Here is a 461373-nt window from a genome sequence, read left to right on the forward strand (position 1 = left end):
TAAGGCGAGGCCGAAAGGCGTAGCTGATGGACATCCGGTTAATATTCCGGAGCTCCCAACTCTCGTTTGACGATGGGGAGACGCAGAAGGATAAGCATGCCGTCCTATGGCTATGGCGGTCGATGCGCGTAAGCTGGTCTATCTAGGCAAATCCGGATAGGCAACAGTGAGGCGCAAAGTAAGCCCGTATGGGTGTAAGATGCTGATTCCACGCTGCCGAGAAAATCCTCTAAGGAGAGTAGTTGGGAACCGTACCCCAAACCGACACAGGTAGACGAGGAGAATATCCAAAGGCGCTCGAGTGAAAGCTTGTTAAGGAACTCGGCAAATTGGCTCCGTAACTTCGGGAGAAGGAGCGCCCATCGCAAGGTGGGCCGCAGTGAAGCGCGTACGGCGACTGTTTAACAAAAACACAGGTCTCTGCTAAGTCGAAAACGACGTATAGGGGCTGACGCCTGCCCGGTGCCGGAAGGTTAAAAGGAGAGGTTAGCCGCAAGGCGAAGCTTTGAATTGAAGCCCCGGTGAACGGCGGCCGTAACTATAACGGTCCTAAGGTAGCGAAATTCCTTGTCGGGTAAGTTCCGACCTGCACGAATGGCGTAACGATCGTACGACTGTCTTAACGAGTTGCTCGGCGAACTTGTAGTACCGGTGAAGATGCCGGTTACCCGCAGCTAGACGGAAAGACCCCGTGCACCTTTACTACACTTTAACTATGATTTATGGCTCTTGCTGCGCAGGATAGGTGGGAGGCTTTGATTCCAGGTTCTCGGACTTGGAGGAGCCAATGGTGAGATACCACCCTGCGAGTGCTGTGACTCTAACCTACTTCCATGATCTGGAAGAGGGACATAGTTAGACGGGTAGTTTGACTGGGGCGGTCGCCTCCCAAAATGTAACGGAGGCGCGCGAAGCTACACTCAGGCTGTTTGGAAATCAGCCGTCGAGTGCAAAGGCATAAGTGTGGTTAACTGCAAGACCAACAAGTCGAGCAGATGCGAAAGCAGGCCTTAGTGATCCGGTGGTTCTGTATGGAAGGGCCATCGCTCAACGGATAAAAGGTACGCCGGGGATAACAGGCTGATCATTGCCAAGAGTTCATATCGACGCAATGGTTTGGCACCTCGATGTCGGCTCATCGCATCCTGGAGCTGTAGAAGGTTCCAAGGGTTAGGCTGTTCGCCTATTAAAGCGGTACGTGAGCTGGGTTCAGAACGTCGCGAGACAGTTCGGTCCCTATCTGCTGTGGGCGTAGGAGATTTGAGGGGGGCTGTCCTTAGTACGAGAGGACCGGGATGGACGAACCTCTTGTGTTCCAGTTGTCTTGCCAAAGGCACGGCTGGGTAGCGAAGTTCGGTTGTGATAACCGCTGAATGCATATAAGCGGGAAGCACGCCCCAAGATGAGATCTCCCTGAAGGGCCCAGAAAGACCATCTGGTTGATAGGCTGGAGGTGGAAGCGCAGTAATGCGTGTAGCTTACCAGTACTAATCGCCCGTTCGGCTTGTCCATAGAATTAACTCTCCGCAGTGCGGCAGAGCTTGATTCTCTAGAGACTTCAAGCCTCGTAGTTACAATCTATTTCGTTTCGAATAAGTTTGTTTGACGCTAGATTTGCAGCTTCTACTAGGAAAAACTACCTAGAACAGGAAGCCGGCTGCAGGAAAAACATCCTGCCAGGCGTCGACCAAGTTTGCCGGTGACCATACCGTGAGGGTCACACCCGTTCCCATCCCGAACACGGAAGTTAAGCCTCACTGGGCCGATGGTACTGCACGAGAAATTGTGTGGGAGATTAGGCAATCGCCGGCATTAAATCTTAAGCAAAAGGCCAGCTCTTTACGAGCTGGCCTTTTGCTTTGCTGCTAAACCGGTCAGCTAAGATCCGGACAGCTTAACTCCGGGCAGCTGATAAATCGGCCAGCCGGTTACCGAGCTCGATGCTCACCCTTCCTTCCTGCATTCACCAGTATTTCCGACCTACTGCTAAACCGATCTGTTTTAGTCCTCCTCCGTGTTGTGACAAGGACCGATTCATCTAGGCGACGACAACATCGGCCGCTTATTCACTCCAAAGCTCCGCTGTTAACTAATCGACTCAGTGAGAGAAAGCTCACAACTGGAAGCTCCACGCTGCTTTTATAATCAAATTTGAAGTTGGCAACTATGACAGAAAAGATCGATCAGACAGAAGAGAATATTCGCGTTCGTATTGCTCCGTCGCCTACAGGCGACCCTCACGTTGGCACCGCCTACATTGGCCTTATCAATTTCCTCTATGCCCGCCAACGAAATGGAAAGTTCATTCTTCGTATTGAAGACACGGATCGCACCCGCTTTGTTCCTACCTCGGAGCAGATGATCTTCGAGGCTCTGAAGTGGCTTGGCCTCTCCTGGGACGAAGGTCCGGATGTCGGCGGTCCCTTTGGCCCTTATCGGCAATCCGAACGTACTGAGATCTATCATCAACATGCCAACCAGCTGATTGAGAACGGAACGGCATATCGTTGCTTCTGCACTCCGGAAGAACTGGAAGCTGCGCGTAAGCGGCAGATGGCTGCAAAGCTTCCTCCCCGCTATCCCGGAACCTGCCGGGAGCTTACACAAGCAGAAGTCGATGCCAATATCGCTGCCGGAAAGCCCTTCGTAATCCGCATGAAGGTGCCTTCGCACGGTTCCACTACTTTCAGGGATGAGTTGCGCGGCGAGATCACCTTCGATCACAACAATGTCGACGATCAGGTCCTTCTGAAATCGGATGGCTATCCGACCTATCATCTGGCCAACGTTGTTGACGATCATCTCATGCAGATCACCGATGTGATTCGTGCTGAGGAGTGGATCTCTTCAACTCCCAAACACGTTCTCCTCTACCAGAACTTTGGTTGGAAGCTTCCTCGTTTTTGGCACATGCCCCTATTGCGCAATATCGACAAAAGCAAGATCTCTAAGCGCAAAAATCCGGTATCCCTCATCTACTACCGCCAGGCGGGCTTCCTTCCTCAAGCAATTCTGAACTTCCTGGGACTTATGGGCGGTGGTATGCCGTCAGAGATTAACAACGCCAGCGAGAAGTTCAATCTGGATGAAATGATCCAGCACTTTGACGTAAAGAACATCCGACTTGGCGGCCCTGTATTCGACCTGACCAAACTCAGGTGGCTGAATGGCGAATATTTACGCTCGCTTTCGCTCGATGATTTCTATGCTGCACTGCGATCAACGGTTCTTGCAGATAGTTATCTCAAGGACATTGCAGCTCTCATTCAGACACGCATTGAGACCTTGGGTGAGTTCGGAAATCTGACACACTTCTTCATGGCGGATGACATTTTGCCGGCAGAGGAAGTCTTCCTGCCCAAGAAACGGACTTTGGAAGAGACCCTCGCCTTTGTAGGGGAGCAGCTTACCGTGCTCGAAGCGACCGATTGGACGATTGAGGCTTTGGAGTCGGCGTTGAAACAGCTTGGAGAATCGAAATCCTGGTCGGTTAAGGAAAACTTCATGCTCCTGCGTGCAATTGTTACGGGAAGCTTGATGAGTCCTCCCTTGATGGAGAGCCTGGTGACCTTTGGCAAGGCCCGAACTCTGGATCGTGTTCGCCGCTTCCTCGATGCACAGAAGAAACAGTCCGGGCATAAGAAACAGAAGTAGTTACAATAGGTACCACTGATCAAAAGCAGAGGTTGAGAAGATAGAACAGTCTGTCTCTCAAGCCTCTGTTTTTGTTTTGAACCGCAATCTTCGATCTGCACCTGAACCTAAAAATTCTTTGCCGTTATTCTTAGCTCGAAAATGCAGGCAAGGCCTTTATAATCTGCTACATGGCAAGTACAGAATCAGTCATCGCAGTTGCAGATAAAGAATCGACCCGGTGCAAGAACTGTGGCTCTCCTTTACACGGGCATTTCTGTGCCATGTGCGGTCAGCCTGATAAATCTCTGGATCCTACGCTGCATGACCTTCTGCACGAATTCATCCATGAGTTTGTCCATCTGGATGGCAAGATTGTCTCCACCCTCAAATTGCTTTTATTTAGTCCAGGGCGCCTGAGCATCGAATTTCTGGAAGGTAAAAGGGCAAGACATATAGGGACGATTCGCCTCTATTTGACCACTAGCCTTATCTTTTTCTTGCTTGCAGCTCATTCAGGTGCCAAGCCCAAAGTTCAGGTGATGGATAAGAAAGATATCGATGAGATTCATCAAGAGCTGAAATCTGAAGGTGAGCAGCCTACAACGCGTAAGCATTGGAAAGATCGTATCTTTCATGCGGTAGAGCATCCGGATGAATTCGAACACGTCTTCCTGTCGAACATATCCCGCGTCATGTTCCTTATTGTTCCGCTTTTTGCTTTGGGATTGAGAATTGCTTATCACAATCGCAAGTATCACTATCCCGGCTTTGTTTATTTCTCACTGCACTACCATTCTTTCCTCTTCCTTGCCCTGAGCCTATATCTCCTCGCAGGCTTTACGAAGTGGAGCTTTCTTGAAGTGCTTATCGGTTGGGCTGTAACAATCGCCGTGCCGCTATATCTGTTTTTTGCTCAGAGAAGAGTTTTCGGTGGCTCGAGGAGGAAGACTCTGCTGCGGATGGCTTGCCTGGCGATGGTTTATTTCCCCTGCTTGTTAGCTGGAGTAGTGCTTGCTGCTGCTGCTACTCTCCTGACCATGTCGAATTGAGATAATCCATTTCGGAAGCGCATCCTAGGTTCAGTGACTATATCGTGTTCCGCTCAAGATATTTCCTCATCGTCCGAAAAACGATGATAGGAGATCTTTGTGGCGAGAAAGCTGACTCGACCAACTTTGGGGTGGATTCTGGCAGGTTTGGTTGTCCTGGCTGGGTACTGGATCTACCAGAATCACCTTAGCAGTGATGTAAAGAGGATTTTGACTGCTGCTTGTGATGAATCAACGGTTTCGAGCAACGCAGGGCAATCACTCGAAACGGCCAGGTCTCTCGCGCGCACGAGAAAAGACAAAAAGGTTCTCAAGCAATTCGAGCACATTATCGAACTGCGTAAGGATGTGGTGGAATTCGATGCTCACATCTGGGACAGACTCGATGCTGATCTGCGGGATCTAGAGCCTGCTATTCCTACTCCTTTACATCACCTGCTTGCCATGCGAGCGGAATATCTCCAGAAGCATTCTCCGGTGCCGTCGTCGTTACAAGAACAAATTGATAGGGCAACTCAGGAGCAACAGGCGGAGACAGAGCGTCGTCATCGGCAGGAACAGATTGATAAGCAGCGAACAGATCAGGAGCGTCAAGAGATCCCGATTCTCTATAACGCAATTCGTGCAGAATTAGGGCTTTCGCCAGTAGCATCAAAGCCGTAACCGCTGTTACAAGCTTCCAGCAGCTGCAAATAAGGTTGGATGATGTGTGCGCAGCCAGAGTCCCAGCCTTACATAGAGAATGCCCAGTACAAAGCTATAAATTCCTATGCTCATAGAGATTGTCAGCATTTCCACGATTGGGGCCGCAAGAAAAACTACGCCAAAGAGGATCGATAGAATGCCGCTGAAGAGGAGCGTCGATTCCTGAAAGTAAAGTTGACGTAGTCCTGTCCAGTGGACAATGCGAACGATTCCGGAAAGGACTGCCCAAATTGCCACCAAAGCTAGAAGCACGGAGGTAGTACTCAGTGGCCAGAGGAAGGTGAAGGTTCCGGCGAGAATGCCCAGCAGGCCCTCCAGGACATGCCAGATTCGAAAATGATTAGCTCTGAAGAAGCTTGCAAGCAGATGCACGGCTCCATCGACCAACGCGTAAATCCCGAAAGCCAGGACCAGCAAGACAAGGGTTATGTGAGGTTCTACAAAGCTATAGATGCCAAAGAAAATACTGATAATGCCCCGAAGAAACCAAGCCCACCAGTTTCGAGAATATCGCAGCATTGGAGTATATCTCCCGTTATCCAGATAGATGCGGCGATAATGCCAATGGATTACGCGCATCAAGAGATCCGTAATGGGATGAAGTTTCTCTGAACATTCATTTCTTGGTTGTCCGGCTTATGATGTATCTCTTCAAGAAATGCTGCTGAATAGCAGGACACAGCTTGTTCCAGAGCAGAAAAAGAGGGCAAGCCATAGTTTGGCTTGCCCTAGCAGATTATTAAGGTTACTTCTTACCTGATGTTGAGCAATACAGCGCTTGTGGGCTGTACTGAGACAGTGTAGACACCATTGGAAGCTGAGATGGTCTCGCTATCGGGAGTACCAACGATTGTTCCGTCGATACTGCCATCGAAAGTTTGTCCACCGATCGAAACTCCGCTGGTCGATTGATAGGTGGGAGCCATCAACCTGATAGTCTGAGCATCGCCATGACCTGCAAGCGTTACCGCAACATTTCCGGCAAACGTCTTGTCTTTGTTCAGGATAGCGATGTGAACAACGTTGTTCTTGTCAACGGTAGCCCAAACTTTGATGTTGGCGTTGGTCGTCCCCAGAGTGACGGGAAGCATCTTGGCGTTATTTCCAGCAGCCATCTGGAAGAAGAGCATTCCATAGTACAGCGGACTAACTTCTTGCAGGGTGTAAATGCCGGTGTTTCCTACATTGGCCCTTCCGAAGGTAAAGGCACAGTATGTGCAGCCACTTGCTCCATGCCAGTTGACCCCATCAACACCGATCTTGACCAATTCGAACATGCTATCGACAGCCCACAAAGCGGAGCCAAAAGCATCGCTGATACCGGCGACTCCACCTGTGTCGATCGAGTTCATTTCACCAACGCGGAAGAGCTCCCCGTTCTGATGTGCGGTTGCGATATAGGGTCCGAACATGGTTGCTGCTGCCGTGGAGGAAGAGGGCTGCAGCAGGAAGTCACTGGCGAAGGTTGGATTGCCGTATTGATGGCCCGCGTAGAAGTGGTACGAGAAGATCGAGGTGCTCTGCCATTCCTTCTGCACAAAGGTCGGAATATTGATTACGGTCTTGGGCTCGGTCCAGGCGGTTCCCATGAGCTTTATGCCGCTGGGTAGTACCGGCAGGATGTTAGAGCGCCATGTTGCGTAGTCATTGTAGTAGTCGTTGACAGAATAAGTGCTGGCTCTCGCGCCGCTGTATTGATAGTCATCGGGTTCGTTCCCGATCTCGATGGCTGCTAGAGAACCCGTAGGCATCTGAGCGCTATATGCCGTAGCCTGGTCCACTGCAAGTTGGACATTGTTAGCGCCAAGGTTCACGCCCAGAGTGAAACGTGTACCCATGGCATTCGCAAGTTCTGCAAAGGCCGGAATAGTTTTGTCCGTAGGTTCTCCCGTGGCATCGGTACTTCCTCCGCCAATTCTGATGAGGAAGGGATAGGTGGCTCCATTCATCAGATTCTTCAAGAGCTGGCGATAGATGTTATTGGTGCCGATAGCTGTAAATCCGAGGATGTTCTGGGCATCTCCCCATTCATGCGAGAAGCCGAGGAAGTCCAGAGGAATCTGTTGGCCTGCCTGCGATCCTATTGTGACGGGCACTGTCGCGCCTGCGCCGACTGGAATGAGGAACGAGACGCTGGTGCTGGCGCCAGGATTAGGATTGGTTGCAACAACGGTTACTGAAGTAGCTCCGTTTGCTGGCGTGATTTGAACCTTAACGGTATCCGGAGCAACATAGGTCGTTGTTGCTGAGGTCCCATTTACCAGGATCGTGGTATTCGGTACAAAGCCGCTTCCGGAGATGGTGACAGTATTGGACTGGTTTGCGGCCAAATTAGCAGGGAAGCTGCCGCTGATAACCGGGACCGGGTTTAGCAGAGAGATCTGATAAGAGGTCGTTACCGCAGGATTGGTAATGAGCGCTGCCGTTACCGTTACATTGCTGCTAGCTGGCATCGTGTAAGGGGCCTGGTAGAGACCACTGCCGGAGATGGACCCCCCGCCTTGCACGGACCACGTCGCGTCTGTGCTCCCTGGTCCGTTTGTAATCATCAAATAGAATTGCGTTGTTAAGCCGAGGCGAGCGGTACCTGTGTCGACGCCCTCGGAGTTATAGGCATCGATCTGAATCGTCTTGAGCAAGAGCGGAAGCTGAACGGAGGCGCTGGTGCCACCACCGGGCGCGGGACTGACCGTTGTTACGGTGAGATTGCTGGTGGCGTTATCCGCCAGGGTAATTTGAGCTGTCAGCTGTGACCAGGAAACAAAGGTGGTCGGTACAGGGCTTCCGTTTACATAAACCTGCGTACCTGTTACGAAACCCGATCCCATGACTGCAACCGAGTTGGTCATCGCAGTCTTTACCTGTGTCGGGTAGGTGCTGGAAATCGATGGGACAGGGTTAATCAGTGAAAAGCTGTAGGAGGTTTTGATTGCTGGATTCGCGTTCAGGCTGCCTGTAACAACAACAGAAGAGGAGGCAGGCATTGTCGTCGGGGCGGTGTAATATCCGCTTGTGTCAACAGAGCCTGCACCAGAGGTTACGTTCCAGTTTATTGTCGTATCGATAGAACCGGTGACATTTGCTTGCAGATGAATTCTCGTTCCAAGACGTGCTGTACCGGTGTTTGTGCCGTCTCCGCTATATACGGTTAGCGTGATCGCAGGTGTGGCAATAGGAGCGGAATAGGCGTTGCTGGTTCCGCCGCCGGGAGCTGCATTCTGGGCAGTCAGATTAACCGAGCCTGTCGCAGTACCAGAGACTGGGACCTGCGCTGTTACGTTGGTGAAAGACTGGTATGTTGTCGATACAGCGGTTCCGTTGACAAGAATGACTGTTCCAGGAACGAATCCCGAACCTTTGACTGTAATCGAATTTGTTCCACCCACTGACAGCGGTGAATTCCAGAAGCCTGTGATGCTCGGAACAGGGTTGACGAGGGAGAAGGTGTACGAAGCCGTAATTGCTGAATTTACCGCCAAAGAAGCTGTTACTGTTACGGACGAACTTGAAGGCATTATGCTCGGTGCTGTGTAGTAGCCGCTGGAATCAACCGATCCCGCACCCGAGGTTACGCTCCAATTTACAGCAGTATTGATTGAACCTTTTACTGCGGGAACGATAGAAACCCGCGCTCCAAGCCTTGCTGTACCGGTATTTGTTCCGTCTCCATTATAGGCAGTCAAGGTAATCGTTGGTGCAGCTATCGTAGCTTGGTATGCGCCGCTGGTACCGCCACCGGGAGCCGCATTTTGGGCCGTCAGGCTGATGGATCCGGTAGCTGTTCCTGCGACCGGAACTTGAGCCGTCATGGTCGAGTAGGACTGGTAGGTTGCAGAAACAACTGCTCCATTCGCAAGGATGACTGTTCCTGGAACAAAGCCAGAACCGTTCACCGTAATCGAGTTTGTTCCACCGACAGAGAGGGGAGAGCTCGAAAATCCGGAGACAGCTGGAATCGGATTAATCAGGGTGAAGGTATAGGACGCAGAAACGGAAGTATTCTCAACCAAGGTAGCTGTAACAGTTACCGTTGAGTTGGCGGGCATGGTAGTCGGTGCCGTGTATTTGCCAGCGGTAGATAAACTTCCGGCACCTTGCAGAGTCCATGTCACAGCGGTGTTTGTTGCATTCCGCACAGTAGGAACAATGGAAATCCCTAGACCAAGGCGACCTGTTCCGGTATTAGCACCATCTGCGTTATACGCAGTCAGTAAGATAGTTTGTGTGGCGCTTGCCCCGAAGGCACCATACGCATGCGCGCTTTTCAGGCTAAAGACGGACAGCAGTATGAGGACCCAGGCAGATAAGAGCGTACCACGTGCAATGTTCGAATTTTGATGTCTCATGCCGACTCTCTTCGCTGTTTAGGCTTGAGGGGGCTCGAAAGAGCGTGCCGGTCGAACAAGGCAATGCTACTCGAGTGCCCACTAACATCTGGACACACGTAAGCCGAAGCTGCGTGCGATCAGATGTGCTGGCCAGGGGCACTATCCACGGACGTGCAGAGGCACGTGCTGCCTGCCAAAACATTAGCCAAATAGCAATTAGTTATGTTGTTGAGGGCTATTATGACAGAGCGTCATGCAAATGTAAGAGGAGCCAGGGGTACCTAAGGTAATTAAGTTTCCCTAATGATAATGCTGTGGTACTTACTTTAGCATTCAAAGATATGTTGGCGTTATCGGCATTCACGTAAACTCTTTTAACGCATCTTTCAAATGTTGGCTATCTAAATGGATCTAACACTTTCGGGGTATGGCGGGAATGATGAGTTTTGTAGTTGTTGAGGCTAATCACTTGTCCTGTTTATAGATAGGGATAGGTCAAGTAGCAGTAGGCATGTTACAAACGAGATTCCAATAACACCTTATTGCTATCCGAATACATCTTTTGCATAACCCCTTTCTTTTAAGCAAAGTTTGTTCAAGCATGGAAATAGTCGAGCTTGAGGATAAGGAGAGGGAATCCATTTGCAAGTTGCTCTCAGGTATAGCCTTATCCGTTATTAGTGGAATATTCCATTAGTGATGTACCACTTGTGGAATGAAAGTTAAGCTTTTGTGCGAGCCTCAGCCTTGAGCATTCTGTTTATTCGAAAAGAACGCCCACATATTTGTCTGCGCGGGGCAGCAAACGTGCGGGCGTTCCTGAATGGGAATTATCTAGACTACCAGCCGAGAATGTAGGCGAATACCAGAGGTGCAACGATAGTCGCGTCCGATTCGATGATGAACTTCGGAGTATCGACGTGTAGCTTGCCCCAGGTAATCTTTTCGTTCGGCACGGCTCCGGAGTAGGAACCATAGCTTGTCGTAGAGTCGCTGATCTGGCAGAAATATGCCCACAACGGCACATTTTTACGTTGCAGATCCTGGTGCAGCATCGGGACTACGCAGATCGGGAAGTCTCCGGAGATACCACCTGCGATCTGGAAGAAACCAAGAGGCGTCTTCTTTGTCGTCTCGGTGTACCACTCGGCGAGCTCCATCATGTACTCGATGCCAGTGCGCACGGTGTGGACATTCTTTACATCACCGCTGATGCAATGACCGGCATACATATTTCCAAGCGTGGAGTCTTCCCAGCCGGGGACGAAGATGGGCAGGTTCTTCTTGGCCGCAGCCAGAAGCCAGCTGTTCTTCGGATCGATCTGATACGACTTCTCAAGCTTTCCGGAGAGCAGGATCTTATACATGAACTGATGAGGGAAGAAGCGCTGACCAGCTTTGTCTGCCGCAACCCACTCTTCCAAAACTTCGTTCTCGATACGGCGCATAGCTTCCATTTCGGGGATGCAAGTATCGGTAACGCGGTTCATGTGACGATTCAAGAGACCTAGTTCTTCTGTCGGGGTCAGATCGCGATAGTGTGGGACACGTTCGTAGAAGTCATGAGCTACGAGATTGAAGACATCCTCTTCCAGATTTGCGCCGGTGCAGCAGATTCCATGAATCTTGTCCTGGCGAATCATCTCTGCGAGAGAAAGACCAAGCTCTGCAGTGCTCATCGCGCCGCCAATGGTGACAAACATTTTGCCGCCAGACGAAAGTAGCTTGTTATATCCTTCAGCCGCATCAATAAGGGCGGCGGCGTTGAAGTGACGATAGTGGTGCTTAATGAAAGATGTGATACTCGACATACAGCTCCTTACGTGTTGGGTGCAAACCTAAAGGATAACACAAATTTAACGATAATCCTTCAGGATCCAGACATTGCCAGCGAGAAACCGGATAGCAAACAAACTAGCGGTGAACTCGCCTCCTTAGTCAGGATAAGCAGATCATTCACTGCGATTATTGCAGATTGGTGAATCTCGATAGCTCTTCAGTAAAAGCTGATGAGAACCTTTGCGTGATCGGGACCGCGATCTGTGTTGTCTATCGGTAGTGTATTGAGATTGGAACGTCCGTCTTCTCTTTCGAAATCGTCGATTAGCGCAGAAACTGGATGCGATGGAAGGTGCGTCAATCGTGAATCACGGATTTCCGTCTGCAGTTTCTGCAAATCCAGCTCATTTCCTGCAACGAAAACAGCACTCGTATTCTCGATATCTTCAATCTTCATATCCGGCTTTCCTCTAACGAGCAGCAGGTCAGCAATCTTTCCTGTTTGAATGAGGCCCCGGTCGTCATCTTTTCCTGTAAGGCGAGCGCTGATGGCAGTCCCTGCTGTCAGCGCCTGCAAAGGAGTCAAGCCGGAGTAAACCAGCAATTCCAGCTCATGCAGAGTGGCCCATCCATGATAGGTTCCTGTGACTCCGGCATCGGTTCCAACTCCAATTGGAATGCCAGCAGCAGAGATGCGGCGTATATTCTCTTGTAAATAGCGCCATCGTTTCGTTTGCGGATCGTCGGCAGGGAGTTGCTTCGGGGCGGCCTGAAGGTCCTCAGAGTCTCTGTCGGCATAGGGAATGACCTCAAACAGCCGTGATGAGTCAGGTCTGAGCGCACGTGGCTCATAGGTGGCTAAGGTTGAGACGTATGCCGTTCCACTCTTCTTCATCAAAGAAATGAGCTCATCGTCAATCGGCGCGTCACCCACTCCGTGGGCAAGAACATCGACTCCGGCAAGTGCTGCAATCTTTGCTCCCTGCAAGGTGACGGTATGGGTGAACACCTTGATTCCAGCCTCATGCGCATCTTGAACAATGGCTGAAAGGGTTTCGACATTCATACTGGTCAGATTCTGTCCGCGCCCGTATCTCCATCCATCGGTGAAAACTTTGAGGACATCAGGCTTATAGGGAAGTATCTTTCTCATTGCGGCATGTGCTTCTGCCGGAGTGCTGACCATCTGAGTAAAGAAATCACCCCAGCCAAACTCAGTTCCGTGTCCGCCTGGAGTGCTGAAGCGGATAGCAAAATTCACCTTCGGTCCTGCGAGAATTCGTTCATGCAGAAGAGCGCGCAGTGGGGCAAGCATCTCGCCATAGGAGCTGAAGTCGTTGATGGTGGTAACTCCACACGCCAGATATGCCTTCAGATTCTTCCCGGTGTCGTCGACGCCATCGCCTGCAGAAGAGTTCACATGCGTGTGCAAATCAAAGAGTCCTGGCAATAGGGTCTGCCCCTCGGCCTGAATCACACGTGCGTCTGCAGGAATCCGCAGGTGATCGGATACGTCTGCGATATGTCCATCATGGATAAGAACGCTTTGAACTCTGGCTGGAGAGCCGGTTCCATCGATTACTCGCGCGCCAACAATAGCGATTGAGCCCATTTTTTGTCCTGCAGCAGAGAGGCCGAGAAAGAAGATCAGCAAATATGTGGCCGATTTAGGTGTCAATAAAGATCTAATGTGCATGTTTCAGGACTCGTCCAGCCAGGTTAGGTGTTAGAACTCCATTATCGATAGCGAGTTTGCCGTTCACGATGACATAGCGAATGCCGGCAGAGGGCAGTGTTGGAGCTTCGTAAGTAGCCCGGTCGGCAATTGTCTTGGGATCAAAGATGACGATATCGGCAAAGTATCCGCTCTTCAGAAGTCCACGATCTTGAAATCCTAAGGTTTCAGCCGGCAATTCAGTGCTGGAGTGTATGGCAAATTCCAGGCTGATGACATGTTTATCGTAGACATATCGACGAATCTTTCTTGAATACGTGCCGTATTTGCGTGGATGGCCCTCTACACCGTCGGAGCAGGTCATGACCCAGGGCTGGCGCATGAATGTTTCGATATCACTTTCCTGCATGTTGAAAGAGGCTACTCCTGCTCCGCCTTCCTTGATGATGGAGATTGCCGTTTCGATTGGTGTTTCCTGTCTTTCCTTCGCAATGGCTGCAAGGGTTTTCCCTTGTGTCGATTTATCTGGCGTAGAGGTGATGAGCAGTGAATCGGCGCCTCCTCGGCGTAGCATATTCTTCTCCATCTCTTTGTGCAGTCTTGGACGGATGGAGGGATCGTCGAAGCGCGCTAGCATCTCGTTACGGCCTCCTTCTTCTGCCCATCTCGGCACCAAAGAGGCGATCAGACTTGTTCCCGAAGCCGTGTAGGGATACTGACTTGCTGTAATGTTGAGTCCCTCTGCCCGTGCCCTTTCGATGTGCTCAATGACTTCCGGACTCGTTCCCCAGACCTCTGCACCCAGAGCCTTAATGTGCGAAATCATTACGGGAATATGAGCTTCTTTGCCTATAAGAATGGCTTCGTCGATGGCGGCAAGCAGCCCTATGGAGTATGTGCTTTCATCTCGAATATGAGTATCGTAAAGGCCGCCATTCGAGGCCGCTACTTTGGCAAGTGCGACTACCTCGTCTGTCTTTGCGAAGTTGCCAGGTGCATAGTAGAGGCCGGAGGAGAGCCCAATAGCACCCTGCTTCATTGCGCTCTCCACTAATTCCTTCATGCGAGAAATCTGATCGGGCGTCGCCTGTGCGTCAGACAGTCCCATTACTTCACGACGCACCTCCCCCTGGCCCACGAAGATGGCTGCATTCGTTCCGATTCCTTGCTTCTCCCACCTGGAGAGGATTTCACCTGTCCGAACCGGACCTTGACCATCGTTTCCGGTAACTACGGTTGTGACCCCCTGCGTTAAATATGCATCGTTGCGATTACGTCTGGGATCGAGGAGATCTGCGGTTGTATGTGTATGTGGATCAATGAATCCCGGAGAAACAACAAGGCCGTGGGCCTCGATTATGCGTCTGGCACTTCTGTTAGTGCTGGCTTCAAGGAAGACAATCCGATCACCAATGATCCCGATATCGGTCTGTCTCGCCAGAGATCCGGAGCCATCGATAACAGTTCCACCATGAATCAGAAGATCCAGCTTTTGTGCATGAAGATGCGTCTGGCCCAGAAGTAGAGACAAGCATCCCGTAAGCACAAAACGACAAAAAGATCGGTTGTGCAATCGCAGTCCTCCAGGGGAAGAGGTATCTCTTATTTTGCCTTTGCAACAGGAAGATTCATCAAATGCCGTTCGAAGAAATCTGCCTCTGCCTTATATGCGGTAACCCAGGAACGATGCAGCAGAAAACCATGTAGTTCATCGGGAAAGATGAGCTCTTCATATTCCACCCCATATTTTCTCAATAGGCTGGCGAGCAGTACTGTCTGGAAAAAGGGGACATTTCGATCGTCATCTCCATGGATTAACAATACAGGAGACTTCCAGGTGCTCATGGAGGAGACGGGGGAAGAATCCCATGCTGACTGGAGTGCCGCATCATTTGCACCAGGAATAGGCTTCGCTTTCCACCCTGAAGGCGGCATCCACTCATGAACTCCGTGCATGTCTACTCCGGCAGCAAAGATGTCGGAGGCACGTGCCAATGCCAAGGCCGTCATAAAACCTCCGTAGCTGCCGCCCCATGCGCCAATGCGGGCCGGATCTACATCCCTCCTGCTACGAAGATACGTACCTGCTCCCAGTACGTCGTTGTATTCACTGGCTCCGCCTCGTCCGTAATGTAAGGCTTCGCGGAAGTTCAGACCGTAGCCGGTACCGCTGCGGTAGTTTACCGAGAGCACGATGTAGCCACGGCTGGCCAAGTACTGGTTCATGGCGTACGCATTCGAGTAATAACGCATCGCATGAAAGCCCAACAACATTTGGCGTTGCGAGCCACCATGAAAGAAGACAAGAGCAGGATGCTGCTTGCCGTCGTTGGCCGTTGAAGGAAGAAAGAGTTGCCCATGGAGAGGTAAACCATCCTTCGCAGGGAAGAGAACCTGCTGAGGTGTTACGAACTTTGCTCCTGGATATGCTGCGGGAATTAATTCCGGTACAAAGTCCTGTAGCTTTCCATTGGCCTGGATCCATGCAGGGCGAAGAGGGGTGTGCTCGTCGGCCCGCAGCATCGCAATTGTTCCATTTGCTTCAACAGGTTGTACTTCAATTCCAGTACCGGGAGTCAGTTCTTCCGGATTGCCACCTGAAACGGAGACTTTCCAGATGTGGCGGCGATCGATATCTCCCTGGTTGGAGGAGTACAGGATCGTCTTGCCGTCGTTACGTAGAATCGGATCGTCAATCTCGAACTCGCCGGGAGTAAGTAGAGCGGGTGTTCCGCCCGCCACTGGAATGGAGTACAGATGACACCATCCATCGCCTTCCCAGGGAAAGACGAGGAGGTCATCTTTTGTCCAGAAGAGTTGAGTTCCTGAGATTTCGTAGTAGGCACTCCCGCGGCCCTGTTTTGCCTGCCAGACCATGCGTCCTTTACCGGTTGCGGAATCGGCGATGCGAAGTGACCAGGGACTGTCGGTCCTTCGATCTTCCATCCAGCCTCCGTTCGGGTGGGAAGGCGTCCGAATAAAAGCGATCTGGCGGCTATCCGAGGACCATGTTGGATAGGCATCCTCATCCGTGCTTGGATCGAGATACACAAGCTGACCTGCCTCAAAATCGAAGACGCCGATGAAGCTGTGGCTGGGACGCTCGCTGACGAAAGCCAGCGCATGTCCGTCGGGTGCCCAAACTAGAGACGATATCTCTCCTCGTGTGTGGAGTAGCTGTTTCGGCTGGCTCTGTGGATCACGCAGATCTACAACATAGATCTGTTCCTGAAGGAGAAAAGCTAGCTGATCTCCCTTGGGGGAGACAACCGGACTATATCCTTGGCTCAGCTTTCGGGGGGCTCCTTCTGCTGTGGAGATAAGCCAGATGCTCTGTTCGATTCCCTCTGGATTGAGGGTGGGATTTGGAACGGAGCTCGACGGATATTCTTCGTCTCCCCCACGAACGTAAACGAGCTGTTCTGCGTTGGGAGTCCACGCGATCTGATAAATATCCTGGCCGTCATCCTTGTCGTAGTGCGTGAGTTGGCGTGTTTTGAACCGGCCGCCTTCCTGGAGTTCTGACAGCCAGAGGTTCCGCTTGCCCTCCTGATTTTCTACCCATGCGAATCGATTCTTTGTACGGCTTGCCACCAGGGTTGAGGCATACGGTGCGCTCAGAGCCTGTTCGAGAGTGAATTCCTGTGCTTCGGCAGCTATACCGGCAGACAACAAGACGGCTAGCGCGCATATGAGAGAAATACGCATGGGTTCTTGTCCTTGCAATGAATCGTAGGATGCGTTCGTCTTCCTGCGTCCTCACATAAACCGCCGATAGGGCACCAGGAGGGAACAAATTACGACATGGGGAACAAATGTTCCTATTGGGTCGGATCATATCTTTCACGGTTTGGCGGGTCAATGAAGGAATACCGCGGAAGGATTGCTCTGCGTGAGTAGGGTGGAAGAGCGGTTAAAGGGACAAGCAGTAATCAATAAGGGAAGCGCTACCTCTCGGGATTTGGAATTATTCCGATACACAAGAACTACCTGTATCCTCAGTACTCATGCGGCTCAGCCTGGAGCAATAGGGTAAACCTGTTGACCTGACTTTTTGATTTTTCCGTCTTTAGAAAATGGATGTAAAGGGAAAAGGTCAACAGATTTCTCGTAGAGCGAATAGCTCTATACCGCTATATGACTGTCGATCAAGGACCTTTTCCCGTGGGGCGGCAGGCCGTCAGGGAGTCTCTCTGACGGTGCAGAGCTGGCGGATTCTTAGCGCTAAGCGCCCTTCGGTTGTGCGGAAAATCTTCTCGAATCGTCCCTTGGAATCCACAATCGCCACGATCTATGCGGTTCCCCATTGTATTAGTTGAGACATCCCCCTGATTTTTCGCACGATTTCCTGTGTTCGGGTTATAGTGTCGAGGTATTGTTTAACAGCAGTACCTTTTTCAACTAGGAGAAATTAAGTAATGGCAACAACATTCACCAAGACGCAGCTCGTAAAGCACTTTGCCGAGAAGCTGGAGCTGACCAACAAACAAACTGCAGCCGCCTTCGACTTGCTTGCCGAGACCGCGGTGAAAGAGACCAAGAAGAACGGTCTTTTTGTGATTCCTGGGATCGGACGTTTGGTGAAGGCGGAGCGTAAAGCCCGCATGGGCCGCAATCCCCAGACCGGCCAACAGATCAAGATCAAGGCCAAGACCGTCGTGAAGTTCCGCGTCGCCAAGGCTGTGAAGGATGTCATTGCTCCTTCCAAAAAGAAGTAGCTCAAGAGTTCGGGTAGGTCCTCAAAGCCTACCCACTCTCATCCTCAAGGTTTCTTCAGCTTGTTTGGCTGCCCGAAGGCCGTAGTGGGTCTATTGCCTTTTTAGCTATTCACGGCGCGGGGAGCGCCTAACTGATTCAGGCGTGTCATCCATTCTGCCTGGAGATAGTTCTCAAACCAATTTGCGCTATGGAATGCGACCTGCTCCAGCTTGCCAGGTTCAGGGAAAAGATGGCTTGCCTCTGGGATGACCTCGAATCTTTTAGGGACATGTAGCTGCGCATAGGCTACCCGATTGAGATAGAGAACCTGAACGTCGTCTCCGCCCACAATCAGCAGGGTAGGGGAAGAGACGCTTGATAATGCGTCCTCTGCCAAGTCCGGGCGTCCACCGCGAGAGACCACCGCCGCAATTTGTCCATGTTGTGCTGCGGCAACCAGCGTGGCTGCACTGCTGGTACTGGCTCCAAAGAAGCCAATAGGCATGGATACAACGTCCGGTTGATGTTCCACCCACTCCGCGGCTGAAAGTATCCGCTCCGCAAGAAGAGGAACATCGAAACGTAACTCAGCCTTCCGGCAATCGATTTTTTCGTCTTTTGTGAGTAGATCGATCAGCAGTGTTGCCATTCCCCTTTGCTGCAGAACCCCAGCGACATAACGGTTGCGATGGCTATAACGACTGCTGCCACTACCATGAGCAAAAATGACCACTCCAAATGCATTTGCAGGAATCACGAAATCACCGGGAAGAAACTCGCTGCCTGCAGGTATCTTCGCTGATCGGAATTTGAGATTCTGCATCTTCTATGCTCCTTCTCTTTACACTTGGAGAGATTTTATGGAGTGCATATTAGCTTCTTGCTATTTTTGCTTCTGATGATATAGAGAATAACGCTAACCATAGTAAGTGTGTTGTCTAAAAATATCCATGTTATAAATGCTGATAACCGAAATCTGATATCTTGCGGTCTAAATTACGAAGCCTGAAACTTGCCTGCCACGCTCCATGAAGAGTTGATGCATAAAATATGCGCGATATATCACTGCGATGCAACCTTTTTAAGGGGCGCCAAAGGTGGTAATGGATGTTGTAATCGCTGCTAACATCTCTATATTCAAGGAAAACGCTGCTGCTGTTACTTGCTCGGATACTTTAGGTGTTGTTTTACATCATGTAAGACACTATCTTTCCATGTATGTCATAGATGGAGGTCTTTATTGCCTCGGCCCAAGAAAGCTGCTCCTCACTGTCCACCGTATGCCGGTGACCCTATCTGGGCGTTCTTCTTGAAGAGTTGATAGCTACTGGCTATCTGTAGGAAATTGCAAGCATCGAAAAATGTAGAGCTTGCTAGTAGGAAGGCGGGCAATCGCTCAAGATTGCTGCAGAAAGGAGTGGATATGGACTCATACAAAAGAACCTGCGGTTTCCTGGCTGGCGCGGTAGTCGGCGCACGCCTCATGTATATGCTCGATCCCGACTCCGGTACACGACGGCGCCAGCACGTGCGGGACAAGGCCGGACACCTTCTGCGTGTTTGTGCCGATGCTGGAGGAAAATTCGTACGAGATCTAGGAAACCGGGCTCGTGGGGCAATCTCGAAGACTCTTTGTGCAATTACGGTAGAGCAGGTATCGGACGAGGTCTTGGTGGAGCGCGTACGAACCAGGTTAGGACGAATTGTGTCCAGTCCGAGTTCGATAGATGTTGTGGTAACGCACGGCAAGATTATGATTTCAGGAATTATTCCTGACCGAGAGATGGGGGGCTTGATTCCTCGTCTTTATTCTGTACGCGGAGTGAAGTCTATTGAGAACCGGTTGACTATCCAGAAAAACACTGCGGGGCCTTCATCGTTCCGCGGCCCGTTGCCGGAGTGGAGGCAGCAAAGATGGTCACCGACCGCGAGAGTTTTTGCTGGCGCGGCAGCAATCATGGCACTCCGCCAGGGATATAAGCAGGGGCCGAAGGGATTCCCTCTCGCAGTTGCCGGTGGCAGTGTTCTCTTGCGTGCAATAGCGAACCGCCCATTGCGGGGTGCCCTGGGGTTGACGGAAGACCGGCATGGAATCGAACTGGAAAAGACAATCGAGATTCATGCTCCAGTGGAGAGGGTATATCGACTCTGGTCGAACCCTGAGAGCTTCTCGAAGCTGATGTCGCATGTAAAAGAAGTTCGGAAGATGGCAGACGGAGTTTATCACTGGACGGTAAGTGGTCCTGCCGGCGTTTCAATTTCCTGGGACGCAATGATGACGGAGTGTGTGCCAAACAAGATTCTTGCCTGGGAAAGTATTCCAGGAGCGAAGATGCAAAACGCCGGAATTGTTCGCTTCAATCCGACTGCCAGCGAAGGTACTCGCGTACATCTTCGGATCTCCTATAACCCTATGGGCGGTGTCGTGACTCATACCTTGGCATCGCTCTTTGGTGTCGATCCGAAGCGTGTTTTGGATGAGGACCTTCTTCGGTTGAAGTCCTTCTGCGAAGAAGGGAAGACAACAGTTCACGGAAAGACGATAAGCAATCAGGAGATCCCCGTATAGCTCAAGTAAATCTGCAATTTACCAGTGGAGGGCCACCAGACCCTCCACGATAGCTGGCATGGCTACAATCGACAGATCAGCAGTTCGCGCTCGTAGATCATCTCCGGGGGAAGATTGTCATGCAGGGCTATAAAGAGCTCTTCGTGACCAATAACCTCGGACTTCCACAAAGCGCGGTCTATCCGCTGCAGTTGTTCGAACTTCTCCCGCGGAAATTCAAGCCCTTCCCACTGAATATCTTCATAGTAGGGAATCCATCCAATCGGAGTCTCTTTGCCATGGGCGCGGCCGTGAATCCTGTCGATAATCCACTTCAGCACACGCATGTTTTCGCTGAAGCCCGGCCAAAGGAATTTTCCGTTTTCGTCCTTGCGAAACCAATTGACGTGGAAGATGCGAGGAGTAGCCTCAAGAGACTTCTGCATCTTAAGCCAGTGGCGCCAGTAGTCTCCCATGTGGTATCCGCAGAATGGCAGCATTGCCATCGGGTCGCGGCGTACCCGTCCGACTTCGCCGTTGGCTGCAGCTGTGGTTTCCGAGCCCATTGTTGCTCCAACGTAGACGCCTGCACTCCAGTTGAAAGCCTGGTAGACCAGCGGCATCGTCTTCGAGCGTCTACCCCCAAAGATGAAGGCGCTGATAGGCACTCCTTCCGGAGACTCCCAGTCGGGATCGATGGTGGGACATTGTGAGGCAGGAGCGGTGAATCTCCCATTGGGATGTGCCGCAGTTGCTCCCGTCTGCTTGGCGATCTCCGGCGTCCATCGTTGACCTCGCCAGTCGATGCACTCAGCAGGAGGATCGTCCGTCATCCCCTCCCACCACACTCCACCCTCCGGAGTCAGGGCTACATTCGTAAAGATTGTGTTCTTGCGTAGCGTAGCCACGGCATTGGGGTTGGTCTTGGCGCTTGTCCCGGGAGCTACGCCGAAGAATCCGGCTTCAGGATTGATGGCTCTCAGCTGACCTTTTTCGTCGGGGCGAATCCATGCGATGTCGTCGCCTACCGTCCAGATCTTCCACCCTTCAAAGCCATTCGGTGGAATCATCATTGCGAAATTTGTCTTGCCACAGGCGGAGGGAAAAGCCGCTGCCACATAAGTCTTTTCGCCCTGAGGATTTTCCACTCCTACAATGAGCATGTGTTCCGCCATCCATCCCTCGTCGTGAGCAATGTTGGAAGCGATGCGTAGAGCGAAGCACTTTTTGCCGAGTAGTGCGTTTCCGCCGTATCCAGAACCGTATGACCAGATCTCGCGGGTTTCAGGAAAATGGACGATGTACTTCTCGTCATTGCAGGGCCACGGAACATCCTTTTGTCCTTGAGCCAGAGGAACTCCCACCGAGTGCATGCAGGGAACTACCCGTTTGATGTCCTTATCGATTTCGGCAAAGACAGGCATGCCGATACGGGTCATGATTCGCATGTTGACGACGGCGTAGGCAGAATCGGTTAGCTGGACACCGATCTGCGAGAAGGGAGATCCTACCGGTCCCATACAGTAGGCAAGCACGTACATGGTTCGACCCCGCATGCAGCCGCGAAAGAGCTGTTTAAGGCGGCGTCGCATGACGAAAGGTTCTTCCCAGTTGTTGGTTGGTCCGGCATCATCTTTGGATAGAGAGCAAATGAAGGTACGTTCTTCTACTCTGGCCACATCTCGAGGATCGGATCGGGCATAGAAGCAACCCGGCCACAGATCCTGATTGAGCCGCGTGAAAGTTCCATTGGCAACTAATAGATCACACAGGTAGGAGTATTCCTCATCCGAACCATCAATCCAATGAACATAGTCCGGCTGTGTGAGTTCGGCCATCTTCTCGACCCAACGAATGAGGTGTTTATTGGTAGTGAGAACTTTGGTCGAAAGGGAAGTATTTCGTGCCATCTAGTAGACCTCCGATCCGAAAGATAAATGAAGGGCTCGGTCACGCCGTGTGGCCCTCCGAAATCTGGGACCATTCCACTATGCGGTGCTGAAGGTGCTTCTGGCAACTGAGATGGTCCGAAGTGTCGCTCAATCCGAGAGGTCCTTGATTGGCATGTTCTGGCGACACTTATGGTTAGGAGGGGGAGAGAACGAGCGTTGCTCATTCTGCTTCAGCTAGAGCATTTGAGTTTCTGATATGGTCAGTATCGAAGTCCAAAAGCTCTAGCTGGGTAAAACTATTGGTTAGAAAAGACTTGGGCGACAAATTCTTTGTTTGGCTGGAAGATATTGCCGCAACGCCTGCAAAGGTAAGAAGATTCCCAAAGCCATCTATCCCGAGGCCATCGAGTCGAGTTGTATCTGAGATTCACGATGAGGCGCCAGGCGAGAAGAATGGGAGGAGCGATAAGGGTGAAAGTCATCATCAGAAATATGCCCAATCCCATCTGCCGCAAGCTAGGATCGGTAGCCATTAGAATCGGAGCGATAAATCCTGAAGAGGTCATAAAGAGGCCGATAGCATATCCCACAATATGTCGTTTGCGGGGTGGTGCCGCCAGTCTGGAAAGAGCTGTCTGCTGTCTGCCAAAAGTTTGTCGTGAACGCCATTGATAGACTCTCTACGTTTTCACTAAGGGACTTTGATCTGTATATATCGCGCCGTCGTTATCTTCCTCAATGTTGGTGAGGTTATAAAGTCACAATAGATACGCCTTTATATATCTTGTCTGGAGGGAGGTGTGTCATGCAAAAGAATATCCAAAGTGAGCATTTTTTTGCGTTTGTCAATCTTCAATGAATTCCAGCCTCACCCCCGATCCTTCCTTGCTCTTCTTCCCTTAGAGTGTTACAAAGACACACGAAAAATATCGTCCCTATCTCCAGTTGAATGAATGACAAGCTCCGGAGATAGACTCATCCACCACCATTCTGAAGTGTGCTGCGGCAGTTCTGCGCGGCATGTATTCCTGAAACTTTTCTACGGAGGTTATACGCGGTGAAGCTGCTCATGCCATTCTTCCGTCGTGCCTTCCAAGGCATCTTTGTTCTGGTCTTTCTCATTAGTCTTCCAGCCGTTGCCCAATCGGGTCTGGTGGTATCGCAGATATATGGAGGCGGAGGCAATTCCGGCGCGCCATACAAGTACGATTATCTGGAGCTTTATAATCCGACGGGCGCAGACATCAGTCTTGCGGGATATTCCGTTCAATATGCTTCCGCCAGCGGCACAAGTTGGAATGCGGTTGCGCTACCCTCGGTAATAGTCCCTTCTGGACGATACTTCCTGATTCAGGGCGCTGCAGGCTCTAACACCTCTGCCGCCGATCTGCCGGTCACTCCTGACTTTGTGATGACCACCTCGCTGAATCAGAGTTCGATTCCGAACTTCTCAGCGAGTACCGGCAAAATTGCTCTGGTTAGCAATACGACAGCTCTGACCGGGGCTTGTCCTACAGGAAGCCCCATCGCCGACTTTGTTGGATACGGAACAGCAAATTGCTATGAGGGTTCCGGCGATGCTCCCGCTCCCAGCAATACTACGGCCTCCATTCGCAAAGATCCCACCGTCGATACCAACAACAATAGTGTTGACTTCACAACCGGGACACCAAATCCACATAATTCGTTGCCAGCAGGAGCAATCAGCGCAACAGCTTCAGCCACTCCTGCGACGATCACACAGGGCGATAGCACCTTACTCACTGTCACCGTCACTCCGGGTAGCAATCCTGCCAGCAGTGGAATCCAGGTTTCAGCAGATCTTACAAGCATCGGAAGCGTCTCCGGCCAGCTTTTCTATGACGATGGCACACACGGCGATGTAACTGCCGGTGACAGCATCTTTTCTTTCAGCAGTACGGTTGGGAATACGGTTAGCGGTGCTTTTTCTCTTCCAGTATCTGTTTCGGATGGGCAGGGACGCACTGCGACGGCAAACATCGCACTGACTGTCAACATCCCGATTTCCTTTGTGCCTATTCATACGATTCAGGCTGCCGTACCTTCGGCTTACGTTGGGCAACAAATTAAGACCAGCGGTATCGTTACGGGTGTCGGTTCAGCTGGCTTCTTCCTCCAGTTGCGTGATGCCGATGCCGATTCTGATCCGGCTACTCCGGAAGGCATCTATGTCTATACGGGATCGGGAAAAGTTCCGGCCACAGCCGTCATTGGCAATGAGCTGGAAGTCACGGGAAAGATCAGCGAATATCCCACGGCCAGCCATACTCCGGCGACTGAGATAGGTTCTCCGCTAACCATCAATCTCCTCTCAACGGGAAATGCTCTACCAACGCCTGTAAAGATTACCGCGTCCATGTTGACTCCCACTGGAGGGCTTTACCAACTCACTCCTTACGAATCGATGCGTGTCATGGTGGACTCGCTGACTTCTATTTCTGGATCCGACGGAAATCTGACTGAAGCCTCCGAAACACAGAAGTCGAACGGTCAGTTCTTTGCCGTAATCACGGGAACGGCACGCCCCTTCCGCGAGCCGGGAATCGACGTGCGCGATACTCTTCCAAGTAATGCTCCAGCCAATGTTGCCCGGTTTGACGATAATCCTGAAAGATTGCTGGTAGATTCCACTTTCCTTGGTGGCAATGCCATCGATTTGACAACAAATACGCTCCTGAAGAACGCAACAGGCATTCTCGACTTAACTTACAGTTCGGATACCTACTACGATCCTGCACGCTTGATTCTCGACAAAGCCTACAACAGCACCGGCAACCTGAGCGGCGGGACAGTTGCGCAGCCGGTTTCCGCTCCTGCCTCAAGTGAGTTCACGGTCGCGGCTTTCAATGTTGAGCGGTTCTTCAACTCCAACTCCAATGACGATCTCTACTACGATCCAGTCTCGAAGAGCACAAAGAAAAGCAGTGCGGTCGATATCACGCCGGACGCCTATGCCCGGCGCTTGTCTAAGGTATCGCTCGCGATTCGTAATGTTCTGGGAATGCCGGATATCGTAAGCCTTGAGGAGATCGAAAATAAGTCTGTGGCGACCGATATCGCAGCTCAGATCAGCTCCGATGCTCAGGCTTCGGGACAACCAGACCCGCAGTATGTAGCCTATGCTGCCGATACTACCGACGATATTGGAGGGATCTCGGTTGGCTTCCTGGTGAAGTCGGGCCGGGTGAGTGTCAATAGTGTCGATCAACTCGGAAAAGACGAAGTCATGACCAACCCTGTATCGGGGAACACTTCGGCACTAAATGATCGCCCTCCGCTTGTTCTTCATGCCGGAATCAAACGTGCCGGAGCGACTGACTATCCTGTAACGGTGATCTCCAACCACCTTCGTTCACTTTCCGGAGAGAACGATGCAACCAGCGGTCCCTTCGTTCGTCTGAAGAAGGAGCTGCAAGCTGAATATCTGGCAAAGCTGATCCAGAGTTACCAGAGCAGCGGCGAGCATGTGATCTCAGTAGGAGACTATAACGTCTTTGAGTTTTCGGATGGCTATACCGATGTGATGGGAACAGTTACAGGCAACACTCTTCCTTCCGATCAGGTTGTGCAACCGGGAGCCGCCGGTTTGGTCAGTCCAACTTTGACCGACCTGGTGACTCTGCTGCCGAAGGAACAGCGCTGGTCATATGTAGAATTCGGGAATGCACAGGTGCTTGACCATGTTGTCGTTACATCGGATCTGGTCAGCAACGGAGCCCATGTGAGCTATGCTCATGTAAACGCCGATTTCCCCGTGATCTATTACAACGACGGCACAAGGCCAGAACGTGTTTCGGATCATGATCCGGCGGTTGGCTATTTCCTGATTCCTACGCCCAAGACATCAGCTACCCTGTCTCCTTCGCGAGTAGATTTTGGGTACACGACACTTCATACCAACTCGAATGGACAGATTCTCACGCTCTCGAATACCGGAGAAGTGAATCTTGCTATCAATCGTCTGTCAACGGTAGGCGACTATGCACAGACTAACAACTGCGGCCAGACGCTTGTCGTAGGTGGGACGTGCAATATCAACGTTGTCTTTCATCCCACCCGCTTGGGCAAACGCACTGGTTCTGTGGATGCCAAGCTAAGTGGCAAAAGCAATCTGAAGCTTTCTACAACCCTAAGCGGAACGGGAATACCGGATGGTCTCAGCCGGATTTGTGATGACAAGCAGTTTGGCTGGATCTGCTCCATCTTTGACAACCTGAACCTGAACTGGAATTTGGGATTCTACACAATGCCGAATTTCTTCGATCAATACTAGACAAGCAATGATGGCGAGGGGAGATAGGCACTCCTCCCTCCGTCAATTGCCTCGTGAATATAAAAAGTCCCACAGGTGTCGACCTATGCTAGTCAACACCTGTGGGACTTTCCAATTTGGTGCCAACCTATTCCCACTCCGCAGTCTCGATGTCTGTCTTTGCGGGAGCATCTGGTCCTGTGGTCTTTGTCCGTTTCTCCGTGACTTTATGAATGCGCTGCTTCAACCAGTGCAAGATCTTGGCAGCCCACGGGTTGTGCACTGCCAGCAATCCCAATCCGACCAGGAGCAATGGAATTCCGGGAATAATTGGAAGAATGCAGCCTGCAATTCCAGCAACGATGCATGTATATCCGGCTATATTGCGAAGTAGTCTTTTCGTATCAAGCTTACCGGTTTGCATAGTGATTAGATGTCGCTTGACAGTTTTCGATAGCAGCTCTTCAGCAAGCCAGATTCCTACCCAGTACCATTATGAGATCTTGGAAGACAAGTGTTTTCACATCCCACTTCTTCTTGAGGGATGTAAATACACGAAATCTCAAGCGCAAAATTCAGTTTGTGTTGTGAGGGTCTGGTTAACAGACTGGTGTGTGCTATCTCTCTGAGTCGGAGTCCCAAGTAGTAACCAAAGGAACAAGAAGAGGCTGAGGAGAAGGATACTAATCCAAATCAGAAGGCGTCCGGAAATGCTTTGAATCGTGTGCGCCATGGCAGAATTCCTCGACGGACGATCAGCAACTGATGTTGTTCCTTATAAAGCTCAGCAGTTCGATCCCGCTGACATCACCCTTTGGCGAGAAGCGAGTGATCAGCCTCGGAACTCGTGCCCGCTTCTTCAGCCATAGGGTTTCTCTTCGTGAGTAGGCTCACTCAGCTAGAAATTGGGATGGAGCTATTGCATCAGCGAGTTGTTTTGAGCTGCAATTTTTGTGAGCTGAAGTACCTACAGTTCATGAATGAGAGAGACAAAACTCACCGGCCCAAAATCTTTCGCCTCGTAACGATCCTGGCTAGAACGAATTACCCGGAGAAGCTTTTGCGCTCTGGCACCACCGACTGGAATAATTAGTCTACCTCCTGCTTTAAGCTGGCCAAGAAGAGCTGGAGGAATTCGATCCGAGGCTGCGGCAACAAGAATTGCGTCAAAAGGTGCCTCTTCCGGCCAGCCCTGAGCTCCATCACCCAAACATGTAAAAACGTTCATGTATCCAAGTTTCTGAAGCTTCTTCCGGCTTTGCTCGAATAGCGATTGTTGACGCTCAATAGTGAAGACTTTTTCTGCAATCCTGGCCGTGACGGCTGCGGCGTATCCTGAGCCGGTGCCAACGTCGAGCACTCGCGCTGTCGGTTGCAGGTTTGCGAGTTCAAGCATGAAGGCAACAATGAAGGGTTGTGAGATTGTTTGTCCTAAACCAATGGGAAGGGGAGTGTCCGCATACGCGCTTTCTTTCAGCTCGGAAGCAATAAACTCTTCTCGTGGAACATCTTCAAGCGCTTTAAGAATACGCTCATCCCGAATGTTCCTTCTCTTGATTTCGGCAATCATTTCGCCGCGTAGCTGTGGGAGATCGATGACCAGTCCAGAAGCCATGACGGAACTCCGGTTTTGCTCGATGGCCATCATACTCTTTCGGATGCGCACCTGACGTTGTGCGCCGTCCAACCTGTATCCCGATTAGGTACCCCCGAGTGGGTAGTGCCACCTATACGGCATGCGGATAGGTTTGCGGCATATCTCCCGCTTCCCAGTTTTGGCTTTTTTCCAGCGGCACCAGAGCTCGAGTGCGATCAAAATGAATGATGTAGTCGAATTGTTCAGCCAGACGGCACATGAAATAATGACTTACGCGTTCCGCTTCTGGTCGGTAAACGACTCCGATTGCCCGCTCCAATCGCGGCCGGGATAATGCCATCTTTACAGCGGGATCCTCTTTGAGACAAAGTAAGAAGTCCTGAATGCCTGTTTCGTGGAAGACTGCTTCGTAGCTGTGAGGTAGCGCTCGATTTACGACTTTCCGCTCAGCAGGCGCTCCCCAGTCTGAAGCAGCAGTTACCTCTCCGGAGTAGGTGGTAAAGCCGATCAGGCAGGAACTATCTCCATAGCGCTGCCGGACAAGTTGTCCGAGATTCACCTCTCCTCGTTTGGTCATTTCCGTGGCACGTGCATCTCCCAAATGTGAGTTATGTGCCCAGACTATGATCTTTGCATCAGCTCCCAGATGATTGAGAATCTCTTCGAGGGTCTCCGCCATGTGCTGATCACGAAGATTCCACGATTCCGTGCTGCCTGAGAACATTGAGCGGTAATACTCCTCAGCATTCTTGATCAATCTGGCATTCTGCTCGGCGGAGAAAAAGTCTGCACACGACGCTTGGCCATCATGGCCCGACAAGGCGGTGGAGTGCTGAAGCCTATCTACCAATTGATCGACCACAGCGTTTTGACAAACCTCTGTCATGCTAAAGCTGGCTGCATAATCGTCGGCTTGAGTATCTTCACCGAATTGATCGAAACATCCATAGCGATATCGTGCCCGCCGTGCCGCTTCAGGATCGGCTCTATCCAGATAATTAAGGACTGCTTGAATTGATGCATGGAGACTGTATAGATCGAGACCATAGAAACCAATCGGATGAGCAAGTTTAGGACTGTGCTTGTGCATCCATTCGAGAAAGGCAAGGATGTCCATATTCCGCCACATCCAGCCAGGGAAGTGTCGAAAATCGCCCAGTGCATCGAGTGCCGAACGGTCCGGACCTGTCCCGGAGATAAACCGGTTGATGCGATAGGCATCTGGCCAATCGGCTTCAACTGCAATAGCTGAAAACCCGTAGTCCTTAATTAAGCGCTTGGTAAGCCAGGCCCTCTCTCGATAAAACTCGTGTGTTCCATGGGTCGCCTCTCCCAACAGGACAATGCGAGCTTTTGCCGCTTCACGTAATAGAGAGGCGTATTCCTCTTCACGTGAGTAAAGGGGCTGTGCCGCTCGCGCAACAACTGAAACTGTCGGGATGTCGACCATGGGGTCCATCGAAATGCCTCCTTCCCTTGGCACGGCAAAAAGAAGCCATCTTGAATAGGATTCGGAATCTATTCTCTCTGTTAACCATGCAGCAAGAACTTTTACTCCATAAGTGGCTTGAACAAAAGTGTTATCAACAGCAAAGAAAACCGTCTTTCCCGGTCCCTCGAAAGAGGTTTGCATTACTGTTGTTATCTAATTGAAATTGCAAAAGTTGCACACCACGACTCTAGAAGCCAGGGGAAAGCATTCTGGAAACCTTTTTGATGAAATGAATGAAAACAGAATTACGTAATTACCCTCTGATCATTGGCTGCTTGCACTGCGAGCACTAGAACACGTCCGGCAAACGGATGTGAAACATCGTATTTCTCTGTACCAAGCCAGAGGGAAACACGATTTGAGCCACCTCTTCGCAGACAAAGGCCGAACACTGTGCAGCCTCTAAGCAATCATGCAAGGGAAAATAGAACGGAGATTGATATGGCTCTTTGGCCATGATCCGGGGCTTCCCGGGCACCTGGTAGCCCGATGGATCTTTTTGCGTGCTCTTGGTGCTATTTATTTCTCGGCCTTCTTTGCCTTGGCCTTTCAGATCAGAGGTCTCATTGGCCCGCAGGGAATTCTTGCGGTAGATCATTATTTACAGGCAATTGCACATGCTTTGGGCTGGCTGCGTTTCTGGTACGTTCCCAGCTTGTTGTGGCTTTCTTCCGGTTCTGTGATGCTGATGGCGCTCTGTTGGATCGGCATGCTCGCGTCACTGCTCCTAATAGCGAATTTATGGCCACGTCTTTCGCTCTTCCTGTGCCTTCTTTGCTTCCTGTCGTTTGTCTCAGCTGCACAGGATTTTTCTGCTTATCAATCCGATGGCATGTTGCTTGAAGCTGGCTTCCTCTCCCTTTTCTTTGCGCCCAAGGGAGTCTTTCCCGGATTAGGGGAAGAGGATGCACCATCGCGGGCTCCGTTCTTCCTGCTCTCCTGGGAGTGGTTTCGCATCTACTTCGAATCCGGACTGGTGAAACTGGCCAGCGGCGATCCGGAATGGCGCAATCTTTCCGCGATGTACGACTATTACCAGAACGCCCCTCTTCCGACATGGGTTGGCTGGTATATGCAGCACCTGCCGTATTGGTTTCACCTAACGACTGCTTTTGCAACGCTAATTATGGAGTTGGCCATTGTATGGATGTTCCTTTTACCTAGACGATGGAGAATCATTTGTTTCTTTATCGTTACTCCGTGGGAGATCGGAGTTATTCTGACCGCCAATTATGCCTTCCTGAATTACCTGGTCCTGGCTTTGGGTGTTCTGCTCCTTGACGATCGTTTCCTCTTCCGATTTCTGCCTGCGGCGATTGCGAATAATTGTGGTTTTGTCGACGCGAAAGCAAACGACAGTATTGAACCATCGGAACGGATTGCCTCCTTTATATGGTTACGCCTTGGCCTTTCCGGAATAATGCTGAGCTGGATCGCTTACGTCACGTGCGTAGAGATGCTTGGAATCCTGCATCCTGCTCCGATTCTTCCAACAGGTCCGGTCGCAGTATTGGAGCCCTTTCGAATTGCAAATCAGTATGGCCTCTTTGCAGTAATGACCAGAGGACGTTACGAAATAGAGTTTCAGGGCTCCAACGATGGACAAACCTGGATTGCTTATCGCTTTCGATATAAACCACAGGATCCGTCCTTACCGCCACGTATTTATGCCCCGTATCAGCCGAGGTTCGATTGGAATTTATGGTTTGCTTCTCTGGAGTCATGGGACGCGAATGGAATCGTTCCGAACACAGAAATTCAACTATTAAGAGGGAGCCCGGATGTTCTGGCATTATTTGCATCCAACCCCTTCTCCTCGCATCCTCCGGTATATGTGCGAGCAGTTCTTTGGCAGTATTGGTTTACAAGTCTTGAGGAGAAGAGAACCGAGGGTACATGGTGGAAACGAAAGCTGCTGGGTGTTTATGCTCCAACGCTAAAGCTCGATCCCGAGGGTGGCCCACGAATAGAGGCTTGGCCGGATCCCTTGCCGAGTCATCGGTAAGTTCGTCACTGATATAAAAAGGGCGGTTTTCCAGTACGTCTGGAAGAGGAGCTTTGGTGCAGAAAGATTTTGAGGTCGCAGGTCGAGTGCCCGGTTCGTTAAAGGCTGCTGTGATTGGTGCTGGTCCTAATGGACTCTCAGCTGCTATCGCACTGGCTCAAGCCGGGTGCAGTGTCGAGGTATTCGAGGCACAGGCACAGGCTGGCGGCGCTGTTCGCACCTTGGAGCTTACCCTGCCAGGGTTTTGTCACGACTTTGGGGCTGCGGTCTTTCCGATGACAGCGGGTTCTCCCTTCTTCCGTACCTTACCGCTCGAACGCTTCGGTCTTAACTGGATTCATTCTCCCGCAGCTCTGGCCCATCCTTTTGATGATGGAACTGCTATAACACTGGAGCGTGATTTCCGAGAGATGGAATCGGTGTTGGGGAAAGACGGAAGCCGTTGGCGTCGCCTCTTCGAACCTCTTTCGAGTAAGTGGGAGTCTTTATCTCTAGAGATCTTGAAGCCGGTCCTTCATTTACCGAAGCATCCTCTCCTGTTAGCCAGCTTTGGTTGGAGAGCCATGTTGCCGGCATCTCTGCTTGCTAAATTGGAATTTCGAGATATACGGACACAAGCATTATTTGCCGGGTTAGCAGCTCACTCCTTCCTTGACCTGAACAATGTGATGAGCGGCGCCTTTGCTCTTGTGCTTGGTGCCGCAGCGCATGCGGTCGGCTGGCCGATTGCGCAAAAAGGATCGCAGTCGATTACAAATGCTCTTTGTGGCTATCTGGAGACCTTAGGCGGAAGGGTGATTACCTCGAATCCGATAGAAACTCTCGACAGCTTGCAGGGATATGATCTGACTCTTTGCGATGTTACGCCCCGGCAGTTGCTGGGGATTGCCGGACGGCATTTCTCTGAAGGGTATAGAAGGGAACTGAAGAACTACCGCTATGGCCCTGGTGTCTTCAAGGTAGACTATGCTCTTTCAGAGCCGATTCCATGGAAAGCCAAAGAGTGTTTTCGAGCCGCCACCGTCCATCTTGGTGGATCACTGGAGGAGTTCGTTTCCTCAGAATTTGCGATGAGCCATGGAAAGCACGCGGAAAAGCCGGTTGTCCTATTGGCACAACCGACTTTATTCGACACCAGCCGTGCTCCGAAGGACAAGCATACTGCCTGGGCCTACTGCCACACCCCCAACGGTTCCGAATTCGATATGCTGCCTCGATTGGAATCGCAGATCGAACGTTTTGCTCCTGGGTTCCGTGATTGCATTCTGGCGCGACGGGTTTTCTTTCCTGCAGCACTGGAGATCATGGACGCCAACCTGGTGGGAGGCGATATTGGCGGCGGATCCGTGAGCATGAAGCAGTTTCTACTGCGTCCGACTATGAAGTATTACCGCACCTCGGCGGACAATATCTATATTTGCTCCTCGTCGACACCTCCCGGAGGTGGCGTACATGGGATGTGCGGTTATCACGCTGCTCAGTTAGCACTGAAATCAACTGGCTGACAATAGAGCCGCTAAGAGAAGTACCTTATTGTCAGCCAGTGTTTGCCGCAAAGATCTTGCCGTTACGCCCCTGCTTTACTCCAATCGAGGATTACCTTCCCGGTCTGGCCGGAGTTCATTGCAGCGAAGCCGTTTTCAAAATCCTCATAACCGAAGCGATGTGTAATGACCGGCGTGATATCGACACCCATCTCTACAAGCATGGCCATCTTGTACCAAGTCTCGTACATTTCGCGGCCATAGATGCCTTTAATCGTAAGCATATTAAAGATCACCTGAGACCAGTCCGTCGGAGACTCTTTTGCGGGGATGCCCAGGATAGCGATCTTGCCGCCATGACTCATATTGCGAATCATTTCCCGAAGAGCGGCCGGATTGCCGGACATCTCCAGTCCCACGTCAAAACCTTCCTGCATACCCAGCTCTTTCTGGACCGTTTCTAATGGCATCTCGACGGGATTGACGGCTAGTGTTGCTCCCATTTTTCGTGCCAGTTCCAGGCGGAAGGGATTCATGTCCGTAATCACAATATGACGTGCACCGGCGTGCTTTACTACCGGAATCGTCATAATTCCTATTGGTCCTGCTCCCGTAATCAGAACATCCTCTCCAAGTACGGGGAAGGACAGGGCAGTATGCACAGCATTGCCAAATGGATCGAAGATTGCGGCTACTTCATGTGGCATGTGGGGACTATGCCGCCAGATATTGCTCATGGGGAGAGCCACAAATTCCGCGAAGGCTCCGGGGCGATTTACGCCTACTCCCTGAGTATGTGCGCAAAGGTGACGCCTTCCGGCAAGGCAGTTTCTGCAACGTCCGCAGACTACATGACCTTCTCCGCTAACGAGGTCGCCAGGATGAAAATCATTTACGTTTGAGCCGACCTCAACAATTTCTCCGACAAATTCGTGTCCGATAACCATGGGAACGGGGATGGTCCTCTTTGCCCAGTCGTCCCAGTTATATATATGCATGTCTGTACCGCAAATACCGGTACAGAGCACACGGATAAGCACATCATTGATTCCAATGCTGGGGACGGGAACATCTTCCAGCCATAAGCCTCGTTCGCTCCGGCTCTTCACAAGTGCTTTCATTCAAACTCCAGTCTCAGGCGACCTCGATTTGGGGGCAGGTCGTAACCAAGAGGGGGGATCGAGTTAGTACAGCTTTACTCTACTGCATTCGATGGTCCTCAAGATGGGGGCTCCTATACTGCTTTGAGGACAAAACGGCGGGCTCAAGTATGCTCTGTAATCTGGAAACAAAGTGTCCCCGATAGGGACAGAATTTTTGATTTCGTTGTCATTCTGCCGATACCATAAGGGTACCGTTCAGGCCAATGCGCCAGCTCCGCCCAGCCGAACCGAAAGGGAAGTTTATCTGATGACCGGATTCCATGGCTTACAAAATCTGGCTTTCAGTCGGTGGAGAAGACCCGCGCTCTTCTTCCTTCCTCTTTTTCTGCTCTTGCCTGTGGCGGGGATGGCAGGTTCACCTTCGAAAGCTGCCGAAACAGCGAATCTTTCCGACGGCACTTCAAGAGTGACAAGCCGTGAAGGTGTTTCCGTGGTCCTTCCTTCTTCTACTGGAAGAGCTCCTCGGGTTTTCGTTCCGTTGCTTCCTGAGCCTCCAGCGCTCAAGGATTTTCTGGTTGAGTCGCCGCGGTCGGAGGTGGCTCGAAGGATGTTGCGGATCGATAACTTTGTCGAGCACTATCCTGAAGACGGCGACCCGGTCAGCGAGCCAACCGTCGCGTATCTGGGCTATACCCATGAACATCTCTATGTGGCGTTCCTCTGCAAGGACAGCGATACCTCGGGCATTCGTGCTCATCTGCTCAAACGCGATTCCTTGAGTGACGATGATTATGTCCAGATCATGTTGGACACCTTCCATGACAATCGCCGGGCCTTTATCTTTAAAGCGAATCCTTTCGGTGTCCAGGCAGATGCTCTCTATACCGAGCAGACAGGTTCCGATTACTCCTTCGACACGGTTTGGGACACCTGGGGAGCTAAGCTGCCCGACGGATATGTGGTCTTGATGCGTGTTCCGTTCGCGAGTTTACGTTTTGCTAATGTTCCTTCCGGAACGGCCAGGGTTTGGGGCATTCAGCTGCAGAGGGGAATTACCCGTAAGAACGAGTCTGCTTTCTGGCCGGAATTGAAATACGATGTTGCCGGACAGCTGACACAGGCAGCTGAGGCCGAGGGCTTTGAAGCCATCGAGAGAGGCAAGAATTGGCAGTTTCAGCCCTACGGCATTGCCCACAGCTATCGGGAACTGAATAGGGTCGACGACGTTAATCCCTTCTTTAGTGAAAAGCACCTGCAAGGATATTCGGGCCTCGACAGTAAATCTGTTCTGCATAACAGCCTGGTACTGGACATGACTTTCAACCCCGATTTCAGCCAGATTGGGGTTAATAACCCAGCACCTCCCAATCAACGCTTCCAGTACTACTATCCGGAGTTGCGGCCCTTCTTTATTGAAAATGCCAGTTACTTTAGCACTCCGCTGAGCCTGTATTACACGCCAAATATCGTAAGGCCGCAGTTCGGCCAACGGCTGACCGGCAAATTTGGAGGTCTGGCTCTTGGCATATTGAGTGTCGACGACCGGAATCCCGGACTTGATGTTCCCAAGCGCGATCCGCAGTATGGTTCACGGGCACATTTCTATGTTGCCCGAGCCAATCGCGACATTGGTACACAGTCGAATCTGGGCGTCATCTTCGCCGATCGTGAATACCGGAACTCCTATAGCAGAAATGGCGGTTTGGACTATCGAACCCGCTTACATGATCGATGGACACTTTCCGGTCAGGCGCTTACCGCTGCTTCCTTAAATACTGATAACGAATGGCAGAGCGGGCAGGCTTATCTCCATTCCGTCAGCTATTCCGACCGGCATCGCAGCTTCTGGTTCAATTATCAGGACACGGCGGCAGGATATTTGACGGAGACAGGTTTTTTCACGCGTCCCGATATTCGTGAACCGAATGGAGCCTTCAGCTATACCTTTCGTCCGGAACGAGGACCGCTGCTTTCGCATGGTTTCCATATCTATTCGGAGCGGATTTGGGATCATTCCGGACTGCCACTCGACTTCTATTTCGATCCAACTTATAACCTGAACTTTAAGCATCGCACCAATCTGTCCGTGTGGGCGGAATCAGGTCAGGAACGACTTCGTCCCAATGACTACTCGGAGTTGGCAGGGAATGTCGAGTATCACAATCATGCTGCTGGCGCTGACTTCTATACCTCACCGATTCCGGCATTGGCAATTGGACTAAATTCTTATGCTGGCGAGGAGATTAACTATAACCCGAAGTCAGGAGATGCTCCTTCGCCGGTAGGCGTTCAATCGGGACACGTCAATCTCGAAATCAAGCCGGTTCAGCAACTCGACTTACTTAGCACCTATCAATTCGACCGTTTCACTGACCCGCAAACAGGCCGAGTCGCCTACGACAATCATCAAGTTGTGGCTCGCTGGAATTTTCAGATGAACAAAATGTGGTCGCTGAATTTCATCGGCCAGTATCTTGCTACGCTGCCAAATGCGGAGTTCACAAGCCTGGAGCCGAACAAAGATATCTATAGCAACATCCTGCTAACTTATCTTCCGCATCCCGGAACTGCGTTTTACATCGGCTATACCAGCGATTATCTAAATCTGGATCCGAAGCTTTGTACCCGGCAGGAAGATGGATTCTGCGACGAGAAGCAGCCAATTCTTCCACGCACGCGGAATTCGCTGCTGAACGATCAGCGAAGCCTCTATGTGAAATTTAATTACTTATTCCGCTTCTAGATCTTTGCCAGGAATGCGACTTGGAATCACATCCCTGGCAATCACAGATGCACATTCTTCCGGCCTTGCATTGGCCGGAAGAATGGAAATATGTAGTTATTTCCCCGATGATATGGAATAAGGCCTTGCACTGTTTTCCCGGCCCCAGTCCTTGTTGGGTTTATTGCTCATCGTAAAGCGTAGCTCTCCACCTTCCATAATCTCTTCATGCCGAAGATAGGTACGTGTGAGAGGTTTTCCATTGAGAGTCACGCGGGAGACATACAGGTTCTTGTCATTGAGATTTTCTGCAATCACCCGGAAGAGCTTGCCGTTGGGCAGCTTCATCGTTGCATGCTCGACAAATGGACGGCCAAGAACATACTCGTTTGAAGCCGGAGTTACAGGATAAAAGCCCAGGGAAGTGAAGAGAAGCCATGCAGACATCTGCCCAAGGTCGTCATTGCCAACGAGGCCGTCCGGAGCATTCTTATATTGGCTGTCTACAATCTGCTTCAGCCGTTCCTGGCTGCGCCAGGGTTGACCGGCATAAGTGTAGAGATAAGCGAGGTGGTGACTGGGCTCATTGCCGTGAATGTACTGCCCGATGAGTCCTGCAATATCCTCGACATCGGCGTATTGTTTGGGATCGACTTTGGCGTTGAACATCGCATCCAGTTTCATGACAAGGTTGTCATCGCCACCCAAAAAATGACTCAAACCGGCTTCGTCTTGGGGCTCGTACCAGGAGTACTGCCAGGCATTACCTTCTGTGAAGCCGCTTCCTGCTCCGGCGCGAGCTGGATCAAAGGGCTCTCGATAGGAACCATCGGCGTTTCTGGGTCGTACAAAGCCGATCTTGGGATCAAAGACATTCCGCCAGTTCTGCGCACGTTTCTCGAAGCGCTCGGCTATCACAGTTCTTCCCATCTGGCGGGCCATGCGAGCAATGGTCCAATCGTCGTAGGCATATTCAACTGTTTTTGAGACTCCCTCGGCGTCTTTATCTGCAGGAACGAAGCCTAGCTTCATATAGTCTTCAAGGTGTCCGTACGGGCCATAAGTAGCACTGGCCACCATCGCATTGAGTGCCTGATCTGCATCGAAACCACGAATACCTTTCATATAGGCATCTGCGATTTCCGGTACGGCATGATAGCCGATCATGCACCAGGTCTCGATACCCTGGAATTGCCAGATGGGAAGAATTCCAAAGGGACTCTCTTTTTGAGATTCAAGGAGAGAGCGGACTACATCAACCGTTCTGCTCTCCGGTTGAATCAGCGTCATCAGAGGCTGCTCGGCACGATACGTATCCCAGAGGGAAAAGGTCGAGACAAACTGGAACCCGTTTGCACGATGCACCTGATTATCAGGGCCACGATAGCTTCCATCGACATCCATTGAGATGCTGGGAGCCATCAGCGTGTGATAAAGCGAGGTGTAGAACTGCACTTTCTGTGCAGGCAAAGCTTGAATATCGATGGCCGCAAGAGCCTGCTCCCAAGACTTGCGTGCTTCATTCCTAACCTTGTCGAAATCGAAGCCGGGAACTTCGGCCTGAAGATTTGCGATGGCATGGTCCTCACTTGTAGGAGAAAGTGCCAGCGTCACAACCAGAGGTTCGGAAAGTTGGCCAAAGTCAAAGACCGCGACAAGCCCGCGTCCCTCGATCGACTGCGTATCTTCCGGACTGGTTCCAGGAGTACGAAATCCCTTGTATTCAATGGGAAGGGCTTCACGATCATAAAGCTTATGCCCCGTTACGGGCCTGGAGAAGCGCATCGCAAAATAGAGTTGACGGCCGGGAGCCCATCCGCGGGTTTCTCTCATCCCTGTGATGGTTCCATCTTCGCGGACTCGAATCCTGGACCACAGGACCTTACCCGGATAGTTATAGATCGCAGAGCGAAGATCCATCAGAAGATGAGAGTTCTGATCGGTCGGAAAGGTGTACCGATGAACACCCACACGCGCTGTAGATGTCAATTCGGCACGAACTCTATAGTCTTCGAGTGTTACAGCATAATAACCGGGATGAGCTTCTTCCGTACTGTGCCGGAATTGAGAGCGATATCCCGAACCGGGCTTATCTATCTCTCCAGGTTCCAGCCGTACTTCTCCCGAAATCGGTTGAAGGAGAAAATCTCCCAGATCAGAGTGTCCGGCTCCTGAGAAATGCGTGTGAGAGAAGCCGAGAATTGTCGTGTCTTCATAGCGATAACCCGCAGACCACTTATAGCTTTGCTTGAAATGCCGGATCTGGGTATCAGGGCTGAGCTGGACCATGCCGAAAGGGACTGTTGCCCCGGGAAAGGTATGTCCATCTTCCCCTGTGCCAATGAAGGGATTTACGCTATCGAAGGCGGTAGGGGAGTTTGCCTGCGCAACAGAGGTTTTACAAAATGCTCCGAATAAAGTGGTTACGGTAAAAGCTCCCGCAAGTAAAGAACGTAATATCAGGCGGCTACAGCCAATCCTCATGAACCTCTCCCAATGGTATTCGTAATACAGCATTCACTTTATCTGATCTGGTGCCAGGAGGCGGGCAGGTATTGCATGTGTGGTCACGAATTTAGCCGAATTCAGATTTGTTGTGACGATTTCCGACACAATAAAAGAACGATTGAAACCCGAGGATCGTTCAACCATTTTCCGAAAAACACCGTAGAATTCTTGCATGACTCCGACGGAACTATCGCTGTTACAGGATGCCTTGGTTCTCGGGCAGATCTCCCCTCTGGAGGTCGCCACTGGCATTCTCAAGCGGGCAAATAGCAACGCCGGAAAAAATGTCTACTTGTGGCAGGACAGAGAAGACATATGTCTGAAGGCCGGGTTATTACCCTCCTATTACCCGGATATTACCGAACGTCCACCACTCTACGGCATTCCTGTCTCCATAAAGGATTGTTTCGATGTAGCCGGGACACCAACCACCTGCGGGACGCGCTTTTACGAAAGTAAGAACGGAATCGGCCAAAATGACTCCTGGGTCGCCCGAAAGCTGCGACAAGCCGGTGCTGTAATCATTGGAAAGACCCACCTACATCCGTTGGCCTATGGCATCACCGGGGAGAATCCGGAGTTTGGCGACTGCGTCCAACCTCGCAACTCCAGCTGGCTTACTGGGGGGTCATCTTCCGGAGCAGCAGCCAGTGTCCAGGAAGGGTCCGCCTTGGCGGCCATCGGAACGGATACAGGCGGATCCATACGAGTTCCTGCAGCGCTCTGCGGTCTCGCTGGATATCGTTCTTCTTTGGGGACGGGATCGTGGCAAGGAGCTGCACATTTAGCTCATTCCTTTGACACCATTGGTTGGCTATATCGGGATCTGGAGGACGGTCCACTGCTTGCCAGTGCCTTGTTTGATCTTCCTGTGTCAGAGCAGGTGCTTTCCGTTCCTCGGATCGGTGTCGTTTCTCAATCATTCTTGTCGGACTGTGAAGATTCCGTTCTCGCCAACATGGCTGATTTTCAGGATGAGTTACGGAGGTCCGGAGCCCAATTAACAGAGATCGATGTTTCGTGGTGGACCGATCTGATTGAGATCTTCGCCGGTATTCAGGCTCATGAAGCTGCCCAAATCCATGCCGGTAATTTCGATGCTTTTGAGAGCTCGATCCGTGACCGTCTGATGTGGGGATCTTCGCTTTCGATGGAAGCGGTCGACGCTCTTCGTGAGAAGCATGTGGCATTTCGCGCTCGCATGGATAATCTGCTTGCCGAATATGATTTTGTTCTTATGCCCGCAACTCCGGTATGCATACTGGCTGCTGGTGCCGACCATAGTAAAACTCGCCAGCGTCTTTTGCGCTATACCGTTCCGGCAAGCTTGTCGGGGCAGCCCGTTGTGACCGTACCAATGCCGGAAGGTGGCATGCAGCTTATTTCAGCCCGTAATCGGGATCAGGATCTGTTGGCATTTACAGGATTACTTGGTGAACGGCGGAAGAATAAGCAGCAGGGAAGCACGCAGGTAAAACTGAAAACCGCTTGAGTTCCAGAGTCGTTACAGCTCTTGTGAATCCCGGCATATTTCTTCTTGCTGTTATTCCTCACCAATATCTTCGTTCCAAACTTCAGGATATCTTCGGATATATTCAGATAGCATTGAAGCGCATTCCTGTGAATCCAAGTCTATTATCTTTACGCCCGCCTGCCGGAGCCAGTCGATTCCTCCCTGAAAATTACGGCTCTCTCCTACTACGACTGTACCGATACGAAATTGCCGGATTAGTCCGCTACAGTACCAGCAGGGAGCAAGCGTTGTGACCATAATTAAACTGCGATAAGAGCGTTGACGGCCTGCACGACGGAAGGCATCGGTCTCTCCATGGATGGAGGGATCGTTTTCTTGAATGCGACGGTTATGACCTGAGCTTAACAGCTGGCCATCTTGACGGAAAATTGCAGCGCCAATGGGAATACCTCCTTCGGCAAGACCTTTACGTGCTTCTTCAATGGCGGTCTTGAGGAGGTCGAAATAAAAAGTATGCTCTTCTATGCTTGTCATTGTCGTTCGCGTCATCATAATAGAAGTGTTCTGAATAGCAAATTCTATTTGTTTCGCGCTGAGCAGGATGGTTATATAGAGAGAAATTAGGTAGGTTTCATTTCGGAACTTAAGAACAGAGATTAAAGTTTTACCCGCAAGATGAAATGAAGTTAGCTGCAGGCTGGCTAAATTGCTTTACCTGCAGGATTGTAGAGAAACAGCCGATTTGATGCGGCCGAGTGGGGTAAATCTTTGGAACTGCTCATATTGCTATCTTTCCCGGATTTCATGCCTCATGGTTACTGCTATCAGTGGAACCCGTCTGTCTTGTGGCTCCATGTTATCTCCGATAGCTTGATTACACTCGCTTACTACTGTATTCCAATTCTCCTGATATATATCGTTCGGAAACGACGGGATCTCCCCTTCCATTGGCCGTTTGTGATGTTTGGAGCCTTCATTCTTGGATGCGGCACTACACACTTAATGGAAGTGTGGACAGTCTGGCATCCGGATTATGTTACTTCTGGAGTGATCAAGGGAATTACCGCCATTTTGTCGGTGTCCACAGCCATTGCTCTGGTTCCTCTAGTGCCGAAAATCCTTGCTGTTCCGACTCCCACTAAACTCCAGGAAATGAATACAGCACTGGAGAACGAGATTAAGGATCGGAAATATGCCGAAACGAAATTTCGTGGACTCCTGGAATCGGCTCCGGATTCAGTTGTAGTTGTAGACCAGACAGGGAAGATCGTTCTGGCAAACGCACAAACGGAGAGGGTTTTTGGATATAGAAAAGACGAATTGGTCGGTCAGGGCGTCGACTTCCTCATCCCGGATCGTTATAGAAGCAGCCATGGTGGACATATGGCACGTTTCTTCAACCATCCTCAGGCCCGGCCAATGGGTGCAGGATTGGAACTCTATGGTCTTCGCAAGAATGGGGAGGAATTTCCTGTAGAGATTAGCTTGAGCCCACTCAATACGGAAGAGGGGATTCTGGTATCAAGTGCGATCCGCGACATAACAGAGCGCAAAAAGGCTCAAGACGAAATTCGAAAGCTGAATCAAGAAATGGTGCTTCGTAATATCGAACTCATCTCCGCGAACAAAGAGCTTGAGACCTTTAGCTACTCCGTTTCTCATGATCTGCGTTCGCCTCTGCGGTCGATCAATGGCTTTTGCGTCGCATTGCAGGAAGATTACACCGACAATCTCGACGAAACTGGAAAGTCGTATTTGAAGCGTATTCGAGATGCTTCGGAAAGAATGGATCGGCTTATCGACGATCTGCTGACTCTTGCCAGAACAGCAAGAGCTCAGATAATTCGGGAACAGGTAGACCTGAGTGCTTTGGCCGAAGAGATTCTCTCCCAATTGAAAGCTGCAGAGCCGGGGCGCAAGACGACCTGGACGATTACTCCCAATCTGGTAGTCGAGGGCGACAGGACACTCTTACGTTCAGCTCTCGATAATCTGTTGGGTAATGCCTGGAAGTTCACCTCGAAGAGGGCCGATGGACACATCGAATTCGGAGCGCGGCAAGACAGCGCCGGACAGATCTTCTTTGTTCGAGATAACGGAGCGGGATTCGATATGCAATATGCTAATAAGCTCTTTGAGATCTTTCAACGACTACATGACCGAAAAGAGTTTCCAGGAACCGGAGTTGGACTGGCAATCGTTCAACGGATCATTCAAAGGCATGCTGGACGCATCTGGGCTGATGGTGTCCCAGGAGGTGGTGCAACATTCTATTTCGTTCTTAATCAGCCGAAATCCAATCCAACCGATGGCGAAGATCAGACCTCGCAACAGAGTGAGTACATCTCTTAGGAAGGACAGCTCACTCGCATCTATGAAAGAATATTGCCTTCACCATCTTGAGCACTTAAGATGCTATCCCGGAAATGTATGCTTCCAGGTGACGAATCGTTTCTCTCTGCTCTGAAATCACCCAATTGACAAGATCTCCTATCGAGATCATTCCAACGATCTTATTCCCATCTAGAACCGGAAGATGACGAATGCGGTTTTCCGAGATGATCTGCATGCAGTCTGCGATTGTGTAGTCGGGCGAAACAAAGATCGCAGGGGTACTCATGATCTCTTGGACGGCTGTTTCTTTCGATGAGCGTCCCTGGAGGATGACCTTGCGTGCATAGTCCCGTTCAGAGAGGATACCGACAAGCCTTCCGTGCTCGTCCAGGACAACAAGTGCGCCCACCTGTCTTTCGGCCATGATCTCTAACGCCTCAAAGACACAGGCTGTAGGTGCCGTTGACCATACGGGACCTGTTTTCTTGTTGAGGATACAACTGATTTGGGAAGTGAATTCTGACATTTTGACCTCGGGCATCGAATATTACTGCGCTGAAAACAGCAGCGTCAATGAATAATCTAGGTCGGCAAAACTTGGGGGGCTGATAAACCGACGGTGATTTCCAATTCCGATGTAACTGGTTCCGTTGGAGTTGTCTTCTGGTTCCAGATTTTCCGCCGAAAATTCCAATGCGGGAGAAACCTCGTCACAAGGTATTCGTTCCCCGCGTGATGAGATTGTTTCATCATCGAACTGATGTTTTAAGAGTTGTGAAAATTGCTTGACAGTGCTTCCTCAGGCTCATTACTATCCCCCGACGATCAACTCAAAATTTTGATCTGAGCAGAAGCGAATGATCGATTAACAACATGTTTTCGGCAAAGCCGGAAACTTTTGGAGAGCCAATGACAATGCATAGTTCCGGTCAAACAAAATAGTGCCACTCAGCATGCTCCCATCACATGTCCTTTCGCGATGAGAATAGGATTCCGATCATTTTGTTCGAAGTTCCTATTAACCATGCAATACAAGGTTTTTGAGCTTCCTGGTTCACAAGCATGTAGATCTTGGAGGATGTTTGAATGTTTCGATACGGGGATAGATTTCAGAATAACGTTGCTGGGTGGATCTTTACGTCACTCCTATTATTCACCCTTGCTCTGACGGTGCCACAGGCCCAGGCGCAAACAAGTTTTGGGCAAATATCGGGAACCATTACGGATCAATCCGGTGCATCGATTGCCGGTGCCACCATTACGATTACCGAAAGCAATACTAAAGTCACTCGCACCTTTATTTCCGATTCCAACGGCAACTATATCGCTACCAATCTACCTATAGGGGTTTATTCGATTTCTGTTGCACAAAAGGATTTCCGTACTTCACAGCAGGAGAATGTGAGTATATCCGCCGATTCGAAGGTTACTTCAAATTTCGTTCTTCAACTCGGTCAGGCGACAGAAGTTGTGAGAGTAGAAAGCGGCGCTATTGAAACCCTCAATACGACTTCGGGAGAAGTTGCTCGCGTTATCGATACAAAACAGGTCAACAATCTCGCTCTTAATGGACGGAACTATACACAACTGCTGACCTTGGTACCTGGAGCGGTCGTTACAAATCCCGACATCTTCTCTGTAACAACCTCACTTGCATCGAACAATCAAACCATCAATGGCAATCGTAGCGATACGAATAACCTCACGGTAGATGGCGCCTACAATCAAGTCGCAGGCTCCAATGGTTCCTTGATGAATAACGTAGGACCCGACTTTATTGCCGAGGTCAAGGTCGACACCTCCAATGCCTCTGCTGAATATGGACGTACCTCCGGACCTACCTTCAATATCGTTACCAAAAGCGGTACCAATCAGTTTCATGGCGGCGCCTTTGAGTTCATGCGCAACAATTACCTTGACGCAACGAACTACATTGCCAAAAAGAAAACACAGCTGATCTATAACGATTTCGGCTTCTTTGTCGGCGGTCCCGTCCTACATGACAGATTGTTCTTCTTCCTGGGCGAAGAGTGGCGTCGGCTTCGCCAGCAGGCGCTGGCTACTCAATTTACCGTGCCGACAACGGCCATGCTGAATGGTGATTTCTCCGCACTGCTGAGCGGTTCCAAGCCTGTACAGCTCTATTATCCAGGTACCTCGACGCCCATTCCTAACAACAACATTGCGCCGCTCATAACCGCCGACGGACGCGCTATTGCAAATGTCTATAAGACTGTTACTGCAGGTGGACTTAGTTTCAGAGACGGAGGTGTACCCAGTAACAATCTCACTCTGGCGCCATCAAATCCCCTTAATTTCCATCAAGATCTGATTCGATTTGATTATGTTATCAACTCTGCTCATTCACTTTTTGGGCGTTGGATTCATGATCAAAACAGGCTCATCGATCCTTATGGAACTTTTTCAAATACTGGGGTCTTGAACACCACGCCGACGACTCGCAATCGTCCTGGTCAAAGCTACCTGGTTTCGGAAACTTGGATCATTCGTTCAAACCTGATTAACCAGACCACAGCCAATGCCAGTTGGGCAGCTCAGCGCATTCCTCCTTATGGCAATAACTGGAAGCGTGAAACCTATGGATTCCAATATACAAAGCTTTACCCAACCGCGGGCAGGTATCCAAATGGAATCCCCATCGTCAACGTAACAGGTTATGCGCCATTTCAGGGACCGAACTTCTCGCTCCTATCTCCATCAACGGATATTCAAGTAGCGGACAATATTACCTGGATCAAGGGAAACCATAACTTCAAATTCGGTGGAGCTTACATTCGTGATCGTGTAGATCAGAATGCCCGTTCCAACTACACCGGGACTGCAGCATTTAACGCAACTCCAACATCCAGCATCTGCGGCACTACAACCAGCAATACAACATGCTATGCGTTAGCTGACGCTTTCCTGGGGAATTTCCAGACGTATCAGGAAGCCAGTGCCGATCCGGTTGGGCACTTCCGCTTTAATCAGATAGAAGCCTTTGCGCAGGACAGCTGGAAAGCGCTAAGGAAGCTGAGTTTGGAATACGGTGCGCGTTGGCAGTGGATCTCACCCTTCTATACCCAAGGCAACAACATTTCTAATTTCAACCCTTCGGTCTATAACCCTGCAAATGCGGTTACCGTTCTTCCGAATGGAAAGATAAATCCATCTTCAGGAAATCCCTACAACGGCTTGGTGCGGGCTGGTAGCGGCGTGCCTTCCGATCAGCTTATTCGAGTCCCAAACATCAATACCGCTCTCTTTCCACTCATTCCCGCCGGTGCTCCTCGTGGCTTGTACAAGATGGATGGTGCCTTCGGACCCCGCTTTGGTTTTGCCTTTGCACCAAACGCAAATACAGCTATTCGTGGTGGAGTTGGCCTCTTCTTCTATAGGCCTCAAGGTAATTTGATTTTCAGCCAGCTGAGCATTCCACCATTTTTGCAGAACATCCAATTCGATACCGGGAATCTAGCTACTCTCGCAACAAGCAGCGCAAGCAGCGCCGGTCTGCAAGCAAACATCAGCGGCATCGATCCCACAAGTCGGAATCCTTATACCTGGCAATATAGTCTTGGCGTGCAACACCAGTTGCCAAAGTCTGTGTTGATTGAGGTTAATTATGTTGGTAACGTAGCACATCGCCAACCGCGGCAACCGAATGTGAACTTCCCGGATCTTGCTCCTGTTGTCGCAAATGCAAATCAGAAAAATCCGCCGATCTCTTCCGTGAATTACTTTAACCCCTACAAGGGATTCACCAATATCAATCAGAATCGTTTTGACTCCAATTACAATTACAACGCATTCCAGGTATTTGCCGCCAAGCGGGCAGGGTTGCTAACTTTCACACTGGCCTATACTTTTTCGAAAGCGCTTGGCGACTCCAATGGGAACAATACAAGCCAAGAAAATTGGAAGAATCTGCAATACAACTATGGGCGTCTTTCGAATGATCGCACTCATGCCTTTATTGCCACTTTTGTCGCTCAAGGACCGGTGTTTCATGGTCAGAACATTATCGTTCGTCAGGTCGCCGGAGGGTGGCAGCTTAGTGGTGTAGCGCGTCTCCAGAGCGGTGCTTACTACAACATACAGGCCACTTCTAGTTTAGGTCTGGGCAATGTACGTCCAGATCGTGTTTCCAATGTGCCTCTATATACAAGTGGACACGCTGGCCATAATGGCTATGTGAACAAAGGCGCTTTTCTTGCAACTCCAAAAACTGAAGCACGCTTTGGAAACGCTGGATATGCGCCGGTAGAAGGCCCTGGGTTGGCGCAAACGGACGTGACACTTTCTAAGTTCATTTCGCTCAGAGAACCACTTCGATTGAAGTTTCAAGGTGACTTTTTCAACGTCTTTAACCGTACAAACTTTTCAGGTCTAAATCTGAATGTCAGCAATTCTAACTTTGGTACTGTCTCCGGGGCTTACCCACCGAGGCAGGTTCAACTAGGCCTGAAAGTACTCTTTTAGTACTTGTTGATAACGGCGTATCCGAGACTGACAGCTTCGGATACGCCTATCTTTGAAATGTTCAGAGAGCGTGATCGGCAGGCAAATCTTCGCCAGCCCAAATCTTACGTGAAGTCCAATTTTGCGCAGGCTCTGCCCAAAAGGGATCGGAAGGTAACAGACCGAGAGGCAGGAAGACGGCTGCACAAAGATAAAGGCTTCCTGTTGAGATATAAACCTCGCCGAGGTGTGGCTGGTGGCCTCGAAATCCTATTTGCAACCAGCCATTTTTATCGTAGGTTCCATCCACTTCCAGAAGCTGTTGAATAACGTGTGTTAACGCGGAACGTATTTGCCCCGGTGATACGCCTTCGGGCAATTCCTTTCTCAGCGCCATTGCTGAAAGCAGATGAAAGACTCCAGTACGGTAGGTAATCGATCTCCCGATTACGGGAAATGTTCCTTCCGGAGAGATCATTCGTTCCTGTATCGCGGCATAACGCTTTGCATGACTTACGGCATCGGGAAGAAATCGTTCCCAGTCCTTGGTATACCTGTTCATCGTCGCGAGAACGTCCAGCATCATCGGCTGAATCACGAAGCTGTTGTAGTAATCCCAGTGAAATTGTGGACCATCACCGTAGGTCCCGTCTCCTAGATACCACTCAAAGTGCTTTCGGATTGCGTAGTCAATCCGCGTACCGTCCCACCGGCTCCCCATCATTGCAAGACCAGCCTCTATAGAGGCGCTAAAAAGCAGCCAGTTGTTATACGGAGGAGTGATCTTGCGGGAAGATTCCAGTGCTTGGACAAGATTTCGCTTCGTAGCTGCATCCAGCTTCTCCCATAAGGATTTCGGAGCTCGCATGAGAGCGAGAGCAAGAAAGCCGCAATCCACTAAGGGCTGTTTGCCCTGATCGAAATTGAGAAAATCGGGAGAGGAGGGATTACTCGCAGAGCGTAATGCTTCGCGTGCAAGCTCTGCATAGCGTAGCTGCAATTCTCGTTCCGCCCCCGCTTCCAGATCGGCATCCAGCCATGGTGCTATACCGCAAAGGAGGCGGGCAAATGCCTCAAGATAAGTGAATTGTCGACGATCCTGTTCCGTCCCCGGTTGGCATTCGACAGGCATTGTTTTTTTTAGCGTGCCAGCAGCCAGATGCGAAAGGACCGGTTCGGCGACCTTCTTCATCTGCTGCAGCCAATAGGTCCTGCCACTGTCGTTGATTGGCGAGGCCGTTGCCGGTACTGCCCTAGCCAAAGCCATTCCCGCTGAGAGTTGAAAGAAATCCCGTCTGTTCATCATTGCGAAAGTGAATTCTATAACAGACGGAATAAAAAGAGCTTGACGGGGCAACAGTCAAAAGAGAAGGGGAACGTGATCCCAGCACATGCCACAAAGGCAGATGCTGGGATCGAACTATTCGGACTAGATCGATGGATCAGGAATTGTTGAAGGTGGATCGCTGGTTGGAAAGCTATTAGCAATGGTTTCGTCGAGCCCTCGCTCCCGGGCTGAAATGACTCCTTCATTCACCGCCATTGGCCGCTCTCGGATGTCCCTGTTGGCTTTTTCGGGAAAGGGCGTGACGATGGCTCTAGATTTAGCTGCCGAAGTAGTTCTCCGAATCGAAATTATTGCTGCAGATACTAACGCACCAAGGCCCAGGAGTGTTGGCATGCCAAATGTAGAGCGATTTCCTTTTTCCCATCCTCCACTCACCTTATGCTTATCTCTCATAGGGTGAAAGAGATTTCCATTTGTTGGGGCTGCAAACAGCTCTTCTCGTTGATGCTGCTTTTGCACTGTCTTGGCCAGCTGCTTATGCGTCTGCCATGGCATGCCGCTCTCCATGGTATTCATGACTTTGGCTGATGTCCCGACAAAGACCTCATCCTGAGGCGTTTCAATGAGATCTACGATGGTATCTGCAACATCACTTGCAGGGTAGACCGGAGGCATAGCCTTAATCGGATGCCCCATATGATTGCCTGCATGCTGGAAGAGTGGAGTATCGATTACTGCTGGCATAACGGTACAAACGTGAATGTTCTGTTTTCCTTCAAGCCAGAGTTCCTGGCGCAGGCTTAAGCCGAGTCCACAGATGGCATGCTTCGACGCGGTATAGGCAGCAGAATAAGGTTCGGCAAGCTTTCCAGCGATGGAAGCAACATTGATTAGAGTTCCTGTGTCAGTCTTCACAAAGTGCCGGATCGCCTGTTTGGCCCCATAGAGATAGCCAAGAACATTCGTTTCAATGACTCGGCGGTCCTCTTCCACAGGTACGTCCTGGAATCGCCCAATGGTCGTAACCCCGGCATTATTAATCCAGATGTCGAAGGTTCCAAACTCCTGCAAAGCACGCATGGCGAGCGTTTTCACGGCAGTTTCCTCTGTAACTTCCGTTTGTACTGCAAGGATCTGTATTCCCGATCGTCTGCATTCCTTGGCTACATCATCGAGCATACTTTTTCTACGAGCTGCGAGCACAAGATTGACGCCGTGCTCGCTAAGTTTCAGGGCGGTAGCACGCCCAATTCCACTGGACGCTCCGGTCACAACCGCAACCATACCAGATAACCTTTTAGTCATTGGGGGCTCCTTCATTTCGAAATGAAATCCTCGTGGGCTTCCCTCGCTTCGGAGGCACCTGCGCGGGATTCACTCTTTGGGATGCGTAAGGAAGGATGGTGTAACAAGACATTACAGAATTGGTGTGATCGGCCTCCTTGCGGGAGGCCTTTTTGATTTAGAGATCACAAGAGGAAATTGCCGATCTCTTATGCAGTCTGACTAGCGGCCTTCCTCAATCTATAGTGAATGGACGTTTCGAAGGCTTAAGGAATGGAGCTATGTCCAGCTCCTTGAACTTTGCACGGATGAAGTGTGCTTTCAAAGGAAAGGGAACGGTACAATCGAAAATCGTCTTGCATGAAGTGCCATTCACAACCAGCTGTGGATTGAACTCAGGCGTTTGAGAAGGGTCCAGCGGATGCCCGATTACTCCCGGCAAGAAGATGGTGCTTCGATCACCCTGATAGCGGGTAGTCATAGCCCAGAGGACATCATTTGTGTCGAAGATATCGACATCTTCATCGACGAGGATCACATTCTTGAGCTCATGATAGGCGGCCAGAGCAATGAGCGCTGCTTGTCTGGCTCGTCCTTCATCGCTGGGAGCAGATTTCTTAATCTGCATAACAACCAGATATTTACCGCCGCCAGAAGAATGAGCATAGCAGTTTAAGACGCGTCCAGGCATGGCCGCATTCGTTGCCTTAAGAATACTGGCTTCGGTAGGAATGCCGGCGAGGTTCACATGCTCTTCTCCTGGCCCAACGATGGTCTGCATAATCGGATTACGGCGATGCGTAATAGCTTTAATCCGTATTACCGGGAGTGACGGATTAGCAGGCCCGTTATACCCGGGAAACTCGGGCATGGCATGACCGGTATTCGTGTTAATGTCCTCGCGAATTCTTTCGTTGGGAAGAATCTCTCCTTCCAGAACAATCTCAGCATCAGCGATTCCATATTCATTCACAGTCAAACATTTTGAGAGCTCGACCGGACGTCCACGCAGCCCTCCTGCAATGTCAAGCTCGTCAAATCCCAGAGGCGTTGTAGGCGCTTCAAAGCTCACTGCCAGATAGATAGCAGGATCAAGGCCTATGCTTATTGAAATGGGAAGCGGAATTCCTTTCGCCTCCGCTTTCTGTCGAAAGACATCTATGTGGCGGCTGGGAGCAAAGAAGATGCTCAGCTTGTCTGGGCCCTGGACACACATACGGTGAATGGTAATGTCATGCTCGCCCGTTTCTGGATCGGTAGCCCGAACGATTCCGAGTGTAAAGAATGGACCCGCATCTTCGGGAGTATTTGTTGGAGCGGGAAGAACTTTCAGAATCTCTACAGGATCGCGATGAACAACCTGCTGGCAAGGTGGTTGCTGTCCTTGAAAAATAATCGGTGGAACGGGATTCTCGATAGCGTCGAGCATGCGGAATCCGAGGTTTTCAGGCGTGGTATTGAGTAGCAAAGCTGAGCGCTCGCGGCTCGCGAGGACACCTGCGACAACACGCATGCCAGGGTATCCCTTGATGTTTTCGAAGAGCATCGCCGGACCAACCTTCGTTGGCCTTTCAACCGTACCTCCAGCCCCAACGTAACGATAGACTCCGGCCAGTTCGGCATTAGGATCGACAGGAGTTTCTGTTCTTAGCAATTGTCCTGGGGTCTTTTCAAGAAGCTGGAGTGCCGATCGAAGATCGTGAATGGAAGACGCGAGCGATTTTGCTCTTGGAGATTCTGCTGCTGCGATTGTCATAACTAGATTTTACGTTCAGCTGTACTGTGATCGGCAGCAATTCTGCTTTATTCGAAATGTCTTTTGTGTCTTATGCCTTCATCCGAAAGACCAGATCTTGAAAGTGCGTACGCTGTGTCTGCTGCGGAGATAGCTCAAGTGCATAGGTAGGATGGAATTCAGCTCCCCAGAAGTCTTTATACCGCTCTCCACCACGAAGAAGATCGACAGCCGACGCACCTTCAGCCTTTGCAGCTTCATAAGCGGCTGCAAATAGAAGTGTTCCCGGACTTAAGAAGCGGAAGCCCGGATGAAAGCCACTGAGATAGTAATAGAACCTGCGATCGTTGAGGCCTGGACGATCGGCCAACACGTAGAGAACTCCGATAATTTCTGAATTCAACGTTAAGGCATAGAGACGCAAAACATTCTTGCGCTGAAGAAGAGGAATCGCTTCACGGTGATGTTGCAATACGTGCTCATCGGCGAGCACTCCGAGTTGCCCTTCGAGGCTCCAGCGTTGTTGATGTAAGGAGACGAGCGACTCAAAATAGAGAAGTGCTGTTTCCTCATCGTTGGCTAGCTTGAATTCGAGTTCTCCCTCTTTTTGTGCACGCCGGCGATAGTAGTTGATATTTCGCAGTAATTTTGCGGGAAGCGTTTTGGCCTCGTTGAGTGTTAACAAGGAACAGGAATCGGTCTGGTAACAACGGCTGTTTCCCGGGAAGAAGTCGGCAATCTGTAATAGTGGCGAACCGCCTCGCAGTTGTGCCAGATGAGCTCTATCCCATCGATAGCTATGTTGACTCAAGCAATCGGCAATGACTGAAAGTACATTCTGGCTCTGCTGTGAACTTGCTTGCCCTGTACGAAAGAGGCCATCCAGATAATCGCTTGTTCCTGCACCAAGGAGGAGGAGTTGCCGTTCATTTCTGTCCACATCCCGGTATATGTAGAAGGGAACTAGAGCTGACAATAGATTGTTTTCATATATTGCAAGAATGAAGAGGTCTCCTGATTGGAAGCTTCTCCACCATGGCAGCAACCATTGAGGAGATTGAAAGGGAGTAGAGATAGAACTATCGGTCCATAACCGCTCCCACGCCTTTTCAAGAGCCTGTAATCCCTCTGTATCTTGAACTAAATCTAGCCGGACGCCATCAGACAACAGCATGGTGGAGGTCTCCCGAGGCGAGTCGAGATAACAGCATTTGCTTATATAAGGAAAGATACTGATCGATCATCCGTTGTCTGGAAAAGCGTCGCATTGCCGCTTTTCTGCACATTGCAGGCGAGATGAAGGAAGCACATCGAATCGCTTCTGCCATCTCTGAGGCTGTATTCACAAGAAAGCCAGTAACCCCATCTTCGATAATTTCAACAAGTGCTCCGGAGGGGAAAGTGATTACCGGAGTACCGGCTGCAAGGGCCTCCATTGCGACAAGAGAGCTTGTTTCCGGTGCACGGGTTGGAACAAGCAAGCAACGAGCTCCTTGCAGGAGACGTCGTTTGCGTGACGGCGACAACGGACCTAAAAAGCGATTCCTGCCCCTCAAGCGAGGTTCAATCTCATCGCGGAAGTACTGAAGGTGTTCGGCATATGGAAACACCTGTCCTCCGATGAGTACAGGAATTCCTGCTTGCATGCTAGCATCCAGCGCGGTATGGATATTCTTCTCAGGACAGATGCGTCCTAGAACCAGTGCATATCCATGTTTACCGTGCCTTCCTTGAGCTTCTAGGTCTACTCCATTCTCAATGACAGGTAAATCAGCGAAGAGGTTAGGACAAGCACTTCTCTGCGATTGCGATACACATTGCATCTGGATATGAGAGAAGGTGGAAGACCATACCTGTGGCGGATACCATGATGGCGGCAGGTGCAACGTGGCAAGAATTGGAATATGTTTGGGCAGAATATAAGAAGTGAAATCAATCCCGTGGAGATGGATTAGGTCCACCTCGTGCGACTGTAGTGCGCGGTCTATATTTCCTTGGTGGAGCCGTCTTGCCCAATCTTGCACTTGGTCGGAGAGCTGTCCGGAGGGCACCGCGGTGGAATAGAGCACGCCTTTTGTTCTGGAACCTTCTTGCGCCACTACTATCGAACGGTTCCCGGTTTTAACAATAGCCTGATCGAGCGCAGACAAAATCTCCTCAGCTCCTCCTACAGCTCCCTCTCTTACTGGAGCAAAAGGGTAGGCTACGCTCAGGACTGTTAATTGCATACTGTGGCCTCCGGAAGGCAGAAGGTCTGGACGATTTTTCGGAATTTCTCCCCGGTCATACCCCATGGAAATTTTTCATAGAAGAGCATCCCGTCATGCGGAGGGCGGCTGAAATCATAAGGGGGAGCAATACGGTATCGTTCGATGTCAGTGGAGAAATAACTGAGGGTCTCCTTCTGTGTGGAAAAGCATGCCAGGAACTCCTTCTTTCGTCTGCTTTCCCTCTCAGTGAGTATTCGAGTCACGCTGTATCGTCCAGTGGGTTCCGGAAGAAAGCAGCCGGTTTGGATCCCTTTCGGTCCCAGGTGATAAAAGGTGGCTTCTGCAATAACTGGACGCAGCTCCTCTTCGAGAGCCTGTACCGCCCGCTGAACGATCACGGCACAAGCATCGTGATCTGGATGACCCCCTTCGTATGGGTGAGTCAGGATCAATTCTGGAGCGTATTCCCGCAGCAAAAGGACTAAGCGCAAAATGAGGCTGCCTAGATCGAATATCGTCCGCTGATCCGAAACCTCAAGATTGAGTCTTTCCGCATGTGGAATTCCGGCATGAATAAAGGCGTTTTTGAGCTCATTCCTGCGCGCCTGCCGATATGCAGCAAGTGTCGGGAAACCATGCGTAGCGGAGTCAGCTTCGTCCAAGGGTGCGCCATCGGTCACATGCACAAAGAGACTCTGCTTGTGCCGGGCCAATCTGCCTCCAAGGGCTAGAACTTCATCGTCAGGATGGGCGACGAAGATCAAGGTACGAGGAACGGAGCGAGGGTCCGTATCTGAGGCTGTAGCTAGCTCCAATAGCTCCGCTGGATGGGTAAAGGTTAACAACCTCTCTGCACCTCCTACTTTCTACGAAGAGAGCAGGAGGGCAGAAGATGCCCTATCTAAAGGAACTCCGCATTAGCTATTCGGAGCATCTCTATTCTTGCGGATCGATAACCGTTTTTGGCGTCGTTCGCAGAAGAAGGAGACTTCCTATTAAGGCAGAAGTTGCAGAAGCCAATAGGATTCCGACCCTGGCAATCGAATAATTTGCAGAATTCCCGAAGGCCAGGTTCGCAATAAAGATGGAGATCGTAAAACCAATGCCGCCCAACCAGCTCACGGCATGCAACTGTTGCCAGCTTACGTCATAGGGAAGATGTGCCAACCGCAGTCGCACCGCCAGCCACGAAAAGAGTGAAATGCCTATCGGTTTTCCGAAGAGAAGACCAAAATAGATGCCCAGGAAGGCGGGGTGCATGAGATCGGAAAGGTGTACTCCCTGAATGCTGATTCCTGCATTCACAAAAGCAAACAGCGGGACAATGCAGAAGCTTACCCAGGGATGGATACGGTGCTCCAGGCGATCGAGTGGTGATTCTACCAACTCCAGTCCCGCTTTGAGGCGATGGAGAGACTCTCGCGCAGCAGGTCCTCCTCCATTTTGCTTTTCCAGTGCAGCGTGCTCAAACTCTGATAGCCGAACCCGGCCGCGGGCCAGAAAAGTACGGGGGTCAATAAAGGTCCGTACGGGAATCGAAAGTGCTACTACCAACCCTGCTAAAGTGGCGTGAACACCGGATTTAAGAAGCGCCAGCCAGAGGAGAAATCCAATTGCGAGATAGACCCTGAGCCGGATGACTCCTGTGATATTGGCAACAATACAGGCACCAAAGCACAACGCCGCAAGTACCAGCATTCCAATTCTCAAAGTGCTTGTATAGACAGTTGCAATTACGAGCACACCTGCAATGTCATCGGCGATAGCGAATGCCGTAAGAAAGATCTTGAGTCCTATTGGAATCCGTTTGCCGAAAAGAGCCAGGATAGCCAGAGAGAAGGCGATGTCCGTTGCCATCGGTATTCCCCAGCCTCTGCTCGTCTCGTGCGCGTGATTGAATGCTGCATAAATCAGAGCTGGAACAATCACACCACCGGTTGCTGCTAATAAAGGGAAGAGTGCCCGGCGAACGGTGGAGAGTTCACCGAGGATCATCTCTCGTTTGATCTCAAGGCCAACCAGGAGGAAGAAGAAGGCCATGCAGCCATCGTTGATCCAGAAATGAAGAGATTCGTCTAGCTGTTGCGCCCCCGCTCCAATCACGAGGGGAAACTGCAACAGGTCTGCATACCATCTTCCCCATCTGGAATTTGCCACCATAAGTGCAGCTACTGTGGCAATGAGCAGCAGCAAGCCACCTGCAGCCTCCATTGCGGCGAAGCGATGGAAGGGCTGCAAAAGCCGCGAAATCGGCCTCGGCTGGATTGGGGGTAGTGTGCGTTCCACCATACTCATATATGCTACCGAACTTCAGAGTTGCACATAAGTAATTCGTGGCGATCACATTGTGAACAGTAGAATCGGATAGGACAAATGCAAAGATAGGACGCGCAGGAGCAATACGCAACGCACTCCTGCGCACCATCTCTCAACGACACTCACTCTGGGTAATCTACAGCTCGGGATTTTCCCCGGGTAGAGGTCTCATATGGTTTGCTTAGGACGCCTTCCTTGCAATGACCTGAGCAATCGCCTGTTCTGCCAGCTTTTGCATGATGGCATATCCCGCTGGAGTGGGATGAACACCGTCACGGCTCAAGCCTTCGCGCATACCGTGCCGGGTGTCCTGCAGTGCAGAGTAATAATCCAAATAAATCAGATGATGCTGCTCCGCATAGCTCTTCATCCAGATATTGAGATCACCGATCTTTTCGACCGGCTGCAGGCCTGGACGCCATGGATAATCGAGAGCGGGAAGCACAGAACAGAGCACGACCTGAATCTTGTTCTCCCTGGCCAACTCAGCCATTGATGTGAGGTTGTCTTCGATGGCCTGCAAGGTCGTAGGTCCGGTATTTCCAGCAATGTCGTTTGTCCCGGCCAAAATCAGAACAGCCGCTGGCTTTAGCGCGATCACATCGGGGCGGAATCGAATCAGCATTTGCGGAGTCGTTTGCCCGGAGATGCCCCGATTCACATAGGGCTTTCCTGGAAAATATTCTGCAAGGTTCCATCCGTCGGTAATGGAATCGCCCAGGAAGACAATGCGATTTTCTCCGGGAGCCGGAGTTGCTAATTGCTGGTCTGCGTCATGATAACGGGCAAGATTGGGCCAATCCATTAGTATCTTCTGTTCTCGAGTCAAGGTGGGCGGAGTGGTCGGTTGTGAAGCAGTAGGTGCTGGGGCAATTTGTCCTGAGACCGGCAGGGCAATAGAGCAGCTTAGAGCTGCAATACAAGCAAACAGCAAGGACGTTTTCATGCACTTCCTTCGTTGTCAAATCTCTATGAAGGAATCCTAGAATGTTTTCACGATTTGTGCAGCAGGCGGCAGCAGCTGACGATGGAATCGCTGCTGCCGGAGGCGGGAATTGTTACCAGGGAAGAGGTTCACCCAGATGAAAATATCCACCTGTCGGACCGTCGTCAGGCAGAAGCGCCAGCTGAACGCTGGTTTTGCTGCCATCGCTTACTTCCATCGGAGCCTGTGATCCGCCCATGTCGGTTTTTACCCAGCCCGGATGTGCCGAGTTCACCTTGATTTTGGTATCGCGAAGCTCGTGTGCAAGATGGACGGTGAAGGCATTCAGCGCTGTTTTCGAAGAGTTGTAGCCGAAAACCTTTGCACCATAGATCGGAGAGTCAGGATCGGAATGTAGTTTTAGAGAGCCCAGAATGCTGGAGAGATTCACGATTCGTCCAGCTGGAGCCTTCTTTATAAGAGGAAGAAGAACCTGAGTTAAAGCTACCGGGCCAAAAAAATTGGTCTCAAAAGTTTCATGTAACACTTGAGGGCTGACGGAAGTGACGGTGTTTACAAGGAAATTGTCTGAATCTACGGTCTCCTTCGAAACGCCGGCATTATTGATCAGAATATCCAGCTTGCCATAATTCTTGTCGAAATAGTTGTAAGCGTTCTGATAGTCAGCAGACTTTGTGATATCGAAACGCAAAACCTCTGCCTTGATTCCTTCAGAACGGAGTTGCCCAGCGACGGCTTGCCCCTTCTCCTGATCACGTACGCCGAGCACTACAGCAACCTTTTCTTTGCCCAGCCCCCTTGCCGTTTCAAGTCCGATACCGCGATTTGCTCCAGTAATAAATGCAACTTTTTCTGTATTGCTCATGTGATCTCCTGAAGTAATGTCAACTCTGGAAATTATAGGTGGCAGGGAACTCCTCCCTACTGGATCGGCTGACACCGTCGAATGCGGGTCAACCGAGCATCCAGAAGATCTGATTCACAATCCGCAGTGCCAGACTCACTTTTCGAAGATCTTGGACATTGAGGGCGAATCAGCAGAGATTCAACGGCAGAGTCGGACAACTTCTTGAGCTATGTGTCCAAGGGGCAGGACACGATCGACCCCTCCAAGCTTGATAGCTTCTGCCGGCATACCGAAAACCACGCAGCTCTCCTCGTTTTGGGCTATGTTGAAAGCGCCTCCCTCCTTCATCTCCAACATGCCTTTTGCTCCATCGTCGCCCATGCCCGTCATGATTACACCGACGGCATTTCTGCCAGCGTATCGTGCCGCAGAGCGGAAGAGGACATCGACAGAAGGCCGGTGTCGGCTGACAAGGGGGCCATCTTTAACCTCAACGTAATAACGGGCTCCGCTTCTCTTCAGAAGAAGATGTTTGTTGCCCGGAGCGATTAGTACTTGTCCGCGAATAACGGAATCGTTATTTGCAGCTTCCTTTACCGAAACGCGACATAGGGTATTAAGCCTTTCGGCGAAGCGTGCAGTAAACTTCTCAGGCATATGCTGAACGATTACAATTCCGGGTGCATCTGACGGAAGGGATTCCAGCAATTCTCGTAGCGCTTCGGTTCCACCTGTTGAGGCGCCAATGACCACAACCTTCTCGGTGGTTTGAATCATCGCTTGAGAATTTGGTTTGGCAATTACGACATCCGCGGTCAACTTGGGCTTTACTTCTATAGTAGGTGCGGGTGCCTTCTGCTTCCGGACTCCAGCGCAAGCGGCAGCCTTAACCACATCACAGATTCGGACGCAGGATTCTTGTAAGAACTCCTTTGTTCCTAATTTTGGTTTGGTAATGATGTCGATAGCGCCCCGCTCCAGGGCGACGAAAGCCGATTCCGAGCCTTGTTCTGTCAGCGTAGAGCAGATCACGACCGGGATCGGATGCTGCGTCATGATCTTCTGCAGAAAGGTGAGTCCGTCCATTCTCGGCATTTCGATGTCGAGGGTGATGACATCCGGAACTTCCTTCTTGATCCGCTCGACCGCAACGAAAGGGTCGGAGGCGGTTGCCATCACTTCAATCTGCGGATCTGACTCCAAAATCTCTTTCATTGTCTGACGCACAGAGGCAGAATCGTCGACTACTAGTACTCGGATTTTCTTTTGACCCGGCATGAATCTTGAACCTTACCTGGAAGCTAGTAAACCTTTCGGAAGACCGACGAGGAGACCTGCGCTACTGGGATCTCCAGTGTGGCGATAGATTCTGAATGTCCTACAAAAAGAAAACCTCCCTGCTTCAAATTTCTGCAGAGCTTATTTACTACTGCCTCCTGTGTAGGTTTGTCAAAATAGATCATCACATTTCGGAAGAAGATAGCATCGAACATGGTTCTTATGCCGTAATCTCTATCCATAAAATTCAACCGGTGAAAGCTGATTTTGTTGCGCAGTTCGGGGATAACACGAATCTTTTTGTCGTTATGATCTCTACTACGAAGCAGGAATGCCCGGCGCATTTCATGAGGCACCGGTTCGACCAGCTCTTCCGCATAGATACCTGCTTTGGCCTTTTCCAGCATACGTGTCGAGATGTCTGTTGCCAGGATGGCATAGTGGAAGCCTGCATGTAGCTTTGCATACGACTCGAGGATCATCGCCTCGGTATAGGCTTCCTCTCCGGAAGAGCACCCCGCACACCACAAAGTGAAGCGTTGAGAAGCTCCGTATTCCTCCCAAAATTGAGAAAGTACTGTATTCCGGAGATAGTCGAAGTGCTGAGGCTCACGAAAGAAGTCTGTCTTATTCGTAGTTACAGCATCGATGAAGTGAACTCGCTCTTCCTCTGCATGAATGGAGTCGAAAAGATAAGTCTGATATTCGTCGAGAGATTGGATCTGCAGAAGCCGTAAGCGCCGCATGAGCCGGCCCTTGAGCATCGTAACTTTCTCTTGCGACATCTTGATTCCCAGCTCTCGGGTGATGAACTGGGAAAAACGGGCAAAGCTCTCTGGCGATAGAGCCAATCCAGAGCTGTCCGTGTCATCTAGAAATAGATTATCTTGTCCTTTGATTGGCAATGTCGATTCCATGATCTATACATTTCGACGCCTGTAATCGGCGTTCTCACATTTAAAACCTTTTGCAATAGAGGGATTGGTAGAAGGTTCTCTGCCATCCCTCTGGCAACGACAGATCCCTTAATAACGAGTGAACCCTGTATCCTGCGAATCACTACTCCCAGTGTTGAGATCCAAGTCAATAGAGGTTCCATTAGAAGCGCTTGTATGAGCCGTAGCAACTTGTGCATGTCCATTATGGAACTTGGAAGTACGTTGCTTATTAAACGATGAAGCATGAGCAGGCTTTGTCGTAGTTACAAGAGCTTTCTTCTTGTTTCCTGTATCGAACTTGAAGAAGGCTATGGTTGACTGCAGCACTTCAGCCTGGCTCGATAGCTCCTCTGAAGTGGCTGCCATCTCCTCCGATGAAGCTGCGTTCTGCTGAATGACCTGATCGAGTTGTTGAATGGCCAGATTTACCTGTGCGGTTCCCGTATTCTGTTCCTTGCTGGCCGCTGCAATCTCCTGTACCAGGGCCGCAGTCTTGCGAATGTCGGGAACAAGTTTATTAAGCAATTCTCCTGCACTCTCGGCCAATCCAACTCCATTTATGGTGAGGCGGCTAATTTCGGCAGCGGCTATTTGGCTCCTTTCGGCAAGCTTACGGACCTCAGAGGCAACAACGGCAAAACCCCTGCCGTGTTCTCCGGCACGTGCAGCTTCAACAGCAGCGTTGAGTGCCAGCAGATCGGTCTTTCTAGCGATCTCTTCGATGATGCTGATCTTGTCTGCAATCTCACGCATTGCTGTTACCGTCTGCATGACGGCTTCGCCCCCGGAACGGGCATTTTCGGCAGCTGCCGAAGCAATCTTGTCCGTCTGACTGGAATTATCTGCATTCTGCAGGATACTGGCAGCCATCTCTTCCATTGCCGAAGTAGATTCTTCTGCGGAGGCCGATTGCTCCGCAGCACCCTGTGAAAGAGATTGCGCTGTAGCACTTAACTGCTGGCTTCCGGAAGCAACATTGTCGGCTGCTGAAGAGATGTCCGTTACTGTCTCGCGCAATTTTGCCAACATGTGCACAAAGGCATTGCCTAAGGCATCGCGATCGGAGAGGGCCCGGGCTTCGATAGTAAGATCTCCTTCCGAGATCTTGTTGGCAACATAAGCCGATTTCTGCAGATTCTCAACCATGTTCTGCATAGCATTGCCTAAAGCGTCGCGTTCGGAGTGAACCCTAACCTTCACATTGAGGTCTCCTTCGGCAATCTTTGCGGCAATACCGGCTGAATGTTGCAGATTTTCGATCATCAGTTTCATCGCTTTTCCGAGAGTGTCTTTTTCTCCGAGAACTTTTGCTTCGACACCGAGGTCTCCCTCGGCGATCTTGGATGCTATCTGTGCCGACTGGCGGAGATTTCCGACCATACCATTTATCGCACCGATCATCCTTCCAATTTCATCCTCGGAGGTCACGGAAAGTGTTTCGCTAACATCCCCCTGAGATACCTTTTCGATTAATCCCAGCGCTTCCAACAATGGACGGGTAATACTGCGAGTGATTGTTACGGCAATTCCCAATGCGGCAATCACTGCAACCAATATGCTGATCTCTACCATCAGCTCCGAGCTATCGATAGCAGACTGGATTGCCTTGCCTGCCTCATCCCCGTTTTCCTTATTAAAGGAAACCTCGGCCATGGTTGTTTCTTCATACTTCTTTTGTACTGGCTTAAGCTGCTGGTTGACCATATCCAGCGCTTCTTTATTCTTGAGTGCGGAACTGAGTTTTAGAACCTCTTCGATAGTAGACCAGTATGCATTCCGGTTCGATTTAACAGCATCGAAGAGCTCCCGATCTTTCTCTGTGGTGATCGTCTTTTCGTAACCGGCTTGTAACTCAAGGCTGGCAACCCGGAACTCCTCAATCTGACTCCCCAGCCTTGACATTTCAGCGTTATCTGTAGAAATAACATGGAGCAACAAGAGATTCATGGTGCGATCCACGTTGGTCTGAATTTGCCCGGTCATATAGACACCGGGCAGACTGTCGGTAGTGATACGTGTGGCTCGTTTCTCAATTGCCTTGAGCTGTATATAAGAGAATGTACCGAGAGCAACAGCGATCAGGATAACAACAGCAAAACCAGCAGTAATTCGCTTTCCTATATTCCAATTCTTCATTGTGATTTTGTTCCTTATCGTTGTCAGGATGAACTCGTGCTAGGGCTCAACCGATCGTCGTTGTCTCTTCCCGTGTTGTACTGGCTTCCTGAACAAGAGCCTGTTCCTCAGAGGTAAAGACGGCATTGATGTCAAGAATGATGATGAAATCATCACCGCGGCGTCCCATTCCTTGAATCAGTTCGGTGCGCCAACGCATAGCAATACGCGGCGCAGGATTGATCTGACTGGGATCGAGCTCAATTACTTCATGTACGCTATCGGCAACTCCTCCGATCACCGTACTCTCACCATCAAGTTCAAGTTCCATTACGACGATACGAGTGTGTACTGTTTCCTCTCCGCGCGGCAGACCAAACTTACGTCGAAGGTCTACTACAGGGATCGATCTTCCGCGAACATTAACTACACCCCGCATATATTCCGGAGCAGTAGGGACTTTGGTGATTTGCGAGAGTTCCAGTACCTCCCGCACTTGGGAGACATTGATCGCGAAGAGCTCGTCTCCCAGTTTGAAAGTCATATATTGAGCGGTTTCGGTAATTGCGTTACTCATGTCTGTTCTGCCGTTGTCCTTAGTAATTCGTAAACTCCAGATCGTGTACGTCGCTCGTACCGTTATTACTGCTCAACTCAATTGCAGCGCCAGCGGGATCTGAGAAACGGGGTGAAGCTGCAACTGTCACTTTTGTTTTGCCCGCGCCGTTCGATTGAGGAGTTGTCCGCCCAGCAACAACCCGTGTTTGCACCTTTGTCTGCGCTCTGCGTCTCTGCCCATTGCTGTCTACCTTGAAGAAAGTCAATGAGGTTTGCAGGATCTCTGCCTGACTGGAAAGTTCTTCTGCCGTTGCCGACATCTGCTCGGAAGCTGCAGCATTTTGCTGAATTACCTGATCCAGCTGCTGGATTGCCTGGTTAACCTGGGAGACTCCGGAGCTCTGTTCCTTGCTAGCCGCTGCAATTTCCTGAACGAGAGAGGCTGTCTTGCGAATATCAGGAACAAGTTTGCTCAGCAGTTCGCCTGCGCCCTCGGCAACATTGACGCCATTAATTGTGAGATGGCTGATCTCCGCTGCTGCTACCTGACTACGTTCAGCAAGTTTACGAACTTCAGATGCCACAACCGCGAATCCCTTGCCATGCTCCCCAGCACGAGCAGCTTCAACAGCTGCGTTTAGAGCCAGAAGGTCAGTCTTACGGGCAATCTCTTCGATAATGCTGATTTTCTCGGCAATTTCCCTCATCGCAGTCACAGTTTTGATTACTGCTTCGCCGCCCGAACGCGCATCTTCTGCTGCGGCGGAGGCTATCTTGTCTGTCTGGCCGGAGTTGTCAGCATTCTGAAGGATGCTGGCTGCCATCTCTTCCATGGCCGAAGTACTTTCTTCGGCAGAAGCAGATTGCTCTGTTGCACCTTGCGAAAGCTGCTGCGAGGTTGCCGCCATCTCCTGGCTTCCGGAGGCGACGTTGTCCGCTGCTGCTGAAATTTCAGCGACGGTACTTCTCAGACTTTCTACCATGCTATTGAGGGCCTCCATCATCTGGCCCAACTCATCACGGGAGTTCACTTCAACGGTATCGCGGAGATCCCCGTGTGCAACTTGACCGACCAGCTTGACTACTGCTTCAAGAGGTCCAGTGATACTGCGGGATATAACAACAGCAATTGAAATAGCGACAACTAAAACAATACCGAGACAGACCAGTACGCCGATTCTTGCACTATCAATGGAAGACTGGGCTGTTTTTACAGCCTGCTCACCCGCTGTCTTATTAAAGGCCACTTCAGCATCGGTTGCTTCAGCATACTTCTTATAAAGAGGCTTAAGTTCTGAATTGACGACATCCATGGCTTCTTTATTTCTAGCCTGACGACTCAGCTTCAGAACATCTTCAAATCCAGACCAATACGCGGTTCGCGCATTCATTATCTGGTCGAAAAGCGCGCGTTCTTTATCGCTGCTTATGAGCTTTTCGTAATTGGTGAAAATGCTGGCGTTAGCATTCCGGAGAGCCTGGATATCTAGCTCCAGCGCAGCCATCTCGTCTTTATCCGATGAGAAGACATGCTGCATCAGGAGAACCATGGACCTATGTACGTTATTCTGAACTTGACCGATCAGGTAGACACTCGGAAGGCTATCCTCCCCGACCTTGGTCGTATTCTTATTCACAGCTCCAAATTCAGTGTACGCGAATCCACCAAGAATAAGTGTGATAACAATGATGGCGCTAAACCCAGTAATAATCCGCGTGCCAATTTTCCAATTCTTCATATTCTTCTCTCTGTAGATTCCGATATGCTTGCAGAAATGTGATGCTGGTCCAAGTTAACTGACTCTTTCATAGCTCCATCAACGAACTCAACTAAGCCAGCGATGTCTAAGATCAATGCCACACGTCCGTCTCCCATGATGGTGGCACCTGAGATAAGAGAAATATCCTGATAGAACTTGCCTAAGGATTGAATTACTGTTTGATGGCTGCCGAGTACCCGGTCAACCACAATTCCTACATGTGCATTTTCCTGCCGCACGATAACAATCTTTTCGATCTCAGGCTCGTCGCCCTTGATGAAGAAGATCTCGCGCAGTCGGATGTAGGGAATAAGCTCACCCCGAACAGCAATAACATTTCGTTTATTCTTCTGGAAACGTTCTGAACGGTGCAACTCAACATTCTCTGTGACCACTGACATCGGAATGATGAATTGATCTCCTCCGATTTCGACCAAAAGTCCGTCTATAATCGCCAAGGTCAGCGGTAAGGTAAGGGAAATGGTCGTGCCTTGTCCGGCTTTGCTTGAGATGCTTACACTGCCTCTTAGAGCATCGATCTGACGCTTAACTACGTCCATCCCTACACCACGACCTGACACCTTAGTGACTTCTCTTGCCGTCGAGAATCCAGGCATGAAGATCAAATGTGAGATCTCCTTTTCGGAGAGAACAGCGTCTTGGGAGATCAAATGACGTTCATGCGCTTTCGCCAGGATTGCGTTTGTATCGAGTCCGCGACCATCATCCTGAATAGTTACTGCGACATTGGAACCGGTATGCGTAGCGGATAGGCGAATAGTTCCACGACGATGTTTGCCCAGTTTTTCTCTTTGGTCTGCAGGTTCGATTCCGTGGTCGATGCTGTTGCGAATAAGATGCACCAGCGGATCTCCGAGCTTGTCCAATACTGTTTTGTCGAGTTCGGTCTCTGCTCCCTCGGTTATCAGTGCAATTTCTTTTCCCAACTCCGCTGACAAGTCGTGCACTAGCCTCTTGAATCTATTGAAAGTAGCGCCTATTGGCATCATTCGGATGCCGAGGACGCTATCCCTCAATTCGGATATGAGCCTTTCGATCTCTTCTACCGGTCCTGCAAGATCTGGAGCATCGAATCTTGAAGCTGCCTGCATTAGCCTCGATTGATTCATGACCAGTTCGCCTACCAGATTCACAAGACGGTCAAGCTTCTCCGAGGGAACTCGGACTCCCGGATCTGGTGTATTCGTTTTGCGAACGACACTCTCATTTGTTTCTTTCGTATTATGGCGTTCGTTTTCATGAACGCCAGCACCTACACCGGACGCTTCTTTTGAGGGAGAATCGGTGATTGATGCCGCGGAGTTCGAGGTAGTCGATGAGCTTAACTCTTCGATTCGGATTTCGCTGCCATCTTCAACAAAAATAAACAGGTCCCTGACTGCATCGATATCGGCGTTTGATTTAAGGACGATGTCCCACCACAGGTAACAATCTTCCGGTTGAATGGAATCGAGTGCCGGAATCTCTTCCGAATGTCCAACGATCGTAGCCTCTCCGAGCTCTCGAATTTCGCGAAGCAGACATATCGGATTGGTTCCGCACTGCATGATTGAAGAGTTAGGACGGAACAGAATCTTCCATGTTTTGCCTTCAAGAACACGCTCGTTTGCGGAATTCAAATTGACGGAAGATGCTGTTTCTCCTGAGTCATGTGAGGCTTGATCCGGTTTATCCCCAGAAAGGGCTGCCAGGGCACGAACGATCTCTGCTCCTGCATCTGGCGCCGGAGACTCACCGTTGCGTGCGGCATCCAACAATGTTTTTATCTGATCCTTTGCGGCAAGAATCAATTCCAGAAGCTCTTTGGTCACCGAAAGAGTTCCACTTCGTGCTTTATCGAGTGCCGTTTCCAGGTGATGAGTAAAGTCGGCAATAGCATCGAAGCCGAACATGGCTCCAGAGCCCTTGATTGTGTGGAAGGCACGAAATAGTTGATTGATGGCTTCGTCATCAGGCTCTTTGTCTTCAAGATCGAGTACTACTTCTTCGATCCGGATAAGAAGATCTTCAGCCTCAACGAGAAAGGTATGGGATGGGTTTGGTTGCGACATCTCTTTCCCCTACTCCGCTTTGAGTTGCTCAGCGGATAAACCTAACATTGCAAAAGTCCCTACGATTGCAGGGGACATGTCTACTACAGAGAAGTGTTTCTCAACCTTTTGTGCGCTCTTTAGTGCTGCCAAAAGAAGTTGTGCAGTGGATACATCACATGATTCCACTTCAGATAAATCGAGCAAGATCTCCGCTCGACTTTCGATGAATCGTTGAAGCGTGTCTCGAAGGAGAAAAGCGTCATATATATCGATTGCTCCTGCAATTTTGAGCGGAGCAGGCTCGTTGTCTTCAGTCAAATGGAATGCCATGGAGGTAGTCCTCTAACGCAAATGTCGCCGCAGGAGTCTATGTAGTGACTCCTGTCGCTTTTGCTTCTTCTATCTCTTTCAACTTGCATAGACTTACGGCCAACACTTCTTTCCAGGGAATTCCTGTCTACGCTGCCTTTAGTGCTTGCAGTGGGCAGAAGATACCCTAATGAAGAGTCGCAGTTACATCAGTGTCGCTGGCCGTAATTTATCTGAAATGGATAGTAATCCATACGGAGAGTACCTTCGGTGATTTCCAACGTCTGTTATTTTGCACCGTTCCCTTTATAGGAGAAGGTTTGTACCTTTCTCACATTGCATCGTCGAATATTTCCCGAATCGAAAAGAAACCTATAGGAAGAGGAGTGTCCGGTCGAAGGAAACAGCTGAATAGCTGAACGAGAGATAAGTGCCCAAATTTTAAAGATAGATCGCTAAATCATTTAGAAATAATATCTTTATTTGCTCTGTGGCCTAAGAGAGGGCACAGAGAACCTATGCTGTCTCCTTCTCTTATGCGGAGCTTCGATGGAATCAGCAAAATCATAACCTGATTCAAATGCCGAGCCATAATCTTGTAAGTGGTCCATTTGCACCAGATACCGGATCGGATGCCGGGAAGGGAAGTTGAGACATTCGACGAATAGCTTCCGTATCAGGAGCTGAACGACATATATCCCAATGCTGACCAGGAGGATATGCTCCTATGACGAGAAAATCGGAACTGGCCTGCAACCGGCAATGCCCTGTGCCAGAGGGGAGTACCGCCACATCGCCTGCATGTATAACAATCGTTTTACCATTCTCTCCTCCCAGCATTAGCCGGCCCTCTCCTCCTGCAAAGCCGAGAACCTCATGAGCTGTTGAGTGGTAGTGATGGAAGTCGTAAACGCCATCACGCCATTGGGGTGGCCAACCGTTTCGCTCGAAGAGCTCTTCGAACTGCGAAGCCGCTTCCTTGCCATGTGCGATCAGAACTTTGCGATAGAGCAGTACTGGTAGATGCTCATTGTTAGGCATCCATCCATTGCGAGAAAGATGAAGGACCTCGGGTCGACTTGTGCTTGTTTCAGAATTTCCTGCGCTTCCAGATACAAGACCTACGGCTGCAAGCATGGTATTGAATTTGCGTCGATCCATTTTACTCATCGATTCTCCATCGGCTAAGCCAAACATTCTCTTTCTTTTGATGTTGCGAATGCCTTGTGCAGATGCGGCGGCTTTGGCTAGAGGTCACATCTTATGCAATTTTTCAACGACGCAATTTCATTGGAGCAGGGACCTTCGCTTATTCTCATTTCGAGTGAATCGATAGTTGACTGTGGCAATTAATACATGTGACTATAGCAAACATCTGGAGGACGACGTGGCAGAAGAGAGCAGCTCTGCAGCGAAGAGCCTTGTCGATCGCGTTCGCGCATTTAATCGTTTCTACACTCGCGAGATTGGAACATTGGAGGAGGGGCTCCTCCGCACGCAGTACTCTCTGACCGAAGGCCGCGTGCTCTACGAATTGGCGCATCGTGACCGCCCGCTGGCGAGTACCTTAGCCAAAGATTTGCGACTGGATCCGGGATACCTTAGTCGTCTTCTGCAAGGATTTGAGAAGAAAAAGCTGATTGTCCGTAAAGCAGGCGACAGCGACGCACGACAGAGTGTTATTGCGCTAACCAAAGCCGGACAAAGAGAGGCCGCACAGCTTGATAGGGCGTCCTCACATGAAGTTGCAGCCCAACTGGCGACCCTTTCGGACGAGCAACAGAGACAGTTAGTCTCTGCAATGCAATGCATTCAGGCGCTCTTGTGTAAGGACAGCAATTCGGAGGCTCCCTATATCCTTCGGCCACACAGGCCCGGTGACATGGGGTGGGTTGTGAATCGGCAAGCGCTTCTGTATGCACGAGAGTATGGCTGGGACGAGAGGTTTGAAGCGTTAGTTGCCAGAATCGTAGCGGACTTTGTCGATCATTACGACCCGCGAAGAGAACGTTGTTGGATTGCGGAGCGTAGAGGGGATTCTGTAGGTTCGATTTTTCTGATAAAGAATCCCGACAACCCGGAGGAGGTCGCACAACTCCGCCTCCTGTTTGTAGAAGCCAGTGCCAGAGGGCTGGGAATTGGCAGGCACCTGGTTCATGAATGTAGCCAGTTTGCGCAAAGTGTCGGATATAAAAGAATCATGCTCTGGACGAATAAGGGGCTTGATGCTGCTCGTCATCTCTATGAACAAGAGGGATACAAGCTAAAGAGAGAAGAACCTCATCGCAGTTTTGGAAGGAGTTTGGTTGGCCAATTTTGGGAGCTGGATTTATGACATCTCTGCATATTCGCCTGGCAACTACAGAGGACATTCCGGTTTTGCATATGCTCATCGAGTTATCTGTTCGAGGCTTGCAGGCTAACGACTATTCTCCAGTGCAAATCGAAGGAGCCCTGGGAACAGTGCTTGGTCTCGATACGCAGCTGATCAGGGATCGAACCTATTTTGTAGCAACTACAAATGAGGAACCGATTGTTGCTTGTGGTGGCTGGAGCAAACGCAAAACGCTGTTCGGCAGTGATCACGGTCCCAATCGGCAGTCTGCTTTTCTTGACCCTGACAAAGAACCAGCCAAGATTCGGGCCATCTTTGTTCATCCATCATGGGCCCGTCGAGGAATTGGCAGCAGAATTCTTGAGACCTGCGAACAAGCAGCTATTGCGGAAGGTTTTCACCGGTTCGAGATGGGATCGACCTTGACCGGAGTCCCACTCTATCGACTGAAAGGTTACAGTGAAATTGAGCGCCTCGACGTCCCTCTGCAAAATGGAGCTGCGCTGCCTGTAATTCGCATGACGAAATCCGTTGACATACGTAAGGCCGGTTAACAATCGACCATTTTTGACATTCGTTTTTCTCCAGGAAAACCGTATCTATATAGGAACTTTGTTGCATATGGGCGCGACCTCACGCGTTTCGCCACAATAGTGCTGAGGAGACTAGCTTGAAGATTAAGATATCCACGGTAGGAGAACAGGTATTACGACAGCGGGCGCGCGAACTCTCCATCGAAGAGATCCGGAGTAACGCCACACAACAGCTGATCGAATACATGAGGGAAACGATGCGCGATGCTCCAGGAGTAGGTCTTGCGGCTCCGCAGGTTGGGGTGTCTTTACAGCTGGCGGTTATAGAGGATCGTGCAGAATATCATAAGGCAATTTCCATAGCTGAGATGCAGGAGCGGGAACGCGAACCTGTTCCTTTTCATGTTCTGATCAATCCAAAGATTGAGCTGCTCTCCGAAGCCGATACGGAGTTCTTTGAAGGGTGCTTGAGTCTTCCCGGTTTTACTGCCCTTGTACCGCGAGCGCGACAGGTGAAAGTGGAATGTCTTAATCAGGAAGGGGAACCCGTCACGATTCATGCTACAGGATGGTATGCCCGCATTCTGCAACATGAGATAGATCATCTGCACGGAACGCTGTATATAGACCGTATGCGCAGCAGAAGCTTTTCTTCGTTGGAAAGCTATACGCGCTATTGGAAAGAGAAGCCCCTAAAGGAGGTTCGAGAACTCTTGAGATCGGACGCTGCTTCTAAGTGAAAAAGAGCCCCCATCTACGACAGAGATGGGGGTTGGAGAAGTGACCTCTATTTTGATTTCACTGCGATAACTTCGATTTCAACCAAAGCCCAAGGTGCCGCCAGTGCCGCTACCTGGAATGCGGCACGAGCGGGCTTATTGGGTTGCTCTTTGGTTCCGAAGAACCGCGTATAAGACGCCTGTAGACCTGGAAAGTCTAATTTGCCCCCATTGGCAGGATCACCCGCAAGATAGACATGCATCATGACAACATCACCCATCCCAAGTCCTTGTGACTTTAGAATGTTCTCAATTTTTGTCAGAATGCTAAAGGTTTGAGCTTTGGTATCGCCATAAGCTGCAGGAGTTCCTTTGGATTTGTCTTCAGGTGTAACTGGCGAAGCGAGTTGTCCGCTTACGTAAAGAGTATCGCCAGCCCAGACTGCGGATGCTATAGGAGATTTGTCATCCTGAATATGCTTTACAGGAGTTTGTGCCTGGAGAGATACGGAAATAGTGGCTGCGGAAATAACCATTGCAGCCAAAGCCCTTTTCTTAATCAACGTATTTCGCCTCCTTAAAACTCTGTTGAATCTGGGACATTCATTGCAAAACGAATGTTCCTCAAAAGCTAGCTCCGCCTTACTGCAATCTAGGAGAATTGATTGCTATTACCTGCGGACAAGCAGTATGCGGCCCCATTATCTTGTACAGAAGCTCGCATCCTTTCACGGCTGAAGCTAGACCGCAACCGGCCGCTGCCGGACCGGTCTGGTAGTTCTGGCAGCCTGGACTTGCTCTCCAATTAACTTCATTGCCCGTAAGGAGGATAAAGCCGCACCCTCCTGCCAGCCGACAATATGGCTACAGTGGTCTCCAACAAAAAAGAATGGGCCATCGGGCTGGATCAATTCTCTGTAAGGGCCATTATAGTAGTCGCTACCATCATCACTTTCTCTGCGTCTCGCATAGCTTGGCCCTCGGCCAATCCAGGAGCCAAGATTATAAGGAATCTCACCCCAGTTGATGTACACAGGCTTCTGTAACTGCTTGGAATAACCTGGATGCAATTTTTCTACCGCAGCACGGGAGGCATCAAATTTCGCCTGCAGGTTCGGCAATTTGCAGAGGTCTGTATAGCTCTCGACGGAATAACCGGCGACGATTACTCCGGTATCGCTGAAAAGCTTAGCACTGGGATACCAGACCAGTCCTACAGGGCCATTGAATACCCAGGAAATTCCACCATAGATATTAAAATCGGTCTCCCAGAAGCGCTTGGATTCCCAGGCAATTTTAAAGGCGTCGTCATAGCCGGTACTCGCAATTGCTTGCTTAATGCGAGGTGAGAAGTCATTAGGAATTTTCTGCAGAATAGAAAGAGGAAGTGCGCAGATGCAGTAATCAGCTTCAATCGCCTTAGGCTCTCCCTTTTGAGTATAGAGAACACGGACACCTTTCTCCGTACGCCGGATCTCATTCACCGGGGAATTGTATTGAACCGTATCCCCAAGGACCTTTGCAAAGGCAAAGGGAATTTGGTCCATTCCGCCGACGGGCTGCATCATAGTCGCCTGCATATCGAGCATTTCTTCGAAGAGCAGGCCATTCCAGAAGTCCGCATCGAGCAGTGTATGCATGTCGAGAGGAGGATTGAACTCTTCAGTTACGTTTCCGGCTCCAGGAAGCCGAAGATCACCGGAGCGTCCTGAGCCCTTATAACTCAGGTCATCTTTCAGATCACCGTAGATGCGTAAAAACTGGATCATACGATCACGATCTTCTGTTGTAAGCTCTTGATCCAGCCCATGCTGCCTGATGCTCTTGGCTAAGAGTTCCGACACATGTCCGCGAGTGTCATTAATGGCGCGACGTTGTTCGACAGCCTTTCCACCGAAGACCTTGTCATTAACTAAAAGGCTGCTGCGAGAAGTATTGACCTCAACCTCCAAAGGGATACCTAGCTTTCTGCAGTATCCGAGGATGTTCTTATGGATGGAGGGAAGTCTTGCCGGTCCGGCATTGAAGTAGCTATCGGAATTCCAGTCGGCAGTCTGCTTGGTTCCGTCGGTAAACTCAATCGTAGTCCCACTGCGTATTGTCCAGTTGCGCCCTCCGGGGCGTTGACGGGCCTCGAGCACCGTACATCGATATCCAGCTTGGCGCATCTCATAGGCCGCGACAAGACCGGCAATGCCGCCGCCCAGGATAACAACATTGACTCCTTTGCCAGCATCAGGGGAAGTATTCCACTCAACCGCTTCTGCTTCGGACATAGGCATGAGTCCCAGTCCTTGCATTGTTGCGAATGCAGCACTGTATCCTCCTGCTTGTCCAACACGCATAATGAAATCACGCCGCGTCATGGCCATGGCTGTCGTTCCTTTCTGGAGAAGAACTTTGATAGTAATCGTACTGCTTTGTGCTCAACTGCAAACTTGCTTTCCAGCTTTGTCTGGAGACAAAGGGGTCTGATTCGTAAAAGCTTTATCTAGTATTTGCGCAAGTCGTCTTTGTTTCCAGAGTGAGGAGCTGTGTTGGCGAGAATCATTCGGCACTTCAGTATCCTCCGTACAGAAAGAGAAGGGCTAAATGTCGGCGAGATGATGAACATCCCGGATCCTGATAAAAGTGTCCTTACATCCTGGTAACTTCGACCTGTATAAGACCGCAAATAGGCACCCGGTGCGAGCTGTGGCAATAATGTAGCGCATGCCATCGTTGCCCCGGGATAACGGCAGGCAATAAATAGTGTGAGGCCGTTTCGACACCAAATTCTGGGGTGCGAAATATATAGCTTTTCTTGCCAACGCGTACGGTAGCCGTACGTACAGCTTTACTGAACCAAATCTAAAGCTTTGAGTCTTTCTAGTTCACACTACGGTGTGCCAAACTGGTAGTAGGAATCATCATACTGTAATACACACGCTCCCCGTCAATAGTTTTTCCTGCCTGCTAGGCAGCTCAGTTGTCATGACTGGATAGATAAGCGTTTATGTGAATCGTCGCTCATCGGCTGTTTCAAGGAGGATTACTAATTCATGTTGACAATCCGTCAAATCGAATGCAATATCGAACCACCGGCGGTAGCGGACTGGCCTCCAATCATTTCAATAGCCCTGAATTTAAAGGAAAACGGCTCTGAACCCTGGAGTGGTGCATACGTGTTTTGACTTAACTGGGAGGTATGTTTGAATTCTTGCACCAGGTAGTTGCAGTACTGTCCGCCTGCACTTATGCATTTGCTGTGGCATGGTAGGGCAGGGAGGCGAATAATACAAAAGCAAATGCAGACTCTCCGTCAACTCATTCTGAACAACAACCAGAATTTCTACACACGGAGTTCTCCGGACAAATGTAATCTGCTCCAGAGGCTTCAAGTGGGATATCAGGATACGGCGCGTAAAGAGAGCAGTCGGGAAAAATCGACATCCGTATAGCCATTTTCTAGATCAGCGGTAAGGATCCTAATTTTAGAAATGCCAAGTTCCGTCGTCAGGTGTGAAATTACTTTCTGGAAGAGCGGATCGTTGTAAGGGACCCCATCCTCAATGTCCGGAGACTCAAAATAGAAGATACTTGCTGCACCTGGTGTTTCATCATATCGGCGTACTTTGAACATCCGGTTTTGCTCCAGATATGTATAGATTGTTCCTGAGTAATACCAGTCGCGAGTTTCATCGGTATGTTGATCGTCGGCATCTTCAAAGTGTTCTACCTGAACTTCCATTACTGAAACCCTCTCTTCCTTCTGAGCGTACCTGTCAAATTTCAAGCCCCGTATTTTTGCAGTAATAATATGACGCGCAACTCCTCTAATTGTTGCAATCGAATCTGCATTCTGGCCGAGATCCGGCCATTCAGATCAAGGTAACTGGAGAAAGAATCCGTTGTCCACCGGCTACCTCAATATTCCGAAAGGAACTCAGAGCAAGATTGGCTAGGAGAAGCTAAAGCACGTCAGGTGAGGGACCTGTAGCGCTACCCGAAAACGAGAGTATCACATAGCATCTCTCAAAAATGGCTAGAAAATCCCCCTACCTGGGCATTAGAGGCAGGCAACCTCATTCCGGATTAGGCAAAATGCATCCTTGTCTTTCTTTATATTGCGTGAAGTTTGAGCCTCAACATTGCCGGAATAAAAGGTTTCAATTTCACGTGAAGCACTCCGGTCGTGCTCATCTGAATAGACCACCTTCCATGACTCAGATAAATTTCCCTATATCTGTCGGTACCCCAATTGCTCTCAAGTGTTATGACGAGACACCTCTCCGAGATTACAGCCTATTAGTAGAAGCCGACACGGATATCAGATCAGTGATATTCCATATGTCACTTAACGGACACCAGGCTTATCTGTAGGAAGACGGGTTGAAGATTAGTACCCCGCAAGGTTTCTACAAAATGGACATATAACAGCCTCATTCAGCAGCAGATCTTCTGCAATCCCAATTTGACAACGTTGGACATCTGGAGCAGTCTTATTTAGACATTGTGATAGCAGTTACAATGGAATTCTAGTTCACGAGCGATCCTGGCAGTGTCTTTCAGGTAATTCGTGAAGAAATGAAGGAGACGGGGAGATCGTGAGGCCCTGGGTGAGTGTTTCTTTTCTGTTTGCTTGGTTAATGTTACTGTCGTGCTGCTCTGCCATCGGACAGACAGCGAGCATCAAGGGAATTGTCTATGATCCCGCCGAATCGGTTGTTGCCGAAGCGGAGGTGAAGCTGGAGCAACAAGGGAAGGGGAACCCTTATCTGCTGACAACAGATGACTCGGGAACTTTCGAAGCAAATAACCTTCTTCCAGGAAGCTATTCAATAGAGGTACGAAAAAATGGTTTTGCGGTTTATCGCAAGGAACGGCTAAATCTTAATACTGGACGACAGGCGAACCTCAGAGTGGTTCTGTCTCTACCTCTGTATCAAGAGAACGTCAACGTGGGGAATACTGAAGATGCAAAAGGGACAACTCTTCAAGAAAGTTATCTCTCAGAAGATTCAGTACGACACATGTCCGATAATCCCGATACTTTCAGAGAAGAACTATCGGCTATGGTCGGCGGAGACGCAGTTTATCGAGTAAATGGCCTTGAGATAGACATTCACAATTTACCATCAAAGGATTTAATTCGAGGAATACGGATCGCGACCGGAACCTTTTCTGCTGAATACGCAAAGCAGTGGCGTTTCATGGTAGATATCTTCACCGATCCCTCTCAAATAAAGTTTGGCGGTTCTCTTACCAGCCGTGGTACTACGACAGCCTTGGCCGCGCAAGACCGTTTTGCGCCAGAAAAGGTTCCTCACGATGAGGTGACTGGAAGTGCTTCCTTACATGGACATCTAGGGAAGAGATTATCGTACGGGTGGAGCCTGGGAAAGTCCTACAGCAACACGGGCAAGGTGATTAACGCGCAAATACTCGACACGTCTCTTAATCAGGTGAATCGAAGAGATGCGGTCTCGGCGGGCGAGCATGAGACCTTTTTGGAGCTTACTCCTTCTCTCCTGCTGGGAGAGCGAGATAACGCGACAGCATATTTCAGGTTCAGGAAAAACAGTGAGGACGGCCAAGGAGTAGGAGATCTTAGCCTGCCTGAACATGCATTTATCCAAAGAGAATCATCGTATGCCAACAGGTTACTCTACAATCACAGCTTTGCTCAGAGCCTAAACAATGAATTCAGCTTCGCATACGACTCGGACCTACTCCGGCAGAATCCCATATCTGCCAAGCCTGAGATCCTGGTTACAGGAGCATTTACGGGTGGTGGCAGTGGCGTAGGGAATACCCGTTCGAACACCCGCTCCTACACAATCAAGGACGTCTTGCGAGTAAAGCTGACCAAACAAGTCTTTGCTATAGGTGTAGAGGCAAATGGTCATAGTAATGACAGCAGATTGGGCAATAACTTTAACGGAACATTCACATTTGCATCGTTAAAGGCTTATCAGCTCACGCTGCAGGGCCTTGCTGCGGGGTTGAGTATGAACAAAATCCGGGCACTTGGAGGAGGTGCAAGCCAATTTCAAATAACAACTGGAGCGAACAACGTATCGTCCTCCGAACCCGATATTGCCGGGTTTATTCAACATGATCTCGATCTGAGAAGCAATGTCGGGATAAGCTATGGACTTCGCCTGGAGGCCCAAAAGTCATTGCAAGCAGTAAATGTGGCTCCTCGATTTTCTTTGTCCTGGGGAATTGATGGTGGACCCAAAAAGCCGGCGAAAATTTCCCTGCAGGTAAGCTTGGGAATCTTTTACAATCGATTTCCACTTTCTTCTGTGACCGCCGTAAGACGGTATCAAATGTACCGAACCGCGCAATATACCTACCTGAATCCAGATTTCTTTCCTGATATTCCCGAAGATCTGCAAGGCGAATCAAGTGCTACGCCCTCGTCCTACGGTCTTAGCTCTCATCTACATGCGTCTTATATGACCAGAGAGAACGTCAGTCTCTCCAGAAAGATCGGGAAAGAAGGCCGTCTGAATCTGATGTTTTTCCATTCTCTCGGGCAGCGTCAATATGACCAGAGAAATATAAACGCACCTCTTCCCGGGACCTACGATATCACTGACCCCACCAGCGGCATACGACCTAACGGAAGACTGGAGAATGTTTTTATATATGAATCTGAAGGAATGAATAAAGGGTCGGAATTCATGATCTATTACTGGGGCAAGTTGGCAAAACACGTTTCGTTCGGCGGCGGGATGGGCGCTAACTTTGCAAAAGGAGATGTATTTGGAACGCCTTCAAATCCCTACTCATTAAAAGATGACTATGGGCGGTCCACCCCGAAGCAGCCTTACGCTAATTTCTGGAATTCCATCGAGATTCCCAGGTTTGCGACGATTTCAACATGGTTCCGCCTGTCACCGGGAGAGCCCCTGAATATCACGCTCGGTCGCGATCTGAATGGCGATACGAGTTATAGCGACAGACCGGCATTCGCAACAAATTTGTCCAGTCCAACGGCTGTGAAGACGAAGTATGGATACTTCGAGACAAATCCAGGTTCCACGCAGAAGCGAATTCCTGTAAATATCGCAAATGGACCAGTATTCGTGGGCCTGGGGCTGGCAATTTCCCGTGACGTTCCGCTACATTTTCTGGAACATGCTGGTACTAAGTGGAAGCCATCTCTAAGTCTTTCCGCAGATGGAGATAACATTCTCAACCACCCTGTTCTGAGTACACCCCAGGGAAGTCTCAGTTCTCCATTGTTCGGAAAGTCAACTGCCACGCAATCCGGACCAAGAAGATTCGGCTTTAATACATCGATGAGATTTTAGAGGATGGTATGACCTCTAAGAGCTCAGTTGCCTCAGCACGCTGCTCGAATCGAAACTCCCAAAGAAGGGAAGCTAGTCGAAAAGTAGACGGTCATTACTTCGGGTGAGTTCTTGTCCGGGATAATCAGGCTTTCGCAGGCACACATCGAAGGAATGTTCACCTTACAGATTTGAGGCAACAAACGTTTCAGCCTTCCAGCTGTGATGTTTGTAATCTCTTGGGCGGCGTCGAAACATTCTTCCAACTCGACCTCGTCTGGTTCCTTCCCGATAAATGCGGCAGCCGTACTCTTCGCCAATGCACGCGACATGCGGATCTCTACTTCTCCCCGCCATGCGCCAAAGATTTCGATACGGCCCGAAACGCCATCCGGCTGCAGTACTCCCGTTGGAGCTTGAGTGGCAGGATTAAGTTCTATGGAAATCATGGAACTCCATATTTCCTGGCTGATACTGACGATAGCTTCCCTGGTAATTCCAAATCCTGACATGATTAACTCCTCAGCCGGTAATATGCTGTTCTTCCGAAGGGTACTCTCTCGAAATTGTCATCGAGGTTCAAAGTGGTCTCTGCTGCCCCGAGGAACATATAACCCTTGGGATGAAGTACTTTACGAGCCTTTTCCAAAATCGCTCTCTTAGTGTCAACATCGAAATAGATGAGGACATTTCTCAAAAAGATCACATCCACGATAGGCATCAGAGGCCAGGATGAGATCAAATTCATAGAGCGGAAATCGACCATATTGCGAATTTCGAGTTTAAGCTTCCATTGCAGCTCGTCCTGGACGAAGTACTTGGTGAGAAGAGGCGTAGGCAAGCCGCGGCTTACTTCCATCTGACTATAAGATCCGACCTTTGCCCTTTGCAAAATATGATCGGCGAGATCTGTCGCCACAATGGAATAGTTCCAGCCTGGCAAGGCGAAGTTCTCACGCAAACTCATCGCGATACTATAGGGTTCCTGTCCGCTTGAGCAGGCAGCGCTCCAGAAAGTAATCTTTTTTGTACCCGCGTTTCGAGTGAGAAGCTCAGGAATAATCTGCTGTTTTAAGGCGTCATAAGGCTGATAGTCGCGGAAAAACCACGTCTCATTGTTTGTCATTGCATCGACCACTTTGCGATGCAAGACTCCAAATGTCTGTCTCTCTAGAGACTGGATTAGTGCCTCAATCGAATTGAACCCTTCGTGTTCTGCGACTGGGCCAAGGCGACTTTCGGCTAAATAGTCCTTGTCCGCATCGATCACGATAGCAGAATGTTGGCGGACAATCTTCCGCAAATAATCGAATTGTGGTGTTGCGATACCCATAATACTTACTCTTTGCTAATGCCGATTTACTATCTGTAGAAAAGTCTTGAGTCACGAACGGTTGAAACTATCGCTTCGGCTACTTGATTAATCGGCAGTATCTTCTCTGCCAAACCAGCTTGTGCAACGAAACCCGGCATTCCCCATACGACTGATGTCGCTTGATCCTGTGCAAAGACTCGTGAACCACGCTGTATCAAATCCTTAGATCCAAGAAGCCCGTCTTGTCCCATTCCTGTAAGAACTACCGCAAGAGCTGAGTTCCCATACACAGCAGCAACTGAGCGAAACATTACATCGACTGATGGCCTGCAGGAATTTTCTGGGGGTTCCTGATTGAGCTCTGTAACAATATCTGCCTTTTGTCTTTTTACCGTCAGGTGAAAGTCACCCGGAGCGATCCAGACATCTCCTGCCCTTATAGGCTCTCCGCCTGCTGCCTCACGTACCTGAAGAGGAGAACAACCATTAATTCTGTCTGCCAAATGCTTAGTAAACATTGGCGGCATATGTTGCGTAATAACTACTGGAACAGGGAGGTCTCCCGGCAATTTCGATATCACCTCAACCAAAGCATTAGGCCCTCCAGTCGAACTGCCGATAGCCAGTACTTCGATCTTGGATCTCCGTTCAATAGCCTTCGGAATGACAGGGCTTGGTCCCTCCTGATTGACTGTAGATCCACTCTCAGTCGAGGGGGGGCACAAGGCTTTGATTTTGGGAACAAGCTGCTTTCGTATCCAGTCTTCTGCGTCGGCCAGCCCCTTAGAACCGGCAGGCTTCGTGACATAGTCGCTAGCCCCACGCATCAAAGATTCGATCGTTGCATCTGCACCCTTTTCCGTGTAGGTACTGAACATGATGACGGGAAGATGCAGATCAAATTTTCGAATCTCAACCAGGGTTTCCAGGCCATCCATCTCCGGCATTTCAATGTCCAGGATAACCAGGTCTGGAGGGCTGCTCTTGATTGCACCAAGAGCAATCCTGCCGTTTTGTGCCTGCCCCTGTACGGCCAGGGATGGTTCCGCAGAGATAACCTCCCGCAGCAAGCGGCGCATCACTATGGAATCATCTACAATCAGGATATTTGCTTTAGCCATTGCGAGTCCTAGAAACCGAGCATTTGCAGCTTATCTGTAACGATTTCCTTCGTAAGCGGCTTCATCATGTATTCATTCGCTCCAGCATCGAGAGCTAGAGAGATTTGAGAGAGATCATTCTCTGCGGTAACCATTACGATGACCATGCCATCGTAATGTGTATCCGAACGGATCTTTGAAAGCAGCTCATAGCCGTCCATTTCCGGCATATGCCAATCGATGAGAGCAAGGTCAGGGCGTTCTGTAGAGTCTTCTAGGAAGCTGAGCCCCTCTTGTCCATTCTTGGCCTGACTTATTTCAAACCCCATCGGTACCAGGATGGAACGAAGATAAGCTCGCATAGAGGAGGAGTCGTCAACAATCAATGCATGCATGATAGATATCGCGTTTCTACCGGTGTAATTACGGTCACGTGTAAATTTTGAGAGGTAGTGGATTCTACCAACACCTCTCTTGGGAAAATCTAGGGCCGTCCCGCAAGTACGGCCCAATGGACTAGAAGTTGAACTTGGTTACGAGTTGCTTCAGTTCTGCTGCCATGTCTTCGAGGCTACGGGCAGACTTCTGAGTATCCAATGCACCCTTGGTTGTTGCTTGTGCAGCTTCCGCAACCCCAGAGATGGTCCCTGAAATCTCGTTGCTTCCCTTTGCCGCTTCGGCAAGATTTCGGCTGATTTCGTTTGTCGTGGCACTTTGCTCTTCAACCGCGCTTGCGATCGTGGTTTGGATATCGTTGATCTGAGCAATGACAGATCCGATTTGGCCAATCGCTGAAACAGCACCTTGCGTATCGGTCTGGATGGCATCGATCTTTCTTCCGATATCTTCAGTAGCCTTAGCTGTTTCCTTCGCCAGTTCCTTTACTTCATTGGCGACAACCGCAAACCCCTTACCTGCTTCACCTGCGCGGGCTGCTTCGATGGTTGCATTTAGAGCCAGGAGATTAGTCTGTTGCGCAATTGAGGTAATAACCTTAACAACCTCGCCGATCTCTGTGCTGCTTTGCCCAAGTTTCGTGATTGTCTGGTTGGTCTGCTGGGCAGATTTGACCGCGACTGTTGCAACCCGAGTTGCTTCCGTCGTGTTCTTTGCAATCTCCTTGATACTGGCTTCCATTTCGTCGGCACCGGCCGCAACCGTCTGCACGTTACTCGTAACCTGAGTCGAAGAGTTACTCACGACCTGGGCCTGACGAGCCGTCTCGTCGGCACTTGCTGCCATTGTCTGGCTGACACTATTCAGTTCCTCGGCAGCATGTACCAGCGACGTGACGTTCTTCCCGATCTGTTGCATCGCGTGGCGGACCTGTGTAGCCAAGGTATTGATTGCATTGGAAACTTTGAGGAATTCACCCTTGAACTCTTCATCGACCATGGCTGTCAGATCACCGCTGGCAAGTTTTGCAAGCACTACGGAGAAGACGTTCAATGGCTCTGCGATGGTGTCCAGCGTACGGTTCACACCGTCGATGATCATTCTGAACTCACCACCATGCCTGGTTGCATCTGCACGAGTGGCAAGCTGACCTTCCACTGCGGCGTTAACCAGCATGGAAGCATCGTGGGTAAGGGCCTGAATAGCTCGAATCAGCTGCTCCATGCTCTTGTTGATTTCGCCAAACTGGGTCTTAACTTCCTTGGTGTAGTCATCGCCATCGGCAAGCTTCAGATCGACATTGAGTTCGCCCTTCGCGATTTGAACCAGATTCGATGCCAGGCGTGCTACTTCCTTATGCGTGTATTCCTTCACGCGGATGATCGAAGTGAGATCTTGTACGACTTCAACCCAGCCGACATGCTCTCCCTTGTGGTTCATAATCTTGGAGGTATCCTGCTTGCAATCGGTTCCGTGCCAATCGAAGTAGCTCTCCGGGATACCCTTCTTCATCAGCTGGCGGATACCGCAGCCTTCCGTATTACAGATATTGGCTTTAGCTGTAGAGCAAGGCATACCTACCGCGTCGGCGCGCGTACGAATGTACTTCTGGTCAACCATGAGCTTTTCAAAAGCTTTATTCAGGTAGACCCAGTTCATATCCATGTCGATGACGTGGATCGGGAATGGAACCGCATCGAGAATCGCCTTGAACCAATCAACCTTATCGGAGGCGGCCTCAACGATCTGAGCCAGACCTTCGGCGATGTTCAAATTCAATCCGGAAAGATTCCTCAGATCCGGTTTTACATCGAAGAATCCTTCTTGTGCACGCTTTGCAATCTTGTCAGTTTCAATCGCAAGATACTCGGCAGGGCGGCTGACACTCTCCATATACTTCTGGACCTCGTAAAGCAGATCCTGGTCTGCAGCAGACAAGCCACTGCCATCTGGAATGTCTTCCCAACGGCCCTCTTTCCAGCTCTTGAGCATTTCCTTTAGCTCGGCCTGAATGGTGACCGTTTTACGTGCGCGCTTCCGGCTATCGGATGCGGGTGTAGCTGCTGCGGGTGCCGGCTCCACCACTGGAGCCTTCTTTCCCTTTGCCTTTGAGGTCTCAATCTTTACTAATTCCTGTTGTGACATGACGTCTCCTAATTCTTCCTGTTGCCTGTGGCTCCAAATTCTGCTGCTTTGTTTACTCCCAGATTAGCGACCCGATTCACATCTAGAACAAGCAACAGGTGCTCCGGAAGCTTATACACACCGCGAACCATTTCGCTGGCGATACCTTGCAAGGTGCAAGGCGGAGATTCAAAAACTTCCTGGTCGACTTCAACGACCTCTCCAATTTCGTCAACGAGAAGACTTTCAACTCCGCCATCAGAACGAACCAGAACATTCATGGGAAGAGCACCTTCAGGACGGCTCTCAAAACCCAGACGTTGGCGGAGATCGATGGCGATCACAATCTGACCGCGAAGGCTTAGTAATCCACCGATCGTCTTTGACGACAGAGGGACCTTGGTCATTTCCTGATAGCGAATAATTTCTTGAACACGCTCAACTTCAATGCCGAAGAATTGGTCCCCGACGAAGAAGGTGCAGTATTTTGCCTTAGCGGCAGTCATGCCGATACCTCCTCTTCAGCACGCTCGGTTATTACAGAAGGCTCGATGATTTGACCAACATCCAGTAGATCCGTTACACGGTCCTGGATGACTGCACATCCAGCAATGCCTAGTTGTGCATGCTTTTCTTCGAGCAGAGAATGGCCTTGAACAATATCCAGAATCTCGTCCACGATGAGACCGATGCTCTGGCCCGCATAGGAATAGACAATGACCTGAAAGATATCGGGATCTGCGGGCGCAAACTCGCGGCCTAAGAATTCCGCAATTCTCACCAATTGCATGATATGGCCACGATACTGGACTACTTCCTGGCCTGCGGATTGTTCAACCTTATGCAGAGGCAATTTCTCCAGCCGGGAAACATCGGAGAGAGGCAATGCCATCCGTCCTTGCTTGCCAACCCGGAACAGGAGCCAGCTGTCTCCGCTCTCGACAGAACTACGTTTCTCCGCAGTAGATGCCACTCGAGCAAGATCTTGAGACTCTGCTGTAAACCCAACTTTCTTTGCCAATCCCCAAACATCCAGGATCAACGCAACATGTCCGTCACCAAGAATAGTTGCGCCTGAGAAACAATGGATTCCTTTGATCTGGTTACTCAACGGCTTAACAACGATCTCTTCCGTGTCATAGATCAGGTCGACGACCAAACCAAACTGACGTCCATCTGTCTGCAACACTATGATCGAAGCTGAACCATCTGCGGATTCAGACTCCAGCTCAAGCTCCCGATTGAGTTCAATCAGGGGCAGAATGTTTCCACGCAAACGGTAAACCGGATACCCGTGAATTCGTTCGATTGAATGCTTAGCGGCATCTTCCTCGAGGCGTACAAGCTCAAGAAGGCTGACCTGGGGAATTGCAAACTTCTCTCCACCACTGGCGATAATTAAAGCCGGAATGATTGCCAGTGTTAGGGGAATTTTGACGGTGAGCGTGGTCCCTTTGCCTTGTTCGCTACGGATGTCGATTGTTCCGCCAATATTCTCGATGTTCGTTTTGACAATATCCATCCCGACGCCACGGCCGGATATGTTGGTTACCTGTTTGGCGGTGGAAAGTCCAGGATGGAAGATAAGGTTAACTGCTTCCTGATCAGACATCCGCACGGCCTGTGCTGCCGTGATGACTCCACTCTGCAGAGCCTTTTGCTTAACGCGTTCGACAGCGATGCCGTGGCCATCATCCGTGATCTCGATATTTACCTGACCACCCTCATGGTATGCGCGCAGAGTGATGATTCCGGTCTCCGCCTTTCCGAGACTGATGCGAGTTTCCGGCGGCTCAATTCCATGATCAATAGCGTTACGAATGATGTGAAGCAACGGGTCGTTGATTGCTTCGAGGATCGTTTTATCCAGTTCGGTTTCCGATCCCTCCATGTCAACCTTAACCTTCTTATGACAGCTGGTTGCCACGTCGCGAACCAATCGAGGTAACTTCTTCCATATCGTCTCAATCGGTTGCATACGAGTTTTCGTAATGCCTTCTTGCAGTTCACTGGTCAAGATCTTCAAACGTTGAGCAAGGCGAATAAACGGGGTGTCGTTCACTGTCGAGGTGAACTGTAGGATCTGGTTCCGAGCGAGAACCAGTTCGCCTACAAGGTCCATCAGCTTATCCAGCAGATGAACATCGACACGGATTGTCGACGCAGAAATCTGGAGACCTCGTGTGCCTTCTGTATCAGATGTAGCTACAACATTCGCCTGGGGATCCGGAACTTCGCTTTCTGTCGCGATTGTCAATGGAATTTCTGCTTGCGTTTCCACCGGCGGTGGAGCAGGCAATTCCACCTTCACTGGTGCTGGCGGAGTAGCCGGTGCCGCTTTGGAAGGATCGAGGAAGACAGCCAGTGAATCGAGTATCTTCTTAGGATCTGTTTGCCCTTCCTGTTCAGAGGCCTCGATCACCTTTAGAACCTGACGGATAAAGTCCGTCATAGAAAGAAGAGCGGTAGCCATTTCTGCATCGAGGTGCAGTTTTCCGTCACGGAGCAAGGAGAGCAAATTCTCTCCACTATGGCTAATCCGTTCGAGATTGGGGAAGCCAAGTGTACCGCTTGTTCCTTTAATAGTATGGATCGCCCGAAAGACTCGCGACAGCAATTCCTTTGAACTGGGGGTCTTTTCCAGTTCTACGAGATCGCGATCCATTTGGTCGATGAGTTCGTTGCTTTCGATAAGGAACTCTTTGACGATTTCGTCCATTGGACACACCTACCCGAACGATAACTTTGACTGTTTGCTAGAAGCATCATCGGCAGAGGTGCCTCGGCAAATAGGCAGAGATAACTATTTTTCTCGCACAAAGTAACTTCTTGGCGATAGTACTTTTGTGGGGTTTTTGAATTTGTAGCTGCAACAGTATCGTGTAGCGATACGACCACGAGAACAGAAGACCAATAAATATGCACACTTAAGCGTCATGCTGGCGCATAGATAACACGAAAGTGCTAAGCCTAACCTATTCGAGGTATGACAGATTAGCTGCCAAGAAGAGTCGCGCAAGGCGACCTTATGAAGACCACATACGCCTAAATTGGCTGAAGCCTTCTATGTAAATGTTTTCTACATACTTGCGACCATCCTTGATGGCAGATAATAAAGAAGATAGCGATTGCAGAACCGACGCAAACGATAACAATAATCAAAGTTCTCCTACATCTCTGGGGCTTGGCTCTGCAAAACATGATCCAGCCGAGCATGCAGACGCTTGCTAAAGTCGACTGGAAGTTCAATAACACGATCATCCATCATTAAGACGATTACGTTGCGTACCGAATCCAGGACGGCAGAACAAATCTCACAGTGAGCCAAATGTCTCTCGACATCGGCACGTATCGCAGGGTCAATGCTGCCATCTATATATTCGGAGATGTGGTCCCACACATGCCGGCAGTTCAAAACCATGGGAGCCTCCCCCAATTGCCCGTTTTGCTTTGCGGCTTAGCTATTTGTTTGAGTTGCGGCGCGAGCTTCTTCTGTAACATCATGTGAGCTCGATGTAGCCGTACCTTCACGAGTGAAATGGAAATCGACAGAAGCTCTGCCGTATCTTGCACGCTGATCTCTTCCAGATCCCGCAAGATCACGACCTGGCGATACGATTCCGGAAGATCCGCAATAGCTTCTTGAAGCAGGGAACGCAGTTCCATCCGTTCAAGAGCTTCCAGCGGAATCTCTCGCCAGTCGGTTAGGATGGCTGGAGTGTAATCGCCTGCGTCACAATCCTGATCGTCGAGCGAATCCAGAACAACGCGCTTTCGGCTTCGGAGCCGCAAGCGAGCTTCGTTAAGAGTTATAGCCGTGATCCAGGTACTGAATTTCGCCTCGCCACGAAAACTGGCCAACTTCCGATAAGCTTTAATAACGGCTTCTTGTACAACGTCTTCCGATTCCGATTCTTCTTTAAGAAGAGCAAATGCCGTCAGGTAGAGCTGCCGCTCATAGGGACGAATCAGGTCATGGAACTTTTCTCTTGCCCCAGAAAGGATAGAGGCAATCAGAAGTCGTTCCTTGGACTCCTCTGTCTCACGTTTTGGGGGATCTTCGATCATTGGCTCCCTTTTTGAGAACGAGAGAGCAGGGCATCCAGAGAAATTGCCCCGGCACCGAGGACTAGTACTATCACAGCTGCAAAGAGAAAAGTGAAGGGATCGGCGTTATAGAATTTTCCCGGGTCACTGAAAATTGAAGACAATGCTTCTCGATCAGCGGTAATGTAGGCCGTAAACATGTTTACGGCAAGGAGTAATCCAATAAGCCGTGTTCCTAAACCTAAAATCAGAAGAAGCCCGCCAACGAACTCCAGTGTCGCAATGCTGGGTGCCATGATCCCTGGAGCCGGAATGCCAAGACTCTCAAAAAATTCCCGTACGTGACCTAGATTGTGCAGCTTACCCCAACCTGTCTGAGTAAACTGCCATCCCCAGTAGAGCCTTACGAGTAATAAGAAAGGAGAGGTCAGGTAACGAGACACTACTTGTCCCGATTGATCATAAAGGCTTACTAATCTATTTGCCGTACCTTTATTATGGGTTGCAAGCGTCGATGCAAAACTCATAGTGATCTCCTTCCGTCAGCGGAAAACCATCCAAGCATCGACCAAGTGGCAAAAGCGGATTCCAGCATTTGATGGAACGCCTCTTCCGTCATGGCCGTTTCGTTCATGGCGTTTTCTATTGCAGAGCCTAAGGCCTGGCCGCTCAGGAGAAGCTCCAACAGACGAAATTCTTCGCGCAATAATCTCTTGTAATAAACCGAGTTCTGTTGACGATGAACTGCTAGATAAACCTGCTCCGGGGCTGCGTTCTTGATTCGAAATGCTGATTTATTCTCCGGAGCCTTAGCTGCGTTGTTTGTCGCCACGTTTTGACTGCCTGAGTTTGTACGAGCCGCGATCAGAAGATCGTCAACCGGATAGCTGAGAGCCAATATTCTCAAATACGGTTGCAACCGAAGACGAGTATCTTCATTGATGCCTGCCAACTCTTCAGCGGTCAGCGCGGAGTCATCAGCCGCATCGAAGGCTTCTATATGTGCCCATTCCAGGCGCGCCATGGACAAAGCGAGATCTCGATCAGGCTCTATCCACTTTGGGTTCAGAATTAACCACGCTTCGAGTCTTGAGCCTAGATTCCGTAGCGTAAACGAAGCCGATGGATTATCCACCAGATAGGCACGCATGAGCTTTTCGAATTTGCTGCTACCTAAAATCGCTTTCAAGCCTGGGAAGTCTTCTTCAAAACTCGAATACAACCGGAACCAATACTGACGGTTATAGATCTCCAGCCGTTCAAATGCCGTCAGTCGGTCATTCGGCTTAATCATGAGATCGGCTTCCACCCGGTTTGAGACTCCATCACTGCGACGAAGGCGCATCGTCTCGTCTTTTGTAAGGGGATGCATGATTGCGGAAGCCACACGACGCTGCAGTTCATGGAGTTCACTCATTGGCTTACTCCTTCTGTCTCAGATTCGTGATCTTCAGACCGCTCCAGCGCCTGGAGGTATCGATTCGCCTTTAGCGCTTCGCTATGAACATCTTCGAAAGAAGGAATGTTGTCGTCCCACTCCAATAAGGTTGCCGTTGGTCCTGTCCGTTGAAGCACACGCTCGTAAAGTTTCCAGACTGGATCGAGAACGGGATGATCGTGAGTATCCAGAAGATATTTTTCGAACTTGGAGTGTCCGGCTATGTGAATCTGGGCGATGCGGTCTGCAGGAACTGCATTTACATAGGTGAATGGATCGAAGTTGTGATTCTGGGAGGAGACATAGATATTGTTCACGTCCAGCAGGATGCCGCAGTCTGCCCGTTCAACAACTTCATTGAGGAACTCCCATTCCGTCATCTCCGAGAGGTGAAACTCTGCATAGCTGCTGACGTTTTCTACAACAATCGGAACCTCGAGAAAATCCTGGGCCTGACGAATTTTTGCAGCAGTTACCTCAACCGCCTCCCAGGTATATGGCATGGGTAATAAATCGTGCGTATAGCGACCATCCACACTGCCCCAGCAAAGGTGGTCGCTCAGCCATGGAGTCTTCGTCCTTCGGACTAATAGCTTCAGCCTCTGCAAATGGTCTCGATTGAGCGGATCAGTTGAACCGAAATACATAGAGACACCATGCTGGACTACCTTGTATTGCTCTAGGATTTGATCGAGAACAGCCAGGGGACGCCCTCCGTCGATCATGTAGTTTTCCGAAATAATCTCGAACCAATCGACGACAGGACGCTTCTCTAGGATGTGCTGATAATGCGGGATTCGCAGACCAATCCCAATGCCGTATTCAGTAAAACCATTAAACCGATTTGCAGGCACAATAGGCTCCGGAAATTCATCTAGGACATTGGAAGGAGAGAAAGGCCGCGATCGTTCGGCTTAGCTTCGAAACGCGGCCTTATACAGAGACGCTAGGCCACCTTAGGCTTCGATCCGTCGGTTGCGCAACCACCCTTCCCCTTGCAGGAGTTTTTCCCCTTACATCCGTTATCCCCGCTCTTGCAACCGCCCTTGCCCTTACAGTCATTCTTCCCCTTACAAGAATGCTTATCCTTTTGAGCATCAAAGGATGACTGCGCAAAGGAGGCCTTGCCCATCTTGGCCACGGTTGTAGTCGTCGAGGAAGGTGTTGTCGTTGCTTGCATCGTTGCAGCACCGCTCAGCAGTCCGGAGACGGCTGCAGCTACCATCAAACTTTTCATCGAATTCTTCATCTTGTATTCCTCCGTATATTTGCAGGCCTTGAGTTTTCACACGTATTGCTTTCGGGGAAGCCTGCCAACGCATAGGAGTCCAGGAACACTGAAAAGTTACAGCGCCGAGGAGGAATTTTTCGGGACGAAGAGATAGATGTTCCTGGGGAGCAACCTGTCAGGTGATCGTCCCGGAAAGAATCATTCTCTTTATATATAGGAGGCAAGAGAAGGAATCCGACCGCTTACGGAAGCTGAAAACGAAACACCGAAGGGACTGGGTGCGATATGATTCCTAGTCGCTTATTTTCGATTTGATAATCATTTGTAGCTCAATAGTGGTGAGAAAAGTTGCAAACAAAAGAAAAAGGTAGTAAAAGAAATGGCAGAGAAAGTCAAAATGGTAAATGCTAACAGCGGCAGTGACATGCTCATCGACGAACGGCGCCAACATGTCTTGTCGCTCATCCAGAGGGACGGACGGGTTCTGGTAGCAGAACTCTCTGATGCCCTTGGTATATCCCGCATCACCATCCGCAAAGATCTTGACTATCTTGAATCTAAAGGGCTTGTTCAACGCACCCATGGTGGAGCATTAGCCCCAAGGGGAGGCGCACTCTTTGATCCCTCCCTGAAAGAGAAAGAAAAGCAGCATAGCGAAGAAAAGAAACGTATTGCGGAAGCCGCCGTCAAGCTCGTCCAGGAGGGGCAGTGTGTACTTCTCGATTCCGGCACGACGACCACGGCAATTGCAACCCGTTTGCGCAGCTTCTCCCGGCTGACGGTCATTACAAATGCCATCAATATTGCGGCCGAACTCTCGGGAACCGAACTGGAAGTCCTGCTTACCGGAGGAACCCTACGAAAGAACTCCTCCTCCCTTGTCGGGCCCTTGGCCGAAGACATGCTGAAAGAGATTCATGCGGACATCCTCTTTCTCGGCGTCGACGGCTTCGATCCGGAGATTGGTCTGACGACTCCCAACGTTTTGGAAGCACGCGTCAATCGGGCGATGGTTCATGCCGCTAAGCGCGTGGTTGCTGTCTGCGATTCAACGAAATTCAATCAACGTAGTATGGCCTTGATTGTTCCGCCATCGGCCATCGACATGATCATCACGGATAGCGGAGTCTCCAAGGAAGTTCAAGAAGCATTGAAAGCTGCCGAGATCGAAATGATGGTGGTATAAAGCTCGTCCTCGTCACGACTCGGGAACAAAAGCAAACTGAGAGAAACTATGACGACAAAAGTTGTGACGCTGGATGAAATCAACAATCAACCCCGAGTTTGGCAAACCGTATTTGAATCTCTAGCTGAGAACAAACTGCTAACTCAATTAACGCCATTGCAGCCGTTGAAGCTTCAGTGGCTCTTTATCGGATGTGGAACCAGCTTTTATTTGGCGAATGCCGCTGCCTCCAGCTTTCGATCCATTCTCGGTGTCCAGGCTCAGGCTGTTCCAGCCTCTGAGTTTTTGATCTTTCCCGAGAGCGTGCTTCTAAATTCCGATAAGCAGATATTTCCGGTACTCATTTCCCGATCAGGGATGACCTCGGAGGTCGTCCGCGTTGCGCGCGATCTGCAATCGCGTAAAATTCCGTTTCTTGGCATCACCTGTGACGGAGAGGAACTGGAGAAGCTCTCGCCCTATACCTTACGCCTTCCTGTAACCGAGCACAGTACGGTCATGACGGCTTCCTTTACATCGATGTTGCTTGCTCTGCAGTATTTGGCGGCAACCTTTGCCGGCAAGCCTGACCTGCTCTCGGCTTTCTCAAAACTTCCTGCGGCGCTTGAGGGCTTTATCGCGAGATATGAAGAACCAATAAAGAGCTTGGCGAATAAGAGCTTCGAAAACTATGTCTTTCTGGGGCAGGGAAGCCTCTTCGGAGTTGCGCAGGAATGCGCTCTAAAGGTGACCGAATCCTCCTGCAGCTACACGCAGAGCTACCACACACTGGAATTTCGGCATGGACCCAAGTCGATTATTGCGCCTCAGGTTCTTGCGGGATTTTTGATTTCGGAACAGGGATATAAGGAAGAGCTCGAAGTAGTACGAGAGATGAAGGAACTGGGTGCAACAACACTGGTAATCGCAAATAATCTCACGGCAGAACTCCAGGCTGTTGCAGATTATGCTTTCGAATTATCCCTCGATGTTCCGGAGATCCTACGTACTGCGTCTTATGTCGTAGCAGGTCAGCTTCTTGGAAGTTATGTTGGAATCCGAAAGGGATTAAATCCCGACTCTCCCAAAAATCTGACACGCGTCGTCATGCTTGAAGTCTAGAGCAATTTCAGCGTAGCTGTAGCTAGGAACCCACGAAAGCTTGTGCCGTTTTCCGCTTGTATTGCAAGCCTCAAAACAGGGATCGGCAGTCCCATCCCTGTGTAGCAAAGTGGAAGTCTGTTTCAATCGGTGAGGATAGAAACGATGGGAAATCCGCAAAATGATGTTAGGCAGGATCAGGATAAGTTTGTCTCCATGGTGAGCGCTGTAGCCGAGGTTGATCTGCCGCTAAGCCAGTTTGAGCCCAGGACGATGCTGGTAATGCCGGAGCACATGATTGGGACGCCAAAGTTTCCTGTCATTGACTATCACAACCATCTGGATTCCCAAAGCCCGGAAAGCGTCCTCAAGATCATGGACAGCTGCGGTGTCGAACGAATTGTGAATATTACGATGAAGACAGGAGAAGAAGCTCTTTCCATGATTCATCGTTTTCACAATGTCGCACCGGATCGCTTCTCTACAATCGGGTGGATGGATTGGTCGGGAATTGAGCGTCCCGATTTTCCAATGCTTGCCTGTGATCGCCTGGAACAACTCGTAGAGCACGGAGCTTGTGGTATTAAGTTTTGGAAAGATCTTGGTCTCCAAATTCGGGATGGAAACGGCACGCTTCTGAAGGTGGATGATGAAAGACTGGCTCCGATCTTTGATAAAGCCGCCGAACTAGGAATTCCAGTCATGTTTCATACAGCAGATCCTGCTGCTTTCTTCCTGCCTATCGATCGCTATAACGAGCGATATGAGGAGCTTGCGGCACACCCGGATTGGGGCTTCTACGGATCGGCTTATTCGAAGAGGGAATTACTCGAACAGCGAAACAGAGTCTTTGAGCGCCATCCCAAAACGACTTTTGTGGGAGCTCATGTGGCTGAAAGTGGGGAAGACCTGGACTTTGTCAGCGCAACGCTGGAACACTGTCCCAATGTCTATATCGATATAAGTGCCAGAACTCCGGAATTAGGCCGTCAGCCTTATCGTGCACGTGAGTTCTTCCTGAAGTTCCAAGACAGAATCCTCTTTGGCACCGATCTGCTCCCGGACATTTCCATGTACCGACTTTATTACCGTTTTCTGGAGACAGCCGACGAGTATTTCGACTATCCTTCCCATGCTTCGAGGCAAGGACGGTGGAAGATCTACGGAGTCTTTCTGCCTGATGAGGTTCTTAGGAAGTTGTATAGTGAGAATGCACTGCGACTACTTCCCAAAATTCGCTGACAGCTAGCAACCACAACTCGTTACTGAGGTGATGCTATGGATCGAGCTCTTTGTACTGGACTGATCGCAACACTTCAACATGCACTTCCACCATTGGAGGCGCGACGCGACGTGGATCCTTTTGCGAACGACGTGTTCGAGGCAACAAGCTACTGGCAAAATCTCGCGAGAGAAATGCTCAAAAACAATACAAAAGTAGACTATCCAACACGCGCTACAGAAGAACAAAACCTGTTATCTGTCTTTCTGAAGCGGGTAGCTCGCATACCAAAGACCGAACAAGAGATCTATACCGGTCTTTTGCACGATGCGGGGCAGCTGCTGGAACAGCTTGCCACTGTTCCTGTTTGCGAGGAAGGACATCTTGGAACAATAACCGCAATCAAAAAAGAATTCAGCTTTCTAGAGACGAGCTATAACTTCAGAGTTAAAGAGGTACAGCCCACCAGCGTGACCTATACCTCAGGAGAGGTTTATCTTCATCTAGAATACGCAAAACAGCCATTCCTCTCATGCGTATTTGGATCTGAAGAAAACCAAGAGGTCTCGTTTTGGATTGACGATCTCCTCTTCCTTTATGGGGATCAACGATATACATCAATGCAAATTGAAAATACGCTTCAAACCCCGGAACAGGTACAGGAATGGTTCAGCTTTATTGCGAGCATCTGGAAACAATGGGGAGATGAAGTGCTCTCCAACCGAGCCGGAATCTTCAGTCGTCTAGCGAAAGCTCAAGAAGAACGCGACACACTCTTGGCCCAAATCGAGGACGAATAATGAATAATGATCATTATTGTAGAGAGGGAAGCGTGCGACCAGCAGTCCAACGCATTTCGCTATTGGCAGGTGTAAAGCCTAGCCTTTCATAGACAGGCCGTCCCATCTTGCTGGCATGCAAAGTGACAAATGTGATTTTTCTCCGTACCGCATCCTTCATGAGCTCACGCATCAATTGCTTGGCAATGCCTTGGCCGCGGTATTCCGGTACTGTGTACACATTGAGGACATAGCCACGCAGGGGCTCTTCATGAAAAGGATGGGGCGGCCAGTCGAGAGTAACCATGCCGACTCCGGCAACAACCCTGTCGCCATCGGCAGCCAACCACCCGGAATATAGCCCTGATTGGAGGCGCGTCTGAATCCAGGGGCGAAAAGCGTCGATAACCTTATGCAAATGGTCGTCGTCAGGAATACCATCATCTACGAACATACGGTAACGCTGTGCCGTAATCGTCTCAACATCATCTATGGTCGCGAGGCGAATCGAAATCTCGGGCTTGCTCATCTTCTAAACATATTGTGAAGATCGAACAGTTGCAATGGTTTACGCCAATATTCCTGAACTCGAATTACAGTTGTAAGCAGCAGATATTCTTACTGAAAGATCCTAGACCTTCCGAACCGGAGGTGCCGTCTCGTTGAGAATGAGCCAATACAAACCAAGCTGCCGAACAGCCTCCATGAAGTGCGAAAAATCGACGGGCTTGCGGATATAGCTGTTCGCGCCTAGACCATAGCCGTTAATCAGATCCTGTTCTTCATTCGAGGAGGTTAGAATCACGACAGGCAGCAGCCGGGTACGCTCATCGTTGCGCATTCGACGTAGGACTTCCAGACCGTCGATTTTAGGGAGCTTAAGATCCAGCAGGACAACTTGCGGCATTTCGGTCAGATCTCGTCCTTCATACTCACCTGTTCCGAAAAGGTAGTCCAAAGCGGCAGCACCATCACGCGCTACAACAACTTCGTTCTTTATATTGTTTTTCTTTAGCGCGCGCAGGGTTAGCGCTTCGTCGTCCCGATTGTCTTCAATGAGAAGGATCATCTTCTCCTCCATATGGCCCTGAGCCCTTTCTCGGAAAAAAACGGCAATCAGTCTAGAAATGAAAAGACTTAGCTTTAATCTTCTTCCATAGAACTGATTACAGTTGATTTACCAATAATCATCCCTTTCGGATATCTCCCCCCTGCTATGCGCTGCAAGTCTTTGCCGATGATATCGATGGCTATCTTTTCTTTATTCTTTGTAGTACCTTCCACGTTACTACATATCTAGTTATTTGAGCTGAAATTTCGTTTCCATTCCCGTAAAAGTGTAGAAATTGACCATATGAAAAAAGGCTCTTCAGAAGGTCTAGGGTTGCCGTATTGGGAATTGAAGCACTTCGTACTTGCCTTGGAGAATGGCTAGGGGGTATTTCCTCATCCCGGGATGAATTCCCCCCAACAGCGATTCACATCCGGGAGAAGATGCTTAGGCCTATCGACAGGGATACCGATGAACCGTCCTTCACTTCGTCCTAAGTGAATCCTAGTATTGTAATAAGTATCAGTATCTATTGCTTTATTCTGAATTCGAAGAGAATGCAGCATCAGACGCAAATGAAAGATTTGTGGTCGAAAATTGCAACATAGGTCATGTGTCCTAGACACGCACCCGACGGTGGACTGATGACAGCGCCTTGTAATCATAATTAAATCCTCATCAATCCCCTGTGAAGTATCTGTTACTTTTCACAGGCCGACCACTGCAGCGCAATAGTGCCAGAAGTCCAAACGGGCTGGTTATAGAACCACCTTTGAATAGCTGTATTCCTTTTTGACCGAGCAATATTTACAGCGTTCTCGCATTGACCGAAGACAATCAAGCACCTCCTGATGTTGGCATTTCCCCCTGGAAGAGTCACTCGATCAGCTGTTGCTTTCGTCATTCTTCAATTCGGAATCGCCCTAGGGAGGATAGGCGTGAGAAGACTTCTTTTATGTAGTGCGGTGCTGTTTGTGTTTGTGACAGCATCCTTGGCGCAAGTTGCCAATAATACTTCGCTAGTAGGAGATGTACTGGATCCCAGTGGACACCCAGTATCAGGAGCAAAAGTTACCGCAGTAAATCAGGAGACCAAGGTCGTATACTCCGATAGAACCAACGATTCCGGATACTACTCGATTCCTTTCGTCGCTGTCGGCACCTATGACATCACCGTCGAGCAGAGCGGATTTAAAAGAATCACAACCGTGGGAGTTCCGGTAGCGATTAATCAGGCGATACGAACAAACTTCAATCTGGAGCTCGGCTCCGAAAATACTTCGGTCACAGTAACAGCAAGTACTCCTCCGTTGGCGACCGACGATGCCACGCTGGGTGAAACGCTCAGCGAAAACATGGTAACCAATCTTCCTATGAATGGCCGCCACGCTATGGATCTTGCGGCTACAGCCTCCAACATTATCATCGGTACCAAATCGTCCTTCACAGGCATCCCTCCCGGCGAAGATTTTATCGGAGCTGGACAGCGTGAAATCACCAATAGTCTTACGCTGGATGGCATTTCGATCATGAATAACCTGATTACGGTCTCGTCAGTTTCTCCTAACCCGGATGCTCTTCAGGAAGTTCAAACACAGAATGGAAACTATACAGCTCAATACGGCGGCTACATGGGTGTCCATATCAACATGGTCACCAAGAGTGGCACAAATTCTCTCCATGGCACCGCTTACGATTACATCCAAAACACTGCTCTTAACGCTAAAAACTATCTGAGCAGAAGTACAGCAAAGACGCCGATGCACTACAACCAGTTTGGTTTTGTGCTAGGTGGTCCCGTTTACCTTCCCAAGCTCTACAACGGGCACGACAAGACCTTTTTCATGGCTTCTTACGAGGGGCTTCGTCAGAACCAGTTGCTCACAACCGTTGGATCGGTATTAACGCCGGAGATGAAAAGAGGCGATTTTTCAGCTGTTTCTACTCCCCTCTATAACCCTTATACTGGACAGCCTTTTCTGAATAATCAGATCCCATCGACGATGCTCTCCTCAATCAGTCAAAAGATCGAGAGATACATGACGGAGCCGAATGTCGCAGGCATCAATAAGGGAACACAGAATAATTTCAATGGTGGGGTTCCAAACCAGCTCACCATCAATCAAACGCTTGACCGAGTTGACGAGAATATCGGTGACAGTATCCGTCTTTTTGGTCGTTACGATTGGCAGAATCTCTCCTTTGTCAGCGGGTCGATCAATCCGGTTTCCAATCAATACTCACCGACAAACAGCCGAAACATCGCCTTCGGATATACCCACATCATTACGCCCAATCTGATTAACGACTTCCGCTTTGGACGTAACCTTCTTACCTCAAACAATCTGAATAGCAACGCTCAAAATGGGCCGAAGGATGCAGGTACACAACTGGGAATTCCCGGATTTACCGCGGACACATCGAGTAATAATCCTGGACTTCCGGATTTCCATATTACAAATTTCTATGGTCTCGATGCTGCCGGAACAAACTGGTACCAAGATGATCGCACTTTACATGGTTACGACCAGATCAGCTATACCCATGGAAAGCACAACTTCATGGCGGGCGTTGAACTGAGAAAGCTTACGCTGGGGCGTGCAGCACAGAATAGCCCTCGTGGAGTCTTTACCTTTGATAGCACACTCACTGCTTGTGTAGCTGCTACTGCTCCGAATAATGTTTGCCCCAGCAATAGCGGATATGCTGCAGCCGATTTCGTATTGGGACTTCCGCATATAGTCGTAACGCCGATCACTGAGCTCAAAGGATCGGTAGGGGAGTGGCGTGATGGATTCTTTTTCCTGGATAACTGGCAGGTCACTTCAAAGCTGACGCTAAATTATGGTCTCCGTTATGAGCTACCTACCGTTCCATATAGTCTGAATGGCTATGCCAGAATCCTGAATGCGAGCCAGACGGCCCTCATCCCGGCCTCGAACGCTACGAACGGAGCGACATTCACTCCTACTCCAGGCTTCAAGTTTATCAACCCCAATCACGATAATTGGGCACCAAGGCTTGGATTTGCTTATCGTGTAACCCAGAAAAATACCATCCGTGGTGGTGCCGGTATTTTTTATAATCCTAATCAGCTAAACAGCTTTACGCTTGCATCGGGAAATTATCCTTTGGCTGCTTCTGTGCAATACAGTACTACAGCTGGTAATCCCACCCTAACCCTTGCTTCTCCAACCGCCGGATCAGGATCCGCTTCGCCGGTCGCAGGTGTAGCCGGAACCTACGTCAACGTTTTCAACGATAGCCCGGATCTTCGAACTCCGCGGTTATATCAATGGAATCTCGATGCCAGCACTCAACTATGGACAAATGCAGGCTTCGAAATGCAATATCTCGGATCGCATGCCTTGCATCTGGACCGCAGCTATTATCCTAATCAGCCAAGGCCCGGAGCGGGTGCTGTCAATCCACGTCGCCCCAATCAACTCTTTGGAAACATCCGTCAAATTCAAAATGATGAATGGTCAAACTATCATGGCCTTACGGTGATCTTGCGTCAGCGGATGACCCATGGTCTTGAGGCGATGGGGAGCTACACCTGGTCTCACACTCTGGATGTTTCCAGTGATTCAAACGGCGGTGGCACGCCCATGATTTTCTACAATCCCGCAGCCGATTATGGGAACTCGAACTGGGATATCCGCCATCGCTTTGTTGGTACTCTCAGCTATGACCTCCCAACATTGCCTGGCGCCAATGCCTTCACACGTCAGATTGTTGGTGGCTGGCACCTAAACAGCATCGTGACTTTGCAATCTGGCACACCCTTCAACGTAAGTATCGGATCCGACAGGGTTAACATCGGTGGAATCGGAACACAACGTCCGCAGTGGGTACATGCACCCTCAGCTCATTGCGGCCGTGACACTGTTATTAAGGGAACTTCCTGTATCGACTCCACGGCCTATGCACTTCCTGCCATGTATACCTTTGGGAATGTGGCCAGGAATGCCCTCTACGGGCCAGGATTTGTGAATGCAAATATATCCATCTTTAAGGAATTTCCTCTCTGGGAGAATGTGAAGTTCCAATTCCGTTCGGAGTTCTTTAATGCCTTCAATCACGGCAACTTCGGAAACCCTGTACCTGCTGGAAGCACCAGTGCAGTTTTTCAATCCAGCAGTTTTGGAACAATCACAACCATGAATACCGGATACACACCACGCATCATCCAGGTAGCCGGAAAGATCAACTTCTAGCACCGTGTATTTAGCCTCACACAGCCGTCGGATACTACGGCGGCTGTGCTTTTTCACCGCGGCGAAAAGATTTTAGTAAGCGGAGGAGAGAAGATTGTAGCCGAGCAATTACAAGAAGTTGCTGTCGCAAGTAATTACGAGCTAATAGAAGTCCGCAACGACGTTGTTGAAGCAGGAGTAATTTCTATTCATCCTCTTCCATGAAGCAATTGTCATTTAACGTTCATCTATTCATAGTATTGTCCTGATAACAATAGTCATAGGCCCCTGTGGCTATTTTATGAAGGTGAACGCTCACGCCATTTCTTGATCTCCTCTTTCGGCTACCCCTTGCCTGTGAATCGGGATCATCGTCGATTCGCAAGGATTCTTCTTGTCCCAATAGCATTTTGCAAAGGAGCTTTCGCGATGACGCTTCGCCATATTCCCCGTGGATATAAGTTAATCACTTTATCGTTCTTGACACTTGTCCTCTCACCGCTTGCTTTCTCTGCAGACAGTGCAACAATTAGCATCCCGCAAGGAACACCGCTTCCGGTACAAGCCGAACAGCATTATCCCATGAAGGCCGGAACAAAGATTGAAGCGCGCCTCCTATATCCCGTCTATGCAGAGAACCACGTGGTAATCCCTTCTGGAACACTGCTCCGCGGATCAGTTGTTCAACTCGATCGCGATCAACATCGCCGTAATCGCTCCAGACTAGACGGAGACTTTACCCCATTCCATATCCCGGTGGTGCGTTTCGACCAACTGCTTCTCCCTGATGGATCTGCGCAGCCGATTACGAGTTCTACCTCGGGCAACGGAGCTCCGATTCTGCGTCTCGCAGCTCCGGGAGCAAACGCCAAGAATAGCTCACTCATCTCCAGAGAACTTTCACAGGCGAAACAGCAAGCAAAAGATAGCATTGCTATGCTGACTGCACCCGATAAGGGAGACAGAATTCTTCAACTCATGTACCACCAGCTGCCATACCATCCTGAGCGCATTGAAAAGGGAACTGCCTGGACGGTTGAACTTACTGAGCCGTTAACTCTCAAGAAGGATGCATTTCCAGAACAGAGAGCAGATAGGGAAAAGGCTATCGAGGGATCACAGCATCCAGAAACCAGTGGCGCTGCCCCAGAAGTGCAGAATGGACGTAATGAATGGCTGCTGGATGCTTATCTTAAGCAGACGCTCAGCTCTGCTACGGCCAAGCAGGGACAAGAAGTGCAAGCTGTAGTTGCAAAACCGATCCTGAATCCGGATCATTCTATCGCCATCCCGCAGGGAGCTACACTCATCGGCACGGTGACGAGAGCACAATCTGCTCGCTCACTCGCTCGTCCGGGTAAACTACGCTTCGATTTTCGGGAGATAAAATTGCCGGATGGCTCGGCCCAACACGTTGAAGGATTATTGGCTGCTGCGGCCTCCGATACCAGATCCAATTTGCAGATGAATGCTGAAGGTGAGGTCCAGCCAAAACAGCAAGACAGGATCATCATGCCTCTAGCACTGTCTCTTCTGGCTACTCGCGCCTTTGACAGCGACGGAAATGCAGCGGCGAATGGAGCTGCATCGTCAAATGGATTTGGGCTAATTGGCCGAGCGTTGGGAACGGCCGCAGGCTCCAGAAATTTCGCCGCGGGAATCGGATTCTACGGAGCCGCGCTCTCTGTTTACGACCGGTGGCTTACTCACGGAAAAGAAGTTGTCTTTGCAAAAGACACTCGGGTTGAAATTTTGACCACACCGATCAAAAGCAGCGTCCTCAGTACCACAAAGGAGAGTCACTAGAACGGAATCAGGGTTACTGTGTGAGATCCGGCAGGGCTAAGTGCAGCCTTTCTTGACGGAAAAGCTGCGCAGTCCTCTGTGGCTTGCCAATACATCTACCCTAATTCCGTTGTAGCACCTTTCAAATCTGGTGAGGTGTGTGGCCATTTCTCGGATGGAGTGGTCACACACATATCAATTCTTTCCTAAATACATCTCCAGAAAGACATCCGCTCGAGCATAAGGAGATGGAGTTAGCTCCGTCTCTGGAACTTCATTGAAGCCGAGAGCCTTATAGAGATGAATTGCGGGCGCCAATTTGCTATTCGTCTCCAGATATAGACGGCGTATGCCTGTTTCGCGAGCGTAGTCTACTGCTGCCTGCAAAACCCTTCGTCCGATTCCTTGGCCCCGCTCCTCTTCTGCTACGGCCATCTTCGATACTTCAAAACTCCCATCCTCCATGCGGATAAGTGCACAACAGCCAAGTGCCTTTTCTCCTCGAAAAGCAAAGAAGATCTCCCCTCCGGGCTTGAGGATGATCTCAGCGGGATTATCGAGAATCTCCCGGTCCTTCTTCTCGATCTTGAAATAAGCTGAGATCCAGGCTTCGTTGAGAACACAGAAAGCGAGCTCATCTCCTGGCTGAAAGGTACGGACGACTATAGTTCCGGGGAGAAGAGACTTTCGCATAAAGATCGTCGCTTGCGGATTGCTGTTATAGCGCGCACAGCGCTGATATCCCTGCTCTTCATAAAAATGGATGGCGGCCTTAAGGTCGTCTTTCGTATCCAGGTAAAGCCAGTTCATTCCAAGAGCTTTGGCATCTTCCTCTAGGGATTGCATCAAGACTCGAGCGATCCCTCGACCGCGGAAATTCGGGCGCACATAGAGTCGTTTGACTTCGCCGGTTCGTGGAATTCCGGGAAGCGGACGAAGCATGACGCACCCTGCTGGAGTAGATCCTATATACGCAGTCCATATTCCGCACATTGGATTTTCGAGAGTGTGCAAGAGTGCCTCTCGGTCATCGCGCAAAACTACGTCGATTGCATCGTAATACTCTTCGATCAGGCAGAGAGCATCCTCGATATCTGCATGTGAGGACTTTCGTACAGTCAGCGAAGCTTCAGGCATGAACTCCCTCGAAGATGAATGTGAAGCCGTCAATGTGGACATTGTGCCCTCCTCTTGATTGTTACACTAGACAATTTCGATTAAGACGTCCAATATCTTGTTTATCTTGAACAGGACGAAATTGATATGAATGGTTTACCTGAGGTTCGTCAGCTGCGTTATTTCCTGGCTGTTGCAGAGGAGCTGCATTTCGGACGCGCTGCCAAACGTCTTCATATGGCACAACCGCCTCTATCGCAACAGATTCGACGCTTGGAAGAAATCGTGGGCTATCCGCTCTTCCAGCGCACTTCCCGGGCTGTCAGACTGACTTCCTCTGGAGAGCTTCTCCTGGTACGCACACGACAAATCCTCAGCAAGATAAACAACGATATGGAATCGGTGCGTGCTGTTGCCCGTGGCGAGACTGGCACTCTAAACCTTGGATTTGTCGGTTCCGCCATGCTGACCCAACTGCCTTCTATTCTTGGTCGTTATCGAAAGCTCTATCCAAAGGTCGATTTGAAGTTGAAGGAGTACTACACGGCAAGGCTAATTGAGGCCTTGCTCAACGGAGAGCTCGATGTAGTCTTGCTTCGTGATGGAGATACTCACGAGGAACTGAGAATGGAAACAGTTCTCACTGAACCGTTCCTTTGCATATTGCCGAAGAAGCATCCTCTGGCAGCACTAAGGACAATTCCTGTCAAACGCCTCAAGGATGAGCCTTTCGTGCTCTTTTCCCCAATTGCAGGCAGGGAAGCATGGAAAAGGACCTTGCGCATCTGTGAAGCCCAGGGCTTTCAACCCAGAATCGTCCAAGAGGGGCCGCAATGGCCTACGATCCTCCGCTTGGTTGGCGCGGGACTTGGCGTCACGATTGTGCCGGAATGCGTAAAGAGGTTTGCCGACTCCGAGGTCGTATGGAGGAGACTGTCACCAAGCAATACATTCTCAACGATCGACCTTGCATATCGGAAGGATTCTTTTCGCCCCAATGCAGAGGCCTTTTGTTCTCTGGTACGAAAAACATTCTCGTCGAAAGTGAAGGCGGCAAAACCCACGGGGCAGGAGTTGATTGGATAAGCAGTATATGAGAATGTGGAACTACGATGCATGAGGCAATCTTTTCAGTCCTGCAGGCGTTACGGCTATCCGAACGTCTGAAGTTTGAGCTGAGGCATAGCTGGCTCTCCAACGGAAGACAAGAGAGTGTAGCCGAGCATTGTTGGCAGATGGCCTTTATGGCGATCCTCATTCACCCCTTCCTGAAGCAGAAACCTGATCTTGAGCGCGCTCTCAAGATGATCGTGATCCACGATCTGGTTGAGGCTCTGGTTGGTGACGTCCCTTTCTTCGAAACGGGTCCTCGAAAAGAGATGAAAGCGGCAAGAGAAGAAAAGGCAATTGCCGAACTTCGGGCTCAGCTTCCTCATCCCTGCGGAGATGAAGTTGCGGAACTCTGGCACGAGTTCGAAGAGCGCAAGACTCCAGAAGCCTTACTGGTTAAGGCTCTAGATTCATTAGAAGTTCAAATGCAACATAATCTGGCAAACATTGATACTTGGCTCACCATTGAGCATGAATTGGTCTATACCAAGCTCGACGCTCATTGTCAGCATGATCCTTTCCTGCGGGAGCTTTGCCAGGCAATCAAGGGTGAGGCTGAAGAGAAGCTGGTTGCCGCCGGCGTCGATGTGGATTCAATTAAGTCCAAACTCACCGATCAGCCAAATTGAATTTCATTTTCAACACTTTAGAATCTCGCAGATTCTAAAGTTCAATGTTCCGCTGTCTCTGTCTAGTGTTGTCACAAATATCGTGATACGATATTTACGTGTCTGAGATTCAAAAGCAGCCCCTTGACGGTAGTACTCTGCTTCCGTTACTTGCGGAGTTTCGTTATCAGCTTCGCCGTTTCCTGCAATTCAGTGAACAAGCTGCACATCAGGCTAATCTTCAACCGCAGCAACACCAGCTTTTGCTGCAAGTAGCAGGTGCTCCGGAAGGAACGCCAATCACAATTGCCTATGCTGCAGAGCGCTTGGGACTTCGCCATAACAGCGTAGTCGAGTTAGTAAATCGCTCAGTGGGTGAAGGTTTGCTGGCTCGACACAGAGATGCCGTGGATGCACGGTGTGTTCTGTTGGAGCTAACGGCAAAGGGACGTAGAGTCCTTGGCTCTTTATCCGAATATCATGCTCGTGAGTTAAATGAACTGGCTCCGCAGCTGATGCGTGCCCTTCGTCACGTACAACAGATGGATTTCTCAAGAGACAAACCGAAGCGGGGTATCGCATGAAGTCTCACTCTTCAGTGCTTCGGGATTTCACTGTAGATGCCCGGGTCTTTCTTCTTTCTGCTGTAGCTCTTCTGATCGGTATTGGTTCAGCATGCCTGGCAGTAATTTTGCTACGAGGCATCGCTTTGGCTACAAACCTCTTCTACTATCATCGCTTTAGTATGGCAGGTGTCTCTCCTGCAGGAAGTGACTTCGGGCCACTGATTTTTCTGGTTCCTGTTCTAGGCGGACTGATTGTCGGTATCATGGCGCGTTACGGATCAGACAAGATACGTGGACACGGAATTCCCGAGGCAATTGAAGCTATTCTTCTGCGAGGAGCCAGAGTAGAACCGCGCGTAGCACTATTGAAGCCAGTCTCGGCTGCAATCGCTATTGGCTCAGGCGGGCCCTTTGGAGCAGAGGGGCCAATTATTATGACGGGCGGTGCCTTTGGCTCGCTCATCGCTCAATGGCTCAAGCTCTCTGATGCAGAACGTACAACACTGCTGGTTGCCGGAGCAGCGGGAGGCATGTCGGCAACATTTGCTGCCCCTCTCGCAGCAATTCTCCTGGCGGTAGAACTTCTTCTCTTTGAATGGAGACCTCGCAGTCTTGTTCCGGTAATGGTGGCAAGTGTAACCGCCGCTGTTCTTCGTATCCAGTGGCTGGGAGCAGGTCCCTTATTTCCCATGCCGGCAATCGATCCGCACAAAAGTCTCCTGATGGTTGGGTTAGCTCTGCTGCTAGGCATATTCACTGGCCTGGTGGCAACACTTATGAGCCGCATGATGTACAGCTTTGAAGATATGTTCAGCTTTCTACCTGTGCATTGGATGTGGTGGCCGGCAATCGGTGGACTGGGCGTCGGGCTCGGAGGACTATTCTTTCCTCGCGGGCTAGGCGTAGGCTACGACAATATCGCTGAGCTTCTTCGCGGAAATGCATCCATTACCCTGATCTGCGGGATTCTAGTCGGCAAGTCCTTGATGTGGGCCTTCTCCTTAGGCTCGGGGACCTCGGGTGGAGTCCTCGCTCCCTTGTTGATGATCGGTGGAGCAGTGGGTGCGATTCTTGCGCACTTCGCACACGTCCCTCTTCAGGATCAGGCGCTCTGGGCTTTGGTGGGCATGGGCGCCATGCTTTCCGGATCGTTAGGAGCGCCTTTAACCGCAATCGTCTTCAGTCTAGAACTGACACATTGTCTTCCGGCAATGCTTTTCCTGCTGCCCGCATGTATTGCAGCGCATGCGGTAACTTCACTCATCATGCCCCGTTCTATTCTTACGGAAAAGCTCAGCCGTCGCGGATACCATCTGACCAGAGAGTATGGAATCGATCCACTGGAGATGGTTAGCGTAATAGAGGTGATGTCTGAAGCTGGCGCTCAGGCCCCGCCTAGCGGACCGCAACCATTACCTGAGGTTTATACCTTTGCCGATGAAACTTGCCGTTCCGCCGCAGAACAAATGGCAACCTCCGGCCATCTGGTTCTGCCGGTAGTTGATCGCGAAACCAAGACCGTCGTGGGTACCGTAGATGCCAAGAATCTTTTGCTAGGCCGCAAAAGATCCGTACAAAGAGAGCGAGAAAGAATACGAGTCTTTAGTAAAGTTTTGAAATCCTCCCAATACTAAAGTGCATTTTCGTATGCGGGTAAATGGTTGGCGCCTGCCAGGTGCATGCCCGAGCTTTCTATCTCTATTCCTGAGACACACTAAGTCGTGTCCTTTCCTCGAATCTGGTGGCATTATGGAAGGGAACAAAGCTGAGGCATCCAAGCCCTTTCTCTGAGGTCTTACGATGATCTTTTCGATTCGGGAAGCCACCCCTCAAGACGCCAGTGCAATCGCTCAGGTGCAGGTTGCCAGCTGGCGAAGCACCTATTCAGGACTGCTCTCCAATCACTATCTGGATTCTCTCGATGCGTCCGAAAGAGCGGAACAGTGGCAGCTGAGACTCATGCAACGGAGTGGAATCTTCCTGATTGTCGAGGATAGCTCTGGGCTTTTCGGGTTCGCGGCAGGCGGTCCCCTTCGCTCAGGAATTGTAGGATACGACGCGGAACTTTACGCCATCTATCTGCTAAGAGAAAAGCAGGGGATTGGTGCCGGACGATCCCTTGTTTGCGCTTTTGCCCAGCAACTTGCAGCTGAAAGTTACCAAACCATGGTCGTATGGAGCCTATCGGCTAATCCTTCGCGTGGCTTCTATGAGCGACTGGGAGGTTTACTGATTGCAGAGGATCACATCGAAATTGGAGGCGAGCTACTACCGGAAGTAGCCTACGGTTGGGCTTCGCTAGGAGACTTGATCGATAGGAATAGTTCTTCTCCCTTCTGGCCAACAAGAACGGGAAGAAGGGAGAAAGACTAAATCCATGCCAAGTTCACATCCAGGAATCAAAATCCCCTTGACGAATGTTTGTAGCCAGACTCTCGATATCCGGCGAGAGCGTTCTATCCTCTGACAGGCGAGGCACTGTCTTACGAATCAGGTTGCGTGCTGCTTCCACCTTGGCTGCAGCTTTCAGTGGCAATCGATACTCCAATCCCTGTGCTGCAGTTAACAATTCAATGGCCAATACCCGTTCCGCGTTCTCGACAATTTGCCGCAGCTTAAGTGCTCCGGTCATTCCCATCGAGACATGATCCTCTTTGCCTCCCGAGGTAGGAACACTATCAACACTCGATGGATGAGAAAGGACTTTAGCCTCGTTCAACAGCGCTGCAGCAGCTACGTGGGCAATCATGAAGCCCGATGACACTCCCGGCTGATCAGAAAGAAATGCAGGCAACTTCTCATTGATATCTGGATTAATCAGTCGGTCGATCCGTCGCTCGCTGATGCTCATTAGATCGGTCATGGCAATAGCCGCATAATCCAAAGCTAATGCCAACGGTGCTCCATGGAAATTTCCGCCCGAAATGATGTCGCCTTCTGGAAAGATCAGAGGGTTATCGGTAGCCGAACCTGTTTCAATTTCGATGACATCGGCGACATGATCGAGAGCGCCCAAAGCTGCTCCATGAACTTGCGGCATACAACGCAGACAGTAAGCATCCTGTACACGAGGATCATTCAGACGATGTGACTCACGAATCTCGCTCGACTCAAGCAAGTCTCTCAGGTGCTCGGCAGTACGCAACTGCCCGGAATGAGGACGCGCCCGGTGAATGCGTGCATCGAAGGCGACTGGTGTTCCTTCCAGAGCTTCCAGCGACATTGCTCCGGCTAAGTCAAAGAGACGTGCAACCCGCTTTGCTCGGGCAAGCGCTAATCCGCCAACCGAGGTCATCGCCTGTGTTCCATTCAGAAGTGCAAGTCCCTCTTTAGCCTTCAGCGCAAGTGGTTCCAGTTTGCATTCTGCTAAAGCTGCCTTCGCAGGTACTCTGCGGCCTTGGAAGAAGACTTCGCCTTCGCCAATCAGGCCAAGGGCTAAATGCGCCAGGGGTGCAAGGTCTCCGCTGGCCCCCACAGAGCCCCGTGCAGGAATGACAGGATGGATCTTGTGCTTCAAAAAGGAGACCAGTGTTTCTACAACTACCGGGCGGATACCGCTGAGTCCTTTGGCGAGAACATTGGCACGCAAAAGCAGCATGACGCGAACTTCCGGCTCTGAGAGCGGATCGCCTAGACCGCAAGCATGGCTGCGAACGAGATTGATCTGGAGCGTAGCCAATTCGGAATTCTGAATACGGACATCGGCGAGCTTTCCGAAGCCTGTATTAATGCCATAGGCAGTTTCCTGTCGCCTTATCAGATCCTCTACGACAGCCCGGGATCTTAACATCTGATCGAAAGCCTTCGGCGCAATGCGAACCTCACGCAGGCCGAAAGCCACCTCTGAAATCTCATTCAGTTGCAGTGTCTGTCCTGAGAGCTCAAGCACTGCGGTTTCTATTTCCGTTGCCATAAAAAAATGCTAGAAGCCATAGAGGGCAACGTACAGGGCAGATCCCTTGAGAAAATGTCATAATCAGATTGTTTCCTCCAGGAACAAGGACTGCCTCAATGGATTCAACGGAAGAACTGGATATTTACGACAGGAAACTGCTGAAAGAACTACAAGACAATGCTCGTTTGTCCTACGCGGACCTGGGTCGTCGCATCGGACTCTCTCCTTCCGCGACAGCAGAAAGGCTTCGCCGCCTGGAAGAATCGGGAGTAATTCAGGGGTATACCGTCAATATCAATCGCGAAGCCTTGGGGCTTCCAATCCTGGCTTACGTGCGGATGACCTGCGACGGCGGAAGATACCAGTCCTTTTTGAAGTTCATCAAGACCCTGGAAGCCGTGCGGGAGTGTCATCACGTCACAGGAGGGGACGCGTTCTTTCTTGAAGTCACAGTAAAGTCAATTCAAGAGTTGGAACGCACGATTGAACGGCTGCTGCCTTATGGAGCTCCCACGACCAGTATCGTTTTCTCCTCGCCGGTTGTGCGTAGGGCCTTCTCCGTACTCTAGAGAATCTCCTTGAGTGCACGCAGGAAGCAGGCATTCTGTTCTTCCAGCCCAACCGAGATACGAAGCCAGTCGGACAAGCCATAGTTCTGGACTGGCCTTACGATAATGCCTCTTTGTAACAGCTCACGATTAATGCGGGCTGCATCGCCAACATGCAGTAACACGAAGTTCGCACGTGAGGGAAGATACAGAAGGCCAAGGTTCTGGAATCCCTTATAAAGTTGTGTCTTGCCAGTTCTATTCAGTGTTGCGACCTCGGCAATAAAGGCCGAATCTTTCACCGAAGCAGTAGCGGCAGCTTGAGAGACGGTGCTGACGTTGAATACAGGGCGAATCCTATTGAGATAATTCGTCAGGGAAGGTTGTCCAATGGAGTACCCCACACGTAGCCCGGCCAGTCCGTATGCCTTTGAGAAGGTTCTCGCAACCAGAAGATTGGGAAACTCCTGGGTCCAGGCAATTGAGTCGTAGCGTTCTTCCGCTGAGAGATACTCGGTATAGGCCTCATCAAGTACGACTACTATGTTTGAGGGAACTCTTAACAGAAACTCGTAAAGCTCGGCTCCCGACAGGAAAGTCCCGGTTGGATTGTTGGGGTTAGCGATAAAAATTAGCTTAGTATCTATCTTGATGCCATCAAGTATTGCTTCAAGATCATGACCGAAGTCTTTGGCAGGAATGCAGATACCTCGTGCACCTACTGCCTGGGATACCAGCTTGTAAGACGCGAAAGAATACTCGGAGAAGATTATGGAATCTCCGCGCTCGACAAAAGCGCGGGCAGCAAGTTCCAGGATCTCGCTACTTCCGTTCCCAATCGTAAGCCACTCAGGCGAAATCCCATAGTAATCGGCTAGAGTCGTCTTCAGGAGTGCAGCATCAGGATCGGGGTACAGGTTCAGATCACTCTCGACTGCTTCACGAACCGCTGCTCTCGCCAGGGGAGACATTCCTAGCGGATTTTCATTTGAAGCCAGCTTAATGATTTTGTCTTCTGCCAGTCCAAACTCCTGCGCTACGGTAGCGATCGATTTACCCGGAATATAGGATTTCAGCCGCTCGACATACTCCGGTACGCGAGGCTGCTCGCTAACGGCATGCCCCAAGTAATCTGGATGAACGCAAACTGACATGAATCCCCTCCGGCCTGAACTTTCTCTTTCAATGCAATTCTATGAAGGTTGGGATGGCATGCGATTGCAAATATTCCCATATTAAGGCTTGATACGAAATAAAATTGCTCAATGTAGCTATTACTAGGGTTATTATTGCGAAACGGGATGAGCTAAGGAGCTACGGCATGGAATTGGACGAGATCGATAAGAAGATTCTGCAGATTCTGAGTCAATCTGCTGACATTCCGAACAATGCTTTGGCTGACCAGGTGGGACTAACTCCCGGGCCATGCCTGCGAAGAGTTCAGCGACTTCGGGAAGAGGGAATTATCCGCCGCTACACCGTAGCTCTCGACTCGGCAGCTTTGGGATACTCGGTTTCAGCTTTTGTTGAGATCTCGCTAGAGCGGCACAGCGGGGATATCTCCCGGACCTTTCTTAAGGCCATTAAGGCTATGCCCCAAGTGCTCTCGTGCTTTATGGTTGCCGGAGACTGCGACTATATCCTGCGTGTCTCTGTGAAAAGCCTGGCCGAATACCAGCAGCTGATCTGGAACGACCTGCATGCAATTCCGGGCATTCGCACGCTTCGCTCCATCATTGTGCTGGACACCTTAAAAGAGGAGTTCAGTCCCGTACCGTAAAATCCAGTTGAATTACTCCCATTCTTAATCGATGCAGATGAAAACTTCGCTGCGAATCGAAGAAGTCAAGCCCTTCAGTGTCATTCTGAGAATGTCCCGAATATGGAAGAAGTAGAGCATTGATACTGCGCTATCTGACAGATCTCACTAAAGTTCCGCTCTAAGCTGGATGCAGCGACGAGCAAACCGAACATGCCAGAACAAATCAAGACTTCTCAACCTTCCGAATCGATTGATTTACTGCAGCAGAGCCAGCAATTTCAGAATGAGGGCAATCTTCTTGAGGCGGCCCAGTGCCTCCAAACCCTTCTTGAAAGGGAACCCCAGAATATTGAGGCCTTGCTCCTGCTGAGTCTTGTAGGAAGACAGTCGCAACAATTTACGTTGTCCTTGCAGCTCGCGCAGGAAGTGGTACGGCTCAAACCGGACGACCCGCGAAATCTCTTCAACCTGGCTCAATGCTATCGAAGTGTTGGAGCACAGCAGGAAGCAGCCGCCTGTTGTGAAGAAGCTCTAAAACTTGATTCGCTGTTTGTTGCGGCCCATTGTGTACTTGGAGAGGTCCTTTATGCACAAGGGAAGAAGGACGAGGCTCGTCATCATCTTCAGGAGTCTATCCGCAAGAATCCCAACTACGAGCATGGCTACTGCTGTTTAGGAAATCTCGAAGCTCAAGAGGGAGATTTTCATGAGGCGGCCAAGTGCTATGCGCAGGCGGTCCAGGTAGCTCCGGATTGGGCGGAGGGTTATTTTGCTCTGGGTTACGCTTTGCATGAATTGCGTGATCGGGATCGTGCGATCGGGGCTTTAAAGTGCGCACTACAGCTGCGCCCCTTCTTTCCGGAGGCACTGCTCAATTTAGGAAATCTCTTTTACGACTACAAGGAAATGGAACAGGCAGCCAAAGTCTTTCGCATCCTGGTTCGCATGAATCCCACGAATGCCAAAGCCTTCTGCAGTCTGGGCAATGCACTTACGGAGATGAACCGCTTTGACGAAGCGGCCGAATGTTATCAGGCATCACTGGCACTCGATCCTGACTCTACCTTCACGACACACAAGTTCGGAAATCTTCTATGTTTCCAGCGTGATTGGAGTGCTGCTGAAAAATGCTTCCGCAAGGTGCTCGAAAAAGATACCCAAAATGCTGAAGCCTATAACGACTTCGGGAACATCTTCTTTCACCAAAGAAAGTTAAGTGAAGCAGCGGAGTGCTATCGTAAGGCGCTTGAAATAAAGCCAAACCTGGCAATAGCCCATAGCAATCTGGGTAATGTTCTTCAAGACCAGGGCGATTTTCTTGGGGCTATCGTTCATTACGAAAAGAGTGTCGAGCTGGATCCCACTAGCCCCGGAGCGCACTACAACCTTGCGCTTACTCAACTCTGCGAAGGAGACTATCGCCAAGGATGGAAGGGATATGAGTGGCGCTGGGATTTCAATGCCTTGATGTCGCCCCGCCGCCCCTTTACGCAGCCGATGTGGCAGGGCGAATTGCTTTACGGAAAACGGATACTCCTGCATGCCGAGCAAGGACTGGGAGATACGCTGCAGTTTATCCGCTATATCCCGATGGTTGCGGCCCGCGGGGGGAGAGTAATTCTTGAAGTCGCTCCTACTCTGGTCAAGCTACTGGCAAACTTCCCCGGAGTTCAAGAGATCGTCGGTCGTGGTAATCCGTTACCACATTTTGACTATCAATGCCCGTTGATGAGTCTTCCGCTCGCGTTTGATACAACCATTGATACGATTCCGGGAGAATTTCCATACATAGAGGTATCACAAGCCGAAGCTGCGCAGGCCAAAACTGCTTGTCCTGGAGAAGGATTCCGGGTGGGAATCACCTGGTCAGGGAATCCGAAAAATAAGAGGGACGATCTGCGCTCATTATCACTGAAAGAGCTTCTGCCCCTAGCCAATATTCCCGGAGTATCGTTCTTTGCTTTACAGCAGGGACCTGCAATTACTCAGATTGCGGAGTTGTGTTCGGTCTTCCCAATCAATAACACCTGCTCGTCTTTTGGTAACTTCCGTGAGACCGCAGCCCTCGTCGAAACTCTCGATCTGGTAATCAGTGTAGATACAGCTGTAGCGCATCTTGCCGGAGCAATGAATAAACCTGTCTGGTTGCTCTTACCTTTCATTCCCGATTGGCGCTGGATGCGTAATCGGGGGGACAGCCCCTGGTATCCTACTGCTCGGCTCTTCCGTCAAACGGACCCCGGAGACTGGGCAGGTGTGGTGGCACAGATAACGGAAGCCTTGTCCGTCTTGGCAGAAGAGAATAAGCAGAGAATGCCATCGCATATGACCGGTGCTTGTTCCTGGCCTGCGAAAGGCAGCTCCGTCAGTCTCGCAACGCTCTAGAGGTTTACCGTAGGGCGGAAGACGAAGCCGCTAAAACTACACAGCTTTGCGTCAAAGCATGTATCCTTGGCAATCCATTTCTGGCCGGAAATGTCCGATATATGGCCGCATATGAAGAAGTATATGCGGCTATATTGAATAGCAGCGGCAATACATAGAATTGTCCGATTGCCGATTGTGACCGGGAAAGGATGTGCCTGAGGATATGATCCGCAATCGCAGAGTGATCTTCGTTCTCTTTGATGGGATTGAACTCCTGGATATAACAGGGCCAATACAGGCTTTCCACGATGCAAACATCCTCGGAGCTTCGTACCAACTAGAACATTGTGGTCCTGCATCTATGGCGCGCTCATCGCAGGGCCTGACCTTCTGCGACTTGTCCCCGCTTCCAACAACGGGCGCAGATGACCTCATCATTGTTCCCGGATTTCCCGTTCTCCTATCCAAAGCTCCTCGCCCTGTTGTCTCCTGGCTGAAATCTGCTTATGCAAACAAAGCTCAAATCTGCTCCGTATGTACAGGGGCTTTTGTTCTCGCGGAAGCCGGGCTGCTGAACGGAAGGCAGTGCACCACGCACTGGAAGCGCGTGGCCGAGTTGCAGCGGAGATACCCTCAAGCCAAGGTATTGGGAGACCGGCTGTATGTGGAAGATGGGGGAGTTGTTACAAGTGCCGGGATTGCTTCAGGTATCGATATGACCTTGGCCTTGATCGAGCAAGATTATGGACCTCAGCTGGCAGTAAAGGTCGCAAGAGACATGGTAGTTTATCTTCGCCGGGATTCGAGTCATTCCCAGCAAAGCGCATACCTCGATTACCGTACGCATCTGCATCCAGGCATTCATGCGCTTCAGGATTGGCTGACTAGCCATTTGGCGGATAAAGCCGACCTATCTGAGCTAGCCTGCATAGCCGGAATGAGCACTCGCAATTTGACGCGCGTCTTTCGTGAAGCAACTGGAATCTCTATTCAAGAGTATCGTCAGAGGCTGCGGCTGGAATATGCGCGTACACTTCTGCATGATCCATCCTTAACGCTTGATGCCGTTGCCTCCCAGGCAGGGTTGGGTGGGGAAAGGCAACTTCGCCGTGCCTGGCGAACAGCTTTCGGACATCCTCCGACACAAGAACGGAGAGCCTCCCTGAACTAGAGGCGTAAAGAAGTCGTCCGAAGTATCGTGCGTCCATGGTGGCTGATTATGCGATGATGCCAGTATGGAAATTCTTGTGACAACTCGGTCTCTTCCAAGAAAGAAGACCTTCTTCAGAACAGGACTGATTGCAGCTGCGTGTTCCCTCGTGTTGAGTACCGCCGGGTTCGCTGCTGGTAAAGAAAAGGCTCAAACTCCCGCCGCTCCTATGGAGCTACAGGTGGATTTGACCGATGCTCCTCGTCATTTGATACATGCTCGACTGTCGATCCCCGTTCAACCTGGACCGTTGACCTTGGAATATCCCAAATGGATTCCGGGAAACCACCGTCCCACAGGAGCAATCGATAATGTTGCCGGGCTGTTTATCCGTGCAAACGGACAAGAGCTTCCATGGAGACGCGATGACGTCGATATGTATGGAATTCACGTCAATGTGCCATCTGGAGTAAGCAAGCTTGATGTAACTTTCGACTTCCTGGCTGTTCCCGGAGAAACAGGATCGAGCGACAGCGGTGCGACGAGCACGAATATGACGGTGCTGGAGTGGGACTGTGTTGTTATGTATCCGGCGCAGATTCCGGTAGCGCAAATTCAAGTTATCCCTTCATTGCTTCTGCCTGAGAGCTGGAAGTCAGGTTCGGCACTGACCGTTACAAAGCAGGAGGGCACAGCCACATCGTTTGCCCCTGTTTCCGTTGAGCAGTTGGTAGATTCACCTGTCATTGCGGGAAGATATTTCAAAGAGATTCCGCTGGCTCCTGAAGTGGAACCGAAGCACTTCCTAGATGTCGCAGGAGAAGCACCCGAAGACGTTGAACTGAAACCTGCATTCCTGAACTCTATATCCAAGCTGGTTCGCGAGACGGGGCCACTGTATGCCTCACGCCATTATGAAACCTATCATTTCCTCTTAAGTCTGAGTGACTATGTGCGCGGACAGGGACTTGAGCATCATCAATCCAGCGACAACGGAGTAGAAGAGCACGGCTTCTCCGACGAGAATATGGCACTACTCAATGCCGATTTATTGCCTCATGAATTTACTCACTCCTGGAATGGCAAGTATCGCCGCCCCGCAGGATTGGCCACTCCCGATTTTGCAGCCCCGATGAAAGGCGACCTATTGTGGGTCTATGAGGGAATGACGCAGTATTGGGGTGCCGTACTTACTGTCCGTTCCGGACTCTGGACAGCTGAGCAATACAGAGAAGTTCTGGCTCTGACCGCAGCGGAACTGGACATGAAGCCTGGACGGCGGTGGCGCAACCTGGAGGATACGGCAATCGCCGCACAGATTCTGCGTGGTCGAAGCTCTGCATGGCGCAACTGGAAGCGTGGCCAGGACTACTATCCCGAAGGAGAACTGCTCTGGCTCGATGCCGATACGACTATTCGTAAACTGACCCAGAATCAGAAATCCCTCGATAACTTCTGCCAGAAGTTCCTCGGCTTTGGCGGAAACACTCCAGCCAAAGTGGCTCCATACACCTTTGAAGAAGTCGTGGCCGATCTGAATGCCATCGCTCCTTATGACTGGCGCACTTTTCTGACAGAGCGAATCACAGCTCATAAGCAAAATGCGCCACTCGGTGGAATTGAACAGGGTGGTTATCGTCTCATCTATAAGGACCAACCAAATGCCTTTGAAAAAGCTTCTCTCTTACGGCAGGGAACAGTAGATGCATGGTTTTCTGCGGGAATAAGAGTAGCCAAGGATGGCACCATCAACGATGTCAGGATGGGGTCTCCGGCTTTTCAGGCAGGCCTCGGTCCGAATATGAAGATCGTCGCCGTAAATAGGATTGGATTTTCGGGTGATCAACTAAAGGGCGCAATCAGTAAAGCAAAGGGATCTAAAGAGCCAATCGAATTTATCGTCTCGAACAATAATGAGTTTCGGATTATCCAGCTTGATTATCATGAGGGGGAAAAGTATCCGGCGCTAGAGAGGGTAGAAGGAACTCCGGCTTTACTGGATGACATCATCAAGCCTCTTACAAAGTAGAAACAGCAATGGACCTCAGCAATGGGGTCCATCCTTTTTGTCCTAGGCGGAGAAGGGAATTGGGCCCACGGACCTAGAGTTGGAAGAATCGCAGCCTATTTCGATCCGGTTTCGTCCATTGCCTTTTGCCAGATAAAGCGCCTGGTCTGCTCGTTCAATCAGAGACTTGACATCATCCTTTTCCGGAAGATACCAGACCACACCAAAAGAGGCAGTTACTCGTAATTCATTCCCATTGCAAAGAAAGGGCTCAGCAAACGCCCGTTGATGCATGGCTGTCACTCTATGTTCAAGGTCTTCGGCGGGTATCCCGGGAAGGAGAACCAGAAACTCCTCTCCTCCATAACGACCAACGGCATCGTAAGGCCTGATCACGGAATGAAGCCGCTGTGCATACTCACGAAGCGCACAATCTCCTGTGACATGTCCGTAGGTATCGTTGATTTCCTTGAAATAGTCTAGATCTGCAAGCACAACCGCCAGCGGCTTCTTCTCCCGAGCGGCCCTCTCCATCTCCAAAGTCAGTTGATAAAAGATAGCCGAGCGATTCAGCAGTCCGGTGAGCGGATCATGAGAGACCTGCTCTTCCAGCGCAGCTCGAATCTTGAGCAGTTCGGCCTTCTCCTTCTCCAACTCAGCCGTACGTTGGCTAATGATCTTTTCCAGCCGGCTATTCTGCAGCATTAAGGTGTGTACGCTCCAGCGCCATATTGCCACCGGAATTAATAACACCAATCCTGCCTCCACAAGCAGAACCTCTCGGCTATGCCACCAAGGAGGAGTAATGTGACAGACTGTCTCAATGTTTTCGAGCCCACTTGTCTTTGCTGAGGCGTAAAATGCATATTGCTCTGCCTGTCGCATCCAGCAGCCCACTAGTAAGACGCCCACGAGAATGGCGGATAATCTCCCCATACCTGACTAAGCGTTATATCTTCCCTCAAGGCACGACTAAATAGTAAGAAAAATATAATAATTAGTGTCATCCATCTGGGTACGAATGTAACTCGCTTTCGTGCCTGTCCCTGGATCGGGCATTTCTCCCGTGCACAAATTAACGGCCAAGCCAATTGGACGGCTTGGGTGTTCTCCCGTGAGAGAATTTCCGCAGCTCCTACTCGCAAAAACGAGGTTAAGTACGAAGAATTACCTGTACGTTCGAAGGAGTGTCTTCCCGCCCAGATATGTTCTTATGACTTACAGGCTATAACTGAACTTGAAAGCTGTAACCATGGCGTTCAAAGCCTAGAGACTCGTAGAACCGATGAGCATCCTCTCTCCGCAAATTACTGGAGAGGACAAATTTGTAACACTCTGCTTTACGGCATTCTTCTTTCGCATGGTTCATCATTGCTCTACCAACGCCATGTCCTTGCCATGCCGGAGAGACAGCAACATCTTCAATAACTCCGGATCTGCGGCCACGTTTGGCCAGATTATCCATAATTAAGAGCGCATAGGTTCCTGCCGGAAGACCATCTGCAAGCGCAATGAAGATACGGTAATTCGGGTAACGTTGGAAGATTTGGAAGTGTGCCTTTGCCTCTTCGAGCGTAAAAGCAGAGTCTGCAGTAATACCTGTCGAGGAATACAGCTCCAGAATGGCCTCAATATCTTTCTGCGTTGCTTCTCGGATTTCGATCTTCATCTCTGTTGACGCTCCTCGCGAAGGTCACCCCAATTCCGCCGTTCAATTGCGCGAAGCTGGCTAAAGCTGCCTCGCTCTTCCCAAACGTTCGAAGCTACCGCATCAGCGATTCCAGCTCTTGTTGCAGGAATTCGGTAATCTCTTCCGCACTCAGCCCATGTGGCAAGGGAATCGGCTTACCGACACGAACACGAAGCTTTCCGGAACGGAACCAGCCTTTTCCCACCTGCTTTAGCTCTCCAAGCCCAAGGAGCGCTACGGGCAACACTTCGGTCCTCGCCTGTTGAGCCAGAATCCCGATGCCTCCACGGAATCGGCGAAGCTTACCATCAGTCGAGCGTCCCCCCTCAGGGAAAACAATCACATGGTAACCTCGGTCGAGCGCTTCTCCAGCATGAGCGAAACTTCTTTGAAAGCCTGCTGAGCGGGGAAGCGGAAACACATTGAAGAGAGCTGTCAGTAACCAATAAGTCGCCGGACCCAGCAGGTTTTGCCACCATGCCGGTTGGTTCCGCCCATGCCTCCAATCGTCGAGCATCTCTCCTGCCATAGCAGCCGCGACATGATCCCTCATCTGTCGCGGAAGTGCATACAAGAGCAATGGAACATCGAACGCTGTTACATGATTCGCGATGATCAGCATTGGCCGCGCAGGATGCAGTTCTTCGCAGACTTCCACTTTCGGATCCGCCAGAACAGAGACGAGCAAACGCATAACAACTTCCGTAAATGCCATCCGCAGCATACGGAAGGGCCAAGACCATGGCCAATAGGGATAGACGAACTCACGAACAGGACGTCTGATACTGGTCGATTCGAAAGAAATCTTCTGGACTGTCTGGTGTAGTTCACTGCCAACAGATGCCGTTTCAGTCTTCTCTAACCCCAGCCAATTGCGGAGTTCGCCTAAGGTTGCGATCTGCTGAAATTGCTCATCGCTACCGGTAACACCAAGTTCTTCTTCCAATGCTGCCGCCAACTGAACACGACTTAAGCTATCGAGATGAAGATCCTCTTCAAGGCGGGCATCGTCATCGGAGTGGGCAGATTCTTCGCCTGTGAGGCTCTGAATAAGAGTAAGCAACCAGTCCTTTTCGGCAACAGCAACGCCGCCAACCGCGTTGGCATGACCATGTTCGTGTAGCCATGCTGAAACACGACGACGTTGTACCTTTCCCGTAGAAGTTCGAGGGAGATCCGGCTCTGGCCATAAAGTCCAGCGGCGAATCCGTTGATATTCCGGGAGGCTCTCATTTGCGCGTTGTACCGCACTCGCCGCCTCTTCACGGCTTCCACGAAAGACAAAGACCGCAAAAGGCTCATGCCCGTTAGGCGTCTCTATTCCAACAACCGAAGTAGCTTGTACACCCACCTGTTCTTGTAGCGCTGCTTCCAGATCTTCCGGATGGATATTCATTCCGGAGCCAGTCACGATCACTTCACTCTTTCGGCCAAGAAAGCGTAGCTCTCCGGAGGGAAGCTTTTCTGCAAGGTCTCCGGTAGCCAGCCAGGAGTCTTCACGATGACGAAGTGCTCCTTTGTGCCACGTTGCCTGCGAGATCATGTCTCCACGAACCAGAACCTCACCGTCGGGTCCCAGCTTGACCTCTCGGCCAGGAAGCGGCTTTCCGATAGAACCACGGCTGACATGAAAGGGGTGATTCAAAGTGATTAGAGCTGTCGTCTCCGTCATGCCATAGCCCTGAATCAGGACAAAGCCAAGAGCACCCCAAAATTGCTCCAGATCGGCAGGGAGCGAAGCACCACCGCAGACAATAGCCCAGAACTTGAAACCGAAGGTCTTGTGAATTTTACGGAAGTACCACCAGCGTTTCCATGCACGAAATTTCTTTGCTGCAACTATCTTTGAGGCAAGGGCCGGATCTTCCGTTTCCAGGTGCGTTTTCATCAGTGCAAGCACCCGGGGAACCGCAGCTAGAACAGAAATTTTTTCACGGCGAATCGTTTCGATCAGCCGCGGGGCTACCAGTCTCGATTCCAGGTGAACCTCTGCAGCAAGCAAAGGCGGAACCCATATTCCCATGAATTGGCCGAAGACATGGCTCAGAGGCAAAGTATGGAGAAAACGCAAGGGATGAAAGATGCGTTCATAACGCAGATACTTTTGCATCTCCCGCTCAATCGGACCAAGGCTGGCCAGAATATTGCGATGAGTGTGAACCACTCCCTTCGGCTCACCGGTTGTGCCGGAGGTAAAGAGAATTTGTAACGGTGTATCTGCCGAAAGAGAAGGAGCCTCAGCAGCTTCCTCTTCGGAAAGAGCTGTCTCAAAGTCTTCAAAGAGCAGGCGGTCCAGTTCCAAGGGGAGTGTAGCAAGGAGGGAAGAATCTCCCACGACGAGAGCCGGACGAACATCAGCCGCAACTCTCCGCGCAAACTCGGCAGAGCCGCTCGCATCTAGAGGAACAACCAGGACACCACGGAGAATGCAACCGAAAAAGGCACCCAGCCATTCGGCGCTGTTCTCACCCCAGAGCAACACCCGGTCACCGGCAACAATGCGGCGCTTAATCAGCTCCGCTGCAAATCTTCCAGCGTAGCGAGCTAATTCTGCATAACTGGTACGAATACGTCGATTGCCGATAAAGCGCACAACTGCTGTCTGATCGCCATGACGGCGGAAATCGTTGATCAGCGTAGCCAGAGTGGATCGCACAGTTTGCACCCTTTAGTGAATTTGAGTCTTTGGGAACACTAGATTTGTTGCGTTTTCCATCGCCCTCGACGAAAGAGAATCATACTTGTCCCCGCAATCAACCCCTCCGATATTACGACGGAAAGAAACGCTCCTTCAGCACGCAACATGGTGTGTGTCGCAAGCCACCAGGCCAGAGGCAATTGGATAATCCAAAATCCAAAGAAATTGACGATAGTTGGAGTAACAGTGTCGCCAGCGCCATTAAAGGCCTGAAGCATCACCATGCCATATGCATAACAAACATTTCCGCAACTGAGTATACGCAACGCACCTGCGGCGATAGGAACCACCATGGGATCGTTGGTAAAGAGCCTCACAACGGGAGTTGCAAAGATGATAAAGACAACTCCGATGCTTCCTAGAAAGATCATGTTATAGAAACCTGTCCGCCAAACAGCCTTTTCTGCACGGTCGGGACGGTGTGCACCGAGGTTCTGTCCTACCAACGTTGCTGCTGCATTGCTCAAGCCCCATGAAGGAAGAATGAAAAAGATCACAATGCGGATTGCTACCGTATAACCGGCAACGGCAGATGCTCCGAAGATGGAAGTAATACGAACGAGCCCCATCCAACTGGCACTGGCTATCGTGAATTGGAGAATGCCGGTGAATGACACACGGAGCAATCTCCAAAGAACCCGAACGTTGATATGCAGATGCCGAGCCAGAATTTTGATACGCTCGGTTCCTTTCATCAGCCGGTAGAACTGATAAAGAACTCCGATGCTGCGTCCGGTAAGAGTCGCAAGCGCCGCCCCCGTGACTCCCATACGCGGGAAAGGGCCAAGCCCGAAGATAAGACAAGGATCGAGAACGAGATTAATGATGTTGCTGACCCAGAGCAGCCTCATAGCGATGGCTGCATCTCCGGCTCCACGGAAGATAGCGTTGTTCAGAAAGAGCAGAATGATAGCGCCACATCCGCCAAGCGCAATACGGGCATAGGAAGATCCAACTGCAACAATAGCTGGCGAGGCTCCCATCAGAGCCAACAGCTGAGGAGCATAAATCCCGGCAGGAATTCCTATAACGAGAGAAGTCAGCAATCCCAGAGCAATCGCCTGCACGGCCGATATCGATGCATCTTCAAAATCTTTTTCTCCAATTCGTCTTGCCACCATCGCCGTGGTCGATAAAGCCAGTCCCGAACCTACTGCAAAGATCAGGGATAGCATGGATTCCGTCAGTCCAACTGTAGCGACGGCATCGGCTCCCAGGTGTCCTACCCAGAAGACATCGACAATGGAGAATAGCGACTCAAGAACCATCTCCAGAACCATAGGAACGGCCAGAAGGAAAATGGAGCGATTGAGGCTCCCGACCGTATAGTCCTGGTGTGTTCCTCGAAGAGCATCCTGGATGGAGTTCCACAAACTCTTTCGCGGAGAAAAATCGGCGACTTGTGTCGATTCAGACATAACAAAAGCTTGTAGCGAGTTTACAAGCTTTTGAACTTATCGGCATGTACTGCAGGGCACGAGTGCAAACGGGACTCGTGTATTGAGGAGGGATATGAATGGAAGATAAAGAGGCTGGCTTTCAGCCAACCTCTTCTTGATTTGTCTTTTAAGGAATTGCAGATCCTAAGCGATACAGGGCTCTAGAAGAGGAGCAGCCGCAACTTCCTTTTTGTTGAGCACCGTGCGGATCACATCTTCTACCGTATAACTGCTCTGTCCGGGACTCAGGAACTGAGTGATGAAAGAAACATCGTCGCCCATCGTGACCAATCCGCCCTCGAGATACTTTCCATTGCGGATTTGGGGCTGACCGATATTGGACATCAACCCATTACAGACGCACTTTCTGCCAACAGTCTCTTCCAGAGTTCCGCCTTTGCTCAAATAGACGGTGACAGGCTCGGCAGCACAACGATAGCCAATCGAGCCATCTTCCATCCGATACGCCTCACGCAAATAGCCGAGATCGCAGATCCGATGGCGTGCCGCATAATTTTCAGCCTCGGAATTTGTCCCTTCCAGACAAGCTACCTTGAATGGAAAGCCCGTAGGAGAAGCAAGAGGATCGGTAAAGACACGAGCTTCGCCTTTGAGTGCCTTCTCGATCAATTGCTTTTTGAATTCCGGAGCTAAGCCGGATTCCTCGGTACAGGAAAAGGCTGTGCCGATCTGCACGCCAGTAGCTCCAGCATCAAGGGCTTCCTGCACTTTTGAGGGAGAGCCAAAGCCTCCCGCCAGCCAAAAGGGAACTCCGAGTTTGCGGATTCCGGCAAGATCCACCTGATCTCGCTCACCATAGATCGGCTCTCCTTTTTCGCTCAAGGTCAACTTTCCGCGTGGCGGAGCATTATGGCCTCCCGCAGTTGCACCTTCGATAATGAACCCATCTACTTTGCCATTTGCTCTCTTGAGCATGGTGAGAGCCAGTGTGTTTGAGGAGATGATCGCAAGGAAGACAGGCCGCTTCAGTGGAGGCAGCTCCTGTTCCATGTAATCCTTGGGATCAAATCTCATAAGGGTATCGTCAGCTTCTGTAGCTCCGGCCACTACCAGCGGATATGTGGCTGGCTGATGGTCCACAAACTTATCGAGTATTCCGGGAATTTTGAGTGGTATTCCCGCTCCCATCAGGATGTAGCTGACACCGGCCAGCATGGCTCCATAGATAGAAGGGAGGTGGGGCATCTGAATCTTTTCGAGGAAATTGATTCCGACAGGATTGTTATGTCCTTCACGAGCAAGGAAGACCTCGACAAAATTTCCGAGGATGCACAGTTCAACTAGCTCACGAGGATCGTCCTTGCAATGTGCCGGCAATCGACGATAGGCAGCTTCGCTCGGTTTTCCGCCCGGGATGTAATAAGAAGTCCAAACCTTTTCGGCAATGGAACGAAAGGGAAACGCATCCAGTGCGCGCCGAACATGTCCGCCTGGATCCCCGTCTTGCAATCGCCGAACGAGAATCTCATCCAGCGCAACACCTGAAACAACACCAAGTTGTCCGAGACGCGAAACGGCTTGCGCGAGCCTCCAGTTGGAGACGCCTGCTCCCATTCCGCCTTGAATAACCAATGGATAACCACTCATACTCCAATAATTTCATTGGATTGAAATAGAGATTGTCGAAGTTTTGTAATAGCAGCCGACATCGTTATAGAGGAGGTTCAAAGCGGAAAAACAAGCATGCAGGAAAGCGAACAAACAGCGAAGACGAGACGTCTCGAATAGACCACTATCTGAAACGGAACCACTGTCGCCAGAAAGCATCCTGCATACGGAGCTAAAGGTTTCTATCTCTATATATCAACGAGTAACTTTTCGTATGCGCAATTTTGCGCAGAGAGGAACCTTCCATGAAAAAGTCACTTCGCGTATTTGTGCTGATCCTTACTGTTTCCGTTTTCACACTTCCTTCAGCTCTAGCTGGACCAGGCACAGGCAATCCCAGCCCCATAAGGGGAAATGCTTATTCTGCAGCAGTTTCAGTAATTCTCTCTCTTCTCGGTATATAAATCAGGCAAAATAGAACCGCAGAGACGGCATGGATTTAACCTTTCTTGATAGATTTTTGTGGGCGGCGTCATTCATAGGAAACGTCGCCCTACTTCTGGTTCTTCTCGTACGGGGTCGCTGGAGGCATTTCCCGGTAATCACCGGATACATGGCATTTGAACTCGTTTCTACAATTGTCCTGTATTCGATTTACCGCTATGGATCCTTCCGGGCTTACAACTGGGCATATTGGTGCTTTGCCTTCCTTGATTTTGTGCTTCAGCTCGGGCTCATGTTTGAGATCACCCGTGTCGTCCTGAAACCGACAGGGACATGGGTGAGCGACGCCAAGGGTATTTTTACGATTCTTGGCATCATCGCTGTCTCTTTGGCGACAGGTGTTGCCTTAATGGTGAGGCCCGCTCTTTCCACAGGTCTGCAGTGCTGGGCCGTAAGAGGGGAGCTATTTACCAGCATGATCATCTGCGAGGTCTTTTTGATGGTCATGATTGTCTCCAGTCACCTGGGACTTTTCTGGAGAAACCATGTTATGGGCTTTGGCCAGGGGTTATCCATATGGGCCCTGGTAGCGCTGCTGGTAGACACAGCACATAGCTTCTTGTCGATGCATTATTACACGACTTTGGAACATGTTAGAATCTTTTCTTATCTAGCTGCGTTGGTTTACTGGATCATTACTTTTTGGAGAGAAGAGCCGGAGAGAAGAGAGCTCACACCGGAGATGCAGGCATATTTGGCAGGACTACATCAAACGGTTCAAGACGAATTATCCAAAGTAGTGATTCCCCAACATCGTGAATAGGGCCGGCAGAAAATGATTGCAATCACCGCAGTTGTGGCAAGTACAATTTCGGCAATCGTTGTCAGTACTGTTCAGTACCAGTTGCACATTCAGCGTCTTCGCTCTGCAACCTGGGATGAACTTGTCGCCAAGTTACAAGAGGTGCCGCGGAAAGGCCTGGAAACAGTCGCGCTAGACAGTCTTCAACCGAAAGTAAACCAGCTACGATTAGAGCCTCCTGACATGTGGCAGCTTTTGGGAGGAATCAAAGGCCTACAGCGCATGAAAGAGAATGCGCAGATTTTGATTGCTCTGGCGGCCTACGTACAGCGTTGGAATTATACCGAAGCTGTAATCGTAGCCGAACGGATGCGAATGGATGCCGTCCATCTGAAGCGCGCTGTCTTCCATATTCAGGTGGAGATGTTCCTCCATAGCCGATGGCTGCGGATGCCTTTTTATGTTCATGAAGCTGCTGCCTCTTATTACCTCATGACACAGCGGCTCTTGGCCTTGTACGAATCGAGCCATGTAGGACTGCTCCCTCGGTTGAAGGAAGCCGTCTAGCTTTATCAAGCAATCTGAAAGTAAAGGCTTATGGGTTTGTATGAGGACACGGTTTTCACGCCATGTCCTCATAAGCCTGGAGTTTGCTATTCCTTACTGCTTCGCTTTAGGGAGGCAGTCGAGTTCGTTATATGCAGGCTGGTAGTCAATACCTCTTCCGTGCCTGGCTGAGCTCCGCCAATTGAAATCTCATACTCACCGGGAACAACAGAGCGCACGCCTTCCGGCGAAACAGTGCTCAGCTGTTGAGGATCTATGGTGACAGAGATTGGTATCGTCTCGGATTTGTTCAGATGCACCCTCTTAAATCCGACAAGCTGACGTAGAGGAGCTCCGGCGATATTCTTTGGAGTTAAGTAAACCTCCACCACCTCGTCTCCGTCGCGATCACTTACATTGCGCAGATTCGCTCGTACCGTGAGCGGTTGACTTGATCCGATTGCATTGTCGGAGAGTTCCAGATTCGAATACTGGAAACGCGCATAGCTCAATCCATACCCAAAAGGATAAAGAGGTTTGCCGCCGAAGTATCGATAGGTTCGATGCTGCATCGAGTAATCGGCGAAGGATGGTAGTTGCTCTGTTCCAGCATAGAAAGTAATTGGAAGCCTTCCAGCTGGATTGTTCTCTCCGAATAATGTCTCCGCAATTGCAATGCCGCCATTCTGGCCTGGATACCAAGCCTCAAGAATAGCGGACGCCTTTTGCTCCGCACCCTTCATGGCAATAGCACTGCCATTCATTAATACAAAGACCATAGGCTTTCCCGACTCGGATAAGGCGTCCACCAACTTTGCCTGAGCTTCAGGCAGTTCGATGGTCGTGCGATCGCCGCCCTCGAAGCCCTGAACATGCACAGGCATCTCCTCGCCTTCCACCTCCGGACTCAGTCCCAAAAACACAATAATTGCATCTACATTTTGAGCTATCGAGACCGCTTCCTTACGCAGAGCTTCTACTGGAGGCTTCCAATTGAATGTGAGTCCTGCACCAAAGTGGGGAGCATCGTGTGCATATTCGATCCGTATCGGATGCGGTCGGGTATCGTCAAAACGGAGCTCGAAGGGAGTTGTCGGGGCTCTCCTACCATGTGTACGAGCATGTTTGAAGTCATAGACCAATTTGTCGTCAAGCCAGACCTTAATTGCCTCCTCATCCTCACAAGTACTGCAGTGAGCCATAGAGAAATTGAAACCGTAGGTCCCGGGGGAGGGGACTGAAATGGTTCCGGACCAGCGTACCCCGAAGTTCTCTGCAGGAACCTGAGGAACCGGAGAGGAACCATTCCAGTCAAAATCGATGTGTGAGTCAACTCGCTTCAAAACCGGACCGCCTTCGAAGTGTCCGTTTGAATAGTATTCGGCGGTCAATCCGTGTTTATCGGCTTGTCCTTCCGGAGAAAAAGCTGTCTCGGGAATAGGAACCGGAATTCCTTCTACATACGGAGAGCCCTGGGCATACAACACATGGCCAGGCATGCGCTCCTGCAAAGCTTTGAGGGGAGTAACCGGATGCGAAGCGATTGCATTGTAATTGCCTTCCAGTGCGGGGAGGGCTGCGGCATTGGGTCCAATCACTGCTAGCGTCTTGATTTTTGAAGAAAGCGGCAGAATAGACTGATCATTTTTCAGCAAGACCATGGATGCCCGAGCTGCTTCCAAAGAAATTGCGCTATGTGCTTCGGAATTGTTTGCAGAGAAGGGGATGGAGTTATACGGAGTCGCATTGGGCGGATCGAACATTCCCAGGCGGAAGCGCGCCGTAAAGAGTCGCTTCACCGAGGCGTCAATCTCCGATTCTGAAATCAGACCTCTGGCAACCGCCCCGGCTAATGCGGTGTATTCTTCGCCACAACTCAAATCTGTTCCCGCCTTCACAGAAACAGCTGCCGCAGCTTCCATATCCGGTGCAAACTTGTGACCTTGAGCAACATCTGTAATTGCCGCACAGTCGGAAACTACAAAGCCGTTGAAATGCCAGTCTCTCTTTAGCTTCTGTTGGAGTAGAAAATCATTTGCGCAAGCTGGAGCACCACCAACGGAGTTATAGGCACACATCACACTAGCGGCATGTGCTTCCTGTACGAGTTGTCGAAATGCTGGAAGGTAGGTGTCTTCCAAATCGCGGTTTGACGCCACTGCGTCGAATGTATGGCGATCCGATTCCGGCCCGCTATGGACTGCGAAGTGTTTTGGTGTCGCAATCGTCTTGAAGTACTTTGGATCATTCCCCTGAAGCCCCCGCACAAAAGCGCTGCCGATTTGTCCGGTTAGAAAGGGATCTTCTCCATAGGTCTCCTGACCTCTACCCCACCTGGGATCACGAACGATATTGATATTGGGTGACCAGATGGTCAGGCCATAGTAGATGCTGTAATTCTTTTCCTTCTGAGCATGGTTGTACTTTGCTCTTGCTTCCGTCGATATGACGTCGGCAATGTTCTCGACCATCTTGACATCCCATGTAGCCGCCAACCCAATCGCTTGTGGAAAGACCGTTGCATATCCGGATCGTGCAACTCCATGCAGCCCTTCGTTCCACCAATCGTATGGAGGAATATGAAGGCGGGGGATGCCAGGTGCAGCATTCTTCATCTGAGAAATCTTCTCTTGCAAAGTCATTCTTCCAACAAGATCGCTCACCCGCTGCTCTATTGGCAGAGATTGATCTAGATACGCCTCCCGATTCTTTGCAGTCTGAGCCGAAAGAGAAACGGAGATAAAGGCAAGAACGACAAAGACGCCAAGACTAGAGTGCCAGGACGATCTCTGAACTTTTCTGGATTGAGAGTTGGCGGTAAACATAATCTATTCCTTGTTGTCAGAACTCGAGATGATCGACACTCTCAACCGTGCGATCGGTAATTCTGGAACTGCCAAAGCTACGAAAATCCCTCACATCCCTAAGGGCATAGGCTGGTGTATGTCGAGCGATCTTCAAGCGGAAGCTATCAAACCCCTCTACATCCTGAAGCCAGAAAGACGGACGCATATCTGCCTGCTCAACTGCAATCTCCACATTCGAGAGCTCCAGATTCCGCGCATGCCGGATGAAGAATCCTCGTGAAGGAAGCACTCCAAACATAGAAGCTTCGGGATAGGCATTCTCCTTTTCGGGAGGAAGCAAGGAGGCCCACTCCTGGGTTCCTCCGCCTAGCTGATGAAGATAGAGATTGCTCAGCTGGATATCTTCAATTGGGTTTCCCGGGACACCGCTGATAATTGAGGGATATTCCGCAACAGCTCCATAGCTCACAATGTTGGAAAGGAGGACTCTGCGCAACACTCCAGGGGCAACTCCCTGAGGACCACGCATGCGCTTTCCCAAACGCAAAAAAATGGGGGAATGAACCACGCCTCGCATCGTGATATTTGTTACGGTGATGTCCTCAATTTGTGCCCCATCAACACTCTCCAGGGCAAAACCTCGACACCCCTCGAAGATGCAATTCGTGATGGTGATATTTTTGAAACCACCATTCGACTCGGTACCGCACTTTATGCGGCCTACGGCCTTCCGCTCCTGAGAGTAGGTTGCACGCTTATAGACTCCACTCAGCATGGAGCCGTATTCATAAGCGCCTGTCACATAACAATTTGAAATTGTGACATTCTCGGTTGCTCGTGCATATCCGAGGGCAAAGGAACTCTTCGGGCAGATTGCATCGTCCCAGGGAGAATTGACAGCACAATTCGAAACCCTGACATTCTTACAGCAGTCGATATCAATTCCATCTCGATTGGTATCTATCTTCAAATTATCGATTGTTACGTTGTCGACACCGGTCAGCAAAATGGCAAAATGGCCGCCCATCAAAATCGAAAAGTCTCGAAGAATGACGTTATGACAATTCTTCAGGGCAATGGCCTTGTTTCCGACTCCTGGGCTTTCTGCGCGAGGGAACTCATCTGCCTCACCGCGACTGAGGCCCTTACCCCAGACCAGGCCAGGACCATAGATGGAGATGTCTTCCAATCCGTCTCCCCATATCAAACTGTTCGGCCAGTGATTGTGACCAAAGTCCTGATACTTCTCCCACAACTGAGGAGGACCTGCGGGATCATAGCCACCTGCTGTTGTTCCCTCCCTGGATACCTCTGCAGCAATGATTGTCGCTCCTGCATCGAGATAGAGAGAAATGTGACTCTTCAGACGAATGCTGTAGCAAAGGTAGTTTCCAGCAGGAACGAATATCGTCCCGCCACCCGAAGCTGCAACCGTAGTGATCGCCTCGTTGAAAGCTTGCGTATCGATAGTCTTTCCGTCGCCTGTCGCTCCGAAAGATCGCACATTGAAAAAGCGTGTGTCCGATGGTGCTGGAGCCTTGGAACTCTGCCTCTGGGCCAGGAGTGAAGGGCCGGGAATGGCCGCTGCCAAAATTCCTGTAGAACTATTCTTCAGAAAATCTCTTCGAAACATCATTTCTCCTGAACCAGAGCACTGCAAAGATTCGTTGAAATACGAAGCAGCTAAAGACAAAGCTGGCTCATGCGATTCAAGGAACCACCAAAAATCGTCACTATCTTTTACTAATTAGTGGGGAGTTTTCTATCGAGGATACGATGCCGTTCGCGACCTGCACCGTATCCTCAAGCATCTGCGTAGATCTAGAACATGATCTTTAGCGAGAGCTGACCAATGCGGGGATCTCCATTGGTTGACGTGATACGGCCAAAGGCCGAGTTCGTCACCGACTGGGTTGGATCACCGAAATTGGTGTGATTCAGAACATTGAAGTATTCAGCACGGAACTGGAACTGCAAACCTTCATTAACAGGGAAGTAGCGCATAACGCTGACATCCCAGTTTGCATATTGCGGTCCCACGAAACTGCCCTTCGCAATGTTCCCATACGATAGCGCCAGGTTCGACGTGTATTTGGGATTCGTCGAGAAGTTTGCAGTATTCAGATAAGATTTGCATGCAGTTGTTACGCTGCCGCATGCATTTCCGCCATAAGGATTCTGCCCATTCCATACACCGCGTTCACGTCCCAGGTTGGTACCGCTATTGCCAGCACCAGTGATGGTGACGGGATTACCGCTACGGAAGGTAAAGATGCCGTTTGTCTGCCAATGATTAACTATGTAGCGCGTAACCGGACTACCACCAGTAAAGTGCGGCAGAGTCCATACATAGGAAATAGTAAGGACATTTCGGTGATCGTAGTCTGAAGGACCATAGTCCAAGCGCTTGAAGTTCGGCTCATAGATCGGAAGCACATAGCCGGAGCCGGGAACAACAGCAGTTGCAGAAGCTCCAAAGGGGAAGTTATCCAGAGCCTTAGACCAGGTGTAATTGATGAAGGCAGTCAGGCTTGAGCTGACCTTCTTCTGCAAAGATGCCTGCATCGAGTGGTAGGTGGCATTACCGCCTGCATCGACCAGAGCAATTGGATTCGTATAGTTCTGTACCGCATTTGCCGAATAATAGACACGCTTTCCGGCATTGGCGCCTTGGTTATAGGTCGGATTGATATCCGATGGTACATATTGATGAACGCTATGGGATGCTACATAGGCGAGCCGTGTCGACATGGTGCTGGTTACCTGCCGTTCAAGAGCAAGATTCCAGGAAAATGTTGATGGAAGACGATAGGTATCGGGATTGAAGGTCGAGTAGCTCTGTGCCCGATAGTTTGCCTGGCTGAAATAGCTGGCCGATGGCGGTTGCGGTGCAGGGAAGATATTCCCCCCGGGGATGCTCGCGTACGGGTTTGAGAAATCCGCCAGATTGGTAGCTGTAAACGCTACATTCACAGAAGCTACATAGGGAACAGCGTTAGCGAAAATATTATCAAAGACTCCAGGCAAACGGGTGTCATAGAATTGACCGGCGCCGCCGCGAAGACTGGTTGTTCCATCTCCGAAGACATCCCAGGCAAAGCCGACTCTTGGCATAAAGTGTGTATAAACCGGACGCACCATATCCTTTACGAATCCCTGGTCGCCAGGAAAGAGTAAGCCCGCCAACGCAGTTGGATGTGTGGTGGAAACTTGACCGGCGGCACGTGCTGACGGACTGAACATACCCTGCCGATTCAGCTTCTCATGTTGAGGGTAAAAGGGCTCATAGCGAACGCCATAGTTCAGAACCAGGCGACGACCGATCTTCCAGCTGTCCTGCGCATAGTAGCCGGTCACCTTATAACGATTGTTGAAGTACTGACCGGAAGCCTGTTGGAAGGTGGTTAAACCTCCAAGCAGGAAATCTGCCAGAGGATTCACAATCGAGGCATTGCTTGCAAACTGGAAAATTCCGGGCTGCTGATATTGATTATTAACGTCAACTTTGGCTAACTCTCCGTGAAAACCAAAACCAAATGTATGGTTGCCACGCACCCAATGAAGATCATCGCCAAGGGTGTAGTTGTTACGACGGAAGGTAGCTGTTGGGTTGTCACCTATCGTGAAGAATCCGGATACCTGAATCTGATTGATCTGCTTGAAAGCAGGCTGCCAGATATTTACGCCAAGGTCGTTGACATTAGGCGCTCCCGCTACCGGTCCACGACCGGCATTCTCAATTTGATAGCTCAAAGTAAAGTTGTTCAGCAAGCGATCGCTGAAGGTATGTGTTTCAGCAAGAAGGATGTTGTGATATCGGATATTGGCTTGATCCGTGTAGGTGAGGAGGTTCTTGGTATCCAGAACTCCGGCATTATCGAAGCTGTCATAGAAGTAACGGAACATCAGCCGGTCATTCGGACCGAGATTATGGCTTCCGTTCCCGGTGTACTCAATGAAATTTTGCCGTACCGGCTTTATATATTGATATGTTCCATCCGTACCGCTGATGGAGGGTAAATACTTCAGCAAAGCAAGGGAAGAGGCATTGTAGTCGTTGGGGTCAATCTGACAGGTAAAGGTCGTCCCTGTGGGTGTGCATGGATAAGCCACAAGGGTCTTAGGATTAAGAATAGGGCTTGAAAGTCCGGTAAAGGTTCCTGCCAGTTGGGCTGGAGTAGGAAGAAAAGCTGTACCGGCGACACCGCTCGTGCGCAGCCTTGTTGCCTGTACACCGAAGAAGAAGAAACTCTTGTCCCGGCCATTGTAGAGCCCCGGAATGGTGATCGGTCCCCCAATGGTGCCGCCGAATTGATTGCGCTTGAGCGGATCTACAGTCTTCTTGTTTTTGACATAGCTGAAGTAGTTCGCCGCGTTGAACTCCCGATTGCGAACAAACTCGAAGCCGCTGCCATGGAAACTATTGGTGCCACTGCGGGTAATAATGTTGACCACACCGCCTGCATTCTGGCCGTATTCGGCGTTGTAGTTGCTCGTTTGAACGCTGAATTCCTGTACAGCATCCGGCATGGGGAAAGGGGCGTTTACGTTCGTGTATTCATCGACATTGTTGCCGCCATCCAGCATGTAGTTCACCTGGTTGGCGCGAGTGCCGTTAATTGTTACCGCAGCAACGACGGGGAAGGTCTTTGTCTGTCCCTGATCGATATTCGTAGACGGAGCAACGACGACACCGGGGACCAGTGTAGTAAGAGCTGCGGCGTTCCGCCCGTTGAGTGGCAGGTCCGTAACGCGCTTCTCATCGATAACCTGCGCCAGGGTGCCAGTGCTCAAATCCACCTGAGGAGGAGCGGAACTGACGTTTACAGTTTCACCGCTGCTCCCAACCTTCATAACAATCTGAATTGTGATCGCCTGATCCGCTTGCAGCGTTATGTTCTCCTGCTGATAATTTGCAAAGCCACTTGCGGTAACACCAATCGTGTAGTTGGCAGGAGGAAGTGCGGCGAAAACATATTCGCCCTCTCCATTCGATATAGCTGTGGTCCTGTCACCTGTTGCAACACGTGTCGCGACGATCGTCGCACCTGGGATGGCTGCCCCGGAGGGATCTGCTACTGATCCTGTGATTCTGCCGTAGCCCTGGGCAAACAAAACACCAGGGATACAGAGGAACATGAAGCAGGCACCAAGGAGACTACCAATTAACCTACGAAGATTGCCCATACTGCCTCCATAACTTTCTTGCCTAACTGCCAGAAGATCGCGTGGCTCAATTTTTCCCGCGACTCAAAACCGAACTTCTAGAACCGGGCTGATTTGTACAGAGCTGGATTATGAGGTGAGTAGACAGATACTGTCCCTGACGGTCAGGTTTTTCGTTTCTTCTTTATTTTGTTTAACTTACTGTCGAACCGATGCGCGAGCAGAAAGCATGGAGGAAGGCGAAATCTATTCAACGGAAACGGCTAGGACCTTTGGTGGCCCTGGAGTTTGGTCGGTGACAGTCGTCCCCAACACAATCTGCAGATTCTGGTAGTGCCCGTTGAGTTTGGTCGTTTTGGCAACGGCCTTCATTAACTCCGGATCGGAGAGGAATTCCCCGGCAGCTTGAGTTCCATATGTATACAAACCGCCGATCACTACAACCGCATGTCCGGTTTCCGAATTCCGAATCCTGGAAATCAATGCATAGTCATGTTGAACAGGACTGCGAGATCCGGCAATGGGATCTTTGGGCTGATTCGTCGCCCAGCTCCAACTTCGAGAAGAAGGGTTCTGGGAATCCTTTATATATATAAGATGTTTTTCCGGATCCAAGGCCAGACTGAAACGTAACTGCCGGGTGAGGCGAAGACTCCACTCGTTATTAAATGCTCCTATCAGTACGACCGGACCCTCTCTCAAGTCAGAGAAGGAACTGGCCGTTTCCCGACGGATGATGACCTTCTTTCCCCGTGCTTCAAGTTCACCAACTACTTGAGCAATCGTAACTGCATCTGCAAAAGGCACTGACCGGGAGGAATCGTGACCAGGAACAGGCGTGGAAGAATCATCCTGATCCGGCGTCGGAGGGCCATTAGGAACATCGCCTACCGCAAGACGAACGGGCCCGGAAGTATCTAAAACTGGTTTCCAAAAGAGATCCTGGGGAGTAGAAGTGCCCCAAATTCCGTATCCCAGAGAAACAGCCAACAAAACGACAGCAGCAAGACCTGCTATCCAATATCCCCGTACATTGCTGTGCTTCTCTCTGGTCTCGACAGTTTCCTTTTCTTCAACAGGAGAAGGAGTGGTCTCAGGAACTGAAGAATGTGCTGTTGAGGAAACAATGACTGGTTCTGATACAGTTGCTGACTCTGATGCTGCAGCCACCGGGGGCAATGGCAGCGTAAGTCTAGGGATATATGACCCGGGTACAAGCCCCATGCGAAGCTCGCCCTTGTGTTTTTCGTCTCCGTAATAAATCGCAAGTCGTTTCCGAAGCTCGGTAGCAGCGGTACGTACAACATGGTCAAGATTTGTGTCGTAAGAGGGATCTCTTCCAAAGACCTCAATCCCAATTGTCCGCTCCTTAATCTGGTCTGCTGAACCGGCCAGAGTCTGTTCAACCACGTAAGTCAGGAACGCCACCGACCTCTTGCTGGATCGAAAGACCTCATCACGTACCAATAAATCCAGTTGTGAGCGGACCAGACCCTCGCTCACCTTAACTCTTGCTCCGTCTTCGACTTCGACTTCGATCATGTAAGTTTTAGCGAATGCAATTTTACCATCCGGATCACAACACGGTGGTCATGCTACATGGATCGGCACCAGCCTCTTACGCGAAAATTCTTTCGAACGGATTCGTGAGCCCGTACGTCTGGTAGTGAAAAGAGAGGATGCCTCGTAACGGAATGAGATACTTAAGAGCTGCCCTTATCTTCCTCGCAGGAAGTACTGCCGGATGGGTTCTGGGATTTCATCTTGGAAGACCGGCGACACCAGTTTATGCGCAAGGGGCCAATATGATTGAGTCAGGTTGTACCAGCTTTATTCCGGAATCATGGGGATCCTTCCGAGGAACGTCCACACATGGTTTTGTCTTTGAGGACAGTCACGGAACGATTCGCGCCATACAGCATCCGCCTTGCGGAAGCAGCGGTGGAAGCCCGAGACTCGACATGATTATTATTCGAAGATAGAGCTGTTAGGTAAATCCTGGAGGCTCAGACCCGGGGCTCACACTACTGTGCCATGTTGTTTTCGCTGATTTCTAACGCGGCGCTCTTATCGTAACTCCAACGAGACTTGGAGCCTACCGTAACATAGAGCACTATAGCGACCAGAACAATAAGCGGAACAATCAGTAAGCTTCCCTCGGGTCCTGTCGCTCCACCACTCATCCAGATCTTGCCTACGGGATGTGTCGAAATCAGATGCCCGGGTAAAACTGTACCGCTGTTCGGCGTACCGTAAAAGAAGCTTTCGCCCCAATCCCAGGTGGTATGGAAACCGATCGCCCACCAGAGGGACCCGGTATACCAGATACTCAAGCAGAAGACCAATCCAATGGCACCTGCCGAAAATAGTCCTATTGGAGACTCCCCGGGATTATTTCTGTGTAGCAGTCCGAAAGAGAGAGACAGAAGAAGAGCTGCCCACCAGAAACCCATTCCCCGGGCCAAGGTCCACTGAAGATAACCGCGGAGGAGAGTTTCTTCGAAGAGACCGACGACAAACATTCCAATCAGGCTGATAAGACCATTCCTCAACGCCAGCCCCAGGGAAAGAGCCGTACCGTCGAAGCCTAAATTATGAGTTAGGTACAACGCACCGATCAGAAGAGTCAGGAATAGAAACCCCCAGAAAGCTCCGATAAGGGCATATGCTGTTTTGCGCTCTCCAGACAGGCCATAGCCGGTCAGAGGTCGGTCCTCGATACGGGCCATAATCGCCGTTGTACCTAAACAAAAACCGAGAGCAATAAGCTCTCCGAGGCTACGGCTCAGAGAGATCGTATTCGAACTCCCGTGCCCACTTTGCTGTCCGTGAAACAGAGTGTGGACAAGCAGACTAGTACAAATCATTCCCCCAACAAAGATGGCGATAAAAACCAGAGCACTCCATCCTGCGCGCAACCCTCTAGGCCCGAAAAAGATCCGGGAGAAAGGATGAAGATGATCCGGGTTTTCTACCTTAGCTTCCGAGTTCGTTTGCAGCACTACGCCTCCTGAGTCTGGGAAAGATACGCGGCCAAGCGAATATTTGTTTCAGACCAGAACTTCAGTTTACCGGAATACTAAATTATCTTTATTTTTACTCGGAGCGCAATGCGCGCACGGGCTCAATTGAAGCTGCGCGTCTGGCGGGCAGCAATCCGGCAACAATTCCGCAGAAAGTTAGAACGGCAATGGGAAAAAGTAGAATCAACGGATTTGTATATTTCACCCCATAGAGCTGGCTCTGCATTGCTTTTCCACTCAGTAACACAAATGGAAGTCCTATCACGAGTCCAATCCATATTTGCGTCATGGCGCTACGAAGCACCATTCCTATCACTATCTGACGATTCGCTCCGAGAGCCATCCGTATACCGATCTCACTTGTACGACGAGCAACATTGTATGAAGTCACGCCATAGAGACCAACGGAAGCCAGCAACAAGGCCAGGAGACTAAAGGAGCCAGTCAATCTGGCAGTAAGCCTCTCCTGATGAAATTGTGAAGCAATCTGCTCATCGAAGGTCCTCATATTAATAACGGTCAAATTGGGATCAATGGAAGCCAACTCATTCCTTATGGAGGACTCGATGCTTTGCGGAGATCCGGCAATGTGAAACTCAATCGCACGGATGTAGTGGGAATCAACCTCCATCCTTTGCATATGAGGCTGATTGAAATTAAGTGTTTGACTGAGAGGCAAGAAGAACATCGGATTCTGTACCTCCAGAAGTGGGTGCAGGTAGAGCGTATTTCTCACCACTCCAACAATGGTGAAGTCGCGATTATGTCCGGGAACATCCGAGCCGAAGTGTCGTCCAATAGAATCCTGGCCCGGGAAATACTTCTTCGCGAAAGCTTGGTCCACCACCGCAACCTTTTCAGAAGTCTCGGTATCGCTGTCGGTGATTGCTCTTCCTTCAAGCAGGGGAGTGCCGATTGTTTCAAAGTAATGAGAACTGATACGTAACCACATGGCTTGTGGGCGATTGCTTTCAACTTGAGGAGGTTGACCTTCAACGGCAACCGTATCATTCCAGCTATCACCATCTTGTGGGCTGTAGACGGAAAGGCTCATGCTTCGCACACCGGGAATCGAACCTAACCGATCCTGCAAACGCCGGTACAAAGCTGAAAGTTGTTCTGGTTTGTATCCGGCCAGCAACGGATTTACAGAAACGAGCAAACGGCTCTCGGTCTGAAATCCGTAATTGCCTTTCTCCATATGATTAAAGCTCTCAGTTACCCAACCGGCAGCAGCCAGCAGGACCAGAGAAAATGCAGCCTGAAAGATAATGAGCGCTTTTTGAGGAAGAGCCGAAGTATCTTTGGTAGCACGATTGGCACCACGTAAGGCCTCTGCGGGATTGGTCTTTGACGCGATCCAGGCAGGGGCGATTCCAAACAAGACTCCCGTGACCACAGAAAGAGCAAAAGAGAATCCCAGAACTGGAAGTGACGGGCTGGCATCAATTGGAATGTAGCTCGAACCTCCGAAAGCCACTAACAGAATTCCACGCGTTCCCTCATAAGCAATAATCAGACCTGTAGCACCGCCCAGTAATGAAAGCAGCAGACTTTCGATCAGCATTCCTCTGATAAGCCGGTTTCGAGGTGCGCCCAGTGCAAGTTGTAATGCAGCCCGTTGACGCCGGGCCGTACTGCGGGCGAGAAGAAGATTTGCCAAATTGGCGCAGGCAATCAGCAGAACAAGCGCGGATGCGATTATCAAAAGATAGAGGCCCTTTTGAAAGGACGTCCTCATCGGTGTTATTCCCGCGCCTCCGGGGCCAAGTGTGATGTGTTGACGTGGCAGCTCTTCAGCTCTTCCGTTCAGTAGATTTACATGCGCCGGAATCCAGTGCTGAAGTTCAGATGTCATCTGTGCACTAACTTGAGACGGAGAGTAGCCTGGCTTGAGACGACCAATTGAATACAGCCAATAAGTATCCGGAAAGTGCAACATCGGACTCTGGGCTGCGAGATTTGGTTCTTGATTCAGAGGTAAGAAGAAATCCGGAGGATCTTCCCGCAGGCGGTCTCCATAAAAGCCAGGCGGAGTAGCACCCACAATGGTGACGGGCTTTCCATCGAATTGTAGAACCGAGCCAATGATTGTGGGATCGAGCCCGAACTTCTGCTGCCAAGTGTGATAGCTGATCACTGCAACTGGCGAGGCGTTTGGAAGATCGTCCGATTCGCCCAGAGTTCTGCCTGCAAAAGCATTTAGTCCAAAGGTGGCAAAGTAATTCCCGGAGACAAACTCTCCACGCAAAGGTATTGCAGCAGTCGATGTATCTGTACGGCGGACGCTAATTTCCGGTTCATTCGCCTGGAATGCGGCAAGTTGCTCAAAGGCAGGGGTATTGGCGCGCAAATGCTGATAAAGAGGATATGAAAATAGATCCCAATCATCTTGAAGGCCGCCCCATACACAGCACTTCGTGCCATTTCCTACTTGATAAAGACGGCCGGGCTCAGCGACGGGTAAAGACTTCAGCATGACCGCATGAACGAGAGTAAAAATCGCAGTGTTGGCGCCGATACCAAGAGCCAGTGTCAAAACAGCCGTTAAGGTAAAGCCGGGGGATTTAATGAGCTGGCGAAATGTATAGCGGATCTCATTCCAAATAGGATGCACTGATAGCGACCTCACAAATTCTGCGAAAGTGTAGGCAGCACGTCCTTTGCCAAAGGAGAAAACAGCTAAGCAACTGACACAGCTAGGAGTACGGTGTCTATATTTTTCTTATATCTCTAGAGCATGTCCACTCTTGCTCTAAGGTGTCCGCAAGCGGACACGCATTCTTGTATAGGAACCAAAGCATTTCTCGCACACTGTACCCCGAAGTACAAAGGCTTCGGTAGCCTTCCACCCCAGCAAACCTCTTCATTGGTTTGCTGTGATGGAAAGAAAGTTGCGCTTCACCACTCTTGGCGAGTTATGCCTATGCGCGAAAGGCTCTGGACATCGGGCCCGTTTGATAGAGGCCTTGTCTTCCGAGCAATCTCGCTCACAGTACGAATGGTGATCTTGCGAAAGAATCCCTCTGAAAGATCTATCGCCTTCAGCCTTTCCAGGTTTTGTAACCACAATTCGCCAGCCATTTCTATCAGGCCTTTCCCAAGCGTCTCCTGCACAGCTCCAAGAAAAGCTTGAAGCTCTCTTGCTGCTACATCCGATGTCTCCAGCACATTGGTACCAGACATACTTGCCCCACTAATCCATTTCCAAGTAATCCCTCAGGTTAGAGGGATTACTTGGTTCAAAGTCAACCCACTTTAGGGTAGGTACTCTCTGAATTAATCAATCCTTAAGCAATGCCCAATACTTCGTTCAGGAAGCCGACCATATATTTCCATACCAGGTAATAGATAATCAGGCCACAGCAGAAGCCTAGAGCAACCAACACATAGGGCAGGAAAACCAGCTGTAGGTAAAAGAACCCCTGTGGAGCCAATTGCACCAACCCTAGACTCTTGCCGACTAGCAAAGCCAAAGGCCCAAGAACGAAGGGCAATATTGCACCATGAAGTCCGATTGTTGCGGGATGATGATGAATCTTCCGGCTAACATAAAGAACGTTCCAGATGCCCCAAAGATTGGGAACAAAGGCTATGGGAAATACCATCCCTCGCTCGATCGGAATTGCAATTTGAAATCCATAGCGGAGTAAAACAAATCCAGCTATAACGATGAGCATAAAGGCCGTTGGAATTACCGATCCCGCCATATACGCGCGCAAATAAGGATGTGTGTTCATCGTTTCCTCCTAAAGTTGATACAGAAGCATCGGAATCACATCTGGTATGGCGATAAGCAGCAATACCACCAACCCAAACAAAGCCCAATCCCACCATAGAACCCTCCGCAAGGGAGACTCATTCATGCAATCGATCATCTTCGGCCAGAGGTCGTGACTCAATGTCCCCTGGGCAGGAGGAAGGTGCTGTTTTAGAAACTCGCCCAATCTTTTGTCTTCGTTATCTCTCATGGCTCAATTCCTGCCTGCTTCAGTCTTTTCCTCAAAATTCGCGTTGCACGAAAAACGCGCAACTTCACGGCACTCTCAGATATGCCTAATGCATCGGCTATCTCCCGATACGGCTGCTCTTCGATGAGCGCAAGCCTTGCTACAAGCTGTAGCTTTGCAGACAGGCTTCGGAAGATGCGCTCTACAATCTGTCGCGTCTCCTGCTGAATGGAGCTATCCGCTGTGGCAGGGCCTGGATGGTCATCAGGAAGCACCTCCTCAGCCGGGAGACGCTTCAAGTAATCTAAGGCCGCGTTTGTAGCAATTTTTCGCGCCCATGCACCGAAACTGCGCGACGGGTCAAAACGCGCTCTAGCACGATAGATACGCCAAAAGGCCTCAATCGTTACGTCTTCCGCTGCCGCCCCATCCCGTACGATTCGCAGCACCCAGCCATATACTTCCTGCTGGTATTGACGAAACAGTTCCTCAAAGGCTTCCAAATCGCCAAGTGTGAACCTTTCGTACTGCTCCGTACTTTGTATCTGGGTCTGCATTTCCTTCTCTACCTACACTTACTTCCATAGAGGCTAGGAGGTTACATCTTTTTTATAGTTTTTGGGGATTTTCCTGGATAACGCAAAAGACACACTGGACCCGGAGAAATATCGGATGCGGATATCGATATTCAGCCAGGATGAAAAGACATCCTTCGTTCCTACGGGGCTAAAATCCAGCTCCTGAGAATTTGCCGGCAATCAATGCTCTTACGCAGATGCAGCACAAGCTCATGAAATACGATTTCCTACTCACTCAGAGGAAACTTCTTAATCGGTTCCCTAACGAATACTTGGCCACCTTGTAACCTAGATCACTTCTCGATAATCCAAGTTTCCTTGCAGCCTCAGCCTGTACGCCCTTGGACGCCACCAAAGCTCTCGTGATCAGTGCACTTTCGATTTGAAGCAGGCAGTCTCGCAAACTGAGATCATCAGGAAGCTGCTTCACCAGTGCCTCGATTCCATCTGAATCCTTTGACTGAGCAGACACACTATCCTCCAGTTGAAGAGGGAAGTCCTCTGCCTGAAGTTCAGGTTCTTGGGCCAGGATGTGGGCCCTCTCAAGGAGATTACGAAGCTCTCTGATATTTCCAGGGAAGGAGTATTGACACAATTTTGTAACCGCAGACTGGCTTAATGGATGCGGCTGCACCTTCATTTCTCGGGCAATCTTGTTTGAAAGTACCTGGCAGAGACCGGGAATATCCTGCTTCCGCTCGCGCAGAGGAGGAAGCTGAATAGGAACAACCGCCAAGCGATAATAGAGATCTTCGCGAAACAGCCCTTGCTGCACACGCTCCAGGAGATTTCGGTGAGTGGCCACTAACACTCGTACATCAACTTTACGCGTTCGACTTGAACCTACCCTCTGGATTTCACCATCAGCGAGAACGCGAAGGAGCTTTGCCTGAGCTCCTGGAGACATCTCCCCGGCCTCGTCCAGGAAAAGAGTACCTTCATGCGCAGCCTCAAAGAGGCCAGCTCGAACTCGATCGGCTCCCGTAAAAGCTCCTTTTTCGTGTCCGAATAACTCACTTTCCAATAGCGATTCCGTAACAGCAGCACAGTTGATTGCGATAAACGGCTTATGCGCACGGAGGCTGTTTCTGTGAATCGCTCGTGCCACTAACTCCTTGCCGGTTCCAGTTTCCCCTGTGATCAACACAGTCATGTTTGTCGCAGCGACACGTGCAATTGTCTTGCGAACAGCCTCTATGCACTGGCTCTCTCCGTAAATGTCTTCGGCGCCTTCCAACTTTGGAACCGATCTCTTCAGAAGCGCATTCTCTCGCAAGAGCGCGGTACGTTCACAGGCTCTGCGAATTGCTGCTCTCACTACATCCGGAACAAACGGTTTTGCCAAAAAATCAAATGCACCCTGCCGCATGCTGTCTACAGCCAACTCCAAGGTGCCAACGGCTGTCAGAAAGATTACCGAAATCGTGGGATCCGACTCCTGCACTACTTGCAGAACCTCAAGACCGCTGCCATCCGGCATCTTTTGATCCGTCAGGACAACATCGAAATCCTCTCGTACAAGTAGCGCTTTTGCTTCCGGCGCTCCCGATGCTTCAACCAAAACATGAGCATCCAAACGCAGATTTGCAGCAAGAATCCGCCGCATATTTGGCTCGTCATCGACGATCAGTACCTTACCCATTTATCACCCCGCCTTTAACTCCGTACCCGAGCAGGTAGGAAGAACCAGTGTAAAGACAACAGAACCTTCTTCATTTTTGCTGACGTACAGGTCTCCGTTGTGGGCCTGGACAATGCTCCGGGCTATCGCTAATCCTAACCCCGTCCCATGGGGCTTTGTCGTAAAGAAAGGTTCGAATATCCGTATCAAGCTCGCCTCCGGAATTGCCGGACCTGAGTTCTCGACGTGTATAGAAATCGAACCATTCATGCTTTGCGATGTTATGGTTACTATGCCTGATACAGATACCGCATCAATTGCATTCAGCACCAGATTCAGTAGAACCCCTTGAATCTGAGCACTGTCTACATGGACAGCAATCTCTTCTACCGGATTTAGCCTGACGGCTATCGACTTGGTTTTTGCATAAGCCTTCGTACTATCGGCTGATAGCGTCAAGAGATCATTAATCAGAACGGTAGACCGCTGAGGCTTCGCGGGTCGTGCATAATCGAGAAACTCTGTTGTCAATTGGCTGAGTCGCTGTGCCTCCCTCGCCGCAATAGCAAACATCTCTTCTCGTTCTGTATCCTCGATGTCGGGACTCGTTGCGGTGGCAAGGGAGCTAGAAATCATCGCCACAGGATTGCGAATTTCGTGTGCGATTCCACTAGACAATCTGCCTATTGCAGACAGTTTCTCTTCCTGAATTAATTGTTCCCGCGTAGTTTCCAGCTCAATCATGTTTGCATAAAAACGAGATTGGTGAAGCTTGAGCTGGCGAACAAGAAACCAGACGAGTGAACCCATCAGGATGTAAAGAATGGAGATCATTCCGACCTCTAGATATTCGCTGGATTGCGGGGGAGGATGAATTTGAAAGAAATGCCTCATCCAGAAAAACATCATCGAATCGGCGGTCGCAATGGTCAATAAAGTAGCAATAAAGCCTAGCTGGTACGCAGCCTGCAAAATAGGAATAGCGAGAAGTACAAAGTAAGGAGTGTCATCCCGGTTTGTGAGGTAGGCAAGAAAACCAGACAGAACAAATATTAAAATAATAGAAACGCAGGCTTCGACCCTGGAAACATGCTTACTAATGCCCTCAGTTCGTCTCTGCAACCAAATCGCCTCTGCGATTTTGAAGAGAGAACTCACCCCTAGAACGGTTAGCAAGAGCATCGAGGGATTCCCAAGAACCGAGGAGAACAGGGTATGCAAAACCAACAGCATGACAAGTACAGATAATGTCAGGACAGAAAAAGCAATCTGCTGCTTCCGAAGCGACTCTGACTCGATCTTCTGAATCCATGACAACGAACTTTGCATAGACTCCTCGAAGGCAACGACTCCTCGCAAAATCCACTCCAGGTTACGCTGTTCCTGGAACCAAGAAATACATTTCAGAATTCTTTCTATCGATAGAAAAATTTGTCGTCAAATGTATTACGACCTTCCTCCATCTAGAGAGGATGATCAAAATTATCTGCACGCGATCCCTTTATCACCAGGATCGCATTATTGTTCAAAATCTCTGACAGAGACGTCAAAACTTTTGGACGGCAGCATTGCCTCTGAATGCAATTTTCCTTCCAAGTCGTTGAAAATAAACGGCATATTCGAGGTCAAATTTGGTAACGAATCTGCATTCTATTAGGTAGAGGAAATTTGCCTTTCGCAGCACATGCAGAAGGGAGTGACAAGAAGACGACTCACTCTCATGGCAGTTGCTTCGTCTAATAAAGAAATTCTACGCAGTGAAAATAGGCGGCGGTGTTTCACCGTCGTATGACTCATTCTGAAAAACATAAGAATGTTTAGGCGCAATCGGTGAGGCTCATTGATTAGAAGAAAAACAAATGGCCCATCGAATAAAAATCTTCCCCTCACAAGGTTTGTTGAATTTGACCGCAAAGGAGATGATCCATGCGATGTGCCAACCCGCAATGTTCCGCCGAACTAGTCTATTTACGAGATGGGTCGCTCCAGCTACTTCAATATGAACCCGACTCAAAACAAGCTACAGAGCATGAGGATGGAGCTTTCCCGATGCGTCCTTTCCCAAGTCGCTTCTTTTGGCTCTGTGCTGAATGTTCTCGTGTTTATGTCATGAAAAGTTGGACGTCCTTGGGAGTGGTACTCTCGCTCCGCCATCCACTACCTGTAATGCGCACAGACCCCAGGCCTCTGAATCAGAAAAGACCTCAAGCCGCCTGATCCCTGTAAACATCGCTGCCGCGGCACGAACCGGCAGCGATGTTTAGAGACGCGAAGCCAATCCTGACCATCCGCCAGTGTGCCCCCTTCTGAATTATTCTCGAAAATTGCTCCGAACAGGTGTATATTCGCTCGTTTCCTGTAGGAGGCGTCCGATGCTAAAGCCCATTACAAAGAATCTGGAGTTCAAGAACCATGCGGTCTTCGAAATTCTTCTTTTAGCATCAGTCCTCGTTGGAGTCACTTTTCTCTGGTATGTGCGCTTCATCATCCTGTTGGTCATCGCCGGCGGAATCGGAGCTCTCGTCTTGGCCTCCCTGACTGATTACGTAAGCAATATCGTAAAACTCAGAAGGGGAATTTCTTTCGCAATCGTACTGACGCTTTTGCTTATATGCCTCTCCCTTGCAGCCTGGTTACGTGGCCCTCAGACAATCAGAGACATCTCAGATCTTCAAGCAAGCATTCCGAATACCATTCACCGTTTGGACATGAGGGTCCAGGAGTCTAGTTGGGGGCATTGGATTCTGAATGAACACACAGGCGGAACAGCAACTCCGGGCCTTGCCACAAACGCACTGGAATTATTTCGAAAAATGCTCACGAACACGGTCTCGGCTTTTGTAGGCCTTTTTGTAGTAGCCGTAGTGGCCATCTATGTTGCGGTCGAACCCAATTATTACGCAGCTGCCTTACATCGCCTTACGCCTAAACAATACGGGTTGAGGATGGACCTCGGTATAGAAGGTGCGCTACAAATGCTACGATCCTGGCTTTTGGCAAAGTTCGTCTCGATGTTCGCCATCGGATTGTTTATTGCAAGTGGTCTTTGGGCGCTTGGAGTTCCCATGGCCGGAACATTAGGCATTATTGCAGCAGTGTTGACCTTTATTCCGAATATTGGAGCCGTGCTCTCGTTCCTTCCGGCAACGCTGCTTGCCTTCAGCATCAGCCCAGAAAAAGGCTATCTTACAATCCTTCTTTTCTGCCTGGCACATATCCTGGAAGGGAATCTGATCACACCTCTAGCAGACAAAACCCTCGTCCGACTTTCTCCTGCTTTAACCCTAGTTGTTCAGCTCTTGATGTTTTCGATTGGAGGTATTCTCGGTGTTATTGTCGCGGCGCCTCTCCTTGCGGCAACGATAGGAGTACTTAATGTTCTGTTGCCCTCTGAAGAAATACTTGTCAGCGAAGAGAGGAAATTAGCAATCACGCTATAGCAAAGAGAGGAACAATACGAAGCATACCGGGAACAATAGACCTAAGGAGTAGTCCTCTTGCTTGTGGCGTTATCCATCTGATTTCCTAAAATCTGGATGACATGAGAGATGCGTTACCGAACGTCCATAGCTAGCTGACTGGCTGCCTGAATCGTCACCTTTCGGAAAAACTTCTCGTTATCGATGGATATTCCGTCAGAATCCTCCAGAGCCTTCAGCCAGAATTCGCTTGCCCTTTGTGTTCTATCGCTACCAAACATCTCGGATACGGCATGGAGGAACGCCTGCAGTTCTTTTTGCGCAGCATTGGATACATTTGCACTCATACTCTGCACCTATCATTTTGGTAGGTATACGTTTATAATGTGAGCAATTACTCATGTCCGCAACTCGCGTTTCTAGAAAGAAAAAAGCAGATCCACTAAAGCCAAGAAAGACCCCGGCACAAGAACGCTCTCAGGGAACGGTGGAGATCATTCTGGAAGCAGCAGCTCACATTTTGGAAAAGAAGGGGCTGACAGGCTTCAATACGAATCGAATTGCCGAGCGTGCAGGAGTCAGCATCGGCTCGATCTATCAGTACTTTCCCAATAAAGATGCTTTGATGGTGGCCTTGATCGAGAAGTTTGAAGGCAGAGTATTGTCTTCGCTGAAAACAGCAATCCAAATAGCGGAAAACAAACCATTGGACGAAGCATTGCGCATTCTCTTAAGAGCAGTAGTGGCAATGCATGCCGATAGACCAGATCTCAACCGTATTCTCGAATTTGAGGATCGTCGCTTGCTGAGAAATTCCGACCATTCGGAAACCATTCAACAGATACACTCCTTGGTAATTCAGTTCCTGAAACAACATCCCCAGGTACCCGATTCTCTGGACGCAGAGGAGACCGGCAAGGATCTACTCCTTATGGCTCGCGCCTTTACCGATTCTGCTCTTGAGAATGCTGATCCGGATTTCAATCGTCTAGAAGAACGCCTTTTTCGTGCCGTCAGGGGTTATCTGCAGTTAAGCATCGAACCCCGTCCATAACAAGAAGCAGTCACAACTCCTAAATTATTAGTTGACAAGGAAATCATCGAGGCGCTAATCTCCTATGAAATTAGGAGTACTGATGGTTGGTAGGAAAAAAGGTTCTCAATCCCTCACTCCGTTAGAGCTGCAGATCATGCAAGCGCTCTGGCAACATGGCCCCGGAAATGTACAAGAAGTGCAGGAGCATCTTGAAACCGAATCCAAACTGGCATATACCACCGTCCAAACGATGCTCAACATTCTCCATAGGAAGGGGAAAGTTAAGCGGACGCTCGATGGACGCGCATATATCTACAAGGCCGTTGTCAGCAGGGAAAAGGCACTCAGTCAAGCCCTTCATGATTTAGTGGATCGCATGTTCGGAGGCTCTCCCGAAGAACTGGTCATGAGTTTAATCAAGACCCATCAGATTAAACCTGAGCGGCTTGCAGAGCTATCCGAAATCGTCGAGAGGGAAGCCGGCCATGATCGCAATAAATGAAATAGGTCTCCTGGTCGCCGGGTACTGTATCAACGCCTTATGGCAAGTACCTCTATTGATCTTTGCCGCTTGGCTGGCAACAAAGCTATTGGAGAGGTTGGGCCCTGTTGTACAGCATGCAATCTGGGTGATTGTTCTTTTCATCTCTGTGCTTGTACCTGCATCTAGCATCTCCTTACGCCTGACAGAAAATCCACAAAGAGCCGGAGACGCAAAGGTAACATTCTCACAGCAGCAGACAAACATATACAAAAGCTCTAGTCCTTGGGGTCGAACCCTTTTCTTTAAGCCAGAGGTATATTTTGCTTTGGCCGCAGGGTACATGTTCCTCACAGCTTATTGGCTCGGCCGCTTTTCCTGGTCTCTTGCAAAGACACGGGAACTGCGCCATCAAGCAAAACAGCTCTTTCTTGAATATGATTTGGCTGAGCTTTGGAGTCGAAGCTGTAAAGCCTTTTCACTCAGAACGACTAGAATTCTCTCGTCAAGCTCACTGAGCGGACCAATCACGGTAGGATGGCGGAATCCGGCACTAATCATTCCTCCCGGCTTTCTCTCCGACTGTTCTTCAGAGGAATTAATCTCGGCTTTTGCGCATGAATGTGCTCACATTCGGCGCCATGATTTTCTGCTGAACTTGATTTACGAGGCCGCTACTCTTCCGATTGCATTTCATCCCTGCACATGGATTTTGAAAACAAAAATTGCTGAAACACGCGAACTCATTTGTGACGCAAGTGCTGCAGAAAAACTGGGGGACGCGTCAGGCTATGCCCGTTCTTTATTGCGTCTGGCAACAACAATCTATTCAAAACCTGTGCTTCCAACGCCTCACGGCATCGGAATGTTCGATGCAAACGTTCTGGAGAAACGTGTTATGAATCTTGTGCAGAAAAAACCGACTCTTGGCACGATGAAAAGAGCTGCAATACTGCTACCGAGTAGCTTGATTCTCCTGCTTGGCTGCACGGCAGCATACGCTCTTGCTTTCGATATTGAGAAACAGGGAAGCGGAACAGACCAGACACTGAAACAGGAACAAACAGCCACCGGACGAATTTATCAAATAGGTGAGGATGGCGTAACAGCTCCTCAACTAGTTTACGCAGTTGATCCGGAATATCCTTTGAGCGAACGAAAGAAAAAGCTTAACGGAACCTGCCTGATAGGTTTAGTCGTTGACTCAAACGGGATACCTCAACAGCCACATGTTATTCGCTCTTTATCCCCCAATTTCGATAAAGAATCGCTCTCTGCAGTTGCAAAATATCGTTTTAACCCCGCTATGCTCGAAGGGAAACCAGTTCCGGTGCGGATCAGTGTAGAAGTGAATTTTCGGATATATTGAGATACCTCCATGTCGGGATTATTTACTGCCCGACATGGAGTCCTCTGCTCTTATGAGTGTTCGTTCTTCCGTGCCTCCTGACTCCTGCGCTTCAGTTCATCCATCGGCACATCTTCAACATGAGTAGCAATCCACCAGGAATTACCGCAGGGGTCTTCCACTGCGCCGCTTCTATCCCCATAAAACTGGTTCGTGATTTCTTGGATCGACTTCCCGCCTGCTGCAATTGCTTTTTCGTAGACGGCATCCACATCCTCGACATAGACGTAAAGAGTACATTTCGTAGAACTATGCTCGTCACGGGCACGTCCAAGCATAATCATTGACGTGCCTACCTTCATCTCCGCATGTCTGGGCATGCCGCTCTCATCGTTCATACTGAACAATTCCGTGGCATTAAAGGCTTTCTTCAAAAAGTCCATCAATGCGCGTGTATTGTCGACTACAAGATAGGAAGTAAGGGTTTGATAGCCGTCGGGAATTGGCTTAACGCGAATTTGCGCTGCTTGAGTTGCCATAGGACCTCCTTGGCTCACCGAAAGAATTCGGTCGTTCGCTTTGATTGTCTTGCAACACTGCTAGGCCCGTATTGTAAAAATTTGACCGAGGGGATCAATCCTCTTCAAGGGGAACATGATTCAAGTTCAGCTTACACTTCTTGTGATAAGTCACTGGATTAATGCCGGAAAAGGAACGAAAGTCCTTGATAAAGTGGGCTTGATCAAAATAGCCACAATCGAGCGCGATCTGTAACCAGTCAGGTTCCAGCGGAGAAGAGATTATTTTTCGCAGCGTCTGCTGAAACCTCATAATCCTTGCGTAACGTTTAGGGGTGAGCCCCACCTGATGATCGAATAATTCGATGAAGTGTCTCTGGCTCATGCCCAATGAGTTGGTAATATCTCCAACACGCGAATCTGGTTTGCGTAGTTCTCGTAAAGCAAAGCTTATGGCTGGATGTCCGGTTTTACCTTGAAGTAGCTTCCTCCAGAGCAATCGTTCCAGCACATCAAACTTCTCGACAATAGTTGGTGCGGAGAGAATGTCTTCTCTTATTTCTTTCGCCAATCGCCCCCAAAGATCGCTTGCATTTATGTGCAGGTTCTTCAACTCATATGCGGGAACACCGAGAAACGGCCAGGCGCCTCCGGGCTTGAAATGTACACCGATCACATGTTGTTGAACGTCCGTGTCGATTACGAAATAGTCGGTGTGGACCCCACTGAAAATGATGCCTTCAAGCTCACAAGAGTTGAGCTGCTGATCGTAAGTGCGTGTGTGATCTTCCTTCAGATTGATGATGAGCTCTGTGGTTCCCGTCGGAAGCAAACGTTCTTTGGTATGTGGCACCACCTGGCCCTCGTAATACCAGATCATGGCTACGAAGTCAGCAAGGGGAGGCTGGGGAATTCGCCTCGGAAGCGTCATAGCTCTGGAGTCTAGACGAAGGTTTCCCTATATGCAAATGCCTTCCCAGCCGAGCAGTGCTTCTCACTCAATGCGATGTAAGCGATTGAAAGGATATTAGTTAAGCACAAAGAAGCGCCCGACAGATTTCGTCCTTCTTGAAAGAACTGCCCAAGGTCACCGCTCAAGCTTTCGCTTGACCACACCGAACGACGATAATATTATTAACACTGTTAAGTATTCGAAATGGTGTTACGAAGACATGGGAAGCAAAGAGCGACGGGAACGGGAACGGGACGAAACTCGCAAAAAGATTCTGGATGCGGCGCGTGATTTATTCGCCACCTATGGATACGAAGGCGTATCCATGCGGAAGATCGCCGACAAAATTGAGTACTCAGCCACGACAATCTACCAACACTTCAAGGATAAGGAAGCGTTGATAGGAGAGCTCTGCCAGACCGATTTTCGAAGTCTTGCAGAGACTATGAGCGGACTGCTCAAGCTGAAAGATCCCATTGACCGCATAAGGAAATGCGGCAACGCTTATGTCCAGTTCGCCATTGCCCATCCCAATCATTACCGCTTGATGTTCATGACTCCGTATCCCAGTCACATGACAGCGGAGGCTCTTACACCAGAAGTTCAGGAAATAAAAGGGAATCCGGAATTCGACGCCTACGCACTATTAAGAAAGCTCGTCGACGATGTAATTACTGCCGGCTTGGTCCGTAATCCCAAACCTGACCCGGAACTTATCACTCAAACTCTTTGGGCTGGTTTTCACGGACTGGTTGCACTCGAGATCACCTTGGGTTGTGACGACTGGACTCCCTGGCGCCCACTCAAAGAACGTACCGATTCGATGATGGATGCAATGATGTACGGGATTTTTGCGGAGAAGAAGTCATGCCGCCGTTAGCTCGCCGCAACCTCTTTCACGACAAGATCCGGTTTGCTGTGACACTTACTGGCATCGCATTTTCCGTAGTGCTGATCGTCGTGGAATTGGGGCTATTTCTCGGCTTTTCGACTTCTACTTCAAACATCATCGATCACTCCGGAGCTGATATTTGGATTGCTGCGAAAAACACTCCTTATATTGACCAGGCAATTGAATTCAATGAACGCAAGTTCTATCAGGTTCTGGCAACACCAGGGGTAGCAGAGGCTCAAAAATACATCGTACGTTGGACCTCGTGGAAAGAGCCCAATGGACACAGCGAATCTGTCGAGGTCATCGGCTGCAATCCAGACTCGACGTTAGGCAGCCCATGGAATCTGGTTGCAGGTGATGTTCTACAACTCAAGCAGCCAAACGCAGTTATCGTCGACGAAATATACAAGAAAAAGTTAGCGGCAAATCAGCTTGGCGAACACTTCGAAGTTAACGGATATCGAGCCAAAATTGTCGGTTTTACGAATGGCATACGTGCTTTTACAACCTCGCCCTATGTGTTCACAACCTTCAAGAATGCTCAAGACTACACGCGGATGAGGGAAGACCAAACCAACTTTGTTCTGGTTAAGGCCGCACCGGGAATAAGTATCCAATCACTAAAGGCCGAGCTCAAGCGCCGATTACCGGATAACGATGTATATGAGACGGCGGAGTTCAGTACGATGACACGTCACTACTGGATGTTCACAACGGGCGCGGGCGTAGCTGTGCTATTGGCCGCTGTCCTGGGATTGGTTGTAGGTGTCGTTGTTGTTGCGCAAACGATCTATGCGACCACGATGGATCATATTCGCGAATACGGAACGCTAAAGGCCATGGGCGCCCCTAATCGATATGTCTTCGGTGTGATCATGTCGCAAGCTGCAATTGCGGCCGTAATCGGCTATGGGATAGGCATCGTTGTAAGCATCTTTGTCGCAAGCGGTGGAAGCAAGAGCGGAGCGGCCATCGTCATGAACTGGCAAATGGCCGTCCTGATGTTCTTCGTAACCTTGACTATGTGCATCAGTGCAGCTGTCGTATCCGTAAATAAGATCATGAAGCTTGATCCAGCAATGGTGTTTAAGGCTTAGGTCTTCGGAAAAGAGAAGAGAGGATTCTTTGAATTCAGCAATTTCCGTCCATAATCTCACGAAGAACTATAAGGACGGCTCGACAGGAACGCCTGCGCTGGAAGGCGTAAATCTGACGGTCAAACGCGGAGAATTCGTTTTTCTCATGGGACCTTCGGGAAGCGGGAAAACCACTTTACTTTCGATCATGGGATGCATTCTCCGTCCGACATCGGGCGACGTCTTTCTCGGAGAGAAAAACGTGACCGAGTTAGATGAAAGCTCGCTTCCAGCAATAAGGTTGCAACACATCGGTTTTGTTTTTCAGGGATTCAATCTCTTCCCCACGCTGACTGCTGGAGAAAACATAGAGTTAGCTCTAAAGCTCAAGGGATTTCGTGGACGCGAAATCAAAAGCGAAGCGCGCCAGCTCTTAGACCTAGTAGAGCTCAATGAAAAATACGACGCATTTCCAGCAGATCTAAGCGGCGGTCAAAAACAAAGAGTCGCTATTGCACGCGCGATTGCAGGCTCGCCCGAGATTCTGCTTGCAGACGAACCAACAGCAGCCCTCGACTCTCATGTTGGAAAAACAGTTGTAGAAATGATGTCAGCATTGGCGCACAAACAAAATAAAGCAGTCGTGGTAGTAACACACGATAGCCGAATTGTCGAGTATGCAGACCGTATTGTTCGCATTGAAGACGGACGAGTGGCATAAGTCAGCCTCAAAGAAACAAACGAATCATCGGTATCCACAAAATATTTTGATCTTTTCTCCGTCTACATACGTAGAAAAGAGAAGTGCAGAGGAAAAGGGTAGCATTCAATGGGCAACAGCAAAAATACCTCCCGGACACGGATTCTCATTTTGCTTGCAGCGGTGACGACACTCACTGTAAGTGGAATTGCACTTGCTTCTCTTGGAACCAAGAAGACACAAACAAGCGCTCTGCCCCAGACGGCACCTATCACAAAATCCATCGTCGCCGGCCCCGGCCGTGTTGAGCCAGACTCGGAAGAAGTCAAAGTCGGTTCCGAGCTTGCCGGAAAGCTGAAAGAAGTACTAGTTGAAGAAGGCGCACAGGTAAAGAAAGGACAAGTCCTTGCAGTCCTGGTCAACAACGACTACCAAGCTGCCGTTGATGCAAGTCTCGCCCAGGTGAAAGAGAAGGACGCAGAGTATCGCAAGGTACTCAACGGCTCCCGCATCCAGGAACGTAAAGAGTCTTTCGCCGCGCTCAAGGAAGCTGAATCCGTCGAGGAGAATACAAAGAGTGAATGGACAAGACGGCAACAACTCTGGAAAGCCGGTGTTATCTCCAAAGAAGAGATGGAAAAGTATGAGCGCGAATACAACGTAGCGGAAGCAAAGCTCAATGCTGCGCAGCAACACTTCCATCTGATCGATGACCGTTCTCGTGAAGAGGATATCGCGAGAGCAAAAGCGGAACTTGATTTGGCAAAGGCACAATTAGCTCAGAATCAAGCCGTCTATGAAAAGACCTTCCTGCGCGCGCCCTTTGACGGCACGGTTCTCCGCAAGCATCATCGCACGGGAGAGAGTATCACTAACTCCAGCGTCACATCCGATCCAGTTTTCACGATGGGCGATGTGAGTGGACTTCGTGTCCGGATCGATGTCGACGAAACCGATGTAAGCAGACTCGCAGAAGGACAGAAGGTTTATGTAACAGCCCAGGCCTATGGCACTAGAAAGTTTTTAGGACACGTGATTCGTGTTGGTGGGCAACTTGGACGCAAGAACGTTAACACAGATGAACCCAAAGAAAAGGTAGATACAAAAATACTTGAAACGCTTGTTCAGCTCGACCCCGGAGTGAGTTTACCCGTAGGGTTACGAGTCGACGCATTCATACAGACGGATTAAGCATTTCCCGTAGCAGCACAAATGCAATAGGAAAAGAGATGACGACTTCCATGTCTTCTGTAATCAAGGTGTCCAATGCCGCTCAGAGGGAGCTACAGGCATTCCTCCATGCCGTGTCCGAAATGTTCGGAAGTGACAGAACACAAAAGGCAGGCGAATTCTGGTTAAGGGCACTGGAAAACGCGGATGGAATATTAGTCGACAATGAGAGGTTCTTTCGGAAGATTACGATTCAGGCAGCCAGCCAATTGGCTAAAGAAGCGCTGTAATAACTTCTAGAATCCGATCAATTCAGAGCAGCAACAAAATATTAAAGAGCGGCTTTTTACGGAAAAGCCGCTCTTTATATTTTTCTGAAGCAGACTGTCTCGGGTGCTCTCAGGCGGAAATCTGCTTCATTCTACTGCTCGCAGAAACCGCATGTTGAGGAGCCGAGTGTCCACCGAAAGAAGGCTGTATTACCTGTTCGTCCAAACGGAACTGGGCAACCAACCCCTGTAATCTTTGTGCCAGGCTGGAAAGATCACCGCAGGCTTCAGCAGAATGTTGTGCACCTGCAGCAGACTCCTTCACCAATTCGGCAATCTGATCGACATTATTGTTCACCTGTAGAGCCGTGACAGCTTGCTCATTGGCTGCGGCAGCGATCTGCGTAATCATATTTCCCACATGATCGGCCATCTTGATGATCTGTTGAAGCTGCTCCAGTGCCTTTTCTGTCGTCTGGCTGCCTTTCTCGACATCATTTGTATTGTGGCTCATTGCTTCTACAGCTAGATGTGTCTCCTGTTGAATCGCATTGACCATACGAGCGATCTCTCCGGTAGCGCTTGTAGTACGCTCGGCAAGACGCCTGACCTCTCCTGCAACCACTGCAAAGCCGCGACCTTGTTCTCCCGCTCTCGCGGCTTCGATGGCTGCGTTTAGCGCGAGCAAGTTGGTTTGCGTTGCGATGTCGTTGATCACAGCCGTAATCCGGCCAATTTCCTTCGAATGACGCCCCAAGGATTCGATCTGTTGCGCCGTCTTCTCAACAGAACTAATTAACAGCTTCATGTTCGCAACGCTCTCTGTCACGACACTACCGCCTTCATGAGCGGTTTCCACTGCCTGGCGTGCTGCTTCAGCTGCCTTACTGGAGCTCTGAGAGATGTTCTCCACCGTAGACGACATCTCTTGCATGGCCATCACCACCTGATTTGCCTGCGTCGATTGCTTGTCTGCCGATCCGGCCTGGGACTGCGCTGTGCTTGAAAGATCTCCGGAGGCACTCGCCAGTTGCTGTGAAACCTTGGCAACTTCAAGCAACACTTGCCGTACTCTGGAAACAAACTGATCGAAAGATCTTGCCAAAGTGCCGATTTCATCCATGCGGTCTTCGCGCAAAACTGTGTTAAGGTCCGCATTCTCCATCTGATCGATCAAAACTTGGACCGGACGCAGTACCAGACGCGTCAGAATCGCGTATAGCACCCCCACGACCAGCAACGACATCACCACGGTGCAAATGATGATCAATGCCTGCATGCTGTGGACCTTACTGGTCACATCCGATTGAGGATATGCTGCAACCAGCGTGTAGTGCCAACTATCATAGGAGCTGGAAGAGACGGCCCAATCCGAATTGTTGCGATTCGCAATCTGCTTCTGGACTTCCTCGACCGAGAGATGCTGGGGCTTAAAAATAATGCTGTTATCGCCACGCAGCAATACCAGGAATCCGTGTTCGAGAATATTGGCTTTTTCGATCTGATTCCGTAACCCGCCCAGAGCCGACAATGGGTATCCAACGTACCAGGCACCAATGGTTTCTCCGGAACTATTTCGGATAGGCTCGTAGCCCGTCATGTAAGGGCTTCCCAGAATATCCACCACTCCATAGAACGCCTGATTGCTACTGAGTGCCGCCCAGGCCTTTCCTTTTGGATCAAGCAAAGTTCCTTCAGCACGGGAGCCGTCGGACTTCATTACATTCGTGGAAACACGAACGAAGTCATTGCCACGACGGACGAAGAGGGTAGCGGTTCCCCCCATCAGCGATTTCACCCGGTCTACTAACTCATGGGAATCGGTAAGGGAAGTCTTTCCAAACTTCAATTCAGGCACGCTTTGCCCGGCCACAGTGACAGAGTCGCCTACCTGCGGCGCACCCATCTGCGCGCCCTCTCTCATCAGAATCTTCATTGCCGAACGAACGCTCTCCGAACTGAGAGCATCTACCGTGCTAAGGGTATCGAGAACCCTTTCCGTCTGTTCCGACACCTGTTCGGCCGCACGTTCGCGGATCTCTGACTCCAGCATGCGTGCCGCGATCCAGCCGAAGAGCAACATCATTACAAAAACGATGGCTATTACCGGACCCAACAACCTGGCTGTCAGCCCCTTCTGTACATTTTTCATGGCCCTATATCCCTTTCTGTTTGCCAGTGGGGGGGTTCTAAACCTATGGAAATATTGGAGGAGTTCTTCAAAGAATATCGGCAATTGCATAGCAACAGTGAGAAGAGAGACTAAAGTTGGAACGCAGAATGCAACAGATCCCACAATGGTAAGAGGGGTCGGAAACTAAATAGGGATAGCAGTTAGGCATCAACCGGAAAATTAGAAATCACCAATATTAAGCTACTCAAGTATCGATAACATTGTTTTGCCCAGGCGCTATTTTGATAATCGGCAACAATAGAATTTCAAGGTGTAATACGGCTGAATAAAAAGAACTCACTCTTCAATAGAGGGTCTTTCTGGGAATAGGATCTTGCGCTGTGGAGTCCCGGGTAGGATTGCTGGAATCTGGTGGTCGGACGATCACCACTCCTTTGGGTACTATTGGGGTCGAAAAAATCTGCATTAGGCGACTTAGGTTATAGCGGTTTTATTGGGGGCATCTATATGGGATCAGGCTTTGCACCAGGACAATCTCCCTATAACCCAGATGTATCAGGGGCTGAGATACTCTTGCTACCCAGCCCTGGAGCTCCGATTTATTTCGAGCAAATCGAGGAGCATTCCCACACGGTGAATGATGGCAGCGTTGCACTTGATTATGTGATAACAGGTACGAATTATCGCGATTCTGGCGGAAGAGTACTGAGTATATCGGAGCGAAAGGATAGTCCGGGAAGCTTCTTTCCTCATCAGTCATTCTTACTGACCCTATAAATGGTTGGCAGATTGTTCTGCTTCCATCGAAGATGATTGCGGCGAAGATGCAAATTCCTGTTTCAACCGAAGTTAAGTTCTCTTACGCTTCCATTCTCGATCCTTCCTACAAATGGAGATCTCGAACTGAAGAGCTTGGGAAACAGACCATCCTCGGCGTGGAATTCCAAGGCTCATTCAAACCGTGGAAGGCATCCCCTCGATGGTGAAAACAACGGAACGTTGGTATAGCGACAGCAAAAGGATGATCGGTGCGGTTTCTGTTTTATCCCCGCAGGAAGCGTATAGCATTAAGATTCAGAATTTACAGGAAGGGGAGCCAAACTCTGGAGTGTTTGATATTCCCGAAGGGTACACCGTGATCGAATTACAAGCGCCTTAAGTTGGTATTATCCGCCTCTGATAAGGCCGCGGCGGATTCATTCTCCCACCTGCGCATTTCGTCCTTCTACCACATAGTGGCTACGTCAATACCGTTACTACAATTTCAATGTGGCCGTACAACCGTTACACTCGGTGACATGACAACACTGATTTTGTACGAAAGGCATTCCCTCTTGCATACAAAATCATTCTCATCACACGATGTGCACGAGCGACTCAAAAATAATATTCCAATGATTTTTTCGAGATAATGCTGATTACGAAAGGGGACTAAAGCAGGCTGGCGGAGAGACAGGGATTCGAACCCTGGATACCCTTTCGAGTATACACGCTTTCCAAGCGTGCGCCTTCAGCCACTCGGCCATCTCTCCAACTTCCGACTTCTTGAATTTATCACAAAACTCGATCTTGGGAAGTCTGTGGGAAAACATGGTCTCTTTTCTATCAACCCTTTAGAGTGAAAAGGATGGGAATCAAGGCACAAGAGTGGAAGAGAGAACTGCGCTCCATGCTGGCGCTGGCTGTGCCCGTGGTCCTCTCCGAATTGGGCTGGGTAGCCATGTCCATTGTGGATACGATCATGGTCGGGAAGCTGGGACCGGCAGCAATCGGCGCTGTGGCGTTGGGAAATGCTGTCTACTATGCCCCCTCGCTATTCGGGATAGGCCTCGTCCTGGGCCTTGATACTCTCGTTTCGCAGGCGTACGGGCGCCGGGATTTCGATGATTGCCATCGCTGGCTGGCTCAGGGAGTCTACCTGGTAGCTCTCGTCTCCCCGTTTTCCATGCTCATGGTCCATTGGGCGGCAAACCACTTCTCGCTCGCCGGGGTCAATCCGGCTGTTGGGAACCCTGCAGGAGAATACCTGCGGCTCCTGAACTGGGGAACTCTGCCCTTGCTGATTTACGCAGCTTCCCGCCGGTACCTGCAGGGAGTGGAAGAAGTAAAGCCAATTATGGCTACTTTCGTAGGGGCAAACCTAATCAACTGGGGAGGGAATTACGTCTTAATTTATGGGAAGCTTGGTTTTCCGGCATTAGGCGTTAGAGGGTCGGCACTATCGACCGTGTGCGCACGCATTCTGATGGCGGCCAGCCTGATGGGCTTCGCCTGGTTGCACGAAAGGCGAAGAGGACATCCCCTCTTTCAACATTGGCCAGGACTCCAGATCGAACGCTTGCGCCATCTGTTAAAGCTAGGAATCCCCGCAGGCGGACAAATTGTCATGGAGGTCGGCGCCTTTGGAGCCGCGACGGTTCTGGCTGGCCGATTGACACCTGAAGCTCTTGCCGCGCATCAGGTCGCACTTAACTGCGCCAGCCTGACCTACATGGTGCCACTCGGGGTGGCCGCTGCCGCCGCCGTTAAGGTCGGACACGGCATCGGTGCGGATGATTGGCGCAAAGCACGACGAGCCGGATGGATGGCATTAGGATTGGCGACCTCTTTCATGTTCTGTGCAGCTATTACGTTCTTACTGATACCGAAACAGATACTTGAAGTCTATTCACAGAATACTGAAGTCCTGAGGATCGGAATCCCGCTGCTGGCCATGGCTGCGGCCTTTCAGATCTTCGACGGAATCCAGACAGTCTCCACTGGCGCACTTCGTGGTCTTGGCGAAACACGCACTCCAATGCTAGCCAACCTTATTGGATATTGGATCGTCGGATTACCTTGTGGGTATCTGCTTTGCTTCCATACAAAATTAGGAATCATGGGTTTATGGAGTGGCTTGACGATTGCGCTCATCTTCATCGCTCTATGGCTAATGGAGCGGTGGAGAAGGGAATCGCGAGTGATTCGTTCGTAAACTCTTTTCTTTCGTTGCCGTCTAAGGTGAGCAAGCAGACTGTACGAAGAGCGTTCTGTAAAAGGAGCCTATCAGTCGTTGTCACCGATCCACACCTCTGCACATTATTTGTTAGTAGAGGCAATTCTGGCCGGGCTAACGCTTCTTGCTCTTTATTCGAAGGCCTGGCAGAACCTTGCGGCAAAAGCCGGATATTATTTTGCCCTACTAAGCAAACGACCAGTTGCGTGCTTCAGCGTCCTTGTTCTAGCTGGCATCCTGATAAGGACTTCACTTCTCTTTATAGAACCGGTTCCCAACCCGGTTATTCATGACGAATTCAGTTACCTTTTATCCGGTGACACTTTTGCAATTGGAAGAATCACGAATCCCCAACCGCCTGTTCCTGCGGCGTTTGAGTCTTTTCATGTCAACTTGTGGCCCACTTACCAATCGATGTATATGCCGGGCGTCGGATTCTTCCTGGCCGTGGGCTTTCTCTTGGGCAATCCGTGGTTCGGGGTTTTGTTCGCAACTTCACTGTTCTGTGGATTTGTCTACTGGGCAGTAGCGGGATGGCTTCCAGGAAAATATGCATTGTCAGCAGGCATTATTGCTCTCTCTGTCTGCTTTAATTGGAACTGGTGGTTTGATAATTATTTCTGCATCGCTGCGCAGGGCATCGGCGGCGCATTGGTCCTGGGAAGCATGCCTAGAATCTTGCGTCGAAAGACATGGCTTGCAACAATGCCATTCGGATTCGGCTGTGCTCTACTCCTTTTAACACGACCATATGAAGGCGGTCTCATCGCAATACCATGCACGTTGGCGCTGCTGTGGCAGTTGAGAAAGATCGGGGTCCAACAGATCCTGGCTCTTGCTTTTATCCCTGTTGTATTGGGCGCGGCAACATTGGGCTGGCTCTCCTATTACAACTGGAGAGGAACAGGGAACCCTCTTCTTCTTCCCTATAAGGTCAACTACCTCCAATATCACATCACCGGCCCATTTCTCTTTTCTCCAATACGCAAGATCCCCGCATACCACCACGACTTGATGCAGAATGGCTATCTCCACTGGGAGATGAAAAGTTACCACCTTCTAAAAAGGGCCCCCTTCCGCTTCGCCAATCTTAAGGCAAAGGTCTACTATCAGACCTTCTTCCGTGGATTTGGACTCATACTCCTCTTGGGATTATGGACACTATGGAGGAAGAGAAGTGGCATCCGATGGATCCCTCTTTTCGTCCTCCTAATCTTTAGTTTAGGAACAATTGTTGTAGCCTGGTTTCCATTTCCTCAGTATGGCGCCCCAGCTTCTGCACTCTTCTTCCTCTTGATTGCTTATGGGCTCTTCTATTTACATCACATACAGATTGGGAAATTGAGTGGCGTACATATTCTTCGCGGATTTCTCTTCGCTCAACTCATCTTTGCATCCTGTATTTTCTATCAACATTTTCAAAACCGCTCTTGTCCCTCGGGGATGTGGTACGCCGATGTTGAACGTCCACGAATCGAAAAGATTTTGACGCAAAAGCCGGGAAAACACCTCGTCCTTGTCCGCTATACAAAGGACCATCCCTACGTAGAAGAATGGGTCTACAACGAAGCCGATTTGCAAAAGGCCAGGATTATTTGGGCTCGCAGCACGGATTTCGATGATGATCGCGAGCTGGTACAAGCTTTTCCCGGGCGCCAGGTTTGGGTTTTGGAACCGGATAAACCGGAAAAGAACCTCGGCTCATATCACTTACCGGAAGCTGACTTTGCTCTTGAACGAAATCCTTTCAGGGATCGCCGCAGTTCGAAAACTAATGGGGGAATGGCTGCTTTACCAAAGAATTGAATAAGATGAGAGCTTTTTCCTCCAAACGACGCAATCTCCTTTGAAAACCTAGACTGTTTCTCTATTCAGAGCAGAACGACCTTTTCATTCGTTAGTTGCCGGTCTACAATCATGGCCGCGCAAAAAATGCCGCTCTGCTTTGCTCTTCTGTAGCAGCTGGAATAGCAGAACCACTCTAGAATCTCGGGTTTGAAAACAACAAGAGCAAGGAAATTGAACGAGGTTTCCTTTGGAAGGAGAAATCTAATGGCTTTCTGCCCAAAATGCGGAGCATCCTTAGAGAATGGTACTAATTTTTGTACTTCCTGCGGTGTCGGGACCGCAGCAGTCGCTACCCCAGTGAACACAGGTATTTCATCCAATGTGGCCGGGCTACTGTGCTACATCTTCGGATTCATTACCGGTATTGTATTTCTGGTTATCGAACCATATAAGCGGGACCGCTTTGTCCGTTTCCATGCTTTCCAATCGATCTTTTTCAATGTTGCTTCCATAGTCTTTTGGATAGTATGGAACATCCTTCAGACTGTTCTATCGTTAGCAACACATGGCATTCTCGCGATGGTCCTTATTCCAGTCGATCTATTGCTGGGTTTGGCATTTTTCGCCGGCTGGTTGTTCCTGATGTTCAAGGCCTATAACCACCAACAATACATGCTCCCCATCATAGGCCCGTTAGCACAAAAACAAGCTGAAACAGGAATCTAGAAAATTTAGGTTCGGCATAGACAAGGACAGGTATCTAGGGCATTTCCCGCATAGGTAGCGTAGAGAAGAGAAGAGAAGAGAAGAATAGCTCTTCTTTGCGGAAGATGCTCTAGGGCCGAATGACCACACCCGTGTAGGTGCTAGGTCAGCTCCCACAGCCGCAGAAGGTCCGCTGTTGCAGCCGCCATTTCTACAGCATGTGTAACAGCAGAGATTACAGCAGCCCCTTTCACATGCGCGGCAATACACCTTGGCAATGTTTGTGTATTGATTCCACCAATACACATCACCGGAGTTCTTACTGCGCCTGTTACTCGAAGCAATTCCTTCTCGCCCATAGGAGGAGTTGCATCCGCCTTACTCTTTGTGGAAAAGATCGGGCCGACTCCAAGGTAATCCGCACCAATGCGATCCATCAAAAGCGCTTCTTCATAGCTTGTTGCTGAAACGCCAAAGATCATTCCGGCAGGCAACATGTCCATAATCTGCAACGCGTCACCATCGTTCCTTCCAACATGAACTCCATCGGCTCTAATTGCGATTGCAATTTCCACCCGGTCATTCACGATCAACGGCACACCAGCAGGCCTCGTCAAGCGAAGAAGATGGCTGGCGGTTTCTGCGAAAGCAGCATCATCCATCTTCTTGTCTCGAAACTGAATCATCGTTGCTCCGCCGTGTATCGCGGCCAACGTAACGTCTTCATGAGAACGCCCCATTTCCGGAATGGACTCCGTAAGAACACAAAGACGTAGATCAAGCTCTTTCATAAATTCACTTCTTCAATACGCATCCCTTGCCGTAGCTGCTCTTCTTTCATATTTGCAACCGCATCGAAGAACTCTACCTGAAAGCTCCCTGGTCCATGAGCTTTTGCTGCAGCAAGCTCACCAGCAAGGCCATAGCCCGACAACGCTGCCGAAGCAGCAAACACATAATCTTTCTCAACTGCGGTGCAGGCACCAACTACTGCGGTAGACATGCATCCTGTCCCCGTCACGTTGGCCATCATTGGATGACCATTGGCAATACGAAGTAGTCGGCGTCCATCGGTAACTACATCAATTGCGCCTGTGACAGCAACTACACAGTTAAACTTCCTCGCACAAGCTCCGGCAATCGAGGCAGCATCCCCCCCTACATTGATCGATTCAACACCACTGATTTCAGCCTTTATTCCAGAGAGTGTAGCAACCTCTGCGAGGTTACCCCGTACCACATCGATCTTTGTTTCCCGCAACAGTGTCAAAGCACTTTCAGTACGAAACTTTGTAGCCCCAGCGCCAACGGGATCCAGAATGACAGGGATGCCCAGTTGATTGGCTCGTCGAGCTGCAAGGCGCATTGCCTTTACCTGTTCAGCCCACAGTGTGCCGATGTTCAATACGAGTGCACTCGCGGCACTTACCATCTCTTCGACTTCTTCCAGAGCATTCGCCATAACGGGTAATGCCCCGACACAAAGAGTGATATTCGCTGAAGTATTCATCACAACTGCGTTCGTGATCTGGTGAACCAGCGGTCGTTTTTGGCGAACGCGGGTAAAGATAGCTGCTGCTTGCGTTACGTTCATCTCCACACTCTCTAAAGGATCCGATGTATCGATTGAGGTTACGACGAGTACACCACAAACAACGGCCTGCGTGTCAACCCCACGCTATCGAGTGAAGACCTACAGGCAAGGGGGAAGAACAGCTTGCATTTGCGTATTCCTCCAACACTGCTATATTCTGTTGGCTGAAACAGGGGTGCCCACGAAAGTGAGCTGAGAAATACCCTTCGGACCTGATCCGGTTAGAACCGGTGTGGGGAGTTTTGAATGCTCGTGTCCATGCATTCGGCATGATCGCTTCTGTTTCGATACTTGAATTTGCGAGGCGATATGCATACAAAAGACGGACATTCTGACCGCAACCGCTTTCCCACCTATTCCTCAGCATCGCTTCGACAATACATTCAGGGCAGTCGAGCTGATCTGCGCGTTCCTTACCGTGTAATCAATCAATCGCCAACGCCCATGCAGGGAAGGACCGATGTGAATCCTCCGATTCCTGTCTATGACTGCTCCGGAGCTTATACGGATCCGGATTGTTCCATCGACTTGAGCGAAGGACTTCCTCAAGTGCGCAAGGCATGGATTCGGGAGCGGGACAACACCGTAGAGTCAGAGAATCAGGCAGCTACTATCAGGCCGTCTCTACCTTTTCGACGGGAGGTACTTCGTGCTCGTACGGGCTGCAATGTTACGCAGATGCACGCAGCACGAAAGGGAATCATCACACCTGAAATGGAGTTTGTTGCATTGCGAGAATCCATGCGTCTCGACGAGCTACGCAGCGATCCAGCCTATGCAAAACTACTCCGTCAACATCAAGGGCAATCTTTTGGCGCAACTCTTCCAGAAAGAATTACGCCGGAATTTGTACGCTCCGAAGTAGCAGCGGGACGAGCCATCATTCCGGCCAATATCAATCACGCAGAATTGGAGCCCATGATCATTGGCCGGAATTTCAAGGTCAAGATCAATGGCAACATCGGAAATTCCGCTGTCCTGTCCTCCATCGAAGACGAAGTAGAAAAAATGCTCTGGGCAATTCACTGGGGCTCCGACACAATCATGGATCTCTCTACGGGCAAAGATATCCATGAAACTCGCGAGTGGATTTTGCGTAATTCGCCTGTTCCCATCGGCACCGTGCCGATTTATCAAGCACTGGAGAAGGTTGGAGGGCAAGCAGAGGATTTAACGTGGGAGCTGATGCGTGACACGCTGATCGAGCAGGCAGAGCAAGGAGTCGACTACTTTACTCTCCATGCCGGAGTACGTCTGGCTTATATTCCGCTGACGGCAGAACGCCTGACAGGAATCGTCTCGCGCGGCGGTTCTATCATGGCGAAATGGTGTCTGGCACATCATCGCGAGAACTTCCTCTATACCCACTTTGAGGAGATCTGCGAAATCATGAAGAGCTACGACGTCTCCTTCAGCCTTGGAGATGGATTACGCCCCGGCTCAGTCTATGATGCAAACGATGAGGCACAATTCGCCGAATTAAAAACACTGGGAGAACTGACTGCTCAAGCCTGGAAGCATGACGTCCAGGTGATGATTGAGGGCCCAGGACACGTCCCGATGCAGCGAATTGAAGCGAACATGACCGAGGAGTTGCGCCATTGCTTCGAAGCTCCGTTCTATACACTCGGCCCCCTAGTCACGGACGTTGCGCCGGGATACGACCATATCACCAGCGCAATTGGAGCAGCACAAATCGGATGGTACGGCACAGCAATGCTTTGCTACGTCACACCGAAGGAACACCTCGGATTACCGGACAAGGAAGATGTGCGCACTGGCATAGTCACGTATCGCTTAGCTGCACATGCGGCAGATCTGGCCAAAGGCTGGCCGGGAGCGCAACTGCGAGACAATGCGCTCTCCAAAGCTCGTTTCGAATTCCGATGGGAAGACCAGTTCAATTTGAGCCTCGATCCCCAAAGAGCACGTTCCTATCACGATGAGACACTGCCTCACGAAAATGCAAAGACAGTGCACTTCTGCTCTATGTGCGGACCGAAGTTCTGCTCTATGAAGATTTCGCAGGAGATTCGTGATCAATATTCGTCCGAAGCAGAGAAGGGCATGGAGGAGAAATCTCGAGAATTCGTTCAGCTAGGATCTGAAGTCTATCGATAGTTCAGGAAAGTACTAGTTTCAAGATTTATCTGTTCTCTGAATCCTCAATAACTTCAGATCCCATTTCTTGCGAAGCAAGGATGAGGTCTGAAGTTTGTACATTATGGAGACGAAAGTATCTCTTCAGGAATTCAGTCATGAAGAAAATTTGCAAGGCTTAAAGATCAAGACGTTCTGCATCTACCGAGTCTCTAGAACGGTGGGATTCGGCAGCAGTTTCGTTAATACAACTCCATTCCGTCCACGCTCGTCCCGGAAGTAGCGGACTTCATTCACACATAAGGACATCAGGTATAACCCGAATCCCGACTCCTGCGTACCGTCGAGCACCGGTGAAGGCACTATTGTAGGGTCGAAGGTTTCTCCCAGGTGATAAAGCATAATAGAGACCTTATCGGGATATGCCTGCCCTTCGAGATCGATTCTCTGATCGGTCCGCCCATGATAGGCATGCTCCATAATGTTGGAAGCAGCTTCATGCACTGCCAGTTCCAGCGCATCGATATCGTCGTTATGCATCATTTCAACGGGCAAGCTGGAACAGAAGGTACGCACGAATTCCCGCACTTCAGACAGCAGCCGAAGATCGCTCTGAATTTCTTTCTCTGCGTGAGCAATGGGGATTTCCATCTCCTCAATCCTGATACACACACTGGTCAAATCATCATCGATGCGTCCAGTGCCTGAGAAGTCTAATACCGCCTTGCGAATAACTTCAACGATTTCCGAAGAGTCCAGATGAGCATTTGCGCTTACGAGCTCTTCCAGCCGTTCCATTCCAAAGGGTTCGTCGTTCTGATCCCGTGCCTCAGTAATGCCATCCGAAAAGAGGAGCAAAAGATCGCCTGGTGCAAAAGATACAGAAATCTGCTCGTGGATCTCGCTCTCGCGTACACCGAGAGGCAAATTGCTGCCGTGAAGCATTTTCGCGCATTTCGTTCTTGCCTGGAACTGAAGAACTCCCGTGTGCCCGCAATCGACAATTTGAAGCTCCTGCCTCTCCACGTTTATGCGGGCATAGCAGAGAGTAACAAAGCTTTCCAGATCAATCAGCTGGCGTACGATCTGGGCATGGGCAAGCATAACAACTTCTCGTGGCTCAGGAAGACCGTTTTCCCTCGGCAAGGCCATCAGATGGCTGAGTGCCTTTAGAAAGTGAGCTTTAGTCGCTGCACCCAATAATGCGGCGGGGGTCCCTTTACCCATTACATCGCCAACGATTACATCCAGATCTCCCTGATGGTGCTTGATAAAGATATAAAAATCTCCATCAATCCGTTCCGTAGGAATGGACAAGGCAGCGATACGGAGTCCTGGGACATCCATCGGAGGCGGGTCAAGCAATAGAGTTTGCTGAATTCGATTACCGATAGCTGCTTCTCGCTCTCGTGCCTCTGCCAGCTCGGCAGTTCGAGCGATAACACGTTTCTCCAGATCCGCATTCAACGCTCGGACTTCTGCCTCCGCTTTTGCGCGCTCGGCTCGCGTGCGCAGCGTAGTGATGCCGAAAGAGAGATCGTTAGCTAATTCCGTCAACAACTGAAGTTCTTCTGCATCGAAAGCATCCGGCTCCGCGGCATAGATATTTAGAGCTCCAAAGATTTCAGTATCCGAATCCACCCCGATAAAAAGGGGAATTGCAATGCTCGAGGCATAACCGCGCTCCAGAGCTGCATCACGCCATTGGAATACGCGAGAGTCCGTTGCCATGGATTTGATAATGGATGTCTTACCAGTACGGATACAGGTGCCGGTGGGACCGCGTCCGCGTTCGCTATCCTCCCAGGAAAGAACTAATCCGTCCAGATAGCCAGCCTCGCGTCCTGCCTGCGCAATCACTTTGACCGATTTGAAATCATCGTGTTCGGCACGTCCAACCCAGCACAGCAGGTAGCCGGCCTCCTGCACTACGATTTCGCATATCTGCTGTAATAGCGAGGTTTGATCCGTAGCCCGAATCAAGGCCTGGTTGCACCGGCTCAGAGCACGATTTGCCCGATAGCTTTGAAGCAACATCTCCCGTGCGTCTTTCAGCTCAGTCATATCGCGGACAAAGCTCTGCCAGCGGCCATCGGGAAGGATTCTAGAGCTGACTTCTACAGGCAAATAAGTACCGTCTCTGCGACGTAAAGACCACTCTGTGATCTGGGTCTTTCCCTCCAGCATTTGAGCTGCAGCCTGCTGCAGGCGGGGAACATCGGAAAGCGCGATGAGCTCGAAGATAGATTTTCCCTGTACGTCGCTGCAGGAATATCCCAGCATACGGCAGCCGGCTTGATTCACCGATGTAATCCGGCCGCTCGTATCGGCAACAAAAATGCCGTCGGAAGCTTGCTCAAAAAGACGGGATAGTTGCTCTTTAGTCTCACGAGCCTTTGATCCAGCAATGCGAGCAGCGGATAAGGCCACTTTGGCTTCGCGATTCGCACGCCGCAAACGCTCTTGAATCAGAGAGAGCAAGACGCCCATGCTCACATACATGAAAGCCGAAACCAAATAACGGAGATCTTTGCCCAATTGGTGTTCCAGCGAAATAAACTTCCACCAGACAAGCAGAGCCCCGATAAACGTTGAGACAATTCCCGGCCAGAGACCTCCAATCCACGAGCTGACAAAAACTGCAGGATAGAAAAAGAACCAGGAAAAGGGTCGAATCTGGGGCCAGAACCAATATTGCAGCAACGCAAAAAGAAAGGTCACAAGGTAAGCAGAGCTAAAGCGCAATGCCTTGCGAAGGGAGAGTATGCTTCGCGTACTACGTGCAGAAGATTTCACATCTACCTTGGCATTCTTTTGGGACTGGCTGAATGAGAGAATCTTCCGACAATCCGCCAGAAGCGTCTTCAGAAATCGAGCACTGCTTCGGGAAGGAGTCTCATCCTTTTGAGACTGACGTTCCAATTCCATCCCTTCCTCCATCGCACCTTATGAAGGTACGATGCTGCATCGCATAAGTTTAGCTCTGGATTATCTTTTCATGCGTGGAAATCGAGGCAAAACACCTCACACCAGTTATAGCCCGCTACATCTCGATACAATAAACGAACGTGTTCCAGAAGAACTGGGCATATGAACGGAGCATCAATGGGATCAGGGCGAGTAATGGGACTGGACGTGGGAAAAGTGCGCGTAGGAGTAGCACTCTCTGACCCGCTGGGATATACGGCACAGCCATTGCTGACGCTATGGCGTAAAAGCCCGGGAGAAGACCTGCGTAGTCTGTTGCGCTTAATCCGGAAGCACGAAGTAAAAGAAATAGTAGTCGGTAATCCTCTTTATCTTTCTGGAGAAGTGAGTCCTTGGGCTGCTAAAGTGCAGAGATTTGCGGAAGAGTTGCATCAGCGTTCCAATCTCCCTGTACATTTGTGGGATGAGCGATTGACCTCAGTTGAAGCTGAAGAGATTCTGGATGAGGCAGGATATGACCGGCGCAACCGGAAAGATGTCATCGATCAAGTAGCAGCTGTTGTGATTCTGCGGGGATGGATGGAAGCAAGGGAACGCTCGGTGGGCTCCTGAAGCAGTTTAGGAGTAGATCTCTTCGCGATAACCAGTCTTTCCAGCAGGAAAACCTCTCCTGCTGAAAAGACCGACATTACTTCATCCGTATGTGTGTCTGATAGCTTACTTCTTGATCTTCCGATAATGGCGAATCAGGTTATTGGTAGAGCTATCGTGCCCGAGAGATGGTTCCCCCTGGCTTTCGAGTTCAGGGATAATGCGCTGAGCCAATGCCTTACCCAACTCCACACCCCACTGGTCGAAAGAGTTGATCTGCCAAATGACTCCCTGGGTAAAGACACTGTGCTCGTAAAGAGCAACCAGCTTACCTAGAATCTCCGGTGTCAAATCCTCGGCAAGAATCGTATTCGACGGACGATTGCCTTCGAAGGTCCGATGGGGAACAAGCCAATCGGCTGTACCTTCGGCCTTGACCTGCTCAGGAGTCTTTCCGAAGGCCAACGCTTCGCTCTGTGCGAAGACGTTCGCCATCAGCATGTCATGATGACGGCCCAGAGGATTGAGCGACTTAGCAAAAGCCACAAAATCGCAAGGAATCAGGTGCGTTCCTTGATGGATCAGCTGGTAGAAGGAGTGCTGACCGTTTGTTCCAGGTTCGCCCCAATAGATTGGTCCAGTCGGATAGGAAACCTTCTCGCCATTCAAGGTGATGTATTTACCGTTGCTTTCCATCGTCAGCTGTTGCAGGTAAGCAGGGAACCGCTTCAGATACTGATCGTAGGGAAGAACAGCAATGGTTGAGGCACCGAAGAAGTCGGCGTACCAGATGCCCAACAAGCCCAGAAGGACAGGAAGATTCTGTTCAAACGGAGCAGTCCGGAAGTGCTCGTCCATTTCATGGAAGCCCTTCAAGAGTGCACGGAAATTCTCCGGTCCGATAGCCAGCATGGTCGACAAGCCGATGGCAGAATCCATCGAATAACGTCCGCCAACCCAATCCCAAAAGCCGAACATGTTAGCTGTGTCGATGCCGAACTTCGAAACTTCCTTAGCATTTGTCGAGACTGCAACGAAATGCTTGCCGACTGACTTTTCATCGCCTCCCAAGCCCTTCACCGACCACGCCCTAGCCGTATGAGCGTTGGTCATCGTCTCGAGAGTTGTGAAGGTCTTTGAAGAAACGATAAAGAGCGTCTCTGCAGGATCAAGATCCTGAACAGCTTCTGCAAAATCGGTTCCATCAATATTGGAGACAAAACGGAAGGTCAGGCCGCGATCAGTGTAGTGCTTAAGCGCTTCGTAGGCCATTACCGGGCCAAGGTCCGATCCACCAATGCCGATGTTGACAATGTTCCGAATGCGCTTGCCTGTATGCCCCTTCCACTCACCGCTGCGAACGCGATTGGCGAAGCCCGTCATGCTGTCAAGAACGGCATGTACATGAGGCACAACATCCTCACCGTCGACCAAGATCTTCGTCCCTTTGGGAGCACGCAGCGCAACATGCAGAACGGCGCGATTTTCAGTGATGTTGATCTTCTCACCGCGGAACATAGCGTCGATTCGAGCCCGAAGTCCCGATTCTTCGGCAAGGTCGACCAGAAGCTTGAGGGTCTCCTCCGTAATCCGATTTTTCGAATAATCCAGGAAGAGGCCGGCAGCTTCGAGAGTCATCGTTTCACCGCGCTTTGGCTCTTTCTCAAACAGATCCCGCAGATGAAGGTTCTTCACCTTTTCGTAGTGGGATTGGAGAGCCTGCCAGGCCTTCCGTTTTGGCAGCGGTTCTACACTCGAAACATTTTTGAGTGTCTCTACATTTGTCGCCATTTCTCTATTCCTTCCGTGTTGAGCAATTTGGGAATCTATGGTTCAGGAAGCAAGTCGGGCGTATGCTCGTACTTCTCCCAAAGACGAAACCCTCCCAGAAAGGCGTTGGCATTGTCGCCAACACGACATCCCTGAGGCAGTTCTTTAAGCTTTTTGACATTGCCCCCACCCAGAACAACGTCTTCCGGTAACAGGGCGGCTGTCAGATGTCCGACAATCTCTTTTACGTGACGCTCCCATTTCTTTTTGCCACGCTTCTCTATGCCGCGCAGTCCAACATAGTCTTCGTATATGCCCTTCTTATAGGGGAGGTGTCCCAGTTCCAGAGGAACAACGGTGCCGTCGATCACCATGGCCGAGCCGAGTCCTGTGCCGAAGCCGAGGAAAAGCATCTTTCCTCCTCTGTAACTGCCAAGCGCTTGCATGGCTGCGTCGTTTATTAACTTCGAGGGACGGTCAAAGACCTTATCGAAATCGATCTCCATCCATCCCGGGGCCAAGTTCGAAGGATCCATCAAAGGACGCCCATGCTGAACTGGTCCCGGGTACCCAATCGTCACGACATCGTACTTCCAGTCCTGTGCGAGTTCTTTAGCCCCTGCGATGATCTGTTCCGGAGGCATCTTGGGTCCGGAAGGGAACTTCCGCGGTGCATCCTCGCCGCTTGCAAGAATCTTGATGTGGGTCCCGCCAATGTCTACGACAAGTACTCTCAGAGGATTGCTTCGAGACTTCTTTCCCTCTCCCTGAGATTTACGAATGATTTTTCCGGAAACGGTAACTCTGGCCCTCATCAGGCTGTACTCTCCTTGAGCTCAAACGTCACTGCAATTCACCCTGCGTTATTTCAACACCTGACGCCGGGTATAAATTGACTACAGGACAGTTTATATAAGCATCGAGAATCGTACCTGCCGCTTTGATCCAGAGTGGTTACTGCATAGAACAGGAGTGGATCGGCTATGCATATTTCTCTGCTATATTTCCCGGGGTTTACCTGCATCCAGATGACTTGTGTCGTTCCATAGACGAAGCACAGGCTGATTCAGATTATGTTCATAGCCCACTTTGCTAAGGCTGGCTGTACCGAGCACCAAATTTCTTCCGGCAGCAGGCTCAAACCCTAGCCAACGAGCACCAAGAACTCTTAAAAAATGTCCACTGGAGAAGAGAATCGCCGGTTCCGGCCTCTCCCTGAGACGTTTTATGACGTTGTCGGCCCGAGTTGCCACTTGTTCACTGTTCTCGCCACCTGGGCAACCATCCCGAAAGAGCTCCCAACCCGGTCTCTTGGCCAGAATTTCGTCACTGCGAAGCCCCTCATACTCCCCGTAATTCCATTCACGCAGGTCTGGGTCTACTTCTGCTGCAGAACCAAAGCCGGCCAATTCACAGGTTCGCGAGGCACGACGCAAGGGGCTGGTAAAAACACGGGGGAAAAACAGGCCGCCCAAACGCTCACCAAGACAACGGGCATTTTGTTCGCCTCGCTCTGTCAGAGGCAGATCGGTCAGCCCGGTATGCTGTCCGCTGAGGGACCATGCTGTTTCGCCATGTCGGACCAGATAAATAAGGGGAAGTTCATCGCTCATATACGTTCAGATGGAGAATTCTGGTTATCGGTTCCACAGGAATAATTTCAACATTCTGAAGAGAGAAAGAAGAAAGAGAGCATTCGGAGGGTATTGTCTGTTGAGAATATAGCCTTCCAATGCGAGCATATTGTCATGCAGAAATACCTCTCGATAGGAACTGTGTTTTTGCTCGCAGGTTTCATCCTGGCGGGCAACGCAAGTGCACAGCAGACGCCCTCGGCTACTCCAAAGGCTTCAACAGCTGCAAAGCCCCGGCCTAAAGCTGCAACGACGGCCAAGACAACTACTTCTAAGACTTCCAAGACAACGAAGACAGAAACGAAACCTCTAGTGTTAACGACTCAAAAAGACAAGCAAAGCTACGCCATCGGATTAAATATCGGTAAAGGACTGCACCGTGACTCTGTGGATATCGATCCACAGATCTTTCTGCAGGGAATGCAGGATGCCTTGGCTGATCGCAAGTCACTGTTAACAGATGACGAAATCAGATCGACCATGATCGCCCTCCAGACCGAGGTTCAGAAGAAGATGGACCAGCAGCGTCAGGAGCTGGCAGATAAGAATAAGAAAGACGGTCAAGCATTTCTTGCCGCAAACAAGGCCAAGGAAGGCGTAGTCACCCTACCCAGCGGACTGCAATACAAGATCTTAAAAGAGGGAACTGGGGCTAAACCGAAGGCATCCGATACGGTGGTCTGCAACTACCGCGGCACCCTCCTAGACAACACGGAATTTGATAGTTCGTATAAGAGAGGTCAACCTGCGACCTTTGGCGTCGGTCAGGTTATCAAGGGATGGACTGAAGCGCTTCAGCTTATGCCTGTCGGCTCTAAATGGCAGCTATTCATTCCTTCGGAGCTGGCCTACGGAGATCGCGGACAAGGTCCCATTGGTCCCGGTTCTACGCTTATTTTTGAAGTTGAACTGGTATCTATCCAAGATGATAAGCCTGCACAACCAGCTGGACAGCCTGCGGCTCAGCCCTCCAGCCAACCCCAATCAACCAACAAGTAGGACGAAACTCCTTTTTGAACTAATCGGCGAGGAGTCAACACAAGTTGACTCCTCGCCAGGGGTTCAGCTCTCTCTCGAAAGTGGAGCGAAAACACACTCTATGCATCGAATAGAGAATGAATTCCCCGGATCTTTCCCTGATCGATTCCTCCTCGCCCAATGCTGGTAACAACCCTATTTCTCTCAGCTTCGAAAACACCTATGCCCGGCTGCCTGAGCGTTTCTACGCAAGAGTCGCCCCAGTTCCGGTGAGTTCCCCACGATTGATCAAAATCAACGAAACGCTGGCCGAAGCCCTGGGCCTGGATCCAAAGTTTTTAGCGAGCAGGGAAGGCGTCGAGATCCTGTCCGGGAACCGTGTAGCCGAAGGTTCTGAGCCACTGGCAATCGCATATGCCGGACACCAGTTTGGGCAATTCGTATCCTCCCTTGGCGATGGTCGTGCCAATCTGCTGGGCGAGGTGGTAGGTCTGAATGGAAATCGCTATGACATCCAACTGAAAGGATCCGGTCCTACGCCCTTTTCCCGACGGGGTGATGGCCGTGCTGCACTCGGCCCCGTCTTGCGCGAATACATAGTCAGTGAGGCAATGGCGGCGATGGGAGTTCCGACTACCAGGACTCTCGCCGCAGTTCTCACCGGAGAATCGGTTCTGAGAGAAACAGTTCTTCCCGGAGCCATTCTGACCAGAGTCGCATCGAGTCATTTGCGGGTTGGAACCTTCGAGTACTTTGCGGCTCGCGAAGATGTCGACGGAACACGGATTCTTGCGGACTATACGATCTCCCGGCATTATCCAGAGGCGGCAAAGGAACAGCATCCTTATCGTGCATTGCTGGACAAAGTAATCGCCAAACAAGCGCAGTTGATTGCTCACTGGATGCTGCTCGGCTTCATCCACGGCGTGATGAATACCGATAACACCGCCATCTCGGGCGAAACTATCGATTACGGTCCCTGCGCATTTATGGAAGCGTACAATCCGGCAACAGTTTTCAGCTTCATCGATAGATTTGGAAGATATGCATACGGCAACCAGCCCGGAATTGCACTTTGGAACCTGGCGAGGTTTGCGGAAACATTGCTGCCACTCATGGAGCAGGAGGAGGGAAATGCAGAAGCAGCATTGGAATCGGCCAAGCAAGCGCTCTCGGCCTTTGATCCTCAATTTGAAGCAGCTTATCTTGCAGGCTTGCGGCGAAAGCTTGGCTTGTTGACTGAGAAGGAAAGCGATTCATCCTTAGCCCAAGATCTACTGCAACGGATGGCCGCCAACGAAGCCGATTTTACCTTGACCTTCCGCCGCCTGTGCTATGCCGCCATCGATCCCAAAAACGATGCCGAAGTTCGAAAACTCTTCTCAGATCCCGCCGCTTATGATCGTTGGGCACTCGGTTGGCGTCAACGTCTCGAAGAAGAAGCAACCCACAATGATGCAAGAATCGCTGTAATGAAGCAGGCCAATCCGGCGTTCATACCACGCAACCATATCGTTGAAGCAGCGTTGAAGTCAGCAATCGAACAAGGAGATTTTCAACCATTTGAAGAGCTGCTTGAGGTTGTGACACGTCCATTTGAAGACAGGCCAGGACTAGAAAAATACGCAATTCCTGCACAACCGGAACAACGTGTCGTACACACCTTCTGTGGAACTTAACTCTCATCCGGGATACTCGGTGGAAACAGCTCAAATCTTTCACATTCGGGTCTCATGCCGCCGATGACATTTGTAATCACTGGGGAGACTACACTGCCGACGGCGACCAGAGAAGACGAGGGTGATAAGCATTTCTGCTTTAAATTTCTCCAGAAAAGAGCGAGCCGCTGAAGGTTTGCGGGGTATAATCGGCCTGTCGTGAGCGTTCTCCCCAAAACGCCACCGGTTTATCGGCCGATCTCGCCGCAGGCCGTAGCGCCACCGGTATACAGACCACAGCAGCCAGGACAGGCAGGTGTGCAGTTAAAGCCAGCGGCTAAAACCGCGCCAATCCGTTCAGCTCCTCCTATTTACAATCCTCAAGAAAAGCGTATCCTCACAAATCCACCCCTGACGCCACGAATGGCAAACCCAAGCTCCATTCAACCTCAAGCACAATATGAGTTGAGCCGTCCTGTCTGGGGCAGCGGGCGGCAGCAGATTCAGGTAAAAGTAAAAGGCTCACCGCTACCAGTAGGCTCTGTCGAAATTCATTATCCGCAGGCAGGTAAGGCATTCATCTCTGACCTTGAGGTGGCTCAGTCGCATCGCCGTCATGGAGTAGCCACAATGTTGATGAAAGCGGCTACAGAAAGCGCTTATCGGATGGGTAGCCGCCTAACGGAGTTGGAGGTGCGGCCTGGAACAGGAAGTATCTCCAATCAGGCACTAGTCGGGATGTATCAAAAACTTGGCTTCAAAACAGCAGGAGCCTCCGAACGCGGAAATTCTTTAATGGTGCGGCAATCGAATCCACCGACATTGCAGCGCATGGTTGCCAATCTTCGTGGAAGTCAAATCATCCAGCGATCACAGAACCAAAGAGACATCAGAGCGGCCAAAATCTACAGCGGACAGCATGGCGGGATGTGGTATCCGTCTGGATCTTCGAGCTTGTCTGATAAGGCGTGGCAGGAACACGGCATTACTGCCCATGAGCTAGTAAGCGGTCCGCGTAGCGATATGCCAAGGACCAAAGAAAATATTGAAGCATATTGGGCCGACCATCCCAAGATCACCCGGTCTCAACTTGCCGCACGCTTTGAAATGACCACAGCGGACCTCGATCTCCTCGGCGTACGTATGAGTCTCTAGCAGAACACCTAATGTCTGATAACAGATATTCTGTATATCTAGCAAGTCGTTTAATCCCAACACATAGCTCCGTAAGTGCTGCGTTCTGCCGCTACCTGTATCATTCCCCACCGTCTTTTTTTTAGTTGCCCGATCCCCCAAATACTTGCTCTACCCTCCCGCGGAATAAGCAGGACTCGGAAGTGTTTTTTCGTAGGGAGTTCCCATGTCTGACATTGAACGCTACATATTGAACAGCTACGCCAACCAATGGTTAGCAAAAGTGAAAATGGCATCTGCACGTGAGAATGCAGATGCAGTTGCAACTCTACGTGATCAGATTCTGACGGAGGTCAACGACTGTCTGCGGCAATGGAATTCGCCAGTGAAAGTTCGCCGTGGAGCGCTTGAGTGGGAGTGCCATGTGTTCTGCGCGGGAGTGTCACGTGGAGACTACCCCTATTTAGTAGGACATGCAGCCTCCGATCACTTTGCGGGACAAAATCCAGCCCGTGCCCTTCTGCACTGGGCCGCAGGATCAAAACCCCTCGCGCAGCTAAATTCTCATTTGGCGACTATGGCCATCATCATCTTTTTCGCCGAAGTGGCCCGTGGCTACAGCTCCGAAGTAAAAGAATTCGAGAATTGGCTCCGTGAAACATTGCAAAGCGCCGCTAGCAGAAGAGCACTTCCTCTTTGGCAAGAGATCTTTGAGCGCTTTACCTTTCCTCTTACGTCTATACAGGATGAGTTGCAGTCCGATTGGACTTAAAGTGGGTTTTCAATAAATGTCTCGGGACATCCTTTACACACTTCTATAAAGAACGTCCCGAGCATATTAGTTTTATTGGTAGGCACCAATGCTTGGAGGATTGGTCCTCGCAGCACCTACAATGTCCGTTGTTTCCCCGGTAATCGAAACTCCTGCACCCTTCGCCGGACTGCCCGAAGTGAGCTTGAAGTCGAAATTATCCAGTGTCGATTCGCTGGAGATCTTGGCCGGTTCGTTCTCGAACTTAGGATCTCCGCAAAGCTCATTGGAATATCCCGTTGAAGGACACCCGCTGTTTCTCTCGTTGTAGATCAGATTGTGATCCCTCTGAGTAAAGTTCAATCCAGATGAGAGGTAGGCGAAGGCCGGTGGCTGCCCTCCGTTGTAATTCGGATCGGCATAGCCGAGCATAAGGTTGTTACGGTAGATCAGCTGGCTCGAACTGCAGCTGTTGCTCCCGCACTGCATATCGAGGGTCACATTCGAATACCCTACGATACTGTTATTTTCGAAATGCAGGGTACCTCCATCTTGAATCGCCATCGTGATTCCATCACCGTTTGCGCGGCAATAATCGGAAAGCGAAGCATTAAATTGAGGCGAAATATCCCCAATTGGCGCTGACAATCGATTGCAGTTCGTTACCGCTACATTGTTCTGGAACACGATATTGGTCATCGGGCCCAGCTTGTACTGTTGCCCCATGTTTCCGTAAGACGACGAGTTGGTAACTGAAATCTTCGAGCCTGTTACATGTAAAAGATCCAGTCCATCCTGCGTGTTATAGCGGAAGAGGCAGTGATCACAAGTGAAGTTGAGTGCCGTATCCGGTGTTCCAACTCCGTCTCCATAGCCGCCAGAGTTGTCATCCTGGCATGCTGTTGCCGGATAGTTGTGCGCAATTGGATACTCTTCCGTGCATCCGTTCCATTCGACAGTCAGATGGCTGGCGTTGACACCAGCGCTACTCGACGATTGTCCACTGCCATCGTCAAACTCCCAACCTGCCAATGGATTCGTCGCAATGCGTACATTGTTGACAGTGACAGTTCCTCCGATCATTCCCTGGATTCCGTTATTAGCGAAACCATGGATGTTCAAATCCTGGAGCCAGATGTTCTTTGTAGTGATGTCGGTCATGATGCCATTTCTGGCGTAGTCATCCGAACCATAGATGCAGTTTTGGCACTGAGAATGATCAGTCAATTCAAAGCACTGAACATCCACATATTGCGTGCCAATCATATAGAGATCGGCATAAACGCCCCATCCACCGAACAGCTGAGTCTTGGGACTGGTGCTGCAGCTACCGTAGTTTTCACCCAGAATCCGGGTGTGACGGCTGGAGGTTCCGGACGGGATCGGAGGATTGTAGGCGAGATAGGAATCTCCGAGATTGCTACCGAAATCACCGCCATTGGCATCTTGCCCGATACGCCATGGGCCGCCACGAACAATGACCGTATCGCCTCCGGCAATTACCCAGGCCTTAGCCTTGCCGTCGGTATAGAGATAACGGAAATCGTCAAAGGCACAATTCTGGTTTGTACCGCTGCCAGGATATGCCTTATCTGCTTTTCCATTGCACTGTCCATTCGTCTTGTTTGCCGAATAGCGCGTGCCACCATCGGGGCGAACATACCAGGTAGTACCGCCTGATTGCGAATTAATCTGCAAAGTGAGGCTTGCAGAAGCATCTTGTTTTGTCGAAGAGGAGTCGGTCACCAAAACTCCAAAGTTGAACGAACCACTCTTTGTTGGTGTTCCCGAAAGAGTTCCACTAGAACTTAAGCTCAGACCCGAAGGTAAGGAACCGGAGGTCACACTCCACTTATAGGGAGTTTGCCCGCCACCTGCGCTCAAAGTAGCACTGTATGCGGTTCCCGCTGTTCCACTCGACAAACCTGTGGTTCTGATAGCAAGGGATGCCGATGAACTCTGGATACCCAAGGAGAATGTTGTTCGCGTCCTCTGCGGCGTTGTCCCATCATAGAGCAAGACCGTAATGCTGAAGTTGCCACTCTGCGTCGGTGTTCCCGAAAGCACACCGCCCTTACTAAGGGTTATTCCTGCGGGCAATGTTCCAGCTGCCAGGTACCACCTGTAAGGTTGGTGGCCATTCTTGGCACTAAACTCCGCATAGTACGGCGTTCCAATCTTGCCTACAGGCAAACTCGTTGTGGCAATAGCTAGCGGTAGCGCACTCTGAATACTTAAGGTCAGAGACCTCCTTACAGTACGTGGATATTTTGCAGAATCTGTAACCGCCACGGATATGGGGAAATTTCCGCTTGTCAAGGGAATCCCGGAAAGGACTCCCGCTGTAGTTAAGCTGATTCCTGTAGGCAAAGAACCAGACGCTATGCTCCACTTCAGTGGTGCATAACCACTCGCTGCCTGAAGAACCGCCTTATACACTCCCCCAAATTGGCCGGAGGGAAGACTTGTGGTGGAAATTGTAGGAGAAGTGTAGCTCGCCGAAACAGTAGCTGCTTCAGCTCGATCTGCCACGAGAAATATCGCAGCAAATATTAACCAAATAGTAATCCACCTACGCGTAAACATACCAGTACCTCGTCCGAAATATTGACTTTCAAGTTCGGCAGAAGTCATCCCTTGTCAGTGGCTTTCGCGCGGACAAGCGTGATTAGAAAGAATAAAATTGATCTATTTAGGACGGTTGGCGAGCGTCAGCGGATAACAACTCTACATCCAACTCTGTGCGGGATTTTTCTCGAAGAGTCCCTGTCGTTATTGTTACTAGTTAATCAACCATACCACAAAGAATCCTGCGACCGTCAATTCTGCGTCGACTCTCGATAGTGCTGGCGTGTTGACTCCCAGTGTAGATGCGAACGACATCGGATATAGTTCTCTACCCTGTAGCAAAATCTTTTTATCAGCGGGTGAGGCCATTCCATTCGGTATAGTGTTTGGCCACAAATGAGCGCACAACCGGAACAGGAAAAGCAGGAGACGTACAATTAAGAAGTGATTTCAACTGAGGAGAAGAACTTGTTGTTTGGGAAACTAATGCCCACTCTGACCTTGGGAGTCTTGCTGTTTGGTACAGGAACTTTAACTTATAGCCAATCGTCTCCAGCAGCGAATCCAATTCCGGTTATCGATGGAAACGCCGGCCCATGCTCTGTGGAATTTCGCGTAACAAATACTAAAGGAGCACCTGTATATAACGCCAAGGTCGCTGTACGAGTTGCTTATGGCTTTACAGGAATGCGCAAGTTGGATTTAGAAGTAGGAACAAACAGCGACGGACGGGCCCGCTTTACTGGACTCCCGAACAAAGTAAAAGCCGGGACACTCCTCTTTCGAGCGACTCAGGGAAACCTGTCTGGAACAACTTACTACAATCCGACCACGAATTGTAACGCGCACCAGGACATAGTTGTTTCAACAGAGAGTGAATAACCGATTGGCAAGTCTGTTTCCCAGGCAGGAAATATTCTAGGACGTACGACTTTATCAGGCGAAGGTACTTCCCTTCCTCCGCCTGATAAAAATTTTTGTTCAGAGAATCATTTACAACCTAGGGATGGTACTCATAGGCTCCGATGCTCGGAGGATTCGGCCTCGTCATTCCGGTGTAGTCAACGGTCAACCCGGTAATTGGTGTTCCTGTGTTTCTTGCAGGACTTCCTGAAGTTAGATTGAAGTTGAAATTATCGAGCGTCGTCTCATCGGTCAAAGTTGATGGTTCGCCAACCAACTTAGGATCGGAACAAAGCTCACCGGCATAAGATCCACAATCGTTGGCACCATTCTTAAGCTGGTTATAGATCAAGTTGTGATCCCGCTCGGTGAAGTTCAAACCGGATGAGAAATAGTAAAACGCCGGCAACTGCCCATTGTTATATTTCGGATCGGAATATCCAACCAGCAGATTATTACGGAAGATCAACTGGCTGGAGCTACAGGTATTGCTGTCGCACTGAAAGTCCAGCGTAACGTTTGAGTAGCCAACAATGCTGTTGTTCTCGAAGCGAAGAGTTCCGCCGTTGATTAAAGCCATTTGAATACCGTCTCCGTTAGCACGGCAATAATCTACGAGCTTACTGTTGAAACCAGCAGCAATATCCCCGATCGGTTGAGATAATCGGTTGCAATTCGTTACAGCCAGATTATTTTGGAAGAGGATATTTTGCATCGGCCCCGTCTTAAACTGCTGCCCCATATTGCCGTAGGAGGCAGAATTCGTAATCGTGATATTCGAGCCCGAAACGTGATATAGATCAAGCCCGTCCTGTGTGTTGTAGCGGAAGAGGCACTGATCGCAGGTGAAGTTCAAAGGAGTATCGGGCGTTCCAACCCCATCTCCATACCCGCCCGAATTGTCGTCTGCACAGGAGTTTGCCGGATAGTTGCGGGTTATCGGATACTCCTCGTTGCAGCCGCTCCATTCCACGGTCAGGCGACTCGCATTCACCGCAGCACTCGTGGAGCTCTGTTTGCTCCCATCGTCGAACTCCCAACCTGCTAAAGGATTCCCGGCAATTCGCACATTGTTCACATTCACCGTTCCACCGATCATCCCCTTAATTCCATTCTCGGAGAGTCCGTGGATATCAAGATCCTGCAACCAGATGTTCTGCGTGGTGATATCCGTCATAATGCCATTTTTTGCAAAATCATCCTTTGAAGCATTGCAGTTTAAGCATTGTGAATGATCGGTGAGTTCGAAGCATTGGACATCGACATACTGCGATCCTATTAGATATAGATCTGCGTAAACGCCCCACCCTCCAAACAACTGAGTCTTCGGACTGGTACTGCAACTCGCGTAATTCTCTCCCAGAATCCGGGTATGTTGATCCGCTGTTCCGGAAGGAATTGGTGGATTGTATGCCAGGTAGTAGTAGCCCAGGTTATCGCCGAAATCTCCTACAGGGTTAGAGTTCACTCCAACACGCCAGGGGCCACCACGAACGATCACGGTGTCACCGCCGGAGATTACCCATGCTTTGGTAGTCCCGTCCGTATAGAGATAGCGGAAGTCGTTGAAAGCGCAGTTCTGATTCTTTCCGCTTCCCGGGTAAGCTGCATCAGCCTTGCCATTACATTGTCCCGAGGTCTTACTGGAGGAATAGCGAGTCCCGCCATCGGGCCGCACATACCATGTTGTTGTACTGACGGCATTGATTTGCAGCGTCAGGCTAGTTGTCGCCTTCTGCTGGGTAGTACTCGAATCGGTTACCACGACAGCAAAGCTGAAGATCCCGCTCTGTGTTGGAGTCCCCGAAAGCACTCCCGCAGAGCTAAGAGTAATCCCACTTGGTAAGGAACCAGACCCAAGGCTCCAGGTATAAGGTACCTGCCCCCCAGTTGCGGCCAATGCGCTGGAATACGCTGTGCCTTCCCTGCCAGCCGGCAGAGAGGTAGTCGTAATCGTCAATCCCTGAGTTGTAGAACTTTGAATCGACAAAGTGAATGCTTTGCTCGCGGTCTGCGGAGTCGCCGATGAATCTGTGACGGTTACAGTAAAGGTGGAGCTGAGGCTCTGTGTGGGCATACCTGACAGAACGCCAGCAGCACTCAAGGTAAGACCGGATGGCAATGTCCCACTAGTCACACTCCACGTATACGGAGTCTGCCCCCCAGTTGCGGCCAATGCCAGAGAATAGGAGGTACCAACAGTACCGGAGGCCAGGCTCGAGGTTGTGATCGTCAAGGGAGAAGACGCAGCTGATTGAACCACTAAGGTAAATATCTTTGCCGCGGTCAGTGGCGTACTTGAAGAGTCCGTAACCGATATCGTGAAGGTATAGCTGCCGCTCTGCGTAGGAATTCCGGAAAGGACTCCTGCAGTACTCAAGGTAAGTCCGGCCGGTAACGCGCCGCTGGTTACTGTCCACGAGTATGGAGTCTGCCCTCCGGTTGCCGCTAATGTTGCCGAATAGCTCGTGCCAACAATTCCAGCCGCTAACGAAGATGTTGTTATAGCGAGAGAAGAAGTTGTCGCGGGCTGGATCACCAATGTAAGAGATTGACTGGTCGTCTGCTTGGACGTAGAAGAATCGGCTACAGAGACGGTGAAAGTGTAGCTACCGCTTTGGGTCGGCGTTCCGGATAGTACACCTGTGGAGCTGAGACTGAATCCCGTCGGTAACGTGCCATTGGCAATCGTCCATGTATACGGAACCTGACCTCCAACTGCCGTCAGAGCCGTGGCGTATGCGGTACCTACAGCACCGCCAGGCAAGCTAGTAGTTGTAATTGTTAACGGAGTCTGGGTAGGGGTATGAGCAGTAGTGTTATCACCACAACCAAACGTCTGGAGAGAGGGGATCAATAAAAGGAGTGCAATCAGTATTTTTCTTAGCGGCATAAGGGCGCCCTAGATTCCTGCCTATGGCATGCTGCCATTTTTAGAGCAGTGCTGTCATGAAGATTAAAGGTTAACTGCATTCGTGCGGTTGTGAGGTATCTGAAGGGACAATAAAAGGTTAACCACAGTCATAATAGATCCTTTTTATTGATTATGCGATAGTTCCGGATATGCGCATACGTTTGCACATTATATGCAATATATTTCACATATAAGTCGGAGACGTCTTGAATATATAAGTGTGGACTTATGCATTCATCGCGGTAGCCAGATGAATTGCGGCCGAGAATTCGCTTAGGTCAAGTTCCCTACTTGTCTACGAATCACCTGTTCGAAAGCTCGTAGAGCAGCTACACGCGGAAATCCAGGGCGGCTTACCAAGCGAATAGTCCTCGATACTTTTCCAGCCACAGGACGTAGCACCACTCCACGCTGACTTACGACACCAGCCGATAAGCCTGGGACCAAAGTCGTACCATACCCCGAAGCGACCAGATTTACGAGAGTCTCAAGATTTGCAGCTTGAAATCCACTCGATTGACGATTTCGTCTTCCGCAGGCCTGTAATGTTTGTGCCGCCAGGCAGTGGCCGTCCGCAAGCACCAATAACTCAGAGGCCAATAGATGCTCTTCGACAACTTCCCTTCCCACTAAGGCATGGTTGGGAGGCAAAGCCGCCAGTAGTGGTTCTACAAAAAGGTCCAGAGAGGTCAGATTCCCTGCCGTAACTTCCGTAGCAACCAATGCAGCATCGAGACGTCGCGAACGCACCATCTCTAGAAGAATGTGAGTCAGATCTTCCCACAGCTCAATAGGCATTCGCGGATAATCTTTCCTCAATGGCGCCAGAATGAGGGGCATCAGATACGGAGCCAGGGTCGGAATCACGCCCAACCGGAATGGACCCGAAAAGGGGTCGCGCGACGCCTGGGCAACCTGTTCCATCTGCCGGACCTCATCCAAAGCCCGACGGGCATGCTCCAGGATGCGCTCTCCTGCTTCGGTAGGAGCCACAGATTTGTTGGTCCGCTCGAAAACGGGTATTCCCAGTTCCTCTTCCAGTTTTCTCACCTGGCTGCTGAGGGTCGGTTGACTCACATGGCAGGAGTCCGCCGCCTTGCCAAAATGCCTGTACTCGTCAACCGCCAGAATGTAGCGAAGATCTTGGAGATTCACGATAGCTATTATCTATCGATATAGAAGAAACAATCAATTTTACCTTTCGTCCTGGCAGCCATAGTCTGAGCATGTTGACAGCAAAGTTGCTGGATATAAAGGAGCGAACATACTATGACCGACCGCCTGACCACCACGGCAGGAGCACCGATTGCAGACAATCAAAACAGCTTGACGGCTGGAAGCCGTGGCCCTGTCTTGCTCCAGGATTATCAGCTGATCGAAAAATTAGCTCACCAGAACCGCGAACGGATTCCGGAGCGAGTGGTGCATGCCAAAGGTTGGGGAGCTTTTGGAACCCTCACCATCACGGACGATATCACCAGATATACCCGCGCTAAGGTCTTTGAAGTAGGCAAGAAAACCGATCTCCTGATTCGCTTTTCCACTGTCGCCGGAGAGCAAGGAGCCGCCGATGCAGAGCGCGATGTCCGCGGTTTTGCAATCAAGTTTTACACCGAAGAAGGAAACTGGGATGTAGTAGGAAACAATACTCCTACCTTCTTTATCCGTGACGGCATCAAGTTTCCTGACTTCATCCGGACGCAGAAGCGGCATCCTCAGACCAACATGCGAAGCACCACTGCCATGTGGGATTTCTGGTCGTTAAGTCCGGAGAGTCTGCACCAGGTTACGATTCTCATGTCAGATCGCGGCATTCCGACGAGCCCCCGGTTTATGAACGGCTATGGATCGCATACCTTTAGCCTATGGAACAACCAGGGAGAACGTTACTGGGTTAAATTCCATTTCAAGACCCAGCAAGGTCACCGTTTTTATACCAACGAAGAAGCAGCCCAGGTGATAGGACGTTCGCGCGAAAGCTATCAGGAAGATCTCTTCTATTCGATCGAACGCGCTGATTTTCCCCGTTGGACGATGTATGTCCAGATCATGCCGGAGCTGGATGCAGAAAATACCTCCTACAACCCTTTTGATCTCACAAGGGTCTGGCCGCATGCAGATTATCCATTGATTCGAGTAGGAGAGCTCGAGCTGAACCGCAATCCGCAGAACTACTTTGCCGAAATTGAGCAGGCTGCCTTCAGCCCCTCGAATATCGTTCCTGGAATTGGATTCAGTCCAGACAAGATGCTCCAGGCCCGCATCTTCGCCTATGCCGATGCTCATCGCTATCGTTTGGGTACCCACTATGAAGCACTGCCCGTGAATGCACCCAAATGCCCGGTTCATCATTATCACAAGGACGGAGCTATGCGCTTCTTTCAGAATGACAACGGCAATCCCAATGCTTATTACGAGCCCAATAGCTTCGGCGGACCAACGCAATCTAAAGATGTAGCGGAGCCTCCACTGCGGATTAGCGGGGATGCCGATCGTTACGATCATAGGGAAGGCAATGATGACTTTAGTCAACCGAGAGCACTTTTCCGGCTGTTCGATTCCGGACAGAAGGAGAGGCTTTTCAATAATATTGCCGATGCGATGCAAGGTGTTCCCGAGTTCATCGTGAATCGCCAACTAGAGCTTTTCGACAGAGTCGATCCGAAATACGGCACCGGGGTTCGAGAGGCTTTAGCAGCAAAAGGAAGTGTTCCAGTCCTGGAGAAATAAAAAAGCCCTTTCAGAATGCAAAGCCTCTATAAACAGCCATCCACAAACGGATGGCTGTTTTGTTTTGCTGGGAAAAACCTCAACTTAAACGTTTGATCTTGTCGTTTCCGAATTCACGCTCTATAGTTGTATCGCTTTAGTTAAGAGATTTTTGTTGCGAGGATGTTTATGTCGTTTCGACGCCCTTTCTGGATTGCACTTGTTGCAATTTTGCTTTGCCCTGGACTTTTTGCAGAAGAAAACATTCCCGCAGCCGCCTGGCGAATTCCCATTGGACAGGCTCCTACAAATCCCGGAGGACGCAAGCCTGAGTTAGCTATTACCGATGATGGATTCTGGCAGGGTGCTCCTGTCGGAGGCTTGGGAGCCGGAACCTTTTCTCGCAGCTATCGCGGTAATTTTGAACGTTGGCATTTGAAGAGTGGAATCCACAAATATCAGAACGTCCCGGGAAATCAATTCGCCGTCTACGCACAACAGCCGGGAGAAAAACCGGTTTCTATGGTTCTTTCAACCGGCAAGCCTGACGATGGCTCGCTCTCTGCGTGGAATTGGAGTTACCCAGCCGGAGATGGTGAATACGCTTCTCTTTATCCCAAGTCCTGGTTTGCCTACAAAACCCGCGAATTACCCATCCTCCTTACGCTGGAACAGTTCTCTCCTGTCCTGCCCAATAACTATAAGGAGTCGAGCTATCCGGTCGCGATCTATGACTGGTGGGCACAGAATCCGACAGACAAGCCTGTAACTGTTTCTGTTATGTTTTCCTGGACCAACATGATCGGGTGGTTCCGTGATCAGACCAGTGGCTTCAGCGGCGCATTGAATACCTTAAATAGCAATAGCTTCCACTCTGAAAAACTCAACAATGGAACCTCCATGCAAGGAATCCTCTTCGACCGCTTAAGAAACGGGAAAGTACATGAGGAGTGGGATGGCCAATTTGCAATTGCTACCCTCGCGGATCCAAGTGTCGAAGTGAGCTACATAACGGATTTTGAACCCAGCACACCGGCAGCAGAAGTATGGATGCCCTTTTCAAAGGATGGACGGCTCCCTGATTTCGATCCTAAAATCGCCAGCAGCAGTGAACGGATGGCCGGAGCAATTGCTGTACGCTTCACCCTCGCTCCCGGCGAAAAGAAGCTGATTCCCATGGCTCTTTCCTGGGATCTACCAGTTGTTGAGTACGGTTCCGGACGGGAATGGGTTCGCCATTACACACAGTTTTTCGATGATTCCGGAACAAATGCCTGGGCCATTGCGAGGACAGCTCTTCAAAATCAACAGGACTGGAGCCATCAAATCGATGAATGGCAGAAACCCTATATCACCGACGAAAGCAAGCCGGCATGGTATCGGGGAGAGTTATTCAACGAACTCTACTATCTGGCCGATGGCGGCACGATGTGGGGCCATGAACTGAATGGTCCATCGAATCCCAATCATCCGGCTTCACAGAAAACCGATAGCTTCAGTTATCTTGAATGCTTCGATTATCCCTACTATGGGACTCTCGATGTGCGCTTCAACGGCTCCTGGGCACTGCTAAAATTCTGGCCGGAAATTGAAAAGCAAGAGATGCGGCAATACGCCGATACCATTCCCGAAGTAAACAATCAGCGCTCTGTCTGGGGCTGGATGCAGACTTCGCAGCAGAAGTTTCAGACCATCCAACGGAAGGCGGCCGGAGCCGCTCCCCACGACCTCGGAAATCCGATGGAGAATCCGTTCGTCAACATCAATCAGTACAATTTTCAGGATGTATCGAACTGGCGTGATCTTAATAGCAAATATGTGCTAATGGTTTGGCGCGACTACGTCATAACGGGGAGCAAAGACATTGACTTTCTCCGCTACAGCTACGCAGCCGTTCGCCAGGCAACGGATCATCTCAAACAGTACGACACAGACGGAGATGGACTGATTGAAAACGGCGGCTTTCCAGACCAGACCTATGACAATTGGCCTGCACGAGGAGAAAGCACCTATTGCGGCAGCCTCTATCTGGCAGCTCTGCGTGCAACGGCAGAGATAGCCCGGGTTCTCGGCGACAACGCTGCTGCAGAGAACTACGATGCCCTCTTCAAAAAGGCACAAACTGCATACATCAAGAAGCTCTGGAACGGGAATTACTTTAATTATGACGTCTCCAGCCCATACAAATCTGCAGTTATGGCGGAGCAGCTTGCAGGTCAGTGGTACGCCAATCTCACAGGACTTGGCGACTTGGTTCCCAAAGAGATGAGAATTAAGGCGTTGAAGACCGTCTATGCCGAAAATGTAATGAAGTTTCATGACGGCAAGATGGGAGCGGTCAATGGTATTGAGGCAGATGGAACCCCTTTACATGGAAACGAGCAGGTAGGAGAAGTCTGGACTGGCACGACTTTCAGCGTTGCTTCAGAGATGATCTCGGAAGGCCTTACAACTGAGGCATACAACACAGCCAAGGGTGTATACAACGTCGTCTGGGATCCGAAAGATGGACGTGGGTATTGGTTCCGCACCCCGGAGGCTTACGACGGACGAGGACTCTTCCGTGCATCCATGTACATGCGACCGGCTGCTATCTGGTCAATGGAAATGATCCCCCAACAACAGAAGGCGGAGAAAACGACAGGTGGATCGCCTATCGCAACGGCAAGACACTAAAACAATTCCATTTCAGGTGTAGACCGAATCCTGATATCTGCGGCTTTCCTAGCGAATATCAGGATTCACTTCAGCTCACTTCCAAACGAATGCAAAAAGAACAGCTGGCGTTTTATGAGTGAAACGCCAGCTATTTTTTGCTCTCGGACACCAATCGAGGTACCGAAATCTCGGCAGCTCTTTCCCCTCGATAGCCCAATATTCTCTATTGAAAAATTTTCATAACCAGTGAAAAGAAATTTTCATCAAGGGTTGTATAGAATCTGGCCTCTCCTAAGCAGCACAGAGCGCCTTTGAAGAATCCAATTGCCTACGGAGCAGCCACGACCTGATTCCACTCGCACCCTTTTTACTCCAAAGGCGGCTATGATTACGACTGTCCAGCAGCATATTCTTCAGGAACAACAGCAGGTTTCTGAAGCTACCGGAGCCTTTTCCTGGCTTCTTTCCGGCATTACACTGGCCACCAAAATGATCGAATCCAAGATCCGAAGCGCCGGTCTATCCGACGTTATCGGCTCTGTGGGCGAAACAAATATCCAGGGAGAGGTCCAGCAAAAACTGGATGTCTACGCCAACCGTGCACTTCTGCATTGCCTCGGATTGCGAGACAGCGTAGTAGCTCTCGTTTCGGAAGAAGACGAACAACCGGTCATCTTTGATAGAAATGGAGATACAGGCAAGTACATTATCGTATTTGACCCACTCGACGGCTCTTCCAACATCGACGTCAATGTTAATGTCGGAACGATCTTCTCCATTTATCGTCGGCCTCCCGGTCCAGTCACCAATCTGAAAACCACGCTGCTGCAGCCAGGATCTAAGCAGGTTGCCGCTGGATATGTGGTTTATGGGCCATCGACCATTTTGGTCTACACCACCGGACGCGGCGTTTATGGCTTTACGCTCGATCCCACAATCGGAGCCTTCGTCCTGAGCCACGAAAAGATGCGAATGCCTGCTCAAGGAAGTTACTACTCCGTGAACGAGGCCAATATAGAAGCCTTCCCTACCCCGTATCAGGAATATCTTTCGAGCCTGCGCCAGGGAGAACTGGGAAAAACCTACAGTTCTCGATATATCGGATCGCTGGTCGCTGATTTCCACCGTACATTGCTAAAGGGTGGTGTCTTTCTTTATCCGCCCACCAATACACATCCGCAGGGCAAACTTCGCCTCTTATACGAAGCCAATCCCCTTGCCTTCATCGCAGAACAGGCGGGCGGAATGGCGCTTGCCAGCGGCGAACAGAGAGTGCTCGATATTCACCCTGAGGGAATACATCAGCGCACTCCTCTCATGGTTGGAAGCTGCGTAGAAATAGAAGCCCTGCAGCGCACTCTTCAATCAGCCCGGCCTGAATTACGGACTGCATAGATCTTCTTCTGTTTGCGATAACTCACTGCCCTCCCGGGTCACATCTAGTAGTGTGACCCATTTTCTTGCCGCTTTCCCGAAGAACCGGGAAGAACGGACCTCTCAATAAAGCATGCCGTTGGCGGATATCTCCAGATGGCTGTATTCTCATCCATGAAACATGGCACGACCGAAGAGTCCGGAAAAGCGCACGGCAATCCTTCTAGCGGCGGTACAGGAAATCTCTGAGACAGGCCTCAGCGCATCGACGGCCAATATCGCTAAACGCGCAGGAATTGCTGCTGGTACGCTGTTTACCTATTTCGCAAACAAAGAAGAGCTTCTCAACGAGCTATATCGAGAATTGAAGCAGGAAGTCTATGCAAGAATTAATGCTGATTTCCCCGATAAAGCCAGTCTTGAAATGCGAACACGGCATATCTGGATGACTTCTCTGAACTGGTCCTTGCAATTTCCTGAAAAGCGCAAGGTCTCTATGCAATTAAGCGTCTCCGACGCAATCTCCTCTGAGACCCGTGCAAAAGCAGCGGCCGGACGTAATACTGTCAATATCACGCTCGGCGAACTCAACAACCGCAATGCTCTGAACGGACTACCCTCAGGATTTGCTGCAGCCATAATGGCGTCAATGCAGGAAGCGACAATGGATTTCCTTGCCAAGCATCCAAAACAGCGGAAAGAAATCATCGAGCGTGCCTTCCAGATCTTCTGGCGTGCAGTCCGTTAAAATTCCTGTTTCATTTACCTAATAAATGAGCAACCAGTCAGTCATTCATGAATCTCATCTTCAGGAGAGAGCTTGTATGGCAAAAGTTTGGTTGATTACAGGAAGCGGCAATGGTCTGGGGCGACAGATCGCAGAGGCGGCACTATCGACAGGAGACAGTATTGTAGCAGGAGCTCGTCGCATCGAGGAGCTAACGCCATTAATAGAGCAATATGGCGACCGGATAAAACCAGTTTTTCTGGAGGTCCGGGATGAAACCGCAGCGAAAAATGCAGTACAGTCGGCCATCGACAATTTTGGACGTCTGGACGTGCTGGTTAACAACGCCGGATACGGACAGTTTGCCCCCTTCGAACAGATGAGCTCCGAGGATTTCAAGGCGGTTTTCGACACCTGTTTCTATGGTGTCGTGTACACAACCCGCGCTGCGGTTCCCGTCATGCGTAAGCAAAAGAGCGGGCACATCTTCCAAGTCTCTTCCATCGGGGGACGCATAGCTATCGCGGGGAATTCTCCCTATCACGCAGCCAAGTGGGCTGTCGGAGGTTTCAGCGATTCCCTGGCGATGGAAGTAGCTCCATTCGGAGTAAAGGTTTGCACCTTGGAGCCAGGTGGTATCCGCACCAATTGGGCTCGCCGTGCAAGACCGAATGGGCTGGAGTTAATGCCAGAGTATGAAGCTTCAGTAGGACCAATATTAAAGCTCTTACAGAGCATAGAGGGACATCAGGAAGGAGATCCAGCAAAGATCGCCAATCTGATCGTCAAGCTTGCCGATAGCGAGGAAGTTCCCCATCGCTTGATCCTCGGTGTCGACGCCGAAAAAAGAGTGCAATATGCGGAGAAGAATCGAGCAGAGGAAGCGGAGAAATGGAGAGAACTGACGTTATCGACGGTTTTCGAAGATGCGCCATCCATTCCAGAATTACTGAACCACTAATTTTAAGTGGCGATCTCTACTACCCGAATTAGTCAGGTAGGCTCGCTGGTCAAGAGTGAAGCTGGTATAAGAATGTGCCCATGTCCTAACACTGGGGCATGGGCACATTCCCTCATTCGCTGCGTCCTTAATCTTCTTGGATTAGTTATGCACAGCCCCAAATGCCCCAATAGGAATAGGTAGTTCATCCGTTGTACTCCCATACTATTTTCACCATGTTGGAAACCCAGGATCGGAGCTATCTTCGTTCAAGAGTAATTATAGAAAAGTTACTTTTGACCGAAGAACAAATAAGCGGGAACCTTTCCTGCAGGACCACAAGAAATGAAGATAAGGAAATATGTTCTTGGGTTAGTTGCGCTGATCATGATGATGCCTCTGCCTATCTGGGCCCAGAACAGCCGTAGTTCAAACTCATCCACGCATGATGGGCCTTTCGGATTTTATCGCGGCATGACTCAGGAGCAAGTCTTAGCTCTGCTAGGAAATGCTGCTGTCGTTAAGCGTACTCCAGACAGAATGAGCGTCAGTACCGCACCTAAGCCTCACAGTGATTTTGAGCTATATTCGTTGCTTTTTTCACCCAAAGAAGGTCTTCTGAAGATTGTCGCTTATGGAAGAACCATCCCGAATGATCCTTCGGGTTATGGAATGAGGGAACAATTCGACAAAGTCAAAACCGCACTGAGAGGAACCTACGGAGTATCTAAGGATTACGACTACTTGCACGCCGGAGCTCTCTGGAAAGAACCGGAAGAGTTCATGATGGCGATCCATAAGGAGGAACGTGTGCTTTCATCTTATTGGAACCTAAAAGGAAACACGAATCGTATTTTTCTGATAAATCTCGAGGGAGCCGGACTTAATAGGACAGACGGTTATTTGATTTTAACCTATGAGTTCGAAGGGTGGAACCAGTACGTGGACGAGAGAGACGCAAAGCAAAACTCTGTCTTCTAAATTTTTCTGCCGGGAGTGAGAGGATTCCTCTCACTCCTCAGTGCAATCTGAATACCTTACATTTTGTAGCGACCAAGATCTTCGTCGTTCAGATTCTCAAGCCACTTTCTCAACTCCTCAGCACTGGCGCTATCGGTCGCATTCGGAGCCAGCTTGGCCAGTTCCATTACCTGCTCACTGACGAAGATAGGGCAATCCACACGAAGAGCTAACGCCAAAGCGTCGGAGGGACGTGCATCGATGCACAAACGCTCTCCATCCTGCTCGATCCAGACCACGGCATAGAAGGTATCGTCCTTCAACTCAGTCACCACTATGCGTTCCACCCGTCCATTCATGCCCTGGACCATGTTCTTCAGCAAGTCGTGAGTGGTAGGCCGGGTAGTGCTCACCTTCTCGACTTCCAACGCAATAGCATTAGCTTCGTAGAAGCCCACCCAGATCGGCAGAATGGTGTCGCTATGAATATCCTTCAAGACCACGATGGGCATGTTCGTTGACGGATCAGCCATCAATCCCCGGATTTTTACTTCAATCTCCATCGTGTTCCCCCTTCTAGACGACAGCCTCTCCTACAAGACTATTCGGAAAAGTCTTCGTAATCTTGACATGCAAATAGCTTCCCGGAGCAGGAAGAATTGGCTGGGTTGTCATAAAGTTAACAGTTTTGTTCTGGGAACTCCGACCAACCACCTGTCCGCGTGCCTGGTTGTGTCCCTCAACCATCACTTCCATTATCTCGCCCAAGTGCTTGCCATAATTAGCCCTTTGGATTTCACGTTGACGATCCAGCAAGGCTTGAAGACGCGCCGACTTCTGTTCCTCTGGGATGCTGTCAATCATCGTAAGGGCTGGGGTATTTGGACGAGGTGAATATTTGAATCCGAAAACCGCGTCGTACTGAACTTCTTGCAGAAGCGAAATCGTCTCCTCAAAATCTTCAACGGTTTCCCCAGGAAAGCCAGTGATGATGTCTGTAGTCATGCTGACCCTACGCTTGGCACTCTTGATCCAGGAGATGCACTCAAGATATTTCTCCCGGGTGTACTCACGTTGCATCATCCGCAACACGCGGCTTGAACCTGACTGCACCGGAAGATGCACATGATCGCAAAGCGCCGGTACAGCGTCGATAGCTTCTACGATGTCCTTTGTGAAATCCCTGGGATGGGAAGTCATAAAACGAACGCGACGAATACCTGGGATTTCACCCACGGCCGCCAGTAATTCGGCAAAGGAGCGCTTCCCTTCCGGATCTTTATAGCTATTAACGTTCTGTCCCAAAAGCTGGATTTCAGAGTAGCCCAAATCCACCATGCGTCTGGCCTCGGCAAGAACGGAGGTTGCGGTGCGGCTGCGTTCTTTGCCCCGGGTATATGGAACTACGCAATAGGCGCAAAACTTGTCGCACCCCTCGATAATAGTGATGTAGCCACGATAGGGATTCGAGCGCGCAGTAAACTCTGTTTCAAAAGTCTCTTCGGTCTGCCGGTCATCCAGACCGGTAATGTGGGATTCCCCGGCCTCCAGGCGGTCCAACATCTCCGGCAGCTTGCGATAGGAAGCTGAGCCGGAAACGAGAGACACATAGGGAGCCCGTTCAAAAATCTTCTCGCCTTCTTGTTGGGCAACACAGCCTAAAACACCAAAGCGTTTTCCCTTACGATGGAGTGCTTTGTAGTCATTTAGACGATTGAAGACCTTCTGCTCTGCTTTATCCCGGATGGAGCACGTGTTATAGAGGATCAGATCAGCTGCGTCTTCCGTATCGACCTGGCTATAACCCTGCTGCAGCAATGTGCCAATGACCTTCTCAGAATCATGGACATTCATCTGGCAGCCGAAGGTCTCAAGGTAAAAGGTCTTTTTCGACGCCATATCAAAGCTGAGTATACCGTGACTGGCCTCCAGAAGGTACAGCTGGAATAGAGCTCGATCAGTTCCGGAGTTGCTGCATTCCACGAGCCACGAAACCCGAAGCCTCTTGCCGCTAAAGTAAGCAGCACCTAGCACGGTCTTTGCTCAGACATCTAACGCCGGAATTACTATAGACACCCGCCCTCGGGTTACGTAGAAAAGAGAGGTGAATTCGGAACTGGAAAATCAATCGACTCCAGCGGTAACCGCCATCGAAAAAACCGGGGAAAGCGAACCTATGCGAAAGCGTTTGGCTCACAGCGCGCAAAATAAATGCTTTGGTTGTGGCGCGGCTAACGAGGAGGGCCTTCAGCTGGAGTTCACGGCAGAAGAAGACGGAACGATCTATTGCGATGTCACCATCTCTCCGCGATTTCAAGGTCCAGCTCATCACGTTCATGGCGGAATCATTGCCACGCTTCTCGATGAAATCATGAGTAAGGGCAATCGCGTTCTTGGGGTTACAGCCATGACGCGACATATGGAAGTTGAATACCTGCGGCCAGTTCCGCTCGATGTTCCTATCGTACTCAAAGGGCGCAATGTGCGTTTTGAAGGCCGGAAATACTGGTGTGAAGGTGAGATTCAAGACTCGGATGGGAAAGTGTTGGCAAGAAGCAAGGCTCTCTTTATCGCAGTAAAGCACCAGAACTAGCCTCCGGAGAGAAACTCAGCGGAGCACGGCCAAGATGGGGCCAAACTCTCAGCCGCAAGAGCCACGACATCCGGACATAGAGGCTGGAGCGTGTTTTGCGGAAACAACTGCTTTGGAGCCATAGCCACAAACACCGGTTTCCGGACTACTTCCAGCCAATACCGGCATCCGACTCATTCTGCCGAAAACACTGTTAAACTAAAGTTTCGGACGAAATCCCGCATCAATTTTACCTGGACCGTGCCGAGCGAAACTATTGCTTACGGCACGGCGAACGAGGAGGCACGAAATGGCAGATCTGCAGACAAATGGAAATGGCAACAACCCGGGAACAGCCCTCCGGCTGAAGATTGGCTTGGCCGAAATGCTGAAGGGTGGGGTCATTATGGACGTGACCGATGCCAAACAAGCAGAGATCGCCGAGAAAGCCGGTGCCGTTGCTGTTATGGCTTTGGAGCGTGTTCCGGCGCAAATTCGCGCTGAAGGCGGCGTGGCCCGCATGGCCAGCCCCAAGAAGATCAAAGAGATTATGGCTGCAACCTCAATTCCAGTCATGGCAAAAGCTCGTATTGGCCACTTTGCCGAAGCGCAGGTATTGCAGGAATTGGGTGTCGATTTCATCGATGAGAGCGAAGTACTTACCCCGGCTGACGAGACTCACCACATCGACAAGCACGCCTTCAAAACTCCCTTTGTTTGCGGTGCTCGCAACCTGGGTGAGGCGCTGCGCCGCATCGCAGAAGGCGCAGCCATGATTCGTACCAAGGGTGAGGCTGGAACCGGAGACGTGGTTCACGCTGTCAAGCACATGCGCCAGATCGTAAAGGAAATGAAGGCGCTGACTGTTCTCGGCGAAGAAGAGCTCTATGCGGCAGCAAAAGAACTTGCTGCTCCTTACGAATTGGTTCGCATGGTTGCGAAGGCAGGAAAGCTTCCTGTTCCAAACTTCTCTGCCGGCGGTATCGCTACTCCTGCAGATGCAGCTCTTGTCCGCCAATTGGGTGCCGAGGCGGTATTCGTCGGTTCTGGCATCTTCATGAGCGATTCGACCAACTTCGCTCCTCCAGAAGAGGCTGCTATTCGTGCTCGTGCCATCGTTCGCGCCACGACTCACTTCGACGATCCCAAAATCCTGGCTGAGACCAGCGAAGAGTGCACAGGAGCAATGAAGGGATTGGCAATAGCCGCCCTCGACGAAGCTCACCTGTTACAGACGCGGGGATGGTAGCGAAAGGTGACCAGTTCGAATGAAATAACAGAACAGTTACCACGCATCGGAGTATTAGCAATTCAAGGAGACTATGAGGCTCATGCGACTGCCCTTCGTGAGGCAGGCGCAGAGCCTGTGCTCGTCAGAAAGCCGGAAGAGCTCGCCTCGATTGACGGGCTTATTGTTCCAGGCGGCGAATCGACCACGATGTTGAAGTTCCTCGAGAGAGATGATTTCTTCGAGAAGCTGGCCGTCTTTGTTCAATCCAGACCGACTTTCGGGACCTGTGCAGGATGCATTCTGCTGGCTCAAGAAGTATTGCACCCCAAGCAGAAGAGCCTTGCGGTTCTGGATGCCACGGTAGAGCGCAATGCCTACGGACGGCAGATTGACAGCTCCATAGAGCAGGCAGAAACCCAATTCGGCCCTATGGAAATGGTCTACATCCGCGCGCCACGAATAGTGAAGGTGGGCAAGCAAGTAGAAGTCCTGGCCGCACGAGAAGGCTTCCCGGTTCTTGTACGTCAAGGCCATCTGCTAGCGGCAACATTCCATCCGGAGCTTTCTAGCGATCGTAGGATTCATCGGCTCTTTATCGAGCAGGTAAAAGCACATAGAAACGGCAAAGCCAGCTCTTGACCTCCGGTTATTCATTCCCGGAGGAAGTCAGTTCAAAGGTGAAAAGGACGCTCCACTCTTCCGATAAAGAAGGAAGGTGGAGTATCCAAACTATGATTTCTTGAGCACTCTCGATGGCAGGACTACGAGAACTGTATATATTCTGCCTGTACCCTTCTTTCTAGAAGGATGGAACATCGAAATTCCGAGCTAGTGAAATAGTCAAAGCAGCCGTATTTTTCGCACGTGGCTTTGTATCCTAAAGGTTGTACTCGCTGAATCTGGAAAGTACCTTTTATTAATCCAGTTTTTATACGGCTTCTTGGGCCAAAGCTGGAGACTCTACTACGGAAAGGCACTCATGCTGGGGAATGCGGCCATGAAAGACTTCTTCTCTTTTGCCGCATCTGTACCGTGGATGCCACCCAATGGCGCTCTGCACGGCTGGGCTGTCGATCGATTAATGTATATCGATTTGGCTGCCCTGACAGTGTGTTTTCTACTCGCTCACGCTCTGTTGCTCTATGCCGTTTTTAAGAGGCGCCGTAGTGCCCTGCCAAATCCGTGGATGGTGGAAGCGGGACCTCTCGTCTTGCTAATCGGCCTTTACATCTGGATGGCGGTCACGGCGGAAAATCTCTGGGCCGGGAATCGCTTTCAAGGACCGTCTCCGGAGGCATTGCAGGTTGAGGTCGTTGGAGTGCAATTCCAGTGGTACTTTCGCTATCCTGGCATGGATTCAGCTTTTGGGGTGACTAAGCCGGAATTAGTCAACGCAGCGATAGGCAATCCCCTGGGCATTGACCCTCTCGATCCACACGGCGAAGACGATCTGGTGTCCAGCGAAATGGTGCTGCCGGTGGGCAGAGAAATTGACCTCCGCCTAAGATCTCATGATGTTATCCATGGCTTCTTCATTCCTGGGATGCGCTTGAAACAGAATGCTGTTCCCGGAGAAGTATTGCATGTACACTTCACACCCTCTGAAGTTGGGAACTATCCGATCCTATGCACCCAAGTTTGTGGACTTGGACATGGACGGATGCAAGCTCGTCTGCGTGTTGTAACGGCAGAAGAGTTTGCACATTGGCAAGAGGAACGTGAAGCAAAACTACGCAGGAGGCAGGCTCAGTGAACGAGAATCAAGAGATGCTATCTGCGGTCGTGTCACACGATGGCCACGGATGGATACGGCGATGGATCTTTACAACTCATCATCGTGCAATCGGGGTAGGTTATCTGTTTCTTTCGCTTGCTGCCGTTCTGGTAGGCAGCTGTTTGGCCATCTTGATGAGGATTCACCTGGCTTGGCCACAATTTGTCATCCCTCTGTGGGGAGCAATCAAGCCGGAAGACTATCTCGCCCTGGTAACCATGCACGGAACCCTCATGGTTTTCTTTGTACTTACCACAGCCCCGGTGAGCGGATTCGCCAATCTGGTTATGCCTGAGCAGTTGGGATCGTCGCGCATGGCGATGCCAGCCCTAAATGCAATCAGCTTCTGGTTAACTGTCATCTCTTTCCTTGTTCTACTCGGCGCCTTCTTCGTTCCAGGCGGCAGTCCGATTTCCGGATGGTCCAGCTATGCCCCCTTCAGCGCTATCGCCGCTGCAGGACCGGGACAAGGAGCTGGAATGGATATCTGGCTCATCAGTATCGGAATCTTCTGCATTGCTTCCTCATTGGGAGCGGTAAATCTGCTCGCCACGATCACCAATGAACGCTGCCCAGGCATGACGACATGGAGAATGCCTCTGACAGTCTGGTCCTGGCTGGTTGCTTCTTTATTGACGTTACTGGTATTTAGCGTTCTTTTTGTTGCCGCTTTACTTCTGTATTGTGACCGTCACTTCGGAACCGCGTTCTTCATTCCGGCAGGAGAGGTCATCAACGGCATTCCACTTAGGAACAGCGGCGACGGTTCTCCACTACTTTGGCTACATCTTTTCTGGTTTTTTGGCCATCCGGAGGTGTACATTGCCATACTGCCAGGAATGGGAATCACCTCTTCCCTTCTGGCCAACTTCAGCCGCAGGCCTGTACTGGGGTATCGGCTGATGGCCACTACAACAGTTCTGATCGGACTGCTGGGATTCCTGGTGTGGGGGCACCACATGTTCGTTAGTGGCATGAATCCTTATGCAGGTACGGCCTTCGCACTGGTTACGATGGCGATCGCCATTCCAAGCTCTGCCAAGGTTCTTAGCTGGTTGGGAACGATCTTGGGTGGAGGCTTGGAATTTAGGACACCCATGCTCTTTGCCCTGGGCTTTGTTTCGCTCTTCATAACAGGCGGACTCTCCGGACCTCTACTCGCGCTCCCCATTCTGGATCAATATCTGCACAACACCTTTTTCGTAGTAGCGCATTTCCACCTGATCATGGCGATGGCCGGAGTTTTCTCTATCTTTGCCGGAATTTATTACTGGTTTCCACTCCTGACCGGTCGCCTCCTGCATGAAGGACTAGGGAGGCTGCATTTCACACTGACTTTTCTCTGCGCTTACTCTACCTTCTTACCAATGCACTTCACCGGATTAGCCGGAGAACCACGACATTATTCAGATCTCACCGTGACATCGCTCGCGTGGCTGCAGCCTTTACAGCGGCACATTACGGTTTCTGCACTTCTTCTGGTAACGGCGCAGTTCATCTTTCTGATTAATCTGTTTTGGAGCATGAAATATGGAAAGTTTGCGGAAGCCAACCCTTGGCGCTCCACTACACTCGAATGGGCCAAGGTCCATGAAATGCCCGTAGTCTCCTGTGGTCCTTACGAATATCGCATTCGTTCGAATGGTATGGATTTTCTTCCCCAAAACGAATCAGAAACCGGCGCATCGTAATCTTTGAGGAACGGAGTTACACCATGCCCGCCATCTTTACTCCACATAAGACCACAGAGATCGAGAAGAAGAACCCTGGAACAGGGGGCAAACCACCTGTCGACCGGCGTCCTACCGGAGGTGGCGGTGACGGAGAGAATTGGGACAATCGGCCCAATGGTCGGCGCGGGCCACGCGAACTCATCACCCGATATCGGATGATGGTGCTCTTCGCTATGGCCGGTGACTTGATGTTCTTTGTAGCCTTGATCAGCGCATTCTTTGTACGGCAGGGCTCAGGACATATCGACCCGCGAAGCAATAACTACATTGCCGACTGGCATGCGATCAGCATTCCCTCTATCCTCTGGCTCAATACAGCAGTTCTTCTTCTAAGTACCTTCACTATGGAGATAGCCCGACGCCAGCTCTTTCGAGAGGTAGATGTAATGGATGAGTGGCTCGGTCTCGGTCGCCCTGTTACCAGACGAGCTGCTCCCTGGCTAGCCGCCACCCTTATACTCGGGTGCGCTTTCCTTGGAGGACAGTGGATTGCCTGGAACCAACTATGGAATGAGGGATATCACTTTTCTGCAACGCCAGCCGGATACTTCTTCTACCTCATTACCGGGGCGCACGGCTTACATCTGATTGTGGGGCTTATAGCTCTACTTACGGCAGTCATCGCCCTTTACAGGCTGAAGAAGCTGGAATACCGACAGATTGTTGTCGATTGTTCCGCCTGGTATTGGCACTTCATGGGGATCTTCTGGGGATTCCTGATGATCCTTCTGGTATTTGGACAATGAGGATCCTCCGTACGGGCCTGATCATCTTTCTCGTCCTCATACCTGCTGCCATGGCTTTAGGACAGGGTTGCAGTCTATGTCGGGACGCAACAGCCGGAAGCGCTCCAAGGGCACGTAAAAGCCTGCGACTGGCCATTCCGATCCTGGCAATTCCCGCCGCAGGCCTATTCACGACAATTCTTTACGTATCAGTCACCAACAAGACAAAGTCTAAAGAAGAACACTAGATTCAAGGCTTATCTTCTTCGGCTTCTGATAACTACAAAGAAAATATCGAGTAAATTCTGAGATTTACCTGATATTTCCTTATGTCAAAACAACTTCATTGTCCACAAATGCATTTCGAGTTATTCGCAATGCGTGGTTTTGAATATCCGCAGGCCAATCGCGAATCAGGATATCGAAATCGTCACGCTTCCCTGCATATAGGGCACGAAGCGCCTCTTCATATCCTGGAAGATTCCCCGCCATAACGGAAAGAAAGCGGCTCGCCGCATCTCTGGTTATATTGGCGCGCTGTTTTTCGATATCCCGGCTTCTGGCTTCGTCTACCAGCCTGCGAAGTGCGGCCGATGCGCCATTGGGCTGCTTCTCAAGCCAGCTCCAGTGACGTGGCAATAAAGAGATTTCGCGAGAGACCACACCCAATTTAGGGCGTCCTGGACGTGGTTGTGGTTCAGGAGGTAGTACGCGCTTCAGAACCTCCTCTACTGTTCCACGAAGATCGAAATCGACCTGTCCACCAGTCTCGTCTTCAAAAATCAGAAGCGGTGCGCCGGTGTTCTCGTCAAATCTGGCCTTTACCTGCGGAAGGACCGTCTTCAAAGGGCCAAAGGCAACAAGTTCTTGACCCGAAAAAGCTGTATACGTCTGTTCTTCTTGCATAATTTTATATTACCCGGGTAAATACGATAAGTCAATTTACACCCGGGTCAAACTGTTTAATTAAAAGGCACCACCACCAACAAAATGAACAATCTCCAGCTTATCCCCTTCGGAGAGGCTGCAGGTGTTCCAATCAGCACGAGGGACGATGTCGCCATTATGTTCGACGGCGACGCGATCCCCAGTCAGCTTCAGATGATCAATCAAAGCGGTCAGAGACGCCGCGGAGTCTAGTTTCGGAAAGCTCTGTTCCTTGCCATTGATCAGGAGTTTCATAACTTCTTCAGACTACCATTGTCTTTGCTTTTCTTGTGTATGGCACTTAGCCAATGAACCTTCGATAAACAATACTCCATGTGTGACTTAGTAGATTCCAGACCGCTACAAAGGACTAGAGATGGTGACCGCGCTCACAGCCGCTCTATAGTGCTTTTCTGTACATAAGAGAAGGCACATTCGGTGGAGGAGGAAGCCGAAATGGAGACGATGGAGCGAGGAGGGGGCGTCCTGCTAAGGGAAGGACGTGATTCCGCTTTCTTCATCCCTTCCGAAATGAAACTCTTCTCACTGGATGCAGACCCCAAAATCCCTCTCGAAGACCTATTTTCTTTAGCCTCCCAGAAATATCCGCTCTCGAATCAGCATTCGTCCGAAGCAGACACCGAGGAAAAGCGAGAGGCATTTTTTCCCATCTTGCAGGACGGAGAAACGGAGTCGCCTGTCAGGCGCAGAGCAAGGCTTGGCAGACTCACACTGATTATTAGCAGAGTCTGCAATCTTTCCTGCAGTTATTGCTACGTTGGAAATAGAAATCCGAGTTCGGAAGGATTGATGTCTCCGGACATGATCCGCGAGATTCTGCGTAAGCTGGTTCACCTGTACCCGGAAATCGAAGTTGTTCACTTCTTCGGTGGCGAACCGCTTATGAATCTGCCGGCCATCGAAGCTGCTACGGAGTTTCTGTCCGCCGCCGTCGACGAAGGTTATCTGAACCAGCTTCCACGCTTTGCAGTCACAACGAATGGAACGTGGTCCAATCCTCAGGTACTCGAGTTGCTCACCCGCTGGAATATGACCGTTACGGTAAGTTGGGACGGTACCCGTAATGTGCAAGATTCCTGTCGCCCATTGCGTTCGGGAGCTTCCAGCTATGAGCTACTGGCAAGCACCCTGGACCGCTTGAACAAAGCAGGGATTGAATTCGACATCGAGTGCACCTACAACGGCCATCATCGCAAGATGGGGATCGCAATTACTGACCTGATGAATTTCTTCTACGAGAAGACAGGCCAGCGTACGATTCACATCGCTCCGGTATTCCTACCGAAACCAGGTAGTTACGAGATGAGCCGAAGCTCCGACTATATCGATTTTGAGACTCTTGCCGAAGACTACAGAGAGGCAGCAAAGCTGTCTGTCGCAAATCTGGTCAAGGGTGAAGGGCCGGTTCTCGAATTTGCTCAACGTGTCATTGAACATCTCGCAGCAAGGATTCCGGCAAAAACATACTGCCCAGCTTTCTTCAGCCAGCTATCGATTGCCATGGATAGCTCGGTATTTCCCTGCTTCATGCTGGTGGGCCATAACGAATACCGTATGGGAAACCTTCTGCAGGAAACATTTCCGGGCAGCGCTTCCAAGGCGGTGCTGGAACGCTATTTCGAGGAATTTAGCGGCACCAATGAAGCTTGGTATTCATGTCTTTCGGAAGGCTGCATCGCTGGTGAATATCTGGTTACCGGCAATATGCGGGAACGAATCATGGCTCCTATGCAAAAGGCGATAGCTGAAGAATGTGTGCTGGGACTGGCACGGCAGCTGGGAGTCTCAAAACAAGTTCAATCCGACGATATAGGTCGAGAATTAGCAAGTGTAGAAACAGTGAAGGAGAAATAGAGCAATGCTTATCCAGGAAGAAGTAAAAGTCGTCGAGGTAGAACCATCCACGCTAAGGAAGCTGGTTAGCGGTACTAGCCGTCGCACCTCCGAAGCCAAGGGAGATGCCTGTGGTGGCAGCTGTGGACGTGGAGCCAACTGCAGCCCCCGTTCCGCTGAGATGGAAGCCATGCTCTGCGGCGCTGACTAAAGATTTCTCCTGTTCGGGGTTCTTTGGGATAACCAGCCATGCTGCTCTCCTAAAGAACCCCTTGAATTGAGAATTTGGCAACGTGCCAGCTTCCTCTTCATTTTCAGAAGGGAGAACAGCGGTTCAGGCTCATGGATTCGACTGAGTCAGTTTTCTGTATTGAAGCAAAAGCTTCGAAGGCAATCACGTCCTCAGTTGCAGAAGCTTCGATCTGTCCTCATGGGCATCAGTTCTGCCTTAGCTGTGGTGATTGCAAGGGGAATGACACCCCGGAATGCACTGAGGACAGAAAAACACCTGGCACTCCAAATTCGTAACAAAAATTATTATTTTGGATTCCCGTCCAGGATTTACGCCTCCCCGGTCAGACAGTTTTCTCACATCTTGCTCACAATGTGGGAACCATCCCTTTCTGATGAGCGAATAGCCCTACCTTAGTACCGCATGTACCTTCTTGAGCGCTTGACGCACGAAGGGCTTAAACCTAATCTCAGATAAGGAGATGACATCGTGATCTAGTTCACAACGGTGTCAACTTACTCCAAGCGTGAGCGATTTTAGGATGACTGCCCCCTATTACTGGAATTATCTGCCGTTGATGCTCCAAATCCTTGCTGCTACAGGGCTTGGACTGGGTATTATCTTGGCCTCGTGGTTTGTCGGACGGCATCGTTATTCAAAGGCAAAGCAGGCCACCTACGAATGCGGAATTGAAGCTGTAGGCGACGCCCGTGGGCGTTTTTCCGTTCGTTTTTATCTTGTGGCTATGCTTTTCATCCTCTTCGACGTGGAAGCAGTCTTCATGATGCCCTGGGCTGTGATCTATCGTCAGCTCCCGAGAATAACGGGATTGCCTATGTTTGGTTTCTGGGAGATGCTGGTTTACCTGGGCTTTGTCCTCGTTGGCTTCTTCTACATCGTCAAAAAAGGCGTACTCGACTGGGCTACGGACAAAGCAGACCTCTAAGCTGAATCATTCTTTGAGGTTTATGCTTGATAGGCACAGAAATGGGTGCATAGAAAATTTCCCGATCATGTTAGAAGGAGCATTGCTCTAAACGCCATGATTTCCCCTGCGTTGGACAAAGACAAGGTTCTTGCTGAGATGTCATCGCATCCAGCTGTAGCAGCAATCGGTACATGGAGGCCAGAAGCTCTTGCAGATGCAAGATTTGATCGTGAGGAACTAACACTCACGATCACACGCGACGATATTCGCGAGGCCTGCCGCACCGTCCAGAGTGCCGGATACAACTTTCTCGAAGATGTGACCTGCGTAGACTGGTACCCGAGTGAGCCACGTTTCCAGGTGACCTATCACATTCTGTCGCACAGGCTCAAGGAACGCCTTCGTCTCTGCGTCATGCTTGAGTCGCTGGACCCCAGTGTAGACAGCATTATTCCAGTGTGGCCATCAGCCAATTTTTACGAAAGAGAAGTCTTCGACCTCTTCGGTGTTCGTTTTCACGGGCATCCCAACCTACGGCGGATCATGATGCCTGACGAATGGGAAGGCCATCCTTTGCGCAAGGACTACCCTGTGGAGGGATATCGGTAATGGCTGAATATATAGCTCCTCCTGTGATGGAAGTCCACCAGCCGGAAGGTTCCGGCGATCAGACCATGATTCTGAACATGGGCCCACAGCATCCGTCAACTCACGGAGTATTACGACTGGTGCTGGAGATCGACGGCGAAATAGTCGTCAATCTTCATCCGGAGATTGGTTATCTCCATACCGGCATTGAGAAGACCTGCGAGGCCAAGTTCTATCAGCAGGTCGTGCCTTTAACGGATCGCATCGATTATCTGAGTCCCATGTCCAACAACCTGTGCTATTGCCTGGCTGTTGAGAAGCTCTTGGACCTTGAAATTCCTGAACGGGCCCAGTGGATGCGAGTTCTGCTCAATGAACTGACACGCTTGAATTCACATCTGGTATGGCTGGGCACCCATGCGATGGATATTGGTGCCTTGACGGTCTTCCTTTATACCTTCCGCGAGCGTGAAGAGATTCTGAAGATCTTCGAGCACGTAGCCGGACAACGGATGATGACCTCCTACTTCCGGATTGGCGGACTCGCTATGGAGCCGCCGCTCGATTTCTTCGAACGGGTACAGAAGCTTATTCGCATCATGCCGGAGAAGATCGATGAGTACCAGAATCTTTTAACTGGTAACCCGATCTGGGTGAACCGTCTGAAGGGCGTCGGACATCTCTCAACTGAAGATGCGATAGCCCTGGGAGTAACGGGACCTCCGTTACGGGCCTCCGGTGTGGACTGGGACCTGCGGCGCGATATGCCGTACTCAGGCTATGAGAAGTTCCAGTTCAAAGTTCCGGTCTCCAACGATGGAGACGTCTGGGCGCGTTACGTCCTTCGGCTGGAAGAGATGCGTGAGTCCGTAAAGATCTGCCAGCAGGCCCTCGATGGCATGCCGGGAGGTCCGATCAAGGCCGATGCTCCTAAAATCATCCTTCCCGATCGGGAAAAGATGAAGACGGAGATGGAAGCACTCATTCATCACTTCAAGATCGTTACTGAAGGATTTGCGGTACCGGCAGGACAGATCTATCAGGCTATCGAATCGCCACGCGGTGAAATGGGCTACTTCGTGGTCAGCGATGGCACGGCTAAGCCTTATCGCGTACACATGCGTAATCCATCCTTCGCAACGTTGCAAGCACTTCATGCAATGTGTGTGGGTAAGATGCTAGCTGATGTGGTTGCAGTGATTGGTTCGATTGATATCGTCCTGGGAGAGATTGACCGTTGAGCCCGGCAATCTCTGACAATACAGTCGATCGCGTTTTTCCTGAGCTTTGGGTTTCTTTTGCTTCTCTGCTGAAGTCCTATACTGCCGCGCACGGCTTGAATAGTGGAACAGAGGCAGAAGTCGAAAGCGATTCAGAGGCTATTGCGGTACGGGTACCGACTCGAGACCGCTATCTTCGGCTGGAGCTCCGCGGGGCCAACGGCATCTGGAAACGGGAAGACGGTTCGGAAGGCAGGTTGACCCTGCTATTAAACGGCAACATGGTAGTCGAAACGGGTACGGAAGAAGAAATGGATACGATTGCGGAACGATTAGCACGGGAGATCATGCGATGAGCACACAACAAGGCACTCTCTTTTCGCCGGAGTTGGCGGCTCGCTTCGACAAATTGGTGACTCTCTACCCACTACGTCGTTCGGCACTGATTCCCATGCTGCTCTATGCCCAGGACGAGAAGGGTTATCTTTCGGACGAGGTGATCGAGGAGATCGCCCAGCGAATCGGCATTACGGTATTGGACGTCCGTAATGTTATCTCGTACTACTCACTGTTGAGGACTAAACCTGTCGGCAAGTATCACGTGCAAGTTTGTACCAACATCTGTTGCAAATTGCGCGGTGCCGATCAGCTCTTCCAGCATTGCAAGGAAAAGCTGGGTGTCGAGAACAAAGAAACGACCGCCGATGGAGTCTTCTCACTGGAAGAAGTCGAATGTATTGGAGCCTGCAGTTGGGGACCGGCCGTACAGATCAACTACGACTACTACGAGAATCTAACTCCGGAAGAACTGGATAAGGTACTGGAGCAGTACCGCAAGAAGGAGCAGAGCTAAGCGATGCCAATTCTGGTCTCCCATCCCGATGAAGTAAGAGTGGTTTCGCTGCGCTTTGGCCAGGGAGCGACCAACATTGATAAGTACATCGAGCTTGGAGGATATGAGAGTGCACGCAAGGCTCTCGCGCTAGGCCCCGATGGAATTATCAATGAGATGAAGGCCTCGAACCTGCGCGGCAGAGGCGGCGCTGGCTTCCCTACCGGCATGAAGTGGTCCTTTGTCCCCAAGCAGAGCGAGAAGCCGAAGTACGTCCTGGTCAATGGCGACGAAAGCGAACCGGGTACATGTAAAGACCGGCTGATCTTTGAGCACGATCCTCACTCCGTGATTGAGGGTGTCATCATCGCGGGTCTGGCGATCAATGCAAAGATGGGCTTCATCTATCTGCGTGGTGAATATCGCTATTTGCTGAAGATCATGGAAAAGGCTATCGAAGATGCCTATGCCAAGGGCTTCCTGGGCAAGAACATCTTTGGTTCCGGCATCGATTTCGATGTTATCTCGCATACTGGCGCCGGTGCCTATGAAGTCGGTGAAGAATCGGCACTAATGGAATCTCTCGAAGGAAAGCGCGGCGTGCCACGTATCCGCCCGCCTTTTCCTGCAGTCGTTGGTCTCTACGGTGGGCCGACTGTTATCAACAACGCAGAAACCATTGCTACGGTACCTCATGTGTTCCGGCTCGGAGGAGCGGAATACGCCAAGATTGGCACGGAGCGAAATGGCGGTACACGTCTCTTCTCTGTCAGCGGACATGTTGAGAGGCCCGGGGTGTACGAACTGCCGATGGGCTACAACCTCAAGAAACTGATCTATGAGGTTGCCGGTGGTGTTCGTGGAGGGAAAAAGCTAAAAGCCGTAGTACCTGGTGGATCGTCAACACCTGTATTGCTTCCCGAAGAGATCGACATAGGCCTCGACTTCGATCAAGTAGCCAAGGCCGGTTCCATGCTTGGTTCAGGTGGAGTCGTTGTCATCGATGAAAGCGTCTGCATGGTGGAGTTCGCTCTTCGCACAATCAAGTTCTATCAGCATGAGAGCTGCGGCTGGTGTATTCCCTGTCGTGAAGGCACTGATTGGCTAAAGAAAACTCTGACCCGTTTCCATGCAGGTGCTGGAGTCAATAAGGACATCGACAACATCCAATACTTGGCGCAGAACATGCTAGGACGCACCTTCTGCCCGCTTGGCGACGCAGCAGCGATGCCTACTATTGGTTTCATTAAGAAATTCCGTAAGGAATTCGAGGACCACTTGGACGGTAAGCCCTGTCCCTACGCTCACCACACCGAACCGGTGCTGGTGTAAGGAACGACGCAAAATGGCTGACGTAACTTTCACTGTTGACGGCAAGAAACTCACGGCACCCGCAGGCACTCTACTTATCGACGCCTGCCGTAAGGCCGGAATCGAAATCCCCTCGTTCTGCTACTATCCGGGGCTTTCCCTGCAGGCTGCTTGCCGCATGTGCGTTGTGCGCTTGGAGAAGGTCCCCAAGCTGCAGACGGCATGCACTACTCCTGTAGCCGAAGGCATGGTGGTCACTACCGAAAGCGAAGAGATCGTTCAGGCTCGCAAAGCTACTATCGAATTGTTGCTGGGTAACCACCCGTTGGACTGTCCTGTCTGCGACGCTGGTGGTGAATGCGAACTGCAGGACATGACCTTCAAATACGGTGCTCCGGAATCGAAATATGTCGAGATCAAGCAGCACCGCGAAGAACAGCAATGGTCTCCTGTCGTTTTCTATGATCGTCCCCGTTGCATCCTCTGCTATCGCTGTATTCGCGTCTGTGGCGAAGGTATGGACGTGTGGGCCTTAGGAATCCAGAATCGCGGCTCCTCTGCTGTAATTGCACCGAACGAAAAAGACCATCTGGCCTGCGAAGAATGCGGCATGTGCATCGATATCTGCCCGGTCGGCGCATTGACCAGTGGGTCGTACCGTTACAAGACCCGTCCATGGGAGATGAATCACGTTGCCACGGTCTGTACGCATTGCGGCGATGGATGCAAAACCACCCTTGGAGTACGCAGCTCTGCTGACGGCACAGAGATCATCCGCGGAGACAATCGCGACAAGAGCGGAATCAATAACGATTTCCTTTGTATCAAAGGCCGTTACGCATTCGATTTTGCCAATCGTGAAGATCGCTTAACCAAGCCTTTGATCCGGCAAGCAGACGGGAAGTTCGCCCCTGCTACATGGGAACAGGCTCTAGACTTTGCAGGCAAGAGGCTACGCGAGATCCATGATGCCAAGGGTGGTGAGGCAATTGGTGTTATCGGCTCCAACCGAACTACCAACGAAGAGAACTATCTTTTGCAGAAGTTTGCCCGGACGGTGTTAGGGACAAATAACATCGATCATCACCGCACGGCAGATTATGCGACCTTTGCTTATGCGCTGGCGGGCCAGGGAAACAGGATTGCCTCCCTGCGAGATACCGGGACAGCACCGGCGATTCTGCTGATTGGGAACAATCCGACCGAACAGCATCCAATGTTGGCCTGGAACCTGCGCACAAATGTTCGTTTGAATCGTGCACGACTCTACGTAGCAAACCACGAGAATATCAAGCTTCGCCGCCAGGCTAAGGCGACAATCGATATTCCGCAGGATGGCTATGCTGCGCTTGTCGGCTATTTAGCGGGTAATGATTCCGCACTGCAAGGCAAGAACGGCATTGCAGCTTTTCGCGATGCAATCCGCAATGAGCCTAACCTGCTGATTGTCTTTGGTTCTGAGTATCGGGGCAAGGATATCGAAAGTCTGGTCAAATTTGGATTGGGTCTTCCCGATACGAAGTTCGTATGTTTGGGAGATTATGCCAACTCACGTGGTGCTGCCGACATGGGGCTCTTCCCTGACCTCTTGCCCGGTTACGCTCCCGTGACCACTCCCGGAGTCTTTGCCAGCGAATATCCTAGTCTCCCAGGCAAGCCGGGACTGAATCTCGTCCAGATGATGGATGCAGCTGGACGCGGAGAATTGGCGGCCTTGTATGTCGTAGGTTCAAATCCGGTTGGACGATACGGTATTGATCCGGAATCACTCAAGAATACCTTCCTGATTGTTCAGGATATGTTCATGACTGAAACGGCAGCGCTAGCTGACGTTATACTTCCGGCGACAAATCTCTACGAGAAAACAGGAACAGTCACAAATACATTTGGCGACCTGCAATTGGTAAAGAAAGCCGCCGATCAGGCGGGAGTACGTCCCGACTTCGAACTGATCGTGCGTCTCGCTGATCGCTTTGGCGGCAACATTCGTCAGTTGGTTCCATTTGGACAAAAGAGCAGCGTCCAGGCCGACTTAGGACAATCCCGTGGGGCCCAGTCCGGAGAGGCGGATCGTCATGCCGTCTGGCTCGCTGCAAATGGGCTGGAACCTAAATTGAGCCCCTTCGATCCTCTGGCCATCTTGGATGAAATCGAACGTCTGGTACCGGGATATCATCTGGACCGGCTTAACCTGTTGGCTGGAAATGACGTTCATGTTGAACCTGTAGTATCCGAAGTTACAGCACTGCCTGCACGTAAGGATTTGGTCCTTCCCGCAGAAGATTCGCTCTTCAGCTCGGGAACACTAGGCCGTTACAGCAAGATCCTGCACCAGGTAATGGAATCACATGCGGATAAGGCAGCAGAAACCGCTGTTGACTAGAGCATTCTTTAAGGTTTTGGTAGAGTCTCTTTCCGGCATGACCAAGGTCATAGCCGATAGGTCAAAGGCTCTCAAACGGAATTGAAGCTGTACACGATATTAGGCTGAAGTTTATTCATGATTTTCGAGCCAAGAATCTATTGGAAGAAAGTGTAGCGAGGCGTGAACCCATTTCTTCTCTTCGTACTGCTGAGCGTGTTGAAAGTAGCGGTGGTGACGGTCGTCTTGTTGACGGGCGTTGCCTATACCGTCCTGCTTGAGAGAAAACTCGTAGGCCGTATCCAGAACCGTTGGGGACCCAGCCGCGTAGGTCCCTTCGGACTCTTCCAGCCATTGGCAGATGGAATCAAACTCTTTCTGAAAGAGGATTTGATTCCGTCCAATGTCTACAAGCCCCTCTACATCCTGGCACCGTTAATTGCCTTGGGCTGCTCCCTGATGTCCATAGCCGTTGTTCCTTTCGGACGACCGCTATATTACAAGGACTCGGGCGTGAATTTTTTCCAGATTTCCGATGTAAATATCGGATTACTGGTGATGTTGGGAATCACTTCCGTTGGCGTCTATGGCATCGCCCTTTCCGGTTGGAGTTCGAACAACAAATATTCATTGCTGGGTTCACTCCGTGCCAGCGCGCAGGTCATCAGTTACGAATTGGCATTAGGGCTTTCTCTAGTTGGAGTGGTTCTACGTGCTGGATCTTTGAAGCTGAGCGTAATCGTCTCCAGCCAGTCGGCACACGGGTTACTCTCCTGGAACTTCTTCGGAGGCTTTCAATTTGTCGCCTTCTTCGTCTATCTGATGGCTGCTTATGCCGAAACTAACCGCGCCCCATTCGACCTCCCAGAGGCCGAGAGCGAATTGACGGCTGGTTATCATACCGAGTACAGCTCCATGAAGTTTGCCATGTTCTTCATGGCCGAATATGCCAACATGATCATGGTTGGTTGTGTAGCGACACTTCTCTTCCTCGGTGGCTGGAATAGCCCCTTCGGCAACCTGATCCCGGAATTCGGAGGACCAATAGTTCAGGCTCTTCTGCCTACTTTCTGGTTCGTCTTCAAGGTGTTTACCTTCCTGTTTCTCTACATCTGGGTACGTGGAACGCTTCCGCGTTTCCGCTATGACCAGCTGATGAGTTTCGGATGGAAGTTCCTGCTGCCGTTGGCCATAGCCAACATCATAGCGACCAGTCTTTGGCTGGCATGGAAATGAGTTACAATGCTGGATTTGAGACAGCATCTGTTACCTCTTTGTATAAACGGCGTTCGGGCCTTTTCACTTTGCGTTTTCTACTTGTGAGCGACTGACGACCATGCATCTCGTTCTTTTTTTGATCTTCGGTGGATTATGTGTAGCAGGCGCGTTGAACCTGCTATTTCAACCCCACCCAATTAACAGTGCGCTGTCGCTCATCGTAGTGATGACGTCGCTGGCTGTTCTATATCTGCTATTGGGTGCTGAGTTCCTGGCAGCTGCACAGGTTATTGTCTACTCCGGCGCCATCATGGTGCTCTTTACCTTTGTCATCATGTTGTTGAATGCCGGCAAGGAAGAACGCACCAGTGGCAGCCGCGCAGCGTACTTAATCGGCATTCCAGGATTAGCAGCTCTCTTCTGTCTACTGAGCTTTGTCTTTCTCTCGGAGCGGAGTCACCTTGCTAGCGCTCGCCTCGGAGACTACATCGTTACTACCGAGCAGCTTAGCGAGGTTCTCTTCACCAGCATGCTGCTGCCCTTCGAAGTAACTTCAATTTTGATTTTGATTGCCATCCTGGGAGCCGTAGCTCTGGCAAGAAAGGAGCACTAAGAGAATGGTTCCTATCTCCTATTACCTGGTGTTGGGTGCAATCCTCTTTTCGATTGGTGCCGGTGCTTTTCTTATCAAGCGCAACCTTATTACCGTCTTCATGTCCATCGAGTTGATGTTGAACGCGGTGAACCTGACCTTTGTGGCCTTCGCCCACCAATGGCACCTGCTCAAAGGACAGATCTTTGTTTTCTTCGTGATGGTGGTAGCTGCAGCAGAGGCTGCGGTTGGTCTCGCGATTATCATCGCCATCTTCCGTTCACGGAACACGCTTAACGTCGACAGCGTCGACCTGATGAAACTATGAACGATTCCCAGCATCTTTGGCTGATTCCCCTGCTGCCTTTCGCAGGATTCGTGGTAAACGGACTCCTGGGCCGCAAGCTCCCCCGCCTGCTGGTCTCGGCCGTTGCCTTGTTCGCCACGCTGATTCCCTTCTGCGTGGTGCTCGATATTGCATTGCACTTCCGGTCGCTGACATTACCCTATGTCGAACGACTCTCGATCCCATGGATTCAGGCAGGCAGCTTCCGTGCTGACTTTGCCTTGTCGCTCGACCATTTGACGTTGGTGATGTTGCTGGTTGTAACCGGAGTAGGATTCCTGATCCACATCTACTCGGTCGGCTACATGGCAGAAGAAGATGGTTATTGGAGATTCTTCTCTTATCTGAACCTCTTCATGTTCTTCATGTCGGTGCTGGTGCTTTCGGAAAACTTCTTGCTGATGTTCGTCGGCTGGGAGGGCGTTGGACTCGCATCGTATCTGTTGATCGGCTTCTACTATTTACGAAACTCTGCAGCCGATGCAGGCAAAAAGGCGTTCGTGGTCAACCGTATCGGCGACTTCGGATTCCTGCTTGCCATGTTCCTGCTTATTGCACACTTCGGCACGCTGAGCTTTAGCACCATAAGTACACAGATTGCCGCACATCCCGAGTGGCAGGGCGGTTTCCTGACAGCAGTTGCAATCTTCCTGGTTCTGGGCGCCACCGGTAAATCGGCGCAAATTCCACTCTATGTCTGGTTGCCGGACGCCATGGAAGGCCCGACTCCAGTTTCAGCCTTAATCCACGCTGCAACCATGGTCACGGCTGGCATCTACATGGTGGTCCGTACGCATGCAATCTTTGATCGCTCGCCGTTGGCGCTAGGTATCGTTGCGGTCATTGGAGCAGCAACGGCATTTTTCGCTGCCAGCATCGGACTGGTACAAACGGACATTAAACGCGTACTCGCCTATTCCACTGTTTCGCAGTTGGGATACATGTTCCTGGGCTGTGGAGTCGCGGCCTACTCGGCAGCAATCTTTCACCTGGTCACACATGCCTTCTTCAAGGCACTGCTCTTCCTTGCAGCCGGATCGGTAATCCATGCCCTAGGTGGAGAACAGGATCTCCGGGTAATGGGCGGCCTTCGAAAGAAGATTCCTGTCACCTTCTGGACTATGACGGCAGCGGTCTTTGCTATTGCAGGATTCTGGCCCCTCGCCGGTTTCTTTTCGAAAGATGCAATTCTCTTCGCTGCCTATCAATCCGGACGCGGTGGTGTTTGGCTGTGGGCGGTAGGGATCATTACAGCTCTGATGACCTCTTTCTATATGTTCCGACTCTGGTATCTGGCTTTCTTCGGCGAGAGCCGCACTCCAGAGGCGCATGTCGATTCCGAACATGGAGGAGGACAGCTTACACATGGGCATGCCCACGGCGTTCACGAGAGCCCCTGGATCATGCTTGCTCCACTCGTGATTCTTGCCATTCTTTCTATCTGTGGAGGATGGATTGGCAATGAACGATTTGGAGAGTTCCTGAACCCTGCTATTTATGGCACGGACCACTTGGGCACGACACCACAGACTTCAGGGATTTCCATGGAGTTGGTATTCAGTATCTTTGCTGTCGCTGTTGCGGCCTTGGGCTGGTTCTTTGCCTACATGTTTTATCGTCGCAATCCCGAGTTGCCCAAGAAGCTGTCTAGTAGCTTCAAAGGCATTTACAACATGCTCTGCGGTAAGTACTGGGTAGACGAGATCTACAGAGCCCTTATTGTTGCGCCCCTGCTCTTCGCTTCTCGCTATTTTCTTGGAGCAGTGGACTGGGGAATCTCCGGTTCGGCTCAATTTCTGGCAATCACGGCGCAGGGTGGAGGTTCGGTTCTGCGTAGGATTCAGTCCGGCAATCTGCGTTCCTATGCAGGTTGGTTAGCAGCCGGAGCAGCCGTTGTGCTCTTGCTGGCTTATTTCGGACACGGCACGTACTTGAAGATTCGATAGAGAGTAAGGAAGATATTCGTGCTGAACGAACACATATTGACGCTTGCAACGTTTGTGCCCACTGCCGGCGCGGTAGTAGTGACGCTGCTTCCCAGGCGTGGCCGCATCATTCAGGGCTTTACCCTGTTGGTCACGCTGCTTACTTTCGCGCTTACGCTGCATTTGCCTGGCCACTTCAATTACGAGCAGACAGGCTTTCAGTTTGAAGAAAATTCCCCATGGATAGCCAATCCAGCCATCCGCTATCACCTTGGTGTCGATGGCCTGTCGATGTGGCTGATGGTACTAACCGGATTCCTGGCGCCTTTAGGAGTTCTGGCCTCGTGGAAGGTTATCGAAGGCAGAACGAAGGAGTTCTACTTCCTCTTTCTGTTACAGCAAACCGCAATGTTAGGCGTCTTTGCCGCTCTTGATCTCTTGCTCTATTACGGCTTCTGGGAGCTTTCCTTGATCCCTATGGCCATTCTTATCTCGCTCTTCGGACGAGATAAAGGAACAAAGGCGGCGATCAAGTTCTTCGTCTATACCTTTATTCCCTCTGCCCCGTTGCTGGTAGCAATCCTCTACCTGTACGCGAAGACTGAGACCTTTGATTTCGTTCAGCTAAAGCAATTGCTCGTGACCGGAAGTTTCTCCAATTGCTCCTTATTTTGGATGGCTCTCGCCTTCCTCTTCGCTTTCGCTGTAAAGGTGCCAGTTTTTCCTTTGCATGGATGGCTCGCGGATACCTTCAGCGAAGCTCCAACTGCTATGGCAATGGTGGTCGCAGGCAAACTTGGCCTTTACTCAATTCTGCGCTTCAACCTCGGTCTCTTCCCTGAACAAGCACGTGTGTTTGCTCCCTGGATGATTGCACTGGCAGTGATAGGCATTCTCTACGGAGCGCTTCTGGCCCTGGTCCAAACAGACATGAAGCGGCTCTTTGCCTATTCCACGGTAAGCCACCTGAGTTTCTGCACTCTGGGAATCTTCTGTTTCTCGACCTCCACGCTGGATGGTGCCGTCTACCAGATCCTCAATCACGGTGTTTCCGCTGGCGCTCTTTTCATTCTGCTGGGCATTATTTATGAGCGTTATGGAACCTACGACATGGGAGTCTTCGGGGGGCTGGCATCGCGTCTTCCTCACCTTGCAACATTGTTCGTCATCACGACGCTCTCGCTGATCGGACTACCATTACTGAATGGGTTCGTTGGTGAGTTTTTGATTCTTTCCGGAAGCTTTGGAGTTCACTCCCGTTGGGCTGCTGCAGCAACTATCGGGGTTATCCTCAGTGCCGGATACATGCTCTGGATGGTGCAGCGGATTTTCTATGGCCCGCAATCTCCACTCGTGCACGGACACGATACGCATGACATGGTAGTACGCGAGCATTTGGCTCTCTGGCCGATGGCTATTGTCATGCTGATTATGGGGGTGGCTTCCCCCTACTGGATGAGAGCTATTGACGGCGCTATGAACCCTCACTCTAGTCCGCAAAAACAGATCATCATGGTGCAGAACGCCGGAGGAGCACGATGAACACCTTACCCGATATTCTGCGCATTCTGCCCGAAGTAGTCCTCACCGTTACTGGCGTCCTTATGATGCTGATCGATGCATCCATGCCAAAGGCAATCTGCCGCAAGAGTATGGGATGGCTGGCAGCCGCAGGAACACTCGGTGCCCTCTGGGCCAGCCTGTGGCTAATGCATCAGCCAGCTGGAACAGCCTATTACGGAACCGTTCAAACAGATGCTTTTAGCGGATTCTTCCACGTCCTTATTTGCGGTATTGTGCTTGCAGCAATTCTCGTATCACTCGATTCCGTTCCATCGACGACGCATCACCTTGGTGAATACTTCACGTTAATCGTCTTCGGGGCAACAGGAATGTTGCTGATGTCGAGCGCAATGGAGCTGCTCGTCGTCTTCATCGGCCTCGAGATATCGTCGATCTCAACCTATATTCTTGCCGGATATCGTAAGGAAACCGCAAAGAGCCCTGAATCTTCGATCAAGTACTTTCTGCTCGGATCCTTTGCTACAGCTTTCTTCCTTTACGGTGTGGCTTTAACCTTCGGCACCACCGGTACGACAGAAATCGATAAGATTGCTGCGGCACTACCGAACTCCACAACTCCGACCTTTGCTTTTCTGGCTTTGGGCCTCATGATCATCGGACTGGCCTTTAAAGTTTCGGCAGCTCCTTTCCATGTCTGGACCCCAGACGTCTATGAGGGAGCACCTTCGCCTGTTGTCGGATTGATGTCCACGGCCCCTAAAGCAGCGGCTTTCGCAGTTCTGTTACGCATTACTTATCAGGCATTCCCTTTGTTGCACGAGCACTGGTCGTCACTGCTCTGGTTGATCGCAGCAATCTCAATGACGTTGGGTAATCTCGCGGCACTTCGTCAGCAAAGCGTTAAGCGTATGCTGGCCTACTCCTCGATTGCTCACGCCGGATATCTGCTGGCCGCCTTTACCTCTTTTGGTCCCGACGGAATCGCAGCCGCGACCTTCTATGCTGCTTCCTATGCAGCAATGAATGTCGGAATTTTCGCCGTGGTCAGCCATGTCGGAGAATATGACGATCGGCTAACGCTGATCTCCGATTTTCAAGGCTTGGCCTACCGTTCCCCCTTGCTCTGCGGAGCTATGGGCTTTTTCCTGATCTCTCTCATCGGAATTCCCTTCACTGGCGGGTTCTTCGGCAAGCTCTATGTCTTTACAGCAGTATTGAAATCGGGTGCCGTGTGGCTGGCAATCATTGGATTACTGAATAGCGGTGTTGCAGCTTATTACTATCTGAGGCTGCTGGTAACGTCGTTCTCCAAACCTGCCGAAGAGCTTCCATTACGCGAGATGCCACGTCCTGGCTTTGCCCTGCTTCTCGCTTTAGTCCTAACCGTAGCGACAACCGTCATTCTCGGTATCGTTCCTGGCAAAGTTCTACAAGCTGCGAGGGCTGCTGCTGGAACCTACCCGGCGAGTTCCGGAACTATAGCTCCCCCGCCTCCGGTCTTAAGTCAAAAGTAATTCTGTCTCTTGTTCCTTGCCCTACAGATCCCAAGCTTGCATGTTGGTGAATCCGTAGGGCAAATGAATTTCTGCATAGCCCCAACTGCTAAGTTCAGCATTCATATGCGCTTCCAAGCCGCACTATACGTCTATCGCAGAACTATTCCGACGTGAGATTTAGATCACGACGAGAAAAAAGTATCCAACTCAGTCCAAAGAGAAGCACCATTTCCCCGATGGCGATTCCGATATCCTGGGCTTGAATTATGCCGAGCTTAATCTTTTCGGATGCAGGCATCGAGGCAACAGCAGTTACTAGTTGTGAGGGAGAGATACCCACCCAGAATAGAGCACCAAGCAGCAACAGACTCCCTGCGGAAGCTAACAACGAAGGAAGGAATACAGAGAAAAGCAATGCGGCACAGGCCACCCAGATTCCTAATTCGAAGATTATTGCAGCAAGGAGATAGACTCCATCCATCGGAAGATTAGCGGAATCGGTCAAAAGAAAGCCACTAAAGATAAACCCGCCCAGGTAAAGGACCAAAGGAAGCATCGTCGCCAACAACAATGCAAAGAGGTACTCTCCTCGACTCACAGAACAAGCCAAAATTTGAATAATACGGCGTGATCGCTGTTCATTTCGAAGCAGAGACCCTGCTTGAAATGCGGCAAGAGCTACGCCATAGATGGCTTCTTGTTGCAGAAGTGCCTGAATATCTCCTGTCTCCACTCTTCCCTTTGGAATAAGCAGAATTGCGCTAATAGCACAGGGCCATAACCCGAGCAATATAAGCAACCATCGATTCTGCCTAAGCACCTGGAGTGCAATACGCCAGATATTCATGCTGCGTGCCCCTTTACACTCCAGTCCAGAAAGAGCTCTTCAAGAGAGCGACGAAGCGGAGCGGCAGAAACTAGCTCCCCGCCGGCGGCCCAGGCCGCTTCAATCAAAGGCCGTTCCTGTATCTTCCCCACTATCCAGCGGACTGTTCCTGCAGCTTGATTCTCGGACAATGCACCGATAAATGGACGAAGAGGCTCAATGTTTGGATCAACCTTACAAAAAACTACTTCCGTCTGTGTGAGATCTTGCGTCAACTCATCGAGACGACCATGCCTGAGAATTGCTCCATTCTGGAGAAAGGCCACACGATCGCAGACCTGCACCACCTCTGAGAGTTGGTGGGAACTGAAGAAGATGCTCTTCCCTGCATTCCGCGCTGTCCTCAGGACATCTCGCACCTCGATCACCCCGCCAGGGTCTAGAGCCGATGTAGGTTCGTCGAGTATGAGCAGATCGGGATCGTGAATCAATGCCTGAACCAAACCTAAGCGTTGCTGCATGCCGCGAGATAGCTTGCGTGCATCTTTGTTTGCCGGCAATTGGAATCGCTTCAAAAGCTCTTTCACCTCTGAGCGAAGATCCGGATCGCGAATGCCCTGTAACTTTGCCGTCATGGTAACCGCCGCACGTGCTGAATGAGCAAAAAAAGCAGGAGCATCGGGCAAAAAACCCACCCTTCTACGAGCGCGAGGGACGTGAAAGGGAATCCCATATATCGCTCCATCGCCGGAAGTTGGACGAAGAAAACCCATAGCGATGTGAATTGTCGTAGTCTTGCCCGCTCCGTTGGGTCCGATAAAGCCAAGCACCTCACCAGGCTCCACCGATAACGAAAGACGATTCAGTGCTATCTGCTCCCCAAAATGCTTGGAGACGGAGACAAATTCCAAAGGGATGCGAGAGGTCACGGCAAACATTGTCTCACGTGTAGAAAGCTTCCAGCTTCAGAGCAACTTTGCATAGATAGAACCCGAAAGCCAGGAAAGGTTACGTAGCTTTCAGCTAAAGGGAAAACTATTCAGAAATGCTGTAAGCCTCTTCACTCTCTGAAGCAATTATCACAGTTGAGAAAGATGATGCAGCTAAAAGAGAGAAGACTACTGACTGCCCCTCTCTATCTTTTACCAATAAGCGGCAAGCCGCCATCATAAGCTGAATTTTATCGCCACGCATAAATGCAGAAAGGTCCTCGTTAGCGAGGACCTTTCTGCATATTTTCTCGCTCAAACTAGCGATAGCTGATCTGCCAGTAGGTAAACCCGAATAGATCCTTCTGCGGAGTTAATTCAAAAGGCGAAAAGCTAATGGTGTGATCCCTTTTGCCGACCGCCAGAATGGCCGGTTGTGCACGATGCCCGTTAACCTCCACAGCAAGCAGAGTGATATTCCCGCGCTTTGATCTGGAATAAAGGATCTTATGACTCTGAATAACGCCATAGTCTCCCGAAGGCCCCCAATCCTCTAAAAACCGGCTGTAGGAATAAGCGTCCGCAGCATACTTGCTCGGGTGTTGCCACCATCCGGGATCATTATTCCAAATGCCAAACGCCCGCTGAAAGTTTTGAGATTCAAGCGCAGCAAAAAAGTTGTTGACGCGATTCTCAGCAGGACGATCCGAGAAGAAAAAGAGAAGTCCGGTAACAACAAGCCAGACGAGAAAGGTACCAGTTAGCAGGAAATGGTAGAGGCGAGAACGTGTTGCATTCTGAGAAGATGAGTTGAACAGTGTCATGCCTATCGGCTCCCTTTTCCGCAAACTCTATTGGCGGCCTTTAGCCCCATACTTTTTTAGACACCTCCCAGGAATGGTAGGTTCCCTGGAAAAATAAACCGATACATCAACTACGGAAGAAAAAGCCTCGTCTTTAGGGCAACCATTTCGAAGCTTTGCATGCAGGCCCTTGCGAGCCTTCGTTTCTACACCTCGGAAACATAGTCAAAGATTTCGCGCAGACGACCTTTCGTCATAATCTGCGAATGACTAAAGTAGTACGCTTTTTACTCCGTAGTAATGCGATTTTTCTGTAGTGTCACAGTAGATTGTGCATATATGAGCCAACTACTACTCTTCCGTATTCCTTGGTATAGACTCAATTTATCGATAAATATTGAGAAAGGGATTTTAGGTAGCTGCAATAGGCGCCTAGTCTGTTTGCGGGAAGTTCATCAACTCCTGAGCATTCTTCGCATATTGAGGCTACGAACAATCCTCAGAACACATCGAGATATTCCCCATCTGATACTGCCACAGAAGAATTACGGCTGAAATACTCGCTTTAGGATGTCAATGAGCAAACAACATGTGGCCATTGCTGCAATTTCCGGGCTGGCCCTCCTGCATGTCCTGATCCTTGAATTAGCTCCTCATCCCTTGCTGTTTTCCAACCTAATTCAGCTTCTGACACCACTGATGGCAGTCACACTTTGCCTGGTACGAGCTCGTCAAACCCCAGCCCGCTACCTTCGCATGCTCTGGTACGAGCTCCTTTTTGCATTTTCAATTTGGACAGCCGGTCAAGGTTACTTTGTGTTGCATTTGATAATTCGCAAAGTACCTCCAATGTTTCCAAGCCTCTCCGATTTTCTCTTCCTCCTCTATTCCCTGCCAATGCTCTTGGTTGCCTCCCGGGCGCAGAATCAATCCAGAAAAAATTGGACTGGACTATTCGATCTTATTCAAGCCTGTATTGCAGTCTGCTCAGTTCATGCAATTCTTTTTACGGCACCGATCAAGAATATCGACTTCCTGGTTTACAGCATTCAGGGCATTGCGCTCCTCTTTGCCTGCGCCATTCGCTACTCCACAGCGACAACCAAGATGGAACGGATCTTCTTTCAAAACCTCACCATCTATGTTGTTTCTTTTGACGTATTGGGATTGATTGCAAGAATTGCTCAGGGCTATGGATGGGCAGACGGAACAGCCACCGACCTGGCGTGGAGCTTTCCCTCTCTTATCTTCTGTATCGCAGTGATTTGGCCGCGAAAACATCTGGTATGGTCCTTCAAACGAGGCGCAGTGCAGAGCATCCTGCCGGTTCATATCCATGGGCTCAGTTCACTGGGGCTGGCACTCACTTCGATGTTGTCAGGTGTTCTGCTTACTTTTTACGCTCCTCAGGCAGGCATCCCATTCTTGCTGATCTCTGGTATCGTTTTTACACTTCGCGCAACCACTCGCGAATTGCAACTGACAGAGGCACATATCAAGCTGGAACACGATAATCAGCATGATCATCTGACAGGACTAGGGAATCGGAATCTCCTGATTCGGACTTTGGAGCAATCCAATCTACCTGGAACCCCACAGAAATCTTTGCTCTTTATCGACCTTGATCGCTTCAAAAGTATCAACGATAACTTTGGACATGTGTTCGGGGATCGACTTCTGATCCATGTAGCTAATATTCTGCGCACAACCGCGCGTCCGCAGGATACCGTCATCCGGCTGAGTGGAGATGAGTTTTTGATTCTCTTCAATGGAGATTGTGATGGAATAACAGCCGAACTTCTTTCGGAACGGATTTTGTATGACCTGCGCGCGCCTATTCTGCTTGATGGCCAACTCGTTTCTATTACCGCGAGCATCGGTATCGTCGCAATCCAGGAACAGCAAGCTACTACACACCTTCTCCGCAATGCCGATACAGCCATGTACATTGCAAAATCTTTGGGAAAGAACTGTATCCACCGTTTAGACCCATCGATTTTGGATCGAACGATTGGCGAGCTCAAAGTAGAAGCCGATTTGCGCCGCTCAATGGAAGAGAGTGAAGTTCTTGTAGCTTACCAACCGATCTATTCTCTCTCCTCCAAAAGCATCTGTGGATTTGAAGCACTAGCTCGATGGGCCCACCCGCAGCGCGGATTAATTCAACCAATGGAATTCATTCCCTTGGCGGAAGAAACTGGTTTGATCGTCCGTTTGGGGAAACAGGTGCTCAAAATGGCATGCCTCCAAACTGCACTTTGGAACAAAGAGCTGCAAACAAAATTATCTGTCAGTGTGAATGTCTCAGTCCGCCAGCTTAGTGATCCAGAATTCCTCGAATACGTAAAGGAAGTACTAGAGGAAACGCAGCTTGATCCCGTGCTCCTCAAACTGGAGATCACGGAGTCAGTGCTCTTGCACGATAGAATCGGAGCTCAGCAGGTACTCAGCAGCGCGCGTGAGATGGGCATAGAAATCTGCCTGGATGATTTTGGTACTGGATATTCTTCTTTAAGTTATCTGCTCGACTTCCCGTTTGACACAATTAAGATTGATAAAAGCTTCTTTCGAGATGTCGATCGCAATCCCCGCTGTGCAGAGATGCTACGCACCATCGCTCAACTCGCAAAGAATCTGCATAAGAAGGTCATAGCCGAAGGAATAGAAACTACAACTCAGCTGGAGACGCTAAGCGCTCTTCCCTGTGATTACGTTCAAGGCTTCCTCTTTTCGGAACCGCTCATGCCAGGCGAAATGACCGCCGTTCTGGAATCGACAATGGTGAAATCCGATGTCTAGCATTTCATAGACACTGTGTCCCCAATAGAACCGCGCCGATCATCTCCGCCATTTGAATCTCAGTAATATCTCTTTGCATCTTACTTCTGGAGCGTGACGATGCCTGTCATTCGTACCTGTAGTCATTGCGGTCAGAAAAATAGAATCCCAGCCAAACACCTCTCCAACACTGGACGTTGTGGAGCCTGTAAGTCCTCGCTGTCACCGTCGTCGGAAACTATCGCCAGTGACGAGGCACTGTTTGATGAAGTTATTCAGAACTCACCAGTTCCGGTGCTCGTGGACTTCTGGGCAGAGTGGTGCGGACCATGTCGCGCAGCGGCTCCGGAAGTTGCGCATGCTGCAGCCGAGATGGCTGGTAAAGCTATTGTTCTTAAAGTCGATACGGAGAGGTATCCATCTCTAGCCGCACGCTACAGGGTACAAAGTATTCCAAACTTTGCGGTCTTCTCTGGTGGCCGGCTGGTAATGCAACAAGCAGGGCTGGTAGGACATAGGCAGATGGAAGAGTGGCTCAAGGCTGCCGCACCAGTTCCCGCCTAAGAAGTTACGGAACCAAATGCACCGGAAGGCCCGTTACCTTTTGCCCCGGAGTTCCGGTCTGCGATAAAGACACAGTTTCAAAAGAGTTGGACGTAACAGGATGGCGGAGCGAGCGATAGGCAGTTTTCAGCAGCTCCGCATCTGCGGTGTCGTTGCTCAACTCCCATATCATCAGGCCCCCAAGATGCTGACGGGCAGCATAACTAGCCTTATAACGCACAGAAACAGGGTCTTCGTACGTCCAGAACGTCTGCCCATCGAAAAGCCACGGAGCTTGCGAACGCTCATCCCGATAACTCGTGAAAGACTTAGTTAATGTGCGAATGTAACGATAGGGATGATCTCCTCCAACTCCCTGTCCGCTTTGAAAGAGACCATTGTTCGTGTTCCTGACTCCCGTCCAGCTATATCCGTAGAACGGTATTCCCATCAGCAACTTCTCTTCCGGAATCCCTTCCGCCCTGTAATTTGCAATGCTGCGTTCGATGCTGTTGGAACGCCGAGGATCAGGCGTTTCAGTAAAAAGAGGAGCCAAAAATCCGGTGACATGATTCCACGGTCCCGTGTAGTCGTAGTTCATGATTCCAATCTCATCGACTAAGGGAACAATTGCAGAAAAATCGGTTCCCGGAAGCATTTGCGGAGCGTGGCCCACAGCTATCGTCAGCAGCAAGCCAGAATGCAATGCATTCATCTGATTCCGAAATTCTTCTAGCAAAGCGCGAAAGTTTTCAGCATCGTTTTCATTCGGAGACTCCCAATCGACATCGAATCCATCGAACACCCCGGGTTCACTGATGCCCGGCGCAAAGTGGCCACGCAGGAAAGTGTAAACGCAAGATGTCACGAAGGCTCGACGATTCTCCGGCTTAGCATCTTCCGCAAAATCGGAAGCTTTACCTTCCAACGAAATCAGCACTTTGAGATGCGGATATCGCTGTTTCAACTCTTTTAGCTGATGAAAATACCCACGAAAAGAAGATGTAGGACTGTCGTCCTGACCATTCACACTGTTCTGCTTGGTATATGCAGCATTGAGGTCCGCTTTGGGATCAGCTAACGAACAATGTCCTGCGGAGACAAAGCCTTGTGCATAGTTAATCTGGTCAAGACGTGCCGCTGCTCCATTGCGAACTAAATCCTTTATTAGAAACGGCTGCTCATAGTAGAAGCCCCACTGAGGGAAATAACCTACCAGCCGAGGGTGGGGTGGATGCTTTCGACCATGAGCTCGTAAATTAACTGCACTAGCTGTGGCAGGGCAAAAGACGGCAACTACCAGAAAGCACGTCGCCAAGAAACGCAAAGAGAAAGGAAAGAAATACTGAGGCATCGCTCTTATTCGTTGAGACGGGTGAAATCCGCATTAGGTTAAAGAAATTCCAGGGACAATCATCTGGAAAGAGGTCGCGACTAAGCAGACTTAACAAGAAAAACCCGCTGTGCACACCTGTTAGCAGAATCTTTCTCTAGACAATCGTTCTACCTAAATGGCGCACTTTGCATATCTAGAGCCAGGATCTAGTCAGGTGCGCACTCGATTTCAGAGGATATTCGTTATATTCCGTTGGGGATTTGCAATGATCTACAACTTCAGATTTCGCCTCCAGTAACTTCAAAAGAAACCATTTGGTAACTCCCTAAATCCTAAGAAATTCTTAACTTTGGCCGATAGAGCACATATGAGCACTGTTGATGGAGATGAGAGTACAGATTCCTCCAGAGCTCGTGATGTGAAGATGTACCTCACCAAACAAAATCTGATCCTCGCAATAATCCTGGCTCTGGCGATCCTGCACATCCTGGTCATAAGTTTTTTGGCACATCCGCTCCTTGCCTCAAACCTTATTCAGCTTGCAGCTCCATCGCTGGCCATAACACTTTGCGTGAAGCAAGCCAGAAGTTCCGTCGATACCTATTTCCGCCGTCTGTGGTACAAGTTATCTCTTGCCTTTGTCATATGGGCAATCGCGCAAGCTGTTTATCTCTGGCATGTTGTCGAAGCCAAAGCTCCTCCACTTTTTCCAAGTACTACGGATTTTCTTTGGTTGCTCTTCTCTTTTCCTATCCTGCTAGTCGCCGCACGCGCGAAAGATAGAACAGCAAATGATTGGACCGGGGCCTTGGATATCGCACAGGCCTGTTTCTCCGTCTGCCTACTCTATGCGGTTGTCTTCATGGTGCCCAAGGGGTATTCCGACAGTCTCGTCTACGACATCCAGAGCATTGCCTTACTCTTCGCATGCGCGATCCGCTATTCGACGGCAACCACCGTCGCAGAGAGGGCCTTCTTCCGAAATCTGACGCTTTACGTAATATGCTATGCCGTCATCACGGCAGCAGGAGTATTGGCACAGGACTATGGCTCTCCGACACCAGGCGCTACAGATCTGGCGTGGAGTTTCCCTATACTCATTTTCTGCGCAATTGCCGTTGGCCTACCCGAAAAGATTTTTCGGTCGTTGCAAAACCCTGAGAGAAGACAATTCAGCACTATCCTGCCGGCACACATTCATGGAATAGGATCTCTGGGATTGGCTCTGACCTCGATGGCCGCTGGAGTGGTGATGATGTTCCAGAAGCCCAGCCTGGGCCTTCCAGCACTGGCCATCTCCTGCAGCCTCTTTGCCCTGCGAACAGCACTCCGCGAATCGCAGCTGAAGAGAGCCCACGTGCAGTTGGAATATGACAGCCTCCATGATCATCTAACGGGATTAGCCAATCGAGCTCTGTTGATCCGGGAACTCGAGCAGTCTATCGCTACGTCCCTGCCCAAAAAGCATTTGCTCTTTCTTGACCTGGACCGCTTCAAGATCATCAACGACAGCCTTGGACATACCTTCGGAGATCGCCTACTTCTGCACGTGGCAAACATCTTACGATCCTCGGTGCGCTCCGGGGATATTGTGGCACGCCTCGGAGGCGATGAATTTGTGATTTTGATGAGCGAAGGACACGATGGCATCGCAGCTGAAGTAATTGCTGAACGCATCCTTCATAATCTTCGCGCTCCAGCTCTACTCGATGGACGGGTAATTCACATTACCGGCAGTATCGGGATAGTTCCAGTCCGTCCAGGGGATACCACAGCACACCTGCTTCGAGACGCAGATGCAGCAATGTATAGCGCCAAATCGACTGGTAAGAATCGAGCTCATATCTTTACGGAAACCATCTCCAGAAAGAGAGCACGCGAGCTGGACATGGAAGCAGACCTCCGCCATGCATTGAAAGATGGATCTATTCTCGTCAACTATCAGCCCATCTATGCGCTGTCGACAAGGACGATAGAGGGCTTTGAGGCATTAGTAAAATGGACACATCCCAATTATGGAGACGTCACTTCAAGCGAATTCATCTCGTTGGCTGAAGATACGGGGCTGATAATCGAACTCGGCAAGCAGGTATTAAGAAAAGCATGCTACCAGCTGGCTGCATGGAACAAACACTTTCAAACAAAGTTCACCATCAGCGTAAATGTCTTCGAACAACAACTTCTAGATCAAACATTCCTTTCTTACGCAAAATCTGTCTTGTACGACACGGAGTTGAAACCATCTCTATTGATCCTTGAAGCGAAAGAACAGGTGACAGCACGGGAGCGGGAGATAGTAACAGCAGTGCTCCGCTCGACCCGATCGTTAGGCATCAAAGTTTGCCTCGACAGTTTTGGAACGGGTTGCTCCTCGTTGAACACACTGCTGGAATTTCCTTTCGACATCCTTAAATTGGATGGAGTTCTACTTCAAGAGATCGACAGCAGCATTTCACGAAGAGAGATGCTTGGCACAATCAGTCACCTAGCCAAGAATCTCAGAAAGAAGCTCGTTGCCGATGGCATTGAGTCTCAGCAGCAACTAGATTTCCTCGCAACGCTCCAGTGCGATTCAGTACAAGGCTCTTCGCTTGCCGCGCCGCACACACCGGAAGCCATAGCAGAGCTTTTGGCAACGAAGACGGAAGGAGCCACTCATTCCTCTCTTCGCGAGGAAAATCCGTCACTGCAGCTCTCCCTGAATAGCCAGATTGATTCGCCGAAGATCAACATCTCTCGACCGAATTAAGCTCCTCATTACACTGCTATGCCGCAGATCGATCGCCATGGTGCCAATGTTCTCCTGGCTTAGCTGTCAGCATAACCGCAGGAGACATTCTCTCCTCCTTCTCCTCTAGACCCAAGATAGAACCCTTCTGGATGTGACGGCTGCTCACTTCCATCTGGCAGAAATACATTCCCAGGATTCTTCTCCTCTTGATTTTTGTGATCTCCACAGCATTGTGGCGCTGCTCCACTTTGTTTACCGCACGGCAGAGAGCTCCTTCGAGGGTATCTTTCTCATCCAGAGCCCAAGACCATCCACTTGACCGCTGTGGCACAAAAAAGAGATGCCATTCTGCTTCCCGAACGCGCTCACTCAGCGCGTCAACATCTTCATCAAGTAGAAGCCATGCAGGAGTCAACGAGGTACCATGCAAGCTCAACCGTTCGGGAAGAATCGCTTTTGTTCGCACCAGCATCTGCCCTTCATGAATACTCTGCATACCTCGCCCCCTTTCTCAACTTACGACTTAGTGCTTATTATCGGCATATTGCGCATTTGTTGAAGATGAAAAACATCCAGTTTTGTTTACTGTTGAATTTCATTTCTAACCATCAGGTTATCGTCAACGCAGATTACTCCATAAAGATCCCCAATTCTCGAAACCAGAACTTCTTTCTCCTTCTCATTTGCTACAGTTCCCCGTAGGGTCACGATGCCATCCTTCAGATTCATCTGTATTGGAGAGCGCTGAGTAGCTGAGTCGGCACTCGGCACCTGGTAAATAGTTTTATTCATCTCTTGGACCTCGACATTCGGGAATGTGATGCCTAGCACAGAGGCTGTCGTCAGTTCGATATCGCTTTCTACCCTTCTAACTCCAGGCAATTCCCGAATAGCTGACTCGGCATTCAGCTTGTCAGAGTAATGGTCAACAACTCCTGAGCGAGTCACCACTCCATGGGAAACTGATACCTGCACCAAGGCAAGCGCAGGATTGCGCTCCAAAGCCTTATGAGCAACATCTTGCAATTGTCTATTGGAATCTTCTCCTACAAGTCTACTGCTCGCTTGAACGCCTGCGGCCCGGTAACAGGTCAATAGACATAGGCCAAGAATCATCAGGATTGATAGGCCTTCTTTCCACCATCTCCTCATGTCCACGCTCCATTTCCATGGCAGAGAATTAGGGAAAATCTGTATCTCAACCTACTTCACATACATCCAGCCACTTGATGCCGTGCCGATACGATCATTGCTTCACCCTGTTTATGGGCTATCTCCTCTGTTCATGCCAATAGACGCAGGAGGAAGGAAATGGTTACTGGTGCGCACAACGACAGAATCAAAACACACCCATCCCTCACCATCACCCGCAAGTGGTGCATTGGTAATGAGTTACACACACTCCCGCGGATCGTTGCAGAATACAAGCCATTCGAGATACAGATCGCAAGCTAGACGATGCTGTCTGCCGTGACAGAATTCAGTAGCTGCAAATGCCACTCAAGCTCAAAGATGTTGATTGGAAGGAAATCGAAGCGGTCACACGGATCAGGTGATTGGCAAACTAAAGACATACCGGCCATACGATCAAGAGCCATAGTAACCATCTGGATATGGGGTCTTCAGTTCTGCAGTGAACTCGGCAGGTCGCTCTTATCTGACACTTCCTCCCCGCTTGTACTGCTTTGGTAACCTCCTTTTTTCGGCATACACACGGCATACACATGAAGAAGTGAAAAACGTCACATTCAAATCCCCAAACTATTGCAATCATTAGAAAAACTAGGTTCTGTCATCTCTGAATACCTAAAACGCAATAGAAGGGATCTCCTGTCAGATTACCCGGCGTGAATACATTCTTGTCGGCATCAAGCTGCTTCATACGACAGTCTGGGCAGTGATGGCTGGTGCAATCCTGGTACTTCCGATAATGGCAATGCTGAGCCGTTTTGACTGGGTATTGGTTCTGACAGTTCTCATTTTGATGGAATGCAGCGTTTTAATTCTTAACGGATGGGAGTGCCCATTAACCACGTTAGCGTCGCATTTTTCTGCCGACCGATCAGATAACTTCGATATTTATCTCCCTCGTTGGCTGGCACATTGGAATAAAACGATCTTCGGATCCCTTTTTTTGATAGGCGAATTGATCGCTCTTTTGTGCCGCTTTCGCTGAGGACAAAATGGAATGGCAGAAGTTACAGAAATAGCAATCCCAGTACAAACGAGCAGAAATCTGGCTCGAACAATCCGGATATTCTCCCAAGGACTCGTTTTTGCCGTGCTATGGTGCGCAGCGCTCTTCCTTTTTGCGGGAGACATTGCATGGCTACGTGGCTGGATTGCATCCCTGCTCTATTTTGTCGCTATGGCCACAACCGGAGTGCTTGTAAGAAGAGGAAATCCAGGTTTACTTGAGCGGCGCTCAAAGTGGATCAAAACTGATACAAAGTCCTTTGACAGGATATTTCTGAGGCTCATCTTCCCTCTTTCTCTCCTGCAACCAGCTATTGCCGGCCTTGATGTGGTCAGATTTGGCTGGTCCGGCATGCAGGATTGGACAATCTATCCTGGAATTCTGCTTTTTGTCCTGGCTTCGGGGCTGATTGACTGGGTAATGCTAACGAACCCTCATGCCGAAACCAGCGTCCGCATTCAGTTTCGACAAACTCCGATCACTTCAGGCCCCTACCGACTGGTAAGACATCCGATGTATGCCGGATCGATCCTGATGTATGCGGCAAAAGCGCTGATTCTAGGCTCAGCGTGGGCTCTGGCTGTTGCCCTGCTAATCACGATTCTCTTTGTATGGCGTACATCCCGGGAAGACAGGACGCTCTCCAGTGAATTACCCGGATATGAGGAGTACACCGGAATCACACGCCATCGGCTGATACCCGGCATCTGGTAACAAGAATGAATCCGAAAGAAGCTGGAACTAATGCAAACAAGAAGCCCCTCCACTTGGGAGGGGCTTCTTGTTCTAATATCGAGGGCCTCTAGAGCTTCTCGTAGAAGTCGCATGCCGAGCAGGAAATATAGATTCCACCCGGAATGCCCCGCTCACGGTCTTTCACGCGCTTCACGATGCGGGTTGGCTTGCTGCACTTCGGACAATCCGTCGACTTCGACGTGTCCATTACCTTCTTACGGTCTGCTGTCTTGGCAATCTTGGCCATAGGATCTGTAATTCTCCTTGAAATTGTCTTTGCTCACGCGCAGACATGGGAAATCTACGCGGCTACGACGTCGCGGCCGGACCTCACTGGTTTTTCGTGCGGGGACGATACAGTAGAATGCCAGACTCGCTCTGCTTACTTTACACTAAATTGCCTTTCCGGATAAAGCAGTCAGGGGAGGTCAAATCCTGTTTCCCTCCCCTCCGCCTTGAGTCTGCATCAGTTTGGATCTGCGGTCGTTGTATCCGGCTTTTTGTCGTCCGTATCTGTAGGAAATTGAACAGGTTGCATCGTAGTGGGGCTGCTTTTCTTGTTATCGGACGGGAGCTGTTCACCGGGCTTCCTCAGGCTGGGTGGAGCCTTAGGAACACTCGTAGTGGCGTCCGCTGCCTGAGTATCCCCCATCTTAACCGTCCTGGTGGGGCGGGCAGGAGGAGCAACACTTCCACCTGTTTCATCTGCAGTACGAATGACGGGTGTTTCACCCACCTTGGCGATCTCAACCTGGGTGACTCTGTCAGCAACAACACGGATGAATTCGACATCCTTTGGTGCCTCGCCGTAGATCCACTCTTCAAAGGGAGGCTTAGCCTCGATTTCGCGGACCTTCGAGGTGGGCTCGCCCTTGGCGGAAATAACCATCCGGGTAGTCATCCCAACAAGAACACGATGTTCCTTAATAGCATCCCGCAGAACGTCGGGTAAGGTATCGGCAAAGGCTTGAGCGGGGCTCTTCAGACCAAAATCCAGAATGGGAGCCAATAATGCCTTGGCTTGGGTTCCTGTCATGGCCGGAACACCGCCTTTGAAGACTAAAGTAATACGGCTGCCTGTGGGCGTCTGGCCATCATCTGCCACTACCGGATTTGTGTAATTTGGATTAGCCCCTATCGAGACATGCCTCAGGAAACGATGTTTATGGTCAGGCCCGCCATTCAGGTCGATGACTATGTGGTCGTCCTCGATTTTTATCTCGCTGATAATGATCCGATCTCCGGGATTTACAGACACCCCTTGAGAACTGATCATATCCAGATATTCCTGCCCTGCCGGTTCTAACGGACCGTTTGCCCGCAGAGTAAGGCCTTTATGGCCTCTAGGCAGAGGGCGCATAGCAAAGCCCTGCTCCGATTGAAGAATGCGGATTAACTCCTGGCGATTTTTCTTCGTTAGCTTATTCGACGAAAGCGGTACCTCGGTGGGAGTTATCTGACTGTACTGCCTATCGATGTGCTCACTCTCTACCGTAAACACCTGCGCAGAGATAGATGCAGGCGTTCCCAAAACAAACAACGCAGTAAGGAGCGACCAACTGCTAAACCTGTGGCGTGAAAGGAAAAGACCTGTCATGTCGTTAGCCTCCCTGCTCGTGGGTTTTTAGGATGGCTCTTCCGCTTCCAGATAGCAAGTGGGAGTGTTGTAAATATATTCCGGGTTTCCAGCTCTAGTGAATCTTTTTCGTTCTGGCCAGTCAGCCGAGGTGTTTTCTCTATAACGTTACAAAAGCTCTATATCCTCTCTATGAGGAAAGAGTCGATTACCATCTATATGTACAGACAATAATGGTTTAACTTTCTAAAGAGGCTCAGAGACAGGCGTCGCATGGAAAACCCTCAATGGCTGAAGTGGGCACAGAGGCTGCAAGCTATTGCCCAAACAGGACTAACTTATGCAAAAGATCCTTTCGATATAGAGAGATACGAAAGCATAAGAGAGATTGCCGCAGAAATCCTGGCCTCCGGTTCCGAGGCAAAAGAGATCTCGCCGATCCTCGACCTCTTCAAGCAGTACAAAGGATACGCCACACCGAAAATTGAGGTGCGAGCTGTCGTGATCTCTGACGACCGGATCTTATTAGTCAGAGAAAAGGAAGACGGCCTGTGGACTTTGCCCGGAGGGTGGGCCGACGTCGGGGACTCACCGAGTACCGCCGTAATTCATGAGGTCAAGCAGGAATCGGGCTACGATGTCGAAGTTAAAAAGCTCATCGCTCTATACGACCGCAATCTGCACGAACATCCGCCATACCCATTTCATTCCTATAAGGCATTCTTTCTGTGTGAGTTGTTGGGTGGAACGCCGATTGGGCCCAATAACGAAACGCTAGAAGCATGCTTCTTTCCGGAAGAAGAGGTTCCGCCTCTCTCGACAATACGGGTCACGCCAAAGCAGCTCGCTTATATGTGGGAGCATTCTCGACATCCCGAATGGCCAACAGTTTTTGATTGAGGAAACTAAAAAACTAGCTAGGAGAAAAGGCTGAGGATCGCCTCAACTGGAAGATCGGTTGCAGCACCTGAGCTTCGCCCCATTCCTCGTCACGCCTGAGGCGGTCCTAAGAATGGGGCACCAGGATGCTGAAGTGCTTGCGGCTTCACAGCTGTAATACTAGGCAGCAGGTTCAGTGGATCGCCTGAAGCTAGACCAATGCTCCCAGCTTATCCACCCGGACATAAATATAAAAATTAAGTCTTCGATGATAGCTTTAGGGCCAACAGATCTGTGAACGCCCACAAAGCACCCACAATCAATGTGCAAACCTCGCCACCAAGCGATGGCAATAGCAATCGTGAAAACAATAAACATCAGAGTTGCCAGAATGCTCGCCCAACGAACCTGGAGAGAGACAACAAGCAAGGCTCCAACAGCAAGTTCTGCGAGGATAACCAGGAATGACGCCGCCGGAGCCAAAGAGTCCGGTATGGCCTGATAGGCCTGAAAAGATTGCAGAAAATCTTGTGCGGTTAGGGCCTTCGAAATTCCAGACCCCATCAGCATGAGCCCAACAAGGAGCTGAACGACGAAAACGATGCGTTGGCGAGTGATCTTCATGCTCTTCCCCCCTGAAGACTTTCCTCTCCTGAGGCAATCTGCATAGGATCTCCACCCTGGAGAAATGTCTCTAGAACCAGTTTCATCTTCTCCGGACCCAACTCTCCCTGTTGGAAATACCGAATCGTCCCCGCTTCATCCAGTAAGAAAAGATCGGGTACGGCTTGAATGCCTACAGCACGCGCAAGTGGTTCGGCATTCAGATACATGCTTTCAGACATACCTGTAGAAGCGACAAACTGAGTTGTCTCCTGAACAGGACTGATGGATGCCACCACTACAGAAGCACGGCCCTTCAGGTTAGGAAGATAGGTACTAAGCCACGCACACTCCTTAATGCAGTGCGGACAGGTGGCCTTCACGATCAGGAAAATGGTCTTGTGCCCCTCGAGATCTTTGTTCGTGTAAACCCTACCTGCGAGCATCGATTGACCAAAGGGCATGAGAGTAAAGGGCGGAAGCTTCTGTCCCGTTGTAGGTGGTTCAAGAGCTTTCTGGACCGACTCCTGCGGTTTCTGTTCCGGTGGCCAGAACAACGAACGAGCCGCCATCCCTCCGAAAAGACAAACGACTATCAAAACAAAATAGATTCGCCAACCAGAGCTGGAGGAGCGAACCGATTCCGTTTTCTTCTGACCTGTGCGGGCTGAGCTAGCGCCCATTTCAGTCTCCTTCTTACTTACAGTGACTACCAGGAATAGACCACAATTCTTCTGACTTTAGGCTTTCAGGCATTATGAGAGCTCTGAAGCTCCAGGTCAAAAATAGAATGCTGCTCCAGATCCTTTCCAGCACGCAATCAATTTTGCAACTTGCGGTTCAGACAGTCCACTCCTGTGACAGAGAACACCATTTCGAATAAAGAAGTAACAACGAGGACTTGATCTCCATCGCGTGAGATCAAGTCATATTGTGGGTCTAGGATCAGTCTGTTAGGCAGATAGGAGCAGCTATGGATTAGGTTCCCGCCGACTCGGAGGATTTTGGCTCTTGAACCTCAGTTGTAACACTCGCGCTCTCAGTGGAAGGAACAGAGACGACTTCTGTAGGTGCTTGTTGGATCTGAATCAAACTAGAAACAGGATTCGAAACAACGGCAATTCCTGAGGGCTGATGTCCTGGAGCAGCTATGTCTATAGGGATACCAGCAGCAACAATTACCGGCTGAGCATACTTATAGGCATATTCCCGAGTAATACGATAAAGGATCACTAAGCTAGCCAGCAGCACGATTGCCGCAAGCAAACTACCTTCCGGACCATAACTTCCACCGGTCAACCATAAAGGACCCATCGCATCGCTAATGACTACGGGAGAAAAATTACCTACTCCACTGACAGGTAAGCCGAATAACAGCCCCATGGCTGCATTCCAGGAGAGATGGATTCCCCACCCCATCCAGAGTGCTCTGGTACGCAAATATGCAACAGCAAAGAGCAATCCACTCAGAAAGGTGACGAATAAACTCATCCGGGAGGACGCAGGGTTATAAGAATGAACTCCGGCAAAAAAGAACGCCATCAGAATCGACGCCATGGTTGGCCCCATGGCATCCACTAACCGCTGGAAAGGATAACCGCGGAAGCCGATCTCTTCCACCAAAGCAGCCAGCCCCAGGATGATCAGGTCAGCAAGCAGCAATCCCCATGAAGACAGGTCGCGAGAAAAGCTGACAGCCAAACCACCAAAGAGCGCAATGGGCAGCACACAAGCCACGATCATTGCCCATCCGAAGGCTAGGCCTAAGCCGAACTCCCGCCAGGCACCCGGCCTGCGAACCAGTCCCATAGACACGAGCGGTTGCGGCTGCTGCTGAAAAGCGTACCCCATGCCGGCGTAGCCAATCAGCAACAAAAACAAGCAGATTACATGCTTGAGGATCGACTGGTCGCCGCCTCCGCCTAAGCCTCGGGCTGCAATTTCCGCAACCAGGCGAGCGAAATAGAAATATATCGCCGCGACCACGAAGTAAACCGATGCACGAAAACGGTCAAACGCTCTGGCCGCGCTCACTTTCGCCTCCAGGGGAATACAGCGAGATGAAACGTTGAGAAAGATATCATTATCCGGCTACAAAGAACTGTGCAGCATTACGGAACTTTTCCTGCCGTTGCTTCAACAAAGTATCCGTCGACATCGATTTCAACTCGCTCAAGTGCCAACGAAGCTTCTCAGCCAGGAGTTCCGCTGCCTTTGCAGCATCTGTATGAGCTCCGCCTTCAGGTTCGGAAACAATATCATCAACACAGCCGAGTCGCTTCACATCCTCGGCAGTAATCTTCAAAGCTTCAGCAGCCTCTGCCCGTTTAGAAGCGTCACGCCACATGATCGATCCACAGGCTTCCGGCGAAATAACCGAATAGACGGCATTCTCCAGGATCAACACTCTATCCGTGACAGCTAAAGCCAAGGCTCCGCCAGAACCGCCTTCGCCGGTGATGGTCGCAATCGTGGGAACGCGTAGACGGGACATCTCCAAAATGTTCCGAGCAATGGCTTCCCCCTGTCCGCGCTCCTCGGCACCAATACCACAAGCAGCTCCGGTCAGATCAATTAAGGTGAAGATCGGGCGGCCGAACTTCTCGGCGATCTTCATAATCCGCAGAGCCTTACGGTAACCTTCAGGATTTGGCATACCGAAATTTCGGCGTACCTTCTCCTTCATATCCCGGCCCTTTCGGTTGGCGATGACCATTACTTCCTCGCCGTCAAAGCGTGCCATTCCGCACACCATTGCGGCGTCGTCACCAAAGGCCCGGTCACCGTGAATCTCACTGAAATCCGTAAAGATGTGTTCGATGAAATCCATCGGATATGGACGCTGGGAATGTCGCGCCAGCTCTGTCTTTCTCCATGCTGTCGGCACTACGGCTGCCGAGGTTTGCGCTTCGCTCAGGATCTCTGTCTGCTGCTCAGTCATTCTGTTTGCCAGGATACGCTCTTGCGTTTGCTTATTCGATTTTCGTGAACGTCAGAGGAAACAATTCCCACCTGACGCTCAATCCAGGGGACATCTTGTGGCCTTTCGAACAGAAAATCTGATCGAGTAATCCACATTTGTCGATTGTATGAGCGACCGGCTTTGGAGACAAATTCAGTCCCAAATTCCAGCTCCGGCCACTCCGCTTTACAGCCCGGATCCTAGTCCAGCACCTGGACCATACCCTTCCCCAGCAAATCCTCTACACGGTCGATGAAGCCACGATCCGCGGCAATGGCCAAGGCCTCGGGCTCCAAGAGCACCGCGAATTCTCCCTTCTGTTCCAAAGAAAACATCACTCGCCCCGGCCCTGGAGCAGCATCCATCATGTCTTTCAGATTCACCAGTGTTGTATCGCTAATCCGCTCAAGGGGAACCCGGATACGGATACTTCCCGGCAGTTTAATCTTGACGTCTTCAAGTGGTTGAATCGACGAAACACAGAGCTTAGGAGCCGCATCCTCTTCCGCACGAAGCTGCCCCTTAACCAGAACCGGAACTTCCAGTTTCAGCCCCTCAGCAAGCCGCTGGTAGTCTTTTGGGAAGCAGATAAGGTCGATCTTGCCGACCGTATCTTCCAAAGTACCCTGGGCATATAGTTCACCCGAGCGTTTCGACTTTCCAACTTTCACCCCGACCAGCACTCCCGGGATAGAGATATCGTTCTCGGGAGCAGACTGACCCCGGCGTGGTGGAGGAGAAGGCTTCATCTCCTGAGCCGTAGCCGTGTCGACAACATGCAGATTCCGAAGCTTCTCCGCATATTTGTCCATGGGATGACCGGACACAAAGAACCCAAGGACCTCTTTCTCAGACTGAAGTCTGAGATTCTCATCCCAGTCGGGAACGTTTGGCAGATCATCCTGGCTAGAAGCCCCAGGAGCCTCATCGAAGATTCCAAAGAGACCTACCTGCCCTTGAGCCGCATCGCGCTGTGCCTTCTGAGCGCGTTCAATAGCCTTATCGAGCACGGTCATGAGTTGCGCACGACGGCCTAACGAGTCCATGGCACCAGCCTTAATGAGGGACTCGAGAACCCGTTTATTCATTAAGCGAAGATCGACCTTCTCGCAGAACTCCCAGATTGTCGAGAATCGCTTCCCTTCTGCTTCCAATTCGCGGCGGACCGCAAGAATGGACTCAATAGCGTTGCCACCCACGTTTTTGATAGCCGTCAACCCGAAGCGAATTGCATCCTTGGTCGGAGTAAAGTGAGCGTCGGAAAGCTGAACATCCGGAGGATCGACCTTGATGTTCATGTCCCGGCACTCTTTGATGTACTTCACCACGTTTTCCGGCTTCGAAATTTCCGAGGTCAGCAGAGCTGCCATGAACTCCACGGGATAATGAGTCTTAAGAAATGCGGTCCGATAGGCCAGCAAAGCATAGGCGGCAGAGTGGGACTTATTGAAGCCATACCCTGCAAACTGTTCCATCAATTCGAAGATGTGAACAATCTTGTCCTTAGGAAAGCCCTTTTCCAACGCACCGCTAACAAAGCGGTCACGCTGTTTCGCCATTTCCTCGGGATTCTTTTTACCCATTGCGCGGCGCAACAAGTCGGCTTCACCGAGGGAATAGCCCGCCAAGACGTTGGCGATCTGCATAACCTGTTCCTGATAGACGATGACGCCCAACGTCTCCTTCAGGATGCGTTCAAGCTCAGGAAATTCATATTCGACCTTACGACGTCCCCACTTACGCTCAATGAAGTCGTCGATCATACCGCCTTGAATTGGACCAGGCCGATAGAGCGCATTCAGAGCGGTAAGATCCTCAATCGACTGCGGACGATAACGCCGGAGCACGTCACGCATACCACCAGATTCAAACTGGAAAACGCCCGACGTATAGGCTTGATGGAAGACCTTTGTATAGGTCTCTTCATCGTCGAGAGGAATCGTGTCCAGATTCAGCTCTACGCCATGATTCTTCTCAATCATCTTCAGACAGTCGGCAATGATTGTCAGCGTGGTGAGCCCGAGGAAGTCCATCTTCAACAGGCCCATCTTTTCGACTGCCTTCATGTCATAGGCAGTAACGATATCGTTGTTTTTATTGCGGCAGACAGGAACAAGGTCCGTTAACGGACGCGGCGCGATCACAACTCCGGCGGCGTGAACACCAGCACCGCGAGCCAAGCCTTCAAGCCTCTTGGCCGTGTCGATCAGACCGCGAATCTGCGTATCGTTTTCATAGACCTCTTGCAGCTGTGGAACTTCCTGCAGAGCCTGATCGATGGTCATGCCTATGGTTGCCGGAATCATCTTGGCGATACGATCAACTTCGCCGTAAGGCATCTCCAGAGCGCGGCCCACATCCTTAATAGCAGCCTTTGCCGCCATCGTATTAAAGGTGATGATCTGCGCAACCTGATCGCGGCCGTACTTCCGTGTAACGTAATCGATCACGTCTCCACGGCCCGTCATGCAGAAGTCAATATCGATATCAGGCATCGAGACGCGTTCCGGATTCAGGAAGCGTTCGAAGAGAAGAACGTTCTGGAGAGGATCGACATTCGTGATCTCCATAACGTAAGCAACCAGCGAGCCAGCAGCCGATCCACGGCCCGGCCCAGTCGGCACACCATGTTCGCGAGCATACCGGATGAAGTCCCATACGATAAGGAAGTATCCGGAAAACTTCATCTGCTTGATGATGCCGATCTCACGATCGAGTCTCTGTTCGTATTCAGCGATCGTGCTCCGCAGCAGCCCCTTCTCTTGCAGATGTCGAATCGCAGTCTCTAGACGCTTCTTGTATCCCTGACGGCAAATCTCTTCAAAATAACTGTCAATCGTATGCCCTTCCGGAACAGCGAATTCCGGGAAGGGATTATCCACCTTGCTCAGCTTGAGATTGCAGCGCTCGGCGAATTGCATCGTGCGCTGCACAACCTCAGGAGCATGAGAAAAGAGCCGCTCCATCTCGTCGGCACTCTTTACATAGAACTGATCGGAGTCGAATCTGAAGCGCTTCGGATCGTTAATGGATGAGGCCGTCTGTACGCAAAGCAGCACTTCATGAGCGTGGCTGTCATCATCGCAAAGATAGTGAGAATCATTCGTAGCAACGAGTGGAATCCCCAGTTCCTTTTCCAATCGGAACAAATCGTCATGGATCCTTTTCTCGTCAGCCAATCCCTGGTCCTGAATCTCCAGGAAGAAATTGTTCTTGCCAAAAATATCCTGAAACTGCCCCGCTGTCGCTTTGGCATCTTCATACTTCCCGGCCATCAGATTCTGGCAGAGTTCGCCTCCCAGACATCCCGAAAATCCAATCAGCCCGCTGGCATGCTCAGCGAGATACTTTTTACTAATACGCGGCTTGCGGTAAAAGCCGTGGAGCGAGGCTTCGGAGGTAATCCGAACCAGATTGCGATAGCCTTCTTCATTCTCAGCCAGGACAAGAAAATGATGATAATCGTCCCCCTGAGGATCGGCCCGATGATCCTCATTCTGGCAAATGTAAAGCTCACAACCCAGAATCGGCTTGATGCCCTTCTTCTTGGCAGCCTCAAAGAAGTGGACAGCCCCATAGATATTGCCATGATCCGTGATGGCGACAGCTTTTTGCCCAATCGAGTGGACACGATCAACCAATTTATGGACGTCGCAAGCTCCGTCCAGAAGTGAATAGTCCGTATGGATGTGGAGATGTGTGAATTCAGCCATTGTCTCGGTAAGGTTCAATTTCAATTCTAGTGCTGAATTGCCTTTTGAACGAACAGCAGGAAAGGTCTAGGCGAGCAGCCCTGAGGAAAACTCCGCCCAAACGTTTGAAACTCGAAACAGAGTCATGTCAAAGGCGCTATCGTTTCCGGATTTGCCCGTGAGAAAAGATGCCCGCCAGGGCTGATTGCACTGAAGTCGTTGGAACTGCCTGTCGAACTTGAGCGGGGTTCACAGAGATCTTTTGATCTAGAGATCAAGGCTCTATACAGTTTTCAATAATTTTCAAATCCATGATTCGGTAAGACACGCTAACACATCTTAGCGGATTCCTTAACTGCAACACAAATTCATAAGATGGGAAACAGACCTTCATCCAAGGGCAATCCGTTATCGTGTGCCGATTTCTTCTTTGTGAGTTATTTCCAGGTCTTCTATCCAGATCTTATCGGCTAGAGAGCTGATTTCATAAGTCGATATCGCAATATCCGGTATATTTTTCATAATTACATATTAATTTTTAAAATTATTGACTATACACCGAATTCAATCAAAAATTACTGTCGGGAGAATTGTTTGTAGATCCCACAAAAATAAACACCTATATGCATTGCACTGTCAGAACAGGCTGTACTTCTGGCAGGCAAATGCATCAGCAAATCGCGACTCATGCTTTAAACCACAAGGAAAGTTGCGGAAAGCTGCTTGGTAAGGAGAACAATGCATTACAAGAGCATGCTGTTTAGAGGCCTGCCAATAGTGTTTCTACTGCTATTCGTGACAGCTTCAGCTATCGCTCAAGAAGATCGTGGAAGGATTAGCGGTCTAGTTACCGATCCTTCTGGAGCCATCATTCCAAACGCGTCAATTAGTTTGATGAACGAAGAAACTGACGTCGTCCAATCAAAGGATTCAAATGAAGCCGGGATGTACGCCTTCGAATTCGTTATTCCCGGTCTTTATACAATGAGCGCCAACGCGCCAGGCTTTAAGGAAACAGTCGTCGAACATATCCGTGTCGAAGTTGCTTCACGCGTGGGTGTTCCCTTCAAGCTCGAAGTGGGAGCGGCAGCCGAAACCGTAACGGTCGAAGAGCATGGCGTCTCGCTCCATACGGAAGATTCGACACTTGGTTCTGTTGTGGAATCCAAGTCCATGCAAGATCTTCCTATCCTTTATGGAAATCCTTACGAATTGCAGCTCCTGCTTTCAGGCGTAGCCAGCACATCTTTAAGTACAGGTGCTCATACCTATGAGGGTGGTGCAGAGAGCGCCAAAGTAAATGGAGCGCAATCAGGACAGACCGAATTCACTCTAGACGGCGCTCCGAATACGAGAAATGCTGGATCGGTTACTGCAGCCTACACGCCGTCCCGCGACTTCGTTCAAGAATTTAAGTTCATTACCTCACCTTACGATGCTTCAATCGCGCATAGTTCGGGAGCCTCGCTCGATAGCAGTATTAAATCCGGCACCAGCAAATTTCACGGAAGCGCTTCGTGGTTTTATCAAAACTCCGATGTAAACGCGAAAAACTATAACTTCGGAAGCACAACCTCTGCTGAAACCCGCTATAACCGTGAGAGCGTCGGAGTCGACGGTCCTATTCTCTCCAAGAAGCTCTTTTTCTTCGCAGGTTACGAACGCCAGTACAGCTCACTTGGAAACAGCACAGTAGCCACCGTCCCTACTCCGGAAGAGAAGAAGGGAGATTTCTCTAAGTTATTGGGATTGCAAACTACTCCCGCAGAAACTGTCTGCACAGGCGTAACCAATCCTGCTCATGATGCCTATGCTGTTGCCAACCCTTTTACAACGCAGGCCGACACACGTTGCCCTGGGCATTTCGTTAGACAATTAGTCACTCAAAACAACGTCGCATCTCTAGTTAATCCTGTTGCACAAAAGATTCTTAACTATTACCCCGATCCAACAGGTTCTACACAGCAGACCGCCGATGGACAGAACAACTATGTATGGAGTGGTTCAACCGTCGATCATTACTGGAATGTTGTCACACGCCTTGACTACACATTGAGCGGTAGCCAGAAACTCTTTGGGCACTTCATCATCAGTGATAGAGATCAACCCAAAAAGAATGCTTATTTCCCCAATGCCAGTGGACTGGATACAGTTCTGAAGAACAAGGGACTCGTACTCGATTACGTCAACACTCTTGGTCCCGTCACCGTTCTCAATGCTCGTTACTCTTTCACGCGGTTTACCACCATATCGACTCTTTCGGCCAAAGCCACGGTGGCCGATCTCGGACTACCCGCCAGCATCCTTGCAGGTTCAAACAAGCTTGCTCAAGGATTTCCGCAGATAAAAATCAGCGGATATGCAACCCTGGGCAACTCCGATCCTTCGTTTGAAGCAGATAACATTCACGCCGGGCAGATCTCGATATCGCGCTCTCAACATACCCACCAACTGCACGTTGGTGTTGAATGGCGTCAATATCAAGCCAACCAAGCAAACTTTACAGGTGAGCATGCTGTTCTGAACTCTACCGGAAGCTACACCCGTGGACCGGGAGATAATGCAACGGTTGCTCCTATCGGACAGGCGCTGGCGTCATTCCTAATGGGCATTCCGGAAAATTCCAGCATGACTCTTAACACCGCAACAGCCAACAACACTGATTACTACACGGCATTCATCCAAGATGACTGGAAGGTTATGCCCCGTCTGATGTTGAACCTTGGCCTTCGCTACGAATATGGCACGCCTCTCTGGGAGCGCCACAACAAGAGCATTGCAGGTTTCGCCTTCAATAGCCCAAATCCGATTGCCGACCAGGCAAAGAAGAATTACGCAACAAATCCCAATGCGCTCCTTCCGGTTTCACAATTTGCTGTGAATGGAGGACTCCTCTATGCCGGAACAACCTCCAATCCAGCGCATGGACTCTGGCAGGCACAAACAGCAAACTTCTCTCCCCGCTTTGGATTTGCCTACTCCGCAACTAGGAAGCTGGCTGTTCGTGGTGGTTTTGGAATCTTCTACAGCCATCTTGCACAGAACATCCAATACGGCAATCCGATCGGTTATAGTCAACAAACTCCAGCCACAGTCACTATCGATAACGGGCAGCACTTTATTGCTGACATTTCCAATCCCTTCCCATATGGCATTAGCCAACCGGCGGGAAATACGTATGGAATGATGCAGGGATTGGGAACGAGCATATCCTTCTTCCCTCAACGTCCCAAGACCCCCTATAACGAGCGTTGGTCTCTAGGCTTTCAATACTCCTTGCCAGCGGAGATCGTCCTCGATGCAAATTACGTAGGCAACAACAACCTTCATATCAAGATCACACGTGACTACAATCCTCTGCCTAATGCCTATCTGAGCAAAGATCAGGAACTGACTCAGGCACAAAAGGACAATTACAGCACGTTGACAAAGAACACAGCTAACCCGTTCTATGGAATCTCCGTTCCTGGATCGCCGGGTTTGTTCACCAGTCAACAGACAACTCTGAACCAGCTGTACAAGCCTTATCCGGAATACACCGGTATCACGGCTCCGGATACCTCTGGTTACAGCACCTATCACGCATTGCAGCTATCGTTGACCAAGCGTTTCTCGCACGGCTACAACATGATGGTTGCCTACACCCAATCCAAGTCCTTGGACGCAATTACCTTCCTGAATGCGGGAGACGCGAAGCCCTGGTATGGAATCTCCAATGGAGACTACCCTCGTAACCTCTCGATTACAGGAATCTATGAGCTTCCTTTCGGCAAGGGCAAAACATTCGCGTCAAATGCCAGTGGCATAGCGAACAAAGTCATCAGTGGTTGGCAGCTTCAAGGCATATATCGTGTTCAAAGTGGTCAACCGATCACCTTCAGCACGAGCAATATGGTCTTGAATACCGGAAAATCCTACAAAGATATCTCCAAGGTGAGCAATCGGAATATCGGCCAGTGGTTTAGCACCTCTGTCTTCGATACCGTTTCCGGAGATCAGCTAAAGAGCAATCTCAGAATCATGCCATTGCGCTTTAACAATGTCCGACAGGACTTCCAAAACCTGCTGAACCTAGGCGTGACCAAGCAGTTCAAGGTTACCGAGCAGATATCGACGGATTTCCGTTTTGAGGCCATCAACGCCCTTAACCATCCCGTCTTCTCTGCTCCGAATACCTCGCCTACATCGAGCTCATTCGGCAAAATCACTGGCGTGGGTAACTCTCCACGCTTCCTACAATTCGCAGTACAAGGACACTTCTAGACTCTGACGAATATCCCAGATCTAGAAGATCTCGAAACACCACACAACAGGCTCACTCTCGAGGAATCGAGGATGAGCCTGTTGTTTCGAATAGCAAAACCCGATATCGCTTCTAGAAGTACATCCCAGACAAACTGTAATTCCTGCGCATATCCGGCAAAATCCAGACCTAAATTGGTAACAATATACGTTCGCCGGGAAGCTTCCCGGCAAAATAGGCTGCGAAACAAAGTACTCGATCTCAGCTCCCCCAAACGGCTCAAACCGCTCCACACTCTTCAGATGACTCCTTGAACCCTAAATATCGTTCTGGCAAAGGGAGGCGGCACAATTTCTGCTATGCTGGCAAAGCCCCCTTATTTTGGAAAGATATGCAGCTTTTAGCCTGGAGGATGTTCCCTTCTTCTCCCGATCTCTTTTATTAGCTGCTAATAAGGTGCTTTTATGTGGAATGGATGTTGCGGAAATCTGATTCGCCGTGCAAACAGGAATTCATTAATTGTAATCGTCTGCATTGCATTACTCGGCATACTCTTCCTAACGTATCAACGTCAATATCTGACTCAATTCTTTCGTGGCGCCAGCTCTGTAGATGCAGCTCAGATCATCCAACATCCCATAGACGATCAATTCGTCCGTATTCATATCGATCGTGCACTTAATACCGGCATTCATCACACCACAACGCGACGGGGTGGATCGAAATATGTCGATAGCCAGTATTTTGTGATGTTAGCGGACGAAAAACTACTGGTTCTCCGTCTCCCTGGCGGAAGCCATCCGGACGAAATTCGCGACATGAGCTTTGAAGGTAGAGTAAGGCCCATCTCTGCTGAACTGGCAAAGCATCTCGAGAATTCGCTCTCTTCCGAAGCTCCGCCGACCTTTACGTATTACATTGATGGCGAAGATTATCGAGAGACTGGAATCATCTCGCTAATAATTGGCATTCCTGCTCTTCTGTTCTGGGCATGGATGATCTGGAGGTATTTGCAGGCTACCGGAGACTTTGCACGCCACCCCTTTGCCAAACAGATCGCAAAATACGGCCAACTGGAAATGCTCGTGCAGGAAATAGATGCCGAAATGATAGGAGCTCACTCAACGTATCCATGGCGGTCGAATAAAGTTGAAGTAACCCAGAATTGGCTCCTGACAAGTTCGCCTTTCAGTGCAAATGCAATTCGGCTAAATCACCTGGTTTGGACACATGAATATTTGCTTAAGCGTAAGCTCTACTACTTCATCACCATTAGCAAAACCTATTTCGTGCATGCTTATGACGACCAGGGAAAGAAAGCACAGATTCAGCTGTCAAAGGATAAAGTAGACGCGGCGATCCGGGACCTCTCCGCACGGGTTCCTAACGCGATCTTCGGATATAACGATTCCTTGAAGAAGCTTTGGAAAAATTCAAAGAACGATCCCAATCGCTTCTTGATGGAAGGACGATCTCTAGTCAGCCAAACTGAATAATTAAAATGTTTGGCCAACCTACTTTACGGCTAAATAAAGCAACGGCCTAAGAGGAATTCTCCTAGGCCGTTTGTGTAAATTCAGATCGCACCTATTTCATTCAATCCACAACCGGACCGATCACACTAACAAGTGTATCCATCTCAGCCAGAAAGCCATCGTGTCCGTGATGCGAGATCATTTCGCGATATTCACAAGGCGCACCCGCGGCGGTGATCTCCTCGGCCATAGACATTACATCACCAGGAGGGATGAGCCAGTCGGTCGAGAGGCCGATTAACAAGAGATTGGCTTTTATACGTGAGTATGCCTCGCGGGCAGAGTTATAGCCGCGAGTAGGATCAAAGGTATCCATCGTTCTCAGAATGGAAAGATAGCAATTTGCATCGAAGCGCTTATTGAATATCTGGCCTTGATAATCGAGATACCCCCCAATATCAAAGCGTCCTCCGATCAAGCTATTCTGATCTCCGGAACAATAGGGATCTTCACCATTGCGATTCGGCTTACGGCCAAAGCGAACGTCGAATAGCTCCTGCGTCTTGTAGCTAATCATTGCTATCTGGCGTGCCAGCGACAGTCCTCCACGAGGAGGATTCTCCGGCGAATACCATCCACCATTCCAGCATTGATCGTTTTGAATAGCCTGCCGCTGCATGTGATTCAGGGCCAGACCAAGTGCATTTAGCGGTGCGGAGCCCATTGCTACTGCGCGACGGATACGATCCGGATAGTTGATTACCCACTCCAATACCTGCATTCCACCTATTGAAGGACCGAGGGTTAACAGTACCTTTTCAATGCCGAGATGGTCGAGAAGGAGTGCCTCTGCCCGAACTATGTCACGAACAGAAATCAGTGGGAAGGTGGGACCGTAGAGCTTTCCGGTAGCGGGATTAATAGACAGGGGAGAAGTTGAACCATAACAAGAACCAAAGATGTTGGCACAAACGATACAGTACTTCTCCAAATCAAAAAGACCTGTCGGTCCGAACATCAATGGCCACCACTCCGCTACCCGCGAAGATCCGGAAAGGGCATGGCAGACGAGAATGACGTTATCGCGGGCTTCATTCAGCTTTCCGTAAAGCGTGTAACGAAGCGTTGGACTGGTCAGCGATCCGCCTTCTTCGAGAGCGAAATGTTCATCAAGAGCGAAATCGCCCTCAAAAGTTGGTTGGACTATAGAAGCAACGGTTTTCAATGTCGTCATTGTTTGGCCAGTTCCGACTGGCTATCGGTAGTGGCCACCGTACAGGCAGCATTGATGGCTTGGTCGAGATCGGCGATGATGTCGCGAGCATCTTCAATACCGATCGACAGGCGAACCAACTCCGGAGTGACTCCACTCGATAGCTGTTCTTCGACCGTCAACTGTTGGTGCGTAGTAGAAGCTGGATGTATCACCAGCGATTTTGCGTCGCCAATGTTCGCTACCAGAGAAAACAACTTAAGCGAGTTAATGAGCCTTTTCCCTGCCTCATATCCCCCGCGAATACCAAAAGTAAGAAGACCGCCCTGGCCCTCAGGAAGATACTTCTTGGCCCGCTCGTAATATTTGCTGGAAGCAAGTCCGGGATAATTTACCCATTCCACACCGGAATGCTGCTCCAGAAACTTTGCCACGGCTAGAGCATTTTGAGAATGACGCTCTACTCTTAAGTGCAAAGTCTCAATTCCCTGCAACAACAAGAAAGAACTGAAAGGAGAGAGTGCTGCACCAGTATCCCGCAAACCCTGCACTCGAGCCTTGAGAATAAAGGCCAGAGGACCAAAGGTTTCGACAAAGGAAAGTCCATGATACGAAGGATCGGGATTCACAAATTCTGGGAAACGCCCAGATGCTTTCCAATCGAATTTGCCGGAATCGACGATGACACCGCCAATCGTATTTCCGTGTCCGCCTAAGAACTTAGTTGCAGAATTGAGGACAATATCTGCTCCCCATTCGATAGGACGAAGAAGAGACGCAGAAGCGCAGGTATTGTCGATCACCAGAGGCAGACCGTTCTCATGGGCAATCTTGGCTAATACTTCAATATCCAGAACATCCAGCTTGGGATTACCAAGTGTTTCCGCATAGATAGCTTTGGTCTTTGAGGTAATAGCTGCCCGAATGCCCTCAAAATCATCCGCATCTACGAACTTCACCTTGATCCCCAGGCGGGCCAGCGTGTAGTGGAACAAAGTGTACGTCCCGCCATACAGAGAGGTTGTAGAAACAACCTCGTCTCCGGCGCCAGCCAAAGTCGTAATGGTCAGCGTTTCCGCAGCCTGCCCGGAGGCCGTAGCAAGCCCGGCGGCGCCCCCCTCCAATGCGGCTACGCGTTTTTCGAAGACATCCGTTGTCGGATTCATGATCCGCGTATAGATATTCCCGGCTTCCTGCAGAGCGAAAAGCCGTGCGCCATGATCGGCGTCGTTAAAAACGTAAGAGGTGGTCTGGTAAATCGGCACAACACGCGCACCAGTAGCCGGATCGGGTTCTTGCCCAGCATGGACGGCCAGGGTAGCCAAATGGTGTTTCGTCTGCGGTGAATCGGACATCTCTGCTTCTGCTCCTCCGTTTTATCTTGCTGGCGATACAGTTCTGAAACCGCTTGGAAAAATGAGCGGCCCGGCATCCTTTCTTAGGACCCGGGCCGCTCTGGACTTAGTTTTTGCTGGAGTTTAGCGTCTCAGCCTGTCCTTTTTCGCAGCCACGGGTCCGCAAAGCATCTGCATTTGCATGCACATGGCCATGGCCTCAAAATGGGTGCGAAATGACATATTAAAAGCAGTATGACCGGGCTAAAACCGGAAGTCAAACGAATTACGCAGATTACGCCGAGAAGAAGAGGCGGATCTTCCCTTTTTCTTCTTGTGGCACCGGGAGAAATAGGACTACGCTTAAGGAGAAACGGTCTCCAGCGTTCTCATCTACGGCTCGTCCAAACGAAAGCTTTCAGGAAATTGCCAGCAGGGAAAAGCCCGGAAACGGGTAGCAGACTCAACCCGTTTTCAAGGCCGACAAAGGCAGCAACTTCCAGGGGCCTGGAGGTTCTACAGGACTCCATTTGAGGGCCAAATTGGCATAAATCCGACATCGTCGCACTAATTCTTGAGTTTGGGACGGCTTATCCACAAGATGTTGGGGTAACCGTGTTGATTCTGCTCCCGTACGAACGCTACAGTTTGAGATTGAAGATGTCATCCCTGCGCCTTCCAAGAAGGATAGGGAGACGATTTTTGACCGCTCTGCCTCAGCGAAAGGAGTATCGATGCTGAAACTGAAAAAGATCCAGATCCTGGGCTTCAAGTCGTTCTGCGACAAGACCGAGGTCGCGTTGCCCGGACACGGGATCGCCGCAGTCGTTGGACCAAACGGCTGCGGAAAATCGAACATCCTGGACGGAGTCACCTGGGTATTGGGTGAACAAAGCGCCAAGACGCTTCGTGGCGGGCACATGCAGGACGTCATCTTCGCCGGTTCCCGTGATCGTAAGGCGCTGGGTATGGCAGAAGTCACTCTGACGATGGTTGATCCCGAAGCCTATGGCGGACCGTTGTTGGAAGAACCGGAAGTGGTTATAGATCCCAATTTCGATCCTGATTGGGATGAGGAGAAGGTCCGGGAGCAAAAGGCAGCCGAAGTCGAAGAGATCATCTCAGACTCCCAGCCTGGACAATCGACAGAGGAAGAGGCGCCGGCTCCTAAGGACGGAGCTGCAGCCGGCACAACAATGCCGGATGGCGGCGTTGTGCTTAAGATTCGCCGCCGCAAGTTCCAGAAGACTCCGCAGCAAGGTGAAATCATCATTACCCGTCGTCTCTTCCGGACAGGCGAAAGCGAATACCTGTTGAATGGCAAGCTTTGCCGTTTGCGTGATATTCAGGACATTTTCATGGGCACCGGTCTCGGACCGGAAAGCTATGCCATCATCGGCCAGGAACGTATCGGCCAGTTGCTTAGCTCAAAGCCCCATGATCGCCGCTCCATTATCGAAGAAGCAGCAGGAATTACCCGCTTTAAGACGAAGAAGCGACTGGCAGAGCTCCGGCTGGAATCAGCGAAGCAGAACCTCGCCCGCGTAAATGACATTTTCGAGGAAGTTACCCGCCAAATGGGCTCCCTCAAAAGACAGGCTGCAAAGGCTGAGCGCTACGGAGCTATCCGCGATGAACTGCGTGCGAAATTGCGCGTCGTCTTGGCCAGCCGTATTCGCCAGATGGATGCGGAGCAATCCAAACTGACCAAAGAGATCACCGCTCTCGGAACACAGATTGACGAGCATGCAGCCAAGGTCGAGGGTCTTGAGGGCGAACACCAAAAGGCTACTTCTCGTGGATACGAACTCGACAATGAGGCAAAGGAAACACAGAAACTAGCCAACGACTCGGCAATCGAGTTGGAACGTGCCGCTTCCCGCCAGCGGTCGAATACGGAACGCATCGCTGAGCTGGAAGCACGCACCGCAGCATCTACGGCTGAACAGGAGCAGACCCGGCAGCAGATCGATTCCGTTACCCAGGAGCGCATCGCCAATAAACAGTTCCTGGAAACCGCAGCACAGGAAGCTGCAGCATTCCGCGAACAGGCACAGGCAAAGCAGCAAGCTGCCAGATTCACAGCGCAACAGCTAGGAGATGCCGAGCAACGACTGGAAGCTGGACGGCGTCAATCCATGAACCTGCTCACCCAGGCTGGAATCGCCCGAAACCAGACAGCCCAGGCTGAAGAGGCTCTTGCATCACTGGAGCGTGAAGCTGAGTCCCTAGCCAGCGAAATGTCCGCAGCGAATCAGGAGCTGGAAAATCTGGGTGCGGAACGCAGCCAGGTCTCCATGCGTTATCAGAACGCGACGGAAGCGTTAAAACGCCTGGAACAGGAAATTGCGGAACTTCGTGGTCAGATCAACACCAAGCGCGAAGAAGAGTCACAGGCCAAACGCCGTGGCGATCAGTTACGTTCTGAGCACGCCACCCTGCTCGGGCGCAGAAACTCTCTCGATGCGCTGATCCGTGAACACAGTTACTCCACCGACACAGTCAAGAAACTCTTCCGCTCTAAAACAATGGACGGAGGATTGGCCCCTGTCGGGACCCTGGCCGATTTCCTCGAAGTTAACGGCGCTTACGAAAATGTTGTCGACGAGTTCCTCCGCGAGGAGCTGAACTACATCGTCGTCAAGAGCTGGGATGCTGCCGACGAGGGCATGCGCCTGCTGAAGACTGACGTAGACGGACGCGCAACCTTCCTGGTCCATCCGGAAGATTCACAGGCCAAATTCTCCTTTGCCAGCGACAACTCCAAGCCGAGCTACAGTGACCAAACCGGCATTGTTCGACTGAAGGACTGCATTCGAGTCCTCGATGGATTCGGATCCTCACTGGAAGTCATTTTGCCCAAGCTGCGTGAGGGATACGTTACCCCCGATACGGATACGGCACGTTCACTTGCACTGGAAAATCCGCACGCCTTCTTCCTGGCACCTTCAGGGGAATGCTTCCACAACGTCACTGTAACGGGAGGCAAACCCCGCGCAGAAGGACCTCTTGCGCTGAAGCGTGAACTGCGTGCCGCACAGGAAAAGTTGGATCAGGTAGAGGCTGAGTTGAAGGAGGCAGAGACTCAAGCTGCTGCCCTTTCTCAATCTCTGGTCGAATTGAACGGCCTGATTGAATCTAAAAGCGACGAACGTAGAAATGCCGAGCGTGAAAGTGCCAATCAAGGCGCAGCATTGCGGCAACTCGAGACTGAGGTACAACGTTTGCAGCGTCGCTTGCAGGAGCGTGAACAGCAGGTCGAGCGCAATAACAGCACCCGTCAGCAGAGGCAAGCTCTGATCGCACAGAAGCGTGAAGAGGCAATGCGGCTGGAGTCACAGCACGCTGAATCTGAAGCCAAGCTCCAGGAGCTACAAAAGACGGTTGAAGATCTGCGTCAGGCGCGGGAGACAGCACAACAGGAAGCCGCTCAAGTCTCTGCCGAACTGGCCGGACTCGAAGAACGCCGTCGTGGTGCAGAAGCTACCTTCGCTCGTATTGATCGTCTGTATGCCGATCTTGAGCGCCGGGCTACGCAGCTTGAGCAACAACTTGCTGCTGCGGCAGCGGAGCGCGAACAGCGGATCCAGGAGAACGAAGCTCTTGCCGGCCAGCATCAGGAGCTGGCGGAAAAACGCGAACAGGCTCTCCGCCAGGTCAGTCAGTTTACCGAGGAAGCCAAGGCGCTCCGTTCGGCAATCGCCGAGATCGAACAGCAATTGAAGGTACTCCGTACGGAAACGGATGCTTTGCGCGAAGCCCGCAGCGAACGTAGCGCACGTGCAGCCAAGCTCAAAGCGGACCTCGAACACATCGAAGCCACCTGCGTCAGCGATCTTGGAATCGAAGCCACAGCACTCCGTGAAGAGGAAATCACTCCTCTTGAAGACGAGGCTTTGGTTGCAGAAGACGAAACCTGCAGAGGCCTGAAGCACAAACTTGAATCGATGGGGCCTGTGAACATGATGGCCCTGGAAGAGTACAAGGAAACCTCCGAAAGGCACACATTCCTCGAAACGCAGCGTAAGGATCTGCTCGATTCAATCGAGAACACGCAGGCGACGATCAAGGAAATCGATGAGATCTCCAAGACGAAATTCGATGAAGCCTTTGCTCGCATTAACGAGAACTTCGCCACGACTTTCACGAAGCTGTTCAACGGCGGACAGGCCTTTATGAAACTCACCGACGAAGAGAACTCAGCCGAGAGTGGCATCGATATCGTAGCTTCACCGCCGGGCAAAAAGCTGCAGAACGTGCTATTGCTCTCCGGTGGAGAAAAGGCGTTGACCGCTCTTTCCCTGCTGGTCGGAATCTTCCAGTATCAGCCGAGTCCCTTCTGCGTACTGGACGAAGTCGATGCACCTCTCGACGAAACCAACGTGGGCAGACTTGCAGATCTGTTGCGGAGCATGAGTCATAACACGCAATTTGTTATGGTCACCCACTCCAAGCGCATGATGACTGCTGCAGATCTGATCTACGGGGTTACTATGCAGGAACCCGGTGTTTCAAAGCTTGTCAGTGTTCGACTGGGAAGCACAGATCGCGCACCGGAACCAGCACGGGCAACGGCATAACAAATTCCCTTTTGATACGAAAAGAACCGCCCCATTCAGGGGCGGTTTTCTTTTACGCGATGTTTCTAATGTGAAATCGTAACAGACCTGCCCTGGCAAATTCGGTGTGGCTGTATTCACGAGAGTGAAGCTGATTTCCGCCAGAGAAGGCAGCACCTAACCGATCTTTGATCGGCATCGTATTGCCGGAATTGCTCTAGCTGTGTCCGCGAGCGGACAGCAACCGAGAACCTGCGTTTGATTTTTTTATGGAAGATGGGAATGGGAGACTTCTGTTTGCAATCCAACTTGTTCTTGCTATTATCTGAGAGCAAAAAAATTGGCCCCCGGCAGTGTTGCTGTCCCGGGGGCACTAGCGTGACGCAAGAAACGACAGGTGAACCAGTAGCTGGTGCCGGAGGTCGGTAGCTTCCAGCTACTGGATGCTCCTGTAATCAACGAAGAGAGTTCTGGCTTCCCCTTTCCAAAACTTTCTTCTGTCGTGTTGTTCGTGCGGTTTACTAAAACCCTTATCGACCCGCTCGACCAACTTGACAATTCGAGTTTCTCCCAATATCCTTCCTGCCTCCGTGACCGCTGTCACAGGGTCAAGTGCGCGATGAACATTGACCCAGAAACGATTCTGTACTTCCAAAACCGGCACTTAAACCCTCGGCCCGAACCCTATACCTGAGCAATAACAGTGAAAGCACTTCACTGTTATTGCTCAACTCGCTTTGGATGAGTTGATTCAAATTGTGGACCTTTCTACACATTGACAAACCGAGCGGCGTGAACAGAGAATCGAAAGGCAGTTGCTTCCTTAGAAAGGCCCCATCCCTTTGATAGTGATTCTCGAAACCGTATTTTCTGATCTGAAACCTCTTGCGCGCGGCAAGGTACGGGATCTGTATTCCGTAGGAGATTTCCTGCTTTTGGTCGCAACTGACCGCATCTCAGCCTTTGACCATGTCCTGGGCTCAGGAATTCCCGGAAAGGGCAAGATTCTTACCCAGATGTCGCTATTCTGGTTTGAGCTACTTTCAGACATTACACAGAATCATCTGATCACTGCGAAGGTTGAAGAGTATCCGGCTATTTTGCAGCCGCACGTAGAGGATCTGCGCGGCCGCTCCATGCTGGTACATAAAGCAGAGATGTTTCCTGTGGAGTGCGTCGTTCGGGGGTATTTGTCGGGATCGGGATGGAAGGATTATCAGGCGACAGGCTCACTGTGCGGTATTCCGCTTCCTTCAGGATTGCGTGAAAGTGATCGCTTGCCGGAACCCATCTTCACTCCGGCATCGAAGAGCCAAGGTGGAGAACACGACGAAAACATCAGTTTCGACGAAATGAAGTCTCGCATTGGAGTCAAAGACGCTGAGACACTGCGCGAACTGAGTTTGAAGATTTATGCGAAGGCGGCACAACACGCAGAGAGTCGTGGATTGATTTTGGCGGACACAAAGTTTGAGTTTGGACGCACATCAGCAGGTATCATCCTTGCCGATGAGGTGCTCACGCCTGATTCTTCTCGTTTCTGGCCGAAGGAAAGTTATCGTCCCGGTGGACCTCAGCCCTCCTTCGATAAGCAATTTGTGCGAGACTATCTGGAAAGCATTCGCTGGAACAAGCAAGCACCAGCGCCCGCTCTTCCCAAGGAAGTTGTCGAACGCACCCAGCAGAAATACCTGGAAGCGTACCGCTTGCTGACAGGAAAAGACCTAGCGCTTTAGAGAGAGTCGCACGATGGCTCCAGCTGATTGGGCAATCCTGATTATTCTTGCATTGTCCGTTTTCTCGGGCCTGCGACGTGGATTTTTTGTAGTCATATGCTCCTTGATTGGAGTGATCGGTGGTTTGTGGTTCGCCGCCAGGCAATATCCTGTCGCGGCAGAATGGGTCCAGAGACTCGGAGCAAACGAACCGATCAGCGATGCATTAGGGTTTATTGTGATTGCGGTTGCCATAATGGTAGTCGCAGGATTATTGGGAAAGTTGTTACGCTCAACCTTTGCTCTATTTGGTTTAGGGTGGGCGGATCGGCTGGCTGGTGGTTTTTTAGGTCTGCTGCAGGGTGGACTGGTAGTGACACTGATAGTAATGGCTGTCGCTGCTTTTCTCCCTCACTGGAGTGTGTTGGAAGAATCGCGATTTGCTAATTTTTTCTTATCAACCGCTCACGGCAGTACAGTAATTACACCAGAAGCCTTGGGTGAAAAGATTCGCGCAGGAATCAAGGCAATTGAGGATGCGCAGCCTGCATGGATACGTCCACAGGCATAGAACGATTTCAGTCTGAAGGGCTATAGCTCTTTGCGGACCGGACGAAATACTAATTGTGGACTCCCGTAATAGCTCCGGGAGAGAAAGAGGTTTGTGTGAAACGGGAATTGGAAGCCCTTGTGACGCAGATGCATTCGAGTGGGATCACCTACGAAGAAGCAGTACGCGAATTTAAGAAGCGCTTTATCCTGGAAGTGCTGGCAAATCACAAGGGGAACCAGTGCAAGGCCGCCCGCGAATTGGGAATGCATCGCAACACGCTCAGCCGTACTATCGCTGAGTTGAACATCGATCCGGTCCAAATTCGAATTGGCCTCAAGCGCCCGCCCCGCAGTGAGCGTCAAGTATTTGACACCACAAAGCAGGCAATCCTTTCTTAAGAAAAGGTGCCTGCCAGCAATACGGTCCAGAGAAAGGAACTGTACAAGCGGTGAGTCAGGCACCAGGCAACGGCCACTCGAATTCCGACCAGGCCAAAGTCTATATCCGTGAAGGCTTCCAATGGGACAAGCAGGAAGCCTATCTCTTTGACATCGACGGTACTCTTCTGCGAAGCCAGGATCGGATTCATTACGATTCCTTTACCGATGGCATTCTGCAGATTTACGGCCAACCTGTGACCATGGACGGCGTCATGTTTCATGGCAGCACCGACCCGGCCATTCTGCGCGACGCCTTTCGCAACGCCGGCATCGCAGATGAGATCTTTCGTCCTCTTCTTCCCGACATCTGTCAGGTTATGTGCGATACCGTAGCCAATCGTCGCAGTGAAATGAAATTAACCATGATGCCTGGGGTAAAAGAGGTGTTGCACTATCTCGACGGGAAGGGAGCGGTCCTTGGCGTCGGAACAGGCAATCTGGAAAAAATTGGCTGGCTGAAAATCGAAAATATCGGATTGAGACATTGGTTCCGCTTTGGGGGTTTCAGCGATCATTTCGACATTCGCTCGGAGATGATTGCTCATGCCGCAGAGAAGGCTCGCAAGATCGCAGGCCGTGATGCAACCGTTTGTGTCGTCGGCGATACACCCGCAGATATTGAAGCCGCACGCGTCAATTCCCTGCCGACTATCGCGGTCGCAACCGGGCACTTTACCGTGGACGATCTCATGAAGCACGATCCAGAGGTCTGCTGTACAAATCTGGCGGTTCTCTTGGAGAAGACGGTCGGCAAACGTGAACCACATTCCTAAACAACTTCTTTCCGCTGCCCTGCTTCTCCTGGGACCAATCTCCCTGGCGCAGTCCGCAGATGCGAAACAGCAAAAATCTCCGACTGCCGAACAAAAAGCACCGAAGGCGCCTACGGCAAAAGACCGCAAGAAAGCGTCAGAGCTATACTCGGCTGGAGCGCGCGCTCTCGACCAAAACGATCCGCGCACCGCAGAAAAAGACTTTCTGCGTGCATCCGAACTCGATCCCGAAAATAGCGATTATGCGGGGGCCCTTGCCGTTGCTCGCGCCCACGTTGTAACACTCTTGGTACAGGAAGCTGAGAAGGCTCGGCTGGCGAGCAATCTTGCTGTCGCGCGAGAAAAATTGGCAGAAGCTCTCTCACGAGATCCTCAAAATGGCATCGTCACACAGCACATTTACGATCTGAGGGAAATCTCTGACGAGAAAAATGACGCAGGCAGCGCGGAAGCAACCATCGCAGGCCCACCAGTCGAAATTGTTCCTAATCAGGGAAAACAAAGCATCCACCTGCGCTCCATGAGCCGCGACCTTCTACGCCGGGTGCTTTCGATGTATGGAATCGAAGCAACAATTGATGACAGCGTACGTTCCCAGATGATCAGAATGGACGTGGACGATGTCACCTTTGAGCAGGCATCCCACATCGTCTCTCTGCTGACGAAAACTTTCATGACCCCGCTCGATCCCAAGCGCGTCTTGATAGCAGCAGACAATAAAGAGAACCGGCAAAAGTTTCAGCGCCAGGTTCTTGAAACCGTCTATCTTCCCGGGCTAAACAGTACCGAGATGAGCGATATGGGAAATGTTGCGCGCCAGGTATTCGAAGCGCAACAAGTTGCAGTAGAGCCGCAAAAAGGAACAATCACCTTAAGAGTTGCAGATCACACGCTACAGGCCTTCAATTCCACGGTAGCCGACCTGATGGAAGGACGCAGTCAGGTCATTCTCGACGTCAGGATGATCGAAGTAGCCAAGACAAAAAGCCGCGATATTGGCGTCCAACTACCACAGCAAAGCACAGCCTTCAATCTCCTGACTGAAGCCAACAACATCATCAATCAGAACCAAAGCCTTGTAAATCAGATCATCTCCAGTGGATTGGCAAAAGCCGGAGATTGGCAAGCAATCGCTGCTATCCTCATTGCCTCGGGAGCGATAAGCAACTCAATTCTCTCTCAGCCCTTCGCCATTTTTGGCGGGGGCATTAGCGCGACAGGTCTTACTCTCGGCACTACAACAGTACATCTGGCTCTTAATTCCTCCGACTCGCGTACGCTCGATGATGTCCGCCTCCGAGTTGGGGATCAGGAAGCAGCTACCATGCGAAGCGGTCTTCGCTACCCTATCACCACTTCTACGTACTCCAGCCTAACTACAAGTAGTTTGGGAATCTCAGGCCTATCGAGTGCAGGACTCTCCAGCAGTCTACTTTCAAGCCTCGGCGTCAACCTTTCTGGAGTCGGGACCACAGCAACCATCCCTCAGGTTCAATATCAGGATCTTGGCTTAACGTTAAAAGCCACGCCGCACATCCTCAAAACTGGCGGAATCGCTCTGGCAGTTCAGATGAAGATTGATGCGTTATCCGGTGGATCGATTAATAATGTCCCGATATTAAACAGCAGAAGCTTTGAAGGAACAATTACTGTTCCCAATGAAAAGAGTGCGTTGCTCGTCAGCAATCTCACACGTCAGGAATCGAAGGCGGTCAGCGGCGTACCCGGACTAGGGGAACTCCCCGGGTTTTCTTCTGCTGTTTCGGAAAAAACTGCCGAACAGGACGTCTCAAGATTGGTAATCGTGATTACGCCGCATATCGTCCGATTCCGCACAGATGAGCTGAAAAGCCCCGTCGTTATGCTGCCACGGAATTAGCATACGTGGCCACTCCTTTGCAGAATGGCCACGCTACATAATCTTTGATGTGTACTGGATCCAGCGTTCTTTACAGCGTCCGTTTAAATAAAGTTGTCGCAATCAACAATGTGGCACATCCAAAAAGACTCAGGAAAATCAGATCTCCACGAATTGCGACAAACCCTCCGTCCTTAAGCAAGATCGCCTTGAATCCATGTACAGCATAAGTAAAGGGATCAACGATAGTAATAGCCCGCAACCACTTAGGGAAAGCATGGACAGGATAGATCGAACCGCTGGGGAAAAAGAGTAACGTATTGAGAATCCCAAACATTGCCCTGGGCACCAATGGATCTTCGATACGCACCATCATCAAAAACATCATGCCGTTAAAGGCAATCGAGGTAAATGCAATCAATAAAAGTAACTGAAGCAGTATCTCCGGACGAAAGATCACTCCCAAGCCTGCCAGCAAAGAACCGATAACCGTAATACAAAAACCTGCAAGAATAGCCTTGATTGCTCCGGCAAGATTAAGCCCCAAGACAAGTTCCAGTTTCGTGATGGGGGTAACCAGATATCCTTCGTGAACACCTCGAGCTTTATCATCGATATACAACATCCCCCCGCCAATCATTACCGAAACAAACATGGCAAGGGCAACAGATCCGGGAAGGAGATACTTCATGTACTCGATATACGGATACAGCTCGACAATTTGCAGAGCTATCTTTTGAGAGATCTCTGGCTGGATTGTGGGATTGTTCAGAGCATCCACCAGTGACTGCATCTCCGCTTCGAGAGAATTGCTCATGAACTGATCGGAATTATCGACCACTAGTCCGACTTTCGGTGCATCTTTTGCCAGAACACGTCTCGAATATTGCGCTGGAATGATGACAGCGCAATCGATCTTGCCTGTACGCACATCCTCTCTCGCCGTTCTTTCATCGTCGTAAGTTACGGTGGTAAATGTACGAATATTTGCGGCTACTGAATCAAAGGCTTCATGAATCTTAAGTGCCTGCGATCCATGATCGTAATCCACTATGCCCATACGTGCGTCGTGAATCTTTCCCCCAAAGGCATTCCCAAGAATAATGAGCTGGACCAGAGGGAAAATCATGGAAGTCAACATCAAGGCAGGAGAGCGGAAGAACTTCCTCAACTCACGCTCCACAATTGCCATTGTTCTCATCATGGTCTCACCCCAGGTCTTGGCGGAGCGACATATCCAAAAGCTTTAACCTGCTCATCCCGTAATTGCCGCCCCGTGTAATGAACAAATACATCATCAAGTGTTGTGTTCTGAACATTCAGCGATTTAATTGTTTCCCCTGTAGCGCTCACCATGGCCACCAATTGAGTAGTTGTTTGCGAACCATTGGAAGTAAGCACACGGTACATTCCTCCGCTCTGAGACTCCACTGCCGTAACCCCAACAAGTTGCCTCAAGCGGGAATGCCACTGGTCAGATTCATGAGCAAACTGCACTTCCACCACGTTGTCCCCGGGCACACTTGCCTTTAATGCCATGGGAGTGTCGAGCGCAACCAAGGTGCCATGATCGACAATCGCGATACGGTCACATAAACGATCTGCCTCATCCATGTAGTGGGTGGTAATCAACATCGTCAGATGTCGATCTTGCTTCAGTTTATTCAGCATCTCCCATACAGCTACACGAGAAACAGGATCAAGACCTGTTGTCGGCTCGTCAAGGAAGAAGATCCGTGGATTATGGACAAGACCGCGGGCAATCTCGAGACGTCTTCTCATACCTCCCGAAAGCGTCTTGGTCTGTGCATCCCTCCACTTCGATAAATCCACAGCTTCGAGAAGAGCTGTAATATTTCGCTCCCGTTCCTGCCTGGGAACACCATAGAGTTTTGCGTAAATCGAAAGATTCTCTTCTACGGTTAAATCGATATCGCTGGTTAAGGCTTGCGGGATAACTCCAATCGCTCGTCTGGCAGAATTCGGATCCCGACTTACGTCATGACCTGCAATATAGGCTTTCCCTCCAGTAAGGGGCAGAAGCGTGGTCATCATCCGAATCAATGTACTTTTACCTGCCCCGTTTGGCCCGAGTAATCCAAAGATTTCTCCGTCGGCAACCTCGAAGCTAATACCCTTTACTGCCTCAAAATCTCCATAACGCTTAACGATATTCTCAACGGCAATCGCAGCGCCATGGTTCCCATCCTGTTCCTGTGCTTTGCTCATCGCGACACCAATTTGCCCTTAGGGATGTAGACTTCTGCTGTCATCCCCGGAACATATTTCATGCCTGGATTGTCGATCAATAATTTGAGACGAATAGTTTTGATATCGCGTTTGCGGCGGCTCACATCGCGTTGCGTGGCGAAATCGCCCTCCGCAGATTTGGCGATAACCTTACCTTGGATCGTAGCCCCGCTTGGCATCACTACACGGAGATTGTCACCTATCTGCACCGAATCGGATTGTGTCTCAGGAATAGGCGCATAGATCCAGGTCTGAGTCAGATCGGTAATTGTCACAATAGCCGTTCCAATCGAAACGACCTCTCCCTGCCGGGCAGCCCGCACATTCACCTTCCCACTGATAGGCGCATATATATGGGAATAGTCGAGATTAACACTTGCCTGTTTTACTAGAGCCTCGGCATTTTGCAATGAGCCCTTCGCTGCTGCTACCGTTTGAGCCGCAACTTTGACTTGCAACGCATGTGCCCGAGCTTGTTTTAAGGAAGCTTCGGCAGCCGCAACATTTTCGCGCGCAGCATCAACGGCAGCCTTGTAGGCTTGTAGCGATGTCGCAGATTGGTCCCGTTGCTGCAACGACATCACCCCTTCATGTGCAAGAGCAACCGTACGCCGGGTGTCGGCTTCCTGATGCTCATATTGCGCTTGAGCTTGAGCCAGCGAAGCTTTTGCAGCTTGAAGTTGTGCTTCAGCATTTCTTACCTGACTGGAGGTTTCTCCAGCCGTTTGTTGTTCCGTCGCACGAGATTCCAGAACCTTAAAGTGCTCGCTCTGCGCCGTAGCGTCTGCAGCACTTCTGGCAGCCTGCAAATCATCACTTTCGATAGTGGCAAGCAGTTGCCCAGCCTTTACTTCCTGGCCTTCATCTACGGCAAGCATCTGAATCCGTCCGGAGATTCTGGAGCTGACAATTACCTCATTGGCGTCGACACTTCCAATTAGCTGGAGATCCGAGGAGTGATTTACGGTAAAGAAATACCAAACTAGCGAAAAGACAAACAGCAATCCAATCAATATAAAGACAACCGAACGGGGTTTCATGAACTCTTTCTCCGCGTGCGAGATTTGGCTCCCCACTTCGGCATGGGAGTTTCAGATAGTACTTGCCGAGCAAGGGCCTGACCGTAGGTGCGGTCTGCAAATATTGCTTGACCGAGAAATGCTATGGTGGACTCCCTGCGGCGTTTCAACACCGAAGGGGATAAGGGATCGAAGGAAACTAACGCGCGCATAATCGGGACGCTCATGAAATAAAAGACATTCTGCCCAAGAATGGCATAGCTCAGTTGCGTAGGATCGACATCACACAACTCACCCGACTGTATTCCCTGCTTCGCCAAGGAGATAACCTTCCTGTACAAAGGAAGAAAGAAGTTTTTTGCGATGAAGGTCAGCGTATCGCTCTTACCCTCTCTGGCTCGAATCATCTCCTGCTGAAAAAACTTTTGATAATTGCGATGAACAATTATCCGATCATCGAAATGTTGGAGCGCCCAGCGCAGGAGCCGCTTACCTTCCGTTCCGGGACAATCAAGGGCCGCGATCTCCTGTTCAGCAACTCCCTCAAAGATGTTGATCACGACCTGTTGATATAAGCCCTCTTTGTCTTTGAAGTAGTAATGAAGTAAAGCCTTGTTTACTCCGGCAGTTTCAGCGATAGCCTCTGTTCGAGCTCCCGAGAAACCCTTCTCTCCAAATTCCTTAACCGCAGCATCCAGAATCTTTTTCCGAGTCTGCTCTGAACGGGCGCGAGTTGTCTTTTGTTGTCTCACAATAATTAATTAACCGGTTAGTTAATTTTTCCACGAAACGCCGAGAGATGCAATCATTTCTAAGATCAATAAAAACAGTAAATTAGGATATTTTCCCTCAGCTAAAGACTCCGCAGACGGGTTCTGGCAAACCCAATTCCGATTTGTTGCGTGGGAGAAACTGTATACCTGTATTCCCTAAAAGGTCCTACAAAATATTGGAAGTGATTCCACCCTTTAAGGACACTGCTTCTTCATCGTTGAGGAACACTTTCTTTCATAAATTCAATCGCGCCCAGAGGTCATCCGGTACAATTCCCTATGCCCGACTGGACTTGCGTCTTTCTCCAATGGCATTCCATCCTTCCAATGATGAAGACGAGCAAAGTACCCGAATATTGTAGAAATAAGGAAATTTTTCGAGACTTCGTTCAGACCTTGGACTGCAGGAAAACGCGAAAAGCAGTTGCGTCCTATGTCGCCTTTGTGGCTGCCTGTATGGCAATCTGCAACTACAGCCCACCAGCAAGGGCGCAATCCTCTCCACATCAAACCGCAAAAGAATATCAGTTCAGCAGCTACCCTTCGCTCGTTCTCGTCCCGGCCCTGGTCCGCACAAAGACCCATGATCTCGTCTTCACGCTTAAAGCTGAAGACTTTGTGCTTACCGATAATGGTGTGCAGCAAAAAGTGACTTTGGAACAAGATTCAGCAGAGGCACCTCTGGCACTTGTCGTACTCGTTGAAATCGGTGGCGCAGATGCTCGAGCGTTCCAGAATTACAGAACCATCGCACCGCCATTAGCGCCGATGCTGGAGTCCATTATTGGCAGTATTCCCCACAAAGTAGCGGTTGTTACTTTTGACAGTCGGCCCATGCTGCTCCAAGCTTTTACTTCAGATACCGACACAGCCGCAGCCGCGCTCCGCAGCTTAGCTCCCGGATGCACACGTCAGCACCATCTCGATAACTGCGTGGCACGGGGAGCCGCCCATAATCTCCCACTAGGAGACAATGGCGCTGCAATTCTTGATAGTCTGGAATTCTCAGTAAATCTCTTACGCCTGCAACCGGCGAGCTACCGGCGAGCGATCTTGTTGATCAGCGAAACACTGGACCGGGGCAGCCACATCAAGCTCGAAGACGCAGTACACATCGTTAGCGATACCAATACGACTATCTACAGCATAGGTTTTCCAACAGGGAGATCGGAAGCAGCACATTACGCTGCAAGAGAGTTGCCTACAGAACCTCCGGGAAAACCGAAAGGCAACATCTCTCTAGAAAACCATCACCCTAACCCACCCAGCGGATGTATGGGAAAAGATCCAACCGCCGATCCCGATGCAACCCACAACAAATGGATCCAGGCATATGATTGCCTGACACAACTCGCCCCGCCCCTCGCGTTCGCTAAGATGGCTGCAATTCTGGCGGTAGACTCATTACGCCGTAATGTTCCCGAAACTGTCGCGCACCTTACCGGTGGCGAATACTTCAAACTCACCGACGGGAAAAGCTTAGAGAGTAGTTTATCTGCTATCTCGAATCACCTTCCTAATCGCTATATTCTTAGTTTTCAACCACAATCACCGGCCCAAGGGTTACACACTCTAGAGCTGAAACTGCGCGATTACCGGGACCTCAATATAATCGCCAGGCATAGCTATTGGGTTGATTTCAAAACTACTGAAGATGATCGTAGCGTAGCGGCCCCTAACTGATATTTAAGGAAGGTTATACGTCGAGTTCTTTCAATTCCCCTATGCATATAAAAAGGAGGGAGATGCATTGCATTTCCCTCCTTCGTACTGTAAATGCTACTTGCGTGAGGGTGACGGACGGAATCCAAAAACCGAGGAGGCAACGGTCAACCGTCGCCTCCTCGGTTTCTAGCTGTTTAATTTAAAGATCTAAAAGACCATCCTTAGTCCCTGTTGAATCTGCCGAGGGCCATTCGCCTGGGAACCGATTGTCCCAAAGGTCTTTGATGTCGGCGTCACAATAGGGGCACCGAATGACACATGATTGAGGGCGTTGAAGGCTTCAAAGCGATACTGCAACTTGAATCTTTCTCCGAGGTGGAAATCCTTCAACACAGACAGGTCAAAGTTATTAGTACTATCCTGACGACCGAAGTACAGTGGGAAGGTTCTGTGGTTCCAGCTATTAGGCTGGTCATTGGAAGCGGTGTCAAACAGCGTCGTGTCAAATGCGGCTTGGTTCTGGTATCTCCTTGGGTGTATTTTCAACTTGGAATCGAAGGAAGTTCCGTTGGCAAAGACCGGCATACCACTTCCCGTGCTTCCCCATTGGATCGGAGTACCCGAAAGATATTGATAAATACCGTTTACGGTAAAACCGCCAACAAACAAATCCATAGTGCGATTTGCGTTATGGAAAAGGAGAGCGCCTCTGCCAATTGGTAATTTATAGCTGCTCGTAACAGAGACGTGCGTTGGAAAGTCCGATGTAGATCCTCCGTAAACCAACGGGCCACCTTGATCGAGTTGTCCAGTTGAGAGGATGTGTGACCATTCGTAATTAACGTTAAAAGTCAGTCCATGAGACATGCGCTTCTGGAAACGCACCAGCAATTCATTAAAGAGGCTAGACCCTCCAGGAATCAGTGCCTGCGTTACACCGGTATATTCCGGATAAGCCTGCAGCAGAGCTGAGGTGGGGATTTTGGCTGTGCCAATTGTGCTTCCTGGCAACAAGCCGTTAAAAGGATTGGTGACAGAAGCAGACATGGCATTCGTCAGATTGATATCCCGCTTGGCTGCGCTAGTCATGAAGGGCAACCAGGGAACGGCGCTCACATTGTTGGAGTAGGACATGTGAACAGAATGACTTCCGATATATCCGATATCGAACATCATGTTGTTGGAGATCTGCTGTTGAATGTCGAGGTTCCAGCGGATTGTGTAGGGAACCTGCAAATTCGGATTTACAAACTGGATGCCCTGTCCGAGATAGGTATTAACTCCTAGGCTGGAGCCAACAGGCGTCTGAATCGGATTGGAAGAAGGAAATGGATCCGAGAGAGTTGTCGCTGCCGTCTGATAGTTATCGTTCGAAACAATCATGTTGCTCGTAGCCGAATAACCATATGTCTGGCTGGTGTTGTAGTCATTGAACGGGTTTACAAAGACACCTACACCGCCGCGGATAACCATCTGATCCCGGAGGATTGCAGGATTATAAGAGAAGCCGATACGCGGGCTGATGTAAAGAGAAGGGGTATTATAAGCGTTTCTGTGATCGGAGGTTGCAAAAGACACTCCTCCGTAAGGCTTGAAGGACGCCGCGGGTAATTGAGAAACCGGGCTCGCGGTATATGCAGCAATTGCTTTTGCTGTTACGGAGTTGGTTACAATGGGATCAAACGACACTACAGCCTTATCATGGCTCTCCACAATCGGGGTTTCATGTTCCAATCTCATACCGATGTTTAGAGTCAAACGGCGGGTAATCTTCCAGTCGTCGCCGACAAAACCGCCGAAATACCAGTTATTGCTGGTTGTGGCTGTATTCACTGCGTAAGTACCGCTAGTTGGCAAGCCGAATAAGAATGAGGCCATGGATCCACCATAGGTCGGATTTGATTTTCCGGAACCTGCGGAGACAAAACTGTTGCCCGTTCCGGTTGCGCCAAAGCCGAAACTTCCAGAAGAAGCTCCGGGACTGAGCTTCGCAAGTCTGTTCAAACGGACATCCGGTCCTACCTTGATTGTATGGTTCCCAACCAATTTGGTTAGAGCGGAATAAAGCTGGACGCTGTAAAAAGCCTGGAGAGTTCCGGGAGTCGTGCTCAACCCGGCAAAAGGAGTTCCGGGTTCGCTAAACGTGAGACGTGGCATGTTGCGGCTCGTCGAATGGGTATTCATATACGACGGAAGACCGACTGTGGTGGAATCGAAGCCCTGGCTGTTCAGTGCGGCATTAGTGAGGGTTCTCGTCAAACCAAGACGAGTATCCATGGTCATGGTCGAGGAGAACGTATGCACATCGTCAACTGTGGCGCCCCACGTGTTGGTGAGACTGCGGGTACCGGTCGCTATGTTTTGGAAAATATTGCTGGCAGAATTGATGTTATTACTGCGATGAACTTCGGCAAAGAGCTGATCGTTGGCACCCAGGGTGTAATCTAAACGGCCCTGATGAGAATTGTAATCGTAGGTGGTCGGTATATTAGCGACGTAGTTCCTTTCCCCGTCGGCCGTACCGGTTTGATTGGGTTCAGGATAGTATTGCAGAAATTTCAGTGCTACTGGATTTAGCTGACTGCTGGGGATAATGTTGCCGCTAAGTTTCGACCTGGTTATTTGTTTGTTGGCTAGCACGCCGGATGCCGGATCGTAGAGCTGATAGTCACTTCCTAAGGCCAGCAGAGCAGAAAAGTCGCCCTTCCGTTCGGCTGCTGTAGGCACAGTAGTTGTAGTTACAGTTGGCTCAGATCCCTTGAATCCTTCATAAGCATAGAAGAAAAATAGCTTATTCCTGCCGTTATATACCTTTGGCAGCAGAACCGGACCGCCAATAGCAATGCCGTATTGGTTCTGCCGAGTCACAGGCGTTGAGGGTGCCGCAAACCATCTGTTCGGAGCGTTAAGACCAGAATACTGGTTAAATTCCGAAGCCGCTCCATGGAAGTGGTTTGTTCCCGCCTTGGTTACCAGGTTTACCGTTCCGCCATTTGTATCTCCATAAGAGGCATCGGACTCAAAGACATCGACACGGATCTCGTCCACTGCATCCTGTAAGGGGCTGAAGGCCGCTACGCGACCGCTGTCCTGCATATTTGGCACGCCATTCAGCAATACTTCATTCGATTGAGCATTGCCGCCGCCAATTGAGATATCACTGGCGCCTGCGTTGTCAAAAGGACGAGTTTGGGTAACAGAGTGCTTCTGTTTAGCATTGACTCCGTACTCGGTACGCGCCAGGCCCATCGGAGAACGGCCACTGTTCGGAAGATTCTCGACCTCCTCGGTAGTCAAAACCTGGCCAGCTGTCGCTGTTGCTGTCTGAATAAGAGGAGCTGCTGCGGAAACTCGAATTTCTTCGGAGACGGAGCCCACCTCTAGTCCGATATTGATCTCAAGCTTGTCGCCCGTCTGCAGAGTAATGCCTTCACGAATGTATTTCTGAAAGCCTTGAGCTTCCGCAGTAATCGAATAAGATCCTGGCACCAAAGAGGGGATGATATAGATCCCTTGTTCATTGGATTGTGTTGTTAAGTTAGTTCCTTTGTTTATATCAAGAATGGTGATTTTCGCTTTTGGGACAACTGCTCCCGCGGGATCCAGAACACGTCCTGAAATTGTCCCGCGAAACTCCTGTGCTAAGGCTGCCGTACTGGCCAACAGCAGAAATAACATTAAGCATACAAGCCGTTTCATACCCTCACTCCATCTCTCTTTCTACTTTCGTGCTGACTGAGAGCTCTCCTGGACCACAAGTATCTGTACCGGATGCAGTAGCAAATCACTGCGGCCGTTCCATCTCCCCCTGTACTTCTACGAGCGAGCTTGTGATCTATTGGATCTATTCGAGGAGCAATCTAATACCTGGCAAATTACGCCTGTCAATGAAAATAAAAGTTAATCGATATTTTGAAAGCAAATGATCGTTGCTGCTAATTAGCATCAAAAACGAGGATCCCTGGCGGTACGAAATCCCCTTTATTCATCGAGGGATTTCTATATTTGCAAAGAAAAATTCGAAAGCTTGCTGAGAAGCATTTTGAGCCCAAACACGAGGTACCTCAGTAACGACTGAGAGCATGCTTTTCGGCTAAGCGATCATGGGCAGGAGGAAGAGAGGAGAGGCAGCAGGCCCGAGGAGTTTGAAATCTCGGGCTGCTGAAAGGTGAGGCAAGACGAAAAATCTATCGGGCAGTTTTGGTGTCAAAGCCTTCGCCGGTTTCCAGCAAATGCTGATAGCGGCGCTGGTACTCGGCTTTGTAATCGGCTACGGCTTTGTCATAGCTAAAGTTTGGAGTGTCCGGTTTCACTGCCCATTGAATTCGAATTTCCTTACTCTCCAATGGAATGTTGATGGAATCTCCAGATACGGAGAGCGTTGTTCCATCTGCGGTAATCTTGTTGACCTGCATGAACCATGGAAGATGGAGTACAAGAGCTCGCGGCCGTTGCTCAAAAGAATTTCGCAAATGAAGAATGGCTTCGGAAGAGGACGGCATCTCCAGATCAAATGCAGTATTTCCGAAGTAGGTAGGAGCATGATCCACATGGATCGTCTTGCCTGTTCCTATCCACTCTGGAGAAATTACAGACAGCAGATGCAGCGTGTCTTCCTGCTCTCTGACCATCATGGACCGCAACAGATTCCGATACTCTGCGGAGAACCATCCATGCGGAGACAGGTTTCCTTGAAAGTCTCGCATTCCCCAGGGGCGAATCGCGAATTCGAAACCGGCGTGGGTCGAACTGGTGTGCATCAGTTCCGAATAGAACTCCTTGAGAGCCTGTTCCTGCTCCCCGCGAATAACCTCTGTGAGAGTGTTCTTGATCGTCAGATAGTGATGCAAATAGATTCCCTGCTCCGGCTGACGATAAGTAATCAATCCCTCTTCGTACTTCGACTGCGACTCCCGTAGGGTTGCCGTAACCCGAGGATCTTTTGGATCAAGCACGATTTCCGGAGTAACGGAGAGGAGATTTCCCCAATCGGTCCCTTCCGCATTTCCATCCACGTCGGGTGGAATGTATCCACCCGTTTTCGCTGTAATTTTCTCGAGAAGAGCCAGGAAGGTCGAACGGTAACTGTCGTACTCCTTTTGGAAACGAGCCGCGTCCTCCTTGTGTCCCAGATCTTTGGCGATCAAGATGGCTGCACGTAAGCCATCAAGGGCAAGAAAGTTGTACCCCGTCAGGTGGCCGGGAACGTATTCGTTGTCCTTCACATCGGTAGCGGGTATGATGTGCAACGGATCGTTTGCCCGTGCCTTCTCAAGCCATGCAACAGCGCGTACGATCCGGGGATATACCTCCGCGGCAAATGCCTTGTCGTGGGTCATGCGATAGTGTTCGCCGTAGCTCCACAGTGCTTGGCCCCACCCGTCGTATTGACCAGGCTGTGACAGAAAATTGCCATCCTCTTGCTGCTTGGTCCCGAAAAACTTCAGAACCTGACCAGCTATTTCCGGATATCCGGAGATGTCGTACATACGGACAATGTCAGAGGAATCCCGCAGGTAGAACGAATGATAGTGGAGCTGGTTAACGGTCTGAATATAATCGTCGCCTATTTTGTTGCGGGCCATCAGGTCATAAATCAGATTTGTCTTGAACGTCTGATTTACCTTTTCTTCCGGCACTTCGATCTTGAGCCCGTGATCGACAATTTCCGTCCAGAAATGTGCAACCCGAGCACGATATTCGTCGAATTGGGCTTGCTGCATCTGATTAAAGGACTCATCGCCCGGCTGCATAGGCAGAAGCGGCATCTTAAAATCCAGTGATTTCTCGTTACCGGGAGGCAATACGACTTTGTATTCTGCCGCACAGGTTGGAGACGTCGGCGTAACCGGAAGGGTCGACGCCTTCAACTCCGAGACATGGTTGTAGTGGTCGAAGAGTGTGAGATTCAACCGCGGAGCCGGCTGTCCGGAAAACGAATAGAGAACGCGTCCATCGCGCAAACAAGCGTTGTGGTCAAAGGAATAGACCCATTTGGAGTTGAATGGCTCTCCAGGCTGCTGATAGTCGCCGGGCTGGCTCGGAGCCACGGGACGTTCAAAGCGGTTTTCTCCACTTGGAAAATCGCTCAGTTGCTCCCCTTGATAGCGAAGTGCTGTGGACACGAAAGCCGTCTTCTGGCTCGTAGTGGGATTGCTTACTGAAATACGGACGAAATTTACCACCGGGCCCTTTGGCTGTTCTCCGAGAGAAGCTGCAAACAGGGTAAAGCGATAACGAAGACCATCCCGCAAAACATTGTAGGAGACGATGGGAAGGAAACCATCCTGGAGAGTGCGGATTCTCGCCGAAACGGGAGTCTTCTCCGGTCCGGTGAAAAACATCAATTCTCCAAAGCCCGTATAGAGATAGCCTTCAGGTGTAATCTCAGCTGCAGACGGTGCATCCATCACTCCAATCTCGTCTGTAGGCTTGCTGAAATAAGAAAAGGGTTGCCCTTCCTTGTCGATTGAAGGCAACACCATTTGTCCCGCTGCATAAGGAAGTAACCCTCCAAAGAAGAGAATGAGGCAAAAAGGCTTCTTGGAAGAGAACAAGAGAGTCCGAAGAAAACGCATATCCCTCCGTATTTATTGCTTGAGAGAAGAGAAACAGGAAGCCCCTGCTCCAATCTCAGCCAAAGGCAAATACTACAGTTTGAAAGCGCCTTTCACTATGAGAGAAAATTATGCCACTTCTGAACTGACAACGTCATCACGGAAGAGAAATCAATTGAATATGAACAATTGGAACAACAATGGTTCCTTATATACCCAGGCAGTTTATGAAGGAAGACTCATTGATGATCCTGCCATCGGGAGAGGTCGTTCGCTGTATCGATGTCAATTTCTCCTTCAGGGAGAGGAACCAGCAATGGTGGATACGCTGCGTCACGCAATAGAGAACGTGCTCCTTTATCACCGTGAAGAGCGAGCAACTGAGGAAAGCGCTCGGCAGGAAAAAGGGCAGGAGTACCGGCCACTCCAGCATAGAACGACGCAACCGTTGTTAAGCTGCCGTTCTCACTTTGTGCGTGCTCTAGCAGAGCATCTAGATGATCAACCGTAATTGCAGGCTGATCGCAGACCAGTAGCAATACTCCCGTCGCTTCCGGATTCCTTTGCAAAACGGATTTCATTCCTACGCGAATGGAACTAGCGACGCCTTCCTCCCAAAGAGTATTCTCGGCCAGCACTACAGCAGGAGGGAAAATAAGGTTTCTCATACTCGCTATATGGGCACCAAGCACTACGACGATAGGACCTGCTCCAGCCTCGGCGACAATCCGCGCTGAGCGCTCCAACAAAGTCTCATCGCCGATGCGAACCAATTGCTTGGGAGCTCCCAAGCGGGAAGATTGTCCCGCCGCCAGAATTATGGCGGGAATATGCAGATCTGCAACTGTCATGCGCTCTGCAGCCGCTTCACGGAAGAAGGCGCTACACTTTCACTCTTCACGGCTCGTAAGGCCATGCCAGAGGATTGATGCAATGCCGCTTGAATCTCCGCAAGGATCGACAGTGCAATTGTTGACGGACTTGAAGCTCCTAAGTCAAGACCCATAGGAGAATGCAGTCGCGCAAGAAACTCCTCTTTGCTGCCACCCAACTCATCGACTATACGATCCAGGATGTCGTGTGTTCGATGACGAGGTCCCAAAATCCCCAAATAGCCAAGAGGCGTATGTAAAAGCTTCGTTAGCAGAGAGAAATCCTGTTCATAGCTATGCGTCATTAACACCACGGCATCCGATTCTCTCAAATCAGGAATCTCCTTGCCCTTTACTACGGCGACTTCATCGGCTTCTCGAAAGCGCTCGCGGGTAGCTAAATGAGAACGGCCGTCAAGTACGGCTATATACCAATCCAACGTACGTGCTTGGACAACCAAAGGACGTACGTCGTCTCCGGCACCAAAGATGAAGAGTCCTATTCGAGCGGGAACATATTCTCCGAAGACAACCATGGGATCATGTCTATCCGATACCGGAATACAACCGAGGCAGTGACGTTCTTCAAGCGCACGGATCGCCAGTTCCTGAAGTTCGCTCGTCAAATCAGCAGAGAGGGATTGCTCAACATCCATCGGCTTCGAAGCTAGGACGTGTGTACCCGCAGCCGTCCCTTCAATTATGGTGGAGATGCCCAGCGGTATCCGCTGATCGAAGGAAGCAGCAAGAGCCTGTAACAGCGGCTGAGCCGTCTGCCGTCTCTCAAGAAGAAGATGAACAACACCGCCGCACCCCATTCCATAAGGAGGCGCATCGTCATCCACATCGAAAGAAGTGGAATAGCGCTTTACGATGGGACCGTTTTCCGTATACCACCATGCCTTGGTACTAACTTCAGCCTCAAGGCAGCCACCACTGATGGTTCCGGCACGCCGTCCACTCTTAGTAATAAGCATGCGCGCACCGGGTTTTCGGTATGAAGATCCCTCAACAGCAACGACAGTAGCCAGCACATAATCCTCACCGGCACGGCTTGCTTCCTGCCAAAGAGCAAGGACGATTCCTAAATCCGACACGTGTTTCTCTCCTCGACAGCAGTTATGGAAACTTTGCAGCTTAGCGTTGTACACGGTTCAGCTACTGCTGTCCCGTTTCTGTGCCCGACTAAATCCGTCCTTACCTGGAGGCGAATATGAACGCTCTCTGGTTACGACGAAAATTGCATTGCCTACCGCAAGGATGGGAGCGTAATGCTGGCTTGCCCAGCCCCATCAGTAGATCCATTGAATTTACAAACTGAATTTCACTTGGAGGAACATTCCGCATACGAGTCATCGGATGCTGGATACCGCTTTATTGAGATAGCCGTCCCGATTTAGTTTAATCTGCTGCGCGATCATCTATCCAATCCGTCAATGCCTATCGCCACCCCGCGCAAGGTGCCTCGAGAGTCGCCAATCTGACTTCTCCCCACCGCGAGCATGGATTTTCCCCAATCAACGCCCCTACTCCAAAGAGGTAAGCTATTTAATATAAATGAGATAGATAGAATTTCCGGGAACTGCCCTTCCAAAGGCTGCTACCGAACGGCGGAGATGCCTGCTCCCGACCTGCCAGCGCTACCATCCGCCTCCAGGATCTTCTACAGAGACCCGGGATTGGCCTTTCCGTTATCCAGACTGCTCGATCCATCATTCTCCACGGATTGGATTGCACTCTTCTCTCCTAGCGGCTATCGTCCTATCCGGGAAAGAATATAGGGCTCCTTTCACACTGAATTTTCGAAGTATCCTATTGTCCATATTCAGATCTCAACCGATTAGGGTAGGATTGGTATCTGAACGGTAGAGAACGTTCCCATACGTGCTCTCTACTGTCTACGTTGGCTCTACAGGAAGCAAATTGTGTGGATGAATAGATACGTTCTCAAGAGTACGGTGGTTGGCGCTCTGGGCGGCTTGCTCTTCGGCTTCGACACCGCTGTTATCTCAGGTACAACGCATGCCCTTACAGAGGTCTTCTCTCTCTCTCGTTTCGGACTGGGCGTCACCGTCTCGATTGCCCTGCTAGGCACCGTAATTGGAGCGATGTTTTCCGGTGAACTGGGTCAAAAATATGGCGGCAGAGAGATGCTTCGCGTCATGGCGCTTTTGTATCTGCTCTCATCCCTAGGATGTGCCTTCGCCTGGAACTGGCATGTTCTGCTTGCGGCCCGGTTTCTGGGTGGATTAGGAATCGGCGGTTCCTCGGTTCTTGCTCCTGTCTATATTGCCGAATTGGCTCCTGCCCGACTACGTGGCCGTCTCGTAGGCACTTTCCAGATCAACGTTGTAATCGGTATTCTGCTGGCGTATCTCTCCAATTACCTGCTATCCATTGCTGGATTAGGAGCAGCGGAATGGCGCTGGAAATTTGGAGTGGCCATCTTCCCGACCTTAGCATTTATGCTATTACTCTTCGGGATACCCAGAAGCTCCCGCTGGCTGGTCACCCAGGGACGGATCGATGAGGCCCTTTCCGTATTGGCCATGATGGGGTCACCAAACTCCGAAGCTGAGTTGCAGGAGATTCGGGATTCTGTGGCACTGTCGAACACAGAACATCAGGAACCACTCTTTCAATGGAAGTACCGGCTTCCGATCTTTCTGGCAATAACGATAGGGATGTTTAACCAGCTCTCCGGCATTAACGCCATTCTTTACTATCAAAACGACATCTTTGCCGCTGCCGGATTCAGCAATGTTTCAGGAAATCTACAGGTAGTGGCCGTCGGTGCAATGAATTTATTGGCGACCTTCCTCGGCATGTCGCTTATCGACAAAATGGGTCGCAAGACGTTGCTTCTCATCGGTTCTGTAGGAACAATGCTCTGCCTGGCAGGAGTTGCCTATATTTTCCTGGTACACAAGCACTTCTCTCTCCTACTCGCGCTGCTGGTCGCCTACATCGCCTTTTTCGCAGTTTCTCAAGGCGCGGTCATCTGGGTTTATATCAGTGAAGTCTTTCCTACCCGAGTACGCTCCAAAGGACAAAGTTTGGGCAGCAGTTCGCACTGGATTATGAATGCCCTTATATCTCTGGTCTTCCCACTGATGGCAAAATCGTCGGGAGCCTATCCCTTCCTCTTCTTTAGCATCATGATGGGACTGCAATTCATCATCGTCCTGAAGTACTATCCCGAGACAAAGGGCATCTCGCTCGAGGAACTGCAACACCGTCTTGGAATTGCCGAAGCAAAGGTCTCTCGCTAACCGTTTCACTTTCCTTAACTCATACAAAGGGTGCTCCCAAAGGGCACCCTTTCGTTTTGCATCGGTGATGCAATTTAAAACACTTTAAACATTGGCGTGCTTGGGCCAAAATCAGCAATGTATGGCCGTTCTTTCGAAATGAGGGACGGAGCCTATTGTTCGCATGAAAAGAAAGATGAGGGTTTCCACAGAATTTTCCCGATTTGGCCTTCAAAACTGTTCTATTCGCGGACATTACGATGGAGTTATTTGTCTGTTATTTCTTCACTCATAGCTGTTGAGGCTGCATTCAAAGTTCATTCAAAGTCTCTAGCGTGAAATGCATATAGAGATTCCACCGTCTATGCTTGACGATTCTATCCTTCGGCATATCGGCCCCTGTAAAGAACACATAAGAGATGATTTGCATAGAGAAGAAGTTCTGCTCCCCCTCTTCTTATCTTCTAATTTTGCCGATGACTCCCCTAGCGCGATCATGTCCTCAAGAGAGAGGGGATTTGGCGGATCTCAAATTTTGATTTCGCTTGCACATAATCGTGAAGAGAACAAGGACCAGTTGCGGAGGACATCTGTGGAATGAACCTGTTCAAAAAAACCAAGCCGACTGCCCCACGAACGTCAGACTTATCCATCATCGTTGCACGTCTGAATGGGGATAGCGATGGTTCGGCAACAAAGCTCCTATGCAAGCTGCTTGAAAAACAACCGGAGCTCAAGGTTCAGTTAACAGATAGTTGTCTTTTCTACTACGGGCAAAACCGATCGGAGCTCAACGCACAGATCCATTCCGCCCTTCAGGGCACTAAGGCAGAAGCCTTGCTTTGGGGCAGTATTGTGGAAAGCGAAGCTAAGACTGTCTTTCATCTGTACTGGACACCACAAGAGATTCTGTTCACCAATCATCCAAGCGGAAGATTTCAACCGGGCACAGAAATCGTGCTGCCACCTCTGGAGCAAAATGATCTGGCCACGGTAGTGCCGCTCCTGATTGAAATTCGAAAAGTCGAGTCTCAAAGGGCAAAGAGCACGGTCAAACTCTTCCAAGCAATCGATGAATTCCGCATTCTCTCAATGAAACCCGACGCCACATGGAATGGTGACGGGCTGGGACGACTAGGATTCCTACTTGGCTACTCATTGCTAACTGCCGGATGGACAAGCAAGAATCCGCTCTTCTTGAACGAAGCAGCACTAATGTTTCAGGAGCTCTCGCAACAGTACACCAGAGAAAGCGATGCTGCGACCTGGTCTGTTATCCAGAACAAACTTGGGTTTTCCCTCTTAGCGTTGGGAATATGTACCAGCGGCAAGGAGTACCTCGAAGCCTCTCTTGAAGCTTTCCAAAACGCGCTATGGGAAAGCGACCGAGAGAAAAAGCCCCTGCACTGGGCGGCCGCCTTACATAGTTATGGATATGCACTGACGGTATTGGCCGATACCGAAGAACCGCAGCCCTCAATTTCCTATCTGGAAGAGGCTGTGGACGCATTTCAGGAATGTCTTGGCGTCTATTCGCAGGTAAGCTCACCTCGCGAATGGGCAATGGTCCAGACAAATTTAGGAAATGCACAATTACGACTCGGAGAAAAGAAGTTTTCGAACGAGTTCCTTCATGCATCGGTAATGTCATTTCGAGACGCCCTGATACAACTCCAATCCAGACGGGAGACGAAAGAATTAGTAATGGTACAGCTTTCCGTCGGGATAGCGTTATTGGAACTCGGTGAGATCGAAGGCCGGGAGGAATACTTCCACGAAGCACAAGAGGCATTTCATGAGGCATCCCTTGTGTGTGCAGAGGAGAAAGAGCCTATTGTATGGGACAAGATTCCTGACACGGTACGTGCCATGTGCGCACAATACATCGCGCAGCCTGATACCGACAAAGTGGAAGATTATCTATCGGCATTGCAGAAGCGACTGCAGATGTACATACAGCCAAGTACATTTTTGACCGAGTAATGGCAGCACCTTATTTCCAAGGCATTTTCGCTTTTGGTATGGTCGCGCAGAACTCAGTACAGTGTGGCCAGCCTTTCCACCCCAACACACCAAATGCCCGCGTGTTGGGGACCCTGGTTCTTTGAAGGAACGGCCACGCGGTCATTTATTCTTGGTCTACAGTGAAAGCGAAAATGCTCCAGGTCCTCCTGCGAAGGTCAGCAGGAGGGCTTAAACGATCTAGAAGCTATTTTTCCGAAGGCTGATTCGGCTGAGCCTGTTGGCCTTGCCCGGGCTGCTCTTCAGGAGTAGCAGGAACATTACTGGCCATCCATAAATCACGGCAGAAAGGCACAGACAGCACCTTCAAATCCTCGACCTTGGTCGTTGTCAGAGTCGGATAGGTCTTGCACAACTGCCCGGTTACTGTATCAAGTGCGAACATAGGGTTCCCACTGACCGGGAGAAAACGCTGATAATTACCTCCCGCTACTGCAGGCTCCACCTTTTTCGACTGTTTTTCAGAAACCGGATCCCTCTTGGGGATAGAGAATGGCTGATTACAGCTCTGTAATAGAAAAGTCAATAAAAACATGCCAAGTATCTTCATGCGTCTCCTATCTTTCTCAGCTCTATCTGAGGAGTTTCCTGGCATTCGTGCCTACTCACTAACACACACACCAGATCTATAACGCTTTCACTTTACTGCCACCTCACCTAGCAGGTTTACATCCACTGCAATGAGATCCTTTTAAAACAGCAACAACACGTCTCTTGGGGGACGGAGATTTTTATCATTCCTGGTGTGCATAGTCAAAGACTAAATCTTCCTCTCTTATCGAAAGGAGCAATGGTTTACTGAAATACAAATAGAGTCCCCATCAATACTTCGGCCGGACGCTCAACATTGACGGCAAAATAGATTCGCCGGAAAGGTGGAATTGAACCTATTAATGCCTCAATTCATATTGGCTAATTTGTGTATACTTTTCCCGCAATGCAGGATAAGCAAACCTTTGTTCCCCAGGGGTTACGTACTGCTTATTCTTACGCAGCCAGTTCGTCCGTCACTTACTCCAGACACAATTGCAACAGAGAACTACATCCCCACTTCGAGATCAATCCCAAAAGGCAGATATCTACCCCAACCACCGAGGACTATGTGCCGTGCCGTCAAAATGATTGGAGGTCTTATAAAGTTCGAACCTTCCAGCCTGAGCGACGGCGGCTGTCTTCGCAAGAAGAGAAGCAAGCTGTGCATCAGATAGCCTTTTGTAACTTCTGGCGACACTTAATCCTTGTTGCAGAATCGGCATCGATTCGCATCCAGTGATCACGACACTGATTGGAAGACTTAGAGCATATTGGAGACACTCCTCTGCAGTCACGGTTTTGCTCTGCAAGATGACGGAGTCTCCCATAGGTTTCATCCCCAGAATGGCAATTCCCTGCTTCTGAGCGACTGGGATCACTTTCTTCTCGAAGCTGTCGAAGTGTGCGTCCATCACATTCAAGGGCATTTGAACTGTATCGAAATGGAAGCCATGTTTCAGCGACGTCTCGATCATGTGCAGATGAATTTCCGGGCTCTTGTGTCCCGTAAACCCGATATAACGAATCTTCCCATCCTGCTTTGCCTTTAGGAGCACCTCCATCGTTCCACCGGAAGCAAATACTCTTTCCGGATCATTCATACGGATGACTTCGTGAATCTGTAAAAGATCGATGTGGTCTGTCTGCAAACGCCGAAGCGAATCCTCAAGTTGCTGCTGTGCTGAAGATGCGGTTCTGCCATCAAGCTTTGTCATCAGGAAGGCTTTTTGGCGGTATCCATCCTTCAAGGCCAGCCCCATACGCTGCTCACTCACTCCTTTGTTGTAGTCCCAACAGTTATCCAGGAAATTGATTCCCTGGTCGAGAGCAGTTCGGATGAGACGTATCCCCTCTTGTTCGCTCACCTGTGGTCGACCAATATGGTGACCGCCGAGACCCAGACAGGACACCGATTCGCCTGTTCGACCGAGAACACGCCTGGGAATACCTTCCCCTGCTTGTCCATATGGAACCGTGGAGGCAACGACTGTTACAGCTGCATTTTTCAGGAACTGACGACGTCTCATGCGCGCCTCTCGAAAATATCTTTCGCTTGACTATTTCTTTTCGATGCGCCGGTGATCGGCAAAGGAGTCGTGAGACCCGACAACGGAGCATGCCTAACACGCCAATTTTTCCCACTTTTTTACACCATCTGGTAAGGTGGTCAACCACTCGGCGGCTTTTCCCGAGTCAAATTCTCTCTTCGGCTCAAAAATCCTTTATGACAACGTAGGAACTTATATTTAAATTGTTTAAAGGGAACGTTCCCAAAGTGCCATGTTCTCTCTTAAAATGCTCTTCGAACAAGAATGTGGAGGCGCTGCGTCCTGAACTGCTTCTCTTCCAGGGAATGCAAGCCGTCTGCCCTAAACAGTCGTACCTTTTGAGGTGATGAAAAGAACCCAATGAACTCTCGAAGGAAGATAAGACATCGCAGTGCTCTCTCGGCAGTGTGCGCCTTGGCCGCCATTATGGCCCCTCCCCTCTTTGCAGGAGGACCAGCCCACGATGTAACAGCCCAAGCTCAGGCTTCGCAGTCTGCCAGCACAGACAATCGACTGGGGACCAGCGCAGAACCAACCCTCTTTGTCGTGCCCTATGCTCACCTGGACACGCAGTGGCGCTGGGACTACGCACAAACGATCGGCGAGTTTCTGCCGAAGACGATGAGGGACAATTTCTACCTCTTCGAAAAATATCCCCATTATGTCTTCAACTTCAGCGGCGCAAACCGCTACCGCTTGATGAAGGAGTACTATCCGAAGGATTACAAGCGGATTCAGCAGTATGTAGCCGAAGGCAGATGGTTTCCCTCCGGCTCATCCATGGAAGAAGGGGATGTTAACTCACCCTCGGCAGAATCGCTGATACGTCAGCTTCTCTATGGTAGAGAGTATTTCCGCCGGGAGTTCGGCAAAACCAGCGCTGAGTACATGTTGCCCGACTGCTTCGGCTTTCCGGCTTCCCTTCCCAGCATCCTGGCACATGCAGGAATCAAGGGTTTCTCGACACAGAAACTCTCCTGGCACTCAGGAGCTCGCACTGGCGGTCCTGATTCTCCGCAAAAGACACCGGTCGGAATTCCTTTCAACGTCGGTTTCTGGCAAGGACTGGATGGTAAGGGAGTCATTGCGGCACTTAACGCTACCTCCTATGGCAGCGACGTTACCGAAGACCTCACCACCAGCAAAGGCTGGATGGAACGTGTTCAGAACAACGGTGCCTCCAGCGGACTCTTCTTTGACTATCGCTATTACGGTACCGGTGACACCGGCGGCTCGCCATCGGAGACCTCTGTCGCCCGCATGGAAGCAATCCTGACCAAAGGCAGCGTCTCGCTCTCTCCGGAAAACCCCAGAGAGGAACACCGTCCGACACTCCGCCCTGGTGCTCCGGTAAAGGTGGGAGATGGCCCATTACATATCGTTCAAAGCGAAGCCGACGATATGTTCCTAAGGATTACTCCAGAACAAGCTTCCCGTTTGCCCCACTATACGGGCGATTTGGAGTTAACCGAACACTCTGCCGGCTCACTTACCTCTCAGGCATATCTGAAACGGTGGAACCGCAGGAATGAAATGCTGGCCGATGCAGCAGAACGTGCTTCCATCGCAGCCGAGTGGCTTGGAGGTCGTCCTTATCCCCTTGATCGTCTGAATCGTGCGTGGACGCTGGTCATGGGAGGACAATTCCACGATATCCTTCCCGGAACATCGACTCCGAAATCCTATGAGTATTCATGGAATGACGAAGTACTGGCCATGAATCAATTTGCGGATGTTCTGACGGATGCAACAGAATCCATCGCATCCGGACTGGATACCGAAGCTAAGGGCGTTCCCCTTGTTGTCTACAACCCACTCGATATTGCACGAGAGGACGTTGTGGAGGCGAAGATTCCCTTCTCAGCCAACACGCCTAAGGCGGTACGTGTTGTTGCTCCTGATGGCAAAGAAGTACCCAGCCAGATCGTAGCAGGAGAAAATGGCAAAGCTCGTGTTCTCTTCCTGGCCAAAACCCCATCTGTTGGCTACTCCGTCTATGACGTTCAGCCTAGTGAGGTACCATCCAAATCTGTTTCAGCGTTGAAGGTAAGCGAATCCTCGTTGGAAAACGAACGCTATACGGTGAAACTGGACGCGAACGGAGATGTTTCCAGCATCTTTGACAAACATCTAAAGAAAGAGCTGCTGTCAGCGCCCATTCGCCTTGCCATCAGTTCCGATAAACCCGCAGAATGGCCTGCCTGGAATATGGATTGGGCCGATCAGTCGCGTGCGCCGCGCGCCTATGCAGGCTCACCCAAGGTTCGTGTCGTAGAAAACGGACCAGTCCGCGTCGCAGTCGAAATCCAGAGAGAGGCTGAGGGCTCAACCTTCGTAGAGCAAGTCCGCCTGTCAGCCGGAGATGCAGGCAACAGAGTCGAATTCGCCAATGTCATCGACTGGAAGACAAAAGAAGCGAACCTCAAAGCTGTATTTCCTCTCACGGCTTCGAATCCCAAGGCCACATATAACTGGGATATCGGAACAATCGAACGCACCAACAATGACGAGAAGAAGTATGAGGTCCCGTCGCATCAGTGGTTTGATCTGACCAATAACGACAGCTCCTTTGGCGTGACAATCCTTTCCGATGCCAAGAACGGATCGGACAAGCCAACCGACAATACACTTCGGCTCACGCTGTTACGGACGCCCGGAATCAGCCAACACTGGGAGGGATATAGCGACCAATCTACTCAGGATTGGGGACATCATGAGTTCGTCTATGGACTCACCTCGCATTTGGGAGATTGGCGTAAGGAGAAAACCGATTGGCAGGCGTGGCGTCTGAATCAGCCCTTGGTCGCCTTCTCTAGCGACAAGCACAAGGGGAGTCTCGGAAAGAACTTCTCCCTGCTGAACATCAACAACAACCGTGTTCGCGTCTTGGCAATCAAGAAAGCAGAACAGAGTAATGAAGTCATCCTTCGACTTGTAGAGTTGGATGGCGCAGCGCAAAAGGACGTCCGCGTGACCTTCCCGGCAGGGATTGCTGCCGCACGCGAAGTCAATGGCAGTGAAGAGCCCGTGGGTCCGGCCACGGTTGATAAGGGCAGCCTGGTCACAGAGTTCAGCGCCTATCAACCGAGGACCTTTGCCCTCAAGCTCAGCGCTCCATCGTCCCAGGTACAAGCACCATATGGACAAACCATCCCGCTAGAGTACGATCGTGCAATTGCGACAAATGATGCCAACCCGTCCTCAGGAAGCTTCGACAATAACGGCCGCGCTTGGGATGCTGCCGGTTTGCCAACAGAAATTCCCTACAACGGTATCAAATTCCATTTAGCTCCAGCAGGAACCGGAAGACCGAATGCGCTTACGGCAGAAGGTCAAACCCTCACGTTACCGGAAGGCTCCTTCAACAGGGTCTATATCCTTGCAGCCTCTGCGGAGGGAGATCCCACAGCCTCATTCAAAGTTGGAGATCAAACCACGTCCCTGACCATCGAGCACTGGACAGGAAAGATCGGACAGTGGGATGACAGAAGGTGGAAAGAGGTCGAAAAACCTGCTCCCCCAGAACCCGCCGCTGGCGATAACAGTCCTGAAGCGCAGTATGCACGTAGCATTCGGGAGTTTATTAAACAGCATGGTCCATTAATGGTCCAGGAATACGAGGGCTTGAATCCAGGCTTCATCAAGCCAAGTCCAGTAGCCTGGTACCTTTCACACCTGCACGGTTCGGATGGAAGCAATCAACCCTACGAATATGCGTATCTATTTGCATATCCGCTAGAGGTACCAGCAGGAGCAAAAACAATCACCCTCCCTTATGACAAACGTGTCCGTATCCTCGCTGCCACGGCAGTGAGCGAAAACGGCCGCGTACAACCGGTTCAGACGCTCACTGACAATCTGCCGGATCCGACAAAACGCACTGAGAAGTAGATAATCAACTTCTCAAAGGCAGGCAAGGTCCTCGATAACTGAGGGCCTTGCCTTTTTTAGACCATTACTTCTGCCCGGCAAGAGAGCTAGTAGCTGAATCATTCGGCGAGACTGTAGCTAATGCGAAGATCGCTCATATAAAGAATAGGCTGCAAGGAACACTCGGACTGCCTCTCGTACTCGATCCCTAATCTCCCTTTGCGGACAGGAACAGGTCAAAAAGAGCTGCAACTTCGAATAAATATGACCGCCACAAATCGAACAGAACATTTCGGCGGCCTGTTCCGCCTCTTTTTTGCTCATCTTAAGATTTGCAGAAAGATAATCGGCTAGCATCTTCTGAGCCCTTTGGGGGCCCAAATCCCAAAATTTGGCAGATACTTCAGGAAAATCGGCAGCCGCCACAATCACAACGCGAGACAAAGCACGAAAATTCGGCAGAATAATTGTATCCATCAGATTGCGGCCAAAATTTTCCAGCACCTGCTCAATACCATAGGACGATACCAGCACTCTCGAGAATTGCTCCTGCATAGAGTCCATCTGTCGAGCCATAACGGCGACAAAAAGATCGGCCTTGGTTGGATATCGAGCGTAAAAGGTCTGCTTTGACGCACCCGCCCTGCGAGCAATTTCATCCATACTGGTCGCTGCATAACCCAGTTCCAGAAACACTTCTGTGGCAATATCCAGCAGACGCTCAAAACGTCCTGGAGCTTCTTTTGCGCTGGGCCTTCCGATGGCAGAGTGCATTCTCTTCCGTCCGGCAGGGACCGGCAGACTGCTTCTTTTGCCTGAGGTTTTGCTTCGCATAACGAAATAGACAGCAAAAAGATCTGCCCGGCATAGTACCACAGAGATTCCTGCTATTGACTCCAAAGAGGGATGAGGAGCAAAATCATAATCGAACTGGTTGGTACTATTAAGTCGGGAGAGCGGATTCTCCCTGTCCCGGCTTAACCATTTTGTTTTGGTATCCGGTAATATCAGATCGGATTCGATGTTACACGGCTACCTCTCGCCTCTTCCTAACATCGAGATATTTATCTCTGTAGGACTCTAGATAACATCTTCTTGTGACTTACCTCACCCTCCTAACAGCAATCAGTCAAATCTATTACGTGTTGCCAGTGGAATACATAGTCAAAAAATCAATATTTTTGAAACGGATGCGACTCCTGCGCATCAAAAGTCAGTAACCACTCAGAGAAGTTAAAAAGTTATATAGAAAATGGAAGGTCGAACTCTGAGGTCATTATCTGAGCTAGTAGCCGCAGAGCTCCTATTTCTCAGTCGGATTAATTCATTTCTCTTCCCCAGAATTGCCCCAGGAGGCAGCTCGGGTAGATGAGCGTTTTATCACAAAAGGCGAAGGCACAACCCGTTCACGGGCATTATCGCTTACCTAAAGAACGTACTTTCTCTTTCGAAGCAAAAAACAATGTCACGATTCTTTTTGGAGGTCTTACCTGGAAGCATGAGCGATTAATCCAGGGACTTTTAGAAGCCGAAGGCTATCTCTGTGAACGCATACCGGAGACAGATCGAGCCGCCCATGAATTAGGAAAAGAGTTCTGTGCAAATGGCCTCTGCAACCCTGTTTACTTCACTGTTGGCAGTTTGCTGAAGAAGCTTCGCGCTCTTCAGGAAGCGGGGCTTTCCAATCAAGAGATCGTCGATCATTATGTATTCTTCACTGCCGCGTGCGGCGGACCTTGCCGCTTTGGATTGTATGAAGCAGAATTTCGTACCGCTTTACGAGCCGCGGGATTCGACGGCTTCCGCATTTTATCGTTCTCACAAGATCACGGGATCAATGCCAGTACAGGCCACTCCGGCCTCAGATTTTCAGTAGACTTCGGCTTTAATGCACTACACACATTCGTTTTGGGAGATCTGCTGAACGACCTTCAGCATCGCTTGCGTGCCTTTGAGGTTCATCCGGGAAGTACAGATCGTGCAATTGCTGCAATCGCCGACGACATATCGGAATTCTTTCATCACAGTGCATTCGATCTCGACCAGTGCATACCCAGTGCATTGATGAAAATCATAGAAGCCAGAAGATCAAGTCCTTGGTATCGCACCCCGAACACACTAGGAAAGATCTGCTCCCACCTTCTGGGCAATCGGCTTCCTAAACAGCTGGAAACCAGCAAGAAGCGCGTTCATAAACTGGAGGTAGATTGGCTTCGAGTCAAACCTGTAGTTAAAGTCATCGGTGAGTTTTGGGCGCAGATGACCGAGAGCGACGGCAACTTCCGCATGCTGGAGTTCCTGGAGCAAGAAGGTGCGGAGGTCGCTGTGGAACCGATCAGCACCTGGGTCATGTATATGCTTCACCAGCGGAAAGCCCGCGCTGAAGCCAAACATACTCGCGACAAGTACATCCAGTCATGGAAACACCCATTCCATATTGTCGGCTCATGGTTGCGTTATACCGGCAAACAGACCTCCTTTGCTCTGGGAGAAAAGATCTATCGTCGCCACTACCGCCGGTTATCCAACGCCCTCGGCGGACTCAATCATGGATTGGTTTCGCAAGAAGAGTTGGCTGAGTTAGCAGCCCCTCACTTCAATACCTTCCTACGAGGTGGCGAGGGACATCTAGAGATAGGGAAAAATTTGTACTATACGCTTCATCGTGCAAGCCACATGGTGCTGGCATTGAAGCCCTTTGGATGCTTGCCCTCAACGCAATCCGATGGGGTCCAAGCTGCTCTTGTCGAACGATACCCGGAGATGAACTTCATCTCAGTAGAAACTGCTGCGGAGGGTTCGATTCACGCTTACAGCAGAGTGCAGATGGCCCTGGCAGAAGCCAAAGTAAAAGCCCGCGAAGAATTTCGAACCGCGCTACAGTCTACCGGGGAGTCCCTGGATATCATTCGGGAGTTTGTCCGCGAGCATCCTGAATTACGTCATCCCTTTTATCCCATTCCGCGACGTCCGGGGATTGTTTCGACGGCCGCAAATTTTCTTCTGCATGTCAATGACCTCATGAATCGGCACAACGGCCGAAATCCGCGGTCGAGATCGCAGGAAAAATCTGTCTTTAGAGGCTCTGCAGTGAATGCAATAAATTCCACTCAGGAGGTAGGTAATGTCTGATTTACCCAGTCCAGTAGCGCAAGATGCCGCTTCCTATCGACTGGACAGCTCTTTAAACGCGACCTTAATGCAGGGTCAACGATCTCAGGTTCCACCCGCGCCGGGAGGCATTCTCCAGACGTTGCCAGAACCGGTCTTTCCGCAGAAACCTGAACTCTTTCTCGCAGACGATGAGCAATTCATGCCCAAGCCCGGAGAGAAACGGCATTGGACAATGCCGCAGATCTACCACGCCATGCAGGGCTGGATGTTCCCCTTTTTCAAGTCGCGTTTACTTCCGGGTGAATTTCACCCCATCATTACCTACCTGTTTAATGAGTGGAAATGTAATCTTGACTGTCACTATTGCTGGGCCTACGACAATCATGCCCAAGGCATGACTGAAGACATCGCCAAAAGATCGATCGACTGGTTGCACTCGACAACTTGCCGCATTCTCGCTCTTATGGGTGGAGAAGTACTCTTACGCCCCGAGCTCACACATAAGATTGTCTATTACGCGGCCAAGAAAGGATTCTGGATTTATCTCCCCACCAACGGAAGGTTGATGAAGCCTGAAGTAATCGACCGCATGGCCGATGCAGGAGTTTCTACCTTCAATTTAGCCGTCGATGCCTGGGATCTGAAACCTGGATTACCGAAGGCAATGGCACCCATCAGAAGCTATTTCGATCACCTCGTTCGCAAACAATATAAATATGGATACTCGGTCTTCCTCAATATCAACATCTGCCGGAACAATCTGGACGATGTAAGAATGTTGACTGAGCTTGCCCATGATAACGGCATTGCCACCGACTATCACATTTGCGAATCACCAATGATGGAGCATGATAACTTCCGCCACTTCGAAGACAATCCAGTCTTTATCCGTGAAGAAGATCATGCTGCAATTGGAGAATTGATCGATTGGCTGATTGAAAAGCAGAATTCCGGCTGGCAAATGGTCAATTCCGTTCAACGACTTGGTGAGATGAAGAAATTCATCAATAAAGAACTGGAAAGCTGGAACTGCCGTGCAGGATTCAACAGCATTATCATACGGACGGATGGAACGCTTGCTCCCTGCTTCCCGATGTATTCAGCACAGTATGATTGGGGAACCATTGAGCAACCAAGGCTGAGCCCCGAGCAGCTCAAAACTATGAAGCAAACCTGCGAGAAGAATTGCTTCTCCACTTTGAATCACATCCTGGCCTTCTGCTACAACGACACTCGCGTAATCCGCTGGTTGTGTAAACAAGCTTTACATGGCTTCCAAGGCGTTCGCGGAAATATGGAATAACTTCAGGAGAATTGGACACAGCACGTGCATTACTTGATTGGTCTTGATATCGGCTCGACAACAGTAAAGGTTGTTGTTCGCAGCCAACCCGGATTAAAGATACTGGCCCAGATCTACCGTCGCCACGAGAGCAGACAGGCAGAATGCGTATTAGCATGCCTCAGCGAAGTGGAACGCGATCTTGGTCTACATTCCGGTAATGCACGTCTGTTTATCACAGGCAGTGGAGGATCGACTCTCTCTGAAGTAATTGGCGGCAGATTCGTTCAGGAGGTTACAGCCGTTAGCCTCGCTGTTGAAGCACTGCATCCCGAAGCCCGGTCGGTGATCGAACTCGGAGGCCAAGATGCCAAGATGATCGTCTTTCAGGACTCGGAGGTAGAAGGAAGACGCAAGAAGATCGCCTCAATGAACGATAAGTGTGCGGGAGGCACAGGCGCGGTCATCGAGAAGATCTCTTCAAAACTACATATTGATTTCGACGAATTACAAGGCCAAACCTATGCCGATCTGCCGATTCACCCTATAGCGGGTAAATGCGGCGTCTTTGCGGAAACCGATATCACAGGACTGCAAAAGCAGGGTGTTCCCTCCGATCAATTAATGGCTTCCCTGTTTCATGCCATTGTGCTGCAGAATCTTTCTGTCCTCACTCGCGGCCATACACTCCATCCAGTTGTTCTTTTGTTGGGAGGTCCGAATACCTTCTTCCCCGGGCTACAGGAGGCATGGCGACAACGAATGCTTGCCATGTGGCACCGAAAGAATATCAACATCCCTGCCGGAGTTCCGATAGAAGAACTCGTCACTGTTCCCGCACTCTCGCAGTATTTTGGAGCTCTAGGAGCCATTGAATTCGGTCTCACGGAAGAAGAGTCGGTAGGTGAGTACCTGGGAGTTTCCGCGCTTCGCGATTTCCTGAAAAAGGATGGACTGAAGAACCATCTGAATTCCGGAGCCGATGCTCTCTATCACAGTGAAGAAGAACTGAACCAGTTCCGCAAACTCTATGCCGTACCTGGCATCGCTGGACAAGTTCTATCGGATACAGACCCTTCTAAACCGAGAACAGTCAGCGGCTTTGTTGGAATTGATGGAGGATCCACTTCTACGAAAGCTGTATTTCTGTCGGAAGATGGGGAGGTCCTGGCATCCTCCTATCGAATCTCGAAGGCGGACCCGATCTCCGATGCGATTGCCGTACTCTGCAAGTTGCGAGAGCAATTTACGAAGCAAGGAATCGAGCCCCAGGTACTGGGTATGGCTACGACTGGCTACTCCAAAGATCTGCTCCAGAAGGTTTTCTCAGCTGACCTTTCCATTGTAGAAACAGTTGCCCATGCAAGCTCCGCAATTCGCGTCTGCCCCGATGCGGATGCCATCATCGATGTCGGAGGCCAGGATATTAAGATCATCACCCTCCGGGACGGTGTGGTGAAAGATTTTAGGCTGAACACACAATGCTCTGCTGGAAATGGATATTTCCTGCACGCAGCAGCGGAATCGCTGGGAATTGCAATCGAGAATTTTGCTGACGAAGCATTCCGTGCCCGCCAGATGCCGCTCTTCAGCTACGGCTGCGCGGTTTTTCTGCAAACCGATATCGTCAACTTTCAACGCCAGGGATGGAAGCCGGAAGAGATTCTTGCCGGATTAGCGGCAGTCCTGCCTAAAAATGTCTTTCTTTATGTTGCCGGAGTTTCTAATGTTTCGGTGTTGGGAAAGAATTTCATTCTTCAGGGCGGCACGCAACGTAATCTGGCTGTAGTCAAGGCAGAAGTCGACTTTATCCGATCTCACTACCACGCCGACGGTCAACCCAGTGTTCAGGTACACCCCAATTGCAGTGAAGCAGGTGCCATCGGAGCAGCTCTACATGCAATTGACCATTACCAGGCGGGACACGTCACCGTTTTCCCCGGTCTACAAGGCATTGAATCGATTCGATACAAGATCACACGCGACGATAGTACCCGTTGTAGTTTTTGTACCAACCAATGCCAGCGAACCTTCATTGATTTCACCAGCGACAAGGTAGAAAACGCGGAGGACCATCGCGTTATTCTCGCCAATTGCGAACGCGGAGAAGCTCAAGATATCTCGGAAGTAAAAGGAATCAATGCGCAGCTCAAGGCCGTTAAGGATGCAAATCCCGACTACGTGCAGATTGCGGGTAAGCAGGTTTGGCAGACAACGCACGCACCGGTAATCAGTGCTTCAGGTGGGCTCACAAAATGGTTCCACCGAACTACGCGTCCGGGCGACGAGCTTAAGTCAAGAGAAACGATTCGCATTGGTATCCCTCGGGCTCTCAGCTTATACACTTATGCTCCACTCTTCTCTGCTTATTTTGAAAGCCTGGGAGTACGGCCAGATCATCTTGTTTACTCCGGCTATACAAGTGCCCAGATGTATCAGAGGGCGGCAGGCTTCCTGGCGATAGATCCTTGCTATCCGTCAAAGGTAGGGGTTGCTCACGTCTACGATCTGCTGCAGCAGTCCCAAGAGAATCAGCCGCTGGACGTCATCTTCTTCCCTCTCTTCGATACCTTGACGACATCCCTCGATGGCTGTGTCTCATCGAGCGCCTGTCCAACAGCCAGCGCAACACCGGAAGCCGTGAAGGCCGCTTTCTCCCGCAAGACGAATTGGTTTAATGAAGCCGGGGTTCTCTACCTCGATCCCATTCTCGACCTTGAAAATCCCAACAACTTTCAACATCAGATGTTCCTCTGTTGGAAAAATATTCTCGGTCTGAGCTGGGAAGAAAATAACAAAGCTATTGAAATCGGATTTGCAGCCCTGCATCAATTCGAGCAGCAACTGCAAACGAGAGCACGCAAAACGCTGGATCAATTGGAAGAAGAAAGACGCATCGGCCTGGTTTTGTTAGGCCGTCCCTACCATCATGATCCTGGTTTTAATCAAGGGATTCTGGAGGAGTTCCAGAAACTCGGGTATCCGATCTTTTCGCAAAGCCTGCTTCCACACGACGAAGATCTGCTGGACCGACTCTTTGGCGAAGAAGTCAAAGCCGGATGGATTCAATCTCCACTAGACATCTCCGACGTCTGGAAGAATTCTTTCTCGGCCAACACAAACCACAAGCTGTGGGCCGCAAAGTTTGTTGCCCGGCATCCGAACCTGATCTCCCTTGAGCTCTCAAATTTCAAGTGCGGACATGATGCCTTTGTCACTCGCACAATTGAGGAAATTATCGAAGCATCCGGCAAACCGCACTTCGCCTTCAGGGATCTCGATGAGAACAAGCCCTTGGCCTCAATTCGCATCCGAGTAGAAACCATGCACCACTTCTTGCAGAACTACCGGAAGAAATTGGCTGCGTCCCAGCTGTGTACCAGCGCCTTTTAGGGTTTTAGTTTGGCCACTCAAAAAGCCGCACCATAATTCTTTCCTCCGGCTACACCGTTTGTGAAAACGGTGTAGCCGACACACGGAATTGATAGCATTCTCGATATTGCAAATGATAGGAATAATAGGGACAGCTCTGTCTCCAGCAAGGAGGGCGCCGCGATGAACTCATGTAAGGAAGTACAGCCTATTACGTTTCAAGCTATCGGCCTGATCCACACCCCTTTTCAGCATTCCAGTGGAACTCCGATTCAAAGTGCCTTCTTCAAAGGAGAGGAAGCCGTTATCGAGATCTTCCCTGCCTTCCGAAAAGGACTCCAGGACCTCGAAGGCTTTGAGCGAATTTGGCTCCTCTACTATCTGGACCGTGCCAAAGAGCCCGAGATGCTTGTACGTCCATATCTGGATAACGAGTCTGAGCATGGAATCTTTGCAACACGCAGCCCAGCACGACCTAATCCCATAGGAATCGCAGCGGTACGTCTTTTGGAGGTTCATTCCGACAGGCTGGTGATTGCAGATATTGATATGCTTGACAACACACCTTTATTGGATATCAAGCCCTACGTGCCAACCTTTGATAGTTTTCAAGCAGAACGGGTGGGGTGGTATAGCGGTCGTCTCACATCCGAGGTAAAGGCAGACGATCGTTTTGAACGTCCATCAACACCCATTACCGGCGATTAAAGTATCTCTGTAAATGTCTCCGGCAAAGCCGTGGTCGGCTCGGGGATCGCTCCAGGCTTACAACGGTTCCTTGGGCGTGCCTTCCTCGCTGGCAACGATCTCAGAGACACCTGTTTCACACAAGCCGGATTCTGTCAAATCATCTTCCCTTCTCGTCAAAGCGATCCGGGGGCTACATTTCCTCACCTTCTCCGATTACCATGAACATGGATTATTCATGACAGATCGTAAAAATCTCTCTACAGAAATTCTGACTCATATTGCCCAAACGCTGAACGTGCCGTTGCATGGGGTCGTCTCCGTAATCGAATTGCTCGATGACGGTGGAACCGTTCCCTTTATTGCCCGCTACCGTAAGGAGGCAACCGGCAATCTTGATGAAGTTCAAATTCGAGATATTGAAGAGAAGCTGACCTACTTCCGCGAACTTGAAGCACGTAGAGAAACGATTCTCTCGTCGATTGCGGAGCAAGGCAAGCTGACGGACGAGCTGAAGGCCCGCATCGAAGCCACTCTGGAAAAGAGTGAACTAGAAGACCTCTACCTGCCATACAAGCCCAAGCGCCGCACAAAGGCTACCATTGCGCGCGAAAAAGGCTTGGAACCTCTGGCCCTCTACATCTGGGGACAGGAACCCTCCGCCGAGCCCTTGGAAACCTTTGCCGCTAGCTTCATCAGCGAAGAAAAGGGTGTTGCCAGCATAGAAGAAGCCCTCGAAGGGGCTCGTCATATTGTCGCTGAGATGATCAGTGAAGATGCCGATTTGCGCAAGGCTCTGCGCCAATTGATGTTCGATGAAGGCATGATTGTCAGCCGCAAGATGCTCGACGCTGTCGATGAGCAGGAAAAGTTCAAGATGTACTACGACTTCCGCGAGCTGGTAAAGACGATTCCCTCCCATCGAATGCTCGCCATCCGTCGAGGAGAAAGCGAGAACATCCTTTACTTCCTGATTGAGATGGAAACAGAACGCGCGATCTATATTCTTCGTTCAAAGATCCTGCGTAATACCGGAGATTGGACCCCGCAACTGGAACTGGCAATTGACGATGCCTGGCAGCGGCTGCTGAATTCCTCCATTCAAGGAGAGATTCGTCTGGAGCTGAAACAGCGTTCCGATACAGAGGCCATCAATGTCTTCAGGGAAAACCTCCAGCATCTTCTGCTCGCTCCGCCTGCGGGAGAGCTCTCTGTTCTAGGACTTGACCCGGGCCTTCGTACAGGTTGCAAGGTAGCCGTCGTCGACCAGACAGGAAAGTTCCTTGCGCATGATGTGATCTATCCACATGCACCAAAGCACGATACTGCCGGTGCCATGAGAACCATTGCGCGGCTCATTAAAGAACATAACGTTCGGGCTATTGCAATCGGTAACGGCACAGCATCACGGGAAACAGATGCATTTGTTCGGGATTTTCTGAAGGAACACAAACTGGAAGACGTATTCTCCGTAACCGTTAGCGAATCTGGAGCCAGCGTCTATTCAGCTTCCGAAATCGCCCGCCAGGAGTTTCCGGATCTAGATCTGACGGTCCGCGGCGCCATTTCCATTGCACGCCGTCTCCAGGATCCCCTCTCCGAACTGGTCAAAGTCGATCCCAAATCCATTGGAGTCGGCCAGTATCAACACGATGTCGATCAGCGCCAACTGCAGCAATCCCTTGAAACCGTCATTGAGAGCTGTGTAAACCGCGTGGGTGTCGACCTAAATACCTCTTCCTGGACGCTGTTGCGCTATGTTGCAGGCGTTACAGAGCGGGTTGCGCTAAACATCGTCACGTATCGCAATGAGAATGGAGCTTTCCGTTCCCGCATCCAGCTGAAGGAAGTAAGCGGTGTCGGCCCCAAAACATTCGAACAGGCTGCAGGCTTCTTGCGTATCCGCAACGGTGACAATCCCCTGGACATGACCGCAGTTCACCCGGAATCGTATCCGATTGTGGAACAGATCTCCGAATCGCTCGGCGTTCCGATTGAGGACTTGATCAAGAAACCGGAATTGCTGGAAAAGGTAGATCGTAGCCGCCTTTCCGCCGGAAAGTACACACTGGACGACATCCTGGAGGAGTTGCACAAACCCGGTCGAGATCCGCGCGACAAGTTCGTAGCTCCCAGTTTCAAGGAAGGCGTTCATGAAATTTCAGATGTGCAACCCGGCATGATTCTGGAGGGTGTTGTCACGAATGTGACGAAATTCGGTGCTTTCGTCGATATCGGAGTACATCAAGACGGATTGGTACACATCAGTGAGCTCTCGAATCGCTACATCAAGGATCCTGCCGAAGTTGTGAAGGCCAGCCAGATAGTCAAGGTGAAGGTGCTCAGTGCCGACCCAAAGACCAAGCGTATCGCTCTTTCGATAAAGGCGCTGCAAGAGCCTGCTGGAAAACCACAAGCAAAGGCTAAACCAAAGCAGCAAGCCCAACCTTCGATGGAAGATAAACTCGCTGCCTTAGCCACGAAATGGAAGGTTCGCTAGCTAGCGAACAGCAATATCGACAACCCAAGGGATGGGATAGCAGAGATGAAGGATGCGGTAGCTGCAGAATAGGCCGAAAATAGGTCACAGAAACCGCACTGTAAAGCTTTCGCTATCCCCGTTCTTTCGGTCAATTAAGGTAGTAAGAAGCAAAAGTGTATTCATTTTGCATAGCAATTCTTGGTTCCTTATACGCAAAATGAAAATGCTTTAATCGGGCTTTTCCAACTAGAACATTCAAACAGCCTGAAACGCTGGAAACCTACATTTCCTCTTCAGCCCAAGGATCTGGAACCAGCTTGGGACCGGCATCTGTCTGAACAAGAAACTTCGCAGGCTGGCGAAGATAATCCATGAGAGCCAATTCGCCCTGGGGCGTCTCCAAGTGAATGTTGACATGAACCTCGGCCGAACTGGCAACCTCCAAAAACTCCTTTGCCTGCTCGAGAGAGAGCCTATGCGCAGCACGGATGACGATATCTAGATCGCTTTCGGCACTCGCCAGGGGCAACTCTGTGGCAAGCTCAAAGCCAATAATCCCGATAGGCCCCCAGGTAATAGCAGAAGATGCCCAGGTCGAAGTAAACCTCTCCAGCGAACAGCATGCCAAGATTTGATCGCGGCGAGGATGAGAACGCCAAACACGCTGCTCCACCAGATATTCGGGGCTGATGCTTTTCGTAACTGCAGCAGGAGCAACAAACCCAGCACAACGTTGCGAAACTTCCAAGCCTCGCACACCGACCGGAACCAGATGGCCAGGTCGCGGACCGCGACGAACAATAACAGCTAAGGTCGCTCTTAATGCCTCATCGACCCAGGGTTGTGGCGTAACGCTGCTGATAAAGGCTTCTTCATCTCGAAGAAGGAGAATATCGTGAACAGCAAAATGCTTGGAGGTACTTTCCTTTTCGTTCATCCCTCATATGCTTCCTGATACGAAGACGTCTTTACCAAGAACGGAACTGCAATTTCAAAAAATATCGGGAGCCCTTCCCTCGAAGATATTCTCAACGAGAAGGAAGAAGAAAACAGACGGATAGGATGAACATCAAAGAACTGTCGTTGAATCCACACACGTCCTCGTATCACTAAAAGGCAATAGCTCTCACCTCAATCAAATTAATCACAATTGAAGTGAACCTCTACCGAAGAATAGCGGAAACAACGGCTTCACAACCAAAGGGAAAAAATGGTGCCAAAAACAAGAATCATCATAGTAAACGGATTCCCGAAATTTATACCTGGATGTTCTCATTTCTAAAAAAAGCTTTATAAACTTCTTACTCACGAATTCCCAATACCACTTGACCTGTCTAGAACTAGAGGGTTGAACCTGAAGATGTTGATGCTGACTGTTTCCCAATTCGCCAAACACTGTGGAGTAAGCCGTACCACGATTCTTTACTACGAATCGGCGGGCTTACTCAAGCCATGTCTACGTAGTCAGGCAGGTTACCGTTTGTATGGAGAACGGGAGATGGAGACGCTCAAAGCAGTGCGTCTCTATAGGTCAGTCGGACTCTCTCTTCGGGATATTCGCATGCTGATTGGCAAGCCCAGTGCAGGCGGACCTGCCATTTTGGTACGACGACTCTCGGATATTGCGTCCGAAATCGAGGCACTTCGCGAACATCAACTCGCCATCCTCAAATTACTTCGCAGTAAAGATTTCACAATGAGGGTAAAGCATATGACGAAAGACAAGTGGGTTTCTATTATGAAAAATGCAGGATTCTCGGAAGTCGACATGCGCCGTTGGCATCATGAATTTGAAAAGACCGCGCCCGAGGATCATCAGGAGTTTCTGAACTATCTGCACATCCCCGCGGAAGAAATTCGTTCCATTAGAAACTGGAGCAAAAATCTCTCCTAGCGAGGCTCATTGACAATCGCATCGATGCGTCAGTAGATGCCTTCCCATATCGCCTGCACATGGGAAGGCATCTCTAGATGTATTTCACAAGGATGTCGACCAAAAACACAAAGGTAGAGGCAGCTTTCCACAAGCATCCGTGTCACCGGTAAGCCTGCCTTGAATCAGCAAATGATCTAGAAGCTACGCCTATAGATCGCAACTACCTCTTCGGGACGCAAAGATCTCTTCCTGCGGAGAGACAAGCTCCGAATCAGCGGAAGCATAGAGGAGGCCTCTGCCCGGGTGCAGGATACACCTCGCAAACGAAGAAGATGGGCGACTCCAGCTGAACCAGAATGGTGCCCAATTACGAACTCTGGTTCTTCCCGGCCAATCTCTCTGGCAGAAAATGCCTGAAACGAAGTGGAGTTTAAAAGTTGAGCACTGGCATGGATCCCAGACTCATGCAAAAAGGCTCCCTCCCCCACAATTGGTTGCTGAACAGGAATCATCCGCTGAGAGGCTTTTGCAACTAATTTACAAAGTGGCGCCAATCCCAGTGTAGCTATCCCACAACTGCGCCCCAAGGCATGCTCAACAGCCATCACAACCTGTTCGAAAGCGGCATTACCGGCCCGTTCTCCAACACCATTGACCGTCACACTTACCGCATCGGCATCAGCCAGCAAAGCGGTGATGGTATTGGCTGTCGCCATGCCCAGGTCATTATGGCCGTGAAACTCCAAATTCATATCGGAGACGCATGCCCGTAGACGCCGAAAACACTGCTCGACGTGATAAGGAGCCCATATTCCTACCGTATCGGCAACACGTAGACGGTGGGCTCCAGAGCTGGAGGCCAGCCGTGCAAAGGTATCTAGGAAATCTGAAGAGGTCCGGGAGGCATCCTGAGCACCAACCGAAACATACTCAAATAACTTTCGAGCATATCGAAGCAATTCCGGAAGCTGCTTCAATATCCACGCTTCATTTATCCCCACTGATCGCTGTTGTACCTGCGATAAGGGAAAGGCCATATGCACAGAACGAAGGCCACAAGCAAAAGCCTGATCCAGATCTTCACGCTTTGCTCGACACCAGCCCGTTAATCGCACTGGTAATCGCAGTTGAAGGAGAGCGCGGATGTCATCGCACATGCGCTCTCCCATTGCGGGAATGCCACATTCCAGCTCTGGAACACCAAGGGCGCTGAGTTGGCGAGCAATCTCCAGCTTCTCATCCCTAGAGAAAACCACACCGGCAGCCTGCTCGCCGTCCCGCAACGTACTATCGATGATCCAGATCTTTTTCGGCTCCATAAGCCCACTTATCCGTTGTTCGCCAACTAACAGAGAAGATATTCCGAAACTGGCAAGCCATCTTCAAGACCATCGAGAATCTCGTCAATCTTGCCCTCAGTCACTTCTCCATACCAGTAATTCTCAGGGTAGATCACCATCACCGGGCCCTTTTCACAGCGATTAAGACATCCGGTGCTCGAAAGCATTATGTCGTCCATGCCACGATCGGATAGTTCGTTTTCCAGATATGCAAGCAATTGACCAGACTCCTTGCGATGACAAATACCTTTGCTCTCACCGCCTGCACGAAAGCTTCCGCAGACAAATATGTGGTGATTCGGCTTCTCCATAGAACAACCGCCCTTTCTTTGATTAGGAACAACCCATTCCATTTCCCTGACAACCACTGCCACAAGCACGGAACAGCTTGGTCATCGACAGAGGAATCTCACCTTTCGAATGCAAGCAAAGTAATCCATCGCTGATCAAACCAGACATTTCGATGACCTGTAGCCCTTCCTTCTCCAGAACCCATCGTGGAGCACGACCGACACCTCCTGTCAGGAGAGCGCTGCAGTCATGAAGAACAGCAGCCAGATCGCGCCAACGCTGATTTCCTTCACCGGGTAACGGCGCGCTACGCATATCGACGACCTCACCGCTTTCCGGATCAAAGATCCAGACACTCGTGGCTTCCCCCAGATGCTGATTCACCAGCAATCCTTCCATGCTGGTGATCGCGACGTATCTTCGCTGCGGATCTTTGTCCAGTCGCCCCGCCGCGCAGTCCTGAAGAATTTCCACTAATTCTGCGGATTGCGCTTCACCCAGTAGTCCTACGGCATCTGCCCTGCAACGCGTGCAATGCTCCATTTGCGGAAGCAATTCCCTCAGGTCTTTGCGAAGGCTATGCATTACTTCAGGCTGCGGTTCATCAAGAGATTCGAAGGGCGTATCGGCTACGGGATAGAGTGGAATGCAATTCATAATGTCCACTTTTAATTCCCGCATCTTGTTAGCTACGTCCAGCACATGGTTTTCATTAATTCCTGGAACAACAATCGTATTTATCTTGACCGTAACTCCCGCAGCTTTGAGAGCCATGACTGAGCCTATTTGACGTTCAATCAATAGCCTCCCTGCAGCTTCTCCTCGATAGATTGCCCGTCCGTCTCTAGCCCAGGAATAGATCCGTGCTCCAATGGCGGGATCGACAGCATTTATTGTTACGGTGACATGACTAACCTGAAGTTTCGCCAGTTCAGCAACATGCGGCTGGAGATTCAATCCGTTAGATGAAACGCAGAGCAACATCTCCGGATATTGACCTCGTACCAGACGTAACGTCTCCAAGGTCTCCTCTGGCGTGGCAAAGGGATCTCCAGGGCCCGCGATGCCTACCACCCGCAACCGTGGATTCTTCTCTAGTGCCCGGCCTAAATAGTTCAATGCAGCTTTGGGATTGAGAACGACACTTGTTACGCCGGGACGACTCTCATTCATGCAATCGAATTTGCGATTGCAATAGTTACATTGGATATTGCAGCGCGGTGCAACTGGCAGATGGATACGTCCGGTATTATGACGGACCTCAGCATTGAAACAAGGATGTTGTGTTAAGTCCAGTGGCATGATCGTCCTCTTTTACATATAGCTGTAACCAACAGGAGAGTTTTCTTGCTTGTATTCAATGAGGGCATTCACGATGCGATCAAAGAGCTGCTGTGCGCCACGATATCCAAGATGCAGAATTCGTTGTCCTCCAATGCGATCATGAATCGGGAATCCGACTCGTACTAAAGGAACGCCGCAATCGCGAGCCATTCTCTGCCCTTTACTATTGCCCAGGATCAGATCTGGCTTTAATTCCCTCGCCTGCTCCGCAATGGTCTGGAAATCCGTGTCTTCCTGAATAATGAGCGGAGGTTCTATATCCGGAGCTACCTCCCGGATCGCTGCAGCCAATTTACCGCTCGCACCTCCAGAAGCACAGAGCACGGGAATAACACCTATTTCGGCCAGCAATGCAACCAGACCAACGACCATATCTTCTTCACCATAGACAATTGCTCTCTTTCCAAAAACATATTTGTGAGCATCTACATAGGAATCCAGCAGACGACCTCTCTCATCACCATGCTTTACAGGCATAGATAAGCCGGAGATTTCTTCCAGTCCGGAGAAGAAGATATCCGTCTCCTGCAATCCAATAGGTAAGCCAATACGCCGAGTCCTTACCGCGAATCTCTCTTCAAGTAAAGCGGCTGCGGTATGCTTCCCGACTAACGTTCGTCCAAATTCGATAGAAACCTCAGCCGAGCCCGCTGCTCGTAGTTGCTCTATAGGTGTACCTCCGACCGGAATCTTCTGATACTTTGCAACGGCAGGCCCATCGAGTGTTTGCGAATAATCGGGAAGAATGGAAGCAGATAAAGCAAAATCCTCCATAATCTCTTTGAGATATCGAATATCTGCAGGAGAAACCAGCCCCGGAAAGATGTTGACCTTCTGCACAGGACTTTGGGCCGGATAAGCGAGAGCTTCGACGGCAGCTCGCACAGCATCGTGGAATCCATCAATGTGCGTTCCGCAATAACTCGGAGTCGAAACATTGACGAGCAAAGGAGAATCCTGCTCTTGAGGACCCTTTGAAAAATTGTGGACAACTAAAGTTACATCCTCTCCAATGGTCTCCGTCAAACATGTGGTCGCAATACCAATCAACTTTGGATGATATTGAGTAATGACGTTTTGCAAGCCACGCTGTAGATTCTCTTCTCCGCCAAAGATTGCACTCGCCTCGCTGAATCCGGAAGCAGCCACATCCATCGGCTCTCGAAAATGGCTGATGATATACCGCCGCATATAGGTCGCACATCCCTGCGATCCATGAAGAAAGGGCAATGCACCCTCCAGGCCCCGGAAGGCCAGAGTCGCCCCAAGCGGTGTACACAATTTGCAGGCATTACGGGTACTCACATATTTCGGTGGTGGAACTTTGCTCACGGTAGAGCTCTTCATTTACGCACCTCCCGAGTACGAGACTGCCAACGCGGAGTCAGCTTCCAGACAGGACTCATAATGGAGGCATGAACTTCCTTAGCGAAATTCAACATACCGGCGAATCCTGCCAGGGCTTCTTTGCGCTCGTGGTTGTGATCGCAAAAGCCTACGCCTAATTTGAAGGCAATCGGTCTTTCTTTTACTCCGCCAATAAAAATGTCAACTTCTTTCTCTTCCAGGAAGCTGGCCAGTTCCAACGGATTAGAATCGTCGGCAATGATGGTGCCTTCATCGCACAACTCCCGGAGCAGTTCGTAATCCTCTTTGTTCCCTGTTTGCGATCCAACCATCACAGTGCCGATCCCCAGATGACGCAATGCACGCACAAGAGAAAATGCTTTAAAGGCACCACCTACATAGATGGCGGCCTTCTTCCCCTCAAGATCTTTCCTGTAACGCTGCAAGGTTGGTAATACTTTTTCCAATTCCTCACGGACTAGATCCTGTGCCCGCTGCATAATCTCAGGAGATTTGAAGAACCGTGCAACGTCATAGAGGGCCTTAGACATATCTTCGATCCCGAAATAAGAAACCTGAAGAAAGGGAGTTCCCCACTTCTCTTTCAATTTCTTTGCTAGATGCGTCATGGATCCCGAGCACTGAACAACATTCAGAGCAGCTCCGTGGGCACGTCCGATCTCTTCGACACGTCCATCTCCCGTCATACAGGCGACAACTTGGACCCCCATGCGATGGTAGTAATCCTTAATCATCCAGGTTTCGCCTGCGAGATTAAAATCACCCAGAATATTGATGCTTATCGGTTCCACCTGCTTTGTAGACTGAGTTCCAACGATGTTGAATAACGCATCGCAAGCCGCTCGATAGCCATCCTTCTTCGTCCCTTTGAAACCTTCGGAATGAACAGGAAGAACCTGAATACCTTTTTCCTGAGAAACTTGTTTACAAACGGCTTCGACGTCATCACCTATCAAACCGACAATACAGGTTGCATAGACAAAAGCTGCCTTCGGCTGATAGGTATCGATCAATTCACAGAGTGCGGAGTATAGCTTCTTCTCCCCGCCATGGATAACATCCAGTTCGCGCAAATCGGTTGAAAAGCTAAGCCGATGCAACTGTGGACCGGAAGAGAGCGCACCGCGAATGTCCCAAGTGTACGCGGCGCAACCAATTGGTCCATGAACCAGATGGAGAGCATCGGCTATCGGATACAGTACGACTCGCGACCCGCAGAAAACACAAGCTCGTTGGCTGACCGAACCTGCCGCGCTCTGCTTCTCGCATTCAATCGAAAAGGAGCCTTCCCCTTTCCGATATACCTGCCGCTCGCGTTCTCGCAAAATATCAGCCATATACTCTCCCCCGGAGTTCCTGCTTTCGCTTATGTCCTACATAACAAGTTCGAAGCGCTCCTCTGGAGACTCCTGGTCTTGTCGATCCATTAGCAAGCCGAGAATCTTTTCGACAATTCGTAAACCTCCCTGATAACCAACCCAGGGAAAGTACGAATGACCAACACGGTCGAGAATGGGGAAACCAAATCGTAAGAAAGGAATATTCTCGTCTCGGGCGATATATTTTCCATAGGTGTTGCCAATTAAAAGATCTACGGGTTCCTGCTTAATCCATTGGTGCAGCAGATATGTATCGGCCTGTGCTCCTTTCCGGATCTTTACTTCGGGCACAGAATCCTTCATAACTGCCTGCATACGCTTTTCAAAGCGTGGAGAAGGCGTCCCCGTCACAACATATACGGGCTTCATCCCTAAACAGAGCAAGAACTCCGTCATGGAAACCAACTGATCGGGATCGCCAAAAAGTGCGACACGCTTGCCATTAAAGTACTGCTGCATGTCTGTGATTACGTCGATCAGACGGCCACGTTCATCGGTAATATCGTCTGGAACTTTGACGCCTGCCATAATGCGCATCCGATCGACAAACCTATCTGTCGCTTCCAGTCCGATTGGGAGTTCCAAAACCTCGCGTGGAACTTCGCACTTCTCCTCAAGAGCATCCGCTCCGAGCATGGAAGCAGTGGGTCCTAGACCTAAGGTTCCAATGCTTGCTCCCGCGGTATGAATATCCTCAATCCTCGCGCCTCCCTTCGGATAAAGCTCATACCGGCTCTTCTGGGGTGTATCCATAACATTGGAGGTATCGGGGAACATAACGATATTCACACCCATGCGATGAGCGAGGCTTTTGATTTCCCGCATGTCGGAAGGCTCCACCCATCCGGGAAGAATGTTGATCTGTTTTTTCTCTTCCTGAGAGGGCTCGGCAAAATGCTTGACGATAGCCTTTGTCATGTTGGCAAAGCCAGTTACATGAGAACCGACATAGCTAGGTGTATTTGCATGAAAAACGTACTTGCCTTCCGGAATCTTTCCCTCTTGCCGGGCTTTAGCAATAATCTGGACAAGATCGTCACCGATAGTTTCCGACAAGCAGGTAGTATGAACGGCAATGATCTTTGGGTTATAAACGGTAAAGATTGTTTGAATTGCCTGCAGCAGGTTTGCCTGTCCGCCAAAGACCGAAGCACCTTCCGTAAAGGAGCTGGTCGCCGCCATTACCGGCTCCTTGAAATGGCGGGTAAGTGTGCTGCGATGATAGGAACAGCATCCCTGCGATCCATGACTGTGCGGCAAACAACCGTGTAAACCTAATGCCGCATACATAGCACCTATCGGCTGGCAGGTCTTTGATGGATTGATCGTGAGCGCAGACCGCTCCATGACCTCACTCGAGGTATGTCTTAAAAGCATGAACTTTTCTCCTTAAAGGGACGTCTCGTGAGTTCTCTGTTTGTATCCGAGGACTACTCAGTCTGCTGCTACGGGAATCGTAGGTTCAGGGCTTTCGGTCTCCCATGGGGCTTTTGCCAAAGACCAGATACGCATATTTACCATTCGGTCGATGTCACGATAGAAGTTGATAGCTCCGGAAAATCCGGCATAAGGACCACCGTAGTCATAGCTATGAAGCTGTTTACAGGGAATTCCCATTTTCTCGACAACAAACTTCTCCTTGATACCGGCACAGAAGATAGAGGGCTTATAAATCTCCAACAGCCGCTCTGTTTCGTAGTGACTGATATCGTCAATAACCAGACGTCCGGCTTCCATCTCGGGCATCATGCCGAGATAATCTTCAAACTCCATCTCTGGAGCTGCGGCTAGAGCAGCCAGCTCTTCTTCGCTTCTGCGCGGACGATAGCGGGTCTCATCCGGCTGCACATTCAGTTCCTCAATATTCTTCGTATCCGCATCCATCTTGATTGTCGGCAGAACGCGACGTCCTTCATAGTCATCGCGATGTCCGAACTCATAGCCCGCAGCTACTGTAACCATTCCGATTTCTGTAAAGAGAGCCTGATAATGGTGAGCACGAGAACCGCCAACAAAGAGCATCGCCGTCTTCCCTACACATCGCGGCAGGATTTCGCGCCGGACAGCTTCAACTGCCGGCATCTCCTCAGCGATTACCTCTTCCACCTTGGCCGCCAGTTCAGGATCGTCAAAATAACGGGCGATCTTACGCAAAGACTTTGCCGTTGAGTCCGCCCCAATGAAGTTGACCTTCATCCAGGGAATGCCAAACTTTTTCTCCATCATCTCTGCCGCATAATTAATCGAACGGTGGCACATGATGATATTGAGGTCTGCGGTGTGAGAATTTGCCAAAGCATCATAGTTGGAGTTCCCACTAAATGTGGAGACCAGCTTGATTCCACAGCGGCGCAGCAGGTCTTCAATTACGAAGCCATCACCCCCGATGTTGTATTCCCCAAGAAGATTCAACTTGAACTTCTCTTCATGTTGAGTCTCATTGATCCCGATCACATTACTGAATAATCCGTTATTGGCAATATGATGGCCAGCCGACTGGCTAACTCCGCGATAGCCTTCACAACTAAAGGCAAAGACATTGATTCCCAACTCTTCCTTCATCGCGCGGGCTACAGAGTGAACATCATCCCCAATCAGTCCGACAGGGCAAGTAGAGAAGATGGCAATGGCCTTCGGTTGAAAGAGCTTGAAGGCCTCACGTACAGCCTCCTTAAGTTTCTTCTCACCACCAAAGACAATCTGTTCTTCCTGCATATCGGTGGAAAGACAATAATTGATAAAGTTTGGATCTTTTTCGCTGGGCGGACGAGTCTGATTTCGGCGAGTAAGCCAACTGTAGAAAGCACAGCCTATCGGGCCATGAGTAATACTCAGAATATCGCGGCTTGGACCGATAACAACACCTTTGCATCCCGCATAGGTACACCCGCGTTGACTAATAATTCCCGGAGTAGTCCGCACGTTGGCCCTAATCTCAGGAACAGATCCGTCTTCTCCGCGCTCGTTAACGACAATCTGCTCAGCACGCTTACGTGCCACTTTCTTGGGATAAATCTGAATGAGTTCTTCTTTAATAATTCGAGGATCGAGCGTCATATATCACCTGTCCAAAAAGAATGAAGGCCTCTGTGAGCGCAACACTGCTCCTGCAGCATACGCAAGCATCTACTCTCGGGATATGCATGCACGGCGCTTCGTATCACGCCGTGCAACTTTTGTCTTTGGACCTTAACCTAGACGGCCTCGGCCATGGGTTCGTCTTCTGCGAGGCCAAAATCGATTAATAGCTTCTCCAGGTCGGAGATTGCCAGTGGCTTAGGAATAATAAACATATCATTACCATCGATCGCCTGAGCCAGCTTCCGATATTCATCGGCCTGGGGGCAGGTCGGTCTCCAGTCAATCACCGTCTTCCGGTTGATCTCGGCACGCTGCACATCATTGTCTCTGGGAACAAAGTGAATCATCTGCGTACCAAGCTGGCGAGCCAGCTCTTCAATCATCTCTCGTTCGTTATCAACTTTACGGCTATTGCAGATAAGCCCGCCCAAACGCACACCGCCCGCCTGAGCAAACTTCACAATGCCTTTGCAGATGTTATTGGCAGCGTACATTGCCATCATCTCGCCGGAACAGACGATATAGATCTCCTCGGCCTTTCCTTCACGGATAGGCATAGCGAATCCGCCACACACAACGTCACCGAGAACGTCATAGAAAACATAATCCAGACCAACATCTTCCTTATAAGCTCCCAGCTGCTCGAGAAGATTGATCGAAGTGATGATGCCACGTCCGGCGCAACCAACACCCGGCTCCGGACCGCCAGATTCGGTGCAATAGATATCTGCAAAACCTCTGCGACGGATGTCTTCAAGATCGACTTCCTCGCCCTCTTCGCGGAGAGTATCTAAAACGGTGCGCTGTGCGAGACCACCTAACAAGAGTCTGGTGGAGTCAGCTTTCGGATCACAGCCTACCACCATGACTTTCTTACCTATTTCCGCGAGTGCTGCCACCGTATTCTGGGTGGTTGTAGATTTGCCGATACCGCCTTTTCCATAAATAGCAACTTTTCTCATTGGAAGCTCCTTCCGCGAAACAGAGTTCTAGTCAGGCCTGGCTCGATAGATACGCACGGGACAAGAGAACACTCCCAGCGCGCTTGAACACAGGTCAACGATAGCTTTTTGGCAATCAGCGAACACGTCCGCGAAGTGATAAACACAGCACGCGCGCGGTTCACAGGCCCAGCAGTAAAGATTTAAAAGTAGGGGCGCTCAAACAGGGAGCTGGAGGGGGAACAAACCTCTGTCGGTAGTTCCTAATCTCGGAGAAGCTACGCAGACAACCAGAGTCAGCGTTTTTAAATAAAGGGTAAATCTCCCCCGGATGGTCATACTATAGGGCCATAACTTGTGGAAGTCCAGAAGTTTTTTGGATCTTTCTCAATGCAAATTTTCTTTTCGAAATCGAAGAGTAATTTCAAGATCGATGATGCGAGCACGGTGCTTCACCTGTAGCACGTCTAGAAAATACCCGTCTTCCCGATGTAATCAACACCAGACAGCAGTGCTTACGGCACCAAGAGTACACGCGTCAGCGTGTTGAATGAGGTTCATCTTTTGGCAAAAGATCCCATATCGTGATTTTCTCGTTAACTTTTCTGTTAGCAAAACAAGAAAACTGCGCTAACGTAAGACCATTCCCCACCGTACATCCACCGCTGCCCGCGGTTTGCAGCAATCTATATTCGACGCAAGAGAAGTGAATTCAAACAGGGTCCTGGTCATCGCCAGTCATTCCGAATCTTGTTGAAGGTGCGCATGCCACTAGGGGAACGCAGAAATCATTCATTTTTGGCCAAAACGACGCAGACGAACCGAAACCACTCTAGAGAGACGATGAAACAAGAAAACCACGGCAGTACCGACTCTCATTTATCAATACTTCATCGCACAAGTCGCATTGTGAGCTCAGGCCGTGGTATCGACGAGATGCTTCAGGAGCTGGTTGCAATCACGGAAGAGGTAACAGGTTGCGATGCCTGCATGGTCTACCTGCCTGATCACGATACCGGAGATGTAGTCTTACGTGCTTCCCTTCTCCCGCACACAGCGGAGATAGGCCACGTCCGCTTAAAGATGGGTGAAGGAGTTGCCGGATGGGTGGCGGAACATAAATCCGTAGTTGCACTATCCTGCAATGCTTTCTCCGATGCCAGATTCAAAGCCTTCTCTACGCTGATTGAAGATACCTATGAAGCTCTCATTTCGGTTCCACTTATCAGTGGAGGCGAAGTCATAGGGGTTCTAAATGTTCATCACAGAGAACCTCATGTCCACGCGCCAGGAGAGATTTCTCTGCTTAGCTTTTTGGGCGAGCAAATGGGAGGCGCAATTGCCTACTCACAAATTGCCAAGGAGAACATCAAACTTCAGGAAGAGGCTCTGCAAATCAAACAGCAGCTCGAGGATCGCAAGTTGGTAGAAAGAGCAAAAGGGATACTGCAAAACCTATACGGACTATCTGAACAGGATGCCTATTACAGGCTGCGCGAAGGTAGTCGCAGGCACCGGAAACCTGTACGAGAGATCGCTCAGGCCGTCATTCTGGTAGAAGAGCTCGGTTTATAGCGCAATCCCCCTGAAGAAGATTGCCAAACAAGAGGGCCTGTCTTCCGCGGAACGGGTCTTCTCCCATCCGATTCTCACGCTGACCTACATACATTTCCAGCCCCTCTCAATGAATTCCCATTCATCCCTAAATATTCCTGGTTGATACCTCCGTATAAATCCGCAGCAACATGGAACTTAGTAGAAGAAAAGAAAATTAAACAGAAAAGAAGCTCTGGTGATTGACTCCGCAATCCTCTCTAGGCGAGTGTACCCGCGGCCCTGAATTTTCAGGCTTCACTAAGAGCACAGACATCGTTGTATCTACTTCCCTCTTCTGCGTCATGTTTTTAAAACGAGCCAAAGCTAGAACTTTGCCAGCCAGGATGCCCCATCGAAGGTCGAGTGGCCATTCGAAAAGCCGACTATTCTCTATCACGTCGACAAGTGCACCCGTGCGATAAAAAGCCCTAGTCTTTTGAGCCATATCGTCCAGGAGGAAAACCATGAGAGAGCACGCCTTTCGTAAAGAGCTGATCTTTTCTTTGTCGCTAGTGTTTTTGAGCACGTCTATATACGCTCAAGACTTCAAGAAGCAGGTAATCTATCAAGTCATCACTGACCGCTTTTTCGATGGAGACACCTCGAATAACAATCCTTCACAAAGTGCCGGCCTATATGATTCGACTCAGACGCACTGGCGTGCTTATTGGGGTGGAGATCTTGCCGGAATTCAGCAGAAGATGACCTATCTAAAGAATCTTGGGGTTACGTCCATTTGGATCTCCCCTCCAGTAGACAACGACAACCTGAATACCTATGGAACCAGCAGCGACCCTCAAGGCGGATATCATGGCTACTGGGCTCGCGACTTTCAACGAATCGAAGAACACTTTGGTGCTGCAAGTAATACATGGACAGCCTTTGACAACTTGATTTCAGCCGCACATCAAAGTGGAATTAAGGTCATCGTAGACTTTGCACCGAACCATACCAGCCCTGACAACGCCGGGGAGTATGGATCCTTATATAACAATGGGGTCTTCATGGCGGCAGCCAACAACGACCCCAATGGCTACTTTCATCACAACGCGGGGATCAGTGACTACAACGATCGCTATCAGATTCAGTACTATACGCTGGAAGATCTGACAGACCTCAATCAAGAAAACTCAACTATCGATAGCTATCTGAAGACGGCCGTGACACAGCTGCAAAATCATGGTGCTGATGCCTTTCGCATCGATGCTGTAAAGCATGCAACCTGGGGTTGGGAGTACTCCATGGCCAATACCGCTTTCACCAATGCTCCGAGCTTCTTCTTTGGCGAATGGGCCATGAGCAACACCTCTGATGCGCTTTACCATGACGCATATAAGTTTGCGAATAAGAGTAATATCAGTCTGCTTGACTTCCCTCTCAATACAGCGATTCGCGACGTCTTCGGCAGCAACAACAATTTCTCCGAAATAGACAATACGATCAACACAGAAAACAGCACATTCACTTGGCCTAACGATCTGGTGACCTTTATCGATAGCCACGATCTTTCAAGACTGCTTTCAGTTAACAACAATACCAATCGGCTGAATCAGGCGATGGCATTCCTCCTAACCTGCAGGGGAATTCCTTCGATCTATTACGGGGATGAACAATACCTGCACAATGACACGAGCGGGGGAGGCGACCCCTATAACCGTCCCCAGATGGCATCATTTTCGACCTCAACTACGGCGTATCAAATGACCAGCAAGCTTTCCGCGCTTCGTCAGTCCAATGATGCCATCGCTTATGGAACATTCAAACAACGCTGGATCAATAGTGACGTCTATATCTATGAACGGCAATTCTTCAATGATGTTGTTCTCGTTGCTATCAACAAAAACACCTCCAGCAGTTACGCAATATCGGGATTGAACACAGCCCTTCCAGCCGGAACATACACCGACTATTTAGGAGGAATGATAAACGGAGTGGGGATAACGGTCTCAGCTGGAAGTGGAGGAAACAACCCGGCAGCAAACTTCACCTTACCTGCAAATTCTGTCGCTGTGTGGCAGGTTGTCCAGACACAGCCGGGCACTGTTGTTGGCTCAATCGGCCCAACCTCGGCGCAACCCGGAGTCAAGGTAACCATAGCTGGCGAGAACTTCGGAACCAACACCGGAAGCGTGACGATTAACGGAGTAGCCGCGACGATTCAATCCTGGACTGCGAATTCCGTCACCTTCACAGTACCCTCGGTTGCCAATGGCACTTACCAAGTTCAACTGAAAGATGCCAACGGAAATGCTGCAAATACTATCCAGTTCACGGTACTCGCAGCCAAGCTGATTCCCGTTACCTTCACCGTGAACAATGCAGTCTCCACCAATATAGGGGATTACATCTTTCTAGCCGGAAGCACTGTTGAGCTAGGGAATTGGGGAACCACCTTCGATACAGCAGTAGGCCCAATGCTCGCCCCCAATTACCCCAACTGGTTTCTGAACGTCTCTCTGCCTGCTGGACAAACGATCCAATTCAAATTTCTCAAGATCGCAGCAAATGGTGCGATTACATGGGAAGGTGGAAGCAACCATAGCTACACAGTGCCTAGCAGCGGAGTTGGCAGTGTGAATGTAACCTGGCAAAACTAGAGCAAAGCCAGCGAAGGTGTATCCCGAACCACAACTCCCTACGCAGGTCTTTCGTCAAGAAAACCTGCACATCGTCAGTAACGCTGGTTTTGTTCCAATATCCGCGTTCCCTCTCTGTGACCTCGAAGAGAAAACCCAAGGGTCACAGAGAGGTGTTTATTGGAAGTACTTTTCGGAAAGCATCCACCAGTTTCTGATTTTCGTGACGATTCCGAACAACCACACGCAAGAACCGATCATCAAGTGAATCGAAATTCCCACAGTTACGAACTACAATTTGCTGCTCCAAGATCAAACGACGCCATACTTCAACACCGTCGCAATCTTTCGGAAGACGTAAAAGGAGAAAGTTTGCTCGTCCCGGATATACAGTCAAACCAAGGGATATGAGCTGTTCAAACAGCAATTGATTTTCAGTTCTATTTCTCTGTAAAGTGTCATGGCAAAAACCCCGATCCTGTAATGCCACACTTGCAGCAACAGCGGCCAATGCCGTTACAGGCCACTCTGGAATCCGAGCCTCGATGCGAGATGAAAGATCCGTATTCGCGACGGCAAAGGCTACGCGCATACCGGCAAGTCCAAAGAACTTTGTTACCGATCGGAATACAACCACACGGGATGTCGATGTAGCCCAAGCAGTCAGGCTTTCTTCAGGAAGGTAGTCTATAAAGGCCTCGTCCAGAAAGATCTGTATGCCTGCGGCAATCAGCTCCTCAAGGAAGGGCTTCATCTTCTCTCCGCTTAGGGCCTCTCCTGATGGATTCTGAGGATTTGATAACAACAGAGCATCACAGGAATGATGCCGAATCGCTTCGAGCATCAAGTCAAGCTTCATCACAAAATTCTCTTCCGGGGCAAGAGAATATGAGACTGCTTCAACTTCACAGTTTTCGAGTGCTTTCCGATATTCTCCAAAGGAAGGTATTGGAAGCAAACATCTCCTCACCTTTGTGGTTCGAAGTGCAGATTCCAGCAATGGAATAACTCCATTGGCGATGGCAATATTCTTTTCCGATACTTTGACATAATCTGCAAAAGCTCTTCTGAGCTCGCAGTAATTAGCATCCGGATACTCGCGTATCAATCCTCGACGATGCAGAGCATCCTGCAGGACGTCGATAACCCTCGCAGGAGGGCCATTAGGGTTAAGATTTGCACTAAAATCCAGAAGCTCTTCAGGAGGAATTCCAAATTGAACAGAAAGACTTCCAAGCTGTCCCCCATGGCTGGGCGCCGTTGATTGCTCAGCAAGTGAAATCATCGATTCTTTCTCCAGAGATAAAACAAAGCTACGGCAGAACCAAGGATTGAAACTACAGCTATCAATTTGACTGCTGTTTTTGCTTGCGGAATCGATGGTGGAGAAAATTCCTGCCCCATCACAGGATTACAGATCTCCTCACCGTCATAGTAATTTGTCCCCCCAAGCCTGACCTCCAAAGCACCAGAGAAAGAGCTCTCAGGTTGACCTGAATTTGGACTCTTGTGCTTCCCGCCATCGCGGAGCCATGTCTGCCACGCACTCTTTGCGCTCGTTTGAGCCAGAAAACCAGCAGTCACACAGGTCAATAACGCGCTGATCCGTGAAGGGAGAAAATTCGCAATGTCATCCAATCGTGCAGCAGCTCGACCGAAATAAAGATATCTCTCATCCTTATGGCCGATCATTGAGTCCATTGTGCTGATCGCCTTAAAGGCTAGTCCGGCAGGAACTCCCCCAAGTGACAAATAGAACAGTGGAGCAATGATTCCATCGGAAAGACTTTCAGCTAACGTCTCAATCACAGCCCTGCAGATCTCTGACTCATCGAGCGAAGCGGTATCGCGACCCACGATTCTAGCCAGGCGTAAGCGTGCAGCCACAAGATTTCCAGCTTCCAGCGCGGCAATAACCTCGTTGGCTTCGTCGAGAAGATTGCGTGTAGCAAGACAGGTTGCCGCAAAAAAGATCTCCAGTGCTATAGCAAGCTGCCGTTGCTGCTTCGAGAGTCCTTTAATTCCCCACCAGCTAATCAGCGCAACCGTAAAGGGTAAACCAACCGCAAGAATCGAACCTGCCACGAGTTCACGTTTCGGGGAATCCCCTGAATGGCGCAGCCATTTCTCTGCCTGGACGATACCGGAGCCAAAAACGCGAACAGGATGTGGACAGTCTTGCGGATCACCGATCAGCCAATCAAGACAATAGGCTACTGCTAAGATATTGAAACGCACGACGACTCCTAAACGGAATGACTAGGCAGGCTAAGCCAAGAAGAGATTGTTTCCAGATCGAGAGCCTGCTCAACCGTCGCCGCGAGTCGATCCCACTGCTTCTGGCGTTCCTCTCTCCAACTGCTCCAGTTTGCTGATGGAGCAAGGCCTAGAGCTGCACGTGCGGCCTGAAGAAACTCGTGCCGGAAGGAATCATCGTCGAAGAGACCATGTAAATACGTGCCAAACACTCGCCGATCTGCACTGACACAGCCATCTGCGAACACTGTTTGCGGATCGGTAGCTCTCCGAATCCGCGCAAAGGGTTCTGCTCTTGGAAGGTATGTAGTCTCACCGACATGAATCTCGTAGCCTCGCACCGTACTCAAATTTGTAGGTTGTCCAAAGAGGTGAGGATGAAAAATTTCTCCCGTAGCAGTAACAGTTACTTTGTCCGCCAAGAGAGTCGTTTTCAAGGGGAGAATACCAAGCCCCTCCTCTTTCTTTCCTGCTTCTATTCCTTGCGGATCGGAAATTTCCCAACCAAGCATCTGCATACCACCACAGATACCTACAAGCAGTTTTCCCAATGCAATATGCCGATGAACCGCATCGTCAATTCCAGTGCTTCTCAACCAACGAAGATCTTCGACCGTCTGCTTACTCCCTGGGAGAACAATGACATCTGCATGCTGCAAATCCTCAGCAACTCGGCAGTAGGCCACACTTGCAGAAGACTCTGCTCCAAGAGCATCGAAGTCTGTAAAGTTGGAGAGCGAAGGAAGACACACCACCGCAATTCTGAGTGCTCTTGCGCGATCGCTGTCAACGTTCCATTGTGCTGACGGTCGTTCCTCCAGACCTACGCTGTCCTCTTCTTCCAACTTCAAATCAGGGAGGTACGGAACAACACCCAAACACTTAAGGCCTAGCCGCTCCTCAATCATTTGAATGCCCGGAAGCAAGAGATTTATATCCCCACGAAATTTGTTGATCACAAAGCCACGAATACGGCACCGTTCTTCCGGTTCCAACAACTCAAGGGTCCCTAACAGCGAAGCAAAAACCCCTCCGCGATCGATATCTCCGACCAAAATGCAGGCAGCATCCGACATCGCGGCCATTCGCATATTAGCGATATCGTTAGCTTTCAGATTGATCTCGGCGGGAGAACCGGCGCCTTCAAGAATTACAAGGTCGTTTGCTGCGGCCAGCACCTCGAAGCTTTCTTGAACTATAGGTAGAAGCTCAATAACTCGATGCTGATGGTAGTCAGACGCGGAGAGCTTTCCCCAGATCTTTCCACGAACAATGATCTGCGATGAAGCATCTCCGGTCGGTTTTATTAATACGGGGTTCATGTGAACCGAAGGTGGAATTCGCGCAGCCTCTGCCTGCAGGGCCTGTGCGCGTCCAATTTCCAAGCCTTCTATCGTCGCTGCAGAATTTAGCGACATATTTTGAGATTTAAACGGAGCTACTTTATATCCCCGGCTCGAGTAGATACGACAGAGAGCAGCGGTCAGTAGAGATTTACCAACATGAGAACTTGTTCCCAAGACCATTAGCGCACGAGCAGACACTGCCGGAACTCCTCTCCCCCCAATAGACTCAATTACCACGCACGCGACCATCTTGAGCCTTGATGCTCTTCATCCCTCAAGCGAGAATCAACGCCTGCCTCCAGTTCAATCACACGGCCAAAGAGCCACACTAGATCTGAAAGCCGGTTCAGATAAGCAAGAATATTAGCGTCGACTTCAACTCCACTCTCCATAAGACGAATAACGGTTCGCTCTGCCCGGCGGCAAACGGTGCGTGTCATTTCATAAGCAGCAGCTTCCGTATGCGCTCCCGGTATCGACCAATCGGAGAGAATGCCTTCCCTGGCTTCAAGCTGGTAAACCAAGAGGGTAAGCATCTCAACATCCTCCGACAGGATCTTGGGAGCCTTCTTTGCTCCTTCCGGAGGCGTAGCCAAAGCGGAGCCTAATCGAAAGAGTGTTCGCTGAATCTCTTCTGTCCACACGGCAATCTCTTTTTGCCTACAGATGCTACGGGCAAAGCCCAATACGGAATTTAATTCGTCGACAGTGCCATAAGCCTCTACTCTCAAATCTGCCTTTGAGACACGTGTACCACCGGCAAGACTCGTTTGGCCTCCGTCGCCACGTTTAGTAGCAATACTCATCTTTCACCTCGTTGCAGTATCTCTTTCGGGCTCTTTTCATACGACTCACACAAAGTAAGGCGAATAACTTTCTCCCAGGCTGGTCGGTCATATTCCAATACCAGCCTTTTGTTTTGAAAGTCGAGCAACTTTGGCGGATGTGCCGAAAATAACGTCTCTTCCGAGAAAAACCAGGGTTGTGCCGCCCCCAACACCTCTAGCGTTTCGGCCTCTATCACTACTGCAGGCACAGCAAAAATTCCACGCTTCAGGAATCTATAGGCGCGATGGTATCCATCGCGCAGAAACCATCTTCCCCGATAACAGGCCACTTCCATATAAGGACTACCATACGACAGGCTCCAAGCACACCCGTTATCTCGCTCAAACGAAGCGCTAAACTCAATCCTAAAATTCGGATTGGCAGATCGAAATTCAACCTCTGTCTCCGAAAGCCTCCGAACTTGTGGAGGACAATAGTGCAACATCTTCGGAAGCGCCAAGTCAAAGATCTCCACCCAATCTCTCTCTTCAACTTTCCGAGTAAAGACTTTCGGCAAAACAGAGTCAAAGCAAAGACGACGCTGAAAGGCAAGAAGTTTGCGCAGATCAACGATTGCCAGTCGCCATTTCAGCCCATCAAACTCGTCACTCTGTTGAATGGAGTGAAGGCGTCCCTTCAGCTCAATTCCGGCAGAAGCAGTTTCATCCTCAAGAATTGGATTACAAGAACAATGGTAGTCAGACGCAACAATCTCTTCTTGTGCCCGCCGGATCATGGAATTGACGCCATAGATCTGAGGCCTGTCCGGGTTTTCATCCAAACCCCAACCAATTAATTCTCGAACCGCAACTTTAGGCATACGCAACTTCCGCGGATGTGTAGACAACCCTTCCCCGCGTAGAGAGGACGACTATTGAGCCATAATCCTTGGTCCATAACGAGGCCTCCTGCTCGCTAACTCTACTCCTCAGACTAAGAATCGTGCGTATTACGCCCGCATGTGTCACAGCTGCAACACGAGAATGCCTTGCCTGATCAAAGAGGAACTCAGCCTCCGCCTGGACACGCGCAGAAAAGCTTTTGTAATCTTCTCCGCCGGGAATCGCCCGCTGAGGATACTGTTCAATCCATAGCTTGGCCTCGTTTTGGTCCCGAGTCTCAATCTCCCGCCAGGTAAGTCCTTCCCACTCTCCAAAGAAGATCTCTCTTAAACCGCTTCGAAGTCCAATCTCCATCGAAGGCTTTTGAACAATAGCTTTGGCTGTTTGACGAGCACGAAGCAGATCGCTTGAATACAAGGAATCATATTCCCATCTCGCCAATCTGCTGCCCAGACCGGGTAACTGATTTATCCCTTGAGTATTCAACGGGGGATCGGAGTGGCCGCAAAAGCGTCCGGCAAATGCTGTCTCAGCATGACGAATCAGTACAATTTCCCCACTCATCGCCACACTCCAGTCGCGTAAACGGCAATTTCCGTCAACTGTATAGTTGCTCCGAAGCAGTCTCCGGTAATGCCACCTATCCGCCGGTGGTAGTAGAGACCCGAACCTAGAGTTATGACAGAAGCAAGTAATCCAGGTACCCAAAACCAAGTATGTAGAAAAAAGAAAAGTATCATCAGACTAAAAAGTGACCCTATAGCAACAGAACTCCCAGAAATCCCCTTGGCAACACGAGCACCTTGTCCATCCGCTCGCGCAGAAGTTAAGAAAAATCCCAAAGGCAATATCGTCCAGCGTGAAATAACCTGAGCGCACAAAACCATAGACAAGAAACGATCCGCAGACAATGAAGACAACAGAAAGAGCCTCGATACAAGTGAAAGAACTAACGCGATGGCTCCATAGCTACCGATACGGCTGTCCTTAAGAATCTTGAGGATCTGCTCCCGATTCCACCCGCCGCCGAATCCATCTGCTACATCTGCAAAAGCATCTTCATGCAAACCGCCCGTCAATAAAATTGTCGCGAGCAAAACAGCAACCGCAACAAGAGGCGCTGGCAAATGCTGATAAAACAGACGGTATACCAGGTATGCCAATCCTCCTACAACGCACCCCACCAAGGGAAAGTACTTGGCAGACCGGGCCAGAGCCCCTTCCTCATACGCCACAGCAGGAAGAGGGAGCCTGGTAAGGAATTGAAAGGCAACCAGCACATCCTTCAATAAGCGTTTCATTTAGTTGCTGTACTCACTCCTGCCGAATCAAAGGTAGCCATCTCGCTATAGAGCCGGACAGCAGATTCGATAACCGGCATTGCCATTACAGCTCCCGTTCCCTCTCCTAGCCGCATGCGAAGCGAAAGCAGCGGTTCAACTCCGATGTAGTTCAACAACACCTGATGGCCTGGCTCCTCGGAGCAATGCCCCGCAAAAAGATAATCTTTGACTTTAGGTTCTAGAGCATAGGCAATTGCAACTGCTGAAGTTGAAATAAAGCCATCCATCACGATTGCAATCCGATGACTTGCCGCACCGAGAACCAGTCCGGTAATTGCTGCAATTTCCAGACCGCCCACGCATCGCAGAACCTCCATTGGGTCAAGCTGGCGATCAAGGTTGCCGAAATGCCTGGCCAGCGCACCCTCAATGACTGAAATCTTCTTCTCGGTAGCTGGAGAATCAAGTCCCGCGCCTTTCCCGGTTACCTTTGCAACAGGTTGTTTGGTCAACGCAGCGGTGATTGCACTAGCAGGTGTAGTATTACCGATCCCCATTTCACCAACGGAAATCAGTTTTTGCCCTTTCTCTTTGGCTAGACCAGCCATCTCCAATCCCACGCCGAGGGCGGCCTCGAGCTCCTCTGGTGAAAGAGCAGCTTCCTGTGCCATGTTTCTGGAACCACGACAAACCTTGCGGTGGACTAAACCTGGAGCATTGGCAAAATCTGCATCCACTCCAACATCAACTACGGTCAACTCCACACTATGCGTGCGTGAAAGAACATTAATTGCGGCACCTCCACCGAGGAAGTTGATGACCATCTGCGCGGTAACATCTTTCGGATATGCACTCACACCTTCAGCAGTTACCCCATGATCGGCAGCGAAAACATAAGCACCTTTCTTCAGGGGAAGATTAAGTGTGCCGGAATGAATGGCCATCATCTGCGCAGCCACACCTTCCAAACGTCCCAAGCTCCCGACTGGCTTTGTAAGGTGATCCAGGTGATCCTGTGATTCTGCCAGGCAGTGTGGATCTAGAGGCGTAATAGCACTCATCGCCTCCTTTATTGAGGGAAATAGAAGATTTGTCATTGAGCCCTCCCTTGGGCAAGAAGAATGGGGTGTTGTTCTGGTGGACAGCGAAAAGCCTTCTCCAACAGGACTGGTTGAAGGATTTCGTCTGGATTTCCCTGTCTTAATCCATCCTCCGGGCTGAGAAGAAGAACAGAAGAAAAGGTTCCTTGAATTAGCTGCAGATCATGCATGGCAGCAAAGATCGTGATACCGCTGCGTTGAAGATTACGGATCAAATCCAATAATTCAACCTGGCGGCCTATATCGAGATTCTGTGTAGGCTCGTCCAGTAGGAGAAGGTTCGGCTCCTGGGCCAAACCTAATGCGATCTTCACTCGCTGGCGTTCTCCTCCGCTGAGCTCGTTGAATACGCGATAGCGGAGAGAATCGAGATCGGTAAGCTCAATGGCTCTCTCAATCGCTAACCGATCCTGCTTCCCGAATCCCCCGAAAAATCTCAAATACGGAGTTCTTCCTTGCTCGACAATCTGTTCAACGGTGAACTCAAAGGGCACATCCAAATGCTGAGGAACCAATGCTATCTTGCGCGCAAGATGTTTGCGCTGATAACCGGAGATCGGCTTTTCTTCAAATCGTACCTCTCCTGCTGAGGCTGAAAGCATTCCAGCGGCAATGCGTAACAGAGTTGTTTTTCCCGCCCCATTGGGACCAATCAGTGCAGCACACTCGCCCGTCATCACCCTAAAATCAATATCGCGGAAGATTTCTCGTTCGGCAAAGGAGAATGACACTCGTTGAAACTGGAGTAAGGGCGTCATAATGAGTACTCCCGTTTTGTCCGGCGCAACAGATAGAGAAAGAACGGACCACCGACAAAAGCCATGAGCACGCCCACGGGAATCTCCGAAGGAGCCAACAAGGTACGAGCTAGGGTATCAGTAACAACCAAAAACAATGCTCCGGTCAATGCCGCTGCAGGAAGCAAGCGTGTATGGTCAGGACCAAGGACCAAACGAACCAGGTGTGGAACAATCAAGCCAACGAAGCTAATCAAGCCGCCCAATGCAACGGCAGCAGCCGTCAGCAATGCTCCCACTACGATAATCAACATCCTGGTCAACTCAACAGGAATCCCCAGCTGCTCTGCATACTCGTCTCCGAGAGCAAGCGTATTCAAACGACGCATCAGGGGATAAGAAACCGCGATTCCAATAAGCAGCATAACCACAATTACTGCCAGCTGGTTCCACTGAGGAATGCCAATCACACCATGAAGCCAGGATGCCAGCACACGTCCCATCCCATAATCCCGGTCTAAAACATCAACGAAATAGGAAGAGTAGCTCAACATAGTACTGACGGCGAATCCTGCCAGGAGTAACGGAACCACCGGAGTTTTTCCACCTACCCTGGCCAACCAATAAACAAGTCCGATGGTTCCAACAGATCCGGCAAAGGCAAGAACTGCGGTAGCACTGAAACCCCACAAGCTGAACTGTGAGAGGAGAAACATTCCAACCGAAGCACCAAGAACAGCGCCTCCCGACGACCCGATGACATAAGGATCGGCAAGGGGATTTCGAAAGAGCCCTTGAAAAAGAACTCCTGCTATGGAGAGCGCTGCTCCCACACAGCCCGCAGCCAGGATACGTGGGAGACGAATTTGTAAGAGAATTTCCCGCTCTTCGGAAGTGAGCGGTGCCCTGCCGAAAATTGCGTTAAGAATGTCATGAGCTGGGACGCGAATTGCGCCCCAGCTCATGGAATAGACGATCGCAACTACAAGCAACACGGAAAGCAAGCACAATGTTATATGGAAGCGAGCTTGTCCGTGAGCACCATAGGTGCTTGTTCTTTTTTCGAGAGTGGACAGCCTGGTTACTTCAGCTTCCAAGACTCTCCTCCCAAGGTTATCTTGACCCCTGACCTGAAGGTAAATGGCAGAGCAGGATACCCAAAAGCCTCATCGTAGTGCTGGCTCAAGAGATTCTGCATGCTTGAGGTCAGGGACACAAAGCGATTCACACGATAATCTCCCACAAAATCAAGCCTCTGATAAGAACTCAACAGATTCCGGTTGGGAAGCAGCAAACTCGCTCCGTAGTTGCTGTCATACAAAAAGTCACTGTCGTCACGACGGCTAACCAGCGTTCCATTCAGGGAGGCATTCCAGCGCGATTGGCTATAGCTCAGACCGAAATAGCCGGAATGAGGAGCACGCCGGAATGGCCTAGCCCCAACCAAGGGAGAAAACCAGCCGATGGTAATGCCGGGAAAGTTAGGATTCACCGCGGGAGAGAGTGCATTGCTGGAAAAGGAGCGCTGAACGACGCCATCCAGATAGGTATACCCGCCGCGGGCAAAAAGATGAGAGCTGACTCGATACTCAATCTCGGCCTCTGCGCCTAACGTTCGGAAAGCCTGGGAGTTAACTGCGGCTCCAAACAGAAACTGATTGGCAACATTCCGAGGAATACCAAGGTTACCGATCAGAGCCTGCTGCGGAACAAATTCGATCACATTCGTGAATTGATTGTGGAAGTAGGTGATTCCAATTTTGCCCCGTCCAGAAAGAAACTCCTGATCCACACCCCCATCAAAACTGCGAGAACGCTCAGCGCCAATCGGCTGAATCGTGCCCGTTTCTGCCGAAGCCTTCCGCAGCACATCGTAAAGCGAGTTGAGCTGATAGTAGATGCTTGGCTCTTTAATTCCCTTCCCAAAGCTGAAGCGAAGCTTGGTTCCGCCCCAAAAGGTAGAAGAGCCAGGGCGAATCAGGTAATAAGCAAAGGATGCCCTGGGAGTAGCTTCCACTCCGAAAATAGCGTTTTTCTCAATTCCGCTACCGATTGTGTAGTGAAGGCGGTTACGATAATCCCCCTTAACCTCCATCGTGTAGGTGTAATTGTCTCTATCGGTCGAACTTTGAGAAGCACCGGTACTCTGTGTATAGCCACGCTCCTTCTCATATCGGAAGGCGCCCAAACCAACTATATGCGGAGAAAATTTATAGTCGGATTGTCCATACACGAAGTCCTTGCTGGTGTGTGACACATATAGGTTTGGATAGGTCTCAACATATTGAAAGATAGCCTGCCCACTTGCAGAATACCCGTTTGCACCTTTAATCGTCACGGGCTTCCCCAAGTAAGCTGAAACCCCTCCCGAAGAATCCATCAATGGAATTCCATCCGGTGCAAAGTCTGTGTATTGGCCATTCATCCGGAAGACGCCGTAACGAAGGAGATTATGCCAGCGCTCAGTTGCCCTGTTGTCAAGGGTCCCGGAGATTATCGAGTCCTGCCATTTCTGTACAGCATCATTCGGAATTGCATACAGCTGAATTGCATTGGGAGCTCCATAGGAAGTAGCCAGGTAGCGAACGGTTGCTCTCGCCTCTGTATTCGGAAGAGGCCGCCAGCCATAGTTTCCAACAAAAGTTCCATTATGAAATTGGCTATGAGGAATACTATTTGCTGTGTCAAAGCGAGAATAGTCGGAAAGATAATCGAATTGTTTGTGAGAACCGGCTAATGAACCATCCTGGTGATAGGTTCCAAAGTTACCGCCTTCCCCGAAATAGCTCAATTGGGGTAAAGAAGTTTTTCCCTGGACTGTAAACAGATGAACAACTCCCGCCATGGCATCAGAACCGTATAAAGCACTGTTAGGACCACGTAACACCTCTGCCCGGGCAATGCCAACGGAGGCTAGGCTACTGAAATCCACCTCTCCACCGATGTCACTAACAGATACTCCGTCTATCAGGACTTTATTTGCGTCTTTATTGCCGCCTCGAATGTAAAGGCTCGATTCCCCTCCGGCCTGCCCGGTCTGCATAACCTGCAACCCCGGAACAAAACTGAGGCTCTCCTGAATATCTCGCTTCAGCTGGAACTGGCTTTCAGAAAGTGTAGTAATTGCAGAACCAATTTGTGCCTGGGGTGTTGGAGTTCCATTTGCTGAAATCGTTATTTGCTGAATCAGCTTTCCAGCGCTCAGGATCGCATTCACCTGCAGGACCTGAGAGTTAGCTAGGTAGGTAGGCTCACTTACATAAGGCGCAAATGAAGACGCAGCAGCGCGTATTTGATAACGACCCTCTGCAGAAACATCCAACGCAAATTTCCCTTCAACGTCGGATTGGGTTGTCGCTACCACCTTGTCCTTCTGCAACAATTCGATTTTGGCATGCGGAATAGCAGCACCTAGAGAATCAGTAACAGTTCCACGAATCTGTGCGGCATCGGCACGCTGAAAGAGCAGTAAAAATAGCAGGCAAAGATAAGTTAACTTCCATCGAAACATATTGTGTCCCCTCGGAACTCTTTCACAGGACCGGTCTCCTGACTTCGCGCCTCATCGGGTTCAACCGCCTTCCCGGAATGCATCTTCCAGTGGCATGATGGATGAACTCTAAGCGCTTACAGTTACTGGGGTAGTGGCGGATTCGCACCGCTCTTCCCGAACATCCTGATGGTTAGTTGTTAATGGTTATAGATTGCAAACTTCTTACAATCCAGGATGAAACTGTTTTGCTAAATCCTCCAATGCGTCAAACGCAATCGGACTGGGAAGGTCGATGCGTTCATCTATCCAATAAATCTTTCCTTCACGAATTGCACGTAAAGTCCTCCAGCCTGGATGGTTGGTCAATTGCTGGACTGACATTTTCCCGCTACGGACAAGAAGTAATGCATCCGGATTACGGGCAATCACGGCTTCCAGGCTGATATGAGGCCAAGGCAGAGCAACGTCATCTGTCACGGACTTGGCCCCTGCTATTTCAATCATCCCGGTAATATAATCATCTCTTCCGATCGTAACTATCGGATCATGCCAGATAGGCATAAACACGCGAATCTTTGGCTTACCTGATACGCGTGCACGAATTGCCTTTTCTCTCGCCTTCAATCTCGCAATGAGACTTGCAGCCTCACCTTCGCGATGAATTGCTTTTCCGACATCGCTTATTGAAAGATAGATCCCATCCAGGCTGCGAGGATTCACCATAAAGATGGGAATGCCATACTGCTCAATAGGCCGGAGATGTTCCAGCTGATTAATCTCGCCCACAGCCAGAATCAGGTCTGGATGTAAAGAGATGATTTTCTCAATCGAAGGACTGAGCGGAGAACCAACGCTTGGTCGCTTGGCTGCTTCAGCAGGATATTTGGTGTAGTCACTTACAGCTACCACATCGCCACCCGCTCCAAGCTCGAAAACATCGTCTACAACACTCGGCGCCAGGCAGATAAGCCGGTGAGGGTGATCTGGAACAACGACTGTCCGGCCAAGTTCGTCGGTCAACTTACGAGAAGCCACCGCTGGCAGTACTGCGCCAAGCAATAGAAACGCTATCAGAGCTCTTATCAATTGCACTCTCATGCAAACCGCCTTGCATGCTCGACAAAGCTCTCTGCAATCGACGGATTCGACAGGAAATGAAGGTGAAGGTAGCTACCAAGCACACCGCTATTCCGATAGCCTTCACTCTCCTGCTTACCGGAAAGCGTATAGCTAACACGATAGACGGAGGAAACCTCTTTCGTTGCTGAACACCGTGAATAATGGAAACTATGCCCTCTGGTAATAGTTCCCTTTCGTCCCAGGATGCAATCTTCAGTTAATTCCAATTGCGCGTAACCAAAACGCATGAGACGATCCGTCATCTCAACCTGTAGAGGCAACACCCCTGCCAGCCGGAAGCACTTGCCATCAAGTGTTTTCAAACTTTCGGCCAAATACATCATTCCGCCACACTCGCCATAAATGGGATAACCCTCTGCAGCAAAGTACCTGAAAGCGGAAAGCATGGAAGAATTGTTGGCCAAAGCTTCTGCATAAAGCTCGGGATACCCTCCGCCGAGGTACAACGCACTCAGGTTGGGAGGTAAATTAGAGTCCGTCAGAGGGCTAAACGGTACAATTTCCGCGCCCATCTCGCGCAAACAATCTAAATTGTCCTGATAATAAAAAGAGAAGGACTGGTCCTGAGCAACGCCGATGCGAACCACTTTCGGTTTGCTAATACGGACAGATCTGTTTTCCGGAAGCTTTGGCCTTGAACAAGAGGCCGATCTTGCCAGTAAGTCAAGATTGATATGCTTCAACGCAAAGCCAGCCAGCTCTTCGCGCCTTTGCTGCCAGCCGTCAAACTCTTCCGCAGTATGCAATCCAAGATGTCTCTCCGGAATGCATATCGAAGGCTCTTTGGGTAACCAACCTAAAATAGGTACATCACACGTGGCACGAATTGCCGTCTCTAGCAACCGAAAATGATTCTCACCCGCAACCTGATTCAGAATTACTCCAGCAAAACGGAGCGAAGGATCAAAGGTCAGAAAGCCTTTTACTACAGCGGCAATGCTTCTTCCACTTCTCGATGCATCCACAACCAAAACGATGGGAATATTCAGAAGCTTTGCTATTTCTGCGGCACTTCCTTGTTCTGAACCGCCACTTACGCCATCGAAGAGTCCCATTACGCCTTCGACAATTGCCACATCAGCGTCGCAAACGGCTTTAGCATAGAGCTCTCGATTCGTATCGTGTGAGAGCATCCAGCTATCGAGATTTCGCGAATGGCGATTGCAGATCCTGGAGTGATGCCCCGTGTCGAGAAAATCAGGACCACACTTGAACGCCTGAACAACTAATTTCTTCTGATAAAAAGCGGACATTAATGAAAGAGCGACAGTCGTCTTCCCCACTCCGCTTGCGGCGCCGGCAACAAGAAAGGCAATCACGCCTCCACCTTCCCCTTCAGCACCAGAGGAAGACCGGCCACCATTAGCACAACATTGTCAGCCAGGGCAGCAATACGCTGATTGATCTCTCCAAGGAGATCGCGATATCTACGTCCCGAGGGATACTCTGGAACAACACCACTGCCCACCTCATTTGAAACCAGAACAATGGTTGACCTGCTGGCAGAAATGGCTTTACAGAAAGCATCTGCACGGCTTTGCAGATTATCGCCATTGGCTTCCGCATCCAAAAGATTTGCCGCAAAAATCGTCAGGCAATCGATGAGCACCAGCCCATACTCTCCATCGATCTGATTAAGAACCGAATCAAGCTTTACCGGCTCCTCGATTGTTTGCCAGGATGCAGGGCGTTCCTGCCTGTGGCGCGCGATCTTCGCATTCATCTCGTCATCGGTGTATTGCGCTGTAGCAATAAAGGCAACGGAGTCTGCACGCGTCGCCAAATGCTGCGCGAAGCGGCTCTTTCCGCTACGAACACCACCAAGCACGAGAGTTACCGATTTTCGGTACGTCTCTTGCATATTTCCTCTGCGGTGAGCATTAGAGCCCAATGCCGCGGGATCATCAAATAGCAGGCGCTTCGAGTACGGTATTGACCGACAAGAACGCTTTCCAACTCTCCCATCGAAGCTGGATCAAGCCTGGATTGGCATCTGGCCGGTCTCCTGACTTACGCTTCCTCAAACAACGAACACCTTCCCAGGATCGCTCCCAGTGGCTGCATCTCTGCCTGTTCGTGTTCTCCGCGCTCACAGTTACGGGGTAGTGGCGGATTTGCACCGCGCTTCCCTGAACACCAGATAATTCTTTATAACCAATCGGCAGGGCCGGGTCAACCGATTCATTTTCGGCAAACCGTTGGCCTTTCATGCGTTGTTGCCATTCCTTGCGGTAGACTCATCTGGCACACAATGCGATCCAGTGGTCAAAGGTCGATTGAGGCAATGAGGAGATGAATCAGATGAGCGTCTATGAAGTTCCCCTAAAACGCATCGATGGCACGGATGCTTCGTTGAACGAATACAAAGGAAAGGTTTTGCTGGTTGTTAATGTCGCGTCAAAATGCGGGTTGACTCCTCAATACGATGGCCTTGAGAAGCTCTACCAAAACTATCGCGACCGGGGTTTAGTGGTTATTGGATTTCCTGCAAACAACTTCAAAGAGCAAGAACCGGGAAGCAACGAGGAGATTCAAACCTTCTGCCGAATGAACTACAGCATAGACTTCCCTCTCTTTGAAAAAATCTCTGTAGTTGGAGAATCAAAGCATCCGCTCTACCGGCTGCTTACAACAATGCAGCCAAAGGCAATCAGCACCTCGGGTGATGCCTTTAAAGAAAAGCTAAAAGGACACGGGATCGATCCGAACCCGGAGCCTGAAGTCCTTTGGAATTTCGAGAAATTTATTGTGAATCGCGGTGGCGATGTTGTGGCACGTTTCAGCCCCGACACAAAGCCGGACGATCCAGCTCTTATTCGGCTCATTGAAGACGAACTGGAAAAACAATAGCTGCTCTCAATGCAACGGCCCTGATATGCTCCGAGACTCAGGGCCGAACATTGACTCCGCTTCTCTGAGAAAACAGCAAACCCCTTGTAACACCGATATTCGGCTCTATATTTCACAATTCCACACAAACACAACAGAAAATCGCGAGCCGATGGAACCTGCTTACGATACCCAGCATCTTTACAATTGAAGACATTCTTGTTTTCGCATCTCCTTGCTGGGAACAGGCTTATGATGTGGTACATTCAATCTAGAGCTGAGCGCGGAGGCGATGTTCTTGCACCTTGCAGAACATTTGAAGGCGCATATACAAATTGAAACACTTTCCCCTTTTTCATAGCTCTGGCTTCAGGGTGCACGCGTGTAACTGAGAGCCAACAATTTATCGATTCTTAAGTACTTAGCCAAAGCTCCACTAGAGGAGCGCCGACAACTAACACCCAAAACAATTCAGATCGCAAAGGGCTTGGGACAAAGCGCCTCGTGGATGAAATGTTGTCTATTGCCGTTATTCGAAAACAATAGACATCTCTTCTCGCCTCTACGGGCATCTAAAAACGCCTTTTGGGACTGTGCTGTTCTTAGCTGATGAACTATTCGAACAAGCAGACCGTCAGGCTACTGCTTCGGATTAAAGACCATCCCAACGTTGGTGTAACTGGATTGGATAAGTGACTGATAGAGTGCAAAATCATAGATTTTTGCGGCACACTCTGCTTGTGCTGTCAGGTCTTGGCCTGTGTCAAAAACAGGTCTTCGCCCAGTCGCCTAATACCAACATCTTTTCCCCCGCCTCTACACCGGCAAGCTTGATCCACGGCTTGGGATTATTTGTCCTGGCTATCACGACCGGAATATTTCTTGTTGTTGCAACTCTGCTCGTTACGGCAATTATTCGCTTCCGTGCACGCAAGGATGAGGCACTCGAACCACCTCAAGTGTTTGGCAGCACGCAAATTGAGCTTTCCTGGACAATCATTCCCATCCTCATCATCGTTGTGTTGTTTCTGACTACAGCAAGAATGATCTTTGCAATTCAGGATGCGCCCAAGCCCGCCTCTGCCCTTGACGTAATCGTTATTGGACACCAATTTTGGTGGGAGTTTCGTTACCCAGCGCTCGGTATCGTTACAGCCAACGAATTACATGTCCCCTTAAGCAGCACTTCATCGCCAAAACCAACTTTCTTCAAATTGACATCAGCGGACGTAATTCATAGCTTCTGGATTCCAAATCTGGCAGGGAAAATCGATCTTATTCCTAACAGAGTCAATGAATTATGGATCGATCCTCAACGTGTTGGTTTATACAAGGGCCAATGCGCTCAGTTTTGCGGTCCTGAGCATGCTCTGATGTTGTTGCGGGTTTATGTAGATACACCTGAGCAGTTTCAGGCCTGGGTGCAGAGTCAGAAGAAATCCGCCGTCGAAGATACAGCTGCTGCTGAAGGACGAAAAGTTTTCGAGACGCAATCGTGCATCAACTGCCATGCGGTATCCGGAACCGTTGCAAATGGACGCTATGGACCGGACCTGACGCATCTGATGAGCCGGGACACCCTAGCTTCCGGAGCCGTCGATAATACGCCCCAAAATCTGAAGAAGTGGATCGCGGATCCAAACATCTTTAAGCCGGGCTGCTTAATGCCTGCGATGCAACTGTCGGATAAGCAGCTCGATGAAATTACCGCATATTTGGCAACACTAAAGTAACGCAACTGCACAGAGATAATGAGGTCGAAGATGGCAGATTCCAGCCTCCCGATACAAGGCGGAATGGGTGGGGCAATCGATGTCACCAAACCCCATGGTTTTGGCGGGACAGCGCTTGAAATCGTTCACGACTGGATTGTTACGGTCGATCATAAGAAGATCGGTATTCTCTATATCGCCTACTCTTTGATCTTCCTCCTGGTTGCAGGACTGGAAGCCATCTTTATCCGCATCCAACTTTTTGTTCCACACAATCACTTCGTTTCGCCGATGACCTTTAATCGGCTATTCACCATGCATGGAACGACGATGGTCTTTCTCGTGGGAATGCCGATCTTATTTGGATTTGGAAACTACCTGATCCCGCTCATGATCGGCGCACGAGATATGGCCTTTCCACGCCTGAATGCCTTTAGCTTTTGGCTGAGCGCCTTTTCGGGCATTCTTCTCTATTACAGTTTTATCGGCGGCGTTGGACTTTCAGGAACAGGAAGTGCTCCTGATGTCGGATGGTTTGCTTACGCTCCACTTACGGAACGCGCCTTTTCTCCCGGGCATACGGTCGATTATTGGACCATCTCTGTCCTCTTGAATGGTTTCGGAAGTATCGGAACAGCGATCAATATCATCGCCACGGTATTCTCAATGCGATGCAAAGGAATGACCTTAGCACGCATGCCGCTTCTTGCCTGGCTTTATCTAACCGTCTCATCACTCGTACTGGTCACCATAAGTCCGCTAACTGCCGCACAGATCATGCTCCTGATTGACAGGTATCTAGGTGGACACTTTTTCGACACTCAGGCTGGAGGATCCGCAATTATCTGGGTCCACTTCTTCTGGATCTTTGGTCATCCCGAAGTTTATGTTCTAGTCTTGCCGGCCTTCGCTTTTGCAAACGAGATTATTCCTGTCTTCTCCCGAAAAGCTATCTTTGGATATTCTGCGATGGCAACAGCCTCCGTGGGCATCGCTTTCATCAGTCTCGGCGTATGGGCGCACCACATGTTCACGGTGGGAATGACATCGGTCTCAAATGCTTTCTTCACCCTGTCGACGATGTTAGTTTCGATTCCAACCGGAATTAAGATTTTCAACTGGCTGGCAACAATGTGGGGTGGGAAGATCCGCTTTGCTTCCCCAATGTTGTTTTCAGCTGCATTCCTACTGCAGTTTCTTATTGCGGGATTGACAGGAATTATCCTTGCCGTCTCACCCTTCGACTGGCAACTGCACAATTCATACTTTCTTGTTGCCCACTTCCACTACGTTCTCGTCGGAGCAATTGTCTTCATGATCTTTGCTGCCATGTACTATTGGTACCCAAAGATGACTGGACGCATGCTGGACGAACGCCTGGCTAAGTGGCACTTCTGGCTATTTCTGATCGGATTCCATATCACCTTTGACGTTATGCATATTCCAGGAATCCTGGGAATGCCAAGACAGATATTCACCTACGAAGCAGATCGTGGATGGACACTTTTAAACCAGATCATCTCCTTCGGAGCAGTCTTTCAGGCCGCAGGCGTGCTGGTACTCGTCTTTAACCTGGTCAACTCTTATTTCCGGAGAAAAGAGGCAGGACCGGATCCATGGGATGCGTGGACATTGGAATGGTCTACCAGCTCGCCTCCGCCTGCCTACAACTTCGCTACCGACCCCGTGGTGGCAAGCAGAAGACCGCTTTGGGATATAAAGCATCCCGAAGACAAAGATGCCGACTTTGAATAAAGCACAAGGCTAATTTTCGATGAGCACTATCCCCCAGCACCAGAGTTATCAGGCACAACATTGGGAGCCACCCTCGCGCGGTAAAGTTGCGATGTACTCGCTGATCGTTGCCGAGACAGCAATCTTTACCATCTTTGTGGTCGCCTATATCTACAACATCGGGAAGAGCACCTTTGGGCCGACACCTAGAGAGGTTCTTGAGGTCCCGATCTTCTATACAATCTGTTTACTCTCAAGCAGCTTCTTTATCTGGCTAGCAGAGCATGCGTTTGCACACAAGAAGTTGCGCTCTTTCACTCTGTGGTGGGCAGTCACTTTCCTGCTGGGAACCATCTTTCTGGTCGGTACCGGAATCGAGTGGCACAAGCTCATTTACGAAGATGGACTCTCAATTAATACAAACCTATTCGGAACAACTTACTACTCGCTGGTAGGACTGCATGCCACCCACGTGGTCATTGGCTTGATCATGATTTTTATTGTCCTGGCCTTTGCAATGACCGGACATTTGAGTCCTAAGCATTCGGAACGAATAGAAATTCTCAGCCTTTATTGGCACTTTGTCGATGCCGTTTGGGTTGTGGTCTTTACCGTGGTTTACATAATCGGCCGCTAAGCTGGAAGGTGAAAAGAGATATGGCAGGCGAACACGAAAGCACGGAGACGACGAAGGGCACAATACACCTGCCGGCGCCCACAGCATGGCCTATCCTCTTGGCCGCCGGCATTGTTCTGTTCTTCGCTGCACTGGTAACCAATACCGGGATCGGCATTTTGGGAGCCATCCTCACCGTCGTCTCGTGCATTGGATGGTTCCGGCAGGTGCTGCCTCATGAGCATCACGAATTACTCGATGTGGAACTACAGCCCATCGAAATCGCGACTACGCGAACTGGTGTAGCGAGAATTCAAGTCGATGAAACCCATCGGGCTCAACTGCCTCTTGAGACCTACCCTATTTCATCGGGCATTAAGGGAGGTATTGCCGGTGGTATCGCAATGATCATCCCGGCTGAGATCTACGGGCTTCTAGAATTCCATAGCCTCTGGTACAGCATTAACCTGTTAGGTGGAGCCGGCGTTGCCGGATGGCTAAATCCATCAGACCAGGAGATCGCCGCATTTCATCTAAGCGCATTGGTAACAGCTACAGTTATCCATACCATTACCTCCCTCCTGGTGGGATTGCTTTATGGAGCGATGCTGCCCATTTGGCCAAAGCGTCCGATCTTGCTTGGTGGCATTATTGCCCCAATCATTTGGACCGGGCTCCTGCACAACATCCTGGGGATCGTAAATCCTTTCCTGGACCAGAAAATCTCGTGGTGGTGGTTTGCAGCTTCACAGGCATTCTTTGGACTGGTTGCAGGCATTACTGTTGCGAAGCTCGGAAAGATCAAGCGCTTTCGGCAGGCACCACTCTCCGTTCGTCTGGGCCTGGAAACTCCAGGACTCCATCCCGAGGAGCGAGAACAAAGCAGGAAGGACGATAGGCAATGAAAGTTCGCTTGCTTCTTGGCTTTGCTCCAATCATCCTTGGCATTGCAACCGGTTGCAATCACCTCCCCGGACGTCCCGGATCGGAGGTAGAAGTTCCCCGCCCCGAATCTATTACATCTTTTGAAACGCTCTATCAGCAGAACTGCGCAGGATGCCACGGCGCAAAAGGACAGATGGGAGCGGCAACAAATCTGGCGAATCCTGTTTACCAGGCACTCATAGACGACACATCCTTACGAAGCATTATTGACAAAGGACAGCCAGGGACATTGATGCCTGGTTTTGGCAAGAGGGCAGGCGGATTCCTGACTGAGCAGCAGATCGATCTGTTAGTACGAGGAATGAGAACAAATTGGACAAAGGGAAATGCACCGCAAGGGATAACAACGCCACCTTATAAATCTGATAAGCCCGGCAATCCGGAACACGGCCAGAAGGTCTATCTGAGCGTATGTGCACAATGCCATGGAGTACAGCAAAAGCCTGGTAAAGCGGGGCCTGTACTTGACGGGAGCTTTTTAGCCCTGATATCGGACCAAACCATTCGCACGACAGTAATTGCAGGAAGGCCAGATCTGGGCATGCCGGATTGGCGCTCGTTGGTCAAGGGACAGCCTTTAACCAGCGAGGAAATAGACGACGTAGTCGCCTGGGTCATTGACCAGAGACCAAAGCGTCCAGGACAGCCATACCCGCAGCAACCGGGTGAGAGTGCAGCTGGAAAGACAGGAGAACGATAATGGACGAAAAACTGCCAGCCCCAAGCCCTGAGCAGCAGCAAACACAGCTGCACGAGGAGCATGTGACTCGTCGCACTTTTCTGATGAGGGTGGGCTTTGCTCTAAATGGATTTGTGGCCGTGCTTATTGCCACACCGGTTGTACGCTACTTGGTCGGCCCGTTACGGAAGAAAGATGCATATCACTCCTGGGTTCAACTCGGCGATGCCAGCAGCTTTCGAGAAGGCGAAACTGCGTTAATTACATATCGCAATCCCTTCTCCAACTCCTGGGACGGAGAAACAGCCAATGTGGCAGCTTACGTCCGTAAGGAAGGCGGAGATAAATTCACCGTCTTCGCAATCAACTGCGCTCATTTGGGATGCCCAGTCCGCTGGTTTTCCGAATCGCAGCTCTTTATGTGCCCGTGTCATGGAGGAGTTTACTACGCTGACGGTTCGCGCGCATCTGGTCCACCGGAGCGCGGACTCTTTACCTATGACACCAAGATTGAAGGCGGCAAACTGATGATTAATGCTGGCCAACTTCCAACCCTTTCGAATCGAGCACAACTGATCCAAGAGATCTCCCCATGCGCTGGTACAAACAAATCTACGATTGGCTAGAACGCCGCGTTCAGCTTGAAGGCCCCATTAAAGAGGCCGCCCTGCACCCCGTGCCGAAGAGCACAGCTAGCTGGTGGTACGTCTTTGGAAGCGCCAGCTTCGTCCTGCTGCTATTACAGATTGTCACTGGCATCCTGCTAGCTATCGTTTACGTACCTTCAGGAAGCGAGGCATGGAACAGTCTTCAGGTACTCAATCAGCAATTGCCCTTGGGCTGGTTCCTGAGAGCGATGCATGGCTGGGGCTCCAACTTCATGGTTGCCGTAGTGCTGATTCACATGGCACAGGTGTTCTTGTTCGGAGCCTATAAGTTCCCGCGCGAACTAACATGGATTGTCGGCGTCTTTCTCCTGTTCCTGACACTAGGGATGGCTTTCTCCGGACAGGTTCTGCGCTTCGATCAAGACGCCTATTGGGGCCTTGGAATTGGAGCTTCGATCATGGGGCGCGTACCGGTAATCGGAGGACAGCTTGTACACCTCCTGCTCGGTGGTCCTATCATTGCAGGATCTACGCTCTCCCGCTTCTTTGCGCTACATGTATTTGTTCTTCCAGGAACGTTGTTGCTTCTGGCGATGCTACATGTCTGGATGGTTTTAAAGCTTGGCGTAAATGAATGGCCAATGCCCGGACGCATTGTTCGTCGCGAAACCTACATAAAGGAATACAACGAACTCTCGCATACACATGGAATACCTTTTGTTCCAGGAGCCTTTTGGAAAGATCTGTTCTTCTCCGCCGGTATTCTTTTTGCGGTAGCGTTCTGCGCAGCTGTTTTCGGACCTTATGGCCCCACCGGAGTTCCGGATCCTACGATTATCCAGACCGTACCGAAACCCGATTTCTTCTTTCTATGGATTTATACGCTGCTCTCCTTCCTTCCCCCGGAGATGGAGACACCCTTCTTGCTCGTTGCTCCAGTTATCGCCGTTGCGATCCTGATTGGCTTGCCTTTCGTAGCGGGAGTCGGAGAAAAGAGCTGGCATCGTCGTCCTGTGGCAGTATTTACTATCATGTTTGTAGCAATCACCTGGGCCGTACTCACGCATCTGGCTACCTACACCCCATGGAGTCCCAAGATGGATGCCTGGAGTGGAGCACCTGTTCCTGAAAACTTCATCCGTAATTCCACACCTCTAATTCGGCAGGGAGCCAACGTATTTCAGGCCAAGCAGTGCCGTAATTGCCATGCACTCGGAGGAGTTGGAGGAGAACGCGGGCCAGCATTGGATGATGTGGCTACCCGGCTTACGGAAGATCAGATGATCCGGCAGGTGATTCTGGGAGGCGGCAATATGCCTGCATATGGGAAAAACCTCTCTCCGCCGGAGGTGACCGCGTTAGTGAAATTCTTGAGAACGCTTCATCCTCTGCATCAGCCTGCAGCCAATGATCCATCCCGCAGTCTTGCTGAGACAGGAACGGACTCAAACACCACCTCAGCAGAGCACGGAAAGAAAGAATAATGACTGCAGAAGTTCCAATTGACGACATCGCTACAGCTTGGTCGTGCCCTCCCTGGCCACTCGCAGCAATGCTTCTTACAGGAGGGCTGTACCTGCGAGGATGGTTGCGCATCCGGCATCGTCGTTCACAGGAGCTTCCTGGCTGGCGGGCAATAGCATTCTTCGGCGGATTGGCAGTTCTATGGCTGGCAATTGCTTCGCCTATCGACGAGTTGGATGATGTCCTGCTCGTCGCACATATGACGCAGCACCTAATACTGATGTCTGTTGCACCGCCGTTGTTGGTGCTCGGAGCCCCAACCGTACCGATACTGCATGGATTGCCACGGATTCTGATCCGTCGAGGATTAAGTCATCTGCTGAAGCGTCGCTGGTTCCATGGCTTTACCAGATTCCTGAGCCATCCGGCATTTGGTTGGCTCAGTATGAATATCGCCTATCTTGGGTGGCATGTTCCTGCCGCATATGAGCTGACACTCCGCTCTGAGCCCTGGCATAATTTTGAGCACATCTGCTTTCTACTGACTTCGATCGCCTTCTGGTGGACGGTAATTCAACCATGGCCAAGCCGTAGTCCTTGGTCCCGCTGGGCTGTTATTCCCTATCTCGTTACCGCAGATCTTGTGAATACTGGGATATCTGCATTTCTTACCTTTTGTGGGCGCGTGGTGTATCCGAGCTATGCAGAGGCTCCTCGAGTATCCAGCCTAAGTGCACTGAACGATCAGATTGCAGCTGGTGCAGAAATGTGGGTGCTCGGCTCAACTATTTTTCTTATTACGGCCATGGTTATTTTGCACCAGCTCTTCTCTTCAGACCGCCGTCGTAGAACGATAAAACGTAGATCACTTGAAAAAGCAGCAGTGTAATTACAGCCTTGGGATTGGCGCGAGAATCACCTCGAAAGCGACTCTCGCATATGTTTACTTTGCAGATGTAGCCGCCGAGGAAGTTACTGAGGTGCTACTTGTTGCCTCAGCCTTCGCCGGAGCTCCTTTTACATCGGGACCAAGCTCTACACAGCTACGAATCAAGGTATCGGCAACCATGCGGCCAAAGACCTCCGAACCCCGAGAATTCAGATGCGTTCTGTCAGGCCCTTTTCCCTTTGCGTCCGGATGCGTTGCTGCATTGAAGAGATCTGCTTGTTCCTGTGTCATCGTTTCCAGCAACTTGACGCTTGAGGTATTTAGATCAATTACAGGCGCCTTTTCCTCTTCAGCGACTTTCTTAGCAGCATCTGCATAAGCCTTTAGATCGATAACAAGCTTGCCATCTTTATAATTACGGCGTGACAGCGAAGTCACGATCACGGGTCTGACTCCGATTGCTCGCGCCTCTTCCACATAACGACGCATATTGGCTGCATATGTGGTGTTGGGATCGGTTTCTCGTTCCGGTCCTTTGCCTGGCATGTCATTGTGCCCAAATTGAATGAGGATGTAATCAGGATGAAGCTTCAAGGCCTCTGCCCACACGCCCTCGTCATAATAGCTTTTTGAACTACGACCGTTCCGTGCCAGGTTGAGGCACTCTACATTCGGGGTCACCAAAGCACAAAAACCGGGGCCCCAGCCCCCGCCATTGTTAACTGTCGAGTCTCCTACCAGGACAATGCGAACGGGAGTCCCATTCAGAATGGCCATACTCTTTTCGCCTTCCGGTGGCAAAGGAGCAGCTTGCGGCTTAACATAATGAGCCAGCGAAGGAACAGCCTTTCCCATATCTACGGCCACTATCCGTCCAAAAACATAAGAGCCCTTGTAGTTCAGGTGCGTCTTGTCCGGAATTGTTTTTCCCTGCTCGTCCTTTTTGGTAATACCCAGAGCATTTCCTTGTACTTCAGTCAGCGTATTTAAATATGCAATGCTGTCAGCCTGTAGATCGATCAAGGGGACATTCTCTTCTTTCGCAACCTTCTTCATGGCGGCAGAATGAGCGAGCAAATCCGAATGGATCTTTCCATCACTACCGTAATAGCGTCGTGTAAGCGGTGTAACCAGAATCGGTTTAATACCAGACAATCGAGCTTCTTCAATATACCGCTTCAAATTCTGCGGATACTCGGTCTGCAGATTTGTCTGCCGCTCCAGATGTTCCGGAGTCTCCATATCATTGTGCCCGAATTGAATGAGCATGTAATCGGGTTTAACTTCAAGAGCTTTGGACCACAGCCCTTGTTGTTCACGATAGGTCTTGGTACTCGCTCCCCCTTTTGCCTTATTGATGCACGCTACCTCCGGCTGCAGATTGGCGCAGAAACCCAAGCCATATCCGGCATTATTAGTCTGTGTGGAGTCGCCCACCAGCATGATCTTGATCGTCTTTACCGACTCAGCTGCAGAGTGGGAGGAGATCTGAGCATAGCCAATGCAACTCGATAGAGCCGCAAAGAGGGCAAAACAAAAGGTCCGATTCATTCGATTCTTCCTTGCCGGAAGTGTACTTCACTGGTCAGACCAATGGATAGAGCGGTCTCAAGATGAGAGATGCTAACTCAAGTCGTTCACGACTCGCCCTACAAGACTCTATAACGGTAGCCCTGCCTCTTAAATTGTTGGTTGAGATAAGTACCTTTTGAATCTGCATTTAGAAATGCATGGTATTCCTCGGCAGGAACATCGAAATATCGATAGACTTCACCATCTTGGCGAAACTCGATATCTAGAATTTTTCGATGAGCATCATAGCCCATGCTCGCAATGGTCGTAGATTGAATCGACTGCCTTCGCACATCTTATTAGGAAACCAATCCAGCCGTGAGCGTTGACCAGATACGGCCTTAGAATGCGAATGCATGAGAGCCCCGACCTCATGCATTCACCATCTAAACAATTCAACCTATTCCAATAAGCTTCAATTCAGCTTTTCGTAAACCAGCTCGATTCCCCTCCCGCGCTTTGGATCTTTGTTCCGCGAATATTGACGAGAAGCATCGCTGTCCCAATGCTCAAAAACTCCTAAGCTGGCGACAGGACTACCTCCCTGCCGATACAAAGTTCCTGATGGTGCATGCTCCGGAATCGCTTCTTCCTGCAAATAGTCATCAGCGTTTTCACGAATCAGAATTCTCGGATGATGGTTCTCATCCTCATTGTTCTTGGATTGCGAATACAGGATATCGAGTCCGACAGAATCGAGAGCCACACCATCTAGAGATCCAAGGATACTCGATGGCCAATCAGAGTTCTCGTAAGGTATTACTCGATTGCTAAATGGAGGGTTCGGAAAATGCAGTGGATACGACTGATGACGGCGTCCACAGTACAGTCCATCGAGCAGATAAAGAATCGTCTTGGCACCTAGATTAGGAGAGGCCGCTAGATCCACCATGGGAGAATACGCGTGAGGAGTCCCCTTACGGCTGGTATTGATGATTTCGTGCAACTCTGAGGTACCCTTTATCGAACCGAAATGGTTCTTTCCTGTGAGAGTAACCGCTGTTTGACCTTCATCTCCTCCCTCGTGACTCGCATAAGGATAGGAGTGGGCCTTAAGCAAAGCTGCATTCACAATGTACGTTGCCTCAAAGATCTGCTTTGGAATCAGCTTGGCGTTGTGATAATCGTTAGCTGAATAAGTCACACCTTCAACCCACGTTGCTGCTTCCAGACCATGATGATCTCCATAAGCAGGATTCACAGGTTGTCTAGGATCGGCAGGATCCTGCTGTACAAACCTCACGTCCTTGAACTCGGACCAGATTTTGGTCAGGATAGCCGGATAGATATCACGGCGGGCATCGTACACAATAATGTTCTTTTCAGGCACGTGTGCCTCGCGCACGAGTTGGCGAACAATGGCCAGAGCTACCTGCGGCGAAGTATTAACAATATTTCCCGTACCACTCACAGTGCTGTTGTTGAGATTGATCTTTACGGCAACGACTTCGCCAGGTTGATAGCCTCTTTTCTTAAGTCCTCGCGCTCTTTGGTTGTAGTACTCAAAGATAGTCTTCCACGATGCCTCATCCGTACTCGCACCTGTGAGTTTACGTAAGATCGTCGATACCATCGCGTCGACACGAACCTGATCGGTATTCGAATCCATCCACCACTGATCCGTCGACGATTCGATATGACCACTCCACTTTGCAGCCCGAGAGTCATGCGCCCAAACTACGCGCCCTGGGAACACTCCACGCGCAACGCCGATTGGAACATTTCGTTGCTGCGGCGCATAGTTGAAATGGCTTGCAATGTCGGCTGCCGAACTACTATATGAGCGAGTGATCCAAAAACCGAAAGCTGCAATCGCTGCAACCGCTGTAGCAGTCGCAAGCCAGCGATAGCGATCCAGAAGACGGGTCTTACGCAATCCAGCAAATATGCCTGTTACTGATCCCACAACCCAAAGCACAAAGCTACTGGCTAAAGGAAACGCTGCACGTTGACATGGATAAGAGGCACGACTCGGCTTTGGAATAACCCGAATCAAAAACCACAGAAGTGCACCAAATCCGAGAATCGTACCAACTACACGGGTACGTCGCTTGACACAAAATATGCCAGTTTTCAGGCCATTCTTATCCATTCCACGCTCCATACGACGACAAGGGCTGAAATCACCGCTCATTTGCCCTTAACGTTGTATGAAATCAACTATGTATGGAATCTGAATGTGCCTATCGTCACAAAAGCAAAATCTTCTTAATTGTTTTTGTTTGGAGCCGCAGGAAGATGGGTCGCAATGCCTACGTTGGGAGCAATAAACGTAGATTTGGCGGCTTGATAGCAAAACTGGATGCCGATTACCAGGAGCCACAATGACAATGCCAAACGAAGCTTTCTGTTGGGCAGACGCGGAGCCAAGGTGCTACCCACAATGGCGCCAATCACCCCACCGGAAATCAACTTCAGCAAAAGAGCTGCGTCGTAATTGCCTCCCAAAATATGGACACCGCTGCCAACGAGGGACAAAACAAAACCTGCAGCCAAATCTGTTCCAACTACCTGCGCAGCACTCAAAGACGTCAAACCAAGCAGAAGAATGGTCCCTAAAGCTCCAGCACCCGAAGAAGAAAAACCAACCTCAGCTCCGATAGGAAACATTAGTGCGGCGACCCAGGAGGGGCGATTCCGTATCTCTGCTCGATCGACAGAAGGACGGAAATAACGATAGACGTGAAGCGCTGAAGAGAGAACGATGATGAACCCCAACGCGGCATATAGAAACGCCTGTCCACCCTGTAACGCAACCCGGCGAAATAGCAATGAGCCTAGCACTACCCCGGGAATACCACCCAAGAGCATGATACCCACAATTTTGTAGTTCACCTGCCGACGCCAGATCTGAACCGGAACAACGATGAGCTTTACCAATGTCGCATAGGCCAAAGCTGTTCCTACGCACACCGATACAGGAACATGTAGGAATAAAAGCAGAAGAGGAGCCGTAATGGTTCCTGCACCAACACCAGTAATAGCAATTACAACAGCAATTAGAAAACCAAGTACGACTTCCATATCGCCTGCTTTCAATCAGGTACTAACGCTGAATTTTGATCAGGCCGGCTGAATATGAATTCCGCATTCCAGCTTTTGCCCTGACCAGCGACCCGAACGAGGATCATTCGGATCAGAGGGAAGACTCGTACAGGGGCGACAACCAATGCTCGAATAGCCCTTGTCGTACAAAGGCAAAAGAGGAATATCGAAGCGTGCCGCGCTGTGCCAGACATCGCGCGTGGTCCAAAAAGCCAAGGGGCTTACTTTTTCTATAGTCTTGCCGCTAGGCAACTTAAAGGTATCTACTGCCTGTAACTCCGCACGGCTCCTTGATTGCTCACGACGTAGTCCTGTAAACCACAAATCATATGGCTCCAAAGAAGCAAACAGGGGCTGAACCTTCCGCAATCCGCAGCAACGATCCGGTGCCGATTGATAAAGAATTCCAAACTGAGACTCCTGCTCGGTTACCGTCTGTGAAGGTTGGACATTTATCAGGTTCAGATTCCATCCCTTGGCCATTCGATCCCGGTAAAGGTAAACCTCGTCGAAGTGATAGCCCGTATCCAGGAACAGGACAGGAATATCAGGAAGAACATTTCGTACTGTATGCAAAACCACCATGTCTTCAGCCTGGAAGCTGCAAGTGAGAACAGGTGCTGCAAATTGCCGGCAGCGTTCATTCACCAGATTTTTGAGTGCCTCAATCTTCTCTTCCAATGAAAGCTCGACCACCGTGCTCATACTTCCCTCCCGTTCTTTCCCGTTCCACTCTCTACAAGAATGCTTTGAACCAGCTCATCCATCTGATCCGGGCCTTGCGGGATGTGCTCCCAAATTACTTTGGACTGGCTGGCATCAAGTTTCCCGAGGGCTGCATGACTTGTCGTATGCGATGCCACAAGTACCACCGCATTAATCTTCAGGAGCTCAATCCAAAACTGTTGATTCTCGACCGAAGTTCTAACTACCGGTGCACCTGCATCGATAAGTCGTTTTTCGAGGTTGTTAAGAGACTCAGACAAAGCCGAACCGGCAACAATCAATACTCCGGAGAAGGACTGAGATTCTTCAAAGAAGTTATCACTGGCGAGAAAGGACTCATGAATCATTCCGGCAGCTACCGTCGCATGATGATCAGGATCAACCAGGATGAAACTGCCCGTATTTCTATTCTCGCTATACGGATCGACAAATAGAGCATGGCTGGTCTCTATCACCACGCTGCCAATCTCGTTCATTTGCAAGCGATCAACCGCAACGGTTTCGAAATTGTTGATATCTACACGATGATCAATGGCTTTAATCCTTGCCTTGATAGTTCGTGTTGTGTGTTTCAGTAGGTAAGTCCTAGAAGGATTGAGGGCTTCAGCATTCATCCATACCAAAGAAGCCCTGAGGCTGCGCGCAGGTTGCGGAGCTGCTTCGACTGAGACCAACATGTCACCACGACTGACATCAAATTCCTGATCCAGGGAAACGGTGACGGAAAGGGGAGCTGAAGCCTCGGATAACTCTCCATCAAACGTGGTGATCGACTTCACATTGCTGATATTTCCGGAAGGAAGGAGCCGCACCGGATCTCCTACCCGAATACTTCCAGAAGCGATCTGACCGGCAAAACCGCGGAAATCCTGATTCGGACGAATGACATACTGCACCGGAAGCCGAAAACCCGCTTTGGGAGACTGCACCGCCGCCGGAACAGTTTCCAGATATTCGAGAAGGCTGGGACCCTCATACCATGGAGTTCGCTCGCTTCTCGTAACTACATTGTCTCCGTCCAAAGCACTTACAGGGATGCTAAGCAACTCAGGGATATTTAGACTGGCGGCCAAAGCCTCAAGATCACGTACATGACGCTGGAATACTTCTTCCGAAAAATCAACCAAGTCCATCTTGTTGATAGCTGCAACTACACGAGGAATCCCCAATAAAGACGCGATATATGCATGACGCTTCGATTGAGGAAGAATTCCCTTCCGAGCGTCAATAAGAATAATCGCCAGATCTGCAGTTGAAGCTCCTGTCGCCATGTTCCGGGTATATTGCTCGTGTCCCGGAGTATCCGCGATGATAAACTTTCGCTTGCTGGTCGAAAAGTACCGATAGGCGACATCGATGGTGATGCCTTGTTCACGCTCAGCACGAAGCCCATCGGTTAACTGTGCGAAATCAATCGAGGGAGAAGAATTGTTCCCTTGCTGCCTTGTAACGGCTCGCACATGATCTTCATATACATTGTGGGAATCGTAGAGTAACCGTCCGATCAGCGTTGATTTACCATCGTCGACACTACCCGCAGTTGAGAAACGTAGAAGGTCTTTCCTGTGCTCAGCAGCAAGAAATTCTTCTATCGAAAAATCATTGGAGCTTAAGGAAAAATCGAGAGCCGTTTCCGCCAAAACTTCAGACATTTAGAAATACCCCTCACGTTTCTTAAGTTCCATGGAACCTTCCTGATCGTGGTCAATAATTCTGTTGGCACGCTCCGAGGAACGGAAAGAGATTAGTTCCGCAATAATCTTCGGCACGGTATCGGCATCGGAAGGAATGGCCCCAGTGCAAGGACTGCATCCTAAAGAGCGCAAACGGCACTTAACCCATTGTTCTTCACCCGGAAGACCTTTTACGAACGGCTGTTCCAGAGGAATCAAGCTATCGCCACGCACTAACATCTTTCGTTCTTTGGCGAAATACAGGGGAACGATAGGGATCTTTTCTAAATGGATGTAGTGCCAGACATCCAACTCAGTCCAATTCGATAAAGGAAAGACTCGAATGCTTTCGCCCTGCCCAATACGACTGTTATAAAGGTTCCATAATTCAGGGCGCTGATTCTTCGGGTCCCACTGCCCAGCCTTGTCTCGGAAAGAAAAAATCCTTTCCTTAGCACGTGACTTCTCTTCATCACGACGAGCACCGCCGAAAGCCGCATCGAATCCGTGGTCCTTCAATGCATCCAATAGTGCTTGAGTTTTAAGGAGACCGCAGCAACGCTGAGTTCCTAACTTGATTGGATTTGCTCCCGCCGACAGAGCATCTTCATTTCTCCAAACAATCAGCTTTACTCCCAGCTCCCGCGTATAAGAATCGCGGAACTCCAGCATCTCATGGAACTTATAACCGGTATCGACATGCAGAAGAGGAAACGGAATTGGGCCAGGATAGAAGGCCTTCTGTGCAAGACGGAGCATCACAGAGGAGTCCTTGCCAATGGAATAAAGCATAACGGGCTTGGCAAACTCTGCGACAACCTCGCGCAGGATATGAATGCTCTCCGCCTCTAAAAGCCGAAGATGACTGAACGTCCGATCAGATAAGGGATGATCAAGTTCCTGAGTTGCTAACATTTTTGCCTGTTTTGCTAAAGCTGGTTATAGAAATAGCCCGAAAATACGAAAGCCCACGACCAAGTTCCTGGTGTGGGCTGAGACTGAAGACTCTTGATATAAAAATCTTAGATCAGACTATTCAAGGCTCCCATACCCACAGTGCTCCGCACACATCGCACAACAACAGCGACATGCCGTACAACAACCGAGGATGGAAAAGCTCGAAATCATTCCCAACTAGAATCCCTGATTTCCCTCGGCCTGTCAACCTATTTCGGGAGAACTGACTCATTCCAAAGGAAGCTCAATGATCTCCGAGCCATGCTGACGCCGGCGCCCGATCAACGGTGCTGAGACTCGAAGGTCCAATATAAGAGAAGGATGCCGAGAACTATCTCACGACTCAGATTTTCAGGTATTTACAGATAGCGATGAAGAGTGGGCGATGCCATCTATCCGAAAATGGATTTCCCACAATAGGAAGTTATTTTTAAATTTTCAAAATTCCAGACGAACATCTTTTTACCAATCGCATCCCACTTCACAAGAAAAGGACACAGCCAAGCAACTGGTGCAGAGATAGAACACATCGTTAAGTTTGGCCTTCCTGCAAGAAGCCCGACTCTAGGGAATCCAAATGAAGCTTATTACTTAACGAGTTATAACCAACAAAGCTGCAGCATGTTCGAATGCTTTCTGCAAGTGAAAATCAAACTGATCGCATTCGGTTGTTCAAATCATGAAGGTAATTCTCGTACCAAGTACAGCCTTCAGCTCTAGCCCTCTTTGGAGAATCGATCATGACGCACTACTCTAGCTCCCCGTCTGCGCATCACTCTTTTGCTGCAATATCTGCAAGGTTAGTGAAATCTCTCTTTACACTTTTGCCTTTTGCCGTTGCATCTGTTGGTCTGAATGCTGCAACCAGCCCGACCTCGACCTCTCTCTCAGTGTCTTCTAAATCTCTTTCGGTTGGAACCTCTGTTACCCTAAGCGCGGCTGTGGTATCGAATAGCAAAGCGGTAACAAGAGGCCAAATACTTTTTTGCGATGCGATCGCCAATAACCATTGTGTAGATAGGAACCTATTAGGAACTGCACAATTGGGGACCCAGGGAACAGCCACCCTCACTCGCATTTTAGGCACTGGATCGCATCAGCTCTTTGCGATATTTCAAGGCACAACAAGCAATGCTGGAAGTTCTTCCCAGAACTCTATGCAAACAGTAGCCGTTAGCCCGAAGGCCACGCCCACTGTATCCCTGAATGCTTCAGCCTCTGGTGGAAACTACAACCTCACCGCCACGGTTACAGGTCACGACCTCGCACCGCTCACCGGCAATATCACGTTCCAAAATCCTCAAAACAACCAAACGCTAAATACCGTGGTACTGGGGTCACCAATCATCAGCCAATCCTTCGCACCGCAGGGAAGCTATGCAACTGGAAACAGTCCTATTGCCGCTGCAGCAGCTGATCTTAACAATGACGGAAGAACCGATCTGGTAATTGCAAATAATGGTGACGCCTCGGTCAGTGTGCTTCTGGCTAGCGCCAGCGCCCCCGGCACCTTCCAACCCCAGGTGAAGTACTCCGTTTCCGGACTCCCATATGCCATCGCTATAGGCGATTTCAATGCTGATGGAATACCAGATCTTGCTGTTGCCAACAGCACCTATCTCAGTATTCTGCCCGGCGATCCCTCAAACATCGGCACCTTCCAGTCCGAAGTAACTTACACGATTGGCCGGGGACTCGGATCTATATGTACTGGAGATTTCAATGGGGACGGCCTTCTCGATTTGGCCATGACCGACAAAAGCTACTCTTCAATGATCCGTATTGCTTTCAATGATCCAGCCCAGCCGGGACACTTTCTAGGTCAATCCTTCTCCACCGACTACGGCACTACCGGGGTTACAGCAAAAGATGTCAACGGAGACGGTCTTTCTGATCTGATTCTTGTTTCGACCTCCAATTCCCGAATTAATGTCCTTCTAGCAGATGCTGCACACCCGGGCCAATTTTTAGCTCCGGCAAACTACTCGACCTATTTTGAGCCAACCGGAGCATCCGTGGCGGATTTTAACGGTGATGGCATCCTGGACATCGCCGCCATTGAGCAGTCCAACATTGTCGACCTCTTTCTGGGAGATCCGGCTCACACAGGTCAGTTCCTTAGCCCCAAGGAAATCACTACGAATAATCTAAGCTATAGTTCGGCAACCTCAACCGACCTCAACGGAGATGGACTGGCAGATCTTGCTTTAATTACAAACGGTTCTAGCAATGTAAACATTCTGTTGGCCGACGCGAAAACGCCGGGACAATTCCAACCCCAATCGAATTATCCGATTGGCTCCGGCTCCTCGGTTTTTCTAACCTCAGCTGACTTCAATGGGGACGGAGTTCCCGATCTCGCAGTACTCGATTCCAGTAATAACAGCGTGCATCTATTACAAGGCTCTGTAACTAAGGTTGCTACTGCCACCGCAACCGTCCCTTCCAGTTCTCTATCTCTGGTTGACGCAGCCTATTCCGGGAATACGGCCTATGCAGGCGCACAATCATGTATTCTCTCTCTCGGAAATCTGAATCCAACTGCTCCCGTTATCAGCAACCTGCATGCTTCGGCAATTGGTTCCAACACGGCTACCATCCAATGGAATTCCAATATTCCAACCAACAGTATGGTCCAATATACTACCGCGTCTGCGCCGGCCCAATACACCCCATGGGTCAATCTCCCGACGACCAACCACTCGATTACGTTATCAGGACTCCAACCGGGGATGACTTATACCTACGAGGTTCGCGAGGTGGCATTCTCCAATGGATGTGGTCATTGGACCGTCAACTCGCCCGCCAACAGTTTTAATACGAATCCATAAATCGATCGCATCTGGATAGCGTGACACCAGACCGCCCCAGTAGGCCAGAACAGGTTTGCTGGGGCTTCGCTTTTGTAATCCGAAATGCCCCCTTCCCCGCAAATGGGATATTGATCTCCAAGTGAGAAACCATAGCCTCCTCAAAATGACACATTATCCAATAGACGGCTCCCGGCAAAGACGCCCCTTCAAGGTTTTCTCATCCACTATGTAGCATGCTACTTGACGAGAGCCAATATAGTTTGCTACATAGGGTAAGAGGAAAATGCCGATGCTCGAATTGAAAGATGTATCCAAAAGCTTCCGTGGAATTCCCGCTGTCAATCGGGTGAGCTTCCAGGTTGCGTCGGGTGAGATTGTTGGCTACTTGGGACCAAATGGCTCTGGAAAATCAACCACCGTCAAGATGATCATCGGCTTGCTAGAACCGAGCCACGGCAAAATCCTCTTTCAAGGTAAAGACATTCATCAGGATATGGTCCGGTTCCGGAGCATTCTCGGCTACGTCCCTGAGGAGGCCCACCTATACACACATCTGTCAGGGCTTGAATATCTCCAGCTGATTGGGAGACTACGACGAATTCCGGAGAGCACAATTGAACGGAAAGCGAACAGCCTGCTCAAACTGCTTTCCCTGGAATCATGGCGCTATTCGCCAATTTCGTCCTATTCAAAGGGTATGAAGCAAAGAGTGCTGATCGCAGCTGCACTCATGCACGATCCTCAACTGCTCATTTTCGATGAGCCGCTCTCAGGCCTAGATGTCGTCACATCCAGACTTCTCAAAGACCTGATGCAAGAGCTGGCAGCAATCGGTAAGTCTATTTTCTACATCTCTCATGTCCTTGAAGTAGTGGAAGAGGTCTGTGATCGAGTGGTCGTCATCTCAAAGGGACGCATCCTCGCTGACTCCACACCTGCGGAACTTACGCAATTAATGCACCTTCCCAGTCTTGAAAGTGTCTTTGCTCAACTGGTCCAACAAGAAGACACCAGGGCCCTGGCCTGCGAATTGGTGGAGGTAATTAAAAGATGAAACTCTCCAGTCAGGAATATCCGCTTTCAAGAGATGACGGCCTAATTTCCGGGCTTAAGATTCAGGACGAAACTGTTACGGCCACCATTCCCCGGAGAAGTCTTTTGTCACTCCTCTGCAGTCACTTTCTGGAGCGTTTTTTCAATCATGAAATGGTGTCTTCGGATGAAGATGGCAAAGCCCGCCTACTCCAGGTAGCATGTGCTGCAGGTGTGCCTGGTTTTGTTGTCGCATTGTACCTGTGGGCACCATATCATCCACTCAAAGCACCAATGCCTGCCTATTGGCAGCAAGTTGCTCACCACTTTTTCTTTGTGATCTATTCCTTTGTGGTGATGGGAATCGTCACAGTTTTCGAATGGGATCTCTTCTTTCCGGATCTGCTTGATGTCGCTGTCTTAACGCCCTTACCGCTGAAAAGAGGGGCTGTGTTTCTGGCCAGAATTCTGGCTGTGAGTATCTTTGTCATAGGGTTCTTATTTGACACGAATATTCTTGCAACATTTCTTCTACCTGTCTCGATAGAACCTCCCCATCCTCTGCAATTCGCAATGGCGAACCTGCTCGCTGCGAGTGGAAGCGGAATCTTTGCCGCAGCTCTGGTGTTGACTATTCAGGGTATGTTCATCGCCATTCTGGGAGAAAGCTTTGTGCGCAAGATTTCCTTCGCACTGCAAGGCCTGATTATTACCTCTCTCTTGATCCTGCTGATGCTCTTCCCTGTTTTATCGGGCATTTTGTCCGGACTGATGCAATCAGGCAACAAATTTGTTTTCGCCTTTCCACCATTCTGGTTTCTAGGTGTCTATCAATATCTGCTCGAAGGGCCATCGTCACAGCCTATTTACTTTGAGTTAGCACGAATAGGCTGCACAGCAACAGCTCTGGCTGTAACTATTGCAATACTCTTGTACCCTATTGCCTACTGGAGAAAAACCGGAGATCTCATCCTGGGAGGCAGCAGACTACGATTCCGTACTTGGAGCTCCACATTAGCTAACCGAATGCTCCACTTTCTTCTCTTGAGGAAGATCGAATACCGCGCAATATTTCATTTCATCAGTCAAACGATACTTCGGGTTCACCGATATCGTATATATCTCATCATGTATGGAGGTCTCGGACTTGCAATCATTACAGCCAATGTTCTGCGGCTAAACATATATTCCAAACATATTCATATCGGCCTATCATCGAATGGTCTGCGGGCAGCTGTTCCGATTGCAGCATTCTGGATCGTTACAGGGCTCAGGCTTACGTTCCTATCGCCCGGGAATCAACGTGGCAGCTGGGTCTTTCGCTTGATTCAGGGACGCCCCAACGTCCTAATACTTCACGCCGCGAAGATATGGGTCTATGTCTGCAGCATGACGTGCACCTTAGGCATCGTCTTGGTTTCGCGTTTCCTGGCTCCGTCCGATCTGGAAGGATGGAGAATTAGCTGCGGCCAGATCGTCACAGCGCTCGGCTTATGTCTGTTATTGACGGATCTCTTCTTCCTAAATGTAAAAATAATCCCTCTCACAGGAATACGAGCTGAAATCAGACCGAACCTTGCAATCACTCTATTGAAGTACTTCTCCTTCTTCCCCCTCACTATATGGCTGACATTACGCTGTGGACCTTGGATCGAAAGAAACGCGATCACACTAATAGCAACTACAGTATTGATAGCCGTTCTCCATAGCGGATTACAGATCTTTCACCGGAAGAGCATAGAACAACATCTGAGCCTCCCGGAATCTGACGAGGAATCCGAATTTCTCCTAAAACTGGGTATTTCCCGGTAATAAAAGTTTCTCCCCTGTCCTCTCGGCACATTTTCGTGCCTCAGACACCCATGTTTTCAGTTTTCAGCTTGACATCTTTGGGATATCAGACTATTTTTTGGCAGTAAATATCATTAACTTTCAAAATATATCCAATTTAAGCGGAACTGAGAACCCTTTGAGTGTCCAGATGAATCGCAAGAAATCGCTGCTTACGGCCTGTATCCTTTGCTGTGCTATCGCACAAGGACCTCTTTCTTTTTCTCAAGTCTCTTCTGCTCCTCACAAACAAGTACAAGCTTCAAACGATATTCCCAGCCTGATTCTCGGGTCGGCCTGGTATCCGGAACAGTGGCCTGAATCGCGCTGGGAAGAAGACCTTGGTTTAATGGAAGCAGCAAATCTCCACATGGTTCGTATTGGCGAATTTGCCTGGAGCCGTATAGAGGCGGAAGAGGGCAAGTACGATCTTGACTGGATTGAGCGGGCGATCACACTTGCGGCAAAGCATCACATTGTTACGGTTCTCGGAACGCCGACAGATGCCCCTCCGGCATGGCTGACCTCGAAGTATCCTGACGTTCTCCGTGTTGAGATCGATGGTCGCCGCGACCAGCATGGCAATCGCCGTCAATTTTCGTATACAAGCCCCCGCTACCGAGAATTCTGCCGTCGCATTGTGGAGCAGATGGCTCTCCGATTCGGTCATAATCCCAATGTGGTTGGATGGCAGATTGGAAACGAATTCTCATTCGACTCTTACGATCCATATACGAAGCAGCAATTCCAGCAATGGCTAATGGCTAAATACCATACGCTTGATTCCTTGAACGAACATTGGACGACCTCCTATTGGAGCCAAACTTACTCCGATTGGGAACAGATTCCTCTAGAAGATACACATGGCAACCCAGGCTTACTGATCGACCACAGACGGTTCGTCAGCGAGGTATGGAAGAGCTTTGCTCATGATCAGATTTCGGTTCTCCGCCAGCATATAGGTTCGAAGCAATTCGTTACGACCAATATCGGAGGATTAGCGTGGACAGATCGTTGGGATCATTATGTGGTAACCGAAGAAATGGACATGGCCTCGTGGGATGACTATGTGGGACAAGGCCATCTTGATCCGTATAAAGATGGCGCCATGCACGATCTGATCCGCGGACTAAAGCGTAAGAATTTCTGGGTAATGGAAGCAGCTCCCGGCTATGTGAATTGGGCGCCGGTAAGCAATACCCTGGATCGAGGAGAAGTCCGCATGATGGCATGGGAGGCAATTGCCCATGGGTCCGATGCTGTCAGTTACTGGCAATGGAGAAGTGCGCTCAACGGGCAGGAACAATACCATGGAGTGATTGTCGGCGCAGATGGAACACCGGTACCGGTTTATAAAGAAATTCGCGAAATCGGAGATGAATTCGTAAAAGCATCTCATGCAATGGAAGGTACGTCGCCGCGATCTGAAGTTGCATTACTTCATTCCTATGACAGTCGTTGGGCTATCGACTTCCAACCTCATAATCAGCATTACGACCAACAGCAGGTACTGCTGGATTACTACCGGCAGCTGCAGGATCTAGCTCAATCTGTCGATATCATCAATCCCAATGCTTCGCTGGATGGATACAAATTGATTGTCGCTCCAAGCCTCAACATGATCTCCGAGGAGCTCGGCAAACATCTGCTGGATTATGTTGCAAAGGGTGGGCATCTTGTACTGGGCCCCCGCTCTGGGATGAAAGATGCCTACAACGCACTTGATGTCCGTCGTCAACCAGGACCACTTGTTGCACCTCTTGGTGGACGTGTCGAGCAGTTCTATGCTCTGGAAAAAGAAGTTCCCGTTTCCGGGAAGTGGGGTGATGGTCAAGCCAGCCTTTGGGCAGAGCAGCTCAGCAAAAAGGATGCAGATACCCAGGTGTTACTGAGCTATGGGAAAAGCAACGGATGGCTTGATCAAGAGCCCGCAGTGCTGACCCGCAAAGTTGGGAAAGGCAGTATTACCTACATCGGAGCTGTTCTCGATACAAAGCTCATGCAGACGGCAACGAAATGGCTGCTCGACGAAAGTGGCGTAAAAGCTGTGTTTGGCCCAACGCCAGAAGGTGTCGAGGTATGTAGACGGGTGGGCAATGAACATCAGGTCTTTATCCTGCTTAATCATGGGAAAGAAGCTGCGGATGTTACTCTTCCACATGCAATGAAGTCAGTGCTCACGGGAAAAGAAATCACCAGCATCCATCTGCCGCTGCAAGGTATAGAGATCCTTGAAGATCGCACTCGCTAGAAGGAAGTCATGGCTACACGAAGAAGTTTTTTGAAGACAACTGCAACCGTACTTGGTGTAGGGACTCTTTCCAGAGCATCTCTATTGCATGCATTTGCCGAAACAGATTCCCTCACCCCATACCGTACTCCATATAAATATGGAAAACTTGTTCTGGAACATTCGAGTGACCCGACGGCTTTTGACAGTAAGGCAGTTGACTGTCCGTTTGTCTTCCAGCACGGCAAGCTCTTTTACATGGCTTATGTGGGATACGACGGCATTGGATATCAAACCGGTCTGGCCTCCTCTGAAGATCTTGTGCACTGGAAGAGAGAAGGTTGCATCTTGCGCAGAGATCCCAATTCCACCTACACAAAGTTCAATATCGCAATGAACTGGATTGTTCGAAAGAATGATCTGAACTCTGTAGGAAAGCTAAAGAAGATCAAAGGCAGGTATTTGGGTGCCTATCATGCCTATCCAAACTCTGGCTATGAGGCAGGACCAGCCGTTATCGGACTTTGTTGGAGTGAGGATCTTTTTCATTGGGAACTAGATCCCCCCTTCCTGCATCCTGACGATCAAGATGCAACAGAGTGGGAAAGCGGAGGATTGTACAAACCCTGTCTTGTAGAGGAAAAGGGAAAGTACTATCTGTTCTACAACGCAAAGACCAAGACATTACCGGGGAAAGGCGGCTGGTATGAACAAACCGGCATTGCGACCTCTGACGACCTAAAGACCTGGAAAAGATTCTCAGGAAATCCAACTCTGAAGAATGGACCGAAAGGATCTTGGGACGACCGTTTTGTTAGTGATCCATGCGTAGTACGGCACAAAGACGAGTGGGCCATTTTCTACTATGGTCTGAGCAGCAAGGGAAAGGCTCGTGAATTACTGGCTGTAGCGCGAGATCCCTTTCATCCGCAGAAGGTCGATAGCATTCTCATCGACGCAGGGCCACAGGGCTCAGTCGATGATGACTTTGCGCATAAGCCCTCTGTGATTACCTACAAGGGCGATCTTTACCATTTCTATTGCGCAGTTTCCGGTAAGTACCCGAATGATGTTCGTGGAATCTCGGTAGCGCGCTCACGGCCGTGGAGTTGATTCCCACCCAATAATTGACTCCGGGGCTTCCCTAGATCTACAGAGAAGCCCCGGGAGCTTACTTCTCATTCCATTGGAACTCATACGATCCCGAAGGAATGCTATACACCGCAGATTCACCTTCCTTGCGAAGATACTTTACATCCTTTACAGACAATAAAGTTTTGCCATGCTCCAGTATCGATCTACTCATACCGGGCAGATGGATCTCCGCTGAAGTATTTGCAGGTATCGATACCCGTAAGGTCATCTTTCCAGAGCTACGCATCCATTGAGAGGAAATATTTCCTAGAACGGATTTGTAACTGACACCCGCGGAATTTATGCCCACGATCATCCACGGATGAAGACTGATCTGCTTCCCGGCGGGCAGTGATAGATCAACGTGGACACCACCCAATCCCTCATAAAACCATTCCTCTGCATGGCCGAGCATAAAGTGATTCTGAGATTTCGTGGGATTTGCATCCCAGGCCTCAGTAAGTGCTGTTGCACCCTTGGCCAACTGATCTCCATAGCTTGGCACATCCGTACGTGACAGCATGTCGTAGATCACATCCGATCGCCCACCTTGTAGCAGAGCCAGCAGCACATAATGGAACCCGATATCGCCGGCAGTCAGATGATCTTTATGCTTCCGGATATCTGCAACCAGGTTGTCGAGAACTGCCGCCCTACGATCTTCCGGAACCAGCCCGACAACAAGAGGAACAGCATTAGCGGTCTGACTCCCTTTGTCATATTGATTACTTTCAGGATGAAAGAGACTTGCGTTGAAGGCCTCGCGAACATCTTTCGCCAGACTCGCATAATGGTCAGCATCTTCACCTTTATGGAGTAGCAGTGCAATCTCACGCATCACGCCCAAAGTCTGATAGTAAACACCGGTAGCCGTCACGGCTTTGGAGGTAAGCTTCGAGTAACCCGGATCTCCGGGTCCAATGTCGTACCAATCGCCCAGTCCCTGCGATAGCAGCTGCCCGTTGGCTTGAGAATGCAAATACTCCAGATAGCGCTGCATGGTTTCATACTGTTCTTCCAGCAAGCGAAGATCCCCGGAATACTGGTATGCCACCCACGGACTGAGGATAGAAGCACTTCCCCATTCCGGCGAATCGCGAAAATCTTTCAGCTTCTCTCCAAAGGCAACGAATTCGGGAGAGATCTCAGGAACCAGACCGTTGGAAAGCTGAGAATCTCGCATATCCGAGGCCATCTTGGCATATAGTCCATGCATATCGTAGCCATCGAAGAGCGCTCTCCCAATCAGATGAGTCTGCTCCAGCCAGCCAAGTTTTTCGCGTGTAGGACAATCCGTCAAAACGCTTTGCATGTTGCTCTTGATTGCAATGTTGATGAGGCGATGAATCTTCTCCAATAAAAGGTCCGAGGTTTCGAACTCGCCAAGCTGCTCAGCAGAAGAATGGATAAATTGTCCAGCAACAGATAAAACTTTTGGTTTTGGCGTTCCCAAAGCAATTGTCTCCACCTGGAGATAACGAAATCCGTAATAACTGAAACGCGGATGCCAGCTTTCGGGCCCTTGACCTTTGAGCGTGTACGTGAAGAATACCGGGCCACCGGAACTCCGCTGGCTTACCAAACCATTCTTATCGAGCAACTCGCCAGGTGTGATCTTGACTGCGGTTCCGGCGCTCCCTTGAACGGTTAATGTGGGCCAACCCGAAAAGTTCTGGCCCAGATCGTAAACCGTCACTCCCGGTTTCGTTTCCGAAACCTTGATTGGACGATAGGTTTGCATTGCTCGAATCGGCGCAAGCTCTTGCGCAACCATGGCTCCGCCAGGACCTTCCACCTCGGAGGCATCCTTCCACTTCGATTCGTCTGCTTCGGGCAAATCCCATTTCAGAGGTTCCAGGCGCGCATCATAATCTTCTCCGCCATAGATGGAAGAAAAAGTGATTGGCCCATCCATCACCTTCCAGGATTTATCGCTGACGATTGTAGCTGCAGTTCCATCGTCAAAAAGCAGATGCATCTGGAAACAAAGCTTTGACTGGCCAAAGGTACCGACGAACTTCTGGTAACGTCCAGGAGTCTTCGGGACGTTGTACATACCATTTCCCAACATCACACCGACAACGTTTGTACCCTTTTGAAGAAGAGTTGAGACATCGTAGGTGTTGTAAAGAATTGTCTTGCGATAGTTTGTCCATCCCGGCGTGAGAACTTCATCGTTAACAGAACGACCGTTCAGATGCAGTTCATACTGCCCTAATCCGGAGACAAAAACCAAAGCCTTTGCAACCTTCTTCTGTAACGCAAAACTATGACGAAAGAGGGGTAAGGACTGTGGCTTCATTGCTGCGTCGGAGAGATCAGGGTGTGCAGCAATCCAATGCGCCTTCCACTCCTTCTGGTCCATGAGCCCCGATATCCAGCGCGCCCGAGGACTCCACCGACTGGAACGATCATTTTGATCCCAGATCTTAATCTGCCAGAAATACTCTGTGTGAGAGTGCAGTTCCTTACCGCTATAGCTGATGTTCAGAGTATTTGAGCTTTCTACTTTGCCACTGTCCCATAGATCAGGATGTTCTTGATCCAGCAACTTCGGAGACGAGGCGACCATAATACGATAGGCACTTTGGGAAATACCTCTTAGCCGAGGTGATGTGCTCTCGGGAATCCAGCTGAATCGGGGATTCTTTGATTGAATCCCGGAAGGATCCTTTTGAAATTCACACCGAAGGTCAGTAGCTACGATCGTAGCTGCCGACATGGTCTTTACGGAGTTCCCAGAACCTCGCCCACTTAAGGGAAGACTCAACAGAGAGGATGGATCCAAACCAAAGCAGAGAACGCCGATCGATAACAGCCACCCACAGCGGCCTTTCCAAATCATTCCAGATGCTCCAAAGAAAAAAGGGGGAAGCCTGTGCTACCACCCTTCGATGATAGGACAGAGCTTCCCCTTAGGGAGGCCAAAAACGATCTAAAACTTGAGACGAACGGACAAACGAATTGGTCTCAACTTCTGTCGAGATTGGCGGCTTTTACTTAGCACGTCGGCTAAGTGAAAGCTGCACACCTAGTTTATCGGCGTTTCAATGTAATTGATAATCGGAACTATCAATGGCACAAAACATGATTATCAATATCGAAACCGCTTCTTGGAGGTTACCCCGGCAAGCTATGATCATAAGCAAATCAGTAAAAGTACGTAAGGACTGCTCTAAATGCCTCGTCGCAAATTGATCTTTTCCAAACTATTTCCCCTCACGATCATGGCAGCACTCACTCTTCCGGTTAACGGCTGGGCTCAGGACTACCAACAACAACTGGAGAATCGGCTGACCCTGGTAAATCGGGAAATCGGCAAGGGGCCGTTCGCCGCAGACTGGAATTCTCTGGGCCGATACAAGGTTCCCGACTGGTATCAGGATGCGAAGTTCGGCATTTTTATCCACTGGGGTGTTTATTCCGTACCGGCCTTTGCAAATGAATGGTACCCGCGAAATATGTACCTGAAAGACAATCCAGCCTACGAGCATCAAGTAAAGACCTATGGGCCATTGTCGAAATTCGGCTATAAGGACTTTATCCCAATGTTCACGGCATCAAAATTCAGCGCCGACGATTGGGTAACACTCTTTCAAAACGCAGGGGCAAAATATATCGTTCCAGTCGCAGAACATTGTGATGGCTTCCCCATGTACGCCTCCGACTTTACCGAGTGGAATGCTGTAAAGATGGGACCGAAGCGCGATGTGGTCAATGAAATTGCTACGGCCACACGCAAGCATGGACTACACTTCGGAGCCTCATCGCATCGTGCTGAGCACTGGTGGTGGTACAACGGTGGCACGACGTTTGATTCCGATGTGCAGGATCCTAAATACGCTGGCCTCTATGGACCGGCACAAAGCACCCACCTTCCCGGAGATGCTTCCAGCAAAGATCCAGATCCAAATCACCTTGAGCGCTGGCTACCACCGAACAAGGCATTCATGGACGACTGGCTTGCGCGCAGTACCGAAATCGTCGACAAATATCATCCAGAGATCTTCTACTTCGATTGGTGGATCGGACAGCCTGCATTTCGACCCTATCTGCAACGGATTGCCGCCTACTACTATGATCGAGCCGCAGAACGGAAAGAAAGTGTCGTCCTTACCTATAAGGAACATGACTTCCCCGAAAACGCCGCTGTACTGGACATTGAACGAGGAAAAATGGACAACCTCAGGCTCTCGCCTTGGCAGACAGATACTTCTGTCAGCATCAAATCCTGGGGATATGCCGACAACGATTCCTATCGAGATGCAAAGTCGCTAGTTCATGAGTTAGTCGATGTTGTCAGCAAGAATGGCAATCTGTTGCTGAATGTCGGGCCAAAAGCAGACGGAACCATTCCAGAACAGGCGAAAACCGTTCTGATGGAAATTGGAGCTTGGCTGCGTCAAAATGGCGAAGCTATCTACGGTAGCCGTCCATGGTATGTCTATGGCGAAGGTCCCACCAGCAATGAAAAGAGCACAGTACTGGGCAAAGATCTCGACGAGTTCACGCCACAGGACATCCGCTTTACGACCAAGGGTAATACCCTCTATGCCATTGCCCTCGGTTGGCCACAAGAGGGCAAGGTGATTGTCCACACGCTTTGGAATAAGAGCCCTTATCTGAAAGCTCCAATTCAGAGCGTGGAGCTTTTGGGCAGTAAAGAAAAACTGAATTGGCACCAAACCGATCAGGGTTTACTAATCAACCTTCCTGCTACCAGGCCAAACGATATTGCCTATACCTTCAAGATTGATTGAGGGACATGGCAAGTGATTCATTGCTAATCGATTTCAACGACGAGTGGTAGCACAGTAAGAATGGCCTCAGTGGAAATACTGGAGGCCATTCTTAATTTCAATCCGAGCTATATCTGAGGGCTCAAGCACACTACCAGGCCCTATTCAGCACGGATCTCATAGTGCCCTGCTTCCTTAACAATGATCTCCGCACGAGAGCCACCCTCGGCAGGTGTGGACGTAACAGCAGATCCATTTACCAGAACCTTAGCTTTCGACGAAGAAACTGGAACCAGAATCTTCGCCTCCACATTGGCAGGCAGATCAATTGTGAGAGGATTGCCCTTCTTCATAGAAACCGAGAGCAGTCCCTGCGGAGTCGGTTCACTTCCCTTTGCCCATTCCAGATCCAGCAAGTCAGGACGAATAGTCACCTTCCGGAAGCCTGCTTCCGTTGGCTGAATGCCAAGCAACTGCTCCATCAGCCATGCTGCTGAGCCACCGGACCAACCGTGCGCTAAGCTCACGAAGAAACCGGTTGTACCATCAGCCTGAAGATTCTCATGTGCCTTATCCTTGGGCCAGCGCAGATCGTATGCTTCCCAGAAAGACGTTGCACCTTCATCAAGCATGCCGCCCCAGTACTTGCGAATCCAATTCAGCGCTTCCGTGCGGTGTCCCATCTGAGCCATTGCAGTCACAACATAGTAGTTGTAATAAGGGCTGATGATTGGAGCCGTATAGCGGTCCTGATTCACGGAAGAAAGAACATTCTTCCACAGTGCGGAATACTGCTTCGGAGTCGCCATACCGGAAAGGACAGCCATAGCATTCGTCTGCCAGCGAGGCCCATACGTTCCGGTGCTTGCTTCCAGATAGCGTTCATTGGCGGATTTGCGAATCGTCTCTGCTCTTTGCGTATAGAAATCCGCATGGCTAGTATCGCCGAGTTCCCGAAGCAGATATGATGCCTCACGATATGCCCGATAGTACTCAATCTGCGTAGCTCTTCTGGCTTCAGGAGTATCGGCAACCAACTCCGGAGACCAATCAACAAATAACCAAACTTTCTGCTTATTGATGAAGAGATTGTTCTGGTCAAAATCGGCATCCATCACCTTGAGCAGCTCAAGCATCCGGCCATGCGTTTTTTCCAGAAAATCCTTAGCGCCCGTATAGCGATAGTAATCAGCCAAAGAAGTGATCCAGAGCGCGGAATAACCGGGTATATCGTTGACATGATCGGTTACAGGACTTTCACCGAGAAGCCGGTTCATTGTGTCTTCCATCAGGAAGCGATCGGCGAAGACCTCGTTGACCACGTGTCCACCCACATCGAGATCGCCAATCCAGCGGCCACGGTCGCGCTTCACAGCGTCCCAGATGTCATCCTGCATACAAAGATGCATCGTGTAGGTACCCGTCTCCCAAATCCGATTCAACACCTGGTCTGAGGAGGCAAAAGATCCCTTGTACTCTACGGGATAATAGATGCCCTTCAGTTGAATCGATTTGAAGCGAAGTTCGGATGCACCGCCGAGAAAGCGTACACGCGCATAGCGGAAACCTGTCTTTGGCCCATAGCCCACGGAATGCGGTGCAATATGAAGCAGTTGACTCCCCAAGTAATGCCCGCTCTTGAGAGCCTCCATATCCGACTCTCCGTAATCGATACGGACAACAGACTCACAATCGCAATCGGATTCGATCTGCAAACGGCCAGCTACTTCACGTCCGAAATCAAGTAATAGCGAAGGAGCTTCCTCATCCGGAATAAGCGGGGCAGAGAGCTTTACACCGAAAGCTCCGGAGCCTGCTCCAGTCAAAGCATTGGTATTAAGAAAGTGGCTGCGCCCCTCAAAAACATGGCTGATCTTCTCTGCCTTCATTTCGAATTGACGCAGAAAGGGCGAGACACCAGCATATCCAGGCCAGTCATAGAGTCCGGCATCTCCGTTCCACTGGAACATGTCGACTGAACTCTCGATAGGACCAAGGGTCTGTACTCTATCCCAAGACTTGTCATCGAAGCTTGGCTGCTCCCATCCATTTGGAACAGATACGGTGCTTTTCCACTCCGGGCCGCTAATCAAGATTGCCGGAGCATTTACCCAGGGAGATGCGGGAACAATTTTCGCAACCAGCACTTCACCAAGAGTTTGCTGCTCAACGATGCGTGAATTTGAGAGCCCTACAACGCCGCGTCCGCGAACAACTTCCAGAGCAAGAGTATTCTTTCCCTGTTGTAGATGCCCGGCAAGATTCGTGGCAAAAACATGCATCCCCATTGGAGAATTGAGATCCCGGCTTACCTCGTCGATCAACTTGCCATTGAGATAAATCTTCGCCGAACGTGGTCCCGCAAGATAGAGAGTTGCCGCCGCTGGAACCTGATCCAGATTAAAGACAGTGCGGAAGAAATGCGGATTGGCTTTGGCATCGGAGCGCGCGAAAGAATAACGATGATGATCGGCATGAAGAGCCGCTGCATCGCCAGCTGTCCAGATATATTGCTCTGGCAGTTGACTGCGATTCTCCGATGCCGCCGCGACAGGCAAAGATCGCGTTGGATCAAGTTTATTGTCCGGGAAATCTGCCTTCTGTCCCCATACCAAAGGGCTCCCCAATGCCAGACTCAACCACAAGCTGGAACTTATCTTTGCAAGACGCGCGTGTCGTCCCATCGAACTTATCTCCTTGTCCTTCGACTTCTAAATTCAGCAAATAACATTTTCTCTAAATTGTCTGGTAAAACATTTTTTCATATGCGAAACTACGCCCGTAGCTTCGCTTCTGGCAACTGTTTGTTTTGCCATTGTTCAGTTCTGGTTACCAATCCCCTGGCCGATCTCATACTGGACCAATCAAACCGATGAAGCGTCCTTCTTAAGTGAATGTCGAGGAGAAAACACTGATGTGCTCTGGTTCCCAATTTTCGCGCAGAGACTTTCTTAAATCTGCTGCCGCAATTACCGCTACCGCGGGTCTTAGTCCCTCTATCAAAGCCCTTGGAATGGCAAACTCTACGGACTGGCTGGAAGAATTCGACTATGCCGATGTCAGGCTTACAAGTGGACCGTTGAAGGACCAGTTCGACCGTATCCTCGCCAGCTATCTTGCGATTGATAATGATCGGATGTTGAAGGTATACCGGCAACATGCAGGCCTGCCCGCACCTGGAGATGACATGGGGGGCTGGTACGATGCCGATGGCTTTGTACCGGGACACAGTCTTGGACAATACATCTCCGGCCTTGCCCGCTACGCTCGTGCCACCGGAGAGCCTTTGGCCACGGCCAAAGTAAATGCGCTTGTCTCCGGCTTCGCTGAAGCGATTGATAGGAACCCCTCTCCATTTGCCAGCAAGATCGCAGCGACAACCTGGCCGTGCTACATCCTGGATAAGCATGCCTTTGGACTGCTTGATGCTTACCGGCTCACCGGCAACAAACAAGCGTTGGCGCTTTACCCTCGCGTGATGCAGGGAGCAATGCCCAATATTCCCGATCACACATACGATCGCGGCCCCAACAGCCCTAAAGACGCACCGTATGATGAAACCTATATTCTTTCGGAGAATATGTTCAATGCCCACGAGCTTACCGGAGATCGTACCTGGCTCGACATGGCAAAGAAGTATCTGCTGAATACCGAATACTACGTGCCACTCGCCAAGGGGCAGAACATCCTCCCCGCGAAACACGCCTATAGTCACGTGATCTCGCTCAGTTCCGCTGCCAGGGCTTACGAGAAGTTGGGCGATCCAATGTATCTCGATGCCATTCGTAATGCCTGGGACATGCTGGAAACGACTCAGCAATTTTCTTCGGGTGGCTGGGGCCCCAAGGAGGCCTTTGTTGCTCCACATGAAGGGCGGCTGTATGAGAGCCTTGCCTCCACTGAGGACCACTTCGAAACGCCCTGCGGGTACTTTGCGCAATCGAAACTTGCTCGCTACCTTCTGCGCTTCACAGGGGATGCTCGTTACGGAGATGGCTTGGAGCGCGTTCTCTACAACACTATTCTCGGAGCTAAAGATACAGACGGTGAGGGAAACTACTTCTATTACTCCAACTATCATCCGCTCGCGCAGAAGGGTTATTACCAGAAAAAGTGGCCTTGCTGCTCCGGAACACTGATTCAGAGTGTCGCAGACTATGTCCTGAATCTCTATTTCCGCCGGCAAAATGATATCTATGTGAATCTCTACAACTCTTCCGAGGTTCGTTGGAAGGCAAATGGAACACCGATCAAGTTGACGCAGACCACACAGTTCCCGTTTGGAGACACTGTTCAGCTTCGTTTGGAAATGCCTGCCGAAACTGAGTTCACAGTGTTTCTGCGAATTCCCAGTTGGGTTGGTGGAAAGCCTGCTTTGACCATCAACGGAAAGGACGCTTCGATTGAACTTGCCAAACGCAGCTTCGCTTCCGTACATCGCAGATGGCGGAATGGAGACACTTTGGAATTGAGCCTGCCCTTCGCAATCAGAGCCGAAGCTATCGACGACAGGCATCCGGAAACCGTCGCTGTGATGAATGGGCCTTTGATGATGGTGAGCACAACCCCGCCGGCGGATATCGCGACTAGATCGCTTTCCCTGCCCAAAGGTTTGCGTCCTCTTGCTCATACCAACGGAATTCTGGGTTATGACCTTCCCGGACAGACATTACAATTCCGTCCCTGGTTTACGGTTCAAAACGAACGCTACAACACCTACCATCGGCTTACGTGCAGCCAAACCCTCTAGAGCCGTCCAGCTCTGGCATGGGCCTCAAAAGCATCATGACGAGTTGCCATTTCTCCAAGAGGAATGGCAACTCCCAACATCTGTTTGTGGTCTATAACGAAATCTAGACCGTTTTCACAAAAGGTGATCCGCGAGAAAGAATCTCGGAGTGGCTTTTCTGTCAAGAAAAGCCACTCGTAACATTCGTTCGTCCAGATACAGTATTTGTGAAAGGGTATAGACAGCCCTAATTCACCTTCTCGGCCGTAATCGTAGACAGAGTCACGATCTCTCCAGGTTCAACGACCAGTTCTTTAGGAATAGATCCAGTTGCATTTTCAAGATACTGGCTGGTTCTCTCCAGTTCTTTCCATGCCACTCCGTCCCAATGAGTCGAGATACGCTGCGCTTCAGTACTGCGGTTCAGAATCACGAGCGTTGACTGCCCCTGACTTCCCCGGTATGCGCTGACCAGCAGGTCCGGATTGTTGCTTGCAGCTTCGATCCGCTTCATCCCCTCAAGTACATGACGGCTGTATGCACCCAGAACTCTAAGCTCAAAGCTGGACGGAACAGGGAAGTTATTCCGCGAGCGGTCGGGAATCAACAAAGAACGGGAGCCACCGAAGTTAGGCTGTTCAATATCAAGAATCACCCAGCAATACAGGAGGCCAATGGAATCCAGCATTACCAGATTCTTGTGATAGAGCTGCCCGACGTTAAAGGCAATGCGATACGAAGGCACCTGATATTTCGGGTCGTTAACGCATATTTCAGTCGAGAGAAATGGTTTCCCATGCAATGCCTCGTGCATGCTTCTCAAGCGCTCATCATATAAATCGGGGTTTGCCATGAATCCCTGGAAGTCATAAACGTGACTAGCTGCGTAGTCAATGGACTTCCATACTTCTGCATCTTCTTGAAGTTCCTTGGCCTTAGTGACTGCATCCTTCAGGAATGGAGGATCTGCCATGTGGATCTTCACAGAAGTAAAACCAGCCTTGTCCAGCTCACGACGAAGGACACGTACCATCTGAAGAGCTATTTCCTTTGGCTGGGACACTTCGTTCTGGACACCAACCACATCGGGAGCCGCACCGGTGCGCTCTTTTTCGAGGCGGCAATAGGTAACCATCGCTCTGGCGTACTCTTCGGGATTGGCTACGCCATCGAGAGGCTTACCTTCTTTGTCCTTGTATTCCTGTGTCGCCCATTTCGGAAGCGCCCACATCTCGTAAATAACCTTGCCGCCCAATTGAATCGCTTTGCGGTTATAGGAAAAATCCGAAACTTCACCATTCGGGAAGTTATCCCCATAGTAATGAGGAGTTGCATCCTGAAGGTTATCGAGATTGGACATATCCTTCTTCAGATTTGTCCCCATGGGATATTCCCGATCAATCAGCAGGTTATAGCTCTTGAGAATCCTCCAGTACTCTTGCTTACCCGCCTCACTCAATCCAGCATAAGCAGGAACGCTTGGACTTCCGCCAAAGCCCATCATCGTCTGATAGACCGTAGAGGGTGTAACCGTTACGACTGACTCCTTAACCGGAGTTGACTGCAAGGCTCCTGTCAATACATCGTGCTCATTGCGCGGAGCCGACATCATTAGCTGATGCCTGGTGACATCCAACGAAAGACTTTGCTCAATCAACAGCTGCTGATTGAGATAGACCTTTAGCGACAGATGCGAGTCCACCTCAACAGTTACGGTACGAGCATGACCTGTGTATTGGACCTCGTTCTCATGGCCAATACGTTCCGGAAAGTTCCCTCTCGAGCTTTGTCCCAGGAAGTAGCCATATGAATCGTAATAGCGCTCGAAGACATGCAGAGTGGTAGGACTCAGTTCGACAGTAAAACCACCTCGCTGCCCGGTAAAGAGCCAGGAGAGTTTGGCTTTGTCTGAGACATCCTGATCAAGAACCAACGTTCTGCGAAAGAAGCTGGGAAGGGCCTCTTGAAAATACACACGCGGAATCTCAGGCGGACGGCTCCAACCAGCACCGATAGGACCATCGGAGATAAATTCGAAATGAGCTATGGCGGGACCATTCGTAGGAGTGGCTTTTGGCAAGTTTGCCAAAGCATGCAATGATCCCGGAACTATCACGGATACCAATACAGAAGACAACAATCTGATACAAAACGAACGCAACAACATGGAGATTATTCCCTTTCTTCCCCACTCCTAAATGCAGGTCACTGCGATGAGAGCAATCGTGCAGCCTCTTCTTCAGTTATTCGCAGAAAACTTCCGTGCTTGCAGTGAGGCGGAAATTCTATCTGATCGGAGATACTCTCCCAAACCTTCCAATCTTTTGTCTGATTTGCCTCATAGCGACGCGGCGGACGATAGTGATCGTAATATACGATGTACTCATCGCCGACTTTTAGAATGGACGCCCCCTCGGACCATGTCTCCGTAAAGGGAGCACTGATCTCAGACCACGGCCCTTGCAGTGTCGGAGCCATTGCGGAACGAAGTTGACGACGCATAGGATCCTGAGTCTCATCTTTAAAGACCATGATGTATCTCGAATCTTCTTTAAGAATCGTTGCATCGATCACAACGTACCCTGGATCAAAGAAGATGGTCGGCTTCGTAAAGCTCTGAAAATCCTTCGTCATCGAGTAGTAGATACGATTCCCTACCTGTCGGCCCTCTACATTGCTCGACCAGATAATCATCCATTGAGATTGCTTCTCATCCCAATAGAGCTCCGGAGCCCAGGTATTCAGAGTCCCTGGAATATCGGCCATAATGGGGATCTCCCGTTGCTCCGACCAATGAATTAAATCAGGAGAATGGGCGTACCCCAGTGACTTTCCTCTCCATGCCCAAGTCCATACCATATGGAATTCATGATCCGGTCCGCGCGTTACGAAGACATCGCGCATGACTTCTCCAGAAACAGTGGTGCGAACCGAAGGCCTGTCGTTGTGCAGGGCTTTCCAATGATGAGCATCATCGCTCAGCGCGTAGTAGATGCCGTCATTGCCTGGCTCTTTGAAATAGACATAAAGATACTTGTCCTTAGCAAAAAGCTGAGGCAATGCCCCCATGAGCAACGCTACCGCCAGGCAGCCGCGTAAAAACCGGCTATTCATGTTCAACACCCTCCACCTTGAACGAAACAGGAATCGTGTCCTTCCAAGATGACTGCATGGAATAGATCTCTTCGAAGTCTTCATCGGAGGAATTACGCCGGAGGGCATTTCCCGCGAGCTGCAACCACGCATCTCCCGCCAGTTTTCCTGGAACTTTAAGTTCTCGTTTCCGGAGAAACTGACTATCGTACCGATACTGATCAGGGTTCAGGATTCTGTTGTCTTCTCCCATAGAGGAGAACGCCTGCCCTTTACTGGAAATACAACCTGCAAAGAGGGCACGCAGAAGAAGAAAGCTCGCCTTTTTCATAGTCCCATTTTGTGGTTACGTTTAGACCTCAACACATCTGCAGGTGAAATATATTCGTCTGATAATCGAAATAGCAACCATGTTTTTGAAAATAATTGACAACTTCTAAAAATTTTACGAATATGACTGCGACTCCATGTAGCCTCTAAATCATGCTGGCTGCTAAGAGAGCGCCAAGTTTTGGGGGCTAAAGTGAACGAGAAAACGGGGAGATGTTGCCTGCTGATAGCCGACGATCTGACCGGAGCGTGTGACTCCGGAGTCCAGTTCGCGCTTCGCGGCATATCGAGCACGACCCTGTTAGACCCGGAGGAAATCTCTCGCGCAAAATCCGCAAGTCTTTGTATTACAACAGATAGCCGCGGAGACAGTAAGACTCTGGCACGCCGGAAAGTCACGGAAGCCGCTCTGAAGCTTCAAGCTCTCCGGCAAAACGAGAGCCTCCTTTTCAAGAAAATCGACTCCTGTTGGCGTGGCAATGTCATTGCAGAAACCGAGGCAATGATGAGAGCCTTCGATTGTAGGGTCGCTTTAGTTGCGCCAGCCTTCCCCGCAATGAAGCGAGTGGTACGAGATGGAGTCCTTTATACGGGGGAGAAATCCTCCGCCCCGATCTCACTTTCTGAGATTTTTGAAAAGGAAGGTCATGGTTCCTTTTTGGAACTGCACGACATTCCCTCCTACGGAGGTCCCGAGAAGCTGAAGGACATCTTCAGCAAAGCACTCAGAGACGGCATCTCGTTTCTTTTAGCAGATACCGAATCAGATCAGGATTTGTACGAGCTGGCTCAAGCTGCAAATTGCTTTTATCAGGATCTGCTCTGGGTAGGTTCCGGGGGCTTGGCCCAAGCAGCAGCCCGAGTCTCCTGCCCACAGGTAGGAAATACAATATCACCGCAGTCCGTATTTCATTCATCTCTTGTCTTCTTAATTGGCAGCAATCATCCTGCAACGGAAGCACAGATTGAACACCTGATGAATTACTCGGACGTAGAACCAGTGTCGTTCGAATCCCTGGAATTCCCTGGAATACGTAGGAATGCACAGCTCACGCTTGAACGGGAAAAGCCGTTGATTCTTCGTATCGATCGGAATAACACGACAGATGCATCTATTCGTACCCTTTGGAAGATGCTTGGATCTGAACGCATCAGAGGACTCTTTCTTTGCGGCGGCGACACAGGAATGCAAATTTGTCGGGCTTTAGGGTCCACTTCAATTTCTCTAAGAGGAGAGATATCTACGGGGATTCCTTGGGGAATCCTATCCAATGGGCTTGCGGAAAGTATTCCGGTCATTACGAAATCAGGTGGATTTGGTGTCCCCTCATGTCTGACCGATATTGTCATGCAATTCAGTAAGCCCAAGAAAGCCGCTTATGGAAACTAGAGCCTCCAACATGCCTATCATTGCCGTCACGGTGGGAGATCCAGCGGGAGTCGGTGCAGAAGTCACGCTCAAAGCCTTATCAGACCCGCAGATCGCAGAACTCGCTCATTGGATCATCGTCGCGGACGAAGCTGTATTGGAGGCAGCCGGAAAGATAGCTGGTATTGATCCTGCATCGCTTTCCGTATCGCTGTGCTCAGCCAAGACACTTCCGGCTGGCAGCTCCATTTCCTTCGGAAAGCTGGATGCAGCCTATGGCACCGCCGCCGTTGAATATGTCCGCATGGCCACGGAGATGTGCTTGCGAGGAGAAGCTGACGCCATTGTGACAGCGCCGCTTAACAAAGAGGCTGTTGTCCTTACCCGTTCTGGATTCTCCGGGCACACGGAATATATCGCAGAGCTGTGCGGAGTGAAAGGTTCCCGCATGCTCCTGGCTAGCGAGAAGCTATCCATCATTCACGTCAGCACGCACATCTCTCTGGCAAAAGCATGCCAACTCAACACAGATAGAATCATCGAGACCATTCAGCTGGGCTATCAGGCCATGAAGCTGCTTGGCTACGCTAATCCGCGTGTTGCCGTCAGCGGTCTCAATCCGCATGCAGGTGAGAATGGCCTCTTTGGAACAGAAGATGAGGAGTTCATCGTTCCTGCGGTAAAAGCCTGCTCTGCGCAGGGGATCAACTGTACTGGTCCGTTGCCTCCGGACAGCGTGTTTCTGAAGGCGTTCAAAGGCCAATACGATCTGGTCGTAGCCATGTATCACGACCAGGGCCACATCCCGATGAAGCTGCTCAATTTCGATAGCGCAGTGAACATCTCCCTTGGGATTCCAATTATTCGTACTTCCGTCGATCACGGAACAGCCTTCGATATCGCAGGCAAAGGGAAAGCAGACGCCACCAACATGAAGGCAGCCATGAAGATGGCGGTCTCCATGGCAATTCATAAGCAAATGGAAAAGTCCTCGCTCACGAAGGAAGCGAAGAAAGGCTAGAGGTGTTCTTCACATGCGCTGGATCGATGGAATCATCATCATCGCTTATATTGCTTCCCTGGTAGCAATCGGACTCGCATTTTCCCGTCGTCAAAAAACGACTGAAACATACTTCATTGCGAAACGAGAGATCCCTGGCTGGGCTCTCGGTATGTCGTTGTTTGCAACCATCATCACCAGTGTCACATTTATTGCTTATCCGGGCTCCGCGTACGAGGGAAACTGGTCCTTGCTGACACCCGGCCTGATGATCATTCTGGTACTGGGACTAGTCGGATTCGTCGTAGTTCCCTTCTTCCGCTCAGTCGTTGCCATGAGTGCCTACGAATATTTTGGCAAACGCTTCGGAAGCGAAATCCGCCTCTATTCATCCCTGATGTTCGCGGTTGGACATTTTTCGAAGATGGCATTCGTGCTCTATCTGCTTTCGCTTACGGTGAGCGGAATGACCGGTTGGCCGATTGATGGAATTATCTTCGCAACCGGAATCATAACCATTCTCTATACCTTGATCGGGGGGATGGAAGCTGTAATTTGGACAGATGTGGTACAGGGATTTCTCCTCGTGTTTTGTACTCTGTTTACCATTGGCTATCTGCTGTTCTTCTCTCCCGCCACGCCGGGCGCAATGATTCATCTTGCAGCAGCCAGCCACAAGTTCAGTCTCGGCAGTCCTACCCTGGCTTTCGACAAGCCGACACTCATTGTTCTATCTATCTATGGTTTCTTCTTTTATCTGCAGAAGTACACCGCAGATCAGACGGTTGTGCAGAGATATCTTGTAGCAAGAACCGACCGCTCGGCACTGAAAGGCATTGCCATGGGAGCATGCCTATGCATCCCTGTATGGGCGCTATTCATGCTGATCGGCACACTTCTCTGGTGTTTCTATCAGATCACGAAGACTCCGCTGCCGGCATACATCACCAAGGCGGATCAGATCTTCCCACACTTCCTGATCGCAAACGTTCCAACAGGGCTTTCGGGGCTATTCGTTGCAGCGCTCTTTGGCGCGGCGATGTCGATGCTGGCTTCGGACTTGAATTGCCTGTCTCTCATTGGAGTGCGTGACTTCTATCTCTTCTTCCGTCCGCAATCTACGGATAAGAAGCAACTGACCACAGCAAAAATTCTGGTGGCACTAGCCGGGATGATGGCCGTTCTGGTGGCGGAACAACTTGCCCACACTAAAGGAACTGCACTCTCCCTCTATTACACAATTTCATCCATCGTTGCAGGTGGATTGGCAGGGCTGTTCCTTCTGGCTGCATTTAGCAGCCGTTCCAGTCGTCGCGGTGCACAGCTTGGCATTGTAGCCAGCTTGATTTTTACGACCTATGCAACGCTCACCTCTGGGAAACATGCTCTGCTCGATTTGGGCAGATTCAATTTCCCCTGGCACGATTTCATGATTGGAGCCATTGGAAATATTGTTCTGCTTGTCTTTGGCATTGCTTTTAGCATTTTGCTCCCTGACCGGGAGGATAACGAGATTAGGCCAACGATCTGGACCTGGCTTAAAGCAAAAAAACAAAACACGCTTTCAGGAGTATCTATGTAATCCCCCCTTCGGAAAGACTACTGTTCACTAAACCCGATGTCGTGCGTTGTAACTCTGAGAGAGGAAGAATGACAAAACTACAAGAACTTATCAAAAGTCAGGGAGGGCCACTTCTCGGTGTTGCTCTTTATTTCTATGATCCAATTTTTTTGGAGATAGCAGCACATCTAGGATTCCAAGTTGTTTGGATTGAGATGGAGCATGCACCGATTACCTTTGCTGAAGCCGCAGACCTATGCCGGATGGCCACCGGCAGCGGAATGCTAACAATGATTCGTATCCCAGACACACGTAGAGAGAATGTACTCAAAGCAGCAGAGTGTGGTCCGGATATCCTTGACCTGCCCATGGCAGAATCTCCTGAACAGCTCCGTGAGTTAGTTCAATTCGCAAAGTTTGCACCCGAAGGCCGTCGCGGCTACTTCAGCGTATCCCGCGCAGTGAAATATGGATTGGTAGATAGCGTTTCGCAAGAACAGCAGCAGCGGAACCGCGATCTCTGCCTGTTCGCACAGGTTGAAACCAGAGAGAGTGTCAAAAAAATTGAAGAGCTCTGTTCTGTTCCCGGAGTCGATATCTTCATTGGACCTGCCGATCTTGCAGCTAGCTTAGGAGTTCCTGGGCAAACCAGCCATCCTACAGTGCTGGAAGCAATCGACCACACAATTGAGCACGCAAGGAAGCACGACAAGATTGTCGCCGCTGCCTGTGGCCCCGCTGATTACGACGTCTGGATGCAGCGTGACATCGATCTTCTCTTCTGCACCAACGACATCGCGGCCCTTAAGACTGGCGCTCTAGATGCTCTGAAGAAAGCGGAAGCGGCCATCGAACGTGCAAGAATGAGTTCGCTCAAAGGCGAACGCATTGGAATCGGCCAAGGAAAGTAAAGAGGCTCCAGTGAGAACAGTAGAAATCCATCAACCACGGAAACTGGTCTTCGGCAGCGGCTGCATGTCCCAGTGCAGCGATGATCTGGTAAAGAACGGTACCCGTAGCGTTTTTCTTATCACCTCATCTGTCACCGCAGGACTTGCCGATCCGCTGATCGCATCGCTCCGCAAGAAAGGCATAACCGTCACTGCCTATTGCCGTATCGACAAGGAGCCCACGGTCGAGAGCTTTGAAGAAGCACTTGAAGCCTCTCGCCAGGTAAATCCGGATACAGTAATCGGAATCGGAGGCGGTAGTGCACTCGATGTAGCAAAACTTGTTGCCGCCTTGACCAACAGCAAGCAAAAAACTCGCGAAGTTTTTGGAATCGGTCAACTGACAGGTCGGAGCACAGCTCTCATCTGCTTGCCGACTACTTCCGGAACCGGCAGTGAGGTATCGCCGAACGCTATTCTTCTAGATGAAGAAGAACAACTGAAGAAGGGCGTCATCAGCCCATATCTTGTTCCGGATGCTACCTACGTCGACCCTCAACTGACCGTCTCAATGCCCAAAATGGTTACGGCCGGAACTGGCCTTGATGCCCTCACACACTGCATAGAGGCATACACCAACAAATTTGCTCATCCCATGGTGGACGTCTATGCACTGGAAGGCATTCGCCTCGCCAATAAACATTTGTGCATTGCTATCCAGGAACCTGGCAACCTCGAAGCTAGAGAGGGGATGTCTTTGTCGAGTCTCTACGGGGGACTTTGCTTAGGACCGGTTAATACTGCCGCTATCCATGCCTTGTCCTACCCGCTGGGCAGCGAATTCCATATTGCCCATGGAATTTCAAACGCCGTCCTTCTGCCTCACGTTTCGGCCTTCAATCTTAGTGCAGCACCAGAACGTTATGCAGAGGTGGCCGTAGCTCTCGGAGTTAAACCTGGAGCAAACGCAACCGCGACCGCGAAAAAAGGTGTCGAACGCATGCATTCCCTACTTAAGGAATGCGGTGTTCCAACCAGGCTCCAGGATTTTAAGCTCGACGAGAGTGTTATTCCTGGCATGGCAGAATCGGCCATGAAGGTCACGCGTTTGTTGCAAAATAATCCTCGTGAAGTTAAATATAAGGACGCTGAACAAATTTATCGGGCAGCCTTTTCCTGAACTCAGGTCTACCAATGAACCGACGCACGTTTCTTTCGTCCCTTGCTGCTGTAGCTGTTGTTAACACTCTGTCTCGGTCTGTCTCAGCACAGACTGGGACAGGTCAACTTGAAATTGATTTCGCCACTCGGGGCTTCTCAATTCCCGAGGACTTCAGTGGCCTTTCCTACGAAACGGCACAACTCGCCAATCCAGCGTTCTTTTCCCGCTCCAATAAGCCGCTCATCGAACTTTTTCGAGGATTGAGTCCCAAAGGTGTGCTCCGCCTCGGTGGTGGCTCCAGCGAGTACACTACTTGGTCCGATCAGGCACCAGCTTCTCCACCTCCCTTTGAGGTATTTGGCCCGGACACGAGCAAGACAGTAAAGCACGGAACACTGAATACGCCTCAGGCAATTCAGAATCTGCGCGATTTCCTGGATGCGACCGGATGGCGCTGTATTTATGGGCTAAATCTCGGACAAGGCAGCGTAGAGAATGCCGTAGCGGAAGCTGCTGCAGTACATAAGATCCTTGGTCCCCGGCTTATCGCTCTGCAGATTGGGAATGAACCAGATTCCTTCCGCAAGCGTTATCGTGCAGAAACTTATAGCCCTGCCGATTTCGTAACAGAGTGGAAGAAGTTCCACGAAGCAATCGCAGCCAAGATTCCGGAGGTAAAGTTTGCCGGACCTGACATCTCCAACAAGATTTCTTACTTCACGGAATTTGCCGCCGAAGCTCCACATCATTCGGACGTCACGCTGCTGACAGCGCATTTTTATGCAATGGGTCCCGCCGGCTCGCCTAAAGCAACCTTGGACAAACTCTTCGTTGCCGATCCCTCTGTACAGACAATGTCGGATGCAAAGCTCGCTACGGCACTCGATTCGGCACGGCAAGCGAAACTCCCCTTCCGCCTTTCTGAGGGGAATTCATGTTGGGACGGCGGTAAACCTGGAGTCTCCGACACTCTCGCCTCGGCACTTTGGAGCGCCGACTATATGCTCCACGTAGCTCAGCTTGGAATAGTTGGAATCAATTTCCATGGTGGCGGGAACGGCTTCTATACGCCAATTGCAGGAGCGCCATCGACGGGTTTCATAAAACGTCCGGAATATTACGGTATGCAGTTTGCACAACAACTGGTTGGTTCCACTTTCCTCAAGGCAGACCTCAAGGGAACCAAGCCTACGTTAACCGCATATGCACTGCAAAAAGAAAACCGGCGTCTTCTCGTCGTTTTCAACAAATCCAATGAAGCGACTCAATTGAAGCTTCCACAAGGACTCAAGGTCAAATCAAAGGCTGTACGCCTCACGGGGCCAGCCTTCGATTCAAAAGCTGCTCCTGTCTACCAAGCAATATCTGTATCATCATCGAATTCCCTCACAATTGCAGAACGAAGCGCTACGCTCTACACGCTATAGAGCCTTGGTTGACGACATTACTGGCTTGAGGACCTAGAAAGGAATCACACAGCTCAATGGATAAAGAAAGTCTTTCCCGGCGATCATTTGTGAAAGCTCTTGGCGCGGCAGGAGCCCTAGCCTGCTCAGGCACTGGGCCAGCTTCAACTGTTCTGGCAGCAGAAAAGAAAGAGGAGCAACAACCAGTTTCCGAAACGATCTTGGCACAAAGAGCCTCACGAGAGCGCCGTATGCGCTGGTGGCATGAGGCCAAATTCGGAATGTTTATCCATTGGGGACTCTACAGCATCATCGGTCATCAGGAATGGGTTTTGGAATCCGAAGGGATTCCAATAAATCAATACGAGATCCTGGCCAAGTACTTCACCCCCAAGCCAAATGCTGCCCGTGAATGGGCCAAGCTTGCTCGTCGTGCAGGACAGAAATATATGGTGTTGACCACAAAACATCATGAAGGTTTCTGCCTGTGGGATAGCAAACTTACGGATTACTGCGCAGGCAAACAAAGCGGCCGTGACCTTGTCCGGGAATACGTCGAAGCAGCTCGTGCTGAAGGACTGAGGGTCGGGCTATATTACTCGCTGATGGATTGGCATCACCCGGATGGAGCTATCTGTGCCACAGACGAAGCAGCCCGCAAGAGATTCGTAGAGTACACGCATGGACTCATTCGTGAATTGCTGACCAACTACGGAAAGATTGACATCATGTGGTTCGATGTCGATTGGCCGCTGAATGCCCAGCAGTGGGAATCCGAGCGGATGAACAAGATGATCTTCGAACTCCAACCCGAGATCATCGTAAACAACCGCAACGGACTCGAAGGAGACTTCTCCACTCCCGAACAGAAAGTCGAAGCAGCGGAAAAGGGCCGCGCATGGGAGTCCTGCATGACTCTTAATGAAGGTTGGGGATATCAGCGCACCGATAGTGAATGGAAAACGCCTAAGAACGTCGTAAACCACCTGGCAAGATGCGCACAGGGTGGCGGCAATTATCTGCTCAACATCGGCCCCATGCCGGATGGCTCCATTCCTCCTGAAACCACCCGCATTCTGGAAGAAGTCGGGAAATGGATGGACTCAAACGGTAAATCCATCTATGGAACCGAACGAGGCGATTTCCCAAGCTTCGGTAATTATGACAACTTCAGCAAGAGAGGCAACTTGCTGTATGTACATGTTTACTTCTGGCCAGGAAAGACGCCGGCAGCACAGTGGCTTCCCTTCTTCCAACCAGATCCTGTCGTAGCTATCGGAGGAGTTAAATGCAAGGTCAAAGCGGCACGACTACTAAAGACCGGACAGAAGCTGACCTTCACTCAGGACGAGATCTCTCTGCGGATTACAGGACTTCCCACCGAGCCTCCCGACGATCTGATTACGGTAGTCGAGCTTGAATGTGAAGGAGAGCCAGCCGTGGATCACCATTGGATCAGGCCTAAGTGGCAACGCTACAAGGTCAATATGAGCGTCTAGTATCTTCCGGTGCGAATTGGGGACCGAGAAATCTAGAGCTGGAGTACGGGCGTTCTTGGCCTCACTCACAATTTACTTCGTATGTGGCGTGTCCTGTTCCGGGCCATGCCGCATACCTCTTCAGGAATACCCTTCTGTGAAACGTCGATTCCTCTATAGTCTTCGCAACTTTAGTCTCCCGGTCATCCTCTGCTGCATGCAGGCATTGACTTCGCCCGTATTCGCACAGGATAAGCCGGTAGCCTCATCTCAGTTACCGGACCTGTTACGTATGGCGAATGGATCGCCAGTTACAAGTAGAAAGCAATGGCCGAAACGCAGAGCGGAGTTGCAGACCATTCTGACCAGAGAGATGTATGGCCAGATGCCCCCGCGTCCAGAAGCAATGAGATTTGAAGTTGTAGAAGAGGCGAAAAATGCTTTAGGTGGAATCGCAACCCGTAAACAGGTTCGCATTCTGCTCAAAGGAAATACAGAAGGGCCAAGGCTCAACCTCCTGATCTACCTTCCTCATTCCGGAAAAAGTCCTGCGCCTATGATTGTAGGGCTCAACTTCTGGGGGAACCACACGATCAATAGTGATCCTGCGATCTTGTTATCTGCCCAGCCAGTTGAGTCAGGGAAAACTCCTTGGGCAAATCTTTCGTGTGCCCAAGACCATCATGCAACAGAGGCCTGCCGAGGTATTAACGCCAAACAGTGGCCTCTCGAAACGATTCTGAAACGTGGCTATGGGGTGGCGACGGTATATCGGGGAGATATCGATCCAGATTCCAAGGACGGATATGAAGGTAGCCTTCGGGCCCAATATCCTGACCTCCACAGCATTCCCGACAACTTTTCTACAATCGGCGCTTGGGCATGGGGCCTAAGCCGCGTGATGGATTACCTCGAAACTGATCATGATGTCGATCATGGGCGAGTAGCTGTTTTTGGATGGTCACGACTGGGAAAGGCGGCGGTCTGGGCCGGAGCCACAGATAAGCGCTTTGCTATGGTCATCAGTAATGAATCAGGGGCAGGAGGGGCTAAGCTCTTTCATCATAACCAGGGAGAGAACATCCGGAGATTAAATACCCTGTTTCCCTATTGGTTCTGTAACAACTTTAAGCAATACAGCGATAAAGATACGACGCTCCCTTTCGACCAGCACATGGTCCTGGCACTGATTGCTCCGCGCCCTCTTTACATTGCCAGTGCGCAGGACGATCACTTCTCCGATCCGGAAGGTGAATTCCTTTCAGCTCTGGCAGCAAACTCCGTTTATCAATTTCTGGGTACCGAAGGACTTCCCACCAAACAGTGGCCAGCAGTAAATACGCCCGTTGCAGGGCAAATCGGTTATCACATGCGCACCGGAGGCCACGATGTGACGGATTATGACTGGGCCCAGTTCCTCAACTTTGCGGACAAGCATCTGAGACACAACCAATAGCCCTGAATCACCGCGGTCTGGAGTTGGGGAACCTGTCTTCTCTGGCTCCAGCCTGCGTCGTAACACACGCTTTCTCTCTAGGCTTCCCCATACCTTTGTCCTAAAATATATTTCATAGTCAACGCTTAATTTTCATTTTTATACTTTTATTGTTGACATCCTTGAAATCAAGCGAATAGAACATTGGACGAACCATCCTTAACAAAATACGTGTCCGTAAAAGCCTGAGGATGGGCAGAAGTGCCACAGGAAGAGAAATGAACAGAAGAGATGCAATGAAGCTCGGAGCTGGAGTGGTCTGCGGTTTGTATCCAGCTTTAGCAGCCCAGGGTGCTGTAGCCGCCGCCACCAAAAGCCATTCCGATGGGACGACCGAACAATGGGGGATCTTCGAAGTAGCACTCCAAGGCCCCACCAGTGGAAACCCCTTCGTAGACGTCAACTTCTCTGCAAAGTTTCGTCTCCAGCACCGTACTGTCGACGTAGCCGGCTTTTATGACGGTGACGGCACTTACCGGGTTCGTTTTATGCCCGACGCAGCTGGGGCATGGACCTACGAAACCGTGAGCAGTGCTAAGGAGCTGAATGGCAAAACCGGTTCTTTTACCTGTACCGCTCCCACCAAAGGGAATCATGGCCCGGTTCAAGTCGCACATCGCTTTCATTTCCAATATGCAGACGGCACACCATACTTTCCATTTGGAACTACCTGCTACTCCTGGAGCTTTCTAGGCGAAGAGCTCGAGCAAAAGACACTGGATACGCTCCGCACCTCCGGATTCAACAAAGTGAGGATGTGTGTTCTGCCTAAGGGCTCGGGCAAGAGTGAGGTCTTCGGTAAGCCCTATGAGAAAGATGCTTCCGGGAAATTCGATCTGACTCGCTTCAACCCTGCCTACTTCCGCTATCTGGAAAAGCGTATCCAGGACCTGATGAAGCTCGGAATCGAAGCCGACCTCATTCTCTTTCACCCCTATGACTCTCTCGGCTTCAAGGCCATGCCTGCCGATGCAGATGACCGCTACCTCCGTTATCTGGTCTCACGGCTCGCTTCCTATCGGAATGTCTGGTGGTCCATCGCCAATGAGTACGACCTGGTAAAAACAAAGACACCATCCGATTGGGATCGCTTCTTCCGTATCGTTCAGGAATCGGATCCTTCGCAGCATCTGCGTTCAATTCACCACAGCAAAGTTCTCTACGACCACGCAAAGCCATGGGCAACTCATGCCAGCTTGCAGACCTATTCGTTTGAAAAGACAGCCGAATGGCGCAACGCTTGGGAAAAGCCCATCATCTTCGACGAAATCCAATACGAAGGCAATGTAAATCGCCGTTGGGGCAATCTGCCTCCGCAGGAGATGGTACGTCGCTTCTGGTTAAGCATTGTTGCAGGAAGCTACTCTTCTCACGGAGAGACATTTGTCAGCACCGACGGGACCCCGTCCTGGTCCGACGGAGGCACTCTGCGAGGAGAGAGCGCTCCACGTATCGCATTTCTACGCAAGATTGTGGAAGAATCCACCACTGTTGGCTTCGACGAAATAGAGGATGCCTATTACCCCTCTGCCGCACAGCAGAACCAAGCTTACCTGTATTACTTCGACTTTCATCAGCCGGCAGACTATACGTTTCCACTGCCCGAGAATGTCAAATTCAAGGCAGATCTTATTGATCCCTGGGAAATGACTGTTAAGGAGATTCCTGGCACTTTCTCGGGAAAGAGCAAGATTCAACTTCCGTCCAAACCCTATATGGCGGTTCGTTTCCGGAAAACAACATAAACAGAAGTTAGGACGGATAATGGCATCTCTGATCGCACCTTTGAAACACTTTCGAACTTTGCCCCACTGGGGTAAGTGCCTACTTTTACTGGCACTTTCGTCTGGAATCGCGCCTAATCGGGCGTTGGCGTCAGTAGAGGTTGTAACGCCGAAAGACGCTTCCCCTCGCGAGTTGTATGCGGCAGAGCGAATTCGTACTGTATTGGCAGGCATTCCGTCCTTGTCTGCACCGGGATCACAAGGGAAGATCCTGGTAGCAGTACGTAATTCGCAGTTGCTCACAAGCTATAACCTGCCCCACTTCTGGCCTGGAGCTACAGAAGCCTTCCTCCTTCGCAAGATTGGGGACACTTGGATCGTTACTGGCAGCGACAGTTCCGGAGTCTTATATGGAAGTCTGGAGCTCATCAATCGGATCCGTACCAGTAACGCACTTCCGGCGGAATTGGATTTCGAAGACCATCCCCTCCTTAGTCTGCGTGGAACCTGCATCGGGATGCAGAAGATGGAAATCACCTATGAAGGCGGCGAGTACGATTATCCATACACGCCGAAGGATTTTCCTTTCTTCTACGACAAAGCGGCATGGACTAAGTATCTAGACTTTCTTGTCGAAAACCGGATGAACACTCTCTATCTATGGAATGGTCATCCATTTACTTCACTACTCAAGCTGCCAAAGTATCCGGAAGCGCAGGAACTCCCCGACGCTCAACTAGAGCAGAACATCGAGCTATTCAAGTGGCTTACCCACGAGGCGGATCGCCGTGGGATCTGGGTAGTACAGGGCTTTTATAACATTCACCTCTCCCATCCTTTTGCCAGGGCACATAAACTTCCCTACCATCTCTCGCAACCTAATGAGCTAGCCAGCGAATACACGCGTTATGCCGTCTCTGAATTCATTCGCCAGTATCCTAATGTAGGGTTATTAATGACTCTCGGTGAAGCGATGCGTCCGGAATACGGAGCTGAATGGCTTACAAAGACCATTATCCCTGGAGTGAAGGACGGCTTGCGGCAAATAGGTTCTACAACCGAACCACCTCTTGTCGTCAGGGCACATGCTACCGATATCGACGCTGCTATGGAAGCAGCGAAGCCCCTTTATCACAACATCGATATCATGCAGAAATGGACGGGAGAATCGCTCACTTGGTACGACGAGCGAGGGAAGGTCAGAGAAAAGACCTCACGTCTAACCAATCTTGCTTCCGTAGATATCGCGAACATTCATATCCTGGCCAATCTGGAACCTTTTCGCTGGGGATCTCCCGACTTTATTCGAAAGTGCATCTTTAACTTTCAGCGGATCGGAATAGGCGGAGTTCATGTGTATCCCTTGCGTTATTGGGATTGGCCGTACTCAGCTGACAATGCGCAGCCATTGTTGCAGCAAACCGATAGAGACTGGATCTGGTTTGAAGCCTGGGCACGCTATGCATGGAACCCTAATCGTGATTCCAATGCAGAAGGACGCTATTGGGCGGCACGAATCGGAGAAAAGTACGGCAATGAGCAAGCTGGCGAAAGATTGCTTGCCGCTTATAACCTATCCGGAATCGCCGCTCCGGGGCTACTCCCACGGATTGGAATCACTGAAGGTAATCGCCAGGCCTTTGCGCTTGGTATGCTGATGCCACAGTTGATCGACGCTAACCGCTACGGACCTGCAGAGGACCTTTGGACCGGGGATGCCCCTCCCGGAGAGCGTCTTTACGACTATGTGCGAAAAGAATGGCTTCATCAGCCACATCAGGGCCAAACACCTCTGGGTATTGCCGCAGAAGTAACAGATTCAGCTGCAAAAGCCGTAAAAGCAGCAGAAGATGCTGCACCTTATGTCACTCGTAATCGCGAGGAATACCAGCGCTTTCTAAATGACATGCGTGCCATTCATGTCTTAATGCAGTATTACAACGCAAAGACTCAGGCAGCCGAACTTGTAATGCTGTATGGATACGATCGCCAACGGGAACATCTGGATCAGGCAGAAAAGTTGCTGACCAGCAGTGTCGAATTCTATCGACAACTTGTGGCACTAACAGATAAGACATATCGTCAAGGAACAAGTTTACATACGGCACAGAGGCAGATTCCCTTCCCCGGAGCCCCTGGGGAATACACTCACTGGAGAGATTGTCTTCCGGCTTACGAAAAGGAGCTAGAGATTTTTAAAGAACGTCTCCATTGGCTGGATACGGCAAATAACACGGCGGTGAGTAGCACAAAACCAGCCGCTTCCATATCCTTTCATCTGACAGGAAATGCTTCCCCGACAGGAGAGCTAGAAACGTTCTCCGTCGATACAGGAGCGAAACTCTTTACGGATACAGATGCAGTTATTACTCAGTTATTACCTGAAATAAAAGGTTTGACCGGTGTCCGTATCGCACGGGATAAAGCGAACGATAAAGGAGTTCAACTGCACCTTACTCTCGACAAGCCCGCGGAGATCCTCGTCGGATTCTATAAAACGGCATCGAAGAATCATCCTCCAGCCGGTCTCAAGGGATCGGGATGGGAGCTACAGACTGTGAACGGGGTGGAGGCTCAAGGAAATCCATCGCTCGCGATCTGGAGCCGTACGCTTCCGGCAGGCAAAATTGATCTCGACATTGGGAAAGGTGCTTATGTAGTCTTGGGATTTGTCCCCCCGAATACCAAGATCACACCGCGCATAGGATTTTTTGGTAATTCCGATACTGGTCAACCACCGGATCTGGATTGGTTGTTTGAAAATTGAGGAACTGAAGCGCTTTATCGCTAACTGAAATCTAAGCGTTCCAATCCCCTTGCTTAACGATGTACTGAAAATTACACCGTCAGCATGAGAAAAAATGAGCATGACGGAAAGCTCTGCTAAACTCAAATCTTTAGGTAACGTAAGCTATGGTCAAAAACAAGGTAGCTCCGCCTCAACGCCGGCGTAGGCCCAAAACCGAAGGACAAGACGACGAGCAGTACTACTCGCGAACGATTGGCCGGGCTTTGGACGTCATGGAGTGCTTTTCCGATGAAAGGCCACGCCTGTCGCTCACAGAAATCAGCCGTATTATCGAATTGCCTGAGTCTTCACTCTTTCGAGTCCTATTGACCCTGCAAAGACGTGGCTATTTGGATCAGGATAGTGATGGAACCTATCAGCTTTCGCATCGAGTATTGTATGGGCGTGTTGCAGAACGTGCAGAAAGACTGAAGAATGCGGTGCAACCCGACCTCCAGGCCCTGGCCAGCCGCTTCAACGAAACAGTTAGCTTCGCCTATCTCTTCGAGTCGCGGATTCAGGTCCTAAGTGTTGTCGAAACCTTCCATGAAATTCGGGTCTCCAACAAGCCAGGCCGAGTCTTGCCCCCGCACTGCAGTGCAATGGGCAAGGCCATTACAGCACATCAGTCGAATGAAGTTGTCGATCAGATTCTGGAAAGCTATGGCCTCACTCGTAGAACTGAAACGACTATCACAGATCGCCAGTCCCTGCTTCGTGAGTTCGAGCAGATTCGCAAACAGGGTTTTGCTTGCGACCGCGAAGAGTCGATGATTGGCGGTATTTGCTTTGGAGCAGCCATTGTTCCGGCTAAAGGTGGTCATGTCGTTGCAGCACTGAGCATCTCGACTCCAACCATCAGAATGACTTCCGAACGCGAGAAAGAGATTTCTGAAGGCGTGGTTCGTGCAGCCAAGGAAATAGCCGATCGCTTCTTTAAAGCTAGCTAGATTCTGGATCTGAAATATTCCAAAAGCCTCATTCGAAATCGAATGGGGCTTTTTGGTGGCCAGAAAACGGCGATAGAGGAAATGACTCCCAGTTGATTCTATCCGGCCGGACTATAGCGCCCGGCAGCCTCGTGCTCTCAGGCCTCTCAGGCCTCTCAGGCTCGAAAACAAAGCTGTCGTGGAGGATGGAAGACCTGCCACGACAGCCGACGTGAAGACCCGTACTTTCCGAAATTCTGTCCGACTAAAACGAAACCTGAATATCCCCTGCTCCGGAATAGTTGGCCAGAGTTACGGTATCCCCCTTAAAGCTCTGAACGGCCTTTCCGTTAAGGGTCACTCCGCGCAGACTCTTCCCTTCCGCTAGAGGAAAACGAATTTGCAAAGAAGCTTCTTTACCCGGAAGCTCCAGATGCAGCTTCATCTGATCCTGTGCAAGATAATCCAAACGATAAGAAACATTTCCGCCTAAGGTTGTCGGAGCTGAAGCTACGGAGATGTGTTCTCCGGGTTGAATCCAGTTTGCAGGAATGCCCGAAAGTAAAAAGAGCTTATCGTCTTCCTCGCGCAGCAACATATCCCGAACCAAGGCTACAAGATTCGCATTGGCCCAAGCCTCAGGCATATCGCCCGTGCCATGTTGATTTTCGACATTCTTCGAATTCCCTACAAGGCAGGCAACCGGAAGCCGCTTATCGACCTTAATCTCTTCTTTCCAGACCTTCGTCTCATAGGAGTGCTCCAAAGCTGCCAGCAGGAGGCTCACAGTCTTCGAAACATCTCCTCTGCGAAGGTATGTCTCGGCAACGTTCATAGATTCACCGGGCCAAACTCCGCTTGGTCCGAGCCAGGCCATATACGTCGGCAATCCATGCAACTCGGCCTTCTCCATCCTCTTTAGTAAGTTGGTCACCCATAGATCATCTGCCTTCAAGAGATCGGTTGGATAAACAGCCACGAAGCTTTGGGAAACGCCAGCATCCGGATAGGTAGGCATTGCGGGAAGATAGGGAGCATCCTCCTTCTCCAGACTGATGGCACGTTTCATCGAGGTTAAGATCGCCTCCTTATAATCGGCATAGAGGCGGCCATACCGTTCGGCGTCTTCCTTTTTCCCAAGCTCAATAGCCGCTTTCTGTGCGACTTTCATTGTGTAGAGAGCCCACATGTTATGCGGGAATGGGTGTCCCGGCGGCAATCCGCTATCTCCATAGCTCCACGGCAACAGTCCCCACCAGTATGGCTTTTCTCCCGACTTCAGCTTTGGTTCGGGTTCGTCCATGCATTTGTTGGGAATTTGACGACGAATGGGCTGGGTTGCCACAGAAGCATCCGAAGGAACTTGAGACTCCTCCCTGTGTAGATTGACCCACTCAGCAGCTCGGGCCACATAAGGATAGGCTTCACTAAGCCATTTCTTGTCTCTGGTGAAAAGATAGACGTCCCATACCGCACCGGCATTGCCTCCGATGTTATCCCACGCTGGCCAGCCGCTGGTGACAGGCCAATCCCACTCTCCGTCCTCTTTCTGCAAAGAGAAGGTATGACGTACCGATTCCGTATCGATCTCAGGATAGCCGGCAATAGCCATAGCCCGGCCTTGAAAATACTCTCCCCGCCCCCAGAACTCGCGATAAAGAGCAGGTCCATCCAGAGCCCAGAGCTCGCCCTTAGCATCCCGCTCCGTCAGGATAAAAACATATGCCAACGAGGAAAGATAGAAATCCAGCAGCTCTTTTTCTCGTGCCGGTAGCTCCAGTTTCATGCCTTTGGCCCAGAATTCATCCCAGGACTGTCTGGCTTTTCCTAATAGCTCCTGCCTGCTTCCGCTTTCGACTTTCTGCAGTTGGCTGGCTGGCAGCTCATAGGGAACTCTTACCAGGAAGCTAATGCTCTTATGTGCAGGAACCGTCTGCTTCGCCAAAAGGACATACGGGTCGCCACTCTTTTGCGCAGAGGCTGCGGGAGCCAGAGATGCCAGCAGAAGGCCATCGTGCGTCGCCAGAGTGGCATCTGAGACAAAGGCCGGGAGATTCCGCTGCTTACCGCTTAACCGCAGTTCCAGCGGCAACTCCTCGCTGCCCCGATTGGTTGCCGTGATCTGAACCACATCCAGACCTTGACTCCCGATGGTGGCGGCAAATGCGGTCTCCTCCGCAAAAATTCCGCCACCTTCCAGACTCGTGATAACGAAGGGATATCTTCCCTGATCCAAATCCTGATGTGTTGCAGTGAGCGATACCTTCTTACCCCCCTGCCCCACTGTCGACAACTCGATACCTAATCCGCCATCCAGTTGATTGCTGAATCCAAAGGTGACATCCAGCCCCTTGCGTGCAAGACTCCACTGGGACCACTGGAGATTTCCCTGACGATCAATGATCGTTTTGTGATTCCCCATTGGAAGCCCGATCAAACTCTGCGCATCGACGTTCTGGTACTTATGGCTGATGTGCAGGGATTCCTGAGCTGCGCCCCAGGTACCCGCTGCGATAAACATCGCCAGGAAGACAGTTATTCTTCTCACCTTTTCTTCACCCTTACATCCTGCGCATTGAAAGACAGGATAGAAACCAACGAATCAAGCTAGGTGATCGCACATTGCAGAGTCAACAATAAAAATAAATAACTTTTATAATTTCAGATTATTTCCATTCGAAAAATCTATTTAGGAAATCCCTTGAAATGTTCGCCCAGCTTCGGACAAGGCGGGTTTCCGGCAAACCTGTCTTAGGCTTGCCGGAAAGGTGGAAGGCTGTATTTCTTCATCTTGACCAGGCCATAGCGCTGCGAATCCCATGTCGCTATTGATCCCTATTGAGGAACCTCATTCAAAGGAATCTTTACGTACTTGATGGTCCTCCTCTGAAAGGTGTAGGTCATATTCAGATCCCCATGTGAATCTTGAATAATTGCGGGATAGGAATACTGTCCGGAACCATTTTCCAAGGTGGTGAACATCTTGAAATGCTCCCCGTCTTTACTCACGGCCAGATTCAATGGAGTCCTCTTGTTATAGCTGTGGTTATAGATCATCACGATACGACCGTCTTTGAGCCGCACGGCATCAATTCCGGAATTGGGATTAGGAAGATCCAGATAGCGAGCTTGAGTCCAGGTTTGGCCATCATCCTGAGAATCGGCAACAGCAATTCGTGCAGCCTTGGTATGCGAACGCGCATAGAGACGGATATGATGTCCGCCCGTGGGAACCAAGGTTGGCTGAATAATTCCGATGGTTGATTTGGCGGGAGGGTAGATTTTGGTCTTTGCTCCGCTATCCTCTCCGGAACCTATTTCTCCAACCTCAGTGCTGGCCTTCTTTACGCCTTCATCTGGAATATCGAGAGAATCAGGAACAGTAATTGGACCGATCTTGACCCATGTCTTTCCGTTGTCAGCGCTACGCTCAATCCATGCAGCCCAGGTTTCGTATGCCTCAACAGAAGAGCCACTAAGAATAGTTCCATCCTCGAGGATGAGAGGTTTTACGCGGATAGGTCCCAATAAGCCAGCTGGTAAATGTTCCGCTGGGGACCAAGTCTTTCCCTCGTCGTCACTATAGAGACGACCTGCAGACCAGTTACCCGGACTAGGACCAAACTTATAGTAGAGCCACAGGCGTCCATCCTTGGTGTGGAAGAGCACGGGATTCCAGCAAGCAATCTTGGGTTCGCGCACGAGCTCCACGGGAGCTTGCCACTTTCCTCCTACTTGGCGGGAACTCCAGATAGCAACATCGGGATCACGCTCGCGAGTTCCACCAAACCACGCAGACATCATTTCTCCATTCTTCAACTCGACAATCGTTGAAGCATGACTCTGCGGAAATGGCGCGGAACCGGGTTCATAGATAAACTCCTGAACCTTCTGCCCGTATGCGGCCAAGGTCATTGTAAAAACTAAAGCTACAATTCCTCTTCTTCCAAAGCGAAGCACGAATCCCCCCTTACTGCACCGTTAAAACAAAATGTCCCATCTGCCGCAAAGTTACACTTACTCGTGTTCCATTTTCAGCAGCTCCCCCTTCAACAGGATGATTGTTAATCCAGACATGAGACGCACCAGCTTTCGCCGGAAGCAAAATATCTGCTTGAGTCCCTGAAGGCAAGTCGACGGATAGCTTACCAGCGCCTTCCACGTTCACCCGGATTATCCCATGTGGAGTTGGGAGTGATCCCTTCGCCCACGCCAGACCTGCAAGATCCGGCCGAATCTGGACCTTATCGAAACCAGGCTCTAGAGCAGTCAGTCCCAGAATCTCCTCCATCATCCATGATGTTGGCCCACCTGACCAGGCATGAGCCAGACTTGTGTAGTAGCCGACCTTATTATCAGCCTCGAGATGTGCGTGTGGATCATCTTTTGGCCAGGCCGAATCGTATGCTTCCCAAAAACTGGTAGCGCCCTCATCCAGCATGCCACCCCAATAGGAACGAATCCACTGTAAGGCTTCGGAGCGATGTCCGGTCTGGGCCATTGCCGCCAAAACGTAGTAACCAAAATACGGAGTGATCACATCTCCAGGGCGGCGTTCTGTCACCGTGCGGGATAGAACTCGCGACCAAATACTTCCCCGCTGCTCATCTGTAGCCGCGCCGGAGAGCAAAGCCAGAGCATTCGTCTGCCATCGATCCCCGTAGGTTTGGAGATTGTCATCGACCAGATATTTCCTCGCTGCAGCAGAAAGCTGATCTGCCCGGGCGCTCCAGTAATCCGCATCTTTGCCGTAGCCCATCTGCCGGAATAGCCACACAGCTTCCCGATACGCAAACAAATACTCAAGATGCATCGCCCTTCTCGCTTCAGGAGTATCACGCTCGAATTCCTTCGACCAGTCTACAAAGGGCTTCTGTCCGGAAGCTGCAACATAGAGCCCACGCGCGTCCAATTCCTTTTCCATCACCGATAGAAGTTGGGGCAATCGCTGCTGTATCGATTTCAATTGGTCTCTGTCACCGAAGCGACGATAGTACTGTGCCTCGGCAACAACCCACCAGGCAGAATACCCAGGAAGACCATTCACATGTTCTGTAACCGGAGCAGGTCCCAAGAGCTGTTCCAGAGCTTCTTTCATCATGCGCTGATCACCGAAAACATCGGCAATGATGCGATCGATAACTTCCATATCGCCCATCCAGCGGCCACTATCGCGCTTCGCACCGTCCCAGATGCTGTCCTGCATGCAAAGATGAGCGGTATACGCACCAACTTCCCAGATCTTATTGAGCCGTGGATCCGAAGAGACAAACGTACCGGAATATTGAACCGGATAATAGATCCCGTCCAAATAGATATTTCTAAAAGAGGCAGTGCCTTGGCCATGCGGAAAACGAATCAGTGCATAGCGAAAAGCAGATTTCGGGCCATGAGCTTCTCCGAGAACCGGAATCGCCAGTGGGTTGACGCCAAGAAAGGGTGCTTTCGTCAGCTCACCCATTAATTCGCCATACTGAAGGGTGACAAGAACCGGCACGCTTGAGGCAGATTCAACGACAACTCTTCCTCGAACTTCACGGCCAAAATCAAGAAGGAGTCCAGTAGACTCATCCACCTTAGAAAGATCCACGGAAAAGGTATTGGCTTGCTTCGCTTCTTTATAACGGAGCAAAGCTGATTCATTACGAATTACTGCTGAGCCAGCTCCTACCTTCTCTACCTTCGCCGGTGGCATTCGGTAATTCGCCAGAAACGGAGCTTCGCCTCGATAGCCGGGCCAGGAATACATTCCGGTATCGGCATTCCACTGAAAGAAGTCATTATTCCCTTCAACTGAACCAAGGCTATGAACCTTCGGCCAATCTGTATCATTGAAGCCAGCCGATTCCCATCCCGCCGGAGCATGCAGCCTGCTCTTCCAATCCTGATCGCTAATAGCCAGAGGCTTTGCATCAACCCCGGCTGACGCAGGAACAATCTTTACTGCCAGGATCTCTCCGGAGTTTATCCACGAGGTCATAAGGCTATTCGTATGGTGATGGCTCCCATATCCGCGGACTGCTTCAATCGCAAGAATATTCTTCCCGGGATGTAAGAACTTCTGAACAGAAGCCGTCATAGTGCGGAAGGTAAAGTGATGTCCACCTTCACAATGAAGATCTGCAACAAGCTGGCCGTTCAGGAAAACTCGCGCCGAACGTGGACCAGCAATATAGACAGACACCTCTCTCGGAACTTCCGTGAGGACAAATGAACTCCGGAAATAATGAGGATCAATCTTGGACTCGTTTCGACGAATCAAGGAGACAGTCTTTTCAGACAGGACTGCTGCATCGTTTTCTGTCCAGATATATTGCTCAGGCAGTGGTCTATGTGATTTGGAAATGACCTGAGGAGAAAGGATGGATCGGGAGGGATCGAGTTCGCCAGCAGGAGATACGGTCTGAGCTATTAGCTGCAAATTCAGGCTTACTAAAAACAAGCCAATACATCTCGACACCTTTACCATCGTTCAACTCTCTTCTTGCTTCGAACAAAGCAACGCAGTGTATATCAATCCTATAGTGTTTTCGTATCCAGGTGATTCTGAACGTGTAATTAGAAAAATGGCCGTTCAGTTATGAACGGCCATTTATGTGGCTAGTGGGACTCTCGCTACGAATGAAGCTACTATCAAGCCCCAATGGAAGAATACCGAATTAGGTAATCAGGGAGGCAGAACCTCCCTGCGTTAGAAGTTAGCCTCAATCGCAAACTGCAACTGACGAGACTGGTTACCAGGTCCCCCAATCAATCCAAAGCTTGCACTAGATGGATCAGTATTCGGAGCTGAATAAACTTGGTGGTTCATCACATTGATCGCTTCACCACGAAGACTCATGCTGATTCGGTCTTGGTAAGCCTTAAACTTCTTCATAGCGCCAACGTTCAGCAGGTTCTGATAATCCTGGCGCACATTGTTAAAGCGATAGGGGAACACGCGGAGATTAGATACGAGTTGCTGATCGTTCCCGAAGTTAATGGCTGTGCCCTTAGTATCGTTAAGATTCAAGAAGGCGTGTGTATTAAACCATTGGCTATAGTTGTGTACTGAAGGTCCCTTAATGTCGGAATATTTCGCTCCCGACTTCAAGGATGTTCCAGCAAGGTTAAAGCTGAGCGGCTGTCCACTCTGGATGCGGTAAGTTCCCTGAACCTGGAATCCATGAATCATCTTGTCTGCCCAAATCGGCATGGAGCTGAGGAACATCTTTCCACGTCCGAAAGGCAATTCATAGATGCCGGCCACCGAAAGGATATGAGGATAATCGGTGTTCGAAGTGCCATACCAGGGCTTCGCATCACCGGCATTCAGATACTGCAAGGCATCCAGCAAGCGCGACCAGCTATACACAACACTCATGTTGTAACCATGAGAGAAACGTTTCTGGACTGACATCTGTACGCCCTGATAGTTACTAATACCAACCTCATCACCAGCAGTCACACCGGTAAATGCGGGGAACGGCTTAAGAAGTTGGCTCCCAGAGATCGTATTTCCGGTCATCAGCGTCGATGTTCCTGGGAACGAGATCCCTTGAAACGGATTTGGATAGCCCGCATTCAACGCGGTATTCAGATTTGTCATATTCTGAGTACGGACCGGATCCGTGCTCAGAATGCTGTCAGGAACAGCGTTAAAGTCGCGGGTGATGCGTAAGCGACGGCCAAGAGCCCCAACATAGTTGGCCTCAAAGGTCAGATCCGCCGGAAGCGCATACTGGAAACCAAATGAGTAATGTTCGCTATAAGGACTTATAGGATTCCGTGGATACCACTGTGAAATGGTCTGCCCTATACTCTGCAGCAAGCCATTGGAATTCCCAGACGGCGCAGTCAATCCATTTGGAAACGGATTTGCCAAAGTGGCAATAAAGGTTTGACCGTTATTGGTGGTTGCGACTGTGTTAGTTGTTTGGGAGAAACCGATCGGATTTCCATATTGAACATATTCTGCAATGTGCTGGTAGAAGATGCCAAACCCACCACGCACCACTAGCCGAGGAATTGGGTTATAAGAAAACCCAAACCGCGGAGAGAAATTCGCCTTCTGTGAATTCCAGAGTCCTTGACCGGGTTTCGCATAGCGGACTCCCCCATTGACGGCAAACTTCGAAACAGGAACAAGTGCCTGTTCTGCAGCCGAAGACTTTGCCGCATAGTTTGCAATTGCCTGAGCCGCAATCGGGCTTGCGACGTCGGTATCAAAATAGGTAATGCTTTTTCCATTACGTTCAGTGGTAGGTCCGAAATACTCATAGCGGACACCAAAGTTCAGGGTTAGTTTTGGAGTTGCCTTCCAATCATCCTGAACGAAGCCAGACAAGTAGGTCGTATTGTTAGCTGTCCTTGCGGGTTGAGTTTGCTTTGTGGATTCAGCGATTCCCAATTCAAATCCAGCTAAAGCTTGTCCGATTGGAGACGCAGCCAATGAGCTCGACGGTCCCAGCGTATAGGTTCCCGTCGATTGAATATAAAGCTTGGAATTTGTGTAATCTGCTTGATTGGCTTGATATAAACGCCATTCAGCTCCGGTTCTGAACTGATGACGACTAAAGCTCTTGCTGTAGTTAGCCTGTGCATCATGAATGGTATCCGCCTCAAAGCTTGGATCAGCATTGCCTAGGGTGGCGAATCCGCCGATATTAACATACGGGAAACCTAGCGCAAGATCCGGAACTCCAGCTGTCGCATTTGAGTTGATACCAAGATCGGTTGCTGTAGTCTTTGCATCGATTGTCGCACTGGTATAGAAGCGTGTTACAGAATAGCGCACATTCAACAGATCTGTGGCGCTAAGCGCGTTAATGTAGTCAACAACCACACCCTTATTACGAAGAATATTGGTTTTGCCACTTGCGCCCGGGAAAAAGAGATTCTTTCCAGGCTGAACACGATCACTCATGACGTAATGACCGAACATCTTCTGCTTACTCGAAAGGGTGTAGTCCAAACGAGCAAGGATATTCCAGTAGCGGTCAATGTTCGCAGCGTTAGAAACAAAGTTATTTTGTCCGCTCGCTGTCTGGGTTGCAGAACCGGTGGGATCCGGGTAGTAGCTTAAGATCTTCTTCGCAATAGGATCGATATTGTTAATGATGTTGCCAGCAATGGGCTGACGGATAAAGAGACCGGAACAATTCGGATCAGGAGTGGTCGTGTATGGATCAAAGATCTGATACGAGTTAAATGCCGCTGTCGTCAAGTTCTTACCTGTCGAGGGACACTTGTAGGTCTGCGATTTAACCGTTCCGAGAGGAAGCAGTGCTGAAAAATCGCCTTTCTTTTCAGCAACGGTGGGCACAGTTTGGGTGGTAGTACTGGCAGCGGTACGATTATACTGATGCTCATATCCACCAAAGAAAAACAGTTTCCGAGGAACAACTGGACCACCAAGATTTACGCTCTCACGATGATATTTGAGTGAAGGAGCAGCAGCTTTTCCCTGTGAAAATTGGGGAGCATCTACATTGGGATCCTGGTAGAAGAGACTGACGCCACCATGGTATTGACTAGTTCCAGACTTGATGCTGGTATCCAAGGAGCCGCCAGAAGTATGAGCCATCGAAGCATCGTAAGGAGAGGTGATCAGACGAAATTCACCAATGAAGTCACGGGATGGAACATACGCAGTTGTAACTGCACCACCATTGCGAGTGTTAGGTGCACCATCCAGGGTGAACTCAGTGCGGCCACTCTGTGCGCCGTTTACAGTAGCACTTTCCGAACCACCTTCATAGGTATGCTGGCCGGTAGTAAGACTGGTACTGATTACACCAGGAGCGAGCAGTTGCAACTCATATGGGTTGCTGAAAAGTAGTGGAAGTTCTGCTGCTGAACGAGACTCCACAGTAAAACCAATGACGGCATCCTCTGTCTTCAGCTGTGAAACGTTGGTTGCGGTAACGGTTACAGCTTCTGCACTGGAACCGACTTCCAACTTGAGCGGCACACCAACGTGCCCCGCTACTTCGACGCGGATATGCTCAATGATAACTTCTTTGAAACCTGGAGCGTTTGCACTGATGGTGTAAAGCCCAGGAAGCAAATATTCAAAAATGTATGCACCAGCTTCGTTGCTGTCCTTCGACATGACAACATTGGTGTCCTCACTCATGAGGGTCACCGTGGCCTTTGGAACGACAGCTCCGGATGGATCGCTTACCAAACCACTGATCCTTCCGCGATCTTCTTGAGCAAAAGCCGACACTACAGCCAATAGCAGCACAAGTACTACAGGCAAGCTTCTATTGCGCAAGCTCTTGTATCGCATTTCTTCCTCCTTACCTAGCCCCACTTTGAAGGTGACGTCTTCTGAATAAAGCGGTCCCTTTGCCGCAAACCCCAAACCGGGGTTCTCCAGGAGCATCAACCTCTCACATTTTTACTAACATTTATGTTTGAAGAATAATCTCCAAACGGCAGCAATTTTTTACTGTTGAAGCGACATTGTCAAGGATTTTAAAAATTATTTTCGTTTTCTCGCGAAAATTGGGAATTTTATAAACAAAAATGAAAGTTAAACATTTTCAATCCTGAGCCTCGGTGTTTATGCTTTGTATACCTGGGGCTATGCAATAGGTCATTACCAATATGGTTCACTATCCGAATTGGCTTATTGCCTGATTCGCATACAGAGACGTCTCCTCAGGAAAACACCCTATGAAGATATCGGCCTATAGTCCTCTTTTCATCTTGTACTCGTGAATCACTCCGCCTATTTCCGGGACGTATGAGGACAGTCGTCTCTCACAGAGCAATTCTTATTGGTGTATCGAATCCTGCGAATAACCAAAAGGTGGGATGGTGGGATTAAGAGTCACACAGGCATCTTTTACTATTACCGTTGCTTACTCTTATCTCTGCTGAACAGAGTGACTCCAGATGTCTTACGAACCAAGAAATTGAAGATTCGCAAATGGAAATTTGCTATACCAATTGATGGATAGAAACCTGCATCACATATACGCATGGTAAGATGCTTTGGGAGAATAGCTTAAATATGGATACACAGACACTAATTGCGTCTATTGATGCTGAAATCGCACGTCTGGAAGAAGCAAAGAATCTTTTGACTGGATCGACATCCGGACGGACTAGCCAGAGAACAACAAGAACTGCACGGGCACCTAAGGCCGGTGGAAGAACTGGCAAGCGGACCTTAAGTCCTGAAGCGCTTGAACGTATTCGTGAAGGTCAGCGCAAACGGTGGGCAAAGGCAAAAAGAGCCAAGAAAGCTTAACGAATAAATCCTAAAGAGCGGCTATTTAGAACATTTTAGGTTCCGCTGTAGTTCAACTGAGAATAGCAAGTGTGACTTTCTTCTTTTGGAAGAAACACATCATCAGTTCTCAAAGCTACACGGCAACCTAGAGTCTTTTAGGTTCTTAAGCATGGTCCATCAGAGGACCTAAAAGACTTCAAAAATGTTTAAGCCGCTCTTTTGATCTTCTTCTGAGAAATGTCTCTAGGATTCCGTTCCCAGCCTCAAAGTCCAGCCATAAGCGACTACCCTGCTTCAGACTTTGGGCTCCTGTTTTGGAGTGCAGCCACAGGAAGAACGGATCACTAACTTCACAGGCAATACAATTTTTGCGGGTGTGAATTCAGTTTCCTCATTATTATGTTGAAGCCGTTCCAATAAAAGCACCATGGAACGACGTGAAAGTTCCACCGGGGACTGGCTTACGGTAGTAAGAGAAGGTACGACGACCGAAGAAAGATCGAAGTCATCGAAGCCGATCAGTGCCACTTCTTTAGGAATAGCGATCTTCTTTTGAGAAAGAGCCTGAAGCAGATGAACCGAGCTGCGATGATTGAGAGAGAAGATTGCTGTAGGTCTTTCCTTGCTCTTCATCACCCGTTGTACCCAGGCATGAGTCTCATCCAGGGTACTTATCTCTGGGAAAACCTGAGGCTTCAGTCCGGAGGCACGCATACAGTTGGCATAGCCTTCAATGCGCTCACGGACGGTATATACGGAGTGATCGTAACCAAAACAGGCAATATTATGATGCCCATGTTCGATTAAGTGACGAACCGCGTGCTCTGATCCCTGTCTGTTCTCGACTACAACAGCATCCGTATCGATCCCACTAAGCGGCCGATCGAAGGCTACAATCGCCAATCCTGACTGCTGCAACGCCTTAAGGCGATCATCTTCCTCGGCAGAGGTCACAATCAGCATGCCCGCAACCTTGCGATCTGCCATTAATTCTGCCTCGTGAATCTCCAGTTCGGGATCGCGCTCCGAGGCAAAGACCAAGGTCATATATCCGTGAGAACGAGCTATCTGCTGGATAGTATGAGCACAGGAAGCAAAGAAGGCATCCGACAGGTCGGGTACGATCAGGCCGATGGTCATAGCCCGCTGTCCTTTTAGCAGACGGGCCGCTTCATTCTGCCGATAACCCAGTTCGGCAATCGCAGCCAAAACCTTCTTGCGAGTGGTAGGCCGGACCGAAGCGTTATTGTTAATGACGCGGGAGACGGTCATGAGTCCTACGCCAGCTTTTTTCGCCACATCCAGAATCGTTGGCTTACGCACGGTACGCTTCATATCGAACTTTAAGTTAGTACTATAACAGTAGCTTCACATAGAGGGACGTCGACAATCTTCTAAACAAAACCGCCGGACTTCTCTCACCAGCTGACGGGTCCCATATTACGCCATAGCATCCTTGAACCGGTAGATTTCGATATTTGCAGAGGCGGCACTTGCCGATATCACTAATGGAGTATTCACAAAGGATTTCGAAGCGATGGCGTGTACCACAGGACCGGACTTTCCTTCAATCCTTATGCCACGCGTATAATTTCGCTTCTTTGACAAGAAGAACTACGGGTAGAGAAAGGAAGCAGAATGCAAGTCAGGTTTTGGGGCGCTGCACAGCAAGTTACAGGATCAATGCACGAACTCCAGATTGGGAATCAGAGGATATTGCTGGATTGCGGCTTAATACAAGGCAAACGTCAGGCCGCTTATGACCGCAACAGCAACTTCCCTTTCTCCCCGGAAGAAATTAACACCGTAATTTTGTCACACTCCCATCTGGACCACAGTGGAAACCTGCCAACGCTCGGGAACCAAGGCTTTCACGGGCCCATTCATACTAGCCCCGCCAGTATGGAGTTGTGCAAATACATGCTGGCAGACAGTGCGCACCTCCAGGAACAAGACACGAAATATATCGAACAGAGAAGATCACGCTGGCAGGAAATCCATATAAATGGAAGCCACGGGGCAGTTCCGATACTGTACACGATCGAGGATGTAAGAAGGGTTCTCAGCCAGTTTGTCCCGCTCCATTATTCCGTCGAGAGGGAAATCGCTCCGGGAGTCCTGATTACGCTGAAAAACGCAGGGCATCTGTTGGGTTCAGCCTTTATCAACCTGAAATTGACCGAAAATGGGCGAACGGTACGTCTGATATTTTCCGGAGATTTAGGACGCTCCAGCCTTCCAATCACGAAAGATCCCGAGCCTCCCAGCGATGCCGATTATCTTATTCTCGAAAGCACTTATGGAGACCGCCTTCACCCAACGCTAACAACTGCCAAAGAAAAATTAAGAGACTATATCGGCAAAACCATCGCACGAGGGGGCAGAGTCATAGTCCCGTCGTTCGCGGTAGGACGAACGCAACAGATTGTCTTGTTGCTGCACGAACTCATGGAAGAGGGTCACTTGCCCTCGGTGCCAATCTTTGCAGACAGCCCACTTGCCCTAAACGTAACAGATATATACCGGAACCATCCGGAAGAGTTCGACGAAGAGACGATGAAATTCCTGGAAAACGGAACGGATCCCTTCGGATTCAAGAGGCTGAGATACCTCCGTACCCCGGCAGAGAGCAAAGCGCTGAATGATATTCGGAAGCCATTTGTCGTTATCTCCTCCTCGGGCATGTGTGAAGGCGGCCGAATCCTTCACCATCTGAAAAATGGAGTGGAAGATTCCCGCAATCTAGTTTTGCTAGCTGGCTACCAGGCAGAGCACACGCTGGGAAGACGCATCGCCGAGCACAATACAACCGTTCCTATCTTCGGCGAGCATTATGCCCTCAGAGCTGAGGTAGCGATTCTGGATGAACTAAGCGGTCACGCCGATCAACATGATTTGGTCGAATGGGTAAGGCCAATCGCTAAAACGCTCAAGAAGATCTTCCTGGTCCACGGTGAAGCTAAGGCCCAGGCAGCACTTGCCGAAGCGCTCAAGAAAGAATACTCGGTTCCGATAGTCATTCCGTCCCATGGCTCGACGGAGGAGTTGTAGAACCGACGGAGCAAAGAGGATCGACCCTGCAGTGGGCTCCAGAATTTGCCAAAAGTCTGGAACCCACTGAATTTCCTATTTCTTTCCTCCCGCTGCTCACTCTCCGGCTATATTCCCATCGGTAGCCCTTTTTGTCTCTTGTACAAACCGGCTGCAATCTTCAGACATCAGAGGCAGTAGGGGAACTCCCGATTCTTCACTGACGGAAATCGTTGAGAAATGTCGCTTTCTTCAGCATGAGAGGAACGAGCGAATGAAGATTGTCATCTTCGGCCTCACCATAAGTTCGTCGTGGGGTAACGGACATGCCACCCTGTGGCGTGGACTATGTAAAGCATTTGCGGAACGAGGTCATCAGGTCACTTTTTACGAGAAGGATGTCCCCTATTATTCTGCCAATCGCGATTTCTTTTCCCTCCCCGTAAGTGGAAGGCTGCATCTCTACTCCAGTTTTGACGAAGTAATGCCTAGTGCGAAATCGGAGCTTGAGGGCGCCGACCTGGTCATGACTACCAGCTATTGCCCAGACGGACCAAGAGCCTGCGACCTGATTCTGGATTCGAAAGCCCAGATAAAGGCCTTCTACGATCTAGACACGCCTGTAACTCTAGACCGGCTTGATAACGGAGATTATGTCGATTATTTGCCTGCGCATGGCCTGAGCGATTTCGACCTGGTGTTGAGTTATACCGGTGGACGCGCCCTCGATGAGTTGAAAAACCGACTGGGAGCAAAGCGCGTAGCACCTCTTTATGGAAGCGCTGATCCAGAAGCCCATTTCCCGGTTCCTCTTGTCGAAGAATACCGGGCAGACTTGTCCTATCTAGGGACCTACGCCAAAGATCGCCAGGCCAAGCTAGAGTCTCTATTTGTTGAACCTGCGCGGCAACTTAGCGATCACAAATTCCTAATTGGTGGAGCTCAGTACCCGCAAGACTTCCCGTGGACTGAAAATATCTTTTTTGTAAAGCACATGCCACCTTCCTTTCATCCGGCATTCTTCTGCTCCTGCCGGGCAACATTGAATATCACCCGCCGGGCGATGGCAGATTACGGATATTGCCCCTCCGGTAGACTCTTCGAAGCAGCAGCTTGTGGAGCACCTATCCTGACTGATGACTGGGATGGGCTGGATACTTTTTTCCGGCCAGCAGAGGAATTGCTCATTGTCAAAGATGCTGACGATGTAATTCAGGCGCTTGAACAATCCGACGAGGAACTAAAAAGAATGGCGCTGGCCGCCCGTGAACGCATACTTGAACAACACACTTCTGTCCATAGAGTGAAAGAACTGGAATCCATTTGCGATTCACTTTTTACGTCATGGACTGGATTTCAAACCGCGTCATAAGATTCCGGCTGTCCAACCTGCTTTTTGCGTGCATCCACACTGTTTATGTGGGGAATCATTCCAATTGCAGGTGCAGGCAGCCGAATCCAACCTTTAGCCTTTTCCAAGGAGCTCTTGCCAGTTGGAAGCCGACTGGAAGGAGACACCGTAAGACCGCGAGCAGTAAGCGAATACTTGATTGAAAGAATGGTAGAAGGCGGAGCAACCAAGCTTTGCTTTGTAATCTCACCCAGAAAATCGGATGTCCTGGAATACTACTCCTCAGGTGTTTGCGGTGCGGATATTGTATATGTCGTCCAACCAGGACCGAGAGGATTCTGCGATGCAATCTTCCGAGCTACCACCGTTGTTCCTCCCGATGAACCTGTCGTTGTAGGTCTGCCTGACACAGTCTGGTTTCCTGAAGATGGCATTGCACAATTGCCTGATGATGTTTTGTCATTTCTTTTGTTCCCTGTTTCTCATCCGGAGTTTTTCGATGCCGTAGTCACTAACGATGAAGGCTTTGTATCTGAAGTACAGGTAAAACAAAAAAACGCACAGACACATTGGATATGGGGCGCATTCAAGATGCCGGGAACTGTCTACCGGGAGCTATATGGGCTATGGCAGCGCCCGGAGCGACATGATGAATATTTCGGCACACTGGTAAACGCGTATCTCGCACAAGGAGGACGCGCAGTTGGCGTACGTGCCGGACAAGCCTATGTCGACGTTGGAACCCTACACGGATATAGGGAGGCATGCCACCTTCTGGAGCAGTGGCCTAAAGAACTCTATGGCCGCAGAATCCATCGGCCGAATGGAGAAGAATCAGCATCCAGACAGGGGTCTCAAACGCAGGAACAAACCTTCAGTACGAATCTCAAAGAGGTAATGATTCCAGATCTCGAATCGGAATGAATGATCCGCAGAAATCGACCAACACACGATGACTTGCACCTCCGAAGAGCCAGGCAATGGAGATGATTCAGGCATTCCAAGGCAGCGCTTCCAAGGACCTGCTTCCTGAAGATTACGATAGTTCACGATGGCCGGCTCGGGTCTTGAAGCTCAAAACCGGATCCCGAGACCAGAAGATCGATGCACGTGTAGATTTTGATTTGGCGATGACCGTCGCATCCATGCGATTTGTCTCTGCCTTACACAATGGCCGAGTAAATCCGCAACATTTCAATTTTGATATCAAAGTAAGACAGAAGAAATACGATCTATCGCAATTTCTCAATGAGCAGTTGATAGAAGCAGATAATCTTTCCGGAATACTTCAGGGTATCGAACCAGACACAGATACATATAAGAAGACTGAAGAGGCTCTCGCACATTACCTCGATATGGCAAGGCGAGAACAACGGGCGCAATTGCCAGCCATGAAGCATCGGATCCGGCCCGGGGCCTACACAGGCATCCGTCAATGCGAAATCGATTATAACTTTCTTGGACACTACAACCAAACACAACGCCAGCAGAGGCCTATTCCCTGCTCTTCACCGCCTCCTCATCTAGTAACGAATTAGCGATAGTGCAGTTATCTCTCACTTAAATCCCACGATGAAGTTTTGCCTGTATGGCGTACCTTGGCGCTTGTTCTGTCTGGCATCTCGCATACGATGAAAGATCTGTGAGCAATTTACTTACTTTTGGATCTAAATTGCTTCGCTGCAGCCATCACTTTTACTAAACAAACCGGACAAACAGATGAATTCAGAGCGCATTCTTCCCTTTACAACCAGGAGCAATCAGGGCAAACGATCCTCCTTTCTGTCGGCAGAACCTGTCTCTCTGTTTTCGCTTGGACGAGATATCAAGCTGTTAGTAGAACGTGAATGGGCACTGCGCAGGACAGGATATCTGGTACATTCTTCTACCATAGAGACCCTTCTACTTAAAAACCTTACAGTGCCAGACACAATCTCACTTTTCTGCCACACGCTTGGGTCTGAAGAATGTCTATTCATAGCGACACGTCTTCGCCGCTACACGCCGGGAAATCGCCTGATCCTTCTCACACATGGAGACAACTTTCGTTCAGAATCCGTTCTTTTTCATTCGGTTGTCCGTGCAGAGGATGGATTGAAAGCTCTCTGTAAAGCAATCGACCAACTCTCGTCGGCAGCCTAAAACTCCTTTCTCGACTTTCCAGAAGCGGACCTAGATCAACCAAGGACACAGAAACGGGTCGCATCCTCTATAACGAAAGGAATTGATCTCTACTACGGTTGGCATCTTGGGTCTGGACTTGAAGACCTGCGCAAATTGCCTGCGGGTTTAATGAGAGAAGAACCTTTCGGGGCCAGATTAACAGCATGGGATTTGGAATGACCAGGTGCATTTAAAGGCATCATGTTGCTTTTATTTGTTTTCCCCTCGGGAGACGAGGTATTTCTTTGCCGCTTTTTGCAGGCTTGATATGATGCTCTTCTTATTCGCATTGTTTAGAAATCCGCTCATAAACTCTGTACCTCTTTCCCGTTGGAAAGGGAGCTCTAGTCCGGCTGGTTGCCGATTGTCTCTTCAGGAGGAGCATCCACACACCAAAGCCGAATCATGGACATGTTTGCATCACATGACAGAGGCGCGGTGGACAATCCAACGCCTGCCCTAATCTTCTCTACAATTGAGGCTTACTTATGCTAGACACCACACTCATGAACTCACTAGCTGACTATTGGTTCGATGAAGGGAATGGAGTGAGCTTCTATTTTTCGGAAGCTCATCCTCAGAATCTAGCTCATGGTACAGGTGTGATCACAGCTAAGGAGTTGGTACGCAACATTGGCCGTAAAGATTCATCACCTGAACTACGTAATATCATCGAGCGGCTAGAGCAAAAGGCAAACGATCTCCGCACAGCCTCAGCTGCAGGGCTAGCCATCTTTGCAGGTCCATCCGATTTTTGGGAAGAAATCGAACTGCCTTATTCGGTCCAACCGCAAGCATCTATCGGAAATTCCTTTATTCTCGCACCGCTTCTCCCCGGTCTCATTTCTGTCCAGGAGACAGTCGAATTAGTGGGGCCCCTGGTCAAAGAAGGAAGGAAAGAACACCTCCTCGAAATCATAGAAGATGCTGCAGGAAGAGCCGCCCGTAATGCCAGAGAAGCTGTCGGACCGCGAGAGGTAATTCGGGCCCTCGAACAAGGAGAAGCCCAAACCATCGTGATAGGACCACATATGCCAGTTGCGGCCAGCGTGTGCACAGCCTGTAACCACATAGATATGGGACGTCCCTCTACCTGTTCACTCTGTAGCAGGCCGGGCCACCGTTTCAATGATCTTTCTGAGATTCTGGTGCGGCGAGCGGGACGAGGAGCTTTCACAATTCAAATGGCAGAAACAGAAGAAGTGATTCCCGAGACACAGGGCTTTCTTGCAAAACTTCGTTTCAGTGCCGAAAGGTCCACCGCTCAAGTCGCATGAGACAGAGATATTTTCCCTAAATAGAGCTCTGCCTCTGGGGTGCGCCATTGTCGTCAAGCAAAGCCCTGATGCGAGCCAGCCGCTGTTGCAGCAGCGCAGATTTCTGTTCAATAGATAAAGCTTCCGCCTTCGTCAAACGAACCAAGGGCAGGAAACGCATTACCGCATCATAACTTGCCCTTGCATTCCGCATATTACGTATTCGCTGTCCCTCATCTTTCCTCGACAACGCAATACTGCTGAACGTTAGCCCGAGATCGAGTTCTATCAGAAGGAACTCAACACCTCTCGCCCAGTAGTCCTGATGAAGGTCTTTCATATAAACCTTCCACACTTCACAATACTTCCCCTATTCTTGGCTGCGACAAGGACGCTCTCATCCCAAACCTACCGGCGTTGATCATTCTCGCCGGAGCGTCAAGTTATGCCATCCACTGTCAAAGTACGTCCACGGTGCCTTACGATGACATCTTTGCAAGGGAAAAGTACACGATAGCGAAACAGCGGAGAAGATCTGATGGAATATCCTCTCGATACTGCGAACTTTACAGCCCGCAGTCAAACGACGCAACGGCCAAAAGAGCGAAAGGAATCCACAGAGATTTGCCGCTCTACCTCCCGACAGGTGCACGGCACGATCAATGGAAACTTCCTCCCTTTTGCCAAACGTCCTTTTGGCTGCCGTCCTGTTCCGGCGCTTGCACGAAAACCTGAATACATCTATCTGATAGGACACGACTCTGATCACCCGCATAAGCGTCAAACCTATCTGGAAGAGGCAGGGTATAAGGTCATTCCGATTACACCTGAAATTGCAATTCAAGAAAGCAGAAGAGCGCAAATTACGGTTTCTATCTTTTGCGAATCGCTCAGCTCGCTGGAGCGAGTGCAGATAGCGGCTAGCTTCCGCCGCTATAGCCCTGAAACTCGGCTTCTTCTCGTTAGCCAAAGAATTAATCTCGATTTCGAGGTTATGCTCTTTCACAGCGTGGTCGTGGAGGAGGATGGACCGGACGCAGTAATCGAGGCCGTTCATAAACTCGCACAAACGACCTAATCTTCTCCGCTAGGAAACAGCCAATGTTTATTGGCCTTTGCGTTTTTTTGAAAGAGAAACTGCTTTCCGCTCACCGTCAGGAGTAGTCCGCCCGGAATTTGCGGAATCTCTCTTTCCAGAATCCGAGAGCAATGCCTTCGGAGCAGGAAGGAGATGCTGAGGATCTGACTTCTTCTTTCCTGAAGGAAACTGCAGCTGAAAAGGACCAAACATAATCAGCACACTTCTCGGTGTCTCTTCCCTTTCCACCAATGTAAAGTGAATCTGAAGAACGTGTATTGTTCGCCCAACGATAAGTTGCTGATTCTTTAGAACAACTGGCTTCGACTTCTCCAACACCATCCGGAATCTGCGGTGCAGCATCTGACGCAATCGTTCTTGAATCGGAATCTGATTCAACTCCAACCCGATCATCGCCGAAGCGGAAAGTTTAAAGAGCCGTTCTGCTGCAGAATTCCAAAACTGAATCCGACCCGAATCCTCGACCAGAGCCACGGCCCAAGGCATCTGTTCCAAGGTATTAACATACCGTCCATTAAGGGCATCTAGCTCCCTGGTACGAAACTCAAGTTCCTCATTCATGTTCTCCAATTCTTCATTTAAGGATTGGAGCTCTTCATTCGTAGTCTCTAACTCTTCATTGAGTGATTGGAGTTCCTCGTTCGTAGTTTCCAATTCCTCATTCGTTGACTGAAGCTCTTCGTTTGTCGTCTCTAGCTCTTCATTTGCCGATTGAAGCTCTTCGCTGGTGGCCTCGAGCTGCTCAACCGTATGCTGAAGCTTTTCCCTCATGCTTATATCTTCAACATAAAGTAAGGTTCCAACCCGGGTTCGACGATCTCCAATCACCGGACGCAATGTTATCTCAAGTGTTCTGCCATTACTGTCCTGATCGAGTCTGCACTGAAAGCGAATTCGGCTATCATGCTGATGGCTCTCCTGTATCCGGACCGGCAATTCGGGACACTTTCGAGCGATAGCAGTATCACGAAGATATTTGTTACGCAGCGTACCCGAAGCTATCCCCCAAAGCTTGCTTGAAGATTCATTTTCCTCCAGTACCTTGTCAGTCGAATCCAACATGATGATCCCGGGTTCCAGTACCTCCAAGACGCTTCGATGATAGAGCCGGAGAAGTGAGAGTTCCTGATTTTCGGCATCGTCCGACTGCGCCATTTTATCCTCGTAATTTTGGGGACCTACTTCCGGCATGGAAACACTATTTCGACGAAAGATACGCCACCTTGCGTTAATTGGCGTAAACAACGTCGAATCAGTCAGTTTAGATTCGGCCTTTCCCAGGAAGAGAACACCACGATCCTCCAAAGCATAATGAAGCCGACTGAAGATGTGTTTTTGAGTCAGAGCATCAAAGTAAATCAGGACATTTCTGCAGATGAGCAATTCTACGTGAGAAATCGGGGCGTCATGGATAAGATCGCTTCGCCCAAAGATAACCATTTTGCGGATATCGCGGGTAACCCGCATTGGCTTCACGCCGAAGAAATATTTGGATCTCCATTCAGGCCGAAGCAAACGTAACCGCTCGGCTGAATACTCGCCCCTCCGTGCCGTAATGAGCGCCTCCTCATCCACATCGGTTGCGTAGATCTTGATGTCGTACTGAGAAAAGTCCGCTCCCAATTGCTCGGCAAGAAGAATGGCTAAAGAATAAGCCTCCTCTCCACTCGCACAACCCGCCACCCAGGCTCTGAAAGGATCTCCCTGCCGCTTTTTGGACAACAACAACGGTAGTACATCCTGAGAAATGGCATCCCATGCCTGCGGATCACGAAAGAACTCTGTAACGTTAATCAGGATAGTGCCCAGTAAATCAAACTTTTCATCTGGCTTCGTGCGCAAAAACATCAGATAGTTTTCGTAGTTTGAAATACCTATCTGGACCATGCGTTTCTCAATACGGCGCTGGAGCGTAGAGTGTTTATAGCCGCGGAGGTCGATACCGAACTCGTCCGCCAAAATATCCAAAAACTGCTGTAGATTGAGCGATTCGGCCATCCCGTACCAGCACTCCCAAAGTTATTCTAATTCAACAATTTACCAGCAACCAGGCTCTCCGTTTTCTCGCGGAGCTATTTCACATGCTAATTTCTAAGGGAGAAACTTGATGCAGCTGAAGATCTCCATTGAACATCCCTCGAACTATTGCATATACGGTATTCTCCTGGGAGAACTCTTTACAGTCACGATAACGTCTTCGGCATCAAAACTTATAGATGGCCGTCCATACATCACCGGACGCTGACAGACCAGAGACACGCGATATTGTCGTGATCGGGGCCTCAGCTGGTGGAGTGGAAGCCCTTACCACTCTGGTATCTAGCCTCCCGAACGACCTGCCAGCCGCCGTTTTTATTGTCTTGCATCTTGCTCCTGGCGGAACGGGATTGTTGGCTCCCATCCTCGCACGATATACAAGCCTCCCTACAAGCTTTCCCGGAAATGGAGAGCCTATTCGAATGGGCCACATCTACGTAGCACCTCCCGACAAACATCTTTTGGTGAACAAAACTAAGGTCGTGCTATCGCAATCTCCTAAGCACAATCGTTATCGACCTGGCATAGACCCTCTCTTTAAATCTGCAGCTCAATACCTCGGCAAAAGAGTGATAGGAGTTGTCCTCACCGGTTTTCTCGACGATGGAAGCGAAGGCTTAGCTGCTATACAGAATGCGGGTGGTTATACCATCGTCCAAGACCCGAATGATGCACTAGTCCCCTCCATGCCTCGTCATGCCTTGCGAAAAATCCGACCCGATGCATGTCTTCCTCTCGCTCAGATCGGGCCCCACCTTAGCCAAATCTGTAAATCACCTCAGGCTGGAATCAATCCTTCTCCGCCTTGCGAACGAATTTCTACACCGACAACGATTACCTGTCCCGAATGTCACGGAGTAATTTATGAGATAAAAACCGAAATTGGAACACACTTTGAATGTCAGATCGGGCACTCTTTTACAATTCATGGCATTCTACAAGCACAAAGTGACGAACTAGAACGCGCACTTTGGGCCGCGGTCCGGTCACTGGAGGAAGGATCCACTATAAGCAGGAAACTCGCCGAACGTGCTGAGTTTAGCGACCGAGCACATGCTGCCAGGCTTTATAAAGAGAGCGCCCATAGGCGATCCCAACACGCCAAGGTCCTTCGAGACTTACTCGAGGAGTGGGAGAAAAATGACCGTGAAGCTGAAATTGCCGATACCACGCGAGATATTCCCAGCTAATATAAATTGTGATTTTAAACACTTCCCCCAAGAAAGTACCCCCAACATGCTCGCCACTCATATTCTCAATTCGTGGAAAGAAATCTCTAGCTATCTAGGCCGAGGCGTCCGTACAGCCCAGCGCTGGGAAACATCCTTCGGTATGCCTGTACATCGCCCTGCGGGAAAGGAGCGTAGCGCAGTTATTGCCTTTCCCAATGAGTTGGATACATGGCTACAATCTACCAAGACCCAGCCCGCTCCCCAAGCCGATACGTTAGCCATTCAGTCCACTGCTCTAGAACGTCTTGACCATCTGCATCACACACAGCTTCTAGCGGACAAGCTCATCCAGCAGACAAGAGTGCTCCGCCTGCGTTGTGACCAATTAAGCGTTCACTTGAAGCGATCCGCCGAACTCAAAGGCATGCGATCAACCAGCAGAAACCAAGTGGGAATTCCTAAACAGAGTTGCCCACCTCTCCAGTAACGTAAAGCAAAACCGTCAGAACCATACCTCTCACGTCTGTCGGTATGTCTTACAGAGCATCATCGATTCCCCTAGTGCCGAAGTTTCCGGGCAGAAAGAGATAGCGCACGGATCTCGCCAAATTGTGTTTGAAAGAGTTCGATCATCCACTTACGGTGAGCCTCCAGAAAACTCTCATAGGTATCAGGTCTGTTTGGTTCAAAGCTCGGCTCAGCCCAATTCAGCTTCGAAGAAACAACAAATTTCCGGGCAACAGCAAGTTCCCCCTGGGGCGGATCGGCCCAGCTGCCGAAGTATTCATTTCCTTCAAAGACAATGCTTGTCGCCGGTTTCCACCCAGAAGCAATGAGGTAGCTGCCGTCGTCCTTTCGTGAAAGTGCGTGCCCAAAGTGCACATTACCCTGGATGTAAAAGCTATTTCCCCTGAAGGTTGCTCCGGATGGCCACCCATTCCAGTCACTCACTAACAGCTGAACATCATCCTCTGGAGCAATATAAATTGCGTTCCTCTCAAAGAGTGTCTGTTTTACCGCTCCACTTAGATTGACAATACGGGAATGGTCGTTGCGGCTAATGTTGTAGCGAACAACCGTCCCTGTATTTCCGATGTTTTTTGATGGATCCGCATCTCCGGGGCTACAAATCAAGATGAACCCGCCGTCATTATCGTGACTGTAGTTGAACTCAAACAGAGAGTTTCGCGAATTGAAATCGGAGTCAAAGCCCTGCCCATCTCGGGTGGTGTGCGTCAGGAAAGCTTCATTCCAGCGAATAAGGGTATTATCAGTACTCCAAGGCCAGATGCCAGCGTTATATACTCCGGAGCTCTGATTGCAATCTCGAACAATGTTGTGCTCAACCACTGCTCCATCTGTCGCCCAGGGAACAATCCCATCACCGCTGACATCCGCAACATAGTTGTCCTGGATAATGACACCCAGACTTGGAAACCAGTGCTCTCTCGATGCGTGAAAGCTGTCCGCAGCAATTCCAGAACGGTCGACTTTCCAGATAATGTTTTTCTCGATAAGCAAACCATCGAAACGGGACGGCTTCTTCTCTCCTTTTGTACGAAAGATGATGCCGCCATTGTCCTTGATCTGATTTGTTCCATTCACATCGTGGATATACAAGCCGGAAAGAACAATGTGTTTTGCTGTTCCAAAGTTGTCTAGAACAACATGTACTCCACGCCGCACAGCTGAGAGACTATTCTGATTTGTAATTTCAAGATGGTGGATCTCGATTTGTTGAATGTTATAGAGCCAAACAACATCGTCCACCCTCCCCATCCCATCAATTCGAGGGAAGGCAGTTCCTCCATAACTATCAACCACAAGCGGACGGCCAGGAGAACCTGAACCCTTGGGAACGAGCTGACCTTGCCAACGTGATCCACTCTTTAAGAGAATGCGGTCACCAGGATGGAATTCTGCCTGATTGACTCGCTCCAGCGTCTTCCACGGAGCAGTTATTGACTGCCCGGAATTCTCATCTCGCCCCTGGACCGAGTCTACATAGAAAGTGTTTGCCGCCTGCAACGGAATCCAGGCACAAAACATTAAGAGCCAAGCCAATCGCATCCGTCCCTCACTCCGAGTACATCAAGGACAGTAGAACAAAATTAACGATGTAGATCTGCTTAATATATAAATCTTTGACAAATCATCGACTTTCTTCTGCTCTGTATTTCATTAGACAATATTTACAATTTACGCTGCACCATACTAGTTTATGCCTTTGGCAGTTTTAACCTTCTGCGCTGAATGCATTGTTTGCACCCAGCGCAGAAGGGATAGTTAACCTACCACATGAGCTTTAAGGCCAACTGTAACTCACGAGGCAAATTGCTCTGCCCCGAAGGACCGCGCTGAATTGTGCCAAAGTTAGTGTCATTGGCGCTGCCAGTGTACTTCATCTGCCAGAGAGGATGATTCAGAGCATTAAAGGCTTCCAACCGGAACTGAAGTTTTAAGCCCTCAACGATAGTAAAGTTTTTCGATAGATTGGTATCGAACTGATGATAGTTGGGAACACGAATTCCGGTATAGACGGTATTGGTTAAAGCTCCATACTGCGGCTGTACAAGAAAATCGGGTTGACTACAAGTCCCCGAATAATTGTAGGACATGGGTTGAATCGACCATGTTCCCGTATTGTTGTCCTGCTTCCACTGCGATACACAAGCAGCAACTCCGCGAATATATCCCGTACCCTTTTCAATATGTCGAGGAACCCAGGCATTGTGTACGTAACGTTCATTGGGATTATCAGGCACTCCCCATGGCCAACCTGTTTCATAGACATATAATCCAGCCAGTTCCCATCCTCCCAGAGCCGAGTCTACCCACCGATTTGCACCAGAGAGGAGCTTGCGCCCCCGTCCTACAGGGAGAAGATATACCCCTGAGATGGTTACGCGATGTGTCCGATCATCCCCGTCCAGGGTACGTGAGTGGACACGGTAAACATTGTCAGCCCAACCACCGGCCTTCATGGCTTTGCTCCATGTCCAGGTTCCATGGAAGGTCAAAGTATCGTTCCATTTATGCATGCCCGTTACTTGCAGTGAGTTATACCAACTGCGGCCATCATTCAATTGCCATTCCGTTATGCCAGTGAAAGCCGGGAATGGCCGCGTAAAGTTACCCCCCTGAATCGTCTTTGCACTGTAGTAGCTTGTTCCCTTAAAGGCATCCACCTGATAGAAGGGATTGTTCGGATAATCATCGTTGCAGGTCTTGGGATTGCCGCTCAGCTCTACATTGCACTTCGAATAGTAAGCTGAGCTCTGATGATTGATGTCGTCTGAGCTGTCGTTGTTATAACTGCGACTACCAACGTAGCTGATCTCGATTGTGTCATGCGAAAGGAGTTGTCGCTGAAGTCCGACGGAGTAGCTCCAATAGCTGGGAATTTTATATTTGGGATTCAAAAACCATGGCCCTTGGCCAAGGTTTGTCAACATTCCGAGAGCCGAACCTGTCGGTTGTACAACAGAGGGAAAAGGATTTGACAGATTCACATTGGGAGTCTTGCCCCCATCGTCAGATGCATCGTACTGAGTGGTGGCACTGAATCCAGTGAGGTTCCCTCCTGGAGTTGGGTTCATGAACATCTCCCCAAAGCCTCCACGAAGAACCGTGCGATCATTCACAGCATAGGCAAACCCTACACGTGGTTGAATGTTCGTCTTTACAAGCTCGTAGAGAGAGCGAGGACTCCCGTTTACACCAAGGAATCGCACACCTCCTTTTACCGATGAACCATTCGGCATATAAGCATGATTCACATAATTATCGACAGGATTCGTACTTTCCGTGTCAAAGGCATAGTCTGCACGATTGTACCTCTCTGTCTGTGGTTCATTCAGATCCCAGCGAAGCCCCAGATTAAGAGTGAGCTTTTTAGTAATCTTCCAATCGTCTTGAATGAAAGGGGCATAGTAATGCTGCGACCAGAAAGCTTGTGCGTTGATACCGATATTTCCGGAGGTCATCGTCCCAAGCAGCATGGAAGAGAAAGAATTTCCGCTATCCTGCGTCCATTGTGAACCGATGTAATTGGACTGTGTCCATTGCCGGTCTACCCAGAAATACGGACCACCACCATTTGCGGTGATAACATATTGCAGCACTCGCCAATCAACTCCTGCGTGAATGGTGTGCTTATTCTTAATCCAGGTAACACTTGGAAATAGACTCATCGAGTTGCTGACGGATTGATTCGGAGCATTCCCTCCTATTTCTGCAAACTCGCTGGCCTGGATATACGGGAAAACGCTCTTTGTATAGCCAAAGGCATTCACCATGGAAGAGGACCAGCCAAGACTGGTCTGATCGAAAGTGGATGGGCCATAAAAGCTATAGTCAGTACGGACATTGATTACGCCACGAAAATCGGCGAGGAGATTAGGATTAAATGTATGGGTCCACTGGGTGGCGAAAGTATGACTGCGTTCTCCATGTGGTAGCTGCCCATGCGCAATTACGCCTGGCATACCGTTCGTACTTCTTGTTTCAACACGTTCCCAATAGCCATAACGAAGAGAAAAACGATCGCTCGCGGTAAAATTCTCATCAATCTTTCCGAGAACGTTACGATAACGGTCTTTTGTCGGGTTCGGAGTTGAGTAGTTATTCGCAAACAGGTTAGTTCCATTCGACGGAGTCGTATTCGGCTTCGGATAGAGGGACATGATCTTCTGCGCAACGGGATTCAAACGGCTGGCAGGAATTTTATTTCCGGGAAATTTATCGCGAACATAGTCCCCGTTCGCATTTTTGTGAAGAGTCTGCGGATCATAGATGTACATCGGTTCGTAGGCGGAGTGATTACCGTTGTACCAGGTCAAGTTGCTGAAATCACCATTGATCCAGGCAGGATCGGGCACCGAAGCCACCAATGAATTCGGCACTACTTCATTCCAGTTTTCGTATTGAAGGAGGAAGAAGGTTTTGTCGCGCCCGTCATAGATTTTCGGCAGAATAACTGGCCCGTCGAGTTCCGCCCCGTATTGATCCAGTTTCTGCTGAGCTTTGGAATAACTCTTCTTCGCACTCTCCCAATTGGAGGTTCCTTTTGCTTTAGACAATAGCCAATTGTTTTGCCAGGTATTGGCATCCATGTAGGTACGTCGAGCAAATTCGTAGACATCGCCGTGGATGCGGTTCGTGCCGGATTTCAGTGTCATGTCAATGGCACCACCAGCTGCACGTCCATACTGCGCATCGTAGGCGTTGGTGACGATCTTGAATTCCTGCACCGAGTCGACAGGAGCAACGTAGCTGATCATCGAATTGGTTCCGCTATTGTGCCAAGTGGACTCATTCGAAACGCCATCAAGCAATAATTCGTTATTTCCCGCACCACCACCATTGATGGAGAGATTTTGCATGGTATCGTCAAAGGGACGTTGCCACTGAATGCTTCCTTTCCAAACCACACCGGCATTAAGAACGGAGAGCATATTGGGATCGCGCCCATTCAGAGGCAACTCTGTAACGCGGGTATTTTCAACCACCTCGCCATGATCTCCCTTACCATAATCAAGCAAGGCAGCGTCACTTTTTACGGTAACTGTTTCCGATACGGAACCGACCTTCAGGACGAGATTGATCACTGCCGTCTGGCTCACCTGTAAGGTGATATCGGTCTTCTCTACCCGGGAGAACCCCTTAGCCTCGGCACCCACAGAATAGGTGCCAGGCTTCAGATATGGCACCGTATAATCACCCGAATCAGTCGTCGTGGTAGTTATATCGACTCCCGTATTCTGGTTATGAACAATGATGTGAGCTTTAGGCACTACAGCTCCCGCAGAATCAGTCACACGCCCAGTAAATTCCTGACCTAGCAGCATAGTCGAGCACAATGCTATGGCCAGAAAAAGCGTTAAGCCTCGTAAGTTCATATTATTGCCTTTCTCCGCCTGAAATAGCGGATGTTTACGAGCAGAGAGAAAGATCGAGAGGTCCAGACAACCATGTAAACGTTTTCTCATATTTGAGAAATAACTACTCCTCTTCCCTGTTCCTTAGGTACCCCGGGATCTCTATGGCCCTGCAAAGCTATAGATCAGCGCGTCCTTATTAGGCACACCTCGAGTTATCAATCCTGATCGTACTTATTCCCTCCATGTTGAAAGGAAACGTTATCCGAATCCGCAACAAACCATACCTCGACAGAACCACTCAGGGGAATCCGACTTAAGTCGGAGTTTTCAGTTTTTTTCGAACTTGCGAATGGGCGTTTACTTTACAGGCACACAAATGGTGGAGCTATGAGCTTGAGTGACAGCCGATGTGTGCCTATTCTGATTGACACTGTCTGCTCGACACAGTCATTCCATTATTGAGCGATTGAGTTGCATTGTTAGCGGGCATCTTCTTGTCTTCAATTTCGGTATCGGACGGTTATAATCGAAGTCCCAAGGACGAAAACTTTAAATTTGCTCAAGGCATACATGAGGAACATTTTGGATTTGTTCTCAGTGATCGTGGAATCGCCGAGTGGACGGAACAAAATGGTTCTACATGCGATTAATGCGCTTTAGGTTAGCAATCTTCGAAAGAAGAAAGAAAAATTCTTGTCCGGGATATTGAGCTCGGTTGCGCGGTGGTCACTACTTCTGAGCTTTTCAATCTACAGCTGTCTCTTGAAAACATATAAGACCTAGACATGGTACGAACTGTTGTAATTTCTCTGCTGTGTTTTTTTGCAGTTGCATTAGAGCCAGATTTACTTGCCACTCCGTCACTCGCTGGATACACCAAGCGAGCTTGGGAGACACAGGATGGACTACCAGATCAATCGGTAGAAGCCTTTGCCCAGACCTCCGACGGCTATCTGTGGATAGGAACAAAGGGAGGTCTCGTTCAATTCGACGGAGCAAAGTTCACCGTATATACGAAGGGAAATACGCCCGCTCTCATGGAGAGTGGGGTGAACAGTCTGGCCTCAGGACCAGATGGAAGCTTATGGATAGGGACAGAAGGTGGCGGATTAATCCGTTATTGGCATCATGTCTTTGAGAGCTTTCCAACGAGCAACGGGTCTACAGAGGTTTTCGTTAGAACTATTTGTCGTGATAGCAATGGAACTGTGTGGGTCGGTGCAGATCAAGGTCTGTTCAAGGTGATCGATCGCAGACTGGTGCGTATCGACGGACGGAATCACATTCCGCAATTATTTGTTCGAGCTATCGTCCAGGACAAAAAAGGGGATGTTTGGGTCGGAGGCACAACACTACTGCGCTTTCGTGGTGAGTCTGTTCAAGAGTATCCGTTGCCCAACGACTCTAGCCTGAATCTCATCACTCGTTTATCAGTCGATAGCAAGGGAGCACTATGGCTGGGAATGCACTCCGGACTGTATCTCTTAAACCCCTCGGGAACAATTCAGAAAATCCGGAATTGTGGACCTGTTGCCGCGCTTTCTCAGATCTCCGATGGCAGACTCTGGCTTGGAACTGTCGGGCGGGGTCTATCGATCTTTCAGAGAAACGCTTCTTCGATACTTTTATCCGAACAATCGCTACCGAGCAAAACAATCTCTGCTGTTTTTGAGGATAGTGAAGGAGATATCTGGCTGGGAACGCAAACGGGAATGATCCGCTTATCGAAATCTCCGGTGAGCATTGTTCCACTGCCTCAAGGAGCAGATGCTGAATCTGAAACGATCTATCTGGACCGAGATGAATCGCTTTGGGTCGCGGCTTCCACCCATCTATTCCGCATCCGTAATGGTATAGCGCAACCTTATCACTTGCCCGCAATTAAGGATGCAGGGGTCAGGACAGTATTTCGTGATCGAGAGGGAAATCTATGGATTGGGACTGATGGAAAGGGCCTATTACGTCTCAAAGAGAACAGAGTTCTTCGATATACCAACAAGCAGGGTCTAGTAAACGATTTTGTTCGTGTAATCATTCAGAGCCGCAATGGTAGCTTGTGGGTTGGAACGGATGGAGGAGTCAGCCATATTGTAGCTAATAACATCACAAACTATGGAGTCGGAAACGGACTCGCCTATTTCAGCGTGACCGCTCTACTCGAAGACAAAGGCGGAGATCTGTGGATAGGCACCAGCCTGGGCCTTAGTCACGTGCATGGCAGCAGAATCGTGAAAGACACGATCACCAAGGCTCTAGAGAAAGAAAAGATCTGGAGTATTCATGAAGATACAGACGGAGCCCTCTGGTTCGGAACGAGTAACGGACTCTATAGACTGCAAAAGGAGAAGCTCTCGCATTTTTCTACCGCTCAAGGTTTGGCTGACGATGTCATCTACCAGATTCTGGAAGATCGCAAGGCCACTCTGTGGTTAAGCGGTCCTACGAGCATTTCGCGATTAAACAGACACGACCTGGAAACGGTGGAAAGGAATCCTCATCATCGAATTCATCTGAGTCTATATCTCACCTCCTACAACATGGAATCGGCTGAACTGTATGGGGGCCTACAACCTGCAGGTTGCATGACTACAGACGGAGATGTCTGGTTTCCGAGTAATAAGGGTCCCATCCATATCCTGGCGACACAGACAATATCCAACGCTGCACCTCCGGTCGTTATTCATCGTGTCTTGATAGATGGGCAGTCCATTGCTTTTGATCGAGGGGTCATCCTCAAACCGGAAAATGCGAGGCTGGAAATCTCGTATGGAGCAATGCTCTTGCGTTCACAAGAGGCAGTTCGTTATCGATATAAGCTGGAGGGCCTGGAAAGCTGGAATGAAGCGGATTCACGTCCAACAGCCTATTACACCAATCTGTCTCCGGGGAAATACAGATTCAGAGTCCAAGCCTTTGAACTCTACAATCCGGAGGTCTTTTCAGAGGTGTCTTTTGAGATAGTCCAGAAACCACACTTCTATCGAACGCGTTTGTTCATTGGCTTCTGCTTCCTTTTATGCGTAACACTCGCTTTTATCGTTTATCGCTTGCGAATGCATCGGGTAAGGGTGCGCTTTCAAATTGTTTTGGAGGAAAGGGGCAGACTGGCGAGAGAGATGCATGACACCTTGATTCAAGGATGTGTTGGCGTTTCCGCTTTACTCGAAGCTGCAGGTGGCGTTGAGGATGATGAAACCGAACTGAAGAACCAACTGGTAGCCTATGCCACTGATCAGATTCGTTCAACGATTGAGGAAGCGCGCCAAGCCGTTTGGAACCTGAGAAATAGTTCGGGATCTTCAGCCTCAATTCACGCGCTTCTTGAAAAAATTACAGCTCAACTTCAGAAAAGCACTGAAACAGTGATTTCCTCTCGCATAGACGGCGAGCTTTTCACACTTAGTGAACTAGCACTCCATGAGTTGGAAATGATTATTCGCGAAGGCGTCAAAAACGCGATCTTGCATGGACGGCCACAAAAGGTAGATATTGTTATGCAGTTTTCGGAACGGAGCTTGGAGCTTACGATTCGTGACGACGGCCAAGGGTTTGATCCAAGATCAAAGCTCTTTGGTGCGGGAAAACACTATGGATTGATCGGAATGAAGGAACGAATCAGTCGGTTACATGGAAAGCTGAACGTCGTGAGTGCTCCCGGAGAAGGCACGGAGCTCAGCATCCGCCTGCCACGGAAAAATTGCGAAAGGAAGAAGACTGTTCTGGACCTATAACCATGAGTCAGCTGAAAAAGATCAAGGTCTTGGTTGTAGATGATCATCCCGTTGTACAAGCCGGAATCAGCGCTATCGTCGATACCCAGACGGATATGGAGGTGGTAGCGGAGGCTTGCAATGGAACACAAGCAATTGCAGCTTTTGAAGAATACCTTCCAGATATCACTCTGATGGATCTTCGTCTGGAAGATATGAGTGGGGTGGAATGTATCCGGGCAATTCGAAAAAGATTCCAGAGCGGACACTTCATTGTCTTAACCACCTACCGTGGAGACGAAGATATTCATCAGTCGCTAAAGGCTGGCGCCAATGGCTACATCGTAAAAGGAATGCCCCGACAGCTTCTTGTGGAGGCAATTAGAAAGGTTCACAGCGGAGAGACTTTTCTTCCTTCACAAGTGAAGGAAGTCCTGGATGGCAGAAATGCGGAGCCAGCACTGAGCCGCCGGGAGAGAGAGGTCCTCTCTCTAGTTGCAGCAGGAAAATGCAACAAAGAGATTGCTACGGAACTAGGAATTTCCGAAGCTACGGTGAAGTGTCACCTGACAGTCATATTCCTGCGTTTGAGTGTCACTGACCGAACACAGGCAGTGCTCAGGGCTATGCAACGAGGTTTGGTCCATGTCTAGAGTAGATTTAAGTTCTTGTACTCGACAGTAAAGGCTTATGAAAAATCTAGAGAAGTTGATCAGGGGAGGGACCCGAGTGAGAGGAACTCTCACTCGGGAAGGTCTTATTTAGGAGCGGGACCGTCTTCCTTTATCTGAAAATCGATGATCTTTTTCAACGTGTCATAAGGAATGTTTCCAAACCCAGGAAGCCGACGACCATTGATGAATAACGTCGGAGTCTCAACGATATTCAGATCCTTTCCAAGTTGCAGAGAAGCATCCACCGCCGCTTTAGCTGCAGGAGTAGCAGCACAGGCAGCCACTTTGGCGGGATCCAGTCCGACTTTTGCTACTGCACCTTTAAGCGTCAGTTCGGCACCTTCGGGAGTCAATCCAGCTTGTCCGTCGAAGGTAGCAGCTGAGAACTTGAAGAAGGCATCGTTGCCTCCCATCTTGTCGACGCAGACACTGTAGAGAGACGCCTTATAGGATTCCTCATGTATCTGGACAAGAGGAAAGTTCTCATAGACAAACCGGGCGTTGGGATAATCCTGAACGAGCTTGTCTGTGACAGCCTGCGCGGTTTTGCAATGAGGGCATTGAAAATCGGCAAATTCCACTAGCAGCAGGTCCTTCGAAGCTGCCCCACGAGCGGGTCCATTGGCTCGTTGCACGAGAGTAAGACGATCGTCGGCAAAAGGGTGAGCCCCGAAAGGCATTACATCATCGGAAATAATGTGCTTCCCATCCGGAAGAGCAAAAAACTGCAGAACAGCTGTCTGAGGTTTCTGGCTTCCCTTCTCCGCAACCTGAACGACCACTTTGCTAATGCCTTCAACCGGCGTCTTCAGAATAGCTGCAACCTGCCATATTCGATTGCTGTCATATCCCCAGGACTGCCGCAGGAACTCGTTTATAGTCTCTGCGGAAGGCTTATCTGCCGTAAAATTCTTCGGATCCACCTTTGGGAAGGGATTTTCCGGAGCCCCTCCGGCAGGCGGATGCTGCAGATCCGGGGTAGAAGGAGCGGATGGCACCTCCTGGGTCGAGGAGGGTTGGGTTGCCTGCGCCAATCCTAACTGCACGGTAGCCAGAGCTGCCAGTGCAAGGACAGGAACGCGGAGTGAACGGTTCAGATGCATCGAATTCCTTTCTGAGGACCTTAAAACGGTATTTCTTACTGCCTTACGGCATTTTGCCACTTCTGGATTCGATTCACATCATACAAGCTGAGGCGACCTCTATGCATACCTTCTCCATGCTGCAGACCATTGCCAGATAAATTTTTGGGGAAGCTGCTGCAGAAGGAAGGATAGTGGGGTAAAGGTTTGTTCGGAGAAGGGTAATTCCCACGGCTCGTCAAGAGACCCGCACAGAACTAAACCATACTTGCAATTTCAAGCATGATATTACTCAAAAGACAAGATGTCAGAGAGCATAATTAAGCTCCCTGACATCCGTTAAGCCATAGGTATCTTTTTAGGAGCCGGTGCCGGCAAAAACGACCCCGATCGTCCGAAGAATGATCTTTATATCGAGCCAAATGTTCCAATTTTCGACATAAGCCGTATCTAGAGAGATGTAGCTGTCGAAAGACGGATCTTGTCTGGCCTGGACTTGCCACAACCCGGTAATCCCCGGAGTAACATCCAATCGGCGAAGATGCGAGAGCTGGTATTGCTTAACCTCGCTGGCAATCGGGGGACGTGGACCGACAATACTCATATCGCCACGGAGAACGTTGAAGAACTGAGGGAGTTCATCAAGCGAATACTTGCGAAGGAAACGACCCACCTTGGTAATACGCGGATCGTTACTGATCTTAAAGAGAACCCCGTCTCGTTCATTCATGTGGAGAATCTCTTTGCGTAAGCGCTCAGCATCGCGAACCATGGTTCTGAATTTGAGGCAACGGAAAACTCTGCCCTTCTTCCCGATTCGCTCCGAGCTGTAGAAAATCGGACCAGGAGAATCCAACTTCACAGCGAAGGCAATTGCCAGCAGAACCGGTAAAAGAACAAGAAGAGCGGAGAATGATAAAGCCACGTCGAGGGCTCGCTTCAGAAACAGGCTAATCTCCGGTACGGTTCCGCGATGAAGAGGAAACGTTGGAAATTGCCCGACATATTCCACAGGGTTGTTCCAAGCTAGCCCATCATAGAGATCCGGCACAACACGGATGTCAACACCAGCAATCCGGGCCTGCTCGACCACTCGTTTTACAAGTCCCCGCTCACAAGGTGTCGCAAAGAAAATCTCGTCAATAAAATGCTTCCGGGCCATCTCAAAAACGGAATCGACAGTTCCCAGAACCTCCCCCTGAATAGGAGTATCCGTATCGGTTCCCGGTACATGCACATAGCCCTTGAAGGTATAGCCCAGATGACGAATGCTGTCGATATGATGGCGCAGTGCCTGGCTTACGCGTCCAGTACCGATAATCAGAATATTGCGAGTCTCTAGCCCGCGGTCATAACGCCTGTACATGATGCCGCGATAAAATATGCGACGAAGACCCAGACTGACCGTAGTGAGCCCCACCGTTAGAAGCACGACGCTTCTCGATACGCCTTCACCTTGTACCAGATAGAGAGCACCTGTAAGCAGTAGTCCTGCTGTCAGAGAAGCCTGTACAGAAAGTCGCTGTTCATGAAGGATACTGGAGATACGAAGAGGGGTATAGAGATGATATCGCTTGCTAATGACCACCAGCGTGCCGATATACCACGCCAAGAACCCTAATAGTAAAGCGCCTGGACTCTCGTGGCCTTTGATCGAATTGTGATAAAGCTCAATGCCTCCCTTAATGGGGCTAACGCCAAAACTCAGCCGTAGCGCAATAGCCAATGAAACAATTACTGTAGCTATATCCGCGGCTATCCATAGAACAACCGAACCGCGATTAGATCTTGCTCCAGCTGACGCGGATTGTCTCGGGCCGAGAGTTCCAGCCTCAGTGGAGGAATCAACTGCGAGTCGTTGCAAATATTCCGATGTGGCCATGCTTCCTCAACCAAATTGATACTGCGTTTTGGATTTTCGCTGCACTTGCCTAGGTGAGAAAGAAATCTAAAACTGTTCCAGTGCGACGGCTCAAATTGCCGCCACATAGATCTTCGTTGGACGTTTCAGCCACAACCACACAAAGCCCGGTAGAGGACTTCGGCTGACAGGTTCTGACCAGTCACATATCACGCGGGAACCAGCTATCATCCCAGCTCATATCGTCTTCGCAGATAAACAATACGGGCACGGCTTTCTCGCCCGTTATCGGTTACATGGGCCACGGTATAGCGGGTTGCCATACGGAAGGGCCAATTGATGGATTCTGGTCTCTATTCAGCACGTCTCGATCGTATCTTCCTCCGATTTCATCGCGCTAAACTGTTTCCTAGTATAACAATAATTTGTCGCGCTGTGTACTCTTTTAACAACACGCTGAACATGAAAAGTTGTTAACCGGATCTGTAGGCGCATAACACGGAAACGTGTCGTTAAAAATCGAACAGTATCAGCTTGAAGTTAATTTCTTTTTGCTATCGGCGCTGAATCAAACTCAGGAAGAACAAGTCGATCTAGTTCAAGGAATTGATGTATTACCTCATCCTGCGACTGTTGAAATTCTTCTAAAGTGCCAAAGAATTGAGCCTTCCCTTGGTGCAGGAATAAAACCCGATCGGCAAGACGCGCAGCGAAACGCATGTCATGTGTAACTACGATGCTTGTGAGATGTAATTGTTGCTTCAGTTTCTGAATTAAATCCCCCATTAACCGAGCAATCAGAGGGTCAACCATCGTTGTCGGCTCATCGTACAGAATCGCCTCTGGTTGTGCCGCCAACGCGCGAGCAATGGCAACAGAACGTTTTGCTCCGGTAGAGAGATCGGCAGGCAATATTTGGGCCATCCCAGCTACTCCCACCATCTCCAGCAAGCCATTAACAACCTGCTGAATCTGGTCCTCCAGCAGCTCGCCACGCTCGCGAAGTGGAAATGCAACATTTTCGCCTACAGAAAGGGAATCAAATAAGGCACCATTCTGAAAAACCATTGTTACTTTTTTGCGAATGGATTGCATTTGGACTTCGTTATAGTCGGTAATATCTTCTCCGGCCACATAAATGCGTCCTGAATCGGGCTTCAGAAAGCCCATCAACTGCTGTAGCGATACGGATTTCCCAACCCCACTTCGCCCCAAAATGCAGAGGGTCTCCCCGGGACAGACAAAAAAGCTGACATCATCTAAAACCTTTAGATCGCCAAAGGACTTCGAGATGTGCTCGAAGGCAATGTAGGCAGTAGAAGGAGACAACTCCGGACGTTCTATGACGAGTTGTGGTTGATCGCTCAGTCGATTACCCTCACAAGTTCTTTTCTCTAGCTTAGTGGATGCATGGGGTTTTCACGAAGATCCCTTAAGTTGAACATCCTCGGAGAACTTCTTTCAATCCTGGCCATTGCGGGAGCTATAGAAGATCCAAAGGCGAATTGACGTTGCGGAACCACAGGTAAGGCCACATATTTTCATTGCTCAGGAGCATTTCCACGCGGAAGAAATCGATTCCTCCAGGCAGTTTTTCGGCTTGAGACACAGCTCGCATTACCTTGTATTCCCTGCGTCCTATAGCTTGCTGAAGTAAGGGCAGAATAGAACGCCGATATACGCCTACAAGGGGCTGAGGCATTCCATTTACAAGAGGAATAGTTGCAACCGCACCAGTAATACTGGTGCGCTCTAGAAGTAACCTTAAGAAAGATTCGGGTAACAGAGGAAGATCCACGGGCAGGAAGAGATTCAGATCTGCATCGCTGTCCTCGAGAGCGGCCTCAAGGCCAGCCAACGGCCCTATCCCGGGGTGCAAATCAGGAACCACAGAGGCATACTGACTGAGGTCCACGCGCGAACCCGCAATTCTTGGCTCGGGTACAACCTTCGTCAACACGCCTAGTGCCCGCTTCAGGAGAGAAATGCCCTGATATTCGGTTGTGGCCTTGTCGCGCCCCATACGCGTGGAAAGGCCGCCAGCAAGAACATACCCCTGGACGGCCTCTGCCATGCGAAACCTCACTTTGCAGCTTCTTCCAGGAAAAGTATGAGGGAATCGATTCCCCGGTGAAAGTTGGCAATGTGGAACTTCTCATTGGGAGCATGCAAGTTGTCGTCGGGCAGACCGAAGCCCATCATTACGCTCGGAACCCCCAGATGCCGGGCGAAATCACCCACGATTGGCACCGACCCACCGGAACGAATAAAGACGGTGTCCTTCTTCCAGACTTCGTGCATAGCCCTCTTAGCAGCCTGGATATAGACATTCTCAGTCGGAACCATGCATGCTTCCCCGGAGTGAATCAGACGAACGTCCACCTGAACCCCATCGGGAACAATAGATTCAACGTACTTCTTATACAGACTGAACGATTCTTGTGGAGTCATATCCGGAACCAGCCGCATAGAGACCTTTGCCGTGGCTTTTGCAGGAATTACGGTTTTTGCTCCGGCTCCGGTAAAGCCTCCTGGCATGCCATGAACATCGAGTGTCGGCCGAGCCCAGGTACGCTCCAAAACAGAGAATCCCGACTCTCCAGTCAAAACCGATGAACCGACCTCGGTCTTGCGATAGTGCTCCTCGTCGAAGGGGAGTTTCTTCCACGCAGCCAGTTCCTCGGCACTCGGTTTGGCGACTTTGTCGTAGAAGCCGGGAATCAAAATTTTTCCATCTTTGTCTTTCAGTTGCGCAATGATTTGCGCCAGAGCCACAAAGGGATTCGGAGCGGCGCCACCATACATTCCGGAGTGAAGGTCTGTTTTCGCCCCCCGAACCTCAATTTCGGTATAAATCATGCCCCGAAGACCGACGCAGAGGGTAGGCAGTTCGGGAGCAAACATTTCGGTATCGGAGATCAATGCAAAATCGGACTTTAACTGGTCGGGATGTTCCGCGACGAACTTGGCAATTCCTTCTCCGCCAACCTCTTCTTCCCCTTCCAAAATGACCCTGATATTCAACGGTAGCTTGCCTGTTGTAGCAAAAAGCGACTCCAGGGCCTTTACATGCATATACATCTGGCCTTTGTCGTCAACGGCTCCTCGGGCATAGAGGTTTCCGTCCCGTTCGGTGGGCTCAAACGGGGGAGTATGCCATTCATCGAGAGGATCGGGCGGCTGCACATCATAGTGGCCATAGCATAGGCAGGTAGGCTTCCCTTCCGCATGAAGCCAATCGGCATAAACCAGCGGATGCCCCTCTGTTTCGATCAAACGCACGTTCTCCATGCCGATACGGCGAAATTCGGTGGCCAACACCTCGGCAGCTTTGCGAATGTCCTGCTTATGTTCCGGCAGGGTGGAAATAGATGGAATACGCAGAAGCGATTTCAGTTCATCCAAAAAACGAGAGGCATTGGAATGGGCAAAATTGATAGCAGCAGAACTCATACCTGATCTTCTTCCTTTTTCTTCGGTGCAGAACAACAAAGCCAGGCGCTTATCAGCCTCTGCCCGAATAGTCGAGTATAAAACTTGAACTTGTACTGAAACGCCAGGAGGTATCTCTTTGGATTACACCTTCTGCACCATACCGCCATCGACGAGCAGATTTTGACCGGTGATATAGGAAGCTCCATCCGAAAGCAAATAGGCAATGGTCTGAGCAACCTCCTCAACTCTCCCGATACGTCCCATTGGGATGGTAGTTCTTGTGGATTCATCGATAGGGTAGGAATCCACAAATCCCGGCATTACGGAGTTCACACGAACTCCTAAAGGGGCGCAATATTGGGCGTAAACCTGTGTCCAGGCTGAAAGAGCAGCGCGGAAGACAGTCGAAACAGGCCGCTGCAGTTCCGGACGCACCGCAGCATAACTGGAGATATTAACGATTGCGCCTTTTGTTTTCTCCAGGTGAGGGATGGCAATTCTCGCCAGACGGGTCACACTTCCGAGGATAAGTTCATAGCCTTCCTGCCATTCGGCATCGGAAATTGATAGCAAATCTCCTTTTGCAGGGTGCCCGGTGTTGTTCACAACGGCATCAAGCTGTCCCCAGCGCTCCAGCACCTTGTCTACCAGAAGCTGCAGGGTAACGGGATCGGTAACCGAACCGGTAACAACAACGCCATCAATCTCTTGCGCCACATGCTGAACCCTCTCGGACCGGGCAAGCAACCCGACGCGGTAACCTGACTTCGCCAGCAATCGTGCCACTCCGGCACCTATTCCCTGGCTGGCAGCAGTGACAATTGCGACCTTCGTGGTCATGCTTTCTCCTGCTATATCTTTCATTTAGCTAAGTTTAGTACCTGGGGACGGAAGGATCGACCTTTTCCGACCAGGCATTGATGCCTCCAGCCAGAGACTGAACCGAATCAAATCCTTGATTCCTAAGCCAAACTGTCACATTCAGAGAGCGCACCCCATGATGACAAATCACGATGATATGGGTATCGGGGTCCAGTTCCTGAAAGGCACGAACTGGAATATCTCCCATGGGTAGTAGCAAACTTCCATGGATGTGAGCAGCGTCATACTCCCATGGTTCTCTTACGTCCAGAAGTACCAGCTCTTTTTCTTCCTTCAGGGAAACCAGCTTTTCCGGCGTAATTTCGAAGTCAAGCATTGGGGGAAAAGACCTCCTTCTCCGGTAATCGAAAAGATTTATCAAGCACGGCCCGGTAGAGGCCGCAAAAAAGTCTTAACTACTGCGATTCCCTTTTGAGAGACTAGGCGTCCTCGACGCATCCATATCGCTGAAGTAAGAGAACCTAGTCAGGATATACGGAAGCACTACGTTAAGATTTCAGCATAGACAAACGTGATAAAGATGTTGGAGTTCTCTCCGCCTTGTTACCCTAAAGAGAATGACTGCCCAAGAAAAAGTCTTAATCGTTGAAGATGAAGTACATGCCCTCATGGGGTTAGCTGAGCTGATCTCTGGTTGGGGATATCGCACAGAGATGGCCTGCGATGGCGCAGAAGCTCTCGAGAGGGTTATTTCTTGGGCCCCCGGCATAATTGTCACCGACCTCAAAATGCCGCGCATGGACGGCCTGGAGCTCCTAAGCCGGCTCAATGAACTGAAGCAGAGCATGGCCGTAATCGTTCTTACAGCGCAGGGCAGCATTGAAGCCGCTGTTGAGGCCATGAAAATGGGTGCCTACGACTTTATACAAAAGCCAATAGACCCCACCCGCTTGCGCACCATTCTCGCAAATGCCTGCAGACAGAGAGAAACAGAGCGGGAGTTGGAGGTCACTCGCAGGCTTTTGAAAGAAACCGGAGTCCTGGGTTCTCTTGTTGGCGCCTCCAAGAAAATGCAGGAGATGTTCTCACTCATTGAGCAGGTAGCACCCAATAACGTTTCAGTACTGATTACCGGCGAGAGCGGTACAGGGAAAGAGCTTGTCGCCAGAACGTTGCATGAGCTTAGTCCACGCAAATCGAAGCCATTTGTCGCCGTCAACTGTGCGGCAATTCCGGAAACCCTGATTGAGAGCGAGATCTTTGGCCACGAGAAGGGAGCTTTTACCGGTGCTCTGGAACGTCGGGCCGGCTGCTTCGAACTTGCTGAAGAAGGGACGCTTCTGCTCGACGAAATCGGTGAAATGCCCATCGGTACCCAAGCCAAGTTACTGCGTGTCCTGGAAGATCGAAAGCTTCGCAGGCTTGGGTCCAAGATGGAATCTCCCATCGATGTTCGAGTCCTGGCGGCTACGAACAAGGATCCGGAAGATGCGGTTGCTGCAGGCGAGTTAAGGGCCGATTTATTTTATCGCTTGAATGTTTTCAATATTCATATGCCTCCGTTGAGGGATCATAAGGACGATATTCCAGCTATCGTCGATTCCATATTGCGCGACATGAACCAGAAGCACGGACGACATATCGCTGGAGTTGCTCAAGATATGCTGGACCACTTAATGGATTACGACTGGCCCGGTAATGTCCGCGAACTGCGTAACACCATCGAAAGAGCTGTTATCCTTTGTGCTGAAGACGGTTACTTAACCTCCGAGCATCTTCCACCTGGATTTGGAAAATCTTCGAGAATTACACGTCAGGAATCTAACGATCCAAATGCTGTACAGGTTGAAGTTGGAACAACGGTCGATGAAGCGGAACGACTGCTCATCGTCAAAACGTTAGAGTCTACACATAACAACAAAACCCGCGCTGCCGAAATTCTTGGGATCAGCCTCAAGACGCTTCACAACAAGCTCAAGGAGTATGGCAACATTCAAGGCAGCGACTCTCAAGAAGGATAGTGGGGACAGATGCGACTGAAAACAAAGCTCGTAGTCGCCATCACAGGCCTGGTTTTTCTGGTGGTGGGCCTGTTGTCCATGCTCTATCTGAGCCAATTACTTCGCGACAAAATCTCTCAATCCTACGATTCCAATAATCTAGCAGCCCATCAGATCCTCTACGGGACCCAGCAGGCACTGGAAAATGGATTGCGTGATCGTCCGATTGACGTCAACAATCCCCAGGAATTACGGAATGTCGTGGCAGAAACACTGCGGCAGGATCAAGGGTTACAGTCCCTAATGGATTCCGTGATTCGCTATTCGCAAACTGTATTTGACATTTCTATTGCCGATACGAATCGAAGAGCACTGGTTAGTACCGACCCAACTATTACGGACCAAGTATTACCTGTCCGCCCTAATTACAGCGAATTACGGGACGGTAGCTTATACACCATTCTGACTGCGGTATTTGGCCCCCCAAAGGTATATAACGTCGTCCTGCCCATTGAACGGAACGGACAGCCCTTCGCGACAATCTATGTCGGCATCCGCACCACTTTCCTCCGTTCCGCTTTCTCTCCTGAATTGCTGGCCGCGCTCACCTTGAGTGGCGTTGCCATGTTTACTTCACTGTTAGTGGCTGCATTTCTGGCTAATCTGGCATTGCAGCCTCTCGAAGTGATCGGCGCGCGTCTCGATGCTCTCAATGCAGCAGAATCTGGACCTGCGGGAGAGTTGGAGGCACCCCGCTCAAGTGATGCTGTCGTCCGGGTATCGAACAAGATCGAACGCCTGGGCAGGAGAATGCGCAATGTGGAAGAGGTTTTCTCTGCACTGAAGGAAAACCTCGACCAAATCATGTCCAACCTCCAGGACGGCATTGTGCTCTTTACACGAGACCGCCGTGCGGTTCTGGTCAGTAATGCCGTGGAAAGAGTTCTGGGCATGTCCCGGCAAGACATTCTGGGAGCCGAAGTCCATGAAATTTTCGATAGAAATACTGTGCTCGGCAAGACAATTCGCCAAGCCTTTGACGGTGGGCTCTCTTTGGTGCAGGAGGAAATCGAGACAGAAACCGGGCGCCGGATCGAAGTCTCCCTGGATTTCATTCACGACGAAAGAGACTCGATCAGTCTCACAGGCCTAGGGGCGCTCCTGACGTTACACGATCTGGAATCGGTGAGGGAGATCGAAAATGAGCTCGAACTCTCCCGTCGCTTAGCCGCTATCGGAAGATTAACCTCCGGCGTCGGCCACGAAGTCAAAAACCCAATCAATGCCATCGTGGTGCATCTGGAGCTGCTCAAAAACAAGATTGCAGCCGACGATTCCAAAGCGCTACGGCACTTGAATGTAATTCAATCCGAAATTCAACGCCTGGATCGAGTAGTTCAGACCTTAGTCGATTTCTCTCGGCCCGTCGAACTACAGCTCAAAGACCAGGATTTGAGACAGATTATCTCTTCCGTAATGGCCTTAGCCTCTGCCGATCTGGAAACGCGAAATGTTACCATACGTACAGTCCTTCCCGATCATCCGCTCACAGCTAAGGTCGATGCCGATCTTTTGCGCCAGGCGGTGTTGAATATCGTTCTGAATGGAGCTCAGGCGATGCCGGAAGGCGGACCGTTGGAAGTAAGCCTCGCAGAAGATTCGAGAGTGGGACTTATCTCGGTCCGGGATTCCGGAGAAGGCATACCGGAAGAGCTCAAGGAAAAGATCTTCAACCTCTATTTCACGACCAAAAAAGAAGGTAGTGGAATAGGTCTGGCAATGACGTACCGTGTTGTCCAACTACATAATGGATCAATCGACGTACAATCCAGAGTGGGCGAAGGCACCACCTTTACTCTCCGCATACCACTAAATCATTCTTCCGATGTTCGAGTGAAAGGCTTTTTACCGGAAAGAATGACGCAGAGTGAGGAGTCACCACAATGACGAAATTTGCAAGACTGGGATTATTACTGTTGCCGTTGATTCTCTCGGGTTGCTTCCACCGAAGATCAGCTCCACCGTTGCCGCCTCAGTCACAGGCTCCGGCAATTCCCGTCGAACAACCCCCTGCAAATCAGCCGGTACAAATGCCACCGATACAAGCGACACCTCCACCGGTAGCTACCACTCCTGCTGAAGAAAAACCGGAACAGCCAAAGCAGACGCAACGGCCGAAGCGTACGACCCGCGCCAAAAAGACGACGAAGCCGCCAACCACGAAGCCAGGGGCCGAGTCCGCCCAAACTGCTTCGGCAAGTGCTCCGGCGCCTGTTACAAAAACCACTCAACAGGCATCTGCGGAAGGAATAGGAGTAGGCTCGCCCATTGGTCAATTAACCAGTGGTGCAAGCGATAACTCCGCGCAGCGGCATAAAGAGGCTTTGCAGCTGATCGAATCCACTGACCAGGGCATAAACGGCCTGAAGAGAAACCTCAATGGTAAAGAGAAAGAAACGGTGACGCAGATTCGCGTCTTCTTAAAACAGGCAAAGGAAGCACTGAGTTCGGAAGATATCGATGGAGCCATGAACCTGGCAAATAAAGCAAAGGTTCTTTTAGCAGAACTCACAAAATAGAAACGCTGTCCTGATGCTATAGAGTGCTCTTTTCAGTTCTATTAAAGCGGCTTTCCCCAACGGAAAAGCCGCTTTAATATCTCTCAGTCCAGAATTTCTTTAGCGCTCTCCCCACTTCAATTTCGAGCGCAGGACATCGAAAAATCCAGTTGTGCCTAAACGAAGTAGCTTGACGGAATACTGCGATCTGCAGCAGTGGAGCTCATCTCCAAGCTGGAGCTGAATGACTTCTTGTCCATCCACCGTCAGAAAGGTCTGATCGGGAACGCCCTCAATATTGACGGAAAGCTTGGCATCCCCGCGAATCACCAGTGGCCTGATGGTCAAAAGATGGGGACAAATCGGAGTCACGACCAAAGCATCGCTATCCGGCACCAGAACGGGGCCATTGGCTGAAAGATTATAGCCAGTTGAGCCCGTCGGCGTTGAAACAATCACTCCGTCTGCTCGACAGCGGGCGGCAACCTCATCGAACAGCTTAATCGTAAACTCACCCATGCGGGCGATTGCGCCCTTAGCCACCACGACATCGTTTAGCGCCTCATATGAGGAGTGGAGCTTGCCGTTTCTCCAGAGATCGGCATGGAGCATCGATCTCGCATCTACAGTACAGCAACTGCTACACCAGCCTTCCAAGGTGGAATAGAGCTCCGATAGTCGCACTTCCGTCAGGAAGCCGAGAGACCCGAGATTCACGCTCAAGATGGGAAGATCATACTTCGCAAAGATTCGCGATACGGCCAGGAGCGTTCCGTCGCCACCCAGCACAATTACCAACTCCGGCTTTGTTGCGGGCATTTCATGCCGTGCCATAACTGGAGCCAGTTGTGTATAGTTGCCGCTGACAGGATCCAGAATGGGGTCAAATCCATGAGCCCTCATCCACAAGATCAGTTCAGGCAAGAGAGTTTTAAGCTCCTCTTTTTGCGGCTTTGAGATAATGGCAACCTGTCGCATTCCCTTCAAGTGTACCTAACGATCCTTTCTCTGGCAGTCCATTGCATCCACCGGATTCACTTCCCCCGCAGAGAAAGATGCGTGCAAAAGGAACTCCTTGTTCCCTTCTGTACCGGTAATCGGAGAATCAATGACCTCTAGTGTTTCTGCATGAAGCGAAGCTAAACAATCGCGGACGCGGTTAATCGCAAACTGATGTGCGGAAGCATCGCGGACAATGCCTCCCTTTCCGACCCTTTCCCGGCCCACTTCAAATTGCGGCTTCACAAGAACCACAGCCTCTTTAAGTCCTGGAGCTGCAGCAAGAACCGCGGGCAGAATCAAAGTTGCTGAGATGAAAGACACATCCATCGCCAGGAAGCTTAGATTCGTGGACAACGATACAGGCTCAAGCAAGCGAGCATTTGTTCGTTCCATCAGGCTAACGCGTGCATCGTTCCGTAAAGATGCAGCAATTTGCCCATATCCGGTGTCAATCGCAAGCACATGAGAAGCTCCGTGCTGCAACATGCAATCGGTAAATCCCCCCGTGGAGGCACCTACATCCAGACAATCACGCCCGTGAAGATCGATTGCCCAGTGCTTGAGAGCCCCTTCCAACTTGAGACCTCCACGACTGACATATTTGGGATCTTCTCCAAGAACGCGAATCTTGACATCTGCCGAAACAGGAGTCCCAGGTTTATCGACCTTCTGCTCGTTAACAAGGATACGTCCGGCCAAGATCATTGCTTGAGCACGTTCGCGCGTAGCAGCAATTCCCTGCTCAACCAGCAATTTATCCAGACGCGTCTTCGCTTCACGCCCAGCCATGTACTCCCTCATTTCGTAATTTCTTCTTCGATGAACAGTCTCGCGTACCAAAGTAAAACGGCCTGGCGATCTTTCTCCAGGCCGTTCTCAGAAGTTCCTCTCGGCTTATGGCTGGCCCCAGCCAGGAAGCCTGCTGGTAATAATCGGATTGCTGACCGAAGAACTGGTCTTGGTCATGCGTACGTCAACACCATACCCCGGCATTAGAATCGAAGTGGTCACAATGTCCTGATCCGTACGAATGATGCTGCAGTACTTGCTGTCAGGAGAACTGACGTAAACCTTTCCGAAGAGAGAATCTTGCGCCGAAACAACAGTGCGTGGAGAACCATAGACGGTAAGGACCTTGGTCACAGAGAACGTAGTCAAATTCACGACAGAGACCGTACCTCTGACATTTCCATCAGTTCCCTTCACTCCGCTCCCCTGATTTGCTACATACAAACGACTTCCATCAGCCAAAACAGTTAGAGAAGAAGGTTTGTTAAGAGAAGTATCGGTAATGTGAGCCACGACTGTTCCGAAATCCGAAGCGTCGTTGCCATAGACATCCAAACCGACCTTGACCACGCTAATCGAATTGTCGCCATAATTTGCCGTGACCAGGTAGTTGGTATTCGGAATAAACTCCGCATAAACCGGACCGGCCGTGGCACCAAGGCTGATCGTCGGATGAGCACTATCCGCAGTATTTTTCTGGCTATCGATGACTGAAATGCTTCCGCTACCACGGTTCAGAATGAATGTGCGTTTTCCGTCGGAAGACATCAATCCGTAGACAGGACAGTTCCCAACCTGAATGGGATTGCCAATAATGGCGTTTGTATTTGAGGTATCGATTGCGGTAACGGCTCCCAAAGGAGTGCTACCCGAGGGATTATTGCAGTCGGTCGAGCTAGCAGTATTTTGGCTGATGGCGTAGATACGCTGAACGTTCGTCGCACCGACCAAATTAACCAAACCAGTTCCCGGAATCGAAATTGTCTGTTGAACAGCCGGAGGCGTTCCCGGCATCACATTGATAGTGTTTGTACCATTGTCGATCAGATAAAAGGTGCTTGCATTGTACGACAGGTAGTTCCCCACATTTGTGGTAGTGGAGGTGCTCAAAGTGCTGAGCTGAACATCTTTTGTCTCCAACTTGTCGTTGGGAGCGAAAGAAGAAAGCGTCTTGTCAGCGTTCAGAACGTGGCCGTAAGTCGAGCTTCCATCCATCGCAAAAGCAACCGGGTTCGGACCCAGCACAGCCTGATCGATAATCGTGTCGCCAGCATAATTGAGTAACGTAACCTCTCCGGCATTCGTAGAGGTAACAGAAGAAGGACAGGCCGTGGCACTAGACGAATTCAACACAAGGCTTGCACTTGTACATGGAGCTGTAACGACAACAGCATACGAGGTAATTTGAGCAGAAGGTCCGTTGTTGTTAATAGGTGTAACCACGGTCCGATATTGACTGCCGCAACCTGCCACCAGACTCAGCATCAGCAGCGACCCGGCTGCCATCCACGGGCGCTTGGGCCCCGCCATACTCAGCACTCTTTGATACCTCATTCAGTAAGAAATCCTGATAGAACAAGATTGTAAATCACTCAAGCATCATGTGCTTGCACAGGGATCAGACATTCCAAATTCATGAAACGTAATCAGCCATCTTCCCTTTGGCAGTCTCGCACAATTCTGCTGCTTGTAGCCCCAGCGGTGATATTACAGGTACTTCAATCGATACACTCCAATGGCAAGCCACACCTCCATGCCCTGGGAATCAGCAGCTTTTTCGCCCTGACGGTAGGAATCCTGCATGCTGCAACCCCCCTGGCATCACTTTTGGGCGGGTTGCTCACTGCCAGCCTGATCTATTCCACAGAAACTGCTCCCTTCCATCTACTTTCCTCCGCCCTGGTCCCGCTATTTACGCTTTTCCTCCTCACTTTCGCGGCTACACGCTTTGGGAAAAGGAAAAAAGAACGCCTTTCTCTCTCAGAAGCGGAAAAAGGTCGCAATGCCGGCCAGGTTGCAGCAAATCTTGGGATGGCTGCCCTTGCCGTACTCCCCTTTTGGGGAACGGAGGCTTCCCTGGGGGTAGTTGCCATGCTCGGAGCCTTTGTCGAATCAACCGCAGATACTCTGTCTTCCGAGATGGGCCAGGTAATTGGGGGCACACCACGGCTGATCACCAGCCTCAAAAGAGTCCCAGCCGGTACCGATGGAGCAATCAGCTTTGCAGGAACCTTTGCTGGAATGGCGGGAGGAACAATTGTTGCCTTGGCAGGAGCCGCAGCACTCCATCTTGCAATCAGGTCCATGCTCGCTGCTTTTGCCGGTGGCGTCTTTGGACTCTTTGTCGATAGCTTGCTGGGAGCCACACTTGAGCCGAAGAAATGGCTAAACAACGATGCGGTAAATTTTCTATCCACCGTAGCGGCCGCCGGTGCCGCTGTGGCAGTGAAAGTGTGGCTCTAGTAGAGGTGGAGCCTCCAGGCGGTATAGGTCAGTATCTCGTGGAGGTATCGCTGAAATTCGCGATAGCCGCCCAGTGTCCCCACCTGTTGTCGGGGAGAACCGTATACATCCAGCCCTTCCGCAGCACAGATCTCATGAATGCGGAAAAGATGAGTACCGTCGCTGACGATCACAATGCGATGTAATTGATTCGCACGAGCAATCTTGGCCAAACGTTGCGCGGATTCTTCCGTGTTGTTGCTTTGGGTCTCCGCAATGATATCGCTTTCCGGAACCCCATGAGCTTGCAAATAATCGTGGCCTACCCCACCTTCGCTATGAGCCTCATCCCCTTGCCCGCCCAAAGTAATGACTAAAGGAGCCAACCCTCGGCGGTAAAGATCCAGTCCATGATCGAGGCGGGCACGAAGTACCGGCGAGGGCCTTCCGTCGTACTCCGCTGCGCCAAAAATCGCGATGGCATCGGCGGTCTGCGCCTGGTCCCATTGCGAATAGCGCCGAATCTGCCCATAGAGCCAAATACACCACACCGCAGAAACCAGAATCAGCAGCAAGACCAAGTAGGACAACAACTTCCTACGCCAAGACCCGAATCGTACTGGCTGCATATTGGAAGCAGGAACAATCATCTACCTTGTATTGCCAAAACAATCTCGTGAGTGGAGACAGCTCCCTCGCGAAGAATGTTCCACCCATTTCCTCCCATCGACAGATCAACAATAGTCGTCGGCATGCTACGTCCTGTTGGACCGCCGTCGACGATCAAAGGTATCCGCTCACCGATCTGGTCACGAACACCCGCCGCGTGCGTACATTCGGGAGCACCTTGCAGATTTGCCGCCGTTGCCGTAATCGGGAGCCCTAAAGCCTGAACGACGGCCCGCGGAATCGCCGCATCGGGGACACGAATGGCGACATTGCCTGTATTGGCCGTACTACGCAGAGGCAACCGTGTTCCAGCCCGCACGATCATGGTGAGTGGTCCCGGCCAAAAACGCTCAGCCAAACGGTCGAATACCGAGTCGATATCCCGAGCAAGCTCGTAGGCCTGTTCCACCGACGATAGCAGCAACGAAAGCGGTTTGTGCTTCAGACGGGACTTGATCTGATAGATCTGCTCGACTGCGGCCAGATTTACCGGATCGACAGACAATCCGTAAAAAGTATCGGTTGGCATCCCGACAACCTTGCCAGATCTCAGGCAAGAGGCGATGTAGGCCACCCGCTCCGGTTGTGGTTCATCAGGATGAACACGCAGAATTTCCGCGGACAAATGTTGACTCCCATTGGAGCAAAATTTTGGTGCCTTCTCAGCGACAACGCACCCACCACCCGGTGCATTACAAAACCTTCAGCCCTGTTCTCCGGAGTATAAAATCACTCTGAATGCAGAAGGACACATTACGCGCACCCATCCGCATTGTACAAAGTCGGCAGAACAGTCGGATAAAGGAGTTGCGCACCGCTTTACATCATAATGGCAAGACAGGTGACGGACGGATCGCAATCGAAGGATTTCATCTTTTGGATGAAGCCATACGAAGCAAACTGGCTATCACCACCGTTTTCTTTGCCGAGGAGCAAGAGCTTCTCCTGAAATCTCAGTCTCTGCCGACCGACACGGAACTGTTGGCTGTACCGCCCGCTCTGCTGCGCTCGGTTCTGGCTACAGAAACGCCCCAACCAGTAGCAGCAATGGTAGAGGCCCCGCGCTTTCGCTGGGAAGACCTCCTAAAACCAAACGCTTTGATTGTAGTCGCCGCCGGACTTCAGGACCCAGGAAATCTGGGCACAGTGATTCGATCAGCTGAAGCCTTTGGGGCAACCGGCATGATCACCTTGCCCGGGACCGTAAATCAATGGAATCCCAAAGCCTTACGCGCCTCTTCCGGCAGTGCCTTCCGGTTGCCGATCCTGGCAGCCTCCGAAAACGAGGCCATTACTCGTCTTCAAAGTGCAGGCATTCGCCTCGTCGCCACCACTGTCGAAGGAGGAAATAACCTGGAAAAGTATGACTGGTCGCAACCCACGGCTCTCCTCCTCGGTAATGAAGGAGGAGGACTCACCCCCAGCCAGGTTGCTGCAGCCGATCTGCAGATGACCATTCCCTGTCCTGGCCCGGTCGAATCCTTGAACGCAGCGGTTGCGGCGAGCATTCTTCTCTACGTCGCCTCGAGCTCCCGAATGACGGGGAGAACCGCGGGAGGCAAGAACCATGTCTGATCTCTTTCGCGTAGATCCGGCCCCACCTCTCGCCGAAGCACTCAGGCCCTCCAAGCTGGATGAGGTCATCGGTCAAAGCCATCTTCTCGGCCCGGGAAAACCTCTCCGGCTCGCCTTTGAATCAGGTAAACCCCACTCGATGATTCTGTGGGGACCTCCGGGAGTAGGTAAAACAACTCTGGCACGTCTGGCAGCCAATGCCTTCGATTACGAATTTGTAGCTCTTTCTGCCGTCTTCTCCGGAGTCAAGGACATCCGAGCCGCGGTAGAACAGGCTGAGCAGTACCTTTCGCAAGGGCGTCACACGATCCTGTTCGTTGACGAAATTCATCGCTTCAATAAATCCCAGCAGGATGCGCTACTTCCCTACGCCGAATCTGGACTGGTCACATTTATTGGAGCCACGACGGAAAACCCCTCTTTCGAGGTCAACTCGGCGCTGTTGTCACGAGCACAAGTCTACGTTCTAAAAGCCCTGAACGATGACGAACTGCGAGAGTTGTTCTCCCGAGCAAAAGAACGCATTCTGCCGGACTTGACCTTCGACGAAATCGCGGTCAACACCTTGATTGGCTACTCCGACGGTGATGCACGGCGCCTTCTCAATCTGTTAGAGCAGACGAATACAGCTGCAAAGGCCTCCAAGACCTCTCATATTGACTCTGCCTTTGTCGAGAATGCTCTGACACTGAACTCCCGGCGTTTCGACAAGGGCGGAGACAACTTCTACGATCAGATTTCGGCATTGCACAAGTCCGTTCGAGGCTCAAATCCCGATGCGGCCCTCTACTGGCTATGCCGTATGCTTGATGGCGGAGCCGATCCAAAGTACCTGGCCCGCAGAATCATTCGAATGGCATGGGAAGACATTGGATTGGCTGATCCCAGGGCCATACAAATTGTCAACGATGCTGCGGAAACCTATGAGCGGCTGGGAACACCGGAAGGGGAGCTGGCGTTAGCTGAAGCAGTAATTTATCTGTCCGTAGCGGCAAAAAGCAACGCTGCCTACATGGCATTCAATCAAGCCATGGCTTTTGTAAAGCAGGATAAAAGCCGCGAAGTTCCCATTCATCTTCGCAACGCACCAACCAGGCTGATGAAAACCCTCGGCTATGGTCACGAATATCGCTACGCGCATGACGAACCTAATGCATATGCGGCAGGAGAGTCCTACCTTCCGGAGGGAATGAGAGAGCCGGGGTGGTATCGCCCTGTTCCTAGAGGGATGGAAATCAAGATTGCCGAAAAGCTCGCAGAACTGCGCGAACTGGATCGCAAGGCAGGCAAGAAATAGCTCTCTCCAGCGAGAGAGCTATTTCGAATTTACCTATTTGCGGCGAACCGGAGGTTTCGATGGAGGAGGTGTGGTTGTCGATTCACGAATGATCAATTCAGGAATCACCGATATCTCGGTAGGGTAGTCACCCTGGCTCTTTCCCGCACGAATCCGCTCCAGGAGGATACGAGCAGCTGTTGCCCCCATATTCCGTAAGGGCTGGCGAATCGTTGTCAAACTGGGATTGTGGTAGGCCGCACCCTGGATATCGTCGAAGCCCACTACAGAAACATCTTCCGGAACGCGAATGCCCCGATCTCTGAAAGCTCGAATAGCTCCGATCGCGGCAATATCGTTATAGCAAACCAGAGCCGTAAATTTGCGATTCTTGGAGATCAGCTCCTGAACTACCGGGTAACCAAGCTCAGGAGAAGAGATATTCAGCTCCAGTTGAATAGTCAACTCCGGATGAACTTCCAACTTCAGCTCTCGAGCAACCGACATTAGGCAATTCCAGCGATCACTGGAGTCGGAACTGTGCCCCTGTCCTCGCATGAAAGCGATTTTGCGATGGCCCAGTTGATAGAGATGGCGCAAAGAGAGTTCAGCTGCGCGGCGATGATCGAGCAAGACATTCGTTACACCACGAATCTTGCGATGCCCTGCTACAGCCACAACTGGTAACGGAAGCTCCTGCTGAAATACTGTGTCGATGGCAATAAAGCCTTCAACAGAACGATCCATCAGCATGCGAGGATACTCCTCGATCAGGTCAGCCTTACGCCTATGACTGGCTGTCAAATAGAAATACCCTTCTTCGATCAGGACCTCTTCGACTCCGTTTAGAATCAGGACCGAGTAACCGTCGCTAAGTTCGGGGACCAGAACGCCAACGGAGAAAGTCTGTCGCTTTCGCAGGGACCGGGCATAGAAACTCGGCCGATAATCGAACTTTTTGGCGGCAGCAAGGACTCGATCACGGGTCTCCTGCGGAATGGAACGAACACCTGGAGCATTATTCAAAACCAGTGAGATTGTCGCCGGAGAGAGGTTCAAATACTCGCCCAGCGTCTTCAGGCTCACAATCGATTTTGGCTGAGGAAGCTCCTCCTTTTTTCTAGTCATAGGCTTATTTTTTTGCTCGTCCTCGCAAGATCTGGAATACACCTCTGCAAATACCAATGGTACAGAACCCTCCCAAGAGGAAGGTCTTCATTACACCAGCTGGCACCAATATGGGTAACCAGTCACTCTACACGAAATCGGCGGTGACGTCCTCACATATTGACCTGTAGACAAAGCGGATGGGGCTACAAATGCGAGCAAGCAGAGCTATGCTTCCTCGCATTTCTAATTAGACAGGACTATCAAAAGCATTACGAGCCCCCGGATGTGGCCCAGCAAGACCTACTGAGGCTGCTCGGGAGGCTGTTGCTGCGGGTTCTGGTTATTCTGATCCCTCATACGGCGAAGCTCTTCCAGGAGCTGTTGTGGCGTCTTTACGCCGGCAGGAGCTTGTTGTTCTCCGGGCTGTTGCTGTGGTGCCGCATCTGGGGGTTGCTGCTGCGCAGAATCGTCCTCCGGCTCCGCTGTCTCTTCCTCCTCTGCGGGCTTCCTGACTTGAGAGGGAGCAGAAGCAGACATGCCAGCAGCTCCATTACGCAGGGTAAGAACCAATTGACGAGGAGCACCCTTTTCCGTATCTCCGACCATGAGGACGTTATATCCGGTCCCTTCCAGAAGCTGACCGAGAACATCCTTAGGTACTCCGGGACCGTAGGTCCCGAAAATCCGTTCGTCCCGGCCGAACCCTTCCAGCTTCATGCCGGTGGTATTCGAAATATCCTTGAGGATCTGAGAAAGATTGGAGTTCTCCGCCTGAACAGAAAGACCTTGGGGACTCCAGTGAACCTGAGCACGTCGAGGGGGCTGCTGCAACATAGATACAGGCGGCTCTGGAACCGGTACTGGAACTGGTGCAGGGGTGGCCACAGGAGGGGGAGCCAGGGGCATGGAAACCGGCTTTTTGCCTGGCGAGCGTTTTTTGAGCACAGAAGCCTGTGTGGCAAATGCCAGCGGGGAAAAAGCAACAGATGTACACGCAAAAGCACCTAGCGTTAACGCCGTCGCCAAAGCAATTTTGGAAGAATCCACACCACGCATCAAAAGAGATAGCCTCCTGCGGCACAAGCTTCAAGCCGCTTTTCCGGGCCTATGTACTAGACTATCAGTGGCTCGCAGGCGCTCGCATTTTCTTTGCTTGCCCCAGTGAAGTCCAGAAGAGGAACGATACTGGTTTTGATGATCGGACGCGATACCGTACTCGCCCTTTTATTCGCCCTCTCTACAGGGTTGGCCCAGGCAAGCTCCTGTACGCCACAGTCACAACTGTCTGCTGCTGACCATGCCACCCTGAGCCAGACGGCAAATAGGTTTGCAAGCCTTGTACAACAAAATAATGTTGTACAGCTGAAGGCCGACACAATCTCCGCCGTGCAAACCCAGTTCGATGGCATTGCCACTGGAATTGAGGCTACATCCCCACAAATTCAAGGATCTACGCTGTCGGTTGTAAACCTCTATTTGTTGGATGCAACAGACCTTACGGCACCATCAGACGCACAGTTCTTCTGTGGCATCGCGGGAACTCCTCAAACCGTTGTCTTTGACTTTCAAGGACTTCCTCCCGGGCGTTATGCAGTCGCCATTGTCGAAGCGCAGGGAGGAAAATCCCCTCAACGGCTGACTCTTGTTCTCGGGTGGGACGGACAATGGAAATTAGCGGGCTTCTACCCCCGTCCAATGACCGCTGACGGACATGATGGCGTGTGGTATTGGACCAAGGCTCGCGATTTTGGCAAAAAGCAGCAGAGCTGGAACGCCTATCTCTATTACGAAACAGCACGGTGGTTACTGGTTCCAGTAGATTTTCTCTCGAGTCCGAATCTAGACAAACTCGATAAGGAATTGGAGAAGACCAGGCCCAACAACCTGCCGGGGACACAGCCGATGACTCTGGCCGAAGGGGGACACTCTTGGCAGATCACCAAAATACAGACTGACAGTACTCTTGGAGGGCTGGATCTCTCCATCACCTATGCCGCTACGGGTGCAAACGACCCGGTAGCAGCCAGAGCCGATTGCATTGCCTTGATGAAGGCAATGCTGACGCAACACCCGGAGCTCCGCGAAGCATTTCGAGGACTTTGGGTTCATGCACTGAGGCCCAATCAGGCAGAATTTGCTGTTGAGCTTCCGATGGCACAGATATAAAGCATTTTAGATTTTGGGGTAGACCGGAATCTTGGTGTTGTAATCATTTCCTGGAAGGACGGTAACGCTTCCCGGCCGGTTGATGATGCTAAGAACTAAAATGCCCTAAAGGTTTAAAGATCCAACAGCAGACTATATTGACAGGATCAGTGAGGAAGAATCTCGGGATGGCTAATGCAATGGAAAAGTTGCTTTCGCAAACGATCGCAGAGCGTCGTGCAACACAAAGTTTTGATGACTCTCCCATACCCGAGGCAGATTTAAAGAAAATACTGGAAGCTGGACTCAACGCTCCCAGCAGCTACAATATGCAACCCTGGCGCTTCGTTGTGGTGCGCTCCCCCGAGCAGAGAAAACGTCTTCGTTCAGCAAGCTATAACCAAGGCAAGGTCGAAGAAGCTTCTGCAGTCATAGTGGCATGTGGCGATGCCGACGGTTTCCGCAATGGGGACCTGGATGAAATGCTCCGACTGGGTCGTCAAGGCGGTATGCCCGAGAATTATGCCGAACAGGCAAAGTCTGTAATTCCCCACTATCTTTCCACTCATCCGAATCTGCCGATGTGGCTCAACCGCCAGGTCATGCTCGCTTTTACGCACATGCTGTTGATGGCGGAGGCCCTGGGCTACGACACTGCTCCGATGGAAGGCTTTGAAGAACAGAAGGTGCGAGAAGTCCTGCGCTTGCCTCTGAGCTACCACGTAGTTGCCTTATTGGCCATTGGACGCAGCAAAGGCGTAGATAAATTCAACGGTGGACGTTTCTCTATGGGCCGTACTGTCTTTGCCGAAGAATACGGCAAACCCATCAAATTTTAGGAACGAAGATGCGCAGAGAGTATCCGGAAGCCCCGATCGTAGGGGTAGGAGCGGTTATTGTCGACGGAGAGAAGGTATTACTGATACGTCGAGGGAATCCCCCTCTAAAAGGAGCATGGTCTTTACCCGGCGGAGCTGTAGAACTGGGTGAGACACTCGAAGCCGGAATTATTCGCGAAGTCAAAGAAGAAACAGGTCTGGCGGTAAAGCCTCTGGCCGTTGTCGAAGTCTTTGACAAAATCTATCGCGAAGCTGAACGTGTTCGCTACCATTACGTGTTAGTCGACTTCCTTTGTCATGTTGAAGGTGGAGCACTATGCTGCGCTACCGATGCCGATGATGCGCGTTGGGTCCACAGACAGGAATTGAGCAGTCACAGCATTTGGAAGCTCGAACCTTTTACTGTAATGGTTATCGAAAAAGCCTTTCGCATGGATGAGGAATCTCAGTCACGATAGGCGTGGAGACTCATCTATTCACCAATAATCCCGGCCTGAGTTCGAGATTATCTCTCGTATAAAAGTCAACGGCGATTGCATCGAGGATGCAATCGCCGTTTTGCTTAACTACGTTGATGATGTTTTCTAGCGATGTTTCTTGGCCGCAGATTTATGTGTTTGCGCCTTTTTCACAGCACCTTTCTTTCCTTGTGCTGTACCTTTCTCACTCAGCAGTGTCAGAGAATCTGAAACGCTGAACGGATAGAGCTTCACAGACTGCTGACCAGTGTTGCTCAAGGTGATATCGACGCGACGGTTCTGAGCCAAAACGATGGTCTTCAATTGGCCAAGAACCTTTTTCCGTTCCTGATCACTCAGATCCGGATTCTTCTGTACCAGAGACTTCACCTCTGCCGGGGTGAGTTCTGCCTCTGAACCAACTGCGCGTACATCGATCTTGGATTCCGGAACACCATTTTGCACAAGGAACTGCTTTGCGCGATTAACACGGCGTTCGGAAAGCGCCTGATTGTATGCAGCCGATCCACGCTCATCCGTGTGTCCGATCAGGGTCAGATGACCATTCGGCTTGATCTCAATATATCTCTTGAAATCTGTTGCCAGAGTCTTCAACGTAGCCTGCTGACTGACGACCAAACCTCTCTCAGGAGCTTTTTTCGTCGGTTGTGCAGTCGGGAAGAAGATACTGTGCAATGCCAAGCGGGCTTCAAGGCGAACCTGTTCCTCGCTAGGTGCTGGCGGAAGTGGCTGTTCAATTGTCACTCTGGTGCCAGCAGTTGAGGAGTGTCCCTTGTCATCTGCGACATTACAAGTAATCTCAACCGGGCCGGCAGGTGCCCCGGTCGATGCATACGTCGCAGTTGTGCCACTCCCAGAGATCGAACCACTCGTAGCACTGTAGCTATAAGTCAATGGCCGATTCTGAGGGCTAATGCCACTCGCTGTTACCGTAGCCGAATCACCCGGTTTAAGGGTTGTCGGATTCGCGGAGCAGCTTACTGTGGGCGGTTCATATTCCTTTACGGTGAACGTCGTCGAGTTGCTTGCGGTCTGCCACGGCTTTAGTCCTTCTTTGCCCGGCTTCCCTTCTTTTACTCCGCAATTCACGGTATACGTACCGGGAGTGAGATCGGCAGTTTCAGCTTTGGCTGTCGAGTCGGTTCCCGATACACCTTTGCCCGACCAGGTATAAACTACGTGGCCTTTCGGATCCAGAGAACCAGCCGTTGCGGTTAAGGTTACTGGATCTCCAGGGAAAACGGTGGCCGGATTGGCCGAACAAGCTATCGACACAGGAACAGGAGGTGCAAGCGTTCCAACCTTGAAGACTAAACCGGTGCTTAAGCGGGCCATGTTAAAGTTACCGCGTCCCACAGGGAAAAAGTCTTCGTGAGTATATTGATAATCGGCTTGGAATAGCCGGATACCAAGACGGTGATCAAAGAACGGTGTAGGGTAATCGATACCGCCACCAACAGTCAGAACAGGTCCCCAACGGTTGGGAGCGTAGTAGCTGCCGGCATTTTCACCGCCAGCAAGTGCATGAGCAAAGACGGTCATATCCTGCGTGGGATACCGGAAGATGAGTCCCAGGGACCCGCCGGAGAAATCGTCGTTTACCACATTCTCGTTGTTGGCGTTGTGGAAGTCTCCTTCAATCTGCACGCCAACGTAGTTGTTGAAATAACGAGAGACACTTCCGATAACGCCGTAATCGATTGCTTTCGCATTATCGGTTATTGTCGTTGTATTGATAAGTTTGCCTTTGGGTGCAAGGTAGCTGTAACCCGCAAAGATATCCCACTTGGAAGGAGAATCAGCGACAGATGCCTTTGTGGCAGTCTTAGTCGGATTCTGGGCTGTCAGTGAAAGATTTACGGCAGCGACACAGGCCAAAGCCAAGATCCGACGTAAGGATCTCGAACTTCTTGAGTACATTTGTTTCTTCCCTCAAAATACAAATCGTGTTGAAGGTCGTCGTGTAAGCCACAACATCTCCAACACTGGTTATGTCATCACCTAATGGCGACGAATCGAAAGTGTTAAACACAGTCTCTTAAATCAGGACAGACAGGATGAAAAATAAGAGTGAAATCGCCTGAATAAACAAGCACTCACCACAATCATTCCAGTCCGTCGATCTAATCGAGACCTGTTGTAATTGTAACTCGACCTTCCACATAAATCCCACATTCTAAAAGTATCCCTCGCCATGTGTAACCAACCATATAACGGTACAAGGGCTCACAATTACCACAACTTTCATGATCAAGTCGGGTTGAGCTCTTTATTAGAACGTTTTTACTTTTCAAGATTTAGGATTACAGAACTATTGAAGCTCTTCCGTTCAGCATCAAGCTGTCCATGCTTTCTATTCGCGTAGAGGAATAAGAAACTCTTCTCCTCAATATCGAAACCATGATGAATGAGGAAGGCAAATTGTAGGTGGGAATACTTATCGAATATGCAGGATGATAGCTATATATTAGCATCATCCTGCACATTCAGCCAGGACGCTCGATAAATATCAAGCAATCTGAACAATTTCTAAATTCTAGAGCGGCCCAAGAGTAATACGCACCACTTCACCAATGTGCTTGAAATTCAGACCGCGATCTGTCTGGTCTCCGTTCCATAAGCGACGCATCTTCCAAGTACTGTTCTCATACTTCCCTTCTTCAGCAGAAATAATCTGCATCTGCTGCCCGGCCAGTTTTCCTGGCAGATGGAAAGAAACACTAGTATCAATTCCGGTTACGAGAAACTCATTAGGTCCGAGTTGCGCAACCAATGCTCTCCCCTGAAAGTCCTCAGTACCCGGAGGACGACGGCCATCGTGTTGAGGGAACCCAAACGATACAGTAGCCTGCCATCCACCAAAATCCAATTCTTGTTGAGCAGCGCCCTTCTCTTCGACAGCAGTCTTCAGCTTGCCTTCAAAGTTCAACTGCGCGATTTCTCTCGCCATTGAAGAGAAAAGAGCATAGTTCTCGGCGTGACCTTGCGGATAAGAGTCTTTCGAATACGTCCACCCTGTACCATCCACCCCGAAAGGAGAAAAGCCAATCGCTCCTTGACCTAGAGCGGAAAAGAAGAACTTAGGAAAGCTGTTTCCACTACCAGTCTCAGGAATCCAAACCGGATTATCGGGACGATGATAGACATCCAAGACATGATGGTAGAGTTGAGAATCGTCGGTATAGATATCCGGACCGATCATATCTACCGCAGGTGCCATCGCCTTCCATAGATTAATCATCTTCTCAATTGGTCCACCACTGGGAAATTGAATGCCAGGGATAGGAATACGACGCTCAGGCAACTCCGCAGGAGGATAGCTTAACCAGACATTGGCATACATCGGCAAGGGATATTCTGCTTTTCCTTCCTCGGTCACCGCATTCACATAACGGGCTTGAGAATAGGCCTGAAAAGTTTCATCTGCATCCGCACCAAAAACCTCTTCCCATGTTCCCGATTTTTTATTTAGCGCCTTCAAAAGATCTCGTGGAACTTGACCTCGAAACTCTTTCTCCGTTTGAGGAGAAAAATCTCGCACCGTTCCAATTGCTCCAGACTCATTCTCGACCTGCACCAATACCACGGTGTGCTGTGTTCCATCGATTTCCTTTATATGTCGCATCAATGCAGCAAAAGCCTTTTTGTCGGCATCGAGATTAGCTGTTGAATTCGCCGACAATACATCGATAGCTTCCCCGCGTTGATTCATCATGCGCGGATAATGTGAAGCATCTCGTTTGACCCACCCAGGCACATAGTGCATCTGCCCGTTCTTCCAGGTACCAAACCAGAGCAACACCAAACGAAGCGAATGCTCCCGAGCTCCATGAATCAGTGCATCGACACAGGTGTAGTCAAACTGACCGGGTTTTGGCTCGAACTGCTCCCAGTAGACAGGAGCTTCGACGGTGTTGACATGCGTCGCCTCCAATGTTGGCCAAACCTGAGGCAATACGTCAGGCCACGCACTGGAGTTGTTTATTTGAGCACCGAGAATTAGAAACGGTTGGCCATCGACCATCAAAGCATAGCGGCCATCTTGCTTCTTTAGCGACGGCATCTGCTGGGCACCACTTTTTAGAGACAGAAGAGAACTGCAGAAAACGATTACGACAACAAGACACAATGTGGCCCTGATCTTCATAATTGCCCATCTCCTGCGGACTACAGCGTTGTACCTCTCCAGAGGCATTTCGAGCAAGTAAAAGGTAAATGAAGATCGAGAAATTATTCTATTTTCCGATAGGAGCTCGGAAACGGCGTCTAGCAGTAAAACGCGACTGTCTTCGAGTTACTTAAGCTGGGCCAGGCAAGTATCACCGAGGCAGCAGTGAAATGCGTTTTTGAGTGTGGGCCAAATCCTGAAATAGCGTTGCTGATCACGCCATGAATTTCAGGAACAACTATTCCGAATCAAGAACCTCTAAGGGAGACCTATCCTTCTCAGCGGAGTAAAGTCTTTCGCGAAGCACTTGATTTTTCAGCAAGAGCTCAGCTACAAGAAATTGCAATCGCGTATTCTCGGTCTCCAACGCAAGCAGACGGTTCAGTTCCTGTTCATTGCCATAGCAGTTCGGATCGATCATGGGGAGGATCTTCCTATTGCGCTTTTGCATATATTAAAGGTTTGCTTGAGTTGCTGCTTCATGCCTAGAAGGTCTGCAACTCCTAAGACCTTCACGGAATTTCATGCGCTCTTCCGGAGTCATATGTTCCCAGCGTTCTCTCATACGTTCACGCCAATGACTGCGGTGCCACGAATGACGATGGAAACCACCTAACAAAATCTTGCTGAGGAGAAGCAGCCCGAGAGCCTGCCAGAAGGTAATCCCGTGTAAGCCGAAGAGAAGCGGCATCAACCAATTCCATAGCCCCTTAACGACAAATCCCAATACTGTCCCCGCAACAACTACGAACAGTACAATTTTCAGCCCTTTCCACATCCAACTGCCTCTCATTTTCGTCCTCCTTTTATTTCACAAAATCTTCGTAAACCGTCTTTAAACGCTGGCGAAGTTGTAGCACAGCATACCGTTTGCGAGAGAGTAAAGTATTAACTCCCACACCCGTCTTCGCAGAAATATCCTTGAAACTCATTTCCATCAATTCATGTGCAATAAATACTTCTCGTTGTTCGGGAGGTAGCTCGTCCAAGGCCTCCTCCAACGCCTCCATCAGCACATTTCTTGCAAAGACTGCATCAGGTCCAGCCTCTGGAGAAGGCAGCAGGTCCTCGAGAAGTACGGCTTCGGAATTGTCTGTCGTGAGAACGGGCTCACTCAGCGAATTCTGTTTTCTCCTGCGAAAACGGTCTGTAATCCGGTTCCGGGCCACACGAAAGAGCCAGGCACTAACCTGCTCGATGGGCTTCATGAGCCTATATGCTTCGATCAGCTCATAAAAGACCTCTTGGAGAATATCTTCCGTCTCTCCACTATCCAGCACCTGTCTGCGGATGAAATTTCGCAAGCGTGGCTCGTCCCGTTCAATCGCTTCTGCGATGAATTGGTCCTGCTCGGCAATATCCCAATCCGTTGGCGGCACTTCTTTCCTCTACACATCAAGACGGAGAACAGATCGAAATATTTTAAGAGGGATGAAAATTCGTAGTCCAGGCAAGCACAATGAGCCAGGACCTCAAAACGATCAAAAGAAATAACGTATAGGTTATACGTCGGCCTTGAGCATCTGGACTGCTGAATGGATTCAGATTTAGCCACAATTTCCAGAGATAAGAGATAGAGGCAAACGATGGAGAAGATTACGTTACTCTCTATTCTCTCCCTTCCAGACATAGGCTCCCGGTTGCGGCAGTCCGATATGAGCGAGGACTCTTGAAACGAATTGATGAACCATTTCAGCCATACTTAACGGATGATTGTAGAAAGTGGGAATTACAGGAAAGATGACGGCGCCGGCATCTGCGGCTAATTGCATATTACGCAAGTGAATCTTATTGAAGGGTGTCTCCCGCACGCAAAGGATCAGTGGCCGGCGCTCTTTCAAGCAAACATCCGCGGCTCTTTCAATCAAAGTACTGGCCATCCCATTGGCGATTGCCGCCAGGGTTCCCATGCTGCACGGCAACACGATCATGCCATCCGAGGGATAACTGCCACTGGCGATTGTGGCACCGATATCGCCTTGCGCAAGTTGACGCGTCTTTGTAGGCTCGCTGCCGAGAAGCTTTTCCAGCAGCTGATTTCTTCCACTGAGTTGAAGCTCCTCGGCAATAACCCGTAACGAGTTCTCTGAAGGCACAAAGCTCACTTCTGCAACGCGAGCATCGGCCTCCAGAACAGTCAACAACTGCCTGCCAAAGATGGCACCACTGGCACCTGTAATCGAAACAGTCAGGCGCCAGTCGTGCTTGGGTTCAGGGTTCAAACTATTCTCCCAATACGCGGGCGTAGATAGCGTCCACGTTGGCAAGTTGTCTGGTAAGGTCGAAGGTCTTCGCCAGCTTCTCAGGTGTTAAACGAGCCGTGATCTCAGGATCGGCCGCAACCAATTCTTTAAAAACCAGGTCTTCGCTCCAAGCGCGCATAGCATGCTGTTGAACCAAACGGTACGCTTGTTCACGCAGCATTCCTGACTCGGCCAGATCCAGGAGCAATTGCCCGGAAAAGATAAGCCCTCCGGTGCTTTCCAGGTTCTTCAGCATACGTTTTGGGTAGACAAGAAGCCTGTCAACCAAATCGGTAATCTTGGCCAGGAGATAATCGACCAGAATCGTTGAATCCGGGAAAATGACGCGCTCAACCGAGGAGTGCGAGATATCCCGCTCGTGCCACAACGGGATATTCTCGAAGGCAGCTTGGGCATTCCCGCGAATGACGCGAGCCAAACCGCTGATCTGCTCACTGGTAATAGGATTCTTCTTGTGAGGCATAGCCGAGGAGCCCTTCTGCTTCTCTGAGAAGTACTCCTGAGCCTCACGTACTTCCGTTCTCTGCAGATGCCGGATTTCAACCGCGATCTTGTCCATCGTAGAGGCGATGATTGCCAGGGTCGAAATATAGTTGGCATGACGATCACGCTGCAACACCTGTGTCGCAACAGGTGCAGGTTTCAGGCCAAGACGTTCGCAGATGCGTTCCTCGTGCTCCGGCTTCAAATGCCCGAAAGTCCCCACCGCCCCGGAGAGCTTGCCAACCCGCATATCTTCAGCAGCGGCATTGAAGCGCGCCAGATTACGCTGCATCTCTGCGTACCAATTCAAGAGTTTCAACCCAAATGTCGTCGGCTCAGCGTGGATTCCATGGGTACGGCCAATCGTCGGCGTATGTTTAAACTCCAACGCACGCTTCTTGAGTACAGCACAAAAACCTTCGATCCCCTTGCGCAAAAGAGTCGAAGCGGCCTTTACCTGGAGGGCCTGTGCCGTATCCACGATGTCATTCGAAGTCAGCCCATAATGAAGCCAGCGGGATTCAGGTCCAATCTTTTCGGCAACGGCGGTTGTAAAGGCGATAACGTCGTGTTTCACCTCTGCCTCAATCTCACGGATTCGGGCGACATCAAAATCACCCTTGTCCCGGATAGCCTGTGCAGCTTCGTTGGGAACAATACCGGCTTCTGCCAGCGTGAGGCTGGCAGCGGTTTCCACTTCCAACCACATGCGGTACTTGTTCTCTTCAGTCCAAATGCGGCCCATCTCCGGGCGTGTATAACGGTCGATCAAAGACCTCTCCTCCAAAAATTGCGTAGTGAACTATTGATTTTACAGTTTGCGCATCCTATCTTGTTGCGTCAGCTGCTCAGGAAAGGAAAGAGAGGGACATGCACATGCCTAAAGAACCGGATCTCGTAACCATTGCCGATCTCCCCGATCCTTCACAAACCGAATTGGCTAAGAGCCGCCTGGAATCGGCCGGAATCGAATACTTCCTAGTTGGAGAGGAATCCAGTTTCTTATATGGAGGAGCCTTGGGAGGAGTTCAGCTACAGGTCCGCCCCGAGGACGTAGAAGATGCAAAGGCAGCGCTGGACCTCCAGGCAGAGGTTGATGCTGCAGAACAGGCTGAAGCATCCGAGGAGACTTCACACCTGCCAAATAATTGAATCGAAGCTATTTATTCCTGCAAGACGCCCAGGCGCTCGCTCATCTCCTGATAGAGAAAGCCTCGGCCGGGTTGATAAGGCTGTACCCATTCGCCGTCGATTACAAACTGGGGAATAGCTCTTTTGCCCACATGCCGAACAAGGTCGATGGCAGCTTGTGGATCCGACTCAATATCGATATCGGTATAGGGAATATTGTGCTCGTCCAAAAAACGCTTTGCTTCACGGCAGTCGCGACACCACGATGCCGAATAGACAACTAGCTCCATGCCCACATCATAAATGGCCTGCCAAAATCCTGAAAACCCTCCTTGTAGAACGACAATACGTCCACAAACGTGCATATCGCGTCATTTCTAACACCCATTTGATCAATTTGACGCAATTCGATCATTTTCTCTAGCATTGCCGAGAAAAGTTATTTATTCTAAGGACCGTTTGAGTCTCTATCGTTCGGAGACATTTTCCGGTCTTTTTTCCCCGGATGGAAAATGTAGTCGGTTTGAATTTATACGAAGGGAAATGTATCGAAACTGGCTGCAAAGCCTCTTCCCTTTCGCCTTGTATCAATTTTGAGGATGTAGATGAAAGTGCCTTTTCTGGAAGTCTGTGCTGAAACGATTGACGCCGCACAAGCCGCCGAACGTGGTGGAGCAAATCGAATTGAGCTATGCAGCGCATTAAGTGACGGAGGACTGACGCCCAGCGGAGGATCCATCCTGAGGGCATGCCATCTTCTGAGCATCCCGGTCTACCCGATGATCCGCCCTCGCGGAGGCGACTTCTTTTACTCCGAAGAAGAGTTCGAGATCATGAAAGAAGACATCGAACAGGCAAAGTTCATGGGTGCCAAGGGCGTTGTCTTGGGAATATCAAGGCAAGACAGCACAATTGATATTGAACGGACCCGGGCCCTTGTCGAACTCTCCCGTCCGATGAAGGTGACCTTCCATCGTGCCTTTGATCTGACTCCGGATCTCAACCAGGCGTTAGAAGATGTAATCGCCACCGGAGCCGACACGCTTCTGACCTCAGGCGGAGAGACCAAGATAACCTTCGGAATTAAAACCGCTGAAGCCCTCTATCATCAGGCAAAGGGCCGTATTGAAATCATGATCGGAAGCGGAATCAATCCCGGAAATATCCGCAAACTTGCCGAAAACACTGAGATCCGTTGTTTCCACGCTTCCCTTCGCTCACTGAAGGACAGCCCTGTCGCGGTTCCGGAACGTATCGTAGGAATATCCGATGAGCCCGCCAGCGATTTCGTTCGCTCAACCGTGAAGGAAGAAGATGTACGAGAGGTCGTACGTCATCTCAAAGAAACCCAATTGCATTACGCAAAAAACTAACCTGAATTTCGATTTCAACCTATGTTCGTCAAGAAAGGACCCCATCGGAATTGGGGTCCTCTGTAATTAGTGGAAAGTGCTGGCCAGTTCTCTAGGATTCGCTATCCGGCGGTGAAACCTGTGGCAATCGGCTGAAGTGGCAGATCGAAGAGGTTTTTCAGGCGTATGGGTGTCACCGATGGGAGAGTTGTCCGAGGAAGAGATTCCGGCTGCATGTTGGGGTCGTTTTCGGTAGATACGCCGGGCGGACAAATTCACATTCACTGCGACCATGAATCCAGCGCAACACCGAACGCACAACTAGCGTTTTCGCCGAGTTTCTTGCCACCACCAGAGTGTGTACTAGTCATGGGTCAACCAGTGCCTCCTAAGCTACAGCAGCGGCATCGCCTCTCACAAACGGGATGTTCTTGGGACTTGATTCTTGTCTATATTGGCAGGTCACCACCGTTACTGTCATACCACTGCGCTGTGTTATGACAGAGTGAGTCCGCAGATACGGGGTATATGGGTAAGATTGTCAGTGAAGATATGCTGCGTCGAGCGCTAGTGTACATGAACGCGAAACAAAGCCAGAACTGGCTTCGCCCACAGCTTCTCAGCAGCGTGCAGACAGCATTGCACACGCCGTGGATACTGGATATAGCGAATGGGAGCATACGGAAACATTGAAGATTTGACTCTCGTGCCAAAATGAAGTGCAGCTTGCAACCAGGATTAGTAATTCCCCAAAAAACTTACATGGTTACATTGAATCGAAAGTCCATTAAGTAACGTACCGTTCTGAAGGTCAAGGTGGACAGCTTTGTCCTTATACCGTCTCAGGAACGATACGCTGTCATATGGTACGTCCTTGGAGTCAGCCCATCCATAAATGAGATACTCTCCTGGCCCTAGATTCTCTGCTTTGAATGTTCCATGAGGGTCTGGCGCCACCAGTTGACTCGTATGAGTATTGAACGATTCTAATGCAATACGAGCGGCGTTACACCCGTTCCCGTTCATTTCCAGCTCCCCGGAGACGCTTCCCGAGGCACGACGGACAAGCAGCGTGATCGCCGCACTAGACACCCCTTCATCGATAGCAATGGAAGTTCCTCCGATACGTTGCTCTCCAACCAAAACATCCGCAAGATAAAAACCGCTCCCACTTTTAAGAGACAAATAGTACTTACCAGATCTGACACCATTAAATAAAAAAGTTCCGTTGCCTTCGGCGGTAGCAGTGTAACGATGCGAATCATACGTCGCTGTCGATTGAAGTAACACTTCCACAGATCCTCCACTTTCAGCATCGAGATATCGGATGGAACCAGAAAAGTTGATTGGCTTAACTTCAAGCATCGTGGCCTGTCCTGCGGTAAATCGTCCTGAAGAGATGTAGGCCTCTGCTTCATGCGTAATGCCGTTCTCAGACCAAAATTCCGATAATTTATATGCACCGTAGGGAAGACCCTCTATGTCGTAATTGCCACCGTCCGCACTGGGCCTAATACGAACATTAGATGAAAGCGCAAAATCCTCTCCTTGTAAGAACACCTGCAGCGCCTTATCCGAGGTCCCGTTGGCAGCAGATATTACATGAAACAGCGAACCGAAATCTCCGTGCACTTGAATCTCGATCACCTCTGTTTCTTCCGGTTCCAGCTGTAGCAGATTCATATAATCGAGATTGGTGTTCTTTGGATACGTTGCAAATAATGGAATAGCGGCTGCAGTGACGAAACCAAATTGCTTTTGATTTATGAGATCCGCTCGCCGCAAGTTACTTGCAACCACGACGTATGGACCCGCCGGAAGATTTAGGCATTCAAAACTGCCTTTACTATCCGTTTCGATCGAACATTTCGGCGCTGGCATCAAACGACCGTGGCGCGCTTCAATGCGATAAGCCGTGACATGGCCTTGCAGTGCTTTGTCATTATCATCCAACAGTGATCCCATAAGAGTAGAACTAGGTCTCTTACCCTGAGTGAGAACGGGCAGGGAGATGCAGATGAACCATAAGGAAACAACAAGAACTCGTGATACCAACATGAAGAGGACCCCTCCACCTATGCGACTTTAGTAAAAGCACAAACAAACAGCACATAAGTGTCATTATGGACGATTGAAACTATCCGCCGAAGCTCCGAATATAGTCTTGGTAATAGGTCAAAGTGAGTGGTCCGACTCATTTCTGCGTCGGACCACTCGAATTTTCACGGCGTAACAGCTCTGACGCGGTTGTTGTACGTATCTGCGATGTAGATAACACCAGAATTACCAAGTACAACATCCAGAGGATTGCCCAGTTCGGCGTTGGACGGAGAACCACCGTCTCCGCTATACCCATAGGTCCCGGTTCCCGCAAAGGTAGAGATAGTCCCAGTAGAAACAGTCACCTTGCGTATACGATAGTTCGAACTATCTGCAATGTAAATATTTCCAGAGCCATCAACAGTTAGCCCTCTCGGCTGTCGAAGCTGTGCACTGGTTGCCGGTCCACCGTCGCCACTGTATCCTCTACTACCATTGCCAGCAACTGTTGTAATAATACCGGTCGATGCGGTCACCTTGCGTATCACGTTGGCAGCACCCGAATCAGCAATGTAAATATTCCCAACACTATCTAGCCACACACCATAAGGAAGGTCGAATTCGGCATTAATGGCTAGACCTCCATCACCGGAATACCCCATAGTTCCATTACCAGCCACGGTAGAGATGATGCCAGTAGATGCCGCAATCTTGCGAATTCGAGAATGGTTGCCATCTGCAACATAGATATTTCCAGAGCCATCGACAGCAATACCCGCTGGACTCAATTCTGCGTTAGTTGCCAATCCGCCGTCACCGTTGTAGCCGCAGTTACCATTACCTGCGACAGTAGTGATGATACCGGTCGACTGCACGACTTTCCGAACTCGACAATTCCCCGAATCAGAGATATAGATATTGCCGGAACTATCAACGACCATCTTGTATGGATCATACAATGACGCATTGACCGCCGCTCCGCCATCACCACTGTAGTCAAATGATCCATTGCCAGCGACTAGAGAAATTGCTCCAGTGCTCAGTGTTACCTTCCGGATGCGACTATTACCGGCATCAGCAATATACAGATTGCCCAAGCTATCTGTTGCAACCCCTTGAGGTGTACTGAGTTGCGCATTACTTGCGAGGCCCCCGTCGCCGCTGTAACCTCCAGTTCCAGTCCCCGCATAAGTTGAGATGATCTGCGCAGGAGCATCTACAACTCCGGCTACTAAACATGAAAGCAAGCTAATCAGAACCACGCGCCTTGATAGCCAGCGCCGTAAGCCCACGTCATATTGTTTTTCTACTTGTATTACAGAACTTCCAACTTCTAGCTCCAATTCGATCCGTGACTTCATCTCGAATATCTCCTACATACTCTGTACCAGAAACTTTGACCAGTCTCCGGCAGTTCAGTTGTTACGAATCCACGAGTGGAAACCCGATGTTTCCATATTGAGACCGCCTTTCGAATTGCGCTTAATGATGCAGTTCTTTACGCCCCCACATCAGGGAGCTTTAAAACAGGCACAAACCTCGTACCTGATCCATATAGCAATGTGAGCACATCAATATGCACTCGCACGACTACCTTAGTAACTGAGGGAAATAACGAGAGTGGGAAATAGAAAGATCCAATTAAAGATCTGCGCGATCATAAAACATTCGGTACGCGAAATCTCGAACGAGCCCTCCGAAAGGGCTAATCTCAAACAGGTCTAATATATCACTAGATATGGATGGCGCTCATTAATAATAAGAAAATGTTGAAAATGCCTGAATGACAGATATTTGAACAGCTCTGAAGTTTGCCATGAGTAGGGAGGCTAACACAAATCGATGTTAACCATATGGGCTCGGCGTTATCGCAGTAAATACGCAAGAGGGACTCTACGAGTATCACGATGGTGGCTGCCCCGGTACGGTTGCAAACGCAGTCCATCGTGCGAATGGATACGACTGGGCTATGGTCCTAAATACACGCTCCAAACATGCCTCCGAGATGGTTAGGAATGGGTCTCGAACCTCATATTTCGCAAAGCACAAACCTCTAGCAGGCAAAGCGTGTTGCAAAGCAATCGGGTAGGAGGCGGGATCAATCCCGCCGTCCTCCCACACCACACCTCGCGGTGGACACCCTTGCCGTTCAGCTAACACTTCCCCTTGCCGGGTGTGTAGAGGTCTTTCACCTCCTAGCACTAGCGAGTGCGCCCTGCCGGGCGCACTAAAAAAAAAGACGGCGGAGACATTTAAATTCTCCGCCGTCTTTTTTTGCCTAACTGATTCTAGGAAACTGCAGCGCGCTCTTTCTTTCCACCCTCGAAGTACTCTTCAATCTCCTCCAGAGTCCGGCCCTTGGTTTCAGGCAGGAATAATATAGCTGTCAGGAAATACACAACGGTGCATCCCCCAAAGAGAAAGAACATTGTCGAATACCCATGCTTGCCAACCATAGGCAGAAAGACAGCCGCAATGGCCGTTGAGACAGCCTGATTCAGCAGCAGAGCGATACTCATGCCATTCGAACGGATTCTGGTGGGCATTAACTCCGAGAGTGCCAACCATACACAGACGCCGGGCCCCACGGCATAGAAGGCCATGAAGAGATAGAGTGTAATCGCAACGATCCAGCCATTGGTCTGATTGGGAACGGGAGCAATTAGAGCACTCTCGATTTTCAATGGAGCTGTGCGTGCAGCTTGAAGATCTCCCAAGGGATTCGAGCCGGGAGAGAAAATCGCTTCAACCTTACTACCGGGCAGGTGCCTCGTTAGTTCAAGAGGCTTCACCGCGGAATCGTTTGTACGGACCACGTTTGAGGCTGAATGGAAATCTCCGTAAGAGTAGATAACCACCAGCGATTCCGGCTTGCCAATGATTGCCTTCCCTGCTTCTCCTGCATTCGACAGCAACTGGTCCGCAGTCTTTTGATCAAAGGAAAGCGTTAACGTCTGGTCAGAACTCACCATGCGTTGCACAGCATCCTTTACATCTACCTGTTGCTTTTCGGTCTTGAGGAAGAGTACGCCTGTGCATATCACCGAAAGGATGACACCGCCCGTACCTAAGGACAAGAGGAACTTACGCCCCTTCCTATCCACGAGCATCACACCAATCATCGTGGCCAGGAAATTCACCACGCTGAAAAAGAGATTGCCCCAGTGCGCCTGGACATCCGACAATCCGCCTTGAAGAAGAACCGTCGTGTTATAGCCGATGATCGAGTTAATTCCCGTAAGCTGGTTGAAAGCAAGAATGACGCAAGCAAGCACAAACGGGATAACATACTTTCGTTTGAGAAGAGATTCCTTTACTAGCTCTCCAACCGATGCCTTTGATTTCTCCGCTAGCGAAGCCTCTTCCATTTCTTTCAGTTCGACTGCGGCCTGCTCATCGGAGCGCGAGCGCAGCAAGGCAGCGAGAGTCGCTTCCTTCTTTCCTTGACGAAAGAGCCAGCGGGGAGACTCGGCAACAAAAAAGCTCCCTAGCACAAACAAAATACCGGGTGGCAGAGAAAACCAGAAGATACTGCGCCAGGCATGATCTTTAAAGGCAAAGAGCAATGCAGCATCTCCCAGCTTCGCCACGGCATCGACGCGATAGCTGAAATATGTGGCAATGCCACCGGCAACGACAAAGCCGAAGGTCAAGAGCCATTGAAAAACTCCTGTACCTTTGCCACGATTGGACGAGTCCAAACATTCCGCCAGATATAACGGAACGACCACACCGATCAGGCCAGCACTCGTTCCCTGGAGCAAGCGCCCGAAAACCAGCATTCCATATCCGTGAGAAAGAGCAATAACCGGAATGCTCGATACGAACATTGCCCCGCTAAGAATCATTAACCAGCGGCGCCCCATCCAATCCGCAAGCAGACCGGCAAACAATGTTGAGATAACACTGCCTAGCAGAACGGCCGCCACAATGAACGATAGCTGATTGGGATCCAGATGCGATGTTGCTTCCAGATAAGGAAGAGCCCCGGAAACAATGCCTACGTCTATTCCGTAAAGCAAGCCGCCTAATCCCGCGACAATCAGTAACAAGCGGTTGTAGCCAACCTTGGCGTTAATAGCAACCTCGCTCATAATCCTCGTACCTTTTCTAGAGCATCCGCGTCTTTAGTATGGCCCGATCAGAATCAGCGATATATGGCCATGCTCCGATAGCGATAGCCACACCAGCATCCGTTCCAGGCCTACACCCAAACTCCAAATGCTCTATTTCTGTGTTCTAGCTACCCTACACGATTCAGCTCTGCAGAGAAAACTTAACTCCATTGCCTCTGAAGGATTTCGGTGAATACAAATTCCGCAGAAAATGGATGCCCTATTGTAATGTCCCGGAGGCTGTCCTTAAGCAATAATAATCATATTTTTGAGCATATCTATCCGATTCAATCAATAGCAGACGACGGTGGCTTCCCGGACAGGAGATCTGGTCTAAGAAAAAGAAAAGCCCCAAATCTCATGAGGAGATCTGGGGCTTTCCAACGTTAGCCTGTCGTGAGCTACTGAATCGCCTGCGGTTTCTGCATGCTGTAGGAGCTCAACGTCTTGATGTAGTTTCCGCGTTCGAATGGTGAGGTGTCCGGAACGGCACGACGGCTCAAGCTGCCGTGCATCTGCCTGATCGATTCGTACTCATGTTCGATCATCCAGCGAACAACACCATCGCGAAGCGCAACCAGATGCTCGATGCCATACAGATGCAGTGAAGAGGTGGTCATGGCAACCTGTGCACCAGCCATAATGCTCTTCAGAACATCCTCCGGAGTATGGACGCCACCGGTAATGGCAATGTCCGCACGGGTCTGGCTATAAAGAATCGCCGCCCAGTGAAGTCTCAGGAGCAATTCCTCCGAAGTGGAGAAATGCAAGCTGGGCTTCACTTCCAGTGAATTGATATCGAAATCCGGTTGATAAAAACGGTTGAAGAGCACAATACCGTTTGCTCCCGCCTCACTCAGCCGAGCCACCAGATTGGGCAGACTGCTGAAGTACGGAGACAACTTTACGGCAATCGGAATAGAGATGCTCTTGCGGATGCTGCTGAGCAGATCAACCATTTGCTGCTCAACTTCAGCAGACGGAATGCGAGGATCTGTCACCAGTGCATAGGTATTCAGTTCGAGGCCATCAGCTCCGGCCTCTTCGATGTCCTTAGCAAACCTGACCCAGCCTCCACTAGTCGCACCGTTTAAGCTGGCGAGAACAGGGATAGAGACAGCAGCCTTTGCCTTACGGAGATGCTCCAGATATGTATCGTGCCCCTGGCGGTAGTCCGTAAACTTCGGAAGGAAGTCTAGTGATTCCGGGAAGGAATCTGTCCCGCGCGACAGGTCGCTGTCCAGCGCCTTCGCTTCGAGGATTAACTGCTCCTCGAAGAGAGACGCCAGGACAACGGCCGAAGCACCACAGTCTTCCATCCGACGGATGTTGGAAATCGAATCAGAAAGCGGCGTCGAAGAAACGACGATCGGATTCTTCAGCTTCAACCCCAAATATTCCGTCGAAAGATCAATCATTTATTTCTCTCCCCCTTTATCTGCGCCAGCACCAACGGTCGCCGGCTTCTCCTTTGGAGCGATATCAGGAGTTTCACCACGGCCCGGCATTGCAGCGCGACTGGAGTATACCCGCCACTGGCGTTCAACGTCGTCCTGTGCATCACGCGCCAGGGCCTTTGCCAGTTCAGGATTACTCCGCGTAAGCATCGTATAACGAGCTTCGCGGGAAGTGTACTCCTTCAGCGGAATTGCTGGAGCCTTGGAATCGAGTTGGAACGGATTCTTTCCGGACTCACGCAGCACCGGGTTGTAGCGCATCAGTGGCCAGTAACCAGACTGGACGGCCAGCTTCTGCTGTTCTAGTCCATGGGTCAGATCATATCCGTGAGCAATGCAGTGCGCATAGGCGATGATCAGCGATGGACCGTCATAAGCTTCCGCTTCCTGGAAGGCCTTGATGGTGTGAGTATCATTGGCGCCGAGCGCAACCTTGGCAACGTAGACCGAACCATAGCTGACTGCTTCCATGGCCAGATCCTTCTTGCTGGTAGATTTGCCGCTGGCGGAGAACTTAGCTACTGCACCGCGAGGTGTCGACTTCGACATCTGACCACCGGTGTTGGAGTAGACCTCAGTATCGAGAACGAGGATATTAACGTTCTTGCCCGAACCGAGAACCTGATCCAATCCACCGAAACCGATGTCATAAGCCCAGCCGTCACCACCCAGGATCCAGACGCTCTTGCGGACTAACTTGTCGGCAATTGCATCCAGCAGGCGGGCGTCCGACTTCTGGATCGTAGCAAGCTTCTTGCGGAGTTCGACTACACGGGCACGCTGTGCATTGATCTCGGCTTCCGTCGACTGAGGAACGTCGATCATCTGCGAAACCAGCGACTCGCCAACTTCAGGAGCCAGACGGATCAACAGATCTTCTGCAAATTTCTTCTGCTGATCGACTGCGGCGCGCATACCAAAACCGAACTCGGCGTTATCTTCGAACAGAGAGTTCGACCAGCTCGGGCCACGGCCATCCTTGTTGACGGTGTATGGGGTAGTTGGCAGGTTGCCACCATAGATCGAAGAGCAACCAGTTGCGTTGGCGATCAACAAGCGGTCACCAAAGAGCTGAGTGAGCATCTTGACATACGGAGTCTCACCGCAACCAGCGCAAGCACCGGAGAACTCGAAGAGAGGCTGCAGAAGCTGTACGTCCTTGACCTGCGTGTGCGAGATCTTTTCACGATCGACCTCAGGCAACGACAGGAAGAAGTTCCAGTTCTCGCGTTCTCTTTCGCGGATCGGGGCCTGAAGTTCCATATTGATTGCCTTGCGCTTTGCTTCGCTCTTGTCCTTTACAGGGCAGACCTCGACGCAGAGGCTGCAACCGGTGCAATCTTCCGGAGCAATCTGCAGTGTGTAGTTCTGGCTTTCCAGACCACGCCACTTCGGCTTCGCGGTCTTGAAGCTGGCAGGAGCACCAGCGGCCAGGGATGGATCGAAGATCTTTGCGCGGATAACTCCGTGCGGACAGACTACCGAGCACTTACCACACTGGATGCAAAGATTCTCATCCCACACAGGAATGAACTGAGCGATGTTGCGCTTCTCCCACTGCGCAGTGGCAGTCGGGAAGGTACCGCCAGCCGGGAATGCACTGACAGGCAGTTCATCGCCGAAACCGCTAGCAATCTTTCCAAGTACATTGCGGACGAAATCAGGTGCCTGATCAGGAATTGCGGGCAGGATGTCGAAGGAGGCATTGACCTCTGCAGGAACATTGACTTTGTGCAGATGAGCCAGAGCCGCGTCGACAGCAGCGTAGTTCATCTGAACAATAGCATCGCCGCGCTTGCCATAGGTCTTCTTGATGTACTTCTTAATCTGCTCGATCGCTTCTTCACGGGGCAGGATGCCGCTGATGGCAAAGAAGCAGGTCTGCATAATGGTGTTGATGCGATTGCCCATTCCGGCATCGCGAGCAACGGTATATCCATCGATGACGTAGAACTGCAGCTTCTTGCGGAGGATGTCCTGCTGAGCCTTAAGAGGCAGATGGCTCCAGATCTCGTCGGCACTGTAAGGAGTATTCAGAAGGAATACGGCTCCCGGTGCTGCCGGAGCAAGAACATCAACGCGCTCCATAAAGCTGAACTGGTGGCAAGCAACAAAGTTTGCCTTTGTGATCAGATAAGTCGAACGGATCGGCTTAGGTCCAAAGCGCAAGTGCGAGGTCGTAACCGAACCGGACTTCTTCGAGTCATACACGAAGTAGCCCTGAGCATAGTTCGGAGTATTCGATCCGATAATCTTGATCGAGTTCTTGTTGGCACCAACAGTACCGTCAGAACCCAAGCCAAAGAACAGTGCGCGGACGGTCTTCGGATCTTCCGTCGAAAAGTCGGGATCGTAGCTCAAGCTGGTGTGCGTAACGTCGTCTTCGATACCGATGGTGAAGTGATTCTTCGGTTGCGGCTTTGCCAGCTCATCGAGAATGCCCTTGATCATTGCCGGAGTAAATTCCTTCGAGGACAGGCCATAACGTCCGCCAACGATCTTTGGCATCTTGGCAAACTGGGTCTTTCCATCGGCAAAGGCTTCTGCAAAGGTGGTAATAACGTCTTGGTAAAGAGGCTCACCGGCGCTGCCAGGCTCCTTCGTACGATCCAGAACAGCGATGCTCTTGACCGAAGCCGGAATTGCCGAGATGAAGGCATCCGCAGCAAACGGACGATACAAGCGAACCTTCAGGATGCCAACCTTCTCACCCTGGGCAATCAGATGTTCAACGGCTTCTTCCGCTGCACCCACACCGGAACCCATCAGAATGATGATCCGCTCAGCATCGGGTGCACCGACATATTCGTAGAGCTTGTAGCTGCGGCCAGTCAGCTTGGCAACGCGATCCATCACCGACTGAACGATGCCGGGGCACTTCTCATAGAAAGGATTGCAAGCTTCACGTGCTTGGAAGTACACGTCGGGGTTCTGAGCTGTTCCGCGCAGGATCGGACGATCCGGGCTCAGAGCGTTCATGCGGAAATCGGAGATGTACTTGTCATCCAGTACCGCGCGGATGGTCTCATCGTCGATTGGATGAATCTTGTTGACTTCGTGAGAGGTACGGAATCCATCAAAGAAGTGCAAAAACGGAACTCGCGACTCGAGAGTCGCGATGTGTGAAACCAGGGCCATATCTGCTGCTTCCTGTACTGAATTGGAAGCTAACATCGCCCAACCTGTTCCACGGCAACCCATAATGTCACTGTGATCACCAAAGATAGACAGTGCGTGTGTCGCTATGGCACGGGCTGTAACATGCATGACCGTTGGCGTAAGTTCACCCGCGATCTTGTACATGTTGGGGATCATTAACAAGAGACCTTGAGATGCTGTGAATGTGGTTCCGAAGGCACCTGCCTGAAGGGCTCCGTGCAATGCACCGGAAGCACCGCCTTCACTCTGGAGCTCATCAATAATGGGGGTTCCGCCCCAGATATTCTTCTTACCTTCTGCTTTCCACTGATCACACCACTCGGCCATGGGAGAAGATGGTGTAATTGGATAAATGGCGACAACTTCGGCAAGCCGATACGCTACTGATGCTGCGGCTTCATTGCCATCTAAGATAACTGTGGCTTTTTCGCTCATGCGTTTCCCTTCTTCCCAGCCGACCCGTATTGTCAATTTCGTTACGGTCGCGGCGTGCGCGTGCAAGTACGATTGGGACTAGAAAGAGTGTGCTTGCCGCTTGACCCACGCGCTGTGACGGTAGACACATGGCATAGAAGAAGTCCAACCAGAGTCTCGAGATGTGAATAGATGGTCCATAAAGTGGTCATCTTCCAACCCATCAGCATCAGCCTTCAAAGAGCCTGCGCAAGCGCCTAAATCTCAAAAGTTTAGGTAAGGAAATGCTCGGCAGGAAAAGGCAAAAAGCCCCTACCGGAAACCGGGTCTAAAGCATCTTTCACAAAGTCCATGAATGCTGTGGACACAGTCATATACACGCCCGCTTCTCTGGCCGCTGTGCAAACTTCTATATGGTTACCCCTCCAAAACTCTGAGCAAGCCCCATTCGCCACTCATTCCCGCCCCGAATTAGTGACAAGAAACACATTTATATATACAGATCAAACATTGAAGTGAAGCGGGCACCCGCGTCATAGGACAGGGTCAAAGGCTTTCTTTCCAACAGCTCAGATCTGGCTTCCCTCGTTGTAGCCAGATACACATGGAAAGTGCACGAATACTGCACAGCTAGTTCCCGGCGCGGGAGGTGAGTTTGGCTCGATCAACTCCGTTCGCCCCGCCAGCCCAAATGGTTAAGAATGAGGAAAAATCCGGAAAGTGGGCTGACAGGAGCGACCCGATAGGCCTGCCCCCCAAGAAATGCCTGCCGCATGCGGTTGAAGTATTCTTCGCGGATGCCCCTGCAGCCAGTTCCGCGGCAATCATCTTTTCAATCCTTCAAGTTGGGGTCTCTCAACAATGGCGGTGACCCATAGAAATCCTGCGACAGCTTCTTTGGCGTTAATAGATTTCCGATAGTTGATGTAATGTGCGTAATCCGGTTGAACCCCTACCCCATCGCAAGCGCTATAGATATCGAGAAGCCCTCTATCATTAATTCTTGCATTCGCAATAATCCCTCGATATCCCTTCTGCACAACGGGTTGGTATTCGCTTTTCTTGAGCAGACCGAGTTCAACCCCTTTAGCAATGGCGTAGGTAAACATCGCGCTACCTGAAGTATCAGTCCAATTATCCGGGCGCTCGCCCTTATCTACGACCTGAAACCAACGACCGCTCTTGGGATCTTGCGTGTGCTTGAGCCCGGAGGCCAAACGCATGAAGATGTCTTCCATTTCGGCGCGACGAGGGTGATTCTTGGGCAGATCGGCGAGGGCCTCAGCCAAAACAAGAGCGTACCAGCCCAAACCTTCACTCCAGACTTCAGGCGAAAGGCCAGTCTTTGGATCGGCCCATTGTGGAATCTTGCCCGAGTGTCCTGGTTCAAATATGCCGTGCAAATATAGTCCTTGTTTTCCATGCCCGGCGCGCTTGGCATAGACAGAGAGCTGCTTTGTCACTTCATCCCAACAATACTGACTATCTCCGATAGATTTTCCGTAACGCATCAGAAACATCTGCCCCATGAAGATGCCGTCAATCCACATCTGACCATTCATCTTCCGGCTATGCCAGAATCCTCCATCGTTATTGCGTGGATAGTCGTCAAAAGCTTCCCGGATCTTGCCTGCAGCTTTTTTATAACGCTCATCTCTTGTGCGCTCGTAAAGCATCACCAGAGTATTGCCGGTCATCATGTTATCCAGATTGTCAAAAGACGGCTGCTGCATTACGCCCTTTGCATTAAGAACTCCCCGGAAGTTTCCAGACTCATCCACAAACTGATCGATGTACCGTTTTGTGTAGTCAAAATACCGACGATCCCCTGTCTCCCGATACAGCAGTTCAAAGCCATAAAGTTCATACCCGTTCACATAAGTCCATGCATTGAAATAGGCCTTCGAATAATCAGGCCAGCGAACCATGACCGTATCTGCAGCAGCAACGGACCAGAACCTTGGAGCCTTGCCAGGCACATAATCAAGGTGAGCATTTGGCTCTGCAGTTGCCGCGGCATCTGGAACCGCTGCATCCTTTGGACTTGAAGTTTTGGTACTCACAGAGGTTTGAGCATTCAGTACGCCCCAAGGAAGTGGAAGAAAACACATAATTACCAGAACTCGAATTGCAGGAATAACTCTTCTTTGAACCACTGATTTCTTACACATGCGTGCCGCCTTACAAAGCTATTCCGCCGCCATGCGGATGATAAAGGAAGAAGCCTACACGTAGATCTTTGCTTGATCAATCTTCATAGTCCTCATAAACAGAACTAGCCGTAAGAACTGGCTACCTGAAATCCCTGAGAGAGACCACGCCGGAAAGCTCCATGCTTTGAAAATTTCCGAACAAAGTTGTCCGTCCGAACAGACTTCCTCTTGCCCTTTCCTTGGGAAAGCTCTCGATTTTCATCTTGGACTGCCCACTCCACCGCACAAAGGGAAGCACCAATCTGGTAGGACAACTGATATCGAGCTCGATAACTAGACTGAACCTTGTGCAAATTCGCTCCGTCACCTAGATCGAATAAGATTCCTCATTCGAACTATAGATATCGTTCTCACAATAGGAAGGCGTATTCGGGCCAAGTTGAAGCGCAGGCA

Annotated in this window: 342 protein-coding genes, 1 tRNA gene, 2 rRNA genes, 1 pseudogene and 3 riboswitches (1 of these 349 running past the window's edge); of the genes and pseudogenes, 161 read left to right on the forward strand and 185 right to left on the reverse strand. The window is 50.2% G+C overall.

All coding sequences use genetic code 11. From position 1 onward, the window contains the following. From AC6I7T_RS02315 to AC6I7T_RS02335, 5 genes are all read left to right on the forward strand, one after another. Positions 1-1512, forward strand: a 23S ribosomal RNA gene (locus AC6I7T_RS02315) (it extends 1410 nt beyond the left edge of the window). 183 nt (positions 1513-1695) lie between these two features. Continuing rightward, a 5S ribosomal RNA gene (rrf, locus tag AC6I7T_RS02320) occupies positions 1696-1812 on the forward strand. Between the two features lie 354 nt (positions 1813-2166). Further along, positions 2167-3654 carry a glutamate--tRNA ligase gene (gltX, locus tag AC6I7T_RS02325; protein ID WP_497791674.1) on the forward strand — a complete coding sequence of 496 codons (1488 nt, stop codon included), beginning with the start codon at positions 2167-2169 and terminating at the stop codon, positions 3652-3654. A 170-nt stretch (positions 3655-3824) separates the two neighbouring features. Then, complete coding sequence (locus AC6I7T_RS02330) at positions 3825-4685, forward strand: DUF3667 domain-containing protein (protein WP_497791675.1); 861 nt, start codon at positions 3825-3827, stop codon at positions 4683-4685. A gap of 99 nt (positions 4686-4784) precedes the next feature. After that, on the forward strand, positions 4785-5348 hold the full coding sequence (locus AC6I7T_RS02335) for a hypothetical protein (RefSeq protein WP_497791676.1): 564 nt from the start codon (positions 4785-4787) through the stop codon (positions 5346-5348). 6 nt (positions 5349-5354) lie between these two features. Here the strand turns inward: AC6I7T_RS02335 and AC6I7T_RS02340 are convergent, their stop codons facing one another. The 6 genes from AC6I7T_RS02340 to AC6I7T_RS02365 all read right to left on the reverse strand — a co-directional run bounded on the left by AC6I7T_RS02340 (position 5355) and on the right by AC6I7T_RS02365 (position 16880). After that, positions 5355-5909, reverse strand: a complete 555-nt coding sequence (locus AC6I7T_RS02340; RefSeq protein WP_497791677.1) for an HdeD family acid-resistance protein — start codon at positions 5907-5909, stop codon at positions 5355-5357. 233 nt (positions 5910-6142) lie between these two features. Beyond that, positions 6143-9736, reverse strand: coding sequence for a glycosyl hydrolase family protein (locus tag AC6I7T_RS02345; RefSeq protein ID WP_497791678.1), 3594 nt, complete (start codon positions 9734-9736; stop codon positions 6143-6145). Positions 9737-10557: 821 nt separating this feature from the next. After that, a complete protein-coding gene (locus AC6I7T_RS02350) occupies positions 10558-11529 on the reverse strand; it encodes a deoxyhypusine synthase family protein (RefSeq protein WP_497791679.1) in 972 nt (323 codons plus the stop codon). A 185-nt stretch (positions 11530-11714) separates the two neighbouring features. Next, positions 11715-13193 carry an amidohydrolase family protein gene (locus AC6I7T_RS02355; protein ID WP_497791680.1) on the reverse strand — a complete coding sequence of 493 codons (1479 nt, stop codon included), beginning with the start codon at positions 13191-13193 and terminating at the stop codon, positions 11715-11717. Then, positions 13183-14703: an N-acyl-D-amino-acid deacylase family protein gene (locus AC6I7T_RS02360; RefSeq protein ID WP_497791681.1), complete on the reverse strand. Its 1521-nt coding sequence runs from the start codon at positions 14701-14703 to the stop codon at positions 13183-13185. Before AC6I7T_RS02360 ends, AC6I7T_RS02355 begins: the two co-directional genes overlap by 11 nt. A gap of 71 nt (positions 14704-14774) precedes the next feature. Further along, on the reverse strand, positions 14775-16880 hold the full coding sequence (locus tag AC6I7T_RS02365) for a S9 family peptidase (RefSeq protein WP_497791682.1): 2106 nt from the start codon (positions 16878-16880) through the stop codon (positions 14775-14777). A gap of 710 nt (positions 16881-17590) precedes the next feature. Between AC6I7T_RS02365 and AC6I7T_RS02370 the strand changes: the two genes are divergently transcribed. After that, positions 17591-17890, forward strand: coding sequence for an HU family DNA-binding protein (locus AC6I7T_RS02370; protein WP_497791683.1), 300 nt, complete (start codon positions 17591-17593; stop codon positions 17888-17890). A gap of 101 nt (positions 17891-17991) precedes the next feature. Here AC6I7T_RS02370 and AC6I7T_RS02375 read toward each other — a convergent pair whose 3' ends face one another. After that, positions 17992-18693: a dienelactone hydrolase family protein gene (locus AC6I7T_RS02375; RefSeq protein WP_497791684.1), complete on the reverse strand. Its 702-nt coding sequence runs from the start codon at positions 18691-18693 to the stop codon at positions 17992-17994. Positions 18694-19293: 600 nt separating this feature from the next. Here AC6I7T_RS02375 and AC6I7T_RS02380 point away from each other — a divergent pair. Then, positions 19294-20439 (forward strand): SRPBCC family protein, encoded by a 1146-nt coding sequence (locus AC6I7T_RS02380; RefSeq protein WP_497791685.1) that lies wholly within the window; start codon positions 19294-19296, stop codon positions 20437-20439. A gap of 62 nt (positions 20440-20501) precedes the next feature. On the opposite strand, the gene AC6I7T_RS02385 is transcribed toward AC6I7T_RS02380, so the two are convergent. After that, complete coding sequence (locus AC6I7T_RS02385; protein WP_497791686.1) at positions 20502-22328, reverse strand: phosphoenolpyruvate carboxykinase (GTP); 1827 nt, start codon at positions 22326-22328, stop codon at positions 20502-20504. A 1039-nt stretch (positions 22329-23367) separates the two neighbouring features. On the opposite strand from AC6I7T_RS02385, the gene AC6I7T_RS02390 reads away from it, so the two are divergent. Beyond that, positions 23368-26604: a choice-of-anchor D domain-containing protein gene (locus tag AC6I7T_RS02390; protein WP_497791687.1), complete on the forward strand. Its 3237-nt coding sequence runs from the start codon at positions 23368-23370 to the stop codon at positions 26602-26604. A gap of 127 nt (positions 26605-26731) precedes the next feature. Here AC6I7T_RS02390 and AC6I7T_RS02395 read toward each other — a convergent pair whose 3' ends face one another. From AC6I7T_RS02395 to AC6I7T_RS02405, 3 genes are all read right to left on the reverse strand, one after another. Further along, positions 26732-27007, reverse strand: a complete 276-nt coding sequence (locus tag AC6I7T_RS02395) for a PGPGW domain-containing protein (RefSeq protein ID WP_497791689.1) — start codon at positions 27005-27007, stop codon at positions 26732-26734. Between the two features lie 543 nt (positions 27008-27550). Then, entirely contained in the window at positions 27551-28198 is a 648-nt protein-coding gene (locus AC6I7T_RS02400; protein WP_497791690.1) for a protein-L-isoaspartate(D-aspartate) O-methyltransferase, read from the reverse strand. Between the two features lie 112 nt (positions 28199-28310). Next, a complete protein-coding gene (locus AC6I7T_RS02405; RefSeq protein WP_497791691.1) occupies positions 28311-29639 on the reverse strand; it encodes an erythromycin esterase family protein in 1329 nt (442 codons plus the stop codon). Positions 29640-30084: 445 nt separating this feature from the next. Between AC6I7T_RS02405 and AC6I7T_RS02410 the strand changes: the two genes are divergently transcribed. Continuing rightward, positions 30085-31677 (forward strand): lipase maturation factor family protein, encoded by a 1593-nt coding sequence (locus AC6I7T_RS02410; RefSeq protein WP_497791692.1) that lies wholly within the window; start codon positions 30085-30087, stop codon positions 31675-31677. 56 nt (positions 31678-31733) lie between these two features. Then, entirely contained in the window at positions 31734-33182 is a 1449-nt protein-coding gene (locus AC6I7T_RS02415; RefSeq protein ID WP_497791693.1) for a phytoene desaturase family protein, read from the forward strand. A 62-nt stretch (positions 33183-33244) separates the two neighbouring features. Here AC6I7T_RS02415 and tdh read toward each other — a convergent pair whose 3' ends face one another. Beyond that, a complete protein-coding gene (gene tdh / locus AC6I7T_RS02420; protein ID WP_497791694.1) occupies positions 33245-34282 on the reverse strand; it encodes an L-threonine 3-dehydrogenase in 1038 nt (345 codons plus the stop codon). A gap of 289 nt (positions 34283-34571) precedes the next feature. Between tdh and AC6I7T_RS02425 the strand changes: the two genes are divergently transcribed. Beyond that, positions 34572-37007, forward strand: coding sequence for a carbohydrate binding family 9 domain-containing protein (locus tag AC6I7T_RS02425; protein ID WP_497791695.1), 2436 nt, complete (start codon positions 34572-34574; stop codon positions 37005-37007). Between the two features lie 96 nt (positions 37008-37103). On the opposite strand, the gene AC6I7T_RS02430 is transcribed toward AC6I7T_RS02425, so the two are convergent. After that, positions 37104-39470: a GH92 family glycosyl hydrolase gene (locus AC6I7T_RS02430; RefSeq protein ID WP_497791696.1), complete on the reverse strand. Its 2367-nt coding sequence runs from the start codon at positions 39468-39470 to the stop codon at positions 37104-37106. Positions 39471-39666: 196 nt separating this feature from the next. On the opposite strand from AC6I7T_RS02430, the gene AC6I7T_RS02435 reads away from it, so the two are divergent. After that, the gene (locus AC6I7T_RS02435; protein WP_497791697.1) at positions 39667-40986 is read left to right on the forward strand and encodes an amidase; all 1320 of its coding nucleotides are present in this window, start codon (positions 39667-39669) and stop codon (positions 40984-40986) included. A 51-nt stretch (positions 40987-41037) separates the two neighbouring features. Here AC6I7T_RS02435 and AC6I7T_RS02440 read toward each other — a convergent pair whose 3' ends face one another. Then, positions 41038-41520 carry a nucleoside deaminase gene (locus tag AC6I7T_RS02440; protein ID WP_497791698.1) on the reverse strand — a complete coding sequence of 161 codons (483 nt, stop codon included), beginning with the start codon at positions 41518-41520 and terminating at the stop codon, positions 41038-41040. A 216-nt stretch (positions 41521-41736) separates the two neighbouring features. On the opposite strand from AC6I7T_RS02440, the gene AC6I7T_RS02445 reads away from it, so the two are divergent. Next, positions 41737-43320, forward strand: coding sequence for a sensor histidine kinase (locus AC6I7T_RS02445; RefSeq protein ID WP_497791699.1), 1584 nt, complete (start codon positions 41737-41739; stop codon positions 43318-43320). Between the two features lie 55 nt (positions 43321-43375). Here the strand turns inward: AC6I7T_RS02445 and AC6I7T_RS02450 are convergent, their stop codons facing one another. Continuing rightward, positions 43376-43828 (reverse strand): CBS domain-containing protein, encoded by a 453-nt coding sequence (locus tag AC6I7T_RS02450; protein ID WP_497791700.1) that lies wholly within the window; start codon positions 43826-43828, stop codon positions 43376-43378. Positions 43829-44388: 560 nt separating this feature from the next. On the opposite strand from AC6I7T_RS02450, the gene AC6I7T_RS02455 reads away from it, so the two are divergent. Next, a complete protein-coding gene (locus tag AC6I7T_RS02455) occupies positions 44389-47784 on the forward strand; it encodes a TonB-dependent receptor (protein WP_497791701.1) in 3396 nt (1131 codons plus the stop codon). Between the two features lie 61 nt (positions 47785-47845). Here the strand turns inward: AC6I7T_RS02455 and AC6I7T_RS02460 are convergent, their stop codons facing one another. The 17 genes from AC6I7T_RS02460 to AC6I7T_RS02540 form a co-directional block, all read right to left on the reverse strand. Continuing rightward, complete coding sequence (locus tag AC6I7T_RS02460) at positions 47846-49069, reverse strand: DUF2264 domain-containing protein (RefSeq protein ID WP_497791702.1); 1224 nt, start codon at positions 49067-49069, stop codon at positions 47846-47848. 123 nt (positions 49070-49192) lie between these two features. Beyond that, positions 49193-50356 carry an SDR family oxidoreductase gene (locus AC6I7T_RS02465; RefSeq protein WP_497791703.1) on the reverse strand — a complete coding sequence of 388 codons (1164 nt, stop codon included), beginning with the start codon at positions 50354-50356 and terminating at the stop codon, positions 49193-49195. 214 nt (positions 50357-50570) lie between these two features. Beyond that, on the reverse strand, positions 50571-52091 hold the full coding sequence (locus AC6I7T_RS02470) for a UbiD family decarboxylase (protein ID WP_497791704.1): 1521 nt from the start codon (positions 52089-52091) through the stop codon (positions 50571-50573). A gap of 70 nt (positions 52092-52161) precedes the next feature. Further along, positions 52162-53244, reverse strand: a complete 1083-nt coding sequence (locus tag AC6I7T_RS02475; protein ID WP_497791705.1) for a GNAT family N-acetyltransferase — start codon at positions 53242-53244, stop codon at positions 52162-52164. After that, a complete protein-coding gene (locus AC6I7T_RS02480) occupies positions 53231-54298 on the reverse strand; it encodes a glycosyltransferase (RefSeq protein WP_497791706.1) in 1068 nt (355 codons plus the stop codon). The genes AC6I7T_RS02475 and AC6I7T_RS02480 overlap by 14 nt, the downstream gene beginning before the upstream one ends. Continuing rightward, positions 54289-55125, reverse strand: coding sequence for a PIG-L deacetylase family protein (locus tag AC6I7T_RS02485; RefSeq protein ID WP_497791707.1), 837 nt, complete (start codon positions 55123-55125; stop codon positions 54289-54291). Before AC6I7T_RS02485 ends, AC6I7T_RS02480 begins: the two co-directional genes overlap by 10 nt. Before the next feature lie 91 nt (positions 55126-55216). Next, complete coding sequence (nhaA, locus tag AC6I7T_RS02490) at positions 55217-56575, reverse strand: Na+/H+ antiporter NhaA (protein WP_497791708.1); 1359 nt, start codon at positions 56573-56575, stop codon at positions 55217-55219. A gap of 202 nt (positions 56576-56777) precedes the next feature. Continuing rightward, complete coding sequence (locus AC6I7T_RS02495) at positions 56778-57542, reverse strand: SGNH/GDSL hydrolase family protein (RefSeq protein WP_497791709.1); 765 nt, start codon at positions 57540-57542, stop codon at positions 56778-56780. A 112-nt stretch (positions 57543-57654) separates the two neighbouring features. Then, positions 57655-58407, reverse strand: coding sequence for an SDR family oxidoreductase (locus tag AC6I7T_RS02500; protein ID WP_497791710.1), 753 nt, complete (start codon positions 58405-58407; stop codon positions 57655-57657). 180 nt (positions 58408-58587) lie between these two features. Beyond that, positions 58588-59667 carry a protein-glutamate methylesterase/protein-glutamine glutaminase gene (locus tag AC6I7T_RS02505; RefSeq protein WP_497791711.1) on the reverse strand — a complete coding sequence of 360 codons (1080 nt, stop codon included), beginning with the start codon at positions 59665-59667 and terminating at the stop codon, positions 58588-58590. A 23-nt stretch (positions 59668-59690) separates the two neighbouring features. Beyond that, entirely contained in the window at positions 59691-60584 is an 894-nt protein-coding gene (locus AC6I7T_RS02510) for a CheR family methyltransferase (RefSeq protein ID WP_497791712.1), read from the reverse strand. A 108-nt stretch (positions 60585-60692) separates the two neighbouring features. Further along, entirely contained in the window at positions 60693-62741 is a 2049-nt protein-coding gene (locus tag AC6I7T_RS02515; RefSeq protein ID WP_497791713.1) for a HAMP domain-containing methyl-accepting chemotaxis protein, read from the reverse strand. A 46-nt stretch (positions 62742-62787) separates the two neighbouring features. After that, complete coding sequence (locus tag AC6I7T_RS02520) at positions 62788-63297, reverse strand: chemotaxis protein CheW (RefSeq protein ID WP_497791714.1); 510 nt, start codon at positions 63295-63297, stop codon at positions 62788-62790. A gap of 19 nt (positions 63298-63316) precedes the next feature. Then, positions 63317-65017: a methyl-accepting chemotaxis protein gene (locus AC6I7T_RS02525; RefSeq protein ID WP_497791715.1), complete on the reverse strand. Its 1701-nt coding sequence runs from the start codon at positions 65015-65017 to the stop codon at positions 63317-63319. Then, a complete protein-coding gene (locus tag AC6I7T_RS02530; RefSeq protein ID WP_497791717.1) occupies positions 65014-67110 on the reverse strand; it encodes a chemotaxis protein CheA in 2097 nt (698 codons plus the stop codon). Before AC6I7T_RS02530 ends, AC6I7T_RS02525 begins: the two co-directional genes overlap by 4 nt. A gap of 9 nt (positions 67111-67119) precedes the next feature. After that, positions 67120-67422 (reverse strand): STAS domain-containing protein, encoded by a 303-nt coding sequence (locus tag AC6I7T_RS02535; protein ID WP_497791718.1) that lies wholly within the window; start codon positions 67420-67422, stop codon positions 67120-67122. Between the two features lie 555 nt (positions 67423-67977). Continuing rightward, positions 67978-68571 (reverse strand): cupin, encoded by a 594-nt coding sequence (locus AC6I7T_RS02540; RefSeq protein ID WP_497791719.1) that lies wholly within the window; start codon positions 68569-68571, stop codon positions 67978-67980. A gap of 217 nt (positions 68572-68788) precedes the next feature. On the opposite strand from AC6I7T_RS02540, the gene AC6I7T_RS02545 reads away from it, so the two are divergent. The 3 genes from AC6I7T_RS02545 (at position 68789) to def (ending at position 71009) form a co-directional block, all read left to right on the forward strand. Next, positions 68789-69736 carry a bifunctional helix-turn-helix transcriptional regulator/GNAT family N-acetyltransferase gene (locus tag AC6I7T_RS02545; RefSeq protein WP_497791720.1) on the forward strand — a complete coding sequence of 316 codons (948 nt, stop codon included), beginning with the start codon at positions 68789-68791 and terminating at the stop codon, positions 69734-69736. Continuing rightward, positions 69733-70290 (forward strand): GNAT family N-acetyltransferase, encoded by a 558-nt coding sequence (locus tag AC6I7T_RS02550; protein ID WP_497791721.1) that lies wholly within the window; start codon positions 69733-69735, stop codon positions 70288-70290. The genes AC6I7T_RS02545 and AC6I7T_RS02550 overlap by 4 nt, the downstream gene beginning before the upstream one ends. A gap of 116 nt (positions 70291-70406) precedes the next feature. Next, on the forward strand, positions 70407-71009 hold the full coding sequence (gene def, locus AC6I7T_RS02555) for a peptide deformylase (RefSeq protein WP_497791722.1): 603 nt from the start codon (positions 70407-70409) through the stop codon (positions 71007-71009). A gap of 47 nt (positions 71010-71056) precedes the next feature. On the opposite strand, the gene AC6I7T_RS02560 is transcribed toward def, so the two are convergent. The 3 genes from AC6I7T_RS02560 to AC6I7T_RS02570 form a co-directional block, all read right to left on the reverse strand. Continuing rightward, on the reverse strand, positions 71057-71551 hold the full coding sequence (locus tag AC6I7T_RS02560) for a Rid family hydrolase (RefSeq protein WP_497791723.1): 495 nt from the start codon (positions 71549-71551) through the stop codon (positions 71057-71059). A gap of 177 nt (positions 71552-71728) precedes the next feature. Continuing rightward, entirely contained in the window at positions 71729-73360 is a 1632-nt protein-coding gene (locus AC6I7T_RS02565) for a flavin monoamine oxidase family protein (RefSeq protein WP_497791724.1), read from the reverse strand. A gap of 1016 nt (positions 73361-74376) precedes the next feature. Next, positions 74377-74718 (reverse strand): hypothetical protein, encoded by a 342-nt coding sequence (locus tag AC6I7T_RS02570; protein ID WP_497791725.1) that lies wholly within the window; start codon positions 74716-74718, stop codon positions 74377-74379. 868 nt (positions 74719-75586) lie between these two features. Between AC6I7T_RS02570 and AC6I7T_RS02575 the strand changes: the two genes are divergently transcribed. Continuing rightward, the gene (locus tag AC6I7T_RS02575) at positions 75587-78292 is read left to right on the forward strand and encodes a carboxypeptidase-like regulatory domain-containing protein (protein WP_497791726.1); all 2706 of its coding nucleotides are present in this window, start codon (positions 75587-75589) and stop codon (positions 78290-78292) included. 32 nt (positions 78293-78324) lie between these two features. Here AC6I7T_RS02575 and AC6I7T_RS02580 read toward each other — a convergent pair whose 3' ends face one another. The 13 genes from AC6I7T_RS02580 to AC6I7T_RS02640 all read right to left on the reverse strand — a co-directional run bounded on the left by AC6I7T_RS02580 (position 78325) and on the right by AC6I7T_RS02640 (position 89928). After that, entirely contained in the window at positions 78325-78783 is a 459-nt protein-coding gene (locus tag AC6I7T_RS02580) for a chemotaxis protein CheX (RefSeq protein WP_497791727.1), read from the reverse strand. Positions 78784-78785: 2 nt separating this feature from the next. Then, positions 78786-79604 carry a CheR family methyltransferase gene (locus AC6I7T_RS02585; RefSeq protein ID WP_497791728.1) on the reverse strand — a complete coding sequence of 273 codons (819 nt, stop codon included), beginning with the start codon at positions 79602-79604 and terminating at the stop codon, positions 78786-78788. A gap of 29 nt (positions 79605-79633) precedes the next feature. After that, a complete protein-coding gene (locus tag AC6I7T_RS02590) occupies positions 79634-80707 on the reverse strand; it encodes a protein-glutamate methylesterase/protein-glutamine glutaminase (RefSeq protein ID WP_497791729.1) in 1074 nt (357 codons plus the stop codon). Between the two features lie 8 nt (positions 80708-80715). Next, on the reverse strand, positions 80716-81081 hold the full coding sequence (locus AC6I7T_RS02595) for a response regulator (protein ID WP_497791730.1): 366 nt from the start codon (positions 81079-81081) through the stop codon (positions 80716-80718). Positions 81082-81202: 121 nt separating this feature from the next. Continuing rightward, positions 81203-83227, reverse strand: a complete 2025-nt coding sequence (locus AC6I7T_RS02600; RefSeq protein WP_497791731.1) for a methyl-accepting chemotaxis protein — start codon at positions 83225-83227, stop codon at positions 81203-81205. A gap of 8 nt (positions 83228-83235) precedes the next feature. Then, entirely contained in the window at positions 83236-83712 is a 477-nt protein-coding gene (locus AC6I7T_RS02605; RefSeq protein ID WP_497791732.1) for a chemotaxis protein CheW, read from the reverse strand. Next, positions 83709-85925, reverse strand: coding sequence for a chemotaxis protein CheW (locus AC6I7T_RS02610; protein WP_497791733.1), 2217 nt, complete (start codon positions 85923-85925; stop codon positions 83709-83711). Before AC6I7T_RS02610 ends, AC6I7T_RS02605 begins: the two co-directional genes overlap by 4 nt. Positions 85926-86375: 450 nt before the next feature. After that, positions 86376-86627: an anti-sigma factor family protein gene (locus AC6I7T_RS02615; RefSeq protein WP_497791734.1), complete on the reverse strand. Its 252-nt coding sequence runs from the start codon at positions 86625-86627 to the stop codon at positions 86376-86378. Next, complete coding sequence (locus AC6I7T_RS02620) at positions 86618-87274, reverse strand: sigma-70 family RNA polymerase sigma factor (RefSeq protein WP_497791735.1); 657 nt, start codon at positions 87272-87274, stop codon at positions 86618-86620. Before AC6I7T_RS02620 ends, AC6I7T_RS02615 begins: the two co-directional genes overlap by 10 nt. Next, positions 87271-87780 (reverse strand): DoxX family protein, encoded by a 510-nt coding sequence (locus AC6I7T_RS02625; RefSeq protein ID WP_497791736.1) that lies wholly within the window; start codon positions 87778-87780, stop codon positions 87271-87273. Before AC6I7T_RS02625 ends, AC6I7T_RS02620 begins: the two co-directional genes overlap by 4 nt. Further along, positions 87777-88670: an HvfC/BufC family peptide modification chaperone gene (locus AC6I7T_RS02630; RefSeq protein WP_497791737.1), complete on the reverse strand. Its 894-nt coding sequence runs from the start codon at positions 88668-88670 to the stop codon at positions 87777-87779. The genes AC6I7T_RS02625 and AC6I7T_RS02630 overlap by 4 nt, the downstream gene beginning before the upstream one ends. Further along, positions 88667-89545: an MNIO family bufferin maturase gene (bufB, locus tag AC6I7T_RS02635; protein ID WP_497791738.1), complete on the reverse strand. Its 879-nt coding sequence runs from the start codon at positions 89543-89545 to the stop codon at positions 88667-88669. The genes AC6I7T_RS02630 and bufB overlap by 4 nt, the downstream gene beginning before the upstream one ends. 92 nt (positions 89546-89637) lie before the next feature. Continuing rightward, positions 89638-89928, reverse strand: a complete 291-nt coding sequence (locus AC6I7T_RS02640; RefSeq protein WP_497791739.1) for a hypothetical protein — start codon at positions 89926-89928, stop codon at positions 89638-89640. Between the two features lie 373 nt (positions 89929-90301). On the opposite strand from AC6I7T_RS02640, the gene agaR reads away from it, so the two are divergent. The 4 genes from agaR (at position 90302) to AC6I7T_RS02660 (ending at position 94210) form a co-directional block, all read left to right on the forward strand. Further along, entirely contained in the window at positions 90302-91108 is an 807-nt protein-coding gene (gene agaR, locus AC6I7T_RS02645) for a transcriptional repressor AgaR (RefSeq protein ID WP_497791740.1), read from the forward strand. Positions 91109-91156: 48 nt separating this feature from the next. Then, on the forward strand, positions 91157-92209 hold the full coding sequence (locus AC6I7T_RS02650; protein WP_497791741.1) for an SIS domain-containing protein: 1053 nt from the start codon (positions 91157-91159) through the stop codon (positions 92207-92209). A 144-nt stretch (positions 92210-92353) separates the two neighbouring features. Continuing rightward, on the forward strand, positions 92354-93430 hold the full coding sequence (locus tag AC6I7T_RS02655; protein WP_497791742.1) for an amidohydrolase family protein: 1077 nt from the start codon (positions 92354-92356) through the stop codon (positions 93428-93430). A gap of 36 nt (positions 93431-93466) precedes the next feature. Continuing rightward, the gene (locus AC6I7T_RS02660; protein ID WP_497791743.1) at positions 93467-94210 is read left to right on the forward strand and encodes a hypothetical protein; all 744 of its coding nucleotides are present in this window, start codon (positions 93467-93469) and stop codon (positions 94208-94210) included. A gap of 13 nt (positions 94211-94223) precedes the next feature. Here AC6I7T_RS02660 and AC6I7T_RS02665 read toward each other — a convergent pair whose 3' ends face one another. Together AC6I7T_RS02665 and AC6I7T_RS02670 are read right to left on the reverse strand one after the other, a co-directional pair. After that, a complete protein-coding gene (locus AC6I7T_RS02665; RefSeq protein ID WP_497791744.1) occupies positions 94224-94718 on the reverse strand; it encodes a GNAT family N-acetyltransferase in 495 nt (164 codons plus the stop codon). 102 nt (positions 94719-94820) lie between these two features. After that, positions 94821-95258, reverse strand: a complete 438-nt coding sequence (locus AC6I7T_RS02670; RefSeq protein WP_497791745.1) for a response regulator — start codon at positions 95256-95258, stop codon at positions 94821-94823. Positions 95259-96178: 920 nt separating this feature from the next. Here AC6I7T_RS02670 and AC6I7T_RS02675 point away from each other — a divergent pair. Both AC6I7T_RS02675 and AC6I7T_RS02680 read left to right on the forward strand, forming a co-directional pair. After that, positions 96179-99460 (forward strand): carboxypeptidase-like regulatory domain-containing protein, encoded by a 3282-nt coding sequence (locus tag AC6I7T_RS02675; protein WP_497791746.1) that lies wholly within the window; start codon positions 96179-96181, stop codon positions 99458-99460. Between the two features lie 408 nt (positions 99461-99868). Then, positions 99869-101245: a hypothetical protein gene (locus AC6I7T_RS02680; protein WP_497791747.1), complete on the forward strand. Its 1377-nt coding sequence runs from the start codon at positions 99869-99871 to the stop codon at positions 101243-101245. Positions 101246-101419: 174 nt separating this feature from the next. Here AC6I7T_RS02680 and AC6I7T_RS02685 read toward each other — a convergent pair whose 3' ends face one another. After that, the gene (locus AC6I7T_RS02685) at positions 101420-102403 is read right to left on the reverse strand and encodes a GNAT family N-acetyltransferase (protein WP_497791748.1); all 984 of its coding nucleotides are present in this window, start codon (positions 102401-102403) and stop codon (positions 101420-101422) included. 84 nt (positions 102404-102487) lie between these two features. Here AC6I7T_RS02685 and AC6I7T_RS02690 point away from each other — a divergent pair, with 84 nt between their 5' ends. From AC6I7T_RS02690 to AC6I7T_RS02710, 5 genes are all read left to right on the forward strand, one after another. Then, positions 102488-103426 carry a LysR substrate-binding domain-containing protein gene (locus AC6I7T_RS02690; RefSeq protein WP_497791749.1) on the forward strand — a complete coding sequence of 313 codons (939 nt, stop codon included), beginning with the start codon at positions 102488-102490 and terminating at the stop codon, positions 103424-103426. Positions 103427-103452: 26 nt separating this feature from the next. Beyond that, positions 103453-104079, forward strand: coding sequence for an HD domain-containing protein (locus AC6I7T_RS02695; RefSeq protein WP_497791750.1), 627 nt, complete (start codon positions 103453-103455; stop codon positions 104077-104079). 98 nt (positions 104080-104177) lie between these two features. After that, positions 104178-104642 carry a MarR family winged helix-turn-helix transcriptional regulator gene (locus tag AC6I7T_RS02700; RefSeq protein ID WP_497791751.1) on the forward strand — a complete coding sequence of 155 codons (465 nt, stop codon included), beginning with the start codon at positions 104178-104180 and terminating at the stop codon, positions 104640-104642. After that, positions 104639-106258, forward strand: a complete 1620-nt coding sequence (locus AC6I7T_RS02705; protein WP_497791752.1) for a chloride channel protein — start codon at positions 104639-104641, stop codon at positions 106256-106258. Before AC6I7T_RS02700 ends, AC6I7T_RS02705 begins: the two co-directional genes overlap by 4 nt. A 166-nt stretch (positions 106259-106424) precedes the next feature. Then, complete coding sequence (locus tag AC6I7T_RS02710) at positions 106425-106997, forward strand: GNAT family N-acetyltransferase (protein ID WP_497791753.1); 573 nt, start codon at positions 106425-106427, stop codon at positions 106995-106997. A gap of 13 nt (positions 106998-107010) precedes the next feature. On the opposite strand, the gene hutH is transcribed toward AC6I7T_RS02710, so the two are convergent. Then, positions 107011-108537: a histidine ammonia-lyase gene (gene hutH, locus AC6I7T_RS02715; RefSeq protein WP_497791754.1), complete on the reverse strand. Its 1527-nt coding sequence runs from the start codon at positions 108535-108537 to the stop codon at positions 107011-107013. Between the two features lie 98 nt (positions 108538-108635). On the opposite strand from hutH, the gene AC6I7T_RS02720 reads away from it, so the two are divergent. After that, on the forward strand, positions 108636-109088 hold the full coding sequence (locus AC6I7T_RS02720) for an Lrp/AsnC family transcriptional regulator (RefSeq protein ID WP_497791755.1): 453 nt from the start codon (positions 108636-108638) through the stop codon (positions 109086-109088). Here the strand turns inward: AC6I7T_RS02720 and hisC are convergent. Next, entirely contained in the window at positions 109085-110221 is a 1137-nt protein-coding gene (gene hisC, locus AC6I7T_RS02725; RefSeq protein ID WP_497791756.1) for a histidinol-phosphate transaminase, read from the reverse strand. The two genes, AC6I7T_RS02720 and hisC, sit on opposite strands and share 4 nt — an antisense overlap. A 167-nt stretch (positions 110222-110388) precedes the next feature. Between hisC and AC6I7T_RS02730 the strand changes: the two genes are divergently transcribed. The 4 genes from AC6I7T_RS02730 to AC6I7T_RS02745 all read left to right on the forward strand — a co-directional run bounded on the left by AC6I7T_RS02730 (position 110389) and on the right by AC6I7T_RS02745 (position 116375). After that, positions 110389-110847 (forward strand): Lrp/AsnC family transcriptional regulator, encoded by a 459-nt coding sequence (locus AC6I7T_RS02730; RefSeq protein WP_497791757.1) that lies wholly within the window; start codon positions 110389-110391, stop codon positions 110845-110847. 192 nt (positions 110848-111039) lie between these two features. Continuing rightward, positions 111040-113214, forward strand: a complete 2175-nt coding sequence (locus AC6I7T_RS02735; RefSeq protein WP_497791758.1) for a tetratricopeptide repeat protein — start codon at positions 111040-111042, stop codon at positions 113212-113214. 193 nt (positions 113215-113407) lie between these two features. Continuing rightward, positions 113408-114367: a GlxA family transcriptional regulator gene (locus tag AC6I7T_RS02740; protein ID WP_497791759.1), complete on the forward strand. Its 960-nt coding sequence runs from the start codon at positions 113408-113410 to the stop codon at positions 114365-114367. A 76-nt stretch (positions 114368-114443) separates the two neighbouring features. Continuing rightward, positions 114444-116375 carry a M61 family metallopeptidase gene (locus AC6I7T_RS02745; protein WP_497791760.1) on the forward strand — a complete coding sequence of 644 codons (1932 nt, stop codon included), beginning with the start codon at positions 114444-114446 and terminating at the stop codon, positions 116373-116375. A gap of 42 nt (positions 116376-116417) precedes the next feature. Here AC6I7T_RS02745 and AC6I7T_RS02750 read toward each other — a convergent pair whose 3' ends face one another. The 5 genes from AC6I7T_RS02750 to AC6I7T_RS02770 form a co-directional block, all read right to left on the reverse strand. Beyond that, positions 116418-117266 (reverse strand): GGDEF domain-containing protein, encoded by an 849-nt coding sequence (locus AC6I7T_RS02750; RefSeq protein ID WP_497791761.1) that lies wholly within the window; start codon positions 117264-117266, stop codon positions 116418-116420. Between the two features lie 313 nt (positions 117267-117579). After that, positions 117580-118023 carry a GNAT family N-acetyltransferase gene (locus tag AC6I7T_RS02755; protein ID WP_497791762.1) on the reverse strand — a complete coding sequence of 148 codons (444 nt, stop codon included), beginning with the start codon at positions 118021-118023 and terminating at the stop codon, positions 117580-117582. Positions 118024-118117: 94 nt separating this feature from the next. Next, the gene (locus AC6I7T_RS02760) at positions 118118-120700 is read right to left on the reverse strand and encodes an AMP-binding protein (RefSeq protein WP_497791763.1); all 2583 of its coding nucleotides are present in this window, start codon (positions 120698-120700) and stop codon (positions 118118-118120) included. A gap of 38 nt (positions 120701-120738) precedes the next feature. Beyond that, positions 120739-122160 (reverse strand): MATE family efflux transporter, encoded by a 1422-nt coding sequence (locus AC6I7T_RS02765; RefSeq protein ID WP_497791764.1) that lies wholly within the window; start codon positions 122158-122160, stop codon positions 120739-120741. 165 nt (positions 122161-122325) lie between these two features. Continuing rightward, positions 122326-123789 (reverse strand): nitronate monooxygenase, encoded by a 1464-nt coding sequence (locus AC6I7T_RS02770; RefSeq protein ID WP_497791765.1) that lies wholly within the window; start codon positions 123787-123789, stop codon positions 122326-122328. Between the two features lie 266 nt (positions 123790-124055). On the opposite strand from AC6I7T_RS02770, the gene AC6I7T_RS02775 reads away from it, so the two are divergent. From AC6I7T_RS02775 to AC6I7T_RS02785, 3 genes are read left to right on the forward strand one after another with little or no spacing between them, the layout of a single operon-like run. Next, positions 124056-124214 carry a hypothetical protein gene (locus AC6I7T_RS02775; RefSeq protein ID WP_497791766.1) on the forward strand — a complete coding sequence of 53 codons (159 nt, stop codon included), beginning with the start codon at positions 124056-124058 and terminating at the stop codon, positions 124212-124214. Positions 124215-124243: 29 nt separating this feature from the next. Beyond that, the gene (locus AC6I7T_RS02780) at positions 124244-125017 is read left to right on the forward strand and encodes a hypothetical protein (RefSeq protein ID WP_497791767.1); all 774 of its coding nucleotides are present in this window, start codon (positions 124244-124246) and stop codon (positions 125015-125017) included. Between the two features lie 12 nt (positions 125018-125029). After that, positions 125030-125563 carry a hypothetical protein gene (locus tag AC6I7T_RS02785; protein WP_497791768.1) on the forward strand — a complete coding sequence of 178 codons (534 nt, stop codon included), beginning with the start codon at positions 125030-125032 and terminating at the stop codon, positions 125561-125563. Between the two features lie 86 nt (positions 125564-125649). Here AC6I7T_RS02785 and AC6I7T_RS02790 read toward each other — a convergent pair whose 3' ends face one another. From AC6I7T_RS02790 to AC6I7T_RS02805, 4 genes are all read right to left on the reverse strand, one after another. After that, positions 125650-128367, reverse strand: a complete 2718-nt coding sequence (locus tag AC6I7T_RS02790) for a glycoside hydrolase family 3 protein (RefSeq protein WP_497791769.1) — start codon at positions 128365-128367, stop codon at positions 125650-125652. A 16-nt stretch (positions 128368-128383) separates the two neighbouring features. Further along, positions 128384-129985 carry a rhamnogalacturonidase gene (locus AC6I7T_RS02795; protein ID WP_497791770.1) on the reverse strand — a complete coding sequence of 534 codons (1602 nt, stop codon included), beginning with the start codon at positions 129983-129985 and terminating at the stop codon, positions 128384-128386. Positions 129986-130170: 185 nt separating this feature from the next. Beyond that, complete coding sequence (locus tag AC6I7T_RS02800; protein ID WP_497791771.1) at positions 130171-133536, reverse strand: TonB-dependent receptor; 3366 nt, start codon at positions 133534-133536, stop codon at positions 130171-130173. 225 nt (positions 133537-133761) lie between these two features. Further along, the gene (locus tag AC6I7T_RS02805) at positions 133762-135057 is read right to left on the reverse strand and encodes a hypothetical protein (RefSeq protein WP_497791772.1); all 1296 of its coding nucleotides are present in this window, start codon (positions 135055-135057) and stop codon (positions 133762-133764) included. Between the two features lie 152 nt (positions 135058-135209). Between AC6I7T_RS02805 and AC6I7T_RS02810 the strand changes: the two genes are divergently transcribed. Beyond that, positions 135210-135497, forward strand: a complete 288-nt coding sequence (locus tag AC6I7T_RS02810) for a hypothetical protein (protein WP_497791773.1) — start codon at positions 135210-135212, stop codon at positions 135495-135497. A gap of 42 nt (positions 135498-135539) precedes the next feature. Here AC6I7T_RS02810 and AC6I7T_RS02815 read toward each other — a convergent pair whose 3' ends face one another. The 8 genes from AC6I7T_RS02815 to AC6I7T_RS02850 all read right to left on the reverse strand — a co-directional run bounded on the left by AC6I7T_RS02815 (position 135540) and on the right by AC6I7T_RS02850 (position 144016). Continuing rightward, positions 135540-136517, reverse strand: a complete 978-nt coding sequence (locus tag AC6I7T_RS02815; RefSeq protein ID WP_497791775.1) for a CPBP family intramembrane glutamic endopeptidase — start codon at positions 136515-136517, stop codon at positions 135540-135542. A 94-nt stretch (positions 136518-136611) separates the two neighbouring features. Then, complete coding sequence (locus AC6I7T_RS02820; RefSeq protein ID WP_497791776.1) at positions 136612-139155, reverse strand: ABC transporter permease; 2544 nt, start codon at positions 139153-139155, stop codon at positions 136612-136614. Between the two features lie 284 nt (positions 139156-139439). Further along, positions 139440-139724, reverse strand: coding sequence for a hypothetical protein (locus tag AC6I7T_RS02825; protein ID WP_497791777.1), 285 nt, complete (start codon positions 139722-139724; stop codon positions 139440-139442). Between the two features lie 104 nt (positions 139725-139828). After that, entirely contained in the window at positions 139829-140278 is a 450-nt protein-coding gene (locus AC6I7T_RS02830; RefSeq protein WP_497791778.1) for a hypothetical protein, read from the reverse strand. A 9-nt stretch (positions 140279-140287) separates the two neighbouring features. Continuing rightward, a complete protein-coding gene (locus AC6I7T_RS02835) occupies positions 140288-140509 on the reverse strand; it encodes a hypothetical protein (protein WP_497791779.1) in 222 nt (73 codons plus the stop codon). Continuing rightward, complete coding sequence (locus AC6I7T_RS02840; RefSeq protein ID WP_497791780.1) at positions 140506-141045, reverse strand: RNA polymerase sigma factor; 540 nt, start codon at positions 141043-141045, stop codon at positions 140506-140508. The genes AC6I7T_RS02835 and AC6I7T_RS02840 overlap by 4 nt, the downstream gene beginning before the upstream one ends. A 256-nt stretch (positions 141046-141301) precedes the next feature. Continuing rightward, positions 141302-142708 (reverse strand): sigma-54-dependent transcriptional regulator, encoded by a 1407-nt coding sequence (locus AC6I7T_RS02845; RefSeq protein ID WP_497791782.1) that lies wholly within the window; start codon positions 142706-142708, stop codon positions 141302-141304. Between the two features lie 3 nt (positions 142709-142711). Next, positions 142712-144016 (reverse strand): sensor histidine kinase, encoded by a 1305-nt coding sequence (locus tag AC6I7T_RS02850; RefSeq protein WP_497791783.1) that lies wholly within the window; start codon positions 144014-144016, stop codon positions 142712-142714. 1043 nt (positions 144017-145059) lie between these two features. On the opposite strand from AC6I7T_RS02850, the gene AC6I7T_RS02855 reads away from it, so the two are divergent. Next, positions 145060-146127 carry an AI-2E family transporter gene (locus tag AC6I7T_RS02855; RefSeq protein WP_497791784.1) on the forward strand — a complete coding sequence of 356 codons (1068 nt, stop codon included), beginning with the start codon at positions 145060-145062 and terminating at the stop codon, positions 146125-146127. 113 nt (positions 146128-146240) lie between these two features. Here the strand turns inward: AC6I7T_RS02855 and AC6I7T_RS02860 are convergent, their stop codons facing one another. Beyond that, positions 146241-146453 (reverse strand): hypothetical protein, encoded by a 213-nt coding sequence (locus AC6I7T_RS02860; RefSeq protein WP_497791785.1) that lies wholly within the window; start codon positions 146451-146453, stop codon positions 146241-146243. A 53-nt stretch (positions 146454-146506) separates the two neighbouring features. Between AC6I7T_RS02860 and AC6I7T_RS02865 the strand changes: the two genes are divergently transcribed. The 3 genes from AC6I7T_RS02865 to AC6I7T_RS02875 all read left to right on the forward strand — a co-directional run bounded on the left by AC6I7T_RS02865 (position 146507) and on the right by AC6I7T_RS02875 (position 148992). Further along, positions 146507-147160: a TetR/AcrR family transcriptional regulator gene (locus AC6I7T_RS02865; protein WP_497791786.1), complete on the forward strand. Its 654-nt coding sequence runs from the start codon at positions 146507-146509 to the stop codon at positions 147158-147160. Between the two features lie 64 nt (positions 147161-147224). Beyond that, positions 147225-147644 (forward strand): BlaI/MecI/CopY family transcriptional regulator, encoded by a 420-nt coding sequence (locus tag AC6I7T_RS02870; RefSeq protein WP_497791787.1) that lies wholly within the window; start codon positions 147225-147227, stop codon positions 147642-147644. Beyond that, positions 147628-148992, forward strand: a complete 1365-nt coding sequence (locus AC6I7T_RS02875) for a TonB family protein (RefSeq protein ID WP_497791788.1) — start codon at positions 147628-147630, stop codon at positions 148990-148992. The genes AC6I7T_RS02870 and AC6I7T_RS02875 overlap by 17 nt, the downstream gene beginning before the upstream one ends. 50 nt (positions 148993-149042) lie before the next feature. Here the strand turns inward: AC6I7T_RS02875 and AC6I7T_RS02880 are convergent, their stop codons facing one another. Both AC6I7T_RS02880 and AC6I7T_RS02885 read right to left on the reverse strand, forming a co-directional pair. Continuing rightward, complete coding sequence (locus AC6I7T_RS02880; RefSeq protein ID WP_497791790.1) at positions 149043-149510, reverse strand: VOC family protein; 468 nt, start codon at positions 149508-149510, stop codon at positions 149043-149045. 94 nt (positions 149511-149604) lie between these two features. Next, positions 149605-150420, reverse strand: a complete 816-nt coding sequence (locus tag AC6I7T_RS02885; RefSeq protein WP_497791791.1) for a DUF6597 domain-containing transcriptional factor — start codon at positions 150418-150420, stop codon at positions 149605-149607. A gap of 241 nt (positions 150421-150661) precedes the next feature. On the opposite strand from AC6I7T_RS02885, the gene AC6I7T_RS02890 reads away from it, so the two are divergent. The 5 genes from AC6I7T_RS02890 to AC6I7T_RS02910 all read left to right on the forward strand — a co-directional run bounded on the left by AC6I7T_RS02890 (position 150662) and on the right by AC6I7T_RS02910 (position 154572). Continuing rightward, the gene (locus tag AC6I7T_RS02890; protein ID WP_497791792.1) at positions 150662-151321 is read left to right on the forward strand and encodes a TetR/AcrR family transcriptional regulator; all 660 of its coding nucleotides are present in this window, start codon (positions 150662-150664) and stop codon (positions 151319-151321) included. Continuing rightward, the gene (locus tag AC6I7T_RS02895; RefSeq protein WP_497791793.1) at positions 151309-152433 is read left to right on the forward strand and encodes an ABC transporter permease; all 1125 of its coding nucleotides are present in this window, start codon (positions 151309-151311) and stop codon (positions 152431-152433) included. Before AC6I7T_RS02890 ends, AC6I7T_RS02895 begins: the two co-directional genes overlap by 13 nt. A 28-nt stretch (positions 152434-152461) precedes the next feature. After that, the gene (locus tag AC6I7T_RS02900) at positions 152462-153133 is read left to right on the forward strand and encodes an ABC transporter ATP-binding protein (RefSeq protein WP_497791794.1); all 672 of its coding nucleotides are present in this window, start codon (positions 152462-152464) and stop codon (positions 153131-153133) included. Between the two features lie 108 nt (positions 153134-153241). Further along, a complete protein-coding gene (locus AC6I7T_RS02905; RefSeq protein ID WP_497791795.1) occupies positions 153242-154303 on the forward strand; it encodes an HlyD family secretion protein in 1062 nt (353 codons plus the stop codon). A 38-nt stretch (positions 154304-154341) separates the two neighbouring features. After that, positions 154342-154572, forward strand: a complete 231-nt coding sequence (locus AC6I7T_RS02910; RefSeq protein ID WP_497791796.1) for a hypothetical protein — start codon at positions 154342-154344, stop codon at positions 154570-154572. Between the two features lie 109 nt (positions 154573-154681). Here AC6I7T_RS02910 and AC6I7T_RS02915 read toward each other — a convergent pair whose 3' ends face one another. After that, the gene (locus AC6I7T_RS02915) at positions 154682-156703 is read right to left on the reverse strand and encodes a methyl-accepting chemotaxis protein (protein ID WP_497791797.1); all 2022 of its coding nucleotides are present in this window, start codon (positions 156701-156703) and stop codon (positions 154682-154684) included. A gap of 961 nt (positions 156704-157664) precedes the next feature. Here AC6I7T_RS02915 and AC6I7T_RS02920 point away from each other — a divergent pair. Beyond that, positions 157665-157844: a hypothetical protein gene (locus AC6I7T_RS02920; RefSeq protein WP_497791798.1), complete on the forward strand. Its 180-nt coding sequence runs from the start codon at positions 157665-157667 to the stop codon at positions 157842-157844. A gap of 283 nt (positions 157845-158127) precedes the next feature. Here the strand turns inward: AC6I7T_RS02920 and AC6I7T_RS02925 are convergent. After that, positions 158128-158217 (reverse strand) — tRNA-Ser (locus AC6I7T_RS02925). A 95-nt stretch (positions 158218-158312) separates the two neighbouring features. Between AC6I7T_RS02925 and AC6I7T_RS02930 the strand changes: the two genes are divergently transcribed. From AC6I7T_RS02930 to AC6I7T_RS02940, 3 genes are all read left to right on the forward strand, one after another. Then, the gene (locus AC6I7T_RS02930; protein ID WP_497791799.1) at positions 158313-159659 is read left to right on the forward strand and encodes an MATE family efflux transporter; all 1347 of its coding nucleotides are present in this window, start codon (positions 158313-158315) and stop codon (positions 159657-159659) included. A gap of 78 nt (positions 159660-159737) precedes the next feature. Beyond that, positions 159738-161486, forward strand: a complete 1749-nt coding sequence (locus AC6I7T_RS02935; RefSeq protein ID WP_497791800.1) for a hypothetical protein — start codon at positions 159738-159740, stop codon at positions 161484-161486. 246 nt (positions 161487-161732) lie between these two features. Beyond that, entirely contained in the window at positions 161733-162194 is a 462-nt protein-coding gene (locus AC6I7T_RS02940) for a magnetosome magnetite crystal formation protein family (RefSeq protein WP_497791801.1), read from the forward strand. A 140-nt stretch (positions 162195-162334) separates the two neighbouring features. On the opposite strand, the gene thiE is transcribed toward AC6I7T_RS02940, so the two are convergent. Both thiE and thiM read right to left on the reverse strand, forming a co-directional pair. Next, positions 162335-162964 (reverse strand): thiamine phosphate synthase, encoded by a 630-nt coding sequence (gene thiE / locus AC6I7T_RS02945; RefSeq protein WP_497791802.1) that lies wholly within the window; start codon positions 162962-162964, stop codon positions 162335-162337. After that, positions 162961-163767: a hydroxyethylthiazole kinase gene (thiM, locus tag AC6I7T_RS02950; RefSeq protein ID WP_497791803.1), complete on the reverse strand. Its 807-nt coding sequence runs from the start codon at positions 163765-163767 to the stop codon at positions 162961-162963. Before thiM ends, thiE begins: the two co-directional genes overlap by 4 nt. 161 nt (positions 163768-163928) lie before the next feature. Then, a riboswitch (TPP riboswitch) is annotated at positions 163929-164023 on the forward strand. 53 nt (positions 164024-164076) lie between these two features. Here thiM and thiC point away from each other — a divergent pair. After that, a complete protein-coding gene (gene thiC, locus AC6I7T_RS02955; RefSeq protein ID WP_497791804.1) occupies positions 164077-165888 on the forward strand; it encodes a phosphomethylpyrimidine synthase ThiC in 1812 nt (603 codons plus the stop codon). Between the two features lie 180 nt (positions 165889-166068). On the opposite strand, the gene AC6I7T_RS02960 is transcribed toward thiC, so the two are convergent. Further along, positions 166069-168795 carry a SpoIIE family protein phosphatase gene (locus AC6I7T_RS02960; RefSeq protein ID WP_497791805.1) on the reverse strand — a complete coding sequence of 909 codons (2727 nt, stop codon included), beginning with the start codon at positions 168793-168795 and terminating at the stop codon, positions 166069-166071. Between the two features lie 177 nt (positions 168796-168972). Here AC6I7T_RS02960 and ruvX point away from each other — a divergent pair, with 177 nt between their 5' ends. Beyond that, positions 168973-169407, forward strand: a complete 435-nt coding sequence (gene ruvX / locus AC6I7T_RS02965) for a Holliday junction resolvase RuvX (protein ID WP_497791806.1) — start codon at positions 168973-168975, stop codon at positions 169405-169407. 105 nt (positions 169408-169512) lie between these two features. Here the strand turns inward: ruvX and pgi are convergent, their stop codons facing one another. The 3 genes from pgi to AC6I7T_RS02980 form a co-directional block, all read right to left on the reverse strand. Next, positions 169513-171177, reverse strand: a complete 1665-nt coding sequence (gene pgi / locus AC6I7T_RS02970; protein ID WP_497791807.1) for a glucose-6-phosphate isomerase — start codon at positions 171175-171177, stop codon at positions 169513-169515. Between the two features lie 35 nt (positions 171178-171212). Then, a complete protein-coding gene (locus AC6I7T_RS02975) occupies positions 171213-171971 on the reverse strand; it encodes an ROK family protein (protein WP_497791808.1) in 759 nt (252 codons plus the stop codon). Positions 171972-172154: 183 nt separating this feature from the next. Next, on the reverse strand, positions 172155-172769 hold the full coding sequence (locus AC6I7T_RS02980; protein ID WP_497791809.1) for a histidine phosphatase family protein: 615 nt from the start codon (positions 172767-172769) through the stop codon (positions 172155-172157). A 135-nt stretch (positions 172770-172904) separates the two neighbouring features. Here AC6I7T_RS02980 and bamJ point away from each other — a divergent pair, with 135 nt between their 5' ends. The 4 genes from bamJ (at position 172905) to AC6I7T_RS03000 (ending at position 177332) form a co-directional block, all read left to right on the forward strand. After that, on the forward strand, positions 172905-173789 hold the full coding sequence (gene bamJ / locus AC6I7T_RS02985; RefSeq protein ID WP_497791810.1) for a BamJ family beta-barrel-assembly machinery protein: 885 nt from the start codon (positions 172905-172907) through the stop codon (positions 173787-173789). A 116-nt stretch (positions 173790-173905) separates the two neighbouring features. Then, entirely contained in the window at positions 173906-175447 is a 1542-nt protein-coding gene (locus AC6I7T_RS02990) for a protein adenylyltransferase SelO (RefSeq protein WP_497791811.1), read from the forward strand. Positions 175448-175645: 198 nt separating this feature from the next. Beyond that, positions 175646-176581: a GNAT family N-acetyltransferase gene (locus tag AC6I7T_RS02995; RefSeq protein WP_497791812.1), complete on the forward strand. Its 936-nt coding sequence runs from the start codon at positions 175646-175648 to the stop codon at positions 176579-176581. 205 nt (positions 176582-176786) lie between these two features. Beyond that, positions 176787-177332, forward strand: a complete 546-nt coding sequence (locus AC6I7T_RS03000) for a hypothetical protein (protein WP_497791813.1) — start codon at positions 176787-176789, stop codon at positions 177330-177332. 72 nt (positions 177333-177404) lie between these two features. On the opposite strand, the gene AC6I7T_RS03005 is transcribed toward AC6I7T_RS03000, so the two are convergent. After that, positions 177405-179843 carry an Ig domain-containing protein gene (locus AC6I7T_RS03005; RefSeq protein WP_497791815.1) on the reverse strand — a complete coding sequence of 813 codons (2439 nt, stop codon included), beginning with the start codon at positions 179841-179843 and terminating at the stop codon, positions 177405-177407. Positions 179844-180323: 480 nt separating this feature from the next. On the opposite strand from AC6I7T_RS03005, the gene AC6I7T_RS03010 reads away from it, so the two are divergent. Further along, positions 180324-180761: a hypothetical protein gene (locus tag AC6I7T_RS03010; RefSeq protein WP_497791816.1), complete on the forward strand. Its 438-nt coding sequence runs from the start codon at positions 180324-180326 to the stop codon at positions 180759-180761. A 118-nt stretch (positions 180762-180879) separates the two neighbouring features. Here AC6I7T_RS03010 and AC6I7T_RS03015 read toward each other — a convergent pair whose 3' ends face one another. Together AC6I7T_RS03015 and AC6I7T_RS03020 are read right to left on the reverse strand one after the other, a co-directional pair. Then, positions 180880-183675 carry a putative Ig domain-containing protein gene (locus AC6I7T_RS03015; protein ID WP_497791817.1) on the reverse strand — a complete coding sequence of 932 codons (2796 nt, stop codon included), beginning with the start codon at positions 183673-183675 and terminating at the stop codon, positions 180880-180882. Positions 183676-183969: 294 nt separating this feature from the next. Continuing rightward, positions 183970-184851, reverse strand: coding sequence for a LysR substrate-binding domain-containing protein (locus AC6I7T_RS03020; protein ID WP_497791818.1), 882 nt, complete (start codon positions 184849-184851; stop codon positions 183970-183972). A gap of 114 nt (positions 184852-184965) precedes the next feature. Here AC6I7T_RS03020 and AC6I7T_RS03025 point away from each other — a divergent pair, with 114 nt between their 5' ends. The 6 genes from AC6I7T_RS03025 to AC6I7T_RS03050 all read left to right on the forward strand — a co-directional run bounded on the left by AC6I7T_RS03025 (position 184966) and on the right by AC6I7T_RS03050 (position 193085). Then, the gene (locus AC6I7T_RS03025; protein WP_497791819.1) at positions 184966-186426 is read left to right on the forward strand and encodes a catalase; all 1461 of its coding nucleotides are present in this window, start codon (positions 184966-184968) and stop codon (positions 186424-186426) included. Between the two features lie 168 nt (positions 186427-186594). Further along, entirely contained in the window at positions 186595-189081 is a 2487-nt protein-coding gene (locus AC6I7T_RS03030) for a GH116 family glycosyl hydrolase (protein WP_497791820.1), read from the forward strand. Between the two features lie 366 nt (positions 189082-189447). Then, positions 189448-190458: a class 1 fructose-bisphosphatase gene (gene fbp / locus AC6I7T_RS03035; RefSeq protein WP_497791821.1), complete on the forward strand. Its 1011-nt coding sequence runs from the start codon at positions 189448-189450 to the stop codon at positions 190456-190458. 160 nt (positions 190459-190618) lie between these two features. Then, positions 190619-191185 carry a TetR/AcrR family transcriptional regulator gene (locus AC6I7T_RS03040; protein WP_497791822.1) on the forward strand — a complete coding sequence of 189 codons (567 nt, stop codon included), beginning with the start codon at positions 190619-190621 and terminating at the stop codon, positions 191183-191185. Between the two features lie 76 nt (positions 191186-191261). Further along, complete coding sequence (locus AC6I7T_RS03045; RefSeq protein ID WP_497791823.1) at positions 191262-192125, forward strand: SDR family NAD(P)-dependent oxidoreductase; 864 nt, start codon at positions 191262-191264, stop codon at positions 192123-192125. Positions 192126-192449: 324 nt separating this feature from the next. Then, on the forward strand, positions 192450-193085 hold the full coding sequence (locus AC6I7T_RS03050) for a hypothetical protein (protein ID WP_497791824.1): 636 nt from the start codon (positions 192450-192452) through the stop codon (positions 193083-193085). 56 nt (positions 193086-193141) lie between these two features. Here AC6I7T_RS03050 and AC6I7T_RS03055 read toward each other — a convergent pair whose 3' ends face one another. Together AC6I7T_RS03055 and miaB are read right to left on the reverse strand one after the other, a co-directional pair. After that, positions 193142-193627, reverse strand: a complete 486-nt coding sequence (locus AC6I7T_RS03055; protein WP_497791825.1) for a bifunctional nuclease family protein — start codon at positions 193625-193627, stop codon at positions 193142-193144. Positions 193628-193640: 13 nt separating this feature from the next. Next, a complete protein-coding gene (gene miaB, locus AC6I7T_RS03060; RefSeq protein WP_497791826.1) occupies positions 193641-194963 on the reverse strand; it encodes a tRNA (N6-isopentenyl adenosine(37)-C2)-methylthiotransferase MiaB in 1323 nt (440 codons plus the stop codon). 205 nt (positions 194964-195168) lie between these two features. Between miaB and AC6I7T_RS03065 the strand changes: the two genes are divergently transcribed. The 6 genes from AC6I7T_RS03065 (at position 195169) to AC6I7T_RS03090 (ending at position 201120) form a co-directional block, all read left to right on the forward strand. Further along, entirely contained in the window at positions 195169-195657 is a 489-nt protein-coding gene (locus AC6I7T_RS03065; protein WP_497791827.1) for a PaaI family thioesterase, read from the forward strand. A gap of 289 nt (positions 195658-195946) precedes the next feature. After that, a complete protein-coding gene (gene pdxS, locus AC6I7T_RS03070) occupies positions 195947-196885 on the forward strand; it encodes a pyridoxal 5'-phosphate synthase lyase subunit PdxS (RefSeq protein WP_497791828.1) in 939 nt (312 codons plus the stop codon). 6 nt (positions 196886-196891) lie between these two features. Beyond that, on the forward strand, positions 196892-197506 hold the full coding sequence (pdxT, locus tag AC6I7T_RS03075; protein ID WP_497791829.1) for a pyridoxal 5'-phosphate synthase glutaminase subunit PdxT: 615 nt from the start codon (positions 196892-196894) through the stop codon (positions 197504-197506). A 358-nt stretch (positions 197507-197864) separates the two neighbouring features. Then, positions 197865-198620 carry a cytochrome c oxidase subunit II gene (locus AC6I7T_RS03080; RefSeq protein ID WP_497791830.1) on the forward strand — a complete coding sequence of 252 codons (756 nt, stop codon included), beginning with the start codon at positions 197865-197867 and terminating at the stop codon, positions 198618-198620. After that, positions 198617-200332, forward strand: coding sequence for a cytochrome c oxidase subunit I (locus AC6I7T_RS03085; protein ID WP_497791831.1), 1716 nt, complete (start codon positions 198617-198619; stop codon positions 200330-200332). The genes AC6I7T_RS03080 and AC6I7T_RS03085 overlap by 4 nt, the downstream gene beginning before the upstream one ends. 23 nt (positions 200333-200355) lie before the next feature. Continuing rightward, positions 200356-201120 carry a cytochrome c oxidase subunit 3 gene (locus tag AC6I7T_RS03090; protein ID WP_497791832.1) on the forward strand — a complete coding sequence of 255 codons (765 nt, stop codon included), beginning with the start codon at positions 200356-200358 and terminating at the stop codon, positions 201118-201120. Between the two features lie 306 nt (positions 201121-201426). Here the strand turns inward: AC6I7T_RS03090 and AC6I7T_RS03095 are convergent, their stop codons facing one another. Next, entirely contained in the window at positions 201427-202005 is a 579-nt protein-coding gene (locus tag AC6I7T_RS03095; protein WP_497791833.1) for a DUF2239 family protein, read from the reverse strand. Between the two features lie 60 nt (positions 202006-202065). Beyond that, a complete protein-coding gene (gene thiS, locus AC6I7T_RS03100; protein ID WP_497791834.1) occupies positions 202066-202281 on the reverse strand; it encodes a sulfur carrier protein ThiS in 216 nt (71 codons plus the stop codon). Between the two features lie 276 nt (positions 202282-202557). Here thiS and AC6I7T_RS03105 point away from each other — a divergent pair, with 276 nt between their 5' ends. The 15 genes from AC6I7T_RS03105 to AC6I7T_RS03175 all read left to right on the forward strand — a co-directional run bounded on the left by AC6I7T_RS03105 (position 202558) and on the right by AC6I7T_RS03175 (position 218472). Then, positions 202558-203901 carry a radical SAM protein gene (locus AC6I7T_RS03105; protein ID WP_497794550.1) on the forward strand — a complete coding sequence of 448 codons (1344 nt, stop codon included), beginning with the start codon at positions 202558-202560 and terminating at the stop codon, positions 203899-203901. 4 nt (positions 203902-203905) lie between these two features. Then, complete coding sequence (locus AC6I7T_RS03110; protein WP_497791835.1) at positions 203906-204091, forward strand: hypothetical protein; 186 nt, start codon at positions 203906-203908, stop codon at positions 204089-204091. Positions 204092-204653: 562 nt separating this feature from the next. Continuing rightward, positions 204654-205058 carry an NADH-quinone oxidoreductase subunit A gene (locus AC6I7T_RS03115; protein ID WP_497791836.1) on the forward strand — a complete coding sequence of 135 codons (405 nt, stop codon included), beginning with the start codon at positions 204654-204656 and terminating at the stop codon, positions 205056-205058. A 96-nt stretch (positions 205059-205154) separates the two neighbouring features. Further along, positions 205155-205649 carry an NADH-quinone oxidoreductase subunit C gene (locus AC6I7T_RS03120; protein ID WP_497791837.1) on the forward strand — a complete coding sequence of 165 codons (495 nt, stop codon included), beginning with the start codon at positions 205155-205157 and terminating at the stop codon, positions 205647-205649. Next, a complete protein-coding gene (gene nuoD / locus AC6I7T_RS03125) occupies positions 205649-206869 on the forward strand; it encodes an NADH dehydrogenase (quinone) subunit D (protein WP_497791838.1) in 1221 nt (406 codons plus the stop codon). The genes AC6I7T_RS03120 and nuoD overlap by 1 nt, the downstream gene beginning before the upstream one ends. Beyond that, positions 206866-207204 carry a transcriptional regulator gene (locus AC6I7T_RS03130; protein WP_497791839.1) on the forward strand — a complete coding sequence of 113 codons (339 nt, stop codon included), beginning with the start codon at positions 206866-206868 and terminating at the stop codon, positions 207202-207204. The genes nuoD and AC6I7T_RS03130 overlap by 4 nt, the downstream gene beginning before the upstream one ends. After that, entirely contained in the window at positions 207201-207701 is a 501-nt protein-coding gene (locus AC6I7T_RS03135; protein ID WP_497791840.1) for an NADH-quinone oxidoreductase subunit NuoE family protein, read from the forward strand. Before AC6I7T_RS03130 ends, AC6I7T_RS03135 begins: the two co-directional genes overlap by 4 nt. Before the next feature lie 3 nt (positions 207702-207704). Further along, positions 207705-209012: an NADH-quinone oxidoreductase subunit NuoF gene (nuoF, locus tag AC6I7T_RS03140; RefSeq protein WP_497791841.1), complete on the forward strand. Its 1308-nt coding sequence runs from the start codon at positions 207705-207707 to the stop codon at positions 209010-209012. A 13-nt stretch (positions 209013-209025) separates the two neighbouring features. After that, positions 209026-211374: a molybdopterin-dependent oxidoreductase gene (locus tag AC6I7T_RS03145; RefSeq protein ID WP_497791842.1), complete on the forward strand. Its 2349-nt coding sequence runs from the start codon at positions 209026-209028 to the stop codon at positions 211372-211374. A 162-nt stretch (positions 211375-211536) separates the two neighbouring features. Next, the gene (nuoH, locus tag AC6I7T_RS03150; protein WP_497791843.1) at positions 211537-212589 is read left to right on the forward strand and encodes an NADH-quinone oxidoreductase subunit NuoH; all 1053 of its coding nucleotides are present in this window, start codon (positions 211537-211539) and stop codon (positions 212587-212589) included. Between the two features lie 100 nt (positions 212590-212689). Further along, a complete protein-coding gene (locus AC6I7T_RS03155; RefSeq protein ID WP_497791844.1) occupies positions 212690-213184 on the forward strand; it encodes an NADH-quinone oxidoreductase subunit J family protein in 495 nt (164 codons plus the stop codon). A 4-nt stretch (positions 213185-213188) separates the two neighbouring features. Continuing rightward, on the forward strand, positions 213189-213491 hold the full coding sequence (nuoK, locus tag AC6I7T_RS03160) for an NADH-quinone oxidoreductase subunit NuoK (RefSeq protein ID WP_497791845.1): 303 nt from the start codon (positions 213189-213191) through the stop codon (positions 213489-213491). Further along, entirely contained in the window at positions 213488-215455 is a 1968-nt protein-coding gene (nuoL, locus tag AC6I7T_RS03165) for an NADH-quinone oxidoreductase subunit L (protein WP_497791847.1), read from the forward strand. The genes nuoK and nuoL overlap by 4 nt, the downstream gene beginning before the upstream one ends. Positions 215456-215473: 18 nt before the next feature. Next, positions 215474-216976 carry a complex I subunit 4 family protein gene (locus AC6I7T_RS03170; RefSeq protein ID WP_497791849.1) on the forward strand — a complete coding sequence of 501 codons (1503 nt, stop codon included), beginning with the start codon at positions 215474-215476 and terminating at the stop codon, positions 216974-216976. Continuing rightward, complete coding sequence (locus AC6I7T_RS03175; RefSeq protein ID WP_497791850.1) at positions 216973-218472, forward strand: NADH-quinone oxidoreductase subunit N; 1500 nt, start codon at positions 216973-216975, stop codon at positions 218470-218472. Before AC6I7T_RS03170 ends, AC6I7T_RS03175 begins: the two co-directional genes overlap by 4 nt. A gap of 142 nt (positions 218473-218614) precedes the next feature. On the opposite strand, the gene AC6I7T_RS03180 is transcribed toward AC6I7T_RS03175, so the two are convergent. The 3 genes from AC6I7T_RS03180 to AC6I7T_RS03190 all read right to left on the reverse strand — a co-directional run bounded on the left by AC6I7T_RS03180 (position 218615) and on the right by AC6I7T_RS03190 (position 221033). Further along, a complete protein-coding gene (locus tag AC6I7T_RS03180; RefSeq protein ID WP_497791851.1) occupies positions 218615-219301 on the reverse strand; it encodes a hypothetical protein in 687 nt (228 codons plus the stop codon). Beyond that, a complete protein-coding gene (locus tag AC6I7T_RS03185) occupies positions 219298-220209 on the reverse strand; it encodes an ABC transporter ATP-binding protein (RefSeq protein ID WP_497791852.1) in 912 nt (303 codons plus the stop codon). The genes AC6I7T_RS03180 and AC6I7T_RS03185 overlap by 4 nt, the downstream gene beginning before the upstream one ends. A gap of 320 nt (positions 220210-220529) precedes the next feature. Further along, positions 220530-221033, reverse strand: coding sequence for a hypothetical protein (locus AC6I7T_RS03190; protein ID WP_497791853.1), 504 nt, complete (start codon positions 221031-221033; stop codon positions 220530-220532). Positions 221034-221588: 555 nt separating this feature from the next. On the opposite strand from AC6I7T_RS03190, the gene AC6I7T_RS03195 reads away from it, so the two are divergent. Together AC6I7T_RS03195 and AC6I7T_RS03200 are read left to right on the forward strand one after the other, a co-directional pair. After that, positions 221589-223811, forward strand: coding sequence for a putative bifunctional diguanylate cyclase/phosphodiesterase (locus AC6I7T_RS03195; protein ID WP_497791854.1), 2223 nt, complete (start codon positions 221589-221591; stop codon positions 223809-223811). A 99-nt stretch (positions 223812-223910) separates the two neighbouring features. Next, complete coding sequence (locus AC6I7T_RS03200; RefSeq protein WP_497791855.1) at positions 223911-224354, forward strand: thioredoxin family protein; 444 nt, start codon at positions 223911-223913, stop codon at positions 224352-224354. 4 nt (positions 224355-224358) lie between these two features. Here the strand turns inward: AC6I7T_RS03200 and AC6I7T_RS03205 are convergent, their stop codons facing one another. Continuing rightward, positions 224359-225687: a glycoside hydrolase family 18 protein gene (locus AC6I7T_RS03205; RefSeq protein WP_497791856.1), complete on the reverse strand. Its 1329-nt coding sequence runs from the start codon at positions 225685-225687 to the stop codon at positions 224359-224361. Between the two features lie 349 nt (positions 225688-226036). Between AC6I7T_RS03205 and AC6I7T_RS03210 the strand changes: the two genes are divergently transcribed. Next, entirely contained in the window at positions 226037-228418 is a 2382-nt protein-coding gene (locus AC6I7T_RS03210; protein WP_497791857.1) for a putative bifunctional diguanylate cyclase/phosphodiesterase, read from the forward strand. A 16-nt stretch (positions 228419-228434) separates the two neighbouring features. Here AC6I7T_RS03210 and AC6I7T_RS03215 read toward each other — a convergent pair whose 3' ends face one another. Together AC6I7T_RS03215 and AC6I7T_RS03220 are read right to left on the reverse strand one after the other, a co-directional pair. Next, positions 228435-228896, reverse strand: a complete 462-nt coding sequence (locus AC6I7T_RS03215) for a hypothetical protein (protein WP_497791858.1) — start codon at positions 228894-228896, stop codon at positions 228435-228437. A gap of 86 nt (positions 228897-228982) precedes the next feature. Beyond that, a complete protein-coding gene (locus AC6I7T_RS03220) occupies positions 228983-229552 on the reverse strand; it encodes a BON domain-containing protein (protein WP_497791859.1) in 570 nt (189 codons plus the stop codon). A gap of 1036 nt (positions 229553-230588) precedes the next feature. Between AC6I7T_RS03220 and AC6I7T_RS03225 the strand changes: the two genes are divergently transcribed. Continuing rightward, the gene (locus tag AC6I7T_RS03225) at positions 230589-231311 is read left to right on the forward strand and encodes a methyltransferase family protein (RefSeq protein WP_497791860.1); all 723 of its coding nucleotides are present in this window, start codon (positions 230589-230591) and stop codon (positions 231309-231311) included. 88 nt (positions 231312-231399) lie between these two features. Here AC6I7T_RS03225 and AC6I7T_RS03230 read toward each other — a convergent pair whose 3' ends face one another. Together AC6I7T_RS03230 and AC6I7T_RS03235 are read right to left on the reverse strand one after the other, a co-directional pair. Continuing rightward, complete coding sequence (locus AC6I7T_RS03230; protein ID WP_081823684.1) at positions 231400-231579, reverse strand: Rcat domain-containing protein; 180 nt, start codon at positions 231577-231579, stop codon at positions 231400-231402. 219 nt (positions 231580-231798) lie between these two features. Continuing rightward, positions 231799-232929: a hypothetical protein gene (locus AC6I7T_RS03235; RefSeq protein ID WP_497791861.1), complete on the reverse strand. Its 1131-nt coding sequence runs from the start codon at positions 232927-232929 to the stop codon at positions 231799-231801. A 252-nt stretch (positions 232930-233181) separates the two neighbouring features. On the opposite strand from AC6I7T_RS03235, the gene AC6I7T_RS03240 reads away from it, so the two are divergent. Next, on the forward strand, positions 233182-233808 hold the full coding sequence (locus AC6I7T_RS03240; protein ID WP_497791862.1) for an NUDIX hydrolase: 627 nt from the start codon (positions 233182-233184) through the stop codon (positions 233806-233808). A gap of 159 nt (positions 233809-233967) precedes the next feature. Here AC6I7T_RS03240 and AC6I7T_RS03245 read toward each other — a convergent pair whose 3' ends face one another. The 5 genes from AC6I7T_RS03245 to dnaE all read right to left on the reverse strand — a co-directional run bounded on the left by AC6I7T_RS03245 (position 233968) and on the right by dnaE (position 241065). Then, positions 233968-234411, reverse strand: a complete 444-nt coding sequence (locus AC6I7T_RS03245) for a MauE/DoxX family redox-associated membrane protein (protein ID WP_497791863.1) — start codon at positions 234409-234411, stop codon at positions 233968-233970. Beyond that, the gene (locus AC6I7T_RS03250; RefSeq protein WP_497791864.1) at positions 234408-235073 is read right to left on the reverse strand and encodes a TlpA family protein disulfide reductase; all 666 of its coding nucleotides are present in this window, start codon (positions 235071-235073) and stop codon (positions 234408-234410) included. Before AC6I7T_RS03250 ends, AC6I7T_RS03245 begins: the two co-directional genes overlap by 4 nt. 295 nt (positions 235074-235368) lie before the next feature. After that, the gene (locus tag AC6I7T_RS03255) at positions 235369-236424 is read right to left on the reverse strand and encodes a CPBP family intramembrane glutamic endopeptidase (RefSeq protein WP_497791865.1); all 1056 of its coding nucleotides are present in this window, start codon (positions 236422-236424) and stop codon (positions 235369-235371) included. Between the two features lie 49 nt (positions 236425-236473). Continuing rightward, the gene (locus tag AC6I7T_RS03260; protein ID WP_497794551.1) at positions 236474-237343 is read right to left on the reverse strand and encodes an acetyl-CoA carboxylase carboxyltransferase subunit alpha; all 870 of its coding nucleotides are present in this window, start codon (positions 237341-237343) and stop codon (positions 236474-236476) included. 209 nt (positions 237344-237552) lie between these two features. Continuing rightward, positions 237553-241065, reverse strand: a complete 3513-nt coding sequence (gene dnaE, locus AC6I7T_RS03265) for a DNA polymerase III subunit alpha (RefSeq protein ID WP_497791866.1) — start codon at positions 241063-241065, stop codon at positions 237553-237555. A 756-nt stretch (positions 241066-241821) separates the two neighbouring features. Here dnaE and AC6I7T_RS03270 point away from each other — a divergent pair. Then, entirely contained in the window at positions 241822-245307 is a 3486-nt protein-coding gene (locus AC6I7T_RS03270) for a carboxypeptidase-like regulatory domain-containing protein (protein ID WP_497791867.1), read from the forward strand. Between the two features lie 444 nt (positions 245308-245751). Further along, complete coding sequence (locus AC6I7T_RS03275) at positions 245752-246783, forward strand: DUF6709 family protein (RefSeq protein WP_497791868.1); 1032 nt, start codon at positions 245752-245754, stop codon at positions 246781-246783. Positions 246784-246883: 100 nt separating this feature from the next. Here the strand turns inward: AC6I7T_RS03275 and metX are convergent, their stop codons facing one another. Further along, positions 246884-247996, reverse strand: a complete 1113-nt coding sequence (gene metX / locus AC6I7T_RS03280; RefSeq protein WP_497791869.1) for a homoserine O-acetyltransferase MetX — start codon at positions 247994-247996, stop codon at positions 246884-246886. Continuing rightward, positions 247993-249330, reverse strand: coding sequence for a homocysteine synthase (locus AC6I7T_RS03285; protein ID WP_497791870.1), 1338 nt, complete (start codon positions 249328-249330; stop codon positions 247993-247995). The genes metX and AC6I7T_RS03285 overlap by 4 nt, the downstream gene beginning before the upstream one ends. A 713-nt stretch (positions 249331-250043) precedes the next feature. Here AC6I7T_RS03285 and smc point away from each other — a divergent pair. The 6 genes from smc (at position 250044) to AC6I7T_RS03315 (ending at position 259228) form a co-directional block, all read left to right on the forward strand. After that, positions 250044-253889: a chromosome segregation protein SMC gene (smc, locus tag AC6I7T_RS03290; protein WP_497791871.1), complete on the forward strand. Its 3846-nt coding sequence runs from the start codon at positions 250044-250046 to the stop codon at positions 253887-253889. A gap of 827 nt (positions 253890-254716) precedes the next feature. Continuing rightward, positions 254717-255604, forward strand: coding sequence for a phosphoribosylaminoimidazolesuccinocarboxamide synthase (locus tag AC6I7T_RS03295; RefSeq protein ID WP_497794552.1), 888 nt, complete (start codon positions 254717-254719; stop codon positions 255602-255604). A gap of 13 nt (positions 255605-255617) precedes the next feature. Then, positions 255618-256154, forward strand: a complete 537-nt coding sequence (locus AC6I7T_RS03300; RefSeq protein WP_497791872.1) for a CvpA family protein — start codon at positions 255618-255620, stop codon at positions 256152-256154. Between the two features lie 95 nt (positions 256155-256249). Beyond that, a complete protein-coding gene (locus AC6I7T_RS03305) occupies positions 256250-256534 on the forward strand; it encodes a helix-turn-helix domain-containing protein (protein ID WP_497791873.1) in 285 nt (94 codons plus the stop codon). 50 nt (positions 256535-256584) lie between these two features. Beyond that, positions 256585-257349, forward strand: coding sequence for an HAD family hydrolase (locus tag AC6I7T_RS03310; protein WP_497791874.1), 765 nt, complete (start codon positions 256585-256587; stop codon positions 257347-257349). Continuing rightward, positions 257333-259228 carry a secretin GspD/PilQ domain-containing protein gene (locus AC6I7T_RS03315; RefSeq protein ID WP_497791875.1) on the forward strand — a complete coding sequence of 632 codons (1896 nt, stop codon included), beginning with the start codon at positions 257333-257335 and terminating at the stop codon, positions 259226-259228. Before AC6I7T_RS03310 ends, AC6I7T_RS03315 begins: the two co-directional genes overlap by 17 nt. Positions 259229-259298: 70 nt before the next feature. Here AC6I7T_RS03315 and AC6I7T_RS03320 read toward each other — a convergent pair whose 3' ends face one another. The 4 genes from AC6I7T_RS03320 to AC6I7T_RS03335 are packed head-to-tail and all read right to left on the reverse strand — an operon-like array spanning position 259299 to position 263228. Then, positions 259299-260411: an ABC transporter permease gene (locus AC6I7T_RS03320; protein ID WP_497791876.1), complete on the reverse strand. Its 1113-nt coding sequence runs from the start codon at positions 260409-260411 to the stop codon at positions 259299-259301. Continuing rightward, the gene (locus tag AC6I7T_RS03325) at positions 260408-261436 is read right to left on the reverse strand and encodes an ABC transporter ATP-binding protein (protein WP_497791877.1); all 1029 of its coding nucleotides are present in this window, start codon (positions 261434-261436) and stop codon (positions 260408-260410) included. Before AC6I7T_RS03325 ends, AC6I7T_RS03320 begins: the two co-directional genes overlap by 4 nt. Continuing rightward, the gene (locus AC6I7T_RS03330; RefSeq protein WP_497791878.1) at positions 261433-262497 is read right to left on the reverse strand and encodes an HlyD family secretion protein; all 1065 of its coding nucleotides are present in this window, start codon (positions 262495-262497) and stop codon (positions 261433-261435) included. The genes AC6I7T_RS03325 and AC6I7T_RS03330 overlap by 4 nt, the downstream gene beginning before the upstream one ends. Next, positions 262494-263228, reverse strand: a complete 735-nt coding sequence (locus AC6I7T_RS03335) for a TetR/AcrR family transcriptional regulator (protein WP_497791879.1) — start codon at positions 263226-263228, stop codon at positions 262494-262496. The genes AC6I7T_RS03330 and AC6I7T_RS03335 overlap by 4 nt, the downstream gene beginning before the upstream one ends. Before the next feature lie 417 nt (positions 263229-263645). On the opposite strand from AC6I7T_RS03335, the gene AC6I7T_RS03340 reads away from it, so the two are divergent. Continuing rightward, positions 263646-264932: a VWA domain-containing protein gene (locus tag AC6I7T_RS03340; RefSeq protein WP_497791880.1), complete on the forward strand. Its 1287-nt coding sequence runs from the start codon at positions 263646-263648 to the stop codon at positions 264930-264932. A 189-nt stretch (positions 264933-265121) separates the two neighbouring features. On the opposite strand, the gene AC6I7T_RS03345 is transcribed toward AC6I7T_RS03340, so the two are convergent. From AC6I7T_RS03345 to AC6I7T_RS03360, 4 genes are all read right to left on the reverse strand, one after another. Further along, positions 265122-268613 carry a TonB-dependent receptor gene (locus AC6I7T_RS03345; protein WP_497791881.1) on the reverse strand — a complete coding sequence of 1164 codons (3492 nt, stop codon included), beginning with the start codon at positions 268611-268613 and terminating at the stop codon, positions 265122-265124. A gap of 488 nt (positions 268614-269101) precedes the next feature. Then, on the reverse strand, positions 269102-271492 hold the full coding sequence (locus AC6I7T_RS03350) for a glucosidase family protein (protein ID WP_497791882.1): 2391 nt from the start codon (positions 271490-271492) through the stop codon (positions 269102-269104). Positions 271493-271710: 218 nt separating this feature from the next. Further along, a complete protein-coding gene (locus tag AC6I7T_RS03355; RefSeq protein ID WP_497791883.1) occupies positions 271711-272322 on the reverse strand; it encodes a nucleotidyltransferase family protein in 612 nt (203 codons plus the stop codon). Beyond that, on the reverse strand, positions 272319-273440 hold the full coding sequence (locus AC6I7T_RS03360; RefSeq protein ID WP_497791885.1) for an XdhC family protein: 1122 nt from the start codon (positions 273438-273440) through the stop codon (positions 272319-272321). The genes AC6I7T_RS03355 and AC6I7T_RS03360 overlap by 4 nt, the downstream gene beginning before the upstream one ends. Before the next feature lie 834 nt (positions 273441-274274). On the opposite strand from AC6I7T_RS03360, the gene AC6I7T_RS03365 reads away from it, so the two are divergent. Both AC6I7T_RS03365 and AC6I7T_RS03370 read left to right on the forward strand, forming a co-directional pair. Further along, on the forward strand, positions 274275-275615 hold the full coding sequence (locus AC6I7T_RS03365; protein ID WP_497791886.1) for a sugar porter family MFS transporter: 1341 nt from the start codon (positions 274275-274277) through the stop codon (positions 275613-275615). Positions 275616-276191: 576 nt separating this feature from the next. Then, a complete protein-coding gene (locus tag AC6I7T_RS03370; RefSeq protein ID WP_497791887.1) occupies positions 276192-277577 on the forward strand; it encodes a hypothetical protein in 1386 nt (461 codons plus the stop codon). A gap of 226 nt (positions 277578-277803) precedes the next feature. Here AC6I7T_RS03370 and AC6I7T_RS03375 read toward each other — a convergent pair whose 3' ends face one another. Beyond that, positions 277804-278166: a hypothetical protein gene (locus AC6I7T_RS03375; protein ID WP_497791888.1), complete on the reverse strand. Its 363-nt coding sequence runs from the start codon at positions 278164-278166 to the stop codon at positions 277804-277806. Between the two features lie 529 nt (positions 278167-278695). Next, positions 278696-279676, reverse strand: a complete 981-nt coding sequence (locus AC6I7T_RS03380) for an aldo/keto reductase (protein WP_497791889.1) — start codon at positions 279674-279676, stop codon at positions 278696-278698. Positions 279677-280057: 381 nt separating this feature from the next. Here AC6I7T_RS03380 and AC6I7T_RS03385 point away from each other — a divergent pair, with 381 nt between their 5' ends. After that, complete coding sequence (locus AC6I7T_RS03385; RefSeq protein ID WP_497791890.1) at positions 280058-283588, forward strand: beta-sandwich domain-containing protein; 3531 nt, start codon at positions 280058-280060, stop codon at positions 283586-283588. Positions 283589-283705: 117 nt separating this feature from the next. On the opposite strand, the gene AC6I7T_RS03390 is transcribed toward AC6I7T_RS03385, so the two are convergent. Continuing rightward, complete coding sequence (locus AC6I7T_RS03390; RefSeq protein ID WP_497791891.1) at positions 283706-284341, reverse strand: TetR/AcrR family transcriptional regulator; 636 nt, start codon at positions 284339-284341, stop codon at positions 283706-283708. Positions 284342-284935: 594 nt separating this feature from the next. Between AC6I7T_RS03390 and AC6I7T_RS03395 the strand changes: the two genes are divergently transcribed. From AC6I7T_RS03395 to AC6I7T_RS03415, 5 genes are all read left to right on the forward strand, one after another. After that, entirely contained in the window at positions 284936-286699 is a 1764-nt protein-coding gene (locus AC6I7T_RS03395) for a hypothetical protein (protein WP_497791893.1), read from the forward strand. After that, entirely contained in the window at positions 286692-287984 is a 1293-nt protein-coding gene (locus tag AC6I7T_RS03400; RefSeq protein ID WP_497791894.1) for a radical SAM protein, read from the forward strand. The genes AC6I7T_RS03395 and AC6I7T_RS03400 overlap by 8 nt, the downstream gene beginning before the upstream one ends. Positions 287985-288008: 24 nt before the next feature. Then, complete coding sequence (locus AC6I7T_RS03405) at positions 288009-291356, forward strand: BadF/BadG/BcrA/BcrD ATPase family protein (RefSeq protein ID WP_497791895.1); 3348 nt, start codon at positions 288009-288011, stop codon at positions 291354-291356. A 162-nt stretch (positions 291357-291518) separates the two neighbouring features. Then, a complete protein-coding gene (gene tsaA / locus AC6I7T_RS03410; RefSeq protein WP_497791896.1) occupies positions 291519-292043 on the forward strand; it encodes a tRNA (N6-threonylcarbamoyladenosine(37)-N6)-methyltransferase TrmO in 525 nt (174 codons plus the stop codon). 217 nt (positions 292044-292260) lie between these two features. Beyond that, complete coding sequence (locus AC6I7T_RS03415) at positions 292261-294522, forward strand: Tex family protein (RefSeq protein WP_497791897.1); 2262 nt, start codon at positions 292261-292263, stop codon at positions 294520-294522. Positions 294523-294784: 262 nt separating this feature from the next. Here the strand turns inward: AC6I7T_RS03415 and AC6I7T_RS03420 are convergent, their stop codons facing one another. Beyond that, the gene (locus tag AC6I7T_RS03420) at positions 294785-295441 is read right to left on the reverse strand and encodes a malonate decarboxylase holo-ACP synthase (protein WP_497791899.1); all 657 of its coding nucleotides are present in this window, start codon (positions 295439-295441) and stop codon (positions 294785-294787) included. Between the two features lie 429 nt (positions 295442-295870). Here AC6I7T_RS03420 and AC6I7T_RS03425 point away from each other — a divergent pair, with 429 nt between their 5' ends. Then, the gene (locus AC6I7T_RS03425; protein WP_497791900.1) at positions 295871-296398 is read left to right on the forward strand and encodes a MerR family transcriptional regulator; all 528 of its coding nucleotides are present in this window, start codon (positions 295871-295873) and stop codon (positions 296396-296398) included. A gap of 176 nt (positions 296399-296574) precedes the next feature. Here the strand turns inward: AC6I7T_RS03425 and AC6I7T_RS03430 are convergent, their stop codons facing one another. The 8 genes from AC6I7T_RS03430 to nifH form a co-directional block, all read right to left on the reverse strand. Beyond that, positions 296575-297699 carry a hydroxymethylglutaryl-CoA lyase-like TIM-barrel protein gene (locus AC6I7T_RS03430; RefSeq protein ID WP_497791901.1) on the reverse strand — a complete coding sequence of 375 codons (1125 nt, stop codon included), beginning with the start codon at positions 297697-297699 and terminating at the stop codon, positions 296575-296577. 26 nt (positions 297700-297725) lie between these two features. Continuing rightward, positions 297726-298031, reverse strand: coding sequence for a (2Fe-2S) ferredoxin domain-containing protein (locus tag AC6I7T_RS03435; protein ID WP_497791902.1), 306 nt, complete (start codon positions 298029-298031; stop codon positions 297726-297728). A gap of 22 nt (positions 298032-298053) precedes the next feature. After that, positions 298054-299313 (reverse strand): radical SAM protein, encoded by a 1260-nt coding sequence (locus tag AC6I7T_RS03440; RefSeq protein WP_497791903.1) that lies wholly within the window; start codon positions 299311-299313, stop codon positions 298054-298056. Between the two features lie 12 nt (positions 299314-299325). Further along, positions 299326-300702, reverse strand: a complete 1377-nt coding sequence (locus AC6I7T_RS03445) for a nitrogenase component 1 (RefSeq protein WP_497791904.1) — start codon at positions 300700-300702, stop codon at positions 299326-299328. Then, positions 300699-302060, reverse strand: a complete 1362-nt coding sequence (gene nifE, locus AC6I7T_RS03450; protein ID WP_497791905.1) for a nitrogenase iron-molybdenum cofactor biosynthesis protein NifE — start codon at positions 302058-302060, stop codon at positions 300699-300701. The genes AC6I7T_RS03445 and nifE overlap by 4 nt, the downstream gene beginning before the upstream one ends. Positions 302061-302096: 36 nt before the next feature. Then, a complete protein-coding gene (nifK, locus tag AC6I7T_RS03455) occupies positions 302097-303479 on the reverse strand; it encodes a nitrogenase molybdenum-iron protein subunit beta (protein ID WP_497791906.1) in 1383 nt (460 codons plus the stop codon). A gap of 57 nt (positions 303480-303536) precedes the next feature. Further along, positions 303537-305159 (reverse strand): nitrogenase molybdenum-iron protein alpha chain, encoded by a 1623-nt coding sequence (gene nifD / locus AC6I7T_RS03460; protein ID WP_497791907.1) that lies wholly within the window; start codon positions 305157-305159, stop codon positions 303537-303539. 137 nt (positions 305160-305296) lie between these two features. Then, positions 305297-306145: a nitrogenase iron protein gene (gene nifH / locus AC6I7T_RS03465; RefSeq protein WP_497791908.1), complete on the reverse strand. Its 849-nt coding sequence runs from the start codon at positions 306143-306145 to the stop codon at positions 305297-305299. A gap of 822 nt (positions 306146-306967) precedes the next feature. Between nifH and AC6I7T_RS03470 the strand changes: the two genes are divergently transcribed. Together AC6I7T_RS03470 and AC6I7T_RS03475 are read left to right on the forward strand one after the other, a co-directional pair. Beyond that, positions 306968-307699, forward strand: a complete 732-nt coding sequence (locus AC6I7T_RS03470; RefSeq protein ID WP_497791909.1) for a GAF domain-containing protein — start codon at positions 306968-306970, stop codon at positions 307697-307699. Between the two features lie 485 nt (positions 307700-308184). Then, entirely contained in the window at positions 308185-310317 is a 2133-nt protein-coding gene (locus AC6I7T_RS03475; protein WP_497791910.1) for an alpha-amylase family glycosyl hydrolase, read from the forward strand. Positions 310318-310459: 142 nt separating this feature from the next. Here AC6I7T_RS03475 and AC6I7T_RS03480 read toward each other — a convergent pair whose 3' ends face one another. The 14 genes from AC6I7T_RS03480 to cobU form a co-directional block, all read right to left on the reverse strand. Next, entirely contained in the window at positions 310460-311581 is a 1122-nt protein-coding gene (locus AC6I7T_RS03480) for a pyridoxal phosphate-dependent aminotransferase (RefSeq protein WP_497791911.1), read from the reverse strand. Then, positions 311578-312534 (reverse strand): adenosylcobinamide-phosphate synthase CbiB, encoded by a 957-nt coding sequence (gene cbiB, locus AC6I7T_RS03485; protein WP_497791912.1) that lies wholly within the window; start codon positions 312532-312534, stop codon positions 311578-311580. The genes AC6I7T_RS03480 and cbiB overlap by 4 nt, the downstream gene beginning before the upstream one ends. An 8-nt stretch (positions 312535-312542) precedes the next feature. Beyond that, positions 312543-314096: a cobyric acid synthase gene (locus AC6I7T_RS03490; RefSeq protein WP_497791913.1), complete on the reverse strand. Its 1554-nt coding sequence runs from the start codon at positions 314094-314096 to the stop codon at positions 312543-312545. A 32-nt stretch (positions 314097-314128) separates the two neighbouring features. Then, entirely contained in the window at positions 314129-314704 is a 576-nt protein-coding gene (locus AC6I7T_RS03495) for a cob(I)yrinic acid a,c-diamide adenosyltransferase (protein WP_497791914.1), read from the reverse strand. Beyond that, a complete protein-coding gene (locus tag AC6I7T_RS03500; protein WP_497791915.1) occupies positions 314701-315546 on the reverse strand; it encodes a hypothetical protein in 846 nt (281 codons plus the stop codon). Before AC6I7T_RS03500 ends, AC6I7T_RS03495 begins: the two co-directional genes overlap by 4 nt. Beyond that, entirely contained in the window at positions 315539-316132 is a 594-nt protein-coding gene (locus AC6I7T_RS03505) for a histidine phosphatase family protein (protein WP_497791916.1), read from the reverse strand. The genes AC6I7T_RS03500 and AC6I7T_RS03505 overlap by 8 nt, the downstream gene beginning before the upstream one ends. Then, positions 316129-316869 carry an adenosylcobinamide-GDP ribazoletransferase gene (gene cobS / locus AC6I7T_RS03510; protein WP_497791917.1) on the reverse strand — a complete coding sequence of 247 codons (741 nt, stop codon included), beginning with the start codon at positions 316867-316869 and terminating at the stop codon, positions 316129-316131. The genes AC6I7T_RS03505 and cobS overlap by 4 nt, the downstream gene beginning before the upstream one ends. Next, on the reverse strand, positions 316866-317948 hold the full coding sequence (cobT, locus tag AC6I7T_RS03515; protein ID WP_497791918.1) for a nicotinate-nucleotide--dimethylbenzimidazole phosphoribosyltransferase: 1083 nt from the start codon (positions 317946-317948) through the stop codon (positions 316866-316868). Before cobT ends, cobS begins: the two co-directional genes overlap by 4 nt. Next, positions 317945-318709, reverse strand: coding sequence for an ABC transporter ATP-binding protein (locus AC6I7T_RS03520; RefSeq protein ID WP_497791919.1), 765 nt, complete (start codon positions 318707-318709; stop codon positions 317945-317947). Before AC6I7T_RS03520 ends, cobT begins: the two co-directional genes overlap by 4 nt. Continuing rightward, positions 318706-319785 carry a FecCD family ABC transporter permease gene (locus tag AC6I7T_RS03525; protein ID WP_497791920.1) on the reverse strand — a complete coding sequence of 360 codons (1080 nt, stop codon included), beginning with the start codon at positions 319783-319785 and terminating at the stop codon, positions 318706-318708. Before AC6I7T_RS03525 ends, AC6I7T_RS03520 begins: the two co-directional genes overlap by 4 nt. Then, complete coding sequence (locus AC6I7T_RS03530) at positions 319770-322199, reverse strand: TonB-dependent receptor (protein ID WP_497791921.1); 2430 nt, start codon at positions 322197-322199, stop codon at positions 319770-319772. The genes AC6I7T_RS03525 and AC6I7T_RS03530 overlap by 16 nt, the downstream gene beginning before the upstream one ends. Positions 322200-322210: 11 nt before the next feature. Then, positions 322211-322382, reverse strand: a riboswitch (cobalamin riboswitch). 21 nt (positions 322383-322403) lie between these two features. Next, the gene (locus AC6I7T_RS03535; protein ID WP_497791922.1) at positions 322404-323279 is read right to left on the reverse strand and encodes an ABC transporter substrate-binding protein; all 876 of its coding nucleotides are present in this window, start codon (positions 323277-323279) and stop codon (positions 322404-322406) included. After that, positions 323276-324640, reverse strand: coding sequence for a cobyrinic acid a,c-diamide synthase CobB (locus AC6I7T_RS03540; protein WP_497791923.1), 1365 nt, complete (start codon positions 324638-324640; stop codon positions 323276-323278). The genes AC6I7T_RS03535 and AC6I7T_RS03540 overlap by 4 nt, the downstream gene beginning before the upstream one ends. Beyond that, positions 324637-325182, reverse strand: coding sequence for a bifunctional adenosylcobinamide kinase/adenosylcobinamide-phosphate guanylyltransferase (cobU, locus tag AC6I7T_RS03545; protein WP_497791924.1), 546 nt, complete (start codon positions 325180-325182; stop codon positions 324637-324639). The genes AC6I7T_RS03540 and cobU overlap by 4 nt, the downstream gene beginning before the upstream one ends. A gap of 117 nt (positions 325183-325299) precedes the next feature. Beyond that, a riboswitch (cobalamin riboswitch) is annotated at positions 325300-325477 on the reverse strand. Between the two features lie 145 nt (positions 325478-325622). Here cobU and AC6I7T_RS03550 point away from each other — a divergent pair. From AC6I7T_RS03550 to AC6I7T_RS03590, 9 genes are all read left to right on the forward strand, one after another. Further along, a complete protein-coding gene (locus AC6I7T_RS03550; RefSeq protein WP_497791925.1) occupies positions 325623-326171 on the forward strand; it encodes a glutathione peroxidase in 549 nt (182 codons plus the stop codon). Between the two features lie 683 nt (positions 326172-326854). Then, positions 326855-327883 carry a cytochrome c oxidase subunit II gene (gene coxB, locus AC6I7T_RS03555; protein WP_497791926.1) on the forward strand — a complete coding sequence of 343 codons (1029 nt, stop codon included), beginning with the start codon at positions 326855-326857 and terminating at the stop codon, positions 327881-327883. A gap of 30 nt (positions 327884-327913) precedes the next feature. Further along, on the forward strand, positions 327914-329617 hold the full coding sequence (gene ctaD, locus AC6I7T_RS03560) for a cytochrome c oxidase subunit I (protein WP_497791927.1): 1704 nt from the start codon (positions 327914-327916) through the stop codon (positions 329615-329617). 19 nt (positions 329618-329636) lie between these two features. Beyond that, positions 329637-330233, forward strand: a complete 597-nt coding sequence (locus AC6I7T_RS03565; RefSeq protein WP_497791928.1) for a cytochrome c oxidase subunit 3 — start codon at positions 329637-329639, stop codon at positions 330231-330233. A gap of 20 nt (positions 330234-330253) precedes the next feature. Then, the gene (locus tag AC6I7T_RS03570) at positions 330254-331117 is read left to right on the forward strand and encodes a hypothetical protein (RefSeq protein WP_497791929.1); all 864 of its coding nucleotides are present in this window, start codon (positions 330254-330256) and stop codon (positions 331115-331117) included. Beyond that, complete coding sequence (locus tag AC6I7T_RS03575) at positions 331114-331857, forward strand: c-type cytochrome (RefSeq protein WP_497791930.1); 744 nt, start codon at positions 331114-331116, stop codon at positions 331855-331857. Before AC6I7T_RS03570 ends, AC6I7T_RS03575 begins: the two co-directional genes overlap by 4 nt. Continuing rightward, on the forward strand, positions 331857-332462 hold the full coding sequence (locus tag AC6I7T_RS03580; protein ID WP_497791931.1) for a QcrA and Rieske domain-containing protein: 606 nt from the start codon (positions 331857-331859) through the stop codon (positions 332460-332462). The genes AC6I7T_RS03575 and AC6I7T_RS03580 overlap by 1 nt, the downstream gene beginning before the upstream one ends. After that, positions 332429-333928, forward strand: a complete 1500-nt coding sequence (locus tag AC6I7T_RS03585; RefSeq protein WP_497791932.1) for a cytochrome b N-terminal domain-containing protein — start codon at positions 332429-332431, stop codon at positions 333926-333928. Before AC6I7T_RS03580 ends, AC6I7T_RS03585 begins: the two co-directional genes overlap by 34 nt. After that, on the forward strand, positions 333928-334797 hold the full coding sequence (locus AC6I7T_RS03590) for a cytochrome c oxidase assembly protein (RefSeq protein WP_497791933.1): 870 nt from the start codon (positions 333928-333930) through the stop codon (positions 334795-334797). The genes AC6I7T_RS03585 and AC6I7T_RS03590 overlap by 1 nt, the downstream gene beginning before the upstream one ends. 54 nt (positions 334798-334851) lie before the next feature. Here AC6I7T_RS03590 and AC6I7T_RS03595 read toward each other — a convergent pair whose 3' ends face one another. From AC6I7T_RS03595 to cysD, 7 genes are all read right to left on the reverse strand, one after another. After that, positions 334852-336348 carry a rhamnogalacturonan acetylesterase gene (locus AC6I7T_RS03595; protein WP_497791934.1) on the reverse strand — a complete coding sequence of 499 codons (1497 nt, stop codon included), beginning with the start codon at positions 336346-336348 and terminating at the stop codon, positions 334852-334854. Between the two features lie 98 nt (positions 336349-336446). After that, positions 336447-336662: a KTSC domain-containing protein gene (locus AC6I7T_RS03600; RefSeq protein WP_497791935.1), complete on the reverse strand. Its 216-nt coding sequence runs from the start codon at positions 336660-336662 to the stop codon at positions 336447-336449. A gap of 122 nt (positions 336663-336784) precedes the next feature. After that, the gene (locus tag AC6I7T_RS03605; RefSeq protein WP_497791936.1) at positions 336785-338461 is read right to left on the reverse strand and encodes a DUF362 domain-containing protein; all 1677 of its coding nucleotides are present in this window, start codon (positions 338459-338461) and stop codon (positions 336785-336787) included. A gap of 116 nt (positions 338462-338577) precedes the next feature. After that, complete coding sequence (locus tag AC6I7T_RS03610; RefSeq protein WP_497791937.1) at positions 338578-339393, reverse strand: sulfite exporter TauE/SafE family protein; 816 nt, start codon at positions 339391-339393, stop codon at positions 338578-338580. Between the two features lie 39 nt (positions 339394-339432). Next, the gene (locus tag AC6I7T_RS03615; protein ID WP_497791938.1) at positions 339433-340119 is read right to left on the reverse strand and encodes a phosphoadenylyl-sulfate reductase; all 687 of its coding nucleotides are present in this window, start codon (positions 340117-340119) and stop codon (positions 339433-339435) included. Next, entirely contained in the window at positions 340116-341792 is a 1677-nt protein-coding gene (gene cysN, locus AC6I7T_RS03620) for a sulfate adenylyltransferase subunit CysN (protein ID WP_497791939.1), read from the reverse strand. The genes AC6I7T_RS03615 and cysN overlap by 4 nt, the downstream gene beginning before the upstream one ends. Then, positions 341793-342728, reverse strand: a complete 936-nt coding sequence (cysD, locus tag AC6I7T_RS03625; RefSeq protein ID WP_497791940.1) for a sulfate adenylyltransferase subunit CysD — start codon at positions 342726-342728, stop codon at positions 341793-341795. It abuts the gene before it with no gap. 782 nt (positions 342729-343510) lie between these two features. On the opposite strand from cysD, the gene AC6I7T_RS03630 reads away from it, so the two are divergent. The 5 genes from AC6I7T_RS03630 to AC6I7T_RS03650 all read left to right on the forward strand — a co-directional run bounded on the left by AC6I7T_RS03630 (position 343511) and on the right by AC6I7T_RS03650 (position 351788). After that, positions 343511-345601, forward strand: a complete 2091-nt coding sequence (locus tag AC6I7T_RS03630; protein ID WP_497791941.1) for an FG-GAP-like repeat-containing protein — start codon at positions 343511-343513, stop codon at positions 345599-345601. 271 nt (positions 345602-345872) lie between these two features. Continuing rightward, entirely contained in the window at positions 345873-346637 is a 765-nt protein-coding gene (locus tag AC6I7T_RS03635) for an ABC transporter ATP-binding protein (RefSeq protein ID WP_497791942.1), read from the forward strand. Next, positions 346634-348427, forward strand: coding sequence for a hypothetical protein (locus AC6I7T_RS03640; RefSeq protein ID WP_497791943.1), 1794 nt, complete (start codon positions 346634-346636; stop codon positions 348425-348427). The genes AC6I7T_RS03635 and AC6I7T_RS03640 overlap by 4 nt, the downstream gene beginning before the upstream one ends. 169 nt (positions 348428-348596) lie before the next feature. After that, complete coding sequence (locus AC6I7T_RS03645) at positions 348597-350696, forward strand: beta-galactosidase (RefSeq protein WP_497791944.1); 2100 nt, start codon at positions 348597-348599, stop codon at positions 350694-350696. A 9-nt stretch (positions 350697-350705) separates the two neighbouring features. After that, a complete protein-coding gene (locus AC6I7T_RS03650) occupies positions 350706-351788 on the forward strand; it encodes a glycoside hydrolase family protein (RefSeq protein WP_497791945.1) in 1083 nt (360 codons plus the stop codon). A 58-nt stretch (positions 351789-351846) separates the two neighbouring features. Here AC6I7T_RS03650 and AC6I7T_RS03655 read toward each other — a convergent pair whose 3' ends face one another. Beyond that, on the reverse strand, positions 351847-354654 hold the full coding sequence (locus AC6I7T_RS03655; protein ID WP_497791946.1) for a family 78 glycoside hydrolase catalytic domain: 2808 nt from the start codon (positions 354652-354654) through the stop codon (positions 351847-351849). A gap of 334 nt (positions 354655-354988) precedes the next feature. On the opposite strand from AC6I7T_RS03655, the gene AC6I7T_RS03660 reads away from it, so the two are divergent. After that, entirely contained in the window at positions 354989-356569 is a 1581-nt protein-coding gene (locus AC6I7T_RS03660) for an alpha-L-fucosidase (protein ID WP_497791947.1), read from the forward strand. Positions 356570-356709: 140 nt separating this feature from the next. On the opposite strand, the gene AC6I7T_RS03665 is transcribed toward AC6I7T_RS03660, so the two are convergent. Continuing rightward, entirely contained in the window at positions 356710-359232 is a 2523-nt protein-coding gene (locus AC6I7T_RS03665) for an alpha-L-rhamnosidase-related protein (RefSeq protein ID WP_497791948.1), read from the reverse strand. 230 nt (positions 359233-359462) lie between these two features. Here AC6I7T_RS03665 and AC6I7T_RS03670 point away from each other — a divergent pair, with 230 nt between their 5' ends. Next, positions 359463-361298, forward strand: a complete 1836-nt coding sequence (locus AC6I7T_RS03670) for a beta-L-arabinofuranosidase domain-containing protein (RefSeq protein ID WP_497791949.1) — start codon at positions 359463-359465, stop codon at positions 361296-361298. 226 nt (positions 361299-361524) lie between these two features. Here the strand turns inward: AC6I7T_RS03670 and AC6I7T_RS03675 are convergent, their stop codons facing one another. The 3 genes from AC6I7T_RS03675 to AC6I7T_RS03685 form a co-directional block, all read right to left on the reverse strand. After that, positions 361525-363366, reverse strand: coding sequence for a glycoside hydrolase (locus tag AC6I7T_RS03675; protein WP_497791950.1), 1842 nt, complete (start codon positions 363364-363366; stop codon positions 361525-361527). Positions 363367-363482: 116 nt separating this feature from the next. Further along, on the reverse strand, positions 363483-364391 hold the full coding sequence (locus AC6I7T_RS03680; protein WP_497791951.1) for a glycoside hydrolase family 43 protein: 909 nt from the start codon (positions 364389-364391) through the stop codon (positions 363483-363485). Next, a complete protein-coding gene (locus AC6I7T_RS03685; RefSeq protein ID WP_497791953.1) occupies positions 364384-364701 on the reverse strand; it encodes a hypothetical protein in 318 nt (105 codons plus the stop codon). Before AC6I7T_RS03685 ends, AC6I7T_RS03680 begins: the two co-directional genes overlap by 8 nt. A gap of 192 nt (positions 364702-364893) precedes the next feature. Between AC6I7T_RS03685 and AC6I7T_RS03690 the strand changes: the two genes are divergently transcribed. The 11 genes from AC6I7T_RS03690 to AC6I7T_RS03740 all read left to right on the forward strand — a co-directional run bounded on the left by AC6I7T_RS03690 (position 364894) and on the right by AC6I7T_RS03740 (position 380523). Next, positions 364894-366090 (forward strand): four-carbon acid sugar kinase family protein, encoded by a 1197-nt coding sequence (locus AC6I7T_RS03690; RefSeq protein WP_497791954.1) that lies wholly within the window; start codon positions 364894-364896, stop codon positions 366088-366090. Between the two features lie 10 nt (positions 366091-366100). Further along, a complete protein-coding gene (gene pdxA / locus AC6I7T_RS03695) occupies positions 366101-367090 on the forward strand; it encodes a 4-hydroxythreonine-4-phosphate dehydrogenase PdxA (RefSeq protein ID WP_497791955.1) in 990 nt (329 codons plus the stop codon). A gap of 13 nt (positions 367091-367103) precedes the next feature. Continuing rightward, complete coding sequence (locus tag AC6I7T_RS03700) at positions 367104-368651, forward strand: sodium:solute symporter family protein (RefSeq protein ID WP_497791956.1); 1548 nt, start codon at positions 367104-367106, stop codon at positions 368649-368651. A 68-nt stretch (positions 368652-368719) separates the two neighbouring features. Next, a complete protein-coding gene (locus tag AC6I7T_RS03705) occupies positions 368720-369541 on the forward strand; it encodes an HpcH/HpaI aldolase family protein (protein ID WP_497791957.1) in 822 nt (273 codons plus the stop codon). Positions 369542-369551: 10 nt separating this feature from the next. After that, positions 369552-370700: an iron-containing alcohol dehydrogenase gene (locus tag AC6I7T_RS03710; RefSeq protein WP_497791959.1), complete on the forward strand. Its 1149-nt coding sequence runs from the start codon at positions 369552-369554 to the stop codon at positions 370698-370700. Positions 370701-370714: 14 nt separating this feature from the next. Then, entirely contained in the window at positions 370715-372109 is a 1395-nt protein-coding gene (locus AC6I7T_RS03715) for a hypothetical protein (protein ID WP_497791960.1), read from the forward strand. A gap of 56 nt (positions 372110-372165) precedes the next feature. Beyond that, complete coding sequence (locus AC6I7T_RS03720; RefSeq protein WP_497791961.1) at positions 372166-373587, forward strand: alpha-L-fucosidase; 1422 nt, start codon at positions 372166-372168, stop codon at positions 373585-373587. Between the two features lie 136 nt (positions 373588-373723). After that, on the forward strand, positions 373724-375022 hold the full coding sequence (locus tag AC6I7T_RS03725; RefSeq protein ID WP_497791962.1) for a glucuronyl esterase domain-containing protein: 1299 nt from the start codon (positions 373724-373726) through the stop codon (positions 375020-375022). A gap of 257 nt (positions 375023-375279) precedes the next feature. After that, a complete protein-coding gene (locus tag AC6I7T_RS03730) occupies positions 375280-376806 on the forward strand; it encodes a DUF5605 domain-containing protein (RefSeq protein ID WP_497791963.1) in 1527 nt (508 codons plus the stop codon). 19 nt (positions 376807-376825) lie between these two features. Next, positions 376826-379552, forward strand: coding sequence for a beta-N-acetylhexosaminidase family protein (locus AC6I7T_RS03735; protein WP_497791964.1), 2727 nt, complete (start codon positions 376826-376828; stop codon positions 379550-379552). 146 nt (positions 379553-379698) lie between these two features. Then, a complete protein-coding gene (locus AC6I7T_RS03740) occupies positions 379699-380523 on the forward strand; it encodes an IclR family transcriptional regulator (RefSeq protein WP_497791965.1) in 825 nt (274 codons plus the stop codon). A gap of 244 nt (positions 380524-380767) precedes the next feature. Here AC6I7T_RS03740 and AC6I7T_RS03745 read toward each other — a convergent pair whose 3' ends face one another. The 4 genes from AC6I7T_RS03745 to AC6I7T_RS03760 form a co-directional block, all read right to left on the reverse strand. Next, positions 380768-383050 carry a hypothetical protein gene (locus AC6I7T_RS03745; protein WP_497791967.1) on the reverse strand — a complete coding sequence of 761 codons (2283 nt, stop codon included), beginning with the start codon at positions 383048-383050 and terminating at the stop codon, positions 380768-380770. A 287-nt stretch (positions 383051-383337) separates the two neighbouring features. Continuing rightward, entirely contained in the window at positions 383338-384417 is a 1080-nt protein-coding gene (locus tag AC6I7T_RS03750) for a sialidase family protein (RefSeq protein ID WP_497791968.1), read from the reverse strand. Positions 384418-384472: 55 nt separating this feature from the next. After that, positions 384473-386944 carry an alpha-L-rhamnosidase-related protein gene (locus tag AC6I7T_RS03755; protein ID WP_497791969.1) on the reverse strand — a complete coding sequence of 824 codons (2472 nt, stop codon included), beginning with the start codon at positions 386942-386944 and terminating at the stop codon, positions 384473-384475. Between the two features lie 249 nt (positions 386945-387193). Further along, positions 387194-390775, reverse strand: coding sequence for a carboxypeptidase-like regulatory domain-containing protein (locus tag AC6I7T_RS03760; RefSeq protein WP_497791970.1), 3582 nt, complete (start codon positions 390773-390775; stop codon positions 387194-387196). 729 nt (positions 390776-391504) lie between these two features. Here AC6I7T_RS03760 and AC6I7T_RS03765 point away from each other — a divergent pair. Beyond that, positions 391505-391744: a hypothetical protein gene (locus tag AC6I7T_RS03765; RefSeq protein WP_497791971.1), complete on the forward strand. Its 240-nt coding sequence runs from the start codon at positions 391505-391507 to the stop codon at positions 391742-391744. A 276-nt stretch (positions 391745-392020) separates the two neighbouring features. On the opposite strand, the gene AC6I7T_RS03770 is transcribed toward AC6I7T_RS03765, so the two are convergent. Beyond that, entirely contained in the window at positions 392021-393061 is a 1041-nt protein-coding gene (locus tag AC6I7T_RS03770; RefSeq protein WP_497791972.1) for a LacI family DNA-binding transcriptional regulator, read from the reverse strand. Between the two features lie 303 nt (positions 393062-393364). On the opposite strand from AC6I7T_RS03770, the gene AC6I7T_RS03775 reads away from it, so the two are divergent. The 6 genes and pseudogenes from AC6I7T_RS03775 (at position 393365) to AC6I7T_RS03800 (ending at position 399547) form a co-directional block, all read left to right on the forward strand. Next, positions 393365-394777, forward strand: a complete 1413-nt coding sequence (locus AC6I7T_RS03775) for an MBL fold metallo-hydrolase RNA specificity domain-containing protein (RefSeq protein WP_497791973.1) — start codon at positions 393365-393367, stop codon at positions 394775-394777. Positions 394778-395030: 253 nt separating this feature from the next. Continuing rightward, positions 395031-396128 (forward strand): CgeB family protein, encoded by a 1098-nt coding sequence (locus AC6I7T_RS03780; RefSeq protein ID WP_497791974.1) that lies wholly within the window; start codon positions 395031-395033, stop codon positions 396126-396128. A gap of 45 nt (positions 396129-396173) precedes the next feature. Then, entirely contained in the window at positions 396174-397031 is an 858-nt protein-coding gene (locus tag AC6I7T_RS03785) for a sugar phosphate nucleotidyltransferase (protein ID WP_497794553.1), read from the forward strand. A gap of 53 nt (positions 397032-397084) precedes the next feature. Continuing rightward, positions 397085-397645, forward strand: a pseudogene (locus tag AC6I7T_RS03790) (L,D-transpeptidase scaffold domain-containing protein); the annotation flags it as partial. Positions 397646-397826: 181 nt separating this feature from the next. Next, positions 397827-398249: a hypothetical protein gene (locus AC6I7T_RS03795; RefSeq protein ID WP_497791976.1), complete on the forward strand. Its 423-nt coding sequence runs from the start codon at positions 397827-397829 to the stop codon at positions 398247-398249. Between the two features lie 509 nt (positions 398250-398758). Then, a complete protein-coding gene (locus AC6I7T_RS03800; RefSeq protein WP_497791977.1) occupies positions 398759-399547 on the forward strand; it encodes a hypothetical protein in 789 nt (262 codons plus the stop codon). A 16-nt stretch (positions 399548-399563) separates the two neighbouring features. On the opposite strand, the gene AC6I7T_RS03805 is transcribed toward AC6I7T_RS03800, so the two are convergent. Then, positions 399564-399866, reverse strand: a complete 303-nt coding sequence (locus AC6I7T_RS03805) for a hypothetical protein (RefSeq protein ID WP_497791978.1) — start codon at positions 399864-399866, stop codon at positions 399564-399566. A gap of 198 nt (positions 399867-400064) precedes the next feature. On the opposite strand from AC6I7T_RS03805, the gene AC6I7T_RS03810 reads away from it, so the two are divergent. Beyond that, on the forward strand, positions 400065-400604 hold the full coding sequence (locus AC6I7T_RS03810) for a hypothetical protein (RefSeq protein WP_497791979.1): 540 nt from the start codon (positions 400065-400067) through the stop codon (positions 400602-400604). A 27-nt stretch (positions 400605-400631) separates the two neighbouring features. Here the strand turns inward: AC6I7T_RS03810 and AC6I7T_RS03815 are convergent, their stop codons facing one another. After that, a complete protein-coding gene (locus AC6I7T_RS03815; protein ID WP_497791980.1) occupies positions 400632-402623 on the reverse strand; it encodes a CheR family methyltransferase in 1992 nt (663 codons plus the stop codon). Positions 402624-402732: 109 nt separating this feature from the next. Here AC6I7T_RS03815 and AC6I7T_RS03820 point away from each other — a divergent pair, with 109 nt between their 5' ends. The 3 genes from AC6I7T_RS03820 (at position 402733) to AC6I7T_RS03830 (ending at position 404321) form a co-directional block, all read left to right on the forward strand. Then, positions 402733-402870, forward strand: coding sequence for a hypothetical protein (locus AC6I7T_RS03820; RefSeq protein WP_497791981.1), 138 nt, complete (start codon positions 402733-402735; stop codon positions 402868-402870). Further along, positions 402842-403852: a chemotaxis protein CheB gene (locus AC6I7T_RS03825; protein ID WP_497791982.1), complete on the forward strand. Its 1011-nt coding sequence runs from the start codon at positions 402842-402844 to the stop codon at positions 403850-403852. The genes AC6I7T_RS03820 and AC6I7T_RS03825 overlap by 29 nt, the downstream gene beginning before the upstream one ends. 142 nt (positions 403853-403994) lie before the next feature. After that, on the forward strand, positions 403995-404321 hold the full coding sequence (locus tag AC6I7T_RS03830) for a hypothetical protein (RefSeq protein WP_497791983.1): 327 nt from the start codon (positions 403995-403997) through the stop codon (positions 404319-404321). A gap of 71 nt (positions 404322-404392) precedes the next feature. On the opposite strand, the gene AC6I7T_RS03835 is transcribed toward AC6I7T_RS03830, so the two are convergent. Both AC6I7T_RS03835 and AC6I7T_RS03840 read right to left on the reverse strand, forming a co-directional pair. Further along, positions 404393-405904 carry a right-handed parallel beta-helix repeat-containing protein gene (locus AC6I7T_RS03835; RefSeq protein WP_497791984.1) on the reverse strand — a complete coding sequence of 504 codons (1512 nt, stop codon included), beginning with the start codon at positions 405902-405904 and terminating at the stop codon, positions 404393-404395. 221 nt (positions 405905-406125) lie between these two features. Beyond that, the gene (locus AC6I7T_RS03840) at positions 406126-409824 is read right to left on the reverse strand and encodes a TonB-dependent receptor (RefSeq protein ID WP_497791985.1); all 3699 of its coding nucleotides are present in this window, start codon (positions 409822-409824) and stop codon (positions 406126-406128) included. Between the two features lie 677 nt (positions 409825-410501). Between AC6I7T_RS03840 and AC6I7T_RS03845 the strand changes: the two genes are divergently transcribed. Further along, positions 410502-413447 (forward strand): ligand-binding sensor domain-containing protein, encoded by a 2946-nt coding sequence (locus AC6I7T_RS03845; protein ID WP_497791986.1) that lies wholly within the window; start codon positions 410502-410504, stop codon positions 413445-413447. A 2-nt stretch (positions 413448-413449) separates the two neighbouring features. Beyond that, the gene (locus tag AC6I7T_RS03850; RefSeq protein WP_497791987.1) at positions 413450-414079 is read left to right on the forward strand and encodes a response regulator; all 630 of its coding nucleotides are present in this window, start codon (positions 413450-413452) and stop codon (positions 414077-414079) included. A 104-nt stretch (positions 414080-414183) separates the two neighbouring features. Here the strand turns inward: AC6I7T_RS03850 and AC6I7T_RS03855 are convergent, their stop codons facing one another. The 7 genes from AC6I7T_RS03855 to AC6I7T_RS03885 all read right to left on the reverse strand — a co-directional run bounded on the left by AC6I7T_RS03855 (position 414184) and on the right by AC6I7T_RS03885 (position 421676). Further along, the gene (locus tag AC6I7T_RS03855; protein ID WP_497791988.1) at positions 414184-415203 is read right to left on the reverse strand and encodes a DsbA family protein; all 1020 of its coding nucleotides are present in this window, start codon (positions 415201-415203) and stop codon (positions 414184-414186) included. A 337-nt stretch (positions 415204-415540) separates the two neighbouring features. Then, positions 415541-417064 (reverse strand): sugar transferase, encoded by a 1524-nt coding sequence (locus AC6I7T_RS03860; RefSeq protein ID WP_497791989.1) that lies wholly within the window; start codon positions 417062-417064, stop codon positions 415541-415543. A gap of 519 nt (positions 417065-417583) precedes the next feature. Then, positions 417584-418411 carry an ABC transporter ATP-binding protein gene (locus AC6I7T_RS03865; RefSeq protein ID WP_497794554.1) on the reverse strand — a complete coding sequence of 276 codons (828 nt, stop codon included), beginning with the start codon at positions 418409-418411 and terminating at the stop codon, positions 417584-417586. 115 nt (positions 418412-418526) lie between these two features. Next, positions 418527-419117 carry a molybdenum cofactor guanylyltransferase gene (mobA, locus tag AC6I7T_RS03870; protein ID WP_497791990.1) on the reverse strand — a complete coding sequence of 197 codons (591 nt, stop codon included), beginning with the start codon at positions 419115-419117 and terminating at the stop codon, positions 418527-418529. Positions 419118-419125: 8 nt separating this feature from the next. Continuing rightward, positions 419126-420496: a dipeptidase gene (locus AC6I7T_RS03875; RefSeq protein WP_497791991.1), complete on the reverse strand. Its 1371-nt coding sequence runs from the start codon at positions 420494-420496 to the stop codon at positions 419126-419128. A 123-nt stretch (positions 420497-420619) separates the two neighbouring features. Further along, entirely contained in the window at positions 420620-421318 is a 699-nt protein-coding gene (locus AC6I7T_RS03880; RefSeq protein ID WP_497791992.1) for an SDR family oxidoreductase, read from the reverse strand. Between the two features lie 34 nt (positions 421319-421352). Then, on the reverse strand, positions 421353-421676 hold the full coding sequence (locus AC6I7T_RS03885; protein WP_497791993.1) for a rhodanese-like domain-containing protein: 324 nt from the start codon (positions 421674-421676) through the stop codon (positions 421353-421355). Between the two features lie 241 nt (positions 421677-421917). Here AC6I7T_RS03885 and AC6I7T_RS03890 point away from each other — a divergent pair, with 241 nt between their 5' ends. Genes AC6I7T_RS03890 through AC6I7T_RS03900 form a run of 3 tightly spaced genes read left to right on the forward strand, consistent with a single transcriptional unit; the run spans position 421918 to position 425879 of the window. Next, entirely contained in the window at positions 421918-423321 is a 1404-nt protein-coding gene (locus tag AC6I7T_RS03890; protein WP_497791994.1) for a sigma-54-dependent transcriptional regulator, read from the forward strand. Positions 423322-423330: 9 nt separating this feature from the next. Next, a complete protein-coding gene (locus AC6I7T_RS03895) occupies positions 423331-425247 on the forward strand; it encodes a two-component system sensor histidine kinase NtrB (protein WP_497791995.1) in 1917 nt (638 codons plus the stop codon). Then, positions 425244-425879 carry a hypothetical protein gene (locus AC6I7T_RS03900; RefSeq protein ID WP_497791996.1) on the forward strand — a complete coding sequence of 212 codons (636 nt, stop codon included), beginning with the start codon at positions 425244-425246 and terminating at the stop codon, positions 425877-425879. The genes AC6I7T_RS03895 and AC6I7T_RS03900 overlap by 4 nt, the downstream gene beginning before the upstream one ends. 99 nt (positions 425880-425978) lie before the next feature. On the opposite strand, the gene AC6I7T_RS03905 is transcribed toward AC6I7T_RS03900, so the two are convergent. The 3 genes from AC6I7T_RS03905 to AC6I7T_RS03915 all read right to left on the reverse strand — a co-directional run bounded on the left by AC6I7T_RS03905 (position 425979) and on the right by AC6I7T_RS03915 (position 429179). Beyond that, positions 425979-426836: an NAD(+)/NADH kinase gene (locus tag AC6I7T_RS03905; RefSeq protein WP_497791997.1), complete on the reverse strand. Its 858-nt coding sequence runs from the start codon at positions 426834-426836 to the stop codon at positions 425979-425981. 15 nt (positions 426837-426851) lie between these two features. Next, a complete protein-coding gene (locus AC6I7T_RS03910; RefSeq protein WP_497791998.1) occupies positions 426852-427649 on the reverse strand; it encodes a TlyA family RNA methyltransferase in 798 nt (265 codons plus the stop codon). A gap of 105 nt (positions 427650-427754) precedes the next feature. Next, the gene (locus tag AC6I7T_RS03915; RefSeq protein WP_497791999.1) at positions 427755-429179 is read right to left on the reverse strand and encodes a YncE family protein; all 1425 of its coding nucleotides are present in this window, start codon (positions 429177-429179) and stop codon (positions 427755-427757) included. 105 nt (positions 429180-429284) lie between these two features. On the opposite strand from AC6I7T_RS03915, the gene AC6I7T_RS03920 reads away from it, so the two are divergent. Then, on the forward strand, positions 429285-430112 hold the full coding sequence (locus AC6I7T_RS03920) for a DUF92 domain-containing protein (protein ID WP_497792000.1): 828 nt from the start codon (positions 429285-429287) through the stop codon (positions 430110-430112). Here AC6I7T_RS03920 and AC6I7T_RS03925 read toward each other — a convergent pair. Both AC6I7T_RS03925 and AC6I7T_RS03930 read right to left on the reverse strand, forming a co-directional pair. After that, positions 430109-430681, reverse strand: coding sequence for a YdcF family protein (locus AC6I7T_RS03925; RefSeq protein ID WP_497792001.1), 573 nt, complete (start codon positions 430679-430681; stop codon positions 430109-430111). The genes AC6I7T_RS03920 and AC6I7T_RS03925 overlap by 4 nt on opposite strands. A gap of 56 nt (positions 430682-430737) precedes the next feature. After that, a complete protein-coding gene (locus tag AC6I7T_RS03930) occupies positions 430738-431385 on the reverse strand; it encodes an L-threonylcarbamoyladenylate synthase (protein ID WP_497792002.1) in 648 nt (215 codons plus the stop codon). A gap of 113 nt (positions 431386-431498) precedes the next feature. Here AC6I7T_RS03930 and AC6I7T_RS03935 point away from each other — a divergent pair, with 113 nt between their 5' ends. Both AC6I7T_RS03935 and AC6I7T_RS03940 read left to right on the forward strand, forming a co-directional pair. After that, on the forward strand, positions 431499-432335 hold the full coding sequence (locus AC6I7T_RS03935) for a TrmH family RNA methyltransferase (RefSeq protein WP_497792003.1): 837 nt from the start codon (positions 431499-431501) through the stop codon (positions 432333-432335). Then, positions 432328-433632: a replication-associated recombination protein A gene (locus AC6I7T_RS03940; RefSeq protein WP_497792004.1), complete on the forward strand. Its 1305-nt coding sequence runs from the start codon at positions 432328-432330 to the stop codon at positions 433630-433632. The genes AC6I7T_RS03935 and AC6I7T_RS03940 overlap by 8 nt, the downstream gene beginning before the upstream one ends. A gap of 33 nt (positions 433633-433665) precedes the next feature. Here AC6I7T_RS03940 and AC6I7T_RS03945 read toward each other — a convergent pair whose 3' ends face one another. Next, positions 433666-434739 carry a LacI family DNA-binding transcriptional regulator gene (locus AC6I7T_RS03945; protein ID WP_497792005.1) on the reverse strand — a complete coding sequence of 358 codons (1074 nt, stop codon included), beginning with the start codon at positions 434737-434739 and terminating at the stop codon, positions 433666-433668. A 282-nt stretch (positions 434740-435021) separates the two neighbouring features. Further along, the gene (locus tag AC6I7T_RS03950) at positions 435022-435777 is read right to left on the reverse strand and encodes a hypothetical protein (protein WP_497792006.1); all 756 of its coding nucleotides are present in this window, start codon (positions 435775-435777) and stop codon (positions 435022-435024) included. Between the two features lie 138 nt (positions 435778-435915). Between AC6I7T_RS03950 and AC6I7T_RS03955 the strand changes: the two genes are divergently transcribed. From AC6I7T_RS03955 to AC6I7T_RS03965, 3 genes are all read left to right on the forward strand, one after another. Further along, a complete protein-coding gene (locus AC6I7T_RS03955) occupies positions 435916-436887 on the forward strand; it encodes a hypothetical protein (protein WP_497792007.1) in 972 nt (323 codons plus the stop codon). Between the two features lie 167 nt (positions 436888-437054). After that, on the forward strand, positions 437055-437705 hold the full coding sequence (locus AC6I7T_RS03960; protein WP_497792008.1) for a nitroreductase family protein: 651 nt from the start codon (positions 437055-437057) through the stop codon (positions 437703-437705). Between the two features lie 8 nt (positions 437706-437713). Beyond that, positions 437714-438163: an NUDIX hydrolase gene (locus AC6I7T_RS03965; RefSeq protein WP_497792009.1), complete on the forward strand. Its 450-nt coding sequence runs from the start codon at positions 437714-437716 to the stop codon at positions 438161-438163. Positions 438164-438289: 126 nt separating this feature from the next. On the opposite strand, the gene AC6I7T_RS03970 is transcribed toward AC6I7T_RS03965, so the two are convergent. The 6 genes from AC6I7T_RS03970 to purB all read right to left on the reverse strand — a co-directional run bounded on the left by AC6I7T_RS03970 (position 438290) and on the right by purB (position 445871). After that, on the reverse strand, positions 438290-440104 hold the full coding sequence (locus AC6I7T_RS03970; RefSeq protein ID WP_497792010.1) for an OmpA family protein: 1815 nt from the start codon (positions 440102-440104) through the stop codon (positions 438290-438292). A gap of 616 nt (positions 440105-440720) precedes the next feature. Continuing rightward, a complete protein-coding gene (locus AC6I7T_RS03975) occupies positions 440721-442331 on the reverse strand; it encodes a GH35 family beta-galactosidase (protein WP_497792011.1) in 1611 nt (536 codons plus the stop codon). A gap of 475 nt (positions 442332-442806) precedes the next feature. Next, complete coding sequence (locus tag AC6I7T_RS03980) at positions 442807-443145, reverse strand: hypothetical protein (RefSeq protein WP_497792012.1); 339 nt, start codon at positions 443143-443145, stop codon at positions 442807-442809. 13 nt (positions 443146-443158) lie between these two features. Continuing rightward, the gene (locus AC6I7T_RS03985) at positions 443159-443731 is read right to left on the reverse strand and encodes an RNA polymerase sigma factor (protein WP_497792013.1); all 573 of its coding nucleotides are present in this window, start codon (positions 443729-443731) and stop codon (positions 443159-443161) included. Between the two features lie 222 nt (positions 443732-443953). After that, complete coding sequence (locus tag AC6I7T_RS03990; RefSeq protein ID WP_497792014.1) at positions 443954-444574, reverse strand: UbiX family flavin prenyltransferase; 621 nt, start codon at positions 444572-444574, stop codon at positions 443954-443956. A 1-nt stretch (position 444575) separates the two neighbouring features. Then, a complete protein-coding gene (gene purB / locus AC6I7T_RS03995; protein ID WP_497792015.1) occupies positions 444576-445871 on the reverse strand; it encodes an adenylosuccinate lyase in 1296 nt (431 codons plus the stop codon). A 104-nt stretch (positions 445872-445975) separates the two neighbouring features. Between purB and AC6I7T_RS04000 the strand changes: the two genes are divergently transcribed. Beyond that, a complete protein-coding gene (locus AC6I7T_RS04000; RefSeq protein ID WP_497792016.1) occupies positions 445976-446251 on the forward strand; it encodes a putative signal transducing protein in 276 nt (91 codons plus the stop codon). A gap of 11 nt (positions 446252-446262) precedes the next feature. Here the strand turns inward: AC6I7T_RS04000 and AC6I7T_RS04005 are convergent, their stop codons facing one another. Further along, the gene (locus AC6I7T_RS04005; protein WP_497792017.1) at positions 446263-446595 is read right to left on the reverse strand and encodes a glutaredoxin family protein; all 333 of its coding nucleotides are present in this window, start codon (positions 446593-446595) and stop codon (positions 446263-446265) included. Between the two features lie 240 nt (positions 446596-446835). Between AC6I7T_RS04005 and AC6I7T_RS04010 the strand changes: the two genes are divergently transcribed. After that, on the forward strand, positions 446836-447603 hold the full coding sequence (locus AC6I7T_RS04010; protein ID WP_497792018.1) for a copper homeostasis protein CutC: 768 nt from the start codon (positions 446836-446838) through the stop codon (positions 447601-447603). Positions 447604-448320: 717 nt separating this feature from the next. On the opposite strand, the gene AC6I7T_RS04015 is transcribed toward AC6I7T_RS04010, so the two are convergent. The 6 genes from AC6I7T_RS04015 to AC6I7T_RS04040 all read right to left on the reverse strand — a co-directional run bounded on the left by AC6I7T_RS04015 (position 448321) and on the right by AC6I7T_RS04040 (position 460923). Then, entirely contained in the window at positions 448321-449547 is a 1227-nt protein-coding gene (locus AC6I7T_RS04015; RefSeq protein WP_497792019.1) for a hypothetical protein, read from the reverse strand. Positions 449548-449804: 257 nt separating this feature from the next. Next, positions 449805-450983, reverse strand: coding sequence for an NHL repeat-containing protein (locus AC6I7T_RS04020; protein ID WP_497792020.1), 1179 nt, complete (start codon positions 450981-450983; stop codon positions 449805-449807). 927 nt (positions 450984-451910) lie between these two features. Beyond that, positions 451911-453716 carry an MFS transporter gene (locus tag AC6I7T_RS04025; RefSeq protein ID WP_497792021.1) on the reverse strand — a complete coding sequence of 602 codons (1806 nt, stop codon included), beginning with the start codon at positions 453714-453716 and terminating at the stop codon, positions 451911-451913. A gap of 422 nt (positions 453717-454138) precedes the next feature. Then, positions 454139-455155, reverse strand: coding sequence for a dihydroorotate dehydrogenase-like protein (locus tag AC6I7T_RS04030; protein WP_497792022.1), 1017 nt, complete (start codon positions 455153-455155; stop codon positions 454139-454141). Beyond that, a complete protein-coding gene (gene nifJ / locus AC6I7T_RS04035) occupies positions 455156-458788 on the reverse strand; it encodes a pyruvate:ferredoxin (flavodoxin) oxidoreductase (protein ID WP_497792023.1) in 3633 nt (1210 codons plus the stop codon). 803 nt (positions 458789-459591) lie between these two features. Further along, positions 459592-460923 (reverse strand): glycoside hydrolase family 88/105 protein, encoded by a 1332-nt coding sequence (locus AC6I7T_RS04040; protein ID WP_497792024.1) that lies wholly within the window; start codon positions 460921-460923, stop codon positions 459592-459594. Positions 460924-461373: the final 450 nt, after the last annotated feature.

Source organism: Humiphilus diazotrophicus (assembly GCF_059726315.1).

Bases quoted from the DNA above. Each gene is read 5' to 3' on its own strand.
- gltX (WP_497791674.1), top strand. From the start codon at position 2,167: ATGACAGAAAAGATCGATCAGACAGAAGAGAATATTCGCGTTCGTATT.
- AC6I7T_RS02330 (WP_497791675.1), top strand. From the start codon at position 3,825: ATGGCAAGTACAGAATCAGTCATCGCAGTTGCAGATAAAGAATCGACC.
- AC6I7T_RS02340 (WP_497791677.1), bottom strand. From the start codon at position 5,909: ATGCTGCGATATTCTCGAAACTGGTGGGCTTGGTTTCTTCGGGGCATT.
- AC6I7T_RS02345 (WP_497791678.1), bottom strand. From the start codon at position 9,736: ATGAGACATCAAAATTCGAACATTGCACGTGGTACGCTCTTATCTGCC.
- AC6I7T_RS02350 (WP_497791679.1), bottom strand. From the start codon at position 11,529: ATGTCGAGTATCACATCTTTCATTAAGCACCACTATCGTCACTTCAAC.
- AC6I7T_RS02355 (WP_497791680.1), bottom strand. From the start codon at position 13,193: ATGCACATTAGATCTTTATTGACACCTAAATCGGCCACATATTTGCTG.
- AC6I7T_RS02365 (WP_497791682.1), bottom strand. From the start codon at position 16,880: ATGCGTATTTCTCTCATATGCGCGCTAGCCGTCTTGTTGTCTGCCGGT.
- AC6I7T_RS02370 (WP_497791683.1), top strand. From the start codon at position 17,591: ATGGCAACAACATTCACCAAGACGCAGCTCGTAAAGCACTTTGCCGAG.
- AC6I7T_RS02375 (WP_497791684.1), bottom strand. From the start codon at position 18,693: ATGCAGAATCTCAAATTCCGATCAGCGAAGATACCTGCAGGCAGCGAG.
- AC6I7T_RS02380 (WP_497791685.1), top strand. From the start codon at position 19,294: ATGGACTCATACAAAAGAACCTGCGGTTTCCTGGCTGGCGCGGTAGTC.
- AC6I7T_RS02385 (WP_497791686.1), bottom strand. From the start codon at position 22,328: ATGGCACGAAATACTTCCCTTTCGACCAAAGTTCTCACTACCAATAAA.
- AC6I7T_RS02395 (WP_497791689.1), bottom strand. From the start codon at position 27,007: ATGCAAACCGGTAAGCTTGATACGAAAAGACTACTTCGCAATATAGCC.
- AC6I7T_RS02400 (WP_497791690.1), bottom strand. From the start codon at position 28,198: ATGGCTTCTGGACTGGTCATCGATCTCCCACAGCTACGCGGCGAAATG.
- AC6I7T_RS02405 (WP_497791691.1), bottom strand. From the start codon at position 29,639: ATGGACCCCATGGTCGACATCCCGACAGTTTCAGTTGTTGCGCGAGCG.
- AC6I7T_RS02410 (WP_497791692.1), top strand. From the start codon at position 30,085: ATGCAAGGGAAAATAGAACGGAGATTGATATGGCTCTTTGGCCATGAT.
- tdh (WP_497791694.1), bottom strand. From the start codon at position 34,282: ATGAAAGCACTTGTGAAGAGCCGGAGCGAACGAGGCTTATGGCTGGAA.
- AC6I7T_RS02425 (WP_497791695.1), top strand. From the start codon at position 34,572: ATGACCGGATTCCATGGCTTACAAAATCTGGCTTTCAGTCGGTGGAGA.
- AC6I7T_RS02430 (WP_497791696.1), bottom strand. From the start codon at position 39,470: ATGAGGATTGGCTGTAGCCGCCTGATATTACGTTCTTTACTTGCGGGA.
- AC6I7T_RS02435 (WP_497791697.1), top strand. From the start codon at position 39,667: ATGACTCCGACGGAACTATCGCTGTTACAGGATGCCTTGGTTCTCGGG.
- AC6I7T_RS02440 (WP_497791698.1), bottom strand. From the start codon at position 41,520: ATGATGACGCGAACGACAATGACAAGCATAGAAGAGCATACTTTTTAT.
- AC6I7T_RS02450 (WP_497791700.1), bottom strand. From the start codon at position 43,828: ATGTCAGAATTCACTTCCCAAATCAGTTGTATCCTCAACAAGAAAACA.
- AC6I7T_RS02455 (WP_497791701.1), top strand. From the start codon at position 44,389: ATGTTTCGATACGGGGATAGATTTCAGAATAACGTTGCTGGGTGGATC.
- AC6I7T_RS02460 (WP_497791702.1), bottom strand. From the start codon at position 49,069: ATGATGAACAGACGGGATTTCTTTCAACTCTCAGCGGGAATGGCTTTG.
- AC6I7T_RS02465 (WP_497791703.1), bottom strand. From the start codon at position 50,356: ATGACTAAAAGGTTATCTGGTATGGTTGCGGTTGTGACCGGAGCGTCC.
- AC6I7T_RS02470 (WP_497791704.1), bottom strand. From the start codon at position 52,091: ATGACAATCGCAGCAGCAGAATCTCCAAGAGCAAAATCGCTCGCGTCT.
- AC6I7T_RS02475 (WP_497791705.1), bottom strand. From the start codon at position 53,244: ATGCTGTTGTCTGATGGCGTCCGGCTAGATTTAGTTCAAGATACAGAG.
- AC6I7T_RS02480 (WP_497791706.1), bottom strand. From the start codon at position 54,298: ATGCAATTAACAGTCCTGAGCGTAGCCTACCCTTTTGCTCCAGTAAGA.
- nhaA (WP_497791708.1), bottom strand. From the start codon at position 56,575: ATGAGTATGGTGGAACGCACACTACCCCCAATCCAGCCGAGGCCGATT.
- AC6I7T_RS02495 (WP_497791709.1), bottom strand. From the start codon at position 57,542: ATGAAAACGTCCTTGCTGTTTGCTTGTATTGCAGCTCTAAGCTGCTCT.
- AC6I7T_RS02500 (WP_497791710.1), bottom strand. From the start codon at position 58,407: ATGAGCAATACAGAAAAAGTTGCATTTATTACTGGAGCAAATCGCGGT.
- AC6I7T_RS02505 (WP_497791711.1), bottom strand. From the start codon at position 59,667: ATGCCGGGTCAAAAGAAAATCCGAGTACTAGTAGTCGACGATTCTGCC.
- AC6I7T_RS02510 (WP_497791712.1), bottom strand. From the start codon at position 60,584: ATGGAATCGACATTGCCAATCAAAGGACAAGATAATCTATTTCTAGAT.
- AC6I7T_RS02515 (WP_497791713.1), bottom strand. From the start codon at position 62,741: ATGAAGAATTGGAATATAGGAAAGCGAATTACTGCTGGTTTTGCTGTT.
- AC6I7T_RS02520 (WP_497791714.1), bottom strand. From the start codon at position 63,297: ATGAGTAACGCAATTACCGAAACCGCTCAATATATGACTTTCAAACTG.
- AC6I7T_RS02525 (WP_497791715.1), bottom strand. From the start codon at position 65,017: ATGAAGAATTGGAAAATTGGCACGCGGATTATTACTGGGTTTAGCGCC.
- AC6I7T_RS02530 (WP_497791717.1), bottom strand. From the start codon at position 67,110: ATGTCGCAACCAAACCCATCCCATACCTTTCTCGTTGAGGCTGAAGAT.
- AC6I7T_RS02535 (WP_497791718.1), bottom strand. From the start codon at position 67,422: ATGGCATTCCATTTGACTGAAGACAACGAGCCTGCTCCGCTCAAAATT.
- AC6I7T_RS02540 (WP_497791719.1), bottom strand. From the start codon at position 68,571: ATGAGTAAAATGGATCGACGCAAATTCAATACCATGCTTGCAGCCGTA.
- AC6I7T_RS02550 (WP_497791721.1), top strand. From the start codon at position 69,733: ATGACATCTCTGCATATTCGCCTGGCAACTACAGAGGACATTCCGGTT.
- AC6I7T_RS02565 (WP_497791724.1), bottom strand. From the start codon at position 73,360: ATGGCCATGACGCGGCGTGATTTCATTATGCGTGTTGGACAAGCAGGA.
- AC6I7T_RS02570 (WP_497791725.1), bottom strand. From the start codon at position 74,718: ATGGAAGTTCAGGTAGAACACTTTGAAGATGCCGACGATCAACATACC.
- AC6I7T_RS02580 (WP_497791727.1), bottom strand. From the start codon at position 78,783: ATGTCAGGATTTGGAATTACCAGGGAAGCTATCGTCAGTATCAGCCAG.
- AC6I7T_RS02585 (WP_497791728.1), bottom strand. From the start codon at position 79,604: ATGGGTATCGCAACACCACAATTCGATTATTTGCGGAAGATTGTCCGC.
- AC6I7T_RS02590 (WP_497791729.1), bottom strand. From the start codon at position 80,707: ATGGCTAAAGCAAATATCCTGATTGTAGATGATTCCATAGTGATGCGC.
- AC6I7T_RS02595 (WP_497791730.1), bottom strand. From the start codon at position 81,081: ATGCATGCATTGATTGTTGACGACTCCTCCTCTATGCGAGCTTATCTT.
- AC6I7T_RS02600 (WP_497791731.1), bottom strand. From the start codon at position 83,227: ATGTCACAACAGGAATTAGTAAAGATTGAGACCTCAAAGGCAAAGGGA.
- AC6I7T_RS02605 (WP_497791732.1), bottom strand. From the start codon at position 83,712: ATGACTGCCGCTAAGGCAAAATACTGCACCTTCTTCGTCGGGGACCAA.
- AC6I7T_RS02610 (WP_497791733.1), bottom strand. From the start codon at position 85,925: ATGGACGAAATCGTCAAAGAGTTCCTTATCGAAAGCAACGAACTCATC.
- AC6I7T_RS02615 (WP_497791734.1), bottom strand. From the start codon at position 86,627: ATGGTTTTGAACTGCCGGCATGTGTGGGACCACATCTCCGAATATATA.
- AC6I7T_RS02620 (WP_497791735.1), bottom strand. From the start codon at position 87,274: ATGATCGAAGATCCCCCAAAACGTGAGACAGAGGAGTCCAAGGAACGA.
- AC6I7T_RS02625 (WP_497791736.1), bottom strand. From the start codon at position 87,780: ATGAGTTTTGCATCGACGCTTGCAACCCATAATAAAGGTACGGCAAAT.
- AC6I7T_RS02630 (WP_497791737.1), bottom strand. From the start codon at position 88,670: ATGAGTGAACTCCATGAACTGCAGCGTCGTGTGGCTTCCGCAATCATG.
- AC6I7T_RS02640 (WP_497791739.1), bottom strand. From the start codon at position 89,928: ATGAAAAGTTTGATGGTAGCTGCAGCCGTCTCCGGACTGCTGAGCGGT.
- agaR (WP_497791740.1), top strand. From the start codon at position 90,302: ATGGCAGAGAAAGTCAAAATGGTAAATGCTAACAGCGGCAGTGACATG.
- AC6I7T_RS02650 (WP_497791741.1), top strand. From the start codon at position 91,157: ATGACGACAAAAGTTGTGACGCTGGATGAAATCAACAATCAACCCCGA.
- AC6I7T_RS02655 (WP_497791742.1), top strand. From the start codon at position 92,354: ATGGGAAATCCGCAAAATGATGTTAGGCAGGATCAGGATAAGTTTGTC.
- AC6I7T_RS02660 (WP_497791743.1), top strand. From the start codon at position 93,467: ATGGATCGAGCTCTTTGTACTGGACTGATCGCAACACTTCAACATGCA.
- AC6I7T_RS02665 (WP_497791744.1), bottom strand. From the start codon at position 94,718: ATGAGCAAGCCCGAGATTTCGATTCGCCTCGCGACCATAGATGATGTT.
- AC6I7T_RS02670 (WP_497791745.1), bottom strand. From the start codon at position 95,258: ATGATCCTTCTCATTGAAGACAATCGGGACGACGAAGCGCTAACCCTG.
- AC6I7T_RS02680 (WP_497791747.1), top strand. From the start codon at position 99,869: ATGACGCTTCGCCATATTCCCCGTGGATATAAGTTAATCACTTTATCG.
- AC6I7T_RS02685 (WP_497791748.1), bottom strand. From the start codon at position 102,403: ATGTCCACATTGACGGCTTCACATTCATCTTCGAGGGAGTTCATGCCT.
- AC6I7T_RS02690 (WP_497791749.1), top strand. From the start codon at position 102,488: ATGAATGGTTTACCTGAGGTTCGTCAGCTGCGTTATTTCCTGGCTGTT.
- AC6I7T_RS02695 (WP_497791750.1), top strand. From the start codon at position 103,453: ATGCATGAGGCAATCTTTTCAGTCCTGCAGGCGTTACGGCTATCCGAA.
- AC6I7T_RS02705 (WP_497791752.1), top strand. From the start codon at position 104,639: ATGAAGTCTCACTCTTCAGTGCTTCGGGATTTCACTGTAGATGCCCGG.
- AC6I7T_RS02710 (WP_497791753.1), top strand. From the start codon at position 106,425: ATGATCTTTTCGATTCGGGAAGCCACCCCTCAAGACGCCAGTGCAATC.
- hutH (WP_497791754.1), bottom strand. From the start codon at position 108,537: ATGGCAACGGAAATAGAAACCGCAGTGCTTGAGCTCTCAGGACAGACA.
- AC6I7T_RS02720 (WP_497791755.1), top strand. From the start codon at position 108,636: ATGGATTCAACGGAAGAACTGGATATTTACGACAGGAAACTGCTGAAA.
- hisC (WP_497791756.1), bottom strand. From the start codon at position 110,221: ATGTCAGTTTGCGTTCATCCAGATTACTTGGGGCATGCCGTTAGCGAG.
- AC6I7T_RS02730 (WP_497791757.1), top strand. From the start codon at position 110,389: ATGGAATTGGACGAGATCGATAAGAAGATTCTGCAGATTCTGAGTCAA.
- AC6I7T_RS02735 (WP_497791758.1), top strand. From the start codon at position 111,040: ATGCCAGAACAAATCAAGACTTCTCAACCTTCCGAATCGATTGATTTA.
- AC6I7T_RS02755 (WP_497791762.1), bottom strand. From the start codon at position 118,023: ATGAAGATCGAAATCCGAGAAGCAACGCAGAAAGATATTGAGGCCATT.
- AC6I7T_RS02765 (WP_497791764.1), bottom strand. From the start codon at position 122,160: ATGTCTGAATCGACACAAGTCGCCGATTTTTCTCCGCGAAAGAGTTTG.
- AC6I7T_RS02770 (WP_497791765.1), bottom strand. From the start codon at position 123,789: ATGAGTGGTTATCCATTGGTTATTCAAGGCGGAATGGGAGCAGGCGTC.
- AC6I7T_RS02775 (WP_497791766.1), top strand. From the start codon at position 124,056: ATGAAAAAGTCACTTCGCGTATTTGTGCTGATCCTTACTGTTTCCGTT.
- AC6I7T_RS02780 (WP_497791767.1), top strand. From the start codon at position 124,244: ATGGATTTAACCTTTCTTGATAGATTTTTGTGGGCGGCGTCATTCATA.
- AC6I7T_RS02785 (WP_497791768.1), top strand. From the start codon at position 125,030: ATGATTGCAATCACCGCAGTTGTGGCAAGTACAATTTCGGCAATCGTT.
- AC6I7T_RS02790 (WP_497791769.1), bottom strand. From the start codon at position 128,367: ATGTTTACCGCCAACTCTCAATCCAGAAAAGTTCAGAGATCGTCCTGG.
- AC6I7T_RS02795 (WP_497791770.1), bottom strand. From the start codon at position 129,985: ATGATGTTTCGAAGAGATTTTCTGAAGAATAGTTCTACAGGAATTTTG.
- AC6I7T_RS02800 (WP_497791771.1), bottom strand. From the start codon at position 133,536: ATGGGCAATCTTCGTAGGTTAATTGGTAGTCTCCTTGGTGCCTGCTTC.
- AC6I7T_RS02805 (WP_497791772.1), bottom strand. From the start codon at position 135,057: ATGATCGAAGTCGAAGTCGAAGACGGAGCAAGAGTTAAGGTGAGCGAG.
- AC6I7T_RS02810 (WP_497791773.1), top strand. From the start codon at position 135,210: ATGAGATACTTAAGAGCTGCCCTTATCTTCCTCGCAGGAAGTACTGCC.
- AC6I7T_RS02825 (WP_497791777.1), bottom strand. From the start codon at position 139,724: ATGTCTGGTACCAATGTGCTGGAGACATCGGATGTAGCAGCAAGAGAG.
- AC6I7T_RS02830 (WP_497791778.1), bottom strand. From the start codon at position 140,278: ATGAACACACATCCTTATTTGCGCGCGTATATGGCGGGATCGGTAATT.
- AC6I7T_RS02835 (WP_497791779.1), bottom strand. From the start codon at position 140,509: ATGAGAGATAACGAAGACAAAAGATTGGGCGAGTTTCTAAAACAGCAC.
- AC6I7T_RS02840 (WP_497791780.1), bottom strand. From the start codon at position 141,045: ATGCAGACCCAGATACAAAGTACGGAGCAGTACGAAAGGTTCACACTT.
- AC6I7T_RS02845 (WP_497791782.1), bottom strand. From the start codon at position 142,708: ATGGGTAAGGTACTGATCGTCGATGACGAGCCAAATATGCGGCGGATT.
- AC6I7T_RS02850 (WP_497791783.1), bottom strand. From the start codon at position 144,016: ATGCAAAGTTCGTTGTCATGGATTCAGAAGATCGAGTCAGAGTCGCTT.
- AC6I7T_RS02855 (WP_497791784.1), top strand. From the start codon at position 145,060: ATGCTAAAGCCCATTACAAAGAATCTGGAGTTCAAGAACCATGCGGTC.
- AC6I7T_RS02860 (WP_497791785.1), bottom strand. From the start codon at position 146,453: ATGAGTGCAAATGTATCCAATGCTGCGCAAAAAGAACTGCAGGCGTTC.
- AC6I7T_RS02865 (WP_497791786.1), top strand. From the start codon at position 146,507: ATGTCCGCAACTCGCGTTTCTAGAAAGAAAAAAGCAGATCCACTAAAG.
- AC6I7T_RS02870 (WP_497791787.1), top strand. From the start codon at position 147,225: ATGAAATTAGGAGTACTGATGGTTGGTAGGAAAAAAGGTTCTCAATCC.
- AC6I7T_RS02875 (WP_497791788.1), top strand. From the start codon at position 147,628: ATGATCGCAATAAATGAAATAGGTCTCCTGGTCGCCGGGTACTGTATC.
- AC6I7T_RS02880 (WP_497791790.1), bottom strand. From the start codon at position 149,510: ATGGCAACTCAAGCAGCGCAAATTCGCGTTAAGCCAATTCCCGACGGC.
- AC6I7T_RS02885 (WP_497791791.1), bottom strand. From the start codon at position 150,420: ATGACGCTTCCGAGGCGAATTCCCCAGCCTCCCCTTGCTGACTTCGTA.
- AC6I7T_RS02890 (WP_497791792.1), top strand. From the start codon at position 150,662: ATGGGAAGCAAAGAGCGACGGGAACGGGAACGGGACGAAACTCGCAAA.
- AC6I7T_RS02895 (WP_497791793.1), top strand. From the start codon at position 151,309: ATGCCGCCGTTAGCTCGCCGCAACCTCTTTCACGACAAGATCCGGTTT.
- AC6I7T_RS02905 (WP_497791795.1), top strand. From the start codon at position 153,242: ATGGGCAACAGCAAAAATACCTCCCGGACACGGATTCTCATTTTGCTT.
- AC6I7T_RS02910 (WP_497791796.1), top strand. From the start codon at position 154,342: ATGACGACTTCCATGTCTTCTGTAATCAAGGTGTCCAATGCCGCTCAG.
- AC6I7T_RS02915 (WP_497791797.1), bottom strand. From the start codon at position 156,703: ATGAAAAATGTACAGAAGGGGCTGACAGCCAGGTTGTTGGGTCCGGTA.
- AC6I7T_RS02920 (WP_497791798.1), top strand. From the start codon at position 157,665: ATGGTGAAAACAACGGAACGTTGGTATAGCGACAGCAAAAGGATGATC.
- AC6I7T_RS02930 (WP_497791799.1), top strand. From the start codon at position 158,313: ATGGGAATCAAGGCACAAGAGTGGAAGAGAGAACTGCGCTCCATGCTG.
- AC6I7T_RS02940 (WP_497791801.1), top strand. From the start codon at position 161,733: ATGGCTTTCTGCCCAAAATGCGGAGCATCCTTAGAGAATGGTACTAAT.
- thiE (WP_497791802.1), bottom strand. From the start codon at position 162,964: ATGAAAGAGCTTGATCTACGTCTTTGTGTTCTTACGGAGTCCATTCCG.
- thiM (WP_497791803.1), bottom strand. From the start codon at position 163,767: ATGAACGTAACGCAAGCAGCAGCTATCTTTACCCGCGTTCGCCAAAAA.
- thiC (WP_497791804.1), top strand. From the start codon at position 164,077: ATGCATACAAAAGACGGACATTCTGACCGCAACCGCTTTCCCACCTAT.
- AC6I7T_RS02960 (WP_497791805.1), bottom strand. From the start codon at position 168,795: ATGGAATTGGAACGTCAGTCTCAAAAGGATGAGACTCCTTCCCGAAGC.
- ruvX (WP_497791806.1), top strand. From the start codon at position 168,973: ATGGGATCAGGGCGAGTAATGGGACTGGACGTGGGAAAAGTGCGCGTA.
- pgi (WP_497791807.1), bottom strand. From the start codon at position 171,177: ATGGCGACAAATGTAGAGACACTCAAAAATGTTTCGAGTGTAGAACCG.
- AC6I7T_RS02975 (WP_497791808.1), bottom strand. From the start codon at position 171,971: ATGAGGGCCAGAGTTACCGTTTCCGGAAAAATCATTCGTAAATCTCAG.
- AC6I7T_RS02980 (WP_497791809.1), bottom strand. From the start codon at position 172,769: ATGAGCGATGAACTTCCCCTTATTTATCTGGTCCGACATGGCGAAACA.
- bamJ (WP_497791810.1), top strand. From the start codon at position 172,905: ATGCAGAAATACCTCTCGATAGGAACTGTGTTTTTGCTCGCAGGTTTC.
- AC6I7T_RS02990 (WP_497791811.1), top strand. From the start codon at position 173,906: ATGAATTCCCCGGATCTTTCCCTGATCGATTCCTCCTCGCCCAATGCT.
- AC6I7T_RS03000 (WP_497791813.1), top strand. From the start codon at position 176,787: ATGTCTGACATTGAACGCTACATATTGAACAGCTACGCCAACCAATGG.
- AC6I7T_RS03015 (WP_497791817.1), bottom strand. From the start codon at position 183,675: ATGCCGCTAAGAAAAATACTGATTGCACTCCTTTTATTGATCCCCTCT.
- AC6I7T_RS03025 (WP_497791819.1), top strand. From the start codon at position 184,966: ATGACCGACCGCCTGACCACCACGGCAGGAGCACCGATTGCAGACAAT.
- AC6I7T_RS03030 (WP_497791820.1), top strand. From the start codon at position 186,595: ATGTCGTTTCGACGCCCTTTCTGGATTGCACTTGTTGCAATTTTGCTT.
- fbp (WP_497791821.1), top strand. From the start codon at position 189,448: ATGATTACGACTGTCCAGCAGCATATTCTTCAGGAACAACAGCAGGTT.
- AC6I7T_RS03040 (WP_497791822.1), top strand. From the start codon at position 190,619: ATGGCACGACCGAAGAGTCCGGAAAAGCGCACGGCAATCCTTCTAGCG.
- AC6I7T_RS03045 (WP_497791823.1), top strand. From the start codon at position 191,262: ATGGCAAAAGTTTGGTTGATTACAGGAAGCGGCAATGGTCTGGGGCGA.
- AC6I7T_RS03050 (WP_497791824.1), top strand. From the start codon at position 192,450: ATGAAGATAAGGAAATATGTTCTTGGGTTAGTTGCGCTGATCATGATG.
- AC6I7T_RS03055 (WP_497791825.1), bottom strand. From the start codon at position 193,627: ATGGAGATTGAAGTAAAAATCCGGGGATTGATGGCTGATCCGTCAACG.
- miaB (WP_497791826.1), bottom strand. From the start codon at position 194,963: ATGGCGTCGAAAAAGACCTTTTACCTTGAGACCTTCGGCTGCCAGATG.
- pdxS (WP_497791828.1), top strand. From the start codon at position 195,947: ATGGCAGATCTGCAGACAAATGGAAATGGCAACAACCCGGGAACAGCC.
- AC6I7T_RS03080 (WP_497791830.1), top strand. From the start codon at position 197,865: ATGAAAGACTTCTTCTCTTTTGCCGCATCTGTACCGTGGATGCCACCC.
- AC6I7T_RS03090 (WP_497791832.1), top strand. From the start codon at position 200,356: ATGCCCGCCATCTTTACTCCACATAAGACCACAGAGATCGAGAAGAAG.
- AC6I7T_RS03095 (WP_497791833.1), bottom strand. From the start codon at position 202,005: ATGCAAGAAGAACAGACGTATACAGCTTTTTCGGGTCAAGAACTTGTT.
- thiS (WP_497791834.1), bottom strand. From the start codon at position 202,281: ATGAAACTCCTGATCAATGGCAAGGAACAGAGCTTTCCGAAACTAGAC.
- AC6I7T_RS03105 (WP_497794550.1), top strand. From the start codon at position 202,558: ATGAAACTCTTCTCACTGGATGCAGACCCCAAAATCCCTCTCGAAGAC.
- AC6I7T_RS03110 (WP_497791835.1), top strand. From the start codon at position 203,906: ATGCTTATCCAGGAAGAAGTAAAAGTCGTCGAGGTAGAACCATCCACG.
- AC6I7T_RS03115 (WP_497791836.1), top strand. From the start codon at position 204,654: ATGACTGCCCCCTATTACTGGAATTATCTGCCGTTGATGCTCCAAATC.
- AC6I7T_RS03120 (WP_497791837.1), top strand. From the start codon at position 205,155: ATGATTTCCCCTGCGTTGGACAAAGACAAGGTTCTTGCTGAGATGTCA.
- nuoD (WP_497791838.1), top strand. From the start codon at position 205,649: ATGGCTGAATATATAGCTCCTCCTGTGATGGAAGTCCACCAGCCGGAA.
- AC6I7T_RS03135 (WP_497791840.1), top strand. From the start codon at position 207,201: ATGAGCACACAACAAGGCACTCTCTTTTCGCCGGAGTTGGCGGCTCGC.
- nuoF (WP_497791841.1), top strand. From the start codon at position 207,705: ATGCCAATTCTGGTCTCCCATCCCGATGAAGTAAGAGTGGTTTCGCTG.
- AC6I7T_RS03145 (WP_497791842.1), top strand. From the start codon at position 209,026: ATGGCTGACGTAACTTTCACTGTTGACGGCAAGAAACTCACGGCACCC.
- AC6I7T_RS03155 (WP_497791844.1), top strand. From the start codon at position 212,690: ATGCATCTCGTTCTTTTTTTGATCTTCGGTGGATTATGTGTAGCAGGC.
- nuoK (WP_497791845.1), top strand. From the start codon at position 213,189: ATGGTTCCTATCTCCTATTACCTGGTGTTGGGTGCAATCCTCTTTTCG.
- nuoL (WP_497791847.1), top strand. From the start codon at position 213,488: ATGAACGATTCCCAGCATCTTTGGCTGATTCCCCTGCTGCCTTTCGCA.
- AC6I7T_RS03175 (WP_497791850.1), top strand. From the start codon at position 216,973: ATGAACACCTTACCCGATATTCTGCGCATTCTGCCCGAAGTAGTCCTC.
- AC6I7T_RS03180 (WP_497791851.1), bottom strand. From the start codon at position 219,301: ATGAATATCTGGCGTATTGCACTCCAGGTGCTTAGGCAGAATCGATGG.
- AC6I7T_RS03190 (WP_497791853.1), bottom strand. From the start codon at position 221,033: ATGACACTGTTCAACTCATCTTCTCAGAATGCAACACGTTCTCGCCTC.
- AC6I7T_RS03195 (WP_497791854.1), top strand. From the start codon at position 221,589: ATGAGCAAACAACATGTGGCCATTGCTGCAATTTCCGGGCTGGCCCTC.
- AC6I7T_RS03200 (WP_497791855.1), top strand. From the start codon at position 223,911: ATGCCTGTCATTCGTACCTGTAGTCATTGCGGTCAGAAAAATAGAATC.
- AC6I7T_RS03205 (WP_497791856.1), bottom strand. From the start codon at position 225,687: ATGCCTCAGTATTTCTTTCCTTTCTCTTTGCGTTTCTTGGCGACGTGC.
- AC6I7T_RS03210 (WP_497791857.1), top strand. From the start codon at position 226,037: ATGAGCACTGTTGATGGAGATGAGAGTACAGATTCCTCCAGAGCTCGT.
- AC6I7T_RS03215 (WP_497791858.1), bottom strand. From the start codon at position 228,896: ATGCAGAGTATTCATGAAGGGCAGATGCTGGTGCGAACAAAAGCGATT.
- AC6I7T_RS03220 (WP_497791859.1), bottom strand. From the start codon at position 229,552: ATGAGGAGATGGTGGAAAGAAGGCCTATCAATCCTGATGATTCTTGGC.
- AC6I7T_RS03225 (WP_497791860.1), top strand. From the start codon at position 230,589: ATGGCAGAAGTTACAGAAATAGCAATCCCAGTACAAACGAGCAGAAAT.
- AC6I7T_RS03230 (WP_081823684.1), bottom strand. From the start codon at position 231,579: ATGGCCAAGATTGCCAAGACAGCAGACCGTAAGAAGGTAATGGACACG.
- AC6I7T_RS03235 (WP_497791861.1), bottom strand. From the start codon at position 232,929: ATGACAGGTCTTTTCCTTTCACGCCACAGGTTTAGCAGTTGGTCGCTC.
- AC6I7T_RS03240 (WP_497791862.1), top strand. From the start codon at position 233,182: ATGGAAAACCCTCAATGGCTGAAGTGGGCACAGAGGCTGCAAGCTATT.
- AC6I7T_RS03245 (WP_497791863.1), bottom strand. From the start codon at position 234,411: ATGAAGATCACTCGCCAACGCATCGTTTTCGTCGTTCAGCTCCTTGTT.
- AC6I7T_RS03250 (WP_497791864.1), bottom strand. From the start codon at position 235,073: ATGGGCGCTAGCTCAGCCCGCACAGGTCAGAAGAAAACGGAATCGGTT.
- dnaE (WP_497791866.1), bottom strand. From the start codon at position 241,065: ATGGCTGAATTCACACATCTCCACATCCATACGGACTATTCACTTCTG.
- AC6I7T_RS03275 (WP_497791868.1), top strand. From the start codon at position 245,752: ATGTGGAATGGATGTTGCGGAAATCTGATTCGCCGTGCAAACAGGAAT.
- metX (WP_497791869.1), bottom strand. From the start codon at position 247,996: ATGACGACATTGAAAACCGTTGCTTCTATAGTCCAACCAACTTTTGAG.
- AC6I7T_RS03285 (WP_497791870.1), bottom strand. From the start codon at position 249,330: ATGTCCGATTCACCGCAGACGAAACACCATTTGGCTACCCTGGCCGTC.
- smc (WP_497791871.1), top strand. From the start codon at position 250,044: ATGCTGAAACTGAAAAAGATCCAGATCCTGGGCTTCAAGTCGTTCTGC.
- AC6I7T_RS03300 (WP_497791872.1), top strand. From the start codon at position 255,618: ATGGCTCCAGCTGATTGGGCAATCCTGATTATTCTTGCATTGTCCGTT.
- AC6I7T_RS03320 (WP_497791876.1), bottom strand. From the start codon at position 260,411: ATGATGAGAACAATGGCAATTGTGGAGCGTGAGTTGAGGAAGTTCTTC.
- AC6I7T_RS03325 (WP_497791877.1), bottom strand. From the start codon at position 261,436: ATGAGCAAAGCACAGGAACAGGATGGGAACCATGGCGCTGCGATTGCC.
- AC6I7T_RS03330 (WP_497791878.1), bottom strand. From the start codon at position 262,497: ATGAAACCCCGTTCGGTTGTCTTTATATTGATTGGATTGCTGTTTGTC.
- AC6I7T_RS03345 (WP_497791881.1), bottom strand. From the start codon at position 268,613: ATGAAACGGCTTGTATGCTTAATGTTATTTCTGCTGTTGGCCAGTACG.
- AC6I7T_RS03350 (WP_497791882.1), bottom strand. From the start codon at position 271,492: ATGCGTTTTCTTCGGACTCTCTTGTTCTCTTCCAAGAAGCCTTTTTGC.
- AC6I7T_RS03355 (WP_497791883.1), bottom strand. From the start codon at position 272,322: ATGACAGTTGCAGATCTGCATATTCCCGCCATAATTCTGGCGGCGGGA.
- AC6I7T_RS03365 (WP_497791886.1), top strand. From the start codon at position 274,275: ATGAATAGATACGTTCTCAAGAGTACGGTGGTTGGCGCTCTGGGCGGC.
- AC6I7T_RS03370 (WP_497791887.1), top strand. From the start codon at position 276,192: ATGAACCTGTTCAAAAAAACCAAGCCGACTGCCCCACGAACGTCAGAC.
- AC6I7T_RS03375 (WP_497791888.1), bottom strand. From the start codon at position 278,166: ATGAAGATACTTGGCATGTTTTTATTGACTTTTCTATTACAGAGCTGT.
- AC6I7T_RS03380 (WP_497791889.1), bottom strand. From the start codon at position 279,676: ATGAGACGTCGTCAGTTCCTGAAAAATGCAGCTGTAACAGTCGTTGCC.
- AC6I7T_RS03385 (WP_497791890.1), top strand. From the start codon at position 280,058: ATGAACTCTCGAAGGAAGATAAGACATCGCAGTGCTCTCTCGGCAGTG.
- AC6I7T_RS03390 (WP_497791891.1), bottom strand. From the start codon at position 284,341: ATGCACTCTGCCATCGGAAGGCCCAGCGCAAAAGAAGCTCCAGGACGT.
- AC6I7T_RS03395 (WP_497791893.1), top strand. From the start codon at position 284,936: ATGAGCGTTTTATCACAAAAGGCGAAGGCACAACCCGTTCACGGGCAT.
- AC6I7T_RS03400 (WP_497791894.1), top strand. From the start codon at position 286,692: ATGTCTGATTTACCCAGTCCAGTAGCGCAAGATGCCGCTTCCTATCGA.
- tsaA (WP_497791896.1), top strand. From the start codon at position 291,519: ATGAACTCATGTAAGGAAGTACAGCCTATTACGTTTCAAGCTATCGGC.
- AC6I7T_RS03415 (WP_497791897.1), top strand. From the start codon at position 292,261: ATGACAGATCGTAAAAATCTCTCTACAGAAATTCTGACTCATATTGCC.
- AC6I7T_RS03420 (WP_497791899.1), bottom strand. From the start codon at position 295,441: ATGAACGAAAAGGAAAGTACCTCCAAGCATTTTGCTGTTCACGATATT.
- AC6I7T_RS03425 (WP_497791900.1), top strand. From the start codon at position 295,871: ATGCTGACTGTTTCCCAATTCGCCAAACACTGTGGAGTAAGCCGTACC.
- AC6I7T_RS03430 (WP_497791901.1), bottom strand. From the start codon at position 297,699: ATGGAGCCGAAAAAGATCTGGATCATCGATAGTACGTTGCGGGACGGC.
- AC6I7T_RS03435 (WP_497791902.1), bottom strand. From the start codon at position 298,031: ATGGAGAAGCCGAATCACCACATATTTGTCTGCGGAAGCTTTCGTGCA.
- AC6I7T_RS03440 (WP_497791903.1), bottom strand. From the start codon at position 299,313: ATGCCACTGGACTTAACACAACATCCTTGTTTCAATGCTGAGGTCCGT.
- AC6I7T_RS03445 (WP_497791904.1), bottom strand. From the start codon at position 300,702: ATGAAGAGCTCTACCGTGAGCAAAGTTCCACCACCGAAATATGTGAGT.
- nifE (WP_497791905.1), bottom strand. From the start codon at position 302,060: ATGGCTGATATTTTGCGAGAACGCGAGCGGCAGGTATATCGGAAAGGG.
- nifK (WP_497791906.1), bottom strand. From the start codon at position 303,479: ATGCTTTTAAGACATACCTCGAGTGAGGTCATGGAGCGGTCTGCGCTC.
- nifD (WP_497791907.1), bottom strand. From the start codon at position 305,159: ATGACGCTCGATCCTCGAATTATTAAAGAAGAACTCATTCAGATTTAT.
- nifH (WP_497791908.1), bottom strand. From the start codon at position 306,145: ATGAGAAAAGTTGCTATTTATGGAAAAGGCGGTATCGGCAAATCTACA.
- AC6I7T_RS03470 (WP_497791909.1), top strand. From the start codon at position 306,968: ATGAAACAAGAAAACCACGGCAGTACCGACTCTCATTTATCAATACTT.
- AC6I7T_RS03475 (WP_497791910.1), top strand. From the start codon at position 308,185: ATGAGAGAGCACGCCTTTCGTAAAGAGCTGATCTTTTCTTTGTCGCTA.
- AC6I7T_RS03480 (WP_497791911.1), bottom strand. From the start codon at position 311,581: ATGATTTCACTTGCTGAGCAATCAACGGCGCCCAGCCATGGGGGACAG.
- AC6I7T_RS03495 (WP_497791914.1), bottom strand. From the start codon at position 314,704: ATGAGTATTGCTACTAAACGTGGCGACGGAGGCCAAACGAGTCTTGCC.
- AC6I7T_RS03500 (WP_497791915.1), bottom strand. From the start codon at position 315,546: ATGCCTAAAGTTGCGGTTCGAGAATTAATTGGTTGGGGTTTGGATGAA.
- AC6I7T_RS03505 (WP_497791916.1), bottom strand. From the start codon at position 316,132: ATGAGTGGGGAAATTGTACTGATTCGTCATGCTGAGACAGCATTTGCC.
- cobS (WP_497791917.1), bottom strand. From the start codon at position 316,869: ATGAAACGCTTATTGAAGGATGTGCTGGTTGCCTTTCAATTCCTTACC.
- cobT (WP_497791918.1), bottom strand. From the start codon at position 317,948: ATGACAAATCTTCTATTTCCCTCAATAAAGGAGGCGATGAGTGCTATT.
- AC6I7T_RS03520 (WP_497791919.1), bottom strand. From the start codon at position 318,709: ATGACGCCCTTACTCCAGTTTCAACGAGTGTCATTCTCCTTTGCCGAA.
- AC6I7T_RS03530 (WP_497791921.1), bottom strand. From the start codon at position 322,199: ATGTTTCGATGGAAGTTAACTTATCTTTGCCTGCTATTTTTACTGCTC.
- AC6I7T_RS03535 (WP_497791922.1), bottom strand. From the start codon at position 323,279: ATGAGAGTGCAATTGATAAGAGCTCTGATAGCGTTTCTATTGCTTGGC.
- cobU (WP_497791924.1), bottom strand. From the start codon at position 325,182: ATGCAAGAGACGTACCGAAAATCGGTAACTCTCGTGCTTGGTGGTGTT.
- AC6I7T_RS03550 (WP_497791925.1), top strand. From the start codon at position 325,623: ATGAGCGTCTATGAAGTTCCCCTAAAACGCATCGATGGCACGGATGCT.
- ctaD (WP_497791927.1), top strand. From the start codon at position 327,914: ATGGCAGATTCCAGCCTCCCGATACAAGGCGGAATGGGTGGGGCAATC.
- AC6I7T_RS03565 (WP_497791928.1), top strand. From the start codon at position 329,637: ATGAGCACTATCCCCCAGCACCAGAGTTATCAGGCACAACATTGGGAG.
- AC6I7T_RS03570 (WP_497791929.1), top strand. From the start codon at position 330,254: ATGGCAGGCGAACACGAAAGCACGGAGACGACGAAGGGCACAATACAC.
- AC6I7T_RS03575 (WP_497791930.1), top strand. From the start codon at position 331,114: ATGAAAGTTCGCTTGCTTCTTGGCTTTGCTCCAATCATCCTTGGCATT.
- AC6I7T_RS03580 (WP_497791931.1), top strand. From the start codon at position 331,857: ATGGACGAAAAACTGCCAGCCCCAAGCCCTGAGCAGCAGCAAACACAG.
- AC6I7T_RS03585 (WP_497791932.1), top strand. From the start codon at position 332,429: ATGCGCTGGTACAAACAAATCTACGATTGGCTAGAACGCCGCGTTCAG.
- AC6I7T_RS03590 (WP_497791933.1), top strand. From the start codon at position 333,928: ATGACTGCAGAAGTTCCAATTGACGACATCGCTACAGCTTGGTCGTGC.
- AC6I7T_RS03595 (WP_497791934.1), bottom strand. From the start codon at position 336,348: ATGAATCGGACCTTTTGTTTTGCCCTCTTTGCGGCTCTATCGAGTTGC.
- AC6I7T_RS03605 (WP_497791936.1), bottom strand. From the start codon at position 338,461: ATGGATAAGAATGGCCTGAAAACTGGCATATTTTGTGTCAAGCGACGT.
- AC6I7T_RS03610 (WP_497791937.1), bottom strand. From the start codon at position 339,393: ATGGAAGTCGTACTTGGTTTTCTAATTGCTGTTGTAATTGCTATTACT.
- AC6I7T_RS03615 (WP_497791938.1), bottom strand. From the start codon at position 340,119: ATGAGCACGGTGGTCGAGCTTTCATTGGAAGAGAAGATTGAGGCACTC.
- cysN (WP_497791939.1), bottom strand. From the start codon at position 341,792: ATGTCTGAAGTTTTGGCGGAAACGGCTCTCGATTTTTCCTTAAGCTCC.
- cysD (WP_497791940.1), bottom strand. From the start codon at position 342,728: ATGTTAGCAACTCAGGAACTTGATCATCCCTTATCTGATCGGACGTTC.
- AC6I7T_RS03630 (WP_497791941.1), top strand. From the start codon at position 343,511: ATGACGCACTACTCTAGCTCCCCGTCTGCGCATCACTCTTTTGCTGCA.
- AC6I7T_RS03635 (WP_497791942.1), top strand. From the start codon at position 345,873: ATGCTCGAATTGAAAGATGTATCCAAAAGCTTCCGTGGAATTCCCGCT.
- AC6I7T_RS03640 (WP_497791943.1), top strand. From the start codon at position 346,634: ATGAAACTCTCCAGTCAGGAATATCCGCTTTCAAGAGATGACGGCCTA.
- AC6I7T_RS03645 (WP_497791944.1), top strand. From the start codon at position 348,597: ATGAATCGCAAGAAATCGCTGCTTACGGCCTGTATCCTTTGCTGTGCT.
- AC6I7T_RS03650 (WP_497791945.1), top strand. From the start codon at position 350,706: ATGGCTACACGAAGAAGTTTTTTGAAGACAACTGCAACCGTACTTGGT.
- AC6I7T_RS03655 (WP_497791946.1), bottom strand. From the start codon at position 354,654: ATGATTTGGAAAGGCCGCTGTGGGTGGCTGTTATCGATCGGCGTTCTC.
- AC6I7T_RS03660 (WP_497791947.1), top strand. From the start codon at position 354,989: ATGCCTCGTCGCAAATTGATCTTTTCCAAACTATTTCCCCTCACGATC.
- AC6I7T_RS03665 (WP_497791948.1), bottom strand. From the start codon at position 359,232: ATGGGACGACACGCGCGTCTTGCAAAGATAAGTTCCAGCTTGTGGTTG.
- AC6I7T_RS03670 (WP_497791949.1), top strand. From the start codon at position 359,463: ATGTGCTCTGGTTCCCAATTTTCGCGCAGAGACTTTCTTAAATCTGCT.
- AC6I7T_RS03680 (WP_497791951.1), bottom strand. From the start codon at position 364,391: ATGAATAGCCGGTTTTTACGCGGCTGCCTGGCGGTAGCGTTGCTCATG.
- AC6I7T_RS03685 (WP_497791953.1), bottom strand. From the start codon at position 364,701: ATGAAAAAGGCGAGCTTTCTTCTTCTGCGTGCCCTCTTTGCAGGTTGT.
- pdxA (WP_497791955.1), top strand. From the start codon at position 366,101: ATGCCTATCATTGCCGTCACGGTGGGAGATCCAGCGGGAGTCGGTGCA.
- AC6I7T_RS03700 (WP_497791956.1), top strand. From the start codon at position 367,104: ATGCGCTGGATCGATGGAATCATCATCATCGCTTATATTGCTTCCCTG.
- AC6I7T_RS03705 (WP_497791957.1), top strand. From the start codon at position 368,720: ATGACAAAACTACAAGAACTTATCAAAAGTCAGGGAGGGCCACTTCTC.
- AC6I7T_RS03715 (WP_497791960.1), top strand. From the start codon at position 370,715: ATGAACCGACGCACGTTTCTTTCGTCCCTTGCTGCTGTAGCTGTTGTT.
- AC6I7T_RS03720 (WP_497791961.1), top strand. From the start codon at position 372,166: ATGGATAAAGAAAGTCTTTCCCGGCGATCATTTGTGAAAGCTCTTGGC.
- AC6I7T_RS03730 (WP_497791963.1), top strand. From the start codon at position 375,280: ATGAACAGAAGAGATGCAATGAAGCTCGGAGCTGGAGTGGTCTGCGGT.
- AC6I7T_RS03735 (WP_497791964.1), top strand. From the start codon at position 376,826: ATGGCATCTCTGATCGCACCTTTGAAACACTTTCGAACTTTGCCCCAC.
- AC6I7T_RS03740 (WP_497791965.1), top strand. From the start codon at position 379,699: ATGGTCAAAAACAAGGTAGCTCCGCCTCAACGCCGGCGTAGGCCCAAA.
- AC6I7T_RS03750 (WP_497791968.1), bottom strand. From the start codon at position 384,417: ATGACCTTGGCCGCATACGGGCAGAAGGTTCAGGAGTTTATCTATGAA.
- AC6I7T_RS03760 (WP_497791970.1), bottom strand. From the start codon at position 390,775: ATGCGATACAAGAGCTTGCGCAATAGAAGCTTGCCTGTAGTACTTGTG.
- AC6I7T_RS03765 (WP_497791971.1), top strand. From the start codon at position 391,505: ATGGATACACAGACACTAATTGCGTCTATTGATGCTGAAATCGCACGT.
- AC6I7T_RS03770 (WP_497791972.1), bottom strand. From the start codon at position 393,061: ATGAAGCGTACCGTGCGTAAGCCAACGATTCTGGATGTGGCGAAAAAA.
- AC6I7T_RS03775 (WP_497791973.1), top strand. From the start codon at position 393,365: ATGCAAGTCAGGTTTTGGGGCGCTGCACAGCAAGTTACAGGATCAATG.
- AC6I7T_RS03780 (WP_497791974.1), top strand. From the start codon at position 395,031: ATGAAGATTGTCATCTTCGGCCTCACCATAAGTTCGTCGTGGGGTAAC.
- AC6I7T_RS03785 (WP_497794553.1), top strand. From the start codon at position 396,174: ATGTGGGGAATCATTCCAATTGCAGGTGCAGGCAGCCGAATCCAACCT.
- AC6I7T_RS03795 (WP_497791976.1), top strand. From the start codon at position 397,827: ATGAATTCAGAGCGCATTCTTCCCTTTACAACCAGGAGCAATCAGGGC.
- AC6I7T_RS03800 (WP_497791977.1), top strand. From the start codon at position 398,759: ATGCTAGACACCACACTCATGAACTCACTAGCTGACTATTGGTTCGAT.
- AC6I7T_RS03805 (WP_497791978.1), bottom strand. From the start codon at position 399,866: ATGAAAGACCTTCATCAGGACTACTGGGCGAGAGGTGTTGAGTTCCTT.
- AC6I7T_RS03810 (WP_497791979.1), top strand. From the start codon at position 400,065: ATGGAATATCCTCTCGATACTGCGAACTTTACAGCCCGCAGTCAAACG.
- AC6I7T_RS03815 (WP_497791980.1), bottom strand. From the start codon at position 402,623: ATGGCCGAATCGCTCAATCTACAGCAGTTTTTGGATATTTTGGCGGAC.
- AC6I7T_RS03820 (WP_497791981.1), top strand. From the start codon at position 402,733: ATGCAGCTGAAGATCTCCATTGAACATCCCTCGAACTATTGCATATAC.
- AC6I7T_RS03825 (WP_497791982.1), top strand. From the start codon at position 402,842: ATGGCCGTCCATACATCACCGGACGCTGACAGACCAGAGACACGCGAT.
- AC6I7T_RS03830 (WP_497791983.1), top strand. From the start codon at position 403,995: ATGCCTGTACATCGCCCTGCGGGAAAGGAGCGTAGCGCAGTTATTGCC.
- AC6I7T_RS03835 (WP_497791984.1), bottom strand. From the start codon at position 405,904: ATGCGATTGGCTTGGCTCTTAATGTTTTGTGCCTGGATTCCGTTGCAG.
- AC6I7T_RS03840 (WP_497791985.1), bottom strand. From the start codon at position 409,824: ATGAGAAAACGTTTACATGGTTGTCTGGACCTCTCGATCTTTCTCTCT.
- AC6I7T_RS03845 (WP_497791986.1), top strand. From the start codon at position 410,502: ATGGTACGAACTGTTGTAATTTCTCTGCTGTGTTTTTTTGCAGTTGCA.
- AC6I7T_RS03850 (WP_497791987.1), top strand. From the start codon at position 413,450: ATGAGTCAGCTGAAAAAGATCAAGGTCTTGGTTGTAGATGATCATCCC.
- AC6I7T_RS03855 (WP_497791988.1), bottom strand. From the start codon at position 415,203: ATGCATCTGAACCGTTCACTCCGCGTTCCTGTCCTTGCACTGGCAGCT.
- AC6I7T_RS03860 (WP_497791989.1), bottom strand. From the start codon at position 417,064: ATGGCCACATCGGAATATTTGCAACGACTCGCAGTTGATTCCTCCACT.
- mobA (WP_497791990.1), bottom strand. From the start codon at position 419,117: ATGGCAGAGGCCGTCCAGGGGTATGTTCTTGCTGGCGGCCTTTCCACG.
- AC6I7T_RS03875 (WP_497791991.1), bottom strand. From the start codon at position 420,496: ATGAGTTCTGCTGCTATCAATTTTGCCCATTCCAATGCCTCTCGTTTT.
- AC6I7T_RS03880 (WP_497791992.1), bottom strand. From the start codon at position 421,318: ATGACCACGAAGGTCGCAATTGTCACTGCTGCCAGCCAGGGAATAGGT.
- AC6I7T_RS03885 (WP_497791993.1), bottom strand. From the start codon at position 421,676: ATGCTTGACTTCGAAATTACGCCGGAAAAGCTGGTTTCCCTGAAGGAA.
- AC6I7T_RS03890 (WP_497791994.1), top strand. From the start codon at position 421,918: ATGACTGCCCAAGAAAAAGTCTTAATCGTTGAAGATGAAGTACATGCC.
- AC6I7T_RS03895 (WP_497791995.1), top strand. From the start codon at position 423,331: ATGCGACTGAAAACAAAGCTCGTAGTCGCCATCACAGGCCTGGTTTTT.
- AC6I7T_RS03900 (WP_497791996.1), top strand. From the start codon at position 425,244: ATGACGAAATTTGCAAGACTGGGATTATTACTGTTGCCGTTGATTCTC.
- AC6I7T_RS03905 (WP_497791997.1), bottom strand. From the start codon at position 426,836: ATGCGACAGGTTGCCATTATCTCAAAGCCGCAAAAAGAGGAGCTTAAA.
- AC6I7T_RS03910 (WP_497791998.1), bottom strand. From the start codon at position 427,649: ATGGCTGGGCGTGAAGCGAAGACGCGTCTGGATAAATTGCTGGTTGAG.
- AC6I7T_RS03915 (WP_497791999.1), bottom strand. From the start codon at position 429,179: ATGGCGGGGCCCAAGCGCCCGTGGATGGCAGCCGGGTCGCTGCTGATG.
- AC6I7T_RS03920 (WP_497792000.1), top strand. From the start codon at position 429,285: ATGAAACGTAATCAGCCATCTTCCCTTTGGCAGTCTCGCACAATTCTG.
- AC6I7T_RS03935 (WP_497792003.1), top strand. From the start codon at position 431,499: ATGCAGAAGGACACATTACGCGCACCCATCCGCATTGTACAAAGTCGG.
- AC6I7T_RS03940 (WP_497792004.1), top strand. From the start codon at position 432,328: ATGTCTGATCTCTTTCGCGTAGATCCGGCCCCACCTCTCGCCGAAGCA.
- AC6I7T_RS03945 (WP_497792005.1), bottom strand. From the start codon at position 434,739: ATGACTAGAAAAAAGGAGGAGCTTCCTCAGCCAAAATCGATTGTGAGC.
- AC6I7T_RS03950 (WP_497792006.1), bottom strand. From the start codon at position 435,777: ATGCGTGGTGTGGATTCTTCCAAAATTGCTTTGGCGACGGCGTTAACG.
- AC6I7T_RS03955 (WP_497792007.1), top strand. From the start codon at position 435,916: ATGATCGGACGCGATACCGTACTCGCCCTTTTATTCGCCCTCTCTACA.
- AC6I7T_RS03960 (WP_497792008.1), top strand. From the start codon at position 437,055: ATGGCTAATGCAATGGAAAAGTTGCTTTCGCAAACGATCGCAGAGCGT.
- AC6I7T_RS03965 (WP_497792009.1), top strand. From the start codon at position 437,714: ATGCGCAGAGAGTATCCGGAAGCCCCGATCGTAGGGGTAGGAGCGGTT.
- AC6I7T_RS03970 (WP_497792010.1), bottom strand. From the start codon at position 440,104: ATGTACTCAAGAAGTTCGAGATCCTTACGTCGGATCTTGGCTTTGGCC.
- AC6I7T_RS03975 (WP_497792011.1), bottom strand. From the start codon at position 442,331: ATGAAGATCAGGGCCACATTGTGTCTTGTTGTCGTAATCGTTTTCTGC.
- AC6I7T_RS03980 (WP_497792012.1), bottom strand. From the start codon at position 443,145: ATGAGAGGCAGTTGGATGTGGAAAGGGCTGAAAATTGTACTGTTCGTA.
- AC6I7T_RS04000 (WP_497792016.1), top strand. From the start codon at position 445,976: ATGCCTAAAGAACCGGATCTCGTAACCATTGCCGATCTCCCCGATCCT.
- AC6I7T_RS04005 (WP_497792017.1), bottom strand. From the start codon at position 446,595: ATGCACGTTTGTGGACGTATTGTCGTTCTACAAGGAGGGTTTTCAGGA.
- AC6I7T_RS04010 (WP_497792018.1), top strand. From the start codon at position 446,836: ATGAAAGTGCCTTTTCTGGAAGTCTGTGCTGAAACGATTGACGCCGCA.
- AC6I7T_RS04015 (WP_497792019.1), bottom strand. From the start codon at position 449,547: ATGGGATCACTGTTGGATGATAATGACAAAGCACTGCAAGGCCATGTC.
- AC6I7T_RS04020 (WP_497792020.1), bottom strand. From the start codon at position 450,983: ATGAAGTCACGGATCGAATTGGAGCTAGAAGTTGGAAGTTCTGTAATA.
- AC6I7T_RS04025 (WP_497792021.1), bottom strand. From the start codon at position 453,716: ATGAGCGAGGTTGCTATTAACGCCAAGGTTGGCTACAACCGCTTGTTA.
- AC6I7T_RS04030 (WP_497792022.1), bottom strand. From the start codon at position 455,155: ATGATTGATCTTTCGACGGAATATTTGGGGTTGAAGCTGAAGAATCCG.
- nifJ (WP_497792023.1), bottom strand. From the start codon at position 458,788: ATGAGCGAAAAAGCCACAGTTATCTTAGATGGCAATGAAGCCGCAGCA.